This window comes from Bacteroides fragilis NCTC 9343 (assembly GCF_000025985.1).
In the GTDB taxonomy this organism is placed as follows: Bacteria; Bacteroidota; Bacteroidia; order Bacteroidales; family Bacteroidaceae; genus Bacteroides; species Bacteroides fragilis.
This window is the reverse complement of the sequence record NC_003228.3, coordinates 2,710,557-3,171,929: the sequence shown is the minus strand read 5'-3', so window position 1 is coordinate 3,171,929 and position 461,373 is coordinate 2,710,557. Positions and strand designations below refer to the sequence as shown.

The following is a 461,373-nucleotide window of genomic DNA, read 5'->3' as shown; positions in this document are numbered from 1 at the left end:
ACGGGAATTTGCCAATGGCACAGCCCGTTTTCACTACTTTCATACACCCCGATCCTATATCGATTATGTTCCCCACGATGATTTTAAATGTGGGGTAACATTGCTTGTAGGTCTGCCCGGTATGGGAAAAGACTATTATATCGAATCTCGATGTGCCGATATGCCGGTTGTCAGTTTGGATGCCATCCGGCGTAAACATAAGTTTAGTCCCACTGACAAAGCGGCCAATGGCTGGGTGGCACAAACTGCTAAAGAACAGGCCCGGATCTATCTTCGCAAGGGACAGGACTTCATTTGGAATGCTACCAACGTGAGCCGTCAAAGGCGTACTCAGTTGATCGACTTGTTCATTACGTATGGGGCACGGGTTAAAATAGTCTATATAGAGAAACCTTATTCAGTCTGGCGGCGACAGAACAGTACACGCGAATATGAAGTTCCGGAAACGGTTCTGGATAAGATGTTAGGTAGGTTGGAAGTTCCTCAGTTGACAGAAGCCCACGAGGTGGTTTATGTCGTAGAGGAATAATGGAAAATTTGTATCTCGACCGGATATGGTTCACCGCAGATTACCCGGGTTTGCACAGAAACTTCGATAAATAGCTGGATATTTACTTTTAATCTGTGTGATTCGGTGTAATCTGTGGAACTTTTGGATATATACATACCGGTTATTTTCGATCATTACCTATATTCTGTTTGTAATATTGCAACGGTACTTTTCCGGTAAATCGTTTGAAGCTTTTGATAAAATGAGTCAGGACGCAATATCCGTGTTCGATGCACTTCAATCTCTACAATCTCTTGTATATCCGACATGAATGCCATCCTCAGGTTTTCGTCATTGTATATCGATCGCCTCGCCCCCTTGTGGTATAAGTTGATCGCAAACAGATTGAGGAGGTTTGCATCAAGGTGAATATGGAGTGAAACTGTCATAATGGGGCGGTATATCGCGCTGTTGTCATAACAAAATGATCCGTTTTTGCATAATCTCCGTGATTTGTGCTTTTAATTGCCGTGCATTGATCGGTTTGGGCATATATCCGTCGAATCCGTTTTCCATCACCCGTTGCTCGTCCGAAGCGTAGGCAAAGGCCGTAACTGCTATGATAGGAACTTTGGCTGAGTATTTACGGATTTCCTGCGTGGCTTCGTATCCGTCCATAACCGGCATATTGATATCCATCAAAATAATCTGTGGATTTTCTCTTTTGAATCTTTCGACAGCTTCGCGTCCGTCCCAGGCATGAATCAGATGATAGTCGTGCCCGAGGATCGATTCGAAGAGGCGGTAGTTGCTTTCATTGTCTTCAGCGATTAGGATAGTCAGTTTGTCTTTTTCTACTGAGATGGGCTGAATCTCGGTTTTTTGCATTGTTCCGGCGGAAGTGCTTGCCGCTTTATAAGGGAGGGAGAACCAGAACGTGGAACCTTTGCCTTCTTCCGAATCTACACCGATATGTCCGCCCATGTGCTCGACGAGGGTACGGCAGATGGAGAGTCCCAGGCCTGTTCCCTGTGCGAAACTGTTCAGTTTGACAAAACGTCCGAAGATGCTTTCCTGTTTGTCCTTAGGGATGCCACATCCGGTATCGGTGACATAGAAATAGAGTTCTTTGCCACGGTGTTCGTAACCGAAGCGGATACTTCCCCGGGAAGTGAACTTGATGGCATTGGTCACCAAATTGATGATCAGTTGTGAGAGCCGGTTCTTTTCGGTACATACCGGGCACACAGGGAGGCCGGGAACAAATTCCAGTTGTACGTCGTCCGACTTTAATTTCAGTTTCAGGGTGCTTTCCAGTTTTTTAAGCTCGGTGTTGAGTTCGATGTCGGAGTACTGGAACTCGAGTGTACCGGCTTCTATTTTCGACAGATCGAGGATGTCACTGATGAGTTGTAACAATAATGCATTGTTGTTCTCAATGATGCTGACGTATTCTTGTTTCTCCTCTTCTTCCTCGGTGGATGCCAGTATTCCCGAAAATCCGACGATGGCATTGAGCGGAGTACGGATTTCGTGACTCATGTTGGCAAGAAAGGCAGATTTAAGACGATTGGATTCTTCGGCCCGGTCTTTGGCCGAAGTCAGTTCCATTTCCATCTTTTTACGTCCGGTGATTACCTGTGAAGAACCGACCAGTGTCACCGGAATTCCGTTTTCGTCGCGGGTTTCCACTGCAGCTTGGGCTTCTACCCACTCTATTTTGTGAGTGTGATTCCGGATGTTGATCACCCGATACTCTTCTTTTACTTTTTCCAAGCGCCCTTCTATCAGGTCTTTATAAGCTTGTTCCACTCGTATGCGGTCCTCCTTATATATTTTCGAGAAGTATTGTGAGTCGGGTACAGCCAACTGTTCTTCGCTTACGTTATTACCTTGTGCACTGAGTTCAATGGGCTTATTGATGTCGCAAAGAATGGTTTTGCTGAGTAAGTCCCATTTCCAGGGAATGATGTCGGCTACTTCCAGCGCCATAGATAGTTTATGGTTTGTGGCGTTCAACTTCTGCTGTGCACGATGAAGTTCAGTGCTGTCTACGCAGAAGATGTCGATGACATTCTCCTGATGTGCACCTTTTAATACGATGTCGTAGAATCTGTCTATCTTTTTGAAGTAATAAGGGAATGTGATGGCACGGTTCTCCTTCAGGGAGATCTGGATGAAGTGTAGAAATTCAGGTAGAGATTCAGGAAACAGTTCACTGGCCCGCTTACCGACGACATCCTCTCTACGGAAAAAATGTTTTTCGAAATGGGGATTTACGTTCAGGTAGATCAAGTCGTCGGCTACACCTTGTTCGTTTACGATTAGTTTCTCCTGCATGTAGAGCAAAGGCATGTTATCGATCAGATTTTTATAATTAGCCATAGCCTCGATTTCTTTCAACTGGATCTGTCTGAGATGCGTGAGCGTACGGATACGATAGAGGAAAAACCAGACGAGCAGGGCGATGCAAACGGTTGTTCCCGGCAGGAAATATTTATATTTGTCCCAAAAGGTGATAGGTTTGTTCAGAAAACGGGTGTGAGCGGGCCACTCGTCGGGAGACAAACCTTTGCGGACCAATACCTGATAGTTGATGAGTGGTGTACCGTCTGTGGGCAGATAATGTGGAAGATCCCGTGGAGATTTCCCGCTGAGGATTTCCGAAAACATGTTGGACAGCTTTTCATTGAAGTGATTCTGGTCGTAGGTGTAACCACCCACCATTCCACTCTCTTTGTCATTCAGTTCAATCATATTGAGAGCGAATATTGGAGGGGATACGGTGGAAACGATTTCAGGCAGGATCATTGTCAACATCATGTTGCCGGCAAACTGCCGTTTGTGGAACCAGCTGGAAAACAGAATACCCGTGGTCCGGGGATCGACAAAGTTGAGTGAATCGATCAGTTGGTTGGTTTTCTTTATGTCACGGGAAGACAGGAAGGTATAGTGTACATCCGGATGTTTGGTCCGTAGAATTTCTTGAATCTCCTGACTGTTGACTTGGTTGACAAAGCGTTCGTCGCCCACGTAGATGAATCTTTTCATCCGGGGGAGTGTACGGAACATCATTTCTACATTCTCGTGGATATAGAGATTGGCATAGAGGTAGGTGAGATTGCAGGATTGGGACAATTCTGCCAATGGTACACGTTCGGAAAGAGGAATGGGTTGTTTCGTCAGATAATAGTGCTCAGGCCCGGTATAGTCTTTTCCGGCACAGAGAACCATTGGAATGTCACCCCACATTTTTCTAAGATCATCTTTCAATATGAGAGAAGAGTTGCCTAATAACAGCAGCATACGTGGGCGGTGGGAACCGTATCTGTCGAAAAGACTGTCTTTGAATTGGTCCAGAATGCTGTCATTATCTATCATTATCATGTTCATATGTTCGGTGTATACAGCCAGTTTGGGGTCGTCTTTTACGAAGTTGGTTGCTGTTGAGATCAAGCGGTTACTCCAAGGGAATGATTCGGTATATGTATTAATGATTAAGATGTAGTCTTTGATATCCATCGTGTCTTTTTGTGCAGATACGGGGCATACGGACAACTGGTAGAGAATAAGAGATAGCCATAACTTCAACAAAAATGATTTGTCGAAGGATTTGATGTTTGTGAAGAGGGTCATATCTTTGATGAAAAAGTATTTATGTTTGTTTGATCGTGTACAAAAGTATTAATAATAAATGGATTGTACCTCTTGTTTAGACTAAATTTAAAGTTTATCCGGTAAAATCTGTGGTGAGTTATGACATACCCTCTTTGATTATTTTTATGAATCAAATAATATCTTTGCGTCCTCTGCAAGTACATCGACTGTGAATTGATTAAATAAAACAATAGTTCTCTTTCGTAAGTTTATTATCTTTGTGCCTGCAAAGGTGTATTATTCTGTGCTGATAGATGTGAATGTGGCTTAATATCAGGGGATCAAATTAACTTTGCAGGTTTTTAATATGACAGAAACGATTAGAGAATGAAGAACTTCCATCCTACGGGAACTTGTCCCATCAGGGACGTATTATGCCGGCTGGGCGACAAGTGGTCGATGCTGGTGCTGGTGACGCTGAATGCGAACGGAACGATGCGCTTTGGTGACATTCATAAAACAATAGACGATATTTCGCAACGGATGCTGACTGTTACTCTCCGTACGTTGGAGGCCGACGGGTTGGTGGAACGGAAAGCATATGCGGAAGTACCACCGAGGGTGGAATATTGCCTGACGGAAATGGGACATAGTTTGATTCCACACGTCGAAGCATTGGTTGGATGGGCACTGGATCATATGACAATGATTTTTGAACATAGAGAACAACAGAAAGGGTTATGAAAGTCGAACAGGTATTTTCAGACAGGAAGCGTTTCCTCGATTTGCTCTTGCTGGCAGATGAGCAGGAAGATATGATAGACCGGTATCTGGAACGTGGAGATATGTTCGCTCTATATGATGAAGACAAGCTCAGGGCGGTTTGTGTGGTTACTAACGAGGGGAAAGGAATTTACGAATTAAAGAATATCGCAACTTGTCCGGATAGCCAGCGTAAGGGATATGGTAAAAGCCTGATTGAATATCTGTTTCACCATTATTCGGACCGATGCTCGGTCATGTTTGTGGGAACAGGAGATACTCCACATACGCTTTTATTCTATCAATCCTGCGGATTTGTTCCTTCCCATCGTATTAAGAATTTTTTCACCGACCATTATGATCATCCTATTTATGAGAATGGCATCCGGCTCAGGGATATGGTTTATTTGAAGAGGGAAAAATAAGGAACCCAGACTGCAAGAATGTTGTTTTTTTCTTTGCAGCCTGAACTCTTTTCAGTGTTTACATTACTTACTGTGATAATAGTCGATATTTTCTTTGGTCAGGAGATCGATGGGCATATAGTTGGTACAAGCCACTTCTTTCCTGAATATCAGATGATCACACAAAGTTTTGATACTATTGAATCCTTGTAATTCCGGTTGCTGTGCAATCAGGAAAGAGACAGTGCCTTCCTTCAGGCACGTTACGTTTCGCTCGAGCAAGTCGTAACCGATCAGGCTGAAATCACTTTTCCTGCGTTGTTGCAGGTATTCACCGATGATGTATACTTTTGAATTGAACGTGATGCCATGCTTGACGTCCGGATGTTCGCGGAAGAAGTCATCCAGCATCCGGCTATCTTCAATATTCAGGTCGGCGTGCAGGTTGAGTTCAAGGATGTTACAGGCGGGATGATGCTCTTGCATATATTGGCGAAATCCGATTTCGCGGCTTTCCTGCTGGTTCGAGCCGATCACTCCTTCGTGTATCTTGCGGAAAATTACGATTTCCCGGTCATTTACGGCGAGTAACATCAGCATGCGTGCTGCAAAGTATCCGCTCTGGTGTGAGTTTTGACCGAAGAAGGCAAGTGGAGGGGCGTCTTTGATTTGTGAATCAATATATATATATGGTATACCCAGTTCATTTAGTGCATCGGTAAATCCTTTGGTATATTGTGGTACAGTGGGAGCAAACATTACTCCGTCCGGTTGTTCTTCGATAACGGCCTGACTGGTTGCCACAAACGAATTGTAATCGTAGGGGTCATAATGGGTGATATTTGCCGAAATATTGAAGTCGGAGTATGTGGTAACCGCTTCCCGAATCCCTTTTTGCACATCTGTCCAATATTCGCCTTCCAGATGTTTGGGTAGCAGACAGGCAAAAGTATATTTCTTATTGGAAGCCAACGCGCTGGCATACATATTAGGCTGATAGTCGAGTTGCTTTAAGATTTCTTCTACACGTTTACGGCTTGCTTCCGACACTCCGCTACGGCCATGGAGCACCCGGTCTACAGTTCCTACAGATACATTTGCCAAGCGGGCAATATCCTTAATTCTGATTCTTTCTGGCAATTTATTCATGCGTTCACCTTTATTTGTGTGAGGTTTTGTGCCCGGACACACTAATAGTTTTATTTCTATGGACACAAATATATAACAATTTTTGTAATCCTGAAAATTTACGTATCTTTGTGTCCGCACACGGAACTTGTTCGGTGTAAGTTTTATGAGTTGTTATTTCTCCTATTACCAGTTTATTATCGCTAAAAATAGGGGGTGACGATAAATTATAACTGAATAATCTAAATTGCTCGTTTCATTAAAATATTAAATTATGGGAAAGAAAGTCGTTACATTAGGCGAAATCATGCTTCGGTTGTCTCCTCCGGGAAATACCCGCTTTGTCCAGTCGGACTCTTTTGATGTGGTATATGGTGGAGGTGAGGCTAACGTGGCGGTGAGCTGTGCCAATTATGGTCACGACGCTTATTTTATAACCAAACTGCCTGGACATGAAATCGGGCAGTCGGCAGTAAATGCACTCCGTAAATACGGTGTAAAGACAGACTATATTGCGCGGGGAGGCGAACGTGTAGGGATCTATTATTTGGAAACCGGTGCAGCTATGCGTCCCAGTAAAGTGATTTACGATCGTGCCCATTCTGCCATTGCCGAGGCCGTTGCAGCGGACTTTGATTTTGACAAGATCATGGAGGGGGCCGACTGGTTCCATTGGTCTGGTATTACTCCTGCCATCTCAGACAAAGCAGCCGAATTGACCCGGCTTGCTTGTGAGGCTGCCAAGCGTCATGGAGTGACGGTGTCGGTCGACCTGAACTTTCGTAAAAAACTATGGACGAAGGAGAAGGCGCAGTCCATCATGAAACCTTTGATGAAGTATGTAGACGTATGTATTGGTAATGAGGAGGATGCGGAACTCTGTCTGGGATTTAAACCTGATGCGGATGTGGAAGGCGGACATACAGATGCAGAGGGCTATAAGGGAATTTTTCGGCAGATGATGGATGAGTTTGGGTTCAGCTATGTGATCTCGACGTTGCGAGAATCTTTCTCTGCATCACATAATGGTTGGAAAGCCATGATTTATAATGGTGAGGAATTCTATGTTTCCAGACATTACGATATCGATCCGATTATTGACCGTGTGGGAGGGGGGGATTCTTTCTCTGGCGGTGTCATACACGGCCTGCTTACAAAGCGAACCCAGGGTGAGGCTCTTGAATTTGCAGTGGCAGCATCGGCATTGAAGCATACCATTAATGGTGACTTCAATCTTGTTTCTGTGGCGGAGGTCGAAGCGCTTGTCGGAGGAGATGCGAGCGGACGTGTACAAAGATAATCGTGGGTGATAGTGGGTTGTCAATCTTTAAATCGTATATATTCTTATGGCTAAATTTGATAAAATAGCTGTCTTGAACAAAATAGGTTCGACAGGTATGGTTCCTGTATTTTATCACGAAGATGTGGAAATAGCGAAGAAAGTGGTAAAAGCTTGTTATGAAGGTGGAGTTCGTGCTTTTGAGTTTACCAATCGGGGGGACTTTGCCCAGGAAGTATTTGCCGGGCTTGTAAAATTTGCTGTCTGTGAATGCCCGGAGATGGCTATGGGAGTCGGATCAGTGGTTGATCCGGCTACTGCAGCTCTGTATATACAATCGGGGGCTGACTTTGTGGTAGGTCCCTTGTTTAATCCGGCGATTGCTAAGATATGCAATCGCCGGCTGATCGCTTATACACCGGGGTGTGGCTCGGTTTCGGAAGTGGGCTTTGCACAGGAAGCCGGTTGTGATCTTTGTAAGATATTTCCCGGAGATGTGTACGGACCAAATTTTGTGAAAGGCTTGATGGCTCCGATGCCTTGGTCCAAATTAATGGTGACCGGTGGGGTAGAGCCTACCCGGGAGAACCTGACAGGATGGTTTGGAGCGGGTGCATTCTGTGTCGGTATGGGATCTAAATTATTTCCGAAAGATAAGGTAGCAGCCGAAGATTGGGGATATGTTACCAAGAAATGTACCGAAGCCTTAGAATACATTGCCGAGGCAAGAAAGTAATTAAAATGGCGAATAGAGACGTTGTAAAAACAGATCCCTATTCGCCATTTTAGATATTTATCTATAATATGAATGCCGTCATCCTTTTTTTACCAACTTTTTCAGTAAACGGGTAGCTGTGAATGATTGGCGGTGGAAGATGAATACCGGTACGGCTGCCCCTACGACCAAGGCAAATAAAACGAAGATGGTGGTACTGCCATTGTGGCAAAAATCTACCAGGTATCGCAGTGAATCGGTTTCATCTTTAGTCTGCATGAACTTTGTCAGTGCAAGGATACTTTTATAAGCAAACATTCCCGGAATCATGGGCAAGAGAGACGGAAACGAGAAAACCTCTGCCGGGCAGTGAATCGCTTTGGCAAAAGGGATGGCTAATAAACCGATGGAAACAGCTGCAAAGAATGAAGCCGTAGCAATGTCCATCGTAAACAGATGTGCATGCATCAGAAAGTAACGTAATCCGTGACCTACAGCCGCCAGGAAAGCAGAGATCAATATGGCTTTTCGTGGTGGATTCGATATAATAGCAAATCCGATAGCGGCTACGGCAGCGAATGCACCGTCGAGTACGGTGGCTGTTATAAAATCTATATTCATCATAAGGTGCTGATTCCGGTGATTAAAAGGGTCATTGAAAGGCCGATCGCTATACAGATGATAAGCAGACAGGCGTTAATAAATCTCGATGTTCCGGCCAATACATGTCCGTCGATGATGTCCATGATGGCGTTGATCAGCGGTACACCCGGAATCAGATAAAGTACGCTGGTACCTAAAGCCATATCCGGAGTGTCACCCCAGTGCATCAGATAGCCCGTACTACCGATCATGGAAGCAATGAACGACGAAATGATGAATATTGCCAGATGATTCCAGTGACGTCCCATCAGTTCGGTACGGACAAAGAATCCGGCCAAGGTGGCTACAAATACGATTCCCATGGAAATAAAGTCACCTTGGAACAGGCGGCAGAAAGATGCGTTGGCAAAGGCAACCAGAATCAATACAAGCCATTTACTTTCACGTGGTTTGCTGACAATTTCGTGATAGCGACGTTGGAGCTCGCTGAGAGACAAATGTTCGTCATATGCTTCCCAACTCAGCGTGCTGAGTGCTGAATTAATGGCGAAGTTCAGTCCCATGGGCTTGATCTTGTTTACCGTACTGTATGAATGCGAATTGTCGGCATCGCGTAATGTCATGATGATGGTTTTCTGAAAGATTGTCATGTCACAGAAGAAGCCGAAAGATTCAGCGATTCGTGAGGTGTTTCGTACGATTCGTGATGTTTGTACGCCTACGGCCATCAGACTGGTCGAATATTCAGACAGGAATTTAGATAGTTCTTTTAGTTCTTGGTGGATGTCCATAAGGTTGGGTTAATGGTGAGTTTTTCTCGTCTTGATGATGCGGTTGATAATCAGGGCAGCAATATAGGCTACGGCGAATCCGATAATGGAAAAAATAGCCGGTTCTTGCTCTTTAAATGATTTCCGGTGCATGCCCGGTGTTGTGGCGGTGTAAGTGGCGATGGTCCTGGGAGTTTCCTGTGTTGCTGTTACAGGTTCACTGACCTGGCAACTGTCGGTAGTGGAAGCTGTAGCTTCCATGGTGTTGGTTACTAACATTTCTTTTTACTTTTTCTTAAATCTGTGTGATACATACATGTTGCTTTTCCGCATTTCCGGCGTATGGGAGGAAATGTGGTTAATGTGTCAGTACAGTGTTTCGATTTCGGTTTAGGTTTTGAGTGGGGGAAGAGGATGTGTGAATAATGACACACCCTTGAATTGCGTCTTTTCGGGGTACAAAGGTAATTAAAAAAATCAGGGGTCAAAAGTTTTTTGAATGAAGAAAGGATTTGAATGATTTATGATGGACGAGGAACCATTGCTGATGAATATTTTTTTAATGTGGTCATGTATATATCCTATTGTTCGGGTATTCATTGATAATGTGAATCAGTAATTGAATTTCATACCGCATAGGTCTCTCAAGAACTGATTCACATGAATGATCCATTGTTTATCGTTGATTGCCCGGAAACATAGACTATTTATAAATCATCTTCCAGCGCAGTACTTTTGGCATACGCCGTACTTTTCGCTTCGAAGAAGTCCGTTTTTACCATGTTGGCATTTGAATATTGCGATACCCAATGCATGCTTTCCGGTTCCTTCCGGTTGTCTTCGTACAGAGGAGTGTAACCCAGGCTACTCCAACGGAGATTACCCAGAAAGTGGATATAGTCAGAGATCATTTGTCGGTTGAGGCCCTGGATTTGGTCGCCTATTACATATTGTCCCCATGCGATTTCCTGTTTCACTCCTTCACGCATCATCTCTTCATACACTTTCACCTTGTCAGGCGTAAACAGTTCCGGTTCTTCCTTCTTCAACTCCAGAATGATGTTGCGAAATAGCCAGAGATGGGTGTTTTCATCCCGGTTGATGTAACGGATTTCCTGAGCCGATCCGGACATCTTTCCGTTACGGCTCAGATTGTAGAAAAACATAAAACCGCTGTAGAAGTAAATACCTTCAAGGATGTAATTGGCAATTAGGGTCTTCATCAAGGCAAATCCGTCACGATTTTCCTGGAATTCATTGTAGCAATTGCCGATAAACGTATTTCTCCTTAGCAGATGTTCGTCTGTTTTCCATTGATACAAAATGTCATTGCGTTCCTCCGGACTACAGATAGAGTCGAGCATATAGCTGTAGCTCTGGCTGTGTACACACTCTTGAAATGCTTGAATATGCAGGCAGAGGTTGACTTCGTTTGCCGTGATGTATTCGCTGAGTGTCGGGAGATTGTTACTCTGCAAAGAATCCAGGAAGACGAGGAAGCTCAGAATTTTATCATACGCTGTTCGTTCGGCCGGGGTCAGATGGGGATAGTCCTTGGTATCTTGTGTCAGATTGATTTCTTCAGGTATCCAGAAGTTATTCATGGCCTGACGATACCAGTCGCTTACCCATTGGTATCGCATGTTATTGAAATCATTCAGATTGGTTGTATTGCCTCCGATCATCTTTCTGAAACGGGTTTCTGTATCACCTTCGGGATTGAAGAGGGCATTTTTCTTTAATTTTTTTGTTTCCATATCGTTTTCTTGTTTATTTGTTTATTTAAGATGCACAGCTTTCGCATTCTTCCACTTCCAATGATTTACTGCGAACGTAATATACCGTTTTTACTCCACATTCCCATGCCAGTAAGTAGAGATCGAGTACTTGTCGCATGGTAAATTCATTGGTGATATACAGGTTTAGGCTTTGAGACTGGTCGATGTGCAACTGCCGGGTGCCTGCCGCACGGATACTCCATTTTTGGTCGAGTGTATAGGCATCTTTATATAACCAGAAGGTTTTGTCTGACAGTGCCGGTGCCACACGTGGCAGCATGGCTCCTTTTTTCTCTTCAAGGAAGAAACGTTTCATTACAGGATCGGTACCGGCAGTGGTTCCCGCGATGATACTGGTACTGCTGGTCGGTGCAATAGCGAGAAGATAGGCGTTTCGCATACCGTTTTCCGCTACTTTGGCTGCCAGCCGATTCCATTCGGGGGAAGTATATCCCCGTTTGCCAAAGTATGCTCCCGTTTGCCAGTCGCTTCCTTCGAAGTATTCATAGCGTCCTTTTTCTTTTGCCAGGTCGGCACTGGCTTCGATGGCTGCATAATTAATCTGTTCGAATACTCGGTCTACAAACCGGAGATGTTCTTCGCTTTCCCAGCGGATATTGCGTATGGCAAGTGCGTGGTGATAACCGCTTACTCCCAGTCCGATACTGCGGTAACGCTGGTTGGTGATTTGCGCAAAAGGGAGTGGATAGAAATTCAGGTCGATAACATTGTCGAGAGCACGCACTACGGTGCTTACTTTCTCCTTTATCTGTTCTTCGTCCTCCAATGGGAGATGCCCCAGCGAGAGGCTGGCAAGATTGCAAACTACAAAGTCGCCGGGCCGTACCGTCTTCACCACTACTGTGTCACCCTCTTCCGTACGTATCTCGGTGGATACCGTTTCGATAGCTGCCATATTTTGTGCTATTTCCGTACAAAGATTCGAACAGTAAATGATGCCCCGGTGAGCATTGGGGTTGGCCCGGTTCACTGTGTCACGGTTGAAGGTGAAGGGAGTACCTGTTTCGACTGCCGATCGCAACACCAATCTGACAATGTCTTTAATGCTTATACTTCTTTTGGAAAGTCGGGTATCGTTTACACAGTCATGGTATCTCTTTTCCCATTCTTCTCCGTAATAATCTTCTAGGCAATACCCTTTGATTGTCATAATCTCGTTAGGGCAGAATAAGTACCATGGTTGGTTAAGGTCTTCCTTAGCCATTTTCCAAAACAGGTCCGGATAACATACCGAAGGAAAAATATCGTGAGCTTTCATCCGGTCATCTCCGTTGTTGGTCCGCAATTGTAAGAATTCCGGCAGGTCTTTGTGCCATACATCCAGATAGACAGCGACGGCACCTTGACGCATACCCAACTGATCAACAGCTACAGCCGTATCGTTCACAAGCTTCATCCATCGAATTACTCCTCCTGCTACACCTTTAAAACCCCGTATATTTCCTCCTGCCGCACGTACTTTGCCAAAGTACATTCCCATGCCGCCACCAAATTTGCTTACCATGGCAAAGTTATCGATACTGCGGTAGATACCTTCTAAACTGTCGGGTACCGTATCGATGAAACAACTTGAAAGTTGATGATAAGGTTTCCGGGCATTCGAGAGGGTAGGAGTGGCCATTGTCACCTCCAAACGACTTAGTAAGTCGTAGAATTTTTTCACCCAAGTCATCCGTTCTTTCTGTTCGGGCATAGCCAGATGGAGGGCGATACCCAGATACATTTCTTGTACGGACTCTGCCGGTTCATGGAGTCGGGTACGGATCAAGTAGCGTTTGACAAGCAGATCCAGTCCGGAATAATTAAATAGTTTGTCCCTGTCAGGGCAGATAAATCCGGCTGCTTCTTCAATCTCCTGTTGCGAGTAGGCCGCCAGTATGTAACTACCGTATAGTCCTTCTTCCGTCAGATAGCGCAGTTTGTCGTAAAACGAACGGATGCCTGCCGATGCCGCCTGCTTTTCCAGTTTCTTCGATAGTTGGAAATTGAGTAGACGGGCCGCGATAAACTCCCAGTCAGGTGCTTCCTGAGTGGTCAGTTCCACGGCAGCCTTAATCAATGCTGCCAAACGTTCGGAATGTGGCATTTCCTGTTTGCAAAACCCTGAAAATTTTTCATAGAGTACAACGAGACTGTATTCGTGGGTGGTGAAGTCTTTCTGAATCTCTTTCAGGACATCCATCACAGTTCCGTCTCCTAATTCATTTATTATGCTGTTGAGTGCTTTTCTGCGTTCAGTCCGTTGCCAGCGGTAGAGTATGTAATTTTTGGCCTCGGCATAAAAGCCGTGTTCCATCAGGCTTTGCTCCACTTTGTCCTGTATCTGTTCGACACTACGGTTTGCGGTATCTTTCCCGACAAAATTCTCCACCTCTTCTACCACCGAATAGATGATTTCGTTACTTACTTCCTGCCCTGTACTGGCAAAACTTTTTCGTATGGCGACGGCAATTTTCTCCCTGTCATAGGGTTCCGTCGTTCCGTTCCTCTTGGTTATTTCCATGAGTTATGTTCTAACTAAATATTTATAGAATCTTTTCGTACCGTTTCCCTAATCCCACGAGTGGAAACAGCCTTTGATAAGCGGCAGGTCTTCTGACTGACTCCTTGTTTCCGACGCCTTCCCGGTGACTCCTTATCTATTTACAAAAAGGTATCCCAGTGGCAACAGTTGTTATCGGAAATTCAGACGGAGCTTCACAGCAGCGGGACTGTCCGGGATTTACACCCGATTCCCTTTTAATCCGGATAGAGGAATGACTATTCGGAACCGATCAGGGAGCAAAGATAATAGAATTTGGAATGGTTGTGCAGAGAGTGTGTTTTAAAAAACAACAACTATTCATAAAAGAGCGGGTGTATTGTTGACTTGTAAAAGAGATGCAGACAAATACATCTTTCGTTGCCGGATGGGCGGATGAAAGATGCGTTTGTCTGCATTTTAAGGATAATCTATTCTTTGTTATTCTTCCGGAACGTAGATGATTTCCCCATTATCGAGTTCATAGGCGATACCTACTTTCTTTCCTTTTTTACCGCTTTTCTGCTGGTCTTCCGAAGGAGTATAACGGTTGATTTTCTGTCCCTCTTTGGTAATAATTTCCATGTTTTCTTTTCCCGGATTTTTCACCATCGTGTAGTCTTCCTGAGAGAAAACCTCGGTCATATTGTAGCGGCTGACAAGAGCTACCATCAGGGCTACGGCAAAAACCATGGCTACATCGAACAGGTTCGATACAACGCTGATCGGGTCAGCATCTTCTTCTTTTCTGAGTAGGTTTCGTTTCATCGGGCCGCACGTTTTTCGTTCAACAATTCAGAAAGGAATTCCAGGTTGGTCATGTCCTGAAGATACCAGCGTTGTTTCACCTGCTGGGTCAAGAAACCTACGGCGCCTGCTACCAGTCCGACAACGGTCGTGGCAAAAGCAATCTGCATGTTATAGGCCATTGAAGCAATGTCGCCGCTTGCCAGTCCGGCAAGGGCAGGTCCCATTGGGATAAGCGTACCCATCAAACCGAGGATAGGTCCGAGCTTTGTCAGAGTTTTAGAGATAGCCAGATCTTTATCGGCGGCTATCTCAAAGTTGGCAAGCAGTCTCTGTATCTGTGCCGGGCTTTCATGTGCCTGGAGCACCTGGCGTATGTACGATATGACTAATGATGATGATTTTTCCGGAAGCTTGTCTGCCAGTTCCATAACGGTGGCAGGAGTGAGTGCATTCAGTTCGTTACGGAGTAGTGCCTCGGTTTTGCGTATTGAGAGATATTGTCCGTAGAAACTGCCGACCAGCAGAAGTGCACGGCCGAATAATACGATAAGCAATACGATGTCAGGAACGAGTAGTCCTGTAGAAATCCAATATAAAATGTCTGATATAATATTCATTGTTGATCTGTTTTAATGAGTTGATTTACTTATTATTTTTGTGATTAATTGATTCTTTTCTTCACCCTTCGCCAAACGAGTCCGATGGCACTGCCGATGATGGTTATTCCACCGACGCCGGCCAGTGCTCCCCAATTTACTTCACTGACTCCGGCTACGGAGGTCCGTCCGTTTACGGTAGCGACAATTCCCAGAATGGCCACCAATGCGTTAGTGAGGAAGAAGAGTTCCAGCCGCAACTCCTTCTCCGGAAGGAGGTAAAGCAGTAACCAACGTCCTACGGGAATGGCTATCAGCACGCAAGCGGCATACATCCATGCCACGGTGGTGAATGGTGTCCCCGGGAAGGCAAAGATAAGATAGACCAGCCCGCTGAATAGTACCGGAAAGATGAGCAGTCCCGGAAACCATCTCAGGAAGCGGTAGGTGAGCAGTGTACGCGGTTTTACCGGATAGGCACTGGCAACATGTACCGCCAGCATGGCATAGGCCATCTGGAGGCTGACTTCGATGGTCAGCAAAACGGAAGTGTCCAGCATCAGGGCTGTGTTACCCAGCCAGTCGGCAATCTGTGTTTTCGATTGTTCGATGGCATACGGCCACATCAGTCCTGCAAACAGGGCGGCAACAGTGGCTATGATGCCGACTGCAACCGTTTTCCAGAAAGTCTGTTTCAGTAGAAAGTTGAATGCTATTAACAGCATTAATACAAGTACGACTGTATCCATACTTCTGATTATTCTGATGTTTTACGACGTTTACGGACAAAGAGTACGAGTGCCAGTATTACCACTACAACGGCTGCACCCACGGCAATGTTGCTCAGGGTTGTCTTTTGCTCTTCCGGTGTCCGGTTTATCTCTTCTTTCTTCATCACCATTCCTTTGGCATCGCCCGAAACTTTCGCTTCGCGTATTTTAGAGATATTTTCTTTGTACTGTGCGGCAGCCGGAGCGTCTGACTTGGACGCGATGTATTCGCGCAGTTTGGCGTTGTCACATACAAAGCCCGAGCACGACGGACGATACTTATTTACCGTCTCCGTATGCAGTTTTGCCAGTTCGGCAACCTGTTCGGCACTTGCTTTCCACAAACCTTTACGGGCACTTTCGAGCATGATGGCAGTCATTTCTTCAAGCGCTGCGGGACTTTGTGTTTCGAAAAATTCTTTCACGTTCAGGTTGTATTCGTCTTTTACGTATACATTGTAAATGTTGTCCCAAAGCTCTTTGTCGATGGCGGTAGGTTTCATTACGTTCCAGCCATATGTATTGGTGACTGTCTCGGCAAATTCCGCAGCAGAGGAAGAGCCGCCTTTCATCTTCTCTTTGATGTAAGCGGGGTTGAGGATGGTGGTACGGCTTTCTACACCGACAGCCTCTTTGACTTCTTGCATGCGCATGTGGTTACGGTTGCGATAATCGCTCAGGTAAGCATCGGGATCTTTGCCGGTCACGTTGCGTACGGCCAGGTTCATACCTCCCATAAACTCGTAGACATGGTCGAGGCTCAATGCGCCCCATGTATTGCTTTGACGAGGCTGAACCACTACGTCCGTGCGGGTCAGTGCGGCTTCGAAGGCATATTTCCGGAAGGCTTCCCAGTTCTTTTCACTGCCATAGTAAGCACCCATGTTATTAAGATAGGTGGCAGCTATCTCTGATTCATCTTCCCAGCGGTCACCGGATTCAACCATCTCCTGAATGCCCGTACCATACATTCCGTTGGCACCGCCGAACACACGGAATGCAGCCATTTCACGGGCATCTTTCGGACTTACCCCTTTCTCGGTCAGTGTCTTTTCGGCTTCTACTACGCTTGCCGCTACCAGATTTTCATATTTGTCGTCTTTGGCAGCTGCAGCCATCTCTACCGCACGATTGATCAGAAAAAGGCGGGAGGCCGCAATGTCGCGTAGTTGCCCCGATGTCTGTACTACTACGTCGATGCGTGGGCGGCCTAATTCGGCAGAAGGAATCAGCTTCAGATCGCTGACACGTCCGAATGCATCACGAACCGGCTCTACACCGAGCATATACAATACTTGTGCGATGGTAGCTCCTCCCGTTTCAATAAACTCGCCGGACCAGAGCGTGTAACTGACCTTACGCGGGATACTGTCATTATGGCGGCGTTGGTAAGTTTCAATGGTTTGCTTGGCAAGTGCAACTCCTTTTTCCCAAGCCGATTCTGACGGAGTGGCTTCTGCATTGATGGCATACATGTTGCGTCCTGTGGGTAGGGTGTTGGGATTGGCAATCGGATCACCACCCGGTGAAGGTGCGGTGTATCCTCCATTGAGGGCATTGAGAAGGCTGGCAAGCTCTTTCTCTGGGCTGGCAGTCAGTTCCGTTTGGTAGTTGCCTACGTTGCGGATGGTGCGTTCCACCTCTGTCAGTGCAAGGGCAAAGTTGATTTCTTCTTTGCTGTATTCCTTTTGAGCCGTTTTTTTCCCCATGGCGGCCATCATGTCCGACATGCCTTTGGTTTTATCCGCTTCCGGCTTATCTCCCTTTGAGGCGTTCATTTTTGCTTCCATTTTCTTCAGGGCTTCCGGATCGGCACCCATTTTTTTTGCCATTTCCATGGCTTTGGATGAATCCATATGTGCGCCCATTTCTTTCATTTTCTTCTTCATGGCTTCTGGTATCTTATCGGCTGTTTTGCCGGTTTTGTCCCCGGCCTTGTTTTTGGCGGCGGCAGCCATCATCATCGCCATCATTCCTTTCGGAGCATTGCGTGAGGTCTCTATTTCTCGTGCTTTTGCCAGTTCTTCGGGATTGACATTGGCAGTGCGGCAGATCAGTTCGTCTGTTGCCAAAGCAGGGTTGGCTATCAGTTTCTCTACTAAGGCACGGGCCGGATTCAGATAGCGTTGGGTGAAGAGAGAGCGATGCTTTTCTACATCGGCTGTTGCTTTGCCACGTTGTTTGTCGAGTGCCAAGAGGCTGTAAGCGATCGGTTCGGTTGTCATGGCAAGTACGGAAGAGGTGATACGCTCCGGTTCATAGGGAACCCCCATGGTATAAAGCTGCCCGGTGATTTTTTCCGTGGCCAGTTCTTCAGCGAAGTTCTCTACACGTGCCACTTCGTCCTCGCTGTATGGGCGGGTCGGCAAGCTGTCCAGCCCCAGTTCACGATGGATGCCCAGTTTCACGGTGAGTGCTTTTACGGCAAGCGACTGCTTTTCTTTCGCTCCTGTGGTGTTATTGTAAATCTTGATTTTCTCCATCAGGTCACGGTAGATGCCCCGTACACTGCTTTCGAGGAAAGGAGGTGTAAGGTAAGATTGCAAGGTAGCATACGAACGTCGTTTGGCTATCATGCCTTCCCCCACGTTGCCGATAGAATATATATAAAGGTGTGGAAGAGCTCCTACAAGGCGGTCGGGCCAGTCATCGCTACACAACGCTACCTGTTTTCGTGGAGTGAACTCAAGGCTTCCGTGCGTACCGAAGTGGATCATTGCGTCTGCCTTAAAACCATGCTGCAACCAAAGATACGAAGCGATATAAGTGTGGGGAGGTGCGGCGTTGGTTCCATGCACCACTTGAAAGGCGTTGTCTCCGCTACCGGCTGCCATCTGCGGCATCAGTACCACATTGCCAAACTGCAATCGTGCGATGCCCAGGCGTCCGTCCGGCGTAGTCATGTATTGGCCGGGGAATTCACCGTTGGCGGCTACCACTTCAGCATATTTTCCGGGGCGTAGCGATGCTTTTACCCAGCTCTCGTATTGTTCTTTAGTCACCAGTTCGGGATTCCCTGTTTTCATAAATTCATCAAATGCGCCTTCTGCATACATTCCGAATACGGCTCCCTGTGCCTGGATCATCTTTTCCAGCTCTTTGGCGCTCTCAGGAAGGTTTTCTATCCGGTAGCCTTCTTTCTTCATTCTCAGCAGCAGGTTGTAGAGTGACGGGCCTACTTCCATTCCGCTTGCTGTGAGGGCATTTTGTCCGGGGCCTTTGTAGTAGACGATGGCTATATGCTTTTCGCTGTTGGGTTTTGTTTTCAAGGTGAGATAATTGTTCACTGTGTTGACAAATGTCTCCAACCGTTCCGGAACGGCGAAAGAGTGTTGCAGTCCTTCATCGTCCTTGTATTGGGCAAAGAGGGCGAACGGACGGATGGCACCGTCAATTTCCGGTGTCACTACGCTTTGCGAAAGAAATCCTCCCGACATACCCATCGGATCGTTTTCCCACTCTTCTACCAGGCTGTTGACTGTGAGTGGTGCAAAGAGAGGGATATTGCGTTCTTTCAGATATTCCACCATATCGTCGCCCATGCGTCCGTGTGCCATATTGATAACAGCGTCCGGTCGTATTTCACGGACGAACTCCATGAAACGGGTGAAAGAAGAGATCGGATATACATTGTGTCCGGCTTTTTCGAGTGCCAGGATTAGTCCTGTGGCATCCGCCATCTGCCCGGTGATCACAACCTTGCGGGCACCTTCATGATAGAGTCCGTTTTCACGAAGGAACTTTTCATAATCGGTTACGTTGAGAAATTCCATTTCATCATCCGGGTTCTTCACTCCGGCATGGTAAAGAATGTCGGTCGGCTTTTCTACCGGTGCTTCCGGTACGGGGGCGGAGATCAGCTTACCATCAATCTCTTTGCGGACATACGAAAGCAGATTCCGGTAATTTACTTTTCCTGCATTAGTCAGGTATTGACGTATTTGACTCATCTGTACCGAATCGAGATTGCAGATATTGTTTGCGGGATTGGTAGCCATGGAGGTGTACACCGGTATACCTTTGTCGGCCGCCCGTTGTATCTGTTGGCGTTGTTCTTCGACGATGCGCAATCCCATACCGTTGACGAACACCATATCATAGCCCGTCAGTTCGTCCAGGTGATCGGTAGAGACCTCCCTTAGTTTGACAAATGAATTGTCGTTCGCCTTCGAAATATTTCCCAGGTTGATGGTCTGGAAATTGACAAAGGCAATCTTCGTGGCACTGAAGTAGGCTTGCCAGACGAATACCCCGACGAGTATTGCCGCAGCCACACAACAAGTGGTGATGATTTGTTTCTTTTTCATATTGTTTTTTGTTCTTTGGTTTATTTCGTTCTTACTAAATGCCGGCCGGACGATCGGAGATATCTGCTGGCTTAGCCTTTTCCGCTATTTTCTGAACATTTGGTCAATGTCCAGCGACAGCCCTACGGAGAAGTTGGTTCCCGTCGTATAGGGTGAATTGGCATAATAATAGTCAGGTCGGTAGTTGAACAGGTTATTGACGGCCATATTCACATTGATCCCTTTCCATACTCTTTGTGTGAGCGTCAGGTTCCACATGGTATATCCCGGATAAGTTACCTTTTCCGTTCCCGCATTCGGATCATTGGAAGTATATTGATTGGTTTTCACCTGTGACAAGGCCCGTCCGTCGAGTGACAGATTGAAGTCATAATGATCCCATGTCTTGCCATACTCCAACCGTACCGTAGCCGAATGGGGGCGGGTAGAGCTGAGTTTGGTCTGTCCGTCACGCATGAACTCGTGGATGTACGTATACGAGATACGTGCACCTATACCGCAAGGATATTTGGCAGAGGCATTGGCATCGATTCCGGCAATGTCTACCCGTGGGGTATTGATATATTTTTGTGCGATCATTCCGTCGGTATCTCTGAAAGAGGTATACTCGATGCGGTCGTGCACCAGGTTATAATATCCTGTCAGCGTAAAATTATAACGGTTTTTGGTATATTCTCCGGAGAGCGAGAAGTTGTGACTGGTTTCCGGCTCCAGATCCGGGTTACCATAAATCATCATGGTGTTTGCCATATAGAAGTTCATGTGCATCTCTTTCAAGGTGGGCGAACGGAACCCCTGCGCATAAGAGCCCCTCAGCGAGCAGTTTCCTATCTTGTACATCAATCCCAGATGCGGTGAGAAATGGCGCACGTTCGATTCGGAGAAGTAGTCGAACCTCAATCCGGCAATCACGTTGAAGTGTTCCGTGGGATTCCAGTCGAACTGTCCGAAAGCATCGGCGGAATGCATGGTATAATCGGCGTTTTCTTTGAACTGATACGACATCAGATAATCTCGTAGATAGTCTCCTCCGACGGTGAGCGTGTTCTTATCGTTGAACGTATAATTGTAAAGCGCGCGTACACTGTGTTGCACATTACTATAGTCGCGGATATCATTCTTATATGATACCAGATAGTCACTTTTGTCGTACTGGTCGAATGTGTAGGCCAGTTCCAGGTTACTTTTCGTGTTGAAGTCGTAGTTTCCTTTCAGCCCGCCACTGAATCCGCGATAACGGTTCTTGGTTTCCGAGGAGGCATCCCGTTCACGGAAATAATAGCCAGCACGTGCCGTCAGTCGCAATTGCTCGTTCGGGGTGAACATCAGGCGTTCCTTCACGTTCCAGGTTTTATTGCCGTTGATGGTCGTATAATCCCCCTGTTTTACGTGAATGGAGTCTATGTTGGTATATTGTACGTTGGTCTGGCTGTAGAACTTGCCGGCATTGAATCCTACCGTACCCCCATGCCGCTGATCATTATGTACTCCGAAACGAGTATTGAGGTTCAGATTCCACGGATCGTCCGAAGCTTTGGTAATGATATTGATTACCCCCCCGATGGCACTTGAACCATACAGCGTAGAGGCCGCGCCTTTCACTATTTCCACTCGTTCTACATTGTCCAGGTTGAGGCGGTTGTAGTCTATGTTATCCAGTGTTTCTCCGGCCAGACGTTCGCCATCTACCAGAAAGAGGACGGCATTACCGCCAAATCCCTGCATGTTGAGCTTTACCTGCTGATCCATTGAATAAGAGAACTCGATACCCGGTAGCTCTACCTGAAGCAATTGTCCGATATGGGTTGCGTCCACTTTCTTCAGATCGCCGGCTGTGATTACCCGGGTGATGATCGGAGCGTCTTTCAGTAGTTTCGGAGTACGTGTTCCGGTGATAACTACGGTACTCAGATTCATCTGATCTTCTTTCAGAATGAAATCGAGACGACCTTGACGGGCAGCTGTTGTTTTTTTTGTAGCGGTCACATATCCCACAAAAGAGACCTGTACGGTATATTCTTTCTGGTCCGGCAGTGTCAGGGTGTAGCGTCCTTCCGTATCGGTGGTGGTGCCGACAGACGGTTTTTCTTTCAGGGTGATGGTGGCACCCACCAGAGGTTCCTGGGTGGTATCGATCACCCTGCCGGATATTTTATGTTGTGCGGCAGCTGCTGTCGTCAACAAGAGGGCTGCGAAGAAGCAATATGCCGATTTTAGTAGTCTTTGCATATTTATTTTTATTTGTCTTTATCAAAGCATTATGGTTCGTATGGGTAGATGTAGTCAAAAGTCATGTATCCCTTTATGCCCGCAGCATTCATGTAACTCACCAGGCGGATGGCAGCCATTGTGTCGTCTTTCATCCTGAGCAGATAGACTTTGTTGGACGGAGTGTAAATGGGAGGCATTTCACTGGTATCGACGTTGAGCCATTTTGAAAGTTCCGGATTGAAGTCAGACGGAGCATAAATCAGATAACCGTTATCCTCCATCATGTGTGAAACGTCGACAGCTATTTTATTTGTGGTCCATTCGTCGGCGACAAAGATACCTTGAGGCATGCTGCCTGCGTTTTTCAGTGCACTCAGGCTTTGATAATCGGTTTCAAGCACCTCACCGCCATTAGTCTTTACATCGTATCGATGAATGGCAAGGTCCCATGTGTCCGGATCATCCGCACCTTCTGCGGTAACTTTGGCCGAGTCAATCTGCAGGGTGTGCAGATTGATGTAGTTCCATTTTGTATATTGGGTAGCATCCACCCGTACCGTACCGCTATGATTGGCATGATCTATCGTAATGAAGCCGAAATCCTTTGCGGTTTCCGGTTCATCATATAGGCTGCTCAATATCCCATTACAAGCTGAGAACGATATAAGCATCGTTCCCAGCAGAGTAATGGCTAAACAAAACAAAATCGCCTTTCTCATGCTTTTTTATTTCTTTCCTTTAAACATTGCGGTAATATCAATTGGCATGGCACCGGGTTTAAAAGTGAAAGTAATATTAGTTTCACTATTGCTCACTGTACCTGAAAGAGTTCCGGTAATTGGGGTGTTGTTGGTATCAGTAGTATTAATGCTTCCTTCAATCTTGAAAATACTATTGTCAGTGCTGGTAACTTTAACATCAGTTACTGTGAAGTCTCCTAAATTCATAGCTCTGCCTGTTTGAGAACTGTTCAAGTTAGATAGTCCTTTAAGAGTAAGCTCTACAGTATCATCCGATGAACGTTTTATGCTGACTTTACAATCTGTGATATCCGGATATGTAGTCGATCCGACACTGACTGATAAATTGGCTTCTTTGTTGTAAGTACCCGAAACGTGATATGATATAGGCAATGTCCCTTGTATAAATTCAATAGTAAGCCCTCCCATCACACTTGGTACATTCACTTTAAGGGTTAGTTTTTGCTGTTCATCTATGCTTCCTGTGAGTGTAAAATCTTTAGCACCTGCAGGTTTATCGTTCATGGAGAGTTCTACCTGTCCCGATCCTTCGAATGTTTTGGAAGTAACTTTAATATTATTCAATTTAAACTCACCGGATCCGGAATCATAGGTTACATTTATAGTGCCATCTTCATTGGGAACAATCGTTGCTACTGATTTTTCACCCATTACATAGTCTGTGAACATGGCACAATTACCTATTGAGTAGCCTTCGTATTTTCCAGCTATCTCCTGAGCCTTATTCGTACCGTCATCATCGTTATTACATGCGCTAAAAAGAGATAACATTCCCAAAAGGAGAAGTGTGCTCGGTGTAAATAATTTCTTTTTCATTGTTAAAAATATAAATGTTAATTAATAGGATTGCCCTTCTTACTTTGTAATTGTTTGCAAAGGTAGGTGGACTAAAAAGGTGTTACAATACCTAAACAGAATGAAAAAGACTGAACTCAGTACCTATTAATAAGTAGATGTGCTGGCGAATAGGGAACGAAAGAGTGGCCTGTGCCATGATCTGTAAAAATATGGTATATACAAGCAAGGAAAAACAACTTTACTTAGCTATTCATTTTGTATATTGTTATCATATATGTGGCAAAGAATTGAAATAGCATGTGATAGTTATGGCTTTTCTGAAAAGTGATCCAAGTGTTATGCTATTGTCCGAAAACAATTCAGTTTTTGAAGACAATAATATCTCTTGTAAGACCTAGGAGTAGTATTGCGGATGGTCGTAGCGGGAGTTTTGGTGATGACTGCAGTAAGGTTGATGGGGTATCCGACCGTTTCTGAACATTGAGATTTCTTCATACTATGATCGTACGGCAGACTTGTCTCCCCATATGTGGCTATCGGTTGTCTGATAATTAGATATTAGTAGGTATTGCCTTCACTTGGTGATCTGCGTACTTTTGTGCCATCACCAAAACGTTAAAGTTATGATGGAACTAATCAGCAGAACCCGCAATGGAATGATTACTTACTGTGCCCATTGTAAAGTGTATCATCTGGAATTTGGCAACCTTTTCTTTCGTCTGTCCGAAGCCGGATTTGAGTGTCTACGCAATTATATTGTATCGATTAACGGACCTTACTGTGAGAGGTCGAACAGGAAAATGAATGCCAACCGGAAGATCTTTCTGAAATTGCCGGCCCAGAATGTCTATTTCTGTGTCTGTACGGCCGAACTTGAAGAACTGAAGTCTCTGGTTTTGCTGCAGTCGCCGGCCGTTGAAGAAACGGATGGCTTGATACCTTTTATGCATGATATTTCATTGAACTAATCTGCCGGTTTGTCTGTTTTTAGAATAGATAAATATCTTAATCGAGCATGGCACATTCTCACGAACATCATCACGAGCACGTCCACGAACTGACGTCGCTCAATAAATCTTTTATAATTGGCATTACGCTGAATATTTTGTTTGTCCTCGTTGAGTTCGGCATCGGTTTCTATTATGATTCTTTGGGGTTGCTTTCCGATGCCGGGCACAACTTGGGCGATGTGGCAAGCCTTGTGCTTGCCATGCTTGCTTTCCGGTTGGCAAAGGTGCATCCCAACAGTCGTTATACATACGGTTATAAAAAGAGTACGGTACTGGTATCTCTGCTCAATGCTGTTATTCTTCTGGTTGCCGTCGGCATTATCATCACCGAGAGTATAGAGAAGTTGTTCCATCCCGTTCCGGTTGAAGGTGCTGCCATTGCCTGGACGGCAGGTGTGGGAGTGGTTATCAATGCCGTTACAGCCTGGCTTTTTATGAAAGATAAGGAAAAAGACCTCAACGTGAAAGGAGCTTATCTGCATATGGCTGCCGATACGTTGGTATCGGTGGGAGTGGTCATTTCGGGTATTATCATCATGTACACCGGTTGGACACTTGTCGATCCGATCATCGGCCTGGTGATTGCCGTCATCATTGTCATCTCAACCTGGAGCTTACTGCACGACAGCCTCCGCCTTTCGCTCGACGGAGTCCCGATGGGAATAGATAGTGAAAAGATCGGGCGGGTTATCCTGGAGCAACCCGGTGTGGAGAGTTATCACCATCTGCATATCTGGGCATTGAGCACTACCGAAACAGCATTGACTGCCCATATCGTGATAGGCGATCTCCGCCGTATGGAAGAGGTAAAGCGCGAGGTTAAGCATGAACTGGAACATGTCGGGATCACTCATGCCACTTTAGAATTTGAGTATAAAGGAGCATGTTGCGAAGGGGAGGATTGTATTTCTTAAAGTATATTTTCGAAGAAAAGAGCAATTTGTCAAATTGATATTTAAAATCTTGTAGAATCCCGTATTTGTATCCCTCGTTGGGAGTTGTTCGGAAAAACACCGGGAAATGCCGTTGGCGATTTTGTGTTCGGATACTTAATGTGCCGCATGAACTGCTATCTGTCGCTGATTCGGTTGTAATATGTGAAATATGGATCTCTTATTACCTATATCGTTGCTTTCTGACACTTGGTCGCCGTTCGGAAGCGTGGACGAAGTAGAGTAAAACAGTCTTTTTCAAAGCCTTTTTCCGGTTAGGTTATACCATTTTGACCGGATGATTACTTCATCCGGTAAGTATGGTTACGGCATACTGGCCGGATGGTTACTCCCTTTTTTGTCTATCCTTATTGTTTTTCTGTAAAAGTGAAAAACAGAACCCCGTTTTCAGGACTTCTGGAAGGGGTGAAGTTGGCTGCTAAGTCTTCCGGTTACCCTATATGACCGTTTTTAAATAGAGGGTGCGTTAGCAGAATCTTTTAATTTCTGTCTTTTTGATTGTAAAATATCCGTTCCGCTTTCCTTATGTGAAGGCTTTAGGGTTTGGCGAAGAAAATAACTTCTTCTTTTGCTATAGTCGAAAACAGTTTTTTACGTACCTTTGCGCACATAACAACTAAAATTAACCTTTTTATTTATGTTTACTGATTTATTGCACTCCTCTTATTTCTCTCTCTTCCTTATTGTTGCGTTGGGCTTCATGTTGGGAAGAATCAAGATTAAGGGGCTATCGCTCGACGTGTCGGCGGTTATCTTCATTGCCCTTCTTTTCGGGCATTTCGGTGTGATTATTCCCAAGGAACTGGGGAATTTCGGATTGGTACTTTTTATCTTTACCATCGGTATCCAGGCGGGGCCGGGATTCTTCGATTCTTTCCGCAGTAAGGGGAAGACGCTGATCATTATTACCATGCTTATCATCAGTTCTGCCTGTCTGACTGCTGTCGGGTTAAAGTATGCGTTTGGCATCGATACACCGAGTGTGGTGGGGCTGGTAGCCGGAGCGCTGACCAGTACACCGGGTTTGGCCGTTGCCATCGACAGCACCAACTCTCCGTTGGCTTCTATCGCTTATGGTATTGCCTATCCGTTTGGCGTGATTGGTGTCATCCTGTTTGTGAAGTTGCTGCCGAAGATAATGCGTATCGACCTTGACAAAGAGGCCCGTCGTCTTGAGATAGAGCGTCGCGGACAGTTTCCGGAACTGGGAACCTGCATTTATCGTATCACGAATCCGAGTGTATTCGGCCGTAGCCTGATGCAGATCAATGCACGTGCCATGACAGGAGCCGTTATCTCACGCCTGAAGCATCAGGAAGAGATATCCATTCCGACAGCCCATACGGTGCTCCATGAAGGGGACTACATTCAGGCAGTGGGTAGCGAAGAAGCTCTGACACAACTTGCCGTGCTGGTAGGTGAACGTGAAGAAGGTGAACTTCCGTTGGAAAACACGCAAGAAATCGAATCATTGCTGTTGACCAAGAAAGATATGATCAATAAGCAGTTGGGCGACCTGAACCTGATGAAGAATTTCGGTTGTACCGTGACACGTGTCCGTCGAAGCGGTATCGACCTCTCTCCGTCACCCGACCTGGCATTGAAGTTTGGCGATAAACTGATGGTCGTTGGTGAGAAAGAAGGTATCAAGGGAGTAGCCCGTCTGCTGGGTAATAATGCCAAGAAGCTTTCCGACACGGATTTCTTCCCCATTGCTATGGGTATTGTGCTGGGAGTTCTGTTCGGCAAACTCAATATCTCGTTCCCGGGCGGATTATCCTTTTCACCGGGATTGACAGGTGGTGTGCTGATGGTGGCTTTGCTGCTGAGCGCGATAGGCAAGACCGGGCCTATCCTTTGGTCTATGTCCGGACCTGCCAACCAATTGCTTCGTCAGTTGGGACTGTTGCTTTTCCTTGCCGAGGTAGGTACGTCGGCAGGTAAGAATCTGGTCGCTACTTTCCAGGAGAGCGGTCTGCTGCTGTTCGGAGTAGGTGCCGCCATTACTTTAGTACCGATGCTGATTGCTGTGTTCGTCGGACGTCTGGTGTTTAAGATCAGCTTGCTCGATTTGCTGGGTACCATTACCGGCGGTATGACCAGTACGCCGGGACTTGCGGCTGCCGACTCGATGGTAGACAGCAATATCCCGAGTGTAGCTTATGCTACGGTATATCCGATTGCAATGGTATTCCTGATCCTGTTTATACAGGTGATTGCAACAGTGGTGTACTAAGCCGGCTGACCATAAAAAGATACTGCGGAGGGCACAGAGCATAACTATTCCCAGGAATAGCGCTCTGTGCCCTCCGTGTCTTCTATAGCCGGCAGCGATTCCTTTCCCACAGCCATCAAACCTTTTCTTGCGGATTTTGTTTACACCCTTGTAACTAATCTCAAGAATTATGGACGCTGCAAATACATCGAATCCCTCTGATAAGAAAAAGTTTATCTGGCTGGTGATATTGCTTATCATCGCTATTGTCGTAGCCGTTGTCTGGTGGTGGAACTATCGAAAATACGTATCTACCATAGATGCAAACCTGGATGGCAGTCGTGTGAATGTGTCCGTCCGTGCGATGGCCCCTTTGTCTGCTGTCTTCAAGCAGGAGGGTGACAGCGTGAAGAGAGGTGAACTGCTGGCTGTGCTCGACAGCACGATGACTGAGGATTACCGGATTGTTTCACCTGTCGATGGCTTGATAGCCAAGCAGTGGGTGGTTCCCGGCGATCTGTTGCAGCCGGGCGAGAACATCTTTACCTTGAACGAGGGCAAGAAACTCTGGGTGACTGTCTACTTGCAGGAGACTAAGTTTGATGAAGTCCGTATGGGACAACAGGCTCTTTTCACCCTCGACGCCTATCCCGGACTGACGTTTTACGGCAAAATCTTCTATATCGGTGCCAATACTGCATCCGAGTTTTCTCTGATTCCCCCTGATAACGCATCGGGCAACTATACAAAGGTGGCCCAGCGGATTCCCCTGAAGATATCAATCGACCGGGTAGAAGGTAAAGAGAAACTGAAAGCCAATCTCCGACTGCTTTCGGGGATGTCTGCTAACGTGAAGATCGTCAAAGAATGAAAGAAAGTTCTTCTTATAAATGGATCGTATTGGGCAACATCATGATAGGCACCTTTATGGCGGTGCTCGATTCTACAGTCGTCAATACCGGGCTGCCTGTGATTATGGGTACGCTCGGTGCGGATATCAATGTGGCCGAATGGGTGCTGACCGGATACATGCTTTCGATGGCGAGTATTCTTCCTGCTGCCGGATGGCTGTCCGAACGCTTTGGTTATAAAAAGATATATTTCTTGTCCCTACTCGTATTTACGGCCGGTTCCTTCATGTGTGGCAGTTCATCTACCATCGAAGAGCTGATCTTCTGGCGGGTGATCGAAGGTTTCGGATGCGGCATGCTCCTTCCTGTCGGCATGGCTATTGTGAGCGATGTATTCCCTCCCGAACAACGGGGGACGGCATTGGGGTTCTGGTCCATCGCTTCTGCCGCTTCGGTCTCTTTCGGGCCTGCTATCGGTGGATACCTGGTAGATTATATGGACTGGAACTATATCTTTTATGTCAACATCCCGATAGGAATCCTGGCCCTGATCGTCACTGCCATTGTGCAAAAGGAACATGTGAAAGGAACCGGAGTTCCTTTCGATATCCCGGGTTTCATCACTTCAGCCATCTTCTTGCCTGTCTTCATGTACGGGCTTTCCGAAGTCAATTCGTCAACCAATTCCATGGGATGGAGCAGTCCCGTAGTACTTGGTGCCATGTGGATTGCAGTGGTCACTTTTATTCTTTTCCTTTATTTCGAGTTTACCGTCAAGACACCGCTGATCAATCTGCGCCTGTTTGTCGACAGGGACTTTGCGTTGTCCAACCTGATTCTGTTTGTTTTTGGTATCGGTATGTTCGGCAGTACGTTTTTGATTCCGCTCTATTTACAGGATAATCTGGGCTATTCGGCTTTGCAGGCCGGTATGTTTTTCATGCCAGTGGGGATTATCCAGGGAGTGGCTTCTCCTTTGTCCGGCAAACTGATGCAACGGATCAACCCCAAGGTCTTTATCGTGTCGGGAATCCTGTTGATGGCTTTGAGTTTCTATATGAACTATTATCTGTCTTTTCTGACCGAGAAGTGGTACATCATACTGAGTCTTTATCTGCGCGGACTGGGTATGGGATTGCTCTTCACCCCGTTGCTGACCCTGTCGCTGGTGAATATCCGTAACAGTGATATGGCACAGGCTTCCAGTATCACGAACATTGTCCGGCAGATGGGAGGAAGTTTCGGAGTAGCCATCTTCAGTCATCTGCTGACACAGCGTACGGCTTTTCACACGCAGCGATATGGCGAAGCACTCAACTATACAGGAGACGTATACCGGCAGACCCTTCATTCCTTGAGCCGGTTTATAGAACATACAGGGGGCAGAACGCCCGATACAGCCAAAGAAGTGGCGGAGATGCTGATATTGAAGCGTATCGATCTGGAGGGATACATCAGTGCCATTAACGACGATTTCTTTATCGCCTTTATCGTCACGTTGCTGTGTGTCGTTCCGGTATTGTTTCTCAGGACGAAGAAAGGATAGCATGAAGCAGGCCGGGAGTTGAGGCCTGAGTTTGTTTCTGTAAGGAGTGCTGCAAGGTTATCTACTTTATTGACTTTATTTTCCCGGTTCTGATTCATTTTATTACTTTTGTCCCTAATTCAATAATCACATTATAAAAACAACAAAAACATGCGACAAACAATTGCTTCAAAAACTCCCCGTATCGAGGTAGTGGACGCATTGCGCGGTTTTGCCGTGATGGCGATCCTGCTGGTTCATAACCTTGAGCACTTTATCTTTCCTGTATATCCCGACGCAGCCTCCCAACCGGGATGGCTCAATATCCTCGACGAAGGGGTATTCAGTGTGACATTTTCTTTATTTGCCGGGAAAGCGTATGCTATTTTTGCTTTGCTTTTCGGGTTGACGTTCTACATACAGTATACCAACCAACAGAAGAAAGGCAAGGATTTTGGTTACCGTTTTCTTTGGCGTCTGCTCCTGTTGGGTGGTTTTGCCACTTTGAATGCGGCATTCTTCCCCGCAGGAGATGTGTTGCTGCTATTCTGTGTGGTAGGTATTTTCCTGTTTATTGTCCGTAAGTGGAGTGACCGTACGGTATTTATCCTGGCCATTTTCCTGCTGCTGCAACCGGTGGAATGGTATCATTACGTGATGAATCTTTTCAATCCCGCCCATTCTTTGCCCGACCTGGGAGTCGGTCAGATGTATGGCGAAGTAGCCGAATATACCAAGGAAGGAGATTTCTGGAAGTTTATCTGGGGAAATGTAACCTTGGGACAAAAAGCGAGCCTGTTCTGGGCAATAGGTGCAGGACGCTTCCTGCAGACAGCCGGACTGTTTCTGCTGGGAATGTTGATCGGACGAAAGCAACTCTTCGTTGCTTCGGAGGCCACGATCCGCTTTTGGGTGAAAGCCCTGATCTGGAGTGCCGTTCTGTTTGGTCCTCTCTATCAGCTGAAAGTGCAATTGATGGATGCCGGACAGCCGGATATGATACGCCAGACGGTAGGGGTAGTGATGGATATGTGGCAAAAGTTTGCTTTCACAATAGTATTGGTCGCTTCGTTCGTGCTGCTATATCAAACGGAGAAATTCAGGAAGCTGACAGCCGATTTGCGGTTTTATGGTAAGATGAGTCTGACGAACTACATCTCCCAGTCTATTGCCGGAGCTATTATTTATTTCCCGTTCGCGCTGTATCTGGCCCCTTATTGCGGTTATACCGTCAGCCTGCTGATAGGCTTTGCATTCTTCCTTTTGCAGGTTCGTTTCTGTAAATGGTGGCTGAAGGCGCATAAGCAGGGACCTTTGGAAAGCATCTGGCATAAACTGACCTGGATTCGTTCGGAATAACGGCTGGGATGGATTCGTCCATCGGCCGTATCTATGGAAACGGGGTGTGTCATTATTCACAGATGACACACCCCGTTTTTTTATATATGCCGCCTGGAGACCGGAAATATCCAATAAGATTAAAAATGTGTGAACAATCTGTCCGGATGCGGTGTTACATTTATTATCCCTATAAATAGGGATTGTTCCATTATGGAATACTTCTTATCTTTGCCACAAAACTAAACGGATGAAACAAGGGTGCCTGAAAATAATGAGATGGTTTCTGCCTGTGCTATTTATATCGTACATGGCAGGTATCACACTCTTTACTCACTCGCATGTAGTGAATGGGGTGACCATTGTCCATTCGCACCCGTTTAAGAAAGACTCTCCCCATAGTCACACCACGGTCGAATTTCAATTGATTCATTTGCTGAATCACGTGGTGACTACCGGAGCCGGTATCTTTTTTCTCTCTCTTCAGTTTATTGCTTGTCTGCTCTATACCCTTTCGTGGCGTCCGGATAGGGCAGGATACTGTTCGTCCGTCGTGGGCGTGGTATCTTTGCGGGCACCTCCTGCCGGGAGATAGAACATCTCTCTCACTCTCACTGCATTATTTAGAGAAATTTATTTAGTAATTCTACTATCCAAAAATGAAAATGAAGAAATATATATTTTTCCTCGTTAGCCTGTGCTGTGCCCTGTTGCCTGCTATGGCCGACCAACCGGAACATCCGGAACTGAAAGCGTCTGATGCCAATATCATCGGCCATGTACTCGATAAAAAAACAGGTGAACACCTCTCTTATATAACAATCGCCCTGAAAGGAACTACCATCGGTACGGTGACGGATGCCACCGGACACTATTTCCTGAAAAACCTTCCCGAAGGGAATTTTGTGCTCGAAGCCAGTTCGGTGGGGTATAAAACCATCAGTCGCAATGTCAGTCTCAGGAAAGGAAAGACACTTGAAGAAAATTTTGAGTTGGAAGAAGATGCCGTAGCGCTTGACGGAGTGGTAGTTTCGGCCAATCGCAGCGTGACCAAACGGCGCTTGGCACCTACATTGGTCAATGTGGTAGATATGAAGATGTTTGAGAATACAAACTCGCCTACACTTTCGCAGGGGCTTAACTTCCAGCCCGGTGTCCGGGTCGAAACGAACTGTCAGAATTGCGGTTTCCAGCAGGTGCGCATCAATGGACTGGACGGTCCGTATACACAGATTCTTATCGATTCGCGTCCCATCTTCAGTGCCCTTTCCGGTGTTTACGGGTTGGAACAGATTCCTGCCAATATGATCGAGCGGGTAGAGGTGATGCGAGGCGGAGGTTCTGCCCTGTTCGGTTCGTCCGCTATTGCCGGAACCATTAATATTATCACCAAGGAGCCATTGCGCAATTCGGGGCAGTTGGCACATACTCTTACTTCTATCGGCGGCAGCTCGTCTTTCGATAATAATACTTCGCTGAACGCATCGCTGGTGACCGATGATCATCGGGCGGGACTTTATGTGTTCGGACAGAACCGTCACCGGGATGCGTACGATCATGATGGAGACGGTTATTCCGAAATGCCGAAACTTAAAAACCAGACAGTCGGCTTCCGTTCGTTCCTCAAGACAAGCACTTATTCTAAGTTGACATTTGAGTATCATCACTTACAGGAGTTTCGTCGTGGCGGAAACCTGCTGAACCGTCCGCCTCACGAGGCTGACATTGCCGAGCAGATTCAGCACTCCATCAACGGTGGTGGCTTGAAATTCGATTATTTTGCTCCGAATGAAAAACACCGTCTGACCGTTTATACTTCGGCACAGCATACGGACCGCGACAGTTATTATGGCAGCAAAAAAGACCAGAACGCCTATGGAAAGACAACGGACCTGACATTTATCGGCGGTTCTCAATATGTGTACAGTTTCGGTAAATGCCTTTTCATGCCTGCCGACCTGACTGCGGGATTGGAGTATAACCGGGATAACCTGAAGGACGATATGTGGGGATACAACCGTTATACGAAGCAGACGGTAAATATTGGTAGTGCTTTTTTGCAGAATGAATGGAAAAACGAGAAATGGAGCATTCTGTTGGGCGGACGTCTGGATAAGCACAATCTGATCAACCATGTTATCTTTAGCCCTCGTGCCAATCTCCGTTTCAATCCTTCCGAGGACATTAATCTTCGCCTGAGTTATTCGTCGGGCTTCCGTGCCCCGCAGGCTTTCGACGAAGACCTGCATATTGAGAATGTAGGCGGAACGGTGTCGATGATTGAGCGTGCCAAGAATCTGAAAGAGGAAAAATCTCAGAGTTTCAGCGCTTCAGCCGATATGTATCATCGTTTCGGTGCTTTTCAGGTAAACTTCCTGGTTGAAGGTTTTTATACCAGACTGTCGGATGTATTTGTACTCGAGAACATTGGAGAGCGGGACGGCATTCTTATCAAAGAGCGCCGTAACGGATCGGGAGCCAAAGTATTGGGACTGTCGATGGAGGGAAAAATGGCTTATCTCTCTTTGTTCCAGTTACAGGCAGGAGTCACGTTGCAACAGAGCCGTTATGACGAACCGGAAAAATGGAGCGAAACGGCACCGGCCGAGAAGAAGATTTTCCGTACGCCGAATACCTATGGGTACTTTACGGCAACGTATATGCCGATCAAGCCTCTGTCATTATCCCTGTCGGGCACGTACACCGGATCGATGCTGGTGCAGCACATGGCCGGTTATATTGACAAGGATGTGGCGGTGAATACGCGCGATTTCTTCGATATGGGAGTCAAGGTGGCCTATGATTTCAAACTTTATAAATCGGTGGACCTGCAATTGAGTGCAGGTGTGCAGAATGTGTTCAATGCTTATCAGAACGATTTCGACCAGGGAGTGGAGCGTGACTCCGGATATATTTATGGTCCGGCTGCTCCGCGAAGCTATTTCGCCGGAATAAAGATCAGCTATTAACCCCGTTACATTTGAATGGAAACCGAGCTTCTGTTCGGTCGAGATGAAGGCTCTGTTCCGACCGGACAGAGCCTTTATTTTGCCCGGACAGAGGCTCTGATTGAAAAAAGTATCATGTTGAACACAAATATCTGATTTATTGTTTTTATATTTGTCGGCAGATTGGTTCGCCGAAGCTTTCCTGCTTTGGGCGATTAAAAGGGAATCGGGTGTAACTCCCGGACAGTCCCGCTGCTGTGAAGTTTTATTATAAACATTCCGACAGGATACTCTTTGGCCACTGACTCGTGTAGTCGGGAAGGCGTTCGGAATGGAAGCTAAGTCAGAAGACCTGCCACTCTCGCTGATAAGTCTTGGTTCCTCGTGGGTTAGGAGCGAAGCACGATAGTAACAATCAATATTAAAAACGTAGAACGTATGGAAAACGTAGTTCCTCCGTTCAAAGTAGACGTTGCCGGTACTTTTCTTTTGCCCGCTGCATTGAGAGAAGCCCGTGAGCAATATCGAAACGAACAAATCAGCCTGCTGACCTTGCGTGCTGTCGAAGATGCCGAGATACGGAATCTGGTAGACAGACTGAAGGCAGAAGGGTTGAAGGTGGTCACTGACGGCCGTTTCCGCAGTGATGCGTGGCCGCTCGACTTTATGTGCGGATTGGATGGTATCCGGTTCCGGGATGACAGAAAGACCTCTGTCGAACTGACCGGTCGGATCGATGTACATCACCATCCTGTGCTCGATGATTTTGTCTTTCTTACCGGGGTGACCGGTGGAGATGTAATAGCTAAGCAAGTGCTTCCTGCGCCTTCGCGCCTGCTGGCAGAATTAATGAAAGACGCAAACCGGACCGAACTCGATTCGGTCTATCCCGACCGTGAGATACTGTTGGTAGACCTTGCACAGACGTATCAGAAACTGATTATGGAACTGTACAGATCGGGATGCCGTTATCTGCAACTCGATGATGCAACGCGTACGGTGACGGATAACGCGATCCGTGTCAACAACATGGCATTGGAGAATCTTCCCGCCGATCTTTTCATTGCTTTTCATTCACCTACCGAGATGCTTTTCTCGCTACAGGGGATTCATGCTTTTTTCCTCGATTACGATTCGGAATGTTGCGGCAAGAACCGTTTGTTGTGGTTCATCCGCGAGAAGCAATCTGTGTTTGGCTTCGTACTTTCGCATTATCCCGTGGAGGAAGAGCTGGAAGAGTTGAGAGCCAAGATCGACCAGATCATACGTTATATTCCTTCGCACCGTTTCTCGCTGTGCATACCCAATGCCGAAGTGTTGCCTTCGGAATCTTATGAAGCTGCTGAAGAAAAACAGTGGCATACATTGAAAATGGCTGAAATGGTTGCCGGAGAACTCTGGCCGGAAGAAGGATAGAAATTCTTTATAACTATAGTATATTTTCGTGGAACAGATTCGTGAGAAGCTGTTTAGAGGGGTCCGGGCGATGTGATTTCGACCGGACTTTTTTATCTCTTTCCGGAAAATAATGTATCTTTGACCTCTGAAATAACCATATCTCTGTTTTTACAACTATGAAGACACATAAACTGCTATTCGTCATACTGCTGGGCACTGTCTGCATCTCCTGTGGTCATCCGTCTCACAAAACCGGAAGTGAGAAGGAAGCGCTGGGCAAACTCCTTTTTCATGATACTTCACTGTCCGAGCCACCCGGGCAATCGTGTGCCACCTGCCATGCTTCTTCCAAGGGATTTGCCGATGAACAAGCCCGTGCCATATCCGAAGGAGCCGTCCAGGGACTCTTTTCCCAGCGCAACTCCATGTCAGTGTGCTATGCGGCCTTTGTGCCCGAATTGCATTATGACGATGATGACGAAAACTATGTGGGAGGTTTGTTTTGGGACGGTCGTTCTCCCTCCTTGCAGGATCAGGCAGGCATTCCGCTCTTGAATCCTGTGGAAATGGGAAATAGGGACAAACAGATGGTGGCGGAGAAAGTGAAGCGGACTCCGTATTATGACCGGATAGTGCAGATATATGGAGAGACAGAACATGCCGATTCTTTGTTTGCCCATGTTACGGACGCATTGGCCGCTTATCAGGCATCCAGGGAGATCAATCCCTTTACATCCAAGTATGATGCGTATAAAAAAGGAAATTATCAGCTGACCGAACAGGAAGCGAGAGGCAAGGAACTGTTCAAAGATAAGGGGCAGTGTGCCGAATGTCATATCCTGGACCGTGACAAACGTGCGCATCGCACGCTGTTTACCGATCATACTTATGATAATCTGGGCATTCCGAAGTTGCCGGATCATCCTCACTATAAGGTAGCGGCAGAATATTTTCTGTTAACTGCGGATTCGGTTGATCTGGGACTGGGAGCCATTGTGAATGCCGAAAGCGAAAATGGCAAGTTCCGTGTACCCACGTTGCGAAATGTCGAACTGACGGCTCCGTATGGTCATAATGGCTATTTTAAGACACTCGAGGAGATTGTACATTTCTATAACGTGCGGGATGTGAGTGATGAATTTCCTCCTGCCGAGTATCCTGCCACCGTGAACAAGGAGGAACTGGGAAACCTCGGACTGACACAGGAAGAAGAAGCCGATATCGTGGCATTTATGAAAACACTGACCGACGGCTATATGAAAGTGCATAAATCGGAGAAGCGCTAGAAACACGAAGAGCGGCCTCGATACCTGTTGGAAGGAGAGGCCGCTTCAGGAATCATTGTTTCAGTAATACTTTATCGATGTATCCTTTTAATTGCTCCTTGGATAAAGCTCCCATATTGACCTGGGGTTCGCCTTTCATCGGCACAAACCAAATGGTAGGAATACTCTGAATACCAAAGTCTCTTGCCAGTTCCGGCTCTTTATCGACATTTACTTTATAGATATAAATCTTTCCGGCATACTCTTTGGATAATTCTTCAAGTATCGGGGCCACCATTTTGCAGGGACCGCACCAGTCGGCGTAGAAGTCGACAATAGCCGGTTTGTCACCCAGATACTTCCACTCTTTGGAATGGTTTTCGTAGTCGGCTATCTTTTTCAGAAATTCCGCACGGGTCAGGTGAATGGTGCCCGATTGTGGCTTTTCGGCTTGTACCGTATCTGTAGCGGTGGTCGATTTATTCTCGGATGTTCCTTTGCAAGATGCGAAAGCCAACAGTCCCATGAATAGGAAGGGGATAAGAATGCTCTTTTTCATTTTTCTGCTTTTTAATGGTTATTAATGGATGATTTCTTTTTTCCAGGTGATACCGCTGATGTCGGTCAGTACTAATTCATACTTTCCTTTGGGCAAACTGCCTATAGCCGTATCATCGACTGTAAGGGTCGCTTTGCTTCCGAGTGGGATTACCAGGCTGTGCTTACCCGGAGCTACCCGGGCAATGTATTTATTATCGATATTTCCGATCGGGAAGTCTGCTAATTCTTCTCCTTTCTTTTCCAGTACAATGTCTCCATCGGCATTCTTCAGGCTGATACCAATCAGGAAAGAACCGTATACATCGACACCTTCAACGCGATAAACACTGAATGACAGAGAGTTGTTCTCTATTTGTGCGTCGGATATTTCAATTTTCGGTTTGACGGACTTGTTATGAAGGGGGCCCCAGACGCCATTGTGGAACTCTTGGTTGGTATATAGGCTCAGTGTGAAGATAACGATGGCACCTGCCACGCTGACATTGGCAAATCGCTTGGCGCTTACAGGCAATTCTCCGGAAGTCAGCCATGACAGCCAGGCTGCTTTCTTCTTTAAAGAGAATTTCCGCTCTATCAGATGGTCGACCGAGTACTTTCCTCCGCCGGAAAGGAAGATGGTGAAACCGGCGGCTATACCCAGAATACCGATCTGCCATTCGTCCAGACAGGTGGTTCCCAACCATCCTGACCCCAGGAGAATGCCGGTGGCCAGACTGAATACGCCGATACTCATCAGACGGGTGAAGAACCCCAACATATAAAGCAGTCCGACTATACCTTCTACAAGAGTAAAAATCACCATTGCCCACCATAACATATCAGGTGTCGATACCAGATATTCGATGACCGGGCGGATACCTATCGAATTGGGAAGGAAATGGTTAAACTTCTCTCCGATGTATCCGGCACTGTCCGGTATCAGCTTATTCTCGAGTACGAGGCGTCGCCAGAAAGCCGAAAAGTAAGTCCATCCCACTACAAGACGTAGTGAGAGCGTAAAGAGGCCTGCAAGTATGTAGGCTCTCGATTGTTCTTGTTCGTTTGTGGTTGTCATAAGAGGTGTGATTAGTTTGTTTTTTTAGGGGTACTGTCTGTTTTAAACAGATTCAAGAGCAGGCCGCCCATAACAGCTCCCCAAAGGGTACTGTTGACCGGTGAAGAGGTAATGGGACAAGTTCCGCTGGTGCAACCTACGTATTTCCAATACAGGAATCCTCCTACAGCTCCAATGACGAGACCGATAAATGTGAGTCGGTTCTTTTTCAAAAATGCTTTAATCATCTTTATTTCAGGGTGTTTTAGAATCTGTCTGAATTTTGTTCGAGATTGTTTTGAGATTTATTTTCAAGGATATTCTCTTGTCTCTGTGAAGGCATAGCGGGCTATGTGACGCATGAAAACAAGGAAATAGATCGAAAAAGAGACTCAAAACAGATCGATAAAAACCATATAAAAGTTTATTCCAGGAAAATTTAAACAGGTTCTTAATTAATTGTTTTCTTATAAAACAAATTTCCAACGGAAAATACTACGGGAATAACATTCTTTATGAAATGAAGAAAGAAAGAGGCAGTAGGTGTGTTGTATCCGGTAGAGAGGTAGTTCGGTTGGGGGGTGAATTGATTTCACCACAAATTGAAACAGAGTTCTACGGAGTTTTCTGTTATTCTCTTCTCTGTGGAACTCTGTGTTACCCTGTGATGGTGAGACTTTCTAATAGTTCATCTCCCTATGGCATTAATGCATTGGCCTGATGAACCTTGTTACCTGTACTGAAAGCAAGCTGCAACTCAGCCGGCAATCTTTATATTCCCTTTTTTGTTGCAATAGCGTTTGCACTGTTGGCAGATGTCGTATCCGAGCATGGCGCCCAGAATGAAATCTTCTTCCGGAGTGAGATGGTTTAAAGGCCGAATAATGATATGTCGTATGGCATCCATACATTCGGCCTTACCAAAGAACAGATTTATCTTATTGGCGTTTACTTCTTGTATCAGGTAGCTGATATTCTGTCTTTCCAGACGGCGTATGGCAAAGGCTTCGTGTTCCTTGTTCATCGTATAGAGTACCATGTTGCGTACTCCCTTCTTGAATTCGTATACATGGTTCAGGAAAATTCGTATTTCACCCGGAACCTTTCGTTCGATAGCCATAACGTTCGTTGGAGTTTTTAAATTAGTTGATACATTCTTTTTTCAAGGCTTCAGTCCATTGAGCGATACGCTCGTCGGTTTTGCCATCTTCGTTCACTTCATCTAAAGGAAGTCCTACAAACTTGCCGTTGATTACCGCAACAGAAGAGTCGAATGTGTAGCCCGACGGATCGGTTGCCCCGCAGAAGGTGCAGTGGGTGTCTTTAAGTTCTTCGTATAAGATGCCGATACCGTCGCAGAAGGTGTCACTGTAAGAGTCTGAATCGCCACAGCCGAAGAGGGCTACGAATTTGTGAGACAAGTCAGCCTTCTTCAGCACTTTGATACCGTCGTACCAGTCATCCTGAAGCTCGCCTGCTCCCCACGTAGAGGTGCCCAGTACTAATACATCATATTCTTTCACTAACTCGTCGTTCAGTTTTGATGCATCGTGGATGTCACCATTGGGAACGTTCAGTTTTTCTGCAATCCGGTGGGCTACATCTTCGGTAGTCCCCGTTGTGGAACCGTAAAATACTCCAATCTTATTCATTTCTGATCTTGTTTTTAAATGATACGGCAAAGATAGGCGGTCCGGCAGAAATAGAAAATCCCCATTTATAATGGAAATAGCAGGGTAGCTATCACTATAAATGGGGAGGGGGGCGATTGTTATCAATGGTGGAACAGGCGGATACCTGTAAAGGCCATTGCTATGTCATATTTATCACAAGTTTCTATCACATGATCGTCACGAACAGAACCTCCCGGTTGGGCAATGTAGCTCACACCGCTTTTGTACGCGCGCTCAATGTTGTCTCCAAACGGGAAGAAAGCATCCGATCCTAAAGCTACTCCCGATTGGGTATCGAGCCATGCACGTTTTTCTTCACGGGTCAGCACTTCCGGTTTCCGGGTGAAGAATTGTTCCCATACACCATCGGCCAGTACGTCCATGTAGTCGTCCGAGATGTATACATCGATTGTATTGTCGCGGTCGGCACGGCGTATTTTTTCTTTCCAGGGCAGATTCATTACTTTCGGGTGTTGGCGCAAATACCAGATATCGGCTTTGTTTCCGGCCAGGCGGGTACAATGAATGCGTGATTGCTGTCCTGCACCGATGCCGATAGCTTGTCCGTCTTTGGCATAGCAGACAGAGTTGGATTGTGTATATTTTAAAGTGATCAGTGCGATAATCAGGTCGCGTTGGGCATCGGCCGGGATGATCCGGTTACGGGTAGGCATTTCCTTTAGCAGGCTTTCGTCTATCTTCAGTTCATTTCGTCCCTGTTCAAATGTGATTCCGAATACATCCTTATGTTCGATGGGAGCCGGACGGTAGGCCGGATCGATCTTGATGACATTATATGTACCTTTACGTTTGTTTCTCAGGATCTCAAGTGCTTCCGGAGTATAGCCGGGAGCAATCACGCCATCCGATACTTCACGGTTGATGATTCGGGCAGTCGGTTCGTCACAGATATCGGAAAGGGCGATAAAGTCTCCGTATGATGACATTCGGTCCGCACCTCGGGCACGGGCGTATGCAGTTGCCATCGGAGAGAGTTCCATGTCGTCTACGAAATAAATCTTCTTCAACGTGTCGTTCATTTCTACTGCTACCGCAGCACCTGCCGGGCTTACATGCTTGAATGAAGCAGCTGCCGGAAGTCCGGTCGCTTCTTTCAGCTCTTTCACTAATTGCCAACTGTTGAGGGCGTCCAATAGATTGATATATCCGGGGCGTCCGTTCAGGACTTCGATAGGCAACTCACCTTCTTTAATAAAGATACGCGCGGGCTTTTGGTTGGGGTTGCAACCGTATTTCAGTTCCAGTTCGTTTGTCATATTGTTTATGTTTTAGTTGAATTGTGCAAAGGTAAAAAATAGTGGTGAACGATGAATAATAATCTGTGATTTTGTTGCTTGCAGACCGTCCTGTTTAGTCATTTCTTGTCCTTTTTTAGTCTGTTTATAGTGAAAATACCTATTTATAGTGATTGTATACCATTAAAATATTGTGTTTCTTTGCACCCGTAATATAAATAAGGTGTTTGATGGATAAACTGCAAAAATATAAGCCTACCGATAAAATGATCGACCTTATCGGTGATAATTATTCTCTTTTACAAGTTATGAGCCGGTTTGGACTTTCGCTGGGGTTTGGTGACAAAACGGTGAAAGAAGTCTGCGAAATGAATAATGTCGATTGTCAGACGTTTCTGGTAGTCGTTAACTTCATGGCCGAGGGATTCTCGCGTATGGACGGCAGTGCCGACGATATTTCGATACCGGCCCTGGTCGATTATCTGAGACAGGCGCATATTTATTTTCTTGATTACTGCCTGCCTGCCATCCGGAGGAAACTGATTGAAGCCATTGACTGTTCGCAGGACGATGTCTCCTTCCTTATTCTAAAGTTCTTTGACGGATATATGCGGGAGGTACGCAAGCACATGGAGTATGAAGAAAAGACAGTGTTTAAGTATGTAGATACGCTGATTCATGGCAATGCTCCCAAGAATTATCAGATCAGCACCTTCTCGAAACATCACGATCAGGTAGGGGAACGCCTAACGGAACTGAAGAACATTATTATTAAATACTGTCCTGCCAAGGCCAATACCAATGTGCTGAATGCTGCCTTGTTCGATATATATGCTTGCGAAGAGGGACTTGAATCACATTGCAAAGTAGAAGATTATCTGTTTGTTCCTGCCATTCTGAAATTGGAAAGGAGGATGCGAGAAAATGAAAAATAATGAATCAATCCGTATAGCTGTCGCCGAGACTTCGGTGATCATACGCAGTGGTCTGACACTGGCCCTGAAACGTTTACCCAATTTAAAGATTCAACCGGTGGAGTTGTTGTCGGTAGAGGCGCTTAATGATTGTCTGCGTACGCAGTTTCCTGACATACTGGTTGTCAATCCCACCTTTGGTGACTTTTTTGATGTGGCGCGTTTCCGTGAAGAGACTGCCGGCAAAGGAATCCGGGTAGTAGCGTTGGTCAGTTCGTTTATCGATGCTTCGTTGCTCAGTAAATACGATGCGTCTTTTTCTATTTTCGATGATTTGGAGGCATTGGCCAATAAAATCAATCTTTTGCAGAATATCGAGCCCGAAGAAGAGGAGGACAGTCAAGAGAATTTGAGCCAGCGTGAAAAGGAGATTGTGATTTGTGTGGTGAAAGGAATGACCAATAAGGAGATAGCCGAAAAGCTGTTCCTCTCCATTCATACTGTGATTACACATCGCAGAAACATCAGCAAGAAGTTGCAAATACACAGTGCGGCCGGTCTGACCATCTATGCTATTGTAAATAAGCTGGTTGAGCTTAGTGATGTGAAGGATTTATAGCTCTAAAAGAATGTTATAAAACATAAAAGCGTTTGCTGAATCCGAAAAAAGCCGTACCTTTGCAGTGCAGTTGAGAAATTGCTATTTAAGGTAAAATAGAATATTAGGTATTAGATAAAGATTTAAGGTATTAAAAAGTTTCAAGTGATTTTCAATTAGGTAAAGATTTTTAAAGGTAAAAGAAGAATAGGTTATTGAAAGTTTTTTAGGTAAAAAGAAGATTGTGTTTTTAGGAATTTTGAGGTAATAAAGAAAAGCCTTTATGGCTTTTCTGATGTGGGGCGGGTAATTCTACTTAAGAATTTACTCGTTTTTTTTTATGCTCGGAACTCACTGCAAATTATGTGGATAAATAATTTATTTCATTGAGAATCAGATGATGGAATCTGTATTGATCCGTGTAATCTGTGGTGAAATAGATTCATAACAAAATCCCGACGAAATCACTTCGGCGGGATTGTTTCTTTTACTCAAATGTGGCTACGTAATAAAATTATGACTAATTAATTAAATTCTGATACTGCAAAGATAGGCGGTTTCGGCGGTTGCCACAATCCCCTTTTTAGGGTATATTATGTAGAGTATCTCACTATATGTAGTTACTTTCCGTTTTTTGAGACTGTTTTTTCCCAGGTTCGGCTCTCCGGATTGAACTGTTTGACTACTTTAGCCGGACTGCCGGCACAGACAGAGTAGGGAGGGATGGAGCGACTGACTACACTTCCGGCAGCTACTACGCAATGTTTGCCCAGTGTCACGCCGGGTAAAATTACCGAATTGGCACCTACCCATACATCATCTTCAATCGTGATGGGTTGTGTGCTTACTCCTTGTTCGTCTATCCGCTTGCCTGTGTCCTGATAATTATGGTTCAGGCCGGTTACGGTTACATTCTGTGCCAGGTTTACATGGTTGCCGATGGTTGCGGGGCCGATAATAGTGTTGCCCAGTCCGATTCGGGTATATTCCCCGATAATCAGGTCGCCTACAGCATTGTTCAGACACGAAAAATCTTCCACTACCGAATACTTCCCGAGAGAGAAGAGATTGAATGGGGGAAGATCCTGGCGTACGCTACGGTAAATCACAGAGCCTTTTCCACGTTTTAGGTAGAGGAAAGAGAATATACGTATCCACCAGTTGGGACGTGTTTTTACCGGATGCATAATAAAACGGTGTACAGCTTGTTTCAGTGCGGGATTCTGTTTGATTTTCTCTTTCAGTGCCATAATCGGGAGAGTTGGTTATTTTTTTGTTTTTTGTCGTACCAGATAATCCGGGATAGCCAGACAAATGATGAACATCAGTATATAAAGTAAGCTCCACCACTTCAGAGACAGGCTCCAGTCGTAGCAAAGCAATGCCGTTGCAATAAGTGCAATACTTATTAAATTCGTTTTCCGGGAAGGAAGAATCCATCTGAGTATTTTGTTGCAATAATCCCAGTGGGCAGTGAATATTGCTTCCGGAAGTGCGCGGAGCGCTTTGGAAAATCTTACTTTATAGCGTGGAGCACGTATGTCGCTGCTATAAACTTTCACTTTTTCCAGATATTCCACGAAAATACCTTGCCGGACTAATCTTCTTTCCAGATTGCTCTTGCGGCTCTTTTGATTCTTTTTCAGCCATTTCAAGTCCAATACCATGTCCGCACCGTATAAAGCCGACGACACTCCCAGGCGGGTTGCTCCTGTCCCGAACAGGGCCTGAGTGATTTCTTCGTTCAGAGCCTGAAAGTATTGTTTGCGGGTCGAACGTTTTTCCGTGATGTGACGGAGTTGAATGGCTTGGATGCCGGCATCGAAAACGCTGTTGATTTCCTCCAGGAAGGCAGGTTCGATCCGGGTGGTTTCTCCCAGGACGACTACACCATCGAAATCATTTTCATTCAGTGCGGCTATAGCTTCTGTCAGATCTTCATAAGTGAATACTTGATATAGCTCTTCCGGATAATGGGGTAAGGGGAGGGAAGTGCTACCCGGGGGAACCAGAATGGCGAATCTATGTCTTTTTCCTGCTTGGGGATATGGAGTGTCGTTTCTTAGAGAAGCTGCTATTGCCAAAACTCCCAGATAAACAGTCATCAGACTGAAGCATAGAAATAAGATGAAATCTGTTGTTTGAATAAAAGTATCCATGATCCGATATCGTACGGTTATACGTTTTCTTTTTGTATAAACGCGGTGAAAGTCCTTAGGATAATCTCCATGTCGAGTAAGAAAGAAAACGTTTGGGCATATTTAATGTCCAGTTGTTTACGTTCATCGGCAGACAACTTTCCACTGCTTCCGCGTTTTTCTACTTGCCAAAGCCCGGTTAGTCCTGCCGGTCCCATAAAGCGGTCAATATATTCATCGCTTGTCAACAGTTCCGCTTCGTAAAGCGGGAGGGGTCGGTTGCCTACGATAGACATATCTCCCTTCAATATATTGACCAATTGCGGCAACTCGTCGATACTGTATTTGCGGATGATGCGTCCTACTTTGGTGATGCGGGGATCATTCTCCAATTTAACGAATGCATTCTTTTTTTCTATCGATTTTTTGCTTGTATAGTTTTGTTCGGATATGATGAAGTCATCTGAAATTAACATGGTCTCTTCTTCGTTCAGTTCTATATCGTCACCGATCAGGAACTCTTCTCCGCTCAGTTCCGGTTCTTCTTCTGTCTGATATTGATTGAGCTGATTGAAGTCTCTCAGATGCTTGTCTGCGTCAGTGTACATGGAGCGAAACTTCAGGAAGTCGAATATTTTATAATTGCTTCCTACCCGTTTCGACTTGTATACCACAGCACCTTTACTTTCCAGGCGGATGGCTACAGCCGTAATTATCAGTATTGGCGACAAACATAATATGGCGATAGAAGAGAAGACGATATCAAATAATCTTTTCCATAAAGGGAGCTTGAAGAACAGTAGATTTGCTCCTTTTTTGTGGATATCATTAATCTTTTGCTGCTTGCGCCGCATCATAAACTCCGTTATGTCTTTAAAAGTTTCGGGGGTAGAATTAAATGGTATTGAATTATTGATACCGGCCTTCAGGTAAGCGGGTCGGTCTTCCTTATTGATTCCCTCTGTAACGAGAGCGATATATACTCCCGGAAATTTCTTTCTCAGATATTGGATTTCGGGGATGTCTTTTGAGATGATCCGTTGCTCGAAAAGAATCACTATGTCATATTTCTCACGTATTTTATCGATAAATTCGCTTGCTTTTCTACTGTTTTGAATGGCATAAAATGCCCCTTCAGCTATCTTAGAGAATTGTTCGATAGTATCAGCATGTCTCCCAATATAAATGAGATGTAACATTTATTCTATGATTTTTTTGACACGTATTTTTAGTTCCATTGGGTTGAAAGGTTTCAGGATATAATCTACAGCTCCTTCTTGCAGCAGCCTGATCCTTTCACTGGTACTTTCTTCACTGGAAAGCATGATGACGGGTATGTCTTTGAACAACTCATTACATTTTAAATAATGTAGAAATTCGTCACCTCTCATCAGCGGCATGCGTATATCCGATATAATCAGATCGGGTGTTTTTCCTTCATGTAGCCATTCAAGTGCGTGGATGGGGTCGGGAAAATATTGAATATCATAATCTTTTCCTAAATAGATTGATGCGACCTTAGCGATAGTTTCTTTATCGTCAACAAGTAATATTAGCTTTCTCATAATGTGATTAGTAAGAGTTATGTTGTTTGTCTTGCTGTTTGTTCTCTTGATATGTATGGAGTATGCTTACTCTATACTGCAAATATATATAATATTTTTGTAACAATGTTCTCTAAAAGAAGTGTTTTTATATGAAGACTCTCTTTTAGACATAAAAAAGAGCCGGGAAACGTTTATTGCCCGGCTCACACAATTGTTTGTTTTAATTTTTATTGGTTTGGAACACTTTTGTGTTATCAAAATCGTTCCACCATTTCTTGTTATCCGCTCCGCCCGTGGTGACCCATCCGGCGAATTGAGAATATGCCTTTTGAATCTGTGTATATTCCAATGGCCACTTAAATTGGGTCGGAACCATGATTCCCCAAGCTAGGTTATCTTTACTGATGTAATACTTCTTTCCATTGAGAGAAGAGGCGTCGTTATTCCCTCCGAATAACTCAGTGTTTGCCAGTAGGGTCGGCCGGTATCCGGCTACGTGGATCTCTTTTCGTTTGCTTCCCCTGTCTGTGATGATAAAAATATTCAAGTTATTGATATTAAGAGCATCACTGCTTGGTGCAACAGACGAGTCGAATCTGAGTGTGAAATGAATGGTCTTGGTATTCTTTTGATTGTTGTCACTTCCGGATATCGTGTTGACAAACGAGCCTGTCGGACGTTCCATCAATGCATGTGCATTGTCGAATAGAGGAACTACTGCATACTCTTGTCCCTTCTCTATGTTTTTGTCTGTCAGCTCAAAAGATACCGGCTGATAATTGTCGGCGTAGGTGACAGCTTGTGTGACGGCAGATGCCGGAATTTCATCAAACATGATCGCTGCGGCAATTGTCTTCTGCGCACCGACCGCACGCAGTTCGACAGACAGATCGAATTCGGTGACTTTATTGTGTTTATCGATGCTTATTTTCCTCTTTTTAACCTCCAGTACGATATCGTTCATATCGTAATCTCCATACAAAGGCCATTGGTCTTCAAACAGATATGTATAGTTATGATTGTCATCTACAATGATGGGGAACACCGGATCGGAAGGCTCGGGAGCCGGATCGGGTACCTCTGCTTTTCCGTTGCAGCCGGTAATGATTACGTCCGGACTTTCGGAGAAGGTTACTTCACTTCCTGCCTGATACATGTCCGGATTGGAGCAACTGATCTTTCCGGTGATACACAATCTGCCATTAAAACGGACATCCCAATTTTGGATTTGTACTTTTTCGGTCGCTTTTAATAAAGAGGTTTCATTGCCTTCACCGTTAACCGATAAACCGGATTTAGCAATTATATTTTTGGCTTTTATCATCGAACCATTCGCTAAAGTCACTTTAGCATTGTCATAGAACTCAATATCATCGACTTCTTCGAAGAGTTCGTTCTCTTCATCGTCTTCTTTTTCTTCGGCTATCACTCCATGATCCAGGTAAACGATGCCGCCTGCCTTCATGTGCTCTACAAACAGCATACAATTGTTATATAGCGAACCTCCCGCTCCACCGCTATCATAAGTATCAAATTCCATTTCGCCGAAGTTCACATTCGTACTTCCCGCAGCTTCATATGTCTTAGCTTCTATCTTACATTCTGGCGCATTATATACAATGGAAGGCGTATTTAGCTTTATCGTATTCTCTACATCCAGTTTTCCGAAATTGTGGATGTTGCCTCCTTGCGAAGCATCCAGACTGTTCGTGATGTCCGTTTTGTGTCCATTGTAAAGAATATCGTTGGTGTTCAATTTCATATTCTTTGTTTTCAGATCACCGAAATTGCAAATAGTGCTGTATGTGTTACATATCAATTGATCGGATAAAGATACTTCTGCTCCGGATTGGATTGTTAAAGTACTTGTATTCTGCAGCATCAGATATTTTCCATTAATCTTTCCATCCTTCAAAACAATAATATCCAGGAAGTCTTGGGTGACCTGTGCCAGTTCCCAGGTTCCTTGTATATAGACGGTCGCTTTGTTCGAGTTGCTGAGAGAGGTATCTGTGAATTTACCTGAAAAGTTTCCCGTAACAATATAGGTTTGGCCTCCTTGCAGAACCTGTGAAGGACTTGTTACCGGGATAGCCCGGCTGATGTCATAGCTTTGTTCTGTTCTTTTCGGAATGTCAATTCCTCCGTTATTCCCCCTGGTGGTTGCAAAAGCTCTCGTTTTGATTGCAGATGTACCTGTAAAAGAGCACTGAATATGGGAGGTTGACTCGTCGATTTCTACCTGTTTAATCCGGTCTCTGCCACGTGGGTCAGTCTGACGGACATAAAGATATTTGGTATCTTTGGAAGATACCACTTCGGTCTGATAAGTTTCTCCCTTCCTGGCAACTCCTTTGGCTAAGGTATTATAGGGCTCTTCTGTCGTTGCTTCAAGCGGGTTTTTATCTACTATTTCTACGGTATAATAATACTGTCCGTCAAATTCGTCGTTAACCTCTACATTGAATTTAATGGCATGGGTCGACGACCAGTCAAATCCGGTCGGTGCACTGATTTCCTCCATCGGATTAGGAGTCTTATACTCCGGATCATAGAGAGTTTTGTTGTCGTCTACACAAGCGGATATGCCCGCAGCCGTAACCAGTATCGACGCAGCAATACATAGTTTGTTAATTGATGTTTTCATACCTGTTTGTTTTGCTCAATATTTGCAAATATGCAATACAAATATACAACTATAAATTGAGGTATATGGTTTAGTTAATAACTATCTATAACTCAATTAACAAAATTTATCAAGGGGAGGGGCATGCTTTGAAAAGAGCCCTTTCACTCCCCTGAGACGGAAAAGCGGAATTCAAACAGGTTATTGTTGTGTGGAAGCGATCAATAAAACATTTTTTATTCGACCCTTTTAGTTATTTCACCGATCAGGCAAGAGTTCATCTTGTATCTGATCTCTTTATTATCGAGTCCGTGTCCTAAGAGGAACATCAATTTGGTTACTGCACATTCCGGCGTGCTGTCATAGCCGCTGATCACCCCTGCCTGCAGTAATTGGATTCCTGTTCCGTAACGTTCCATTTCGACGGCGCCGGAAGCGCATTGGGTGATGTTGACGATGATGATTCCCCGGTCGGTGGCATCTTTCAGTTCTCTGATGAACCACTCCTTTTGGGGAGCATTCCCCGATCCGAAAGTTTTGAGTACCACTGCTTTGAGTCCCGGTACATGAAGCAGTGCCGAAACAATGCCCTCTTGTATTCCGGGGAAAAGCGTGAGTATTACTACATTGGTATCGAATAGATAGTGTGGTTTCAGGGGCTTGCTCAAATCCGGTTTGCGAATCAGGTTGGGTTCATATTTAATATGTATACCTACCCGGGCCAGTGGCGGATAGTTGAATGAACGGAAAGCGTTAAAGTTTTCGGCATTGATTTTAGTCGTGCGATTGCCACGCATCAGATGGTTTTCAAAAAAGATGCAGACCTCGGGAACGATGGCCGTACCGTCCGGATTTTTGGCTGCCGCGATTTCAATGGCTGTAATCAGGTTTTCCTTACCGTCCGTCCGCAGCGTACCGATCGGGAGCTGAGAGCCGGTCAGGATGACGGGCTTACTCAGATTCTCGAGCATGAAACTGAGAGCAGAAGCTGTATAGGCCATTGTGTCGGTGCCGTGCAGGATCACAAAGCCGTCAAAAGAATTGTAGTTGTAGTTGATTATTTCAACCAGTTTGGCCCAAAATGCCGGTTCCATATCCGAGGAGTCGATGGGGGGATCAAACTGGTAAGAAGAGATACGATAATTGAATCTTTTTAGTTCGGGTACGTGTTTTAGTAGATGGTCGAAATTAAAATTTTCCAGAGCACCGGTTTCTGGGTTTTCTATCATTCCGATAGTTCCACCCGTATAAATAAGTAGTACGGAGGGGTAATCTGCTTTCATATCTGTGTCATTTTTGCTATTTTCCCGACAAAGATAACAATTTTAAGTGATGAACGGCGAATGAAAAACAATAAACTTTCAATGACAAACGGTTTTCGATGATGAACGGCGGGGAGGGGGGGAGCATTCACCACAGAAGTTCACACAGAATTCCATGTTGTGTACCTAGTCTATTGATAACTAATGAAATTTATCTGTGCAAATCTGTGTGAGCTTCTGTGGTGGATACATCTTTTTGGGGGATTGATTTATCTCAAATCATTGGATGATAAATTCAAAATAGCTTTTAAGCGTGTGATTGCTTTCTCCGGGTTCTTCTCTTCATGGAGCAGAGTGACAAAACGGCTGCCGATGATGGCTCCCGAGGCATTTTCGCAAGCGGCACGGAAGGTAGCCTCGTTGCTGATACCGAAACCGACCATCCGGGGATTGCGAAGATTCATTTTTTCGATCTTTTTAAAGTAAGCACGTTTTTGCCCGTCAAAGTCTTGTTGAGCTCCTGTGGTGGCAGCCGATGAAACCATATAAATGAATCCGTCGGTGTGTTCATCAATCTCGCGTACGCGTTCTTCACTTGTTTCAGGGGTGATAAGCATGATTACCTTCACGTCATACCGCTCTGCAATGGTGCGGAAGTGTTCCTGATAGTCTTTGAAAGGAAGGTCGGGAATGATGACTCCGTCAATGCCGCATTCGGCGCATTGCCGGCAGAAGTTGTCAAAGCCGAACTGCATGATCGGGTTGAGATATCCCATCAGGATTAATGGGATTTTTACATCCCGACGGATGTCGTGCAGTTGTTCAAACAATAGTCTGAGTGACATTCCGTTGCGGAGGGCCTGCGTGGCGGCATTCTGAATCACCATACCGTCAGCCATCGGATCGCTGAAAGGAATACCGATTTCAATCATGTTCACTCCATGTTTTTCAAGAGTACGGATTACTTCGGTTGTCCCTTCGAGAGTAGGATAGCCGGCACAAAAATAGATGGATAGCAAATCTCTGGGATTGCTGTCGAAAAGTTGGTTTATTCTGTTCATATACTTTTATTTTTATCTGTTACTGTCTTATGTGAATATAGGGTTGGTGCAGATGCGGGTTATTTCCTCAGTTCCTCCAGAAAGTGCCTGAGTCTTTCCACATCTTTCAATCCCGGTTTTGTTTCGAAACGGCTGTTCAGATCGAAGCCTGCCAATTGTGGATGGCGCAACTCTTTCAGTGTAGGCGGACTGTATGGATTGATGCCTCCACTAAGCAGAAAAGGCTTTTTCCCTTTATAGCTGTTTAACATGCTCCAGTCGAACTGATTTCCTGAGCCGCCATGTTGTTCGCATTTGGTGTCGAACAGGAAATAGTCGCAGGACTCTTCGTAAGTTCCGATGTTTTCAAAGTCTTTTCTTCGGGCAATGGAGAACGCTTTGATCAGCCGCAGTCCGGTAGCCCGGAGCGAATGACAGTATTCCGGCGATTCATTGCCATGCAGCTGGATATAATCCAGGCTGAAACGGTCGGCAAATATTTCGATCTCCTTTTTGTCTTCGTTGACAAAGACACCGACACGCTTTGCTTTGACCGGCATGTAGGCAGGAAGTTCGTAGAGGCAACGGGGAGATTTCGGATAGAAGATGAAGCCTATCATGTTCACCTTTAGTTGCTCTACCTCACGAATATTTTCAGCTTCGCGCATCCCGCAGACTTTTATTAATTTGTCGTTCATCATTTTGGGTTTAAAGTTGGGTTCACCACAGAGTGACACTGAGTCTCACTGAGTTTTATTTTTTTTATTATAAATGTTTTCTTTGAAAAATTCTCAGTGAGACTCTGTGTCACTCTGTGGTGAATTCAGGTCGTTTATAAATTCTTTTAATTTCTGTCCGGGCTGTTGGGTTTTCATAAACGTTTCTCCGATCAGGAATCCCCGGAACCCGGCTTTACGCAGGCGTTTCACTGTTTCCGGATCCGAGATGCCGCTTTCCGATACCAACAGCGCATCCTGAGGCAACTGTCCGGCTAACCGGAAAGAATTCTCTACATCTGTGAAGAAAGTGCCCAGGTTGCGGTTATTGATACCTACCATGTCTATCTCCTTATTTATAAATGGCAGTTCTTCGGCAGTATGAATCTCTAGCAAGACTTCCAGTCCCAATTCATGGGCTTTTGCGGCAAGCGCATGACATTGATCGGCCTCCAGTGCGGCGGCTATCAGCAATATGGCGTCAGCTCCCACAATTTTGGCCTGGAACAGTTGATATTCATCGATTATAAAATCTTTGCGCAGGATCGGGATATTCACCAAAGGGCGTGCTGTGCGAATATCCTTCAGGCTTCCTCCGAAGAATTTTTCATCCGTGAGTATAGAAAGCGCCGAAGCACCGGCGGCTATATAGTCCGGCACGACTTGTTCCGGACATGCATTTTCATAGATCCAGCCTTTGGACGGAGACCGGCGTTTGAACTCGGCAATGATACCGGTAGCCGAAGAGGCCAGTGCCTGCTTCATGGAGTAGCCCGGCTGTACCTCGTCAGATAACTTCTCCTGAAGCTGTTCCGATGGGATGGCCTGTTTCTGCAGGTCGATCTCAAAACGTTTATTGGCAATGATTTCAGATAATATATCTTTCATGTTTCTTTGATGGGTGATAGCTTTTCTATCCGTTTAGTTCGACAAATTTCTTTAAAGTCTCCCGAGCCTTGCCGCTTTCCAGTGATTCCCGTGCCAGGGCGATACATTCTTCTATCGGTTTCTCCGGACAAATCACCCGGATGGCAAAGGCCGCATTGACGATCACCACATTCTTCTGTGCTTCGGTGGCTGTTCCCTCCATTACGGCGTCAAATATTCTTGTGGCATCTTCCGGGGTATTTCCACCGTCGAGTTCGGATTCCCGACAGCGGTTGAAGCCCAGGCTCTCCGGAGTGTAGATTTTCTCGTTTCCACATGTCGCCACTTTAAATTCGTCGGTCAGAGAGATTTCGTCATATCCGTCCAGGCTATGTACTACCGCAAAGCGGGTAGCGCTTTCCTGATAGGTATAGGTATACAGGCGGAGCAGCGGGAGGTTGTATACTCCGAGCAGTTGATAGGTGGGGATGACAGGGTTTACCAACGGACCCAGCATATTGAAGAACGTGCGTACGGCCAATGCTTTGCGTATCGGTGCCACCGCTTTCAGAGCCGGGTTGAACAGAGGTGCATGCAGATAAGCGATGTTACACTTCTCCATCGAGCGGCGCAGGCGGTCTGTATGGTCGGTGAACTTTACTCCGTGCTGTTCCATCACGTTGCTGGCTCCGCTGACGGAAGTGGCACCGTAATTCCCATGTTTGACTACCGGAAATCCGGCACCGGCTACTGTGAAGCAAGCCGCGGTGGAGATGTTGAAGGTATTCTTGCCGTCCCCTCCGGTTCCCACAATGTCTATTGGGGCAAACTCACTCAAATCTACCGGGACCCGCATTTCAAGCAGTGCGTCACGAAATCCGCAAAGTTCCTCTACCGAGATGTTACGCATCAGGAAGACGGTGATCAGCGAGGCCACCTGTGCATCATTGTATTTGCCTTGTGCAATGTTCTGCAATATGGTGCGGGCTTCGTCGCGACCCAGATATTGATGTTCGAATAATTTGTATAGAATCTGTTTCATATAGTTTGTTTTTTCAATGTTACGCATGCGCGGTCATAAGGCGCGCTTATCGGTTGTTTAAGAAGTTCTTGATTATCTCTTTTCCCTGTGGAGTCAGCACCGATTCGGGATGAAACTGAATGCCATGTACGTCGTACGTCCGGTGCCGTAATGCCATGATTTGTCCCTCCCGGCTTTCGGCCGTGATCTCCAGGCATCCGGGGAAATCCTTGCGGCTCACCACCCAGGAGTGATAGCGTCCTACGGGAATTTCACGTCCCAATCCTCTGAAGAGGATATCTTCTTTCAATATGCTGACCGGAGTCTGAACCCCGTGATATACTTCTGTCAGATTTTCGAGTGTGGCTCCGAATGCTTCGCCGATGGCCTGATGGCCCAGACAAACTCCCAGGATACTTTTGGTTGCCGCATATTTCCGGATGATGGGCAGTAACAGTCCGGCTTCTTCCGGTATGCCCGGTCCCGGCGAGAGGATGATCTTATCGAAACGTTCCACCTCGTCCAGTGTTATCTCGTCATTGCGGAATACTTCAATGTCGGTCACTCCCTGTTCTTTTACCACATGCAGCAGGTTATAGGTGAAAGAGTCATAATTGTCCAGAAGGAGAATCGCTTCTTTCTGTCTGTTAAGGGTATTTATCTCGTTGTTCATTGTTTTGAAATTGTTTGGGGGATTCACCACAGAGTGACACAGAGTTTCACAGAGAAGATATTTTCTCGTAAACATCCTATAAACAAGAGATTAAAACTCTGTGTAACTCTGTGGTGAACCTATTCATTTTACTTCAGTTTTTTAGTTTTACGGCCAGGTCTATTGCCTTTTTCAGGGCCCCCAGTTTATTATTGACTTCTTGCAGTTCGTATTCGTCCTGACTGCGTGCTACGATACCGCCTCCGGCCTGGAACCACAATTCGTTGTTGCGGCTTACGAAAGTGCGGATCGTTATCGCCTGGTTCAATTCTCCGTTCAGGCCGATGAAGCCGATACAACCTCCGTAGGCTCCGCGGTTGTGAGGTTCTATTTCGCTGATAAGCTGCATGGCACGTACCTTGGGCGCACCGCTCAGGGTTCCGGCAGGGAAAGTGTCGATAAAGGTCTTGAGCGGATTTGCTCCGTTGTTCAGAGCACCGCTGACGCGGCTCACCAGATGGATGACATGGCTGTAGTATTGGGGTTCTTTGTAGAATACTACCCGTACGTCGTGGCAATTCCGGCTGAGATCGTTGCGTGCCAGGTCCACCAGCATTACATGTTCTGCGTTTTCTTTCGGATCAGCCAAAAGAGCTTCCGTCAGTTCCTTGTCTTTGATGGTGTCTCCCGTGCGGCGTGTGGTGCCGGCAATCGGGTCGATATACGCCTGTCCGCTTTCCACTTTGCAATGCGTTTCGGGTGACGAGCCGAAGATGCGGTAGCCGCCGAAATCGAAATAGAACAGGTAGGGAGAGGGGTTGATGCTTCGCAAAGCACGATACACTTTGAAGTCGTCACCCGCATAAGGTTGGATAAACCGTCTGGAAAGCACAATCTGGAAGACATCTCCCCGCAGGCAATGGGCGATGCCTTTGCGTACGTTTGCCTTGTGTTCTTCGTCGGTGATGGTGCTGGTGACAGGGCCGGTCACAGAGAAATTGTATGAAGCATAGTTACGGTTTTCAATGGCCGATTCCAGTTGTGACAAATTGCTTTCTTCTCCTTCAGCCAGCATCTCTACCAGAGTGAGCTCATTCTTAAAGTGATTGAAGACGATGATATACTTATATAATATGTATAGTAAGTCGGGAGCGTCATTCTGTTCGTCATGACTTTCTTTCACGGGGATGTGTTCAAAATACTTCACGGCATTGAACGTGGTGTAGCCGTATAGCCCGCAGAATTTCTTGTCGTCTCCTTCCACATGGAACCGGTTGATAAAGCGGTTGAGCGCATTTTCTACCCGGAACGATTGGCTGAGCGGTTCTTCCCGGCGGGTATTGTCGGGGTAAGTAGTGGTTACGATTCCACTGTTGATGCCGATGCTTGCCAATGGGCAGAGGGCGATGAACGAGAGAGAGTTTTCTCCGGCATGGTAGTCCGAGCTTTCCATTAATGCGGATTGCGGATACATATCACGTACTTTGAGGTAAATGCTTACCGGAGTGTGCAGGTCGCCCAGGACTTGCTTGCTATGGGTGGTATAATTGAAGGCATTCATAATTTCATTTCTTTTTAATTTGATTTTGGATTCACCACAGAGTAACACCGAGTTTCACAGAGAGTTTTTTTGATATTCCACAAACGAGAGTTTAAAAATCTGTGTTAATCTGTGTAATCTGTGGTGAAATGATTTATCCCAGATAAGTTTCTATATCTTTATCTCCCCGTCCCGATACCGTCAGTACGACTACATCCTCCGGCTTGAAAGTTATTTTTTCCAAGGCTCCCAATGCGTGGGCCGATTCCAGGGCAGGAATGATTCCTTCCAGCCGGGTCAACTCGTAAGCGGCACGGATGGCTTCGTCATCATTGACAGCCAGTACCATTGCCCGTTTTTTGTCTGCCAGGTTGGCGTGCATCGGGCCGATACCGGGATAGTCCAGTCCGGCGGAGATGGAATAAGGTTCCTCAATCTGTCCGTCTTCGTTTTGGATCACAAACGTACGTGCCCCATGAATGATCCCCATTTTTCCGAGTTGGATGGTGGCTGCCGTCATCCCGGTTTCAATTCCCTTGCCGCCGGCTTCGGCCAATACGATCCGTACCCGTTCGTCGTCGATATAATGATAGATGGTTCCGGCAGCGTTGCTTCCTCCGCCCACGCAGGCAATCAGATAGTCCGGATAGTCACGTCCTTCTTTCTCCTGAAGCTGTTTTTTTATCTCTTCGCTGATGACCGACTGCAAACGGGCCACCATGTCCGGATATGGGTGCGGCCCTACGGTAGAACCGATGATGTAATACGTATCCGAGGGATGGCAGCACCAGTCTCGGATGGCTTCGTTCGTGGCATCTTTCAGAGTCATGTTGCCCGAAGTGACCGGAACGACTGTCGCTCCCAGCATTTTCATCTTTTCTACATTGATGTGCTGGCGTTCTACATCCGTTTTGCCCATGTATACGATGCACTCCATGTTCATCAGGGCACAGACTGTGGCTGTTGCCACCCCGTGCTGTCCGGCACCGGTCTCTGCAATGATACGTTTCTTACCCATGCGTCTTGCCAGTAGAATTTGTCCGATGGTGTTATTGATTTTATGGGCACCCGTGTGATTCAGGTCTTCCCGTTTCAGATACATCTTGCAACCGTACTTCTCCGACAGGCGGCGGGCCGGATAGAGTGGGGAAGGGCGTCCTACGTAGTCACGCAACAATTGGTCGAACTCTTTCTTGAAGTCCTCGCTCTCTATTACGTCGAGATAAGTATTCTGCAACTCTTCTACACACTTGTGGAGGATTTCAGGTACATAAGCACCTCCAAATTCTCCGTAATAGCCATCCTGATCAACTAAAAAACTTTTCATAATCCTATATTTATTTGTTATTTGTATTTGGGGTTAAAAAAAAGAGCCCCGTCGCAGGTTGCGACAGGGCTCTTTCTAAATTCTGTTATATCTTTAATGAGGTATATACATACGAGCGCTGCTCCCTTACGACTGTCGGAGTTGTAACGGGCGCCACCACCAATATGTATTTACTTGCATTGTCATCATTGCTAATTGTTATTTAACGGGGGCAAATATAGATACTTTGTTTGGAATAACAAATAAAATCTTTCTTTTTTTTATTGCCCTCCTTTTTATTTTTTGTTTTGTCCCCCAAAAACGAATTGTTTTTAAAGTGTCTATTGTATGTATTTTTGCTCTTTGTACACCCATCTGTAGTGGTTGTTCGTTTAGCTATTCGTGACCACATTGTTTTGGCTTCTTTTTAAGTTTAATTTATTAATTATTAGATGGTTAATTCTTTTTCGAAATTAAAATCAAGGGCCAAAAGTCCAAGGGCCACTCTATGTGCCAGTCTACCCCCCTAAAGGAAGTTAGTGTGTTGTGAAAAGAAACTTTTATGAGTCATGGGGACACTTCGCTTTATTTTTTGAAAAATGTAAAATATATTATATTATACATGTACTTTAAATCGTATTCTTTTTACTGTTCACCTTTCTGCTTTTTTTAGTCCACTGCTTTTGTTGGTTGTTATTTGTAACTATTTGATTATTAGCTGTTATCGCTGTCTTTTTATCTTTCTTCTCCGATTCAATTGGCGCATAGAATGGCCCTTGGACTTTTGGCCCTAACAGATGTACATTATATGTACATGAGATGTAAGAAAGAATTGTTGATCGTTTGAAAAGGAAACTCTTTTTAAACATTTTGTTATTTATATTGTTTCTCAGATATAATTTATTTAAAAACAGAAACCAACATTATGAAACAAAGAAAAGTTTTAATTGCGATTGCCGTTGTCATATTCATCCTATTGCTGCTTTACTGGCTTTTTGTAGCCGAAGATATCAATGCCTGGCTGCCTGTAAACTAAAGACTTGAATCTTTCATACTAAACACTTAAGTCTTTTCGGTGAAACGTTTAAGCGTTTTCAAAAAACGTTTAAGTCTTTTGCGGGAAACGCTTAAGTCTTTTTTCCGTATGGAATACCTTGCGAATCTTTTTGTTTTCTGGAAAGAAGCGATTATTTTTGTATCAGATTGAATTCTGTACAAATGACGATATAAAGTAATAACCTATGGATAATTTTATTTTTCAGAATCCCGTAAAACTGATCATGGGACGCGGGATGATCAGTCGCTTGAGTGAAGAAATACCGGCGGACAAACGGGTGATGATTACCTTCGGTGGTGGTAGTGTGAAAAAGAATGGTGTATATGACCAGGTGAAAGAAGCACTGAAGAATCATTTCACAGTAGAGTTTTGGGGAATTGAACCCAACCCTTCCATCGAGACCTTGCGTAAGGCCATCGCTCTCGGAAAGGAGGAAAAGGTGGACTATCTGCTTGCAGTAGGAGGAGGATCGGTCATTGATGGCACCAAGCTGATTTCCGCCGGATTGCTGTATGACGGCGACGCCTGGGATCTGGTACTTGCCGGGCGTCCGGTGACCCACACCGTCCCTCTTGCCACTGTTCTTACCCTGCCTGCCACAGGATCGGAGATGAATAGCGGAGCCGTGATTTCGCGCCATGAAACCAAAGAAAAATATCCTTTCTATTCCAATTATCCTCTGTTCTCTATCCTCGATCCGGAAGTGACGTTTACTTTGCCGCCCCATCAGGTGGCTTGTGGAATTGCCGATACGTTTGTGCATGTGATGGAGCAATATATGACTACTCCGGGACAGAGCCGGGTAATGGACCGTTGGGCGGAAGGCATTTTGCAGACCTTGATGGAAATAGCTCCCAAGATCCGTGAGAATCAGCACGATTATCAGTTGATGTCCGATTTTATGCTGTCGGCCACTATGGCACTGAACGGCTTTATCGCCATGGGAGTATCTCAGGATTGGGCTACACACATGATCGGGCATGAACTGACTGCGTTGCATGGCTTGACCCACGGACACACACTGGTCATTGTCTTCCCCGGTACGTTGCGTGTGCTCCGTAAAGCAAAAGGTGACAAGATTCTGCAATATGGAGAGAGGGTGCTGGGCATTACGTCCGGAAGCCGTGACGAACGCATCGATGAAGCTATCCGCCGCACCGAAGAATTTTTCCGTTCACTGGGATTGACCACCCGCTTAAGTGAAGAGGGCATCGGCATGGAAACAATTGACGAAATAGAACGCCGCTTCAATGAACGTGGCGTGAGATATGGCGAGAATGAAGATGTCACCGGAGCGGTTGCAAAGGAAATACTGAAAAGCTCGCTATAGGCTTTTGCATTTCACCACAGATTACACAGATTAACACAGATTATTTAATTCCCGATGAATATAAATTATTAATCTGTGAAAATCCGTGTAATCTGTGGTGAATCATAGCTCACATTTGCATAGATTCTTTTATACCATGAATCAACACGATAAATAATCTGTGTTAATCTGTGTAATCTGTGGTGACCCGTTTTATTTAGCGTCCGTTTCCATGCGCATATTCTTGGTATAGAGGCTGTCGATGATACCGTCCGACAGTCCGATTGTCGGGACTGTGATCCCCGTTGCATTTACTTGTTTTGCCACTTCCAGAAAAATTTCCGCTGCCGGAACAATTACATCCGCCCGGTCGGGTTTCAGTTTAAACTGCTTGATCCGTTCTTCTTTTGATAGCGCTTTCAAGGTTTCGCAGATTTCCTTCAACGATTCAATCGGGAGGAAAGACTGTTTCTTATCCTTTTTGTCCGCCAGCCGGAAAAGCTTATTGATATTGCCTCCTGATCCTATGATCTGTATGGGAGCATATTCGGCAGCCAATGCCTGGAGGTCGGTTCGCATTTGCTCTTTTTCTTCGTTTTTCACCATGCCGCTGAGCATGCGCACGGTTCCGATGTTGTAGGAGCGTGAACTTTTGAGTTCGGAGTCACAGATCAGATTGATTTCTGTGCTGCCGCCGCCGACATCGACATACAGATAATTCTGGCCCGAAGCAAAAAGCTGTTCGATGTGGTTATCGTAGACGATATGCGCTTCTTCCTGACCGTCGATGATTTCGACACGGATACCGGTTTTCTTTTCTATCTTGCGCGTAATTTCTTTTCCGTTGCGTGCATCGCGCATGGCAGATGTGGCGCAGGCACGGTAATCCGAAACTTCGAATATTTTCATCAGTTGCTTGTAGGCTTTCATCAGCCGGATCAGTTTTTCTGCTTTCCCTTCTGATATTTCTCCGGTGGTGAAAGCGTCCTCGCCCAGCCGGAGGGGAATGCGTATCAGTTGGACTTTCCTCAACAAACCCTCGGGCGAACCCTCTTCATTTACACTCTTTATCAGTAGCCGCACGGCATTGGAGCCAATGTCGATGGCGGCATAGTTTACCTTTTTCATTCTGATTCTTTATAGTATTTGTATAATTCTTCCTGCGAGCGGAAAGGTGCATCGCTGTTTTCCCAAGTCTTGTTATCGCCGCTTCCGTCCACGATTCGCCCTTTGGCTGTGTCGCGAAGTCCGTAGCAGACCACACGTTTCAGTTCTGCTTGTATCACTTTGTCGTATACAGGCGTAAGCACTTCGATGCGGTTGTCCAGATTGCGGGGCATCCAGTCGGCCGATCCTATATAGTATTTTTCTTCCCCTCCATTGGCGAAGATGAAGATGCGCGGATGTTCCAGATAACGGTCGATGATGCCGTTGATCCGGATGTTGTCGCTGACTCCCGGGATGCCGGTCACCAGGGAGCAGTTGCCCCGGACCACCAGGTCTGTTTGTACACCGGCTGTCGAAGCTTCGTAGAGTTTCTGTATCAGTATCCGGTCGGTAATATGGTTCACTTTGGCAAGGATGTATGCCTCTTTTCCCTGTCGCTTGTTCTTGATTTCTTGGTTGATCAGGGCTGTCAGCCGTTTGCGCATATCGTTGGGCGACACGAGCAGTTCCTTGAAGTTCACCGGGAGGTAGGGCTTCTCTATGAAGTCGAATACCCGGTCTACTTCCCTCACAATGGAGCGATGTGCTGTCATGATGGTGAAATCGGTATACATCCGTGCGTTTCCTTCATGAAAATTTCCGGTGCTGATACAGGCCAGGTCGCCAAACCGTGTTCCGATATGTACCAGCTTGGAGTGGATTTTCAGACCTTCCACTCCGAATATCACTTTGATTCCTGCCTCTTGCATGCGTTTGCTCCAGCTGATGTTGGACGCTTCGTCGAAACGGGCGAGCAATTCGATGATAACCGTTACTTTTTTTCCGTTTTGTGCAGCGCAGATCAGAGCTTTCACTACCTTCGAGTCTTTGGCCAGGCGATAGAGAGTCATCTTGATGCTTTTCACTTCTTTGCTGATGGCTGCCTCGCGCAATACACGGATCACGGTATCGAACGATTGATAGGGGTAATGCAGCGACCGGTCCTGTTTCCTGATCAGTCTCAGGATACTTTCCGTCCCGTTCAGTTCCTGTTTGAAGACGGGAGGCCAGGCAGGATATTTCAGGTCGGACCGTCCGCAGTCGGGAAACTTCATCAGGTCTTTGAAGTTATGATAGCGCCCGCCTGCTACACGGGTGTCGTTTTTATCCACGTTGAGGCGGTCGGTCAGCTTTCGCAGCAGATCTTTCGGCATCTCTTTGTCATAGACGAAACGGATCGGTTCGCCCCGTTTCCGGCTTTTGATCCCCTTCGATATTTTTTGGAGCACACCTGTACGCAGATCACTGTCTATCTCCATTTCGGCGTCTTTGGTGAACTTGAAAGTGTAAGCTTCATAGTCCGTATAATTCATGCCTATGAAGATCATCGGCAAGCAGTAGCGGATAACGTCGTCCAGAAACATCAGATAGGTTTTGCCTTCCGAATCCGGCAGGCGGATGAAGCGTCCGAACTCGGCGGTGGGGAGCCCGATGACGGCATAATCTTTCATTTTCACTTTTCCCTCACTGTCTTTGCGCAACAGGCGGATGGCAAGGTAGATGTCTTCATCGGTCTGGTCGTCCGTATGACGGGACGTTTTAGTAAGAAAGAGCGGATTGGTAGACCCATTCAGCCGGTTCCGGTAGAGTGAAGTGATGAAGTGTTCCTGTTCCGGTGTCAGTTCGGTATCTTTGATGACGTGGATGTTTTCTTGCTTTAACTTCTCCATGATCGAAGCGAACGTTTCTTCAAACTGCCGGTAGTATTGATTGTGCAGCTTTCCGATCTGTTTCAAGGTGCGTGCGGCCGTGTCACGCTCTTCACGGATGTTCTTGTCATCGTACTCTACAATGCGGTTCAGTGTAGCTACGCGAACGCGGAAGAACTCGTCTAAATTGTTAGAGTAAATGCCCAGAAAGGTAAGTTGTTCCAGTAACGGAACTTCCGGGCGGGCAGCTTCAAGCAAAATGCGTTGATTGAAATACATCCAACTGATGTCCCGTTCTACATAAAGCTTTTTACGTTTCGCTTCGTCTGATTTCATTCGGATAAGAGTTTACTTATTTTTTTGCAAAAGTACGCTTGCATGATGTAATAGATATTACAATCTTGCTATGAACTTATTACAAAATTCATTTGTTCTTTTTATATGTAGACAGAAACACGTATATTCGCAGAATGTATGCGGGATAGCCCGTTAAAAAAATGTAAGATATGAAATCAATGAATTATTCTCTTATCCGCACTATTTGTGCGCTTGTCATCGGTCTGGTACTGGTACTCTGGCCGGATGCGGCAATTAACTATATTGTCATAACCATCGGCGTCCTGTTCCTGATTCCGGGATTTATTGTGCTGATCGGCTATTTCGGAACAAAGCCGGAACCGGGTGTGTCCCGCCGTTTCCCCATCGAGGGAGTGGGCAGTCTGCTATTCGGACTTTGGCTGGTCACGATGCCGGGGTTCTTTGCCGACGTACTGATGTTTCTGTTGGGCTTTATCCTGATTATGGGAGGTGTGCAGCAGATTGCCTCTCTTTCGATGGCACGTCGTTGGACGCCCGTTCCGGGAGGTTTCTATGTGATACCGGTCTTGATCCTGATAGCGGGTATCGTAGCCCTGTTTAATCCTACCGGAGCACGTAATACGGCCTTTATGATTATCGGTGTCAGTAGTTTGGTTTATGCCGTCTCCGAGCTGATCAACTGGTTCAAGTTTGCCCGCCGTCGTCCCAAGACTCCCCTGAAAGGAGAGATTGAGGATGCGGAGATTATCGAATAATAGAAGAAAGATGGGGCAAGTATTCACCACAGATTACACAGATTAACACAGATGTTTTAATCTGATTTTCAATGAAATAAATTATTAATCTGTGAAAATCCGTGTAATCTGTGGTGACATGACTGTCTGTCATTACAGTCGGTTCTTGATGCGTCGCATCGCTTCGATACAATCATCCCGCTCGCCAAATGCTGTCAGGCGGATGTATCCCTCTCCACTGGGGCCGAATCCGACTCCCGGAGTTCCTACTACGTTGGCTTCGTATAGCATCTGGTCAAAGAAGCGCCACGAGCTTGTTCCCTTTGGAGTTTTTACCCATAAATAGGGTGCGTTCACCCCTCCGTACACTTTCAGGCCGGTAGATTCCAGGCCCTCTTTCATGATCCGGGCGTTGGTCATGTAGTAATTGATTGTTTCCTGAATCTGTTCTTTTCCCTCAGGAGTGTAGATCGCTTCTGCCGCACGTTGCGTAATGTACGATGTACCGTTGAATTTGGTGCATTGCCGGCGGTTCCACAACCGGTTCAGGGGGATGCGTTCTCCTTCGAGCGTGGCTGCTGTCAGCTCTTTCGGTACGACGGTATATCCGCAACGCACTCCTGTGAAGCCTGCTGTTTTTGAGAAACTGCGAAATTCGATGGCACATTTCTTGGCCCCTTTTATTTCGTAGATGGAGTGGGGGATGTCCGGTTCCCGGATGTAAGCTTCATAGGCTGCATCAAACAAAATCAGGGTGTCGTTGGCCAATGCGTAATCCACCCATTTCTTCAGTTCCGCCTTTGTCAGCGTCGTACCGGTCGGGTTGTTGGGGTAGCAGAGGTATACAATGTCGATACGCTTCTCCGGAATGGCCGGAATAAAATGATTTTCGGCAGTGCAGGGCATATAAGTGACGTTGCTCCACTTTCCGCTTTCGGTGTCCAATACTCCGGCACGTCCGCACATGACGTTACTGTCAATGTAGACCGGATAAATGGGGTCTGTGACACCTACGCTGTTATCGTGCCGGAGGATATCTCCGATATTGCCCGTATCGCTTTTGGCACCGTCGTTGACAAATACCTCTGTAGGTGAAAGATGTATGCCGCGCGGAGCATAATCGTTTTTGATGATGGCTTCGATCAGGAAGTCATATCCTTGTTCGGGGCCGTATCCGCGGAAAGTTTCGGCCGATGTCATCTCTTCGACTGCCTTGTGCATGGCTTCGATACAGGCTTTGGGCAGGGGACGGGTCACGTCACCGATCCCCAGCCGGATGATGTCCCGCTTCGGGTGCGTTATTTTAAAAGTATTGACTTTCTTTGCTATGTCCGAGAACAGATAGCTTCCCGGTAATTTCAAAAAATGTTCGTTTACTAATGCCATATTGTTCTTGTTTTAGCTTTTCAGTTGGGTTGATACCTGATTTTATGGGTAACTATTCTCTCAGTTCTATGGTTCCATCGAAAACTTTTACGGCCGGTCCGGTCATAGATATATGGCCTGTTGCTTCGTCCCATTCTATGGTCAGTGTGCCTCCGTCCATTACTACGTTAACGGTTCGCCCCGTCCGTCCCGTGAGGTGTGCGGCTACGGCTGTAGCGCAGGCACCTGTCCCGCAGGCTTGTGTGATGCCCGATCCTCTTTCCCAAACCCGCATCCGGATTGTATTCTCTCCCGTTATCTGGGCAAACTCTACATTTGTACGGTCGGGGAACAGAGGATGTTTTTCCAGCTTCGGTCCCATCTCCGAAAGATTGACGATCCGGATGTCGTCCACAAAAGTGACGAGATGCGGGTTGCCCATTGACACTTGGGTAGAAAGGAACGGAAATTCGCCATCGAAGTCAATCGTACCGGTTTCCAATGGTACCCCCATGTCGACCGTTACAGTTTCTACGGTCCGTCCTTCAAGGTGTAGTTCCAATATTTTGATGCCCGAGAGGGTGTCCAGTGTGATAACGTTTTTGGAGGTCAGTCCGTATTCATAGAGATATTTGCCGATGCATCGGCTTGCATTGCCACACATCATGGCCTCCGAACCGTCGGCATTGAATATGCGCATACTGAAATCCGCTTTATCCGAGTGTCCGATCAACACAAGTCCGTCACTCCCGATTCCCGTATGATAAGCACTCCATTCGATGGCTGCCTTTTCGGGACGGGCGATTGGAAATCTGAGAGTATTTACATAGATGTAATCATTCCCTGTTCCATGCATCTTGGTGAATTGAATCGCTCTTGCCATTTTTATCAATATTGATTGATTTATGTATCCTTTTGTATTGTTACTGCACAAAGATATGTCTTTTTGACTTTTGTTTTTATAAAAAGCATGTCTTATATCTATTTATTTTACCCTGTCTTCCATTCTGCAATACTTTTGCTCGTTTTTGCTTCCGGATCGAAATAAGAATACTTCGTATTTTAATAAACTGTAATAAAGCGATTTTGTTCTGTGTCCTTTGGGGGAATTTTGTAATGGGAGGGATGGATTGATTCAGGTCAATTGGATCTTTTTATAAAAGAGGAGATGTGTCGAAAAGTCGTATTCACCACAGATTACACGGATTTATACAGATAAATAGTATTGGTTATCAGTAGATTAAAATCGTTTTGTGTAATCTGTGGTGAGTTATGAAACACCCTTTCTCAAGTGCTTCCTTTTTCTATGACGTTATCCGGACTGTATCAGAATATATATTTAAGTCCGAAGTTGTGGCTGATGTTGTGTGGAGTCGCTCCCCATTCTTTATTCCATTCTTTAAATGGTTTTAGGAGTCCGTATCCGAAAGTGTACGAGAAACCGATGTGTTTGATTTCGTAAGCAAACCCTGCCTGCACTCCTGCATCGAACCGTTTGAGAACGGCTTCGTCACCGCTAAACAGATCGAATTTCATGCTTGTCCCCTCCCATTCGTCGGTGTATTTTCCTTTGCCGGCTATTCCGATGGCGGCATACGGGCCTGCATTGAAAATCAGTCGGCCGAAATCCGATATGATGAAGCGGGCGGCTATCAGGACAGGGATTTCCAGATATACAGGGTCGACAGTGATTTCTCCTTGGCCATCGGAGCCTCTTCTGCCCATGTTCTTACAACCTTTGGCCACCACATTGACAGAAGGCTGCAATGAAAAATAGGTTGAGAAATTATAGTTCAATCCGACACCGCCCTGGATGTATAAATGATTGTTGCCTCCATAGATGTCTTCGTTATTGTTTTCAAGATTGTATCCGCTGACTCCAACCCCGGCTTGTATAAAGAATGCCAGTTTTTTCTCTAAGTCGAGGGTAACATTCATTATGGGTCTTATTTTTACGTCTTTGGGTTGCATACCGATGTATTTTACCCGTATTCTCTGTGCCTTTTCGGGGATTTCTTTTAAAGTAAAACGTCCGTCGACGTCTGTGATGGTGCTGATATCTGTTCCTAATACGCTCACCAATGCCCCAACGACGGGCTGTCCGTCCTTTTTAAACACAATAGTGCCCGAAACCTCCGGGATCTGGGCCATTATCATTCCCGAAATCATAGAAATGAATAATAATGCAAATAACTTTTTCATCTTTATTTTTAATTTATGTAAGTGTAATTAAGTACAAATATATAGAAATATTTTTATGAATGTTAGGCGTGGAGGATGAATTTTGCATTTTCATTGTTGGGATTCCGAAAAGAAAAAGAAGAAATAATGAGGGCTTCGGTACTCTGTTTCGTCTTTTCTGACGGCATTGTCCGAAGCCCCCCTGTTTACAGTAGTCCTGATTGAGACACTATTCGAGTTTTAAGAACATGTCTTTTAGATTGATCGTTACGCAATCAAATTGATTGATCATATCCATGCCGATGTTTCCGTCATCTTCGGCCGGGATGCCGTTGGGGGTAATATCCACTGCGAGGTTTTTTAAGTGGGCGGTTGCATCTCCAATCTCCATATCGAATGAAGGCAAACGTAATATATCTTTTGTAACGACATGATTGAATCCGCCACCGGTTATTTTTTCTTTTTTGCCGATACTCTCGAATTCGGCCTTATGCTTTTCGTAATACTGATAAAACAATCCGGCTGTGCTGTTTCCCGTATCGAAATGCAGCATAAGTGTTTCGCCGTTTGCCTGGGCTTTCAGCTTCAGTGCACGGTCAACTTTCATCAAGTTACGTCCGTAAGATGGGAGAGGTGTGGAGCTCTTGGGAAAAACGATTTTTTTATCTTTGGGATAAATGCGGACTTCATCGAATAAGCCGATAAAATCCATACCGAGAACCGCGTCAACTATCATAATACTGTCAAACTCATTGGGGGGTGCTATGGTGATGAGGGAGTTATGGAAAGTAATGCTCCCGATTTGCATATTCTCCAAAGTTCCGAAATTTCCCGTCATGGCTCCGGGTAAATTGGAATTTATTACCAAAGAGTCACTTAAAATGCGTACACCTGTTTCTTTAGCCATGCGTTGCGACATGTAGCTTGTTCCGGCTCCTGTATCGAAAATAAATTGATAGGTTTTTCCGTTTATGGTCACAGGTATTAGAATTGTCGTACCGCGCCATCCTTTGGGCTCGATGCTTGTCGGTAACTTCACTTTCTCGATATCGACAGGAATGATGATATCCTCTTGCGGACATGTGATGCCCGGAGCCGGAATGTTCTTCAACTGATCATAGAAATAACAGATACCTTCGAGGCTTTTGTACATTCCTTGTTCTGCACTTTGCTGTTTGAGTTGTTCCATAATGCTTCGCGAGTTTTGTGCGGCTGTGGCATAATTCCCTTTGAGACCATCAATCTGACATGCGAGGATAGCCATGTTAAGTGCATTTTGACCGCCAATCTCGGCTTGGTGGTTGACCAGTAGTTTGTGGATGCTTTGCAGGGCTTCATCCGGACGATTGAAGTAATAGCCGATCAGTGCCTCGGACATTAGCTTTAGGAAATCCGCCTGCATGGAGTCTTTTAGTATCGGATAGTTTTTTTCAAGTCCGAACCAATCCGCTTGATTTAAAAAAGTTCCTATACGTTCATCGGCGCTTTGTGAAAAAGCGGGAACTGAAACAAGGATCGTTAATAAGAATAGGATTTTTTTCATTTTAGATGTTTTTTATGTTGTGTACGTTCTGTTTGTAAATGCCATGTCTTTTTGCATGACCGTAAATGTAGATAATTAATTTGAAATATTGGAAGACTTGGTTTTGAATTATTATAGGCATGTCCCCAAACATACTTTTTCGGGGACCCGAAAAAAAATCCCTTGAGCGGGTGGATACTCACTCAAGGGAGAATGTAAAAAAATGATTGGATACCGAGATTTATTTTTTCAGTAGATTTTTCAGCTGTACCGGTTCGTTGGTGGTGATGAAATCTACTTTACGATCGATCAGCCATTTCATGTCATCCGTCTTGTTCACGGTCCAGGCATTCACTTTCATGCCCAAATCATGGCATTCCTGAATCCATTCGGGATGTTTGCGGAATACGGTGTAATGATAGTCCGGACCGGCACACCCCAGTTCTTTCAGCTCCTTGGGTGACAGGTTACCGTCAAGATAGTAGACGGGAGTGCCTTCTGGAGCCAAGCGGATAAATTCTTTGGTGGCATGCAGGGAGAAGGTGATATACTCCATCCGTTCCTCCAGTCCCATGTCTTTGACCAGGGCAACGATTTTTTCGATGGCTTTCGTTTCGCGGAGTGGGGTGCTGTGTGCTTTCAGTTCAAGAATTAACCGGGTGTGTAGCGGTTGTGCCGCTTTCAAGTATTTGGCAAGGGTAGGCAGGCTTTCCCCATTATCGAGTTTGATGGCTGTCAGTGCGGTGGAAGGTGAGTTTTCCATCCTTTTCCCTTTAAATGTGGGGTCATGGTTGACCACTAACTGGTCATCGGCTGCCAGCCATACATCAAACTCCGAACCGTAGCATCCGATGGAGTCGGCTTTTAGCAAGGCGGCGATACTGTTTTGCGCAGAACCTTCGGTTTTCCAGAATCCGCGATGGGCAATGACCTGAGTTTGCGCAGAGGCATTGTATGCTGAAAAAAGCAGGGCAGAGGCAAACAGAAGTTTTTTAATTTTCATATATTTCAGTTTTTGGTTCGCCTTCAAAGATATAAAAAGTAACGCAATTTAGCCGGATAAGGATGCTAATCTGCGTTAAACAAAGCTATAAAATTCTTTTAAATCTCTTTACAATACATTCCTGTGTACCGAAAACGGGAGTATGAATAGGAGAAACGCTTCCGTGGACAGGGTGTAGCCATCCGTCTGTCGGGGCTACACCCAGGACGTCCGATGGCTACACCCTTTGCCTGTTGGAGCTACACCCTTTTTTAATATGCTTCTTCGTGTACTCCTTTTACGGCACGTCCGCTGGGATCGTTCAGGTTCTTGAACGCGGTGTCCCATGCCAGTGCCTCGGCTGTCGAACAGGCTACACTGGGGATACTGGGTACGCTGCGGGCGGCGCTTTCACTGGGGAAGTGCTCTTCGAAGATGCTGCGGTAGTAATACTCTTCTTTATTCATAGGGGTGTGGATGGGAAAACGTTCTGCGGCATGTGCCATCTGTTCGTCACTGACAGCCGTTGCGGTAATCTCTTTCAGCGTATCTATCCAACTATATCCCACACCGTCACTGAACTGTTCTTTTTGGCGCCAGGCGATGCCGGAAGGGAGCATATCCGCAAAGGCTTCGCGCAGGACTTTCTTTTCGATGACTTTTCCCGGAGCCATTTTTATTTCGGGATCGAGTTGCATGGCCACATCCAGAAACTCTTTGTCGAGGAAAGGGACACGTCCTTCCACACCCCATGCTGCGAGGCTCTTATTGGCGCGAAGGCAATCGTATAGATGTAGTTTAGACAGTTTGCGTACAGTCTCTTCGTGAAAGGCACGGGCATCGGGTGCTTTGTGGAAATAAAGGTAGCCGCCGAAGATCTCGTCGGCACCTTCACCGCTCAATACCATCTTGATGCCCATCGACTTGATGACACGTGCCAACAGATACATCGGTGTAGAAGCACGGACGGTAGTTACGTCGTATGTCTCAATGAAATAGATAACATCCCGGATGGCATCGAGCCCTTCCTGAAGGGTGTAGTTTATTTCATGATGAACCGTACCGATGTATTCGGCTACTTCACGTGCTTTGATCAGGTCCGGTGCACCTTTCAGTCCGATGGCAAAGGAGTGTAGCTGCGGCCACCATGCATCGCTTGCGCCATCGGTTTCAATGCGTTTGGCGGCATACTTTTTGGCAATGGCAGAGATAACAGAACTGTCCAGCCCGCCCGAAAGAAGCACTCCGTAAGGTACGTCGGACATCAGTTGACGGTGTACGGCATTCTCAAGGGCGTCCTGAATCTGCCGGGTGGGAGACCGGCTGTCCGCCTGCTTGTCGTTCTCCTCTTTATATTCCATCCAGTCACGGGTGTACCAGCGTTTCATCGTCCCCTCCTTGCTGTGATAGTAGTGTCCGGGTAAGAAGGGTTCGTACTCGTCGCAGAACCCTTCGAGCGCTTTGAGTTCGCTGCCGAAGTAGACATGTCCTTCGGCGTCCTTTCCTATATATAAAGGTATTACACCGATGGGGTCCCGGGCAATCAGGTATTCGTCTTTTTCTTCATCATAAAGGGCAAAGGCGAAGATGCCGTTCAGCTCTTCAAGGAAATGAATACCTTTGTCGCGGTAAAGGGCGAGGATCACCTCACAGTCACTCCCGGTCCGGAACTCGTAGCGGCCGGCATATTGGGCGCGGATGTCACGGTGGTTATAGATTTCGCCGTTAACCGCCAGTACTTGCTTCCGGTCGGATGAATAAAGAGGCTGTCCTCCGCTTTGCGGATCGACTATGGAAAGGCGTTCGTGTGCCAGGATGGCACTTCCGCCACAATACATTCCACTCCAGTCGGGCCCGCGGTGACGTATTTTGCGTGCCATTCGGAGAGCCTTGTTCCTGAGTTCCCTGCTCTGAATCTTTATATTGAAGATTCCTGCTATTCCACACATAATTGTAATTGTTTTAAAGGATTTATGTTTTTATGATAATAACTTCACCGTTCATCTGAAATATTCCTCTATCTTCACCGCAGGCATACATGTAGCTGCCATGACATACACGATGGGACGGGAACCATCTCGCGGTTCTATTGCCTGCCCCTTTGCTTTGACTTTGCTGTTAAAAAGTTCTCGTTTCTTCATTCTGTTTAGCTTTATTATATGATAACGCTCGGTTGTCCTATCAAAATGTCCGGTAAATATAGAGATTTAATTTCATTATGATGAATATTCGATTGGTTTGCTTGACACTAATTATCTTATCTAAACTAGAATGTTTCGGATTGTAAGCGAATTAACTACTTTTTGTTTCGATCTGTAAGTTGCTTCCATTCTATCGTTAAACGATTATAATCTCTTTCTTTTTGAGATTGAAATAATAGATTAATTAACGTTTTGGTATTAAAACAACTTTTTTGTACGTTTATGTCAAATATTTATAGGAAAGCTTATCTTTATGTCATATAGATTGTGTATCTTTGCACGCGAAAACAAAAAAGGATAATATGTGTGGAATCGTAGGCTACATTGGTAAGAGAGAAGCCTACCCCATCCTTATCAAGGGGCTGAAGCGACTGAAGTATCGCGGATACGACAGCGCCGGGGTAGCGATCATCAACGACAACCAGCTGTTAAATGTATATCGGCCGCAAGGCGAAACGTTCGTGTTTGCTTCTGACGGCATTATCGAGACTCCCACCGTTATCCTCCAAGAATTTCCATCCCAAAGTTACATCTTCCGTAACAGTACTTATACAGAGGTACCCGTTTATTCCTTTTCTTCTTTCCGTCCGATGCATCAGTTTTGTAAGATAACGGCTTCTCGTGCTGTGAGGCCGGAAACATTAAAGTGCTCTGATTCGTTGATAATTAGAGAGGCTTTTTCTGACACACTGTTGCAAGGCGGGAAAGATGAAGCGACCGGGATAAGGGAAGAGAGTGTGACTATGGAGTGAGTTCGATAACCCATGTATAAATAATACGAATCAAGAGTTGGAGCAGATATGTTTGAACTCTTGGGAAAAACGATAAGCCCTTTAATTTTTGATTCGTGTAAACTGCTAAATAGAGAATAGATGGAACAACTGAAACATGAATGTGGCGTTGCCATGATACGTTTGCTTAAACCGCTGGAGTACTATGAAAAGAAGTACGGAACGTGGATGTACGGGCTGAATAAGCTCTATCTGCTGATGGAAAAGCAGCATAACCGTGGTCAGGAAGGTGCCGGTCTGGCGTGTGTGAAACTGGAAGCAAATCCGGGTGAGGAGTATATGTTCCGTGAGCGGGCATTGGGTTCCGGTGCCATCACCGAGATATTTGAGACAGTACAAAGCAACTTCAAGGATCTGAGCAAAGAACAGTTGCACGATGCCGCGTTTGCCAAACGGACGCTGCCTTTTGCCGGAGAAGCTTATATGGGGCATCTGCGTTACTCGACTACCGGAAAATCCGGGATATCTTATGTTCATCCGTTTCTCAGAAGAAATAACTGGCGGGCGAAGAATCTTGCTCTTTGCGGCAACTTCAACATGACTAATGTGGATGAAATTTTTGCCCGTATCACAGCCATCGGCCAGCATCCCCGTAAGTATGCCGATACGTATATTATGTTGGAACAAGTGGGGCACAGGCTCGACCGTGAAGTGGAACGTCTCTTTAACCTGGCTGAGGCTGAAGGCCTGACCGGCATGGGCGTGACGCATTACATTGAGGACCACATCGACCTTGCCAACGTGTTGCGCACGTCGAGTAAAGAATGGGACGGGGGGTATGTGATGTGCGGACTGACCGGTAGCGGAGAGAGCTTTGCATTGCGTGACCCGTGGGGGATTCGTCCGGCGTTCTGGTATCAGGATGACGAGATTGCGGTGCTTGCTTCCGAACGTCCGGTGATTCAGACGGCACTCAATGTTCCGATAGGAGAAATCAGGGAATTACTGCCGGGACAGGCCCTCCTGATCAGTAAAGAGGGAAAGTTGCGTACGGCACAGATCAATAAGGCACGGGAGAAGAAAGCCTGTTCGTTCGAGCGGATCTACTTCTCGCGAGGCAGTGACGCGGATATTTACAAGGAGAGAAAACAATTGGGTGAGAAACTGGTTCCGAACATCCTGAAAGCGATTGATAATGACCTCGACCATACCGTCTTCTCGTTCATCCCGAATACGGCAGAGGTGGCATTTTACGGTATGCTTCAGGGGCTGGACAATTATTTGAATGAAGAGAAGGTGCGGCAGATTGCGAGCCTGGGACATCATCCGGATCACGATGAACTGGAAGTGATTCTGTCCCGCCGTATCCGTTCGGAGAAAGTGGCTATCAAAGATATCAAACTGCGCACTTTCATTGCCGAGGGTAATAGCCGGAATGACTTGGCAGCACACGTATATGACATCACATACGGCAGTCTCCGTTCCGGTATCGACAATCTGGTGATTATCGACGACAGCATTGTTCGCGGTACTACTCTGAAACAGAGTATTATCGGTATCCTCGACCGTCTGGGACCGAAGAAGATAGTCATCGTCTCTTCTTCTCCGCAAGTTCGCTATCCCGACTATTACGGTATTGATATGGCGAAGATGTCCGAATTCATCGCCTTTAAAGCTGCAATTGAATTGCTGAAGGACCGGGATATGAAAGATGTGATCGCATCGGCTTACCGGAAGTCGAAAGATCAGGTGGGACTGCCGAAAGAGCAGATGGTAAACTATGTGAAGGATATTTATGCTCCTTTCACCGATGAGGAGATTTCGGAGAAGATGGTGGAACTGCTGACGCCGAAAGGAACGAAAGCGAAAGTGCAGATTGTCTATCAGCCGCTCGAGGGGCTGCACGAGGCGTGTCCCAATCATACGGGAGACTGGTACTTCAGTGGCAACTATCCTACACCGGGCGGGGTGAAGCTGCTGAACGAAGCATTTATTAACTACATCGAGCAGGTGTACCAATTTTAAAAGAAAGGTGAACTTAAATAAAGAAAAGATAAGAATGAAGAATGTGACTTTGATCCTTGACGACGGGAGCCGTTTCCACGGTAAGTCGTTCGGTTACGAAAAGCCCGTGGCAGGTGAAGTAGTGTTCAATACCGCCATGACCGGTTATCCGGAGAGTCTGACCGACCCTTCGTATGCGGGGCAGTTGATGACACTGACGTATCCGCTGGTGGGCAACTATGGTGTACCTCCTTTTAGCATAGAGCCTGGCGGACTGGCTACGTTTATGGAGAGCGAACGCATCCATGCCGAAGCTATTATCGTAAGCGATTACTCACAGGAATACAGTCATTGGAATGCCGTTGAGAGTCTGGCTGACTGGCTGAAGCGTGAGCAGGTGCCGGGCATCACGGGGATCGATACCCGTGAGTTGACCAAAGTGTTGCGTGAACATGGGGTGATGATGGGACGGATCGTATTTGACGATGAACCGGAGAGTGCTCCGGAAGCTGTATACAGTGGAGTGAACTACGTAGACAAGGTTTCATGCAAAGAGGTGATCCGTTATAACGAGGGGGCGGACAAGAAGAAAGTGGTGCTTGTGGATTGCGGTGTGAAGACGAACATTATCCGTTGCCTGCTTCGCCGGGATGTGGCAGTGATCCGTGTACCCTGGAATTATGATTTCAATCATCTGAAGTTCGACGGACTCTTCATCTCCAACGGACCGGGTGATCCGGATACGTGTGATGCTGCCGTGCAGAACATCCGTAAAGCGATGCAGAATCCCAAGTTACCTATTTTCGGTATCTGCATGGGTAACCAGTTGCTGAGCAAAGCCGGAGGGGCTAAAATATACAAGCTGAAATACGGGCATCGCAGCCACAACCAGCCGGTACGCATGGTTGGCACGGAACGTTGTTTCATCACTTCGCAGAATCATGGTTATGCGGTAGACAATAATACACTTGGCACCGACTGGGAACCGCTGTTTATCAATATGAATGATGGCTCTAACGAAGGAATACGCCATAAGACGAATCCCTGGTTCTCTGCACAGTTCCATCCGGAAGCAGCCAGCGGACCCACGGATACGGAGTTCCTCTTCGACGAGTTCGTGAAGTTGCTCTAAAGTATATTCTGCATAAAGAGATAGAAACGAATCTGTTTTACCACAGAGTAACACGGAGTCTCACAGAGTTTTAATTTCTTGTTTATAAGATGTTAAGAGAAAATAATCTCTGTGGAACTCTGTGTTACTCTGTGGTAAACCAAACTCAAAAACATTATAATAATGAAAGAAAACAATATAAAGAAAGTACTGCTGCTTGGTTCCGGTGCCTTGAAGATCGGTGAGGCCGGTGAATTTGATTATTCCGGTTCCCAAGCACTCAAAGCCTTGAAAGAGGAGGGCATTGAAACCATCCTGATCAACCCCAACATCGCTACCGTGCAGACATCGGAAGGCGTGGCCGACCAGATATACTTCCTTCCCGTGACACCCTACTTTGTGGAGAAGGTGATCCGGAAGGAACGTCCCGAAAGCATTATGCTCGCCTTTGGCGGACAGACGGCATTGAACTGCGGAGTCGCCCTTTACCGCGAAGGGATTCTGGAGAAATATAATGTGAAAGTTCTGGGAACTCCCGTACAGGCCATTATCGACACCGAGGACCGTGAACTTTTCGTCGACAAGCTGAACGAGATCGATGTGAAGACCATCAAGAGCGAGGCGGTGGAGAATGCAGAAGACGCCCGTCGTGCTGCCCGGGAATTGGGCTATCCGGTCATTGTCCGTGCAGCTTACGCACTGGGCGGATTGGGTTCGGGTTTTTGTGACAATGAAGAAGAACTGGACCTACTCGTGGAAAAAGCTTTCTCTTTCTCTCCGCAGGTATTGGTTGAGAAGAGCCTCCGTGGCTGGAAGGAGGTGGAGTACGAGGTGGTGCGTGACCGTTTTGACAACTGTATCACGGTCTGCAATATGGAGAATTTCGACCCGCTGGGCATCCATACCGGTGAGTCTATCGTGATAGCTCCTTCACAAACCCTGACCAATAAGGAGTATCATAAACTGCGCGAGCTCGCCATCCGCATCATCCGCCACATCGGCATTGTGGGAGAATGTAACGTGCAATATGCTTTCGACCCCGAAAGTGAAGACTATCGCGTGATCGAGGTGAATGCCCGCCTGAGCCGTTCGTCTGCCCTGGCTTCCAAGGCTACCGGTTATCCACTTGCCTTTGTGGCTGCAAAACTCGGACTTGGCTACGGGTTGTTCGACCTGAAGAACTCTGTGACGAAAACCACCAGTGCCTTCTTTGAGCCGGCACTTGATTATGTAGTCTGCAAAATTCCGCGTTGGGACCTCGGTAAGTTCCACGGTGTGGACAAGGAACTCGGCTCTTCGATGAAGTCCGTCGGTGAGGTAATGGCCATTGGCCGCACTTTTGAGGAAGCGATTCAGAAGGGTTTGCGAATGATCGGACAGGGGATGCATGGTTTTGTGGAAAACAAGGAACTCGTTATCCCCGACATCGACAAAGCACTGCACGAACCGACCGATAAACGTATCTTTGTCATCTCGAAGGCTTTCCGTGCCGGATATACCATCGATCAGGTGCACGAACTGACAAAGATCGACAAGTGGTTCCTCCAGAAATTGATGAATATCATGAATACTTCTGAGGAACTCCATCAGTGGGGGAACAATCACAAGCAGATAGCCGACTTGCCTGCCGACCTGCTCAAGCAAGCCAAGCGTCAGGGATTCTCCGATTTCCAGATTGCACGTGCCATCGGCTACGAAGGCGATATGGAAGACGGTAGCCTTTATGTCCGCAATTACCGTAAGAGCCTGGGCATTGTTCCCGTGGTGAAGCAAATCGATACGCTGGCTGCCGAATATCCGGCACAGACCAATTATCTTTACCTGACCTATAGCGGCACAGCCAACGACGTCACTTACCTGGGTGACCATCGTTCTATCGTCGTTCTCGGTTCGGGTGCCTACCGGATCGGTTCTTCCGTGGAGTTCGACTGGTGCGGGGTGCAGGCGCTTAATACGATCCGTAAGGAAGGATGGCGTTCGGTGATGATCAACTATAATCCCGAAACCGTATCGACCGACTATGATATGTGTGACCGGCTTTACTTTGACGAACTGACATTCGAACGCGTGATGGATGTCCTTGAACTGGAGAATCCGCACGGAGTCATTGTTTCCACCGGCGGACAGATACCTAACAATCTCGCCCTGCGTCTCGATGCCCAGAACATCCACATTCTCGGAACATCCGCCCAGAGCATCGACAATGCCGAGGACCGCGACAAATTCTCCGCCATGCTCGACCGTATCGGAGTGGATCAACCGGAGTGGCGTGCCCTTACTTCACTCGAGGACATTAACTCGTTTGTCGATAAGGTAGGTTTCCCTGTGCTTGTCCGTCCGTCATATGTGCTCAGCGGTGCGGCAATGAACGTATGCTCCAACCAAGAAGAGCTGGAACGCTTTCTGCAACTGGCGGCCAACGTATCGAAGAAGCATCCGGTAGTGGTCAGCCAGTTCATCGAACATGCCAAGGAGGTGGAGATGGATGCTGTGGCACAGAACGGTGAAATCATCGCTTATGCAATCTCCGAACACATTGAGTTTGCGGGAGTACATTCCGGTGACGCCACTATCCAGTTTCCGCCGCAGAAGTTGTATGTAGAGACGGTTCGTCGCATTAAACGCATCAGTCGTGAGATAGCCAAGGCGCTCAATATCTCCGGCCCGTTCAACATTCAGTATCTGGCTAAAGACAATGATATAAAGGTGATCGAGTGTAATCTTCGTGCCAGCCGTTCGTTCCCCTTCGTCAGCAAGGTATTGAAGATCAATTTTATCGAACTTGCCACGAAAGTCATGCTCGGCCTGCCTGTTGAGAAGCCGGAGAAGAATCTGTTCGAACTCGATTATGTCGGGATCAAGGCGAGCCAGTTCTCTTTCAACCGCCTCCAGAAAGCCGACCCTGTATTGGGAGTGGATATGGCTTCGACCGGTGAAGTGGGTTGCATTGGCAGCGATACTTCCTGTGCCGTGCTCAAGGCTATGCTTTCCGTGGGTTATCGCATCCCGAAGAAGAAGATTCTGCTTTCTACCGGAACACCGAAGCAGAAAGTGGATATGCTCGAGGCGGCCCGTATGTTGCAGAAGAAGGGATATGATATTTTCGCGACAGGAGGTTCCAGCAAGTTCCTTACCGAGAATGGTGTGGAGAACACCCGTGTTTATTGGCCCAGTGAAGAGGGACATCCCCAGGCACTCGAGATGTTGCATAAGAAAGAGATCGACATGGTGGTCAATATTCCCAAGAATCTGACTGCCGGTGAACTGGACAATGGTTACAAGATCCGTCGTGCCGCCATCGACCTCAACATCCCGCTGATCACTAATGCCCGCCTGGCGAGCGCGTTTATCAATGCGTTCTGCACGATGGACATTGACGATATAGCGATCAAGTCGTGGGAAGAGTATAAGTAAGGACTTTAGGGCTTCACCACAGATTGGCAGACACAATGCACGGAGAAGATATAAATCGGATTGAATTATGAATCTGTGTCGTCGGTTAATCTGTGGTGAATCTTCCGGTACATTCACTTTTGCTTAACAATCCTGAAAACCGGAACTTTTTCTGCTGCCTGTTGTTGAGAGTACATATAAATCAATAAAGAGTGTAATAATGAATATAGCAGAGCAATTGGATGCCGTATCCGGAACGAACCGTCTGGTGTTGGTGGAATTTTATGCAGACTGGTCTCCTCATTATGAATGGCTGGAACCTGTAGTACGGACTTACGAGAAGCAAGTTTCCGAGGTGATTAAAGTGAATATCGTGGAGGACAAGACAGTGGCAGATTCGTTCAATATCGAGACAGCCCCGGCTTTTATTCTCTTGCAGCGCGGGCACGAATTGTGGAGACAAGTGGGAGAACTGACCATCGATGAACTTAAACTGGTATTGGAAGAGTTTAAATAGCAAAGTGCTGATTATGCCGTTTTGTATTTTCTACCCGATGTAGCTTACGCTATATCGGGTAGTTTGTTTATGGGCTATCAAATAACGGCTTATATTCCTGTTCCTGTTTTTCAATAAGTTACTTTTATTGTCTGTAGAGTCGCATTATGGCGGCTGTTTTTCTCTTTCCTTGTTGCATGTGTTGTCTGCATCGCGCTTTTGCACGCCGATTGCTATTGGGTAAACAGAGGGATTGTCTATGCTGAAAAGTAGATAAGCGGACGATAGGAAGCTTCTTACGCTTTCTTTATACCTGATGCAACGTTTGTTTTAATGAAATAGAGCTTTTGTTTTAAACTAATGCCGCCTCTCTTTTAAAGAAATACCACTTTGGTTCCTTAGGAAAAGAGCATCTTTATTGAATATTCCGATCCGATTCTGCATTATTTTGCGTTTTGTATGCGTTCTGTATGCAATCCTGTCCTCTATTATACCTGTTTTGATAAAAGTGTGAGTAAGCAAACAAGTGGAAATAACAATAAAATGGCAGGTAAATATGCAGTAAGGATATCAAGGTGAATTCACCTTTTTTGATATTCCTGTGGAGTCATTCCCGTCATTCGCTTAAAGAACTTGCAGAAGAAAGAGGGATTCGGAAAATGAAGTTCGTCCGAGATTTGGTAAACAAGCAGATTGCTGTGTTTCAATAACACTTTTGCTTCGAGAATGACGGACTGGTTGATCCATTCCATTACTGTCTGGTGACTGACCTGCCGGATCAGGGTGTTCAGGTAACGTGGGGTCAGGCATAACTTGTCGGCATAGAAGCCCACGGTGCGTTCGTTTTTGCTGAACTCGTTCACCAATGCGATGAACCGCCAGAATATTTCTTCCTGATGTGAAAACCTGTGGGAAGTGTCGTTCGCTTCTTCCGTGCGTATATACTTTATGTTGTGCAACAAGGCTGCGAGCAGATGCTGCACCACTTCCCGGCGGAAAGGGACTTCCTGAACCGTGTCCCATATCAGCGTGAAATATGCATCTGACAGTTTCCATTCGGTATCCGTCACCTGCGTGACAAGGTTTTGCCGTGTATGCGATTCAAAGAGCTGGTCGCCTCGCAGGAGCGGAAGGAAATCTTTGTCGGCTGCAATCATCTGAAAATCATAATCGGGTGTGAACTCCAAAAGTTCGATGATAGAGCCGGGGAGGAATGTGGCAATGGTTTGGGGATATATGTTGTACTCTATCAGGTTGATTGTGATCCGGGCTTTGCCGCGTAGTCCCCGGATAATTCTTCCTTCTTTCAGCCGGTAGGGCTGTCCCAGACGGAACAGGCGGCTTTCCATATGGGTGAAGCTGATGACAATCCCGAAATCGGGGGTGACAAAGCGATATTCGTTATTGCGTACGATATTGCTGTGTTTCAGCAGGTCGAGCGCCAGTTCCAGAGGTTTGTTCTTTTCCATAAATCAGTTTTTATCACACGGCAAACTTAGGTAAAATATACGATTTATAAGCAGGTCCGATATAAAGAATAGCATATTTTATCCCATAAAAGAATGAAATTTAATGCATGCTCCCGCGAACCGAAAGATACATCCGGACCGGAGCCTGATCTCCCGGCCGGGCTGAAGAGTGTGGCTGTCATTGGGGTAATGAAGGGCAGACGGTAGTGTGGAGTTTGTTTCAAAACAGTTAATATAATTTAATCGGAATCAAATTTATCCATACAAACAATCCGGAGTTACGAACTATTCGTATATTTGTTAGTAATTAATAACTTAAATATAATTCTGCATGAAAACCTCTTATCTACTCCTGTCCTCCGCTTTGTTGCTGGGATGCCTATCCGCTTGCAACACTTCCCCCCGGGAACCTAAAGCTATGGAAGCAAACGATGGAAGCGTAACTACTGTCGAAAGCAACGGAAACAAACTGACGGTATGTGACTTATCGGCTGTAAAAGACACGATAGAAGTGCCGCTCAGCGAGTTTGTGGAAGACTGTCGCATCGTGCGTTTTGAGACCTCTGAAGAGGCATACTTCAAAGCCTGGTTTATCAATGCTACCGATAAGCATATCGGTATCCGTCAGGGAAACCAGGATGTGTTTAAACTGTTTGACAGGGATGGTAAGTTTCTGTATAATGTCGGTTCCGTAGGAAGCGGTCCCGGTGAATATGACACCACCCTCTACGATGAATGCATTGATGAGAAGAACGGCCATATCTTCTTCACACCTTTTGTGGGGAAAAGAATCATGATGTATGATATCAACGGGCAATGGATTAAAGATATTCCGCTTCCCATGCAAATTAATAAAGCGAAAATATGGGTGAATGAAGACGGAAGCTTATCTGTTGTACACATGCCTTTCGAGGAAGGTGAGCCCCTTGCTTTCAGGGTGGATACCGAAGGGAATATACTGAACCAAATTCCGGCAACTGCCGCAACGAAGGTGATGAACTTCGACGGAGAGGTTTTCTCTTATAGGAACTGTGGCGATTTCGATTTCTTCCATACCGGTATAGATACTCTTTTCACTTACGATCCCGCCGGCAATAAACTGTTGCCGAAATTCACGATGACTTTCCCGAATATGAATGAGAAGCCGATACATTTATATTACAGACTTCCCCATCATTTCATTGTCACCTACTGGGGTAATAAGGGAGAGGGAGGTGGAGATGTCTTGGTAGACACTGAGAAGAATGCTTCTTCTTATTTCCGCCTTGTGAACGACTTTTACGGTAACCTTCCTATTCCGGCTCCGGGCCACAGCTTTTATCGCGGATACTTTATACAGAGTCTGGAACCGGGACAGTTGATTGAAAAGATAGAAAAACAGATCGCTTCCGGCAAATGCTCCGGTCAGGATGAACAGAAACTCAAGGAACTGGCGGCTACTTTGACTGAGAATGATAATAATGTTCTGTTTATCGGAAAGGTTAAGAAATAAAGAGCCGGTATACAGAAGAGGGTGATACCGACTTAGAAACTATTATTCCCAGATGTGATGGGGGTGTGTCATCATACGGATTTTGACACATCCCCATACTTTTTTTATGTGGGAATCGAACAAATAGAACATTATTGCAAACAATTGGAACCTGCTTGCGTGTTCTTATTTCCTATCTTTGTCGAAAAGAAGAATTAATAGGAATAGGAATATGAAACGAGTTATCTTTTCTTTGTCTTTTTCCCTGTTTGCCCTGCTGATGTATGGACAGATCACCCTTGAAGAGTGTCAACGGAAAACCCGGGAAAACTATCCGCTGGTAAGGCAGTATGGATTGATAGAGAAGACAAAAGAATATAATCTGGCCAATGCGTCGAAAGGTTATCTGCCTCAGTTTACCCTTTCGGGTAAGGCCAGTTGGCAGAGTGAGGTTACGGAATTGCCTGTACAGGTTCCCGGAGTAGATATCAAAGGTTTGCCGAAAGACCAGTATCAGGTGATGCTGGAACTGAAACAGAACATTTGGGACGGCGGTGAGATTCGTTCGAGAAAAGAGCAGGTCAAGGCATCGTCGGATGTGGACCGGGAGAAATTGAACGTAGATATGTATGCACTTACCGAGCGGGTGAATCAAGTGTACTTCGGAATTCTGTTACTGGACGAACAGTTAAGGCAAAACCAACTCTTTCTGGAAGATCTGGAACATACCAATAAGCAGATTTCATCGTACATTGAGAATGGCATAGCCAGCCAGTCCGATCTGGATGCTGTCAGTGTGGAACAGCTTAATACCCGGCAAAAGCGGATAGAACTGACCTCCTCTCGTCAGGCCTATCTGTCTATGCTTGCATTGCTGACAGGCGAAGAGATGCCTGCCGGGATCTCTTTGCAGAAGCCGGTGCCGGAATGGGATATACCGGTGATAGCGAATAACCGTCCGGAGCTGATATGGTTTGATGCGCAAAACGGACGTTTACAAGTGCAGGAAGAAGCTTTGAAAACTCAGCTGATGCCACGTTTCGGGCTGTTTGTTCAGGGAGCATACGGTAATCCGGGACTTAATATGCTGAAAAATGAATTCTCGCCTTACTATGTGGCAGGAGTCCGCTTGTCGTGGAACTTCGGTAGTTTGTATACTTTACGCAACGACCGGCGGGTGATAGCTGCCAATCGTCAGCTGTTGGACAGTAACCGGGATGTGTTCCTGTTTAATACCCGCCTTCAGGCAACCCAGCAGGGGAGTGCCGTAGAGAGTGTGCGCCGGCAGATGGCGGACGATGACGAAATAATCCGTTTGCGAACCAGTATCCGCAAGGCCTCGGAAGCCAAAGTGGCCAATGGTACCATGACCGTAACCGATATGCTTCGGGACATGACTTCCGAGAACCTGGCGCGACAAACCAAGGCGCTGCATGAAGTACAGCTCTTGATGAACATGTATCAACTGAAGTATACAACGAATAATTAAACTTCTCTTATTACTGAAACAAAAATAGAATAGCAGTTATGAAATCAATGAAATTTATAGGATGTCTATACTTACTGGCTTTACTTTCCGCTTGTGGAAGCAGAACTTCGGATTATGATGCCACGGGAACTTTCGAAGCTACGGAAGTTCTGGTTTCGGCCGAAGCTTCGGGGAAACTCTTGTACTTTCATGTTGAAGAAGGTACCCGGCTGAAAGCAGGCGAAGAAGTAGGGCTGATCGATACGCTACAACTCTATCTGAAGAAACTGCAATTGCAGGCCAGCATGAAGTCGGTTGAAAGCCAACGTCCGGATGTTAACAAACAGATTGCTGCTACCCGGCAGCAGATCGCTACCGCCCGGAGAGAGAAGAGACGTGTGGAAAACCTGTTGAAAGCGGGAGCCGCCAATCAGAAGCAACTGGATGATTGGGAGGCACAGATCGCATTGCTCGAACGGCAGCTTACTGCCCAGATGTCGTCTTTACAGAACAGTACGAACAGTTTGACGGAACAAGGATCATCAGTCGCAATCCAGGTGGCACAAGTAGAAGACCAATTGGCGAAGTGTCACGTCGTTTCGCCTATCAGTGGTACTGTATTGGCAAAATATGCCGAAGCCGGGGAGCTGGCTGCTGTGGGTAAACCTCTTTTTAAGGTGGCAGATATCGATCAGATGTATCTTCGTGCCTATATCACTTCCGAACAGCTTTCACAAGTCAAACTTGGCAATCGGGTGACGGTCTTTTCCGATTATGGGGGAGATGAGCGTAAGGAATATCCGGGTGTCGTGACATGGATTTCAGATCGTTCGGAGTTTACTCCTAAAACGATTCTGACAAAAGAAGAACGTGCCAATCTGGTGTATGCCGTTAAGATAGCGGTAAAGAACGATGGACTTCTGAAGATAGGTATGTACGGAGGAGTGAAGTTATAAATGATGCCTGCTTATGAAACCAGCTGTATCTGTAAATGACGTGACGAAACGTTACGGGGAGGTAGAAGCCCTGAAAAGTGCTACCTTTTCTGTAAATCCCGGCGAATTATTCGGTATTATCGGCCCGGACGGAGCAGGTAAGAGCACTCTCTTCCGGATATTGACCACATTGTTGCTGGCCGATAGCGGGACAGCTACAGTGAACGGACTCGATGTCGTGAAAGACTACAAACAAATCCGGCAACAAGTGGGATATATGCCCGGACGCTTTTCGCTCTATCAGGATCTGACAGTGGAGGAGAATCTTGACTTTTTCGCTACCGTGTTTCATACGACCATTCGTGAAAACTACGATCTGGTGAAAGATATCTATCAGCAAATAGAGCCTTTCCGTAAACGCAGGGCAGGAGCTTTATCCGGGGGAATGAAGCAAAAACTTGCTTTGAGTTGTGCGTTGATTCATAAGCCGGAGATTCTTTTTCTGGACGAGCCGACTACCGGTGTGGATCCTGTTTCGCGCAAGGAGTTCTGGGAAATGCTGAGGCATCTTAAGGATCAAGGTATCACAATTCTTGTTTCCACTCCGATCATGGACGAAGCCCGTCAATGTGACCGTATCGCTTTTATCAATGAGGGTGAGATACAAGGCATCGATGTGCCGGAACGTATCCTGCAACGTTTCAGCCATATTCTTTGCCCGCCCGGTCTGGAACGTACGGAAGTGCACGCCGGAAACGATTTTGCCATCGAGGTGGATCAATTGACCAAGTGTTTCGGTCATTTTACCGCAGTCGATCATATCTCCTTTCGGGTAAACCGTGGAGAGATCTTCGGATTTCTCGGAGCAAACGGTGCAGGGAAGACCACTGCTATGCGTATGCTTTGCGGACTGAGTAAGCCTACTTCGGGCATGGCGCGGGTAGCAGGTTTTGATGTAGCGGCTCACCCCGAAGAGGTAAAGAAGAATATCGGTTATATGAGCCAGAAGTTTTCGTTGTATGAGGACCTTAAAGTGTGGGAGAACATCCGCCTCTTTGCCGGAATTTACGGAATGCAGGATCGGGAAATAGCCGAAAAGACAGATGCTCTTCTTGATCGCCTGGGCTTCAGCGGAGAGCGTGACACACTTGTGAAAAGCCTGCCTTTGGGATGGAAACAGAAACTGGCCTTTTCCGTTTCAATCTTCCACAATCCCCGGATCGTGTTTCTTGATGAACCGACGGGAGGAGTCGATCCGGCTACCCGCCGTCAGTTCTGGGAACTGATTTATCAGGCTGCCGACCGGGGGATAACGGTCTTTGTGACTACCCATTACATGGATGAAGCAGAATATTGTAACCGTGTATCTATCATGGTGGACGGACGTATCGAAGTACTTGACACCCCCCGTGGGTTGAAGGCGCATTTTCATGCCGATACGATGGATGATGTATTCCAACAACTGGCCCGTAAGGCAGTGCGTAAAGCTGATTAGTATATGAAACAATTTATAGCATTTGTAAAAAAGGAATTCTTCCACATATTCCGTGACCGGCGGACTATGTTGATTTTGTTGGGAATGCCTGTCGTGCAGATTATCCTCTTTGGCTTTGCCATCACTACAGAAGTGAAAAATGTACGAGTGGGCGTACTCGATCCGTCGAATGACATCGTCACACGCAAAATTATCGATCGTCTGGATGCCAGCGAATACTTTTCCGTGAAGTGCCTTTTACATTCTCCGCAAGAGATGGAAAGGGCGTTTCAGGAAAACGAGATAGATATGGCACTCGTTTTCAGTGAGCAGTTTGCCGACCGCCTTTATACAGGTGATGCCCGTGTGCAAGTGGTTTCCGATGCAACGGATCCGAATATGGCTACCACACAAGCCGGCTATGCCACAGGAGTGATTGCTGCTGTCCGGCAGGAAATGCTTCCTCCCGGAATGTCAGTGCCTTCTGTCGTACCCAATGTGAAATTGCTTTATAACCCTCAGATGAAGAGTGCTTACAATTTTGTACCCGGTGTGATGGGGCTTATCTTGATGTTGATTTGTGCCATGATGACCTCTATCTCTATTGTCCGGGAGAAGGAAACCGGCACGATGGAGATCCTGTTGGTGTCTCCGGTGAAACCGCTGTTTATTATTCTGGCCAAGGCAGTTCCCTATTTTGTATTGTCATTTGTCAATCTTACGACGATTCTGTTGCTTTCTGTTTATGTACTCGATGTGCCTGTGGCAGGCAGCCTGTTCTGGCTGATTATGGTGTCGTTGCTTTTCATTTTTGTATCGTTGTCGCTGGGATTACTTATCTCTACGGTGACACGGACACAGGTAGCTGCCATGCTGGCCTCGGGTTTGGTACTGATGATGCCTACCATGTTGCTTTCGGGTATGATATTTCCGATAGAAAGTATGCCTTTGGTGCTGCAATTAATTTCTGATATACTGCCTGCTTGCTGGTATATTCAGGCTGTACGTAAGTTGATGATCGAGGGAGTGGACATCTCGTTTGTATGGTCTGAAGTCAGTATTCTGGCTTTGATGGCAGTTCTGTTGATAACAATAAGCTTCAAGAAATTCAAAAACAGGTTATGATTAAATATCTTATAGAGAAAGAATTCAAGCAGTTGCTCCGCAACTCCTTCCTGCCGAGGTTGATATTTATCTTCCCTTGCATGATTATGCTTCTTATGCCTTGGGCGGCCAATCTTGAGATAAAAAATATCCGGATGAATATAATTGATAATGATCATTCGGTTATTTCCCGCAGGCTGGTGGATAAAATAACGGCTTCAACTTACTTTCAGACCACTGCTTTGCCGGATTCTTACGAAAAAGGTATGGAGGCGATTGAAGCGGGAACAGCCGACCTGTTACTTGAAATACCCAGAGGCTTCGAGAAGGATTGGGTGAATGGCGGTGCTGCCAACGTACTTTTGGCTGTCAATGCCGTGAATGGTACCAAGGGTGGCTTGGGAAGTTCCTATTTGTCTGCCATTGTCAATGACTATGGAGAAGAATTACGGACTGAAAGCGGTACCACCTCTTTCTCTGCCGACGGAAATCTGCCCCGGATTGATATTCTCACCCAGAATCTTTTTAATGCCCGTTTGGATTATAAGCTGTTTATGGTTCCGGCCCTGATGGTGATGTTGCTTACGATGCTTTGCGGCTTTCTGCCTGCATTAAATATAGTAGGGGAGAAAGAAGCCGGTACGATTGAACAGATCAATGTAACTCCTGTCGGAAAGTTTACCTTTATTCTTGCCAAATTGATTCCCTATTGGCTGATCGGTTTTGTTGTCCTGACTCTTTGCTTTGTTTTGGCATGGACACTTTATGGTATCTTTCCTGTGGGGCATTTTTGGGTCATCTATTGTTTCTCCATTGTATTTGTCCTGGCTGTATCCGGCCTCGGGTTGGTCATTTCCAACCATTCGGCTACGATGCAGCAAGCTATGTTTGTCATGTGGTTCTGTATGTTGATCCTGATTCTGATGAGCGGGCTGTTTACCCCTATTCGTAGTATGCCCGAATGGGCGCAATGGATAACAATGCTCAATCCTCTGAAATATTTTATGCAAGTGATGCGTATGGTTTATCTCAAAGGGAGTGGCTTTATTGATTTGTTGCCACAGCTGGGGGCGTTGCTGGCCTTTGCACTGCTTTTCAATGTTTGGGCAGTGAAGAGCTATCGGAAAAGCGGTTGACTTTATGGAAGAGGGCCTCAAAAGCCTCCGAAAAGTGGTTGAGAGACTTAAATTTCTCTGTAAATGTACGTTAGCTTGTAACTTATGTGTATTTTTGTAGAAGGAAAAAACAGATATACTAAGTTATTACATAATGAACAAACAAACATCAACCCCTTCTCAGATTCATCGACTTCAGCAGACCATTTATGAAAATCTTCCTGTAGGAATGGAATTGTACGATGGCGATGGATATCTGATAGAGATTAATAGTGTGGGACTAAAGATGATGGGAGTGAAGGATAAACAAGATATGTTGGGAATCAATATCTTTGAGAATCCGAATATTCCGGTGGAGATGAAGAGGCGTCTACGTGCGGGAGAGAATATCCGTTTTACGGTCAAATATGATTTTGACCTGGCAAAAGCCCATTATCCGACTGTTTTATCAGGAATCAGTTATTTTGAAATTACTGTATCGGTCGTTCTGGATGAAAATAAGGAGATTGATAAGTTTCTTTTCATAGCACAGGATGTGACTGAAGCTGTGCATACTCAAGAGATATTGCGGCAAAGCAAGCAAAAAACGGCATTGGCCATGCAGGCTGCTGAGGTGATGTTGTGGGAATTTGATGTTCGTACCCGGTTGTTTTATGCGGAGAATGAACCTCTTAATGGTTACGATCCTACCCAAGCACTCACCATCGAAGACTATAAGAAACAGATTCATCCGGAGGATTGGAAAAAAGCGGAGATTATCCTATTGGATATGCTCAGTGGTTGCGATTGTCTGTATGAAATAGATTTCCGGATCAGGTTGTCCGATACATCCGAATGGCAATATTGTAAACTGAACTGTACCCCGTATGAAAGAGGGACGGATGGAAAGGTAATTAAATATGTGGGTTTTCGTAAAAACAATACGGAGCTGCAAAGGCGCAAGCTGCTACAAGAGAATATTTTGAACAGCATACCGCTTCCCATTCATATAAAAGATGTGGAAGATGATTTTCGTTATGTCTTCTGCAATGAAGAAAGCATGCGGATGTTCGGCACCCATGAGGGTGAAACCGTATGTAGCGTTCTGGATAGCGAACAGGCGGAACGTATGCAGAAAACAGATCTGGAAGTCTTCACTACCGGAAAGCCTTATTTTGGGGTAGAAAGAATCATATTGAAAGACGGACGCAGCTATGATACCATCGTGCGCAAGAATATCATCTATGATGGCACCAAGCGTCTGTTGCTTAATATCCGCTGGGATCAGAAATTGCAGAATGATTTTAAGCGCCGTGCTAAAGTGCTCTCTATGTCAATGGAAGTAATGAACGCTTATACCTGGTTTTACGAGCCGTCAAAACAAAGGGTAAGCTTTGGTGAAGGATTTGATAAGATCGGGCGGAATGCTTTGGATATCAATTCGTTTGAAAAGTTTGCAGAGTGTGTGCACCCTGATGATCGGCAACGGTTTGTCGATACAATGGATGCGGTGCTCAAACAGGATAGCGGCGAATGGGATATAGAATATCGTGCTGATCTGAGAAGAAACGGAAACTATGAATGGTGGAAAACCCGCGGAGTACTTGAAACCTCCATACTCAATGATCATCCTTATCAGTATGTTTCCGGAATGTCAATCAGCATCGAATCCTACAAACAGACAGAGTTGACTCTGCTGAAAAATAAAGAAAAGCTGAATAAACTTATCCGACAGAATGAACTGGTATTGAATAACACTAATTCGGGGTTGGCCTATATCACGACAGATTATGTAGTACAATGGGAAAATGTGTCTGTCTGTTCATCCAGCCTCTCTTTTGAGGCTTATAAAAGAGGAGAATGCTGTTATAAAAGTGCTCATAATCGGACTTCTCCTTGTGACAACTGTGTGCTAAGCAAAGTATTGGTATCAAGACAGATGGAAAAGATCAAGTTTCATCTGGAGAATAACCGGATTGTAGAAGTGCTGGCTACTCCTGTATTTAATGAAAGTGAAGAGATCGACGGTATTGTCATTCGTGTGGATGATATTACTGACAGGGAGAGGATGATTGAGGAGTTGAGACAGGCGAAATTGTTGGCCGAACAATCGGATAAGCTCAAGTCGGCCTTTCTTGCCAATATGAGTCACGAAATCCGTACTCCACTAAATGCTATTGTCGGCTTCTCTGACCTATTGATGAATTCGGAAGAACAGGGTGATAAAGAAGAATACATGCAGATTATCAATACCAATAACGAATTGCTGCTGAAACTTATTAATGATATTCTGGATTTGTCGAAGTTGGAGTCCGGTTCGGTGGAGCTGAAATATGAGGAATTTGATCTGGCAGAATATTTCGATAGTATGGCATCTTCAATGAAGCAACGGGTGACAAATCCTAAAGTGCAGTTGGTCGCGGTGAATCCTTATAGTGTGTGCCGGGTGAGACTTGACAAAAATCGGGTTGCACAAGTGGTGACTAATTATGTAACTAATGCCATCAAATATACGCCGCAGGGAACTATCGAGATGGGATACGAGGTGGTAGACGCCGGAATCCGTCTTTATGTAAGGGATACCGGTATCGGTATACCGGAGGAGAAAAAGAGAAAAGTCTTTCATCGGTTTGAGAAATTGGATGAATTTGCACAAGGCACCGGTCTTGGACTCTCTATATGTAAGGCTATTACCGAATCGATGGGAGGAAGTGTCGGTTTTGAATCGGAATATAGCCGGGGATCTCTTTTCTGGGCTGTTCTACCTTGCGATCCGGAGGTACAAATGCGTCGGGAGTCCAATATCGCCATTGGACAGAATGCGGGTAAAGATGATCTGATACGTAGCGGAAATCAGCATTCGGCTTTGGATAGAAAAACAGTCTTGGTTGTAGAAGATATTTCAAGTAATTATCTGCTGATATCGGCTATGTTGTCCAAACATTATAATTTGCTTCACGCTGTGAATGGGGAGCAGGCTGTAGCGATGGTAAAAGAGTATAAAATAGATCTCTTGTTGATGGATATGAAAATGCCGGTAATGGACGGACTGACGGCAACAGCTGAGATTAGGAAGTTTGATACGAATATTCCTATTGTAGCTCTTACAGCGCATGCTTTCGAGTCCGACAAGGTAGCTGCGCTGAAATCCGGTTGCAATGATTATCTCGTGAAGCCGGTGGATAAAGCAAGACTAATGTCTGTATTGCGCAAATACTGCCACCCTTCAACTCTTGTTTTATAAAAGAATACCCCGGAATCTTTCTCTCTAATGGGGAGATGATTCCGGGGTGATCTTTAATCCCTTTGTATTAAGGAATTTCCACTAATTCAATGAGTTTATTTAACTTCAATGGTTCTGTCAGGTTTCTTCACTTCTTCTTCACTCAACTTGGGTAGTTCGATGTTCAGGACACCGTTTTCCACTTGCGCGGAGATGTGATCTTTATCTACGTTCTCCGGCAGAATCATTGTCTGCTGGAATTTAGAATATGAAAATTCACGGCGTAAATAGCGACCGTCTTTCTTTTCTTCCTTGTTTTCAGCTTTCTTTTCCATTGAAATTACCAGGTTGTTTTCTTCATCAATCCGTACGCTGAAATCTTCCTTAGTCATCCCTGGTGCGGCCAACTCTAATTTATAGGCCTTATCGGTTTCAATTACATTAATAGCAGGTGCGGTAGCATTTGCTTTAGCCATTAATTCGTTATCAAAAAAATCATTAAAGATACTTGGTAACCAATTCTGAGATCTTCTAACAGGCATCATAATTTAGTCTCCTATCTTTTAGTTAAACATTCAGATTAATTCTTGAATTCCGGTTCGTCGTTTCGAACCGTCGTTCACTAAAGAAATTACAAAATTTGTGCCAGTGCCATATTCTTCCTTAGTTTGACTAAATGTCAGGGAGGTAATGCCAATTTTACCATTTTGCTGTCAAATTGTTCCTGTATTTATACTTTGATAAGAATTTTGTTAATAATCTATTAATTGATTGAGACTGTTACATACCTATTTTATCAGTTTGAATCTGAGGCGTAATTTTCCGTCGGCATAGTCGTAACTGATAATTTTAAAAAGACCTATTTCTGATGTGTTTTCTACGTGTTGCCCGATGCAAGCGCAAGCATCGTAGTCTCCTATTCTGACAATACGTAATGTTTCGCTTGCATTTTCCGGAAGCTTACTCAGGTCCACAATGCTTTTGGCTTCTTCGTGTGTCATGAACTCACAGGTTACAGGTAAATGGCGATCGATAGCTTCATTTACTTTTTCTTCAATGGCATGAATTTGCTCCTCCGTTGGGCAAGTCGGAAGTTCGTAATCACATTTGCTTTTTTTCTTTTCGATATGTGCATTTCGTGAACGAGGACATCCGAATGTTTTTACCATAGTGGCATTGAGCAAATGCTCTGCTGTATGCATCGGGGGATATTCTTGTTTATTGTGGTCGTTGAGTTGAGGTTGTTGTTCCATGATTATCTGAGCATTATTTTCCTTTTTATATTTTTGATGTACATTTATTCTTTTACTATTTCTATAGACTTGGGTACTAGGTCCATAAAAGAGTTTAATCCACAGTCTGTATAATCTGTTCCGGCAAAAAGTCGGATTATAGTTGTTGGTAACCAGCTTTTTCCGGATTGGGGGTCTACTGCCATCCATCCGTATTGTTTGAGGTAGCATTCGGCCCAGGCATGACATCCATAGAATTTTTGTTCAGGTATAAAAATAAAACCGGCAACAAACCGGCAAGGAATTCCTTTCTTTCTCATAAGTGCCGTGAATAAATTAGTATATTCGCTGCAAGTACCTTTCTTTCTTTGAAGGATATGATTTACATCCAATGTTTTGCAATCACCTCTTGAAATAGCCGTGGCTAGAGAATCATCAAAACTTATATAATGGGATACAAACTCCAAGCCCTTTTTTATAATTGTCATTATACTGTCTTCGCCTTTGAATAAAGAGTCTGTTATAAGTTCGATAGTAGGAGAAGAATAGTCAATGAGTCGGGTGGGGTTTAGATAAGAAGCGACCTCTCCGTCATAGATGTCATTGGGGCTATAAAGAACCTTTTCTGCTACTTTTCTTTTTAAGGTATCGTCATAAGCTTTGGATACTTTTACGGTGAAATAGTAGACACTGTCTGCCTTTTTAAAATTAGAAACCTCTTGGGGATAAGAATCTGTAACCGGAGAGTAGTTTCTTGTCACCATTTGATAAGTGGTTTGAGCATGGCACGGGAACGAAAATGGTATCAGTGGTAGTAAAAAAAGAAATAGTAACTTTTGCATGTATTATATGATAATGATGTTATTAGGGGGGAATATACAATTATTATTCGGGTATCTTTACCTTTTCTCCAAGATGTTTGGGAGCTTTATTGGTAACTATATCCACAAAGACTTTTACTCTTGCCAATAATTCTCGAAGATTCGTTTTAAAGCCGGCATACGCACTCACATCCTGAGCGTTGTATCCGATAGCCTGGAGGTGACTTTGCTGAGCCAGATAAATTGCCCGTTCGTTATGAAACTGTTGTGAAATCAGAGTAAAACGCTCCAAACCAAAAATTAAATGTGCTCTTACCACAGAATCCAATGTTCTTAAACCTGCATAGTCCAGTATAATCCGTTGGTCAGGTATTCCTGCTGCTATAAGTGCTTTTTTCATTTCTTCCGGTTCGTTATAACTATTTCTCCGGTTATCACCGCTAACCAGTATATATTTGACTTTTCCGGCATTGTAGAGTTCTGTGGCAGCTTTAATCCTATAGTCGAAATATAGGTTGGCTTTTCCACTTTTCAGTTTAGGTGAAGTTCCCAGTAACAGTCCTACCTTATTATATGGAATATCGGAAACAGTCGAATAGATATATGTTTCGCTATTTTTCTGTATAGTCCGGTTGCAAACATAGATGGTGATCACAAGGACTATCAACAATAAAGGTATTCCCATAAGGACGATCTTTTTCATTTTTCTATATTCAGGATGCTGTGCAAAGATAAGGATTTGGTGTGAAAGTTGATTTGAAAGCATAAAAAAAGGAGCAACACCTTGCTCCAACCTTTGTTAACCTTAAATCTAATACTATGAAAAACACAATGCAAAGATACAGATTTTTGAGATCTTGGCAAATGTTTCATAGAAAACCTTTCTTTTTATAACATTTATTTTATTTATCAGCTTAATTTGTTAGGATAATTAAGAGTTAAAGAGTTCACTTTGATATATTCTGGAAGTTTATTACTTGGATATTCTTATCCGGGCCATTTCTCTTTCATTAAGTCCTCCATCTTAAGTAATTCGTCTCTGTATTGAGCTGCTTCAATGAATTCAAGTTTCTTAGCTGCTTCCTGCATTAACTTGCGAGTACGCTCCATACTTTTTTCCAGTTGGGCTTTGCTCATATATTGTACGACCGGATCAGCTGCAATATTGGGTGAAGAAGGCTCCACGTATGCACGGGTACCTTTTTGAGTATCTTCTGTTTCTGCTCCGTTTCCGAAAACAGACAGATTACGGGCCTTTTTAATTTGTTGCGGAGTAATACCATGTTCTTCGTTGTATGCAAGTTGCTTCTCACGGCGACGATTGGTTTCATCAATAGTCAGTCGCATGCTATCTGTGATTTTGTCTGCATACATGATCACCATTCCATTTACATTTCGGGCTGCTCGTCCGGCAGTTTGTGTCAATGAACGGTGGGAACGGAGAAATCCTTCTTTGTCCGCATCGAGGATGGCAACCAGTGACACTTCCGGAAGGTCGAGACCTTCGCGCAATAAATTCACCCCGATCAACACATCGTAAACTCCTTGACGGAGATCATCCATGATCTTGACCCGTTCCAATGTATCCACATCGCTGTGAATGTAGTTGCAACGTACGTTGTTGTTTAATAGATATTCTGTCAATTCTTCGGCCATACGTTTGGTCAGTGTGGTGACAAGTACGCGTTCTTCTTTCTCAATGCGTATCTGTATTTCTTCCATCAGATCATCGATCTGATTCAGGCTGGGACGTACCTCGATCACCGGATCGAGCAGACCGGTAGGACGGATCACCTGCTCGACAACAATACCCTCGGACTGTACTAATTCATAATCGGCAGGAGTAGCGCTGACATAAATCACCTGTTTAGCCATCGACTCGAATTCTTCGAATTTCAGGGGGCGGTTGTCCATAGCTGCCGGTAAACGAAAACCATATTCCACTAAGTTTATTTTACGGGCACGGTCACCTCCGTACATAGCTCGTATTTGCGGTACGCTGACGTGGCTTTCATCTATTACAATCAAAAAATCGTCAGGGAAAAAATCCAGCAAACAGTATGGACGTGTACCTGCAGCACGGCCGTCAAAATATCGTGAATAGTTTTCAATACCTGAGCAATGACCGAGTTCCCGAATCATCTCCATATCATATGTCACTCGTTCGTATAGACGTTTGGCTTCGTACTCTTTGCCGATAGACTCGAAATAGGCAACTTGTTTGGTAAGATCATCTTCTATTTCATGGATGGCCCGTAAAGTTGCTTCTTTAGTAGTCATAAACAGGTTAGCCGGGTATATTTTATAGGCTTCAAAAGGTGCGATGGTGACTCCGGATACCGGATCTACTTCTTCGATACCGTCAATTTCGTCTCCCCAAAAGGTTACCCGGAGCAGATTGTCCGAATAGGCCAGATATATATCCACCGTATCTCCTTTGACCCGGAAATTTCCACGATTCAGTTCAATATCGTTGCGCATATACAGGCTGTCTACCAACCGGCGAAGAAATACATTGCGGTTGATGGTCCGGCCTCGTTCTATTTCAATTACATTGTTATAAAAATCGGATGGGTTTCCCATACCATAAATACAAGATACGGAGGATACAACCACTACATCTTTTCTGCCGGATAGAAGAGCCGAAGTCGCAGCCAATCTGAGCTTATCTATTTCGTCATTGATAGCGAGGTCTTTTTCTATATATGTATCCGAACTTGGCAGATAGGCCTCCGGCTGGTAATAATCATAATAAGATACATAATATTCGACAGCATTATTGGGGAAAAATCCTTTAAATTCGCTGTAGAGCTGGGCTGCCAGTGTTTTGTTATGGCTTAAGATCAATGTTGGTTTATTGATATTGGCAATAACGTTGGCTATGGTAAATGTCTTTCCGGAACCGGTTACTCCCAGTAACGTTTGTGCCGGTACGCCTTCAAGAACCCCTTCGGTCAGTTGCGCAATTGCTTCCGGCTGATCTCCGGTCGGCTTGTATGCGGATGTTAATTCAAAATTCATGCTTCTTTTTTTCTTTCAGAAGACAATATTCGGCAAAATAGTTGAGATAAACAAATCAAATTTTAAAATAAATCCTTTACTTTGCACAACATAACTAACAAAATACAACGAAAGACATGATTTGGAATGAGAGCATCGAATGCATGGAACGCGACAATTTGCATAAAATCCAGAGCATTAGACTGAAGAAAATAGTAGAATACGTTTATCATAATACGCCGTTCTATCGTAAAAAAATGCAAGAGTTGGGCATCACACCCGATGATATTAACGGGATAGAAGATATATCCAAATTACCATTTACCACTAAATTAGATTTACGCGACAATTATCCGTTTGGCTTATGCGCTGTACCCATGAGCCAGATCGTTCGTATCCATGCGTCCTCCGGTACTACCGGGAAACCGACTGTAGTGGGATATACCCGTAAGGACTTATCGACTTGGGCAGAATGTCTGTCGCGTGCCTTCACAGCTTATGGTGCCGGCCGTTCTGATATATTTCAGGTATCTTACGGTTACGGTTTGTTTACGGGCGGACTGGGTGCACATGCCGGTGCCGAGAATATCGGAGCGTCGGTTATCCCCATGTCAAGTGGTAATACGGAAAAGCAGATTACATTGATGCATGATTTTGGCTCGACTGTGTTATGTTGTACACCGTCTTATGCTCTTTATCTGGCTGATGCGATTAATGACTCAGGTTTTCCACGCGAAGAATTTAAACTGAAGGCGGGTGCTTTCGGTGCGGAACCCTGGACGGAAAGTATGCGTAAAGACATCGAAACCAAATTGGGCATTAAGGCTTATGATATATATGGATTGAGTGAAATTGCAGGTCCCGGTGTTGGATATGAATGTGAATGCCAGAATGGTACGCACTTGAATGAAGATCACTTCTTCCCTGAAATAATAGACCCGCATACATTGCAGCCTGTAGAACCCGGACAGACCGGGGAACTTGTTTTTACCCATCTAACGAAAGAAGGTATGCCTTTATTGCGCTACAGGACAAAAGATCTGACGGCTTTGCATTATGAAAAATGTTCTTGCGGACGTACTTTGGTGCGTATGGACCGCATCTTGGGACGTAGTGACGATATGCTTATTATCCGTGGAGTCAATGTATTCCCGACACAGATAGAATCTGTTATTCTGGAAATGGCGGAATTCGAGCCACATTATCTGTTGACCATTGACCGCAAGAACAATACGGATACTATGGAACTGAAGGTTGAGGTTCGTCCTGACTATTATTCGGATGAAATTAACAAGATGCTGGCTTTAAAGAAGAAATTGACAGGTCGCTTACAAAGTGTATTAGGTCTGGGAGTAGACGTGAAGCTGGTAGAGCCGCGCAGCATTGAACGCAGTGTGGGCAAAGCGAAGCGTGTGATTGATAATAGAAAACTATAACGAATATTAAATATAAAGTCATTTATTATGGTAGCAAAACAACTTTCCATTTTTTTGGAAAATAAATCAGGCCGACTGACAGAGGTGACTGAAGTATTGGCAAAGGAAGGTATTAATCTTTCTGCTCTTTGCATTGCTGAAAATGCCGACTTTGGTATTCTCCGGGGGATTGTTTCCGATCCGGATAAAGCTTATAAAGCTTTAAAAGATAATCATTTTGCAGTGAATGTGACAGAAGTGGTAGGCATCAACTGTCCTAACGTGCCCGGTGCGTTAGCCAAAGTATTGCAATACCTTTCCAATGAAGGAGTTTTTATTGAATATATGTATTCATTTGCCAATAATAACTCTGCAAATGTGATTATCCGTCCTAATGATATGGAAAACTGTATCCGTGTGTTGACGGAAAAGAAAGTTGACTTGTTGGCGGCAAGCGACTTGTATAAACTGTAAAATCTGTGACTAAGTGGTGGATGGTTAATGAATAGCTGCTATATTGTTTATAAATTAACCATCCATCAATGCTTATTCGCCATTCGTAACTAAACTCTATTCTTCCATTCTTTTTTATCTTAAAAAACATTGATTAATTGGTTTATTCAGCGCGAATCTTTAACTTTGCGCATTATTTAAATACAGAATGAAGAAGAACATCATTATAACGCTGCTTGCAGCTACTGTTTTATCCTCGTGTGGAGAGTACAATAAGTTGCTAAAAAGCACTGATTACGAATACAAGTATGAGGCCGCTAAGAACTACTTCGCCAAGGGTCAGTATAATCGGTCGGCTACATTGCTGAACGAGTTGATAACTATCTTGAAAGGTGGTGATAAGGCAGAAGAATCATTATACATGTTGGCTATGAGTTATTATAATCAGAAAGACTATTCTACTGCCGCACAGTCGTTTATCACTTATTTTAATACATATCCACGTGGTCAGTTCTCTGAATTGGCTCGTTTTCATGCAGGCAAAGCTTTGTTCTTGGATACTCCGGAACCCCGATTGGATCAGTCAAGTACTTATCAGGCTATCCAGCAGTTGCAGATGTTCTTGGAATATTATCCTCAAAGCAGCAGAAAACAAGAGGCACAGAATATGATTTTTGCTTTGCAGGATAAGTTGGTTTTGAAAGAACTTTATTCAGCGAGATTATATTATAATCTGGGTAATTATATGGGCAACAACTATCTGTCTTGTGTAATCACAGCACAGAATGCTTTAAAAGATTATCCTTATACTGATTATCGTGAGGATTTATCTATTTTGATTCTCCGTGCCAAATATGAGATGGCAGTGAATAGTGTAGAAGATAAAAAGATGGATCGTTATCGCGAAACGGTAGACGAATATTATGCTTTTAAAAATGAATTTCCGGAAAGTAAATATCTGAAGGAAGCCGAAAGGATTTTCAAAGATTCTCAAAAAGTAATTAAAGACTAAATTATAAATAGATTTATGGATTACAAAAAAACAAATGCTCCGACGAATACCATTACCCGTGATATGATGGACTTGTGTGCCGATACCGGTAATGTTTACGAAACAGTGGCTATCATTGGTAAGCGTGCCAATCAGATTAGTGTGGAAATAAAAAATGACCTTTCCAAGAAACTTGCGGAGTTTGCTTCTTACAACGACAATCTGGAGGAAGTGTTTGAAAACAGAGAGCAGATCGAAATTTCACGTTATTACGAGAAATTGCCGAAACCCAATCTGATTGCTGCGCAGGAATATGTAGAAGGAAAGATCTATTATAGAAACCCGGCGAAGGAGAAAGAAAAATTACAGTAATTTACTTCGCTGATTGAAGAGCTAAGAGTCAAGTAGTAAGTAGGAGTCTATTCTTCTATCTCTTATTGCTTGACTTTTTTATTCCGGATTAAACACAACTTTAAAAACTATGATTCAACGAATTCAAACGATTTATCTTTTACTTGTTACTGCATTATTGATAACAAGTATGTGTCTGCCTGTAGGCAGCTTTATAGGTGCTGATGCTGCAATGTATGTTTTTAAACCATTGGGGGTAGAGATGAACGGTACACTTTATTCTACATGGGGGGTATTTGGTATCTTGTTGCTCAGTGCAATCATTGCATTCGCTACGATCTTTCTGTTCAAGAACCGTATGTTGCAAATTCGTATGACGATATTCAATAGTATTCTGCTGATTGGTTATTATCTTACTTTTCTTGCCTTCATGTTTGTCCTGAAGAAAGATCTGAGTGCTACTTTCCAGATATCATGGGCATTATGCCTGCCGTTAATTTCGATTATTCTGAATTGGCTGGCGGTCCGTGCGATAGGACGAGATGAAGTGATGGTAAAGGCTGCCGATCGTCTCCGATAAAAATAGAATCGCCACAAAGGATTTAGAAATTATTCTCTATAAACTCTAAATCCTTTGTGGCGATTTTGTATATATGCTTTTCTACTTCTTTATATCAAACAGATAAGTGATTTTGGCTGTAATGGTACTATTGGCAGAGCGCGAGAAATAATCTTTTTTGGTACTGTTGTAGAAGTCGGCCAGTCCAAAATAATATCTGCCTTCCAAAAGGAAATTACCGGCTTTAGTCCTGACTTCAATGCCTCCTCCTCCTACAATTCCGTAATCAAACTTATTTTCAACCCATTTACCGTATTGTTCATTGGGTGCCCGATTCGCGGTTTCCCAAGTACCTTTTCTTTTTTCGCTCTCGTTTAACAAGAGGCCGATTTGTGGCCCTAGGTTCACGAAAAATTGTACCCCTTTGTCTTTGCCAAAGGCCAGATGGGCAAGGAAAGGAATCTCAAGATAGTTCATGGTACGGACATAAGAGTCTTCGGAAGAGAATCCCTGTTCCGGATCGAATTTTTCGTCCCATCCGCGTTGAGAAAAGTTAAGTTCCAATTGTGCACCACAGATCATAGCGAAGTATTTTTCGGAAATGTAGCGTGCTGTGACACCTCCGGTAATTCCCAAAAGACCGTTTTGCTTGATGGTGGGCTGGAAAGAAACAGTGCTGTAATTAGCACCGCCATTGATTCCGATTGCAAAATTATGTCGTTGTTCGCCTATCTGGGCTTTTGCCGGCAGGGTAATGCCTGCCAGCAAAATGGCTCCCAGTAAGAGTGATTTCAGTTGATCCCTTTTCATTCGAAGTCAAGTTTAATCAATTCAAAGTTCTTTGTGAAATGAACAAAGAATACTTTCTTGTTCACAAATCCTCCCCAGTTGTTGACACGTTGGAATTTAAATCCGGTCTGGATAGGAGTCAAATCCATTTGCGGAAGGTTCTTTTCCAGTTCGGAACCGTATTTAGACAGTCCTTTAAGGAAGAAGTATCCAGTGTCAAAGCCCAGCATACCGTACTTCGGATACCGTTCCTCCATCTCTTTACTGTACCATTTGCGATATGCCTGAGTGAAGTTGATGGCGGCCGGTAATAGATTGTTCGTGTAGAATGACGAGTAAAAATAGGTATCCAATTCAAAGAAACTTTCCAAATGGTCTTTTGTATATGTCTGCCATTCCGGATAACCGAATAAATGAATACGTGCTTCCGGATTGTCTCTAACGAGTAATGTCAATTGAGGAATGATTCTCAGAAGCGTCAGATCATTGCCCGAAGTCGGAATGAAGAAATTCTCCTTGTCATTGTGCAGAGCTGCTTTTAGAGTTTCTACCGGGGCATTTTCTTTCAATGTCTTTACGGGTATACCTTTGCTTCCCAATTCTTGTTTCAGACCTTTGATAAACTCTACTTTATCTTTATCTACAACCGCTGATTCCAGAAGAATCACGTTGGCGTTTGGAAATTGGCGTGTAAAGTGCTCGTATACTTCCGAATACAGATAAGATTGCGGAGTATTGATCTGGTAGATAAACGGGTTGTTGAATACTTCTCCCTCTTTTGAGGAAAAAGGAATGACCAGGCGTATATCGTTTTTCTTGGCAAAGGCTGCCAATGGTTTGATGTGTTGTTGTTGCGCCGGACCGAAGATCACATTCATATTTTTCATCTCGCTTTTGGCCAGAATGCTGTTCAGCGACGAACTTTCTTTATTGCAATCGTATACATACAGGTCGATTGAAGTTCCGGTACGTTTCAGACTGTCAACTGCCATCAGGAAACCTTCGTAATATTCTACCATCCGTTTGTCGTCAAATGGTAACAGGAGGGCCGCTTTGATAGTAGAAATGCTCTTAGGAACTTCTTTGTTTTCACGGAACAATTCGCTGTCACTTGGCGGTATGATGTTGGCATCTGTTTTGGGGACAGTGACTGTCGGTTTTTCAGACGGGTAGGGGATACAGAGAAATTGCCCTTTTTTCATGCCATTCTTTAATTCTGGATTGGCAGCAATCAGTTCTTGTTCGGAAATGCCATATTCACGGCTGACGCTGAAAATGGTTTCTCTGCGTTTCACCTTATGCATATCTTTACAGCGTGGCTTGACGGCCGGTTGCATAGCAGGCTCTGAGGGAGCTGCCACTACAGCTTCTACGGTCGAATCGATAGCCTCGGCAGCCGAAGGAATACGGATAACTTGTCCGATGCGGAAGTTCTCCGCGCTTAATCCGGGGTTAGCGTCACAGATAGCCTTGGCAGAAACTTTATAGGTCGTTGTCAGCCGATAGAGTGTCTCGCCCGGCTGGATCGTATGAAAGGTTTCACCTTTTTGAGCAGTTTTGTTCTGTGGGATTTTAATGGCTTGTCCTGCGTAGATTTTGTCCTCACAACCGGGATTCAGTCGGATAATATCTGCTTTGCTGACTCCATACATGCTTGAGATGGAGTATAAACTTTGGCCCTTTTCAATGGTGTGCAGGAAGTAGGATTGGTTCTCTTGTGCAAAGGTGCTTAAATAGGAAACACTTATAAAGGACAGGAGAAAGAAGATTCGTTTGATTGATTTCATCAATTTATTAATCTTAATTTGTAATTTTTACTATTCAATTCTCAATTGATTACGGCAAAGGTACGAATAATGTCATACATTCACATAATATATTGAGTTAAGAAAATAATATTGTGTTTTTTAAAACTATATTTCGGGCGGAAACATTAATTTTGCAGCTCAATAAAAGTTAGAATATGCAGGAAACAGAATATATAAATGTGTATGGTGCGCGCGTACACAATCTGAAAGACATTGATGCGGAAATACCACGTAATAGCCTGACTGTAATTACCGGACTTAGTGGAAGCGGGAAGTCATCTCTTGCTTTCGATACGATATTTGCAGAAGGACAGCGCCGCTATATTGAAACTTTTTCGGCTTATGCCCGCAACTTTTTGGGCAATCTGGAGCGTCCGGATGTAGATAAGATAACAGGATTGAGTCCGGTTATTTCCATTGAACAGAAAACTACGAACAAAAATCCCCGTTCTACGGTCGGAACCACTACGGAGATTTACGACTATCTACGTTTGCTTTATGCCCGTGCCGGAATAGCTTATTCTTATCTTTCGGGAGAAAAGATGGTGAAATACACCGAAGAACAGATATTGGAACTTATTCTGAAAGATTATAAAGGGAAGAAAATCTATATGCTGGCCCCTCTGGTGCGTTCGCGTAAGGGACATTATAAAGAACTCTTTGAACAAATCCGGAAAAAAGGATACCTGTATGTCCGTATCGACGGGGAGGTTCGTGAGATTACACATGGTCTGAAACTGGATCGTTATAAGAATCATGATATTGAAGTAGTCGTTGACAAACTGATCGTAGAAGATAAGGATGATAAACGGTTGAAACAGAGTGTTGCCACCGCCATGCGTCAGGGAGACGGATTGCTGATGATTCTCGATGCACAGACAGAGAGTATCCGACACTATAGCAAACGCTTGATGTGTCCTGTTACGGGATTGTCGTACCGGGAGCCGGCTCCGCATAATTTTTCGTTCAACTCCCCGCAAGGTGCTTGTCCGCGTTGTAAAGGATTGGGAGTAGTTAGCCAGATTGATGTGGATAAAGTGATTCCCAATAAAGAGATGTCGATCTATGAAGGGGCAATAGCTCCTTTGGGTAAATATAAGAATGCGATGATTTTCTGGCAGATCGGTGCTCTGCTGGAGAAGTACGATGCGTCACTGAAGACTCCGGTAAAAGACCTGCCCAATGATGCTATTGATGAAATTCTGTATGGTTCGGATGAACGTATCAAAATAAAAAGCTCATTGATAGGTACTTCTTCCGACTATTTTGTAACGTATGAAGGAGTTGTGAAGTATATCCAGATGTTGCAAGAGAAAGACGCTTCGGCCACTGCTCAGAAATGGGCGGAACAGTTCGCTAAAACTACGGTTTGTCCTGAATGTAAGGGGGCGAAGTTGAATAAGGAGGCGCTTCATTTCCGTATCCATGACAAAAACATCAATGAACTCTCTAATATGGACATCAACGAGCTGTATGACTGGTTGATGAAAGTAGATAAGTTCCTGACAGATAAACAGAAAACGATTGCCGCCGAGATTCTGAAGGAGATACGTACCCGCTTGAAATTCCTGTTGGATGTGGGGTTGGATTATCTTTCGTTAAATCGCAGCTCGGTCAGTCTGTCCGGAGGAGAAAGTCAGCGTATCCGTCTGGCCACACAAATTGGGTCTCAGTTGGTCAATGTGCTTTATATTCTTGACGAGCCGAGTATCGGATTGCATCAACGTGATAACTTGCGGCTGATTAATTCTCTGAAAGAACTGCGTGATATGGGTAACTCCGTGATCGTGGTAGAGCATGACAAAGACATGATGCTTGCTGCCGACTACGTGATCGATATGGGACCTAAGGCCGGACGATTGGGAGGAGAAGTCGTTTTTGCCGGTACTCCTGAAGAGATGTTGAAGACCAGTACACTGACTTCGCAGTACCTTAACGGACAAACGGCTATCGAAGTACCTTCTAAGAGACGTCCCGGAAACGGCAAGTCTTTATGGTTACGGGGCGCGAAAGGGAATAACCTGAAAAATGTGGATGTGGAATTTCCGTTGGGTAAATTAATTTGTGTAACCGGAGTTTCCGGTAGTGGCAAATCGACTCTGATTAATGAAACTTTGCAACCGATACTTTCGCAAAAATTCTATCGTTCTTTGCAGGATCCTTTGGAATATGATTCGATCGAAGGACTTGAGAATATAGATAAGGTGGTTAATGTGGACCAGTCCCCTTTGGGGCGTACCCCACGTTCCAATCCGGCTACTTATACTGGGGTCTTTTCTGATATCCGGAGTCTGTTTGTCGGACTGCCGGAAGCTAAGATCCGCGGTTATAAGCCCGGCCGGTTCTCTTTCAATGTGTCCGGTGGCCGCTGCGAGGCATGTTCCGGTAACGGCTACAAAACGATTGAAATGAATTTCTTACCCGATGTATACGTTCCGTGCGAAGTCTGTCATGGTAAACGCTATAACCGTGAAACGCTGGAAGTACGTTTTAAGGGAAAATCTATTGCTGATGTGCTGGATATGACTATTAATCGTGCAGTAGAGTTCTTTGAGAATGTTCCTCAGATCCTGAATAAGATCAAGACTATCCAAGATGTAGGATTGGGGTATATCAAACTGGGACAATCGTCAACAACTCTTTCGGGAGGTGAGAGCCAGCGTGTGAAATTGGCTACTGAACTTTCAAAACGAGATACCGGAAAGACTTTGTATATTCTTGATGAACCGACTACCGGCCTGCATTTTGAAGACATACGTGTGTTGATGGGAGTCCTGAATAAATTGGTAGATAAAGGCAATACCGTGATCGTTATTGAACACAACCTGGATGTGATTAAGATGGCGGATTACATAATAGATATGGGGCCTGAAGGTGGTAAGGGAGGAGGAGAACTTCTCAGTTTCGGAACACCGGAAGAAGTTGCGAAGAGCAACAAAGGATATACTCCGAAGTTTCTTCGCGAGGAATTGAAAATCAATTAAAAATTCATATTGTATGATGAGGATATGTCAAAATTCGTATTCGCCACCGATTACACAGATAAATATTATTGGCTGTCAGTAGACTAAAAAACGTTCAGTGTAAATCTGTGTGATCTGTGGTGAGTTATGACACACCTTCATCGTATTTGTCCGAGGTTAACTTCGTGATTGCAGGAAGTTAACTTCGTAAAGTTACATTATTAACTTACTAATGGGCAGCTCCTCTCTGTGGCTGCCGAAATACACATATTGTCTATGAAAATCAATAAGACCAATGCCGCCCGTCTACTGGATAAGGCCAAGATTGCCTATGAACTTATTCCTTACGAGGTAGACGAAAGCGATCTGAGTGCCGTGCATGTAGCGGCAAGTTTGGGAGAGAATATTAATCAGGTTTTTAAAACCCTCGTACTTCACGGTGATAAAACGGGATATTTTGTTTGTGTAATTCCAGGAGATCAGGAAGTGAACCTGAAGCTTGCTGCTAAAGTGTCCGGCAATAAAAGTTGCGATATGATCCCTATGAAAGAGCTTCTGTCCGTCACCGGATATATCCGGGGTGCCTGTTCGCCCATCGGAATGAAAAAGCATTTTCCTACCTATATTCATGAAACCTGTCTGGGCTTTCCGTATATTTATGTAAGTGCAGGGCAGAGAGGATTGCAGATAAAAATAGACCCTAAAGAGCTAATAAACGAGGTTCGGGCGGAAGTTTGTGTATTATATACTGTTTAATTTCAGTAAAAAGTATATATTTGCAAAAAATATCTATTTAATAATCTAATATTCTAATTTTATGTTTGAAGGACAACCTAAGGGTTTGTATGCTCTGGCACTTGCCAACACAGGCGAGCGATTCGGTTACTACACCATGCTTGCGATTTTTACTTTGTTTTTACAAGCAAAGTTTGGTTACACTGCTGCTGAAACTTCTACTATTTTCGGATGTTTTCTGGCTGCTGTTTATTTTATCCCCTTCTTTGGCGGTATTCTTGCCGATAAGTTTGGTTATGGTAAGATGGTGACAATGGGTATTGTGGTCATGTTTATTGGCTATGCGCTGCTCGCCATCCCGACTTCCGATAACTCCGGCAAAATAATGATGTTCGGTGCGTTGGCCCTGATTGCTTGCGGTACCGGTCTTTTTAAAGGTAATTTACAGGTGATGGTGGGTAATTTGTATGATGCCCCCGAATATAGTTCCAAACGCGACACTGCATTCAGTATTTTCTATATGGCTATCAATATTGGCGCAATGTATGCTCCGACAGCCGCAACGAAAGTAACCAATTATATGTTGGGCAAGGCAGGTCTGTCGTATGTCCCTCAGATTCCTTCATTGGCACATCAATATCTCGATGGAACAATCACTCCTGCCAACCAGGCTACTCTCGAATCCTTGCAGGCTGCACAAAACTTTACCGGTGACATTGCCACTTTCTGTACTACTTATATCGATAAGCTCTCCGAAGCTTACAACTATGGATTTGGTGTGGCATGTGTGTCCTTGATTATTTCTATGCTTATTTATGTAGCTTTCCGTTCTACATTCAAACATGCGGACTATAACTCTAAACAGGCTAAGCCGGCCAACGTGGTAGAAGAGAAGTTGACTCCGGAACAGACTAAACAACGTATCGTAGCTCTGTTGCTTGTGTTTGCCGTAGTTATTTTCTTCTGGATGGCTTTCCATCAGAACGGGTTGACATTGACATTCTTCGCTCGTGACTATACGGCACAAGAGGTGACCGGTCTCGACCGTCTGGGCTTCAATATCGTGAACCTGACCTTCTTGCTGATCGTTATCTACGGACTGTTTTCACTGTTTCAGGGTAAAACCGGAAAGTCGAAAACGATTGCCGGTGTAGTAGTTATGGTGGCACTCCTCTGCTTGGGATGGAGTTATACTTCTATGGATCCTACAATCAACATCCTGCCACAGATCTTCCAGCAGTTTAATCCGTTCTTCGTGATCGCTTTGACTCCGGTTTCGCTGGCAGTGTTCGGCTATCTGGCCAGAAAAGGAAAAGAACCTTCTGCACCGCGTAAAATCGGTATCGGTATGATGATTGCCGTATGTGGTTTCTTGATCATGGCTATCGGCTCTATCGGTCTGCCTACTCCGGACGCTTTGGCTGCCAGTGGCATTGAGAAGGATGCGTTGGTTTCTCCGAACTGGTTGATCTCCACTTATCTGGTTCTTACTTTTGCCGAGCTTTTCTTGTCACCGATGGGTATCTCTTTCGTTTCGAAAGTAGCTCCTCCCAAGTACAAAGGTATGATGATGGGTGGTTGGTTTGCTGCAACTGCCATTGGTAACTATCTGGTTGCCATCATCGGTTATCTGTGGGGAGGCATGCAATTGTGGATGGTATGGAGTGTGCTTATCGTATGCTGTTTGCTGGCCGCCCTGTTTATCTTCTCTATCATGAAGAAACTTGAAAAGGTAGCATAAGACCTTCGGGTTACTGACTATACACCAAACGCCCCGTTACATTACTTGTTATTTCGATAACAATATATGTAACGGGGCGTTTCTCCTATTGGCCTTTTCTTTACAGATAAATCAAAGTTCCAATCCCATAATATAGTCATTCATATAATATCCGTTTCCGATAGGGAAGTCTCCTTCCCGCAATTTCTTCATCCCTTTATGTTCGTAAAAGTGCAGCGCTTTGTTGTTTCGGTTTACATTTAGTTCCATCAGGCAGGGAGACGGGTGTATCTCTTTGATATATTGCACTGCGTGATCAAATAGTTTGCTGCCTAAATGTGCCCCCTGAAAGCCGGGGAGAACATATATTTTCTGGAGATGAAACACATCGGCATCCTGGGGCTGGACAGAGACGTAGCCGCAAGGTTCGTCTCCCTGATAGGCGATAAAGTATACATGCCCTTCTTCTTCCATTTGTTTACGGATGTTTTCGGGTGCATACATCCACTCCATCATGTAGTCAAGTTGCTCGGTCGAAAGTATTTCTTTGTAAGTGGCGGGAAATACCTGGTTTGCCAGTTCGTTAATCAGTTTGCAATCATCTGAGGTTGCTTTTCGGATAGTAAACATGTTTGTTGTATTTTTCAATTTATACGGCAAATATAGTGATAATTTGCATTTATAATAAGGTGAAAGGGACTTAATGCGTTAATTAGTATAAAAATAAGGTACTTTGTATTGCATAGTACCTTGGCAATTCCTATATTTGCTGCATCTAAAAGATAGAACTTATGAATGTAGATAATGTAAAGTCGCAAATGCGAAAGGGTATGCTGGAGTATTGCATCATGTTATTGTTGCATAAAGAGCCGGCTTATGCTTCGGATATCATTCAGAAACTGAAAGAGGCGAGGCTGATTGTGGTGGAGGGGACTTTATATCCATTGCTGACCCGGCTGAAAAATGATGATTTGCTCAGTTACGAGTGGGTTGAGTCAACACAAGGACCGCCACGCAAATATTACAAACTAACCGGGAAAGGGGAGTCTTTTCTTGGTGAACTGGAGGCTTCCTGGAAAGAACTGAATGAAACCGTGAATCATATAGCTAATAGAGAATCCATTTAAAAAGAAATAAAGATGAAAAAAACATTAACCGTAAATTTAGGCGGAACCGTTTTTCATATTGACGAAGATGCCTATCGGTTGCTTGATAATTATCTGTGCAACCTGAGACTTCACTTTCGCAAACAAGAAGGAGCAGAGGAAATTGTAAATGATATAGAGAACCGCATTTCCGAGCTTTTTGCCGAAAAGCTGTCAGCCGGTTCGCAGGTTATTACGATTGCGGATGTGGAAGAGGTGATTGCACGTATGGGTAAACCGGAAGACTTCGGCGAGGATACCGGAGAAGAGGAGCCCCAAAAGACAACCGGACAAACGGGGGTACAGCAAGGTGCGACCATTCGGCGCAGATTATATCGTAATCCTGACGATAAGATACTGGGTGGTGTAATCAGCGGGTTGGCAGCTTATCTTAATTGGGATGTCACAGTGCTCCGGCTTATCATGTTTGTGGTACTTATCTGCGGATATGGCGTGTTGATTCCTATCTATATTATTTGTTGGTTAGTTATTCCCGAAGCTCGTACGGCAGCCGAGAAGCTGAACATGCGGGGAGAGGATATCACTATCGAGAACATTGGCAGGACGGTGACCGATGGCTTTGAGAGGATGGCCAACGGTGTAAACAACTACGTAAACTCTGGTAAACCCCGTAGCTTTCTGCAGAAAGTAGGAGACGCATTGGTGTCCATTGCCGGATTCTTCCTGAAAGCTTGCCTGGTGGTTCTTGCCATTATTTGCAGCCCTGTTCTTTTTGTTCTTGCCATCGTTTTCGTTGCTCTGGTGATTGCTGCCATTGCAGTAGCCATCGGAGGTGGAGCCGCTCTTTATCAGATGTTGCCTTCGGTCGACTGGTCACCATTGATCTCTACTTCTCCGATGATGACTATCGCTGGGAGCATTGCAGGAGTTGTCTTGGCAGGTATTCCTTTAGCCGCCATCATTTTCGTGATTCTCCGGCAAATCTTCAATTGGTCTCCTATGTCATCCGGACTGAAATGGTCACTGTTGATTATATGGATACTGGCTGTCGTTATTTTTGTCATTAACCTCTCTTACCTGGGATGGCCTTATCCTTTCCTTTGGGTCGGATGACGTGAAATGCCAATTAGTTGATGATCATAGAAATGCTTCCCGTAGTGTGTCCGGGAGGCATTTTTTTTGTAATAAAAATACGGTTTTGTGCAACGAACCGCAAATCTTTTGTTATTTTTGTTTGTTACTCATCGAAAAGAATACGTATCATATGGGCGAGCATATATGTTTCAGAAGAAATGAAAGACTGGCAACGGTCAATCCTCACTGGCGGGGCAATCCTGTAGTAAGAGGAAAGTTTGTCAATCGCCAGCATCGTTTTCGTCCCGGAATGGGGAGTGTGTTGAAGTGGCGTCTTTCGCCCAATCCGCAGCGGAAAGAGAAAAAGAGTGTGAAGTGGAGTCCCAAGTTGAATTATCTGCGTTCGCTGGATGGCGTGGTAGGCAATTCACTGATTTGGCTCGGGCATAATTCTTTCTTCCTGCAGTTAGGTAGGAAGCGGATCATGTTCGACCCCGTTTTCGGCGATATTCCTTTCGTTAAGCGGCAAAGTGATTTTCCGGCCAATCCCGATATATTTACCGATATCGATTATCTGCTGATCAGTCACGATCATTTTGATCACCTCGATAAGCAAAGTGTGGCACGGTTGGTAAAAAACAATCCGGGGATGAAACTCTTTTGTGGTCTGGGCACCGGGGAGCTGATCAAAGGATGGTTTCCTGAGCTTGAGGTGACAGAGGCTGGCTGGTATCAGCAGATAGAAGATGACGGGCTGAAAATAACGTTTCTTCCCGCACAACATTGGAGCAAACGTTCCGTTCGCGATGGAGGGCGCAGGCTGTGGGGGGCATTTATGGTACAGGCCGATGGTATTTCCCTCTACTACAGCGGTGATACCGGTTACTCCAGGCATTTCCGCGAAATACCCGATCTTTTCGGAGCTCCCGATTATGCTTTGGTGGGTATCGGGGCCTATAAACCGCGCTGGTTTATGCAACCCAATCATATATCGCCTTATGATGCTCTGACTGCATCGACCGATATGAAGGCTGCTCTCACAATTCCGATGCATTACGGAACTTTCGATTTGTCCGATGAACCTCTGCATGACCCTCCTCTGGTTTTTGCTGCCGAAGCCAAGAAGCGAAAGATAGATGTATATATCCCCGTACTGGGAGAGGTGGTGAAGTTGAAGCGGATGTAGACTTTGGGTACTTCTTACCTTCCAAATAGAGTTTCTGTTGTCAACAAATAAAGGCTCTGTCCGGCAGGGACAGAGCCTTTATTTGTTGACAACACAGCCTTTATTTCTGTGCCGTTTCGTTTGGTTTCAGCCATTGATCCAGCCATTCGAAGAAAGTCCGTTGCCACAGTACACCGTTCTGTGGTTTCAGTACCCAGTGGTTTTCATCCGGATAAATCAGTAATTCGGCAGGTACACCACGCATCACGGCAGCATCGAATGCAGCCATTGCCTGGTTGGCAAGGATGCGGTAGTCTTTCTCACCGTGGATACAGAGAATTGGAGTATCCCATTTTTCGACAAACAAATGGGGAGAATTGGCAAATGTACGTTGGGCTGTCGGATTCTGCTTTTCCCAGTAAGCGCCGCCCATATCCCAGTTGGCAAACCATTTTTCTTCTGTCTCCAGATATTGCATTTCCATATTGAAGATACCGTCGTGGGCAATGAATGCCTTGAAGCGCTTGTCGTGATGTCCGGCCAACCAATACACAGAAAATCCTCCGAAGCTGGCACCTACACAACCCAGACGATCACTATCCACAAACGGCTCTTTGGCCATTTCGTCGATAGCCGTGAAATAATCCTTCATACATTGACCACCGTAATCACCGCTGATAGCCTCGTTCCATTCCAATCCGAAGCCCGGAAGTCCGCGACGATTCGGAGCTACGACGATATAACCGTTGGCGGCCATAATCTGCATGTTCCAACGATAACTCCAGAACTGGCTTACCGGACTCTGAGGACCACCTTCGCAGAAAAGCAGTGTCGGGTACTTCTTATTCGGATCGAATTGAGGCGGATAGATGACCCATGTCAGCATCTCTTTGCTGTCAGTTGTTTTCATCCAGCGGCCTTCTACTTTACCCATTTCGATCTGATCATAGATTTGCTTGTTCTCTTGGGTCAGTTGCGTGGTTTGTCCGTCCAAAGCTATTGCGTAAATTTCGTCACCCATACTCATTGAATGGCGTTTGGCAATCAGTTTGTCTCCGAAGAGGGCAACGCCTTCGTAGTCGTACATACCCGAAGTGACGGGGCGTACGGAATCGTTAGCCAGATCGAGTGAATAAATTTGTGTCTCGCCATGCCATACACCGGTGAAGTAGATCGTCTTGGCATCCCGGCTCCATACGAATGCATCTACATTCGAATCGAAAGCTTTACTTACAAAACGTTTCTCGCCCGTTTCCAGGTTCATGACGAAGAGTCGGTTCTGGTCAGCTTCGTAACCGTCGCGCTCCATGCTTTGCCAGGCAATGCTTTTTCCATCCGGAGAATATTGCGGATTTGTATCATAACCCATCATACCTTCGGTGATGTTTACTGTTTTCTTGGTATTCAGGTCATATACATAGATATCCGAGTTGGTAGATATGGCATAAGCCAGTCCCGTTTTTTTGCGGCAGGTATAAGCCACCTTGTCCGAAGTCGTATTCCAAGCCAATTGTTCGATACCTCCCCAAGGTTTCATCGGGCTTTCGTAAGGTTCTCCTTCCAGCACATCTATGATGTTGGAGATTGATTTGCCATCAAAGTCGGCGATGAAAGGATGTGGAGCGGTGGTCACCCATTCGTCCCAATGTTTATACATCAGGTCGGTGATGATGATTCCGGTCGCTTTATCCAGGTCGGGGTATTTATCAGCCGTGCTCTTTACTGTTTTCACTTGAGCGATGAAGAGTATTTTTTTACCGTCCGGTGAGATGGAATATCCCTCGATGTCTCCGTCATACTTGGAGATCTGCTTGCGTCCGCTACCGTCCGGATTCATTTCATACAGTTGGCTGCTGCCGTTGTCATTGCTCAGGAAGAGCAGCTTGCTTCCGTCTGCCGCCCAAGTCACTTCATTTTCCTGATAAGGAGTGTGGGTAATCTGTCGATTATCCGTTCCATCCGCGTTCATCACAAAAACTTCCCGGTTGCTCTTGTTCTCGGGGACACTGTAATAAGCCACAGTATAGGCTATTTGCTTTCCGTCAGGCGATACGGCCAGTCCGCCGATACGTCCCATCGCCCAAAGCGCTTCGGGAGTCATCCGCTTTCCTTCGATCTTGATATCGGATTTACCGATCAGCGCCTGATCTGTTTTGCCTGCATCTTTGGTTCCACCACAAGATGCTAACATCATTGCTGCCGACATAATAAATAGGTTTACTTGTCTCATAGTTATTTTAATAATTAGTAATTTACTTGTGTTCTCTTCCATAATAGTGCTGCGAAGATAAGCAAAAATCAGGTCAAATCTGCTTTTTCTGCCAGTTTCCTTTCTTTATATAAAGGTATGAAAGGAACAGGATACAGATTCCGTACAGATGTTCCGTAGTCCAGCAGACGGCTACATCCACTCTCAGATAGAGAATCATATAGGTGATATAGATCAGATAAATGGCCAGTACACAGAGTTCCAATCCCAACGCCGTACGTGTGTTGCCCGTTCCGGATACTGCCTGAAAATAGACGTTGGCAGGTACGAGTATCAGATAAGCGGAGCATAGTACCCATAAAGAAGGGATGGAGGCCTCCCGCAAATCGGGAATATCCGTATAGATACTCAATATCAGGTTAGGAAACAGTGCGAAGAGTATAACCAGCGGCAGCACGAAAATATAACCGATACGGATGTGCTGGCGGATCGTTCCGGGAACACACTTGATTTCGCCCGCACCGATCAGGTTACTCACCAGGGAGCCGCAAGTAGCTGCAAATGCCATGGTGACCATAAACGGGATGCCCGATACGTTACGGATGATATTGGTTATGGCCAGTGCACGTTCGCCTAAGTGTTCGACAAATAGGAAGAACATGAACCAAGTGGACAGCGAGAAAAAGTTCTGAATCATTGTCCAAAAGGATACGTTCAGGATCCGTTTCAGCATCTCCGGCCGGAATCCGGGCAGATGATTCAAGGCATACTTTTTACAGTCTATCCGTTTCCAGGTGTAGATGACGAAGAAGATGACCGAAACCATTTCGGCCAGTGACGAACCGATGGCGGCTCCGGCGATACCTAACTGTGGAGCACCGAACTTACCGAAAATCAGTATGTAGTTGAACACCACATTGGATAATACCATGACCACAGAGTTCAGTGTCAGGGTTTTGGTCTGAGTTGTACCCACGAAGAATGCACGAAACATTACTCCGACAAAGGAGAAGAAAAAGCCGAAGACCCTCCAGTTGATGTAGCTGATGGACGCATCGTATATATGCTCCGAGCTAATGACCTTTTTCAGTATGTGCGGTGAGAAGCACAGCGAAAGAGTGAATGCTACCACTGCGAGTGAAAGCAGAAAGTAGACACCCTGATAAAAGATGGGCCCGATAGCCTGGTATTGCTGTTCACCGTTACGACGGGCAATCAGGATTTGTGCACCTATACTGAATCCGAATGCCATCATAAAAATAGCCAGATAGTATACACCGGCAATGGCCGAGGCTCCCAGTTCGACTTCGCCCACACGTCCCAGAAAAGCAGTGTCGGTCATGCCTATCAGCTGTTCCATGATCAGGCTGATCAGGATGGGGTAGGCGATAATCCATATTTCTTTGTATGTGTATTTAGTAGTCATGTTGTAATCTGTTCAATAAAGGAAAAGAAAGCCGGACAAACATACACTGCTTGTCCGGCTCTTCGGTATTTAAGCTGATTTCTATCTCTTATTTCTTATTCTGCTTATTAGCCCGTTCTTTTGCCAATTGTTCCTGTTGTTTTTGCATAGCTTCCAGGCGTGCGGCAAATCCGGTCTTCTTCATCTGTTTCGGATCTTTCTTCTTAGCTTCCAGTTCGGTAAGCAATTTGTTTTCGTCAGTTGTCCGGCGCAATATGATCATGGTTACTACACTGATCAGAGTCGAAATGAAGTAGTAATAGTTCAATCCCGAAGGATAGTCGTTCAAGACGAAGAGGAACATGATCGGCATCAGGTACATCATCCACTTCATCGCAGCCATTTGCGGCTGGGCACCCGTATCCTGCTGTTGCATTGTGTACTTCGTATTCAGGATGTTGGTAACAGTCATCAGCAAGCAGAACAAACTGAGGTGATTACCCAAGAATGGAATATGGAACGGGAAAGTGATGAATGCGTCATAAGTCGACAAGTCATCCGCCCAAAGGAAACTCTGCTGACGAAGTTCGATAGCACTCGGTACGAACATGAACAATGCCATCAGGATAGGGAATTGCAACAACATCGGCAGACAGCCACCCATCGGGCTTACACCGTACTGGCTGTACAATCCCATCACCTCCTGCTGTTTCTTCATCGCATCTTCCTGTTTGGGGTATTTCTTGTTGATCTCATCGATTTTCGGTTTCAGCACCCGCATTTTGGCTGATGACATATAGGTCTTCCATGTTGCCGGGAAAACGACTATTTTCACCATGATGGTGAGTAACAACAGAACGATACCCATACTTAATCCCCAGCCGGACAACCAGTCGAACACGTTGATGGTGATCCATTTGTTAATCCAACGAATCAACGGCCAGCCCAGATATACCAGGTTGTTAAGTTCCCATTTCTCTTCACGTCCCTTATCCAACGCAGTCAGCGTTTTGTAGTGGTTCGGGCCGAAGTAGAAATACATATCGGTAGGTTGTTTGCCGGTCGGATCAAAGAACGTACTCATCTCGGCGGAATAGTCCTTTATGTAACCGCTTCCCTGTTTCTCCATTTTCGATTTAACCGTAGTCTTTTCGAAATCCTGTTCTGCGATGAATACGGAAGAGAAGAACTGATTCTTGAAAGCGATCCAGTCCAGACGTTCCGAAACGGACTTTTCGTCGTCTTTACTTGCCGAAAGGTTATCCACATCATCACCGGTGTATTTGTAGGTGAGGTCTGCCAAACGGTTTTCGTAAGTATATCCCTTTTCGATCTGGCGGGCACGTTGTGACCATGAGATGTCCACATAGTTTGTGCTGGCAGCCAATTTTCCGTCCATTCCCGTAGCTTTGATCACAAAGCTCATCAGGTAGTTATCAGGTTTCAGTGTATAAATGAAATCGATATAGCTGGCACTGTCGGCAGCTAGACGCATCGTTACACTGCTATCTGTTTTATTGACTGCTTCAAAATAGAAGTCTTTTGTCTGGAGGGCCCCCTTCTTGTTATAGAAGTTGAAGTTCATGGAAGCATCGCTGCCGTTGAACAACACAACCGGTTTCTTATCCTGTCCCATGTAGTTTTTCAACAGGGCAGAGTAAACACGGCCACCTTTGTTATCCAGAGTGATTTCTACCAAATTATTCTGGATAGTAGTAAACGCCTCTTTACCTTTGGTGGCACTGAAGAAGAGCGATGCTGAGTCGGCTGCTGTTTCTTCTTTTTCGTTAGCCAGCGCAGCTTCGGTTTTGGCTCTCAGTGCTTCTTCTTGCTGCTGTACCACGGCTATAGAGTCATAATACCGCTTTTGAGCGGCTATTTGCTCCTCGCTGGGACGGCTCAGAAAACTGAATCCTACCAGTAATATACCTATTAAAACGAGGCCTGTGATGGTGTTTTTATCCATTCTCTTTTTTAAGTGATTAATGATTAATAATCTATACGATAACGATCTTTACTTATCGATTGCAGCCTTGATGAACGACACGAACAACGGATGCGGGTGTAGTACGGTACTGCTGTATTCCGGATGGAACTGTGTTCCGATGTACCATTTCAATGTAGGAATCTCTACAATTTCTACCAAGTCGGACTCGGGGTTGATACCTACACACTTCATGCCGGCCTCTTCGAATTGTTTGCGATAGTCGTTGTTGAATTCGTAGCGGTGGCGATGACGCTCCTGAATGTGTTCTTCTTTGTAGGCTTCGTATACCTTAGAGTCTTTCTTCAATACACATTCGTAAGCTCCCAGACGCATAGTACCTCCCATATTGGTGATGGCTTTCTGCTCTTCCATGATGTCGATCACGTTGTGCTTGGTCTTTTCATCCATTTCAATGGAGTTGGCATCGGCATAACCCAACACATTACGGGCAAACTCGATAGCCATACATTGCATACCCAGACAGATACCGAATGTCGGAATGTTGTGTTCGCGGGTGTATTTGGCAGCTACGAACTTACCTTCGATACCGCGTGAACCGAATCCCGGACAGATAACTACTCCGTTTACATGTCCCAATTGTTCGTCTACATTGTCCGGAGTCAGATGTTCGGATGATACATATTCTATTTTTACTTTACGGTCATTGTAGGTAGCAGCTTGTGACAAGGATTCCAGAATAGATTTGTAGGCATCCTGCAATTCAACATATTTACCTACCATTGCAATGGTTACTGTTTCAGTTGCATTGGCACGACGGTTCAGGAAGTCTTTCCAAGGACCCAACGGCGGACGTTCGCCTACAGGCAGACCCATCTTTTGGAGTATGGTTTCGTCCAGGCCTTGCTCTTGCATCAACAGAGGTACTTCATAAATAGTTGAAGCGTCGATTGACTGAACAACTGCGTTTTCGGCTACATTACAGAACAGAGCGACCTTCTTGCGCAAGTTGGTATTCAGGTCATGTTCGGTACGTAGCACCAGGATATCCGGCTGTACACCGAGTGATTGCAACTCTTTTACGGAATGTTGAGTCGGTTTGGTTTTTAACTCTTGGGCAGCGGACAGGAAAGGTACATAAGTCAGGTGTACACACAAGGCATTCTGACCCAGTTCCCATTTCAACTGACGAATACTTTCCAGATAAGGCAAAGATTCGATATCACCTACTGTTCCGCCAATTTCTGTGATTACAAAGTCGAACTTATACTTGTTACCCAGTAACTTGACGTTACGTTTGATTTCATCGGTGATATGAGGAATCACCTGAATGGTTTTCCCCAAATAATCTCCACGGCGTTCTTTATCGATGACGCTCTTATAGATACGGCCTGTCGTGATGTTGTTGGCCTTCGTTGTCTGGATGCCCAGGAAACGTTCGTAGTGTCCTAAGTCAAGATCGGCTTCATGGCCGTCTACAGTCACGTAGCATTCTCCGTGTTCATAAGGGTTCAATGTTCCCGGGTCAATGTTGATGTACGGGTCAAACTTCTGGATAGTTACTTTATAACCTCTTGCTTGCAGCAATTTACCGATGGAAGATGAAATGATACCTTTTCCTAAAGAAGAGGCAACACCACCGGTGACGAAAATATACTTTGTTTCTCCCACAGCTATAACTGTTTTAATAATTTGTTTCTAAATCCTTTGATTTGAATCTTAAAAACCGCAAAATTACAAAAAAATGGGGAAGAACGGATGCTTTCTACAAAACAAATTTATTAAAAAATGCAATTCCGGGTACCGAAATGTTTGAACGACAAACAGTCACATGTTTGCCGGCATATAAGCACGCCTTTATTCAACTTGCACTATCGAGCCGGGGGAAGGCGGTTCTCAGTTCGATCTGTATTGTTCTGAGAGATAATGCACGTTCCAATAAAACAGCTGAATTGTTGTATAGATTCATTTGATAGGTTATTCCTATTAAAATCGAGCAAATTTTATGTAATCTAAACTATTTAATGTAAATTTGCCCCAAATTTGTTATAAAAATGAAGACTAGTCACATCTCAACATTAGCATTTGCGATCCTGTTTTCTTCGTCAGTGATGGCGCAGAAGACGAACAAACTGGTTTCTGAAACAGTGCAGAGTGAAGTGAAAGCAGATACACTTTCCGAGACGCTTCAACAGTACCTTGTCCTGAAACTGAATCTGGATGGTCCGAAGCCTAAGATAGATACGGTGTCCATCTTATATAATAAGTATATAGGAGAGTTGGAATATCTTAATGATCCTTCTGTACCCATGCGTTATATTAAGACGGATCCGGATTACTACCGACTGTTTGTACCGCTGACTTATTATAACTCTCCCATCGCGGAATATTCTACCATGCACTGGAAGTTTAAGGAACCTTTTGTTACTCCCTCTCTTTCTTCGCAATTATTGCCGCCGTATGACACATTGCAGTTTTCTAAAGCTGAGAGAGCTTCCCGGCTGGTGAATGTTGCTTTGATGGATCTATATCTGAACCATCCTAATTTAGTCGTTAATACCGAAGATCATATCATGAGCCGTAAGTTGTATCATGGCGATAAGAAGATTGAAGTCCCGAAAACAGAAGTGAAAAGCCTGTTCCGTGCGGATAAGGTGGAAGACAATGTGGGTGAAGCGGAAATGGTGATCTCCAAGCCCAATTGGTGGGTGACAGGAGGTAACGGTTCGCTTCAGATTACCCAGAACTATATTTCGGACAACTGGTACAAGGGAGGTGAGAGCAATAATGCCGTAATGGCCAATCTGCAGTTGTTCGCTAACTACAATGACCGTGAAAAAGTACAGTTTGAAAATCTGTTCGAAGCTAAATTAGGATTCAATTCTTCTCCGTCAGACGAATATCATAAATACCTGGTTAATACCGACCAGTTGCGTTTGTATTCTAAATTAGGTATTCAGGCTGCCAATAATTGGTACTATACTATTACAGGAGAGTTTAAAACCCAGTTCGTAAAGGGATATAAGGCTAACAGTGAAGAGTTGGTAGCTGCTTTCCTTGCTCCTGCAGATGTGATAGTCAGTGTCGGTATGGACTATAAGTTGAAAAAGAAAAAATTCAATCTTTCTGTATTCATGTCTCCGTTGACTTATAACCTTCGTTATATAGGTAACAAAAACGTGGACGAAACCAAGTTTGGATTGGATAAAGGCAAATGCTCGAAGAATGACTTCGGTGCACAGGTTCAACCTACTATTTCATGGACTATTATTCCGTCTATTGTAGTCGATTCCCGTTTGAACTATCTGACGAACTATAAATGGGTGCGTGTAGAGTGGGAGAATACTTTCAACTTTGTATTGAACCGTTATCTTTCTACCAAACTATTTGTACATGCACGCTTTGACGACAGTGCGAAGCCGACTACTGGCAGCAGTTATTTCCAGCTGAAGGAGTTGCTAAGCTTTGGTCTGAATTATAAATGGTAATCGGGAATAATTGACATAATGTAAATATATGAAATAGGGGCCGACTGGAATCTTCAGTTGGCTCTCTTCTTTCCGGTGAGGTTAATTCTCCCCGTGGTAAGTAAGTTCTAATTCAAAAAGAGGATATTATGATTAAACAAGACTATCTGATACGGATGATTCAGGAAATCATTTCGTTAATTGTAAATGCGATATTGAATAAAAAGAAGTTCCGTAAGGATGAATGGACTGAATATGATTGCCTGACGAGACAGATTTTAGGAGTTTCTCAAGAGGAATTGTTAAGTATGAGCCTGGATGAAATGATTGACTGTTATGAAGGAGATCCTAATAGAATGGGGAAGATAGAATTGGCGGCCGTGACTTTGTTGAAAGTTTCGGACGAGGTGGAATCTGATATTTTGCAAAAGTCCAAATTACGTCAGGATGGGCTTTCCTTGCTAAAATATGTTCAGAAAGAAAGCAGTACCTTTTCAATTCAGCGGACGAATTTGATTCGGATGATTGAGATTAATGAATCTCTTAAAATGTAGAAGGGGAAATAAACAGAAAGTGATAAAAGAATTGGTTTTTGTTTCTAATTTCTTTAAAAATATCAGAAGATGATAACATTTTCTTAGTAAAGCAGGTGAAAAGCCTGCTTTTTCTGTTTCCATACCCGATTGATAGAGCAAAAATTACTTTAAAAAGACTTCATATTGCACTATAAAAAACATTCAAATACTTCGTAATTTTCAAACTTATGCTTAAATTTGCCGCAATTTGTAATGTGCAGTTTGCAAAATGACTAATATAATAACTCATCAAGGTATTGTGGAAAACATAAGTGGTTCTCAGGTTTTTGTGAGGATCATCCAGACATCGGCTTGCTCGACTTGCAGTGTCAAGGGACATTGCTCTTCGGCAGATAGCAAGGAGAAGGTAATTGAAGTTACCGATACTTCGTCTGCATGGAAGATAGGGGACGAGGTGACGATTATTGGTGCCACCTCCATGGGCATGCAAGCGGTTCTTCTGGCTTTTCTCATTCCTCTCTTTCTTTTAATCTTTGGCCTTTTCATTTTCAAGACAGTTCTTCATAGTGAACTATATGGAGCATTTGCTGCTTTGGCGGTGCTTATTCCTTATTATTATATAATATGGTTGAACAGAACTCGGTTGAAACAAAAATTTTCTTTTACTATAAAACCAATAAATAACTAAAAATTATGAATTTGATTCTGATTGCAGTGATTTCTTTGGGAGCTATTGCGCTTGTATTGGCTGCAGTATTGTATGTTGCTTCTAAGAAATTTGCCGTGTACGAAGACCCACGAATTGCCCAGGTATCCGAAGTGTTGCCTCAGGCTAACTGCGGTGGATGTGGTTATCCGGGTTGCAGCGGATTTGCCGATGCTTGCGTCAAAGCCGGTTCGCTGGAAGGTAAGTTTTGTCCGGTGGGTGGACAGCCTGTGATGTCTCAGGTTGCCTCTATTCTCGGATTGGACGCCGGAACTGCAGAACCGATGGTTGCAGTGGTTAGATGTAACGGAACCTGCACGAACCGTCCGCGTACAAATATGTATGACGGTGCAAAGAGCTGTGCTATTGCTGCTTCGCTTTATGGCGGAGAGACCGGCTGTAGCTATGGATGTTTGGGATGTGGCGACTGTGTGGCTGCCTGCCAGTTCGATGCTATTCACATGAATCCGGAAACAGGACTTCCTGAGGTGGATGAAGAAAAGTGTACGGCTTGCGGAGCTTGTGTAAAAGCCTGTCCGAAAGCGATAATCGAGCTTCGTGCCAAAGGTAAGAAATCGCGTCGTGTATATGTATCTTGTGTCAACAAAGACAAAGGAGCTGTCGCACGCAAAGCCTGTACGGTAAGTTGCATCGGTTGTGGTAAGTGTGTCAAAACTTGTCCGTTCGAGGCAATTACACTTGAAAACAATCTCGCTTACATCGATTACAATAAATGTAAGTCTTGTCGCAAGTGCGTTGAAGTTTGTCCGCAGCACACTATCATCGAGTTGAATTTCCCTCCTCGTAAACCTAAAGAGGAAACGCCTGTTGCCGAAGCTGCCAAAACTGCCGAAGCTTAAAAAAACGAGTAATAAACAGATAAAATACAGAATTGTATGTTGAAGACATTTTCAATTGGTGGTGTTCATCCACACGAAAATAAACTCTCAGCACATCAACCTATTGTTACGGCAGAGGTTCCGGCAAAAGCTGTGATACTGCTGGGGCAGCATATCGGTGCGCCTGCTAAGCCTATTGTGGCAAAAGGTGATGTGGTGAAGGTGGGCACTAAAATAGCCGAAGCTAATGGCTTTGTTTCGGCAGCCATTCACTCTTCTGTCAGTGGTAAAGTCGCTAAGATTGACTCTATTGTCGATGCGAGCGGTTATGCTAAACCTGCTATTTTTATTGATGTAGACGGGGATGAATGGGAAGAGTCTATCGATCGTAGTCCTGAATTGGTAAAAGAGTGCGAATTGACTTCGGAAGAGATTGTGAAGAAGATAGCAGATGCAGGCATTGTTGGTTTGGGAGGAGCTTGTTTCCCAACTCAAGTCAAACTTTGTCCGCCTCCTTCATTTAAAGCAGAATGCGTGATTATCAACGCTGTAGAGTGTGAACCTTACTTGACAGCCGACCATCAACTGATGTTGGAACATGCCGAGGAGGTAATGGTAGGGGTGGCTATTCTGATGAAGGCGGTGAAAGTCAATAAGGCTTTTATAGGTATCGAAAACAATAAACCCGATGCTATCCAACTGATGACGAAAGTCGCATCCAGTTATGCCGGTATTGAAGTTGTTCCTTTGAAAGTGAAATATCCTCAAGGGGGTGAGAAGCAGTTAATCGATGCTATTACGAAGCGCCAGGTTGCAAGCGGCGCATTACCTATCTCTACAGGAGCAGTTGTGCAGAATGTAGGTACTGCATTTGCCGTATATCAAGCTGTACAGAAAAATAAGCCTTTGTTTGAGCGTGTCATTACGGTGACCGGTAAGTCTGTTGCCCAGCCTTCTAACTTTTTGGCGCGTATTGGTACTCCGATGCAGCAGTTGATCGATGCCTGTGGCGGTTTGCCGGAGGATACCGGAAAAATAATTGGCGGTGGTCCGATGATGGGTAAAGCATTGGTTAATACTGATGTGCCCACTGCTAAAGGAAGTTCCGGAATTTTGATTATGAACCGGAAAGAGGCAAAACGCGGAGAAGTACAGAACTGCATTCGTTGTGCAAAGTGTGTGAGTGCCTGCCCGATGGGACTGGAGCCGTATCTGCTTTCCGCTTTGGCTGAGAACACAGAATTTGAAAGAATGGAATCAGAAAGAATCATGGATTGTATCGAGTGTGGCTCTTGCCAGTTCACTTGTCCTGCCAATCGTCCGTTACTCGACTACTGTCGTTTGGGTAAGGGAAAAGTAGGAGCTATGATTCGTGCACGTCAAGCTAAAAAATAATAAGTATGGAAAATAAATTAATTGTATCATTATCGCCTCACGTTCATGGTGGAGACAGCGTACAAAAGAATATGTACGGTGTGCTGATTGCGCTGATTCCTGCCTTTATCGTTTCGCTCGTATATTTCGGACTGGGTGCACTGATTGTCACAGCTACTTCTGTGATAGCCTGTTTGTTTTTTGAATGGGCAATCGGTAAGTTCTTGCTGAAGAAAGAAACCACTACTATTTGTGACGGTTCTGCTGTCATCACGGGAGTGTTGCTGGCGTTCAATCTACCGTCTAACTTACCTGTATGGATTATTATTTTAGGTGCTTTGTTTGCTATTGGTGTCGGTAAGATGTCATTTGGCGGCTTGGGGAACAATCCGTTTAACCCGGCACTGGCAGGGCGTGTGTTTCTGTTATTGTCATTCCCGGTACAGATGACTTCCTGGCCGGTGGTCGGTCAGTTGACTGCTTATACCGATGCTACTACTGCCGCCACTCCTTTGGCATTGATGAAACAGGCTATTCATGGGGATGTCTCGGCTTTTGGTCAACTGCCCGATGCTTGGAGTCTGTTTATTGGTAACAATGGTGGATGTCTGGGTGAAGTGAGTGCTGCTGCCCTGATTTTGGGTCTTCTTTATATGTTATGGAAGAGAATCATTACATGGCATATCCCTGTATCCATTCTGGTTACTGTATTTGTATTTTCCGGTATCATGCATCTGGCAAATCCCGAAGCTTATGTTTCTCCGGTGATCCAGTTGCTTTCGGGAGGCCTGATGCTGGGTGCTATCTTTATGGCAACAGACTATGTCACCTCTCCGATGAGTAAAAAAGGTATGTTGATTTATGGTGTCTGCATCGGTTTGCTGACAGTTGTTATCCGTCTGTTTGGTGCATATCCGGAAGGTATGTCGTTTGCTATTCTGATTATGAATGCATTCACTCCGCTAATCAATACGTATTGCAAACCAAAACGCTTTGGGGAGGTAGCGAAGAAGAAATGAAAAAGTTAGAATCATCATTGAAAAATATGTTGCTGGTACTCACCGGAGTAACAGCTATCTCGGTAGCTTTGCTGGCTTATGTGAATGAGTTGACTAAAGGTCCCATTGCAGAGGCGAATGCGAAGACATTGAATGAAGCTTTAAAAGAAGTTTTGCCCGAATTTACAAATAATCCGGTCGCAGAGTGTGATACCGTGTTTAGTGAGAAAGATGGCAAGAAGATTGTTGACTTTATCATTTATCCGGCTAAAAACGGAGATCAATGGGTAGGAACAGCAGTAGAAGCCAAGTCGATGGGATTTGGCGGAGAATTGAAAGTACTTGTTGGTTTTGATGCTGAAGGTAAAATCTACAACTATTCTTTGTTGTCACATGCCGAAACTCCGGGACTTGGTTCCAAGGCAGCCGACTGGTTCAAAGAAGGAAACAAAGGCAGCATTAAGGGAATGAATCCGGGTGAGCAACCGCTGACTGTAAGTAAAGACGGCGGACAGGTAGATGCCATTACTGCTTCTACTATCACTTCACGTGCATTTTTGAATGCTGTGAATGCTGCCTATGGTGCTTATAAAGGCGATGGCGGTGCTAATGGTACGACCGGTGCTTCGCAGAAAGCTGTGCAGAAGTCCGAAACTGCGATTGTCGATTCAGTAGTCATTAAATAAGAAAGGAGTATAAAGATATGAATAACTTTAAAGTATTAATGAATGGGATTGTTAAAGAGAATCCGACATTTGTGCTCCTGCTTGGTATGTGTCCTACACTCGGTACGACTTCCTCGGCCATAAATGGTATGGGTATGGGGCTTGCCACTATGTTTGTATTGATCTGTTCCAATGTAGTGATTTCATTGATAAAGAACCTGATTCCGGACATGGTGCGTATTCCGTCATTCATTGTAGTCATTGCATCTTTTGTGACTTTGCTTCAGATGGTAATGCAAGCATATGTACCCGGACTGTACGCTACATTGGGACTTTTTATTCCATTGATTGTTGTGAACTGCATTGTGTTGGGACGTGCAGAAGCATTTGCAGCCAAGAATAATGCACTTTCTTCTATGTTCGACGGAATCGGTATGGGATTGGGCTTTACAATTGCCCTTACATTGCTGGGAGCTGTTCGTGAGTTCCTGGGTACAGGCAAGGTATTCAACTTGTCAATCATTCCGGAAGAATACGGTATGCTTGTCTTTGTGCTTGCTCCGGGTGCGTTTATCGCATTGGGATATCTGATTGCGTTGATTAACAGCCTTAAGAAAGCGAATTAAAATATAAACGATTATGGAATATATATTGATATTTATCTCGGCAATCTTTGTTAATAACATTGTGTTGTCGCAATTTCTGGGAATCTGTCCTTTCTTGGGTGTTTCCAAGAAGGTGGATACTGCATTGGGTATGAGTGCAGCGGTAGCTTTCGTGCTTACCATTGCTACGATCGTAACGTTCCTGATCCAGAAGTTTGTACTCGATGCCTTCGGGTTGCAGTACTTGCAGACTATCACGTTTATCTTGGTTATCGCTGCATTGGTGCAGATGGTAGAAATTATTCTGAAGAAAGTTTCTCCCGCACTTTATCAGGCATTGGGCGTATTCCTTCCCTTGATTACAACGAATTGTTGTATCTTGGGTGTGGCAATTCTTGTTATCCAAAAAGATTATGACCTACTGACGGGTGTTGTATATGCATTCTCTACTGCTATTGGTTTCGGTCTGGCCCTGGTACTTTTCGCCGGACTCCGTGAGCAGATGAGTCTTGTGAAAATTCCCGAAGGAATGAAAGGTACTCCGATTGCTTTAATTACAGCCGGATTGCTGGCTATGGCATTTATGGGATTCTCCGGAGTTGTATAAATCCTGACGACAAACAACTGAAGGATGGAGCGGCGGATAGGCTACCGGTGGGGTAGTTCTTCCGCCGCTTTTTCTGTTATTTTGTCTTAATCCCTGTTTGCGCTATGAAATAATATTCGTTTTTTGTGCATTTATCTAAATTAATTTTGTTACATTTGCAAACACTTTACAAGTAAACCGAAAAAACTAACCATTATACACGTTATGAAAGAAAGAATTTTAGTAACAGGCGGAACCGGGTATATCGGCTCTCATACTGTGGTAGAGCTGCAAAACAGTGGATACGAAGTAATCATCATTGATAATTTATCTAATTCAAATGCTGATGTCGTAGATAATATCGAAAAGGTATCAGGTATTCGTCCTGTTTTCGAGAAACTGGATTGCTTGGATTTTGACGGTTTAGATGCCGTGTTCAATAAATATAAAGGTATTAAAGCGATTATCCACTTTGCGGCCAGCAAGGCAGTAGGTGAGTCTGTAGAAAAACCATTGCTTTATTATCGCAACAACCTCGTTTCTTTAATTAACTTGCTTGAATTAATGCCTAAACATGGCATTGAGGGCATTGTATTCTCTTCTTCATGTACTGTATATGGTGAACCGGATGAATTGCCTGTAACAGAGAATGCTCCGATAAAGAAAGCTACTTCTCCTTATGGAAATACCAAACAGATTAATGAAGAGATTGTTAGAGATACAGTAGCTTCCGGTGCTCCGATTAATGCAATTTTACTGCGTTATTTTAATCCGATTGGTGCTCATCCGACAGCATTGTTAGGAGAACTTCCTAATGGCGTACCTCAAAATCTTATTCCGTATTTAACTCAGACTGCTATCGGGATTCGCGAAAAATTGAGTGTCTTCGGTGATGATTATGATACACCTGACGGTTCATGTATCCGTGACTTTATCAATGTAGTCGATCTTGCTAAAGCACACGTAATTGCTATTGCACGTATTCTTGAAAAGAAACAAAAAGATAAAGTTGAAACTTTCAATATCGGTACAGGACGTGGAGTTTCAGTTCTTGAACTGATCAACGGATTTGAGAAAGCTACCGGCGTAAAACTGAACTATCAGATTGTTGGACGTCGTGCCGGTGATATTGAAAAGGTATGGGCTAACCCTGATTATGCGAACAATGAATTGGGTTGGAAAGCTCAGGAAACTCTGGAAGATACACTGCGTTCTGCTTGGGCATGGCAGTTGAAACTTCGTGAAAGAGGTATCCAATAAATAAGATATTGTTTTAATTAACATATAAGACATGAACAAATGTTTTTATACATTTGTTTATAGGATGCAAATCGGCCTGAAGCTGTTTATGTGTATGTGAATATCCATAATTAGTACTTATGCCTCCCCGGCATAGACAGGTAAGATTGCATAGTAGTTTTGTCGTGTTTTATTTTGTGTTTGTGTTGTGACAGTACTACGACGTGAGTCGTGGTACTGTTTTTTTTATTATAAACTTTATTTTATCTATGAGATTTTATTTTGTCTGACTATTGGATAGAAAAAACTCTCCTCTTTGAAGGAGTTCAAAGAGGAGAGTCGTTATTATTTTACCAATACTACTACCGGGTTGGATTCTTCATTCAAATTCTTCAGGACGCCTAGTTCTTTTTCTATTTTGACTTCCGGATGTTCCTCTAGCCAAGTAAGAATGTCAGCAGCTTGAACCAAAGAGGCACATTCACCTTTTTCATTAAGAAAGCTGGGAGTAAAAGGCATAAAATGGGTCAAGTCATCAACGAAATTATTTTCAGCTAAAGCTATATTAGTCACTTTTGTATTTTTGTCATAAATTCCATTGTACAAGATGTGTTTGTCTGTGTAAAGCCCTCTGATGAACTGGAAATAGAGTAACTTGTCATTCTCGATTGCATAGCTGATCATAATTCGGTCACTGTTATTGTCTGTAAGCGTACGTTCGGAAGCCGGCCAGTAATATTTACCGGTATTGAATATTATGTACTTTTCCAGCTGATTGTGTTTCAATGTGTAGATGGTGTCGGTAAATAATTCTTTGAATCGGATTTCGTCATTACACTTCCACAGTGCCGTATATCCGGGTACACAGATACTTTGTTTTCCGTTGTTATACTGTATTTGAATAATGCCTTCTAACAGTCCGAATCCCTTGCGTACCGAAATGTTGTTGATGTCTCCAACCTGTCCTGTTCCTAATTCGGGAATGATATTCGGGATCGTATCTATGTAATTACCTTTATCAGAGAAATATAATACCGAACTGGGACATCTTTGTCCTAATCCTCCTACATAATGCCCTATAATAATGGAATCAGAGAATACAAACCCATTCATTCCGGGACGGTTTATTTGTATATTGCCCGTTGAAGTTTCCGGCGAAGGGATGGTGATGACTCCTGCGAAATTTCCTTTTTGGTTATATTTTACCAATTGGTTGGGATCGCGATTAAAATACAATAATTGGTTTTTGGGATTCAGATATCCGCAAGTACTGCTATAAGCTTCAGGATCGTCTCCTCTGTGCCCTACAGAACAAATAAACTTTCCGGTTTCTTTGTCAAACAGCAAACACTGTTTGCCGTTATAGACCATAATTTTATCATCCAGAAGTTTGATATTAGGAAAATCTCCGATCAGGCAGGAGTCCGTTGTTTCTAAAGGAATGTATCGGATTGTTTTCCCGAGATCAGATACTTTTAGTTCTGTCAGTTTCTCCATTCCTCCGGCAATATCTATCAGATCGACTTCAGAGGTTTGCTGCGCTCCATTGCAGGAGGCTAACAATAGCATAGCAAAAATGCCGCATGATACAATTTGTCTCTTCATGTTTTTATCATTTAATCAGGTCGTAAAATACCTGTTGTTTGTTATGAAGGACAAATAAACTAAATATTTTAGTGATTAAACTATTATATGCAGTTAAATAACCAAAATATTTAGTTTGTTATTGTTTTATGATCTATTTCATTAAGATAACGACCGGATTGGATTCTTCATTTATTCCTTTGATGAAAGAGAATTTGCCTTCTGGATTTACTTCCGGATGTTCTTCCATCCATTCCAGTATAGTGTTTGCCTGAACGAGATCTACATATTCATTGTCAGTATTACAATTCCGAGGATTTAATGGCATAAAATGATCGATATCGTTTACAAAATTCTGTCCTTTGGCTATTTGAGTTATTTGAGTATCTTTATTATATATACCGGTATACACTTCTCCTCGTTGTCTGAACTGGAAGATGATCAGAGTGGTACTTTCCATCACATAGTCGATCTTGACTCTTTCGTCATTTTCTTTTTGCTGATATCTTTCTTCTGCCGGATAATGATACTTGCCTGTATTGAAAATCAGATAAGGAGATAATTTATTTTCGGATAAAGTATAGATTGTGTCCAGATATGCCTCTTTAAATCGTACTTTTCCGTTATGTTTCCATAGTGTTGAAAGCACTCGTGGTGATTCAATTGCGTCATCATTATTAAAGTATGCTGTCATCATACCATGAACTCCTATATTACCGTAAAGCTCCCGTGCTTTTTCACTTTTTAATATGTTTAATCGTACTACATTAGTGGTGACAGGTATAACTGGGAGTAAAGAAGGGATACTATCTATCACATTTCCTTGTTTGTCAAGAAGTAGGAAAGGAGATTTCTTTTCATTTCCTTGTATTGGCAGGAGACTCAATTGGTGACTGACAATTAATGAATCTGTGAAAACAAAACAAGCAGGATTTCTTACTCCCAGGTTTGGGGCAACCTTGACGTCGCCCAAGTAGTTGCCTTGCAGGTCGTATCGCATAAGAGTACCGTTCCATCCTATGAAATACAGTTCTCCTGTTATATCGTCAATCCAGAAGGTTGCTTCGCTGTATCCTCCCGGGTCATTACCTATATGACCGATAGAACGCAGAAATTTACCACTGTCTTTATCGAAAACCAAACATTGTTTGTTTGTATTTACAATAATGTTATTTTTGAAAACCTGTATATTAGGATTCTCGTTTACTAAACAACTGTCTGTAGTCTCCAATGCCACATAGTTGATCTCTTTGATAAAATCAGATGCTTTAAGTTCCGTCAGGCTCTCTATTTTTCCGGCAATATCTATCTGTCCCGGTGCTTTTGGCTGTTGGGATGGAGATCCGCAAGAGGCTAATAGAAACATGGCACAACTATACGTTATTAAGTAGTTTTTCATGGTATTATATTTTATGATCAGATTATTTCAATTCGGTTTGGAAACAGAATGCTGCTTCAAAATCCATTTTCGTTATTTTTTCTTCGGGAGAGAATAATCCGAAAACAGATGAACCGGAACCCGACATGGCGGCATATATGGCTCCTTTGCTGTACAATTCTTTTTTTATTTCTTCAATGACAGGGTATTGTGGAAAGACGCTTTTCTCAAAGTCATTGAACATGCAGTTTTTCCATTCGCTTACCGGACGTCTTATAATTTCTTTCAATGAATGATCCGGGTAGTGAGGTTTTATTTGTGAAAAGGCGTCTCGGGTCGAGACAAAGACATCCGGTTTTACAAGTACCAACTGATATCCTTTCAATGATAAATCGACTGGGGAAAAAATGTTGCCGATACCCTCTGCAAAGGTTGGTTTGTTTTTAATAAAAAAAGCGCAGTCAGCTCCTAATATGGCAGCATACTCTTCCAATTTTTCATCTGCCAGATGTAAATTGAATTTTTCGTTCAACAATTTTAGCATGAAAGCAGCATCTGCCGAGCCACCTCCCAAACCGGCACCCGAAGGAATATGTTTATATAGATAAATGTCTACCGGAGGTAATTGAAATTCCTGTTCCAGCAGCAGGTATGCCTTTACTACCAGGTTGGTTTCCGGCTCCCCGCTGATTTCCAGGCCGGATTGGTGCAGGACAAATTTTTGTTTCGAGTCATTTAATATTGTGATTTCAAGGGCATCCTCCAGAGGTATGGGATAAAATACAGTTTCCAGATTGTGGTATCCGTCCGGACGTTTCTCGGTAATGTTCAGTCCCAGATTTATTTTGGCATTCGGAAATGTAATCATGTCTTTGGGCTATTAGTGATTCGTGATTAATGATTAATGCTGTCTAATGGACGCAAAGTTAAATAAATAATTCAGATTTGATAATGGAAAATTGATAATAGAGAATTATCTTTGCCTACATTTTGTGGATGTGCGCAGCCATCCACTATTCATTTTCTATATTTCAATAAAATACAGATGGCCGAACAAAGAAGAAATACCCGCAGTACTGCTAAGTCTAAGGTGCAACCCGTAAATGATTACGGGCGCATCCAACCGCAAGCGCCGGAACTGGAAGAAGCCGTGCTCGGGGCCTTGATGATTGAAAAAGATGCCTATTCGCTGGTGAGTGAGATTCTCCGTCCGGAATCGTTTTACGAACATAGGCATCAATTGATTTATGCAGCTATTACCGATCTTGCCGTTAATCAAAAACCGGTAGATATTCTTACTGTGAAGGAGCAGCTCAGTAAGCGTGGTGAGCTGGAAGAAGTCGGAGGACCGTTTTATATTACTCAATTGAGCAGTAAAGTGGCATCTTCCGCCCATATTGAATATCATGCCCGTATTATTGCACAAAAATATTTGGCAAGAGAGCTCATTACTTTTACAAGTAACATACAGAGTAAGGCTTTTGACGAAACTCTCGATGTGGACGATCTTATGCAAGAGGCCGAAGGGAAACTCTTTGAGATTTCACAGCGGAACATGAAGAAGGACTATACGCAGATCAATCCGATTATTGCCGAGGCTTATGAACAGATTCAGAAAGCCGCCGCACGTACCGATGGTCTGAGCGGATTGGAGAGTGGATATACCAAACTGGATAAGATGACTTCCGGATGGCAGAAATCCGACTTGATAATTATTGCTGCCCGTCCGGCCATGGGTAAAACGGCTTTTGTACTTTCAATGGCTAAGAATATTGCCGTGAATTTCAGGAATCCGGTAGCCTTGTTTTCTCTTGAAATGAGTAACGTTCAGTTGGTCAATCGTCTGATCTCGAACGTTTGTGAAATTCCGAGTGAAAAAATCAAGAGCGGACAATTGGCAGCTTATGAATGGCAACAGCTCGATTATAAATTGAAGGATTTGCTGGATGCACCGCTTTATGTCGATGATACTCCCTCTCTGTCCGTATTTGAGCTTCGAACCAAGGCACGTCGATTGGTTCGTGAGCATGGAGTAAGAATTATCATCATTGACTACTTGCAGTTGATGAACGCCAGCGGTATGGCATTTGGCAGCCGTCAGGAAGAGGTTAGTACCATTTCACGTTCGTTGAAGGGGCTTGCCAAAGAGTTGAATATTCCGATTATTGCTCTGTCTCAGTTGAATCGTGGTGTCGAGAGTCGTGAAGGGCTTGAAGGAAAACGTCCTCAGTTGAGTGACCTTCGTGAATCCGGTGCAATCGAGCAGGATGCCGATATGGTGTGTTTCATTCACCGCCCCGAATATTACAAGATATTTCAGGATGATAAAGGAAACGATCTCCGTGGAATGGCCGAAATTATTATCGCTAAGCATCGTAATGGTGCGGTTGGCGATGTTCTGCTACGATTTAAAGGTGAGTATACCCGTTTCCAGAATCCGGATGACGATATGGTAATTCCGTTGCCTGATGCCGGGGCCATGCTTGGGTCACGAATGAATAATAGCGGAACAGTACCTCCGCCTCCTGCTGAATTTGCCCCTCAGAATAATAATCCGTTCGGAGGTGGAAATGACGGACCTCTGCCTTTTTAAAAGAGATATTTATTTAATTTTATAATACCATGAAAAGATATTGCCAAACACTCGAATTATATAATGATTCGGAATTGATTCGTGCTTATGTCGAAGAACATCAGCATGTGTGGCCAGAAATTAAAGCCGGTATCCGTGAAGTCGGGATACTCGATATGCAGATTTATATCCACGAACATACACTCTTTATGATTGTCGATACGGTAGATGAATTCGATTGGATAAAAGATAACGAGCGCTTGGCTAAACTTCCCCGGCAGGCAGAATGGGAGGCTTATATGTCTCGCTTTCAGCGTTCATTGCCCGGACAAGCGTCACATGAGAAGTGGAAAATGATGGAACGTATATTTAAACTCTGACAATATGCAAAAACTACTATCTTTACCGTCCAATCTGGTTCAGTCTTTTCATGAACTGGAGAGGGTGAATCGTACCGATTGGTTTTGTACTTCCGACCCGGTAGGTAAGAAACTTGGTTCCGGTGGTGGAACATCCTGGCTGCTTGAAGAATGTTATAATGAATATTCAGATGGTGCTACTTTTGGAGAGTGGCTTGAAAAAGAAAAAAGAATTCTTCTTCATGCGGGTGGGCAAAGCCGTCGTTTACCCGGCTATGCACCTTCTGGAAAGATTCTCACTCCGGTTCCTGTGTTCCGGTGGGAGAGAGGGCAACATCTGGGACAAAATCTGCTTTCTCTGCAACTTCCCCTATATGAAAAAATCATGTCTTTGGCTCCGGATAAACTCCATACACTGATTGCGAGTGGTGATGTCTATATTCGTTCGGAGAAACCTTTGCAGAGTATTCCCGAAGCGGATGTGGTTTGTTATGGACTGTGGGTAGATCCGTCTCTGGCTACCCATCATGGCGTGTTTGCTTCCGATCGCAAACATCCCGAACAACTCGACTTTATGCTTCAGAAGCCTTCGTTGGCAGAATTGGAATCTTTATCGAAGACCCATTTGTTCCTGATGGACATCGGTATATGGCTTTTGAGTGACCGTGCCGTAGAAATCTTGATGAAACGTTCTCATAAAGAAAGCTCTGAAGAACTAAAGTATTATGATCTTTATTCCGATTTTGGATTAGCTTTGGGAACTCATCCCCGTATTGAAGACGAAGAGGTCAATACGCTATCCGTTGCTATTCTGCCTTTGCCGGGAGGAGAGTTCTATCATTACGGGACCAGTAAAGAACTGATTTCTTCAACTCTTTCCGTACAGAATAAGGTTTACGATCAGCGTCGTATCATGCACCGTAAAGTAAAGCCCAATCCGGCTATGTTTGTCCAAAATGCTGTCGTGCGGATACCTCTTTGTGCCGAGAATGCTGATTTATGGATCGAGAACAGTCATATCGGACCAAAGTGGAAGATTGCTTCACGACATATTATTACCGGGGTTCCGGAAAATGACTGGTCATTGGCTGTGCCTGCCGGAGTGTGTGTAGATGTGGTTCCGATGGGTGATAAGGGCTTTGTTGCCCGTCCATACGGTCTGGACGATGTTTTCAAAGGAGATTTGAGAGATTCCAAAACAACCCTGACGGGTATTCCTTTTGGTGAATGGATGTCCAAACGCGGTTTGTCATATACAGATTTGAAAGGACGTACGGACGATTTACAGGCAGTTTCCGTATTCCCTATGGTTAATTCTGTAGAAGAGTTGGGATTGGTGTTGAGGTGGATGTTGTCCGAACCCGAACTGGAGGAAGGAAAGAATATCTGGTTACGTTCCGAACATTTTTCTGCGGACGAAATTTCGGCAGGTGCCAATCTGAAGCGTTTGTATGCACAACGTGAAGAGTTCAGAAAAGGAAACTGGAAAGCATTGGCCGTTAATCATGAAAAAAGTGTTTTTTATCAACTTGATTTGGCCGATGCAGCTGAAGATTTTGTACGTCTTGGTTTGGATATGCCTGAATTATTGCCTGAGGATGCTCTGCAGATGTCACGCATCCATAACCGGATGTTGCGTGCGCGTATTTTGAAATTAGACGGGAAAGATTATCGTCCGGAAGAACAGGCTGCTTTTGATTTGCTTCGTGACGGCTTGCTGGACGGGATCAGTAATCGTAAGAGTACCCCAAAATTGGATGTATATTCCGATCAGATTGTTTGGGGACGTAGCCCCGTGCGCATCGATATGGCAGGTGGATGGACCGATACTCCTCCTTATTCACTTTATTCGGGAGGAAATGTGGTGAATCTAGCCATTGAGTTGAACGGACAACCTCCCTTACAGGTCTATGTGAAGCCGTGTAAAGACTTCCATATCGTCCTGCGTTCTATCGATATGGGTGCTATGGAAATAGTATCTACGTTTGATGAATTGCAAGATTATAAGAAGATCGGTTCACCTTTCTCTATTCCGAAAGCCGCTCTGTCATTGGCAGGCTTTGCACCTGCGTTTTCTGCTGTATCTTATGCTTCATTAGAGGAACAGCTTAAAGATTTCGGTGCAGGTATTGAAGTGACTTTATTGGCTGCTATTCCTGCCGGTTCCGGTTTGGGCACCAGTTCCATTCTGGCTTCTACCGTACTTGGTGCCATTAACGATTTCTGTGGTTTAGCCTGGGATAAAAATGAGATTTGTCAACGTACTCTTGTTCTTGAACAATTGCTGACTACCGGAGGTGGATGGCAGGATCAGTATGGAGGTGTGTTGCAGGGTGTGAAGCTTCTTCAGACCGAGGCCGGCTTTGCTCAAAGTCCATTGGTGCGTTGGCTACCCGATCATTTATTTACGCATCCTGAATACAAAGACTGTCACTTGCTTTATTATACCGGTATAACTCGTACGGCAAAAGGGATCTTGGCAGAAATAGTCAGTTCCATGTTCCTCAATTCATCGTTGCATCTCAATTTACTTTCGGAAATGAAGGCGCATGCATTGGATATGAATGAAGCTATACAGCGTGGAAGTTTTGTTGAGTTTGGCCGTTTGGTAGGAAAAACCTGGGAACAAAACAAAGCATTGGATAGCGGAACAAATCCTCCGGCTGTGGAGGCAATTATCGATCTGATAAAAGATTATACCTTGGGATATAAATTGCCGGGAGCCGGTGGTGGCGGGTACTTATATATGGTAGCGAAAGATCCGCAAGCTGCTGTTCGTATTCGTAAGATACTGACAGAAAACGCTCCGAATCCGCGGGCACGTTTTGTCGAAATGACGTTATCTGATAAGGGATTCCAAGTATCACGATCATAAAAATAGTATTGGTTGACGAGAGGTAAGGGTTTTATCTCTCGTCGACTTCTTTTTCCATTCCTCATTAAGTTTGCCTCTTCTGTTATTCTGATAGTAAAATAGAGATTCTGATATCTTTAAGTCGGCTTCTTTCTTGTTTTAAAAACCTTGTTGTCTTGAGAAAGTGATGAAATAGCAAATGATGGAGCATTAACTTGTCTTTAATTCGTTTCTTCATAAGTGTACTCTTCATACGAAGTTAACTTCGTCTTTGCAAAACATTAACTTCTTGTGAAGAAGAAGTTAGTTATAAGAAAATACGAAGTTAACTTCGTATAGTTACGAAATTCATTTTCATTGAAAATCCTCCTACTTTTTGCCTGGCGGTTTCATTTATTGAACAAAAACTATAGAATTCTTTTCTGTAGCATGGGTCAATATGAATCATTCCTGAATGTTATTTTGGAGGTATAGGATGCCTTTTCCGTTGCTTACTGATTGAAATTAGTGTATGTTTATCGATCTTTTGACTGGTGATTTGATTTATTTGCTGGAGATATGATTTTGGTGAAATTAGAATCCCGGTGTTTTTTATAACAACTTAGTCAGTGGTTCGTAAATAAGGGATTCCTGAGGCTACTCAAAATACAATGTGACAGAATGCTTTTGGGAGTATATAGTTTCTAAATCTTTATAGATAGAATAATGAAGACTTTATCTTATTGTGTAATTTGTTTATAATCAGTCTGTTGTGTGGTAAATGCGAAAAGGATAAAAAGAGTGAATTCTCTTGTAATTAACTGATTGTCAGTAGTGAATGTGTTTCAAAAGACGTTCGTCTTTTGAAACATCAATTATGGAGATAAAAGACCACATACAAAATAAGTAAAAAGCTGTTTTTATTACCAGATTATTATCTGATAATCAGCACATAAAGAAGTCTATTTACTTTTTCATCTAAAAATATTTTGCACATCAAAATTTAGTTTATACCTTTGTGCTATTAAACGAACGTTTTTTGAAACATCAATTGATCGAATCCGTTCGTTTCCACCTAAAATAAGTCATAAAAAATCTTGCAGTTTGGCTGAGAAAAAGAGTCTCACCCAACTGCGAAGCATACCCGGACTTAAGTAAATCACTCAGGAATATATCCTTCTAAATGTCTCAACAACAAGAATATTGGTTCGCTGCCCGTACCCGTAAGGATCAGGAGCTTACTACTCGTGACGCATTAGAGAAAATAGGTGTCGAGTATTTTTTGCCGACCCAATTTGTCATTCGTCAATTGAAATATCGCCGGCGTCGTGTAGAAGTTCCTGTCATTCGTAATCTTATTTTTGTACATGCTACCAAAGAGTTTGCTTGTGCTATTGCCAATGAATACGGGGTGCGTCTTTTCTATATGCGTGATTTTGACACTAAGAGTATGCTTATTGTTCCCGATAAGCAGATGAAAGATTTTATGTTTGTCATGAATCTCGATCCTGCTGCTGTTATCCTCAACGATGATTGTTTCGCAGTTGGCACCAAAGTACAAGTCATCAAGGGAGATTTTTGTGGAGTTGAAGGTGAACTGGCCAGTCTTTCTAATCGTACTTATGTCACTATCCGAATTCGTGGCGTTTTATCTGCCAGTGTCAAGGTTCCTAAAAGCTACCTTCGCATTCTCGCACCGTAATCAGTAATATTTTATCATATAAAATGAATACTCTTATGACCCAGATTCATGAGCTGCAACATGTGGCTCACGAATTATTGTATTTGGGTGCTGACGGTTCTCCTATCTATACCGACAGTTTCCGTCAATTAAACACTGAAGTGCTTCAAAAATCTGATGCTTTGTTTGCTTTGAAAGGAGAAAATCCGGAAGAAGAAGCACGACTTTGCCTGGCTCTCTTGATGGGCTACAATGCAACAATCTATGATTATGGCGACAAGGAGTCTAAGAAACAGGTTATTCTGGATCGTTCCTTGCTTGTGTTAGAGTCTCTCCCGTCTTCTTTGCTCAAGTGTCAGCTTTTGACATATTGTTATGGAGAAGTTTTTGAAGAAGAGTTGGCAAAGGAAGCTCATGCAATTATAGATTACTGGGATAATAAAACTTTATCGATAGATGAGCAGGAGACTGTAGATATGCTGAAGATGATAGAGGAAAATCAGTATCCGAATAATTATATTGATTAATATTTTTTTAATATAAAAATATCTTCTTTATTCAAAATGAAAGACGTGTATTTTTAGAATGAGGAATTGGTATATACTATTTCCTTACTTTGCTAATGATATTTTACTTGATATCTATACTTAGATTAATTAGTGTTGAGGAGTATTTGATATAAACGATATATTATAATGAGTAAAAAAGAAACACTCAAGCAACAAATTCTCGATTTAACCCGGGAATACTACAAAGAGGTTCACGGGTCCTCCCGCTCTTTCGAACCCGGTAAGAGTTTTGTCAACTATGGCGGCCGTTATTTCGATGACCGCGAATTGGTGAACCTGGTTGACTCGTCCCTTGATTTCTGGCTGACCGCCGGTCCGTGGGCACATAAATTTGAAGTCCGTTTTGCTAAATGGTTAGGGGTAGATTACTGTTCACTTACTAATTCCGGTTCTTCTGCTAATTTACTTGCATTTATGGCTTTGACTTCTCCTCAGTTGGGAAAACGTAGGGTAAAACGTGGTGATGAAGTGATTACGGTTGCTTGCGGATTCCCTACGACAGTAACACCTTGTATTCAATATGGTGCTATTCCTGTTTTTGTGGATGTTACTATTCCTGAATACAATATTGATATAGAACAGTTAGAAGCAGCTTTATCGTCAAAAACAAAAGCGGTTATGATTGCTCATTCTTTGGGAAATCCATTTAATTTGCAAGTTGTCAAGACATTCTGTGATAAACACAATCTTTGGTTGGTAGAAGATAATTGCGATGCACTTGGTTCTACTTATATGATTGATGGAGTAGAAAAGAAAACTGGTACAATTGGGCACATTGGTACCAGTAGTTTCTATCCTCCACACCACATGACTATGGGAGAGGGTGGTGCTGTTTATACTAATGATCCTTTACTCCACAAGTTGGTTAATTCATTCCGCGATTGGGGACGTGACTGTTGGTGTGTCGGTGGAGTAGATAATACCTGTAAATATCGTTTTAGTAAGCAGTTTGGTGAATTACCACTTGGCTACGATCATAAATATGTATACTCTCATTTCGGATATAATCTGAAAGTAACAGATATGCAAGCAGCGATCGGTTGTGCGCAGTTGGATAAATTGGATGATATTGTGGAGGCACGTCGTCATAACTTTACTTATCTTAAAGAAGGACTTACAGGAACAAGAAATATCATTCTGCCGGAACCTCAAAGAAACTCTAATCCCAGTTGGTTCGGATTCCTTATTTCGGTAAAAGAAGATGCAGGGTTTACTCGTAATGATTTAGCTGTCCATTTAGAAAGTAAAAAAATACAAACCCGTAATCTGTTTGCCGGAAATCTGTTAAAGCACCCAGCCTTTGATGAAATGCGCAAAAAAGGAGAAGGATATCGGGTAGTTGGTGAATTGAAAGGAACTGACTTTGTGATGAACAATACTCTTTGGATAGGAGTATATCCGGGAATGACGAAGGAAATGTTAGATCATATGATTACAACCATAAAAGAATTTTGTAACAAATGAAAGCTGTAATTCTTGCCGGTGGCTTTGGTTCTCGCTTGAGTGAAGCAACCAATTTGATTCCTAAGCCGATGGTAGAAATTGGTGGTAAACCCATCCTTTGGCATATAATGAAAATTTATAGTCATTATGGAATCAATGAATTTGTTATTTGTTGTGGTTATAAACAATATGTAATCAAAGAATACTTTGCTAATTACTTTAGACACAATTGCGATATGACAGTTGATTTGTCTAATAATACTACAACTATTCATGATAATCATTCAGAGAACTGGAAAGTGACTATGGTTGATACCGGTTTAAATACTATGACTGGTGGTCGTATCAAACGAGTTCAAAAATATATTGGAAATGAACGCTTTTTATTAACTTATGGGGATGGGGTGGCTGATCTGAATATAACTGATACAATTCAGTCACACGAAGCTGCAGGAGGAATCCTTTCTCTAACAGCTTATAAACCAGGAGGAAAATTTGGTGCTCTGCAAATAGATTTAGCTACGGATAAAGTACTTTCTTTTCAAGAAAAACCTGACGGAGATCGTAACTGGGTTAATGCCGGTTACTTTGTTTGCGAACCAGAAGTATTTGACTATATAAAGGACGGTGATTCTACGATATTTGAACGTCAACCATTGGAGTCTATCTCTAAAGACGGTAAGATGCATGCTTTTAGACATACTGGCTTCTGGAAGCCAATGGATACACTCAGAGATAATACAGAATTAAATGATATGTGGGATAATGGGAAAGCTCCCTGGAAAGTATGGTAGGAATATGAGTATAGATATATTTAATAACTTTTATAAAGGTAAACGAGTACTTGTTACTGGTCATACCGGTTTCAAAGGTTCATGGCTTTCGATTTGGCTGCACGAATTGGGTGCTGAGGTGATAGGTGTGGGCTTAGAACCATTCACAGAGCGAGATAATTATGTTCTTTCCGACATAGGAAAGAACATAAAAGCTGATATCCGTGCTGATATTCGTGATGGGGGACGTATGAAAGCCATTTTTAAAGAATACGAGCCTGAACTTGTTTTCCATTTAGCAGCCCAACCACTAGTACGGCTTAGTTATGATATTCCGGTTGAGACGTACGAAACCAATGTTATGGGAACAATTAATGTCCTTGAAGCTATCCGTGTAACCGATAGTGTAAAAGTGGGGGTGATGATTACCACTGATAAATGTTATGAGAATAAAGAGCAAATTTGGGGATATCGGGAAAATGAACCGATGGGAGGTTATGATCCTTATTCAAGTAGTAAAGGGGCAGCTGAAATAGCGATAGCCTCTTGGCGTCGCTCTTTTTTCCATCCCGAGCAATATGAGAAGCATGGTAAAAGCATCGCCAGTGTACGTGCAGGTAATGTGATTGGTGGTGGTGATTGGGCATTAGATCGTATTATTCCAGACTGTATTAAGGCTTTAGAAGCCGGCAAAGAAATAGAGATTAGGAGTCCTAAAGCGATTCGTCCATGGCAGCATGTACTTGAACCTTTAAGCGGTTATATGCTTCTTGCCCTAAGGATGTGGAAAGAGCCTATAAAATATTGTGAAGGTTGGAATTTTGGCCCGAGAGCAGAATCTATTTCCACAGTATGGGATGTGGCTACTAAAGTGGTGGAAAACTATGGGAGTGGTCAATTGCGAGATTTATCCGATCCCAATACTTTGCATGAAGCTAAACTACTAATGTTGGATATTTCTAAAGCAAAATTTATGTTGGGGTGGGAATCCAGAATGGATATAAATCAGACAGTAGCATTGACTGTAGACTGGTACAAACGTTACCAAGAAGAAAGTGTCTACAGTATTTGTGTAAATCAAATAGCGGATTTTGTTTGTAAATGAAAAGAACAATCTTTTTAATAGGCGGAAGCGGATTTATAGGAAAAAATATAATCCGCAACTTATATGCTCAATATCAGATATATGTATTTGACAAATATATTGATCATGTATTTTTTGAGGCTTATCCCCAAGTCAATGTTAGTGAATTGGATTTAGTACAGGATAAGATTCCAGAATCAGTGGTATCACCAGATTATATAGTTAATTTGGCTTCTATTGTCACAGCAGAAAGAGATTTGACTTTATTTGATGATTTGATTTCTTCAAACCTGAAGATACTTTTGAATTTGTATGAGCGTTTTAAAGGAAATTTCTCCCTTAAACTATTTATCCAGTTTGGTAGTTCTGAAGAGTATGGAGCAAAGATTTCTCCTTTCAAGGAGGAAGAACGTGAGTATCCTAGTTCTCCGTATGCCTTGGTAAAACAATTGACAACTAATACAGCTATGATGTTATATTATAATTATAATTTTCCTGTAATGGTTGTTCGTCCCGCTAATTTGTTTGGTCCATATCAAAGTGCGAGTAAATTTATTCCGTATATCGTAGAGAGGTTGAAAACTAATCAACCTTTAGATGTATCTCCATGTGAGCAAAAACGCGATTTTATTCATGTCGATGATTTTGTTTTTGCTATTAATGGACTTTTGGTAAATTACAAAAAATCTGTAGGAGAAATAATCAATGTTGGTAGTGGGTGTAGTATTTCTTTGAAGGAAATTATTGAAACATGTAAAGAAGAACTTCAATCGACTTCAAAAGTCAATTATGGCGCTTTGGCATATCGTGAGAATGAAGCAATGGATTTATGTTGCTCAATAAATAAATTGAACGGCATTATTGGTCAAGAGAAAGTTAAAACAGGTATTTTAGAATATTTAAAATAAATAAAATATGCGTTATTTAGTAACAGGAGGGTGTGGCTTTATTGGTAGTAATTTAGCTGCTGAAGTTTTAAAGCAAGGAGAGGAACTGTTTGTATTAGATAATCTATTTCGTTTTGGAAGTGCAGCTAATCTTGCATGGCTACATACCTTAGGTGAATTTAAATATTATCCTTTTGATATAAGAAATAATAATGATGTAGAAACTGTTGTAAAAGAGGCTCAGCCGGATTATATTTTTCACTTAGCAGGTCAAGTGGCTATGACTACTTCAATTTCTAATCCTCGATTAGACTATGAAACTAATGCTTTAGGAACTTTTAATCTTTTAGATGCTGTTCGCAAGTATTCTCCTAATTCGGTTATTTTGTATTCTTCAACCAATAAAGTATATGGGGATTTTGAATATTTGCATTTCATGGAGGAACAAACTCGTTATACATGTGAGGAATATCCAAATGGCTTCCCTGAGTCAATCTCTTTAGATTTTCATTCCCCTTATGGTTGTTCTAAAGGATGTGCTGATCAATATCTTTTAGACTTTTATCGAATTTATGGATTGAAAACGATTGTCTTTAGGCATTCATCAATGTATGGAAATAATCAGCATGCTACTTATGACCAAGGATGGATTGGTTGGTTTTGTCAGAAAGCTTTAGAAATCAAGAATAGCACATTGAAAGAACCTTTTACTATTTCAGGTACAGGTAAACAGGTGAGGGATGTGTTACATGGAAATGATGTGGTAAATCTTTATTTCAAAGCTAAAGATGTGCGTCAAGCTTATGGACAAGTGTTTAATATTGGTGGTGGTATAGAGAATAGCCTTTCTTTATTGGAATTATTTGATATGCTTGAGAGAAAGCTAAATATAAAGATGATATATACTCAATTACCTTGGAGAGAAAGTGATCAGAAAGTTTTTGTGGCAGATATACAAAAGGTATCTAAGGTTGTTGGATGGATTCCTGAAGTGTCTAAGGATCAAGGAATACAATTGATGATAAATTGGCTTAAAAGTTATGAATAATGAGAATCCATTAGTTTCAATCCTAATACCAGTATATAATAGAGAAAAATATATTGGTGAAGCTATAGAGTCGGCAATCAACCAAACTTATAAAAATATTGAGGTTATTATTGTTGATAATTGTAGTACTGATAATACGTGGAAAATACTTCAGGATTATCAATGCAAAGATAAGAGGATACATATATTTCAAAATGAAAAAAATCTAGGTCCTGTTTATAATTGGATTGAATGTTTTAAAAGAGCGAAAGGAGTGTATTCAAAGATCTTGTGGTCAGATGATTGGATGTCATTAGATTTTGTTGAAAATGCGCTTTCAGCTTTCAATGAAGATATATCATTTGTAATATCTGCTCAGCAGATTATCACAAATGATAAGGAAATACTTTCTAATGTTGCTTATTTGAAGGATAGATATTCCCAGCGTGAATATTTGGAGAATGCTTTACTCTATAATAAATATAACTTCCCATTATCACCAGGTTGTGCTATTTTCAGAACAAAAGATGTTTTAAATAACTTTATTGTTGATATTCCTAATTCGGATAGTTTAGACTCAAAAAAAAATGGCGCAGGAAATGATTTATATCTTTTTTTGAAAATTGCATTACATTATCCCTATATAGGAGTGGTAGCCAATAGTGTTAGTTATTTTAGGGCACATAAAGAATCATTCTCAGTGGCTTCCGACTTAAATTTGTATTATGAATGGGCTAAAGTGGATTTTATAAATTCGGAATTGAGGGATTCTTATTTTATTTCTGCAAAAAAAATGTTACTTTTTAAATTTTCGGTAAAAAATAAACATTTTAGAAATATTTGTAAATCGTTATCGTATAATAAATACATCTTGCAAGCAGTGTTTCGTTTATTACTTATCCGTATTTAAATTTTAGAATAAAATATAACTTTGTGATAATACAAAAGATAAAACAGTTTTTTGTTGGGAGTGAGAGAACAATAAAGGCAAAGAAAAATATTATTGCCTCCCTGTTGGTGAAAATGTTGTCAATTATTATTTCATTGTTATTGGTGCCTGTAACTTTGAACTATCTTAATTCTTATGAATACGGAGTTTGGCTAACGCTAAGTTCTATTCTTGTTTGGATTAATTATTTTGATATTGGTTTGGGCAATGGGCTACGCAACCGTTTAACAGAAGCTTTGGCAATAGGTGATTATGAAAAAGGACGCATTTATATAAGCACTACTTTTGCAATATTATTAATCTTAATGTTGACTATATATTTGCTCTATGCTTTTTTGCAACATTTTATTAGTTGGAAATCAATACTTAATATTTCTACAAATCATGCTTTTACTGATTTAAATTATTTAGTATTGATCGTATTCGCTTTTTTTTGTATATCATTTGTTTTAAAATTTGTAGGAATTATATATTTAGCTAAACAGCAACCTGTTATAAATGATTTATTTGGAGCTATCGCTAATTTGATGTCTCTTATTGTTATTTATATTTTAACATTAGTGACGGACGGAAATCTTACTTATGTTGCCATTGTGTTTTCTTCTGCACCTGCAGTTGTTTATTTATTAGCTTATCCTTTCACATTTTATTATAAATATCCCAATCTAGCTCCCAAAATATCTGCTATTAATTTTCATTATGCGAAAGGTTTATTGGGATTAGGTTTTCAATTTTTTATAATTCAGGTTTCTTGTTTATTGATGTTTGCTACCTCAAATATATTAATAGCTCAATTGTGTGGTCCCGAAGAAGTTACTCCCTATAATATTGCTTATAAATATTTTTCGGTTATAACAATGGGGTTTACGATAGTTATAACTCCTTTTTGGTCTGCAGTTACGGATGCTCTTATTAAAGAAGATTTCTTGTGGATTCGGAAAGGCATTATTAATATGTTGAAGGTGTGGCTCTTCTTTTTATTATGTTCATTAGTAATGCTTTTTGTTGCTAGTTGGGTTTATTCGTTTTGGGTGAATATGAGCATTCCTTTTTATTTATCCCTTTTATTATTCGTTTATATTTCAATATTTAATTGGAATAATATGTTCGCATATTTTGTGAACGGAATGGGGAAAATACGTCTTCAATTATATTGCTCTGTCATTTCGGGTGGAATTTTTATTCCTTTGGCAATACTATTAGGGCAATTGTGGGGGCTTGTTGGTATTATTGGATCTATGTGTTTTTCTTTGTTGGTTTCGGCTGTACTTATGCCAATACAATTGAAACTATTATTGGCAAAGAGTGCCACTGGAATTTGGAATAAATAAAAACGTATGAAAAAACAGTATCCCCTTATTTCTGTCATAACAGTATCTTACAATGCTGTATCTACAATTGAAGATACTATTCTCAGTGTAATAAATCAGACATACACTAATATAGAATATATAATAATAGATGGTGGAAGTGCTGATGGAACTGTTGGTATTATAGAAAAATATGTTGATAGAATTTCATATTGGGTTAGCGAACCCGATAAAGGTATTTATGATGCTATGAATAAAGGGCTAAAAGTAGCAAATGGTGATTGGGCTATTTTTATGGGGAGTGATGATGTTTTTTTTAATAACAAAGTTATTATGTTGGTTATTGAGAGGATACTTATTCCTGATAACATTTATTATGGGAATGTAATACTTAAGACGTCTCATAAATTATACCCTACTAGTATAAAGTCTGCATATCAACTGTGCTTAAACAATTTTTGTCACCAAGCTATATTTTATCCACGTACAATTTATAAATACTATTTTTATGATGTGAAATACAAATTGTGGGCTGATTATGTTTATAATTTGAATTTATATGCACTTGATTCTACTAAATTTAAATATTTAGATCTCATTATTTCAATATTCAATGATCAAGGCAGAGGTTCTCAATCTAAAGATTTATTGTTTATTCAAAATCGATTGGATTTGATTGAGACACTTTGGGGTAAGAAAATGAAGTATATAATGAAGTTTAGATACTTCTTGTCAAGATTAGTTCATGGATTTTAGAATCTATATTTCAGAAATATTAGAGCAGTGGTATTTGTATCTACCATTACTTATTTTATTTATAGTTTTATATTTGATTGTTTTTAGAAAAGCGATTTGGGGAATATTTGATCCTTTATTTGTTACTGTTGTCATGATGGGGGGAGCTGCTTTTGCTGTATTTAGTTTGTGGCTGAATCATTGGGCGGATACGAAATATTTAATTTCTTTTTGCTTTACTGAGATTTGTCTTATTATTGGTTTTTTTATATCAACTCGTTTCTTTACAAAACAAACATATTCTAACAAAATTAATGTTTTAAATGTAAATCAAGGATTTATTAGTATATTTTCTTTGATTGTTAATATAATGGCACTTGCTTTACAGTTTTTCATTTTTAGTCAATTAGGAATTGGACTTTTTAAGGAAGGAGTTAATCATGTTTCAATTTACGACGGGTTTGGATTTCTGAAAGCTTCTCAAGGTGGCTTTTCTACCGTTGCTTTTATCTCTTTCTTTTATAAAAAAAAGTTGGCTATTCTTAATCGTTTTGATTGTGTGGTTTTTTTTATATTGTTATTAGCTATTATATTATCTGGTTCAAAGTCAGGAATTTTAAGGCCAATATCAATTTTCTTTATTGTTGAATATTATTTTTATAGAAGAACAGGTAAGACTATTGCGCATGTTAAGTGGTATAATCTTGTGATTCTTTGTACTTTTCCTTTATTAGTAATTGTCATTTTAGACAATGTAGATATGTTCCAAGCAATTATATTATTTGGGGCACGTTTGATTGGGTCAGGAGATATTTTTGTAATGGGGTATAATGATGATGTTATTCGTCATATATCAGCTAATTCGTCTTTACAGTATATATTATATCCTGGTTGGGGCTCTATTTTAAAAACAATAGGTTTCTCAATTACTCCACCTGTTGTTATAGGCGTTGATATTTATGATTATTATTATAATGCTGCAGATGCTGGTCCAAATGCTCGTTTAAATTTTCTTACTTACTATTTTTGGGGGACATTAGGTGGAAGTTTTATTTGTTTTTTGATTGGTTATTATATAGGCTATTTTCGTTGTAAATATGGAAAATATAAGCATAATATGTTTGTGTTTTTTGTCTCTACAATTTTGTATATTAGCATATTATCGATTATATCTGATTTAAATATATTTCTTAATGATTTCTTTTGGACTTTCGCTGTTTTTGTTGTATTATACTTTATAGCTCAGATTGTCTACAAAGGGATAACATTGCCACATGAGTAAACATATTTGTTTTTTTATAGGCTCTATTTCTAATGGTGCCGGTACTGAGCGTATTACAATTTCCTTAGCTAATCTTTTTGTTAAAAGAGGGTATAGAGTTTCTGTCGTAAGTTTATGCCAATCAGACCCTCCTTTTTTTTCTGTGCATCGTGAAATCAATACCTATTGTATATTTACTAAGCCATGTGCTTTCACATTATACTTTTTTCAAATAGTTAGACGTTTATATCTTTATTTGAAGAAAGAGAGAGTGGATATATTAATTAATGTAGATGTTATCTTGGCTATATTTAGTATTCCACTAAAGCTTTTTTTATCGAGTATAAAGATCATTTCATGGGAACATTTTAATTATAAGTCAAATTTGGGAATTTCACGGCGTGATTGGGGACGTAAACTATCGCAAAAATATGCAAATGCTATCGTTACACTAACTAAGCAAGATCGCTCTTTTTATTTGGAAAAAAGGTATAATCGAGCAATAGTATATGCTATACCTAATTTTCTTGATTCGTTTCCCAGTAGATATGCTAATATGAATAGTAAGTTAGTGTTAGCTGTGGGAAGATATACTTACCAAAAAGGGTTTGATATTTTAATAGAAATATGGAATGAAGTTAAAACATATCCTATTGCAAAAGATTGGAAACTAAGAATTGTTGGTAATGGGGAAGATAGAGAAAAATTGATAGCACAAGCAAAGAGTCTGGATTTATTATCTTCTATAGAGTTTTGCACTGCTCAAAAAGACATATCTAATTATTATATAACTTCTTCTATTTATGTGATGACTTCACGTTATGAGGGACTTCCTATGGTTCTTTTGGAAGCTCTTTCTTATGGATTACCAATTGTGAGTTATGATTGTTTGACAGGACCTCGAGAAATTGTAAGCGATAATATTAATGGTTACATAATTCCAGTAGACCAAAAAGATTTTTTTATAAAGAAATTGATACGGTTATTTGAAAGTAAAGACGATAGGCTTGATATGCAAAAAAAAGCCATTGAACTTTCTTATCAATATTCAATAGATGGAGCTTTTAATCTTTGGCAAGAGTTATTTTCTACATTACTTAATTCTAAATGAATATATTGTATATAATTACAGGTCTTGGTATTGGAGGTGCAGAAAAAGTAACGGTTGATCTTGCTAATTTAATGCAAGATAAGGGTAATAATGTTGCTATACTTTATCTATATGGTGATAATCAATATACATCCCTTATATACAAATCTATATTTGTAAAGGGACTGTCTATGTCTAAAACACCAAAGAGCTTTTATTTGTCATTGATAAAAGCAAGGGAGATTTTGAAAAAGTTTCGGCCAGATGTTGTTCATGCACAAATGTTTCATGCTAATATTTTTGCTCGTTTTCTCCGTTTTTTTTATAAAATACCTCTTTTAATATGTACCGAACATAGTAAAAATATTGAGAGTAAGATAAGAATGAGACTTTATCAGATAACAGATTTTTTGTCTGATGTAAATACCAATGTATCAAGAGAAGCAACAGAATATTTTATTTCTCATCATGCCTTTTCTGATTTAAAATCATTTCCAATGTATAATGGAATATATTTGGAAAAATTTGAGAAAAGTAATGAGAGTAAACTTGTTTTGAAAAATAAAATTGGATTAGAAAATAATGAATTTGTTTTTTTAAATGTTGGAAGATTAGTACAGGCTAAAGATCAAACTTCATTGTTGTTGGCTTTTTCTGATTTTTTAAAAACATATAAATTGAATGCCAAATTGGTAATTGTTGGAGAGGGACCATTGAGAGATAACTTATGTAATTATATTAATAACTTGGATATTCGGGAAAATGTTATTCTTGCCGGATTTCATTCGAATGTTTCTGAATATTATAATGCGGCAGATTGCTTTGTACTATCCTCTCTTTGGGAAGGATTTGGTATAGTTCTAGCAGAAGCTATGAGTTGTGGACTTCCTGTTATAACTACTGATGCTGGAGGCTGCAGGGAAGTAGTAGAAGATTCTCGCTTTGTAATTTCTTTGCAAAATCCTCAAGAAATAACTTTAAAAATGAAAGAAATTTTTGATATGTCTTTGGAAGAAAGAGATATGTTGGGAAATATGAATAGTATACGGGCTAAGAAATTTGATATTAATATTATTGGAGAAAAATGGACTCAAATATATTCTCTTTTTTCTTCTGATAAAAAAAGTAGAAATGAAAATTTTACAAATTATAACTCTTAGTGAATTAGGAGGTGCACAAGCTGTAGTTATTAATTTAGCAAATGTTTTATGTAGAAATCATGAAATAATTGTTGCTGCTGGCGATAAAAATGGAAAAATGTGGGATTTGCTTAATCCAGAAATAAAGCAAGAACCCATCAAAACTTTAAGGCGGGAGCTTTCTTTTATCTATGATTTGATGACTTTATTTTCTTTATTAAAATTATATTTTAAATATAAGCCGGATATTATTCATTTACATTCTTCTAAAATAGGAATTTTGGGGAGAATTATTTTCCCAAAATCAAAAACTGTTTATACTGTTCATGGATTTGATTCTATACGTATAGCTTATCGAAAATATTTGTATCTTGAAAAATTGTTGAAATACAAGTGTAAGGCAATAGTCACTGTAAGCGAATATGATAGAAGAAATATGTATAAAGAAGGTCTAAAATTAAATGTGCATCTTATTCGTAATGGTATAGAGGTAAATATGAGTAAGCTTATCTTTGAAAATTTACCTTTTTCTTCATTCAAGAAAAAGGTATTGTGTATAGCACGTGTTGCTAAACCTAAGCGATTGGATATATTTATTGAAACTGCAAAACTATTACCTCAATATGCCTTTATATGGATTGGTAATACTAATGAGATTGAATCTCCATTACCTAATATCTTTTTTATGGGGAATATTCCATATGCAGGAATATATAATCAGCTAGTGGATATATTTATGCTTTCTTCTGATTTCGAAGGTCTTCCTATTGTAATTTTAGAAGCAATGGCTTATGGAAAGCCAATTGTAGCGTCAAAAGTTGGGGGGATAAATGAAATAGTAATTGACGGTAAAAATGGTTATGTTGTGAATAATATTCCTGATATTTTTGCTGATAAAATTAAATATATATTAGACGATTCAGATAGATGCCATGATTTTGGAACTTATTCACGGAAATTTTTCAATGAAAATTTAACTGTTAATAAGATGGTAAATAAATATGTAGATATTTATATGTCGTAAGTGTTATATAACATTTTTATGAAATTACTTTTTACTGGTGCTTCTGGCTTTTTAGGCAGCAATCTTTATTCTCTACTGAAAGATAAATATCAAATTAGGACTGTAGGGCTGACTTCTCGGGATAATTATACTATAAATTTAGTGTCGGATGTTCCTAAACTGAATATCAAGTACGATGTTGTGCTGCATGCTGCAGGTAAAGCGCATTCTATTCCTAAAACAGAAGAAGAGAAACAACTTTTTTTTGATGTAAATCTTCAGGGTACCAAGAATTTATGTACTGCTTTAGAGAATAGTGGTATTCCTAAAGCTTTCATTTTTATTAGTACCGTTGCCGTTTATGGCTGTGATTCGGGTGAGAATATCACGGAAGAGCATTCTTTAAATGGAACTACTCCTTATGCTTTGAGTAAGATTAAGGCTGAGAAATACTTGGAAGGGTGGTGTGCTATGCATAATGTAAAGTTAAGTATACTTCGTCCTTCATTGATTGCCGGACCTAATCCTCCTGGAAATTTAGGAGCGATGATTCGTGGGATTAGAAATGGTAAGTACTTAAGTATTGCCGGGGGAAAAGCCCGGAAAAGTGTTCTGATGGTTCAGGATATTGCAAATCTTCTTCCTATGTTAATAGAAAAGGGTGGGATATATAATGTTTGTGACAGTTACCAGCCGAGTTTTCGTGAACTGGAGATGGTGATATGTAAGCAATTGAATAAAAAAAGACCAATATCTATTCCTTATTGGTTGGCTAAAAGCATGGCTGTCATTGGAGATTGCCTGGGTGAAAAAGCTCCGATCAATTCATTGAAACTTCGTAAAATCACAAGCTCTTTGACCTTTAGTAATGAAAAGGCTGTACGGGAACTCAAGTGGAAGCCCATGAATGTGCTGGAGACTTTTCTTATAGAATAGAAGAAAGTGCGGATGGAAACTTTTCTTTGGATTATGGGCATTTTGACCGGATTGGCAGCTTTAGTCTTTTTAGGGCTCCAGTTTTGGTTTCATTTAATAGACAAGAATGAATAACTTATGTATTATCTGATAATCTTAGTTCTGCTATTCCTGGCAGAATTTTTTTATTTCCGTATTGCTGATAAATGCAATATCATCGATAAACCGAACGAACGGAGTTCGCATACCCGGATCACGCTACGGGGTGGAGGTATTATTTTTTACTTGGGTGCATTGGCTTATTTTCTGACAAATCAGTTTGAGTATCCTTGGTTTATGCTGGCTCTGACTTTGATAACCTTTATTAGTTTTGTGGACGACATTCGCTCTACCTCTCAGGGATTGCGTTTAGTTTTTCATTTTACTGCAATGGCCTTGATGTTTTATCAATGGGGATTATTCAGTTTGCCTTGGTGGACTATCCTTATTGCCTTGATTGTATGTACAGGCATTATCAATGCTTATAACTTTATGGATGGGATTAATGGCATTACGGGAGGGTATTCTTGGGTTGTATTACTTGCTTTAGCTTTTATCAATGTGCAAATTGTCCGTTTTGTGGAGGAGGATCTGATATACACTATGCTTTGTGCTGTGTTGGTATTTAATTTTTTCAATTTTCGCAAGAAGGCCAAATGCTTTGCCGGGGATGTGGGATCGGTCAGTATTGCCTTTGTGATTCTTTTCCTGATAGGTAAACTAATAATTCGAACAGAGAATTTCAGTTGGATTGTTTTGCTTGTGGTTTATGGGGTAGATAGTGTGCTGACTATTATCCATCGGCTTATGCTACATGAAAATATTGGTTTGCCACATCGGAAACACTTATATCAGTTGATGGCAAATGAACTGGAGATCCCGCATGTGGTGGTTTCACTGATTTACATGACATCACAAGCCATAATTATTGTTGGTTATCTGTTAACTCCCGGTTGGGGCTATTGTTATTTATTGGGCACAATTGTTATATTAAGTATGGTGTATATCTTATTTATGAAGAAATATTTCCATTTGCATCCGGCTATGAAATGATATCACGATATCGACTCTGATAGAAAATGCCTCCCGGCCATCTTTTTTAAAGCTGACCGGGAGTTTTTTTATAACCATTCATTCCCCATCAACCAAAAAATCTTATTAACTTTGCGGGTCACTTTTGAAAACATAAAAAACTTAATGATATGAATATCTCTTATAATTGGCTGAAAGAGTATGTCAATTTCGATCTGACGCCCGATGAAGTGGCGGCTGCGCTGACTTCTATCGGACTGGAAACAGGTGGAGTAGAAGAAGTTCAAACGATTAAAGGCGGGTTGGAAGGTCTCGTGATTGGCGAGGTGCTGACTTGCGTGGAACATCCCAATTCAGACCATTTACACATCACAACCGTAAATTTGGGTAACGGCGAACCTACTCAGATTGTGTGCGGAGCTCCAAACGTAGCTGCCGGACAGAAAGTCGTTGTTGCCACTTTGGGCACGAAGCTCTATGATGGTGACGAATGTTTTACTATTAAGAAATCAAAGATTCGCGGCGTGGAGTCGATCGGTATGATATGTGCTGAAGATGAAATCGGGATCGGGACTTCACATGACGGTATCATCGTATTGCCGGAAGATGCCGTTCCGGGTACTCTTGCGAAAGATTATTATAATGTAAAGAGCGACTATGTACTTGAAGTAGATATTACTCCGAACCGTGCTGACGCTTGTTCACACTATGGGGTGGCACGCGACTTGTATGCTTATCTGGTACAGAATGGCAAACAGGCTGCACTGACCAGACCGTCTGTCGATGCTTTTGCTGTCGAAAATCATGATCTGGACATCAAGGTAACTGTAGAAAACAGTGAGGCATGTCCACGTTATGCAGGTGTTACTGTGAAAGGGGTTACTGTTAAAGAGAGTCCGGAATGGTTGCAAAATAAGCTTCGCATCATCGGTTTGCGTCCTATTAATAATGTAGTGGATATCACAAATTACATTGTGCATGCTTTCGGGCAACCGCTTCATTGCTTTGACGCAAACAAAATAAAAGGGGGCGAGGTGATTGTGAAAACAATGCCGGAAGGCACAACGTTTGTCACGCTGGATGGCGTTGAACGTAAGTTGAATGAACGCGATCTGATGATCTGTAACAAAGAAGACGCTATGTGTATTGCCGGTGTTTTCGGAGGTCTTGATTCCGGTTCTACAGAGGCCACAACGGATGTGTTTCTCGAAAGTGCATATTTCCATCCGACATGGGTGCGTAAGACGGCCCGTCGTCATGGCTTGAATACAGATGCTTCTTTCCGTTTTGAGAGAGGTATTGATCCTAATATCACGATCTACTGCCTGAAATTGGCGGCTATGATGGTAAAGGAACTTGCCGGAGGTACCATTTCTTCGGAGATTAAAGATGTCTGTGCTGCTCCTGCACAGGATTTTATTGTCGAGTTGACTTACGAGAAGGTACACAGCCTGATTGGTAAAGTGATTCCGGTAGAGACGATAAAGAGCATTGTTACCAGTCTTGAAATGAAAATTATGGACGAGACGGCCGAAGGGCTGACATTGGCCGTACCTCCATACCGTGTGGATGTACAGCGTGACTGCGACGTGATTGAAGATATCCTGCGTATTTACGGATATAATAATGTGGAAATTCCATCGACACTGAAGTCGAGCCTGACTACAAAAGGAGATTGTGACAAGTCGAATAAGTTGCAGAACCTGGTGGCTGAACAGTTGGTAGGTTGTGGTTTCAACGAGATTCTGAATAACTCTTTAACTCGTGCCGCTTATTACGATGGTTTGGAAAGCTATCCTTCCAAGAATCTGGTTATGTTGCTGAATCCGCTAAGTGCAGATTTGAATTGTATGCGACAGACACTGTTGTTCGGTGGATTGGAAAGCATTGCCCATAATGCTAACCGTAAGAACGCGGATTTGAAATTCTTTGAATTCGGTAACTGTTATCACTTTGACGCGGAGAAGAAGAATCCTGAAAAGGTTTTGGCTCCTTACTCAGAGGATTATCATTTGGGACTGTGGGTGACCGGTAAAATGGTATCAAATTCATGGGCACACGCAGATGAAAACACTTCTGTCTACGAATTGAAGGCTTATGTGGAGAATATTTTCAAACGTTTAGGATTGGATTTGCACTCTCTGGTAGTGGGCAACCTGAGTGATGATATTTATTCTACGGCCTTGACGGTAAATACTAAAGGTGGCAAGAGACTGGCTACATTCGGTGTCGTTACCAAGAAGATGCTGAAAGCTTTTGATGTTGATAATGAAGTCTATTACGCTGACTTAAACTGGAAAGAGCTGATGAAAGCGATTCGTTCAGTAAAAGTAAGCTATAAAGAGATTTCTAAGTTCCCGGCTGTGAAACGTGACTTGGCTCTGTTGTTGGATAAGAAGGTACAGTTTGCCGAGATTGAAAAGATCGCTTATGAAACAGAGAAGAAACTCTTGAAAGAGGTTTCTTTGTTTGATGTTTACGAAGGCAAGAATCTTGAAGCCGGAAAGAAATCTTATGCTGTCAGCTTCTTGCTTCAGGATGAAAGCCAGACTCTAAACGATAAGATGATTGATAAGATCATGTCGAAACTGGTGAAGAACCTGGAAGACAAACTGGGAGCCAAACTCAGATAAACATATAATATAGAAACAACAATTAAATAATTAATAAAACTCATGCCCGCTTCTTCTCTGAATTAGAAGCGGGGTGAGGCAAATATTTTAAACCAATGGGAAGAGCGTTCGAATATAGAAAAGCTACCAAGCTGAAAAGATGGGGCAACATGGCCCGTACATTTACGAGAATCGGTAAACAAATTGCTATCGCTGTAAAAGCCGGCGGTCCTGATCCCGAAAACAACCCGCATCTGCGTGCAGTTGTCGCTACTGCAAAACGTGAGAACATGCCGAAGGATAACGTGGAACGCGCTATCAAGAATGCCATGGGTAAAGACCAGAAGGACTATAAGGAAATGAATTATGAAGGTTATGGTCCTTTCGGTATTGCGGTATTTGTAGAAACGGCTACAGATAACACAACCCGTACTGTTGCCAATGTTCGTAGCGTTTTCAATAAGTTTGGCGGAACACTGGGTACTTCAGGCAGTCTTGATTTTATGTTCAGCTGGAAGTCAATGTTCACCATTACAAAGAAAGAAGGCGTGGATATGGACGATCTGATTCTGGAACTGATCGATTACGGGGTAGAGGAAGAGTATGATGAAGACGAAGATGAAATCACGCTTTACGGTGATCCGAAGTCGTTTGCCCAGATTCAGAAATATCTTGAAGAGAATGGCTTCGAGGTGAAAGGTGCTGAGTTTACCCGTATTCCGAATGACGAAAAAGATCTGACACCGGAACAACGTGCCACCATTGATAAGATGGTAGAACGCCTGGAAGAAGACGAGGATGTACAGAATGTGTACACTAACATGAAGCCTGCAGATAACGAAGGCGAAGAGTAATGAAATACGTTTATAAAACCCAGGGTACTTGCAGCACAAACATCGAATTGGAGGTGGAGAATAATATTGTGAAGGAAGTAGCTTTTTGGGGTGGATGTAACGGTAATCTGCAAGGAATTTCACGTCTGGTGACCGGAATGCCTGTGTCAGATGTCATTACGAAGCTTGAAGGGATCCGGTGTGGGGCTCGCTCTACTTCATGTCCCGACCAACTATGCCGTGCTTTGCACGAGATGGGTTTCTAAGAAAAATAAAGGCTGTATTTGATGTCAACGCAGACTCTGTTACGGAGTAACAAAGCTTCTGTAAACATCATTTAGAGGCTGTATATAAAAATAAGAGAGGCGGCAACTCAAAGTTGACCGCCTCTCTTATTTTTATATAAACCGATTTCTTATTTATACATATCGGGAGTAACTGTTACTTGAATCAGCTCTTCCTTTGTTTTGCCTGACAGATAGATGTATTTAATGGTCACATCCGATTCTCTGTACACTTTCATCTCTTCAGTGTTCTTTATTGTTTCCGGCAGGGTTTCTTCCAATGATTTCTTCAGTTGTTCTGACATGGTAGGATCGTCAGCCTGGCCGCTTAAGGTATAGAAATAGGTAAATGTATTGTCCTTACCTGAATAAGTGGTGCTGTCCATTCTTGTCATTTCATCGACAGTGATGGGGCATTGTTTGTTTACTTGTTCGGCAGCCAGTTCGAAAACTTTTTGTTTGGCCTGTTGGCAAGAAGCAAGCGTGAAAAGAACAGCGCATGCTCCGAGAATAATTTTTTTCATTTGCTTAATCTTTTTAATGTGTGAATATTGGGCAAAGATAGTTGTTAAAAGTGAACCGAACAAGGTTCTCGCTTGTTATTAATAACTATCTTTGTAGATAGATTTTATGAATTAGAAGAAAAACAAGAGACATGACATCCTTATGAAAAATATTTTTAAAGATTTAAAAAGTAAAGACCACAAACGCTATCTGGGAGGTTTGGACGTCTTCAGATATATTGGTCCCGGTTTATTGGTTACTGTAGGTTTTATTGATCCGGGCAATTGGGCTTCTAATTTTGCGGCAGGTTCAGAATTTGGTTACTCACTGTTATGGGTGGTTACGCTGTCCACCATCATGCTGATCATATTGCAACACAATGTTGCTCACTTGGGAATCGTGACAGGGCTTTGCCTTTCGGAGGCGGCAACGCAGTATACGCCCAAGTGGGTATCGCGTCCCATACTGGGGACGGCCGTACTTGCTTCCATCTCTACATCACTGGCCGAGATTCTGGGAGGGGCCATAGCACTGGAAATGTTGCTTGACATTCCTATTGTCTGGGGGGCCGTTTTGACTACCGTTTTTGTTTCCATCATGCTTTTTACAAATTCATATAAGAAAATAGAGCGCTCCATCATTGCTTTTGTGTCGGTGATCGGCTTGTCGTTCATCTATGAACTCTTTTTGGTGGATATTGACTGGCCTATGGCAGTAGAAGGGTGGGTGACGCCGGCTATACCTAAGGGGAGCATGCTCATTATTATGAGTGTGCTGGGTGCTGTGGTGATGCCTCACAATCTTTTCCTGCATTCGGAGGTGATTCAGAGCCACGAATACAATAAGCAGGATACAGCGTCCATAAAAAAAGTGTTGAAGTACGAATTGTTTGATACGCTCTTTTCAATGATTATAGGATGGGCCATCAACAGTGCCATGATTCTGTTGGCAGCCGCTACCTTCTTTAAAAGTGGCATTCAGGTTGAAGAGCTGCAGCAGGCGAAATCATTGCTCGAACCCCTGTTGGGAAGTAATGCGGCTATTGTTTTTGCTTTAGCCCTGCTTATGGCGGGTATCTCGTCTACGATTACCAGCGGGATGGCGGCCGGATCTATTTTCGCCGGTATCTTTGGCGAATCATACCACATTAAGGATAGCCACTCTCAGGTAGGGGTTATCCTGTCGTTAGGCATTGCGTTGCTGCTGATTTTTTTTATCGGCGATCCGTTTAAGGGTCTGATCATCTCTCAGATGGTGCTGAGTATCCAGTTGCCGTTTACGGTTTTTTTGCAGGTCGGTCTGACCTCTTCGCGTAAGGTGATGGGCGATTATGTCAATAGTAAATGGAGCACATTTGTGCTTTATACCATTGCCGTGATAGTGACAGTGTTGAATATAATGTTGTTGTTCTCGTAAAATATAAAAGATGAAAATTATAACTTATAATGTGAACGGACTTCGTGCCGCAGTAAACAAGGGGCTGCCCGAGTGGTTGGCCGAGGAAAATCCCGATGTGCTTTGTCTGCAGGAAACCAAACTGCAACCCGAACAATATCCGGCAGAGGCTTTTGAGGCACTTGGATATAAAGCATATCTCTATTCGGCACAGAAAAAAGGATATAGCGGAGTAGCCATCTTGACCAAAGTAGAGCCCGATCACATAGAATATGGCATGGGAATTGAAGAATATGATAACGAAGGGCGTTTTATTCGTGCGGATTTTGGTGATTTGTCTGTGGTGAGCGTTTACCATCCTTCGGGCACTAGCGGAGACGAACGCCAGGCTTTTAAGATGGTCTGGCTGGAAGCATTCCAGAAGTATGTGACGGAATTGCGTAAATCACGTCCCAATCTGATTCTTTGTGGGGATTATAACATTTGCCATGAACCGATCGATATTCACGATCCGGTTCGTAATGCTACCAACAGTGGTTTCTTGCCCGAAGAACGGGAATGGATGACCCGTTTCCTGTCGGCGGGCTTCATTGATTCTTTCCGTACGCTTTATCCTCAAAAGCAAGAGTATACTTGGTGGAGTTACCGTTTCAATTCGCGTGCCAAGAACAAAGGGTGGAGAATCGATTATTGTATGGTCAGCGAGCCGGTACGCTCTTTGCTGAAAGAAGCCGTTATTCTGAACAACGCCGTTCACTCCGATCATTGTCCGATGGCGTTGGAGATCGGCTGATTTACTCCAAAATGGTAATACTCAGTTTGCGTTTGTCGCCCCCGTCCCGGAATTCACACAAGTAGATCCCTTGCCAGGTTCCGAGGTTCAGACGGTGATTCCGGATGGGGATACTGACTGAGGTTCCGATTAGTGAAGCCTTAATGTGTGCGCTCATATCGTCCGGGCCTTCAAGGGTGTGGACGAAATAAGGGGCACCGTCAGGTACGAGTTTGTTGAAAAACGTATTGAAGTCATGACGCACGTCCGGATCGGCATTTTCGTTGATAGTGATGCCTGCTGAGGTATGCTTGATGAACACAACCAGCAGTCCGTTTTCCGGCAGGTCCGGAAGGAGAGAAAGGATGTCACGGGTGATCAGATGGAAGCCACGTGGATAGTGTGGCAATTGTATGTCAAAGGTTGTTGCCATAAAAATCATTGATTAGTTGCCGACAAAGATACTTTTTTAATATTTTTGCAAGAAATAAAAAAATATAAAATGACAAAGGAAGAAAGGATAAGCCGTGCTACTGAGCTTTTCAAGAGCGGCTATAATTGTTCGCAGTCTGTAGTAGCTGCATTTGCCGATATGTATGGATTTACTGAAGAGCAGGCGCTGCGTATGGCAGCTTCGTTTGGCGGAGGTATCGGGCGCATGCGTGAAACGTGTGGCGCTGCCTGTGGCATGTTTCTGCTTGCCGGACTGGAGAAAGGGGCAATTGACGGAGCCGATCGTGAGGGAAAGGCTGCCAATTATGCTTTGGTGCAAGAGCTTGCGGCCGAATTCAAGAAACGGAATGGTTCGTTGAATTGTGGCGAACTGCTTGGTTTAAAGAAGAAAGCACCGGTGTCGTCCGAGCCGGAAGCCCGGACAGAACAGTATTATGCCAAAAGACCTTGTTCGAAAATGGTAGAGGAGGCAGCCAGAATTTGGGCAGAATATCTCGAAAAAGAGAAGAAATAGTCTTCAAATTGATGTTTTCATTACAAAAAAGAGAAAAAAGTTACTAATAATCTGTTATATAACATAATTATAACTATATTTGCAGTCGAAATAAAATCTGAATTGTTCGGGTTTTAACTCATGTCTAACTAAAATTTCTAAAGCAAATGTTGAAAGAAAAAGCAGGTGAAATTGCAGGTAAAATCTGGAATGCACTGAATGGAACAGAAGGACTGACTGCCAAGCAGATTAAGAAAGCAACTAAATTGGTGGATAAAGATTTGTTCCTTGGCCTCGGATGGCTGTTGAGAGAAGATAAGATCTCTACTCAGGAAATCGAAGGTGAACTCTTCGTTACATTGAACTAAGGAGTGAATTACTTCCCCAATAAAAAAATGCGTTGATACATTATGATATGTTATCAGCGCATTTTTTTATGTTCTGGCATTTGTGTATATTTGCGCACCAAATTAAATTAAGATAATAGTATCAGATGGATAAAATCAGAAATTTTTGCATCATTGCTCATATTGACCATGGTAAATCAACATTGGCGGACCGTTTGTTGGAGTTCACTAATACCATTCAGGTGACAGAAGGGCAGATGCTTGATGATATGGACTTGGAAAAGGAGAGGGGGATTACGATTAAAAGTCATGCCATACAGATGGAGTACACTTATAAGGGGGAGAAGTATATTCTGAACCTGATCGATACTCCGGGGCATGTTGACTTTTCATACGAAGTATCCCGCTCGATAGCTGCCTGCGAAGGTGCGTTACTCATTGTGGATGCGTCGCAAGGAGTCCAGGCACAGACCATCTCGAATCTTTATATGGCTATTGAGCACGATCTTGAAATCATTCCGATCATTAACAAGTGCGACATGGCAAGTGCCATGCCCGAAGAGGTGGAAGACGAGATCGTAGAGCTGCTGGGATGTAAGCGGGATGAAATTATCCGTGCGTCCGGTAAGACCGGTATGGGTGTGGAAGAGATACTGGCAGCGGTCATCGAGCGTATACCTCATCCTCAAGGTGATGAAAGTGCGCCGTTGCAAGCTTTGATATTCGACTCCGTATTCAACTCATTCCGTGGAATCATCGCTTATTTTAAGATAACGAACGGAGTCATCCGTGCTGGTGATAAGGTTAAGTTCTTCAATACCGGGAAAGAGTATGTTGCAGACGAAATCGGAGTGTTGAAGATGGAAATGGTTCCACGCAAGGAACTCCGGACGGGAGATGTAGGCTATATCATTTCGGGAATTAAGACTTCGAAAGAGGTGAAAGTGGGAGATACGATCACTCACGTAGCCCGCCCTTGCGATAAAGCGATTGCGGGATTCGAAGAGGTGAAGCCGATGGTGTTTGCCGGAGTTTATCCCATCGAAGCCGAAGAATTTGAAGATCTGCGAGCTTCACTTGAGAAGTTGCAGCTGAATGATGCCTCACTGACGTTCCAACCGGAATCATCGTTGGCCTTAGGCTTCGGTTTCCGTTGTGGCTTCCTGGGATTGCTTCACATGGAAATTGTACAGGAGCGTCTGGATCGTGAGTTCGATATGAATGTCATCACCACAGTTCCTAACGTATCTTATCATATTTACGACAAACAAGGTAATATGACGGAGGTGCATAACCCCGGCGGTATGCCCGATCCGACTATGATCGACCATATAGAAGAGCCTTATATCAAAGCTTCTATTATTACAACGACCGATTATATCGGACCTATCATGACGCTTTGTCTCGGTAAGCGGGGCGAATTGTTGAAGCAGGAATATATCTCGGGAAACCGCGTCGAGTTGTTCTACAATATGCCGTTGGGTGAAATTGTGATCGACTTCTACGACAGACTGAAGAGTATTTCGAAAGGTTATGCTTCGTTCGATTATCATCCGGATGGTTTCCGTCCGTCCAAATTGGTGAAACTGGATATTTTGTTAAACGGTGAATCGGTTGATGCGCTTTCTACCCTGACTCACTTCGATAATGCTTATGATATGGGGCGTCGGATGTGTGAGAAGTTGAAAGAACTCATTCCGAGACAACAGTTTGAAATAGCTATTCAGGCCGCTATCGGTGCTAAGATTATAGCTCGTGAAACGATCAAAGCGGTGCGTAAAGACGTTACGGCAAAATGTTACGGAGGTGATATCAGCCGTAAACGTAAGCTGCTTGAGAAGCAGAAAAAAGGAAAAAAACGTATGAAGCAGATCGGTAATGTGGAAGTGCCGCAGAAGGCATTCCTTGCCGTGCTTAAACTGGATTAGGAAATAAAGGCTGCAACGTAATAAAAAAACAGGAATCTTTCTGAACAAATTTTGTTGCAGCCAGTTTCTAATATACCAGGCAATTGTCATCTGTCCGCAGAGCTTTCCCTGGCAATTGCCTTTAAAACAACGATAAACAATAAAAATGAGAAAAGTTCTGTCTTTTTCGGCCTTTTTGATTATTGGCCTTTTGCTATCACAATACTTGCCGTTATTGGCAGGTGAAGGATATGCTACCGTAAAAATTGTATCTAACATTCTTCTTTACATCTGCCTGAGTTTTATTATGATTAACGTAGGGCGTGAGTTTGAAGTTGATAAGACCCGTTGGCGAAGTTATGCCGGAGACTACTTCATTGCGATGGCTACTGCCGCCATGCCTTGGTTCCTGATTGCTATCTATTATGTATTTGTGCTTTTGCCGCCAGAATTCTGGAACAGTTGGGAGGCTTGGAAAGAGAATCTGCTGTTAAGCCGTTTCGCAGCTCCTACATCGGCCGGTATTCTTTTCACGATGCTCGCCGCCATCGGACTTAAATCAAGTTGGATTTATAAAAAGATTCAGGTCCTGGCAATTTTTGATGACCTCGATACCATTTTGTTAATGATTCCCCTGCAGATAATGATGATTGGTTTGCGCTGGCAGCTGATCGTGGTTGTCTTTATTGTCTTCTTATTGCTTTCATTGGGTTGGAAACAGTTGGGAAGGTATAACTGGCGTCAGGACTGGAAAGCGATAATGGGCTATTCGGTGCTTGTATTTGTTGCTACCCAAGCCGTTTACTATTTTAGCAAGCAGCTCTATGGCGAAGAGGGGAGTATTCACATCGAGGTGTTGTTGCCGGCTTTTGTGCTGGGTATGATCATGAAACACAAAGAAATAGATACTCCTGTCGAGCATAAAGTTTCAACAGGGGTTTCGTTCCTGTTTATGTTCTTGGTAGGTATGAGCATGCCGCATTTCATTGGGGTGAACTTTGCCGAGACACATGCCGGAACCCATTCGGTGACAGGTTCGCAGGAAATGATGTCGTGGGGAATGATAGCACTTCACGTATTGATTGTTTCACTGCTTTCAAATATCGGTAAGCTGTTTCCTGTGTTCTTTTACCGGGATAGGAAGTTCAGCGAACGCCTGGCGCTTTCTATCGGTATGTTTACCCGTGGTGAAGTAGGAGCCGGAGTCATCTTTATTGCCCTCGGATACAATTTGGGTGGTCCTGCATTGGTTATTTCAGTGCTGACCATTGTATTGAATTTGATTCTGACCGGTATCTTTGTACTATGGGTGAAGAAGTTGGCATTGCGAAGCTATACAACTTAGCCGTGTCATAGAATTGCTTAAATCTAATATTATATATACCTATTATGACAGTTTTACGTTCGATGAAGGATTTCTCGTCGATGAATATTACGGCGAGTATTCTATTGTTTGTCACAGCGATTGCCGCTGCGGTAATCGCTAACTCTCCGGCAGCATCGGTGTATCAGGAGTTTTTGTCGCATGAACTTCATTTTCGCATCGGAGGCTTTAATTTACTTTCGCATGCGGGACACAATCTGACGATGATTGAGTTCATTAATGACGGTCTGATGACGATTTTCTTCTTAATGGTCGGACTGGAGATTAAGCGAGAGTTACTGGTAGGCGAGCTTTCCTCGTTCCGTAAAGCTGCACTGCCATTCATTGCCGCATGTGGCGGAATGGTAGTGCCTGTTGTCATCTATTCCATGGTTTGTGCTCCGGGCACTGAAGGCGGGCAAGGACTGGCTATCCCTATGGCAACCGATATTGCCTTTTCTTTGGGAGTGCTCAGCCTGTTGGGCAAGCGTGTTCCGTTGAGTCTGAAAATCTTCCTTACAGCGTTTGCGGTAGTCGATGATATAGGCGGTATATTGGTGATTGCCATTTTCTACAGTTCACACGTGGCTTATGAATATTTGTTATGGGCGGCGCTGCTTTACGTTCTGTTATATTTTATAGGTAAGAAGGGAGCTACCAATAAGATTTTCTTTTTAGTTGTCGGTGTGGTTATCTGGTATCTTTTCCTGCAATCGGGTATCCATAGTACGATTTCCGGTGTTATTCTGGCCTTTGTCATTCCGGCCAAACCACAGTTGAACGTCGGTACATATATTGAGCGTATCCGACGCATTATCAGTACATTCCCCGAAATGGGAGCAAACAACATCGTACTGACCAATCAACAGATAGCCAAGCTGAAAGAGGTTGAGTCGGCTTCCGACCGTGTCATCAGTCCCCTTCAGTCGCTTGAGGATAACCTGCATGGTGCAGTGAATTATCTTGTCCTTCCGTTGTTCGCTTTTGTCAATGCAGGTGTTATGTTTAGTGGCGAAGGTGAAGTTATTGGCGGGGTTACCCTTGCGGTTGCTTTGGGATTATTGGCAGGCAAATTTCTGGGGATTTATTCTTTTACCTGGCTGGCTGTCAAAAGCGGTCTTACTCCGATGCCTTTGGGGATGAACTGGAAGAATATATCCGGAGTGGCGTTACTGGGTGGAATAGGCTTTACGGTATCGCTTTTCATCGCCAATCTTTCGTTCGGCTCCGCCCATCCTGTATTATTGAACCAGGCCAAACTCGGTGTTTTATCCGGTACGGTAATGGCGGGTATCTTGGGATACCTGGTTTTGCATTGGGTCTTGCCCAAAAGAAGATAACTTTCACCTGTAATAAGGTCCGTTTTCTAATCTCCTGCTAAAATTAGGTAAATAATTTATGCTGTTAGTTGAATAACTAATAGTGTTAGTTGTTTGTTCTAAATGATTTATTGTCTTTGCGGTATCCCGAACCTTTTAATAGAAATCATGCGATATTCTGGAAGGAAGGTGCGATGTTTGTCCGCGAACTTCCGGAGTATTATGACGAACCCATTCTCTTTTTGATTACATCCCACGTTGCTGTCTTTAGGAAACTTTCTTCCATTTGTGACACCATACTCTTGAACTTGTTAAACGGAATGGCAAAAGACAAGAGATCGGGTTTCATACATTTGCGTGCAGAAGGATCGAATGATCCCAATACCGCCCGATTGGTTCCGTCCAGTTGTTCCCGGTACGGATGATAGATAATAGAAGCACAGCTTGCACCAAAGGGAGCGATCACTGCATCAGGAGCTACATTGTCAAAACAAGCCAATGTGAACAGACCGGAGAGGATGTCGGCAGATACAAAAAAGATAACAACTTCCGGCATGTCTTCCGCTTCCAGCTTATCCCAACGTTTGAAGATCAGGTTTTCTCCCTTGACAGGAAGTGCAGGCAACTGTGCCAGAGCGGCAGCTGCCAGCTCCGGAGTCTGCTTGTATCGTTCTCCTTCGCCCTGTTCATTGTGTGAAAGGAAACATTCGAATCCGGGAAACATCTTGTCCGTGAAGTTTGTGTACCGTTTTCCACCTCGGCATCCCACAGAATCCGCCTGTATGCAGAGAGTTTTTCCACGCTGTACCTGGGTCAACTGTGCAATGATGCACCGATGTCCTTTCGGAGCTTCCACTATCGGGAGATTTTGTGTATCTGCCGAGTATTGGAATGTTATCGGAAGTCCGGCTTGTGGAAAATAAGTATTCCACAAAGTAATGAACTGATTTTTAAGTGTTATTTCCATGGCTGTATGCTTCTTTGTTTTTATCGGTCAGTCATCTTCTCCGCCATCGTCTATCGGTAATATTCTCCGGCTTTCCTCGTGGGGGAGTTCTTCGACCTGACGGAGTTTGCGTTCGATGGCGCGCGTACGTTTTCCCATCACTTCTTCCAACTGGTCACCTGCGCTTTGCAGATTCTTCTGGACCTTCTCAAGCAGTCCTCCGAATTTTCCGAATTCGGTTTTTACAGCTCCCAGTACGGTCCATACCTCGCCTGTGCGTTTCTGTATGGCGAGTGTCCGGAATCCCATTTGCAAACTGTTCAGGATAGCTCCCAAAGTAGTCGGTCCGGTTACTACAATCTTGTAATCCTTTTGTAGCGTTTCAACTAAGCTTGTCCGGCGGATCACTTCTGCATAGATGCTTTCGAAGGGGAGAAATAAGATAGCGAAGTCCGTTGTAAACGGAGGATCGACATACTTGTCGTGGATATCCTTCGCCATTTTTTTGATGGTTGTCTCCAGTTGGCGTCCGCACGATTCCATCAATGCGGCATCTCCGGCTTCGAAAGCATCGTAGTATTGTTCGTAAACATCTTTGGGGAATTTGGCGTCGATTGGCAGATAAACAGTGCTGTTGGCATCATCTTTTCCCGGAAGTTTGATGGCGAACTCCACAAATTCGGTTCCGCTTTTCTTGGTCTTGACATTCGCTTCATACTGTTCCGGACTCATCATCTGTTCCAGAAGTGCGCCTAGCTGGACCTCACCGAACGTTCCGCGCATTTTCACGTTACTCAGAACCTTCTTGAGACCGCCTACGTCTTGTGCGAGCGACTTCATTTCGCCCAGGCCCTTTTGCACATTTTCAAGTTGCGAACGGACTATCTCGAAAGATTGTCCGATGCGTTCGTTGAGAGTCTTTTGTAATTTCTCTTCAACCATCACGCGCATGTCGTCCAGACGCTTCTCGGTGGACTGTATCAGCGTTTCCTGCTGGCGTGCCATTGCGTCGAACTTTTGGCGTTGCAGTTCTCCGGTGGTCATCATGTTCTTATGCATGGCATCTTGCAGCTGTTGCAAACCCTGATTCAGGGTTTGCGTCATTTCCATGCGTAACTCGCGAATACTGCGATTCAACTCTTCCCGGTTTTCCTGCATTTGTTGGCGCAATGCCCGTTGCATCTCTTCGCTTTGTGCGCGATTGTTGCGGGTAAGTGTCAATGCGAGCAGGGCAACCAGTAAGGCTGCAATAATCAAGAGGAGAGTCAGTTCCATTTAATAAGTCAGTATTTCGTTTCCGGTTTCATTAATCAGAATCATATTTTCCCATTGTGCAGACGGCAATCCGTCGTCTGTGCAGACTGTCCAGTCATCAGCAGAGTCGACAAAGACCTCATACGTTCCCATGTTGATCATCGGTTCGATGGTAAAAGTCATTCCCGGAAGAATCAACATACCGGTACCGCGGCGTCCGAAGTGCTCTACGTCGGGTTCCTCATGGAATTTGATTCCCACTCCATGTCCGCATAAGTCGCGTACCACACTATAACCGTTCTTTTCGGCATGTTCCTGAATAGCCGCACCTACGTCACCTAAACGGGCCCAAGGCTGTGCGGCAGCTATGCCGATCTCCATACATTCTTTAGTGACCTGTACCAATCTCTGTTTTTCAGGGCTGACTTCGCCGATCATAAACATGCGTGATGCGTCAGAGAAATAACCATTGTAAATGGTAGAAACATCTACGTTGATAATATCTCCGCTTTTTAGAATTTCGGTTGAACTGGGGATTCCGTGGCATACTACATCGTTGATGCTGGTGCAGACGCTTTTGGGAAATCCTTCATAGTTTAGAGGAGCCGGAATAGCCCCATGGGACGTGGTGAAATCGTAGACCAAACGATCGATCTCTTCGGTGGACATTCCTTCACGAATATTTTCTGCAATGTGGTTCAGCAGAGCTGTGTTGATCTTTGCACTTTCACGGATACCTTCAATTTGTTCCGGTGTGCGCAATACCTTGCGTGGAGGAAGTTTATAACCTTGTTTTCTGTATTTCTGTATTTTATCTTCTATTTCATCCGGATAATTGGAAGGAGTAAACCGGACTCCTTTGATAAATTTTTTCATTTTACTATCTTGATTTTTTATTCGTAGTACAAATGTAGGGAATAAAAAGGGGAATGCGGTATTTTAGGAAAGATAATTTCGGGGAATCAGAGGTGAAGAAAAGTAATAAAGGCTAATTAGTCATTTTGTCATTTTGTATTTTAATGCTGCTCAGATTTGATTCTTTAAGCTCCGTATCCACTCTTGCGGAAAAAAACGCTAAATAGGAGCATTAGGGCGATTCAAGATGATGCCGATTATACGGTTTTCTTGTGATATGGATCGTTTATCGTTTCTGTTTATATTATAGTGCTGTCTGTTTTAACGATTTTGCATGTATCTGCCATCTTCTTTCGGTTGCTTCTCTCAGTGCCAATAAATGGGAAAAGTGCTTTTATGCAGCCATATATCTCTTCTTTTGTCATGGAGTTAACAAAAGACTTGGAGGAAGTTGGCAAAAGACTTGAACGAAGTTAATAAAAGACTTGGAGGAAGTTAACAAAAGACCTAAACGATATTAATAAACGTCCGAGTGTTTTTGCATATTTATCTTCAGACAGCACTGAAACTGCATGTTATTTCTCTTTTTATTCATTTAATTTCAAGGGAATCTTCCATAAGGATACTTTTATCTTTAGTATAAGTTAGCGATTTTTCTATATATCAAACAATTTGCATCCTATTCATGCTTTAGGCTTTCTTTTGAGCTGATTACTAGTGATTCTTGTATTAGGAAACTTTTTAACTATATGTTTACTTTTAAGAAGAATGTTATGTAACATACTTAGAATTTGTCATGGCAAAAAAATAAATGCTTTTCTTTACATAAAAATAAATAACAAATGAGGATAAGAATTAAAACAACTTCAAATGAAAAAATCCTTCCTTTTGATTATCAAGGGAAGTTGATTGGAGTAATTCATAAATGGTTAGGAAATAATGAATTGCATGACAAGATATCTTTATATTCTTTTTCTTGGCTGCTAGGTGGTGTGATGGTTGATAAAAAAGGCTATGTATTTCCGAATGGAGCTGAATTGCTTATTAGCTTTCATGAAGATCAGCATCTTAAAAAGATAATTGATAGTATTCTGTTGGATTCGGAAATCTTTTATGGCTTATGTGTGAAAGATATTACTATTGTCGGGAGTCCTGTCTTTACAGAAGAGCCACAAAGATTTTTTTTAGCTTCTCCTATATTTATTAAACGACGAATAGAAGAAATTATGGGCTATAAATATTATTTCTATGATGATCAGGAAAGTAATCAACTTATGACAGAAACCTTGAAACATAAAATGAGGGAAGCCGGGCTACCGGAAGACGATACGTTAAGAGTCGAATTTGATATAAGCTACTCAAAGAAGAAAAAGAAAATGGTGACTATTCATGGTATCAAAAGTATAGCCAATATGTGTCCGGTTATTATTCATGGCACTCAGACTAGTAAAAGGTTTGCTTGGGTAGTTGGTCTGGGGAACGGAACTGGTAGCGGATATGGAGCTTTGATTTAAAAGGTGTAAATATGAAATATTATGTAGTAAAATATGCAGGACCTTTTGGCTTTATTAAGCCTTGGACTGCGGTTCGTGATGCCAGTGGCGGAGAAACTTATTCTCAGCAGTTTCTGACTCCTTCCATTATTGAAGGAATTAGGCAGAAGTTGGAAGTGACTGCAATCATGAGACATAAACTTTCTTACGCTGGTATCAATATCCAACAGGAAGTGGTACAGGCTAAAGCTTGGAGTAAGAAAGGGAAAACTTTTATGAGAGCACGCTCTGTTTTAAAGCGGGGAGTAATGCTTTCTCCTGTTATTTATTTTGCTTTTGCTGCACTTGAGGATGCCCGTAAAGCAAGTTTGCAACATATTTGTCTATGTAGAAATGAAGAAAGTCTTGAATAAAAAGGAAATCCAAGAAAAGCATTTCGATTGGAAATTGAATAAATGTTTACTCAATCAGACAGGTAAAAAAATATTTGTGAAAGCAATTGAAGATAAGTTGATTGAGACAATAAAGCACAGAATCTTAAACCGTAATGTCAGCTATAGACATTTGATAAAATTAGAGTGTTATAAGTTGGCGAAACATTTATTGGAAATAGAGGAGTATAAACCGTTTAAAATGTACTGGTAGATATGTATGTTATTTTTGTTTATGATTTTGGAGAAAAGAGGGTCTCAAAGATGTTGAGATTATGTCGTAGGTATTTGAATTGGATTCAGAATTCTGTATTTGAAGGTGAACTTTCGGAAGTACGTTTAAAAGAGCTATTATTATTAGCAAAAGGGGTTATGAACCCCGAAGAAGATTGCATTATTATTTTTAAAGGGGCTACTCAATGCTCTTTGGAAAAGGAAATAGTGGGCAAAGAACTTGCTAACATTGATAATTTTTTGTAAGACGGTTGTCGAAGTAATTTGTTATTGTGAATTATCAATGGTAAAGTAACGGAAACGCTCTATGACATGTTGATATATAGATGTTTAGTACCTATGTCGCTAACCTATGTTTTTTATATTATTCTTGATCGACACATTATTTCTAAAGAAAAGCAATTTTCTGCAAAAGCATTTGGCTTATTACTAAGTAATTGCGTTGATTGATGGGTAGAGTATTAATTGTACCTTATGGAATTGAAATGAACGAAAAGGCGGGCTGGATTTCAGCGGACTTCGTATTAATTGTACCTTATGGAATTGAAATGGAAATGGCGGAAGGATTGGCCGTCAGGGTAACTGAGTATTAATTGTACCTTATGGAATTGAAATTTAATCATCACATTGATCTTCTTAATCGCTTCATCAGGTATTAATTGTACCTTATGGAATTGAAATCCGAGTACTTGTACATCGTACAGTTTCCCTTGCTGTATTAATTGTACCTTATGGAATTGAAATATACACGCCGGTCTTCGGTTCGATGGCGAATACGGTATTAATTGTACCTTATGGAATTGAAATTAAATAGCTCGGCAAGTTTTACGATCTGTGTAATTGGTATTAATTGTACCTTATGGAATTGAAATTACTCTAACTGATTATCAGCTGTAAGTCCGGTTAGTATTAATTGTACCTTATGGAATTGAAATTTGTGCAAAATGCAAGATATTACGATGTGCTGCACTGGTATTAATTGTACCTTATGGAATTAGGACTAAGGAAGATCTATATTTAAAGGTTGGCTTAAAACTCTATCGGATGAAATTTTTTCTTCCTTGCTAGCAACATCCCCCATTATCCTTTGGGAAATGTTTTTATTTATCCTATTTCCTTTTTATTAGAAAACAATCCTTATATTTGTCCGTGTATTATTAATTTAATGACAAATGACACTTATGAAGACATTGAATTTTATGAAAACGCTATTCTTATTGGTAGCTATAGTAGGCCTAAGCTCTTGTGGTGACAAGTATTATTCAGATGATTATCTACGAAATAGCAATGCAAAGCTCTGTGGCAAAACCTGGGTGAATGATTCGGAGAAGAATGATGTAGACGAGTGGGTTCGGCATACATTGAAGTTTGATGATAACGGCCGGCTGGCAGAGACTTATGCCTATTATCATGTAAATGAAAGTCAGCCTTACCGCACGGAGACCAATAATCTGACCTGGTCGTGGATAGACGATACGATGGAAGGTATTGTTTTTGACTATGGAGTGAACGGGGTGACTTATTTCGATAACGTGTGGGTACGTGAGCATAATATGTCCGGGAAGCTGAACGGAAAGGTAGTTGTATTTGTCGATTCAAAATATAACAGAAACTAATTAGAGAAGGAGATAGGAAGAAATGAAAGGCTATTGGAAGATTTTACTGATACTGATGCTCGCTGTCGGATTCGCGTCTTGCGAGGACGATCAGGGAGAGATTGAATATGTCATTACCGGGCGGGCATGGACCGGCGATGTAGGGATGAATGCCCATAATGGTGAACCCCTGTTCAGTACCTTTGAGTTCGGGAACGACGGTTTTGGAGTGGAGACCCAGTTCTATGCTTCAGACGGTCTTTTGTATGATCAGTTTCGCTTTCAGTGGTATTGGGAAGATTCTTATAATCGTAATTTAGTATTGAATTACGGTAAGAACGGTATCTCTTATATGGACGACGTAAGGATATACGGAGATCGGATAACCGGTGCCTTTTATCTTTCGGACGATGCCCGGGGATTTAACTTTGAATTAAGAATGGAATAAACTTATATCCGGCAAATATTAAATGAAGGTGTTTCATAACTCACCACAGATTACACAGATTTACACAGAACGATTTTTAATTTACTGATAACCAATACTATTTATCTGTGTAAATCTGTGTAATCTGTGGTAAATACGAGTTTTGATACATCCCTATTTATATTATTTCTTCAGAAATAGCTTCTTGAATGTAGGAGGGTAAGGGGTTTCAAACTCCATTAGCTGATCTGTCACCGGATGATAGAAACAAAGTTTGAAAGCATGCAAAGCCAGGCGCCCGAGAGGATTGGGCCCACCGTCTATCCCATAACGTCCGTCTCCGATCAGAGGATGCCCCAGATCCTGCATGTGTACACGTATCTGATTCTTACGTCCGGTTTCCAATCGCAATTCTACCAGCGAGTAGCCATTGGCACGTTTGATGGTGCGATAGTGGGTGATCGATTTGGAACCGCCATCATCATAGCTGCTTGAGCTGACGTACAAGGTACGGTCTGTCAGCCAGGACACTACCGTGTCGCTGTCTTTCTCCATCTCGCCGGTAACCACCGCTACATAGCGACGGTCCGTCACGATGTCGTGCCAATGGTCACGCAACGTGTATTGTGTCTTTTCGTCTTTGGCAAACATCATTAATCCCGAAGTATCTCGGTCCAGGCGATGAACCACGTAGATGCGGTTTCCGCGTCCCGAACGACCTACATATTCGCTTAAAATATGCTGGGCAGTACGTTCTTTCTGCCGCTCTGTGCCAACGGAAAGCAATCCTTCCTTTTTCTCCACTACGATGATATAGGCGTCCTCGTAGACTATCTTCAGTAGCGGATGGCGGAATTCTTTCTTGTTCTTGTCCTTGCTGATAAGCACCTTCATGCCCGGTTGCAGAGGAAAGTTGAATTGTGTCGTGATCACATTGTCAACCAGCACGATTCGTTTGCTCAACAGAGACTTTAGCTTGGTACGGCTGGCATCGGGCATTTTGGCCGCAAGGAAATCCATTAATTCCATCGGTTCTTTCACCAGATAGCCGGTATATTGTGCACGGGCCTTCTCGGCCGGAGTTCGTTTGATTCTCTTCATATTCATTTTTTTATTTAAGTTCAAGCAGCACTACGTTTTCCACGTGATGGGTGTGGGGGAACATATCTACCGGTTGCACTGCTTTCACACGATATTTGACATCCAGCAACTGGAGGTCACGCGCTTGTGTAGCCGGATTACAACTAACATATACGATCCGTTTGGGTTCGGCAAATAAGATTACGTCTACCACATCCTGATGCATTCCCGCCCGGGGAGGGTCGGTGATGATTACATCCGGACGCCCGTACTGATTGATGAAATCCTGTGTCAGGATATCCTTCATGTCTCCGGCAAAGAACAGGGTGTTCTCTATTCCATTGATCTCGGCATTCACTTTTGCATCTTCTATGGCTTCGGGAACATATTCGATGCCGATCACTTTTCGTGCCTGGCGTGACACAAAGTTGGCGATGGTTCCGGTACCCGTATAGAGGTCATATACCAGTTCGTCACCTGTCAGTCCGGCAAAGTCGCGTGCCACCTTATAAAGATTGTATGCCTGTTCCGAGTTGGTCTGATAGAACGATTTCGGTCCCACCTTGAAACGAAGTCCCTCCATCTCCTCGAAGATGTGATCATTGCCACGGAATACGTGTACATCGAGGTCATTGATCGTGTCGTTACATTTATTATTAATAATGTATAGGAGAGAGGTTATTTCCGGGAATTGGTCGGCAACATATTGCAATAACTGCTTGAAGAGATCCATTTCATGCTCTTCCGTTATCTTGCAAATCAGAATCACCATCAGTTCGCCGGTACTCGAGGTACGTACAATCATGTTGCGGAGCATTCCTTCCTGCGAACGGAGATTGATGAAAGAGTAGTTGTGCTCGTAGGCGTAATCGCGGATCGTATTGCGGATACGGTTAGAGATATCATCCTGCAACCAGCACTTTTCGATGGCGAGCACCTTGTCGAATGCTCCCGGAATGTGGAATCCCACCGCGTTCATCTGGTCATATTTGACGTCCTGTTTCACTTCTTCCGCTGTCAGCCAGCGTTTGTTCGAGAAGGTGAACTCCAGTTTGTTCCGGTAAAACTCTGTTTTAGCAGATCCCAGGATAGGAGAGATTTCCGGCAATTCGATCTTTCCGATACGGCGGAGGTTGTCTTCCACCTGTTTCTGTTTGTATTTGATTTGTTCTGCGTAGGGCAATACCTGCCATTTACACCCGCCGCATACGCCATAGTGCTGGCAAAAAGGAACGGCACGTACCGGTGAGAGTTCGTGAAACTTCACCGCTTCAGCTTCGGCGTATTTATTCTTTTTTCTTTTTACCTGCAAATCTACCACGTCGCCCGGCACTACGTAAGGTACAAAAACGACCAGGTCATCTACTTTTGCGATGGCTTTTCCTTCGGCAGCCACATCCGTTATTGTCACCTTCTCCAGCAGAGGAAGTTCTTTTTTCTTTCTAGCCACAGTACTCCTTGAATTATATTAAAATGATTTCTTTGAGTATAAAGCGTGAATCTATTAAATCACCATTCTACGCCATATTAATAAAATCTTTCGCAAAAGTAGGTATTTTTTTTCGTATTTCTCTATATGAAGTGAAATAATGCAGATTGCAATGTCGAAATTGCATTTTGATAGAAAGTTTTTCATATAAAAGTTTTCTGGTTTGCGAAATATCCTTAGATTTGCGAACAGAAAAGAATCACAACTAATAACTTTAAAATCGTATTATGGACAAAAAAAGAGTTTATACCTTTGGTAATGGACTGGCAGAAGGAAAGGCCGGTATGCGAAACTTACTTGGGGGCAAAGGTGCGAACCTTGCCGAAATGAATCTGATCGGTGTCCCCGTACCTCCGGGCTTCACAATTACAACTGACGTTTGTACCGAATATTACGAGATGGGACAGGAAAAGGTCGTATCTCTCCTGAAAGAAGAAGTAGAAAAAGCTATTGCAAATATTGAGAACCTGATGCGTTCAAAATTTGGTGACGTAGAGAATCCGTTGCTGGTTTCTGTGCGTTCGGGTGCACGTGCATCCATGCCGGGTATGATGGATACGATCCTGAATCTGGGTTTGAATGATGAAGTGGTTGAAGGTCTGACCCGTAAGACCGGAAACGCTCGTTTTGCATGGGATTCTTACCGCCGTTTCGTACAGATGTACGGTGATGTAGTATTGGGTATGAAACCTGTTAACAAAGAAGACCAGGATCCGTTTGAGGCGATCATTGAAGAAGTGAAACATGCCAAAGGCGTGAAGCTGGACAACGAGCTCGAGGTGGAAGATCTCAAGGAACTCGTGAAGAAATTTAAAGCTGCCGTAAAGGCACAAACAGGCAAGGACTTCCCGACTTGTGCATACGAACAGCTTTGGGGAGCTATCTGCGCCGTGTTCAATTCATGGATGAACGAACGTGCCATCCTGTACCGTAAGATGGAAGGAATTCCCGATGAATGGGGTACTGCCGTAAGTGTTCAGGCAATGGTGTTCGGTAACATGGGCGATACTTCCGCAACAGGTGTATGCTTCTCCCGTGATGCCGCTACGGGCGAGGACCTCTTCAATGGTGAATATCTGATCAATGCACAAGGTGAAGACGTGGTGGCGGGTATCCGTACTCCGCAGCAGATCACTAAGATCGGTTCCCAGCGTTGGGCTCAGCTTGCCGGTGTGAGCGAAGAGGAACGTGCATCAAAATATCCTTCTATGGAAGAGGCTATGCCGGAGATCTACAAGCAGTTGGATGAATTGCAGACCAAGCTTGAAAATCACTACAAAGACATGCAGGATATGGAGTTCACCGTTCAGGAAGGCAAACTTTGGTTCCTTCAGACACGTAACGGTAAACGTACCGGTGCTGCCATGGTAAAAATCGCCATGGATCTGTTCCGCCAGGGCATGATTGACGAAAAGACCGCGCTGATGCGTGTAGAACCCAATAAACTGGATGAATTACTTCACCCGGTATTCGATAAGTCTGCTTTGAAACAGGCTAAAGTGCTGACTCGCGGTTTGCCGGCTTCTCCGGGTGCTGCTACCGGTCAGATCGTATTCTTTGCTGACGATGCAGCCGAATGGCATGCTGCCGGAAAACGCGTTGTGATGGTTCGTATCGAGACTTCACCCGAAGATTTGGCCGGTATGGCAGTTGCCGAAGGTATCCTGACCGCCCGTGGAGGTATGACCTCACATGCAGCCGTGGTTGCCCGTGGTATGGGTAAATGCTGTGTTTCGGGAGCCGGTGCATTGAATATCGACTACAAGGCCCGTACAGTGGAAGTGGATGGTGTATTGCTGAAAGAGGGAGATTTCATCTCCTTGAACGGTAGTACCGGTGAGGTTTATCAGGGTAAAGTAGAAACGAAAGCAGCCGAACTGTCTGGCGACTTTGCCGATCTGATGAAGTTGGCTGATAAATATACCCGTCTGCAGGTTCGCACCAATGCCGACACTCCGCATGATGCCGAAGTTGCCCGTAATTTCGGTGCGGTAGGTATCGGTCTTTGCCGTACGGAACACATGTTCTTCGAAGGTGAAAAGATCAAAGCCATGCGTGAGATGATTCTGGCAGAAAATGCTGAGGGACGCCGCAAAGCTCTTGCCAAGATCTTGCCATATCAGCAAGCCGACTTCAAGGGAATCTTCAAGGCAATGGCCGGTTGTCCGGTGACTGTACGTCTGCTCGATCCTCCTTTGCATGAATTTGTTCCTCACGATCTGAAAGGACAGCAGGAGATGGCCGATACAATGGGAGTAAGCCTGCAATATATCCAGCAGCGTGTCGAATCGCTCTGCGAACACAACCCGATGTTGGGTCACCGTGGTTGCCGTTTGGGAAATACGTATCCCGAAATCACACAGATGCAGACTCGTGCCATTCTGGGTGCCGCTCTTGAACTGAAGAAAGAAGGAATAGAGACACATCCCGAAATTATGGTGCCGCTGACAGGTATTCTTTACGAGTTCCAACAGCAGGAAAGTGTGATTCGTGCCGAAGCAGACAAGCTCTTTGAAGAGGTGGGAGACCGCATCGACTTCAAAGTCGGAACCATGATCGAAATTCCCCGTGCAGCTCTGACTGCCGACCGTATCGCTTCGTCTGCCGAGTTCTTCTCGTTCGGAACCAACGACTTGACTCAGATGACTTTCGGTTACTCTCGTGACGATATAGCTTCTTTCCTTCCGGTTTATCTGGAGAAGAAGATTCTGAAAGTAGACCCGTTCCAGGTACTCGACCAAAATGGTGTAGGCCAGTTGGTACGTATGGCAACCGAAAAAGGCCGTGCCATCCGTCCGGACCTGAAGTGCGGTATCTGTGGTGAACATGGCGGTGAGCCTTCATCTGTTAAGTTCTGCCATAAAGTAGGTTTGAATTACGTTAGCTGTTCTCCGTTCCGTGTGCCTATCGCACGTCTGGCAGCGGCACAGGCAGCCATCGAAGAATAACTTTAGATTAACTGGTTTGTGCGAGGCTACTCCAAGAGGGTAGCCTCGCCTTTTTGTATATATCTGTATGGTGCAGACAGAGCCTACAGGAGAGAAAAGCCGGCGGAAACCTAAAATGTAGAGTAAATATTTGTATAATTCAAATAAAAATATTTCCTTTATCTTATGAAACCTTACTTATTATATTTTTAACAAACTAAAATTACAGAATTATGAAAAGAAATCTTGTGTTTGTATTGTTTGCCCTCGTTTCGGTTGTGGGCTTTTCTCAAGTGAGCTGGAATGCCAAGGTGGGAATGAATATCAGTAACTTTACCGGTGATTTTGACATGAATGCCAAAGTAGGATTCAAGATAGGCGGTGGCATGGAGTATGGATTTAATGAAATCTGGTCGTTGCAACCCTCTTTGTTTGTATCTTCCAAAGGTGCCAAGAAGGACGAACTGAGTGTGAATGCTGTTTATCTGGAACTGCCGGTTATGGCTGCTGCGCGTTTCAAAGTAGCCGATAATACTAATATCGTGTTGAGTGCAGGTCCTTATTTTGCTTGCGGTATCGCGGGTAATTCTAAAGTAGATCTGGGCAAAGGGCGCTTGGAAGTCGATACCTTTGGTGACGACGGTCTGCTGAAACGTGGCGATGTAGGTCTTGGTATCGGTGTTGCCGCGGAGTTTGGCAAGATTATCGCAGGGCTTGACGGTCAGTTCGGGTTTGTCGATGTCATGGACAACGTAAATGGTAAGAATCTGAATCTTTCTATTAGCGTAGGTTATAAGTTCTGAGGGAAACCGGTAAATATTTAAATAGAAAAGCCGCTGTAAATCAATTACAAGCGGCTTTTTTCATTTTGCTCTCCGGTGAATAATGATCGAAATAGTTGTTTAATTAATGAATATGATATACTTTTGCGCCCCGAAACAAAAGTGAAATTATTCTTTTGTTTGTTTTCAAAACAGGTGTATTTAATTAAAACTACTAAGAAGATGAAAAAGATTGTATTGTTTTTATTTGTTGCTATTGCAACTTTATCTGTTAAGGCACAAGACCTTTACATGGGAGGTACCGTAGGTTTGTGGCGTAATGATGATGCCAATACCACTTCCTTTAAACTGGCTCCGGAGATCGGATACAACCTGAGCGAACAATGGGCATTGGGCGTTGAGCTTCAGTTCAACCATGAATACAAGGAGCATATCTCGACAAACACATTTGCCATTGCTCCTTACGCACGTTTTTCTTATTATGAAAACAAGATCGTACGTCTGTTTGTCGATGGCGGATTTGGTTTTGCTACCACTAAGGTGAAAGATGGCGGTGATGCTGTAAACGGTTTCGAGATCGGTCTGAAACCGGGTATCGCTATCAAGTTGAACCAGCATTTCAGCCTGGTTGCCAAATGTGGCTTCCTGGGATATAAGGACGATTATATGGGTAACGGTTTTGGCTTTAGCGCAAGCAGTGAAGACCTTACATTCGGATTCCATTACGAATTTTAATCAAATAGGTTTCAACGAAATAGGGTGACCTCCGCAAGGAGAATCACCCTATTTTATTTTGTCTGTTGTCGTTTCGTTCAGTCCGCCATTCTTTTCAGCTTCTTGAAGTGTTCTATCACTGCCAGGTAATCCTGGTCGGAGCAAGCGTCGAATTTGCCCCATAAATCTCCTAAAACTACTGCACCTCCGAATCCGAAATCTTTCACTTCCAGTATGTTATCCGGCGTAATACCTCCCAATGCCATCACCTTGTTGTCAATGATCTTGTCTTTGGCTGCCAGGCGCAGTTCTTCGGCTGTATAGGGTGAGTTATATCCCTCTTTCGAGATACTGTCATAAACCGGGCTCATGAATACATAATCATAAAAGTGCTTTTTATTCTTCACTTCCTCCACCGAGTGACACGAACAACTGATATGTCCCGAATAGTCATGCGGTTCTTTGGGATTTCGTGCATTCAGATGAATTCCCATCAGGTTGAATTCTTCTTTCAGATAGAAGTGTTCGTGCGTGACAATCCGTTTGTGGTATTTCTCCGGAATCAGTGTCAACAGGCGCTCTGAATACATAGCCGGTGTTTCCGGTTTTCTGAGATGCAGAATATCCAGTCCCTCTTCAAAAAGAGCAGTGATAATCTTATCTTCTTCTACAAAGAAAGTAGGCGTCGTTACTACGATAAGTTTCATTTCTTTTGTTAAACTGTTAAGTTTAGCAAAGTTACTAATTAACTTACTCAGAAACCAACCTTTATAGTGAAAATATGTTAGATTGCAATGTCCGCAAGTCAATTGTCCATAGTTTGCCTGCCAGGACCTCTCCGAATCCACAAATGATTTTGAGAACTTCGCATGCTTCCACACTGCCCGTTACTGCCGGTGTCACTCCGACCACCCCCTTGGGAGGAGGAGGCATGTGTAACATTCCTTCTTCGTCCGGGTAGAGGTCACGATAAGTTTTCCGTTGAGTTCCTTCTCCGTAGTTGAAGACGGACACCTGTCCTTCAAATCCGCAGATAGCACCGTATACATACGGTTTCCCGAGCTCCGAACAGACATCGCTGAGCAGATACCGGGTTGCAAAGTTATCGCAACCGTCCACGATGATGTCATACTGGCCTATCAGATCGCGTGCATTTTCTTTACTTAGCCTTCCCGGACAGGCATTCACTTTTATCTCCCTGTTGAGGGCGCTGATCCGCATGGAGGCACAGATAGCCTTCAGGTCGCCCACTTCCTCCTCCGTGTAGAGTATCTGCCTCTGCAGATTGCTGAGGCTCACTTCGTCGTCATCTGCCAACCCGATGGTACCCACTCCAGCGCCGGCCAGATAGAGGGCGATGGGAGAACCGAGTCCTCCCACGCCTACAATCAGTACTTTGGCAGCTTTTAGCTTTAGCTGTCCTGCTTCTCCTATTTCCGGAAGCATGGTTTGTCTGCTGTATCTTTCCATAAATTCCCTTTTATTTCAGTTATCAGCATTGGGGTAGCGTCAGCGCCGTGTCCCAGTCTTTGTATACCGGTATCCGCCCCAGCGACCGTAGTGCTGCATCCACCTCCACGGCTTTCCGCTCGTCGCTTACGTGAAACTGTTCCAGTGCTTGCGGATAGGTAAAGTATCCTCCCGGTTCCGTTTTGCTTTCTGCACTCATGGTGGTCACTCCGAGCGTAGCCATGTGGTTACGGAAGGCTGCGCTTTCGCGGGTAGAGTAGGAGATGTCTACATCATGGTCGAAGATGCGCATCGCAAAAGTCACTTGTGCCAACTCACGGTCGTTCATCACCACATTGGGCTGGAAGCCTCCGTTTTCCGACGGGCGCATGCGGGGGAAGTTGACACTATATTTCGTTTTCCAATAATGCTTCTGCAAGTAGCGGAGATGATAGGCCATCATGGTGATATCCGTTCTCCATTCCTCCAGTCCGATCAGTACGCCCATTCCTATCTTGTGTACTCCGGCCTGTCCCATGCGGTCGAATCCGTTGACCCTCCATTCGAATTTAGACTTCATGCCGCGGGGGTGGTAGATGTTGTAATTGGCTTTATTATACGTCTCCTGAAAGCAGATGACCCCGTTCAGACCTGCATGTGTAAGTCGTTCATATTCTTCTGCTTTAAGTGGCATTACTTCAATCTGAAGGTTAGCAAAGTAGGGCTTTGCCAGCAAGAGGGCACGTTCGATGTAGTCCACTCCGGCTTTGGCAGGATTCTCTCCTGTCACCAGCAACAGATTCTCAAAGGGGGCCAGCTTCTTGATCGCCTTGTACTCGTTCACCATCTCTTCTTCCGTAAGGATGGTACGCTTCATCGGGTTGTTGTGGTTAAAGCCGCAGTATACACACGAGTTTGTACAAGAATTTGTAATATAGAGAGGCACGAACATCGAGATTGTTTTTCCGAAGCGTTCCATCGTATACTTCCGGCTGAGACGTGCCATCGTCTCCAGATATGGAGCGGCAGCCGGCGAAATCAATGCCATAAAATCATTTACATCGCAGTGTTCCTTCGACAATGCGCGGCGCACATCAGCGTCAGTTTTGGAATAGATGGCTTTAGTCGTCTCTTCCCAGGAAATCTTTTCTAATTCATCTGAAAACATTTTATTTTTTCTTTTTATTCTTCTGGTTAATCTTCTTCAATGTGTTCCGTACAGCCGATTTTACGGCGGTCGAATACATTTCCGTCTCTGTACTCTCCAGTATGGTACGCAGCTCATACAGCAACTCCGGCTCGGGCTCGCACAGGCGGTAAGCCATTCGGATGGCGAGCGATTGCACGCCGATACTCTCTTGGGGCGACAGCATGGCGTCCAGGCAGAAGTTGAGCAGAGCCACGGAAGGCACCTTCGTTGCGGGTGCATGGTAGAGTATGGAAAGAAGCAGTCGTTTCGAACCATCGTGCCCGCAGGACATCAACCTTCCGGTCAGCTCTTCCCTGAAAGGGATCAGCCACTCCGGCTTCTGCCTGCACAGTTTGTCGCATATCCATAAAGCCCGCCAGGACACCAATAATTTATCGTCCGACGTCAGCCGGTAAATGTTGTCGAAGTTCTCCGGTCGATCCAGGATTTCTTTTACAATCCGGTCCGTCTCCAGTTGGGAGATAGGCACATCGAGTGCTTTCCGGTATTCCGCTGTCCTTTCCGTTGCAGTCATCCTATTTTTGTTTTTGAGTTTTCTTCAGATCGCGGCTCAGTCGCATCGCGCAGAAATTCGGTCCGCACATGGTGCAATACTCTCCGTCGGTATGCCGTCCGGCATGGAAGTAAGAGAATGCACGTTCCGGATCGAGCGACAGGTCGAACTGGTCTTTCCACCGGAATTCGTACCGGGCTTTGCTCAGTGCGTTGTCGCGTACCTGTGCCCCCGGGTGTCCTTTGGCCAGATCGGCCGCATGGGCGGCTATTTTATAAGTGATTACTCCCACGCGTACATCTTCTTTATCGGGCAGGGCGAGGTGCTCTTTAGGGGTCACATAGCATAGCATGGCTGTTCCCAGCCATCCTATTTGTGCCGCTCCGATAGCCGAAGTGATGTGGTCGTATCCCGGAGCGATGTCCGTCACCAGCGGGCCGAGCGTATAGAACGGGGCATTGTGGCATTTTTCAATCTGGCGTTCCATGTTTTCGCGTATCTTGTGCATCGGCACATGTCCCGGTCCTTCGATAAATGCCTGTACGTTTTTCTCCCAGGCGCGCACCACCAGTTCGCCCATTGTGTCGAGCTCGGCAAATTGCGCTTCATCATTGGCGTCGTGGGTCGATCCGGGCCGTAGGCCGTCGCCGAGCGACACTGCGACATCGTATTGTGCCAGGATGTCGCAGATGTCATCGAAGTGTTCGTAAAGGAAGCTTTCCCGGTCGTGCACCAGACACCATTTGCTCATGATACTTCCGCCGCGGGATACGATGCCGCAGAGGCGTTTTTCCGCCAGGTGCACATTATGCCGGCGGATGCCCGCATGGATGGTGAAGTAGTCCACTCCCTGCTCACACTGCTCGATCAGCGTGTCGCGATACAGTTCCCAGGTCAGGTCCTCTACCTTTCCGTTTACCTTTTCCAGAGCCTGGTAGATAGGTACGGTCCCCACCGGAACGGGACAGTTGCGGATGATCCATTCCCGCGTTTCGTGTATGTTCTCTCCGGTCGAAAGATCCATCAATGTGTCTCCTCCCCATTTACAGCTCCACATTGCTTTCTCCACCTCTTCGTCTATGCTCGAGGTAGTGGCGGAGTTGCCGATGTTGGTATTGATTTTCACCAGGAAGTTGCGGCCTATAATCATAGGTTCGGCTTCGGGATGGTTGATGTTGGCAGGCAGCACCGCCCGTCCTTCGGCTATTTCCTGACGTACGAATTCGGGTGTGATATGGGTCTCGATGCCCAGTTCTTCGCAGTTCATATTCTCACGGATAGCCACATATTCCATTTCGGGAGTGACAATGCCCTGTTTGGCATACGCCATCTGGGTGATATGCCGGCCGGCCTTGGCCCGGTAGGGCAGTGCGATATGTTCAAAACGGAGGTGGTCGAGGCTCCCGTCATCCCGCCGCATGCGTCCGTATTCCGAACTGATCTCGGGCAATTGTTCCACGTCTCCTCTGTTCAGTATCCATTCTTCACGCAGGCGCGGGAGGCCTTTTTTCAGGTCGATTTCTATGTCGGGGTCACTGAAAGGACCGCTGGTATCGTAGATGTACACATGCGGATTGGGAGTGATCACCTTCTTTTCTCCTTCGAAAGTTGTGCTGGGCACTTGCTCTACTTTTCGCATACCTACACGGATTTCGGGGAATAGCTTGCCGGACAGATATACCTTCTCAGAGCGGGGAAATTTTATTCTTTGTTCCATACATTCGTTATTAGGATCTCTCAGCCCCGTATTCTTTTCCCGAAGAGTGATCGACGGGAGAGGGGCCGGAGGCGAGGTTATTGTTTTATTCGTTTAAAAATGCCGTCAGTGGTGAGCTTGCTTCCGCCACGAACCCTATGGCCTGCATACCCAGTCCGGCCTCGTATGCCGTCCGTCCGGCTTCTACTGCCTGCTTGAAGGCTTTTGCCATTTCTATCGGGTTGCCGGCTACGGCGATAGCTGTGTTTACCAGGCATGCCGATGCACCCATTTCCATAGCCTCCGCCGCATGGCTCGGTGCTCCGATTCCGGCGTCCACCACTACCGGGATACCGGCCTGTTCGATAATGATTTGCAGAAACTCCTTGGTTTGCAGTCCTTTATTGGTTCCGATAGGTGCTCCCAGCGGCATTACCGTGGCGGCTCCCGCTTCTTCCAGTTGTTTGCAGAGCACCGGATCTGCCTGGCAATAGGGGAGCACGACGAATCCGAGTTTCACCAGTTCTTCAGTCGCTTTCAGGGTCTCCACCGAGTCGGGCAGCAGATAGCGCGGGTCGGGATGAATCTCCAGTTTCAGCCAGTTGGTTCCGAAAGCCTCTCGTGCCATTTGTGCGGCAAACACCGCTTCCTCCGCATTGCGTACGCCCGATGTGTTGGGAAGCAACTGAATGTGCGGATGTACAATATGTTTCAGCATGTCGTCTTCCGTGCTCTCCATGTCGACACGTTTCATGGCCACTGTCACCATTTCGGTGCCCGATGCCAGTATCGACTGTTCCATCCATTCGTTTGAGCTGAATTTACCTGTTCCCAGGAAGAGGCGGGAGTTGAATTCACGTCCCGCAATGATTAACTTTTCCATTTCTGATCTTGTTTTGAGTTCATTTCACCACAGGGTAACACGGAGTCTCACAGAGTTTTAAATTTCTTGTTTATGGAGTATTAAGAGAAAACCATCTCTGTGGAACTCTGTGTTACTCTGTGGTGAATTCAGTTCATTTCCTTATATGTTTAGAATTCTTTTTGTTTCTTCTACCGGGTCCGGTGCTTGCAGGATTGCTCCGGAGAGGGCGATGCCGTTCACCCCCGTTTCCATAATGGCCGGAATGTCTTCCGCCACGATCCCTCCGATGGCTACTACCGGTATCCGGATACCGGCCTCGTTCATCTGTGCCAGTATGGAGGTGTAGCCTTCGAGTCCCAGTACCGGGCTCAGATTTTTCTTAGTGGTGGTAAACCGGAAAGGGCCTATGCCCAGATAGTCGGCTCCGGCGGCATGATGCAGCTTTACGTCTTCAAAGGTGTTGGCCGTTCCGCCAATGATGAATGCTTCGCCCAGCATCTGCCGGGCTTCGCCGATGGGCATGTCTTTTTTGCCCAGGTGCACCCCGTCCACTTCCAGCTTTTTGGCCAGCTCTACGTGGTCGTCGAGAATCAGGATCGCTTCTTTAGCTTTACAGAGAGGTTTCAGTTGCAGTGCCACTGCCTCCACCTCTTCCGGCGATGCCTCTTTCATGCGCAGTTGGATCCATTTACAGCCCCCTTCGAGAGCCATGCGCGCCGATTCCAGATAGGAGTAATTCTCTGTTTGATGGGTGATAAATTGTAGGCTTAACATAGGCTATCCTCCGCAGGCTGCTTTAATCACAATCAGGTTATCATTCTCTTGCAGCCCGAATCCGTCCCATTGCGGACGCGGTATCATTCGGTTGTTGACGGCGATGGCTACACCGTTTTCGGGAAGTTGCAGTTGGGTGGCAAGCTGGGCCAGTGTGCTTGCGGTTGTTTCCACTTCTTTGTTGTTCACTTGTACTTTCATATTCGTATAGGTGTGTTTGGGGATAAATGAAAGTAAATACAAAGAGGGGTGCGTGCGGGAAAAAGAAAAAACGGAAGAAATACACAATCCCTTCGGCAGTACTAACTGCATCAGGTTCTTAGGGTATAATCTCAGCCACCGGGTGGCACCCCTTTGTCTTTACGGAGGCAAAGTAAGTGAAAAAGAAAATAAGAAGAAAGTAAATCGGGGATTATTTCATCGCGGAGTCATGCGGAATTTGTTTTTGCCCTTTCTCAAAACTCACCATAAAAAACACAGAGTAACACAGAGCCGATTTTAGGTTGTTGATTATTAACAAAAAAAAAGCTCTGTGATACTCTGTGTTACTCCGTGGTGAAAAGAGTTAGGTTACAGCCGTTTTTCTACGACATCCCAGTCGATGATCTCCCACAGTTTGTTTACGTGGTCGGCACGACGGTTCTGATAGTCGAGGTAGTAAGCATGTTCCCATACGTCAAATCCCAGTAACGGTTTCAGTCCCGCGCGTACCGGATTGCTTCCGTTGGGCTCTTTGGTGATGTGCAGCTTTCCGTCTTTGTCAACGGACAGCCAGGCCCATCCCGAACCGAACAATCCTACAGAAGCTGCGTTGAACTCTTTCTTGAAGTTTTCAAAGCTGCCGAAGTCGCGTTTGATGGCTTCTCCCAACTTGCCTGCCGGTTCGTTCTTTGCCGGTTTCGGCGCAAATTGCAGGAAGTACAGAGTATGGTTCAGCACCTGTCCGGCATTATTGAAGATAGCTCCGTCGGGAGCCGAGGCTACGATGGCTTCTACTGTTTTTCCTTCATATTCGGTGCCCGGAACCAGGCTATTGAGATTGTTTACATATGTTTGAAGATGTTTACCATAATGGTAATCGATGGTTTGCTGACTGATTACAGGTTCCAGCGCATTGTTTGCGTACGGAAGTTTAGGCATTTCGTAAGTCATGGTCGTAAATATTAAAGACATTAATAATGTATTCATAAATTCAAATCTTTTATTTCATTTCTCTGAATATATAACAGGATATAGGGCCCAAATGTTCGGAGTTGTCCAAACTTTCCTCTATCTTTGCCCGTGAATAGAGATTTAACAGATAAATTTTATGCCCGACTATATCGAAGAACTTAATGAAAGCCAGCGTGCGGCGGTGCTCTACGGTGATGGCCCTTCGCTGGTCATCGCCGGTGCCGGTTCCGGAAAGACGCGTGTGCTCACTTATAAGATAGCCTATCTGCTCGAGAACGGTTACAATCCCTGGAATATCCTGGCACTGACTTTCACTAACAAAGCTGCCCGTGAAATGAAGGAGCGTATTGCCCGGCAGGTGGGCGAGCAGCGTGCACGATTCCTTTGGATGGGTACGTTCCATTCGGTTTTTTCCCGTATTCTTCGTGCCGAGGCGTCCCATATCGGCTTTACGTCGCAGTTCACCATCTACGATTCGGCGGACAGCAAGAGCCTGATTCGTTCCATCATCAAAGAGATGGGGCTTGATGAGAAGACCTATAAGCCCGGCAGTGTGCAGGCACGCATCTCCAATGCGAAGAACCACCTGGTGTCTCCTTCGGGATACGCAGCCAACAAGGAGGCGTACGAGGGCGATCTTGCCGCAAAGATGCCTGCCATACGGGATATCTACAGCCGCTACTGGGAGCGTTGCCGGCAGGCCGGAGCAATGGATTTCGATGATCTGCTGGTCTATACCTATATCCTTTTCCGCGACTTTCCTGACGTGCTGGCACGCTATCGCGAGCAGTTCCGCTATGTGCTTGTCGACGAGTATCAAGACACCAACTATGCACAGCACAGCATCGTGCTGCAACTGACAAAGGAGAATCAGCGTGTATGCGTGGTGGGCGACGACGCGCAGAGCATCTACTCCTTCAGGGGAGCGGACATTGACAATATTTTGTATTTCACCAAGATATATCCCGATACCAAAGTCTTCAAGCTGGAGCAGAACTACCGTTCCACCCAGACCATTGTCCGTGCGGCCAACAGCCTGATCGAAAAGAACGAGCGGCAGATCCCCAAAGAGGTGTTCTCCGAGAAGGAACGGGGTGAGGCCATCGGGGTCTTTCAGGCTTACAGTGATGTGGAAGAAGGCGACATTGTGACCAATAAAATAGCGCAACTGCGTCGCGAGCACGATTATGAATACTCCGACTTCGCCATCCTTTATCGTACCAATGCCCAGAGCCGTGTCTTCGAAGAGGCTTTGCGCAAACGGGGCATGCCTTATAAGATTTACGGCGGCCTCTCTTTCTATCAGCGCAAGGAGATCAAAGATATCATAGCCTACTTCCGCCTGGTGGTCAACCCCAATGACGAAGAGGCGTTCAAGCGGATTATCAATTATCCGGCACGCGGCATCGGCGATACCACGGTGGGCAAGATTATTACTGCCGCCACCGATAACAATGTCAGCCTCTGGACCGCACTCTGCGAACCCATTACGTACGGGCTTTCCATCAATAAAGGCACACATACCAAATTGCAGGATTTTCGTGCGCTGATCGAGCAGTTTATGGCAGATGTGACCGTAAAGAATGCTTATGAAATAGGTACGGAAATCATCCGTCAGTCCGGCATCATCAATGAAGTCTGCCAGGACAATTCGCCCGAAAATCTCAGCCGGAAAGAAAACATCGAGGAACTGGTGAACGGTATGAATGATTTTTGTGCCATGCGTCAGGAAGAGGGGAACACGAACGTTTCTCTGATCGACTTTCTCTCCGAAGTATCCTTGCTCACCGATCAGGATTCCGACAAGGAGGGAGACGGCGAGAAGGTGACTCTGATGACGGTACATTCCGCCAAAGGACTGGAGTTCCGCAACGTATTCGTGGTGGGGATGGAAGAGAATCTTTTCCCCAGCGGGATGGCGGGCGATTCACCCCGTGCGATGGAAGAGGAGCGACGCTTGTTCTATGTAGCCATCACCCGTGCCGAAGAGCACTGTTTCCTCTCGTTTGCCAAAACCCGTTTCCGTTACGGTAAGATGGAGTTCGGCAGCCCCAGCCGTTTCTTGCGGGACATCGACACCCGTTTCCTGCAACTTCCGCAGGAGGCCGCTTTAGGCCGGAGCATCGACGAAGGGGCCGGCCGCTTCCGCCGCGAGATGGAAGAGGGGTATTCGCGCCGTTCGTCTTCCGAACGCTTCTCTGCCCGTCCGTCGGCCGACCGTCCGGAACGCGAACGGCCGAAGGCGCAGATCATCGCGCCGACGGTCCCCCGTAACTTGAAAAAGGTAAGTGGGACTATGCTCTCCCCATCGTCGGCTTCCGGAGCCGGCGTCGCCGGCGTACAGCCCGGACAGACCATCGAGCACGAACGCTTCGGCCTGGGTGAGGTGATTCGCGTAGAAGGTACGGGCGACAATGCCAAAGCTACCATTCATTTCCGTAATGCAGGTGATAAACAGCTGTTGCTGCGTTTCGCCAGATTTAAAGTAATAGAATAATTTATTCTCACCACAGAGTAACACAGAGCCGCACAGAGAAATTTTTCTCTCCTTAAGATCCCACTGATAAAAACTTAAAACTCCGTGAGACTCTGTGTTACTCTGTGGTGAACCTTGTAGTTGACTATGATAGATTTTACCCAATTCCCCTCTCCGTGTTATATCATGGAAGAGGAGCTGCTGAGAAAGAACCTCAGCCTGATAAAGAGTGTAGCCGATGATGCCGGAGTTGAAATCATCCTTGCTTTCAAGTCTTTTGCCATGTGGCGTTCATTTCCCATTTTCAGGGAGTACATCGGACACTCCACGGCCAGTTCCGTCTACGAAGCCCGTTTGGCGCTCGAAGAGTTCGGCAGTAAGGCGCATACTTATTCCCCGGCCTATACCGAGGCGGACTTCCCGGAGATCATGCGTTGCAGCAGCCACATCACGTTCAATTCCCTGTCTCAATTCAGCCGCTTCTATCCGCTGACTGTGGCCGAAGGCAGCGGCATCTCTTGCGGCATCCGTGTTAATCCCGAGTATTCGGAGGTAGAGACCGAACTCTATAACCCGTGCGCTCCCGGCACCCGTTTCGGGATCACTGCCGATCTGTTGCCCGCCCGTTTGCCGCAGGGGATCGAAGGTTTCCATTGTCATTGCCATTGCGAGTCATCTTCGTTTGAGCTCGAGCGCACTTTGCAACATCTTGAAGAGAAGTTCTCGCCGTGGTTTTCTCAAATCAAGTGGCTCAACCTGGGCGGCGGCCACCTGATGACCCGCAAGGATTATGATACCCGGCATCTGACCGGCTTGTTACAAGGATTGAAAAAGCGCTATCCGCATTTGCGTATCATCCTCGAGCCCGGTTCGGCTTTCACCTGGCAAACCGGAGTCCTCACCTCCGAGGTGGTGGATATTGTCGAAAGCCGCGGCATCCGTACGGCCATTCTCAACGTCAGCTTCACCTGCCACATGCCCGACTGTCTTGAAATGCCTTATCAGCCCGCCGTTCGCGGAGCGGTGATGGGAGAGGAGGGACCGTTTGTCTATCGTCTCGGGGGCAATTCCTGCCTGAGCGGAGATTACATGGGGTCCTGGAGTTTCGACCATGAACTGCAGGCAGGCGAACGAATTGTCTTTGAAGATATGATACATTATACAATGGTAAAAACGAATATGTTTAATGGAATTCACCATCCTGCCATTGCTCTGTGGACAGCGGATGGCAAAGCCGAAATCTTCAGGCAGTTTTCCTACGAAGATTATCGCGATAGAATGAGTTGATAATCAAAACATTTGTCGTTTGCCAAAAACACAATGCACATTTTCTTGAGAAAAAAGTGTTCCGAATGCTTGCAGATATCAAGAAAATGCCTACCTTTGCAACCGCAATCGAGAAACAATGGTTGCAAATGCGGAAATAGCTCAGTTGGTAGAGCATAACCTTGCCAAGGTTAGGGTCGCGAGTTCGAGTCTCGTTTTCCGCTCTCTTTGAAATGTTGGAAACCTTTTGCCCAGGTGGCGGAATTGGTAGACGCGCACGTTTCAGGTGCGTGTGTCGAGAGGCATGCAGGTTCGAGTCCTGTTCTGGGCACAAAGGTGAGAATAGTTCAAAGCTTTAATCAAGAATCGGAGAGGTGGCGGAATTGGTAGACGCGCTACTTTGAGGGGGTAGTGACATTACTGTCGTGGGAGTTCGAGTCTCCTTCTCTTCACATTCTGTATTAAAGTTGTTTTGCGGAAATAGCTCAGTTGGTAGAGCATAACCTTGCCAAGGTTAGGGTCGCGAGTTCGAGTCTCGTTTTCCGCTCAACAAGAACGTCGGTTATCTGTTCCTCTCCATTTTTTTAACGGCAGGTTTCTGATTAGTCAATGCCCAGGTGGCGGAATTGGTAGACGCGCACGTTTCAGGTGCGTGTGTCGAGAGGCATGCAGGTTCGAGTCCTGTTCTGGGCACTACATTGCGGAAATAGCTCAGTTGGTAGAGCATAACCTTGCCAAGGTTAGGGTCGCGAGTTCGAGTCTCGTTTTCCGCTCAGAGAAAAAGGAAGCTGAATCATTTGATTCGGCTTCCTTTTTTTGTTTAATGTTTACCGTTGCTTCAAGATAACAGTTAGGGATAATAGCAGTATTCCAGCCACTGCGCAGTCAGATGGAGGAATGTTGTTGAACTATGACGATACGGAAAACCGCACTTATTTGAGGTTCACCGGGTATCCACCTCTCATAACACAGTTGAATAATATAGGTAAGGAGGGATATATCAATGTGATAGACACCAAGAGTGTATTGAAGGTCAGTCCCTCAAATAATCAAATTGAGGTTGCTGCATTTGAAGATTATAATGCATACACCACTCGTTGTGTACAGGAATAGGAACGGAGACTGATTACCACAAAGTAACACAGAGTCGATCTTGTAGGGTCCACTCTGTGCTACTCTGTGATGAAAGCATTAAAACAAATTGTCTTTTGAGCAAAATTCATCTTCAGTTGTTATTTACAGATATAAAGATAATCCATACATAAAATTAATATCATGGAGAAGAATATTTTCAAACTGGACAATGAACAACTGAAAGGAATCGCGCACGCATTCCGGGAGAAAGTGGAAGAGGGATTAAATAAGAATAATGCTGAAATACAATGTATTCCTACCTTTATTTTACCTAAGGCGACCGATGTTAAAGGCAAGGCTTTGGTTCTGGACCTGGGAGGTACCAACTATAGAGTGGCAATTGTCGATTTCTCAACCGAAAAGCCAATCATCTATCCCAATAATGGTTGGAAGAAGGATATGTCGATTATGAAGTCGCCCGGTTATACCCGTGAAGAGTTGTTCAAAGAGTTGGCCGACCTGATTGTTGAAATAAAGCGGGAAGAGGAAATGCCTATCGGTTATTGTTTTTCTTATCCGACCGAATCGATACCGGGAGGCGATGCAAGATTGCTTCGTTGGACCAAGGGGGTAGACATTCGGGAAATGGTGGGACAGTTTGTTGGGAAACCCTTACTCGACTACCTGAATGAAAAAAATAAAATCAGATTTACAGGAGTTAAAGTGCTGAATGACACGATTGCCAGTTTATTTGCCGGGCTTACCGACAAAAGCTATGATGCTTATATTGGCCTGATTGTAGGGACAGGTACAAATATGGCAACTTTTATTCCGTCTGACAAGATAACGAAGTTGGACCCGGAATGTCACGTACAAGGCTTGATTCCGGTCAATCTGGAATCGGGAAACTTTTATCCTCCCTTCCTGACTGCGGTGGACGATACTGTTGACGCAACTTCTGACAGTTTGGGTAAACAGCGTTTTGAGAAAGCGGTATCCGGCATGTATCTGGGGGATATCCTGAAAGCAGCTTTCCCTTTGGAAGAATTTGAAGAGAAATTTGATGCAAGGAAACTGACTGCTATGATGAATTATCCTGATATACACAAAGATATCTATGTTCAGGTAGCCCATTGGATCTATAACAGATCGGCCCAGCTCGTCGCTGCCTCTCTTGCCGGATTAATCGCATTGCTGAAATCGTATAATCGAGATATCCATCGGGTTTGTCTGATTGCCGAGGGCAGTCTTTTCTGGAGTGAAAGTCGGAAAGATAAAAACTATAATATCCTTGTAATGGAGAAATTGCAGGAACTTCTTCGTGAGCTTGAACTGGAAGATGTCGAAGTTCATATTAATAGTATGGATAATGCCAATCTGATAGGAACGGGGATTGCGGCATTATCCTGATTGTAGACAGTTTGTATTTGTCCTGATGAAATATTCATCGGGGCAAATACAAACTGTAAACCTCGCCCGTCGAGGTTAGTCTGACCGGGATGGACTTATTTTGCGTAGAGTGGATGCGCCCGGATCGGGCTTCTACATTGCAAAGAAAAATTGAGATGACGATGTTACCGGCCGGTAAATTAGCGATTATCTAATTTGAGACAGCTTTTTCGGGGCGAGGTGTTTTTTTATTTCTGTTTAGAAATGCTCCATTGACCGTTCTTGCAACTGACGCTGATCGTATCGTTTTTCCATTGGTTGTCCGCACGTTCGAGCAGGATACTTCCTTCAGACTCGGGTGTGTAGAGTTCTGCTTGCACAGAGTCGGCAGCAAATACGATGTAAGTGGCGTAAGTAGCGTTGTCTTTTTGGGTTTCGCTGATTTTCAGTCCTGCTTCGAAGGGACGAATACAATCTTTCTTCACTTCACTCCATACGTATCCGGCAGAGCCGACGCAACCGTGTTCGTCTTTATCACTTCCCGGTATAACTGCTTCTTCAGTCTTTGCTTCGCTTGCGGTGTCCTGTCCGGCTTTATTGGATTTGCATGCCGAAAATGCTATTGCCGTGCAAAGCATGGCCGTCCATAAATAAGTTTTCTTCATAATAAAAGTTTTTTCCTTTCTATTAAACTTTATGTTTTGATAATTATATTCTATAAATGCAATAAACCTTTTATTACTGCTTGGATTATATTGCTTTTTTATTGTATTCGGTTTAAATTTTATTGAATGGGAAGGATCATAATAGAAATTGAAAAATAGAGATTACTAACATTCAGTGGATTAACCTCAAAACAGGGTATGCTCTTGGTTATTTGTCAGTCTAAGTTAAATCGATCTTTTATGACCGATTTAACTTAGACAGGAACTTACTGTATGATTTTTCCTTCTTCAGTAATCAGAAGGATGGTTAGTTCTCCATTGGGGAGCAGCACATCGCAGTGGCGGTGGCATTGTTCGATCAACAGGGAACAGAAAGCCTGCAGTTCGGTTTCAGGAAGGATGTTCCAAAGTTCACGTGCCAGAATGATATGGTCGATTGCCTCTATGCTGGAGGGGGTACATCCACACCGTCGGGCAATTTCTTTGAGGAACTCCTTGTTCATGGTGACTTTCTTGCTGTGTGTGTCGAGGTGCCCTTCCGCCAGTTTCACAGCTTTACCCATCATTACTCCCAAGGTCAGCCGCGAGATGCCGAGTTCGGCTGCAATTCCGATCGTTTCGCCTATGAAATTACCATAGTGCACAAAAGCCTGCGGCGGAAGTTCCGGATAGAGATTGCGAATATATTTTTCGCTTTTGGCTCCCGAATTGATGACAATGCGGCAAGCACCTGTAGCACGTGCCACTTCCATCTCCTTACGAATGGAACGGACGAAAGCTTCGGAAGAAAAGGGTTTCACAATACCGCTGGTACCGATGATGGAGATTCCGCCTACGACACCCAGCCGGGGGTTGAAAGTACGTGCGGCGACTTCTTCACCTCCGGGAACTGAGATGGTGACATGGATGGGAGCGTTTGGCAGGTATCGATAGTAGTACCGGATGCAATTCCTCAGATTGTCGATAATCATTTGCCTGGGAGTGGCGTTAATGGCCGGACCACCTACTTCGAGCCCGAGTCCCGGCAGGGTAACTGTTCCTACACCCGGGCCACCATGGAAGACGAACTCCCATGTTTCCGGAGTTTGTACAGGTGCGTTATTAGCCTGTTTCGCTTCTGCGAGGTTCAGGGTTAAAGTGGTTACAATCGGCAGCCCACTGGTCACATCGGGGTCGTCTCCTCCATCTTTGATGACGGTAGCGCTGACTTCAATTTTCTCGTCGGAGAATGTTCCGGATACGGATTGGCAAGGAATTTCAATCGTTTCGCCACTGGGAAGGACGGTATGGATATTCCGGTTAAAATCCTCGAGTATGGGATTTTTCAGTTTCCGAAAAGCAGCTATGGCAGCGGCTGCGGCACAACTCCCGGTAGTGAGTCCGCTACGCAATGGGAAGTAATCGGGCAGCATTTTCTCAAGGGTACGGCGGAGACTGTTTACTCCGTCTACTGTTATATCGTAATATTCTAATTCGGGATGGAGAAGGATGTAAGGAGTTGCCCCATATTCCAGGATCATGTCTTTCTTTTCGGTGAATCCTCCGGACTTCCCACTCTCTTTCAGGACGACTGCCTGGGGAGACAGTTCTTGCAGGAGTTGGGGCAGATTCTCCGTTTCGGGATGATAGTACACCAGATGATCTTCCGGGAATCCTGCTTGACGGGCTATTTCACGGGAGCTGTCACGGTCGAGAATACGGAAGTAACATTCATACTTCTTCTTGGTCCATAAAGATTTGAATCGGGCGATGGACTGGACGCCTGTCAGGAAAAGAAATCTGTGACCCTCTTTTTCTTTCTTCAACTCGCGCAACAGATCCCGATTGTCATATTCAAATTTAAAAGGCAAATCATCAGGGTCGCAGTTGTCTTCGAAAATCGGGTTGAGGTAAGAGCGGTCGTAAATGCGTTCGTATCGAATGCAGGGAATGCCGAGATCATGCGCAACATCGGTTACTGTATCATGCAGCTTTTCGGCAAAGGGGTGGGCGGCATCTATCAAAAGGCGAATGTCGTTTTGGCGACAGAAAGCTTTCAGGGTTCTCCGGGTCATGGCGCCGCTCAGGCGTATGCCATGATGCAGGTAGATATCCTGTTCGTCACCTTTGGTTGAGTAATAATAAGGTTTCCCGGCTTCTTCGATTACATTGACGGCAGCCCGTCCTTCAGTGGTTCCTCCAAATATAAGTATCATGATTATTTACGGAATAAGTGTTTAAATTGGTGAGAATATAGTCGTGACAGTCCTTCCCGATTATCGATGGCATCGCCTACGACAATCATGGTAGTCAGAGTCAGATGGTTTTCGTTTACGATCTTAGCTAAATCCTGTAATTGTCCGCGAAAGATGCGTTCGTCTTTCCAGGTCAGATGATAACAGGCAGCTACAGGTGTAGTGGGCGGATAGTGCTCGAGGAGCTCTCGCTGAACCTGATCGACTACGCCTGCGCTGAGGAAGATGCACATGGTGCTTTGCGAACGTGCCAGCAGGCTGAGTTTCTCTTTCTCGGGCATCGGTGTACGACCTTCACCGCGAGTGAGGATGATGGTCTGTACCCTCTCCGGAATGGTGAATTGGGATTGGAGAGCAGCGGCGGCAGCCTGAAATGAAGAGATCCCCGGAGTGATGTGGTAATGCATACCATATTGGTCGAAGAAATTCATTTGCTCCTGGATGGCACCATAGATACAAGGGTCGCCTGTATGCAGACGGACTACCAACTGTCCACGGTCATAAAACTCTTTCATCAAGGCAAATTGCTCTTCGAGAGTCATGGAAGCCGAACTGCGTATGGTAGCACCGGCTTTGGCACATTCTGTCAGTTCGCGGGGGACGAGACTGCCGGCATAAAGTATCAGGTCGGCTTCTTCGAGAAAGTGACGTCCGCGTACGGAGATCAGCTCCGGATCGCCGGGACCGGCTCCGACAATTTCGATGTGCCCCTGACGTACGGAGGCAGCGTCCATGGCGATGGCTACAGTAAAGTTAGCGCCTTTTTGTTTGGGCAGGAGTAAGGGACCGCCTCCGGAAGAGAGTAGGGCAGAGGCTTCGGATACACTGGGAGTACCCATGTGCTTGTTGACCACTTCACTTGGAGTGGGCACCTCTATTTTGCTGAGTTGACTGGCGGTGTAAAGCCGGGTCTGATAAGCCTCTGCAAGTAGTTTGAGCACCGGTTCGTCTTTTTTTTCTTCAATGGAAGATACGGTACGTATGGCAAGAGGGATCATGTTGGCTTGCACCACAACATCCATCAGATGGGTAATGACGGTATCCACCGGATGGGCATCGCGGGCCAGTCCGACTCCCATATGCAATACCGGTGGGACGTAGTAGAGTGCCGGAGTGTCGGAGGTGTTGTAAATGAATGGAGTGACAAGCAGGAGCAAGTCATATTTCCGGAGATCCATATCCTCAAATTTGTAGAATACATCGACGTGAGGAGGCAAGGTATGTTCCAACTGTGTTGTGCCTTCGTCGCGAATGTCGAGTAATAGAGCTGTTGGTTTGCAATCTACAAAGAGTGTGATCAGATGATTCATATCCGATGATTCGGCCGGGACTGTTTGCCAACCGTATTTTTTGCCAAGAGTATCGAGGGCCCAAAGACCGGTACGGTCACTCCGGGTGGTAATCACAGGTTCGGCTCCCAGAATGCTTGCCACATACCGGGTCAGTCCGTTGGCTCCACCAATATGTCCGGACAGGACAGAGACAGCATAACGTCCTGTGCTGTCTACACAGACAACGGCGGGATCTTTATGCTTGTCTTCAATATGGGGAGCAATGGCACGGATACAAATTCCCATAGCTCCGATGAAGATAATAGCATCGAATTTATGGAATATCTCAGGAACGGCCTCCTGAAGATTGGAAATAGAGTGGCAATCTGTGTCTGTGCCGGTAGAAAAGATCTCTGATTCGGGAAGTTCCTGTTCCAGTGTCTTGGCCAGTGCTATGCCGGCTTCTGATATGACAATAATGGCTGTTTTCATATATTTTTATAGATAAGGAGAGTCCGGAGCTGAAGCCACCAGGATCTCTATTGGATTATATTCATTTATTGCGACTCTTGTTCCGCCGAGAAAACAGAGTCCGGATTCGTTGGCGGCTTCGATGAAATGCGTTTTACTTTCTTCGGATACGGAGTTGAAAACGATGCGTGCTCCGGGAAGAAGCTTATGCCGGACCCGGGATATGATTTCTTTCAGCCGTCCGCCATGTCCGCCGATAAAAACTGCATCGGGACAGGGATAAATGGCGGTATCTGTTTCAAGAAAGTCACCGATGACGGTGGTAATGCCCGGAGTACCGAAACGCCGGCTGTTGATTTCCATCAGTCGCTTGCCTTCGGGGCGGATCTCAAAAGATGTGACATGCAGATGGGGAAATTGTAATCGGGCTTCGATAGAGACGGAGCCGGTGCAGAAGCCGATATCCCAGAAAGAAGTCCGTCGGTTTAGTTCCAAGGCACTCAAGGTGAGCAGGCGGATAGGGGCTTTGGTGATCATCCGGGCACGTCCGTCAAGCAGTTCGAATGCTTCGTCGGGGATGCCGAAGAAACGAGGGGAGAGTATTCCTCCGTTTACAGATTGCAGTCCGTCACCTGTAGTTAAAATCAGGCAATTGGGATATTCAAATGTTTCTGCGGCTGCCTCTTCAAGCGTCATCCGGCGAATCAGTTCTTTTGTCGGATGTCCCAGATGTTCACCTATGTACATGGTATAATCGTTGTAACCATAGTCCAGCATCCGGCTTGCAATGGTAGCAGGCGTATGTTCGCGATCGGTGAGGATTCCCATCTTGGGAGTACGTTCTATCAATGCACGATCAAATCCATGCCATGGACGTCCGGTAAGGGAGATGGTGCGCATATCATCGTAGGGCATCACTAATCGGTGTGCCAGCGTTTGCAAAGAGTTAAAAGAGGGATAGAGCCGAATCTCCGCATCGGGCAGACGTCGGCGGATCGTGTTGGCAAAGCCGAAAAAGATAGGGTCACCCGAAGCAAAGACAATGATATGGGGATGTCCTGCATAACGGGCGAATACCTGGTCGAGAGGAACGGTGATGTCGATCCACTTTGCTCCGGCAGGGAGCAGTGGGGCAACAATGTCGTGATGGCGCACTCCTCCTGAAAAGACACATCCTTGGTCTATCAATGCCTTGACGGAAGGTGAAAGGTAAGGCGAAGGACTGTCGTCGAGACCTATAACGGTGAAAAGGTTATGGGGTGTACCCTCTTCCGCTCTCTTCCCGACAGGGAGAGAAGAAAGAGTAGGTCGGGTTGTTTCTGAGGTCTTCATTCTTTTTATATAATGAACGATTCTAATAAATAAAACGTCTGTATACCGGTCGTCTGCTATACGTCTCTTCCGGGTCTGAGTTGTTCCGCATCGGGATAGCAAAGAATGGCATTTACCAGGGTGGCAGCCAGATTACTTCCGCCCTTGCGTCCTTCCACAATCAGTTTGGGGATGTGGGTGAAGGGCTTTGTCATGTGTTTTGACTCTTCTACATGGACAAACCCTACGGGAGCGGCTACGATACCTGCCGGTTGCGCTTTCTCTTTCCGGATCAGATCACAAAGTTCCATCAGTGCTGTGGGGGCATTACCAAAGACAAAGAGTGCATCAGGATGTTCTTCCACAGCCAGGCGGATGCCCGCTTGTGTACGGGTGATCCCCTTTGAAGTTGCCATTTCGGCTACTCTTTCATCGTTCAAGTAACATTTCACTTCTACACCCAGACGCTGCAATGCACCTTTACGGATGCCGGAAGCTGCCATCGTTACATCTGTTACAATAGTCCGCAGATTTCCTGTGCGGATGGCGTCATAGAGAGAGGCCACAGCATTGGGATCAGTGTAAAGCAAACGTTCCATCTCGAAGTCGGCTGTCGTATGGATAGCATGCAATAAGGCCCATTTCCGGTCGAGTGGAATATCACGGTTCTTCAATTCCGTCTCGATGGTGCGGAAACTGCGTATCATGATGTCTTGTCCGATACCGGTTGCTTCACTGCGTGTTTCGCGATAGTATCCCCGTGGAGTAATTATGTTTTGGTTAAATGTATATGTTTGTGAGTTACCAATCAGAACGACCGTAAACATATCCACAGTTTCCGGATCGAATGCGGCGAGAGTGGTGATGTGTATTTCCTGTTCTTCACGACCAGCCTGCCGAACATAGCCTACAGGGGTTTCCGGTGAGCGTCCTTCGCGCAGAAAGATTTCGCGCAGACGATAAATTTGCCAATAGCGCCCATCACTCTTGGGATTGTATACAGCCGTCACAAAGTCGGCCTGGGCTGCAGCGAGGATACGGCGCTCGATACGTTCCCATGGTGTCATCAGGTCTGATAGAGAGATGACACAGAAGTCATGCCCGATCGGTGCACCAAGTAGTGAGGCCGCTTTCTGGAAAGCGCTGATTCCCGGTAAGGCAATGATTTCTACGTTACTCTGACGTTCGCGTTTCATTTCGTAAATCAAGGGTGTCATGCCATAGATACCGGCATCTCCGGAGCTAATGACACAAACGGTCTTTCCTTGTTCGGCATATTCGAAAGCCTGTTCGGCGCGGGCACGTTCGCGTTTCATTCCGGTGTCGATACACTCGGCGTCCGGACGGACAAAATCACGTATAAAACGGAAATAATATTTATATCCCACCACTACATCTGCTTCGCGTACAGCGGCGAGCACGGCAGGAGTGATATCTTGTTCGCTTCCCGGCCCAATGCCGGCTACGATAATTTTGGATTGTTTCATAATGATAATCTATAGTGAAATTCTTGGATTCATTTCCGGCTTGAACTATACCTATACCGGCTTGAACGGCAAAGATACGGATTAATCCTTTTTCTGCCCTTTATTCAGGGACATAAATGATCTTTCCATTCTCGAGTTCATAGGCTACACCTACTTTCTTTCCTCGTTTACCGGATGATTCTTTCTGTTCGGATGGAGTATATCGTTTAATCTCTTTACCTTCTTTTGTGATAATCTCCATGTTCTCTTGTCCGGGATTCTTTACCATCGTATAATCTTCTTTGGAGAAAATTTCGGTCATATTGAATCGGCTGACGAGTGCTACCATCAATGCCACAGCAAAAACCATGGCTACATCGAATAAGTTGGCTACTGTTCCCATCGGGTCAGTATCATTCTGGTTGTGTAGAAGTTTGTTTCGTGCCATGGATTAGGGTTTTACTGATAAATTCAAGGTCGTTTATTTCACGGGCATACCAACGTTGCCGGATTTGCAGGGTGACCACTCCGATAGCAGCTATAACCATACCTACTACAGTGGTGGCAAATGCTACTTGCATATTGTAGGCCATTGAAGCAATGTCTCCTGTGGCCAGACCTACAAGTGCGGGACCCATTGGGATTAATGTACCCATTAGTCCGAGCATGGGACCCAGCTTGACAAATGTACGTGAACGTCCCAATTCTTGTTCGGCATCTACTTCAAAGTTAGCAAGCAATCGCTCACAATAAGCTGCATTGTCCCGATGCGTATAAAGCTTGTATACACAGCGTTGTAGGGGGGTACTTCTGTCTCCGGTAAGGGAATTTGCTTTTTCTTCGATATTGTCGGGAGTCAGTTCTTCCAACTGCTCGGCAAGAGATTTTTGAGTATGTACCCTACGATAAAATTCTCCGAAGAAGCCGCCTGCAAGCAGTACAGCACGCGCAAAGAATAGTAACAACAGAACTACCACCGGGACAAGTAGCCCGTTGGATATCCAGAAAAGCGCATTTGATATTGTTTCCATATTTATAATTGTTATTTCTTTAGTTGTTTCCTGTGCTAACGACACTAAGCAGTACGATAAACAGATTGGTGATAAAGAGTATTTCAAGTCGTAATTTCCGTTCTCCTACTATGTTTTTCAAGAGTAGGCTCAGTCCGGATATCAGTATAAAAACAGCAACTGAAGAGATGCCGGTGATCAGTCCGAAGCTGACTCCCGGAAAAGCGAAGAACAACTGTATAAGCAGATAGGTTAGTATGCCCGCCATTAGCAGTCCGGGATAAAAATTCAATATGTATGTAACTGTCCGTTGGAAAAGTGTCCGCTGTTTTGAGGTGTCTGCAAAACAGTTGAAGCAAAAAGCGATCATTATTGAGGCTTCGAGCGTGACATATACTGAAAGGGTCAGTATGTGTGGGGCAGAGGCCAGCAGAGAGTTTATCTCTGTTGGCGATTGTTCCGTAGCCCATGGACCTATACAAATAAGGAAAACCGTATAGACAAGTGCTGACAACCAGATTCCCCATCGCGGATAGAAACCGGTTTTGAGAAGGAAACTTAAAACGATGAAACCGATTAGTAAATGAATGATATGTTCCATAAACTTATTTTTTACGTTTCAGCAGGTATATTACTCCACCGAATACTAAAAGGACAATAACGCCGGTAAGGATGCCATTTACCACATTCTTTTTCCGGTTTTCCGTTTTCGTGAGTTTCTCCTCTTTCAATACGATATCTTTTCCTTTTTCGTTTCCTGCCTGATGGACTTCTTGCATAACCAGACGATAACTTTCAGAATCATTGTTGTCCAAGTGACCTTCTACAAATTGCTGAAGCTTTCGGTTATCGCATACAAATTCTGTACAGGCGGCACCGGCTTCGCGGGTGATTTGCGCATGTAGTCGGGCTGTTACTTTCAATTGTTCGTCGCTCGCTTTCCAGTATCCTTTCCGAGCACTTTCAAGCATGACTGAGGTCATTGCCTGATAAGAAGCCGGATTAATTCTTTGGAAATAGTCCCGGATACCCAAATGGTTTTCATCTACAATGTACATTTTATAGAGATCGTTGAAGATTTCTTTATCCATTGCCGATGGACGGGTGGCATGCCATCCGAAGATATTACGGAATATTTCACCGAACATTTGCGCGGTGGTGGCACCTCCTTTCATCCGTTCTTTCACGAAAGTTGGGTTGAGCACGGTAGCTCTCGCCTCTACAGCGATTGCTTCGTTGATATTCTGCATCCGTTTGTTGTTTCGATTGCGATAGTCAGCCATTAAGGCATCCGGTTCTTTACCGGTCAGTGTCTTCACTGTCAACGACAGACCTCCCATAAATTCGTATACATGGTCAAGTGAAAGTGGTCCCCAGGTATTACTTTGCCGGGGTTGTATCACTACATCAGTTTCGGAAAGGGCGGAAGCAAAAAGGTCTTTTTGCATACCTCCCCAGTTCTCTTCATCACCATAGGCGGCTCCCATATTGTTCAGATATCCGTCTACTAACTCCGATTCATGATCCCATCGGTCACTCTTTTCCGTATATGCCATCATACCGGTACTATATCCGCTGTTGACAGGACCAAATACACGCATGACTGACATCTCACGTGCTCTTTTGGGTGATACTCCTTTTTCTACCAGCAGTTTTTCCTGCAAGCGTGTACCGGAAGAGACATAATTAGGGTATGCTTTGTCGTCTGCGGCCGAAGCAAGGCGAACGGCATCGGTTAGCATAGTCAGTCGGGAACCCGCTATGTCACGCAGTTGCCCCGACACTTGTACGACGACGTTGACTCTGGGCCGGCCTAACTCTGAGGAAGGCACTAAGCGTAGATCGACCACACGTCCCATTTTGTCGCGTACAGGTTCTACGCCTAACATCCAGAATACTTGTGCCAGCGTAGCCCCTTCGGTCGTGATAAATTCACCGGCCCAAAAAGAGTAGCTTACTTTTCGTGGATACTCTCCGTTGTGATTCTCACGATAGGCTTTCAGTGTGGCTTCTGCCAATCGTTTGCCTTCTTCCCATGACAATATGCCCGGAGTTGTTTCTACATTGATACTATACATGTTCCGTCCCGTCGGCAGGACATTCGGATTGAGTACCGGATCTCCACCGGGAGCCGGAAATACTGTGCCACCTTTTAATCCGCGTAGCATGGCGTTCAATTCGTTACCGGTGGATGAAACTAAAAGCGCATGATAACGGAGTGCCTCTTGCAATTCGGGGGCGATCCCTGTGGTATCCTTAGGCGGATTTTGTAACAAGGGGATTAACCGTTGTTTGGCTATGGGTAAATAGTGATGGGTGATGTAGCCAAAATCTTGTAACTGTTCGGTCGTAATTTTACCTTTATCGCGATCACGTTTCGCCATTTGATAGGCTAAAGGATCGGCACTGACTGCAAGTGTGGTGGTAAGCAGGTCTCTCGCAGAATAGGTTTCACCGAGGGTATAATAAGCTCCAATCGTTTTTTCATTGGCTATCTCTTCGGCAAATAGATCAATACGTTCCAGTTCTTCGGCGGTATAAGGACGACTGGATACAGAATCTAATTTGAGGTCACGATGTAGCCCCAACTTTATGACCTCTTTTTTTATGCGGATTCCCAAAGTCCGGTTTTTCTCTATGTCTTCGGAAAGTATTTTGTGAATGTCTTCCAGTAAAGAAGTGTATCGTTGACGCATTCCGCTTTCCACATAGGGAGGAGTCAAGTGGGTGACAAGCACAGCATGAGTGCGACGTTTGGCAATGATACCTTCACCTACGTTACCGGTAGTATAATAATAGAAGTGAGGTAAGTCGCCTACCAAAGCATCTGCCCAATCATTATGAGAAAGGGCTACATTTTTCCCCGGAGTATATTCAAGGTTGCCATGCGTGCCGAAATGAATTAACGCGTCTGCCTGAAACCCTTTTTGTACATATAGGTAAGGTGCCAGATAACTGTGCGGCGGTGCGACCGGCATGCCATGAACGAGTTTGAAATCATCGTCCCCCAATGCAGGACGGGGCTGAGGGAAAAGCAGGATGTTGCCGAAGCGGAGGCAGGCAATGGCTAATTGTGCTTCTCCTTGAGGGTTTGTTCCGGTCAGTAAATGGCCCAGAGCATCTCCGTAACGTTCAGTAACTTCTTTGTATTTATCCGGTTCGATTACTTCATGTACCCACTTTTCATACTGTGTTTTAGTCAGCCAAACCGGATGGGCTGTCTGTAGAAACTTTTCTTGAGCTCCGGTAGCGTATGAACCCATTACAGCTCCATCCCGGTAGATTTGTTTGCCGAACTCCTCGACAGTAGCAGGAAGCCCGCTGACATCATAACCTTCGGTGCGTAGCCTTTTCAGAAAGTTGTAAAGTGACGGAATCACTTCCATTCCACTGGCCAATAATGCATCTTTGCCCGGTGTCTTGAAGTAACAGATGGCGATGCGTTTATCCGAGTTGGGTTTAGTACGCAAATCCAGATATTTGTGTACATGGCTGATGAAGTTATCCACTCTTTCCATTTCCGGTTCGTGCAGATAATATCCGCTTTTGTGTAAATTCTGTGTAGCAATTAACAAAGGTGTCATTCCTCCGTCTATTTCGGGGACGAGGACACGAGCTGTAAGGGTTCCGCCACTGACGGGTTTCATCGGATCAAGCCACTCTTCCCGTGACTGAATAAGGGGGAAAGGATTGAAAATGGGGATATTTTCGGTATGCAGCCAGTTAATCAGCGAATCATCTCCAAGTCTTCCCATGGGAAGGTAAACCAATGCATCCGGATGTAGAGAACGTAGCATCTCTTCCCGCTTTTCCTTTCCTGCTATGGGATAAACATTAAATCCGGCTTGTGTCATTTTGGATATTAATGTGTCTACATGTGCTCTGTTACCTTCCATTGGAAAACTGACTCCGGAGATGAAAGCGATTTTAGGTCCGTTTTCATGGAAAATACCTTTTTGACGCAGGTATTGTTCAAGGGCTTTCTGAGTCTCGAAGTATTTTCCATATTCTTGATGATAAAATAGATTGTTGGGTAGGCGAAGAGGGGCATCAAAAGTTTCAATGTTCCAGCGTGTCGGTGTGGCAATGTGTCGGAGATAACGTAATCCGTTCCGGTAATTCTGTCGGCAGGCATCCCCGAAATATTGCATAAGCATGTCTTCCTGCTCAGGGGTGATATTCCTGTTGATAATTGTATTGAAGTTACGCAGTGAAATCGTGAAAAGTGGAATACCGGCCGATGCGGCACGTTCCGCCTCCTTCATTTGTCGATCGTTCAGGTTGAGGCTGCGTCCATAGAGAACTACGGCATCATAGCCCTTAAAGGACTCCAATTTTTCGGTTTGTATGCAAGTAACTTCTATATTCCGGCTATCGTTGTTCAATACTATGTCGGCAGCTTGTGCCGGTAGCGGATTGACAATCAGGATCCGTGTCGGGGCCATCCAATAGCGGTAGCCGATAGTAAAGGCAATAGCCAGAAGCAATACGCTTCCGGCTATGTACAGTGTTCTTTTATGACGAAATAAGGTCAATACTTTCATGTTATCTTCTTGTTTTCTTTCTGCATTTTCGTTCGATATATCTCACTCCGAGTACAACTCCGCTTAATGAACAAACCGTGCCTCCAAGCAGCAATACCCACAGTACACTTTTACGAAGTGTAGGAGAGGAGTTCAGTCCTTGTATGCGTAGTCTGTGCAAAGCGGTATACATCCAGTATTTCCAACGGGCAGTGCTATTGACGTATCGGACTGTGGCTGTTTCCGGATGAATGTAATAACAACTGTGGTCGGGATCGTCTACTGTGATTTTCCATACCGGTAATAAACTGCGGTCGCGATACATCCTACTCATGTCGCGGTAGTAAGTTTCGAATTTATCAATCAATTCGACCTTCAGATGGATGCTGTCCCCATGGATTGTCCTTACTGCGTCAGTAACCTGTTTTTTGTCCAATTTCAACGGATGGGGCAGAGAGTCGGAGGCATCGATGTACAGATCTCCTTCACTCCGTTTTACTATGTAGTAGGGTTTTGAACGGAAATTACTCCATTCCACCTGGCGTACGTCCGGATATTCGGTTAGTATTTGCCGATAATCCAATAGATACTGATCCGGTTGGGGTGCTCCCTTCTTTATTTCCCGTGTGGGGTTCCTGTCCAATACCGGTTTGCTGATCCATGCCGGCACTTCCGCCAGTGACATCATACCGCTGAAACAGAATGTCAGAACAAAAAGTCCAAAAACAATTCCCGTTACATAATGCCAGTGATACCACTTTTTACGATAGGGTGAGAATTTTCCTTTTTGCTTTCGTGATCGACGCCATACATCAATACCTACCCACAATCCGGCAATAGTCATCAGGCATCCGATACCGGATAACCAGATTACCGTAATGCTCCATAAAGCGGCATCTTGGCGGAGCCAAGTAAAATAAACCCAATGAGGAATGGCTCCCAGCCATGCCCAGAAACGTTCGTTACGGGTAGTGAACTGCAAGACTTCTCCGCTTTGCGAACCAATGTATAGCTGGTGCTTTTCTGTGTCGGCAAAGTGAAATTTATAGATGGGAAACTCTCTTTTCAGACTGCCGAAGGGTATCCATTGATCCAGTCGGTTCAAAGTATCGATTCTGTCTATCGGTGCGTTACACCATAGAGAGGCTACCCGGTGGATGCGGCTTCCGTCTATAACCGGAAGTGCCTGAACGGAGTCGGCCGGAAGATTGTGTTCACCTTTGTCCGTACGGATATGGAATATGGTTTGTCCGAGGTATCGGTCTAAACGGATTCCCTTAACTTTTTCTCCTTCGGGCAGGCGAGAAGTAATTTCACTGACAGAAGGCAGAGAAGGAGACAGAGGCTCCAGCTTTTCTAATTTTTCAGCTTGTGATGCACGTGGAAATCCGTGGTACATCATGACAAAAGCCGATAGGAACCAAACTAAAAACAGGATACTGAGCAGTGTGCCCAGTACCCTGTGAATGGTATACATGAATTTCGTGATCATCATTATAAAGTATAAGATGCGGAAAGCATGAAGTTACGAGGCATGCTTGGTATTAACTGATTACCAAGTGCCTGATTACAGTATTCTTTATTGAACAGATTATTGATGTTGACTCCCAGGCGCACATTGCTCTTTAATGTATAAGAGAAACCGAGGTCGGTCAGCCAGTAAGCATCGAACGAGCTCGTATTATCCGAGTTGCGGTATACTTTGTCCTGAAAACTGGTAGAAAAGTTTACTCCCAGTCCCTTTAACACGCCTTTGGATACGGTGTAAGCGCCAAAAGCATAGAATGTGTTTTTAGGAATGTAGGCATATTGTTTGCCTTTGCTTGAAGTGGTCGGCATATAAGGGTTGTCGGCTAAATCGCGTACCTTTGCATCGGTATATCCGTATCCGGCGCTCATCGACAAGTTGTAGATGGGACTCCAGGTAATGTCAATATCGAATCCTTTGGAATCCATTCTGCCTACTTGTCCTACAACTTTCTTGTCCAGTTCTACGCCGTTGGAAATATCGCCTTTGTTGGCAAGAGTCTGGCGGATATTATCCTTATTGATATAGAACAAACTTACGTTAGTCTGCAATGTACGTGTGATCTCGTATCGTGCACCCACTTCTACCTGGAAACCTTTCTCCGGCTTGAATACCTCTTTACCATTTACGGGAGTGAACTCTTTTCCATCCTTGTCGATATAAATGGTGTTAGCGTCATAAAATGCGCGGATAGGCTTGAAGTAAGTACCGTATGAACCGTAAACAGATAGTTTTTCAATAGGCAGATATACCAATCCGGCACGGAAGGTGAAGGCACCATTGGTTATTTTATTATAAGCATCGTCATCCGGTTTATCATAATGGCGTCCTCCGTCACTGGTGTTCAGGTTAGCAGTCTTATACATAAAAAGATCGTAACGTCCGGCCAGCATCATTTTCAGTTTATCACTGAATTCCACCAAGTCTTGCAGATAAAATCCGTGGGTAAATGTTTTCTGTGCAGTAACAAATCTGAAAGGAGCTTCCATCCAACCAATGCTGTGAGGGTTGTATACCGAGCCATGTCCTGTGGTTCCGGGACCGGTGGCTCCGGTGCTTCCATTGCCATAGGCCATATAAGAGTCACGCATCAAGGATACAAAAGAATAACCGCCCAAATAGTTGTGTGCAACGTCTCCCGTATAGAACTTTCCGCTTGCCTCCAATTGATTGTTCACAGTTTTAGCGATATGTGAAAAGCGTAGCGGGTAACTGTAGTAGATGGAGTCCAGGCAGATATACTTTTTGGTATCATTGCCCTGTTTGTCTTTGGTCATGTAATAATGATCATAGATAGGACGGTCGCTTGTGAGGTAGTCCAATGATTCGGTACCGAAGTAGTCAATGTCGTCATAGGTATAAGACAATTTCTCCATCAATTTGAAAGCTTCGCTGAATGTGTGCTTATACATGGCGGAAGCATTGAATCCACGGTTGTACATAAAGTCCGATTCACTGTTGTAGCGGGCTTTCTTGTTCAGTCCGGGCAGGGCATCCCCCTTACTCAGATATTTGCTGCCGTCTGTGGCTGAGAGGATGTCATAAGACATTGTGGGAGGTAAACCGATTTCTGTCGGATAGAAATCGCGGTTAGCTCCGATACGGATATCCAATTCGTCATTTTCTGTCAAATGCCCTCCTAAGGCCAGATAGCCGGAGAGACGTTTGGTAGCATTGCTTCTCCATCCTTCCTGATCCTGCCAATTGACGCTGGCACGGTAGTTCAATGGTCCTATCAGTTTACCACCCAAAGCCATTGTGGCCTGCTTGTTATAGTAACTGCCATAAGCCAGGCGGGCATAGACACTTTGCTTGCTTACAGGAGCCTTGCGGACAATATTGAGGACGCCACCCACAGCGGATTGTCCGTAGAGTACTGAAGCCGGACCTTTTAACAGTTCGATGCTTTCCACAGCCGATAAGTCCATGAACGGATAAGAGTTGTCAATAGACGAGCGTTCGTCACGTACTCCGTCTACCATGATTACAGAATTATCGAATCCACGGATTGAGAATTGGGTAAACGCTCCGTAAGAGGTACGAAAGCGCACACCGGGAAGGAAGCGGGAGGCTTCCTGTATATCCCGGATGTTTCGTTTCTCAAGCATTCCGGAAGTAATGGAGTTGGTTGAAATAGGAATGAACTTTGCCGGAACATCCAGTTTCAAAGCATCGGTCTTGCGTCTGTAGTTGGTTGCCACTACTACTTCGTTGATTGAAAATACAGAATCGTTGAAGTTAGTATATTCTTTATTTTTCTGTTGTGCCTGTGAGGGAAGTAATAGAGCACTCCCCAATGCAGCTAATATGATTCTTTTCATTCGTCTTTGTCTTTTGCATATTTGGCTTTTTTCTTCATTATATCCACCATTTCATGCTTTAGCATAAATTGGGCATGATCGATAAACTGTTGCTGGATGGCGGGTATTTCGCCCAACCCCTGCATACGTACATCTACTTTCAAACCTTCTTTTTCAAGGGCTTCTTTCCAGTCGACGGCTATATCGTTATTGGCGTGATCACCTGCCACAAACATGAACGGAACCAGCGTAACCTGTTTCGTTTTGTTATCTTTGAGTTGCTGAAGCATGGTGTCGAAAGTAGGATAACCCTCGATAGTGCCTACATGAAAGTTTTTTAATCCTTTGGCTTTCAGCATGTAGTCGATCATTGCATAAGTGGCGGTACTGGGAGTGTAGGTTCCATGACCCACAAGTACTACACTTCCTTTTTCCGGTTTGCCTGCACCGAGGATATCTACTACTGCCTCAGCATCTTCTACCGAATAGAGCAGCGGGTTACCTACCCGGATCTCTTTAAAAAAACGGGCTACTGAAGCAACATCACGCCTCAATGATTCCATTTCAACGCCTTCTATGATATTGGTGCTTTGCACAATGACGTGTGTATAGCCATCTCCGAGAAGTTTCAGCAGTGCTTCCAGCGGATTAGGTTTTTCAATGCCACGAGCTTTGAGGCGGCGCATTATGATACGTGAGGTATAAGCTTCACGCATTTCCATTTGCGGAAATGCTTCTTTGGCTTTCGCATTGATGGCATCGATCGTCTTGGTGCGGGTGTCATCATAGGTAGTGCCGAAGTGTACCATAAGCAAGGCGGCTTTATCACCCGGCTGCATGCCGGCCAGCATATCGGAGGCCACGAAGTTCCCCCCTTCGTGCGCAGAGCAGAAGAGGGAAACTAACAAGAATAAAGAGAGAATATATGTTTTCATTGTTTATTTCTTAAAACGAAGGGTTAAACTTACATATGCCATACGTCCCGGAGAGAGGAGTGCGTAGTTCACACCGTTAGGACGAGTATCACGTTTGTTGAAAATATTGTCGAGACCCATACCGAAGTCCAGTCCCAAGTGTTGGAAACCTGTCAGTGAGTGTTTCACATTCAAGTTCCATACGCCATAGCCCGGAGCGTCGCCGTAGCTATGTCCCGGGTGGAAGCGTTTGCTTTGGAAACGACCGTTGATATTTACGTTCAGCATATAGTCGTTCCATGCATGTGTGTAGTTTCCTGCTACGGTTCCGGTGTGGCGTACCGAGCGGTCTATGTTACCCCATATACCGTCCACACTCTTGCCACGTGCATAAGCGTAAGCATAGTTTCCGTTCAGGCTGAAGCCTGCGCCGAGGTTGGTGGCTGCGTTTACTTCAAAACCTCTGACAACACCTTTGTCGAGGTTACCATAAAGTTTGTAATTGGCTAATGCCTTTGTTTCAGAGTCTGTCAGATTGAATTCTTTCTGGGCCTGAGCACGTAACTCTTCACCGTTAGGAAGATCTACAAGTCTATATGTAGTAGAATTAATCATATCATCTATATAATTCAAATAACCGGTAACAGAGACATTTAAGCGGTTTGTATTGTATTCCAAGTTAACAGAATAATAATTACTGTGTTCCGCTTTCAAATCTTTATTACCTTGTGTGATCGTTTTGCCTTTATTCATATAATAATAAAGTTCGTCCAGACCGGGGGCACGGTAACCGGTGGAGTAAGTACCACGAATATTGAAAGCACCTACTGAATACATCACAGCCACCTTCGGAGTGAAGCGTCCGCCTGCCAGCTCGTGATAATCATAGCGTACGCCGGCAATACCGGTCAAACAGTTCCATAACTTGATTTCGTGTTGTGCATAAGCAGATGCCGTATACACTGACTTGTCCACCCTTGCACTGGGACGATCCAGGCTTTCAGAGCGGTAATCCACTCCCAGTACCGTCATGTTGTTTTTGGCAAAGTTGAAGATTCCCTTTAGCTCTGCATCATAAAAGTGCTGCTCTTTGGTTTTGGCGTAATCTCCAATAGCAATCTTATTTTTATCGTCAGCTACAGTATATTTGTAGTTCTGCATATAGTTATCATTCATCAAATCGAGTTGGATGGAAGAACGCTTGTTGATTTTGTAACGTCCTCCCAAACCGAAGTTATACGATTCGTAATGTAGATCATACTTGGAACCTCCATCGATATCCGCTGTGTATACAGGGCGGTCCGTCAACTTCCAATAGTATCCTCCGTTAGCATAGAACGAGAGCTTTTCAGTCGGTTCGAACGTGAATTTCTGGTTTACCAGATTAGAATGGAAACCATTGGATGTAGCTGATACGGTCGGTACTGTCGATACATTACCTTTTTTATCAGTAACATATGCCAGATCGCTGTTCTGCCATCCTGCACTTTGTTCGTGTTTATAGGAGGTATATGAGCCGAACTTTTCTGTTGCAATATCCGCATTTACCATTTGTGTCAGTTGGCGATGATCTTCATATCGGGTGGTAGAAGTCACCTGCATCAGTTCTTTCGGTTCGTTGGTGATGATATTGATCACACCGGCAATGGCGTCAGAGCCATAGAGTGACGAACCGGCACCATCCAGCACTTCGATGCGTTTCACACGGCTCATATCAATGCGTGAGAGGTCGATATTATTAGATGTATCTCCGGTCAGTTTACGTCCGTTGATCAGAATCAGCACATATTTATTGGAGAGTCCGTTCATCATCAGGTAAGATCCCATTGAGTTGGTAGAGAACGAAAGAGAAGGAACCAGCATGGTCATTGCCTGCTGAAAGTCTGTGATACCGGCTTTCTTTATTTCATTGGCGGTTACTACTTCCACCGGTGCCGGTGTGTTTTTGAGCCTTTGGTGTGTACCGGTACCTGTTACAACTACAGGATTCAGGTCAACACTCATCTCTGTCTTCTTGCCTGTCGCGTGTTGTTGTGCAAATGCACCCATTGCCGCGCATCCTCCCATGAGGATGGTCAGTAAGCATCTTTTGTTCATTGATGTTTTTGAATAATGTGTTAGTAAACGGCCTTCCTGACCCCGGGAGGGCACTGTTATCTATGTCTGCTTCGGCAGGTTTCCTGACTATCCCTTTTTGAAAAGCTACCTTCCCGTCATGCTTTACAGGCTATGACAGTGGTATATGTAGAAATGCTTTTCTTATCTTCTTCCGATTATGATGGCAACAGTAGAAGAGCAGGGGGATCACAGTAGCGGGCACTGTTCGGGATTTACACCCGATTCCCTTTTATGCAACGAACAGAAAGTCCGGTATGCATCACCTAAGCGGCTGCAAATATATACATTTATTAGATTATATAGAAATAAATTAAAAAATATACCGATTAATAGGTACATATAAAAAAGTCCTGATAGACGCTTTGTTTTTGGAAATTTGACATTCTGCATCCTCCTTTTAGAATCTCTATTTTGATGAAAAAGAGGCTCTAAAAGAGGAAGATGCCGATTCAGCCTTTATTGAGGCACTGATGGAAAGGGAGCCGGATTCTCGCTGTCGGAGTGTATAAAGGAAGATGAATCTTATATTTTTCATTAACAATTCTTCATCTATTGGTTTTTATCCTTATCTTTGTCCCGAATTGGTTTCGAATGAAGACTTTCGTCATTCGGATTAAAAGGGAATCGGGTGTAAATCCCGGACAGTCCCGCTGCTGTGAAGCTTCATCGATATCTTGAAACAATCCTTTCGCCACTGACGTGGGGGGAACACCTCCGTCGGGAAGGCTTCAAGATTAGAAGTCAGTCAGAAGACCTGCCGTTCATCAAAGGCTGTTTTTACTCGTGGGATTAGGAAAGCAGTACGAAAAAAGTATTTAATCAGGAAAAAAAGAAAGGTGGTGTGCCTGTGAAAAAGGTATGTCCGTGTTGTGGTGCTGTGTTTCAATGCCGGCACGACAATATATTATTATGTCATTGTGCTACGGTAAAGCTCGACTCGCTGCAACGTGCTTATATCAAGGAGCATTTCCCGGACTGTTTGTGTCACGATTGCCTAAAGAAAATACAAGAAGGGGAATTGGCCTGTAAGGCAAATCTTTCTTGTACGGATGGTGTGGGTGAAGTAACTGATCGACTCTCCGGGGATATGTAAACAAGTATTCAATCAACATAACTTTTTATACTATGGAACTTTTAAGAAACCTGTTTGAGGGATACCCCAACCTTTGGGGTGGAGGAGTGGCACATTCCGTGCTTATCCTGTCGCTGGTCATTGCGTTTGGCATTATGCTGGGTAAAATAAAAGTAGCAGGCATCTCTCTGGGAGTTACCTGGATTTTGTTTGTCGGCATTGTCTTCGGACATTTTAATCTGAATCTGAACGAGCATTTATTGCACTTTCTGAAGGAGTTCGGACTTATCTTATTTGTATATTCCATCGGATTGCAGGTGGGGCCCGGATTCTTCTCCGCTTTTAAGAAAGGAGGATTCACCCTCAATATGTTGGCTATGATCGTTGTCTTTGCAGGAGTCATCATTACCCTTGCATTGCATTTTATAACCGGAATACCGATTACCACCATGGTAGGTATTTTATCGGGAGCGGTGACCAACACACCCGGATTGGGTGCTGCGCAACAGGCCAACAGTGACCTGACCGGGATAGATGCACCGGAGATTGCTTTGGGATATGCTGTAGCCTATCCGTTGGGCGTAGTGGGATGCATCATGTCGCTGTTAGGCCTTAAATACCTTTTCCGTATTAATACCAAGCAGGAGGAAGCCGAAGCCGAACAGGGACTGGGACATTTACAAGAGTTGACAGTCCGTCCTGTTTCATTGGAGGTCCGTAATGAAGCTCTTCACGGTAAACGTATTAAGGATATACGTCCATTGGTAAACCGTAATTTTGTGGTATCGCGTATCCGGCATTTGAACGGAAAGAAAGAGTCGGAATTGGTAAATTCCGATACTGAGCTTCATCTGGGTGATGAAATATTGGTTATTGCGACTCCGATAGATATAGAGGCGATCACTGCGTTTTTCGGCAAACCGATCGAAGTGGAATGGGAACAGCTGAACAAAGAACTGATTTCACGCCGAATTCTGATAACCAAGCCTGAACTGAACGGTAAGACATTGGCGCAATTGAAGATTCGTAATAATTTTGGTGCCAGTGTCACCCGCGTCAACCGTTCGGGAGTGGATCTGGTGGCAAGTCCCCAGTTGCAATTACAAATGGGAGACCGTGTGACGATTGTCGGCAGTGAGTTGGCGGTGAGTCATGCAGAAAAGGTATTGGGTAATTCGATGAAACGCCTGAATCATCCGAATCTGATTCCTATTTTTCTGGGTATTGCCTTGGGATGTATCCTAGGTAGCATCCCGTTTATGTTTCCCGGAATTCCCCAACCGGTTAAACTCGGGTTGGCAGGAGGCCCGTTGATTGTTTCGATTCTTATCAGCCGCTTCGGCCCGCAGTATAAGCTGATTACTTATACCACTATGAGTGCCAATCTGATGATAAGGGAAATCGGCATCTCGCTGTTTCTTGCTTGTGTCGGTCTCGGAGCTGGCGACGGATTTGTGGAAACCATTATCCATGAAGGCGGATATGTGTGGATCGCTTACGGTATGATTATAACAGTCGTTCCCCTGCTGCTGGCCGGTTTTATCGGACGTTATGCTTTCAAGCTGAACTATTATACGTTGATAGGGGTGTTGGCCGGTTCCACAACGAATCCGCCGGCGTTGGCCTACTCCAATGATCTGACATCATGTGATGCGCCGGCAGTAGGTTATGCTACAGTCTATCCGCTGACGATGTTCCTGCGTGTGCTTACGGCACAATTATTAATTCTTTCGTTAGGTTGAGTTCTAAATAATAATAAAGATAAGCAATGTGACAAGGAGAGTCTGGTGAAATGAAATGACTTATGTGCTTTCTCTTTCCTTTCTTTTTTGTACTTTTGCGCCCGATTTAAAAAAGTGAGCAATTTTATGACTACAAATGAATCTTTGATTTCCATATCCAAGTTCATTGCCGGATATTCGGCCCATTTGATGGGAGCAGGTGTGCATACCTCCCGTGTGATCCGTAATTCAAAGCGTATCGGAGAAGCCTATGGAGTGGATGTGAAGTTGAGTGTGTTTCACAAAAACATCATTCTGACTATCATCGACAACGAGACGCGTGAAGCTTGCAATGAAGTGATTGATATCCCTCCCCATCCGATCAGTTTTGAACACAACTCAGAGTTGAGTGCCTTGAGCTGGGAGGTTTACGACAAACATCTGTCTTTACACGAATTGTCGGATAAGTTCAACAAAATCATATCGGCACCGAAAATAGATCCGCTATTTGTTCTTTTACTGGTCGGATTTGCCAATGCTTCATTCTGTAAGTTGTTTGGTGGCGATATTATTTCTATGGGCATTGTCTTTTCGGCTACCATCACCGGACTTTTCCTGAAGCAACAGATGCAGAAGAAGAAAATCAATCATTATATTATTTTCATTGTTTCCGCTTTTGTTGCGTCGCTTTGTGCATCGACGGCACTGATTTTTGATACCACTTCGGAGATAGCTCTTGCCACCAGCGTGCTTTATCTGGTTCCGGGTGTACCGTTGATCAACGGTGTGATTGATATTGTAGAGGGATACATCCTTACGGGATTTGCCCGATTGACGGAAGCCGCGCTACTGATTGTCAGCATTGCGATAGGCCTGTCGTTTACATTGTTAATGGTTAAAAACAGTTTGATATGATAGCTTTAGATATTCTTTCCGATGGATTTTTTGCCGCAATAGCGGGTATTGGTTTTGGAGCCATATCCGATCCTCCGTTGCGGGCTTTCAAGATGATTGCGATACTTGCGGCAGCCGGACATGCCTGTCGTTATTGCCTGATGACTTTCCTGGGTGTCGACATTGCCACGGCTTCTTTGTTCGGGGCATTGGTTATCGGCTTTGGCAGTTTGTGGCTCGGGCGGAAGGTGTATTGTCCGATGACTGTGCTTTATATACCGGCATTGCTCCCGATGATTCCGGGTAAGTTTGCCTACAATATGGTGTTCTCGTTGATTATGAGTCTGCAAACAATGAACGAACCGGAGCGTCTGGGCAAATACATGGAGACGTTTTTCTCTAATGGCCTGGTTACCTGTACCGTTATCTTTATGTTGGCAGTAGGAGCTACCTTCCCCATGTTTCTGCTTCCTCACAAAGCTTTTTCCCTGACACGGCATTAATCAATTTATCTATTAAATAAAGAATCTATATTTTATGGAGATTTTCTGGAAAACTATTGCGTATTATAATTCTGCTACATGGATCTATCAGTTGCTGATCATTGTCGCCGGCCTGCTGTTGACAGTGATGCTTATAAAGAATCCCCGTCCGTGGGTAAAGATGGGCATGAAGCTATATATGATTTTTCTGTATTTGTGGATTGCTATCGCATATTATGCCATCTGTTGTGACGAGCGCAGTTATAACGGGGCGCTGGCTATGTTCTGGGTAGTTATGGCCACGATATGGGTATGGGATGCCATCACCGGATATACTACTTTCGAACGTACATATAAATATGATATCCTTTCGTACGTATTGTTGATTTTACCATTTGTATATCCTTTGGTATCCATTGCGAGAGGACTTACTTTTCCAGGCATTACATCGCCGGTAATGCCTTGCTCGGTAACAGTTTTCACGATCGGTCTGCTTTTGTTGTTCTCCCGTAAGGTAAATATGTTTTTGGTGCTGTTCCTGTGCCATTGGTCGCTGATCGGCTTATCGAAGACTTACTTCTTTAATATTCCGGAGGATTTCCTTTTGGCCAGTGCAACGATCCCTGCCTTATATCTATTTTTCCGGGAGTATTTCCTCAACAACCTGCATGCCGATACAAAGCCTAAAGCAAAGTACATTAATTGGTTGCTTGTCTTTGTATGCGTATCTATCGGAATCTTACTTACCACCACCCTGTTTCTGGAGTTGATGCCGGGCAAGCAGCCGTAGCACTTTTTACCGGTAAAGATGCACTCTCACAGAGAAATATCCGTATCTTTGTAGGATAAAAACCGACAATAATGGAATGTAGGATGATTTCTCAATTTCTGATAGCGGCTCCTTCTTCGGGCAGTGGAAAGACAACGGTCAGTCGTGGATTGATGGCTCTGTTGATTAAGAAGGGATTGAAGGTTCAACCTTTCAAATGCGGTCCCGACTATATCGACACCAAATATCATACGGCAGTTTGCAGACGTCCTTCCATCAATTTGGATACCTTTATGGCTTCGGCCGGACATGTAAAGGAGCTTTATGCCCGTTATGCCACAGGAGCCGATGCCTGCATCACGGAGGGTATGATGGGGATGTATGACGGTTACGACCGTGACCGGGGTTCCTCGGCAGAAGTGGCCGGATTACTGAATTTACCTGTCATATTGGTGGTCGATGCCAAATCGGCCGCTTATTCGGTGGCTCCTTTGCTTTCGGGCTTCATTCACTTTCGTCCCGAGATCAGGATAGCGGGTGTTATATTCAATCGGGTAGGGTCTTCGCGCCATTACGAAATGTTGCAGGAAGTCTGTACCGAGTTGGGAATTGCCTGTTTGGGGTATTTGCCCAAACAGGAGAGCTTGGTACAGGAATCACGTTATCTGGGGCTGGATTTCAGCCATTCGAAAGGAACGGACGCACTGGAAGAGCTGACCGGATTAATGGAAAAGTACATCGACTATAACCGTTTGCTTGAGGAAACGAAACTTCCTGCTCCGATACCTCCTGTTTCAAATATTTCTCTACAGGAAGATTTAAAGATCTCCGTGGCATGCAATTCGGAATCTTTCTCTTTCATTTATCAGGAACATCTGGATGTGCTTTGCCGCCTGGGGACCGTTATTCTCTTTAATCCGGAGGATAATCGCCCGTTGCCTGAAGGTACGGACTTGCTTTATCTTCCCGGAGGCTATCCGGAAAAGCATTATGAGAAATTGCGTCAGGCTTGGCAAAGGATGCACTCTATACGTAACTACGCGGAGTCCGGCGGACGAGTACTTGCCGAATGCGGAGGAATGATTTATCTCTCTAAAGGCATTCTCCTTGACCGGTCGGAGCACTCGGACAGTGAGGTCGGGGTGCAGGCAGGGGTACTTCCGTTCTTTATCTCGAATCGTAAGGCTGACAGGCGCTTGACTCTGGGGTACCGGCAGTTCGATTATAACGGCCAACATCTTCGCGGACACGAGTTTCACTATACACAATTCGAGCCGAAACCGGAAGAGTCACTGGAATCTGTCACTCAGGTATACAATGCTAAGAGAATGCCTGTCAGTACACCTGTGTTCCGATATAAAAACGTGATAGCCAGTTATACGCATCTATACTGGGGAGAGATCGATTTACTTAAATTGTTTGAATGATGAAACGAATCTATACACGGACCGGTGACCGGGGAACAACCGGCATTCATGGCGGAGAAAGGGTAGAGAAAGATGATATCCGGATCGAGGCGAACGGGACCATCGATGAATTGAATGCAGTGATCGGCATTATCCGTTCATTGCTCCCTCAGGAGCATGACTGGCAGAAGTTGCTGCACCACCTCCAAAGAGAGTTAATGGTGGTTATGAGTCATGTGGCTACTCCATCCGCCATTCGCGATAAGAATCCCAATGTGCTGTCGCCCGGACTGGCGGCTTTCTGTGAGCAAGAGATGGATACAATGACTGCCGGACTGAAAGAGAACGGTTATTTTCTGTTGCCCGGTGGCACACCTGTCTCTGCTCAGTTACAGTTTGCCCGTACCGTAGCCCGCCGTGCAGAGCGGCGGCTCTGGACCTTGAATCGGCAAGATGCTGTTCCGGAAGAGATTCTGAGCTTTATCAATCGTCTGTCCGATCTGTTTTTTGTAATGGCACGCTTCGACATGCAACAACAGGACTGGCCGGAGGAACGCTGGCAGGCTTTCGCATATAAGACAAAGAAGAAATAAAAACAAGCATCCGTTCCAAATCCTTTCCGGCAGAGGGACAGAGAAGATGATATAAAAACGAAGTGAAAACACTCGGGCAGTAACTGTTTCCCTTCCAAAACAAAGCAAACATGATGATTAGTAAAAATCCTTTGGGCGACATAGCCAAACTAAACAGGATTTGTGCTTCGGCACAGATCGGATGGTGGGAAGTGAACTTCACTACAGGAAAGTGTTTTATTTCGGAAACCCTGCTTAAATCATTGGAAGTCAGTAGTGAATGGTTAGACATTGACGAGTTGATGTCTACCGTACGACAGGATTATCGTAAGCGCATTACGGATGAGTTTACCTCCATACCTCGGAAGGGGGTGTTCGAACAGACCTTTCCTGTGACTTCCGGTCGCGGTAATGTATTCTGGATACATTGTGCGTTGAGCATGGAGGAGGAGAATGAAGAAGGGCAATTGATTGCCACCGGATATGGCCAGCGGATAGAGAGTCCGGAGACACAAGGTTATCAATGTGCATGGAATCAGCGCATCAACAATTTGCTCTATTGCCAGAACTCCATTGCCAACTCGCTCCTGAAACTTTTGAGTAATGATACCGGTGACGAATTGTTTGAAGAAATGCTGGCTGACATTCTGTACTTCTTTAAAGGTGCCCGGGTCTACATCGTGCGCTACAACTGGAAAAACGGAAATCAAAGCTGCCTTTATGAAGTGGCGGCCTGTAACGTGATCACCCTGAAAGAGAAACTACAGAATATCTGTTCGGAAGATGCTCCCTGGTTCTATCAGCAGATACATGCTAATCGTCCCGTTATTTTGAACTCACCCGACGAACTGCCTCCGCTTGCCGTGCGTGATCGCGAAGTACTGGCCGAAAACGGGACAAACTCGATGATGCTGGCACCTCTGATGCGTGAGGAAGGGGTATGGGGATATATGGGTATCGACATCGTAGACGGATACCGGAAGTGGAACAGTGAAGATTATCAATGGTTCTCTTCGCTGGCAAATATCATTAGTATCTGCATGGAGCTGCGCATCATCAAAGAGCGGGTGATGCACAGCGAGAAATTGTTTCACGATATATTCACCAATATTCCGGTGGGTCTCGAACTATATAATAAGGAAGGTGTGTTGCTGGACTGCAATAACCGCAACCTCGAGATATTCGGTGTCGGCGATAAGAGCCGGATCATCGGACTGAACCTGTTTGAAAGTCCCAATATGACCCGGGATATACATGAAAGCCTTCGGGCAGGCCGTCCCGGTACATTCCATCTGAAATACGATTTCGATGAAGAACGCAGGCTTTTTCAGTCGGAGCGAAGAGGGGTGATGGATCTCGACATACGGAGCCTGATGCTTTATGATGCGGAAGACAACCTGTCAAACTACCTGTTGGTCAATATCGATAATACGGAGCGCAACAATGCGCTGAGTAAGGTGCACGACTTTGAGAACTTCTTCTCTATTATCTCTGATTATTCCAAAGTGGGGTATGCCAAAATCAATCTGCTGGATCACACCGGATTCGCCGTCCGCCAGTGGTATCGTAATCTGGGAGAAAGCCATGATACACCTTTGGCGGACATTATCGGTATCTTTTCACACATGCATCCTGATGACCGTAAGTCAGTGCTCGATTTTTATGAAAAGGCGAAAGCGGGTACGGAACGCTTCTTTGACGGTGATCTGCGTATTCGTCCGGCAGATGGTTCGGATCGGTGGAACTGGATACACAAGTCTTCTATGGTGACTGCCTATCAGTCACCCAATCCACGGTTGGAACTGGTAGAGGTGAACTATGATATAACAGTCCAGAAAGAGACGGAAGCGGAGCTTCGGGCCGCACGGGACAAGGCGGAAGAGTCCAATCGGCTGAAGTCTGCTTTCCTGGCAAACATCAGTCATGAAATACGTACGCCGCTGAATGCCATTGTAGGCTTCTCCGATCTTCTGATGACGGTTGACGATCCGGCAGAGCAGGAAGAGTTCCGCCGGACCATACAGAAAAACAATACATTGCTTCTGCAATTGTTTTCGGATATCATCGATCTTTCAAAGATCGATGCGGGATCGTTTGAGTATACGCCGAAACCTGTCTGCCTTTATCAGTTCTGTGCCATGATGGTGCAGAAGATGAGGAACAAGGTGTCCGAAGGAGTCGAACTGCAGATTGACGAGGACTCACCGCTCGATGCCTGGTTCAGTGCCGACAGCGGATATCTGAATCAGGTGGTTACCAACTTTATGAGCAATGCGATTAAGTTTACGCATCGAGGCACCATCACTGTCGGCTATCGGATCGATGCCCGGCAGCAACTTGAAATGTTCGTAGAAGATACAGGTATCGGTATTTCCATTGAAAATCAGGAAGCTGTTTTCGACCGCTTTATGAAAGTGGACAGTTTTGTACAAGGTACCGGGTTGGGGCTTCCCCTGTGCAAAAGCATTATCGAGAAGATGGGCGGACACATTGGCGTAATCTCCGAGTTGGGGAAGGGTTCACGCTTCTGGTTCACGCTTCCAGCTTTTTCTTGTATACCCACACGCTGAGCCCGAAATAGACGATCACCTGTATCCACAGTGTAATGTATTCCGGCTGTATGTCTGCCATATCGGCTCCCATCGAGTTTAGCTTGACGAAAGCAAGCGTGGCGGGTGCGGCCGGGAGGATGTAATGTGCCATGCGCCAATACCATGGCATCAGTTCCAGCGGGTAGGAGACTCCGGACAGGAAAATCAAGCCTACCGAGAAGAAAGCGATCATCAGCAGCGGAGCTTCCGAATCGGTGAAGTAACGCGAGGCTGCCAGCCCGAAGAAAGAGGTCGCCATCAGATAAGGTACCATCATAGCGGTAATGTACAGTCCGTTTCCGATATTGGGAATGCTGAAGAAGTGGGGTAATAATCCCAATAAGAACATGGAGAAGACCGTATAAAGTCCGCAGTACACAAAAGTCTTTCCGGCAACGAGACGCATTGCCCCTCCCCATAGTCCGCTTTTATCCGCTGTTCTGCCCCCCGGAAGCAACGGTTCTGTAGCGCGGTGCTGATACTCGTCACCCGTCAGCATACCGATAACCATCAATAAGGTCTGGAAGATAATGACCATCATGACAGCCGGAATCAGATAAGAACCATACCCCTCGGTGTGGTTATAGAGTGCGGTGCCGGCCACGTTTACGGGCTTGGCCATGGCCACGGCAAGCAGTCCCTGCGGGGGGAGGAATACGGCACCGTCCATGCGATGGGCATCGTTGATGGCAAGGTATACACGTGAAGTGGCTTCTTGCAGCGCTTCAAAATAGAGAAAGGCGTCTGTGGTGGCGTATAGTGAGAATACAGCCTCGCGTCCCTGGAAGACACGGGTCTCAAAATCATGCGGAATGTACAGAATGCCTTGTACCTTGCCCTCTTTCATCCATTCGCGGGCTTCCCGATAGTCCATAGCTTGTGCGTATACGGCTACTTGCGGCGTGGCGTCGAGCCAACGGATGTATTGCCGGCTAAGGCTGCTGTGCGAGTTGTCGACCACTGCCACCGGAGCGTCGGTCACGATATTGGGAGCATACATATAGTTATAGAGCAACCCATAAACAAAGATACCTCCCATCAGTACCAACAGTACGGCATAGCTGGTGCTGATGGCACGAAACTCACGTGCGATGATAAAGGAAATCTGCGAAAGTTTACCGGATGTTTTCATATTTACGACTGATTATGGCTCGTCTGAGGTGCGGAAGCATCGCCAACGCCAATAACGGGAAGATACAGAGTATCACTGCCGAAGGCCATAGGTGGATAAATCCGCCGCCATAGTAGAGCATGGTTTGTGTAATTTCGGTGTAATGGCGCACCGGAAACAGATAAGAGGCGTCGCGCACCAACGGATACATGTTGAGTACCGGAAAGGTGACACCGGATAAAGTAGCTCCCAGCGAGCCGACCATGGATACGATACTGATGATGATTGCCACGGCAGGGAACAGGGAGAAGATGAACAATGCCAGTGCCTGGGTGGCAATGATAAAGAGCACTGTCATGACGTTGAGCAGCAGCCAACTCCCTTGAAAAGGTATATGCAGGATGCCAAACATGACAAAGTTGCCCAATATACCGATCAGGCTGAAGATAAGCGTATAAGGCAACAGCTTGCCCGTAACGGCAACCGTGATGTCGCCGCCCGCCGCCTGCAACCATTGACCGGCTGTACCGAACTTTATTTCGCTTCCTACGGCATATACCGTGATAAGCAGTACCAACACCTGAAAGAGTACAAAAAAGAAAGGCTGGCTCAGGTAGACCGAGTAATCCAGCGACGGGTTATAAATGGGATGATTGTTGGCTTGCACGGGGAGCAGAAAGGTTTCTATCTGCTGTTCGTTCACTCCCAGCGCCACAGCTTTCATCACGATGGGGGAGAGAGCTACGGGTGCGAGCGAGCTTTCGAAGGCGGCCATCAACTCACCTCCCACCGAGAGCAGGGCATAGTGATAATAATAGTTCAGAGTGGCGTCCTGCCCCGATATCATATCCTGTTCAAAGCGGGGAGGGATCGAGAGATAACCATATATTTCTTTCTGCTGTACCGCTTTGCGTGCCTCGGCTTCGTCAACGAAGTGGCGGGTTACCCGGAAGGTGGGTACGGCAGACATCCGCCGGGTAATATCTCTCGAAGTGGCCGTGTTGTCCCGGTCGACAATGCCGATGGGGATATTTTCCATCTGCCCGTTGCCGAATATGGTAGCCATGAAAAAGAGCGTGAACAACGGAAGTACCAGGCAGACACCGAAGTAGAGGCGTCGAGAGGTCATCCGTTGCCACTCACGTTGTATGACACGGGGTATAGGGGAGTGTTGCATAATTAGATTGTCTTTGAGTTTTGATTTACCACAGGGTAGCACAGAGTCCCACAGAGAATATCTTTTCTCTTAAACATCCTGTAAACAAGAGATTAAAACTCTGTGAGTCTCTGTGTCTTCTGTGGTGAATCGTATTCATTTCTCTATTTGATTTCTACCAGTACTGACATTCCCGGACGCAGCCCCTCCACTTTTTTGGTGGGACGAGCATGGATTTCGAATGTCTGTAAATCATAGCTGCCCGTTTGCTTGGTCGATTTCCAGGTAGCAAAACTACCCAGCGGACTGATATAATATATCTTGAACCCAATTCCTTTTTGGGCCAGGGCGGGCACATCCCCAATGAATGTACCTCCCATGCGGAAGTCCGGCATCAGGTCTTCCCTTACGTTCAGTACCACGTGTATATCATCCATCACCACCAGGTTCATGATCGGAGTGCCCGGTGCGACAAGTTCGCCCCGTTTAGGAAAGATGGTTGCTATTTGTCCATCTTCCGGTGCGATCAGGCGGGCATCCACCAGGAGTGATGAAACTTCATCAACCGTGCTGTTGGCCGCATTGACCATCGAGCGGGCCGAGGCTTTATCTTCACTTTGCGCTCCGTCTACAGCCATTTGATATTGCTCGTAAGCAGCCCGTTCGGCCGCTTGTGCGGCTTTGTACATGGCTTCCACTTCATCTTTACGTTGAGAAGTGACTACACTGTCCTTATATAAAGTGAGAATACGGTTGTACGTTGTCCGTGCCAATGTCAGGTCGCTTTGAGTTTTGTTCCATAATTGCTGCGCCGTAGCTATGATCTGCTTGCGGGTTCCGGCGTCAATCTTCTTGTTCTGTTCTACGGCTACTTGTTTCAATGCGTCCACCTGGCGATACTTGGCCTCTACAGTCGGACTGTTGATGACTACCAGCGTATCTCCTTGTTTCACCCACTGGCCTTCTTCAACCAGGAAGGTGTCGATGCGTCCCGGCAGTTTGCCGCTGATGCGAATCTCGGTAGCTTCGGCCTGCCCTTGCAAGACGAGAGGCTGGTGGCGCATGGCAATCATTCCGATGACGGTGAAGAGTGCTACTGCCACAAGTACAACGATGAATGCGATACTTAAGGTTCTGCCTTTTTTAGATTCTGAATTCTCCATCTCTTATTATTGTTTTATTGGTTACTCCGTTCATTCGATTTCTATTTCATTTCTTCTGTTCTCCGTAATGGGAAGAGAGGTGACGTCCTTCATGCTTCCGAACTGTTCCGGTATTCCGCACAGTGCCAGCAGATTCATCAGCGTCACGTCATATTCGTAGTAGGCCGCCAGTCTGGCTACTTTTGTTTTCGAAAGTAAGGTTTCTGCGTCTACTACCTCTGTCGAAGTGGCCATTCCTTCGGCGAAGGCTTTTTTCCGCATCCGTACCAGTTCTTCACTCAGTTCGATGGTGGTGTTCAGCGCCCGTACGTTGTCGAGTGCCTTTTGCAGGCCGGTGTATAGTTTGTCTACCCCGACGGACAGGTCGTCACGCGCTTTCTCCTGTCCCAGTGCAAGGGTTTGTTGTGTCAGGCGTGATTGCCGGATTCGCTTCTCCCGTTCCAGTCCGTCGAAAAGGTTCCAGGTGAAGCCTACCCCGATCATGGTGCGGGGCAACAGGTTGCTCTGTATGCCATGTGAATAAAGAGTTTGTTTGCCGAAAAGAGCGATATTGGGCAGATAGCCACTCTGGTCGATGCGGACCTGCTGCTTGGCCATGTGTTCTTGAAGACTCAGTTGGTTGAGCAGATAGTTGCTGATGCCCACTACCTGCATAAACTCCATCTTCGGAGGAAGAGTATCGTTGATAAACAAGGGAGAGGAAGGTGAGATGTCTCCGCTCGTCTCCAGATTCAGCAAGGTCTTGAGGGTGCGTTGCACCACGGCCTCTTCCTTGCGGGCGGCTTCCAGTTCACGCAGTGCTTCGTCCATGTTGACTTGGGCAAAGAGGCGTGCCGCTTTATCTATCATACCGGTGGACTCCAGTTTCAATGCGTTCTCGTAATGCAGCTTCAGTGCTTTGTACGATTCCAGGCGGACACCGACAATTTCTTGTGCCAGGCGCAATCCGTAGTAGCTTTCGGCAAGCAGTGTTCGTTGGGTGGCATCGGTCTGTGCCCGGTTCTCACGGGCAAGGTCTATCATCGTATTGCCTATCTTAGTGGCATGAATACGTTTGCCTCCGGCGAACAATACCCATTCGGCGGTCAGGTCGACAGTGGTCAGGTTGCGCGGTGCCAACGGAAAGATGAGGGTGTTCGTTCCGATTTGATCGAGTATGGACGATATGATTTTATCGTCCGGCAAGATGGAATGTACGAAGTCTTTGGCCGGATCGGTGAATTGAGAAAGCGGTTGCTTCACTTCTATCTTCTCCGAAAGGTGTACAAATGCTCCGGTCGATTGCAGGCTGGGCATCCAGAAAGCATTCAGCTTCCCACGTTCGGCACGGGCTATGTCGATGCCTTTGTCGGCTATCTTCAGGCTTTGGTTGCCTTTGTGCAGCAGTTGCAGCGCCTCGTTAAAGCTAAGCTGATGTTGCGAAGTTTCCTGCGTGGGAGGGAGGCTCTGCGCCGCGACGGTGTTGTTGTATAAGAGCATTCCTGCCGCTATCATCAGTGCGACGGGTATTTTCTTTTTTTCCATACGTCTGTTACGGTTTAGGTTTATGAGTCCTTGTAACAGACGAGGGGGGAGGTTTGTTCAGAAGATAAAAGGAATGCCGTCTTTATAATCCGACTTCTCTGTTCAACTTAGAAGGATGTTGGTGTGTATGAAACAAAGTTACGATGAATATGGTTTCTTCCTTTTCGTCTACATAATATATAATTTTATAAGGATTTACGAGTAAATATCGGCAGCTAATCTGTTTTTCTTTGGCAAGTATCAGTTCTACAGGTCCTCGGAATGGGTTATTGATTAATTGCAACGTTTTTTGCTCAATGGTTCTTGCCAGGCGATCGGCTGCTTTGTTGCCAAACTCTTGTTGGCTGTATTCTAGAATTTCAATAACTCTTTTTTGTGCTCGAATTGTCCATGCTATCTTCATCATAATAGATAGTGTTTAAAAGTAGTGTGCATTTCTTGGCTACTGATTGTTTGTCCTTGTTGTATTTCATCTATTGCTTGTTCTATTTCTTCTTTAATTTCATCTTCTGTGAGTTGGCAAGGGACTGTTTTTTTAACAACAGTTTTTTCTTTCAAACCGAGTACATCGTGAAGTTTCTGTTTCACTTTATCGATGATTTCTTTACTGTCTATGTTGGCAATAGTCCGGATCAGTTCTGCTTTTTCTGCTTCTAATTCGAGATAAGCCATACTATTGTAAGCTACTGTCGGCTCGGACAGTCGGGTGGTTTCCTCTTCTGGTTGCTTGTATTTTTCAGGCTCTTTCATAATACATCTTGTTTCTTTTAGTACAAATACAAAGATAATAAATTAATTGATAGCGAATGATATTTATCTGTGTAAATCAGCGTAATCTGTGGTGAAGTTCATTATAACATATTCGTTTGTCAAATTGGTACCTTATAAAATGTTTTCTGGATCAAAAAGACAGGTAATGGCATTTTCTGCTAACTATCCCTTTTTGTTTTCTTACCCATATAGGGGAGAATGTCCCGGAACTTTCTGCTTCTTTGCCCGGAAAACCGGGCTTGGGAAGGGGAAGAGTCTGTGTTTTCACTTCGAAGAGCCGATATTTCGACCAAAAGAAGTAAGCATTTACTCCGAAAGACGGTTGTGTTTTTCAAAAATGAATAAGAGTTTTGCCCAATATCTCTATATGTTTTCTTCCATTACATATATTGTTCTTATTTGGGAGTGAAAACAGTGATCCTATTTCTCTGGTTGCTCTCGTAGAGTGATAGGTTGATGATTGATAAAAATGTGATATTTTATTGGTTTTTGTTTCTGTTGTTAAACGATAATGCAAAGTAGGTATCCTTTTGTCCTCGTAATTGATGTATTGGTCTCTAACGGTATTTTCTTGATGCGAAAATACGGCGATTTTAGCCCATCCTTGGTACTTTGTACGGGAAAAAGCGAATCTGAAGCGTTTGGATTATCATTTTGATAAAAGGGTATTTTGTATCTGTTTCAATTCCCTTCGGGATACTCGGTTCTATCTTTTTTATATTACCAGTGCAGCGATCTCTGGTGACAGCTCGATGTTTCCGTCTTTGCGGACAATGATGAAGTTGGCATCCCTTAGTGCGTTCATCACACTCTTATACGTAACCAGTCCCATACCCTTGAAGCGTCTCAGGCTTTGCCATCCGTTCTGGGTGGCGTATTGTAGAAGGTCGCGTACTGTCCTGAATCCCATCTCTCCATATAAAACATTATAGGCATGCGCGCCGACAAGGTTTGATAGGGGAGTATTTACGGGTGTGACCGTATTGCATTTATCGAACATCAGTTCCATCGTCCGACTGCGAAATGTGGCGATTCGTCCCTTATGTTCACCCAGAGTCCGGAGGATGGAACTATAGCAAGTCGCCACTTGTGCATACGTCATTTTGTTACGTTTCGCCACCCGTGCGATGGGTTCGCCACTGGAGACGGAAAGGAATATTTCCCGTTCATGATCGTCTGTAATCAACTGGCCGAGTTCCTGAATGAGGATATGAAAAAGCGGTTGGTGTAGTTTCTGGGTTTTCAATAGAAATAGTTCGTCGTCACATTGTGAGAGGAGTACTTCACGTTCCAGTTCCTTTTCTTTGATAATCTTTTCCAGATAGTTCTCACCTAAATCTTTGGTCTGGTGAACATCAAGATATTGGGTCAGGCTTTCGTCATCAATCATTAGGACGTTCTCTATCCTCGATGAAGCGATATATCCCAAGTTTGCCCATGTGCGGAGGTCGGATTCGGCAATACCGCGTTTCTCCGACAGTTGTTTGAGGGTTATCCAGTTAGCCATGCCTGCCCCTCCTTGTTACTTCTTTGATTGGTCTGTTCATACCTTTCTGATTATTATGAACGTCCACATCCTTATGTATACCTTATATATATAAGAAGTCGGGCGCTGAGTTCATATTTACGCGGAAAGAGGTAGTACCAATACCTAGAACTTCATAAATATGTTCACACGCCCGACCCTACGTCGCACGTATGAAACTGATTTATTGAAGTTCTTGTTTTTATGCATTAATTAAATTTGGTACTTTTCTTTCCGCACAAAACGTTTCAATATGCCGCATTTCTCTTCGGCTTTCAAGTGACAAAGATAAAGAATCTTGTGGGAATAGCAAAGAATGTGACAAGAAAGTTGAGACTGTTATAACTTCCGCATGGAGGCACACTGCATGGATTGGAGATGTGTCATTATCCACCACAGAGTGACACAGAGTTCCATGGAGCAAACTTAATCTGTTGATAACTAATGATACTTATCTGTATAAATCTGTTGTGAATACGAGTTTCGACATACCCCCTCTCTGTGTTACTCTGTGCTCTCTGTGGTGAGTTTTTGATACGCCCACTTGCTCTCCCCGAATATTTTCACTAAGTTTGTCGCCCATTAACGTGACAAACACGATATGAATAAGAACTTACACCCTTTGATGCTGGCCGGAACCGGTAGCGATGTAGGCAAAAGCATCATTGCCGCAGCTTTCTGCCGTATATTTCTGCAAGACGGTTATCATCCGGCACCATTCAAAGCACAAAACATGGCATTGAACTCTTATGCCACTCCCGAAGGACTTGAAATAGGAAGGGCGCAAGCCGTGCAGGCCGAGGCCGCAGGTGTGCCTTGCCATACGGATATGAACCCGTTGCTTCTGAAACCATCGTCCGATCATACTTCACAGGTGGTGCTCAACGGACGTCCCATCGGCAATCGGAATGCTTACGAATATTTCCGCCGTGAAGGGCGGGAGGAATTGCGAAAAGAGGTTCATGCCGCATTCGACCGTTTGGCTGCCCGATATAATCCGGTAGTGATGGAGGGAGCGGGGAGTATCTCCGAGATCAATCTTCGTGACAGCGATCTGGTGAATCTGCCCATGGCCATGCATGCCGGGGCAGATGTGATTCTCGTGGCTGATATAGACCGTGGAGGAGTGTTTGCCAGTGTTTACGGTTCGGTGATGCTGCTTCGGCCGGAAGAGCGGAAGCATATCAAGGGGATATTGATTAATAAATTCCGTGGAGATATCCGCCTTTTCGAGTCGGGGGTAAAGATGCTGGAAGATCTTTGTGGTGTTCCGGTGGTTGGGGTGGTGCCCTACTATAAAGATATCTATATTGAGGAAGAAGACTCGGTGATGCTTCAGACCAAGAATATCCGTGCCGGACAAGGCAAAGTGAATGTGGCTGTCGTGTTGCTTCGTCATTTAAGCAATTTCACCGACTTCAATGTCTTGGAGCGCGATCCGCGTGTACACCTGTTCTACACCAACAATACGGACGAGTTGATGAAAGCGGATATCATCCTGTTGCCCGGTTCGAAAAGCACTTTGTCCGATCTGTATGAGTTGCGCCGCAACGGAGTGGCGCAGGCCATCGTCCGTGCTCACCGCGAAGGTGCCACGGTAATGGGCATTTGTGGAGGTTACCAACTGATGGGTAGGGAGGTTTGCGATCCCGATCATGTGGAAGGCGAGATAGAACGCTTGCCGGGATTGGGGTTACTGCCTGTCAGCACCCGCATGCAGGGAGAGAAGGTTACCCGCCAGGTACGGTTTCGTTTTCTTGAAGACAGCGCTGTCTGCGAAGGATACGAAATACACATGGGAACGACCACGCCCCTTGCGGATGTTCCTGTTTCTCCACTCAACCATCTGGCGGACGGAAGGGAGGATGGGTATTTTGTAGACCGCACCTGCATGGGAACATACGTACATGGCATTCTCGACAATCCTTCAGTTATCGATTACCTGCTGGAGCCTTTCGCCGATAAACTGAAAGAGACGGCTTTTGATTACAAAGCATTTAAAGAAGAACAATACGATAAACTGGCAGCCCATGTCCGTAAGCACGTCGACTTGCCGCTTATCTATCAAATATTGACAGACAATGATTGAAGGACACGGAGACGATTCTTATAAATACCGCCACCCGATACGGAGCAATTTCAGTTCCAACGTATATAATAAGGTGAACCTCGACGGACTGCGTGCACATTTGTGCGGGCGCATCTCTGCCATATCCGCTTATCCCGAACCGGAACCTTATACGCTGGAGGCCCGTCTGGCGGACCGCCACGCTCTGCCTGCCGCTTCGGTTTGCGTGACGAATGGTGCTACGGAAGCCATTTATCTGATAGCGCAGACCTTTCGGGGAACGAACACGGCCATTCTGATGCCTACGTTTAGTGAGTATGCCGATGCCTGCCGCATGCATGGGCACAAGGTCACATCGCTGTACACACTCGATGCAGTGCCGGAGGACGTGCGTATGGTCTGGCTTTGCAATCCGAACAACCCGACCGGAGAGGTGCGTGATAAGAAGTATCTGACGGAACTGATCGCAAAGCATCCCCGGGTCTGTTTCGTGATCGATCAGTCATACGAGTATTTCACGCTGAAAGAGCTTTTTACGGCGCAGGAAGCTGCCGGATTTCCCAATGTGATCCTTCTACATTCGATGACCAAACGCTATGCCATTCCGGGACTTCGGTTGGGGTATGTCACTGCGCATCCCGGACTGATAGGGCGTCTGCGTACGAACCGGATGCCCTGGTCGGTCAATCAGCTTGCCATCGAAGCAGGACTCTACCTGCTTTCCGAAGGCATCCCGGCCGGTCTCTCCATGAAAGATTATCTGGCGGAATGTGCCCGCCTGAAAAGTTCGCTTGAGGCGATAGGCGGGTTAGAGGTCTGGCCTACCGATACTCACTTTATGCTGGTGTGCCTGCGTTTCGGAAAAGCTGCTGCTTTAAAGGAATATCTGGCCCGTGAAGAAGGGATTCTGATTCGGGATGCTTCCAACTTCGAAGGGCTGGACGAACGTTTCTTCCGCATTGCCACCCAGACACCGGAAGAGAATGACGAACTGGTGGGAGCGATTGCGAAGTGGATGGCGGAGTAATGACTGACTGATAGGATAGAGAAAGTATGGATGGAATGTTCTTTTGGTATATTAGCCTTGTGTATTTTTGCAGGTTGTTTCCGTTACCGTTAGCCTGGTTGTTCGATCGCTGGCAAGGCGATCCGTCCTGGTTGCCGCATCCTGTGGTAGGATTCGGTAAACTGATAGCTTGGGGAGAGAAGTGTCTGAATGCGGGGAGGGCCCGCGTTTGGAAAGGGGGAATGATGTCGGTAGCATTGATTGCGGGAGTCTACTTTTTTACCTTCCTCTTTTTTAAAGTGATCGGAGAGTATTCCATCATACTGACAGCGCTGATACAAACACTGCTGATCTTTTGTTGCCTGGCAGGTACAACCCTGATACGTGAGGTCCGGATGGTCTTCGAAGCCGTAGACCGTTCATTGGACGAGGGGCGTAAACAAGTGGCCCGCATTGTGGGACGGGATACTTCTGCACTATCTGCACAAGAGGTGCGTACCGCAGCTTTGGAGACTTTAGCCGAAAATCTGAGTGATGGGGTAATTGCACCACTTTTTTGGTATGCAGTGTTGGGAGTGCCCGGCATGATGGCGTACAAGATGGTGAATACACTTGACTCTATGATCGGTTACCGCAACGAGCGTTACCGTCAATTCGGCTGTATAGCGGCCCGGATCGATGATGTTGCCAATTATATTCCTGCTCGCCTGACGGCTTTGTTGATGATCCTCGTCAGCGGACGGTTTTCTTTGCTCAGGTTCGTGGGTAAATATGGCAGCCGGCACGCCAGTCCAAACTCCGGTTATCCCGAAGCTGCTTTGGCCGGTATTCTGAATTGCCGTTTCGGCGGGCCCCACTATTATTTCGGTGAAGAGGTGTGGAAGCCTTTTATAGGCAACAACGAACGGGCATTGACAACCGAGGATATGAAGAAAGCCGTCTGTGTCAATCGGCAGGCAGAGGTACTGATGGTTGTGTTAGTGTGGCTGACTATTCTTCTGTCTTTGAGTTAAGTTGCAGCCGGACCACTCCGCCGTAAGGTGTCAGTGCGTCAAAAGCGTCTTCCATTCTCAGTATCCCTGCATAGATTTGTGCACAAATCAGCACCCCTCCATGTGCAAAGACGGCTATGCGTTTATACTCTTTTCCACTCACTTCATTCAGGAACTCCGATACCCGTTGAAGCTGCATCATAAAAGACTCTCCGCCTGTAGCCGCTACATGGAAGTAGTCGTTATACCACTCCTCCAGTCGCGGATCACATATTTTATCAAACTCCTGCATCTCCCATTCACCGAAGTTCAGCTCTTTCAGCCGGGCATCACGAATGGCATCCGGATAACCGCAGTGGTCTGCCAGGCGGGTACAACGACTCAGCGGGCTTGTGAATACGGCATCAAATACGTCGTTCTGTAGTTGTTGAGCCGTAATTGAGGCTTCTTCTTCAAAACTATCTCGCAAAGGTACATTAGTCTGGCCATAACAGACTCCTTTAGGAACATCGACAGAGGTATGGCGGATTAATATGACTTCCATGACTATATAAACATTAGTATAACTATTCCCAGGTAGAAAGACAGTTCGCTTAGAAGAAACAGTGCTCCGCAACAGTCGCCGGTATAACCTTGCAACTTCCGTTTCATCAGTGTGCAAAGCAGATACAGCATGATCAGCGGAAGTACGATAGCCATCCAGTATCGGTACGGTAGCAGGAGTGCTGAAGGAAGTATACCGCATAACAGACCGAAAGCAAATTCTCCGCCTGACATTCTGTTATATACTACTTTGGCCTTGCTTTCTTCTTCTTTCCGTGCGTAAGGCAGGAAGTTGATGATTTGTGATGAGGTCAGCTTGCTTATCGTGTCGCCTGCAATCAATGTAATACATGCGAAGGAGAGGGGGAGCGACATCAAAAGACTCCATAGAAGAAGGAAGTAGAAAATCAACCCGATGACACCGTAGCTGCCGATATGCGAATCTTTCATGATGGAAAGAATCCGCTCCCGGTTCGTACCTCCTCCGAATCCATCGAAGAAATCCGCCAACCCGTCTTCGTGTAGGGCACCGGTGATCAATAACCGGGCGGCAAGTGCCAACAATACGGCAACGGAGAAGGGGAGGATCTGTGCGCTCAACCAAAGTACCCCTGCCATGATGCTGCCCGTGAGCCATCCGGACAAAGGCCAGTAAGGCACAACGTGTTTAAAACATTCTGCCGGAACTTCGCGGATACGCCAGAAGGGGAGGCGGGTAAAAAAGATAAATGCTGCTAATATATTCATCGGCAAATCTTATTAGAAATATTTGGTGATGGCTGCATGTGCAAAGTTGTCCATCTCGTTGATCATCCGTACGGCAGAGTCAATGATAGGATAGGAGCAGATGGCTCCGGTTCCTTCTCCGAGACGTAAACCCAGATTCAGTAATGGCTTGGCTCCCATGGCATCGAGTACCAGCTTATGTCCGGCTTCATCTCCCTGATGACCGAAGATGGCATAATGCAATACCTCAGGGTAAAGTTGGGAGGCTGCAAGGATGCAGTTTGTCATGATGAATCCGTCTACCAGGATAATCATCTTTAACTCGGCTGCCTGAAGCATGGCGCCTATTGCCATTACCATTTCCAGTCCGCCGAAATAGCGGATCAGGTCGTGTGCGCTTCCGTCTCCCTGATAATGGTCCAGTGCCTGCTGCAATACATTATATTTATGACGGACGCCTGCATTGTCGAGTCCGCTGCCTGCTCCGACACACAGTTCGAGAGGAATATGGGTGAAGCATGTCATCCACATGGAAGACGAAGAAGTGTTGCCGATACCCATTTCGCCCAAAGAAAGCACATTGCACCCTTCGGCATGACACTGACGGACTACTTCCGCTCCGCGCTCGATGCACAAATTCATTTCTTCTTCTGTCATGGCTGCCTCGTACAGATAGTTACGCGAGCTTTTGCGTACCTTCATGTTGATGATTCCTTTCTCGTATGGGAGGTCGTAATCCACTCCGGCATCTACAATCTTCAACTCGAATCCGTGCTGGCGGCAAAGGAAGTTGACACCTGCCCCTCCGTGAAGAAAATTGCTGATTTGTTGCCAGGTGATCTCTTTGGGAGAGAGGCTGACTCCCTCGTCGACAATGCCATGATCGGCTGCGAATATGATATTTTGAGGATGTCTCAGCTCGGGAGTAAGTGTTTGCTGGATAAGCCCGATCTGCAAGGCCAGTTCTTCAAGTGTTCCCAGAGAGCCTTTGGGCTTGGTCAGATTATTTATTTTATCGGTCAGTGCTTCCCGGATGGTTTCGTCCGGTCTGGTGATTTGAAATGTTTTCATTTTATAAGGGTTATTCTATCATTTACTTTTCGTCTTTTACTTTCACAGGAATCCCCGATACCATTAGTATTACCCGATTGGCCCGGGAGGCTATATACTGGTTCATCCATCCTTGCATGTCAGTGAACTTTCGTTGTATCAGGTTTTCTGAAGTTCCTCCCATGCCGATTTCGTTGGTGACAAAAATAAAGGTCGCGTCCTGTTGTGTCAGTCGGTCAAACTCGGCTTTAACAGCAGTCAGTGCCTTGTCGGTGTCTGCTTCGAGATCAAAGAAATAATTGGTGCACCAGAGGGTTACACAATCGATCAGCACTACACGCCCCTCCAAAGTGTGGCGGCTCAATTCTTTTTCTTCCTCTATATTGGTCCATTCCGGTCCGCGGTTGGCTTGATGGCGCAATACCCTTTGACGAAATTCTTCGTCCCAGATACGTGAGGTGGCCAAGTAAACCGGATTAGGAGAGAGGGATAGCGCCAGGCGTTCGGCATGGCTGCTTTTGCCCGAACGGGCTCCTCCGGTGATGAGTATGATCTGTTTCATGAATCTATCTGTGTATTTTCGGTTAGCAAATGTACGGTAATATTTTATATTTTCATTCCCGGATGCAAAATATTGTGCCATTGCTATGGGTATTTCGGAAACAATATTTATCTTTGCATGGCTTTACAAAATAAAAGCAACACATGCGGTAGTAGCTCAGTTGGCAGAGCGGCGGCTTCCCAAGCCGCAGGTCACGAGTTCGACCCTCGCCTACCGCTCAAAAGTTTATCTCCTCAACTAAAATAGAATATCGCAGATTTCTCCAGTCTTTTTGTAGGAAAAGAATGATGGATCTGCGGTTTTTTTATGTATTTCTTCTGTCACTCTTTGTTCTTTTCTTACCTTTGTGAATCAATTTAATAGATAATCACATGAACAAGAAACTAATCCTATCTATTTTCGTTCTGGCAGGTGCTCCTATGCTGCTGTCGGCTGCAGGAGAAGCACGGTTGTTGCGTTTCCCCGCTACGAACGGAAATGAGATCGTATTTTCGTATGCGGGCGATTTGTATAAAGTGCCTGCTTCGGGAGGTGAAGCACAACGCCTGACTTCCCATGTGGGATACGAAATGTTTCCCCGGTTTTCTCCGGACGGCAAAACGATTGCATTCACCGGGCAGTATGATGGAAATACAGAAGTGTATACCATGCCTGCAACGGGTGGCGAACCACTACGGATAACCTACACGGCTACCAATAGCCGTGACGACTTGGGTGACCGTATGGGACCTAACAACATTGTTATGACATGGACTCCGGACGGACAACGTATCGTGTATCGTAATCGCATCAGCGACGGATTCTCCGGTAAACTCTTTACAGTAGACAAAGAAGGCGGATTGTCAGAAGTCATTCCTCTTCCCGAGGGAGGCTTTTGCAGCTATTCACCGGACGGAAAACAATTGGCATACAACCGGGTGATGCGCGAATTTCGTACCTGGAAGTATTATAAAGGCGGTATGGCCGATGACATCTGGGTGTATAATCCGGGAAACAAAACAGTGGAGAATGTTACCAATAATGTAGCTCAGGACATTTTTCCGATGTGGATTGGCGATGAAATCTTTTTCCTTTCCGACCGTGACCGTATCATGAATATCTTCGCATACAATACGAAGACCAAACAGACTGTAAAGGTGACGAACTTCACTGAGTATGATGTGAAATTCCCAAGCGTCCATGGCAATACCATCGTTTTTGAAAACGGCGGATATATTTATAAGATGGATGCTGCGGCCCGGAAAGCTGAAAAGGTAAACATTACACTGGCTTCTGATAATATCTATGCCCGCACCGATTTGAAAGAGGGAGCGAATTATGTGACTGCGGCCAGCCTTTCACCGGATGGAGCACGGATGGTAGTGACAAGCCGGGGTGAAGTATTCAATCTGCCGGTAGAGAAAGGGGTTACAAAAAATATAACTCGTTCGCCGGGAGCTCACGATCGTGATGCACAGTGGTCACCGGACGGAACACAGATTGCTTATATCTCTGATGCCACAGGGGAAACCGAACTTTATCTGCAGAATGCGGCAGGTGGCGAACCGATGCAGTTAACTCATAAGAACGATACATATATCCGTGACTTTAAATGGAGTCCGGATTCTAAGAAGATAGTGTATATGGATCGTAAGAACCGAGTTAATCTGCTGGATGTGGCTTCCGGGAAAGTTTCTTTATTATTGCAAGATCCGGTGGGAGTGCCGGGTGGAGTTACTTTCTCTCCGGACAGTGAATGGTTGACTTATACACGGATGGGTAAAAATGAAATCAATGTCGTATATGTCTACAACATTGCGGAAAAGAAAGAATATCCGGTGACCGACAAATGGTATAACTCTTCTTCTCCGGTGTTCAGTGCCGACGGAAAGTATCTGATATTCTCTTCTGCCCGTGATTTTAACCCGACTTACGGATCATTGGAATGGAACCATGTATATAATAATATGTATGGTGTGTACATCGCTTTGCTGTCTAAGGATACATCGTCTCCTTTCATGCAGAAAGATGCGGAAGTGGCTGTATCGAATGCTACCCCCAAAAGCGGGGATAAGAAACCGGCAGATAAGAAGGAAGTGGCCGATGCTTCGTTGGTGAAATTCGATCCGGATGGCATTACCGATCGCATCGTTCGCTTGCCCTTGTCTCCGTCTTATTATGGTAACTTCTATTCCGATGGCAACAAGGTGTACTACTGGGGACGCGGTGGTACGAAAATGTATGACTTGGCAAGTCAGAAAGAGGAATCGATTGCCGATGGAGCTTCGATGGATGTTACTTACGATGGTAAGAAGGCACTTTTCTTTAAAGGCCGTCAAATTTATGTGACCAATCTTCCTTCGGGTAAGACAGAACTGACCGCTCCGGTCGATTTAAGCAATATGAAGATTACTGTGGATTATCCGAAAGAGTGGGCACAAATCTTTGATGAAGCTTGGCGTGCCTATCGTGACGGATTCTATCAGGAGAGCATGCACGGTGTAGATTGGAAAGCAATTAAAGAAAAATATGCGGTCTTGCTGCCTTACGTTAAAACTCGTTTAGACCTGAATTACATTATCGGTGAGATGATAGGTGAATTGAACTGTGGGCATGCTTATGTCAATCCGGGAGAAACGGAACAGCCCAAACGGATCAATACCGGCCTGCTTGGTGCGGAAATAACTCGCGACAAGAGTGGCTTTTTCCGTCTGGAGAAGATATTCCCCGGAGCATCTTGGAGCAAAGAACTGCGCTCTCCGCTTACGGAACCGGGTGTTGATGTGAAAGTGGGAGAGTACATCGTAGCTATTGACGGTGTGCCGACTAATACAGTTAAAGATATGTATTCTTTACTGGTGGGTAAAGCAGAGATACCTACTGAAATTTCGCTGAATGTCAAACCTCAGCTTTCCGGAGCACGTAAGGTTGTGATCAGTCCGCTTGCCAATGAATATCCTTTGATACATTACAATTGGGTACAGGATAATATAAAGAAGGTGGACCAGGCTTCCAACGGACGTATCGGATATATTTATATTCCGGATATGGGGCCGGAAGGCTTGAACGAGTTTGCCCGCTATTTCTATCCGCAACTTGATAAAGAAGGGTTGATTATCGATGATCGTGCCAATGGTGGAGGTAATGTTTCACCAATGATTTTGGAACGTCTTTCCCGTGAACCTTATCGTCTGACTATGGGTAGAGGTACCAGCCATGTGGGAACAGTGCCTGATGCTGTACAGGTGGGACCGAAGGTTTGTTTGATTAATAAATACTCCGCTTCAGATGGCGACCTGTTCCCGTGGGGCTTCCGCGCACTTGGCTTGGGTAAGTTGATAGGAACTCGTACCTGGGGAGGCATTGTGGGTATCAGCGGATCATTGCCATACATGGATGGTACGGACATACGTGTGCCATTCTTTACGAGCTATGACCCGAAGACCGGGAAATGGATTATTGAGAACCATGGAGTAGATCCGGATATTTTGATTGACAATGATCCGGTGAAGGAGTGGAATGGAGAAGACCAGCAACTGAACAGAGCCATCGAAGAGGTTATGAAACAGCTTAAAGATCGTAAACCGTTGCCTCCGGTACCTGCTCCGAGAGATTTTAGTAAATAAACTTATAAGCCTTTGTAGCAAAAGGCTTGTTCACCACAGATTCTATGGATTTCCACAGACTTATTTCCCTATTTCTGTATGAATCCATACAATCTGTGGCGTTTTTTTAATGTACAGTTTTTAAAGTCTATATGAAACAAGAACTAAAGGAAAAGCTTTTGCTTTTAGCGGATAAATATGAGGTGAAAGAATTTATTATGGACGATCCGATACAGTTTCCCCATCGGTATACTGATAAAGCTGATATTGAGATCTCCGGACTGATCGCTTCCTGGATCGCTACCGGTAATAGAAAGGCCATTATCAAAAGTGGTGACCGGATTGATCACGAGCTTTTCCTGAATGCTCCATATCGATATATATTAAGTGAAGAATGGAGGAAATATCGAGGAGTAACATCCAGTTTTTATCGCTATTACTCCTGGAATGATTTCTATATACTCTGCCAGACTTTGTATGCTGCCTACCGGGAGCATGGAGATCTGGAATCCTATTTGTGCCATTCTCTCTCTTCCGGTACGCCATTGGAAAGATTGCAATCGGTGTTCGGACATATCAATGGGATGCCTGCTTTGTCAAGTGCTTCCGAAGCAAAGAAAATGTGTATGTTTCTGCGTTGGATGATTCGTAGGGATTCTCCTGTCGACCTCGGTATTTGGCGGAGTTTCAGTCCCTCAGATCTAATTATCCCTCTTGACACTCATGTACATCGCATCTCGACTGATCTTGGATTGACCAATGCACGTAAATGCCTGAAAACAGCACGTTGCATTACTGATGCGTTGCGGGAGATATGGCCGGATGATCCGGTAAAGGGAGATTTTGCTCTTTTCGGATTTGGTATCAATGAACCGGTGAAAAGTTAGGTACGTTCATAAGCAACTCTTTGTTTTGACGATCTGTTCTTTGGGTGATAAAGAATGCGTTAATCCTCTAATATGTATGGCTCCCGTTGGAAGAGAAGGGCAGGAAATGGTGATCTCTTGTCTTTAGAGAAACCATAAACCGGTCGGTTGTCGATCCATAAACCGGCTGATTTATATATAACCTTGGTATGACCTCTCTTAAAATTATAGATAAAGAATGAGCACAGTTCACCCATTTTTAGTATTTTTGCATCCTGTTTTGAAGATAGAAAACTTTAAAAGAAGAAAAATATAATGGCAAAAGAACTGAAAGACCTGACCAAACGCAGCGAAAACTATTCGCAGTGGTACAATGATTTGGTGGTGAAAGCCGATTTGGCAGAACAATCGGCTGTGCGTGGATGTATGGTGATTAAGCCTTACGGATACGCTATTTGGGAGAAAATGCAGCGTCAGCTGGACGACATGTTTAAAGAAACCGGACACGTTAATGCTTATTTCCCGTTGCTGATTCCGAAATCATTTCTGAGTCGTGAAGCTGAACACGTAGAAGGCTTTGCCAAGGAGTGTGCCGTAGTAACACATTATCGCCTGAAAAATGCCGAAGATGGTTCGGGTGTGGTGGTCGATCCTGCTGCAAAATTGGAAGAAGAGTTGATTATTCGTCCGACTTCTGAAACAATCATTTGGAATACTTATAAAAACTGGATCCAGTCATATCGTGATCTGCCTATTTTATGTAATCAGTGGGCTAACGTTTTCCGTTGGGAAATGCGTACGCGATTATTCCTCCGGACTGCGGAATTCTTGTGGCAGGAAGGTCATACAGCACACGCAACGCGCGAAGAGGCGGAAGAAGAGGCTATCCGTATGTTGAATGTATACGCCGAATTTGCAGAGAAGTATATGGCAGTTCCGGTAGTTAAAGGTGTGAAATCGGCTAATGAGCGCTTTGCCGGTGCACTTGACACGTATACCATCGAGGCAATGATGCAGGATGGTAAGGCATTGCAGAGTGGTACTTCACACTTCTTGGGACAGAATTTCGCAAAAGCATTCGATGTTCAATTTGTAAATAAAGAGAACAAGCTTGAATATGTATGGGCTACCTCTTGGGGTGTTTCTACCCGTCTGATGGGGGCACTGATCATGACTCACTCGGATGATAACGGTCTGGTACTTCCTCCGCATCTGGCTCCGATCCAAGTAGTGATCGTTCCTATCTATAAGAATGACGAGCAGTTGAAGCTGATTGATGCTAAGGTAGAAGGTATTGTGGCAAGATTGAAGCAATTGGGCATTTCAGTGAAATATGATAATGCTGACAATAAACGTCCGGGCTTTAAATTTGCCGATTATGAATTGAAGGGTGTGCCTGTCCGTCTGGTGATGGGTGGACGTGACTTGGAGAACAATACGATGGAGGTAATGCGTCGTGATACTCTGGAAAAAGAGACTGTGACTTGCGATGGAATTGAGACGTATGTTCAGAATCTGCTGGAAGAGATCCAAGCTAACATCTATAAGAAAGCGCGTACTTATCGTGACTCACGTATCACTACGGTGGATAGCTATGATGAGTTTAAGGAGAAAATCGAAGAAGGCGGCTTTATCCTGGCTCACTGGGATGGAACAGTGGAGACGGAGGAAAAGATCAAAGAGGAGACAAAGGCGACGATTCGTTGCATTCCGTTCGAGTCGTTTGTTGAAGGTGACAAAGAGCCGGGTAAGTGTATGGTGACAGGAAAACCGTCTGCTTGCCGTGTGATATTTGCTCGTTCTTATTAATCATTAATATAAGGTATAGAAAGAAAAGGTTGGAGGTACCCGAAATGTGAACTTCCGACCTTTTTTTTTATCATTAATCTGATAATTCTATGAATCCATTGTTAAATCTTATCTGGCTGCTTTGTGGCGGCATCTTTACTGCGATAGAATATCTTATTTCAAGTCTTTTAATGATGATTACCATTATTGGTATTCCATTCGGCTTTCAGACATTGAAATTGGCCGGACTTGCTTTATGGCCATTTGGCAAAGAGGTGAGAAGTACTCCTGATTCTGGAGGTTGCCTCAGTATCATAATGAATATCATCTGGTTGTTTCTAGGTGGAATTTGGATCAGCCTCTCTCACTTGGGATGGGGGATTTTGCTTTGTATTACCATTATCGGTATACCGTTCGGAAAGCAGCACTTTAAGTTAGCCGGACTCGCTTTGACTCCTTTCGGAAAGGTGATTGTCGACAAAAGTTTCTAAATGAAATGCTCTTTCGGCGCATTTAGCAAGTTTTACTCTAAGAGCTGTTTCATTTCTATTTGGTAGTTTTGTCATCAGTAAAAAGACAGAGAGCATTACATTGGATGCTCTCTTTTCATTTCCGATTTCGCTTTTTGGGTCTCTTTCACCGAATCATTCGGTATGCTGTCCTTAGCGGCAGCTTGCTTCCGTCTCAGGTTTCTCAGTTTCCATTTATTCCAAAAAAGAAGCTCACTCCATTTATTGAAGTCCTTTTTATACATGATACCGATTCCTTGTGTAGTCAGGTTGGTTCGCGTATAATAGCGGTCATTCGTTTCATTGTATGCTTTTAGGCGTATGTCTCCCGAACGGTTGAGTAACCATTCTGCTTCAAAGTCTCCAATGAAGTTGGTATTTGCCAATGGATTGTCCCGGTAGCCGAAATTCCCGTTGATTAGCAAGCGGTTGTTCAGCAACTGCCCGGATAAGATGCCTTCTATTTCCATGTCCGTCCAGCCCTTGTCACCTGTACTGAGATTAGTGCCGATGTTCCAGTTGTTGTTATCGAATACTTGTGACAACAGATTGTTTAACTGTCCGGATAGGGTAGAGAACAGGGCCGATGATGTCATGTTGGAGTTTTGGGTACCTCCGGTACTTTCCTGCGGATAGAACTTGCCAATGCCCAACAGGTAGAGAATTTGCATGTTCATCTGTTCGTCTGTACTGATATAATTGCGTACCAGTGTCTGTATCTCGTCCCGTTCATTGGGGAGTTCAATTCCCAACTTGATGTTAGGACGCCAGAGAATTCCTGTCAGATTCATGATGCAATTCACTTTCACATTAGGTTGTTGGGTAATTGTTTCCGAAGCATCGGGAATCAGGTCGTTCAGTGAAGCTGAATTTACCGTGTAACTAGCCTGAATGTCAAGTGTCGCATCCAATGGGGGACCGTTGAAAGTGATGCTGCTTCCGTCTTTAATGATAAAATCTTTGCGGATGACCTCTTGTAAACTGAATTTGTAGATACCTTGGTTGATACGGTAATTACCGAACATTTTCACATCTCCTTTATTAAAGAACTCTGTACGTATGTTGCCGGAGCCTTTACCGCTGATGTAATCTCCGGCAATAGGGTCCATGATAATTTTCATTGTAGCATCCGGAGTAGCATCTATCAACAGGTTCAGTCGAATATCCGTTTTGGATTCTTCCTCTTCCATCTCTTGCTGTAACCGATCGTATTCTGACATTACATTAATGGAATCCTGCACAAACCTGCGGGGCGTTTTATCGACAAACTTAATAAACTGGTTGCTGGCTGCTGAAGCTGTTGCGTTGGTTATATAGACAAAATTGGTGTTACGATTGGTAGTGACAGCTGCATTGACTTGTAATTCCTGCGGGTTTCCAATCAACATTGCATTACCGGTTCCATATACTTTTCCGTAAAAGTTAATATCCGAATTTTCTTTCGTATTCATAAGTAACATGTTGTTTACGTTGAATTCGAAATGATAACTTAGGTCCCTGAAATGCCGGAAATTCAGTTTGCCGTTCATAGTACCCTGATGTCCTTCCATATCTGCTATGCGTATATTATCGAAGCTAATGCCACTGGTGGACAAACGGATGGTGTCTGTTACGGTGAACGAAGTATTCAGTATTCCTATTTTTAAGGATGCGTCCGTCATCAGGTTTCCTTCGATATTGAGTGCCTTGAACTTTCCGTAGAAATGGGCTTTACCACTAGTACGTCCATGCAGGTCTTCAACAATGGAACGCATGAAGTATTGGAGAAATTGGATATTCGTATGCTCCGTCTCTATATTCAAGTCTAGTTTGCTTTCCGGTTTTAACGGATAGACATGCCCGATGACATGCGTCTTCGACACTCCTTCTTCTTCCATGTGTGCATCAAGAAAGATAGCACGCATGTCGTTCTTCCACGCACCGTAAATATCCATAGCCCCCAACGAGGCATCATTAAAGGTGAAGTTTTTAAAATGCAGGCGGGTGTTCATGACCGGTTCTTTTAAAATGCCACTGGCATATGCTGTTCCCGTAGCGTCTCCTTTGAAGTCCACATCGTCAAAGTTTACCACATCGAACACGTAGCCTACATTGATGTCCTTTAGTTCTACTTTTAATGTATCTTTGGCTTGTTCTGAAATGCGTCCATTGATACGGATATGACGGTCCTGATGTGAAAAATAGAAATCATTCACATCTATTTTTCCTGAATCGACGACAACTTGTGACGGATGAACCTGCCATAGAGTATCATTCAGGATGATGTCTGTCTGTTTAATATCTACGACAGTTTTCAGTGGGGACTTTTCTTCGGCTGCGCGGAAGAAACTGGCGGCGGCAGATAGTCGTCCGCTATAAGTACTGATGGCATTGTTACCCCAGTTGATATTGGCATTTATAGTGTCATTCTTGGCTTGTGCGTCCAGAGAGATGCTTACAGCACTTTCTTTCTTTAGGTTATTGAACCGGACCTTTGCTTTGAACTGATCGGTAGGATTCTCACAAAGTACCAAACCTGACTCGATAAACGTGTTTTGATATTGTAAACGTGGAAAATAGCCTTCTACACGCAAGCGTTGTGCCTGATCGTTGAAGTAACCTTTCACAGTCGAGTGTGAATATATTTTCAATGGGATGTCAAATACTGTCGACAACAGTTCTGTATTAAATATGTGAATATCGAAACTAAAGTTATTATTGGTTTTAATAGGCTTTTTATCCGGTTGAATTAGTGAAGGAATATATCGCCGCATAATGTTCATAACACTTGCCGGAAGCGTATGATACAGGTAATTGCCTTCGATACTTGCTTTTAAGAAACTGGAGGTTAGTTTCAATTGGTTCTCTTTATCTTGGCGGGTTGCAGTGATGTTGATATTATCCAGAAAATAGCTCTTCTCTGGTGCGGTAAATTGTAAGCTGTCTATATTGATTTCACCCATCATTTCATCGATGGAACCACCCCGGAAATTAGCTTTTAGCTTCAAAGAAAATTCTGCATCCGGATACTCCTTTGTCAGATTCAGGTCGTGTGGACGTATTTTGTCTATGACTGCATTGAAGTTAAAAGTAGGGACTTTTTCGACTACATTGATGTTGCCGTTTAAATGTACCGAACCGTTTTCGTCATTCAATGCCACTTTACCGTCAAAACCACCGCGTTTGAATTCTCCGTCCAGCGTGATGTTTTCATATTTATAATTACTGTATTCGAGGGATGCTATCAAACCTTTTAACGTAATGGAAGGATATTGGCTCTTGTAGTGGTTTCCTCGGACATCCAGATTAAAGGTAGTCTTGCCCAATTGCTTGTTTCCTAGCAGTTGCCCTAACTCAAAATCGGTGGTCTTTACGCCTCCTGAATAAGAAAACAGCGCTTTAGCTTTATCGGAACTAAGCTTTAAGTCGGTTTGGACGGAGCCTATGTCAGTACGGAACAGGCCGTACATAACCAAGTCTGTAAAGTACCCTGATATTTCACCATGAAAAGAGGTATTTCCTAAGTGTTGTAATACAGGGGGAACGCCATTGTAGTGCGGGCTTAGATTGCGCACTAAAAATCCGATTCCCTCTTTGTTGGCAGAGAGATTGGCCAGATGTCCATAAACGTAAGCGTCTTGAGGACGTGATAAGTCTTGTAAAGATACATCTCCTTTTAGTCGGAACTTATCTCCTGCGTTGATTTCCAATGTTCTGCAATTCAGTTGATTGAGCGTACCTTCTACATCAATGTTGAGATCTAGTTTTTCTTTAAAATTGGATAATGCCGGGACAAAAGCTGAAATGTCATTCAAAGTCACATGAGATGGTAAAGTACGGAAAGAGAAGCGAACGTTATCGGCAAAATGGTTGAGTGCTTTCAAACTGTCATATTCCATTCGGATAGTATCCATTTTCATTTCGGTACCCGGCATTTCTATTGCGAAATTTTCTATTTTCATGCCTTTGTTATTAGCAATGACTTTCAGGCTCAACTTTCGTAGTTCAAAGCCCGATTGTTCGTCTACACTCAGGCGTTTGATGGCTGCATTGATCGAATCGTTTTGAAGTGCCTTGAGTGAAATGTTGGCAATGATATTGTGTAGTTTGATATGTTGCGGGTTAAACTTTCCGGGCGTTTCTTCTTCCGATAATACGTCGTAGGATAGTTTACCACGGCGTATTAATATGGAATTAATACGTAGATCAATGTCCTTTTTTGTTTTTACTGTATCTTTGGATGCAAATGCGTCCAAGACGAATTTAAAATTTGGCTCCATGTGCGGAGCGGGCTTATTCAAGTTGATATTAAAGCCAAATAACTGCACGCTGCTGATTGTGATTTTTCCGTTGAATAAAGGAATAATATCAAATTTGGCAGAAAGACGTGTAATTTTGAGCATTTCTTTTCCCGATTGATCGTCGAGCAATACATCATCTATAATGATACGGTTTAATAATCCAATGTCTATCTTACCGATAGTCAGTTCTGTACCCAAAGTCCGGGATAGTTCTTTTGTGACAAACGTAGTCATATTTCGCTGAATATATGGAATATTCAGCAAAATAATAGTTCCGATATATATACCTAATATGATACCGATAACCCAACGTACAGTCTTCTTCAGCGTTCTGATAGGCGGTTGTTTTGATTTTGAGAACAAAAATATAAAATAGTTCGTTATGAATCCTACTTTTATCATTACTTTTGCATCGTTTAAATATCAAAAAGCGTATGAGTACAATTATATTAGGAATTGAATCTTCCTGTGACGATACATCAGCTGCAGTTATTAAAGATGGTTATTTGTTATCGAATGTGGTATCTAGCCAGGCTGTACACGAAGCTTATGGTGGAGTAGTACCGGAATTGGCATCGCGTGCTCACCAACAGAATATAGTACCTGTGGTGCATGAAGCGTTGAAGCGTGCAGGAGTGACCAAGGAAGAGCTGAGTGCGGTAGCCTTTACAAGGGGGCCTGGGTTGATGGGGTCATTGCTGGTTGGAGTATCTTTTGCAAAGGGTTTTGCACGTTCATTAAATATCCCGATGATTGATGTTAATCATCTGACAGGACACGTGTTAGCGCATTTTATTAAAGAGGAAGGAGAAGCAAATGAACAGCCCGATTTTCCATTCCTTTGTTTGCTGGTATCCGGAGGTAATTCTCAAATTATATTGGTGAAAGCATATAATGATATGGAGATTCTGGGACAGACTATTGACGATGCTGCCGGAGAAGCAATTGATAAATGTTCGAAAGTAATGGGACTTGGTTATCCGGGGGGACCTATAATTGACCGTTTGGCACGTCAGGGCAATCCGAAGGCTTATACTTTTAGTAAACCTCATATTTCTGGTTTGGATTATAGTTTTAGCGGATTGAAAACGTCGTTTCTTTACTCTCTGCGTGATTGGATGAAAGAGGATCCCGATTTCATCGAACACCATAAGAACGATTTGGCAGCTTCGCTTGAAGCAACGGTAGTAGACATTTTGATGGATAAACTTCGTAAAGCAGCCAAACAATATAAAATTAATGAAGTGGCTGTAGCGGGCGGTGTCTCTGCTAACAACGGTTTGCGTAATGCCTTTCGTGAGCATGCAGAGAAATATGGTTGGAAAATTTTTATTCCCAAGTTCAGCTATACTACAGATAATGCCGCAATGATCGCTATCACCGGATATTTTAAATATCAGGATAAAGATTTCTGCTCTATAGAACAGCCTGCTTATTCACGTGTAACTTTGTAAGAGTCCTATGTTTGCGGAGATAATAACCATTGGTGATGAACTGTTGATAGGACAGGTGACTGATACCAATTCGACATGGATGGGGCGCGAATTAAATAAAGTAGGTATAGAGGTGATTCGTGTCGTGTCTGTACGAGATCGGGCAGATGAGATTATTGAAGCTGTAGATGCTTCGATGAAAAGGGCAGATATTGTACTAGTGACAGGGGGCTTGGGACCCACCAAAGATGATATTACCAAACAGACTCTTTGCAAATACTTCGGTACCAGACTGATCTTTAGCGAGGCTGTCTTTGAAAACGTAAAACGCGTATTGGCGGGAAAAATACCGATGAATGCGTTGAATAAAAGTCAGGCAATGGTACCTGAAGATTGCATCGTTATTAATAATCGGGTAGGGAGTGCTTCTGTCAGTTGGTTTGAGAAAGATGGTAAGGTACTTGTTTCTATGCCGGGAGTTCCTCAGGAAATGACCACTGTGATGAGTGAAGAGGTTATTCCACGTTTGTGTGCAAAGTTTCGTACGGATGCAATTGTTCATCGAACATTTACTGTACAAAACTATCCCGAATCGGTGTTGGCTGAGAAATTGGAATCTTGGGAAATGGCATTACCTGCTTGTCTAAAACTGGCTTATTTACCAAAACCGGGTTTGATTCGTTTAAGATTGACGGGACGCGGGCAGAATCGTAGCGAGGTAGAAGCTTGTGTAAATACTGAGAGTGCCAAACTTGAGGCAATTTTAGGAGAAGATATTTTGGATGAGGAAGATACTCCAATTGAAATTTTGATAGGCGAACTTTTAAAGAAGAAGAATTTGACTCTTTCTACCGCAGAAAGTTGTACCGGTGGAAGCATTGCAGCCCGTATAACTTCGGTTGCCGGCAGTTCGGAATATTTTAAAGGAAGCATAGTAGCGTATGCCAATGAAGTAAAGACGGAGTTGCTGGGTGTATCGATGGAAACGCTTGAAAAAAGAGGCGCGGTAAGTGAGGAAACGGTGATTGAAATGGTAAAAGGTGCGATGAAAGCGCTAAAAACTGACTGTGCTGTAGCTACGTCTGGAATCGCAGGTCCCAGCGGGGGGACTGAAGAGAAGCCCGTTGGTACAGTTTGGATTGCTGCTGCCTATAAAAGTGAAATTTGCACTATGAAGCAGGAAACTAATCGTGGAAGAGAGATGAATGTGGAGAGAGCAAGCAATAATGCCCTTCTATTGCTTCGAAAATTGGTGAAATGAAGAAAAATTACCGCTCAATAATGAATTTATTTAGGAAATACTTGTTTTATATACATAAAAGTGCTTACTTTGCGCTCTGTTTGAAAGAAGTATAGATTAAAACTATAAAAATAAGATAGAAATGTCGAAGATTTGTCAAATTACCGGAAAGAAAGCCATGATTGGCAACAATGTTTCACACTCAAAGAGAAGAACTAAAAGAACCTTTGATTTGAACTTGTTTAACAAAAAGTTCTACTATGTAGAACAGGACTGCTGGATCAGCCTGAGCCTCTGTGCCGCTGGTTTGCGTATTATTAATAAAAAAGGTTTGGACGCTGCTTTGAATGATGCGGTTGCCAAAGGGTATTGTGATTGGAAAACCATTAAAGTTGTTGGCTAAAACGTTAAAAAGAGGAGAAACTGATTATGGCAAAGAAAGCAAAAGGTAATAGAGTTCAGGTGATTCTGGAATGCACAGAACACAAAGATAGCGGTATGCCGGGAACATCTCGTTATATCACAACTAAGAACAGAAAAAATACTACTGAAAGACTTGAGTTGAAGAAATACAACCCAATTCTGAAAAGAGTAACAGTACACAAAGAAATTAAATAATAAAGAAAGAGTATAACCCATGGCAAAGAAAACAGTAGCAAGTTTGCACGAAGGATCTAAAGAAGGTCGTGCTTATACTAAGGTTATCAAAATGGTTAAATCTCCGAAAACTGGAGCTTACATTTTTGATGAACAAATGGTTCCTAACGAAAAAGTACAAGACTTTTTTAAGAAATAAGCCGGTTGCATAAATAGCAATCCGAAAAATCCTCTCACTGATATTCATTGAGGGGATTTTTTTTGCCAATTTTATTCGCTTCATTTTTTACTTTACGCTAGTTTTATTATATCTTTGTAGCATAATGTATTATACAAATAATTGTAATCATGGGATTTTTTAGTTTTTTCTCAAAGGAAAAGAAGGAAACTTTAGATAAAGGATTATCTAAAACCAAAGAAAGTGTATTCAGCAAGATTGCCCGTGCGGTGGCCGGAAAATCGAAGGTGGATGATGAAGTGCTGGATAATCTGGAAGAGGTTCTTATCACATCGGACGTAGGGGTAGAGACTACTCTTAATATCATCAAGCGTATCGAAAAACGAGCAGCAGAAGATAAATATGTAAATACACAAGAGTTGAATTCGATTCTTCGTGAAGAAATAGCTGCATTACTGACTGAAAATAATTCGGATGATGTTGCCGATTTCGATGTTCCGGTAGAGAAAAAGCCTTATGTTATTATGGTGGTGGGTGTAAACGGAGTTGGTAAAACAACCACTATTGGTAAACTAGCTTATCAATTTAAGAAAGCCGGTAAATCTGTATATTTGGGGGCAGCCGATACTTTTCGTGCAGCAGCAGTGGAGCAATTGGTGATATGGGGCGAGAGAGTGGATGTTCCGGTCATTAAACAAAAGATGGGGGCCGATCCGGCTTCTGTTGCGTTTGATACGTTAAGCTCTGCAGTAGCTAATAACGCTGATGTGGTGATTATTGATACAGCAGGACGTTTGCACAATAAAGTTGGCTTGATGAACGAGCTGACGAAAATTAAAAATGTAATGAAAAAAGTAGTGCCTGATGCTCCAAACGAGGTGTTGTTGGTGCTTGATGGCTCGACCGGACAAAATGCTTTTGAGCAGGCAAAACAATTCACACTTGCAACAGAAGTAACTGCTATGGCTATAACCAAATTGGATGGGACGGCAAAAGGTGGCGTTGTTATCGGAATTTCAGATCAGTTTAAGATTCCGGTGAAATATATCGGATTGGGTGAGGGTATGGAAGACCTACAGGTGTTCCGCAAGAAAGAATTTGTAGACTCCTTATTTGGAGAGAATGCATGAAAAGAAAAACTATAGATATCATAACATTAGGGTGCTCAAAGAACCTGGTGGATTCAGAACAGTTGATGCGTCAATTGGAAGAAGCCGGATATGATGTAACCCATGACTCGGAAAAACCGACAGGAGAGATAGCTGTTATCAATACCTGTGGTTTTATCGGTGATGCAAAAGAAGAATCGATTAATATGATTCTGGAGTTTGCACAAGAAAAAGAAGAAGGCAATTTGGAGAAACTTTTTGTAATGGGCTGTCTTTCGGAACGTTATTTAAAGGAATTAGCGATTGAGATTCCTCAGGTTGATAAGTTTTATGGAAAATTCAATTGGAAGGGGTTGTTACAGGATTTGGGCAAAGCTTACCATGAGGAGCTTCATATTGAGCGTACTCTTACCACTCCCAAACATTATGCTTATCTGAAAATATCAGAGGGTTGTGATCGTAAATGCTCTTATTGTGCTATACCGATTATTACAGGAAGACATGTATCTCGTCCTATAGAAGAAATCTTGGATGAGGTGAGATATTTGGTTTCCAATGGTGTAAAGGAGTTTCAGGTAATTGCTCAGGAATTAACTTACTATGGAGTGGATTTATATAAGAAGCAAATGCTTCCGGAGTTGATCGAACGCATTTCTGAGATTCCGGGTGTAGAATGGATACGTTTACATTATGCATATCCGGCACATTTCCCTGAAGAGTTGTTCCGAGTGATGCGTGAACGAGATAATGTATGTAAATACATGGATATTGCATTACAGCATATCAGTGATAATATGCTGCAACGTATGCGTCGTCATGTGACGAAAAAGGAGACTTACCGGTTGATTGAACAATTTCGTAAGGAAGTTCCCGGGATTCATTTGCGTACGACGTTGATGGTGGGACATCCAGGAGAGACAGAAGGGGATTTTGAGGAATTGAAAGAGTTTGTACGTAAAGTGCGCTTTGACAGGATGGGGGCTTTTACTTATTCAGAAGAAGAAGGAACATATGCTGCGGCTAATTATGAAGACTCTATTCCTCAGGAGCTAAAACAGGCACGATTGGATGAGTTAATGGCTATTCAGCAAGGAATTTCTACTGAATTAAGTGCATCAAAAGTTGGACAAAAAATGAAAGTCATTATTGATCGTATAGAAGGTGAATATTACATTGGGCGTACAGAGTTTGATTCTCCGGAAGTAGATCCTGAAGTTTTAATAAGGTGTGAAGGGGATAATTTAATGATTGGTAACTTTTATCAAGTACAAGTGATTGATTCCGATGAATTCGATCTTTTTGGTGAAATAATTTAAATATATTTCCTGAAGAATTTGTTTTTTGATCTGGATTGATTAATATAGCAACATATTTTTAAAATTGTAGGATTTTGAATAATAAAGAATTTACTTCTGAACTTTCTCGCAGATTGGGGTATAATACAAAATATACTTCTGAACTGATAACATCTCTGCTGTCTGATATTACTCAGGAATTGCAGGAAAGCAATGCTATAGGAATACAGGGATTTGGTACTTTTGAGGTAAAAAAGAAAGCAGAACGTATTGTCATCAATCCCGTCACTAAGTTGCGACTGTTGGTTCCACCCAAGTTAGTACTGGCGTTTAAGCCGAGTCCTATATTAAAAGATAAGTTTAAAGAAACATTTCCGTATGAATGAAAAGTTGACTATACAATATCTTGTTGAACTACTGGTTAACAGACATGAGGTTTCTCAAGAAGATGCTGATGTTTTCGTCCGGGAGTTTTTCTTATTGATAGAACAAGCTTTGGACGCTGATCAATATGTGAAAATCAAAGGATTGGGTACATTCAAATTGATAGGGGTCAATAGTCGTGAAAGTGTAAATGTCAATACGGGTGAACGTATTAAAATAGAGGGACATACTAAGATTTCTTTTACTCCTGACCCTTCTTTAAGAGATATCATAAATAGACCTTTTTCACATTTCGAAACAGTAGTGCTGAATGAGAATACAGTCTTGGAAGATACGCCAATAGAGGAATTGGAGGAAGAATCAGGGAATATATCCGAAACAACTGAGCCTCCGTTAATAACAGAGACTATAGAGAGAGAGGAAGCAAAAGCAGAGGAGAAGGTGGTTGAAACAGAGGCGAATGGGAAAGTAGAACCGGAAACCTCAAAAGGGCAGGATGTTGTGTCGTCAGATGTGGAAGTTGCAGAAGACGTTTCGGAAGTTATGAAGGAATCCGAAAGGACAGAGGTTGTAGATGATATTGACATACTTGAAACTGTTGAAGATGTTAGCATACATAAAGGTAGTGAAGCTGTAGTAGAAGGTTCATCCATTGCTGAGGTTCGAGAAGAGGGTGGATTGGATAAAGTAGTGGAAAATTCTGAAGAGCCAATCCAGTTCACTGGAGATACAGGGCAAGAAACTACAGATAATTTAAAAAAGGTGATAGAAGACGAAGGTTCTCCTAGATTGACTGCCGAAGAAATTATAGCACGGGAGATTCAAAAAGCAGAAGTATCGACTATCCCTGTAAAAAAGGAAAAGCGCCCAAAGAAGGAAGTTAAACCGGAAAACCAAAAATCTCCTGTTCCTTACTTAATAGTAATTATAGTAGTTGTTATGTCGCTTTGCGGTGCAGCATTAGTTTTTATTTATTATCCGGATTTGTTTTCTAAAAAAGAATCGGAACAGTCAATAACCACAGAGACTGTAGAGAAAAAAGAACCGATACGGGAAATTCCATTGGATACTGTTGCAAAAGCGGATACTATTGTCAAGGTGGTAGCAAAGACTCCGAATCAACAGGAGATAAAACAGATGTCTGAGCGTGTCAATGTGTCGGAGAAAGTAGATAAAACTTCAGAAAGTGAATCGGTATCCCGGGAAAAGAGCACTAAAACAGTGTCAATCCCAGTCAAGCCGGATTCAGTGAATTATACAATTACCGGTACTAAGGCGACTTATACAATTAAAGAAGGTGAAACTCTGACTAGGGTATCTCTACGGTTTTATGGTACAAAAGATTTATGGCCCTATATCGTTAAACATAATCGGGGAGTGATTAAGAATCCGAATAATGTACCGTATGGTACTGTACTTAAAATACCGGAATTGGTTAAAAAATGACAGTCTAATGTGATCACCCGGGTGTATACAAGTTTATACATTCGGGTGTTGTGTTTATGTTATACAAATACAAAAGCGTATGAAAGTACCTTAATCTAAAGACTTCGCATTGTTTTTTAATAAAAATTAGTTGGAATGGTTAAAGATATAGTGTACTTTTGGAATCGAAATTAAAAAGCCTTACAACATAGGCTTTGCTCATATTATTAAAAAGAAAATTAAACAATAAAATAATTAGTATTTATGGCTGAATCAATTGACATCCGCGAATTGAACGAGCGGATTGAAAGACAGAGTGCTTTCGTTACCAATCTTACAACAGGCATGGACCAAATCATTGTGGGTCAGAAACATTTGGTAGAGTCACTGTTAATCGGACTACTTTCTGATGGACACGTGCTGCTTGAAGGTGTACCGGGTTTGGCAAAAACTTTGGCCATTAAGACATTGGCCTCGTTGATCGATGCAAAATACAGCCGCATACAGTTTACGCCTGACTTATTGCCAGCTGACGTTGTCGGTACGATGGTTTACAGTCAGAAGGATGAAAGTTTCCAAGTGAAGAAAGGTCCGATTTTTGCTAATTTTGTATTGGCTGATGAAATAAACCGTGCTCCCGCTAAAGTTCAAAGTGCTTTGCTTGAAGCAATGCAGGAACGTCAAGTAACTATTGGTAAAGAAACATTCTTGTTACCTGAACCGTTCCTTGTTTTGGCTACTCAGAACCCGATAGAACAGGAAGGTACATATCCGCTTCCGGAAGCTCAGGTAGACCGTTTTATGTTAAAGGTGATTATTGATTATCCGAAACAGGAAGAGGAGAAATTAATTATTCGCCAAAATATCAATGGAGAGAAATTTAATGTGAAGCCTATCTTGAAGGCTGAAGAGATTATCGAGGCACGTAAAGTGGTTCGTCAAGTTTATTTAGACGAGAAGATTGAACGTTATATTGTAGATATCGTGTTTGCTACACGTTATCCGGAAAAATATGATTTGAAAGAATTGAAAGATATGATTGGATTCGGTGGGTCACCTCGTGCCTCTATTAATTTAGCTTTGGCTGCACGTACATATGCGTTTATCAAACGTCGTGGCTATGTGATTCCAGAAGATGTACGTGCTGTTGCGCATGATGTACTTCGTCATCGTATCGGATTGACATATGAAGCGGAGGCTAGCAATGTGACTTCTGATGAAATTGTCAGCAAAATATTGAATAAGGTAGAAGTGCCTTAATTTTAGTTGAGAATGAACAATCCTCAATTACCAATTTTCAATTCTCAATTAAATAGATGGAAACAAGTGAAATTCTAAAAAAAGTTCGTCGGATTGAAATAAAGACGCGTGGACTGTCTAACAATATCTTTGCAGGCCAGTATCATTCAGCTTTTAAAGGTAGGGGTATGGCTTTTTCCGAGGTGCGCGAATATCAGTTTGGCGATGATATCCGTGACATTGACTGGAATGTGACAGCGCGTTTCAATAAACCTTTTGTGAAGGTGTTTGAAGAAGAACGCGAGTTGACGGTAATGTTGATGGTAGATGTTTCCGGCAGTTTGGAATTTGGCACTGTAAAACAGCTGAAGAAGGATATGGTGACAGAAATTGCGGCCACTCTTGCATTTTCTGCTATCCAGAACAATGATAAAATCGGAGTTATTTTCTTCTCAGACAGAATAGAAAAGTTTATTCCTCCTAAAAAAGGACGTAAGCATATTCTATATATCATTCGTGAATTGATTGATTTTAAGCCCGATAGTCGTCGGACCAACATACGTCTTGCTTTGGAATATTTGACGAATGTAATGAAAAGACGTTGTACCGCTTTTATTCTGTCTGACTTTATCGATCAGGAAAGTTTTAAGAATGCAATGACCATAGCGAATAGGAAACATGATGTAGTTGCCATTCAAGTATATGACAGGCGAGTTGCCGAGTTGCCGGCAGTAGGTCTGATGCGGATTAAAGATGCGGAAACCGGACATGAACAATGGATCGACACATCTTCGGCTGGAGTACGTAGGGCACATCATGAATGGTGGGTGAATAAACAAACTGAGTTAGATGAAACGTTTACCAAAAGTAATGTCGATTCTGTTTCGGTACGTACTGATCAGGATTATGTCAAAGCATTACTGAATTTGTTTGCTAAACGAAATTAACGGGAAAGATGAATAAATATATATTGCTGATAGTATTGTTATTTCTGGTTTCTGGCAGAATTGCTGCACAGTCAGTGACTGTGGATGCCAAAATAGACTCTTTGCAAATTCTGATAGGAGAACAGGCGAAAGTGCAATTACAAGTAGCGATGGATGCGAAGCAGAGGGCTGTTTTTCCGTCATTTACAGATACATTGGTACGTGGTGTGGAAATTGTGGATATTGCTAAACCCGATACACAATATTTGAATGATCGCCAGAGAATGCTGATTACTCAAGAATATACGGTAACTTCTTTTGATTCGGCATTATATTATATTCCTCCTATGGGAGTAAAGATTGATAATAAAGAGTATAAATCAAAGGCGTTGGCATTGAAGGTATATTCAATGCCTGTAGATACGTTACATCCTGATCAATTTTTTGGTCAGAAGACTGTCATGAAAGCTCCCTTTGCCTGGGAGGATTGGTATGGTTTGATTGCTTGCTCTTTTCTGGCATTACCATTGCTCGGATTGCTTATTTATCTGATCATCCGTATCCGTGATAATAAGCCTATTATTCGTAAAGTGAAAGTTGAACCTAAGTTGCCTCCGCATCAATTGGCAATGAAAGAGATTGAGCGAATAAAGACTGAGAAAATTTGGCAAAAAGGACAATCGAAGGAGTATTATACTGAATTGACAGATGCTCTTCGTACATATATTAAAAATAGATTTGGCTTTAATGCATTGGAGATGACTTCATCCGAAATAATAGATAAACTGCTGGAATTTAATGATAAAGAAGCTATATCAGATTTGAAATATTTATTCCAGACAGCTGATTTAGTAAAGTTTGCCAAGCATGATCCGCAGATGAATGAGAATGATGCGAATTTGATCAATGCAATTGACTTTATAAATGAAACGAAACAATTGGAAGAAGAGAATCAGAAGCCGCAACCTACTGAAATCACGATAATAGAGAAACGATCTTTACGTACGAAGATATTGCTGATCTGTGGTATCGTATTCCTGTCGGCAGCTCTTATTGCGACCTTCGTCTATATTGGGTTGCAACTCTATAATCTATTTGGATAATAGATTTTGACTTTTATTGTTTAAAATAAGAAATAGTAAATTATAAATAGAATGGTTTTTGCCAATATTGAATATTTGTTTTTGCTGCTGTTGCTTGTGCCATATATTGTATGGTACATAATGAAGCGGAAAAAGACTGAGCCGACTCTTCAGATTTCTGATGCACGAGTATATGCGCATGCCCCTAAAAGTTACAAGAATTATCTGCTTCATGTACCGTTTGGTCTGCGTATCATCACTCTAATATTGATTATTTTGGTTTTGGCACGTCCCCAAACAACAAACAGCTGGCAGAACAGCGAAATTGAAGGTATTGATATTATGTTGGCTATTGATGTGTCGACCAGTATGTTGGCAGAAGATTTGAAACCCAACAGGTTGGAAGCTGCCAAAGATGTGGCTGCGGAATTCATCAACGGTCGCCCGAATGATAACATAGGAATTACACTGTTTGCCGGTGAAAGTTTTACTCAGTGTCCTTTGACAGTAGATCATGCTGTATTACTTAACTTATTTCAGGGGATACAGTGCGATATTATTGAAGATGGAACAGCAGTTGGTATGGGAATTGCCAATGCAGTAACCAGGTTGAAAGATAGTAAAGCAAAATCAAAAGTGATTATTTTGTTGACGGATGGTACCAATAATAAAGGAGATATTTCTCCATTGACCGCTGCTGAAATTGCGAAGAGTTTTGGTATACGTGTTTATACTATTGGTGTGGGAACAAACGGTATGGCTCCATATCCGGTACGGGTTGGTGGTACAACACAGTATATTAATACTCCGGTAGAGATTGATGAGAAGACTCTTACTCAAATAGCAGGTACTACGGATGGGAACTATTTTCGTGCTACCAGTAATTCGAAGCTGAAAGAGGTTTATGAAGAGATTGATAAATTGGAAAAAACAAAGTTGAATGTGAAAGAGTACAGTAAACGTCAGGAAGAATATCGTTGGTTTGCGTTAGCTGCATTCTTATGTATATTGCTTGAGGTACTGTTACGGAACTCAATATTGAAGAAGATACCATAAAATTGATAAAAAGATGTTTCGATTTGAAGAACCTGCATATTTATATTTGTTGCTGCTGCTACCATTGCTGGCAGCCTTCTACCTTTATTCTAATTATAGAAAGAGGAAGGCTATTCGTAAATTCGGAGATCCGGTGTTGATGGCACAATTGATGCCTGATGTATCTAAATATCGTCCGGATGTAAAATTCTGGTTGTTATTTACTGCCATAGGTCTATTTGCTGTACTATTGGCTCGTCCGCAATTCGGCTCTAAATTGGAGACAGTAAAGCGCAAAGGGGTGGAGGTTATGATTGCATTGGATATTTCAAATTCTATGCTTGCCCAAGATGTTCAGCCCAGTCGTTTAGAAAAAGCTAAACGGCTTATATCTAAATTGGTAGATGGTATGGAGAATGACAAGGTAGGAATGATTGTCTTTGCAGGAGATGCCTTTACTCAGTTACCTATAACAAGCGATTATATTTCTGCTAAAATGTTTTTGGAATCAATCAGTCCTTCGTTGATATCTAAACAGGGTACAGCTATCGGTGCTGCTATCAATCTTGCTGCCCGTAGTTTTACTCCGCAAGAAGGAGTGGGACGTGCTATTGTGGTGATTACCGATGGTGAAAATCATGAAGGGGGAGCTGTTGAAGCTGCCAAAGAGGCGGCTAAGAAGGGAATTCAGGTGAATGTATTGGGAGTAGGCTTACCCGATGGAGCTCCCATTCCGATTGAGGGCAGTAACGACTTTCGTCGTGACCGTGAAGGGAATGTAATTGTGACTCGTCTGAATGAGGCAATGTGTCAAGAGATAGCAAAGGAAGGAAATGGTATTTATATTCGTGTAGATAATTCTAATTCTGCTCAGAAAGCTATTAATCAAGAGATTAATAAAATGGCTAAATCGGATGTTGAATCTAAGGTTTATACAGATTACAATGAACAGTTCCAAGTGATTGCATGGATGATATTGCTCTTGTTATTGGTGGAAATGTTGATTCTGGACCGCAAAAATCCATTGTTTAAGAACATCAGGTTGTTTTCTAATAAGTAGTAATGTATATGTCAAGAAATAAGTATATATTGTTTGCTCTGTTGCTATCGCTTTCTGCGGGTGCGTTTGCACAAAAAGCCGAGCGTGATTATATCCGTAAAGGTAATCGTCTGTTTAAAGACAGTGTTTTTGTGGATGCTGAAGTTAATTACCGTAAAGCATTAGAGGCAAATCCTAAGTCTACTATTTCCATGTACAACTTGGGTAATACGTTGTCGCAGCAGCAAAAGTTCAAAGATGCGATGGAACAATACGTTGCGGCAACCAGTATAGAAAAAGATAAAGCTAAACTGGGACAAATTTATCATAATATGGGAGTGTTATTCCAGTCTGGTAAAGATTATCAAAAAGCGGTTGAAGCTTATAAGATGTCTTTGAGAAATAATCCGAAAGACGATGAAACCCGCTATAATCTGGCATTAGCTCAAAAGTTGCTGAAGGATCAACAGCAAAATCAGCAGAATCAAGATCAGAATCAGGATCAGAATAAAGATGATCAACAAAAGCAACAAGATAAAAAAGATCAGAATAAGCAGAATGATCAAAATAAAGATCAACAACAGCAACAACCTCCTAAATCAGAGAAAAATGATAACGAAATGTCTAAGGAGAATGCGGAACAGCTGCTCAATTCTGTGATGCAAGATGAAAAAGGGGTTCAGGATAAAGTGAAAAAGCAACAGACTCTTCAAGGAAGACGTCTGGAAAAAGACTGGTAATAATAAAATAATTGATGATAAAAACTTCAGATGAAATGAGAAAATTGATTTTCTTATTGATTGCACTGGTAGCCATGACTACGCAAGCGCAGGCTGACGGAAAGGTAGTGTTTACTGCATCTGCCCCCGATGCTGTAGTAGTAGGTGACCAGTTCAGGTTATCGTATACGGTAAATACGATAAAAGTACGAGATTTTCGTGTGCCTTCTATTAAAGGATTTGAGGTGTTAATGGGACCTAACCGTTCACAACGTATGCAATCGATTAATGGGGTTACTAATAATAGTATTACCTTTACTTATATCTTAATGGCTACGGCTGAAGGAGAGTATTCTATTCCAGGTGCAACGATTACGGCTGACGGGAATCAGATGGTTTCTAATTCGGTAAAAATTAAAGTTCTTCCTCCGGATAAAACCGGGAATACGGCAGATGGCAAAGGAACTGCATCGTCTGGCAATCAAAGTGGAACGTCTTCCTCTGTTTCTAACCAAGACTTACTTATAACTGCGACGGCCAATAAAACGAATGTATATGAGCAGGAAGCCTTTCTATTAACTTTTAAGATTTACACAAGAGAGTCTCAACTTCGCTTTGAGAATGTGAAGCTTCCTGATTTTAAGGGATTTCATTCACAAGAAATAGAGATGCCTGCTAATGCAAAATGGTCACAGGAACATTATAAGGGAAAGAACTATTTTACGACAGTGTATCGTCAATTTGTATTGTTCCCACAGCAGTCTGGAAAACTGACTATTGAGCCTGCACGTTTTGATGCTACCATTGCTAAAGCTGTACAATCTGATGATCCGTTTGATGCTTTCTTTAATGGTGGAAGCAATTATGTGAATGTAAGTAAGGTGATTGTAACTCCTAAGATTACGGTTAATGTGAATCCGTTACCGACAGGTAAACCTGCCAATTTCTCCGGAGGAGTAGGGGAGTTTAGTATCACTTCTTCCATTAATTCTAAAGAAGTGAAAACGAATGATGCTATCACAATAAAGTTAGTGATTTCGGGAACCGGTAATTTAAAATTAATTGCAAATCCGGAAATAAAATTCCCGGAAGATTTTGATGTATATGATCCAAAGGTGGATAGCAAAGTTCGTTTGACTCAAGAAGGACTTTCCGGTAATAAAGTTATTGAATATCTTGCTATTCCGAGACATGCAGGAGTTTATAAAATACCAGGAGTATCCTTCAGTTATTTTGATATCAAGTCGAAATCCTATAAAACACTGAATACCGAAGATTATGAGGTTAAGGTGGAAAAAGGAGCAGGAAATGCAGATCAGGTTATTGCCAACTTTACTAATAAAGAAGATCTGAAAGTATTGGGTGAAGATATTCGCTATATAAAACTAAATGATGTGAAGCTTCAGCCAAAAGATAATCTTTTGTTTGGCTCTTTACTTTATTGGCTATTCTACATTGTTCCCGCCGTGGTGTTTATTGTCTTCTTTATAGTTTATCGCAAACAGGCTGCCGAGAATGCCAATGTAGCCAAGATGCGTACAAAGAAAGCCAATAAAGTGGCTACTAAACGAATGAAGTTAGCTGGTAAATTGCTTGCGGAGAATAGCAAGGAGGCATTTTATGATGAAGTACTTAAAGCTCTATGGGGATATATCAGTGATAAACTTAATATTCCGGTTTCTCGTTTGTCTAAAGATAATGTAGAAGAGAAACTTAGAAATTATGGAGTCAGTGACGAATTAATAAAGGATTTCCTGAATGCTCTGAATGAATGTGAGTTTGCACGTTTTGCTCCAGGAGATGAGAGTCAGGCTATGGATAAAGTTTATTCATCGTCATTGGAAGTTATGAGTAAGATGGAAAATTCAATAAAACGCTAATTTAGAGAAGAATAAGTCATGAAAAAAATATTGTTTATTGCTTTGGGTTTGTTAATGGCAGTAACTTCTTTCGGGCAGGATTCGTTAATAACAGATTCTACTCAGATGATACAGGGAGATACTGTCAGTATCCATAATGCAGAGTTTTCCGGTTCCAAATTAGAAGATGCCACAAAAGCTGAGGGAGATAGTGCATATATCAGAAATGACTTTGCGTCTGCAATCCAGATTTATGAATCACTTTTGCGTAAAGGTGAGTCGGCCGATGTATATTATAATCTTGGTAATAGCTATTATAAAATAAATGAGATAGCAAAAGCCATTTTAAACTATGAAAAGGCCTTGTTGCTTCAGCCCGGTAATGGAGATATTCGTGCCAATTTGGAGATAGCTCGTGGTAAGACTGTAGATAAAGTAGAAGTTGTTCCTGAGATATTCTTTGTTACATGGACAAAGGCATTAATTAATAGTATGAGCGTGGATTCATGGGCCATATGGGGGATTGTGAGTTTCTTGCTGCTAATTGTCTCTTTATATTTCTTTATTTTCTCGAAACAAGTGGTGTTGAAGAAAGTTGGTTTTATTGCAGGCATTATCTTTTTGATAGTTGTTGTAATGGCAAATGTTTTTGCTTCTAAGCAGAAAGAAGAGTTGTTGAACAGGGATACTGCGATAATAATGAGTCCGAGCGTAACGGTTAGAAGTACACCTAGCGAAAATGGTACCAGCCTATTTATTCTTCATGAAGGGCACAAGGTTAACATTAAAGATGATTCAATGAAAGACTGGAAAGAAATCCGCCTTGAAGATGGAAAAGTGGGATGGGTGCCGGTTGGTTCAATTGAGATTATTTAAGAATAGAATCTATAAATATTTCATCAAAGTCCGCCCTCAATAATCTAAGATTTATTGGAGGCGGACTTTATTGTATTATAACAAGTTATCGTTGATTTAGATTGTTTTAGCGAAAAAAGAGAAGCTTTTGTTTTGTTTTATCTTTTTTTTTCCTTAAGTTTATAGCGTGATAATAAAGTCACATAGTATTAACCATTAAATTTATGAGACATGAGAACAATAACATTTAATGAACTCCGTAAAATTAAAGATTCATTGCCTAGCGGTAGCATGCATAGAATAGCAGACGAACTCAATTTAAACGTCGATACAGTGAGAAACTTCTTTGGTGGTCATAATTTTAAGGAAGGGAAAAGTGTCGGAATACATCTTGAGCCTGGTCCGGATGGTGGATTGGTTATGATTGATGATACCACTGTGCTCGATCGGGCATTAAGAATATTGGATGAATTAAATATGAGTAAAGAAGAAGCTACCGAATCTGTGCAGGTTTAAATAAGAGATAAAGTCAGAATCCCAATTGGCAAAACAATTGGGATTTCTTATTTGTTGAATTCAATAAATAAACGAATTATGGAAGAGAAATTAGTAACTTTAGCTATTCTGACTTATACAAAAGCTCAGATATTGAAGAATGTTCTTGAGAATGAGGGTATAGAGACGTACATTCACAATGTAAACCAGATACAGCCGGTTGTTTCATCCGGTGTGCGTTTACGTATTAAAGAAAGTGATTTGCCGCGTGCATTGAAGATTACCGAGAGTTCTGCCTGGCTTGCTGAAAGTATAGTAGGAGAGAAGACCCCTAAAGTGGAGCATCGCACTAAGAAGGTCCTTATTCCGGTTGATTTCTCTAACTATTCAATGAAAGCTTGTGAATTTGGTTTCAATTTTGCCAAATCTTTTGATGCGGAGGTTATCTTGCTACATGTCTACTTTACACCAATTTATGCTTCATCATTGCCATATGGAGATGTATTTAACTATCAGATTAGTGATGAAGAGACTGTGAAGAATGTATTGCATAAAGTACATGATGATCTGAATACTCTGTCGGAGAAGATTAAGCAAAAAGTAGCATCCGGAGAGTTTCCTGATGTCAAATATACGTGTGTCTTGCGCGAAGGTATCCCGGAAGAAGAAATACTCAGATATAATAAAGAACATCGTCCCAGAATCATTATAATGGGTACTCGAGGTAAGAATCAGAAGGATATTGATCTTATTGGTAGTGTAACTGCCGAGATAATTGAACGTAGTCATACTACAGTGCTGGCTATTCCCGAAAATACTCCTTTCAATCGTTTCAATGAAGTGAAACGGATTGCCTTTATGACGAACTTTGACCAACGTGATTTGATTGCTTTCGATTCATTTATCAATGGACTTAGCCCATTTCATTTTTCTGTTTCTCTTATTCATTTATCGGATGTAAAAGATACATGGAATGAAATAAAATTAGCTGGTATTAAGGATTATTTCCAAAAGCAATATCCGGATCTTGAGATTCATTATGATGTGGTGATGAGTAATGATTTTCTGAATAGTTTGGATAATTACATTAAAACAAATCAGATTGACATTATCACATTAACTTCTTATAAACGGAATATATTTTCCCGTTTGTTCAATCCCGGTATTGCTCGTAAGATGATCTTCCATTCAGATACACCGTTGTTAGTTATTAACGGATGATCAGACACCTAAAAAAATAAGCTTTAAATTAATGGAATAATCAACATTATGTTTAATAAGAAAGAGGCAATTTACTTATATATAGTAAATTGCCTCTTTTATTTAATCCCTATTTCCATCTTGCTAATTTTGCCTTCTTTAGCTCTTAAAAAAATAAGAACCTGCATCCTGACAGGTTTTAGTCATTTCATTCACCATAAAACGAATAAGAAATAGATTTCACCTATTTCTCTTTTTGTGTTACGCTATTGTTCAGGATCAGATCAAGCAAAAAAAAGAGGCTGCCCAATTTCTCGAATCAGGCAACCCCTTTCACAAAAATCTTTGCGAAAAAAGATCTATTTGATCATTACATCATTTTCTCGATTTCTTCGAATTCCGGTCCCATATTCAAGTTGTAATATACCCGGTAAAGACCTTGTAACCACAAATCTTTCTGATCAGGTTTCAGCTCTCTTGCTTTTTCGTAATACGGTTTAGCAGCTTCGTAGAATTTCTTGATCTCAGCTTGTGCTGTTGCATAATTCGGGTCATTGATATCTGCCGGTGCTTTGTCAGCATATTCTTGTGCTTGTAACAGGTATACCAAACCTAAATTTGAGCATGCTTCTGCATATGCAGGATCTATGTCGAGAGTCTTTTTATAGAACTCAATTGCTTTCTCATAATCTTTCATATTATGATACAGATATGCCTTCACATACAGATATAATTTGTTATTCGGATCTTTAGCCAACATATCATCAGCAAACTGCATTGCTTTATCATTTTGGTTGGAGCTGCTATAGTAGTCAACCAGATTTGCGAAGAAATATTGATTTTCAGGGAACTTAACAATACCTTCCTGCAATTTTTCTACCCATTTAGCAGTATCACCTTTAGCTTTGTAAGCATCTGTCAACAATTGCATTGCAAATTGGCCATTTTCTTTGTCTTTCAGAGCATATTGAGCATATTTCATGACAGCATCTTTGTCACCTACTCTATCTGCAGCCAAAGTGGCATAATATGCTACCTGTGGCAAAATGGTGTCTTTTTCCAGCAAGTTTTCTTTTTCCATCATAGGCAGTGTAGCTGCATCTACATAAGCTGCAAAATATTTTAATGCGTCTTCGTTCTTATTTAAATTGAAGTATTGAATACCACCATTAATCAAGTTAGGACGTTCTGCCAGAATTGTTTTTGAGTTGGCGCTTCTGTATTTGTTTTTAATTTTACCCTTTTCATTAGGAATCTGTGCCAGTTCGTCACATTTAACATAATAATTGTACATATTCAGTACGCTATTGTATACTTTCAATGTATCATAAGGTTTTCTCAGATAAGCATTTTCCATCTCCTTTTCGTTGATTCTTTTCTGAATATAACCTGCTACGTCCCAAGTTGCCGCATTATCCTTTGTTTCAGGGTTAGTTAATGCTTCGTTAATCAGTTGTTCAGCTTTTGCGAAGTCAGGTTTTACTTCTCCGGCAATGCTTTTCGCTTCTTTTACATTTTTCTCCTGAGCGAATGCAAAACTTACTGCCATCAGTAAAACCATTGAAAATAATACTCTTTTCATGATTGTTGTTTGATTAATTATTAATATTATGTCTATTCTTCTGTTTCATTTACCGGTGTATTCGTTTCCGGATCGCTTGGAATATTTCCTTCTCTTTCTTCTTCCGGAACTTCATCTTCCAGGCTTTCGGATGTAACTTTACATACAGAACCGATCTGGTCGTTACGTTTTTCAAGATTGATCAGACGGACTCCTTGAGTTGCACGGCCCATGATGCGGACATCAGCTACTTTCAGACGAATTGTAATACCCGATTTATTAATGATCATCAGGTCGTTTTCGTCTGTTACAGACTTGATTGTAACCAGTTTACCTGTTTTTTCGGTAATATTCATGGTCTTCACACCTTTGCCGCCACGGTTTGTTTTACGATAATCTTCAATATCAGAACGTTTACCATAGCCTTGTTCGGAGACAACCATTACGGACTCTGTCTCGAGATCCTTAATGCAAATCATGCCTATTACTTCATCCTGTCCGTCGTCATCCAGTGTGATACCACGAACTCCGGTAGCTGTACGGCCCATTACGCGAACTGCTGCTTCATGGAAACGTATTGCGCGTCCGTTACGGTTGGCTATGATGATTTCGTTGTTTCCGTTGGTCATACGCACTTCTATTACTCGGTCGTCTTCACGTATAGTAATTGCATTGACACCATTCTGGCGCGGGCGTGAGTATTGTTCCAAAGATGTTTTCTTTATAACGCCATTCTTGGTACAGAACAGTACATAATGACTGTTAATATATTCCTGGTCATTCAAACTCTTCACACGCAAATATGCATTAACAGCATCGTCCGAGTCAATGTTCAGCAAGTTCTGGATAGCACGGCCCTTAGAGTTCTTTGTTCCTTCAGGTATTTCATATACCTTCAGCCAGTAACATTTACCCTTTTGAGTAAAGAACATCATCGTGTTGTGCATTGTTGCCGGGTAGATGTGCTCAACAAAGTCTTCATCACGGGTTTCAGTACCCTTCGAGCCTACTCCACCGCGGTTTTGAGCACGGAATTCTGTCAATGGTGTACGTTTGATATATCCCATGTGTGAGATGGTGATAATCATCTGATCATCCGCATAAAAGTCTTCCGGATTGAATTCTTCTGATGAATAAACGATTTCAGAACGGCGTTCGTCACCATATTTAGCTCTTACTTCCAGCAATTCGTCTTTGATTACTTTACGGCATACTTCATCATCGGCCAGGATACTTTCCAAATATGCTATCTGCTTCATAACCTCCTCGTATTCAGCATGGAGCTGATCTTGCATCAGACCTGTTAATTGGCGCAGGCGCATTTCAACGATGGCGCGTGCCTGAATTTCGCTCAGGTTGAAGCGTTCCATCAGTCCGGAGATTGCATCGTTTGGTGTTTTGGCGGCGCGGATGATACGAATTACTTCGTCAATATTATCCGAAGCGATAATCAGACCTTCCAAGATGTGTGCACGTTCTTTGGCCTTACGCAGGTCAAATTGAGTACGACGAATTACCACATCGTGTCTATGTTCTACGAAGTAAACAATCAAGTCGCGTAAATTCAGCATTTTAGGGCGTCCGTTGACCAGTGCAACGTTATTTACACCGAATGACGTCTGCAAGGCTGTCATTTTATAGAGCTTGTTCAGCACTACACTTGCATTTGCATCCCGTTTGATATCAATAACGATGCGCATACCTTCACGGTCGGACTCGTCGTTGGCATTTGATATGCCTTCTATTCTTTTTTCATTGACAAGATCAGCAATTGCTTTAATCAATTCTGCCTTATTCACGTTGTAGGGAATCTCTGTAACGACGATCTTATCATGTGTCTGTCCGGATTCGATTTCTGCTTTCGCGCGCATAACCACGCGTCCGCGTCCCGTAAGATAGGCTTCACGTACGCCGCTTATGCCATATATATATCCTCCTGTAGGGAAGTCGGGCGCTTTTACATATTCCATCAGTTCCTCTACGGTCACATCTTTATTGTCAAGATATGCTTCGCAGGCATCGATGACTTCAGACAGATTATGGGGCGGCATGTTGGTTGCCATACCTACAGCAATACCGGAAGCACCGTTAACCAGCAAATTCGGAATACGTGTCGGCATCACTTTGGGTTCCATCAGCGTATTATCGAAGTTAGGTTCGAAATCTACAGTCTCTTTGTAGAGGTCCTGCATCATTTCTTCACCTAATTTGTTCAGACGTGCTTCAGTGTAACGCATGGCAGCAGGACTGTCGCCGTCTACAGAACCGAAGTTACCTTGCCCGTCTACCAGCGGATAGCGCATTGCCCATTCCTGAGCCATACGTACCATCGCAAAATATACAGAAGAGTCTCCGTGCGGGTGATACTTACCAAGTACTTCACCTACGATTCTGGCTGATTTCTTATAGGGTTTGTCTGACGTATTTCCCAGTTCCATCATTCCGTAGAGAATTCTGCGGTGAACGGGCTTAAATCCATCTCTAACATCGGGAAGGGCACGTGAAACGATGACCGACATGGAGTAGTCAATGTACGATGACTTCATTTCCTCCTCGATGTTAATCTTTATAATTCTGTCTTGTTCAAGCATTTAAAAAGATTATTAATTATACATTTGCGGTTTATCAAAAACCACGCTAAAGTACTACTTTTCCTTGATATACGAAAACTTTAACGAAGAAAGTTTTTTGCTTTTTGTAAGAGTGCCCTACCCTTATTCTTTAGGTCTGTGACACCCGGGTCTCGTACCCTCCGACACCCGGGTGTCAGACATCACGACATCCGGGTGTCGGAGGTGCTTTTATCAGTATCTAATGTTTTTTTCTATACTTAATTGTTTTATTATATTATAATGTATAAGAACAAAGGAAATAATGGCACGACATTTGTTATATAATAAATAAAGCAAATGAAGCGCATGCAAACAATATGAAATGCGTATATTTGCCAGTGAATAACCTCTTAGAAGAAGGAAGATAAGTATGAATAATCAATTCTCACAAAAAGTTTCCGATATTATCGTATATAGCAAAGAAGAGGCAAATCGCCTGAAAAGTAGCTATATAGGGCCTGAGCATTTATTGCTTGGTATGCTTCGCGATGGTGAGGGAAAAGCAATCGAGATATTGTCTAAACTCAAAACAAACCTGACCGACATAAAGAAGCAGATTGAGGCCATACTGAAAGAGCATGCAGACGACATGCTGTTGCCTGATGCCGATGTTCCATTGTCAAATGGAGCTGCAAAGATATTGAAACTATGTATTTTAGAAGCACGAGTGATGAAAAGTCAAGTTGCAGATACGGAACATGTACTGCTGGCCATCCTTAAAGATAAGGATAATCTGGCAGCAACGGTTCTTGAAGCGAATCATGTGAATTACCAGCAGGTATTCGAACAATTGTCCTTACAGCCGGATATCAGTGCCGGCATGGGATTTACAGAAGATGATGATGACGAAGAAGAGATGAATCAATCCCGTTCGTCCCATGGATCCGGTGAACGTCAGCAACAGGCGCAGACTGCCTCCAGGAAGCCGACTAATGATACTCCGGTGCTTGATAATTTTGGTACTGATATGACTAAGGCCGCCGAGGAAGGCCGTCTTGACCCTGTGGTGGGACGTGAGCGGGAAATCGAGCGCCTGGCACAGATATTAAGTCGCCGTAAGAAGAATAACCCCATTTTGATCGGTGAACCGGGAGTCGGAAAATCGGCCATAGTGGAAGGTCTGGCACTTCGTATTATACAGAAAAAGGTGTCCCGTATTCTGTTTGATAAGCGTGTGGTTGCACTCGATATGACTGCGGTTGTTGCCGGTACCAAGTACCGCGGACAATTTGAGGAACGCATTCGTTCCATCTTGAACGAATTGCAGAAGAATCCGAATGTGATTCTGTTCATTGACGAGATACATACCATTGTAGGTGCCGGATCGGCAGCCGGATCAATGGATGCTGCCAACATGTTGAAACCGGCATTGGCACGTGGAGAGATTCAGTGTATCGGTGCCACTACCCTTGACGAATATCGGAAGAATATCGAAAAAGACGGGGCGTTGGAGCGTCGTTTCCAGAAGGTAATGGTAGAGCCTACTACAGCTGACGAAACGTTGCAGATTCTTCGTAATATTAAGGATAAATATGAAGATCATCACAACGTAAATTATACGGATGCGGCATTGGAAGCTTGTGTCAAGTTGACAGACCGTTATATAACCGACCGTAACTTCCCGGATAAAGCTATTGATGCACTCGATGAAGCCGGTTCGCGTGTACATCTTACCAATGTGAGTGTACCCAAGGAAATAGAAGATCAGGAGAAGTTGATCGAAGAAGCTAAAAATAACAAGAACGAGGCTGTCAAATCACAGAATTTCGAACTTGCTGCCAGTTTTCGCGATAAGGAAAAAGAACTTGCTGTCCAGTTGGATGTGATGAAGAAAGACTGGGAGGAACGTTTGAAGGATAATCGTGAGACGGTGGATGAGGAAGAAATCGCAAATGTCGTATCAATGATGTCCGGCATTCCGGTACAGCGTATGGCACAGGCGGAAGGCATCAAGTTGGCAGGCATGAAAGAAGACCTGCAATCGAAGGTGATAGCTCAGGACGATGCTATCAAAAAGCTGGTCAAGGCCATTCTGCGCAGCCGTGTCGGACTGAAAGATCCGAATAAACCGATTGGTACATTTATGTTCCTAGGCCCTACCGGTGTTGGTAAAACTCATCTGGCCAAGGAATTGGCTAAATATATGTTTGGCTCTTCGGATGCATTGATCCGTATCGATATGAGTGAGTTTATGGAGAAATTCACAGTCTCACGCTTGGTTGGAGCGCCTCCGGGATACGTAGGATACGAGGAAGGCGGACAATTGACAGAGAAAGTACGCCGTAAACCCTATTCTATCGTATTGCTTGACGAAATAGAAAAGGCGCATCCCGATGTGTTCAATCTGCTTCTCCAGGTGATGGACGAAGGTCGGCTGACTGACAGTTATGGCAGAATGGTTGACTTCAAGAATACTGTTATTATCATGACATCGAATATCGGAACCCGCCAGTTGAAAGAGTTTGGGCGTGGAGTCGGTTTTGCCACTCAAAGCCGTCTTGACGATAAAGAATTCTCTCGCAGCGTGATTCAGAAGGCTCTGAATAAATCGTTTGCACCCGAATTTATAAATCGTGTTGACGAAATCATCACCTTTGACCAGTTGTCATTAGAAGCTATAACGAAGATTATCGATATTGAGTTGAAAGGACTGTATAACAGAATCGAATCTATCGGCTATAAACTGGTCATTGAAGACAAGGCTAAACAGTTTGTCGCTTCAAAAGGCTATGATGTCCAGTACGGTGCACGTCCGCTGAAGCGTGCCATCCAGACCTATCTGGAAGACGGCTTATCGGAACTTATCATTTCGGCTGATCTGAATGAAGGAGATACGATCACTGTCTCTTTAAATGAAGAAAAGGGTGAGTTGGAAATGAAGAATGAAGCCAAAACGGCTGAATAATCCGACTGTTTCTTTCAAACATACGTCAAAATGTCAGACCAGCATGGTCTGGCATTTTTTTTGTCTCTATTCAGGCAATAAAGAAATTCAATTATTAATAACCAAGATCATTTAAAAAATATACGTTATTATGCAAAAAGGTAATATTGGGGTTACAACAGAGAACATTTTCCCTATCATCAAAAAGTTTTTGTACAGTGACCATGAAATCTTCCTGCGGGAATTAGTATCCAATGCCGTTGATGCCACTCAGAAGTTGAATACATTGGCTTCTATCAGTGAATTTAAGGGCGAACTGGGTGATTTGACCGTTCACGTTTCATTAGGTAAAGACACCATTACCATCTCCGATCGTGGTATCGGTTTGACTGCTGAAGAGATTGATAAATATATCAACCAGATTGCCTTTTCGGGGGCTAACGATTTCCTTGAAAAATATAAAAACGATGCGAATGCCATCATTGGACACTTCGGACTTGGGTTCTACTCTGCATTCATGGTTTCCAAGAAGGTTGAAATTATCACCAAATCATATAAAGAAGGTGCACAGGCCGTAAAATGGACTTGCGACGGTAGTCCGGAGTTTACACTTGAAGAGGTGGAGAAAGCGGATCGTGGTACAGATATCGTATTGTATATTGATGATGATTGCAAGGAGTTTCTCGAGGAGTCACGCATCTCTGCCCTCCTGAAGAAATATTGCAGCTTCCTGCCCGTTCCCATCGCTTTTGGTAAAAAGAAAGAGTGGAAAGACGGCAAACAAGTAGAGACGGCGGAAGATAATGTCATCAATGACACCATTCCTTTGTGGACAAAGAAACCGAGTGAATTGTCGGACGAAGATTATAAAAAATTCTATCGTGAGCTTTATCCGATGTCAGACGAACCTTTGTTCTGGATTCATTTGAATGTAGACTATCCGTTCCATCTGACCGGTATCCTCTACTTCCCGAAGGTAAAGAGCAATATTGATTTGAATAAGAATAAGATTCAGTTGTATTGTAATCAGGTTTATGTTACGGATTCTGTAGAAGGTATTGTTCCGGATTTCCTTACTCTGCTCCATGGTGTGCTCGATTCACCGGATATTCCTTTGAATGTATCCCGTTCTTACCTGCAAAGTGATTCGAACGTGAAGAAGATCTCTACCTATATTTCGAAAAAGGTATCAGACCGTCTGCAATCTATCTTTAAGAATGATCGCGCTCAGTTCGAAGAGAAGTGGAATGATTTAAAAATCTTTATTAATTATGGAATGCTCACTCAAGAGGATTTCTATGATAAAGCACAAAAATTCGCCCTTTTCACCGATACGGATGGCAAACATTACACCTTTGAGGAGTACCAGACTTTGATTAAAGATAATCAGACAGATAAAGATAAAAACCTGATCTATCTGTATGCCAATAATAAGGACGAACAGTTTGCCTATATCGAAGCTGCCAAAAATAAAGGTTACAATGTGCTGTTGATGGACGGGCAACTGGATGTGGCCATGGTAAGTATGCTCGAACAGAAACTGGAGAAATCTCGCTTCACCCGTGTAGACAGTGATGTTGTCGACAACCTGATTGTGAAAGAAGATAAGAAGAGCGATGTGCTTGAGGCTTCAAAACAAGAAGCTCTGTCAGCAGCCTTCAAGAGTCAGTTGCCGAAAATGGAAAAGGTTGAATTTAATGTCATGACTCAGGCTTTAGGCGAAAACGGCTCTCCCGTGATGATAACCCAGAGCGAATATATGCGCCGTATGAAGGAAATGGCCAATATTCAGGCTGGCATGAGTTTCTATGGTGAAATGCCCGATATGTTTAATCTGGTATTGAATTCAGACCATAAATTGGTGAAAGAAGTATTGGCTGATGAAGAAAAAGAGTGCAGTGCTGCCATTGCTCCTATACAGACGGAACTGGAAGATGTGACAAAACGTCGTGATGCACTCAAGAAAAAGCAAGAAGGCAAGAAAGACGAAGATATCCCTACTGCGGAGAAAGATGAACTCAATGATCTGGATAAGAAATGGGATGAGTTGAAGCAGCAGAAAGATTCTATTTTTGCCGGATATGCAGGCAAAAACAAAGTGGTACGTCAGTTGATCGATCTAGCGTTGTTGCAAAACAATATGCTGAAAGGTGAAGCATTAAATAACTTTGTAAAAAGAAGCATTGAGCTGATTTAAGCAGCCGCTTTTTAATTTCATAATATCATTCAAAGAGCATTACGTGCATGAAAATGTATCGTAATGCTCTTTTTTCATTAGAAATGTATGTCAGCTGTCGGTAAATTGGAAACTATTGTATATATTTGAACGATGATTTAACCCTCTATATAGTGTTTTGCTGGACCTTATGAAGAAAAATCTTTTATTGTTATTTCTTTTTTTACTGTTTTTGCCAATGCTTGTCCAGGCACAGAAAGTCGGATTGGTATTGAGTGGCGGCGGTGCTAAAGGACTGACGCATATTGGAATTATTCGTGCTCTAGAAGAGAATAATATCCCGATAGATTATATAACCGGTACTTCTATGGGAGCCATTGTGGGCTCTCTTTATGCCATGGGGTATTCGCCTGACGACATGGAAACCTTACTGAAATCAGAAGATTTCAAGCGATGGTATTCCGGTGAGGTGGAAGAAAAATACATGTACTATTTTAAGAAGAATCTTCCCACGCCGGAGTTTTTCAATATACGTTTTTCCTTTAAGGACTCGTTGAGCCTGAAGCCGCAGTTTCTGCCGACCAGTGTTGTTAATCCTATCCAGATGAACCTTGTCTTTATCGATCTGTATGCGCGCGCTACGGCTGCATGTGACGGTGACTTTGATAAACTTTTTGTACCATTTCGTTGTATCGCATCGGATGTGTATAACAAGAAGCAGCTGATTCTGAAGCGTGGTGATCTGGGTGACGCCGTACGGGCTTCTATGAGTTTTCCCTTTATGTTCAAGCCTATCGAGATAGACAGCATGTTGGCTTACGACGGTGGAATCTATAATAATTTTCCAACCGACGTGATGCGTGAGGATTTTCATCCGGACATCATTATCGGTAGCGTTGTATCTACTAATCCGGGAAAGCCGAAAGAGAATGATCTGATGAGCCAGATAGAAAATATGGTTATGCAGAAGACAGACTACTCTCTTCCTGATTCTGCCGGTATTTTGATGACTTTCAAATATAATGATGTAAGTCTGATGGACTTCCAACGCATCGATGAGCTCGAGAAAATAGGATATGACCGTACAATGAGCCTGATGGACTCCATCAAAAGCCGTATTCACCGTAGGGTTAATGTGGATAATATCCGTTTAAGGCGGTTGGTGTATAAAAGCAATTATCCTGAACTCAGATTTAAAAACATCTATATCGACGGAGCTAATACTCACCAACAGGTGTACATAAAGAAAGAGTTTCATACCTCGGACGATAAAGAATTTACGTATGAGGATTTGAAACGGGGATATTTCCGTTTACTTTCGGATAACATGATTTCGGAGATTATTCCCCATGCCGTTTTCAATCCGGAAGATGATACGTACGATTTGCATCTGAAAATAAAGATGGAGAATGAATTTTCGGTTCGTGTGGGAGGTAATGTGTCTACGACCAGCTCCAATCAGATTTATCTGGGACTTGCATACCAGAATCTGAACTATTATTCGAAAGAGTTTACGCTTGACGGACAGTTGGGCAAAATATATAATAATGCTCAGTTCATGGCCAAAGTCGATTTTGCCACTACTATCCCGACATCCTATCGTTTTATCGCTTCCATCAGTACTTTCGATTATTTTAAAAAAGATAAGCTTTTCTCTAAAAACGATAAGCCGGCTTTTAATCAGAAGGATGAACGATTCTTGAAATTGAAGGTCGCTCTTCCTTTCTTATCCAGCAAAAGATTGGAATTGGGCTTTGGAATTGCGCAGATAGAGGATCGATACTTTCAGAATAATGTGATTGATTTTGATAAGGACAAATATGATAAGAGCGGATATCGCCTGTTTGGTGGTTCCGTTAGTTTTAATGGCAGTACACTGAACTCCAGGCAATTCCCGATTCAAGGTGCAAGAGAGGCCTTGGTTGCTCAGATATTTACGGGAAATGAAAGTTTTCGTCCGGGGGTTAATTCGGAGAATAAAAAGCCCGTAAAAGAAAAGCATTCGTGGTTACAGTTGTCATATATGAAGGAGAAATATCATAAGATGGGTGCTAATTGGATATTGGGATGGTATCTGGACGCAGTTTATGCCTCTAAGAACTTCTCAGAGAACTATACGGCCACTATGATGCAGGCTAGTGAGTTTGCCCCCACTGCACATAGTAAATTGACGTATAACGAAGCTTTCCGTGCCAATCAATATGTTGCTGCCGGAATACGTCCCATTTATCGTTTAAACCAGATGTTTCATGTCCGTGGAGAATTTTATGGTTTTTTGCCTATTTTCCCAATTGAACGGAACTCCATTAATAAGGCTTATTATGGAAAAGCATTTTCCCGATTCGAATATTTAGGAGAAATTTCAGTGGTTTGTCAATTACCATTTGGAGCTATCTCTGCATATGTAAATCATTATAGCTCACCAAGAAGGGAGTGGAATGTAGGGCTGACACTCGGCTGGCAACTGTTTAATTACCGGTTCATCGAATAATTTATTTGCAAAAAAAGTTCCCCAAAAGCTTGCAAATTCAAGAAAAGGCCGTATCTTTGCACCCGTTAAACAAAAACAATGGTCGCGTAGCTCAACTGAATAGAGTAGCTGACTACGGATCAGCCGGTTACAGGTTTGAATCCTGTCGCGATCACTTTAAGGTTTAACAAATGGCCGCGTAGCTCAACTGAATAGAGTAGCTGACTACGGATCAGCCGGTTACAGGTTTGAATCCTGTCGCGGTCACTCTAAGAAAATAACGATAAACGGTCGCGTAGCTCAACTGAATAGAGTAGCTGACTACGGATCAGCCGGTTACAGGTTTGAATCCTGTCGCGATCACAAGAACCTCCATAATCAAATTATGGAGGTTTTTTGCTTTCCTTGCATTATCTCTTTTATTGGATCATACCTAAATTCTGAGGGATTCCTCTTTTTAATTGGCAGTCTGTACTGAGTCCGGTACTAAAACAAGCCTAAAACCTCCATATTCATCACGATAGTTTGGCACGTCATAGTCAATATATGACACTCGGCAGCCTTTTGCAGTACCACCCCAACTACCACCTCGCAAGACCCGGCGGAAAAAGGCAGATGTACCATTAAATGGCCATCCGGGATGGACAGATTTACCGTTTTGAGAGTATTCTTGAGTGTACCAATTGTCACACCATTCCCATACATTGCCACTCATGTCGTACAATCCTAATTCATTAGGCTTTTTCATACCTACCGGATGTGTAGTCCCTTTGTCTCCATATTTACTTTTTTGATAATTTTCAATATACCAGGCAACTTCATCGATATCATTACTTCCGCTGTATTTGTATTTTTCACTATACTTGCCACCGCGTGCGGCATATTCCCATTCAATATCGGTAGGCAGGCGAAATGTTTTGTTTGTAAGGGTGTTCAATTTGCTTATAAACTTTTGCGTGTCATTCCAACTGATATACTCTGCCGGACAATCTTCACATCCTGAATTGTATGATTGATCGAAATCAGTCCCCATAACTGCTTTCCACAGTTTCTGGGTAACTTCATACTTCCCGATATAAAAGAACGGTAGAGTTTCCTCATGCGTTGGTTTTTCATTGTTTTCGCAATCATTACCTTGCTCACTTGTGCCTCCCATAATAAAGGTTCCGCCTTCTACCGGAATCATTTCAAAGCTCTCTCCATTTACAGTAAAAGAAAGAGCAGGCAGTCGTTTCTGGTCGGATTTGTGTTGAATGCAACCGGTAGTACCACCTAAAACAAGAATAAAAACTAAGATGGTAAATATATTCTTTTTAGATAAATGGAGTTTAATATTTAGGAGTGTTTTCATTTATTTGAATATTAAATTATTAGTAACCTGTTAAATGTATGAAATTTAATTAATGTAGTGACCTTATAAGGTGTATGATATAACTTTGTTTAACGTTTAGGGATTTTATAATGGTGGTGTTATCTACTCTATACCGACAGTAGCAAAGGAAAAGCGTAGAAGAATGAAACTGTAACAGCTTTATCTCATTGAAAAACAATAAAAAAGTATTGTTGGCTATTCGTTGCAAACGGTACTTTCCTTATATTTGCAATACAGAATATCAAGGATATATGGCAGAGAAGATTTAAGAATAGGCTATGAATATAGAAGAATTTAGAGAATATTGCCTTTCATTTAAAGGTGTGCATGACCGGATGCCCTTTAAAAAAGCAACGTCTGAATATGACAGAGATTTACTCGTCTTTTATGTAATGGATAAATGGTTCTGTTTTGTGAATATAGACGCATTCGATTTCTGTAATATAAAATGTAATGCCGGACAGATAGAGGATTTGCTAGACAAATATGAAGGAGTACAACCGGGCTATCACATGAATAAAAAACATTGGATTAGTGTCTATTTTGATAAAGACGTTCCGGATAAAATGATTAAGGACCTGGTAAAGCAATCGTATGAAATTGTTGTATCTTCCTTGGCGAGACGAGAGAGGGAAATATTACAAGCTATGTAAATGACACCATTACTTATAGATATGGAGTAATTTTGTGTCAAAGTCTATTTTTCATCGGGCATTCATATACTGAACGAAAAAATAAATATACTGCATGAAACAGCTTATTGATTTAGAAAATTGGAATAGAAAAGAACATTTTAAATTCTTTTCTGCTTTTGACGACCCATTCTTGGGGATCACTACTTTGGTCGACTTTACGAATACCTACCATCAAAGTAAGGATGAGAAAAAGTCTTTCTTTTTGTACTCTGTACATTTTCTGCTGCAATGTGTAAATGAAGTAGAGGCTTTTAAATTACGCATTGAAGGCGAACAAGTAGTGAAATATGATTTTATCCATTTATCACCTACCATAGGACGTGAAGATGGAACATTCGGTTTCGGTTTTTTTGAATACGATGCAGACCTTGAAGTATTTATACAAAATGCTGAAAAAGAAATAGAAAGAGTGAAAAACAGTACTGGCCTGTCTTTTTCCGAAAATATAGGCCGGTTAGATCTTATCCGCTATTCGGCTTTGCCTTGGTTCGCATTTTCAGAGATGAAACATGCTGTTTCTTTTGGCAGAGGTGATTCTGTACCGCGCATTTCCACTGGAAAATTAATAAAAGAGAATGGTGCATACCTGCTTCCAATTTCAATTTCCGGTCATCACGCTCTTATGGATGGGCGTAATGTGGCAGAACTTATTGAGAAGTTAGAAACAACAAAGAAATAAATATCATATAAATATACTAAATGGGACGCTTCAGCTGAATTAGGAAAAATAAAGGAGAATATGTCAAAATTCTGTGGTAAGTTATGACGCACTCTCCTTTATTCCGTAAGTTGATGAAAAAATTATTGATACCTCGGGATTACTTTGGTCGTTAACATTTTATATTCAGTTCATTGAGTACTTTACGAATCGCTTCAAATGTGGTGATGCGTGTCGGTACTAGTGGTAAACGGAGTTTATTCTCGATCATTCCCATAGCGTTCAACATGGATTTTACTCCGGCTGGGTTTCCGTCTACAAATAAGAGGTTAAACAGTTCCGTAAATTTATGGTGTATGGTCAGTGCATTGGCAAAGTCGCCCTGCAGCGCCAAACGGGTCATTCTGCTGAATTCACGTGGAAAGGCGTTTCCAATAACCGAAATGACTCCTACGGCTCCCAATGTAATCAGCGGGAAAGTAATACCGTCATCTCCGGAAATAACGTCAAAGTTAGCCGGTTTGTTTTTAATGATATCATCCATCTGGGTGATATTACCAGAAGCCTCTTTAATGGCTATAACATTCTGAAAGTCCTTAGCAATGCGCAAAGTGGTCTCTGCGGTCATATTAACTCCTGTACGTCCCGGAACATTATATAATACGATGGGAAGCTCTGTAGCGCTTGCAATTGCTTTATAGTGCTGATAAATTCCTTCTTGTGAGGGTTTATTGTAGTAAGGGACAACGGATAAGATAGCATCTACTCCGGTGAAATCGTCGTTTTTGAGTGTCTCTACAACTGCGCGTGTATTGTTACTTCCGACTCCCAGCAGGATGGGGATTCTTCCGTTGACACGGTCGATTACCATCTTTTTGATTTTCTTTTTTTCTTCTTCACTCAAGGTCGGAGTTTCGGCTGTAGTTCCCAGCACACACAGAAAATCTGCATTATTTTGCAGCAGATAGTCTACCAGTCGCATTAACGCATCGTAATCAACGCTTTCATCCTCTTTGAAAGGAGTAATCAGCGCTACCCCCATTCCTTTCAATCTAGTCTGTATCATGAGTATTAATAATAATCTCTAAATATTTTGCTCGCAAAAGTACGAATATTTTCTTTTTTTACAGCAATAATAATATATAAAATAAGATTATTGCAGAAAAATGTTACGATATAAGCTTTAAAAATTCCTCTTCGTTCATTATTTTAATTCCCAGTTTACTTGCTTTTTCTAATTTCGCAGGTCCCATATTGTCTCCGGCCAGAATAAAACTGGTTTTAGAAGAGATGCTTCCCACGTTCTTGCCACCGTGTTTTTCGATAAGATCCTTGTATTCATCTCTTGAATGGTGGGTGAATACTCCACTGATGACAATGGATTGTCCGGCCAATTTATCGGTATGTCCGCTCAAGTCTTCTTCAGGTCTGTATAGTTGCAATCCTGCTGTTTTTAATCGGTCCACCAATTTACGATTTGATTCATTCGCAAAGTAGTTAAGGATACTCCGAGCTATTTTTTCACCGATTTCATCGATATTGATCAGAGTTTCCAGATCTGCATTTTCCAACTCTTCTATGTCTTTAAAAGATTTGGCTATTTTTTTAGCTACCGTTTCGCCTACAAAACGAATACCTAATGCAAAAATTACTCTTTCAAAAGGTACCTCTTTGCTTTGCATGATTCCTTTAATGATGTTTTCCGCAGATTTGTCTCCCATACGGTCCAAGCCTCTGATGTCATCTGTCGTCAGTTGATAGAGGTCGGCTGTGTCATGAATCAGTCCTAAACGGTAGAACATGTCAACGGTTTCAGGTCCTAATCCGTCTATATTCATTGCTTTCCGGCTGATGAAGTGCTCTATTTTTCCTTTGATTTGTGGTGGACAGGCGGTCTCATTCGGACAATAATGGGCGGCTTCTCCTTCGTATCTTATCAGCTTACTGCCACATTCCGGACAGTGAGTGATGAATTTTACCTTTTCACCGATCATGAAGCGGACCGACGTATCCACACCGGTTATTTTGGGGATGATTTCTCCTCCCTTTTCTACGTAGACCATATCGCCTATATGCAAATCGAGTCCTTCAATGATATCCGCATTATGCAATGATGCGCGTTTCACTACTGTGCCCGAAAGTTGTACCGGGTCGAGATTGGCTACCGGTGTTACGGCGCCGGTTCTCCCTACCTGATAGGTTACCATGTTCAAGCGGGTCAGTGCACGTTCAGCCTGAAATTTATAGGCAATGGCCCAGCGGGGAGACTTGGCTGTGAACCCAAGATTCCTTTGCTGCTTGAGGCTGTTTACTTTCAGTACGATTCCGTCTGTAGCAACGTTCAGGTTTTTGCGCTCTACGTCCCAATAGTTGATAAAGTCGAAGACTTCTTGTAGTGTCTGGCACTTACGCATTAACGGGGAAATCTTAAATCCCCATTTGGCTGCTTCCTGCAGATTTTCATAATGTCCGTCAGTCGGCAGATTATCGCCAAGCAGATAATAGAGATAGGCATCCAGCTTACGGGAAGCCACGATGGCGGAATTTTGTAATTTCAATGTTCCCGATGCGGCATTTCTCGGATTTGCAAAGAGAGGTTCTTCGCGGGCCTCTTTTTCCCGGTTTAATGCTTCGAAAACTTCCCATGGCATCAAGATTTCTCCACGAATTTCGAAAACTTCCGGATAATTATCTCCATGTAGGACGAGAGGAATACTCCGAATGGTCTTTACGTTGTCTGTTACATCGTCCCCTTTTTCACCGTCACCGCGGGTTACCGCGCGGATCAGTTTACCATTTTCGTAAGTTAAGGAGATAGAGGTACCATCATACTTCATCTCGCAACAAATCTCAAAATCTTCATTCAAAGCTTTACGCACTCTGTCATAGAAGTCGGTTACTTCATTCTCCGAATATGTATTCGACAATGAAAGCATCGGATATTTGTGCGCTACTTGGGTAAAATTCTTATTGATATCGCTACCTACACGCATAGTAGGTGAGTTTTCGTCTTTATATTCCGGATGTTCCTGTTCCAGGTCCTGAAGTTCCCTCATTAAATCGTCGAATTCTTTATCTGAGATTTCCGGGGCATTCAGCACATAATAATTGTAATTATGCTGATGGAGTTGGAGACGGAGTTGCTCTATTTTTTCTTTTACAGTCATATATTCTTAGGATTGTTTTAGGCAAAAATACGGGTTTCTCTTCAAATATTTGTACTTTTGCGAAAAATTAAAGATTATGCGTATCGATATTATAACGGTTTTGCCCGAAATGATTGAGGGCTTTTTCAATTGTTCTATTATGAAACGGGCCCAGGACAAAGGACTCGCTGAAATTCATATTCACAATTTACGTGATTATACCGAAGACAAGTATCGCCGGGTGGATGACTATCCATTTGGAGGTTTTGCCGGTATGGTGATGAAGATAGAACCTATTGAACGGTGTATTAATACCCTGAAAGCAGAGCGTGATTATGATGAAGTGATATTTACCACACCTGATGGAGAGCAGTTTGATCAGAAGATGGCTAATAGTTTGTCTTTATCCGGTAATCTTATCATTTTATGCGGGCATTTTAAAGGTATCGATTATCGCATCCGGGAGCATTTGATCACAAAAGAAATCAGTATTGGAGATTATGTTTTGACCGGCGGTGAATTGGCTGCCGCCGTTATGGCGGATGCTATCGTTCGAATTATTCCGGGTGTGATTTCTGATGAACAGTCCGCCCTTTCTGATTCTTTCCAGGATAATTTGTTGGCGGCACCTGTTTATACTCGTCCGGCAGAATATAAGGGGTGGAAAGTACCCGAGATTCTGCTTTCAGGGCACGAAGCGAAGATTAAGGAATGGGAACTCCAACAGTCGTTGGAACGTACTAGGAGACTGCGTCCGGATCTGTTGGAAGATTAACTTATGTTGTATATAAAAAAGAATGCCTTTCTAATGGAGAAAGGCATTCTTTTTTTATGAAATATATTATTAATAAAAGGAATAGTCTTTGAGCAAACTCATACTTTCCGGTCCGGGGTGCTTCGATTGGTTCCGTGAGCAGACTGAGATAAGCGTATCCGCATTTGGATAGCATTTTAAAGTCAAACTGCAGCGAAGGGGTATGATGTGTTTTTGACTATACCTCAAGTGCACCTATAATTTCAGAAACAGACTTGCATCCGTGTCTTTCCAGGTAATCGTTTATACCATCTATAACTTTGATGGTGATAGCCGGATCTATGAAATTTGCCGTACCAATCTGTATGGCTGAAGCACCTGCAAGCATGAACTCGACAGCATCTTTCCAATTCATGATACCGCCTAGTCCTATGACCGGAATATTTACTGCTTTAGCAACTTGCCACACCATTCTTAGTGCGATGGGTTTTACTGCTGCACCGGACATGCCACCTGTCACTGTTGAAAGGATGGGGCGTTTGCGCTCAGCATCGATGGCCATTCCCAGCAATGTATTGATTAATGATACACTATCGGCGCCGTTGGCCTCGGCTGCCCGTGCCATTTCTGCTATATCTGTAACGTTGGGAGATAGCTTGACGATAAGTGTCTTTTTGTAAGCAGAACGCACTGCTTGTACAACTTCTGATACTCCTTTAGTTGTCACCCCAAATGCCATACCTCCTTGTTTTACATTAGGACAAGAGATGTTTAATTCGATAGCAGGAATTTTGTCAAGTTCATTAATGATCTCTGCAGTCTTTACATAGTCTTCAATGGCTGATCCGGAAACATTCACAATCATGTGGGTCTGAATGTCTTTGATACGGGGATAAATGTGATTTGAGAAATATTCTACACCCTTATTTTGCAGTCCTACAGCGTTTAACATACCGGAAGGGGTCTCTGCCATGCGGGGATACGGGTTACCTTCACGTTTGTGAAGAGTAGTACCCTTTACAATGATACCGCCTATTCGCGTTATATCAATAAAATCCGCAAATTCCTCACCATATCCAAATGTACCCGAAGCTGTCATTACCGGGTTCTTCATTTGTAGTTTACCAATGTTTACACTTAAATCTGCCATAATAGTTTATTTATATTGAAAACAGGACCTTCTTTACAAACGCACAAATGCCCCTCTGTGGTGTTTTCAACGCAACAGAGGCAGGCTCCTATGCCACATGCCATTGTATTTTCCAATGATACTTCGCAATTGATATCATTACCTTTGGCATATTTGGCTACTGCCATCATCATGGGTTTCGGGCCACATGTATAAATCTGCTCGAATTTTATTTTATTCAGTATGGAATGTTGGGTCACATATCCCTTTTCTCCATGGCTGCCGTCTTCGGTTGTAGTATAGACCTCTCCGTAAGCGGCAAAATCTTCTAATTGGAGCAGATCTTTGTTGCTGCGTGCCCCCAAAAGAAATGTTGGTTTACTGCCGTTTTTAGCAAGTTGTTCACCCAAGTAGAGCATAGGGGCAGTCCCTACACCTCCGCCCACTAATAATAGCTTATCAGAAGGCTTTTCGGGCATTGTGAAGCTATTTCCGAGTGGGAGTACTACATTGATAATCTCTCCTCGATTTACTTGCGCAAGACGTTTTGTTCCATCACCTACAAGTTGGATCAGAAACCATACTTCGTTGCGTTGTCTGTCTACATAATTAATAGAAATGGGGCGACGCAGGAAAGTGGTGGGTGAACCATCTATCCGAATTTCCGCAAACTGTCCCGGTAGCATTTCCGGGAGGACGGTCTGAGAGGTCAATTTCAGCAGCACATAGTTGGTATGCAATCTGAGATTCTCAGTTACTGTCAGGTCTAAAATAAATTTTTTCATGTATTGTTGAAAGTAAATTCGTATTCGTCCTGCAAAGATACGGGAAATTGTGCAAACAGTGATTTATCTGTCTTATTTTTCTCCTCTGAATGTCTCATACGTATTATCATCGAAGAAAATTCTTATTTCAGTTATTTTTCTGGAAGGCTTTTCTATGTATCTAATTTCTTGTTTTACAATCTCTTTCGGGGTGTTTTGGGAACTTTCTAACGGCATTTCCCTGCGATTTTCCGGAGTAACTGTCCCGTTGGGCGGAATTATGGCATTCTCAGCAAATAAGGAAGGTTGAAAATCAGAAGCTGATTGGATGCTTTCTTCGGATATATTGCCTTGCCCATACAACAGCCATTCCAATTTTACATAGTTATATTTCTGATGTACTTTCATAATAACATCCAAACTGGGGTTGTTCCGCCCATTCAAAATATGAGAGAGAGTGGATTGCTGAATACCTATGCTTTCGGCGAAAGCACCGGAAGCCATATTCTCTTTTTCCATGATAATTTTAATCCTATCTTTTATTTCCATATCCTTTGAAGATTTACAAATGTATGACTTATTAGTTGATTCACAAAAGTAAAGCATTTATTTAGCTTCGCACAAAAGTAAAAAATAAAAATCACAAAAGCAAATTACAAATATAATATTAATGTTTTAGATTTGTAAAGAGAGTGTGATATATTGCTCTTAATATTTTGGGTATCGATGTGTATGATTGTAATATCCATTAAATTTTTAGTTTATATCAAACTTGTATATGTCTGAAAAACAATCACTTTTATGCGTTACCATATACCTTGATACTCTTTATATCACAAATGTTTCTGTATCTTGGACTATTACCTGAATATTAGATTGATATATTGTTTTTTTCTTATTGAGTATTTAATCATTAGCTGGTATTAAAATAAGTGTTAACCACTCTCCTATTACATCCACAATTGTAAATGTATATATGTAATGAAGCTGTAATCACAAATGTAATTCATGATTTTATTGTATAAAAACAAAGATATTACTTTTGTGAATGTATATTGTGTTACATACATACTTCACAGCTGTCATATCCTATCGTTAAATATGCAACAAATAGTAGATATTTATCTATTTTTTCTTGTCACTGGAGAACCCTTCAAGTAAAATTTGTCACTCATAGTTTTACATATAGGCTATAATGCCAAAATATTGCATTATTTCCATATAAATGCCCGTTTAAATGAAATTATTCAATTCTGAGAGGCTTTAATTTATTATAAATAATTGATCTACAGTATTATATGTGCGTTTTGTTAGGCTGATTTTTTTTCTATTCCAGAAAATATAGATACTTTATGTATGAAAATGACATTATGATACAGGTTATGATATTCTGTTAGCATCATGATAAGGCTATGAATATTCATTGGTATCTTCAATAAGGGTTAGCTTCATTGTGTTTCTATTATATAGTATGTGTTGTATTCTTTTTATCCTTTTCTGCCTTTGGGATAAGGAATGTATCATACTGCTTTTACTGAGAAATCTATTTTATGGGAAATAGACCCTTATTTTGATTAGGTTCGGCATTAAGGAGGCAGAATAACAAAAGGCTAAGTAAGAATGTAAAAAAATAGGTTAGTTACCACCAGAGAAGAAGGTATTTGATTACGGAGGATACATTTACTCCCCATACCACACTTCGATATTGGTAAAAGTATGATATAGGGAGCAGATACTGAAATAAATTGTTTTTTAATGAAGAATCTTGAATACTAATTCACGAAGAATATCTCCATCGCTTATCGAGGTATTGCCTACACCTTTCGATTTTGCGTCTGCATATCGTATTTCTCCTACAATTTGCATTGTCTTCACTCCAGTGTATTTCCGCATTGCCGTCAGGTAATCGCGGGCCTGCCACGGGGTTTTAAGCCCTAACATGGTAGCCACTCCCTGTTCTGATTTATCCGGTGCATAGTAGGCCAACATTAGGTTTGAGTAAAAGTTGAATAGTAAAGAAAGCGTCATTTGTATCGGATTTGTTTTAGGATTTTCTTCAAAGTATTTTATTATTTTATTGGCCTTGAGTACATCCTTTTCGACCAGTGCACTACGCAATTCAAAATTATTATAGTCTTTACTTATCCCTATGTTTTTCTCTATTTGTTCAGGAGTTACGCGTTTCTGACCGCCGGGTAATGTGATGATCAGTTTTTCCAGTTCACCCGTCAAACGGCTAAGATCCGTACCCACAAAATCAGCTAACATTGCGGTAGCTTTAGGCTCCATGTCTATCCCTTTACGTTTCATATATGAACTGATAAATGCAGGCAGCTGTGCTTCTTTTATCTTTTTGGATTCGAAAAGAATACCTGTTTTTTCAATTTCTGCAGCTAACTTCTTTCTGCGGTCCAGAGCGCCATGTTTATGACAAACCACTAATATTGTTGAGTTTAACGGTTTTTGCAGGTAATAAGATAGTTCTTCTATATTGCGGATGGCTTGTGCCTCTTTTACTATCACTACCTGATGTTCTGACATCATCGGGTAGCGCTTAGCGGCATTAATCACAGTCGCCACATCCACATCTGCACCATATACTACGGTCAGGTTAAACTCTTTCTCAGTATCCGTCAGTACGTTGTCGGTAATGTAATCGGCTATTAAGTCGATATAATACGATTCTTCTCCCATCAAATAGTAGATGGGACGATATTGCTTGGCCCTCAGTTCTTTGAGGATGTCATCGCAAGTCAGTTCTTGTTTGGCCATATAAATATAAGTGTGGCGTTACCAGTCGAATTTCAGGTGTTTTACAGTTTTCTTTTCATCAATGATCATTCGTAGCGAGGCGATGCCTATCTCTACATGCTCCTCTACATAGTTTTTGGTAACGATGTTGTCGCTTTTATCAGTTTTCACTCCTTCCGGAATCATAGGCTGGTCGGATACGAGTAGTAAAGCTCCGGTCGGGATATGATTGGCAAAACCGCAACTGAACAGAGTTGCCGTTTCCATATCAACTGCCATTGCACGAGTTCTTTTCAGATACTCTTTAAAGGTGTCATCATGCTCCCAAATACGGCGGTTGGTTGTATAGACTGTTCCTGTCCAATAATCGCGAGCATAGTCACGGATAGCCGATGATACGGCACGCTGCAGCATAAATGCCGGCAGGGACGGAACCTCCGGCGGGAAATAGTCGTTTGAGGTACCTTCACCGCGGATAGCGGCAATTGGCAGAATCAGGTCACCTATTTTATTTTTTTTATCGATTCCGCCACATTTTCCCAGAAACAGGCAGGCTTTTGGAGAGATGGCACTCAGCAGATCCATAATTATGGCGGCATTGGGACTTCCCATGCCAAAGTTGATGATTGTGATTCCTTCTGCACTGGCAGAGATCATATTGGCGTCTTTACCCAAAATGGGAACATTAAATTTCTCTGCAAATATTTCTACATACTTGTTGAAGTTAGTCAACAGGATATACTCTCCAAAGTCTTCCAGGTTACGTTTGGTGTAACGGGGTAGCCAATTAGCTACGATTTCTTGCTTTGTTTTCATAAGATTCCATTAAATTTGTGCTTCCAATAGCAGGAAGCCATTATTTAACTTACAAAAATAGTAAATGTTATCGTTAAACCTACCAGTATTTGACACTAAAATCGCCACTCGAAATGGAAAAAATGTTATTTTCGATGTGATTCGCCGTCGTTATGTCGCATTGACCCCTGAAGAATGGGTCCGTCAGCACTTTGTACACTTTCTTATTGTTCATAAGGGGTATCCGTCGTCTTTGATGGCAAATGAAGTGCTGCTGAACCTGAACGGGACTAAAAAACGATGTGACACAGTGCTATACAAACGCGATCTTAGTGCCAGAATGATTGTTGAATATAAAGCTCCCCACATTGAGATTACGCAGGCTGTTTTTGATCAGATCACCCGCTATAATATGGTTTTGAAAGTTGATTATCTGGTTGTCAGTAATGGGATGCAACACTATTGTTGCCGGATGGATTATGATACTCAAAGTTATTCGTTTCTGTCGGATATTCCGGATTATGACGCTTTATAAAATTAACAATGTTAATGACTCTTTCCGGCATCTATTATCCTCTTTCCAGGAAGTTAATATCGTAAATGCAAGAAGTTAATTGTTTATCATTACGAAGTTAACTTTAACACACTATTAAAGTTAACTTCGTAATGATGGATTGTTCGTATAATAAACGGCTTGTAATCAATACTTTTGTTTCAAAAGCTAATTTTCATTGTATCGGTATGGCGCTAAGATGAAAATGCTTGGTTGACTTTTTGACAACTATAAAGAAGCCTATTGACACCCGAAACTCTGTCCGGTGACAATAGGCTGTGAAATGAAAAAGACGTTTTTTACAATAGAGAACTTGAAATAGAGGACTATTTCTTTTTCTTGCGATCCAATACGTTTTCCTGGAACTTTTGCATCAGCTCGTAGAAATTCGGGATATATATCGTTGCCAGTAACGTGTTCAGGGCCATACCGAAAACAACAGCTGCGCCGAGTGCGATACGGCTTTGCGCCCCGGCCCCTGTGGCGAACAGAAGAGGCATCACTCCCAATACGAATGCAAAAGAGGTCATCAGGATCGGACGCAGCCGGACATGCCCGGCTTCATAGGCGGCATCGCGAATAGAGTTACCTTCGGCACGGAAGTCGCGTGCAAATTCAACAATGAGGATTCCGTTTTTCGCAGAAAGGGCGATCAGTAAAATGATGCCGATCTGAGTATAAATGCTCACAGGGGTCCCCATGACAGAACAACCTATCATTGCTCCCAATAAAGCCATTGGCAATCCCATAATTGCTGATAAGGGGCTTGTCCAGCTTTCGTATTGGGCTGCCAGTACCAGGAATGCCACCAATAATGCCATGATGAATACGATGGTGGTTGTGTTGCCTGCTTGCGTCTCCTGATAGGCTACCGAGGTCCATTCGTAGCCAAACTCGTTACCCAGTTGGTCCTTAATCAGGTCTTCCATTTGCTGTATTCCCTCACCCGAACTGCTTCCCGAAGCCACGTTGCAGGTGATAGATGCTGTCGAGTACATGTTGTAACGGCTGATCTGGTCCATCCCCAAGCGCTCTTCGACTTTGGTAAAGGATGAAAATGGGACCATATCTCCTTTGGCGTTGGGGACGCTGAGTTTCAGCACGTCGTCAATTACTTTTTGAGCTTGTTCTCCGGCCTCTATCTTTACCTGATAGATACGTCCGAATTGAACAAAGTCATTGACATAGGCCGCTCCCATATAATAACTCAGTGTAGAGAATACGTTATCCAACTGAATGCCCATAAACTGTACTTTATCGCGGTCGATATTCAGGAAATACTGTGGTACATTGGCCTGGTACATACTGGATATGGATGCGAGAGCGGGTTGAGTGTGATAAGTAGCCATCAGGGTTTCGACAGCCCGTTGCATTTCAGTCGGCCCCAGGTTATTGCGATCTTCCAATTGTAGCTGTAACCCTCCTGAAGCTCCTAATCCGGGAATGGCCGGAGGTACCATTGCGAATATCTGTGCTTCCTGGATGCCATAAGCCATCTCGTTGAAACGTTCGACCACAGCCGCAGCAGTATGCTCTTTTCCTTTCCGTTGGTCCCAGTTTTTCAAGACAACGAAATAAGTACCTGTGTTGGACTGTTCGCCACCTCCCATAATAGAAAATCCGCTGATACCGATATAGTCTTTTACTTCAGGATAACTGTCCAGAATCTGATTGACTTTCCGACCCACGGCCTGTGTGCGTTCCAGACTTGAAGCCGGTGGCAACTGGATGACAGCTATGAAGTAGCCGTCATCTTCATCAGGGACGAAGGTTGAAGGCCATTTCATGAACAGGATAACAGCCACTGCCGTAATAATACCATAAGAGATCAACGCAAGGCCGGGACGGATGAGTAATCCCTTCACGATACGGTCATATAGATTCTGTGTCTTATCATATACCTTATTGAATCCCTTGTATATGAAGAAATTGGATGGCTTGTTATGCTCCAGAAACAGTGCGCATAATGCCGGGGTCAGTGTCAACGAATTAATACCGCTTAATACGGTAGATGCAGCAATGGTCAGGGCAAATTGCTTATAAAGTTGTCCGGAGATGCCGCTGATTAATGTGGTAGGGATAAAAACTGCCAATAATACCAATACCACTCCGACAATTGGTCCTGTGATTTCTCCCATTGCTTTGGTGACGGCTTCTTTGGGAGAATACTGTCCTGTCTCCAGCAAACGTGAAGCATTTTCTACTACCACAATCGCATCATCCACCACTATTGCTACGGCAAGTATCAATCCGAATAGAGTTAAAGTATTGATTGAAAATCCAAGTGCCGCCATGACTGCCAGTGTACCGATCAGTGATACCGGAATGGTGATACATGGAATGATGACAGCCCGCCAGTTCTGTAGAAACAGGAAGATAACGAGTACCACCAATAAGGTTGTTTCCAGAAAAGTAACGAGTACTTCATCAATGGATGCATTGATGACATCGGTCGTATCTAAGGTCACGTTATAGCTGACTCCGGCCGGGAAGTTTTGTGCAAGCTCCTGCATTTTTGCCTTGACTCCTTTAGAGACATCGAGCGAGTTCGAACCCGGTTGTTGATAGATAGCGATGGCAGCAGTAGGGTGTCCCTTTAGTTTGGACACTACGTTGTACGAAGAACTGCCGAGGTCGATGCGCGCCACATCTTTTAGCCGGAGCATTTTCCCTCCTTCTTCAGTTCGGATAATAATGTTGCCGAACTCTTCGGGAGACGTCAGGCGACCTTGTACATTCAAGGTATACTGATAGGCATTATTGTTGTTTTTGCCAATAGGCTGTCCGATATAACCGGCACTGACCTCTATGTTTTGTGACTGGATAGCCTGATAGATTTGTGCCGGCGAGAGGTTACGGATGCGCATTGCTTCCGGATCGAGCCAGACGCGCATGCTGTAATTGCCCGCTCCCATTACATTGACAGCCCCTACGCCGGGTACACGTGTCAATTGGTCTACCAGATTCAACTGAGCGTAGTTCGTAAGGTAAAGCCCGTCGTATACAGAGTCTTGTGCCTGCATCGTGAGAAACATCACAATATTGGACGATTGCTTCTGTACCGTTACTCCCTGAACGATGACAGGTTCCGGTAACGAAGATTGTGCTACGTTTACCCGGTTTTGAACTTGTACAGTGGCCATATCTATGTCTGTACCGACAGCAAAAGTAATGGTCAACGAATAGGCACCCGAGCTGGACGCTGTAGAGCTCATATACAGCATACCGTCTACGCCATTTACTTGCTGTTCTATGGGAATGCCGACAGTCTGGGCTACGGTCTCAGCATTTGCCCCCGGATAGAAGGCAGATACCTGTACTGTAGGCGGAGTTATCTCCGGAAACTGTGCGACAGGCAATATATTTAATGTTACCAATCCGGCCACCACGATGATCAATGCCAGTACCGTGGCGAATATAGGTCGATTGATAAAGAACTTTGAAAACATGCAGTTAACGATTAGAGGTTGATGACTCGTGATTGACTGATACGGGCTTGACTTTCATGCCATCACGTACTTTCATCAGTGCTGTGGTGATATATTGTTCTTTGGGCGAAAGTCCGCTCTTTATCTGGCGCAATGTGTCATTGACCAGTTGTCCCGGTTCGATATGCCTGTAGCGTACTATATTCGAATCGTTTACGATGTATAGGTATTTCCCCAACTGATCTGTACCGATGGAAGCTTCCGGAACAAGCACTGCTTGTTTTGCCTCGGCATAAGGCAATGTGATACTGACGTATAGTCCGCTTTTCAGAATACCTTTCGGATTATCCAGATTGGCGCGCACGTTGAGTGTTCCTGTGTTCAAGTCGACATTGGGCGATAAATAATCCAATGTGGCCGGATAGTTTTGTGTGCCGTTCTCACCCAGGCGCACGATGACATTTTTGGGGAGTTCCTCTTCTTTACCGTTTTGAGAGAGTAGCATTGAAAGCCATTGGTTGTCGGCAACATTAAAATAGGTGTACATGCGGTCGTCTTTATAGATCGTAGCCAAAGTGACAGGTTGTGCGGCTCCGCTGATATAGCTGCCCACATCGTAAAGCGAGCGGCTGACAGTTCCGTTGAAAGGGGCACGGATATAGCAATAGCCCAGATTGGTGTGTGCAGTATTCAGAGTGGCTTCGGCATTGCTGACTGCTGCAGTGGCTTCGGCTACATTCGATTCAGCTTGTAATACTTGTATACGGCTGACCGCATCACTTTTTAGAGCCTCTTTCATGCGGCTATAGTTGTTACGGGCATATTCCAACTGTGCAAGTGCGGTTTTCAGTTGCGCTTCGGCTTGAGTTACATTATCTTTGTAGATCGTTGGTTCGATTACGAATAAGAGTTGCCCTTGCTTCACACGAGTTCCCGGTGTGAAAGAGGCGGACTGCAAGGCACCGTTGACTCTGGCTACCAGATTTACTGTTTGTTCGGTAGTCAGATATCCCGGATAATCTTTTGTTAGGGTAATGTTTTGTACGAGTGGATATGCCACACTGATTTCCGGAGTGGGCATCCCTCCTCTTTCGGTTTCTTTTTTCCCTTTACATCCGCTCATTATCAAAGGGAGGATGAGGAAAATATACATTAGTTTTTTCATTATGACAAGTCTTTATAGTTAATTATTCAGGTTTCCGGACCATCCGCCTCCCAATGCCTGGTACATAGCTATCAGTTGGAGTAGAGAATATCCTCTGGCTTGAACCAGCTGGTTTTCATAACTGAGCAGTGAGCGTTGGGCATCCAGTACGTTCTGGAATGGGGTCAATCCTTGTTTGTAAAGTTCCAGCGAGAGAGTCAGGGTCTCTTGTCCCTGATTGCGCACTTCGCGCAAAGCTACTATTTGCTTGATAGAATTCCGGTAAGCGTTCATAGCGTTGTCTGTCTCTTGTATGGCGATCAATACTGTCTGATTGAACTGGTTGATAGCTTCGTCCAATTGTGCTTTGGCCAATTTGGTAGCATTCACTAGTTGAGTTCCTTTAAAAAGCGTCCAACTCAGTGCCGGAGCAATTTCATAGGTCATACTTTTATGATGGGTCAGGTCTTTCAGGTCCTTTGCTGCATAACCAACCGATCCTTTTAGAAAGACCTGAGGCAACCAGTCCGACTTAGACGCTCCTACTAAAGCGGCTTGTGCATTGACGCTTCGTTCGGCACTGCGTATGTCCGGGCGGCGAAGTAACAAATCGGCCGGAAGCCCCACTCCGATAGGTTCCATATAATCCGGTAATGTTCCGGGAGCGGTTAGAGCTGGCCGCACTTCCTGGGGATAAGTACCCAATAGTATGGCAAGGGTCGTAATGTATTGATTAATGCCCGATTCGATTTGAGGAATCGATGCTTTGGTACTGAAGAACACCGACTTAGCCTGTGCCACATCCAGTTTAGATACGAGTCCGGTGTTGTATCTTACTTCTGTAATTTTTAATACCGCCTCTTGGGATGCACAGTTCTTTTGCACTACAGCCAATTCTTGTTGCAACTCCCGCAGGTTGATGTATGCTGAGGCTACCTGGGCACAAAGTGATATCATTGTGCCGGTATATTCTTCTTTACTGGCCGCAAAGTTTTCTTTCTGGGCTTTTACGCGATTGCGTATGCTTCCAAAGAGGTCTAACTCCCAGCTCATATTGAGCGAGGCATCATAATAATGTTGAGTCGATTGTGGCAAGTCACTGGTGTTGCCACTGCTTTGCTGGCGGGTCCATCCGGCATTCAACCCGATTGTTGGGAAAAAATTTCCACGTTCCATTCTTAGGTTGGCTTTTGCCATATTGATACGATCAATCGCAGTCAGTACCGAATAATTCTGCTTGACTGCAACGGAGATGAGTGAGTCGAGAACGGGGTCCTGAAATGCTTTCCACCATTGGTCGTCCACTGGCAATACTTGCTGAAATATTTGTGTATCTTCTTCCCATCCTTGTGGTAATGGTTTGTCCAGATAGCGGCTCGTGGCCTGTGGAAAGGCAACGGATGAAAGAAACAGCAAGAACGTGATACTTCCTATTCGTAGTTTCATAAGCTTAGGTTATTTAGAAATGAAAACATAACAACGAAAAGAAGTATTTGTTTATCCGCTCTGCAAGAGAATGGCTACGCTCAAAAGGGAATCTGTTTTCTTTAAAAAGTAAATGGGTATTTCATAAACAAAAACCCATAACTTTACTAAAATTCAATTAGGAATTATAGTAAAATTATGGGTTTAAATAGTATTATAATATGTTTCACTAGTCCTCCGGAATCGGACTATCGAGCTTTATTCAGCTTTTCTTCTGATAGCTCTTTTGGTGGTAACCGGTGCTTCTTCTACTTTGTGTTCTATTTCTACACCTGCCAGTTCCGGGTCAATCATGATACGTCCACAGTATTCGCAAACGATAATTTTTTTACGTGAACGGATATCCAGTTGTCTCTGAGGCGGAATTTTATTGAAACAACCACCACATGCATCACGCTGTACGTATACAATACCTAAACCGTTACGTGAATTTTTACGGATGCGCTTGAAAGATTGAAGCAGGCGGGGTTCTATCTTTGTCTCGAGATCTTTTGCTTTGTCTCTCAACTTCTCTTCTTCCTGTTTGGTCTCTTCGATGATTTCATCCAGTTCATTCTTCTTCTGGTCGAGGTCTTTCTGGCGTTCTTCCAGTGCTTTGGTATTTTTCTCTATTTCTTCAGATTTCTCCTGCTCTTCTGCAGTAAATTCTTTAATTCTCTTTTCGCAAAGTTCCATTTCCAAAGACTGGAATTCGATCTCTTTTGTCAGGAAGTCATATTCGCGGTTATTACGAACATTGTCCTGCTGTGATTTATATTTCTCAACCGAAGCTTTGGCTGCTTCAATTTCCACTCTCTTACCGGCGATAGCTGATTTGAGTTCGTCTACTTCCGACTTGATTTTGTCGATACGTGTACTCAGACCGGCAATTTCGTCTTCAAGGTCTTGTACTTCCAATGGAAGTTCACCTCTCAACGTTTTAATCTCGTCAATCTTAGATAATGTTGTTTGCAGCTGGTACAAAGCTTTCAACTTCTGTTCCACTGTCAACTCTTTCGGTTCATTTTTAGCTTCTCTTGCCATTTTACTTATAAATATTTAATGGGATTCGTGTTTACCTTACTAAATTGGAGTGCAAAATTAGGAAATAAATCCCGTATTATAGAATAAAAAATTTCTTTTGTATATTGTTCGCTTTCGTAATGTCCTATTTCAGCAAGCAAAATGTCAGTTTCACGACCGAAATAGTCGTGATATTTAATTTCACCCGTGATAAAGACATCAGCTCCGCTACGGACTGCCTGCGGAATAAGGAAAGCTCCTGCCCCTCCGCAAAGGGATACTTTCTGAATCAGGCGGCCTGTAAGTTTGTTGTGCTTCAAACATCCGACTTCGAATATTTTCTTTATTCGCTTCAGGAATTCGAGTTCGGATTCCGGTTCTTCCAATTCACCGACAATTCCTGATCCGACTTGGGCCCAACTATTGTGGAGAGGATATAAGTCATAAGCCGGTTCTTCATATGGATGTTTGGAAAGCAATGCACGGATAACTTCTCCTTTCTTATATTCAGGCAGGATCGTTTCAATCCGCACTTCTGTTTCGTGATGAAGTTCTCCCACTGTTCCGCAGAAAGGATGGCTCCCTTCCTGTGCGCGGAAAGTTCCCTCCCCTTCTGTATTATAACTACACGAATCATAATTGCCTATACATCCACATCCTGCTGTGAACAAAGCATTACGGACCTCTTCAGCCTGGGCAGACGGAACAAATGTGACTAATTTTATCAGACTGCTTTCTTTAGGGTCGAGTATACGTACATTTTTTAATCCTATCTTCTCGGCTATTTTGAAATTGACTCCGCCCGGAGCATTATCCAGATTGGTATGGGCCGAATAAATAACGATGTCGTTTTTGATTGCTTTCAGAATACATCGCTCAACGTAATCTTTACCGGTGATTGATTTATAACCTTTAAAAATAAGAGGATGATGGGATATAATGAGATTACATCCGGACGCGATGGCTTCATCCAACACAGCTTCGGTAACGTCAAGACACAACAAAGCCCCTGTTGTTTCCGCATCTGTCAATCCGATTTGCAGGCCGGCATTATCAAATCCGTCTTGCAATGGCAGAGGCGCGAACCGTTCAAGGGCGCTTACTATTTCTTTAATTTTCATTTTTAGTAGAAAATTTGCCTGCAAATATAAGAAAAAGATAGCATCTTGCCTTGCTTTTATTGATTTTTTAATATATTTACCTCCTAATTTATAAAGACTCAAACCAATGAAGGCATTTTTACCGTTACTTTTCTCTTTTTTCTTTATTATTTCATGCCAGCAACACAAAGAAGCTACTATATCTCCTATCGATGAAGAAGATGAATTGCAAGAGGAGGCCGATAGCCTTCCCCGTGCGACAGCCATTTTTTGGCTTGATAAATATCATATGAAAGAGCTGAAAAAGGACGATGTGCTTACTTTCCGTACGGCTAAGGCTAAAGTCGTCATTCGGAATGATGGGACAATCGATCTTCTGTCGTTTGTGGAACAACAGCCTGGGAATGCACAACGATATATCCGTTACCGACTGAAAGATTTCAAGGTTAAGAAAATCTTGATGGATAACGGCTATATCAATCCGGGTGAACAATACGTCCAACTCCGTTATATACCTGCACTTGCAAGGCGCGTTAAATAGTGATTTCTACTATGTTTCCTTCGGGATCAAGAATAGCACTTTCAAAATAGCCGTCTCCGGTGGTTCGTGGCTCACTCTCGATAACAAAACCATCCTTACGGAGTTGTTCTGTGAGTTCCAATACAGCTTCTTTGCTACCGACAGAAAAGGAAAAATGAGCTAACCCGAGGCAGTCTTTTAATGCAGGTGTTGTGATATCTTCTCTTTGCATAATTTCCAGAGAAGCAAATCCCTGATCAAAACTGATGAAATAAGATTCAAATCCTTTTTTAGGATTGATATACTTTTCATTACTTGTTCCGTTGAAATAAGTGATATAGAAATTTCTAAGTTCTTCTAAACGGGTAGTCCAGATGGCGATGTGACTGATGTGCATATTCCTGATAGTATCGATTAATTATTAATATTTGCACAAATATAGTAAATATTGATAGTTATGCTTTGATTTATATCAATAATCATGCAATTATCGCTTCTTTATCATTTTGTTCTTCATTGCATATTTCTCATCGACTACCCGGTCGGTAGGATAGAATGTAAATGCCATGCGCCAACCTGATTCTTGGAAAATAAATTTTCTTCCGCTGGCACCATGAGATATTTTATCGTACTTTTCTTTTAAAAAGCCGCTTATTCCTTGAGGAATAGCCTTTCCGATTTGCAGGAAGTCTACGGTAATAAAAAATCCTGGGATATGTATTTCACTTATTAATTGTAAAATGGAGTCGGTTGATGTCATAGTACGGCTACTTTTGAGATTCTTTGGTTACTTGCAAAATACGTCCGTATTCATCGAACGATTTACGGGATGCCAGCGAGATGGTGATCATTAATGATAACATAGAGGCTGTGAAAGTAATGACCATAATCATCATTTGATATTTTATGGCAACGTTCGGACTGCTGCCTCCCAAAATTTGCCCGATCATCGTGCCTGGAAGTGCTACTAATCCCATAACCGCGATATTGGCAATCAGTGGGCTGAAAGATTTGATAATCGCTTCCCGTATGAATGGTGCCTGTGCTTCCTGACGAGTGGCACCATTGCCCAACAGGTAACAGTACAATTGCTGTTCACGTTTCAATCCACTATAATAAGTGTTCAAGGCAATCACGTTGCTTGATAACATATTTCCCATTAAGATTCCGAAAATGGGAATAAAATACTGGGCGCTGAATACATTATCCAGTTGTAATACAATGCCAATAAAGTACATGCCCACCAGCACAACGCTACAGAGGAAACCTACTGATATAGGGATCAGGAGTATTTCACGTTTAAGTCCTGTACGTACCAAAGCTGTTTGTCCGGCTACAAAAATCATGATGATAACCCACAGGAAGTTAATCCATGGGTTATTCCACAGGAAAAGGTATTTCAGGTACATACCTATCAGGAAGAGTTGCACGATCATGCGTGCTGTCCCTATCAGGGTGGCTTTCAGTAATCCGGTTTTGAACTTCCAAAGATAAAAAAGTGGGATTACCAATAACAGTAGCCCTATAAGCAGATTAAAGTAAGATATATCAATAGTTCCCATATACTACAGTGTGATTAGCTGGTTACATCCGTAAGCGAATGTCCGGTCATGAGAAACGGCGAGTATAGCCGTTCCCTTTTCTGCCTGATTACGGAAGAAAGCTAAAACTTTGTCTGTGGAACCGGCATCGAGTGCAGATGTCGGTTCATCCACAATAATCAAAGGTTTTTCCAGCATGGCTGCAACGGCTATCATAATGCGCTGGCGCTGACCACCCGATATTTCGCCTACCCGTTTCTGATAGAGCTCTTTGTCCAGTCCTAATTCATCAAAACAAGTGAAAAGCTTTTCTTTTGAAAAAGAGATGTGTCGATTGGCTTTCAATGCAAAAGGAAGCGATATCATTTCTTTTACCCATTCGGAGGGCAGGGCTAACTCCTGTGGAATCCAAGCTATATGTCTGCGTATGGCATCGATAGTAGTAGGTTCAAGCAAGATACCTCCTACTTTGATTTTGCCTTTTCTTAATGGGACAAATCCCATGATTGCATTGAGTAGAGAGGTTTTTCCACGTCCTGATTGACCTGCTATGCAAGCTGTCTCGCCTTTATTTAGTCGCATACAAAATTCCGAGAAGAGTATATCCTCGCCGAAAGCAATGCATGCATTGTCTATTTGTAACATCGTGTATCTTTAAATCTATCTTGCAAAGTTAGTCAAAATTCATAATATGTGCGGGATTTCTTTTATCTTTGTGTCACTAATTAATGAACGAGATATGATACTGAACGAACGAGACAGTCGCCACGAACATGTATTAAATGTGGCACGGCAGATGATGACTGCTGCCCGTACGGCCCCTAAGGGAAAAGGAATTGACATCATAGAAACTGCAATTGTTACCGGTGAAGAAATACAGCAACTCTCGGATACGTTGAAAGCCATGTTCGAAGAGTTTGGTATGAAATTCTTTTTGCGGGATGCAGATAATATTCTTCAGGCTGAGTGTATCTTATTAATAGGTACGCGTGAGCAAGCTCAAGGATTGAATTGCGGTCATTGTGGATATGCTACATGTTCCGGACGTTCTGAAGGTGTCCCCTGTGCGTTGAATAGCATTGATGTAGGCATTGCAATTGGTTCGGCATGCGCTACAGCGGCTGATTTGCGCGTAGATACCCGTGTCATGTTCTCAGCCGGATTGGCTGCCCAACGTCTTGAGTGGTTGAAAGGATGTCGTCAGGTAATGGCTATCCCGGTTAGTGCTTCTTCCAAGAATCCTTTTTTCGATCGTAAACCTAAGTAATATAGGTAGCGAGTGGCATTTATTACTATTGGTGTAGTGTCCGTTCGCTATTTATGATTTATTCTTTAAAAACTAAAAAAATGGGAATAATGGTTGGTCTTCCTACTTCAGGAGGCACAGAGAAAGATTTGCAATTGAACTTTGGTTTAACTGTTAATGATCAAGTAGAGATGTTAGCCCCCTTCTTGCCTGCAGAGTGGTTTCTGCAAAGTGGTATACAACTAACTTGGCCGCATGCCGGGACAGACTGGGCATATATGTTGGCTGAAGTTCAGGAATGTTTTATAAATATAGCCCGTGAGATTGCGAAACGTGAACTTTTGCTTATTGTCACCCCCTATCCTGAGGAGGTGCGTAAGCAGATCATTGGTACGGTGAATATGGATAATGTACGTTTCCTGAAGTGCGACACGAATGATACTTGGGCGCGCGATCATGGAGCAATTACTTTGATGGATACAGGTGGAGCAAGTTTGCTGGATTTTACTTTTAATGGTTGGGGAGAAAAGTTTGAGGCTCGTTTAGATAATCAGATAACTCGCCGGGCAGTAGAAGTCGGTGCACTGAAAGGGCAATATAAAGATTGTCTGAATTTTGTACTCGAAGGTGGTTCCATCGAAAGTGACGGAGCCGGTACTTTGCTCACAACTTCCGAATGTTTATTGTCTCCACATCGTAATTCGCCGATGAATCGTGTTGATATAGAAGAATATCTTTGCAGAGTATTCCATTTACAACGGGTTTTATGGCTCGATCATGGATACTTATCGGGAGATGATACGGATAGCCATATAGATACATTGGCTCGCTTTTGTTCTCCGGATACTATTGCGTATGTAAAGTGTACCGACTCTGAAGATGAACATTACGAGGCGCTATGCAAAATGGAAGAGCAATTGAAAACGTTCCGCACTACATCAGGTGCTCCTTATCGTTTATTGGCATTGCCTATGGCAGACAAAATAGAAGTAGAGGGAGAGAGATTGCCTGCAACGTATGCCAATTTTTTGATAATGAATGATGTTGTACTTTATCCGACTTATAATCAACCGGAAAATGATAAATTGGCGAAAGAAGTGCTGTGTGAGGCTTTTCCGACATACGAAGTGGTAGGCATTGATTGCCGTGCACTTATTAAGCAGCATGGATCTTTGCATTGTGTGACGATGCAATATCCGACAGGAGTGATTAAATAATAAATTAAAGTATGAGAAAAATAAAAGTAGGAATCATTCAACAGGCTAACACATCAGATATTAGGATAAACCTGATGAACCTGGCTAAAAGTATTGAAGCATGTGCCGCTAATGGCGCTCAACTTGTTGTTCTGCAAGAACTTCATAATTCTTTGTATTTCTGTCAGACAGAGAATACGGATTTATTTGAACTGGCAGAACCCATTCCTGGCCCTTCTACCGGATTCTATTCCGAACTGGCGGCAGCCAATCGGATAGTGCTTGTTACTTCTTTGTTTGAGAAACGTGCTCCGGGACTATATCATAATACAGCTGTTGTCTTTGACCGGGATGGAAGTATTGCCGGAAAATATCGTAAGATGCATATTCCTGATGATCCGGCTTATTACGAGAAATTCTATTTTACTCCGGGAGATATTGGCTTTGAACCGATTCAGACCTCTTTAGGCAAGTTGGGTGTGTTGGTTTGCTGGGATCAATGGTATCCGGAAGCTGCTCGCCTGATGGCGTTGAAAGGAGCTGAGATTTTGATTTATCCTACTGCTATCGGTTGGGAGAGTACAGATACAGATGACGAAAAGAAACGTCAGCTCAATGCTTGGATTATTTCTCAGCGTGCGCATGCGGTAGCCAATGGGCTTCCGGTGATTTCAGTCAATCGTGTCGGTCACGAACCTGATCCGTCAGGACAGACCAACGGGATATTATTTTGGGGAAATAGTTTTGTTGCCGGACCGCAGGGTGAATACCTGGCTCAGGCGGGAAATGACCGCTCTGAAAATATGATTGTTGAGGTGGATCTTGAACGTTCGGAGAATGTGCGTCGTTGGTGGCCATTTCTTCGTGATCGGAGGATAGATGAATATGGGAATTTAACAAAACGTTTTATTGATTGAAATGATTTCTCTCTCTGATAAAAAAATCCCGTAGAGTTTTTTACACTCTGCGGGATTTTTCATTATCTTAAGCACTATTTTATCTGAATGTAAGCTTCTTATTAACGATGAAGTTTACTGTTCCGTAGATAAACAGCCCCAGGAATTGTGCCAGATACTCGTTTACATCTCCACACTCTACAAGTGTGACTAAAAACAAGAACTGGGCACTATATGCCAATCCGAAAGCAGAACAGAAGAACAACATCTGCTTCCAAATGTTGTTCTTTTTATTTTCAATCGGAAAGATCCAATATTTACTCCAAATAAAGTTATGAATTTGGGCTACTATGTACGCTGTAATATTGGCCGGAATGTAATCGTATGACAATTCATCCATCATCAACCAAATAACAAAAGCTGTGATTAATGCATTGAGCGTACCAATTACGGCAAATCTAAAAATGCGTACCGACTCTTTCACTTACTCCTTAATATCTACAATCAGGTTCAGTTCTTCCAGTTGTGACGGATCGAGTGCTGCAGGAGCATCCAACATAACGTCACGACCGGAGTTATTTTTCGGGAATGCAATGCAGTCACGGATTGAGTCCAGTCCGGCAAAAAGAGATACCCAACGATCTAATCCGTAAGCCAGTCCGCCATGAGGAGGCGCACCAAACTTGAAGGCATTCATCAAGAAGCCGAACTGCTCTTGCGCACGCTCCGGGGTAAATCCGAGTAATTCGAACATTTTGTTCTGCAACTGGCTATCGTGGATACGGATTGATCCCCCTCCTACTTCTACACCATTGATTACCATATCGTAAGCATTAGCGCGCACAGCAGCAGGATTTGTATCCAGCAGATGGATATCTTCCGGTTTGGGTGAGGTAAACGGATGGTGCATAGCCATTAATCTGCCTTCTTCTTCGCTCCATTCAAATAGAGGGAAGTCCACAACCCACAAACATGCAAATGTGTTTTTATCCCGTAATCCCAATTGATTACCCATTTCTAGACGTAATTCACAAAGCTGCTTACGAGTTTTCATGGCATCATCTCCCGATAAAATCAAGATTAGGTCACCGGGTTTGGCACCGAATGCTTCCTTCAATTGTTGCAAAACTTCTTGTGTATAGAACTTGTCAACGCTTGATTTCACAGTACCGTCAGCTTCGATACGGGCATAGACCATACCTTTTGCACCGATTTGTGGCTTTTTCACAAATTCGGTCAAGGCATCCAGTTGCTTACGGGTATAGCCGGCTGCACCCTCGGCACAAATACCGCCAATATATGTGGCATTATCGAATACAGAGAAACCGTGCCCTTTTAAGATATCCATTAATTCGACGAATTGCATACCGAAGCGAATGTCCGGTTTATCGCTACCGTACAATCTCATTGCTTCGCTCCAAGGCATACGTGGGAATGGCTCGGTCAGTTCGATATTACGGATCACCTTAAACAGGTGTTTGGCCATTCCTTCAAATGTAGTAATCACATCTTCCTGCTCTACGAAACTCATTTCGCAGTCAATCTGAGTGAACTCAGGCTGGCGGTCGGCACGCAGGTCTTCGTCACGGAAACATTTGGCTATCTGGAAATAACGATCGAAACCGGAAACCATCAATAGCTGTTTCAGTGTCTGCGGAGATTGCGGTAATGCGTAGAATTGTCCCGGATTCATGCGGGAAGGTACTACAAAGTCACGTGCTCCTTCAGGAGTTGAACCGATCAATACCGGAGTTTCCACTTCCAAGAAACCCAGTTTATCGAGATAACTGCGAACCTCGATCGTCATTTTGTGACGTAATTCCAAATTTGAACGAACAGCACTACGGCGTAAGTCCAGATAACGGTATTTCATGCGGATATCATCACCACCGTCGGTGTTGTCCTCGATAGTAAAAGGAGGAGTAATGGCTGAGTTCAGGATATTCAGTTCCGAAACGATGATTTCGATGTCACCGGTCGGGATATGACTGTTTTTGCTGAAACGTTCGTTTACGGTTCCGACAATCTGTATGACGAATTCACGACCCAATTTATTGGCACGTTCGCAAAGCTCAGCGTCTATTTCTTCATTAAATACTAATTGAGTGATACCGTAGCGATCACGAAGGTCAACAAAAGTCATACCTCCCATTTTACGGCTGCGCTGTACCCATCCCGACAGCTTGACTTGTTTATTAACATCGGAGATTCTTAACTCTCCGCACGTGTGCGTTCTGAACATATTTAATATATTATTTATATTTTTGTTAAAGTAGTCTGCAAAAGTACATATTAATTCGGATTCCGTGTTATTTCCAAAGGTCTATTTTTTAGTAAGTTTTTGTATCAGCTGCTTATTCTTCTTCAGAATAACTTTATTTTTATGTGCTATATCTTCTACTATAGCTTCGTTTATCAATTTAATACCGTTTACGTATTCTTGTGCTTTTTGTAATACGTTGGGATTATCTTTTTTTTTATCACCAGGTACAACGACCCGCAGTCCTTTCTGAATCAGTTCTATTTTGATATCTTCGTCAGCCTGCATCGGATCACCGTCAAAATGGACAACACCCGGCGAACTGCGATGAATACATAACTTTTTGCAACGGAAAGTTTTAATGCGACTGTTTTGGTCAATAGTTTTATTGAAGAGCTGAAAGGCTAGTGCCGGAACATCTAATACCGTAAACGGTTCGAGAATGGTTACATCTAACAAACCATCTGTCAGAGTGGCCTGTGGGGCTATATAAGCATTGTTCCCGTATTGAGAAGCGTTGCCGCAAGCAATGAGAAAGGCTTTATATTTGGAAGTACCATCTTCTGTTTCCAATTCATAAGTTTCAGGTTGATACTTTAGACTTTCCTGCAGGGTTTTCTCTAGATAAGTCAGCAGTCCACGTTTGCCGGCATTAGCAAATTTCAGACTTACAAAAGCGTCAAACCCTACTCCGCAAGTACAAAAAAAGTCTGTGCCATTTATTTTTCCGTAATCTATGATATCGATTATCCCATCATTCAAAATTTCAAGTGCTTTACGCGGATCCATTGAAATTTGAAGATGCCGTGCTAATCCGTTTCCAGAGCCGCAAGGGATAATTCCCAATGCTGTATTGGTGTGTACCAATGAACGGGCAATTTCATTAATTGTTCCGTCTCCTCCTACAGCAACTACTATATCTGTATTTTTATCTGCCGCATCTGCTGCTATTTCGATTGCATGTCCGGCTCTTTCGGTATACACAACTTCCCAAGTATACATTTCCTTATCTATCTTTTCATCCAGTAGACTCAGAACAAGTTCCTTACTTTGTGTACCCGAAATTGGATTAACGATGAATATTATTTTTTTCTTGTTTTCGCTCATGCAAGTTGGTTCCATCATTTATATGTTGTGGTCGGCAAAAGTAATATAAATATCTTAATTTTTGCCCTTTCACAGCTTTCTAAAACTATAAAGAGTATATTTTTTCATAGAAAAAGAACAGCTAAAAACATATTTTGTTATCTTTGCCCCCTGTTTTAAACACTTGTTAAGGAAAAAGGATTTAGACTATTATATAAAAGATAGTCAATAAGCGAATTATATAAATAACTATTCATGGGATTATTACAAGAGAAGTTAGCTAAATACGACCTCCCTCAGCAGATAAAGGCTAAAGGCGTATATCCATACTTTCGTTGTATCGAAAGTGAACAGAACACAGAGGTGATAATGAGTGGCAGAAAGGTGTTAATGTTTGGCTCAAACTCATACTTAGGCCTGACTAATCATCCGAAAGTAATTGAAGCTGCTGTTGAAGCTACCCGCAAATATGGTACAGGTTGCGCCGGATCGCGTTTTCTGAACGGTACACTCGACCTCCATCTTCAATTGGAGAAAGAATTGGCCGAATTTGTTGGTAAAGAAGATGCTATCATTTATTCTACCGGATTTCAGGTAAATCTGGGTGTGGTTTCGTGTGTGACAGGTCGTGAAGATTATGTGATCTGTGATGAACTTGACCACGCTTCTATTGTTGAAGGACGCCGCCTTTCTTTTTCTACCATTCTTAAGTTCAAGCATAACGATATGGAATCTCTTGAGAAAGAGTTGCAGAAATGTCGTCCTGATGCAGTGAAACTGATTGTAGTAGATGGAGTATTCAGTATGGAGGGTGATATTGCCAATTTGCCTGAGATCGTCCGTTTGTCTAAAAAATATGATGCTAATATCATGGTAGATGAAGCGCATGGACTGGGAGTTTTGGGTAATCACGGACGCGGTACTTGTGATCATTTCGGATTGACTAAAGAGGTGGATCTTATTATGGGTACATTCAGTAAGTCATTGGCCGCTATCGGTGGCTTTATTGCAGCAGACGAGTCCATCATTAATTATTTGCGTCACAATTCACGTTCATATATCTTTAGTGCAAGTAATACGCCTGCTGCTACAGCTGCCGCTCGTGCTGCACTTCAGATTATGAAAAACGAACCGGAACGTATTGAGCATTTGTGGGATATAACCAATTACTCTTTAAAGTGTTTCCGTGAACTTGGTTTTGAGATCGGACATACCTCCACTCCTATCATTCCTCTATATGTACGTGATATGGAGAAGACATTTATGGTAACTAAGATGTTATTTGACGAAGGTGTGTTTGTAAATCCAGTTGTGCCTCCCGCATGTTCTCCGAACGATACGTTGATTCGTTTCTCGTTGATGGCTACACACTCTAAAGAACAGATTGATTTTGCTATCGGTAAGTTAGTGAAATGTTTCAAGGCACTTGATCTTTTATAATCCATTATAGAGATAAATAAAGTCAGAATTTATATCTATAGGTATTAGTTTTGACCTTATTCTTTTAAGCGTTGGAATGCTTAAAGAAGAGGTGGTAAGGTGAAAGGCTTTATTACCTCTTTCTTTTTTAAAAGAAATTACTCTCTTGTATTTCTACTACTTCTGAAGTCTGCATTTGTTTATTGCAGGTGAAACCAGAAAAGTGTTGGAAATGGAAGATTATATTTTTACCCTAAAAATCAGTGTCTTATTTTACCCCTTGTTTCAGTCTCTCAGAGAGGCTATCTTTATTATATCCGTACCAAATATCAGAAATTCTTCCATCAGGCGTTACAAGTACATAAAAGGGAATGCCATTTGCTTTGTAACGGATATACAATCCGAATGCTTCTTTGGGATCATTTAGAGTGATCCATTTGATATTTTTTTGAGAAAACTTTTTCCATGATTTCTCATCATCAATATTTATACCGATAAAAGTAATTTTTTCTTTCCACATATCGGATAAGATTTCCATCTCAGGAAGTGATTCAATGCAGTGTTCACAAACTCTGCTCCAAATATCGAGTAAAAGGTGATATGGAAGTCATTTGCATGAATATAGCACTCAATTATGCAAATGTGTCAAGAAGTAAAATGAATCAAGAATTACTCAGATTTATCGGGTACATCTCTTTTAATTGCGTATCCGTGTTAATCTGAGTAATTCTGTCTGAGGAGTGTTAAATAGTAACTTCTGTTACAACTTGACCATCGAATAAATTAATTACCCGGTCTGCGAAACCTGCATCATGCTGAGAGTGAGTTACCATAACGATGGTAGTGCCTTCCTTATTCAATTCGCTCAATAGTCCCATAACCTCTTTACCATTTTTAGAGTCAAGATTACCGGTAGGTTCATCGGCAAGAATCAGTTTAGGGTTGGCTACTACGGCGCGTGCAATGGCAACACGTTGTTGCTGACCTCCGGAAAGCTGTTGTGGAAAATGCTTGCTTCTATGGGTAATGGCCATGCGCTCCATTGCTTTTTCCACTCGTTGTTTACGTTCAGAGGCCGGAATACCCATGTAGAGTAAGGGCAATTCAATATTTTCATATACATTCAGTTCATCAATCAGATTGAAACTTTGGAATACAAAGCCAATAACTCCTTTGCGGAGATTGGTGCGCTGCGATTCTGTATATTTGGATACTTCTTTTCCGTTCAGATAATACTCTCCTCCTGTAGGATTATCCAGTAAACCGAGAATATTGAGAAGAGTAGATTTTCCACAACCGGAAGGTCCCATGATGGCGACAAATTCGCCCTCTTTTACCTCTACGCTGACGTTATTTAATGCCCATGTTTCAACTTCTTCGGTCTTGAAGATTTTTTGCAAATTGATTGTCTTAATCATAATCGTAATTTTTTAAGAGTTTATATTATTATTCGTTTTTTATTATTTCTGCCGGATTGAGATGCATGATTCTGTAGATTTTATAGGCTGTTGTTACAAAGATAAGTAAACCTATCAGAATGAAGAGGTAAATCCCCCATGTAAATCCGGTAATACTGCTGATCGGGCTATCCTTGGTTATGTCTATCACAAGTAACCTTAATAATGGATAAGTGATGGTATAGGCCAGTATGAATTGGATTATATATGCTTTTCCGAACATCAAAGCAATTATTTTCGGAGTTGCGCCGTTTATTTTGCGAATAGCAACTTCTTTCTGCCGGCTGACTGTGTCCATAGAGATAGCTGAGTATATGCTCAGTATAACCAGAAGAGCACTTATGATGCCTAATAGCAGTGAGGCATCGCCCATCAGGTCTCTGATACCTTGTGTTGTACTTCTTCTTATATCCAGTCGTTGTATATCGAGTGGCAATGACTCTGGGACGTAATTACGGCATACCCTTTCTATTTCTGATTTGGCTTTACCAAAACTGATATCGTCACGAAAACGGATATAAATTACGGATGCTTCTTCAGTCGGGAAGAAAACAGAAATATTGTATTGATTGTGTTCTGAGATGTTCTCCCCGTAACAAGCCTTGTATGTACCTGCTATCCGATAGTTCTCTTTACCTAATTTTACATTTCCGCTTACAGAATCATTTTCCAACTGCTTTTGAAAGGCTTCGCTGATGTAAACCACGTTACTTGTATGAGGTTCGACGATCTCTCCCCGGAAAGGAATCCGAAAGAACTGGAAGTAGCTGGGATCTCCTTGTCTGACTCTGACAGTGAGAGTACGGTGATCGGCAGACTCATAGTCACTGGTCAGAAACGAATTATAGTTGCCGCTCATCAAAGCTGAACTGATATTTTCCACTCCTGGCAACATCTTTATTTGTGATAAAATCGCATCCTTATTTTTGCCGAGAGTAACACTATTCATTTCAAAGCAAAGCGTGGAATTTGTTTCTTTGTCTGATAGAGGAAGGTACAAAACGCTTCCTACACTATTGAATAAATGTATAGCGATACTCATACCCAGAAAAAAGATACATACACATAGCTGTACGCACATCATGATGTTGCGAAAGAGGTGCCGGTGGCTGTTAGTTTTCATGTGCCCGGCAAGACCGGACCGTTGCAAACGCCGGATGGGATATAGCATTACAAGGGTGCAGATCAGTAACAGCCCTATATAAAGTTTAACTTGAATGCCATATAGAGTTTGGATATCTATTGGAATCATTTCTTTAGGCGGAATATAGGTTGTCAGTAGTAAACAGGTACATTCGGATAAGACCAGCGAGAACAATAAAGAAAATGTCAGCATCCAGAAAGCTTCGGTGAATAGAAGGGCAAATAAACTTTTGGGGCTGGCACCCAGACTTTTCCGCAGGGCCAGTTCACGATTACGGTTGTAGAATGACTGTATGATGAACTTTAGAAAGTTTATCATACCCGATAACAGAATCAGAGAGGATAAGAAGGTAATGAATGCTATGCCTATCATTCGCTGCGGATCGTGATACGAGTCAGCTTCTTTGTTCGCAATGAAATATGCCATTTCATTATTATGAAGAGTTGTTATCCCCTTTAGGCTTTCATTGGCTTTATTCAATCCGTCTGCTGTTTCCAGTGTACCTTCTGTGATATATCCTTGTTGTCTGTTCCCCTCTCTCAAATGAGAGAAATAGATATCTGTTTCAACATCTAGTGTTTTGGGGAGATTTCTGATAACATTGACAACTTTATAGTATGTGCTTTTATCTTTTTCGCTTTCCTTCAACTTGACTATTTTCAGTAATGTGCCTACCGGGTTGCTCTTTCCGTATACTTTACGGGCACAACTTTCGGACAACACAACTTCTTCCGGAGTTGTGGGAAGAGCATTGCCATATAAGAAGGATGCATTATAATGTGAAAAGAAATTAGGATCAGTATCCATATATGAAATAATGTAAGGCTTTTCTTCCTGCTCCCTATTGATGAATACAACTTCGGCTTCTCTTTGGAAAGAGTGGAAGCAGATTTGCTTAATACCCGGTATGGGATGTTCTGTCAGGGTCCGGATCTCAGAAGAATTGAGACTCCACCCCCATCCTCCTACTTCATGGTTGGAATTGATCATCCGGATTGAAATCCTTTGTTCGAAATTGGGCATGTTACGTGATGCTCCATCTATTTCATTGATAAAAAAGTGGATGATGCTGAAACAAGTCATACCAACGGAAAGACAAATGGCAGAAATAATGCTGTGTGTCTTATACTTCAGCAGGTTGCGTATTGCTGTTTTGAGATAATGCTGTATCATATAGTTCATTTTCTCTGATTTATTCGTTTTTAATTACTTCTGCCGGATTAGTCCGTGCAATATAATATATCTGCCAGCTGATTGTAGCTGTTATTATGCCTATTAATAGCATGAGGGGACCCATCCAAAGCCATGGATCGGCATAATCAAACAATATGACTCGATGCTGGCTGCCGATGACCATGACGAAGAGGCTAATTAAACCTCCTATTACCGAAGCTATTAAAAATAAAATCAGGTAGTTTTTAGCAAACAACCAATAGATGTCCGGTAAACGTGCACCATTAATTTTACGGATGGCAACTTCTTTTTGTTTACGGATAGTGTCAATGCTGATAGCTCCATAAACGCCAAGTACCGTAATCACTAAGCAAATGGAAGAGCAGACAACGAACAGCCACATCACCGAGATAGCTCCTAATCCGGTTTGTTCCTCATATAAACTGATGAACTCGAAAGGTTCGTTCTGTGGCAGATATTGATTCATCTCCTTGCTCATTTCTGCTTTTACTTCCTTGCGAGGAGCATCAGGGACCAATCGTATATATATTTTCCCGATTTCGTCATTCATGGCAGAAAGTGGTAAAAGAGCCAATTGCTTTGCACTTGGAGAATCGGGACCTATATGGACTAAACCTTTAACCGGATATACTTGGTTTTGAAAGCGAAAAGACTCGGAGGTAGAATCAGCTTGCAAAGTTTGGTATAATTGTTCGTTTACGTAACAAAAAGGTTCTCCCGGTTTGTGATGGCATTTGATGTTCATTAAATTAAAAAAATCATCCGAAACGAAGCAGAGTTCGGTAAATCCATACTCTTGGCTGTAATCCCTGTTAGTGTAGGCTGTTTCGGCATTCCAACGGCGTGAGCGCAGGAAGTTTATCAGTTCCGGTTGATGCTCTCGAATACGATCGTATCTGCCTATATTTACTACCATAATTTCTTTTTTTACCTCTGTGCTCAGATTGGGATTGGCTGAGAGATCGTATTCTTTCATTTGCATACGGATGCCGACTGTACCTACAATGAATAGAAAAGAGAAGAGTAGCTGGACGCTCAGTAACGTGTTACGGATTATGTGACGTTGTCCGGTAGTTGTCCCCCCCCTCAATCCTTGCGCTATTGTCTTATGGGCAATGTGCCAGGAAGAGATGAATGAGATCAGTAAGCTGATAAGCAACAAGCCTCCTATATATTGACATTCATAAACCCACAATCGATGTATATCTATGTATAAGTTTCTTTGTATTTCATTAGAAAATGTACTTATAAACCAAGGTAGCAAGCTCTCAGTAATGGCCAGGGTAATTATTCCACAGATCAGGATGATGACAGCCTGTTCAAGGAATAGCAATATGAAAAGTCCCCAGTAAGTAGAACCCAGCGTATTACGTAGACTGATCTCTTTGTAACGGTTGGCAAATGCTCCTATACTGAATGAGAAATAGTTGATCATGCCTACCAATAAGACCAATAGCCCCAAAATAGCAACCCATAATTCAGCGCCTGCCTTATGTTCTGTCTGGCTATCCAGCACTATTTGTGGTATCCATTCCGGATGGTTGGGAAAAAGTCCCAATTTAGGCAGTAATTGTGAAATGTGTTCGGCATCTTCCGGGCGTTTGAGCAGTAGTTTGTGTATCCCAAATGAAGCATTTTCAGGTAGTGGAAGAAAAACATCGTAGCTGCTGTGATAATTATTCATCCCTGCCGGATAGGGCTTGATAACGGCAATAATGGTATGTATTTTGCCTCTCTGGTTAAGGATCGTTTTTCCCAGCGGCGGGATGCCTCCACAGAATTGTTTGACAAACTCAGTCGTTACTACAGCTTCGTTACCCGAAATACCAAACTGTTTTAAGGAGCCGTCTATACATTCTGTAGGAAATACTTTGAAATAATCAGCATTACATTCTGTTTTGTCCACTTTACAATATACCGTTTCATCTAATGTGATTGTAGATGAAGAATTTACATAAAAAGCAACTGCTTCAAATTTGTCTTTACCTATTTTCTTTTCAAAATCCTCTATCGGAATATTTACTTGGTAAGATCTTTCTTTTATGCATATTTCTGCTTGATTTTCGTAAGTTGCCAAATCCTTGTTACCTGTACTGAAAATACGATTATAATAGTTGCATACACTGAAACAGAGCAAACCGGCAGTGATTCCCAATATAGATATAGCAGTTTGTGCTTTGCGTTTAGCCATCTGCCTGAAAACAATCTTTAAATAATGTAGTATCATAGATATATTGATTTCTTCGTTTTAATTATTGTTGTGTAAATACCGTGTGTTTTACCGTTAAACTTCTCTTTTATAGTTTCAATAAATATGCCAAACTGCTAAATGATTGTATCTTTGATTGTTAGGATCTCTCTGTTATCTCTGTTTCTGTGTGATATTGCACGATTGCAGTGCGAATACGCACTGCAATCATTTATTCACTTTTCACCGACTCCGCCGGATTGATTTTGGCAGCTACTACCACTTGTCGCATGACCGAGAGAATAACGATGATGCAGGTGAAGAGGAATACACATACAAACAGCCATCCGTGAATATCAGTATGGTACGCATAGGTTTCCAACCACCTTTTGATAAATAAATATCCTAAAGGCAGAGCAATTGCGTTACTGACCAGTGTCAGCCATAAATATTCTTTCAGAAATAAGTATAGGATATCTGAAAATTGTGCTCCGTTTACCTTTCGGATGGCTATTTCTTTTTTACGCTGTTCGGTAGAGAGCGATACCAGGAAGAAAACGCCGAAAGAAGAAATCAGGATACAGAGTACTGCCAATAACAGGAAGATACGGAACATCGTCTTTTCCGGACGATTGAACAGTTCCATTAAGGTGGAAAGTTGAATGATCTGCATATCCTCGGAGATTTCTTTTTTGCTGTATTGAGAATAGATTCTCCTGGCGTATTGCAGTGCTTGTTTTTCATTATCCGGATGTACCTTTATATAGAAATACCTGAATCCATTGTACCCCCTTGCTGCATCAGCATTGTTTTGATACATAAAGAAGACCTTCGACAGCGGGTACTGCATCGGACAGTAGTAGAAATCACGTAAAATACCGCTGATTCTGGTGGGTACTGCATGATTCTCCGAATCTTCGTCATCACTGAGTATAAGACGTCCTGTCAGTGAAGGAATGTTGAGTTCGCGGGCACCGGTTTCGTTGATAACTATATCTCTTGTCCCCTGATCCTGTATCCATTCTCCTTCTTTCATCTTCATTCCGAAAAAGGAAAGGAAATTCTTTTGCACAACGATGCAATTATCTTCTGTTGCTTCATCTACATTATTACGTCCCTCTATGGGAAATTGAGTGATAAAACTGCAATACCACTCTCCTCTTAAAACAAGGAGAGGCTGTGTCAGGGCCGTTACGTCATCGATGGCTGAGTTTTGTTTTAGTGCTTCTATAAAAGGGGTACAATCAGTATTGTAGGTTGCATCGAATCCGAGGTCGATCTGCCAGATGTGATCGGTGACCAGTCCTTTGTCTGTACGGCTCATGAATCGGTACTGACTGTAGAACATGCAAGAAGTCAGGAGGAATAAAGAGCCGATGAAGATTTGTCCGATTATCAATCCGTTTCTAAGTGCCAGCGAAGTTCCCCGACTGTTTCGTTTCAGCAGACCGACGATGGGAACCGTACTTAAAACCAGAAATATCAGGCAGCATAACGGATAAATCCAATAGGATGCTTTCAGTACTTCTTGCCGGGTGATACTCTGGATGACTCCATTATAATAGCTACTGCTCTCTGCTACCAAACTGGTGTAATCCTTATAAAACGGAAACAGGAATTCGATAAATGCCATTGAAAGCAAAAATGCTATGAACAGGGGGAGGGTCAATTCAAGTAAGTTTTTCCCTATCAAACTGTAGATGGAAGCACCAAGAGTGGAAAAAGTGGCATTATAGCGCGCTTTTCGTTGTTGCTGGCCAATGAATAGAACAAGCAGATTCATTAATGCACTGGCAAATGCCAATATTCCCGCCGTAGCCAAAATCCGGATATGTTGAAGCCTGCCTTTCAGCTCAGGAGAGCAGCGGGTATGAATTTCGGGTAACGGACGCAAATGAAAGTGCCATTCAGAATATTTACTCCATTTGGTATCGGGTTCTTTGACTCTGTAGGCTGCTATCTTTTTACTTAGATGTGCAGCATCGGCCGAAGGGTGTAACCATACATAAGTCGTATTTCTTTTTACTTGATTGGGGGATGGAGTGGCCAGAATCAGGTATTCAAATTTGAAATCACTGTTTTGGGGATAATTTTCCATTACTCCCGCAATGGTATATGATAATTTGTCGTTGATTTTCAACTCTTTCCCTACGCAACTACTGTCACCAAAGTAGAAGTTGGCCATTTTTTGAGTCAGAATCACATGATTTACGTTAAATGGAACTTTATAATAGCTCCCTTCGATCAGTTTACATTGAAAGATATCAAAGAAAGTGGAGTCTATTTTCATTCCGATCCAACTTTTTGTATCCTTCTCAAATTCGTATTTTACTTCGCTGACATGGCAAACTTTAGCTATTTCAGGGAAAGTAACCAGATCTTTTTCCACCATCTGATGTATCTGGTTTAATTCTCCGACAGATCCGTCGGCTGTTTTAAATATACCGGTGGTAGTCAAGGCATAAGTCCTTGAACTTTGAGGGTGGAAACTATCAAAATGATATTCCCAGTAATGCCAATACCCACCTAACAAGAAAGCTGTAAAACCGATAGATAAGCCTACAATGCTTAAGATATTCTGTACCTTATGTTTTAAAAGGTTTCTACATGCAATTTTAAAATAATGTTGTATCATATTATTAGATTTTTTTATTCTGTTTTTACTACTTCCGCCGGGTTTTCACGGGCGGCTTTCCATACTCTCCAGCCGATACAGGCGGTTATGATGATACCGATTCCCATAAAGATAGTGACATACATCGAAACGCCTATGCTGATTTGTTCGACATAATTCTCCAGCCACGCTTTCATGATCACGTAGCTGACCGGGAAAGCAAGGAACGAGGCGCAGAGTAACAATATCAGGTACTCTTTTATAAATATCGAAAGGATGTTGCCAAGTGTTGCACCATTTACTTTCCTGATAGCGATTTCTTTACGCCGTTGCTCGCATGCCAATGTCACTAAAGAGAACACTCCGAATACAGCAATCAGAATACAGACAACAGCTACACAACTCAGGAGTTTCAAAAGGGTCTGCTCCGATTTGAGATAGTTGTCATAGGTCTCCTCCATATTGGATAATCTGATTTTATTTTCCGGATATTCTTTCTGACATAGCTTTTCAATGTCTTTTTTAAGTTTGGGCCATTCGCCTTCTCTATACTTTATCAGTACATCACCTTTGCCCAGGTCGAATCCGGAAAAGCCTTTGGCTATAAATGCGATAGGTTTTATGGGAGTGGTAGGCGATGTCGTATGGAAGTCTTTTACCAAACCGATAACGGTTGTCCCCGTTCCGTTGGGTCTGATTAGTTTTTTCCCAATCGGATCATTCCATCCGAGTGCTTTGGCCGCTGCCTCATTGATTACAATAGTGCCGGCATCCCTCTCTCCTTCTTTCAGCATCTTTCCTTTTAAAAGGCGGATGCCGTAGAACTGTGCTAACTCTTCACTTTCCATCAGTACTTCCATATCGATCTCTGCATCTCCGGGTTGTTTTCCGTCCCAATCCTTGAAGTGCATAGCCATGGATGCAGTTTTGGGTAGCAGCGAAAAGTGTCCTTTCAGAACCTGAGTGACATAAGGAAACTGCTCTATTTTATCAGCGGCAGGCAATAGATTGTTTTGCGGATATATGCTTAGAGTCGCTATATTTTTGCGTTCTATACCAATATCTGTGGTGCTGAGATAATAGAGTTGCTTCATGATGACACTGATGCAGAAGATAAAGCAGATACTGATAGAAAGTTGAAAAACAATGCTTATCTTACGTCCCAGATACCCGTATCTGTTTACGGTTTTTTGCTGTATGTTACTTTGTAGCGTTCGTTTGTTGAAGTAGAAAGTTACAGGCAGGAATGTGGCAAGAGAACATCCGATGACGAGGGCGAAGTATAAAAAAGATTCCCAGTAAATATCTCCTTCTTTTACTCCCGACAATTCTTTGAACGGAGACAATACCAATTCTATCAGGGCCATTCCCATAAGTCCTGCGGCCAACAAGATCAGCAGATATTCTGTAACAAGCAGGGTGAACAGATGGAGGTCTGATGAACCGCATACTTTGCGTAATGCCAATTCTCTGCTTCGCATCCGTAAACGGCTGACAAACAAAGACAGGTAGTTGATCAGCGAACAAAGAATAACTAATCCGCCTACAATTGAGAAGAATAGGATATAGCTGAACTGGATGGCATTTTGGTCGGCCAGTACAGTATAGTGGCACTTACTGATGGGCATAACCATCAGATTCTGCATGCCGCCCTTGCTGTCTGTTTCGAGTTTCGTTTGTTCCAGTTTTTTCTGAAAAGCCTCGGCATTTACTTCTTTGTGCAATTTTATAAATACATGGAATCCTCCGTGATACCATGCATTATGCCATTGACGTATTCCTCCCGTTAAAATAGAAAAAGGTAAATTGGTATGACGGTTCCATCCGTTGACGATCGCACATACGGTTTTAGGGGCACCATACAGTTTGATTTCCTTCCCGATCGGATTTTCCGTACCGAAAAGTTCCTTGGCCGCATGCTCTGTCAGTGCTATCCGCTCTTCCGATTCCAGGAAATCAAGGCTGCCGGAGAGTACTTGTATCCCGAACATATGCATGAAGCAAGAGTCTGCATTGATTTCATACAGTTGCCGGATAGCGCCATCGTCTACTGTCACTTCCTGTTCATAAAAAAGAAAACCGCAGGCATCTTCCACTTCCGGAAACTGCTTTTCTAAAGAAGTGGATACCGGATATGGAATTGTTGTTGTAACGCCTGTGTCACTTAATGCCGATTTCTGATACACCAAATGAATACGGTCAAAACCTTCATGGAAGGTGTCGTATGTCATTTCGTAACGTATCCATAAGACAGCAAGCGCAAAACAGGTAAATCCGATAGCTAATCCTAGGATGCTGATGATACTCTGAGTCTTGTATTTCAGCAAATTCCTACATGCAATTTTCAAATAATGTCGTATCATATTATTAGATCCTTTTTTATTCTGTTTTTACTACTTCCGCCGGATTTTGTTTGGCTGCATTCCACACTCTCCAGAAGATGCTGATGACGATGATGATACCGATACCTGCAAACAGGACGATATATATCCAAAATGGGGTGGAAGTTTGTCTGACGTAACTTTCTATCCACACTCTCATCATTCCATAGCTTGCCGGGAATGCTATAAGAGCCGCGACAAGCAAAAGGACGAAATATTCTTTGATGAACATCTGCAGGATACTTCCTATGGTGGCTCCATTCACTTTGCGGATAGCGATCTCTTTGCGTCTTTGTTCGCACGACAAAGTTACTTGCGAAAAGATGCCGAAAATAGAGATAATGACGCATACGATAGAAACGATCCCCAACAGGGTCATCAACGCACTTTCGGAACGCAGATATTTATTATACTCCTCTTCCTCGTTATAAAGTCTCAAGAACGAAGAGGGAAAATCTTCTTCTTTCATTTTCCGGATCGTATCTTTGCAGGCCTCCCAACTCCCTTCCGTAAACTTAAAAAGAATACTGGCACGAGACCATAGATATTTCTGCTCTTCAGTGCGGACAAAGGCGAGAGGGCGTGGAGCGATAGTGGGTGGCAGGTAGCTGAAGTCCTTCACCACTCCTACTACTGTATAATATGTCCGATTGTGTTCATATTCTGAGTAGAACTGTTTTCCTACTGGATTTCTCCATCCGAACGTCAGTGCTGCCGTTTCATTAATGATGACATCTCCGGGAGAGTTCTTTTCGGATAGCCACTCCCCTTCTGTCAACTGCAATCCATAAAAGTCGAAGAACTCTTTGCCCGAAGGTATCAGGCCGACGGAATATGTTTCATCAGTGGTTTCATTGAGTCCGTCCCAACCGTTAATATCTGTATACATCATAGGTCCTGTAGGGACTATCGGGAAGTAGTGGGGAGGCAGAGCTTCAGTCACCATAGGTAAATTGGCGATCTTAGAACTCCATTCATTAATATCTCCTTTCATCCAGACAGCAACATTGCCTATATTGTGGCGTTCTATTCCCAGATCTGTGTTTTTCAGATAATAGAGTTGTTTCATCATGATAGTGGTGCAGAAGATGAAGCCCAGACTGATGATCAATTGTGCTATCAGTCCGAGCCGGCGGAATATTCCGCGCTGGGGACTTCCTTTTTTATTGCGAATACTACTCTGTAACGTACGGCTTCTGAAGTAATATAGAGGAATTTGTGAAATACCGAAAGATAAAACGATGACTGCCAGTATGTAAATGATGACTTCTGTATACAGCGGGGTAGCTTCTGATATCTGAGCCAGTTCTATGAAATGGGGTAAGCAGGCCTCGATGAAAGCCATGCCCAGCAGAGAACCGGCTAGCAAGACAATCAGGTATTCGACAGATAGCAATGCGAACAACGAACGGTTGGTAGATCCACAAACCTTTCGGAGTCCCAGTTCACGACCGCGCATTCGAAGACGGCTGACAAACAGGGTCAGATAATTGAATAATGAACATACAATGACCAATACTCCTGCCATTGCAAAATAGCGAATGTAGTTGAATGAAATAACGATCTCGTCTTTTTGCAGATAATCAGAATAGCGGAGCGAAGTAATCGGGGTAAAATTCAATTTACCTAATGTACTCTCTTTCTCCTGTGAGGAAGCATCGAGGCTGCTTATCCTTTTTTGAAGAGCTGATTTGTCGGTATCCGGCAAGATGCGGACAAATATCTGTTCTGAATTGCTTTGCCAGCTTGGATGGTGGCGTGCCGGAAGCAAGGCCCCGTATGAAAGATTTGAATGTTGCGACCATCCGCTGACAACGGCACACACTTTACATGGCCGGCTTCCCAACTCAATCTCTTTTCCAAGAGGACTTTCGTTGCCGAACCATTCTTTCGCTACCGCTTCGGTTATGGCTATCTCGTTGCTCTTTTTCTTTAGAAAATTGACATTGCCTTGCAGGATACGCACATCAAACATGCGTATAAACGCAGAGTCCACCTCAATGGCCAATAAATCCCCACCCTTGTCTTTGAATCGAAGATTGGTTTTGAACGGAGATATGCCACATATATCTTCAATCTCAGATATGTTCTTCCGTAGATACTCTATAGCCGGATAAGGCATTGAGTTGCTGAGCGTGCCGTCTGTGATTGTGAGTTGTGCTCTTACCAGGTAGATGTCGTCGGCTCTCCGATGAAAGGTGTCGTATGTCATCTCGTAGCGTATCCATAGTGTAGCAAGGGCAAAGCAGGTGATTCCTACAGCTAGTCCGATAATGCTGATAATACTTTGGGTTTTATATTTCAGCAGATTGCGGAAAGCGATTTTAAAATAATGTCGTATCATTCGGGTTCTTGTTTTTACAAATAGTGTTTCAAGAAGTATGCCAAAAAGCCAACTTGTTGAAACACTATTATTTATGTGCTTGTGATGTTAAAACACACTGTGTGAATTAGCACGATCATAGTGCGCATGCGCACAAAAATACAAATTTACTACTCTCCTTTCAATACTTTGGCCGGATTGATATTGGCAGCTTTCCGTATTTGCCATATCAGAGTGGCCAGTGATATGAAAGCAGTCACTATGGCGGCAATTGCAAACAGCCACCAGGATATAGGAGCTTTGTTGGCGAATCCTTCCAGATATTTCGAAATGATATACCAGGACAGAGGTGCCGAAATGATGAATGCCATTCCCAGGATAATCGAGTATTTCTTTAATAGAAGCGGATAGATCTCTTTCAGGGTAGCGCCGTTTACCTTGCGTAGTGCTATTTCACGATATCGCTGACGGATGTCGAACATGGACAATCCGAACAGTCCCAGGCAAGATATAAGAATGGCAATGATACTGAACAGGGAGTATATCTCGGCAGTTCGCTTGTCTTCCTGATACATGGTCGCTATCTCGTCTTCTAAAAAGCTGTATTCAAACTCACCTTCGCCCAGTATTTCATCGCGCAGCCTTTTCAGGAAGGCAATGGCTTCTTGCTTTTTTCCGGGAACGATTTGTGCCATCAACCGGTCTCTGTAGCTGCCCCGCGGATCTTCGTAAACGATAAAGAGCGGAGGAGTGGTTTTCGATAAATGGCCGATTTTGAAGTCCTTGATCACTCCGATAACCTGATATGGAGGATTCTTCTTCATTTCTTCGGATTTTGACAAGGACCACCACAATCTCCTTTCAGGCTGAATCAGGGCTGTTTCTATATTATCTATTTCCAGAAGTGATTTGGCCGATTCGTTGATGATCATTTTATAATCAGTCCATTGGTCGACAGAATCATTCCATAGGCGGCCTTCTTTTAGCTGAAAGCCGAACAGTTCAATATATTTATTGCTCAGGCTGCTGTAAATAACTTGCTTGAACTCGTCCCGCTGTGCATTCCGCACATTGATATAATTGTCATCCAGCTGATTCGGGTTCTCTCCATATTCCCAACGGATAAAGAGCGGGGAATGATCCATCTCTTCTTTGATGTAGGCCAGATTACTTTTCTCTCTCTGCTTCCGTCTCTCCCACTCTTCGTATGATATATTTATATCATACGAAGAGCGTTCGGCGTATAACTGACATTGAATGATGTCCTTGGTGGTATAGTTCAGATCGGCAGACAGCATGAAGCGGACTTGCTTCGTGAAAAAGAGGGAAACAATAATAAGTACAAAGGTGATGATGTATTGAACGAATAAAAACAGCACACGGGATACGATGGAATGTCCTCCCGCATTTACCGAACGGATAGATACGGAAGGTGAAACGTAGTTGTATCTGATGAATGGATAAATAGAAGTCAATAATGGCAACAGAATCAGGATTCCTACGGATAATGTGGCACTAAATTCCGTATTGGAGGTTTGCGGTATCCGGAGCACATGTTCCATCATGCCACCGGTTATTTCGATAATGCACCAGGATATGCATAGAGCCATGCCTGTCAGGATAAAGTTTTCAGTGAAAATCTGTGCGAATACATCCTTTGCGCCGGCACCATATACTTTTTTGACTCCAAACTCTCTGGCACGCTTGAGCATCATCACCGTATAGATGTTGATGAAATTGAACAAGCCGATTATCAACAAAGCAATGGTGACAACGGCAAGTACTAAGATATTATTGTAGTTGCCTTTCCGGATATTGTTATTATAAACGCGGACAGTCTTATCGAAATAGAAATCTTTTAATGGAAAGAACTGCAGGCGGGTCGGTGCATCCATATGGCACCTTAACTTCATAAACTTCTCGTTCTTGACGTTCAGTTTCTTAAAGTCCGTTCCGGGTATCAGTTGTACCAGACTATTGCTTAAACGCGACCATGAATGTTGCAATCGTTCGGATATAATAAGGTCGAAATCTAAAAAGCTTTTCGTCGTCGGCTCTCCTATTACTCCCGTAACTGTGACGATGTCCCCTGTGCTGTAAGTCATTGTTTTCCCAATAGGATTCTCTTTTCCAAACAATCTTTCAGCCAATCGCCGGGTGATGATGGCGTCATTCGGAGACTTCAGAGATGAAATGCCGGACACGGACGGATAGGGTAATATCTGCAGAAACACACTGTCGGTCACTACGGTTTTTACATTATATATCTGTTTCCCTACTGTAATCCTGTCTTCCGGAAAGTTAATCCATCGGGTACTTTTCAGGACAGACGGGTCGTTCAGCGGATCGATAAAGTTGGGGTCGTTATTCCTATCTTCATTACTGCTTATTGTCCGCCTTCCATCTTCGTACTCGATATATAGCAGATAGGTGTTTTCAAGGTCTTTGCAGAAATGATTTACGGTAACCTCCTGATGGATATACCGGAGGATGATAAGTACACAAGCCAGACTCAAGGCCAAGCCCAGTATATTGATGAATGTATATGTTCTGAAACGTGCCAGAGCCTTCCAGGCCAGCCTTATGGTTTTCATGTTTGTATGATTTTGAGTTTGATTCACCACGGAGTAATACAGAGTCTGAAAGAGTTTTAACCTCTTGCTTATTAAGATATTAAGAGAGAACTATCTCTGTGTAACCCTGTGCCATTCTGTGGTGAGTTCGATTCATTTTTATATTACTTAAGTATTAATTCTTCTGCCTCGCCAAAGGTATCATATCCTGTTGTAACGACATAATCTCCGGGCTCTAATCCTCCGGTAATTTCATATTGTTGCGGATTCTGGCGTCCGATGGTGATAGGCGTACGTACGGCTTTGGTTTTAGATGCATTGGCTTTGTAAATCCACTGTCCGCCGGTGGCCTGATAGAAGTTACCGCGTGGGATGACGATGGCTTGTTCAGGCTGTCCCAATTCAATCTGGACACGGAAACTCTTACCTACACGTACGTTATCGGGCATTTCGCCGGTGAAGACCAGATCGACGTCGAACATGCGGTCTTTTACCTCGGGCACAACTTTTGTGATGCGAAGCGGATACTTTTTACCCTGATAGTTGACAGTAGCAGGCAGTCCGGTGGTAATGCGGTCGATGTAGTATTCGCTCAATGAAGTATGGATCTTATATTGATCGAGTACTTTGATTTCGGCGATACTTTCACTGGAGCCCACCTGCTGTCCCGGAGTAACTTTCACAAAGCTCAGCTGTCCGCTGATGGGTGCTTTCACTACCAGATTGCCCAGACGCTCTGTGGCCCGTTCATACTTCTTACGCTCCCGCTCCATATCGGTTCGTATCAGATCTTTGCGGATGATGGTCACGGCCGAATCGTGGCGAAGACCTTCGCGTTGCAGTTCGGCATTCTTCACCTTGTAATTGTATTCGTCTTCCGACACTTCGAGTTGTGCTTTACTCTTGATGCCCATGCGGAATTCTTCTTTGTCCAACGTGAAACTTTTTTTCAGGCGTGCCAGTTCGTAATTGGTTTCCAGCGTCTGTTGTTTCAAGCTCAGGCTTTTCTGTTCCATTTCGATTTCTTTCTCCTGATAAGTGATGCGTTGCTTCTCCCAGTCGTCCCGCTGGTCTTCGATGCTACGCAGCAAGTCCGGATTCGAGAGGGTCAGAATCGTATCTCCTTTCTGGAGCAAACTGCCTTCCTCGGCTATGATACGCTCTACGCTTCCCGCTTCACGGGTGTTTACTTTAATGGTGAGAATAGGCTGTATCAATCCTTCCACATCGACGTATTCCATAAACTTGTCATCTTTGACTTCGGCTATCTGTATGTTTTCCGACTCGATGCGGAGCTTGCGCGGCCCGGCCGACAGAATGATGACGTAAACAAGGAAAGCGACAAATGCAATTCCTCCGGCTATGTAGAATTTATAGCGGATGTACCAGGGTTTCTTTTCAATTTTAATATCCATATTATTTTGTTTTTTCGATTTGTAGTTTATAATTCCGGTCAGTCTATCAGCAGGTCATAATTCTCGGTAAGCGGCGTTTTGCCTTCAAAGTCGAAAAGAGTAAGGCTGCGCAACGTGTAATACAGACTCCAGTAGTTGTAAAGAGCCGTTATGTAGTTGCGGCGTGCCTGGTCCTTCTCGGTGATGGAAGCGTTTAGATCGAGAATGGTAGACTTGCCCAGCAGATAAAGTTTGCGGGCCACGTCGCTGCGTCGTTGAGCTGTTTCATCGGTTCGCGCGGCTATTCTGACCCGCTGGGCCTGAAGATTAAATTGTTTCACCAGTTTGCGTATGTTTAGTTCGAAATCGGTCTTGTCTTGTTCCACCTGTGTGTACACAAGGTCGCGGTTGGAGCGTGCCACGCGCACTTTGCCCTTGCCCCGTCCCCAGTCGAGGATGGGTAGTGCTACACTCAGGCTGACGTACTGCTGGTCCAATGGCCTCTTGTAGGCGCTTCCTAGCTTGTCGGCAGTTTGTGTCAGGCCGAAACGCAGATAAATATCCGCTTTCAGTCCGGCATTGGCACGGGCGTATGACACGTTGCTTTCGCTCTCCAGTTTCCGGCGTATCATGTTTTGTATTTCCGGACTGTTTTCGTTGGCCAGTAATAAGGCTTCGTGCAGTTCTACACTGAAGTCGGGTACGTGGTCGTTGATTTTCACCTTGAGTTCCTCGTCACTCTGAATGCCCAGATACGAGCGTAGCTCCTGCATGCAGTTGTCCATCTCGATACGGGCATTCATTCGGTTGGTTTCTTCGGTCAGTTTGTTCAGTTCCAGTTGCAGCATTTCGTTTTCGGTGATGGTACCGATGTTGTAGCGTCCCTGGGCATATTGATAGAGTGTGTCTGCGTTAGCGTAATTGGTAGTGGCGGTTTCGTAATTGCTCTGTGCGGTGGCAAGGTTAAAGAATTTTTGAGTAGCACGCGTGGCCACCAGTTCCAGTGTTTCTACATACGATTTCTTTGCTTCCCGGTAGCGGACCGGTTCGATGCGGCGATCCCACTTCAGGCTGTTATATCCGAAGAGCGACTGACGATAGCCTATATTAATAGGTGAAGTCTGCCAGGCTGTCGTGTGGTCGCTGAAGATATCCATTCGTTGTGCTGCCGTTTCCACAAACAGTGAACCGCCGGTCCATGGAATGTTCTGTGTTAAATTCAGAGTAAGGTCGGTGCTGAGCATGTTTTGTTCTACAAACTTCACGGTTCCGTCTCCCAGTGTTACCTTATTGATAGCCCGGTTCAGGTTCGGGTCCGAGGTCAGGCTCAAGGCAGGCAGATAGTTCGCCCTGTAATATTTATAGTTCCAGTAGGCTGAGCGGAAACTGTGGCGTGCGGTTTGTGCGTCGGGTGACTGAAGCTTGGCAAGCTTTACGGTTTCGTCCAGCGAGAGCTCCATCGTGCGTTCCTGTGCAGTTGCCGGAAAGATATAACTGCATCCGGCAATGATAAGTATCGTTTTCAAGTTCATTGTGCATTTCTTTTTCTATAAACCATTCAAAAGCCGTGCCATACGTGTAATATTTTGTTTATTAATAGTTTGCATCTTTATTCCCTATTGCTTTCGTGTGCATATACGCACAAAAATAGTGCGAATTAGCACACACAACACATGGATATAATATGTACCTTTGCCCTCAGGCTAAAGGTAAGTGAATATATCCGGCTTACTTTAGCATCATTACATGGTAAGATAAGATGTACGAGATGTATAACCGGTACACGACGAGTTGTACAACTGGTACATGACGAGATGCACAACTGGTACACGACGAGTTGTACAACTGGTATATCTTATCCTTTAAAGGAAAGTAAATTAGCTCGTAATATAACATGGAACAGCTTGGAAAAATATTAATTGTAGACGATAACGAGGATGTGTTGTTCGCCCTCAATCTATTGCTCGAACCTTATACTGAGAAGATTAAGGTGGCTACTACTCCCGATCGCATCGAACACTTCATGACTACGTTCGGTCCGGACATCATTTTGCTCGATATGAACTTCAGTCGTGATGCCATCAGTGGGCAGGAAGGATTTGAGAGTCTGGAACAGATTCTGAAGATCGATCCGCAGGCCATTGTGATTTTTATGACGGCTTATGCCGATACGGACAAGGCTGTGCGTGCCATCAAAGCAGGTGCAACGGACTTTATCCCCAAACCATGGGAAAAAGAGAAACTGCTGGCTACACTCTCTTCGGGCATGAAACTCCGGCAGTCACGTCATGAAGTGAATATGCTGAAGGAGCAGGTAGAAGTGCTGAGCGGACAGGGTGGACCCGAAAATGAGATTATCGGTGAATCGGAGGCTATGCAAGAGGTGTTTTCAACCATCAACAAGTTAAGCGAGACGGATGCCAATATCCTGATTCTGGGTGAAAACGGTACCGGAAAAGATGTGATTGCCCGCTTGCTGTACCGTTGTTCTCCTCGATACGGTAAACCGTTTGTAACGATCGACCTGGGCAGTATTCCCGAACAGTTGTTCGAAAGCGAATTATTCGGATACGAGAAAGGTGCTTTCACCGACGCACGCAAAGCAAAGGCGGGACGCATGGAAGTGGCGACAGGGGGTACTCTGTTTCTGGATGAAATAGGTAACCTTTCGCTCCCTATGCAATCGAAACTGCTCACTGCGATAGAGAAAAGGCAGATCAGCCGGTTAGGCTCTACTCAGTCGGTACCTATCGATGTCCGCCTGATCTGTGCGACGAATGCCGATATCAGGGCAATGGTGGATGAAGGTAACTTCCGTCAGGATCTGCTCTATCGCATCAATACGATAGAAATTCATATTCCTCCTCTACGGGAGCGTGGTAACGATGTCATTCTGCTGGCCGAGTTCTTTTTAGAGCGCTATGCCCGCAAATATAAGAAGGAGATGCACGGGCTGACGCGCGAGGCAAAGAATAAGTTACTGAAGTATAATTGGCCGGGCAATGTACGCGAGTTGCAACATACCATAGAGCGTGCCGTGATTTTGGGTGACGGCTCCCTGCTGAAGCCTGAGAACTTTCTTTTCCACTCTTCTGTCCGGCAAAAGAAAGAGGAAGAGGTACTCAATCTGGAATTGCTGGAACGGCAAGCGGTAGAGAAAGCCATGCGGCTGAGCGAGGGGAACATCACCCGGGCAGCCGAGTATCTTGGTATCACCCGTTTTGCTCTTTATCGTAAACTTGAAAAACTGGGCTTATGAAACGCTATTCCATCAGTGTGGTGCTGCACATTCTATTGTTGGTGGTGCTCTCCATCGGAGGATACTTGCTGTTCTGTTACGAATTATGGTTCAGTACTCTGATTGTGGGCATCCTGCTGATCGCTACAGGCGTTCATCTCTATTCCATCCAGATGAAATTGGCAGGCATGATGAGACGACTGACAGACTGCATCCGCTTCAATGACATGACGCAGAACTTTCAGCCGCCGTTTAAAAGCAAGATGATGGTTGAACTGGCGGACGAACTCTCTCAGACACTTAGGTTGTTCCGCGGACGCCTGCTCGAGGAAGAGATCAAGCACCAGTATTACGAGAACCTTTTAAATAAGGTAGATACGGCTGTGGTGGTGACTGACCGTTCGGGCCGGGTGGAATGGATGAACCGTGCGGCCGTGGCACTGGTCGGACAAGAATCCCGGTTGCCTCAGGAGTGGCTGACCACCTCCTGGAACGAGACGCAGGTGGTACGTATCCGGCAGCAAGGAGCCTCGGTAGAGATGGCGGTATCATGTACTTTGTTTGCCGCACAAAATAAGGAAAGGCTGTTGGTCAGCCTGAAAAACATCCATTCGGTATTGGAACGTAACGAGATGGAAGCCTGGCAGAAGTTGATACGGGTATTGACCCATGAAATAATGAACTCTATCACTCCTATCATTTCATTATCCGAAACATTGAGTGAACGCGGAATACCCGAACGGCTCAGTGAGAAAGAATACGGAGTGATGTTGCAAGCCATGCAGACCATCCATCGGAGAAGTAAAGGGCTGCTCGGTTTTGTGGAAAACTACCGTCGGTTGACTCGTATCCCCACTCCTGCCCGCACATTGGTAGCGGTGGACGAACTCTTTTCCGACCTAAGGAAACTCTTCCCTGATTCGTTCATTCATTTTGCGGCAACACACAGGGGGGCCACTCTGTACATTGATCGTGCCCAGATAGAGCAGGTGCTGATCAATCTGATTAAAAATGCCAAAGAGTCCTGCGGACAAAATACTGCACCGCAGATAGAAGTAGAGTTGGAACAGGTCCCCGGAAAAGTTTGCAGTCTCACGGTGCGTGACAACGGCGAAGGCATTCTTCCGGAAGTGATAGACAAAGTATTTGTTCCGTTCTTTACGACCAAGCCATCGGGGTCCGGCATCGGACTCAGTTTATGTAAGCAGATCATGAATCTGCATGGCGGCACCATTACAGTCTCCTCAGAGATAGGGAAAGGAAGCTGCTTTACACTGATGTTTCCGGGAAGATAGGGGCTGTTAACCCCTATCCAATCCGCTCATGTCCGGATTGAGCTCTTTTACTGCGTCGCGCACTTCTTTCTTGGTGGCTTCGCTGTAGGTTCCGGTTTGCTGTACGGGAACTTTGTCTTTAAGCACTTTTTCAGCCTTTTTTTGTTCTTCTGATGAAGTTTTCTCTTTTTCGGTATTCATAAGTCCGATCTCCTTTCTTTTATTAATAATAATATAAACGCCATTACAGATGGTTGGTTCACTATGTTTTAGTTATTTTCTGTTTCCAATTCTTTGATTTCTTTGTTGAGGAATACCGATAATATGGTTCTTACAACGACAATACCTCCCAGAATAATCAGTTCGTTCATTGTAGGTTCCAATACCGTTTTCAATATGTCCGAAGCGATAAGGAACTCCAGCCCCAATAGCAGGTAAGTGCCGAACACGGCTCTCAACTTTCGGATATTGGTCGGGGTGTAAGCTCCGGTTACTCTCTTCAGTTCATTGATAATGAAAGAAATAATGGCAATAAGCGCGCCATAAGTTACGATCAGCAAACTGATGACGCTGATGATAGTAGCAAGTAGATTTAAAAATTGTGTAAGCATAAGAGTTGTTATTTGGGTAGTGGATAAAGTGGGTTACCTGTTTCGTCTATTTCGGTCCAGTCCTTTACGCTGACAGAGGGAATGGAAACAGAACTGTCTATAAACAAGGCTATGCCGGCAAGGGCAATAAGCCGTATCGGTTTGGGAGTTTTCAATCTCATGACATTCGTTTTTAATGGTGATATTTCTGTATTATACATTTGAAACGGCATTTAGTTCACTGCTTTCGGAAATATAACTTGAAATACCGCTTTAAAATCTATCTAATAGTATCAAACTTCATTAACACGGAGAACTTTTTCTATTTTTTATTGTCTTTATAGCATAATAATAAAATGTAGAACATATGGCAAAAGTAATTAACAGAGATGTACCTATCGCAGAAGAGAATACCACTCTTACCGGCCAGCCGGCAACAAATATGTATGACGACTGGAGTGAAGAGATGGAAGACCGTGCAGACAATGTGTATGATGATACCAAAAAGAAATCTGCCGGCAACAAAAAGTCAAAGGAGAAGAAGCTCAAGGAGATAGATGAAGTAGTAAAAGAGGATCTTGAGTAACTGTTCTCTGTCGTTTGTTTGGTAAAAGAGTCCCGATTCCATCAGAACCGGGACTCTTTTAATGAGTAATCCTCTTTTTTTATTTCATATTCAAATATATGACGGACAGGGTGTTAAAAAATAAATATCAAAAAAACGTTCCTCCACTATTGTATATTAAAAAATAGTCCCTATCTTTGCACCGCTTTTGAAAGGAACTTCCCTATAAAACGGGGTGTAGCGCAGTCCGGTTAGCGCACCTGCTTTGGGAGCAGGGGGTCGTGGGTTCGAATCCCGCTACCCCGACAAAGAAAAAGGAAGTTCTCTTTTTTTACAAGTGTTTCGGGGTGTAGCGCAGTCCGGTTAGCGCACCAGCTTTGGGAGCTGGGGGTCGTGGGTTCGAATCCCGCTACCCCGACAAAGAAAAATGCTGATATTTAAGTTTTAGAACTTGATTATTGGCATTTTTTTTCTGCTAATAGTCATTAAAAAAAAAAGAGTTTAATTGCATTATTTGGATGAATTTTGGGCATTTCGGATGCCGAATCATGCAAAAATCATGCAAATCTTGAGTATTTATTATGGCTTCTATTAAATTGTATTTCGACAAACGTGTGAATAGGAAAGATGGAAAGTTTCCTCTTAAAATTAATGTCACACACAAAAGGCAGCAGGCCTTAATCAATCTTGGTGTTTTATTATCTCCAGATCAGTGGGACTCCACAAAAGGAAAGGTGATCAATGGTCCTAACAAGTCATTCCTTAATGGCTATATCTCCCAGCGAGTGCATTGTGCTGAAACGGAATTATTGAATTTAAGGATTGCCGGAAAGTTGGACTTAATGACAGGAAAACAGTTCAAGGAGCATCTTCAACGAATATTATTGAGGGGAAAATTAGAGGAGAAACAGGAAGAAACTGGATGTTCTTTTGTGCAGTATTATACAAGGTTTGTGGAAGGAAAGAAAAATCCCCAAACGAAGGCAGTCTACCAATATACACTTGATCGTATATGTCGTTTTGTGGATGTACCAGATAAGTTTAGATTTGAAGATGTGACCTATGCTTGGCTAAAGAGTTTTGAGATTCATCTTTCAGAGACCTCTAAAGTTAACTCGATTAGTATTCACATGAGAAATATCCGAGCTGTATTTAATGATGCTCTTAATACTGAAACTATTTCATGTTATCCATTTAGGAGATTTAAAATAAAACAAGAGGCAACTGCAAAAAGGGCATTGACTCCAGAGGAACTTGTGACTCTAAGAGATTATCCTTGCGAAGAGCATCAGAAGCAATATGTCGATATTTTTATGTTAATTTTCTATCTTGTAGGCATAAATACTGTTGATTTATGTCGTTTGGAGAAAATTAGAAACGGCAGAATTGAATATCGAAGGGCTAAGACTAAGAAAATATATAATATAAAAGTAGAACCCGAAGCAGCCGAGATAATCGAACGATACAAAGGAAGTAAGTATTTACTTAATATTCTTGAGCGTTACAAGAATTATAAAGATTACGCTCACAGACTTAATGAAAACCTCCAAGAGATCGGAAGTGTTGAACTAGTAGAAAAGGTGATTAATGGTAAAAGAAGACGAGTAAAAAAACGCTTTCCCTTATTTCCAGAGCTAACGGTTTATTGGGCGCGTCATACATGGGCGACAATAGCACATAAAATAGGAGTGTCAAAAGATGTTATTTCATTGGCCCTTGGTCATGAATTTGGGTGTAAAACTACAAGTATTTATATCGATTATGATATGGAGAAAGTGGACAAAGCCAACCGACAGGTGCTTGATTATTTAGAGAACTTGAAATGAAATACTGTTGAAGAAAAGAATAATATTGCCTACGTTTCCCAACGTAGGCAATATATACTGAATACTAAGCATGAGAGTTTTTTTAGTCCTTGCTCTAAGAAATAGATTTTTAACTAAACTTCGCTTCATGCGATGTAGTGGAGAGGGGATATATATATTTGAAGCAAACTCCCCTCTCTTTGGTTGATACACACTAGATTTATAATAGAGGGATAAGTCTTGTTTCACAACAATCTAATAAATTATTACTTGCGTGTTCCCGGCCATCTATTCACATTCAAACAGCCCAATGGTCATGTTGGTGTTATTAATTATATTGCCTGCGTTTCGCAACGTAGGCAATACACTGTACAATTTTGTTTAGCGTAAAAAACATCTTCGCTTCTTCATTTTGTAGAAGCAGTACCAACAATTATAAAATTATACTATGCAAAAGTGAAAAATGTAATATCATACATTTACTATATACAGAAATCTCTTTTTCTGTTTTCCTATCTTTTACACTAACTAAACATAATCGAGTGTTCCGTTTCCCAACGAAATATTAACCGATGCAAATATAATATTATATAATTAAAACATAATATATACTTGGATAAAAAATACACTTTTTTAGAAAAATCTATTTAGGATTTTCCTGTTTTAAAGATATGCACTTTTTCAAGGAAGGGGGAGTACCAATAAATAGTGATTAGCACGCGCTCTTTAAGTTAGCAAAGGGAGATCTGAGACACGGGAAGGATAACTCTTTAGGTGAGGATATGAAAACAAAATCCCACCTCTTATCACTAAGAAGCGGGATAGAATAAAAAAGATTACTATTTATGAATAGCTTTCTCGAGAATGACCGATAGTGCAAGAGGGGTAATATTAAGCCATTCCCATATAAAACAAACTACCTTCCGCGTTTCTCAACGAGGATTTTGTGGCAAATAATTTAATGAAAGATTTTTATCGAAAAAGCGTGCATATAAATTATAATTCGCTTTAAACCTACTTTTTTTTAATTCCTGCTTCTTATCACTAAGAAGCAGGACACTATTAACACATTTACGCTTGGAGAAGGTACTAATCACTGTTTTGCCTTCAAGAGGTATTTATTCCCCTCTTTTTCGTACTTAAAGATTAAAAAAAGAAATTGATTTCGTCACATAGTGAATGAAATGCTTTCCTTAGCAATCTTTTTCATTCACAGGTTCCCCTTTTTCATTCAACAATACAGTTATCTCTTCAGTTGATTGGTCTTCTTTGATTGCTGTTACAATTATCTTGTAAACCTTTCCGTTTTCTTTTTCAGCAACGAAAGCCTCTTTAACTATAGTTCCTTCGTAATCCTTGGACAAAGTACTCTTGACTACTTGCGGAAGCTCTTTGACAGTAATCTTTGTGAATTTGTCTTGAGATGTTTGTTGATTCTGTTCCATAGCGGGGAGCTTAACCGGTTCTTGTGCAAACGCTACTGCGCTGCCCATCCCCATAACCATTGTCAATGCTACTAATACTTTCTTCATAATTACATTTTTAGTATGGATAATTAAAACTAACTTTATCTACCAAAGAGCAAGGTGTATGCCAAAGTTTTATAATAAGTATAATATGCTGATAAATAGATTATTATATAATATGACTAAAAAAAGGATTGTAGAAAAAGTGTAGAATCGCTATACATATTGTGGCATAATTCCCCAAAATCACCTTGTGTATTTCAGTAGATGACCTTGTATATTCGATAAATAACGGGACTTTTATCTATAGGGAAACTACCATATCCATTGAAGTAAGTTATTAAATAGGGATAATGATTTTCCAAAACAAACCCCGCCTCTTATCACTAAGTGGCGGGGATACATATAAAAATTTAACTTAAACACTGAGTGGGGATCATTTATTAGTGAAGAGATATGTATCCCCTAGTGTAGATTGGAGATTTTTCTTCTCCTTTTCTATAAAATATAAGCAACTCCCGCGTTTCACAACGAAGTGTTTTTATGGCGAATAAATATATTTTTGCACAAAAGTATTTCATTAATACATTCCTGCATACTATTATTGGTTAAAAAAGTTAAACTATGGAGAACTCTACTTTAATTTACCTATAATTAGGTATTCTCCGTTGTATCTCATTTATATTTTGTCGTAATACCTCATAAATGCAAAGTGTTTTCTTCTTTCGAGATACCCTGTTTCCACCTCTTTTACCTTAGCCTCCATCTCCATGGCCGACGACATATATGCCCTATGGCCGGCTCTGCCCGGATCCGTCATTCCCTGACCCCAAAAATACCGTACGAAACTTATGAACCACTCTGTCAGATAAAGTATATAGAAACTCAAAGGGCATAGGGTCAGTATCCATGGGGTAAACAGGACGGCCGGTAAAACTGGGAGTATAAAACACTCTAAATACTGTCTTTGGTGTATTTGCTCATGCCGGATCAATGCAGGCGGACATTCTTCTTTCCCACTTTTAGTCAGGATAATGCCAAATAACATGATTGTCGAATACCCCGGAAACAGCATGCGTTTTGCAAGCCGGCTGTTATAAACAATAAGTTTCACGTCGATGTAATTTTAATGGTTGCCGCAAAGTTCGCATACTCTTTTCAGGGCGTAAAGGACATCCTAGTTCTTACGGAACTTGGAAAATACCCCGGACGGGGAGTGAAAGCAAAGCGAATTTAAAACAGTAGAAATCATTTAATAAATTACGATTAGTATGGCAAAAGCAAGTTGGTGCAATGTAAGCCCCATGTCAGGAAGTGAGAACGGGGCTTTAACAATCAGTGCGGCAGCACATGCCGGACGGGAGGCCCGCAGTACGACAGTGACCGTCACGGCTAAAAACGGAACGAAACCCTCGGCCAGTATAGCGGTATCGCAAGCCGGCGTAGGAGTGCAATTAACGATGGATACCTCTAAACCGGATTTACCCGGAGAAGGAGGGTCTGTCACTATTAACGGGAACTCTAACAGCCCGACATTGAAAATATCGGTTCCTCTGATTAACCTTCCGGGGGTTACCGCTTCCGCAAAATTCAATGCTCCGGGAATTACTGACAAAGTGCTTGCCGCCTCAGAGACGGTTACTATCCCAGGAGACCCCGGAGCGAACGGTTCTTATGCGTTTTCCATCAAACTGGAAATAGCCCGCAATCCGTTGCCCACACCGTTAGCTCCTAATGTTGACGTGACTGACAGTGCAGGAAAAATGGTAAGGTGCCAATTTAAATGGGCAGCGGGAGCATCTGCTCTTTCGGTGAACAAGTCCTCGCTATCGCTTGTGAATGCAGGGACAGGACAAACGGTAGACGTTACCTCCAATGACGAATGGGCAGTATCATAAGAAGCAAGGATAGGTCGCGATTTAGGCGCTTCCTATCCTTTCTCTTTACCTCTTAAGAGACGTTCCAATCATCATTGGAAGTAACATTTACGGTTTGCCCGGTTCCACCGTTAACCAATGATAAAGAGGACTTGTTCACTGAAAGAGAAGACGCACCCGCTTTCCAAGTGAAAGTACATTGTTTAGCTGAATCGGTATCATCCGTCAGCCTAAAAGTCACTACAGCGTCAACCGGAAACATCGAAGCGGGAAAAGTTAATGTCGCCACAAAGTTAAAACTCCCCGATGCTCCGGGGTCCCCCGGAATAGCCACATTATTTCCTATATTCCCACCGTTTACCGCCACTTTTACATAATTATCGTCTATAGGCATATCTACTCCCATAACTCTTGCGGTACAGGTCCACTTTAATTTTGAACTATTAGACGTTCCGTTTATGTTAACGACTCCTCCGGAAGAAGGAAGATCAGGCTTGTTTGCATCCATTGTTGTGGATACTCCTGTACCTGCCTGAGATACCGCTATCGTGGCAGAAGGTTTCGTTCCGTTTGCCGCTGTCACTGTGACCGTCGTGCTTCTTGCAGTACGTCCTGTGTGAACTCCTGCACTAATCGTTAAAGTACCGTTCTTGCTCCCTGACATGGGGCTTACATTGCACCAACTTGCTTTTGCCATACTTGTAATTTATTAAATGATTTCTACTGTTTTTAATTCGCTTTGCTTTCACTCCCCGTCCGGGGTATTTTCCAAGTTCCGTAAGAACTAGGAATCAAACCACCTCCCACATGATATTTGATTCGACCCGTACCCTGACCTGCCCTCCTTCTGAGGGTATTTCCACCTCCCCGGGCAGGAGTTCGATGAAAGGTGGGGCGTTCTCCCCGTCCATGTCCGGGGTGTAATTGGATTCCCGCTCGGCAACCTCGATATCGAGCACCAGGGATGTCGGCTCCTTCATGGGTTCTTCATAACCGTACTCTTCGCAAGTTACCAGTACACGCCTTCGGGCGGTTCCGTTAAGCAGCCGGATATCATCCGAGGAGAGCAGGTCCTGAATGAATTTCAGCTCTGTTTTTCTCTTGAATCCTGTATTCAGCTTCATTTTTTGAAGGAGGTCGGGCCTTGGACGTCCGGTTATATAATCACCGCCCTCTTCATCGAATGTCCGGTAGTTTTCATCATCCCCCCGGTCAAGGGAGCAAATCATTTTCCCCGGCATTTCTATCACTTCATAGCATCCCAAAGAGTTTCTGAAGAGAAATGACAGTCCGTTTTCTGACACTTCCCCGGGTGTGAAAGAGATGTCAAAGGCTTCTTCGGCCGGCACCAATACCCGGATGAATGACACGATCTGGTTATACTTGTGGAAAAACTCCCGCCGGATCCGCCCTATGTTTAAAGCATAAATTTCTCCGGCTGTCCCTTCAGGCAGTTTTATTCTGTTTCCATATTCGGATTCCACCTGTATCCTTTTGTCCGGATGAATGAAGATCAGGGGGGAGACCTCGGTTTCCCTTATCGCAATATGCTTCCCGCGGGTCCGCGTGGTAAAGAGGAATTGCGATGAATAATCCCTGAGCCGGTTCAGGATAAAGTCCATTCCCCTGCCGGCCATTTCCCTTGCCGCCTGTTTGCTGATCCCCCCGCATATCACCTTGCCGGTGAGTGTCCGGGTCTCCTGCCCTTTCACCTCGAGCGTGTAACCGGCCATAAAACCGGATACGGGCAGGATCAGATCCTCCGAGTCCTCCAAGGGTCCGGAAGTAACGAAGGGCTGTAAGATTTCGGCAATGTCGAAATGGATCCTGTCGCCAAAAGGTACGTAGGAGGCTGAAAACACCTCCTGTGCTCCAACCCTGAGACGGATTTCAATTTCGGCCTCCCCGGAGGTTTTTACCTCAAAGGCGATAGGGTTTGCCACAAAGGCGATCTCTCCGGTTTTTCTGATAATCTCGAAACTCATACGCACTTATGAATGATCGTGTTATTAATGGATAGCGGCCGCGCTTGGGTATTCTCAAGCAGAAAGGATCGCCTTTCCACGCCGGGGGTTGTCATAAACCGGTAAAAGTCCTCCGGGGTCTTGTCAGCCCCGTATCTTTGGCGGTAAATCTCGTAAAGTTCCTGTGTATTTTCCAGGGAGGGCGCCGTCACTATCTTATTTTGATTTTTTGTTTCCATGCTGCAAAAATGACCGTTTGGCACGGTAGTTTAAAGGACAGGATTTATATCTTTACGGCAATGACTCCCGCCCTGTAGTTTACAACCTCCTCCTGTGTAAGCCCCGGTGGATACGGTCTGTATTTGAGCTTCCCCTTATAGGTGTACATGATCTTCCTTTTGTCGGCAACATCCTGCAAGGATGGTGGCGGGTACATGTCGAAATCACCCTCTTCCGGCTTGGTCAGCACCTCTTTTGCCACGACATCGACCCTGATGATCCCCGGCTGCTCCCGCAACTCCTGCACCCTGAGTTCCATATCCCTGTCGAAATAGGTAAAGACCTTCCATGTTGCCTGCTGCGGAATCATCGGCACCAATTCCTGCTCCTTGTCCAGGTCGTAGGGCTGCAAGAGTTTAAGGGAACGCAGTTTCACCTGGCAAGGGCGTCCTTTGCGCAGCGGAAGCGCGTACTTGAGGCTTTCGACCATCATTCTTTGTCCGTGCAGCATGACGGGCCGGGAAGCGTCCAGCTTCAGCAGTCCGGCCTTGTCCGGGTTCATCTGTACCGCATAGACATGATCGGCATGCCTCAGGACTGCGTCGTACTCCTTAAAGAACCGGTTAAACGCCCCGTCCTCTCCCCTGAAAACCAGTGAATACCTGTAAACATTCCCCCCGGGGTCCTGAAAGTATTCGCCTTTGGGCCCCCGGCAGAGTGAGCTGCCGAAATAATACTCCTCCACAAGGGCCCCGGCTCCTATAATCTGATTGGTTTTCCCCATGGCAAAGCAGAAAGCCAGGGGTGTCTGCTTCTTCTCCCCCTGCTCCTTGGCGACCCCTCTGAGGGTTGTGTTGATGTTGACCGCCCCCGCCAGATATCCGGGAGTCAGCAGACCCGTTTTAAATGCCATGGGGACACATTCGTCCTTTCCCGTTATCTCCAGGTATTCCACACCGGGGGTGGCCTTGTCCCATGGGAAAAAGTCGCTGGATATCCACTTCTTTTTCTTGTTCACGATGTCCCGCTTGTAATATCTTCCGGTGGAAGGCTGGTAGGTTATGTACAGTTCGTCGGGCACGTCCCGGTCTCCTGTAAATTCCGTAATGATCCCCCCATAAGGCTTAAGGAATTTCTCAAAGGAGTCCGCCGCCGGTTCGGCTTCCTTGAACGATGTGCCCGCCGAGAGCTTGAGCTGCTTTGCGGGCGTGTAGTTTATTTCCGGTTCCGAGGCCTTGAGCGGTGTCCAGTCGGCGGATGCCGTTGCGCCTATCGAATCCTTGAGCAGGCGTATGACGGCTTTCCGGCCGGCATTTACGTAAACCTTGGCTCCGGTACGGCAAAACAGCGCGTCCAGAAACTCGTTGACGGTACAGTCCGGCATCAAATTCCTGTAGTCGATCTCTCCGGTGACAATGGTGTCCGCCACATTGTTGAGCACGACCATCTTGCTGAGCTGGTAATCGGTGGCAAAGGGATTCTCCACCAATGTAAAGCCGTATGCCGAGAATATCATCTCCAATATGCGGGATACCTTCAGGAACGGCGATATCCCGTATCCTGCGGGCACCCTTACATCTACGGCCTGGCCCGATATGACAACCCTCTCGGTCCGTGCTTCCTTCAGCAGGGCGTATGTCTTCCCGTCCGACCCTATGGGGTTGATGAACTCCGGATACTCCGTCTCTTCCAGGGTTTCAGACGCCACCTGTATGCGGAACACGTGATAATCCGCCGGGGTTTGGTAGCGCATCACTTCCTCCAGGTGACGGGCAAGGGCTGCGACGCCTTCCGGGTATTTGATGACCGGCAGTCCCGGAAGTTCCTTGAGTGAAACGTTTTTCCAGGCTTCATACATCAGGCTTTCGTCAAACCCGATGTTGCATACGATGCCCGACTCCGTTGACACGGAGGTGATATTGAGTTTTCCTGTCCGCCGGTAAACCCCGTCGGTCACCACCGTCGCGGCGTCCCGCTTTGGCGCATTGCGGATATCCGGCCGGTGGATGTAATCCACCATCGAAAGATTGTGCCCGGTTGCCGGCAACGTCGATGCGATCGTCTGGCTGCCCTTGTCGGTGTATATGGGCGACGTGTTCTCTATCTCCACGCTGAAATCCCGGGGAAGGTCGAATATCCCTTTCTCTGTCTGAATGGTTAATGCCATACCGGTTGTATTATTGGTCTGTTCTTGTAAATGGTTTCTCTGAACTCTTCTGCAAATCCTGAGCCGCGTTGATGTCGCTCAGCAGGACGTAACTTTTTGCCGGCCGGGAGAGGTTCCTTGAGGCCCTTTCCAATTTCTCCGCCGCCCGGTTCAGACGGTCGATGTCCTGTCCGGGGCGCTCTCTTTCCGTGACCTTCCCTCCCTCGTAATACCCGGGCCATGGATTGGCCGATGTCCGGTTGCGGCGTATGCTTTCGATGACCTTTACCATGTTAACCACCCGCTTGTTCTTCATTTCCGGCACCGGAATGACGTACTCCCCCCTGTGGACGACGCCCGCCACCTCGTAGCGGTCTCCGTCCCCGGTGTAACCTCCCTGGTCATATCCCCCGGAAGCGTTCACCACCCTTTCGGCGCTTACGGGTGTGGAGCCGGACGCTCCGGAGAGCGTCATGCTCTTTACCTTTTGTCTTTCAGCATTGGCCACGGCCAGCTGGGCGGCTCCGGTTACTCCCATCAGTGCTGCCGCCACCGGTCCTGCGATCGGTCCCAGTTGCGAGAGCGCTTTCATGATGGCCACGGCCGTGTCGGCAATGATCTGGCTGGCTTTTACGGCGAACTGCACGTCGGCGTATTTCTTCTCGATCTCCAGCTTCTTCTGCGCCTTCTCCGTTTCCAGTCGTTCGACCTCCTGCGCGTTTCCCTGTGCCGCGGCGATCTCGGCGTCATATTTGGCCTCCATGTTCGCGATCTCGGCGTTTTGCAGGGCCGAGACAGCGCCTGAAAACAGGTTGGAATAATAATCGAAAGCCTCTTTCCAGAACTGTATCTTGAGCATCTTTTCGGCCTTTGCATATGCTTCGGCACCTATCAACCCCTGTTCCTTCTCCCGCTTGAGGGCCGCCATCTGCATGGCATAGCGTTGCTGGAATCCGAGCAGCCCGTACTTCTCCAAAATCCCGTTTCTGCGCTCTTCGGCACCCCGGGTTATGTTCAGTTTTGCGGTGCTGTACGCTTCTTCCAGCTCCCTTTCCTGCCGGGCGGCCTGATCCTTTGTGACAAGCTCGTTTTTGAGCGCATTGCGGATCAGTTCCAGCCGGGCCCGGTATGACGCTTCCAGCACCTTGAGCTGAAGGTCCGTTTCATCCGGCAGATTGAAAAGGTTGAACTCTTTTTTGAAAGAGGAAAGCATGGTTTCGATCGCCTTTTGCTGCGCGGCCCTGTCTTTGGCGTTGGCCAGCTCCGCCTCCAATACCTTTTGCCCGGAGAGTTTGACGGCCTGTATTTTCACATCCCCCGTCTGTAGCTCCAGGGCTTCCACATCCTTCCGGTATTCCTTCAGGATACCGAGTCTTTCCCGGGAATTGGACTCCTCCAGGCTCAACAGCAACATGTCGCGCTGCTGCTGCGTAATATGCAGGTTTGCATAATTCAATTCTATCTGTGCCCTGGCGGCCTTGTACGTATCCTCCTGTATGGCCAGTTTTTTATCCCGCTGTTCCTGTAGCAGGGCAACCTCGTTTTCATCCAGTTTCCGCTGTAACTCCAGTATTTTGGCGGAGCTTTCCGTCATTTTTGCCCGGATGTCGGCCAGCTGCCTGAGTTTGGTCCGGGCGGTCTTTTTCTCCAGCCCTTCGAGGATACCGAGCCTTTGGGTGTGAAACCTTATGTCTTCCGCCAGCACGGCCTTATTATATTGTGCCTGTGTCTGCTGCTGCCTCTCCTTGTTTTCCCGGATCTTGAGCAGCTCCTTTTCATGCCTCTCATTCAGGGCCGAGAGGACCTTGTCGGTCTGCGAGGCGAATCCGTCCGGGGTTTCCCGGATAGTCCCCAGCTGCTGCAACGCTTTAAGCTCCTCGTTCAACTGTTGGAGTTTCCGGTTTTTGGCGGCCAGCAGAGCCGGCGTCGAGGCGACTTCCCGCTCAGCCTGGGCAATCTCTTCCTTTTTGGCCTGGATAAGGTCCTTGGTTTTTGCCTCGGATTGGGTATCGACCTTAATGATATCCTGCTGTGAGGCCGTGATCTCCTGCGTAAGTTTCTTTTCTTCCCGGTTCAAGGCTTGTATCTGATCGAATTCCCTTGCAAAATAGTCATGGATGACCCCCTCCGACCAGGCGTCGGAATACCCCTTTACCGCTACGGACAAGGAATTGAACCCTTTGGCGAGCCCCAGTTTGAAACTGTCCCAGAGATTCCGGTTTGCATGGATATCCTTACGTTGTTCCTCCAGTGCCCTTTTTTCTTTCTGGATCTCCTCCAGCCTTGAGTTTGCCGAGCGTATCCTGGCCATGGACAACAGGTTGTCCGTGTAGTCTTTCACTGCGGCCGTGGCTTCCCTGGTGTTGATTGTTTCCAGCCTGAGACCGCCAAGGTATTCCTCACTTAAGGCGTTGAGCCTTTTTATGGCCTCCATCCGCTGCTCCTTGCTTATTTTCTCGTTGCGTGCGATTCCCAGGAGGGTATTCAGTTCCCGGGTTTCGGTGGCTACGGTGTCGGCGGCCTGCGCCCGCACCCGGTGCAGGCTCCGCTCCGCTTTTTCCGTCGCCGTAAGTTCCCTGCGATAAGACACCAGCTTGTATGTCAGGGCGGCGACCACGGTGGCCACTATGGCCAGCGGGCTTATTTTGGTGATTGCATAAAAGGCCTGCATGGCAATCCGGGCCTTGTTGATATTCCCGGTAAGCACCGCCTTGGCGGCGGCAAACAGATAAGTGGATGCGGTGCATGCCTTTACCAGGATGTTGTTGGACGCCACCGAGGCATTATACATTTTCATGGCGGCAGCGCTTCTGAGGATGTTTCCTCTCTGCATGACCACAACAGAGGCGTAGGCCAGACTGACCGCCTTGCCCAGCATTAAAAGCCCGTTCCATGTTTTTTGCAGAAGAATAACCGTTTTATAAACCAGAATAAAACCGGTAACCACGGAGATAAGCGTAATGATGCTTTTTTTATGTTCCAATATCCAGAGCGCCACATCTGAAAAACCGAGCTTGAGAGACTGGAAGAGACTGCTCCATTTTTCTTGCAGAGGAAGCAGGAGCCTTCCGATTTCCATCTGCCTGTTTTGCAGCTCCGCGGCTTTTTGAGCGGCCTTGTCCGCAGCCGACACGTAATTCTCCCCCGCTTGTGCGAGTTGCCTGTCCACGATTGCAGCCACCGCTGTCATCAGGTCCCCCGTTTTGGCCATCTCCTCGTTGACCTCCGCGGCCGACAGGCCTAAGTTGTCGAGTATCAGCAGCGATTTACGACCCAGTCCGGTTATGATCGAGTCAGTCAGATAATCCACGCTCTGTCCGGTCTGCTGTGCTTTTAACCGGGCAAACTGCAAGTATTTCCCCAGGTCCTCGAGCGGGATACGAAAGTCTTTGGCGCGTACCGCGGCCTGCATGAGCTCCAGGTCATTCACCGTATCTTTAGTGGCTTTCCTGAGCTCCGAAAGCATTCCCGGGCGGTCGAGTTTGTCAAAAGCGCGCCTGACACCGTCGGCGTTTGCCGCCAGTCTGATACCTTCGGACATCCAGGACCTGGCCTCCGAGATACTGTTTGCAAAGAAGGAGCCGGCACTGGCACCTATACCGGCGAAAAAACCGACTACCGCGGATTTCATCCTGGTAAGGGATGAAAAGCTTTCTTGCTGCTTTTCGCTCTGGCGGCGCATCTCTTTTTGAGCTTCGGCCACCTCCAGGTTTACCCGGGTCAGTTGTTGTAATGCCACGGTATATTCCGTAGTGTCCCGCTTGCTGGATTGCACCTGGGCACGTAATTTCTTCTGCATGGCCACCAGTTCGGGATAAGTAGCCTTGTCCAGGTTCTCCAGTATCTTTTTCTGCCGATCGAGTTCTGCGCTGTATTGCTGGTAGATTTTCTTGTTCTGTGCGATCTGGGCTTCCAGGCGTTTGGCCTGCTCGGTATTTCCCTTTCCCGCTTCCCGCAATCCCTTAAGCGTGAATTCGTATTCCCTTGTCGCCTGGGAAAGCTGTTTCATCCCCTGGCTGTATTTAGTGGTATCCAGATAAATTTTGATACCCCTGGTTAGATCTTTGTCCGCCATATTATTCTTTTTTAGGGCAAATATCACGGATACGGTCCATGGGGTAAAGGACAAAGGGAGGGAGCATGTCTCTTCCACGCGTACCTCTCTTTGTTGTTGCTATTCTTCCAGGAACAGCCCGGCCAGATTCAGAGACATGTCCATACAGTATTCGGCGGCGATATCCGCCAGGGTGGGAAGATGTTTGCGAAGCACCGGATTGAACCAGTGCACCGCCTTACGGTTCCCCTGCCCCATCTTGCCAAAACTGGCGGGATTAGTGGTGCGTATGTTCCCGAAACGATCCCTCCACTTGCTGCCGATATATCCTCCGTGTCCGCTTGACGCCCCGTAATGCAGCATGACGCCATGCCGGGCGAAGGAGAAGCCCAGGGAGCGGACCTCCACCTTGTATTTCTTGTCGTATCTGACATTGCCATTGATGCTTTCAGACAAGGGTGTGGCACCCTTGGAGCGCTTAGGATTGTGAGGGAAGGACATACGTGCCTGGCTGCGCAGTTCGGCGGTCACGAAAATTGACCAGTTCTCACACCTGCGGTTAAAGGTCTTTACAGCCTCAATATCCTGGGAGCGGACATAACGTGCCGTTTCACTTAACGTAGAGAATTTAATCTTTGGGGCATAGTTTTTTACCCCTACGCAGGCGGGAACATCGATTCCGGCATTGCGGGCACGCTCTACCAGGCGTTTGAAATTCCTGGGTTCCATTTGGTAACGAAGTTCCAGCCACTGTCCCTGGGTCAAATCTTCTAAAGAAACTCTGTCGTTCTCCATTTTTGTCCGCCTTTATATTGAATCAAACGTAAATCCCAGACTCCATCCGGACAGCGCCTTGAACAGTCCGGACTCGGGAGAGGACGTCATCTCCTCCAGGTTCAGTCGTGAAAAAATTCCGCACCGGCCATACTCTTGGCGCATCATGCTCTTGATCTCTTCAAAAGTCGGTTGAAGGCGCTTTTGTGCATCTAACCCGCGCTCCCGTTGCCAGTCGGTTTTGTCCAGAAGAAGACACATGCCGAAATTCCTTTCGACCACACAATCCGGATCCCGACTGAGGGATTCGCAGGTGGGCAGGACTACAAACAGTACAGGCAGGTCTTCCGCCCGGAGTGACTGGACATATTCATATATGTCTATATCATAGGTGACAGGGATCATCGAACCGATCCCGGGTAACGCCTGGCTGAGTTCCCGGAAATACTCTTCATATTGCTGTAAATCTACCATAGCTGAACAGTTTTAGAGTTTTAATACCTGTTTTCTGTTTTTGCCTTTGCGGAATGACACATGCACCCAGGAGAAATCCTTCTCGTCGATCAGCTGGTCGAAAGGCAGTTCCTTGCGGATGATCTCGAAAAGCCGGCGGTTTCCCTCCTTGCTGCCTACGGTAATATCGGCGGCCTGACCCAGCCGGTGCTGGCTGGAGGTCGCCCCGTTCACGCTTCTGTTCAGCACAGCGCTCCGGTAACCGGAACTTACCCGGATGGGCTTTCCGTACTTTTCACGGAGCGGGTCGAGGACGTTTTCCACCAGCTCTGTCAGGTTGTGAACCGCCTCCCCCGTAGGGGTATTGTCAATCCCGCGCGCCACGGCCGTATCGCTGTGGCTTAATTCCTTGATTGTAAAATACTTCATTGCTTCTTATTGTTATGTAACATTTCAAACCTGCATTTATAAATGTATAGCATCACATCCCAGAAAGGGGTGTCGTTTACCTGTCTGAAATCACCGAAAACACCCGATGCGGCCACGTCGTACGAGATTCCCACCCAGCCGGTATTGTCCCCTGCATTCCCCCGCCCGGATTTCTCGAACAGGATCGAGAAGTCGATGTCCTTCCCGTTGGTTGAAATGGGGACACTGTAAATCAGTTCCCAGACCGCGAGAAAGAAGATGTATGCGTGGAAGCAGACCGGGAAAGGAGGAGGGCCGGTTTCCTGAGGGCCCTGTTTCTTATAAAGCAGTCTGCCTATGGAAGATATCAGTTCCCCTATACCCTCTTCATTTCCCTGCTCCCGGGCGCGCTCCATTTCCGCCATCACACCCATGCACTCGATAAACTGTCCGAAAGTAATCCCCGAGAGCATATCCCCCGGGCCTTTCCACTCCTTATAGGCGGGCAGCAGGTTCCGGCCAGTTTTCAGGCGGGCGTCGTAAACCGTCATCCCCTCCTGCGAGGTGATATCGAAGAACCCGTCCAGGGCGGGGAGTTGCGCCAAAAGCTCTTCCTGTATTTCTCCCCGGCACAGAAGAAGGCTATGCTTCATCCCCAGAAGGCAGGAAAGCAGCTTGCAGCGCATCTGGAAAGGAGAAATCTCCCCTGCATTCATCATTAATACCAACTCCAGGTAACGGTAATACTCCTTGGGTGATAATTCCTCCAGGGAGTCCGGAATCTCTTTCTTTTGATTGTTGTACGTAATTTCTTTCATAGTCAGAATGTTATGCCTTTTGATTGAAGGGTGATCGAGGGTACATACAGATCCGGTTCGTCCGGTGCGGCGTCGAGCGCCGCGACCAGGTCCTCCAGCGCGGCAAGATTCCGCATGGCATCCTGTTCCAGGCTTTTTGCCACTGTCTTGCGCGCTTCGGCTTCCGCCCTGAGCTTTTCACGGACGCTTCCTGCAAGCTGCACCTGCACCACACCGTCGGGCAGGACCTCCACGGGCAAACGTTCCACGGCCTTGCTCATGGACAGCAGGGCCAGCGGCCGGCAGACGGCGTCGCGGAACCCCTCTGCCACCTGCTGGCCCGCTACCAGCTTTTCATAACGGCCGTACGTGATTATCGGGATGATATGCCTCTGTTGCACCTCCCGGATGATGGGTGCCAGGGTCAGAAACAGCCGGTGGCTGCCGGTTACATAGTAAAAATCAAATGCCTCCTTGCTACTCAGGAGCAATTCCGATACAGCCTTCCTTTTGGGGCTTTGTATCCAGAAATCGAACTTTTCCTGCTCCAGATATGCTATCAGGGCATCTACCGACTCGTAGGCCTGACTCAGGATGTTGGCTTCATCCTTGTACTCCTGTAAGGCTGTCAGCCCTTTTTCGTGCTCCCCCAGGCGCTTCTGCCTGCCTGTGTTCCCATGCTGCGCATCCAGTGTGGGGATGATTTTCAGCCAGGTAAACAGCGCTACGGACTGCTGCACCATTCCCAACAGGCGGGTGAGCTTGCCATCCGGATCGACGCTTGCCGATTGGTAGAAGTCGAGAACCTTGTCATAAACCTCCTGCCCTATGATGGCGGTCAGGCGACGTATGCTTAAAGGTATGTACGGTTTCCATTTGGAGAAGTCCGTGCGGGCATCGATCAGACCCAGGGCGTCGACCAGTTCCTGCGTGCCGTTTGAATCTTTATCAAATATCAGTTTCATATTTTTTATCACTTTTTTTCAGCTTGCATTAAAAAATACCGCATATAAATACATGACTCTTTCTGCGTTTAGGATTATTTCGTATCTTAGCCCCGCCCAATTAATATCATAACACGAATCCCTTTTCATTGCGTAATCCGTAAAATCGGATTAAAGGTTCGGATGTACCTTTTGGGCACGTAGTGATAGGGGTTCACCCTTTTGGAAATATGCCATACGAAGAAAAAAACGGTTATGGAGTCCTTCTCAATGACGGGGATACACTCCCTGTCATACCGGATGTAGATTATGACATTCCCACCGAAACAGGTGGAACGGAAAGTTTTGGTGATCAAATCCGGTAGACATTCCCGGATTCACCGGAAAACAACCGTAAGGACAAAGACCAGTACGGCAAGAACCAGTCCTGCCAGCATGAAGTTTATCGATACATTGCTGAGCCTGGCTCTTTCCGCATTTTTCTCGTTTTGGGCATCTATTTTATATTGCAGGTTCATCAACTCCCCTGCCATGATATAAGCGTACTTATTGGCGAATCTGTTTTCTTCAAAATACCTGCAGTTCTTTCCGATTTGGAAGTTTTCCGGTGATCTGCCCGCCGGCATCACCCCATGTGGCCTCATAACCTTAACCACATACCAAAGCGATATTGCGGTGAAAACCACAATTGCCATACCGGCATTGATCAATCCCATATCCCGGGTTTTATCTATTTGGGTGAGTACGTACCCGACCACCGCTATCTCTACCGCATAATATATACTGAACAGCCGGTATGCCTTGTCGGTAATCAGAGACTCGATTTCCTTTAAATCGGCCATCCGTTTGCCCGCTTCTTCGTGATAAAGCCGTATAAGATCTTTGTCAAGGGTCTTCAATTGGTTATAGTCTATAAAAAAACGGTTCATGTATCCTCCTTTTTTTTGTTTTTATATATTTTCTTTCATCCTGTTTGCGGGTGTTACACTCTGTTCGGATTCCACTACGCTCCGGTAAAGCCCCACCTGTGTTCTGCTTCCCGGATAATTGGCCCGTATGTAGTGCATCAACGGTTTGCACAGGATCATGTCCGGTATGGCCGTCTCACTGGCATTGTACACCTTGATGGAGTACAGTTTTTCCGACCCTGAGGACAGCTTGTTGTCCATGATCAGGTTTGAGAGCACCGGATCCAGTCCGAATCCGGATGTGGCCGCGGCATCGGCCTTGTTGGCGATCTTGATCTGGCTTTCGATATAATCCCTTATTTTCTTGTCGATGGGGGTTATCGTCCAGCCCTGGAAGTCATTGGCGTCCGCATCCCAGAACCTGGTCGTGTGCATGTATTTGCCCACATTCTCCCTGCCGGTCACTCCTGAAGCGAACTTCTCCATGGCTTCATCCTTGAATTCCTCGAGCATTTTGGCCGAATAAGGCACCCCCTTACGCTTGCATATTTCCCTGATCCTGTCCTCTGCCGCGTCCCAATAGGCCTGCGGGCTCTCTATATGCAGGCTCAGTGCCGACGCGTTGGCATTATAGGCTGCCAGCAAGGGGGCGATGGTGCCCGCCAGTTCCAGCCACGGGAAAGCCCCCAGGAAACGGGGCGCGCTGACAAAGTCCCTGCAAAAGGAGTATATATTGAAATAGCCGACCGATACCGGATGCCGGAACGGGTCCGCCGGATTGAAAACGGGATATTTGGCCAGCCTGTCGGGATCGGGGAAGGGCCAGTCGCCCACATATACGTTCTGTGGCAAATCGTGTCTGTCATCGGGATACTCGAAGCGGCATTTCCTGTAAGGGATATGTTCCAGCCTGATTATCCTTCCCCCCTCTCCGATACGCGGTCCCCGGTTACGGATGAACTTTACCCAGAACCCTTGCATGTGCACCAGGTCCACCAGGCAGCGGAGCATATAGTCACGATAATCCCAGCTCTCCAGATCCGCCTGTATGACGTCATCGAGTATCCATTTGCGGTAAAAGCGGTTGTTTTCGGAGTCGATGGCCTCCTCAAAGAAGCGGGGGCCCTCTCCCCACTGCAATCCCTGTATTTTACCCATGATACCCTCACCGCCGTAAAAGTTATCCAGCAGGCGTTGTACGTCGCCGGGAAGGTCGTTATTGGCACCCATGGGCACGATATTCACACCCGCGACCCGTATCTTGCGGGTCTGCCAGCTCTCCGGGCGGCTGAAGCTGATGGAAGAAGGAGACCATCCCTTTCCCATGGCGAAGGAGATAAGCTGCCCCTCCCCGGTATCTATAAATCCGGTATTTCCGGTTCTTCTGATTTCCATAATCTACACATAAGTTTTAATTCCGTTAAAACTGGTCACAAGAATCTGCCAGCAATTGATGGCCCTGCCCGTATCGGTATCCACCAGAAAGAGCTTATAAGAGGCATTCTCAATCTCTTCATCCGAAGCTTTCGGGCGAAGCCGGGCGTGGTTGAGCCTTACCGTATCCCCGCCGCTGTGTCGCTGGCGGTCATATTTGCGGAAAGAGAGGGAAAATGTCTCCCCTTCTTGGGAAAGGCGTTTCATCTGCTCGATGGCCGTATAAACGTTTATCCTTTGAATATCCTTTTCCATAGCGCTTTGATTTCAGGCAAACGTTTACATAGCATACGCAGCAGGAGGTAAGCACCCACGATCAGGCCGGCCGGTAAAGCGATTCTCCGGAGCAGTGGCCCGGGTGCTGTCTTCCGATCGCTCCGGAGCTCTTTCCTGTTTTCCTCTTCCCGGTGTGTGCGTAGCAGCAAGGAGGAATCCGCCCGCCTGCTTTGGAAGGAGTAGACCGCCGCGGTGGACCCCGATTCCTCATGAAGCGCGGTCCCGGTAAAAGAGATCTGTTTGACGGGGGGCAATCCGGTTTGTGAGGATACCGGTTTTCCGGTGTCGAACATAACCACGATCCGGTCCTGCCGGGCTTGCCGGATGCACCCTGCCGAATCGGTCCGTATTTCGCCTTCCCGCCGCTCGAGGTTACCCTTGATTTCCACCAGGCTGTCGGACATTATCCGTCTGTCCGTTTTCTCCAGGACCGACTTGGAGCTGCCACACCCCTGGAAAAGGGCGCACAGGAGCAGGGCGTATAAAACATGTTTCATATCACTCCTTTTTTGAGGTTCCGTTAAAATAGTCCGCAATCGCCTTGGCAGCTTCCGCGGGCGTGTCTTTGTATTTGGCGATTTCCACGGCAAGCAGGGCCACGTCGGTGAGCTCCTTCTTGACCTTATCCTCCGCCTTTTCCCGTATGCTCTTGATCTCGATGGCGGCTACAAAGAACGCCCCCGCCAGGGTAACGAACGGGAACGTAGGAATATGGTAATCGTAATAACTGTTGAGAAACCAGCTGCAACCCATGTGCATACAGTCCACAACCACCAATGCCAGCAGCAGGTTATAATAACCGGCCACTTTCTTTACGCTTCTGCGATACCGGTCCGAGGTGATCCTTTCACCGCGCTGCCGGGCCTTGCGCACTCCGCTTATAAAATCCAGTATGGAGAAAACCAGCGGCGTAAGAAGCAGGCCGAATAAAATACAGCCCGCCACAATCAGTTCTGTCAATCCTTTCATCCTTTTGTTTTTTAAAGCAAATTTGCTCCTTTCAGGGTACAGGATAAAGGACAAAGCCGACATCATGCAGGTCGGTATCGGATATTAGCCGGACAGGAGCGAAAATACAGGTTTGAATAGATGTGGAAATTTAAATGCAACAGGCATTCTTTAAAATAATAAATTGACACATCCTAAGAGGCAACAACGGTTATATCACACAGTAAAAAAGAGGCTGGGAAAAGGCCATTTTTAAGAGGAAAAAGCTAAATTCCATCCCAAAAACGAGATTTTTTTTCGTTTTGCCTTGATTTTTGCACGAAATTCATTTAAAACGTGTTAAAAACATCGTTTTTGGACATAAAATTTTGGTCTTCCTTTCGTTAATTTACTTGTAATAAAACAATTAACTGTTTTTACACGCGCAAACACTCGTAAAGAACACCTTCCGAAGACCGCGCCGCTCAGAAGTCGAAAGGCAATTGCCTGAGGGGCAAATGGTGAAATATGATTACATTAAAAGCAGGCAGGCAGAAGGGGTGGGAACAAAAAAACGCTTCCGGTATTTCCGGAAGCGGTCAGGCAAAACAAGGCAATTGCCTTTCTTATCCCCCCGTCAGGTCATCGAGTCCGGGCATGTAGGGACCGGACCTGCTGCGGCCGGACTTGCCCCTGATGGCACGCCTCCAGGCCCCCCGCATCATCAGGTACTTGAAGGCGTCGGAGAAGTTCGTGGAGAGCATGGGCAGTTTCTTGGGCTCCAGCTTCTCGGACTTCTTGACCTTGTAGATGATCTTCTGCTGTCCCTTGTAACGGATACCCGCAGGCGCCTTCTCGATACTGGAGATGGTCTCGCGACAGTTCACCGCGTCAACAAGCAAAGTGGGGAGGGCGTCGTTGTCGCCTGTCATCAGCTCCTGCATGAAATCGTACTCTTCATCCTGGCGGATGTTGGACTGTTTGCGGCTCATCAGGTTGACAACCCATCCCGTGCGGTTACCGTCACCGTCTATCTCGATGGCCTGCTTGAGCTTGCGGGCGTAATCCTCTTTCTGCTTCTCGAAGTTATTGCCCGCCCGGTCGTAATACAGGTTCAGTTCCTTCTCCTCATGGTTAAGGAAGAATGCCAGGAACTGGTCGGCCAGCTGCCTGAACCATCCGGGAGGAAGCTCGTAAAAGTTCTTGTGAAGGCGGTACAGCGGTCCGTCCTGCTGTCCTACTATCAGGGACAGCTGGTTACCGAAGTCCACGCCGCCGTCGATGGGCTCGCCGCGCCTGAGGAAACGCAGATCCAGGCAGCTTTCCGCAGGTTCTCCGTACCGTGTCCCGTCGGTATACTTGTGCCTTTCCCCGAAAGCGATATAGAAGCGCGTGTCACGGCGAAGCCCCGGACGCATCCCCACTACAGACTTAAGGAAGTCGTGGAGTTCGAGCGCCCCGTCGAGAAGGCGACGGACGTACTCAGGCGTAAGGATGTCGATGTTGGTAAAACTCGAGGCGTTGATGAAGTAGGTCTGCCCCTTGCGCATCTTCAGCAGCCCCGCCTCGTACCAGGCGATTTTCTTCTTAAGAGCCCCGCAGTCCGTCCGTGTCCTTCCCGCTTTTACCAGGCGGACGCGCAGGCTGTTCAGCTCCGCAGCCGCCTGGGCGATACGCAGGATGCGCTGAGGATCGACCAGACAGACGTAACGGAAGTACCAGTCATACTCACCCTCCAGCACGTCGGGCATGTCGGTGGTAATGGTCACCCCCAGAAAATAGTGGCTGCATCCGTAACGTATGGCATCCCCGCGCAATACGGGCATGGCCCGGTTGACTTTATTGTCGGGGGCGTATTTGGATTCGTCGAAGAACAAATGAACGACCGATTTGCCCGCCAGAAGGGAGGGGTGGTCCAGGGATCCCAGAAAGATAATGCATCCGTTGAAGAAAGAGACCGTGTTCTTGTAATCGTCGACGATCACGCTGCAACGCCTGCGCCAGGATTCCGGTGGCCGGCAGGACGATACATAGTGCACGCCTTCATAGAGTCCCATCAGTTCCCAGCCGGTCTTGACGGCCGGCATGATATTATCCCTTAAGTTGGTATATGTATTCCCCACGAAAGCCAACGGCGCACCGGGCATGTCATACACGCAATCGGCCGACCGGCGTGCCTGTATGACGGTACTCTTGGCCAGGCCGCGCCCGCCGACGACAACCAGGTTGGTGGTGTCTATCCAGTCGGTGATGACCTTGATGATATGGGAGTAACGAACCTCCACATCATCGGTGGGGTTATTGTGCATCCTGCCCTCCGAACTCTTCCGCATCTTCCAACATCCTTTTTTTCAGGTCAAACTTCTTTATGCGTGCATCCTCCTTTACCCTCTCACGTACCACGGAAGGTACCTCGGGAATGGAGTCGATGAACGCCTCCAGCTCCTTGCGGTCCGTATCCGGAACACCCATATCGGACCGGTCACATGTATAGATCACCACGGGTTTCCTGTTTAAAAGTTCCTGGGGTATCTCCTGTTCGTCACATGCGAAGCGCAACCGGAGCCTGGCCGCCCGCTCGAGTATCCGGGAGGCTTCCTCCCCCTTGCCCGTCAGGAACATGGAATCGGCCCACTTCTCCAGTTTTTCGGCATAGAGGTTGGCAAAAGCCTGCGGGCGTATGTTTTCCTGGCTGTAGAAGAAATTGACGGAGTCGGCGTATACCTGCCGTGCCATCCAGTCGGAAAGCCCGTATACCTCAGACTTGAGCAGCCGGATGATCCCGGCTTTTGTAATCACCTTCCCGTTATACCTCATACGGGCACGCAGTCCGCGCACCATCTCCATCAGGTCGTAATACGCCCGCTGCTCCTCGGGAAGCGAGTCCAGATCACCGGTGGCGAGGATACGCCCTATCTGTCCGATATCCGCTTTTTCAAAATCCACCCTCGAGGGCTTAACCAAATTCGTCTTCATCGATTTGCTTCACTATTATTTCAAAACTCCTGCGACTACGCACTTTCTCCAGCAGTTCCATGGCATCCAAATCCCCTGACAGTGCCTGTTCTTGCAGTTTTAGCTCCACTCCGGCCCCGGCCTTCAATGCTCCCTGGCGCATAAGGGAATACACGGTGGTCCCTTCCCTTCCGGCGTCAAAGACAAAGATCTCCGCATCCAGCCCCAGATAAGAGGCGATATCGTCCGGAGCATATCCCAGGGAGGCCATGCGCTCCACCTCCTGGCGGAGTTCAAGGTCCAGGAAAAAGGTGTCCGCCGGCAAACGCTCCATATTATTCATATAAATTCATTAAACGGTTATTACAAGAGAGGATCTCGTTATCCAGTTTTCGTGCCTGCATGCCCGCTTCACTGCGGTCGCAGGGATGAAGGTAACGGGTCCCCATTTTCAGCCAGGAGGCCCTTTTGATTTCCAGCCTCCGGCGATGAAAAATCAGTTTTTTTTTCTGGATTCCATTTCAGCCTCCAGCAGATTTTTGCGTTCCGTCCATTTGAGGGTCTTCTCCATGGCCTTGGCCCTCTTTTCTTCATCCGGTGCCTTTTCGAGTTCGTTTTTTCCCTTGGATATGTTAGACTTGGCATTACCCAGCTGCTTGGACAGTTCCAGGTCCGTCAGGGAGGAGATTTCCTGTTTCTCCCTGGCCTGCCGCATGGCCTGCGCCTTTCCGAGGATTTCTCCGTTATTCTTATAATACTCCAACTCTTCCCACATTTGGCGGTTCTCCAGGAAGTTCTCCACGACCGTTTTAGCCCAAAGGTAAGTCTCCCCGGTGGCCACGTCATCCGGTGTCTCGACCAGCATGCGGTGGCTTTCCCGATAGAGGTCATAAGCGGAGAACATGTCCGCTACGAGCACCTTGAGTTCGTCCGGACAGTCAGGTTGTCTCAGGAATGGAAACTCCTCCCGGAAACGGATGGCCTTACGGACGGTTTCCGGTGCCTCCGAGTACTTGCTTTGTGCGTTTTCGAGTTCTTCCTTCAGACCCCGCACCTGCTCCGTATCCGGACTTTGGGAGAGCCGCTCTTTTACAAAATCGTCGCTTACCAGTTTTTCCACCGTTACCCCCAGGCGTGAGGCAAGGGCGATAAGCAGGTCGTCCGCATACATCCTGACAGGGGCAGGGCTGACAGGCTGTTCCGCCTTCGACGGAATATGGTGCGCCTTCCTGTGCATGCCGGCAAATTCCGCCTCGCTCATGCCGGAAAGCTTGCGCAGCTCCTCGATAAGGGTGCCCCTTGTCATCTCACACTCCCCGAGCTGCCGGAACTTGGCCTTCAGCATGCGGTTGGGACCGAACTGATCATACAGGGCTACCCCTTGGGAGTAATCACGCGGTCCTTCTAAATAGGAAATGATTTGCTCTTTCATTGAATTGAATTTTAAATGATACGCCGTAAAGATACCCGATACCGGCTGCGGTACAAAGGACTGAAAAAAGGCAATTGCCTTGCCCCGTAAAGGGAAAACAAGGCAATTGCCTGAAAGTGGAATGGTCTTGATATCAGACCATCATACAATCCTAAGGGCATTAAACCTCGAATCTCGACTGTTCCACACACTGGATGGCTCCCCCGCCGGTATCGAAGGCCTTGAAAGTAATCTGGCTGCCCGGTGAAGCGGTGAACGTCTTTCCGTTTTTCAGCATGAAGGCTGTCTGTCCTGCCTTTTCGATTGTAGGAGCTACGCCGGACACCACCCCGAGCAGGGTGAACAGGTCGCCGTGTTTGGCTCCTTTGATGGTAGCGATCTTGGCCGCTCCGGCGCTTAGCTGGTACTGCCCGCGGCCTTTAAAGGGAATTTCCGTTGCCGATGCGGGAACAGTCGCCACCGGCTCTTCGTGTGGGATGGTGCCTTTATAGATACCGATATCGTCTCCTTTGCTTATCTGCGTGAAGGTGAACTCCGAGGCGTTGCCGTCTTTATTTCCGGTATAATTGACCGACATTTCCAAAGGGTTGCAAGGGGAACCCAGGATATCCGGATCCTGCCCGTTGCAGTATTGCAGGATAGCTATGCAGTGGCGTCCCAGCCAGTTGGTCTTGAACTCACGAACCTCCTGTTTGTTACCCGGATGTTTTCCCTTAACCGAAGGGGTGAAGCCCTTGGCGTCGGTTTCCCCTTCACCGTTGGAGCTCAGCTCCACAGTACCGGGAGTTAAATACAAGTCCGTGGAGTAAGCCGACGGCTTTACCACGATGTCATCCTCCAGCACCACTCCGGCACCGTCACGGGGAGGGAAATAGACCAGATCGTCGATGTCGATCAGGGTGAGCACGTCTTTGGGGTTGATACCGTTTCCGGGATTGCCCACCGGTCTGGGAACGGAAGTCTTAACGTAATTATTCATATATCTCGATTTTTAAGTGATGAAAAACCAGGGGGGATCCCCCCCCTGGTGATAAATTATCAGCCGCGGGCCACTTCATAGAATTTTCCGTCATCAGCCTTTACCAGCCTGATGAATTTCCCCGTACCAAGGGTCATCCCTGAGGTAAGCACAAAGTTGCCTCCCGCAGCAATCGTGCTGGCATTCTTATCCCCATTTCCATGAATGGTATAGGTCTTGCCGGGAACAGCGTCAGTAAAATTCGTTATTGCGGTAGGAGTTGTGTTGGCTCCCGTTACGAAGACGTCACCTCCCTTAAGCGATGGCGTTGCTTTATCATCCGGGAATTGAAGGGCTCCCGTAGCTCCCGTCTCACGGCCCAGTTCGATGAATTTCCCGTCCTGGCGTTTCATCAGGCGGATCATATCGCCTTTCTTGGGTTCCCAGGCCGCGGAGATCAGGTCGAATTTACCGCTCTTGTCAATCTTTACCCCCTTGTTCACGCTTCCGCATTTCAGGGTAATGACACTCCCGACCTCGGCATTCTCAATGTCGGTAATTGCCAAAAGGTTCGTATTGCCGGCCGTCACGATCGAGGTATGGGAGCCGGCCGATGGCTGGGCGTCCTTGTCAGCTTCCACGAAATAGGAAGCCGGGCGGTCGTACTCGTTGCAGAAGATCATCTGCCGGGTATAGTCCATATCTTCCTTTTTAGTGTATTTGAATCCGACGGCATAAGCCCACACGGACTCTTTCCAGTTACTCCATACCTTCAGCGTCCAGTCCTGCTGCTCGATGTTGAACCGGGTCATTTCGCCGCTCTGGTGCTCGAACAGGTGTATGTTACCCTCCATAGTCCAGAAGATGCGGTGGTGGTTGTCAGCGTTGGGAACCGGTATGAGCTTCACGGACGGATACTCCTTCACAAACATGATACCCGCCTTATAGTCCTGGTTCTGGCCATAGTGCATCTCATTGTATTTATGGTACCACACGACCATGTGTGAGGGCATATACAGGGCCAGGGAACCCGAGTCGCGCAGGACCGCAGGGATCATGGAGGTGCCCAGGTAAATCTTCTCACCGATATTTTCAGGAGAAAGGGTACCCAGTTCAAAGGGTTTTACCTGGTAAACCAGTTTGCCGTTATTGATGTCAATGTGTCCGTTCACCTTCTTGCCCAGGAATTCGTACAGCCCGTCGGCAGCCTCCATCGCACGTCCGGGCTTGTTCAGGTCCGGTTCTTTACGGACGCCGTTAATACGTCGCTGTTCGCGTTCATTGTGCAGCTTTTTGGCAGTCTCGGCCAGAATGTACTCGATGAACGACCATTTGATGACCTGCGACCCCTCCTTGTTATAAGAACCGATCCATGATTTTTCAAGTGCCTTGAGGTCTTTGAACTTATGCGCGAACATGACGCTCGACATGCGCAGCGTTTCATTGTCGAACTCGTAATTGCCTTTCGTTACATTGTCGAAATCACTGGCGGTATTGTCAGCCTGGGAGAACTCACCCAACCAGATGTTTGTCAGCACGGCCAGGTCCTGATATCCCGATTCCAGCGGGAAAATACTCTCGATGGAAGGAAGCAGGGTCAGGAAAGACTGTAAACGCTCCTGCCAGGGGATGCGGTAGAAGGCTCCCAGGTCCTCTTTCAGGCGGGAGTAATCGATCGAACTGGCAGTGGGCACCTGAACGGTCAACCCCTTGCGGTAAAGCATCTCTGCGCGCAGGCGCTGGTTATAAGGGCGGTCCATTGCGAACATCTCCCCCGAGAGGCCGCCCAGTTGTTTTTCGTCATCCCAATTCATAACAATATCTTTAGCATCCGGTTCCAGACGTGCATGCTGGGAGCCTTTTCCCCCGTCCTGCTCCGCAAGGCCGGAAAGGGTCTGGATCTTGGTCTGCAAACCGGTGATTTCTGTTTGTTTGGCGGATACCTCCTGTGAAAGTTCCCCTTTCTCTTTGGTAAGCACGGCGATTTCCTCCTGGGCCGTAACCAGCTTGGCAGTCATATCAGCCAGTAATCCTTGTATTACTGCGTTGGAGGTATTGGGGTCAGGACCACTGCCTTTCGTGCCCGAATCCCCGTCCTTGCGGGAAGAATCCTCCGGGAATCCATCCTTCAGGGCCTCACAAAAGCCATTGATAAAGGTATCATTGAAATTCAATGCCTTAAGTTTCTGCTTTTGCTCTTCCAGTAACGCGTCTTTCTTGTCGGCGTCCTTACTCCAGGCCTCGATACCCAGAATGGCCTTTACGGCCGGAATAAATGATGCGAAATAATTTTTCATAAACAAATTTACTTTTATAGTGAGTATTAAATCATCTTGTTAGCCCGCTTTACGGTTTTCTGGGCGGCTACCCACAGGATGGCATCCTCCAGGCTTCCGTAGGCATCCACATACCCCTTGGCCAGTGCCGTATCGGCAAAGAAAGTCTGCCCTCTGAACAGGGGATCCTGCGCGTCATACTTCACTCCCAGATTTCGGGCGATGGCCTGCGCAAAAAGATGGTGGTAAAACGACAGGTTCTCTTTAATTAAGGTGTCATCCTGCTTTTCCTCCTTGTCGCGATAGGCGCGGTTCTTCAGGTCCGCACTGTCGGGGTAAATGTCCTCGATCTCAATCCCCATTTGCGCGTAATACTCCTTGAAACTCTGGAAAGTGTAGACCACCCCGCAGGAGCCGATTTCATCCATGGGCGAGGAGACGAATCTGCGTGCGCATGCGGAAACGAACCAGAAATGCGCCGAAGCGCATACGCCCGTGATATAGGCCACTATGGGTTTGGGGGACTGCCGTATAAGCTTTTCCAGGACATCCACACGCGTAATCATACCTCCGGGCCCGTTCACAAACAGAACGACACCCGATATGCGGTCGTTGGCCATCGCGGCGGAAATATATCTCTCCAGCCGGTAGGTCTCCCAGCTATACAGCACGCCTTCACAGGTAAGCACCACTACCGCTCCTTGAGGGAGGGAGGCGTCATCCAGCTCCCATCGGCCGGCTACATAAGGGACGGCGGCATAGGCCTCTATACGCTTGGCCCCCAGATATTGTTCCACCGACGCCAGGTTGCCGTTTTTCAGACCGGGCAACAGAATGGAAAGGAGCTGGTGGTATCTCCTTTCCTCAATGGCCCACTTATCGAAAAAAAATTGCTGAATCTTATCCACGGTTTCTTTTTTAATGCAAAAGAAACCTTTTGCAAATCCTTTAGAAAGGACTGTGATAGGCCTCGATATAAACCTGCTTACCGGATAACTTGCACTGGTATTTGCCCGAAACAATGGAAAAAGTAAGTTTAAGTGGTGTTTGCGGGCTGCCTGAAACAATACGCTCTCCCGCTTCATTCGTATAAATGGCCACCAGATCCTGAAGGCTCAAGGCAGACAACAGCTCCTGGCTGTCCGGCCCTGTCAAGGCAACCTCGAACGTATGCCCTACATTATAATATATAGTTCCTGAATCCGCCTGCTCGGATTCGACTCCGGGAGTGAATGATCCCGGAATAACAGGAATGCGATAAGAACCATCCCGCACGGCAATAAAAGCGCGCGGCAGGATGACTGCAAAATCACCGATACACTCCACCGGAACCAACTCCAGATCACAAACGGGGGTATAGGGTCTTTTTATTGTTTTCATATTGTATAACTTATTGATTTTCAAATTCTCCGCATTTTTCCGTCAAAATTCCGTCAAAATTCCGTCATTTTTCCGTCAATTTTACCTCCTAAAAAGGACAATTAACTACGCTTGGTAGGTGAAATATATGCTACTTTTTCTTGTAGGGCCGCTTAAGGCTGGAACGTCTTACCCGGTCACGCCAACGTTGGTAATCTTTCAGGAGCGCGTCCTCGCTTAAGCTGTCAATGCAGTACTTCTTCATAAAGCAGTGGACTGACTGAAGCTGGTCGATACCGAACCGGTGCTTGTTCTCGTCAATAAAGTCATGGAGCTCGGCGCGCATCATCAGCTTTAGCTTCTTATTGATGATACCCTGGCTGCGCTGGCCCAAGTAGTTGAAACGCTCCGGGGATTTGCCACCGGGGACGTCACCTTGCCTGCGGTCCGGCAAGACGATCTCAAGATTGCCATTATCCCGGGGACAGTTAACCGGGCGTTTTTCCAGCAGGTTATAAACCAGATGGTAAACATCCAGATGGTCCGCAAAGCGGACGGGCATACTGCCTTCCGGATCGGAAGAATATTTGGCATAGCAATATTGAGCCAAGTGCGGCTCTACTGTTATTTTCGTGGTTATCATAAGTTGATGTTTTTGTTTTTACTTGTTTCTTAATTTGATATAACCCATTTCTTCCAGGGTCTGTAGTTCCTTCATATCCTCCGGCCTCACATCGGCGGGAGTTTCACCGTTAATGGTCATACCCTCGGGAAGCCTGAATCTGTCACGGATCCGTCGGCGATGGTGGGCGGTGGATTTCTTCTGCCAATAGATGACGACTTTCATGGTTTACAAGGAGGCTTTGGCCTTTACACGGGCCTGATAGACATTGTAATCACACAGGTATCTGCCGACAGATTCCGCCGCCGCTTCCACTCCGGGAGGATTGTTGCCGAAGAGTAAGTTGATGGCATCCGGATCACCGCCCCAGGCTTTCCATAAGGCTATCGGGTCATATCCTGATGGCAGACAGGGGAAAAACTCCAAAAAAGCATTAAAGTCGGCCTTGGCCCGTTCACGTTTCACAGCTATACCCTGTACGCCCAACACAATACCGGCGGCAAAATCCTCCGTTCTGGAAAAGCCTTTTTCCACAGCCCGGGCTATCCGCTCTGTCTCTTTGCGAATGATCACTTCACGGCGTTCCTTGCAGAAATCCGATAGGGCGACCATGACCGCCTGATTGTTTAGGCTCTTTCCCCAGACAAGCTGCCCGCAACTTCCGTCCTTAAGGCGGGTAAAGAAAATGCAGAGCTCGGCCAGGTTCAGGAACCAGTATCCTGAAAGCATCGCCAGCGCGGTTTCCGCCATCTGCTCGCGGCTCAATTCAACGCCGGCGTACTTCAGAACGGATTCCAGATGGCTTGTGATAATCCGAACGGATGTCGAATTACCGAAGACCACACCCACATCAGCCAATGTAGGGATTTCTCCGTTTGCGGCGACATCGTAAAGTGGGGCGCCCATGTTCAGTTGGGCAATTGTCCCGCCCCATTCATCCACCAATTGAGAGGCCGTCGATCCAGTTTTTAACGAGATCTGGAGAGGCGTCAGCTCCTTCTTTCGGACACAGGGTTTCTGTAACTGAGACGGGCTCAGAACCGCATGCAGGGTGGTTTTTACTAGTTCTACTTCCATCTTTTTTTAATTTTTCAAGTTCAATATTCAACCAGTTTGCGAAGTGTGACATGGCATCCCTGGGGGACTTAGTTGTCTCTCCTCCGTTTTGGAGCCTACGGAAGAACCTGTCCAGAAATTCATAAAACAGCTCCGGGCTGAAATCCGGGTAATCCAGACGGATGTTCATGCAGAATTGCTCCATCCACGGGATATTTGTTCGCAGTTCCTGGTAACATTCCGTTAAAGACTTGTCCAGAAAAAGATCGATTCCGGATATTTTCCCCTCATGCGCGGAAGAGGGAGGGAAATCTGTTTTAGTTTTAGTTTTTGTTTTATTATAGTCTGGCGCATCGGCTGGCGCATCTACTGGCACATCTCCTGGCTGATCGGCTGGCGCATCTACTGGCTTTTGGGCTGGCGGAACTACTGGAATATCTCCGGTAGTCTGATCCTTTTTCGGAGGATCGTCTTTAAATTTCCTGCAGAAAGAGTATGAACCGACCGACCGTTTGCCTTTTCCTGATTTATAATAAACCAGTCCCGCATTAATCAGGGATAAACGCGCCCGGATAAGGGTCTTCTCGTCGATATTCAGGCTGAAGCATAGTTCGATGTTAGAGCAACTGAAAACGTCCTCCCAGCCCTCGCTATTACAAACGGCAACTAATTCGTAGAACAGTGCCTGTTCGGTAGCGGTTAGCCGATTACGTCTGCGTGCTTTACGCATCTTTTCTGTTAAGCTATATCCGTCCATATGGTTATTTTTTTTATTCATTTAAAGCATGATTATCTTTTAAATACAGTTCTTTCCTAACCCAAAGAATGTTATTTAGTCATTCCCGACGTATCCACCCTCTGTAAAAGAATGAAGTGTATTTGAAGAAGATGATTCATTTTCATTACAATCTATCCTGTGCATTGGCACATTGGGGGCAAGATGGCGTTCCAGTTCCGTGATCAATACTTCATTGCAAATATCTCTCTGTTCCTGCCATTCAAGAAATTTGTTTTGCAAACTCTCGTTTCCTGAATCTGATATTAATTTGAGCAACTCAGATTCTATTTTACAAAGTTTTTTAGTCTCAATTTGAAAGTTACTTTTAATCATACTCTTTCTGGCTATTCGTTATCTAATCCTATGCAAAATTCCTCTCTTGTCTCGTTCCCATAATTGGTATGTAGAGCATTGAGCGCATTCGTGATTTTGTCCGCTTCATCTGCATATACTTCACAATCCCATCTAATTGTAGTGCTAGATGGTGACTTGATTACAGCAAGAAGTGTATCCAAATTGTCAACTGCTTCTTGAATCTTATCCAGGCATTCCTTTCGTGTCATATGTTTTGTTTTTAATCTCATTAATTAATTAATATACTCCAATTAAGAATTTGGACTTACTTCAAATGATTATATCGTTTTAGAGCATCCCTTCGGCTATATGCTTGTATTTTCACACCCTTGATCATAAACGAGTGAAGAGGTTTGACAAGCGGTTTAACCGGTTTAGGATTGAATTTCATACGTACTACCTTGCGGCATCCAAAGAATGGCGCTTTCTGTATATCATTAATTTGATTGATATGAATCCGTTAGGAATTAAGTTTTGATAAAATAAAATCAGCTAATTCTTGTGTCTCTTTTTCGGTTTCTTGTTTTTGAACTTGACAAATGAACCTCTTTATATTAAAGAACCGGCCATCAGATGAACCTTCAATAATATAAGTGCCTTTACGATCTGTCTCTTTTACAAATTTTGTTTTCATTTCTTTATTGTGTTGAATTAAACAAATCCTAATAGTTTGTGGTATTTTTCCAATACTTCAACTAATTTACTTTCCTCTATTTCATCCAGACTTTTCCGAATGCAGAACTCTTCATCGGAACACTCATAGAATAATTCTCGAATTTCCTTTACCATCTCCCAGCATTGCTGACGTTGTTCCATAGCCCTCTGATGGAGAGAATAGGCATTTTTTATCTCTTGTTCCATATCAGGCAAAAGGAGCTTAATAAGTTCGTCATACTCGCATTTATATAGGTGGATTGAAACTCCGTCTGCTATATCAATGTCAATACTTTTATAAGACAAATCATTGTTTCTTATTTTCATGTCTTTATTGTTACGAAGAAGTTAAATCTTTTATTGAGACTGCTCTTTAACCCACTTGTAAATCTCGTTGGCGGCATCGATAGCCTCTCCGTAAGATAATTCGTTTGCTGCCAGCGTTATGCACCATTTGCGCAATTTCATATCTTTGCGCTTTCTCAAATACCGGATAATTTTTTTTATCATAATCGTAATTTTAAAATTTAACAAATTTATTTTCTGAAAAACATATCTCCGCTTATGGATCTGGCGGTATCGTCACCCGTTAACCGTATGTACCCACGACTCAAGGCGTTTTATGCTGTTGAACCGTATGGGTACACATCCACAATAGCCGTTTCCGTAACCGCTCCTATCTGATAATCGGCCATAGTACCTTTCATTCCCTCGTCCAGTTTCCCCACGGCGTCACGCAGGTCGGCGGCCTGTACCAGCACAAAGGAGGCGGTTTTCTTCTCGGCGCCGCTCTTTTCGTCCAGGGTGATAAAAAAGAGCCTGCATTTAAACCAGCGGTCCGCCGCTTCTTCATCACTGACAAAAAGTTCGCTGTAATTGGCGCGTTTAATGTCCGATACCGTAAACTCTCCTGTTATAAACGGGGTTACCTCTTCAATAATGCGTGCTTCCGCTTCCGTAAAACTCAAAGCGTCTACCAGATAGGACTCGGTAACTTTCTGAATCATTCCGTTCTCCATCATTTTCTCGTAGCGGATCTTGCATTCAAACCAGGTGTGCATTGCCATATCACTCGATTTTTAATTGCTGTTTATTTCTTTGGTATGCTGAAGCTTTCAGTGACTTGCATCTCCTGCACTCGGAACTGAAAGTAAAGTATACCTTCTCTCCTCTCTTCAGGGCTCTGGGATAAAACCGGTGAACGCCATACCACTCACCGCAAACGGAGCACTGTTTCATCACACGACCGTCAGACAAGGTACGATAATTGCCTCTTTCCCGCCGTCGGACCAGCTCGCAGCCGGCGCACTCTTCATCCGTGAGCTTATACCTCCTGCAATGGGACAGGGATTTCTTTCCGCATTTGGCGAATGCCTTGCAATCGATACGGGGGATGGTCTGGATGATATTCATAAGCTGATCATTTTAAGCCTCCCGCTTCGGGGGAACCGAATCCCGGGGACTTCTCCCCGGGGGGTGGTTTGCAAAATATAAAACTTAACCGGGGCACACTCCCGACGGCATCCTTTAGTACCGGCATTGGTTATTGTTTAACATGTTTCCTGCATTTAAGCAGGACTCCTTTTATGATGATCGCCCGGTCCGTTGAGATCGTTCCCTCTTTGGACCGATGCAGTAGCGTACCTTTTTTGATTCCTATATCGTTTTCGCTCAGATGTTCAAAAATGGCGCTGAGCGAACCGAAATAGTAGTTCTTCTTTTTGAAGATCAAATGCACATGTATCACTTTCATGTTCTCAAAAGTTCCATATATGTCATATTTGGTCGTTTTCCGCAGATTCCATCCGTTCTATCTCTTCCAGGCAACGGAGCCATCCGGGAAACCCGCCGAGGTTCTTGTCATCGATGTAGATATTGGCGTATATCTTGCCGGATCCTTTCCCGTACCGCTTTATATTTTCCGGGCAGTGGTCGTTCACCCTGTCAAAGGGAATGTTGTGCTCCAGCAGCCAGTTGATTGCATCAAGCAGGTTCTTTCCGCTACGGCAGGTCCAGATAATGATATAGTGGCCTCTTCCGTGCAATTTGCGCAGCACTTCACCGGCATACGGTTGTTCCCCCAGGATATCGGGAAAGCTGCTTCGCGCAATCGTTCCGTCAAAGTCAACGGCCAGGATCATGACACCCTCCTCCTTTTCTTTTGGGACATGGCCGTGTCTTTTCTGCCAATATGACCGCCTCTTAGGCGCAGTATTTCTTTTATCTCCTTTATAGATTCCTCTTCGAGGATACTGTTCAGAGCACGGAATTTGCCGGATATTTTCCCGCTTTTCAGGCAACCCGGATCATCCGCTATCTTCTTTTTAAGATTAAGAGGCGCTTCTTTCAGTTTCTCAATGGTATATGCTATCCGGTCTTTGCCGTCGAGTTCGGGGCTCGGATGGCGGAATCTGATATTCAGCAAGAGGCTTTCTACCACGTCTGTTTCCCTGACGAGCCTTGCGCATTTGTCCAGACTCTTTTTTCCGGGTATGACCATCTCCCGGATTCTCTCGATATGCGGAGCCATCATAAATTTGGCTTCCAAGGGTGTTATCTGTAGCACATAGGCCACTTGTATATGATTCACTAACATGGGTACTCCTTTCCCGTTTATGGTTAATAATCTTTTGAATCGTAAAATCCCTGATTGCGCAGGTACTCCTTCACCACATCGGAGGAGGAAGCCCGCCCGCCGATCCGGTCGTGGATATATTGGTACTTCTCCATGGACATGCCCGAGAGGACGGCATCGTTACGCTCTACATTTCCGGCATAGATACAGCCGGCAATGGTCGTTATCGTAATGATTGCGATAATGATATGTTTGGAAAGCTTATTCATGTTTGTCATCTTGTTCTTCATTTAATGGGTTAAGTTCTTTTTTGAGAAGGAGCGTCAGGCTCTGTGCTTCCTCGTATCTCTCTTCTTCGATAAGGCTGTTTATCTTTTCCTCCAGAGTCAGGAGGTATATTTTTAAAAGACGGGAGTCTGTTTCACCTATCTTGCCGCGAAGTCCGGTAAGCTCCTGCCTGATCCGGGATTCCAAAGCCCGGAACAGGAATAGGATAGCCCAAAAACAGGCCGATGCACAGATACATGGACAGGGCGAGGAAAGTTTCATTCATAATTGTGCCCTCCAGAATCTTATGATTTCCTTACCTTCGTAAAATTTTCGTGCTGACTCACGGCGAAATCCGCATTTTATGCGTCCGCTACTGGTATATTCCCTTAAAGTGTTGCGGTGTATTCCGAGTATTTCGCAAGTTTGGGTTACGGTATAGCGACCGGTGCTGCTTACTGTTGGTTCTTCGGATGTGATCATGACTTATTCCTCCTTGTCTTTAATAATTATATCACAATTTTTTCGGGCTGCAAAGCTTCCGCGTGCAGGAAGCCAAAGGCGGGTGTTGTCACGAAGGTCAATGTTGGGACAGTTCATATTTACGACAGTAGCATAGTCTGACGCCTTTACAGAGGCATGATAGCCTGAAACTCCAACAACGGAATCTCCCTCGGCAAGGATAGTGGAGCTTCCTGCCGCAATGACCATCGAACGTTCACAGGTTATTGCAGAGACCTCTCCAAGAAGGAAAGCGCATGCGCGTCCTTTGATGAAGGCTCGTTCACTTTTCCAGATTACAGCCGTGGCAGTTCCGGAAATATCAACCGCAGTGCCGTCCCATATTAACATATATCCGGATGAGCCTCCGGAGTTACATTTTATGCCGGCAGATAGAAATACGTCCTTAAAATCTTCTGCTATGCCGGGGGAAAGGATACCTTCCTTTGCCAGATATCCGATATCCTTTTTGATAATAGACATAAGAGTTTCGCAGTTTTGAGCCAGCTGTATATCCATATAAAGCCTAGATTCGGACGTCTGGTCAATATTCTTCAGCAGCCTGTTTTTCAGTTCATGAAACTTTGATTCCATATTCTTATCTCCTTAAAAAGCAAAGCTCGAACCTTTCATAGGCCTAATGTGGAAGTTTGCCTATTACTCGGAACGAGCTTTTATCAATGTCTTTACTAACCCTTAAATCTCGCGGAAACTTCCACGCAACCGCGCCACTTTCAAATTCTTATACGAATTGTTGGATAAAAGAAAAAGGCTGGCTATATTTGCGAATGGATAAATGCGAAAATATAGGTGACGAGCGCTCTCGTGTCAGCCTTTTTTGTATCCGTTTTCGTTTGAGTGATTTGAATACGGGGACAAATATCGGTGATATATTCCCAATAAACAAGATATATCACTGATAATTAACATTAATTTTATTATTATGAACTTTGATTTAAAAGCGTTTAGAAAACGATTTGGTTTAAAACAGGTTGAAGTGGCTCATTTATTCAATTGTGGGCAGAGCAATATTTCAGATATTGAGACTGGAAAAAGAGGGCTTGAAGAGTATCAAACAAGAATTCTCTTCGATAAATACGGAGAAGAGGTAGTTAAAGAGTACTTAATACCTGAGAGTGCCATTCATCAAGGGAATATAAACGGGGATAATATAAACGGGCACAATGTCACTGTAAATAAAGCAGACTTTGATAAACTTATTAGCTTGTTAAACAAAAGGGATGAACAAATAGATAGATTATTGCGTATTATTGAAAATTTAAATAAATAGATTGGGTATGCAATAGCTGAGTGGTATTTGCGAATGACTAAAGACGAAAATATAGGTGACGAGCGCTCTCGTGTCAGCCTTTTTTGTATCCGTTTTCGTTTGAGTGATTTGAATACGGGGACAAATATAGAGGAATATAAACCACTATCAAAAAATATTGGTGGTATATTTTCAACTATTATAATTTATTAACCTAATCATCTTATGGATATAATCGACAGAATTAAGCAATATCTTAATCATAAAGGAATTAGTGATTATAGATTTGAGAAAACATTATCCCTATCAAAAGGGTACATAAATAAAGCTAAAAATCCAACCGCGGATATATTAATGAAGATGTGTGGTATATATACCGACATATCTACTGAATGGCTGCTTAGAGGTGAAGGTGAGATGTTGAGGGAGAAAAGAGAAGACCTTGGCCTTCATCGGGCTGAGTCAGCATCTACAGATGAAAACTCTTTAATCTATAAGATGTATAAAGAGAAAGACGATGAAAATAAAACCCTAATCAAGCAGAATGCCGTTTTAGAGGAACGCATCCGCCAACTCGAAGCTGACAATGAATCATTAAGAAGTCAGTCAGGAGCTGATAGGATAACCGATACTTTTTCCGATCTACCATTAGTAGACTACGAAGAAGATTATCCGCCCGTAGAACGTCCTTCAAGTTCCAAACATCCGTTAGCAGGAAAAGCGTGACATTTCTTTGGGTGATTATTGAGAGGTTAAGCAAAGGAAACGATTAAGTTATTAAATGAAATATGGACCAATTGCAATTAATACAAAGCAAAATATACGAGATACGTGGACAGAAGGTTATGCTGGATTTTGATTTGGCGGAAATGTACGGTACTGAAACTAAATATTTAAAACGTTCAGTAAAAAATAATATTAAACGTTTTCCATCAGATTTTATGTTTGAGCTAACGAAGGAAGAATTCGACAGTTTGAGGTGCAGTTTTAGCACCTCAAAAAGAGGCGGGACCCGATATATGCCTTATGCTTTCACTGAACATGGAGTTGCTCAACTTTCTTCAGTTCTTAACAGCGATTTGGCAATTGAGATTAATATTCAAATTATAAGGGCATTTATAGCAGTTCGTCATTTAATCTCCAATCCTCCGATTGATAGAGTCGATAAACTGAAAGACGAAATCAAAGCATTAAAAGACTACATCGAAGAAGCATTTGCTGACTACAACGATATAAATGATGATACGCGCATGCAATTGGAATTAATTAATCAAACTTTGGCGGAATTGCAGGCGAAAAAGAAAGCGGAGGAAAAACCTCGTAACCCAATAGGGTTTATCAAACCTAAACACTAAATAATGGATATGCGCTGATACCCAATGAATGGTAAAAGTGCATAATTCTTAACTTTGAAAAGAGTTCTAGAAGAATATAAACCATGTATGATATTGTAGCGCAGAGGCTTAGACTGTTTTTAGCTAAGAAAGATATCACTTGTAAAAAATTGTCGGCTATGATTTTTATGTCAGAGGCGACGCTTAAAGGCAAATTGAATGGTACAAGAACGCTAGATCTTAATACAATAATATCCATTGCAATACGGCTTGAGGATCTTTCTGTTGAATGGCTTCTTCGCGGTGAGGGTGATATGTTGAAATCTAGTTCTGGTGTTTCTATTGTATCTTCATCAGTACCTATATTTACAGGGGAGACCTCGTTTATATACAGTATGTATAAAGAAGAAAGAGAAGAGGTTAAAACTTTATTAAAGCAAAATGGTATATTGGAAGAGCGTATTCGTCAGCTCGAGGATGACAATAGATTATTAAGAGATCAAGTTGTAACAGAATTAAATCTAAATACTAAACTGTAGATTATTATGAGTTTAAATGATCGTTTACGAATTGTTGTAAATGAATTTTTTCATGGGAATAAAGCGGCTTTTGCTCGAGCCGCAAAAATATCGGACCAAAGAGCTTATAGTTTTTTATCTGTTCGGAGTAATACAGAACCTCCGGCTAGAGTTTTGGAGAATTTAGCTAAGTATCTACCGAATTTAAACGCGACTTGGCTTTTAACCGGAGAGGGAGAAATGATTCAAGATAAATCCACTCCTGAGATGCCGATAACTCTTGTTTCGGTAAATGAATATAAAAGTCGATTGCAGCAAATGGAGGTAAGATTGGAAGCTCTAAGGGCTCAGGTGGTATTAAAAGATAAACTACTAGCCGGACTACTCCGAAAAGTAGAGAACAAGACTAAATAGCTTGAATGATATTTTATTTTGGATCTATCTAGCCCGTATTTTTATTTGCATTATGCTATAGTGTAATATAAGACGTTTTCATGACGACTTTATGTTAAATACTTTGAGTCAATTTATAACCTCAAACAAAAGGGATGGAACAAGGTATATGCCTTTTGCTTTTATTGAGTTGGGCGTAGCTATGCTTTCCTCTATTTTAAACAGTGAAGTTGTAATTGAGATTAACAAAAGATTATATCGAAGAAGTGTTTACTGACTGCAATGATATAAATGATGATACGTGCGTGCAATTGGAATTAATTAATCAAACTTTGGCAGAATTGCAAGCGAAAAGAAGGCGGAAGAAAAACCTTGTAATCCAATAGGGTTTTATTAAATCTAAATAATGAATAATAAGAGTGTATAATCCTTAACTTTGAAACAAATCTAATAGAATATAAAAGATGCATGATATTGTAACGCAAAGGCTTAATCAATTTTTAGTTGAAAAGAATATTACTTATAAAGAATTATCTGGTATGATTCTTATGTCGGAAACGTCACTTTGTAGAAAGTTGACTGGTTCAAGGAGTCTTGATTTGCATACATTAATATCTATAGTAGCATGCTTGCCAGATGTTTCTTCCGAGTGGCTTCTTAGGGGCAAAGGTAGGGTGTGTAATTCTTCTTCGAGCATTAGTTTCGATGTCTTAGTAGAAGAACTTAAAATGGAAAATAACCTATTAAAACGAAAAATTCAAGTTCTTCAAGAATTGTTGGAGTTTAAGATGGAAAAAATCAGGGCTGAGAATGGTAACATAAAAAAATGATCTAAAAAATGTGCTTAATTGTTTAGTTGTGCTACAGTCAAATTAAATCTAAGTACTAAACTATTATGAGTTTAAATGATCGCTTGCGAGTTGTCGCAAATGGATTAAAAGATAATTTATTGACTAAGTTTATGTTAAAGGATAGATAATAAACCTAAATATGACGGCTAAATTTATTATTATGGTATTGGTGTTAGCTTATATCATGGTTATAATCGCTATATCAATTTATTTAATAAAGATAATATGTACTCGTTACAACCAAAACTCAGATCAGATACTCCCTCCTCCCAATATGCACTCTATTCAGGAGAGTGCATCCATGCATTTGGTAAGAATAGGACAGTTGCCTCACCCAGGACCTGGATATTGTTATTACGAATTAGGAGGAATGAGATATCAAGCGCTAACAGGATTTGACATTGGCGTACACGAAGGATATGCAAAAGCAGAGCTTAATAATCGGTATGATAAATATGCGGTTGGAGTCTACAGAGAAGGAGATCACAAATTAATGGGATACGTTCGAAGAGAACAAAATAGAGAGCTTTATGAATTTATGTTAAATAATAATTGTATAGCTAAAGCTAAATTTCGAATATGGATACACCAAGGAGAAATCTATGGAGCAGCTTACATAAAAGAAGAATGGAAATCTTCATTAGGCTTTAAGTCTGACATTAAAATTTAGAAATAAGTCCTTTTGCGTGCAAATTTCATGCAAAAGAATGATCTCTTATTTCTATATAATTGATATATAATATATTATCAGCGTTTTATTTTGCTTTGGGAGCAGGGGGTCGTGGGTTCGAATCCCGCTACCCCGACAGGAAATAAGAGTAATCACACATGTCAATGTGGTTACTCTTATTTCATTTTGTGCTATGGTGGAATTCCGATAATACGGAATGATGCAACTGGAACAGAGCGACGCCTTTTACATTTTCAAATAAAACTCCCGGGTTAATTTAATGTATTCATCACTGTAACGGTGGCGAGAAACTTCTGTTAATAATTTCTCTTCTTTGCAGTCTTGTTTTATAAATGTAAATGAGATCAAGGTACGTTTTGGGGGTGCTCCCGGTTTAGTGATGACCAAGAGCTGGCGGGATGGATACAGGCCTTGTGAAGATGCGATGTCTTTAAAAGAATCACTTGCATCCATCGGTATGACTACTGTAAAAGTACCATTTGGCGAAAGTAAATTCGATACTCCCTTCAGCAACTCTTCATAAGACAGGTTATCGTTATGTCGGGCTGTGTTGCGCTGGCTGTCCGGACACTTCAGGGAGTCTGTGAAATATGGAGGATTTGATACGATTGTATCATATTTCAGGCTATTATTCTTATTGCTGTATAACCTGAAATCCTGGCAAACGACTTCTATCCTGCTTCCCCAAGGTGAACGGGTGATATTCTCTGCAGCCTGTTGTGCGGCTGTTCCGTCTATTTCAAGAGCAATAACGGAAGCGGAACAGCGTTGGGCCAGCATAAGTGCCACCAATCCGGTACCGGTACCAATATCAAGAATACGTGCCGAGGACTCTACCGGGGTCCAAGCTCCGAGCAAGACACCGTCTGTGCCTACTTTCATGGCACATTTATCGTGCCAGACAGTAAACTGTTTAAACTGAAAAAAAGGTTGGCTCATTTAGCTAAGAAATAATTAAGTTCGCCAAAAATAGGTAAATATTGTGATATGACATTCCGTCCACATTATTATTTGGCATTGTTTTTGTGTTTTTATCGAATAGATGTTTTATTCTTAATGAAGAATCGATTAACTTTGCGAACGTTTTATGTTCGCTGATATGACATAAACTAATTTATACGAAATGAAGAAAGAAAGATATTTAAGAGAGATGGATGACCAGAATGATAACGCATTTTCATTAATTGCCGATTTTGACGGAAACGAAGATCAAGTGTTTGACATAAAGGTTGGTGAAACTCTTCCGGTACTCCCCCTCCGTAATATGGTATTGTTCCCCGGAGTATTTATGCCTGTTTCTGTTGGCAGAAAATCATCTTTGAGATTGGTGAGGGAAGCCGATAAGAAAAAATCCTATATTGCAGTAGTTTGCCAGAAAATGGCGGAAACGGACGAGCCGGCATTTGAGGACTTGCACCCGATCGGAACCATAGGTAAGATTGTGCGTGTACTCGAAATGCCCGACCAGACAACAACAGTCATTATCCAGGGAATGAAACGCCTGGAGTTGAAGAATATCACGGAGACACATCCGTACCTGAAGGGTGAAGTGAACATTGTTGAAGAAGAAATCCCTTCAAAAGATGATAAGGAGTTTCAGGCATTGGTGGAAACCTGCAAGGATTTGACAATACGATATATTAAATCATCGGACACTTTACATCAGGAATCAGCGTTTGCCATCAAAAACCTGACGAACCACATGTTCCTGGTGGACTTTATCTGTACGAACCTTCCGTTGAAGAAGGACGAGAAAATCGAACTGTTGCGCATTGATTCGTTGCGTGAACGTACCTATCGGTTGCTTGAAATCCTGAATCGTGAAGTGCAGTTGGCCGAAATAAAGGCATCTATCCAGATGCGTGCCCGTGAGGATATTGACCAACAGCAACGTGAATATTTCCTGCAGCAGCAGATCAAAACGATCCAGGACGAACTGGGTGGTGGCGGCCAGGAACAGGAAATAGAAGAGATGCGCCAAAAGGCAGAACACATGAAGTGGAGTACCGAAGTGCGGGAAACTTTCCTGAAAGAGCTTGCCAAGCTGGAACGTACCCATCCTCAATCGCCGGATTACAGTGTGCAGTTGAATTATCTGCAGACAATGCTCAATCTGCCGTGGGGAGTTTATACTACCGACAATTTAAACCTAAAGAATGCCGAGAAAACGCTGAATAAGGATCATTACGGTCTGGAGAAAGTAAAGGAACGCATTCTGGAACATTTAGCCGTACTTAAATTGAAGGGTGACATGAAGTCTCCTATTATCTGTTTATACGGCCCTCCGGGAGTTGGTAAGACTTCACTGGGAAAATCGATTGCCGCAGCCTTGAAGCGGAAATATATCCGTATGTCATTGGGAGGTGTGCACGATGAAGCGGAAATTCGCGGACACCGTAAAACTTATATCGGTGCAATGCCGGGACGTATTATCAAAAACCTGATTAAAGCGGGTTCTTCGAATCCGGTATTTATTCTGGATGAAATAGATAAAGTGAGTGCCGACCGTCAGGGAGATCCTTCATCGGCTTTGCTTGAAGTGCTTGATCCGGAACAAAATACGGCTTTCCATGATAATTTCCTGGATGTGGATTACGACTTGTCCAAAGTGATGTTTATTGCTACGGCAAACAACTTGAATACCATTCCCGGACCATTGCTCGATCGAATGGAACTGATTGAAGTGAGTGGTTATATCACGGAAGAAAAAGTGGAAATAGCACGAAAGCATTTAGTGCCGAAGGAGCTGGAAGCAAACGGAATGAAGAAGACCGACATTAAAATTCCAAAAGATACGCTGGAAGCTATTATCGAATCGTACACACGTGAAAGCGGTGTGCGTGAGTTGGAAAAGAAAATCGGTAAGATTCTTCGTAAATCGGCCCGCCAATATGCAACAGATGGTTTCTTCTTAAAAACAGAAATCAAACCGACTGATTTATATGACTTCCTGGGTGCTCCGGAATATACTCGTGATAAATATCAAGGCAATGATTATGCCGGTGTGGTCACAGGATTGGCATGGACAGCCGTTGGAGGTGAAATCTTATTTGTTGAGACCAGTCTGAGCCGCGGCAAGGGCGGACGTCTCACATTAACCGGAAATTTGGGTGAAGTGATGAAAGAGTCTGCTATGCTGGCACTTGAGTATATCAAAGCACATGCTTCACTCTTAAATCTGGATGAAGAGATCTTTGATAACTGGAACATCCATGTCCATGTCCCCGAAGGAGCTATTCCGAAAGACGGTCCGTCGGCGGGTATCACAATGGCTACTTCGTTGGCTTCTGCTTTGACACAACGTAAGGTGAAGGCTAATCTGGCTATGACCGGGGAAATCACGTTACGTGGCAAGGTACTTCCGGTAGGTGGTATTAAGGAGAAGATTCTGGCAGCTAAGCGTGCCGGCATCAAAGAAATTATTATGAGTGCCGAGAACAAAAAGAATATTGACGAAATACAGGATATATATCTGAAAGGACTGACTTTCCATTATGTGAATGATGTAAAAGAGGTCTTTGCCATTGCATTGACTCAAGAGAAGGTTGCCGATGCCATTGATTTATCCGTAAAGAAAGCCAACCAGGAATGACATTCGAATTACAATATACAGACGCAAAAAGTAATGCCCGTGCCGGTCTGATTACAACAGACCACGGGCAAATACAAACCCCTATATTTATGCCGGTAGGTACAATCGGCAGTGTGAAAGGAGTACATCAGACTGAATTGAAAGAGGATATTCAGGCACAGATTATTCTGGGAAATACATATCATCTTTATTTGCGGCCGGGACTGGATGTACTCGAAAAAGCCGGTGGATTGCATAAGTTCAATGGATTCGACCGTCCGATGCTGACCGATAGTGGTGGTTTTCAGGTGTTTTCTTTGTCCGGTATCCGTAAATTGCGTGAAGAAGGGGCTGAATTCCGTTCGCATATTGATGGCAGCAAGCATATCTTTACTCCTGAAAAGGTTATGGATATCGAACGTATCATAGGTGCCGACATCATGATGGCATTTGACGAATGCCCGCCGGGGGATTCGGATTATGCATATGCCAAAAAGTCATTGGGATTGACACACCGCTGGCTCGACAGATGCATTCAACGATTCAATGAGACGGAACCTAAATATGGTTATAGCCAGTCTCTTTTTCCTATCGTGCAAGGATGTGTATACCCCGACCTGCGTAAACAATCTGCAGAATACATAGCTTCGAAAGATGCAGACGGTAATGCCATTGGCGGACTTGCCGTAGGCGAACCGGTAGATAAGATGTACGAGATGATTGAGTTGGTGAACGAGATACTTCCCAAGGACAAACCACGTTATCTGATGGGAGTCGGCACACCGGTTAATATTCTTGAGGGTATTGAACGTGGAGTAGATATGTTCGACTGTGTGATGCCTACCCGTAACGGACGAAACGGAATGTTGTTTACGAAAGACGGTATCATGAACATGCGTAATAAAAAATGGGAAGCAGACTTCTCTCCTATTGAAGCTGACGGTGCTTCGTATGTAGACACATTGTACAGCAAAGCATACTTGCGCCATTTATTCCATGCGCAGGAGTTGCTGGCCATGCAGATTGCGTCTATCCACAATCTGGCGTTTTATTTGTGGCTGGTAGGAGAAGCACGCAAGCACATTATCGCAGGAGACTTTTCAACCTGGAAACCTATGATGGTGAAAAGAGTGTCAACAAGACTATAAATTTATGAGAAGCAATCGGTTTATTAAACGCCTGGACTTATATATCATCAAGAAATTCTTGGGGACGTATGTATTTGCTATTGCATTGATTATCTCCATCGCAGTAGTATTCGACTTCAACGAGAAGATGGATAAGTTTATGGAACGGAGTGCGCCGTGGTCGGCAATCATCTTCGATTACTACATGAACTTTATTCCATATTTCGCGAATCTGTTCAGTCCGTTGTTTGTATTTATTGCTGTCATATTCTTCACCTCTAAACTGGCTGAGAACTCCGAGATTATTGCAATGTTTTCTACCGGTATGAGTTTTAAACGGATGTTGCGTCCTTACATGATATCGGCCGGTATCATTGCGATTTCTACCTTTATATTAGGATCGTATGTGATTCCAAGAGGCAGTGTGACTCGTCTGGACTTTGAAGATAAATACGTGAAAAAGAAAAAGACCACTTATGTACACAATATACAGTTGGAGATAGACACAGGCGTGATTGCTTATATTGATAACTATCAGGATTACAATAAGACAGGAAACCGTTTTTCGCTGGATAAATTCGTAGATAAGAAACTGGTATCCCATTTGACTGCCCGTAGCATTACTTATGATACTACTGCGGTTAATAAATGGACCATTAAGGATTATATGATTCGTAATCTCGACGGATTAAAGGAAACTATTGTCCGTGGAGATAAGATGGATTCCATTATACCGATGGAACCTGCCGATTTCATGATTATGCGTAATCAACAGGAAATGTTGACCAGCCCTCAGCTTAGTGCATATATAGATAAGCAGAAACAAAGGGGTATTGCCAATATCAAAGAGTTTGAAATAGAGTATCATAAACGAATCGCCATGTCATTTGCATCATTCATCCTGACTGTGATCGGAGTATCTCTTTCTTCAAGAAAAACAAAGGGGGGAATGGGATTGCATTTGGGAATAGGACTTGGACTGAGCTTTTCATATATCCTGTTCCAGACCGTGGCATCTACTTTTGCGGTAAATGGAAATATGCCTCCGATGATCGCCATGTGGATTCCTAATTTACTGTATGCGCTGATTGCATTTTACCTATATAGAAAGGCTCCCAAATAATGGATTGCATTTGAATTCAAAGGGTCTAAAAATAAGAATTTCCGCCTGCTCCTGTGAAATCCACAAGTGCGGGCGGAATTTTTTGTTGTATTCATTTCCTCTTTTGTCTCGTTCCCGGGATCGAAATCCTGTTGGGAACCCCCACTCTCTTCTTACGCTTTAAAATCAACCTTTGATTTTGTTTGCATAAGCAGAAAGTTCTGCAGCAGAGATGTTTTTGGCTATAATCACACCATTTCCATCCAATAAATAGTTAGTGAAACCCCGGTTTAAACGGTATTTCTTAAACAAGCCGGAGCTTTCGCCTTTAGTTTCCGCGAAACAGGTGGGCGTAACTATTTGGTCCTTACGAATGGTTTCCTGAAATACCGACTGGTATTCGTCAAATGAAACGGAAACCATTTCCACATCTTGAGAAGTTGATCGAAGCGCATTGCTCAAACTTGCGTTTTGCATCCGGGACTGTGCATCGTAACTTGCCCAAAAACTAAGCAGCACATATTTACCTTTTAAGTCGGTCAAATCAAAATTGTACTGTGCATCTGACGTAGATTCGATTGTGAAATCAGGGGCTACGTCACCCACATTCAAACCTCCGGTGGGTTTGTCTTTTTCTACGAAAGAAGTCAAGGAACTAATTAGTAATACAACAAAAATCCATTTTACATGCCTCATGTAATTCGGTTTTAGTTAATACTATCCGGGACTGTCCTCTAAAACAGTGGTCTCTCCCCGAAACATCGTCTTTTTAGGCACAACAGAGAGGAATCTGTTGACTGTCAAGGCCTTTAATTCAGAAACCGGGTGCAAAGGTAAGTAAATATTATTCCAACTTCCAAATAAACAAGTAATTTTCTCTCTTTTTAAGTGCAGTTTTTTATGTTATTTAGCATAAATACTGGGAATTTTCCCCTACTTTTGCAGGATACTTAATGAACATTCAGCTATGCAACCATCAAAAACAGAATTAATTCTGATTCGTATTACCGGTGAAGATCGTCCGGGACTTACAGCCTCCGTAACAGAGATATTGGCAAAATACGATGCCACTATCCTGGATATTGGTCAGGCAGATATTCATAACACCCTTTCACTGGGCATTCTCTGTATGACTGAGGAACAACTCTCGGGATTTATGATGAAAGAGTTGCTTTTTAAGGCATCTTCCTTGGGAGTAACCATTCGTTTCTATCCGATTACCGAAGAAGAGTATGAAAGCTGGGTGAATATGCAAGGTAAGAACCGCTATATCCTTACATTGCTGGGACGTAAACTTACGGCTCGTCAGATTGCGGCGGTTACCCGTATTTTAGCTGAGCAGGACATGAATATTGATGCCATCAAACGTCTGACCGGACGTATTCCATTGGATGAGCGTAAAATGCATACCCGAGCCTGTATTGAATTCTCGGTTCGCGGTACTCCCCGGGATAAAGAAGCTATGCAGGGACAGTTGATGAAATTGGCCAGTGAACTTGAAATGGATTTCTCTTTCCAGTTGGATAATATGTATCGCCGTATGCGCCGCCTGATCTGTTTCGATATGGACTCTACATTAATAGAAACCGAAGTAATTGACGAACTTGCTATACGTGCCGGTGTAGGTGCTGAAGTAAAAGCAATTACGGAACGTGCCATGAGGGGAGAAATTGACTTTACGGAAAGTTTTCGTGAGCGGGTTGCACTGCTGAAAGGACTGGACGAATCTGTAATGCAGGAAATTGCCGAGAGTCTGCCAATAACTGAAGGGGTGGATCGCTTGATGTATGTTCTGAAGAAGTATGGTTATAAGATTGCTATCCTTTCGGGAGGTTTCACCTACTTTGGACAGTATTTGCAGAAGAAATACGGTGTTGATTATGTATATGCCAATGAACTTGAGATTGTAGACGGCAAGCTGACGGGGCGTTATTTGGGAGATGTGGTAGATGGAAAGCGTAAAGCGGAACTGCTGCGATTGATCGCTCAGGTAGAAAAAGTAGATATCGCTCAAACCATTGCTGTTGGGGATGGAGCTAATGATCTTCCTATGTTGGGAGTTGCCGGTCTTGGCATTGCCTTTCATGCAAAACCCAAAGTTGTGGCCAATGCCAAACAATCTATTAATACGATTGGGCTTGATGGCGTACTTTACTTCCTGGGATTTAAGGACTCTTATTTGAATATGTAAGAGTGGAAAGAATAAAAGAACCCGAAAAATTTGTACTACGTAGTGAATTTTCTATCTTTGCGAGCAAATAAAATAAACGATGAAGTTTTCCGAATTACAATTAAATGACAATGTACTTGAAGCACTCGACGCTATGCGTTTTGAGGAATGTACTCCTATACAAGAACAAGCGATCCCGGTAATACTCGAAGGTAGAGATTTAATCGCTGTAGCGCAGACAGGAACCGGTAAGACGGCTGCCTTTTTGTTGCCTATATTGAATAAATTGTCGGAAGGTGGACATCCGGAAGATGCCATCAACTGTGTGATTATGTCACCTACCCGTGAACTGGCCCAACAAATAGATCAACAAATGGAGGGCTTCTCTTATTTTATGCCTGTTTCAAGTGTGGCTGTTTACGGAGGAAATGACGGAATACTTTTTGAGCAGCAGAAAAAAGGCTTGATGCTTGGTGCCGATGTGGTTATAGCTACACCGGGACGCCTGATTGCACATCTGAGTCTGGGATACGTTGATTTATCCCGGGTTTCTTATTTTATTCTTGATGAAGCAGACCGTATGCTTGATATGGGGTTCTACGAGGATATTATGCAGATCGTAAAATATTTGCCAAAAGAACGCCAGACGATTATGTTTTCCGCTACCATGCCGGCTAAGATTCAGCAATTGGCCAATACTATCCTGAATAACCCTGCTGAAGTCAAACTGGCCGTATCGAAACCTGCTGAAAAAATTGTTCAGGCTGCTTATGTCTGTTACGAAAATCAGAAATTGGGTATTGTAAGAAGCTTGTTTGCGGAAGAGGTGCCCGAAAGAGTTATCATTTTTGCATCTTCAAAGATAAAAGTAAAAGAAGTGGCAAAGGCGCTGAAAATGATGAAGTTGAATGTTGGAGAAATGCATTCTGATCTTGAGCAGGTACAGCGTGAATTTATTATGCATGAATTCAAATCGGGACGTATCAATATTTTGGTCGCTACAGACATTGTATCCAGAGGGATAGATATTGATGATATCCGGTTGGTGATTAATTTCGATGTTCCACATGACAGTGAAGATTATGTTCACCGCATCGGACGTACTGCACGTGCGAACAATGATGGAGTTGCCCTCACGTTTGTGAATGAGAAAGAACAAACTAATTTTAAGAATATCGAGAATTTCCTCGAAAAAGAAATTTATAAGATACCGGTACCGGCTGAATTGGGGGAAGCTCCTCAATATAATCCTCGTTCGTATACTAACGCAGGAAGAGGAGGAAGAAACTTCCGGAACGGAAATAGAAAAAATAATAACGGTGGACGTTCTACGGCACCCAGATCGGGCAGAAGATAAGCGTAAAGCTTTTCTGCCCTTTTTCTCTTAATACTCTTTTTACTATTTGTAATTCTTCGGTCAGGTCGGTTTATTTATATTTTGCAGCCGTTATATTTAGTTTTCCATCGAAACTGATGGTAAGATTCACAAGATTGCATACCGGACTTTCCGGAATACAGACGAGTGCTTGATAATGATAGCCTTTGCGGTCAATTCCTATAAAATTCATATCAGATAGAATGGCCTGTTGCAGAAAATCTGTTGGAATTACATCTACAAACATTTGCTTGGTAATGTCCTTGGCATATAAACTTTTTTTGCCTTCATACACACATATATGCATTACATTGTCATAGTAAATATTGTCCATACTGATACCATCTTCCGAATAAGTTGTTTTCACTACTTTCATTTGTGAGGGGTTGATGTATACATAGGCTCTGTAGCGGACGCCATCGAACATTACCACACTGTCCTTCTTAGTGACTTCTGTATAGGTCGGAATAATTTCGACCGACTTAAAGGAGAATGCCAATGTATCATTAGGATCTTCCGACTTATGGAGCTTGATAATATTATCAGCCAGAGAATGGAACCAAAAAGAATATTCACTCTGCTTGTCAATTTGATAGTGGGTTACGTCTTTGCCATAGGTATAGAGCGTATCTTTTAGGATTTTGAAATAAACCGGAGCACTTTGAGCATCGGAATAATAAATCGTATCTCCTATTATGCGCATCAAGGGAGTTTCAGTTTCATCATCAAGCCAAATGCCTTGGAGAATCTCTTTGGCCTTGGGGTCTTCATTTTCTTCAGAGGGCTGTTGTCCTTTGCCATTATTGCATGCTACGAATAAGACCGTCAGTAACAATGTTGCAATGTACTTTATCATCTGTTTAATTTTGTGCAAAATTACTCATTTATATCGATAAAGATATAAAAAAAGAGCTGAAAAGTAAATTGGGGGTTACAAAAAAACTCTTAACTTTTCAGCTCTGTTATCAGGTTTGTGAGGATGCGGTGGTATAAGGTATTATTTGCCGATACAATGGTAAATAAAACCCTGTTCTTCCATTTCTTTTTTATCATAAATGTTACGTCCGTCCATGACTACCTGTTGTGACATTGTTTTTTTCACAACGGCCCACGAAGGCAGACGAAATTCTTTCCATTCGGTTACCAGCATCAAAGCATCGGCATCTAAAACCGCATCATACATGTCGCGTGCATAATATATGGTTTCGCCGATTCGTCTTTTACATTCATTTGCTGCTGCGGGATCATAGGCGCGTACTTTGCAGCCGGCTTTCAGCAGTTTGTCAATTAGGACCAATGCAGGTGCTTCGCGCATATCATCTGTTTCCGGTTTGAATGCCAATCCCCACAATGCAACTGTTTTACCTTCCAGATTTCCATTATATTGTTTTACCAGTTTGTCGAATAACAGGCTTTTCTGATTTTCGTTCACTTCTTCTACTGCCTGTAACACACGCATCTGATATCCATTCTGTTCTGCTGTCTTTATCAAAGCTTTTACGTCTTTGGGGAAACATGACCCACCATAACCAATGCCTGGATAAAGGAACTTACGTCCGATACGGGTATCCGAACCGATACCGCTACGCACCATATTTACATCAGCTCCTACTAACTCACACAGATTAGCGATGTCGTTCATGAAACTGATACGAGTAGCCAACATTGAGTTTGCGGCATATTTGGTCATTTCGGCAGAGGGAATATCCATGAATATCACGCGGAAATTATTTAGCATGAATGGCTTATATAGCTTAGTCATTAATTTTTCTGCACGTTCCGATTCCACACCGATTACAACACGGTCAGGACTCATAAAGTCATTGACTGCATTACCCTCTTTCAGAAACTCAGGATTGGAAGCTACATCAAATTCCATTTTGGCACCCCGTTTGTCTAATTCTTCCTGAATGGCATTACGAACTTTGCATGCTGTACCTACAGGTACGGTACTTTTGGTGACTACAAGTTTGTATTTCTTCATGTTTTGTCCAATGGTACGTGCCACAGCGAGTACATAACTCAAATCAGCGCTTCCATCTTCATCAGGTGGGGTTCCGACAGCAGAGAACACTACTTCTACATCATCCAGGCAACTTTCCAGTGAAGTCGTAAACTTTAGTCGACCGGCTTTGGTATTGCGGATGACCATTTCTTCCAATCCATTTTCATAAATGGGGATAATCCCCTTTTTAAGCGCCTCTATTTTTTCGCTGTTGGTGTCAACACAAGTAACATCCACGCCAATTTCCGCAAAACAGGTTCCTGTGACCAAACCTACGTATCCGGTTCCGACAATTGCAATTTTCATGTTCTTTTATTTATTGAGGGTTTCTATTCAAAATATTCTGCTTCCCGAAAGGCTCCTGCCTGCTTGTCTTTCTCTGACATGACAAGTTGAGAATCGGCAATAGGCCAGTCGATAGCCAATGCCGGATCATTGTATAGGATAGAAGCCTCAGATTGGGGGGCATATATATTATCTACCTTATAAGTAAAGATAGCTATTTCGCTTTTCACTAAAAATCCATGGGCAAACCCACGGGGAATAAAAAGCTGGCGTTTATTTTCGTCGCTTAACAATACGCTGATATGCTTTCCAAATGTAGGTGATGACTTTCTTAAATCGACAGCCACATCCAGCACTTCACCTTTGATGACACGCACTAGTTTGGCTTGGCTATAGGCTCCTTTTTGATAATGGAGTCCGCGTAACGTGCCGAATGAAGATTGAGATTCATTATCTTGTATAAAATTTATCTGTCCGATAGTAGCATCAAATTCCTGTTGCTTGAATGCTTCCATGAAATATCCGCGCGGATCGAAAAAAATCTTCGGTTCAATGATCCACACACCATCTATTTCTGTTTGTATATAATTCATTCGTTTCTGATGATATTATTAAGTAGCGCAAAAGTAGGCATTTTTTCTAATATGACAGTTATAGATGGCTAAGAAAGGAAGCCAGCGTTTAGCATTTGTTAATAATAAAATGTGCGGTTTTATGGCATATCTTGAATTAATCAGTTAATTTTGCACACATGATTGAATTGGCACAGCATATTGAAGTATTATTATTAGAGAATGATTGTGTGATCGTTCCCGGTTTTGGTGGATTTATAGCTCACTACGCTCCTGCTATGAGAGTGGCTGAAGAGAATTTATTCCTCCCGCCTACCCGTACTATTGGTTTCAATCCTCAATTGACGTTGAATGATGGTGTCTTAGTACAATCTTATATGGCTGTGTACGATACTAACTTCTCGGATGCTACGAAAATGGTAGAAAAAGAGGTGGCAGAACTTATCTCCGCTCTGCATGAGGATGGAAAAACTGATCTTCCTAATATTGGAGAAATCCGCTATACCATTCATAATACTTACGAGTTTGTTCCTTACGACAATAAAATTACCACTCCTTACCTCTATGGGCTCGACTCGTTTGAGATGAAGGAGTTGTCGGCTTTGCGACGTCCGGAGAAAGAACAAATTCTTCCGACTGTTCTTAAGAAAAAGACAAGTTATGAATTCAGAGCGAACTGGGCCTTTTTGAGAAATGCCGTAGCTATGATTGCAGCGGTTGCATTGTTTTTCTTTATGTCAACACCGGTAGAGAATACATATATTGAAAAAGGAAATTATGCCCGGCTACTTCCAACTGATTTGTTTGAAAAGATAGAGAAACAATCGGTGGCAATGACTCCGGTTATGCTAAAATCAGTTGATGCCATCCCACAAACCAAACCGGCAACTGCGAAGAAAAAGTCGTCCACTGTTCGTAAAGCATCTGTAGTAAAGCCGGTTGCGGTAAAAGAAGTGAAAGTTAACCAACCGGAAAAGACAATGAAAGCAACCGAAACCAAGGTTGTGGAAAAAACTTTTCCATATCATATAATTATTGCCAGCGTAGCTAATACGAAAGATGCGGAGGCGATGGCAGGTGAACTTAAAGCCAAGGGATATACAGGTGCCAAAGTATTGACGGGTGACGGTAAGATTCGCGTGAGTATTATGTCATGTGCCGATCGTGAAGATGCCAACCGTCAACTGTTGAAATTAAGAGAGAACGAGGCTTATAAGAACGCCTGGATGTTAGCTAAATAAATATTTTATAATGAAAAGAATTCTTTGTCCTAAATGTGAGAACTATCTTTCTTTTGATGAAACTAAATATAGCGAAGGCCAGTCATTGGTTTTTGTATGTGAACACTGTGGTAAGCAATTCAGTATTCGTCTGGGGAAGAGTAAGATGAAGGCTCCTCGTAAGGAAGAGAAATTGGATGAAGATGTATATAAAGAAGAGTTTGGCTGTATCGTTGTCATTGAAAATGTCTTCGGTTTCAAGCAAGTCTTACCTCTGCAAGAAGGTGATAATATCATTGGCCGCCGTTGTGTAGGTACAGATATTAATACTCCGATTGAAACCGGTGATATGAGTATGGACAGACGCCACTGTATTATTAATGTGAAGCGTAACAGACAAGGAGAATTGGTTTATACTCTTCGTGATGCCCCAAGCCTGACCGGAACTTTCTTGATGAACGAGATCTTGGGGGATAAAGACCGTATTCGCATTGATGACGGAGCCATTATTACTATTGGGGCCACTACTCTTATCCTTCGTGCTGCAAAAAAAGAAGAAATTTGACCTCCTATTAGAAGGTATAAGCAGTAGTATGCGGTGCACACCAAACATTTGGGATATCCGTATTTTAAGAAGTTAACATCTTAAGAATACGATATTAACATCCTATATGTAGGAAGTTAACTTCTTGGAAATAGGAAGTCAACTTCATTGGAGGTAGGAAGTTAACATCCTGTAACCTTCATTCTGATAAAACGTTTTTCCTTTCTTATTTTAAGACCAAAATCCTATAAATATCCGGTTTATTTTTGTATCTCTAAGTAATTTTTTTAATTTTGTGTTCGATAACGATTGATGAAATCAAAATATAAATAGAAGGTATTTTGCTTATAATCAATAGTGTAATCTTGGTTATATCTTAGATAATTATTCTATACAATAAAAGCACAAAAGAATGAAAAATTTTATGGATAAAAATTTCCTGCTTCAAACCGAAACGGCTCAGGAATTATATCATAATCATGCGGCTAAGATGCCAATTATTGATTATCATTGTCATTTAAATCCCCAAATGGTAGCGGATGATTATCGGTTTAAGTCCTTAACTGAAATATGGCTAGGCGGTGATCATTATAAATGGCGTGCCATGCGTTCCAATGGTGTGGATGAATGCTTTTGTACCGGTAAAGAAACGTCAGATTGGGAGAAATTTGAGAAATGGGCAGAAACGGTCCCATATACTTTCCGTAATCCACTGTACCACTGGACGCATTTGGAACTGAAAACTGCATTTGGTATTGATAAAGTACTAAATCCGAAAACAGCACGTGAAATTTATGATGAATGTAATGAGAAACTTTCTTCTCAGGAATATTCTGCCCGCGGAATGATGCGGCGTTATCATGTGGAAACCGTATGTACAACGGATGATCCTATCGATTCATTGGAATATCATATTAGAACTCGCGAAAGTGGATTTGAAATCAAGATGCTTCCCACATGGCGTCCGGATAAAGTTATGGCTGTGGAAGTTCCTTCAGATTTTCGCACTTATATAGAAAAATTGTCAGAAATAAGTGAGATTACTATTTCTGACTATAATGATATGATCTTAGCTTTACGTAAACGTCACGACTATTTTGCAGAGCAAGGGTGTAAGCTGTCTGATCACGGGATCGAAGAATTTTATGCTGAGGACTATACGGAAGGTGAGATTAAAACTATTTTCAATAAAATATACGGCGGTTCGGAACTGACAAAAGAAGAAGTTTTGAAGTTTAAATCGGCAATGTTAATTGTGCTCGGTGAAATGGACTGGGAAAAAGGATGGACACAACAATTTCATTACGGTGCTATTCGGAACAATAACAGCCGAATGTTCAAGCAGTTGGGTCCTGATACGGGATTTGATTCAATAGGTGAGTTTGCTACGGCTAAAGCCATGAGTAAATTCCTGGATCGGCTGAATTCAAAAGGTAAGTTGACTAAAACAATTCTGTATAATCTGAATCCTTGTGCAAACGAAGTAATTGCCACCATGATAGGTAATTTTCAAGATGGGAGTATACCTGGTAAGATTCAGTTCGGGTCGGGATGGTGGTTCCTTGATCAGAAGGATGGAATGGAAAGGCAATTAAATGCTCTTTCTCTTCTTGGATTATTGAGCCGCTTTGTGGGAATGTTGACGGATTCTCGTTCGTTCCTCTCCTATCCTCGTCATGAATATTTTCGTCGTACTTTATGTAATTTATTGGGGTGTGATGTGGAAAACGGTGAGATACCTTTATCGGAAATGGAGCGTGTCTGTCAGATGGTTGAAGATATCAGTTATTTTAATGCTAAAAACTTTTTTCATTTTTAATTAGTGTCATCTTATCTGTTACAATAAACTGAGTCGGGAATTCGCTTTGCAAGCCTTTTTCCGGCTTTTATTTTAGATGTGTGGGTGTCGCATTGGCAGAAAATCTTATCTTTGCGTCCTATTATCAATTTAAAAAAAAGAAAAACATAAATGAACAATTCCCCTCAGCCTGCTGCCAAAGGGTTCACAAGAGCCTTTTATGTCAGCAACACAGTCGAACTGTTTGAACGCATGGCTTACTATGCTGTGTTTATCGTTCTCACTATTTACTTATCTACTATTTTAGGTTTTAATGATTTCGAAGCAAGTATGATTTCCGGTCTTTTTTCCGGTGGATTATACTTGCTTCCTATTTTTACCGGAGCATATGCCGATAAGATTGGTTTTCGTAAATCAATGCTTGTTGCCTTTTCGTTATTAACTGCCGGATACTTTGGTTTAGGAGTATTGCCTACATTGCTTGAAAGTACCGGGTTGGTGAGCTATGGGGCAAGTACCCATTTTAGTGGATTGACAGATAGCGTTTTCCGTTGGTTGATAGTGCCGGTTTTATTTATAATCATGATAGGCGGCTCATTTATTAAGTCTGTTATTTCGGCTTCTGTTGCCAAGGAAACAACCGAGGCTACCCGTGCACGTGGATATTCTATTTTCTACATGATGGTTAACATCGGTGCTTTTACCGGAAAAACAGTTATCGATCCTCTCCGAAATATGATTGGTGATCAGGCATATATTTACATAAACTATTTCTCCGGATTTATGACTCTCATTGCTTTGTTGGCTGTTTTCTTTTTGTATAAATCAACTCACACCGTAGGAGAAGGAAAAAGTATGCGTGAGATCGGACAAGGTTTCTTGCGTATTGTCACCAATTGGCGTTTATTGATTCTAATACTTATTATCACGGGATTTTGGATGGTGCAGCACCAACTTTATGCTACGATGCCAAAGTATGTAATTCGTATGGCAGGTGAAACAGCCAAACCGGGCTGGATTGCTAATGTAAATCCTTTTGTTGTAGTATGTTGCGTTAGTTTTGTAACTCGTTGGATGGCAAAACGAAGTGCCATTACCTCAATGAATATTGGTATGTTTCTGATTCCGGTCTCTGCTCTATTGATGGCATGCGGCAATCTTTTGGATAATGAAGTTGTTTCTGGAATGAGCAACATTACATTGATGATGATTGCCGGTATTGTAGTTCAAGGTTTGGCAGAATGTTTTATATCTCCCCGTTATCTGGAATATTTTTCTCTCCAGGCTCCCAAAGGTGAGGAAGGTATGTATTTAGGGTTTAGTCATCTTCATTCTTTTTTATCTTCCATTTTCGGATTTGGTCTTGCCGGCGTTCTGCTGACCAAGTATTGTCCGGATCCAACTTTGTTTGAATCCAGAGAGGCCTGGGAAGTTGCCAGTGTGAATGCACATTACATCTGGTATTACTTTGCGGCAATCGGTTTGGTTGCAGCAATTGCTTTGCTTATTTTTGCAAAAATCACTGATTTCATCGATAAAAAGAAGAAAACTAACGTCTGATTGTTTCCTTTTTTATGTATATTTGCCGACAATTTGCCATAAAAGTTGCCGGCAATTTGCATTAAAAAGAAGAGAATAATGAAGATTAGATTTATAAGCCTGGCCAGTGGCAGTAGTGGAAACTGCTATTATCTAGGTACCGAAAAATACGGCATACTCATTGATGCGGGTATTGGAATTCGTACCATTAAAAAATCACTGAAGGACATAAATGTGACTATGGACTCAATACGTGCAGTATTTATTACTCACGATCATGCCGATCATATTAAAGCTGTAGGACATTTAGGTGAGAAATTGAATATTCCGGTATATACTACGGCACGTGTACATGCAGGAATCAATAAAAGCTATTGTATGACAGAAAAGTTGCATGGCTCTGTACGCTATTTGGAGAAAGAAGAGCCGATGCTATTGGAAGATTTTCGTATCGAGTCTTTTGAAGTTCCGCATGATGGAACAGATAATGTAGGTTATTGTATAGAAATTGACGGAAAGGTTTTTTCATTCCTTACCGACTTGGGAGAGATTACTCCAACCGCTGCCCGATATATTTGCAAAGCCCACTATCTGATCATTGAGGCTAATTATGATGAAGAAATGCTTCGTATGGGACCTTATCCGACATATCTGAAAGAGCGTATCTCAAGTAAAACAGGTCATATGAGTAATATAGATACCGCCAACTTTCTTGCGGAAAACATAATGGAGCATCTTCGTTATATTTGGCTTTGCCATCTGAGTAAAGATAATAATCATCCGGAGTTAGCATATAAGACAGTTGAGTGGAAATTGAAGAGTAAAGGTATTATTGTCGGGAAAGATGTGCAACTACTTGCTTTAAAGAGAAATACGCCTTCGGAGCTCTATGAGTTTGAATAAATGTGAGAAAAAAAGAGTAAAAAACAGGTCTGTTTATTTGGTAGTATAAAATAAAAGCCATACTTTTGCAACCGCAAACGAGAAACAAGCACTCTTAGCTCAGCTGGTAGAGCAATTGACTCTTAATCAATGGGTCCAGGGTTCGAGTCCCTGAGGGTGTACAAAAGGAGATTATAAATAATCTCCTTTTTGTTTTTGGTGACATTTTGAAATATTGTTTTATCTTTGCCACCGCAAAAATTAATTTGATGAAAACAACTTATCAGTTTAACATACTCGTCAATCATTTGGAGCTGGCTTAGCTACAGTTCCATCCTATTTTAGATATACCTTAGGTTTTTCAGGGAGGTATCCTATTCTTTCTTCTTCTGTATAGATGCAATAGGGAAATAATTTCATTCTTTATCAAACTTATTATGAATAATTGGAAGAAAAAGTTTATCATTATATGGACAGGGCAACTATTCTCTATACTAAGTAGTTCTATTGCCCAGTTTTCTATTGTTTTGTGGATTAGTCTTAAAACGGGATCTGCGGAGGTATTGTCATTTGCAACTATCGCTGCTTTATTACCACAAGCTTTATTAGGCCCTTTTGCCGGCGTCTTTGTCGATCGTTGGAATCGTAAATGGACTATGATTGGTGCTGACAGTTTTGTCGCTCTCTGTTCCGGAGTGATCGCTTTACTGTTCTATTTGGATATAATCGAATTATGGCATATATATCTTTTACTTATGTTGCGTTCGGTTGGCGGTGCATTTCATACGCCTGCCATGAAATCCTCTGTACCATTGTTGGCACCGGAAAAAGAACTTATGCGCATTGCGGGTATCAATCAAGCTATCCAGTCGATTTGTAACATTGGTGGTCCGGCTCTTGGAGCCATATTGCTTCTTGCGTTTGACATGAGTCTTGTCATGCTTCTAGATGTATTGGGAGCTATAATAGCTTGTACAGCTTTACTTTTTGTGTATATTCCCAATCCTAAACAAGAAAATACCTCAGCTAGAAATGTACTTTATGATATGCGAGATGGATTTAATGTAATTATGCGTAATAAAGGAGTCAGTTGGGTAATGGTAACTGAAGTTCTGGTTACATTTTTTGTTATGCCAATGGTGGCATTGATGCCGTTGATGACTTTGAAAAATTTCTCGGGAACAGCATATCAAGTAAGTTTGATAGAAACTCTTTTCGGTGCTGGCATGTTGGCCGGTGGTGCCTTATTGGGTGTATGGAATCCAAAGATACGTAAAACCTTGCTGATTGCTATTTCCTATTTTTTGCTTGGTGCGGCATTGGCATTTTGTGGAATACTTCCGGCTGATGGTTTTGTACTTTTTGCAGCATTAACAGTGGCACAAGGTATAGTTGTCCCATTTTTTTCCGGGCCTTTTACTTCATTACTGCAAACTCAGTTTAAACCGGCATATTTAGGACGTGTGTTTTCTCTTTTTGACAGCGTGAGCTTATTGCCTTCTATCATTGGGTTGTTCATTACCGGATTTATTGCTGATAGTTTAGGAATAGCCAATATTTTTATCTGTTGTGGGATAGCAATTGTATTTACCTCAATTTTGATGATGTGCATTCCGGCTGTCAGAGATATGGAAAAGCAAAGTAAATAGATATGGGATTGGTTATCCTCTGATCATTTATTTGATAAAAAGCTGATCACCGTTCGTGCTTCTTTACTTATCATCGGTAAAGAATCGCAAATGGTGATCCAGCCTCTCTATAGGATTACAATAGGAAATATGATCAGACGATGGAAGCAATAGCCAATTAAAAAATGAATTGAAATCGTCCTTGAAAAACACTAAAGTTTTTACGGCTGATCTCTTTTATACTGGCTCCGGGCATCAGATAGCTATAGTTTAATTTTATACCTATATATTTATTAATATAATAGTTGAGTCCGATGGAGATATCTTTTTGTTCTCCTCCCCAAATGGCGGCATCCTCATCGTTGAGTGTCAAATAGTTAAATCGTGAACAAATCTCCAGACTTTTTCCTTCCGGACGACCGGCACATGCAACAGATTCATCGTACAGATAAGTTTCTCCGGATAAAAGCCAAGAGCACTGAAGGTAGGCTCCTTGTGCCACATAGTTCTTAAAAGCATTGTCTCGTTCCACATGAGTACGTATATATTCACTTTGCAGGCAGAAACGGTGATAATAAACCAGTAATTCTGTGCCAAATTTTATCTGATACGCTGCATGATCAATAGTAGCCATTGCAATATTTCGGTTATCAATCGTACTCACACCAGGAGATTTATAGATAAATATGTTTTTATCTTCTTCATTTAAGGATTCGTTAGGGGTACGGTAATTGGCCGCAAAACCTATATGAATAAGCTTCTTGCTATCTAAAACCGGACGATATACTACCCTGCCATCCAAAGCATATCCATGTGACGCTTTTTTTAGGTTGTTGACTTCATTATCCATGAATGCCCCTCCTGACATATAATAACGTTTGTTTCGGTAACTATAAGTGATTCCCATTCGCCTGCCGTTTGTTAATGCAAGAACAGCTCCTGGAGATTGATTAAAGCGAATGTCGAAAGTGCTGCACATCATTTCTAAACTAAACGGTTCGTAGAATTGTCCGACTTGTATAGAGTGGTTCTTGTATGTGTACTTTGCAAAAGCATCTTTTATTGTCGCTTTATTGCCGGTATAGCCTATTTCAAGTTTCATATCCCAATTTTGATATGCGACTTTTGCACCTATCCGAAGATCACTGAATTCAACTCCATTACCAAAATTATTATCATTCTTGAGATAAACACCGCCATCCAGAAGCATGCGTCCTGTCACTTTACATTGTAGTTTATCCGGATTAGACTGTGCTGAAGATATCAAAGCGTAAGATATACCTAATAGATAAAATAAGGTGTGTTTTAAATATAAATTCATTCGTTATTAGATTTTTAGTTTTGCTGTTTATTTCGACTACAAAAATACATCAAAAGAAATATAGATGAAATGAATATTATAAATTATTGATATAATGGTATGCCCAACCGCTTGAAATATTATAATATTAATGCAATAAAATTGATGTGGAGAATTATCAGCATAGTGGATCTTATAAAATATTATATCCATATCTGTTGGATTATAATAGTTTACGTGAATTATTCGATGGAGATTATTATAAAGCCTATCTAAAAAACTCCTTAGAATATTTTTCTTTATTCAAAGTGTAATTTGTTTTTTACTAAATATTAATCTGAAAATTTCTTCTTTGCTATACATCATTGTGAATGAGATCGTTTGTTTTGTGTGATTATTTGCAACTTGATACTTAAAAACAACAGTTTATTCTTTATACGGAATAAAAGACATTATTCCGTATTAAAAAAGTCTCTTAAATATTTGCCATTTAAAAATAAAGGTTTACCTTTGCACCCGAAATCAAGAATGCTTGATGGCAATGCACTCTTAGCTCAGCTGGTAGAGCAATTGACTCTTAATCAATGGGTCCAGGGTTCGAGTCCCTGAGGGTGTACAAGTTAAAAAGGAAAAGCTCTGAAAATCATTTATTTTTAGGGTTTTTCCTTTTTTATTATTTCAGGATATAATGTAAAATCTGAGGAGAATTTCTCTTTCTGATAATACAAAAATCCAAATGAGTTCAATTAAATGCCCTATACAAGTACGTCCATTTGCTATCTAGAAATTGTTTTATTTCTTCTTATATATCACTTCTCTAAGTCCAGCCATAAAGGAGTACACATACCAGTTCGCTAAATGGGAGTATCGTCTGATTGACAGGTGTAAAACCGAACAGAGGAGCAATAGAACGAATGAGGCAAAAATTGATTTTATACGTTTGTCATTGTTCTTATGAAATGTTAGCATTCTTGCGCTGACATCAGTTTCTTTTTAATGATAATACCCTTCAGATTGAAAAGTTATATGTAAAATTGATGAGGATATTGAGTTTTATGTATTTGACAGTAAATAGATGGATAATTATAGCAAAAAGACTGGAAAAAAATGGTTTTAATTTTGTTTTTAACTCCAAAACTTACTATCTTTAGGAAATTGATTATTATTGGGGGCAATTAATAAGTCCTGGCCCACAGGCGAATGATATGAGAATACAATTTGAAATTAAAGAAAAATTACCTGATATTATCGGGGAAATTCTGAATTCCGAAAAATGGATGACCCTTATTAAGGAAGATATTTCGGGTAGGAAATTGGTTGTAATCCGTGATCAGGCATTCGATTCGGAGGCAACTGTGGAGATTTACTCTCGCGAAGTGACTATTAAGACAGCATGGTCCAGATACACTTATCGGCTGTTTGTTTTAGGAGACTGTGTATGGTGTGAGTATAATGGTGCTTATCGTGGATTATTAGAGCAAAAACTGTTACCATCTATCACCCCTAAAGAGAGTCTGTTGGATTCGGAAGTTCTGGACAGCTCATTGTATGGGCATGAAAAGAAGAAACTTCGGGAATATGCTGAAGATAATCTTAAACTGAAGAAATTCAGACGTGAGAATTTTAATGAAAATCGTACGGGGGTAGCTCCTTTTGATCATCCAAAGAAAGTATATGATGAATTCATTAAGGAAGACTACATTGCTCCTTCCTCGAAGGAGAATAATAAATAGAAATAATGAAAGGAGGACATACTATTGTATAGATCCTCCTTTATTTTTTTATAGATTCTACTCGATATCTTCCATTTCGGGTGCATCATGTATACTTTTTACGATAAATGTCCATATAATGAACAAAAAGAATAGATAGAAAAATAGATAGTCCATAGTTACTTTTTTTTATATTGTTGATATAACAGATCAGATATCAAAAAGATGCTCACATTATATTTTTTTTGCAATACCGATAAAAAATGCATTGCCTTTTTGAAGCAATGCATTTTCTTTGAAGTCAATATTTAATAAAACAGTTATTAATCATCGGAATAGCCATACTCTTTGAGAATATTTCTGCCTATTTCTTCAAGACAACTTTTCAAGAACTTCCATATTTCTTTCATGATTATATTCGCTAATGTTTATTGATATAACAAAAGTGATAATTTATGGGTCGGATATTATTCTTGTTTTTTTCAGATTTTATCGTTATTTGATTTGTATCAAGTAAACAATACAAAACTGCCAGTTGTTTATATTATAAAATCTAAAAATATAAACTTATGATTTACAAATTTTTATTTCCTCTAAAACCAGACAGTGCCGGAGCATCTCTATTCTTGTTGATTCTAAGAATTTCGTTTGGCCTGTTGTTGATGAATCATGGTATACAAAAGTGGAGCAATTTTCAGGAACTTTCCACATCCTTTCCTGATCCATTAGGGCTGGGTTCTCCCCTCTCTTTAGGATTGGCTGTTTTTGCAGAGTTGGCATGTTCAATGGCCTTTATTATAGGCTTCTTATATAGATTGGCTATGATTCCGATGATTTTTACTATGGTAATTGCATTCTTTGTTATTCATGCCAATGATATTTTTGCAATGAAAGAGCTGGCGTTAGTATATCTGATTATTTTTGTTTTGATGTATATTAGTGGTCCCGGGAAATATTCAGTTGATTATGTGATAGGACGACAACTCAAAAACAAACGAAAATTGTAAATGGAAAAGTAACCTAAATTTGTTCTCTTTGACTAAAAAGATTATATTTGCAGCATATAACTGGATCATTTTTATATAAATGATCTATAATATTAACGTAATAACAAATAATAAATTTAGTATGAAAAAGAACAGATTGACTTTGGTTGCTGCCATTTTTCTCAGTGGTACTATCCTATTTAGTTCATGTGTAGGATCATTCGGACTGTTTAATCGTATTTCTTCCTGGAACCAGTCTATTGGTACGAAATTTGTGAATGAACTTGTTTTTCTTGCTTTAAATATCGTTCCGGTATATGGTGTTGCTTATCTGGCGGACGCTTTGGTTATCAATTCTATTGAGTTCTGGAGTGGAACCAACCCGATGGCTAATGTAGGTGATGTTAAGAAAGTGAAAGGTGAGAATGGGGATTATTTAGTAAAGACTCTTGAAAATGGCTATTCTATCACTAAAGAAGGTGAAGATTCAGCTATGGAGTTGATTTATAATAAAGAAGCAAATACTTGGAATGTTGTTGCCGATGGAGTTAGCACAGAGCTATTGAAAATGAACAATGACGGTACTGCTGAAATGAACTTACCGAATGGAGATAAAATGAATGTAACTCTTGATGCACAAGGTATGATGGCTGCACGTCAGGCTACAATGGGTGGACTGCTCTTTGCTGCACGTTGATTATTGAAATAAATAAAATATAAAGATGAAACTTAAACTCTGAGAGTAAGTTTCATCTTTTTTGTATCTATCTCCCTGTAATGTATAACTAGAATGGATAGCCTACTGCAAAATGGAATGCGAAATCGCGGCTGAATCTAGGATGAATAATAGGATAGCGCTCTTTTGCTTTTTTATATTTAGGATTTATAGCTTTCATCCCCCCATCAAAGCGAAGTACAAAAAAGTCTAAGTCAAGTCTGAGCCCTAATCCATAAGCAACGGCAATCTGCTTATAAAACTTATCAAATTCAAAAACACCACCCGGCTGATTTTCATATTCACGAATAGTCCATATATTTCCTGCATCGATAAATGCTGCTCCACGAAACTTCCAGAATAGACGAGTACGGTATTCGATACTTGCATCCAGTTTAATATCTCCGGATTGATTCATGAAATTCCCATCTCCGGCAAAGGATCCCGGTCCTAAATTGCGTACGGACCATCCTCTAACACTGTTTGCTCCTCCTGAAAAATATCTTTTTTCAAAAGGAACTACTTTGGCATTTCCATAAGGAACAGCGATTCCTATTCCGGCATGAAATGCAAGAGAATTACGATGGTCAATAATAATATTTTTGGCAAAATCAAAATCTCCTTTTAAATATTGTGCATATGGTATACCTAAAATAGCATATTCGCCATCTTTATTTTTTCTCATATTAATCATTTTCGAAATTCCGTAAAGAATATTACCTGCTGATTCGAAGCCTGCCCGTATAGAATAAGAATTAGTTGTAATTGTATTATTGACAAGAGCTCCACCCGCACTATTATAGCTATAATTGTATCCCATACGTACAATCAAACGATTTTCATAATTATATTTGAGAATATAATTATCTTTATCCTTATTAATATAATCTTCCTGGAATTGAGACGAAATCCAAGGCAGATAGAGATAACTGATATCCAACAAATCGATGCGATGCTGTATTTTCTGTTTTTGCATCCATTTATAGCTCCAAGAAGCCGAGGCAATGGTACGTGAGAACTCCGGACGTAATTGATAATTATATTGCAAGCCGAATTCTGTAGTTGCTTTTATTCGTCGTTTAAAGTCAGACGTGAGAAAAGGAAACAAGAAATTGGGGAAATTAATGCTTGTTTCGACTCCGTATTCAGTATAGTTATGGTTCTTATAACCCGGTTGTAATCCCGAAATAGCCTCGTATGCTCCACGAAACTTTACCATGAAGGTTTCCGAGCCGCGGAATAAATTTCTATGTTGAAAAGAAACAGATGCGGCAGCTCCCAAATCTCCTGCAGAATTAGTGCCTTCCAGTTCAAAAGAGATAGATTTATGCTTGCTTTTAGTTAGCATGACATAACAATTTAATTGGGTGCTATCACCATTTTGAGTTTCGAAAAAACGAATATTAGTATATTTGAGCGCCGATAGTCGCCCAAAGTAAGTATAAGTCTTCTGTACATTACGTTCGTCATATAAATCTCCGGATGCAAATCTCAGGTTATCCACTAACACTTTGGGACGTAAATATAGCTTGTCTTTATAGTAGATCGGAAATCCATTATAATGCAAGGAATCGTTGATCTCAATGCTACTCAAAGCTGACGATTGCAGAACATCATAATCGGTAATGAAATTGATTTTGTTAATCTTATACTGAAAATGCTCTTTAGGAGTATCTCCGACATAAGTTTTATAAGGTAATAAGTGTAAAGTGAGATCCACCTGATGGGTATTGCGGGCAGTGTCAGCTGTATAAGTAATGTAATCCTTATTAAATTTATAATAACCGTTACATAATAGATAGTCTGTAATGCGCTGTCGTTCCGCATCGAGTACATTTACATCGAAAAGCATTCCTTCTCTTAACATTGATTGGGTAGAATCATTCCGAAGATATTCTGCTATTTTCTTATCAGAAATATCATATTTCAGTGTACGTACAATATAAGGTTTGCCTGAAGTGATTTCATAAAATAATTTTAGCTTTTTCTTTTTCGTTTTTGTAGTTCTTTTTACGCTAGCTCCCATATATCCTAAATTTTGCACTGCTTTAGCAATTTCTTCTTGAGAGCGTATAGCGTCGGATTCATTGTATATTACCGGAGCATCTCCTATTTTACGCAGGAATCGATTGAACCATTTTGTAGAATCCCGTCCGGACCAATTATATACATATAGCTGGGTTTTGATGGTACTGAACCATTTAGAATTAGGATTCTGGCGAACATAAAGTCGCATGTCCGAAGGTTTTATTTCTTTATTGTCAGTATGTATTTTTACCTCATCCAATAGATAAGAGCCATCCGGTACAAACTTAGTGGCAGAGCACGAAGCCAGTGACAAAGCAAGATAAAGAAGAATCGTGTAAAGAATCCCTTTCTTCATATACGGTTTTTAATAGATTATGCCAAACAAGATACAAATATAAACCATATTTTTCGTTTTGGGAAATAAAAATGCCGGAAGAGCTGAAAAGCATCTTCCGGCATTTTTATAGATGATTATATCATTTAAGTGTAAAACGGACTGGAAGTGTAAACCGTGAATTCACTTCCTGACCATTTTTTTGTTTTCCCGGAGTCCAGTCAGGCATTAAATTTATGATCCGTATGGCCTCTGCGTCAAGTGATGGAGATACACTTTTCACAACTTTCGGATCAATAATTTTACCATTTTTGGTAACAACAAACTGTATCACAACCTGACCTTCCTGCTTACTTTCAATAGCTTGTGCCGGATAAGTAATATTCTTGTAGAGAAACTCGAGACACGCTTTCATTCCTCCCGGAAATTCGGGAGCTGTGTTCACTATATCATATACCTGGTCTCCCAAGATAGATACACTATCCGGTACAGCTTCTTCTTTTGAAGTGACAGTGTCTTTCACTTCGGTAGTGGCCTGATCATTACTTGTTGTTTTGCTTCCACAATTGCTAAATAATAACAGCATGGCTACTGCCGACAAAAATATCAGGAATTTACTTTTCATAATTCTTTGAGTTCTTTTTTCGTTCAACATTTCAATTAGTTTTTAAAGGTAATACTTGAGTGAATATTTAAATTTGCTGCAGCCGTTCAATATATTCCAAGGATTCTGATATATACCTATTGTTTAAAGTTTTTCTATATTTAATAGAGGAGGAACTTTTTCTAAAAACAGTAAATTATAATTCTTTTCTTTTATTATATTTCATATATTATTCGTAAAAGGATTCTCTACTTTGTATATCAATATAATATCGTATAACAAATCTACTAAAATTAAGTAGATTATACGATTTTATCAATGTAAATATTGTTAATGGGAATGAAATTAATCCATAAAAGGAAGGTAAATATGATAGCTAATTAAGAATATCTTTATAGCTTTGCCATAAAATGAGATTTAGATGAGCATATTAAGTAAAAATAGAATAAAATATATTCGTTCGCTGGAATTAAAGAAAATCAGGAAAGAGGAAAAAGTTTTTTTAGCAGAAGGTCCGAAGCTTGTTGGTGATGTATTAGGATATTTCCCTTGTAAACTATTGATAGCAACATCTGATTGGCTTGAGGAACATCCTGCAGTTCAAGCAGCAGAAGTCATTGAAGTAACTTCAGAGGAGCTTTCCCGTACCAGTCTGTTGAAGACACCACAACAGGTATTAGCATTGTTTGAACAACCTGAATATGAAATCGATATGGAAGCTATCCGCAATTCTTTGTGTTTGGCTTTGGACGATATACAAGATCCTGGAAATCTTGGTACGATCATTCGTCTTGCCGATTGGTTCGGAATTGAGCACATTTTTTGTTCGCCCAACACAGTTGATGTGTTCAATCCCAAGACAATACAAGCCACAATGGGAGGAATTGCCAGAGTAAAAGTGTATTATACAGCTTTACCGGACTTGATGCATTCGTTAGGGAATGTACCTGTATATGGTACTCTTTTAGATGGGGAAAATATGTATGAACAACCCTTGTCGAAGAATGGAATTATAATAATGGGCAACGAAGGAAATGGTATCAGCCCTGAGATAGAGAAGCTGGTAAACCGTAAGTTATATATCCCTAACTATCCTGCAGAACGAGAGACTTCAGAATCACTAAATGTTGCTATTGCTACTGCAATTGTCTGTGCAGAGTTTCGGCGACAGGCTGCATTGTAACAAAATTGAAAGGATATAATAAATAAGCCCGCCATTTCATATCTATGGTAACTTTCGGAATATAAATACTTTGTTTTTCTATATTAGTAAAGTTAAACAAAGTATTTATATCTGATTCTTCTTGTGGAGTCAGTAGTATGACACCCGGAAACCATTCTACAGACTCTATTTCTTCGCTGAAAGGAAAGATATGACAAATATATCCTCCTTCTATTTCTATCGCATATTGCTTTAAAAATCCACTTCCCGGAACAAATAAATAATGTGCAGCAAAACGCTTCATATTCTCTCTTAATTATTCTGACGACGTAATGGCCTCCTTGGATTGGTCCTTTGTTGTCTTTCCAATTGCTGTTTCTCTTTTTCTATCTGCATCTCTTTCTCACGTTGTTCCGGTTTAATAGGCCGGACATCATTATTAGGACGATTCAGATCGTTCGGATTCGTACGTTGATGGGATGATGATGCTTGAATAGTGTCTTTGGGAGTTTTCTTCTGAATAGAATCGTTTTTACTTTTTTCTTTTATTGAATCAGTTTTTAGAGAATCTTTACTTATCTGTGTTATTGAATCATTTGCATGATAACGGGTCAATGAAATATCACTGACCAGAAGTGTTATTGATTCCTCAGATAGCGGACAAAAGATAAATCCTTTTATCTCCTTGATATTCATTGTATCCGATTGGAGACGAATATTTTGAATGCCAGATTTAAAAATGTGCTTCACACAACTATGGGTCACTGTGTCGTTTTCATAAACAATCTGCATAGCCATTATTGGAGCCATTGTTGAATCAGGAATTTCACTCAGGAAGTTATATTGCATTTTCCAAAGCAACACATCGCGTTTTTTGAAGTTCGTATCAGAAGGTAGAGTGAACGTAAATTTATTGTTTAATGGAGCCTCTGTTAATTGAGCAATTCGCTGCCATGCCCAAACATTGATGCTGTCACCCGGAGCAGACATCTTAGGTTTATTGTCACGTAATGCAATCAGATGGTTGATGGCATTTTGCTGCGCTTTCAGTCTTTTGTTCACTTTCTCATAGATTTCCGATAATATTTTTGTATTTCGGGTATACCATACCATTGATGAGTCGAAAACTTCTTCTGTCGTACCATACTTTTTGAATACTGCTTCGACGTACAATGCCTTTTTATAGTTCTCACCACCGGGCATGTTCTCTCCCATCGCTTTGGCAATGTGATAATCGTATAATAAATTTTCCATCTCCGATTCTGATATGACGCTGTCCGGCCTTTTCACCTTACAAGCAGATACAATCAGTACCAAAAGACAAATACAACATAATTGAAATCGGAAAAACTTTTTCATTACCTGTTTTTTACTTTTTAGTCACAGAATGATGATATGAATCATTCAGGTATTTGCTGTAGAATAGTAATAAGGCAATAATTCCGCAACTAATGGCGGCATCTGCAAAATTAAAGATCGGACTGAAGAAAATAAAATGTTCTCCTCCGACAAAAGGCATCCATGTCGGCCAGTTGGTATCAATGATCGGGAAATAGAACATATCGACAACTTTACCATAGAACCAAGTAGAATAACCGCCGCCATCAGGCATGAAACTGGCTATTTGTGAATGTGTACTTTCGTTGAAGATGACTCCATAGAATACACTGTCGATGATATTACCCAATGCACCGGTTAGAATTAATGATACACAGATAATATATCCGGTCTTTAATCCTCTTTTTACGATTTTGTATAGATACCATCCTATTAATCCTACTGCAACGATTCGGAATGTAGTTAAAAAGAGTTTCCCAAAAAGCTCCATTCCAAACGCCATACCATTATTTTCAGTGAAATAGATATAAAACCAGTCCGTAATGCGAATACTTTCATGCCAATACATGTGAGTTTTGATCCAAATCTTTATGACCTGATCAATAATCAAGACAGAAAAAATGACGAGTATAGCGATTTGTCCTTTCGTGAGTAGTTTTTTCATCTTTGTTAAGCTATCAGTTATACAAGTTACGAGCTACCAATGACAATCAAAAAGAGGAACACAATATAGTTGTGTGAAACCCTTGTTTCTTGTAACAGGTAGCTCGTAGCCTACTATTTATTTCTTTCCACTGTTCTTTGCTTCGATGCTCAGTGTAGCATGAGGCACAGCACGCAGACGCTCTGCAGGAATTAACTTTCCAGTTTCGCGGCAGATGCCATACGTCTTATTCTCGATACGTACCAAAGCAGCTTGCAAGCCTTGAATAAACTTCAACTGGCGTTGTGCCAAACGTGTGGTTTCTTCTTTTGACAACGTATTCGCTCCTTCTTCCAAAACCTTGTATGTAGGAGACGTGTCATCTGTATCGTTTCCGTCCAGTCCCATTAGACTTAGTTTTAACTGTTCATAGTCACGTTGTGCCAATTCCAGTTTTTCATTGATGATGGCGCGGAATTCTTCTAGTTCCGCATCCGAATATCTTGTCTTTTCTGCCATAACTTTTACTGTTTATAGATTATTAGTATTAGAATTATTCTTTCACTACATTCACAAACAAAGAGAAGTCGTCGAAATTCAATTCTGTTCCGTCTTTTACTTCATCTGCTAAAGTAAGGGATGTACCCAAAACTTGGTTACAAATATAACTATTATATTCATTTACCGCATCATCAGTCTGCGGATTTTTAGATAATGTTAATTTTATTTTGTCTGTAATCTCGAAACCGCTTGATTTACGGATATTTTGAATGCGATTTACCAATTCACGAGCAATTCCTTCACGACGGAGTTCGTCTGTCACGGTAACCTCAAGTGCAACAGTCAGTTTCCCTTCATTGGCAACCAACCATCCCGGAATATCTTCACTGAAGATTTCCACATCCGCCGATTCTATCACAGCTTCTGCTCCGCCCAAATCAAAGGTGTACTTACCATTCTTTTCAAGTTCTGCAATAGCTTCTTGTGACATTTCTGCTACAGCAGCTGCTACAGCTTTCATTTGTTTTCCAAATTTTGGTCCTAGTTTTTTGAAGTCACACTTCACTTTTTTCACCAGAACACCTGCCGCACCATCCACAAACTTGATCTCTTTTACGTTCACTTCGCTCATGATTAATGCTTTCACGGCTTCGATATGCGCTTTTTGAACTTCATCTACCACGGGAATCATAATACACTGCAATGGCTGGCGAACCTTAATGTTTACTTTACGGCGTAATGCCAGCACCATGGAAGTAACATCTTGTGCCATTTGCATTTGTGCTTCCAGTTCTTTATCAACCATTTTCTCATTGTATTCCGGGAATTTGGCAAGATGGACAGACACAACGTTATCACGACCTGTTACTCCGATCAAATCACTGTACAAGCGGTCTGCATAGAATGGAGCGATAGGTGCCATCAGTTTGGCTACAGTCTCCAAACATGTATACAGAGTCTGATATGCAGAGAGCTTATCTTGAGTGAATCCACCACCCCAGAAACGTTTACGGTTCAGGCGAACATACCAGTTAGACAGATTATCATTTACAAAATCTGAAATTAAACGTCCGGCTTTAGTCGGTTCATATTCATTGTAGCAAGTATCTACCTCTTTTACTAATGTATTCAAGACGGATAGAATCCATCGGTCAATTTCCGGACGCTCATTCATCGGAAGATCGGCTTCCTTGTATTCAAAACCGTCTACATTGGCATACAGGGCAAAGAAAGAATAAGTATTGTATAACGTTCCGAAGAATTTACGGCGTACCTCTTCAATGCCATCAACATCAAACTTCAGGTTGTCCCATGGAGAAGAGTTAGTGATCATATACCAGCGTAACGGATCAGAGCCATATTGTTCAATAGTAGAGAATGGGTCAACAGCATTACCTAAACGTTTAGACATCTTGTTGCCATTTTTATCTAATACTAATCCATTGGAAATAACAGCCTTATAAGAGACGCTATCGAATACCATTGTTGCAATGGCATGTAAAGTAAAGAACCATCCGCGAGTTTGGTCTACTCCTTCCGCTATAAAATCGGCCGGGTATACCTGATGACTATCCAACAATTCTTTATTTTCAAATGGATAATGAATCTGGGCATACGGCATTGCGCCCGAATCAAACCATACGTCGATCAAGTCTGCTTCACGTTTCATCGGCTTCCCGTCCTTTGAGACAAGGATAATATCGTCTACATAAGGGCGATGAAGATCTATCTTATTATAATTCTCTTCATTATATTCACCCGGTACGAAACCTTTATCTTTATAAGGATTCGACTGCATATATCCTGCAGCGACTGATTTTTCTATTTCATTATATAGCTCTTCAACCGACTCGATACATTTTTCGTCACTGTTATCTTCTGTTCGCCAAATCGGTAATGGAGTACCCCAATAACGAGAACGGCTTAAGTTCCAGTCATTCAGGTTTTCCAGCCATTTTCCAAAGCGACCGGTTCCGGTAGACTCCGGTTTCCAGTTAATAGTCTTATTCAATTCTATCATGCGTTCTTTGCAAGCTGTAGAACGAATAAACCAGCTGTCCAGCGGATAATATAGTACCGGTTTATCTGTACGCCAGCAATGGGGATAATTATGCACATGCTTCTCTATTTTGAAAGCTTGATTATTAACCTTCATCATCATACAGATACTTACATCCAATGACTCATCCTGATCGGACAGGTTTGGATCATATGCATTCTTCACAAAGCGGCCAGCATACTCTTTATATAAATCTACGTTAACTCGCTGTTTTATAAAGTCTTCATCCAATTCATCTAAAGTATAGAATTTACCGGTCAAATCTACCATCGGACGAAGTTCTCCCTTTTTATTAACCAACTGTAGCGGAGGTATGCCGGCAGCTTTTGCTACTTGGGCGTCATCGGCACCAAATGTAGGTGCAATATGTACGATACCTGTACCGTCTTCCGTCGTTACATAATCGCCCAAAATTACTCTGAAAGCACCTTCGCCCGGATTTACCCACGGAATTAATTGCTCGTATTCCATGCCTACTAAATCAGGACCTTTATATTCAGCTATCACTTTGAAAGGAACCAACTTATCACCTGCCTTATAATCTTCCAGCTTCAGTTCGGCTGCTTTCGGATTAAAATGTGCATTCAATAACGCCTTTGCCAATACCACCGTGATGGGTTGTCCTGTATATGCGTTATATGATTGAACTGCTACATAATCAATTTTAGGGCCGACACAGAGTGCGGTATTTGAAGGTAATGTCCATGGAGTAGTGGTCCATGCCAGGAAATAAGGAGTGCCCCATTGTGCCATTTCCGGTTTGGGGTTCTTCATTTTGAATTGTGCCACTACTGTCGTATCTTTCACGTCCCGATAACATCCCGGTTGATTCAGTTCGTGTGAACTTAATCCGGTTCCTGCTGCCGGAGAATAGGGTTGGATGGTGTATCCTTTATACAGTAATCCTTTTTTATACAATTGTTTTAGCAACCACCACAAGGTTTCGATGTAACGATTATCATATGTAATGTATGGATGCTTCATATCCACCCAATAGCCCATTTTGTGGGTCAGGTCTTCCCATTCCTTTGTAAACTTCATCACATCCTGACGACAGTGAGCATTGTATTCGGCTACTGAAATTGTTTTTCCAATATCCTCTTTTGTGATTCCCAAAGACTTTTCAACCCCCAACTCAACAGGAAGTCCGTGTGTGTCCCAACCGGCTTTACGTTTCACCTGATAGCCCTTCATCGTTTTGTAACGACAGAAAATATCTTTGATAGAACGAGCCATTACGTGGTGAATACCCGGCATACCGTTAGCTGATGGAGGTCCTTCAAAAAATACAAACGAAGGACAGCCTTCACGTTCTGTCATACTCTTGGCGAAAACTTGGTTTTCGTCCCATTTTTTCAACACGTCCTTATTCACCTTCGAAAGGTCGAACTGCGAATATTCGGCAAATTTCTTGCTCATGGCTATATTTACAATTTTACTATATTACAATTTAAGATTGGGATACCCTCCCTATTTTAAGGGTGCAAATGTACAAAAACATTCGTTTTCATACAAGAAAAGGCTTTTTAATTTCAGTATGATAGAAAAGGCTATCTTGTGAAAAGAGTGTAAAAAGTAGTAAGGGGGGTGAAACAAAAAACTACATGTCTTGTTTATCAGTGAAATTTTAAAACCTATATGTTATGAATTACGGTATAAGTGTATTGTTCAGAGCAATTCCCTTGGCAATGGCTCTGTTTTGTTTTGGCTACGGGGCGTTTATCAGTGCATATGGCGATGACTCTAACCGACTGGTAGCAGGTCCGGTAGTTTTTTCATTAGGTATGATTTGCATTGCATTATTTGCAACAGCCGCTACTATTATCCGGCAAATCATACATACTTACGGGCGAGGTTCTTTATATGCATTGCCTATTATCGGTTATCTGGCCGCTGTTGTCACAATTGTTGGCGGAATTTGCATGTTTACCCGATCTACCTCTGCCTCCTCTTTCGTAGCTGGACATGTAGTTGCCGGAGTGGGACTGATAACTACTTGTGTAGCAACCGCAGCAACATCTTCTACCCGTTTTTCATTGATTCCTGCCAACTCAAAAATGATTGGTAACGGTATTCCTAAAGGAGCGTTTACCAAGGGGCAAGAGCGTATATTAAAAACAATAGCTATCACTATATCGTTGATTGCCTGGATATGGGCTTTCGTTTTATTAGCCAAGAGTGATGTACATCCTGCTTATTTCGTAGCAGGGCATGTGATGGTAGGTTTAGCTTGCATTTGCACAAGCCTGATTGCTTTGGTTGCTACTATTGCCCGTCAAATCAGAAATGTGTATACGGATAGAGAACGTAAAAGATGGCCAAAACTCGTATTGTTGATGGGAACCGTTTCGCTTCTTTGGGGACTGTTTGTTATTTTTTCCGATTCAAGCACCACTAACGGAGTAATCGGATACATCATGATTGGGCTTGGGCTGGTTTGTTACAGCATTTCAAGTAAAGTAATTCTGCTGGCGAAAATTTGGGGAAGAGAATTTGCTTTGGCCAACCGCATCCCTTTGATTCCGGTATTGACGGCGTTGGCCTGTTTGTTTCTGGCTTCTTTCGTTTTTGAATTGGGTACGACGCATGATGATTATTTTATCCCTGCACGCGTATTAGCCGGTTTGGGTGCCATTTGCTTCACTCTCTTTTCAATTGTCAGTATTCTTGAGAGTGGAACATCTTCAAAATAAATATAAGGATATCAAAACTCACCACAGAGGACACAGAGTAACACAGAATCGATTTTAAATTGTTGATTATTAATAAAAAAAGTTCTGTGATACTCCTTGTTACTCCGTGGTGAAAAGAGTTTTGATACCCTCTTATTCATAAAATTTATTGAGTGAGATATAATATTCTAATCGGGAATTGGGTAATGTGAATGACATGTAATTGCCAAAATATACAGTTGGGCAGCCGGTTTCGCCAAGAACTTTTCCTGCATGAGATTTTTTAATGGCAGATGCAAATGTCGAGGCTCCGGAATAAGTGGATTCATTTACCAATACTGTAACTGATCCTTTATAAATGTCTGCTTTATCCCGGTTTCCCTCTACGAAAGAATCCCGAATAGCAAATAAAGAACCGTCAGGTAAATTTTTGATCTCTTCATAGGTTTCCGGATGTTTTTGCTCATTGTACCGTTTTGAGTATGAACTGATTTTTAAATCAGTTTTGATATATAATATATAAGCATCATGCGATAAGTATGACAGAAGCATGTCAACTCCGGCACTTGACCCTCCTTTGTTATTCCTGACATCTATAACCAAATTGGGTACATGTTCTCTGTTAATCACCGAAAAGACTGAGTCACAAAATTGTTTTAGTTGTGGTAATTGATATAAGTTCATTATTTGCAGAGTAGCAGTCTGTTTATCCGGACTTAGAGTATAAACAAATTGTGGCAGACTTTTGCCAAGTCGTGCTTTTAAAACAGGGAAGGCATCTGCTTGACTGATACCATTCAATGATTCTTTCCAGATCTTTTTTCCTCTTTTAATTGTAAAATCATATTTTTCACCCCAATTATATTTATACCATAGCAAAGTAGAAAGATAACTGGTCAATTGATTTTCCTTAATAGCGTTTCCTTTTTCAGCTCCCAGTAAGAGATACAATTGGCTTAATATGGTTTGACTATTTATATTATTCATACATATTATTTCATCATTTTCCTGTATTGAACAGGATATTAGAGGAAAATCAACCAATATCTTATTCTCTACTATTTTTAAGCGTAGAGGCAGAGTCAGCCCTCCATTATTCAAATAGTCAATTCTGTCTTGAGTAGCAGGAATTGTGAAATTAGTATGACCATCTTTAACAGATGCAACAAATGGAGAGACTATAAAGTAAAAATCAGAAAGGTTTCGTTCTTTATTCAACAAACAATATATTGAATCATGTTTCTTTTCAAATTCTTTTTGTGTTTGATACACAAATAAGTCCGGATGTACCTGATGTAGTAAGCTATATAAGGTGTCAAAATCTTCCTTTTGCTGGCGGGAGGTTAGTATCTGAGCATTTATTGGGATACTGAGATTACATAAAATAATTGTCATCAGAATTAAAGATGGAGTTTTCATGTTTTGCCGTTTTAAAATTAGACATTGGTGATTAAAGCTATTTAGTGAATGCTAATATAGATAATCTTTTTGGAAAACTACTTTATTCTAAGTACTAGTTTATATTTTATATTCCAGTCATCCCCAGCCGATATTATGAATAGTAGTGTGCCTTTCTAATTTAAATCTACTTCAAAATTGTATTTAATACAAATTAATAGCCCTTTTATACGTTTATTGGCATATTTTTACTTACTTTGCACCATATAAAGGCACAACTATGCACAAAAAACTATTAGTGACTGCATATTTTGTAATAGCAGCATTGTTGCAAACTCTGGCAGGTAATTTCCCCTTATCCTTTTTTGCATTCCCTCTGAATGTGATTGTGGCAGTTATATGGATTTATTCGTTATGGCGTCTCTATAAAGAAGGGAATAAGTTGCCGTTAACCCGTTTTCTGTTATCTTCCCGGACAAGTGTTCTATCGATCCTATTATTAATAGGTGGCAGTCTGGTTATCGGCTTGTTTCCTCAGTTATCGGAAGCAGAAGCAGATTCCATGCCAGGGGTTTTAGCTTCGTTGGGATGCTATAATTTCATGACTTCCTGGATATTCATTGCCATTCTTTTCCTTTTATTGAGTAATTTGGCAATGGTGATTATTCATGCTTTTTATCATTGTGTGCCGGCAAAGAAGCGTTTTATCCTGAACCATTTGGGATTATGGCTCGCTTTATTTGCCGGATTTTTCGGTAGCAGTGATGTTCAGACTTTACGCATCCCGCTTTATGCCGGACAACCGGGACGCGAAGCTTATAGTATGGATGGGAAAGCCTATTATCTGGATTATGAACTGGAACTCTATTCTTTCAATACAGAATATTATCCGAACGGGATGCCTTCGCGTTTTGCTGCAGATGTGCGTATTGGAAACCGGAGAACTACACTTGAAGTAAATCATCCCCACAGTTACCGTTTGGGAGAAGACATTTACCTGACCGGATATGATACACACAACATGGGAAATACCCGGTATTGTATCCTTCAAATAGTTCGTCAACCTTGGAAATATGTTATGGTAGTTGGCATTTTGATGATATTGACAGGAGCTGTTTTGTTATTTATTAATGGTCCTAAAAAGCTGAAACATGATAACCTGGGATAACTTCTATTTGTTCGCAGTCGCTTCAATCTGTCTTTGGTTGACAGGAGCTATATTTGCACTTCGTTCGTCAGTACGAAGTAGAATGGCTGTTGTGCTCACTATAGCAGGCATCACCTGCTTGGGAATATTCATTGCCGGGCTGTGGATATCTCTGCAACGTCCCCCACTCCGCACTATGGGCGAGACCCGTTTATGGTACTCTTTCTTTATGGGTATTGCCGGGTTATTGACTTATATTCGTTGGAAATATCGATGGATACTTTCTTTCTCCACCTTATTGTCCACTGTCTTTGTAATAATCAATCTGCTGAAACCGGAGATACATGACCAGTCGCTTATGCCGGCTTTGCAAAGTATTTGGTTTATTCCCCATGTCACCGTCTATATGTTCTCCTATTCCGTATTGGGATGTGCTTTCATCATAGCCCTCTGCGGTCTTGTCCATCACAAAGAAGAGTACCTGGTGACAGCAGACAATCTGGTCTATTCCGGAGTGGCGTTTTTGTCAATCGGAATGCTTCTCGGGTCTTTGTGGGCTAAGGAGGCATGGGGTAATTATTGGAGTTGGGACCCCAAAGAAACCTGGGCGGTAGTAACCTGGATGGGATACCTATTATATATACATCTGCGCTTGCGAAGGAAGTTTCGCAAAAAGATGCTGTACGTCATACTGATTTTCTCCTTTCTGGCATTGCAGATGTGCTGGTATGGAGTGAATTATTTGCCTTCGGCTCAACAAAGTGTACATTTATACAATCGTAATAATTAACTTAAAGAATGCACAATGAAGAAAAGTACAAAATTTATCATCGCATTGCTTGTGACAGTCGGGGCACTGGCTATCACTTACCGCGTTGTAAACCAAGCACCGTCGAAAGATCTTGCTGCTGATGCTCAGATGCAGGAAATCATTACTTCGGGGGGATGTTTACAATGTCATTCGGGCAGTCCGGACCTTCCTTTCTATGCCAACTGGCCCGTTGCAAGCGGAATGGTACAGAAAGACGTAACGCAAGGTTATCGTGCTTTCGACATGACCGAAATGGCTGAAGCTCTGAAAGCCGGTAAGCCTGTCGGAAAAGTAGCACTTGCTAAAGTCGAAAAAGTAATCATGGACGGAACGATGCCCAAACATGCTTATTACATGGTACATTGGGGATCGAGCGTAACAGATGCCAAGAAGGAAATGGCTATGGCATGGGTTAAACAACATCGCTTGGCACATTATGCTAACGGACTGGCTGCCGCCGAGTTTGCCAATGAACCGATACGTCCTATCGCAGATTCTATTCCTGTGGATATGCGTAAAGTCATCTTGGGAGATATGCTCTATCATGACACTCGCCTTTCGGCCGATAACACCGTTTCATGTGCTTCGTGTCACGGATTGAATACCGGTGGTGTGGACAATAAGCAATATTCGGAAGGTGTAGGCGGACAGTTCGGAGGCGTAAATGCTCCGACAGTGTATAACGCCGCTTACAATTTCGTCCAGTTCTGGGATGGACGTGCCGGAACACTTGCCGAGCAGGCTGCCGGACCTCCTTTGAATCCGGTCGAGATGGCCTGTCAGTCATTTGATGAAATCATTGCGAAACTGGAGCAGGATGCAAACTTTACCAAAGCCTTTTTGGCTGTATATCCCGATGGTTATTCCGAACAGAATATCACGAATGCGATCGAGGAGTTTGAAAAGACACTGCTTACTCCGAATTCCCGTTTCGACCTTTATCTGAAAGGTGAAAAGACTGCCATTAACGATATAGAGCTGGCCGGATACGAATTGTTTAAGAAATACGATTGTGCTACATGTCATGTCGGTGAGACACTGGGCGGCCAGTCTTACGAACTGATGGGCGTAAAGAGAGACTACTTCGCAGATCGCGGCATTGAATTGACAGAAGAAGATAACGGACGTTTCAAACAAACCCGGAACGAACGTGACAAACATCGCTTTAAAGTGCCCGGTTTGAGAAACATTGCCCTGACGGCTCCTTACTTCCATGACGGCAGTATGAAAACAATGAAAGAGGCTGTAGATTACATGGCCAAATATCAGATGGATCTGAATCTTCCGGAAGATGAACTGAATAAAATCGTTGCTTTTCTGGAGACACTGACCGGGGAGTACAAAGGTAAGCCCCTGACCAACGATAATCAGACCAAAGCATTATAACCTCTCTCAGGTAGATATAAGAAAAGGATACTCTGTTAAAGGGTATCCTTTTTAATTTTATGTTATAAATGGATTAGTTACGAGGCAGAGCTTCTTTAACAACCATCTGACGGCCTTCGTATTCAGCTCCGTTCAACTCAGAGATCACATTTTTTGCTTCATCGTCGTTCGGCATTTCAACGAATGCGAATCCTTTTGATTTGCGAGTCTCGCGATCGATGATCAGTTTTACTGAATCAACTGTTCCGTACTCTTCCATTACTTGTCTCAAATCTGCTTCCTTAACACGATAGCTAAGGTTTCCAATGTACATGTTCATAAAATAAAAAAAATAAAAATTGATAAATAAATTTAGAAACAACAGAAGTTTGAGATTAGATCTGGATTCAACTGATTCAGTAGAAAATAGAGTAAAATAAAACAATCAATTGTTTTCGTTGGTAAAGTACGTCATAATATTTGGATTATCAACTATAAAAGGGCATTTATTTTTCAATAAACGCCCTTTTTTTTTACAGATGTATCTCTGTTAATGCTTACTCAGATAGTTGGCTACTCCGTCTTCGGTAGCTTTCATGGCGTCTTTGCCTTTCGACCAATTGGCCGGACAAACCTCACCATACTCTTCAAAATGTTGTAAAGCGTCTACCATGCGCAATACTTCATCCACGTTACGTCCCAGCGGCAAGTCGTTGATGACGCAATGTCTTACTACGCCCTCCTTGTCGATCAGGAACAGACCACGGAAAGCTACCGGTGTCCCTTCGCATACCCAATTGCCATTTTCATCGGGGGCATAGCTTCCGGCCAGCACTCCATAACTCTCAGAGATTGACTTAGAAAAGTCGGATACAATAGGATACTTCACGCCCTGGATACCTCCTTCGTTCTTGGGCATCTGCAACCAAGAGAAGTGAGAATATTCAGAGTCGACCGAACAACCTACCACAGCGACATCACGTTTTTCAAACTCTTCGAGCTTTTCCTGAAATGCGTGCAGTTCGGTGGGGCATACAAAAGTGAAGTCCATCGGGTAGAAGAAGAATACTACGTATTTTTTCCCTTTATACTGATCCAACGAAAAGTTCTGAACGATTTCATGCCCATTGATTACAGCCGTGGCATCGAATTTCGGCGCTTGTTTTCCAATTAATGATCTCATAATTCTCTTATTTTAGAAGTTATTAAATGATTCATTTCGGAAACAAAGCTATCAGAATCTTTGTTTACTGCCAAAGTTTAATGATATATAATATCTATTGGTTAATAGATAAAATCTATTAAGGCTTCTTGAAGCGCACTTCATATACATCATTTCTCCTGTCCTTCAGGTTGCGAACGCTGCCGTAAGTGTGCAGTTCGTTCAATAAGTCGAGATCTACATCCGAAACCAGGATCATTTCTGTATTCGGAGTTGCTTCGGCACGCTTTCCGTCTGTCGGAAAAGCGAAATCGCAAGGTGTGAATACTCCCGACTGAGCATATTGAATATCCATATTGTGCACACGGGGAAGATTGCCTACACTGCCGGCTATTACCACAAAGCATTCGTTCTCAATGGCACGTGCCTGTGCGCAGACCCGAACACGCGAATAAGCATTTTGTGTATCGGTGAGAAACGGTACAAACAGAATCTGCATTCCCTGGTCGGCCATCAGACGGGAGAGTTCCGGAAATTCCACATCATAACAGATCAGTATGCCTATCTTTGCACAGTCCGTATCGAATGTTTTAAGCTGTTTGCCGCCGCTCAGTCCCCAACTCTTTATCTCGTCCGGGGTGACATGGAGCTTTTCGTACATTTCGTAAGTTCCGTCGCGTCGGCAAAGAAATCCGGCATTGTACAGCAATCCGTCTTCTTTGATCAGCGGCATACTTCCTGTGATGATATTGATGTTGTAGCTGATTGCCAGATTAATGAAGCGATCGCGGATTTCTTCGGTATATTGGGCCAGCCCGCGGATGGCCTGTGATTCGCCTTTGTCATTGTACTTTGACATCAACGGTGCATTAAAGTATTCGGGAAAAAGCACAAAATCACTCTTATAGTCGGATACCGCATCTACAAAAAATTCTACCTGTTCGAAGAGATCGTCCAAGGTCTTATAACTACGCATCTGCCACTGCACCAATCCTACACGGACCGTTGTTTTGGGGGCCAGATATTCTTGCGTAGGCGGCTGATAGTAAATGTTGTCCCACTGCAAGAGACAGGCGTAGTGTTTTGATTCTTCATCGTTCGGCAAATAATTGGTCATCACCTTGCGTACGTGAAAATCATTGGAGAGTTGAAAAGTGAGCACCGGATCATAGATTTCGCGCTGACGAACACGGTCGATGTACTCTTTGGGACGCATCTTGTCGGCATACTTATGGTAATTCGGGATGCGACCGCCAAACATAATCGCTTTCAGATTCAGCGTTTCGCAAAGTTCTTTGCGATATTCGTACATGCGCCGAGCTAGTCGTAACCCGCGATATTCGGGATGGATAAAGACCTCGATGCCATATAAGATATTCCCTTGGGGAGAATGGGTATTGAAAGTCTCCTTCCCCGTGACCTGGGCATAGGTATGATCGTTTTTCACTTTATCATATTCTACAATGATAGAGAGTGCACAGCCGACTATCTTTTCGTCGACCACAGTAACAATTTGTCCTTCGGGGAAAATTTTAATTAGTTTCTCAATCTGCTCGTGTGTCCAGAACACATCGCTTCCGTCCGAATATACACGTGTAAACGATTGGGATAATTGAGCGTAATCTTCAATCTGGAGGTTACGGATCTGTACCTTATTGATTTTATGAGGATAATCCATAGTAACTTGTATTAAAAAAACATTGCAAAGGTAAGCTTTATCTTTATAACCGGACAGCTTTCATATAATTTTATACCTTTGCATTTCATAACAACTATCAAGAGTATGCGTAAATTTATTATTTCTTTCTGCTGCTATGTCTTCTTTATTTTTACTTTGGCAGCGCAGGACAAGGCTCCGCATTACACCGTAATTGTTTCATTGGATGCCTTCCGCTGGGATTATCCGGCAATGTATGATACCCCTAACCTGAACCAGATGGCCCGCGAGGGAGTAAAGGCGACCATGCTTCCCTCCTATCCGGCGTCTACTTTCCCCAACCACTATACATTGGCTACGGGATTGGTGCCTGACCACAACGGTATTATCAACAACACTTTCTGGGATGTAAAACGTCGTCGCCAATACTCTATGGGAGATCCCGCCACGCGGAACAATCCCGACTACTATCTGGGTGAACCGATCTGGATTACGGCACAAAAGCAGGGAGTGAAGACAGGAAACGTTTATTGGGTTGGTTCGGATATTGCCATCAAAGGCGGTTATCCTACTTACTACCGGGAATATGCCGAGAAGCCTCGTCTTACTTTTGAACAGCGGGTGGATTCGACCATCGCTCTTCTGGAAAAGCCGGAAGCGGAACGTCCCCGTCTCGTTATGCTTTACTTTGAAGAGCCGGATGGCGTGACCCATCATCACGGCCCCCGCAGTGTAGAAGCTGCTGCCATTATACACCGTATGGATAGTTTGGTCGGAATGTTGCGGCAGGGAATTGCATCGCTTCCTTTCGGTAAGGATGTCAACCTGATTGTCACCGCCGATCATGGAATGACCGAGATCAGTGACGACCGCGTGGTAGACATGAATAAGTATCTGCGTCCGGAATGGTGTGAGGCTGTGGATGGACGGACTCCGACCTCTATTTTCACAAAACCGGAATATCGCGACTCGGTATACAATGCCTTGAAAGATGTACCCCATATTCATGTGTGGAAAAAGGAGGAGATTCCTGCCGAATTAAACTATGGAAGCAGTGACCGTATCGGTGATATTGTAGTGGCTCCCGAGTTAGGATGGCAATTTACCGATGTACCACGTGCCTTGAAAGGTGCTCATGGATATTTTCCGCAAAGTCCGGATATGCAGGTAATGTTTCGTGCCTGTGGGCCCGACTTTAAGGCAGGGTATGAATCGAAGGGATTTGTCAATGTGGATATCTACCCGCTGTTGGCCCATTTATTGAAAATTACTCCGGAGAAGACAGATGGACAGTTCGAAAGAATAAAAGACATTCTGAAAGATGTGTCTTTTTGATAATTTATTGCATGTAAAATCGCATCTTTCTGTCCATCGGGCAAGATGACTAAAAAAATCGTCTGCAATTTGAATCAGCGTTTTTAAAAAGGAAATCCATCTATATGTATTTACTGAAATATATATAGGTGGATTCTCTTTTTAATATCTCTATGATAAATAAATAGGGTAAACAGTTATCATTCTTCTATTTTATTTCTATCGTACAGATATAACCAAATAGAGAAATATCATCCCCGTTTCTGCTCCCATTCGATATCATTAGACCATACGGAGCATATGTAGTAACCATCCGGACCGGATGGTTACGCCTTAATGAGTGGATGAAGTAAGCTTTTGGCTCGTTTGCTTACTTTAATTCATCTAAAAGTCGGTAGCTCCACCCCTTTCAGAAGCAAGCTGAAAGGGGTGAAACTACCGACTATGGTTTGCTACGCTTCCGGTTTACCGGATTCTCAAGAAGTGCATGTTAGCCAAAAGGATGTATATGCTGCATTCGGTCGGCATTTACTTCGATTTGCTTTCAATGTGGAATGACGTAAGATCTACTCCGGTTAACGCTTCTTCCAAAGTTTGCTCATATCCTCCAATGTTTTTCCTTTGGTTTCCGGCACCCAACGCCATACGAAGAGGGCGGCAATCACACAAATGATTCCGTAAAGACTGTAGGCAAACATCGGACTGAAATCATAGAGCGCGGGGAACGTAGATGAAACAATGTAGTTGAATATCCATTGAAATGCCACAGCAATGGCCACCGCTTTGCCACGGATGGTGTTGGGAAAGATTTCGGATATCAGTACCCAACAGATGGGTCCCCATGACATCATGAAGAAAGCTGCATATACAATGACCGACAGTACGGGAAGTATCCCCTTGATACCCATACTGTCACACAAGGCGACTGCAAAGGCTCCGACAGCCATACCGACGGAACCGATGATAAGCAACGGTTTTCGTCCGAAACGGTCGACGGTGAAAATAGCTATCAGTGTAAAGACGATATTGACAATGCCCATGATGACGGTTTGCATCATTCCTCCGCCTTCGGCACCGGCATTTTCGAATATTCGCGGCGCATAATAGAGCACGGCGTTGATGCCGATGGCTTGCTGGAAGACAGAAAGCAGAATACCGATAACAATCACCGCCGCACCGTAGGTGAACAGCTTCTCTGTCTTTTCCTGCGAAGTGGCTTTTATTTCGGCAAGAATCTCTTGTGCTTTTGTGGCTCCATTCACTTTTTTGAGAATGGAATAAGCCTTCTGATCCTGATCAATCATTACCAGATAACGGGGAGTTTTGGGTACGAAGAAGAGTAACATGCCGAAGAAAGCTGCCGGAAAGGCTTCGGAACCGAACATATAGCGCCACCCTTCGGTAACGGTCCACATATCCGACTCACTACTTACAGAAAGTGTGCCAGCAGCATCTTTCAGGATAACAGGATTCTGGTGGTCGCCCAAGATCAGGTAGTTTACAAAGTAAACCACAAGCATGCCGAAGATTATGGCAAACTGATTGCATGACACCAGTGTACCGCGAATGTTGGAGGGAGCTATCTCGGCAATATACATGGGACAAACAGCGGACGCCAGTCCCACTCCGATGCCTCCCAGAATGCGGTAGAGATTAAAGGTGATAAGCAAGTTCATATTAGCCTTCCCATATTCAAAGAACAGGAATTCAGGATAATAAGACCCCAGTGCCGAAAGGAAGAAAAGTACGGCGGCCAGCCGTAGTGAGTTGCGGCGCCCCAGCCGTGAAGCGAAGATGCCGGACAATGCACCACCCAAGACGCAACCGATCAGTGCACTCGAGGAGGTGATGCCGTGCATCACTTTGTCGTATTGAAAATCTGTGGCTGTGAGGAAGAAGGCTTCGAGCCCTTTCTCAGCTCCTGAAATTACAGCGGTATCATAGCCGAACAGCAATCCGCCCAGGATGGCTACCGATGTAATGGAATACAGGTAGAGCTTGCTACCCTCGTTGGTATGATTCATGGCATTAGCTTTTTTGAATTACGGTCTGCAGGCAACAAGAGCCTGCAGACCGTGAAATACGGACTTATAATGAGTAGATATTAACGAGTGCTTCATACAGTTCCTGTTGGCCGCTGGTCTGCTTCGGCTCTCCGTTGGCTTTGGCATAAGCAACCAGTTCCTCCAGGCTGAGTTTCCCTTCTTCGAACTCCTTGCCTTTGCCCGCATCGAACGAGGCATAACGGTCGGACAACATTTTCTGGTAAGGAGACTCATTGAGCAGATTGGCTGCGCTTTCCAAGGCACGTGCCATAGCATCCATTCCGGCAATATGTGCGATAAAGATATCTTCCGGGTCAGTAGAGTTCCGGCGAGTTTTGGCATCGAAGTTTGTACCGCCGTTACCTAATCCGTCGTTACGGATAATCTGCATCATGGCTTGTGTCAGTTCGAAGTTGTCAATCGGAAATTGATCCGTATCCCATCCGTTCTGATAATCGCCGCGGTTTGCGTCGATAGACCCCAACATTCCGTTGTCTACAGCCACCGCCAGTTCATGTTCGAACGTATGTCCTGCAAGGGTGGCATGATTCACTTCGATATTCACTTTGAAGTCTTGATTCAGTCCGTGAGCCTTCAGGAAGCCGATAACTGTCTCTGTATCGACATCATACTGATGCTTTGTCGGTTCCATGGGTTTCGGTTCAATCAGGAAAGTGCCCTTGAAACCACGTGCACGTCCATAATCACGGGCAATGGTCAGCATCTGTGCCAGATGTTCTTTTTCGCGTTTCTGATCAGTATTCAGCAACGACATATAGCCTTCGCGTCCACCCCAAAAGACATAGTTCGTACCTCCCAGTTCAATGGTGGCATCAATCGCATTCTTTATCTGGACAGCGGCACGGGCCACAACATCAAAATCGGGATTGGTGGCTGCACCGTTCATGTAACGCGCGTGGCTGAATACATTGGCCGTTCCCCACAACAGTTTGATGCCTGTTTCGGCCTGTTTCTGCTTAGCATAAGCAACCAGCTCTTTCAAGTTGGCCTCATAGGCTTCGATGCTGTCGGCTTCCGTAACCAGATCGACATCATGGAAGCAATAATACCCGATGCCCATTTTCTGCATAAACTCGAAACCGGCATCCATTTTATTCTTGGCTGCCTGCACGGGATCAGGGTCACCGTTCCATGGGAACTGTTTGGTTCCGCCTCCAAACTGGTCACCGCCTTCGGCACAAAGTGTATGCCACCATGCCATTGCAAACTTTAACCAATCTTTCATACTACGCCCGTTAATCATTTTCTCGGCATCGTAATAGCGAAATGCCATCGGGTTCTTACTGTCTTTTCCTTCAAATTTAATTTTCCCTATACCCGGGAAGTACTCTTTTGTTGCCATCTTATTTAAAATTTTAGGGGCTTTGCCCTTTCTTCTTCCTTTGGGAAGAAGAAAGAAAGCCGGAATGATTAATATTCTATTCTTAATGATTACTTATTCTCTGTTTCTGTCTGCATGGACTGAGTCAGACATTGTTTCCACCGTGCGTAAGCATCAGTGTATTCCTGTTGTTTGCCGGCATCCGGTTCTACGACTGTCAGCTTATCGAGAGTGGCGAATGCTTCTTCATGGTTTTTATATATGCCCGCTCCCATTCCTGCTCCTTTGGCTGCACCAACGGAACCGTCTGTGTCATAGAGTTCGATGGTGGCTTCCGTCGTACCGGCCAGTGTCTCGCGAAAAACAGAACTCAGAAACATATTGGCGTGTCCGGCATGGATCTTTTTAACGGGGATGCCCATCTCTTCCATAATGTCGATGCCATATTTAAATGAAAAGACGATTCCTTCCTGTGCCGCCCGGATCAGATGTGATTTGTCATGCCTGTTGAAGTCTACGCCGTGTATACCGCAACCGGTTGCCCGATTATCGAGCATTCGTTCTGCTCCGTTGCCGAAAGGAAGGATGCTGATACCTGCACTGCCGATGGGAACGGATGAAGCAAAACGGTTCATCTCGGCGTACGAAATACCTTCGGGGGCAACATTGCGCCTGATCCACGAGTTAAGAATCCCTGTTCCATTAATACAGAGCAATACGCCGAGGCGGGGATCGGTAGCAGTATGGTTGACATGGGCAAAGGTGTTGACACGTGACTGCGGATCATAATTGATTTCGCCGTTTACTCCGTATACGACTCCCGATGTTCCGGCTGTGGAAGCTATCTCACCCGGGTTGAACACATTCAGGGAAAGAGCGTTGTTGGGCTGGTCTCCTGCACGGTAAGTGATCGGAGTGCCTTCTTGTAGCCCGAGTTCCCGGGCAGCCGTACCTGTCAGTCGCCCCTGTTCGGCGAAAGTAGGCCGGATGTCGGCTATCAGCGAAGGATCGATTCCGTAATATTGCATTAGGAAGTCGGCCGGGCGGTTGTTTCGGAAGTCCCAAAACATTCCTTCGGAGAGTCCCTCTATTGTCGTACATACTTCACCGCTCAGTTTCATGGCGATGTAATCTCCCGGCAACATGATTTTATCGATCTGTTCATAGATATCCGGTTCGTTTTCTTTCACCCATGCCAGTTTTGAAGCAGTAAAGTTTCCGGGAGAATTAAGCAAATGTGCCAGACAGAACTTCTCACCGATTGCCTCGAATGCCCTCTGCCCGTAGGAGACCGCACGTGAATCGCACCAGATAATGGCCGGACGCAGTGTGCGTTGCCGTTTGTCCACACACACCAGACCGTGCATTTGATAAGAGATGCCGATGGCTTTGATGTCTTTGGCATCTACCCGTGATTCCGAGAGAATGGATCGGGTGGAGAGTTTCAAGTTCTCCCACCAACTTTCCGGTTCTTGCTCTGCCCATCCGGGACGTACGGCAATGATGCCCGCCTCTGTTTTCGGAAAGAACGCAGAAGCGACACATTTACCTGTTTCTGCATCTACCAGGCTCGCTTTAACCGAAGAGCTGCCTATATCATAACCTAATAAAAACATGATACTGTTTATTAATTTATTTGTAGTTTAATATTAAATCCCGATTGGGGGTTATCGTCTTGTCTTATTATATATCTTCCTGTCGAACTTATAATAACGGGCTGCCCGATGGGCTACTCCGGTTTGTTTCTCTTCCAGCGGTACAACGTAGTCCATCAGAGCTATCTTTTTATGGAAGTTACGCACATCCACTGCTTTGTCATATACCAGTTCGAACAGGATTCGTAACTGAGATGCGGTGAACTTACGCGGCAACAAGTCGAATAGCATCGAAGGATTAAACTCTACGAATTGCCGGATATAAGTCAGCGCCTCTCTGATTATCAAGTTATGGTCGAAAGCCAATGTCTTTATGTCTTTCAACGCTACCCAACAGGCTTGAAATTCATCCAGATTCTTGTCCAGTGCCCGATCTATCTTTACCATCGACAGATAAGCTATGGTGACTATGCGTTCCACTTTCGATTGCATAGCCCGTTCCAACCAATGTACATCTTTGGGATTGCTCGTCCGGTTTTTGGAACCGAATGCCTTAAATTGCATCAGGTTGACGTTTCGGATACCGGTCAGTTCGAATAAGACCCGCTGGGCTGCTTCGTCCAGGTCTTCATCCATGTAGATCAGACTTCCGGGAAGTTTCATGTCACGATAAACTTTTCCGTTTTCCTCTCCTATCCGATTAATCAGCAGAACCTTGAGTTGTTCTCCGTCAAAACCGATCACTACACAGTCCACTGAGATGTGATTGTTTGCCAATGGGATTTGTTTGGGTATGTCATGCATAATATTGAGTCTTTGATTGCTGCAAATATAGAGATATTATCATGCGGTAAACAAATAAATAATATGCTATAAAGCATTGTTTTTCATATATATACATATCGTAAATTTTACACTAAGGAGTATTCATCTTATTGTATCGATAACAATATGTATTTCTACCCTCGGTGAACGATAGTAATTGTAGAAAGTACAGAAAGCCGGGGAGTCTTTATAATCAGTTCTTTCGGTCGTCGCATACCCTCGAGCGATACGAGGGACTTATTGTATTTTATAGGGTATGTCATTTTGTATCTTCTTTGTTTTTATCCTATCTTTGCCACCAAACTATTAAAAAAACTAAAATGAAAACTTATCCGGTCGTTCTTTCCATTGCCGGCTCCGACTGTTCGGGCGGGGCAGGCATTCAGGCAGATATAAAAACGATTTCTGCTTTGGGAGCATATGCGGCATCGGTAATTACTGCTGTTACCGTGCAGAATACAAGAGGAGTAAAAGCTGTGCATACAGTTCCTGCTGAGATAGTGCAGGGACAGATTGAAGCGGTTATGGAAGATTTGCGTCCGGATGCCCTGAAAATAGGTATGGTGAGTGAACCGGCGCTTGTGAAGATTATTGCCGGGTGCCTGCTAAAGTATCCTCATTGTCCGATAGTTTATGATCCCGTCATGGTTTCAACCAGTGGACGGAAGTTGATGGCAAAAGATGCAATACAGTTGATCAAAGAAGAACTTTTTCCACTTACAAGCCTGATCACTCCCAATCTGGATGAAACGGAGGTACTGACCGGAAAGAAAATCACAACAGCAGAAGAGATGAAAGAAGCTGCCCGGCAACTTTCAGAAGAGTATCATACAGCGGTATTGGTGAAAGGAGGACATCTGGAGGGAAACGAAATGCAGGATGTGCTGTTTACCGATGGGAACGCCTATATATATAAGGAGAAAAAGATAGAGAGCCGGAATTTGCATGGGACGGGATGCACCCTTTCTTCTTCGATCGCCACCTATCTGGCATTAGGACTTCCTATGGACCAGGCAGTTGGCAAGGCAAAGAGTTATGTAAGCAAAGCTATTGATGCCGGCAAGGAAATAATTATCGGACATGGCAACGGACCGTTATGTCACTTCTGGGGCCCTGAGAAAGCCCGGATATGGGACGATAATAAGGTAGAATAGACTGAAAAACATATTGTCCATTGCACAATTTCACCAAATCTGTGCTATGATATTGCAAAAATATATAACTTTGCACCCGCAAATTAAATTAAAAAACAAAAATATGAAAGCATTTGTATTCCCCGGTCAAGGTGCCCAATTCGTAGGTATGGGTAAGGACCTGTATGAAACTTCAGCTTTAGCAAAAGAATTGTTTGAAAAAGCAAATGATATCCTGGGATATCGCATTACAGATATTATGTTCAACGGTACGGACGAAGATCTTCGTCAGACCAAGGTTACTCAGCCTGCTGTATTCCTTCACTCTGTTATTTCTGCACTTTGCATGGGTGATGACTTCAAACCTGAAATGACTGCCGGACACTCACTGGGTGAGTTTTCTGCATTGGTTGCTGCCGGCGCTCTGTCTTTTGAAGACGGCTTAAAATTGGTTTATGCACGTGCTATGGCTATGCAGAAAGCTTGTGAGGCAACTCCTTCTACAATGGCTGCTATTATAGCTTTACCGGATGAGAAAGTAGAAGAAATCTGTGCTTCTGTTACCGCTGAAGGAGAAGTTTGTGTACCTGCCAATTACAACTGTCCGGGACAGATTGTAATTTCCGGATCTGTACCGGGTATCGAAAAAGCTTGTGAACTGATGAAAGCAGCCGGAGCTAAGCGTGCGCTTCCGTTGAAAGTAGGCGGTGCATTCCATTCTCCTCTGATGGATCCTGCCAAAGTAGAATTGGAAGCTGCCATTAACGCGACTGAGTTCCACACACCGAAATGTCCGGTTTATCAGAATGTAGATGCCCTGCCCCATACAGACCCGCAGGAAATCAAGAAGAATCTGGTTGCTCAGTTGACTGCTTCTGTACGTTGGACACAGACCGTAAAAAATATGGTTGCCGATGGTGCTACCGACTTCACAGAATGTGGACCGGGTGCCGTATTGCAGGGATTGATCAAGAAGATCGACTCTACAGTTTCGGCTCACGGAATAGCATAAGTCTATTGATAGACCACTCTTAACACACAGCATCGGAATCTTTATGTAGGATTCCGGTGCTGTGTGTTTTTGTTTTAAGGTCATAAGTTACTCTCATCGTTCTATCTGTAAAGATCGCTCTGGACTGCAATGAAGGGACGCGGACAGTTTACAACTTTTTTGCCAACACTTTTGTTATAATTGGATAATAAACCTATTTTATCCAATGAAAGTACACGAATATCAGGCAAAGGAGATTTTCTCCACTTACGGAATACCTGTCGAGAGGCATGCTTTATGCCATACGGCAGATGGGGCTGTGGCTGCTTATCACCGAATGGGGGTAAACCGGGTAGCCATAAAAGCCCAAGTGCTGACCGGCGGGCGGGGAAAAGCCGGCGGAGTAAAGTTGGCCAATAATGATAGAGATGTCTACCAATACGCTCAAACTATTTTGGAGATGACTATAAAAGGTTATCCCGTCACCAAGATTCTTCTTAGTGAGGCTGTCAACATTGCAGCCGAATATTACATCAGTTTTACGATAGACCGTAATACGCGCTCTGTCACGCTGATTATGAGTGCGGCCGGTGGTATGGACATCGAGGAAGTAGCCCGCCAATCTCCGGAAAAGATAATACGTTGCAGCATTGATCCTCTAATCGGAGTTCCCGATTATCTGGCACATAAGTTTGCTTTCTCTCTCTTTGAACAAGCTGAGCAAGCTAACCGGATGGCAACTATTATTCAAGATCTTTACAAAGCATTTATTGAAAAAGATGCTTCACTTGCTGAAATTAATCCATTGGTACTTACCCCTGTTGGGACATTATTGGCTATTGATGCCAAAATGGTTTTTGATGATAATGCACTTTATCGTCATCCGGACTTACAGAAGTTATCAGAGCCCACAGAAGATGAGAAGTTGGAAGCGATTGCCAAAGAAAGAGGATTCAGCTATGTGCGCATGGACGGCGAGATAGGCTGTATGGTTAATGGAGCCGGTCTGGCTATGACAACTATGGATATGATCAAGCTTTATGGAGGAAATCCGGCTAATTTCCTTGATATTGGCGGTAGTTCAAATCCTGTCAAGGTGATAGAAGCTATGAGATTATTGCTGGATGACAAAAAAGTCAAAGTAGTCTTTATCAATATTTTCGGAGGTATCACCCGATGTGACGATGTAGCCATCGGACTCTTACAGGCGTTTGAGCAGATACAAACGGATATTCCTATTATTGTGCGGCTTACAGGCACTAATGGAAATATGGGACGTGAATTATTGCGTAAGAATAACCGTTTTCAAGTGGCCCAGACAATGGAAGAAGCTACTAAAATGGCTATAGAATCATTAAAGAAAGAATCGATATGAGCATACTTATTGATAAATCTACCCGACTTTTGGTGCAGGGTATCACAGGCAGGGACGGACTCTTTCATGCCAAAAAGATGGCTGAATACGGAACAAATGTGGTGGGCGGAACATCACCCGGCAAAGGAGGAACAATGATAGACGATACCTTTCCGGTATTCAACACCATGCATGAGGCTGTTCGCCGAACGCAAGCCAATACATCTGTTATTTTCGTACCGGCACGCTTTGCTGCCGATGCTATTATGGAGGCTGCCGATGCCGGTATCCGGCTGATAATTTGTATCACAGAAGGAATTCCTACATTGGATGTAATAAAGGCCTACCGGTTTGTCGAACTGAAGGGAGCTAAACTCATTGGGCCGAATTGCCCCGGCCTGATCTCTCCCGGAGAAAGTCTGGTAGGTATTCTTCCGGGGCAAGTGTTCACTCCGGGCAATATAGGAGTAATCAGCCGTAGCGGTACGTTGACCTATGAAATCGTATCACATCTGACTGCTAAAGGTATGGGACAGTCCACTGCCATTGGTATGGGAGGTGATCCGGTTGTCGGACTTTATTTTCGTGATCTTTTGGGAATGTTACAAAATGATCCGCAAACTGATGCTATTGTGATGATTGGTGAGATTGGGGGTAACGCAGAAGAGTTGGCCGCAACATACATTCGTGAACATGTGACTAAACCTGTGGTGGCATTTATTGCAGGGAGATCTGCCCCGCCGGGTAAACAGATGGGACATGCCGGAGCTATTATATCCGGAAGTTCCGGTTCTGCAACCGAAAAGATTTCAGCATTGGAAGCTGCAGGAATCAGAGTTGCCGGTGAACCCTCGGAAATACCGGATTTACTGAAAGGCAGTTTCTAAACAATTCTTTTTTTAATTTATCAAACTACAAATTAAAAGTTATGAGTAGACGTAGACAATTAGAGCATGAAGTGTCTTTAGCTCAGGAAAGAATAAAAAAAGCTCCCAAAGATACTCCTAAAGAAATTTTGAAGACGTGGGAACAAGAGTTAGTCGACTTGGAATTAGAACTCAATAATCTGGTTGACGACGAAGAAGACAACAATGAATGAATCACTTCTCTTTAATCACAGAAAAGCCCGTACATAAAAACTGTACGGGCTTTTTCAAAGGAAATAGAATATTCTCCCGGCTACCTTCGGGAATGGCTACGCATAAAGGGTATACGGCTCCCTCAATTTATCAGTTGTGTAACATTTATAATAAGACGGAATTGGAGGTACTTTGTTCCGCTTCGGCTCATGTTTTAACTGTTTATTTTCATATTTACCTAATTATCCAATGATTTTCTTGTGAGATGTAATAGAATTACTCTATAATTTTTGATGTACATCAAAAACAAATAGCACAAAATGGCATTTTTATCCTATGTCAATTCAATCATCATATATCTCCCTTACATTTGTCATGTTTTCAAGGTATAACATAAAAAGTAGAGATTATGAAATGGGTAAAAAGATTGTTCGATAGAATCGGTAGTTCCGATTCTATGATTTGGGGCTATGTAATGCTCCATGAGTAAAGGATTATAAAACAGGATTTGATTGAAAAAAACGTTTGAAAAAGGAGGCTGGAATCATTCAGGCTCCTTTTTTAATACCGGAAAGATTTCAGCCAAAACGTATCCGGACTTTAAGAAATGCTATTTCTTTTAAATATCATTTTATATTTCATAGATTATCGTCTGAGACCTATTTTCTACGAAGGGGGCACGACTTCAGATTGAATGACATCTGGTTGATGAATCAAATAGTATTTTCTTCATTTTACTATTGCATTTCATTGGTTTGCTTCGACCTTTCTTTAAGTCTTTTCGGGATAAGGCTGTAGGATAAAAGCCCAAATTCGTACCTGAACTAAAAAATGTAAAACCATGATAAAAATACGTTTTAAAAACTTCGTAGTTAAATATTTTTTTGTATATTAGGGACATAACCAAATGATATAAAATGGAATTAGAGACAATTGGAGAAAACGCCGGCAAAGTATGGCGCACCCTGAATGAAATGAGGGGAGAAATATCTATTCAGGAACTTAGTCGGAAAATTAACCTCAGCGCCGAAGACGTTGCACTTGCGGTAGGTTGGTTAGCCAGAGAAAATAATATTTTTATTCAGAGACACAACTACCTGTTATACGTCAGTCATGATGCTTTCTGATTTTATCTCAAGAAGATTGACTGTCTGGGTCTAAAAAACATAATGGGGCGTATTGTCAAGCAATACGCCCCATTATGTTTTTATGATTTGGAACAAGTCTGTGCACCGGTTTTCATTAAGAGCCTATCGGTAAGAAAATAGGCTAACTCTACCATCATGATACCGATAATGGCACCTGCCAAAACGTCGCTCAGCCAATGGCGATTATTCAACTGCCTTGTGAATCCGGTGACAACTGCCGGCAAGAAGGTAGCAATACCCGCTAGGGGGGTCTTGAAACCATATTCTTTATACAGTAGTGTGGCAGCCGTAAAAGCCGTAGCTGTATGCCCCGAAGGGAATGAAAGGAAATCGGAACCGTCGGGACGAAGAACCCCCGCCAGTGATTTCATTGTAAGCACTATGGTCCCCATTAATATATAAGAAAATACAGTAGAGACGAGCATTCGTTTCCAGTTACTACGGCTCTTTACTCCTGTAAGTTTTAACACGAACATAGCAACAATCGGAAGGTATGGCAAAAAATCATCATACCGATATGCAAAAGTAGAAGCATGCATATTACGTAAATGATAGATATATTGATCAGCACTTGTCAATAACCCGGCCCGCAGGGCACAAACTAAAAAGATACAGGCAAACAACCAAAACATTAATTTACGTGGACTCATATTGTTCTATTATAGGTGTATTGTTATGCCTACAAAGATAATTTTTTTGATGTAGAAGACATTAGGTAGAATTCATATGAAAATATTATTTGTCTTATTATAACATTCATATTAATATATGGGGATGAAACAACATAATGCACATCACATTTTACAATAAATCGAGGCGGGTATCATTCTCAGAAGTAATGCTACGTATTTCCATCTCTTCGAAACATACGCAACTTTTCTTCTTCGAAGGATGGCGCGATAAATCTGTTGTACAGCTTTATCCAACGGAGTAATCCAAAACAACCCCTCCCCTTTTGCCATTGCCGTATCGACAAATCCGGGACGTACATCAGTGATATAAATAGAATAAGGTAGCTTGGCTGTTTTTTTTCTTAATCCTTCGGTATAGTTGATTTGATAGGCTTTCGAGGCATTGTATGCCGGGGCTATTCCTTCACCGCGCATTCCGCCTACAGATGAAATTACAATCAAATGCCCCCATTCTTGCTTCTGAAAAAAGTGAAAAGCCCAATCCACTACATTGGTAAATCCTATTACATTGGTTAAAAGAGTCGGTTTCTCTAGAAGATAATCAAGTTCAGGATTTAGCTCCCCTATTCCCGAACAGAATACAAGTATATCCATACCTCCCACTCTGTTCACAAGATTGCTCAGTTGTCGGACTGTATCGGTATCTTTGGTAACATCGGAAACACTATAAAAACAATTTTTATTTTGAGAACAGATCTCTTGTAGTTTATCTTCTCTACGCCCCGTAATACCAACTGTATTTCCTTCCCGGAGAAAGCGCTCTGCTAATCCTTTACCGATTCCGGAAGTAGCTCCTATAATAATAACTTTTTTCATTTTTATATTTTTTAAAGTTTGCACAAAGGTATCGGGTTCGGAACACATGGATCTTGACTGAAATCAAGATTTTACTTTTGTACTAATTTTCTTCGAAGACGACTCAGTGTTTCCGGACAGATCATCAGATAGGATGCCAATTCTTTTAGCGAGATCAAGTTCAACAATTCGGGACAGCGTTTTAAGATTTCCGTATAGCGTTCTTCAGGAGTCATACTATATAAAGAGATCATCCGCTCATATACTTCCCAAAGCAATATCTCTGCTATTTGCCTACCTAACTTTTGATTTGTTTCATTTCGACTGTAAAACTCCTCTAATTGCCTGTTATTGATTACATAAACCGAACAATTACAAATAGCTTGTATATCGACATTAGAATTGTCTCCCAGACGAAAAGCAGGATAATTTCCCACAAAAGAGTGATCAAACGTATAACCGACAATCTTACTTCCTCCACGGCTGTCGGTACAGCAATAACGAAAGGAGCCTTCCGTCACGTAGCCTACCATTTTGCAAGATTCATTTTGACGGCTAAAAAACTCTCCCTTTTTATAATCTGTCAACTGTCCATTTTGAAATATAAATTCTGTGACAGGTTGAAAGTCAACCTTTGACATATATCTATTAAAACCTTTCACTTCTTCATCCATGACATAATTTCATTTTGAAGTGCGAATCTAAATAATGCGGATTGAAATATAACATTCAATCCGCATTAAAATGAGTTTCTTTAATTTATCCACAATGGAAGAATTTGCTCACCAGTGCCAGCATCTCTTCCGGTTTGTCCTGTATATCTTTGCGTAGAGTGGCATCATTATAGCTTCGTAATCGACTGATAATACCATCGATCATAGCAGGACTGAATACATTGTACTGTTCAAATACAGTACGCTGTTTCTGTAAACAATCTGCAGATGCTGCACAGCTATCGGGAAGTTGGGCTAAAGCTTTCAACTTGTCTGCATTTTCTTTCTGATGGATATTTACATTAACGTACGTTTGCTCTGCAATAGCCAAAGCGTTCTCTATCTCAAACCCATGCCGACAAGCTACTGCAAGACCTGCCAATAATTGATAAAGATCGGCTGAGCCATCCGGTGAACGCATCTCTACGGTCTGTTTCTGAGTAGTATCATAGTTACTGTCCGATTCCAAAGGATTGGCTAGTGCACACATATCCGTTTGTGCGGACCATCCTAACGGAACACGTACCAATACTGAACGGTTTCGGTCACCCCAACAAACATTGGTAGGTGCTTCCTGATGGGGTACAAGACGGAAGTATGAAGTAGGATTGGTATTGCCGAAAGCCGTAATGGAAGGAGCAAGCTGCATCATACCGGCAATGGCTTTACGAGCGGTATCCGAGAGAGCGCCATCTTTCAGCATCTGGTTTTGTCCGTCTTTCATCATTCGCATATGAATGTGTAGCCCTGACCCGGCTTTACCTACTGTAATTTTGGGAGCAAAAGTAATATCATATCCATATTGGTAAGCTAAATTACGGATAACCCATTTGGCAATCATTAATTGATCGGCCGCATTTTCGGCATTGACGGGTAAAAATTCTATTTCGTTTTGCTCATAAACTTTGCCGTCAAGCATAAAATTGCCTACTTCCGAGTGTCCGTACTTTATTTGTCCACCTGTTTGGGCTATATAAGACATACATTGTGTACGGAAATCATTGAATTTTGCATAAGGTCCCGACTCGTGATATCCACGCTGATCGGTAGCCGGAAATAGACCGTCATCCTCGGAAATTACATAATATTCCAATTCTCCCATAGCCTGAAATTCCATACCTGTTACATCTGTAAATGCTTTGCAAGCCTTATGCAAAGTATATTCGGGAGAGCTTTCCAAAGGTTCCCCATCTTTATTAAAGAAGGAGCAAAGCATCACGAGTGTAGGTATTTCTGCAAACGGATCGACGAATGCAGTGCGAAAACGTGGTATTACATACAGATCGCTACTTCCGGCTTCTATGAAAGGAAACAGACTCGACCCATCTACCCGTTCACCACAAGTCAGGATGGCATCCAGATAGGAAGCATTGTTTATCACAAAATTCAGAGTTTTTAGCCGTCCGTCCGCAGCAGGATACATAAAATTGACCATGCGGATTTCATTCTGTTGGATATAGTTAATGATGTCTGCTTTTGTAAACTCAGCAGCAGGCTTTTGCAGAAAAGTCACCAAACGGTTGGGACTCATTAATAATTCTTGGTTCATCATACGTTGGTTGTTGTTTCATTATTGGGGTTAACATATTATTTTGAGAACCAAAGATACACAAAAAGTCAGCAAACCAAGATTTATTGCCGTAAAAAATAATAATTCTCTCTTCGGTTAATAGTGATTCGGGTATTCCTTATTTAAAGTTGTTTCTATACTGCTAACTTCTTTCGTTTTTTATACCTTTGCAGCCGGTTTTAAATAAGGTATAGATTATATGGTACAAAGTCAGACTCAGCCGGTTCGTAGAATTGCATTTCCTATATTAATTGCATTAAGTGTATCTCACTGTTTAAATGATCTTTTGCAATCTGTCATTTCGGCTGTATATCCTCTTTTTAAAGAAGATCTTTCGTTAAGTTTCGCTCAGATTGGATTGATAACCCTAGTTTACCAGATGTCTGCTTCTGTATTTCAACCACTGACCGGCCTTATTTTTGATAAACGTCCTATAGCTTGGTCGCTTCCTATCGGAATGAGTTTCACTTTGATAGGTATGCTGAATCTGGCTTTTGCATCCAATCTGAATTGGCTGCTTGCTTCTGTCTTTATCATTGGAATAGGTTCGTCTGTTCTCCATCCGGAAGCATCCCGTATCACCTTTTTGGCTTCGGGAGGGAAACGGGGATTGGCACAATCACTTTTTCAGGTAGGTGGAAATCTGGGGGGATCGTTAGGCCCTTTATTAGTCGCATTATTAGTGGCTCCTTATGGCAGGCATCATATTGCACTATTTGCTATCCTTGCTTTGGCGGCTATTTGTGTAATGTTTCCTATTTGCCGCTGGTACCGTTCTTATCTGAACCATCTTAAAAAACGTCCGATCCATGCAAAAGCATATATCGAGCGCCCGCTTCCTCCTCAAAAGACTGTATTTGCTATCACGATACTGATGATTCTTATATTCTCTAAATATATTTATATGGCAAGTCTGAACAGCTATTATACATTTTATCTGATCCATAAGTTTAATGTAAGCATTCAGCAGTCGCAACTCTTTTTATTTGTATTTCTGGTAGCCACTGCCATTGGTACATTGATGGGAGGCCCCATTGGAGACAAGATAGGCCGTAAATATGTTATTTGGGGGTCGATCCTGGGAACAGCTCCTTTTAGTTTATTGATGCCACATGCCGGACTCGTATGGACTATAATTCTTAGTTTCTGTGTCGGCTTAATGCTTTCGTCTGCTTTTCCAGCTATTCTGTTATATGCACAAGAGCTGCTTCCCAACAAGTTAGGACTGATTTCCGGACTTTTTTTCGGTTTTGCATTTGGAGTGGCAGGCATTGCATCTGCTGTTCTTGGCAATATGGCCGATAAGTTTGGGATTGATGCTGTATATAATGTTTGTGCATTTATGCCGTTGTTAGGATTGGTGACCTGGTTTTTACCGGATCTGAAGAAAGTGAGAAGTGAAAAACAAGAATAATCAGGAAAGAGACGAAGTTTGTTTTTTATTTTGGACTTTGTAAAATCCGGAATCACTTTTCCTTATTTTATCCTTATTTTATGCTATTTTCTACCAGTTTTTTCCTTATATCAATTCTCCCTTTCATTTATTTTACTAATTTCGTGGCGAACATATATGAATCAAGTAAATGAAAATGGAAAATAGTGTATTAACCGGAAAACCTTATAACATCGGATATGCCTTGAGCGGAGGCTTTATTAAAGGCTTTGCCCATTTGGGAGTTATTCAGGCTTTATTGGAACATGATATTAAACCGGATATTATCTCAGGAGTCAGTGCCGGGGCTTTGGCCGGAGTATTTTATGCCGATGGCAACGAACCCTATAGGGTTTTGGACTACTTTTCCGGACATAAATTTCAGGACTTGACAAAACTTGTAATTCCTAAAGTAGGCTTATTTGCTTTGGGAGAGTTTATTGACTTTTTGAAGTCAAATCTTAAAGCTCAGAAGCTAGAGGATTTAAAACTTCCTCTTATCATTACTGCCACTGATCTGGATCATGGTCGCAGCATGCATTTTCATAAAGGGAATATAGCTGAACGGGTAGCTGCTTCATGCTGTATGCCGGTGTTATTTACACCTGTAAAAATAGGAAATACACATTATGTGGACGGAGGACTTCTGATGAATTTACCTGTATCTACCATCCGAAATGAATGTGAAAAAGTGGTAGCAGTGAATGTCAGCCCGTTGATGGCAGAAAAATATAAAATGAACATCGTTAGCATTGCCATGCGTTCTTATCATTTTATGTTTCGTGCCAATACGTTTCCGGAGCGAGACAATTGCGATTTACTAATTGAACCCTACAACCTAGAGGGTTATAGCAATACTGAACTTGAAAAGGCCGAAGAGATTTTTGAACAAGGCTATAACACTGCTTCTGAGGTTCTGGACCAACTAATTGAAGAGAAAGGAAAGATATGGAAATAATAAAAACCGGATTGGCTGCTTTTGGTATGTCGGGACAGGTGTTTCACGCTCCATTTATCAGCACGAATCCTCATTTTGAACTTTACAAAATAGTAGAGCGTAGTAAGGAACTCTCTAAAGAACGATATCCGCAAGCATCAATAGTACGTAGTTTTAAGGAGTTGACAGAAGATCCTGAAATAGATCTTATAGTCGTTAACACTCCGGACAATACACATTATGAATATGCCGGAATGGCTCTTGAAGCCGGGAAAAATGTAGTAGTTGAGAAACCGTTTACTTCTACCACCAAACAGGGTGAAGAATTAATAGCTTTGGCTAAGAAAAAAGGTTTGATGCTAAGTGTATATCAGAATCGCAGATGGGATGCAGATTTCTTAACGGTACGTGATATTCTTGCCAAATCCTTATTAGGACGTTTGGTAGAATATGAATCTACATTTGCTCGTTATCGTAATTTTATAAAGCCTAATACTTGGAAAGAGACCGGAGAGTCCGGTGGTGGATTAACCTATAATTTGGGTTCACATCTGATCGATCAGGCTATTCAGCTTTTTGGGATGCCTGAAGCTGTTTTTGCAGATTTAGGTATCCTGCGTGAAGGAGGAAAAGTTGATGATTATTTTATAATTCATCTGTTACATCCTTCGTTGGCACCAAATGTGAAAATCACCTTGAAAGCAAGTTACCTGATGCGAGAAGCCGAACCACGTTTTGCCTTACATGGAACACTAGGTTCGTATGTTAAATATGGAGTCGATAAACAGGAAGCTGCTCTATTAGCTGGTGAAATACCTGAACGTCCGAATTGGGGAGAAGAATCAGAGCAGGAATGGGGATTATTACATACAGAAATAAATGGAAAAGAAATCTGCCGAAAATATCCGGGCATAGCCGGAAATTATGGTGGCTTTTATCAGAATATTTATGAACACTTATGTTTAGGACAACCATTGGAAACACATGCACAAGATATTTTGAATGTGATACGAATAATCGAAGCGGCTTATCAAAGCCATCGAGAAAATAAAATTGTCAATCTTAAATAGCATATATAAAATGAAGAACGAAAACAAAATGATTATTTATCAAGTGTTTACACGCTTGTTTGGTAATAATAATAATCACTGTATCTACAATGGAGATATTTCACAAAATGGTTGTGGAAAAATGGCTGATTTTACTGCCAAAGCTTTGGGAGAAATAAAAAAACTGGGAGCAACACATATTTGGTACACGGGTATTATCGAACATGCCAGCCAAACTGATTATAGAAGATACAACATCCGTCCGGATCATCCGGCTATTGTAAAAGGTAAAGCGGGATCTCCATACGCCATTAAAGATTATTATGATGTAGATCCGGATCTGGCTACTGATGTCCCTGGAAGAATGAAAGAATTCGAAAATCTAGTAAGTCGTACACACAGAGCAGGATTAAAAGTAATAATTGATTTTGTTCCGAACCATGTAGCGCGTCAATACCATTCGGATGCACAACCTGACGGCACCACTCAGCTGGGAGCCAATGATGATCCTAACTACTCTTTTAGTCCGTACAATAATTTCTACTATATTCCGCAATCGGAATTGCATGGACAGTTTGATATGACGGGAAATGCCTTGGAACCCTATCATGAATTTCCTGCCAAAGCAACCGGAAATAACCGTTTTGATGCTTACCCTAATATTAATGACTGGTATGAAACCGTAAAGTTAAATTATGGTGTGGATTATCAGAATGGTGGAACTTGCCATTTCTCCCCTACTCCGGATACTTGGACTAAAATGTTGGATATCCTCCTTTTTTGGTCCTCTAAAAATATTGATGGTTTCCGTTGTGACATGGCCGAAATGGTTCCGGTAGAATTTTGGGAATGGGCTATCCCTCAAGTGAAACAGGAGTATCCGAATATTATATTTATTGCTGAAGTATACAATCCGCACGAATATAAGAATTATTTATTTCGTGGTAAATTTGATTTTCTCTACGATAAAGTAGGACTGTATGATACATTGCGCAATGTAGCTTGTGGTTATGACTCTGCAACTGCTATTACTCGTAGTTGGCAGTCTTTAGGGGGGATTGAAAAGCGGATGCTTAACTTCCTTGAAAACCATGACGAACAACGTATTGCATCTGATTTTTTTGCCGGAGATCCACGCAAAGGTGTTCCTGCCTTAATTGTATCTGCTTGCATGAATACTAACCCCATGATGATCTACTTTGGTCAGGAATTCGGAGAAATGGGAATGGATAGTGAAGGTTTCAGTGGACGTGATGGACGTACTACTATTTTCGATTATTGGAGTGTAGATACAATTCGGCGCTGGCGAAATGAAGGAAAGTTTGACGGGAAGATGCTAACTGAAGAGCAAAAACATTTATATGCAATTTATCAGAGAGTTTTGACGTTGTGCAATGAAGAACAGGCAATATCAAACGGCGTATTCTTTGATTTGATGTATGCTAATGAAAATGGATGGAGATTTAATGAGCACAAGCAATATACATTTATGCGTAAATACAAGAATGAATTGCTATTTATTGTCGTAAACTTTGATAATCAGCCAGTAAATGTTGCGATTAATGTGCCTTCTCATGCCTTTGACTTTTTACAAATTCCTCAATTTGATTCTTATAAAGCGGTTGATTTACTAACAGATAAAGTAGAAGAAATCAGTTTACTGCCATATAAGGCAACAGAAATCGCTTTAGGAGCTTATACGGGTAAAATATTGAAGATTAAATTTTAACCTTCTGAATATAAAATAGCCCTTGCAATCAGAATAATCGATGCAAGGGCTATTACTTTATTTACTTACTTTTTCTTATTTGGTTCTTCTCAATACCATTGCTGTACGTGCAGGAATATAGAGTTTCAACCATTCTTTCTTTTCTTTCTTATACAAAGGATCGGGCAATGTGAAATGCTTCACACTATCATCTGACAAGCCATTTCCTCCATAAATTATGTTATCTGTATTCAGTACCACCTCATAAGTTCCCGGTGTTACTAAAAAGCCATAATCGGTGAATGATTGACTCGGATTAAAATTGAATACAAAAACAAGATCTTTACGTTGGTACGCTAACACTTGGTCGCCATCGTTGTGCCATATTTCTTGTACAGGGGTTTGCTGGATGTTTTTTACGCTCTTAATTACTTTCAACATATCTGCATCAAAATCACCCAGATAATGATAAGTCAAGTTTTTATTATCGACTAAATCCCATTGGCGGCGAGCATACTTACATGACCATCCATTACCTTCCCTCGGAAAATCGATCCATTCCGGATGTCCGAATTCATTTCCCATAAAGTTCAGATATCCACCGTTAATGGTGCTTGCAGTTAGTAAACGAATCATTTTGTGAAGAGCAACGCCCCGATGAACTATATAATTTTCATCACCTTTCTGCATATGCCAATACATATCTGCATCAATCAGGCGGAAAATAATCGTTTTATCTCCTACCAATGCCTGATCATGACTTTCAGCGTACGAAATTGTTTTTTCGTCTTGCCGACGGTTAGTTACTTCCCAAAACATGCTGGATGGTTTCCAATCTTCATCTATCTTCTCTTTAATTGTCTTGATCCAATAATCGGGGATATTCATAGCCATACGATAATCAAATCCATATCCTCCATCTTCCACCTTGGCGGCAAGTCCTGGCATACCCGAAACCTCTTCTGCAATGGTAATAGCCTTAGGATTTACTTCATGAATCAATTCGTTTGCCAATGTCAGATAGCAGATGGCATTATCATCTTGATGTCCATTAAAGTAGTCGCCGTAATTGCAAAATGCTTCTCCCAATCCGTGGCTATAATAAAGCATGGATGTCACCCCGTCAAAACGGAAGCCATCAAAATGATATTCTTCCAACCAATATTTACAATTGGAAAGTAAAAAATGCATCACTTCATTTTTACCATAGTCAAAACAAAGTGAATCCCATGCCGGATGTTCTCTTCGTCCGCCTGGATAGAAATATTGATTTGGATCACCTGCAAAGTTTCCTAACCCTTCTACTTCATTCTTTACTGCATGTGAGTGAACGATATCCATAATGACAGCAATACCCAATCCGTGTGCGGTATCAATCAACTGCTTAAGTTCTTCTGGAGTTCCAAAACGAGACGATGCAGCAAAAAAACTCGATACATGATAGCCAAAACTACCATAATATGGGTGCTCCTGTATAGCCATAATCTGAATACAATTGTATCCCTCTTTGGCAATACGCGGCAGAATTTTTTCACGAAACTCATTATAAGTTCCGACTTTTTCTTCCTGCTGTGCCATACCGATATGACATTCATAGATTAACAGTGGATCTGTACTAGGCTTAAAAGTTTTCTTTTTAAATTTAAATGGCTTTTCCGGTGCCCATACCTGGGCACTGAATATTTTTGTATTGTCATCTTGTACTACCCGATTGGCCCAAGCAGGGATTCGTTCTCCCTGTCCGCCTTCCCAGTAGACGTGTAATTTATATAAGTCACCATGTTGTATAGTGTCGATCGGTAATTTGATTTCCCAACTACCATTTTTCAGGCGTTTTAGTTTATAAGCAGGCTTTTCTTCCCAATTACTGAATGTACCCACCATATAAATATGTGATGCATTCGGTGCCCACTCACGGAATATCCATCCTTTATCAGTGCGATGCAAACCGAAATAAAGATATCCGGAAGCGAAGTCCGATAACGTAGATTTTCCCCCATTGGTCAATTCGGCCTTCTTATCCATGGCATGTTCAAAACGTCCAACGATAGCGTCTTTGTAAGGTTCCAGCCAAGGATCATTTTTAATAAGATTAAGAGTCTTTTCCATAAAAAGGATGTATTATTGTGTTTCAGAATTAATTTTTTATAGTCACTCAAGAAATATCTGCCCGATTATTACTCAAAATCATCGATAGTGAAATTCGTAAAGTCGGCAAAACGTTTAAATTGCCGGAACACTTCTTCTATTTTGTCCAGAATATCCGGAGTCAAAAAGAAACTGTCCGGGACGGAATAAGCACAAGTGAATTCTTTAGGTTTCAAATAATCAATGTATTTAAAATCTTTCGGGAATCCTTTGGGAGCTGTTTTTAGGAAATCTTCACCTACAATGGGGAAGAATTGCTGAAATTCAGGATCTTCCACTATCGAACGATATTCATCAATGTTATCATAGATAGACTGGCGAAGTGCTTTTAAAATATTAGAAGGCAAGCATAAACTTCCTCCGGCTAGCATGCAACCCTCAGGTTGTATATGTATATAGTACCCACTGTGATAGGATTTTTTCCCTTTTGCGTTAATATATCCCCCAAAATGATTCTTATAGGGAGTTTTATCGGAAGAAAAGCGGGTATCCCGGTAAATGCGATAAGTGCATTCTTTAGGTTGAATACCACGAATACTTTCATCAAAAAGTGAAATACGGGCAATTACTGTGGAAAGGAAATTTTCAAATTCTAAACGGGCTATTTCATACTCTTCCCGATGTTCATTAAACCACTCGCGATTGTTGTTCGCAGTAAGGTCCTTTAAAAAACGAAAGATAACAGGTATATTACTCATTGTGTCATTCTTTTCTGTTTATATCCTACAAATATATAAGAATTATTTGTAACTATCCATAAAACGAAAGAAAAACAGGTATAAAAAAAGCGTCGGCTGCAAAGAGCCGACACTTTAACACATTTATCAATAAAACAGACGCCTCTGTTTCTGACGTACTTACTTATCACAAGCTGGTACAATCTCTTTAATTAATCTTATATCTAATACTATGAAAAACACATCTATATAACATGCCTAAAATGGGTTTTGTTCAAACAGATCGAAAATAAACTTGTTAATAATCGTTATATCCGTATTAGCTCTCTATTGACATCAATCTTTATCTTACCAAAATCAATCATTGCATTGAATAAACAAATCTGGGAATAGTTAAACAATTGGTCTACGGTTATTTCTTTTTCTCTGATTAGATGTTTGTCAATCAATGCCGCTCTTTGGACACCTTTAAGGAGAGGGTGTTTGGGAGTGTGCCACTCTTTTCCGTTAAAGAGAGCAATATTAGCTATAGATGTATCTGTCAACAGTCCATTTCTAGTAATTAATATTTCATCTTGTTCCCGTTTATGCATATAAAGTTCATTTATTGCACTCCGATCTGTACTTTTGTAAGTGTAATCGATATTATCCGAATGAACAATCTGTAAAGAATGTACTGGGCGTATTTGATAAGGTGTGTATAGGATCTCTTCTATCCATCGACTATAGACTACTCTACACTTTATCATTTCTACATTCATTATTGGTTTCAGACTTTCCGATAGATTTAATGGCGGTTCGTCTGGCCAAAAAACAGCACGCGTCTGGTTCATTCGCTCTGTGTGATAATCCAAATTATACACTACTCCTCTCTCTATACGTATCGTTTCAATAAATTGGCACATAAACTTTCTGCTTCATTTCGTTATATTCATTTTCCAAATCACTTTTGCAGGTGATCCCTCCCCCACTTTTAAAAAATATTTGCCCATTCTGCTCTTCAATAAAGCGGATCATAACGGCACTATCCAGTTTTCTCCCGTCAAAGTATCCGGTGATGCCTGTATAGAATCCTCTCTCATATTCTTCTGCTTGCTCTATTATTTCCATTGTCTTGTGCTTAGGAGCTCCTGTAATAGAACCGGCTGGAAGAAGTCTGAAAAGAATTTCTCCCAGATGATCAACATAGCTTTTCGGTAAAACTCCACTTATTTCAGAGCTAGTCTGCAATATGGGACCATGATTGGTATAGAGTGTATCTACATATCGATAGCGGGTTACAGATACATTATCTGCCACTATACTTAAATCATTTCGTATCAGATCAACGATTGTGGCATGCTCTGCTGCTTCTTTTTCATCCTCCATCAGTAATCTTGTGGCAGAAGGTAAAGTTGCATCTATTGTTCCTTTCATTGGATAAGAACTGATTCTTCCATTTTCTATACGAATAAATATTTCAGGAGAAAAAACGACAAAAGTCTCTTTCAACCAAAGTTTGTATAAGGCCCGAGAATGATAAAATATATCTTTTAACCCTAGATTAGTGTTGACGGGGGTCATGCAAGTGAGATTCGTTAAGAAGCTATTTCCACTCAAGATATTTTTCCGTATAATATCAAACGATCTTTTATATTGGCTTAAAGAAATAGGTTGGGGCTGCCATATTATTGGGTATCTTAAAGGTGCAACAACAGACGTGCAGTTTGTAAAACCGTTCAGATTGTAAAGTAGCTCCGATGAATCAATATCATCCACTTTCTCTATAAAAGAACATTCTTGTTTATAATCTATAATAAACAGAAATGCTTTTCCTGCTCCAGCCAGTTTGTTTATACGGTTAATAGCTTCATTTCTACTATAGAATTGCATTATTCTTTGTTTTACTATTTATTCGGGTGGCAAACTTACAATAAAAACAGATGCATACAAAAAAATAGGGTTGCTGATTTGAGCAACCCTATTTTCTTCATCATCTGAATATTCTTCTTACTTAATCATCGCTTTTACCTGATCTTGCATCTGTTTGATTTCAGTTCTATTGGGTGATAAAGTAACTGCCTCTCCCAAATAGTCAACAGCTTTCTTGAAAGCCGCATCCGCCTTTGCTTTTTCAGAAGCATATTTTTCTTTGTTCGAACTAGCTAAAGGAGTTGCTTTCCGTAGAACATCGGCTCCATTATTGTAGAACAATACTCCAAGGCTATATAAAGCGTCAGTCTTCCACTTCTTACTAGTCACATCAGTGGCATGTTTATAGTTCTCTTCTGCTTTCTCAATATTGCCAGCCTGTTGGAATTTCTGTCCTTCTTTCAAATAATAAATAGCATATAATTTTTCAATAGTAGCATTGCCCGGAACAGCTTTGATACCCTCCGTCAATGTAGCAATATACTCTTGATTATTTTTCATATCGCGATAGGCAGCAGACTTACCTATATATGCATTTGCAAGATTATAATTTTTTTTAATCGCAATATCAAAGTAATCGGCGGCTTCTTTATATTTCTTTATGTTATCTGCACATACACCACAATTATAGGCTGTGACAGAATCCTGATTATTAGTCAATTTCAGATATTCGCTGTATTTTTCAAAAGCAACGGCATAATTTTTTGCATTCAAAGCATCATTACCTTCATTCTTCAACTGATTCGGATCTGTGGTTTGCGCAAAGAAATTATTTGCAGTAAAACATAAAGCAAGTAATAAAATAATTTTTTTCATGGTTATTGTGTTTTTAATTGTTTATCGTTCAAATGTAACACGAATCTGATGCAAACACAATATATTTTTCATCTTTTGACTTTTTTGAAAAGTCAGTAACGATAGTTATTTTTACGTTAAAGAATGCAAGAAAAAGCCAATTAATCGGTATTCTAATGGTTCGCTGACATCTCCCTATGTTTGTTACAGAATACTTTTATCTGTTGATATTTTCTTTATAAAATCATTGCATATCTCGTATGCCTCCGTCTCATCTGCAGGATAAGGTTTAAAGAAATATTTTATTTCTTCCCGAGATAATTCAATATTTAACGATTGTTTTTCATCTTTGGATAACAAAAATAACCGGCATCCGATATTTAGTGTTATGTATATAATCTGTCAGTGGATCCGTAACAATTGTTATGATGGAAAACGTAGCATGCTGCTTGCCTGAGTCCTTATCTACCCAAATATCATAAATACCAGCCGTTGAAAAAGCAGTTTCATTTTTCATTATTTGCCATCGGTAGGCCATGCGTAGGTCTCGCATCGCTTCGTACGCCAGTGTGAATACATGAATCTTGTTCACTATCTGCAGGGTTCTAGGGAAACATTTCCGAACAATCTTTTGCATGCTGTTTGCCATGTCAGGTGTAAACTCTTTCACCATATTGCACAGTTTTATGTCAATGAGCAGTTCTCCTTTACTAGTGCCATCTCGTCCATACAGAATGGTATCCTATGTTTTTAGGATAAAGAAAATGCATCATTAAATTAATCCCAATCATTATAATCACACAGATGTTGTTTATACTGATTCTATAACTGCTTTCTATCTAAGCCATAATTGCTCTGTAACAATTTGACAGTAAACAGCATGATTGCCTAAGTAATACTTTTAACACACCTCTATTCTGAATGTTTCCGCCACAATATATGAATTTAGTTATGTTGAAACAATGTTGAAACAAAAGTAGCATCTTAAATCAAAACTAACAGGAATGATGATAGAAAAGAAATAGCTGTAAATTATGTCTTTTAAGGGATTTAGATCAACGCAAAATACTGATAATCAAACATGGTAAAATAAAAAAGACAGCCAATAGACTGTCTTTTTTGTGATTCCGAAGCCAATACATTAAGGCTTGGCACATAGTCCATTACGATCAAATGTTGGTGATTTTTTTTCTTTATTTGTTTAATATTTCTAAATTATGTTCCCCAAATATCAACTTTAGTACTTGATCTTTTTTATCTTTTCTGAGCTTAATTTGGAGAACTGCCTCAATAGGTTCTTTATTATCATTCCTGTCTTCTGCTTTTACATATTTATTAGGATATGTAAATACGTCTATTATCTCCATTCCAAGATTAGTTGCAAAATTTGAAATCTGCCAAATGCTAATTTGCACTTCTCCATTCAAAATCTTACTCATTTGAGAAGCAGAAGTACCCACAAGTTCTGATGCAGCAACTTGAGTAATTCCTTTATCCATAATTATTTTACGGATATTTTCCACAACGGGATGCATTGGAGTTTCTTTTTTCTTTTTCATGTTTCAATATATGAATTGATTATCAGAGATTTATATAATTATATGAAATTGTATTTCAATTTATTCAATTAAATATTTCATAATTTGAAATATTCTATATATGTTTGCAATCGTAAATCACAAAAATACAAAGGTAAACGATGGATAAACAAATGACAATAGCGAAAAAACGCTATTCTTTTAAAAAAGCATATGAAAGAGTACCATTAGGACAGATTGAAACTTTAAAAAAGGAGCTATATGGGGTCTTTAATATTAATAATCGAACCTCTTGGTATAATAAGCTTAAAGGTATAACGTCTCCCAGCGTAGAAGTAGTTAAGGCTGTTGAAACTGTATTTCTAAAATATGGTATTGAAAACTGTTGGGAAATTATAGATATCAAATTATGAACCGCAATGCTATTCTAAGTAAACGTCAGAAACAGTTCATAGAACGTGTTGCTTGGGGAGCTTCTTATAAAGAGGTAGCCGATTTCTTCCATGTAAGTTGGAGTACCGTTGACAATACTCTCCGGAATGCGAAAACGAAATTAGGTCTAAGTAAAGTGACTGAGTTGGGTGCATGGTGGTTCTGTACTAATTACGGAATTAGTTTCGATCTATCCCCTATTGCCAGGCAATGTACGGCAGGAATTATCTTATTCTTATTTTCCCTTGGAGAAGTAACAACAATAACAGATGCATCATATACCATGCAAATAGTAAGAAGGACACGTACAGAATATCGTATCCGTCGACATGAAACTTCTATATATCAACCATATATTATTAACTAAAAGCACATATAAGGAATGTGCCCGGTGCGAATCCGGTTATATGTTATACTTTATTTTCTCAAGCATAGAAGTTTAATTGATTTATTCATTTTTAATGCCGTGTGAAAGGACACACGTAGGGTTAAAGCCCCTGGTTAGGGATTTGTTACACAAAAGAGCCGGGATGTGAATCCCGGCAAAATGGGCCTGATGTAAGGAGGCATATCAATGTAAAATCATTGAAGCCGGGTTCGATTCCCGGAAGCCCACACTAATATTGATCATTATGAAAACAGTACATTCACCAAGCCCGTCTCCAAGTCGAACAAAGAGACAGAAAGCTAATCTATTTACAAACGAGAATCCGGAAGTTATCGCACAAATGTGCATGCAATCTGCACAAAAAGAGCAGCATAAGGTCATGGTTCGCCTTGATAACCGCACACATGTACTTGTTGCTCCGCAAAATGTAACTCCTGAGTACATAGAAATGCTGCGAAAAAAATATCAAATTACCTACAATGCTCCAGCTCGAGGAGGAAGGAGATAATATAGAAGACAGAATATCAACGTACAACAAATAAAAAATGAAAACAAAATTTGTAAAAGAGACAGATCGTAAAGGCACTTATATTATTGAAGGTTCATTTGATGGTACTTTCTTTAATATAAAGAGGTTCATTTGTCAAGTTCAAGAACAAGAAACCGAAAAAGAAACGCAAGAGTTAGCTGATTTTATTTTATCAAAGCTTAATTCCTAACTGATCAGTAATGAAGAAAATACTATTAATTCTCGCAGTTGTTTCGTTGGTAGGCTGCAAAACTGAAAATATCTATCTGACTATATTACCTGCAAAAAGAGTCACGGAAATAACAGATACTATATATGCTGTTCCTGATAATCGTTTTAGAATGGAGTTTCAGAGAGCAGATAGCATATTCAACATCATAGAAAAGGCTTCTGATGATGCTATGAAATCGGCTATTTTAAAATTCAAAACTGAATAGAAATGAGTAAAATCAAGTATAAAAAAATAGCCCTGCTATCAGTGAAGATAACAGGGCTAATAAAAAGCTGGCGACTACCTACTCTCCCACTATTATGCAGTACCATCGGCGTGACAAGGCTTAACTTCTCTGTTCGGAATGGGAAGAGGTGGAACCCTTGTGCTATAATCACTTACTTTTTTATCTTAAAACAGATACTGAATAAGTTCTTTAACCAGTTCTGCAACGACCTACTTCAAAAAGAATTTGAATGCCTTTTGAGCAACGCTCTGTAGGCGAGAGCGTTGCTAAGCACTAATTTTAAACTTTTTCATAAATATAAGTTTAAAGATTTTAGGCTTAATGTTTAATGTCCCCATAGCCATTTTTGGACAGGGCAAAGATAGTGAAAAATATGATAATAGCATGGTTTTCTTGCGGTGTAACCTCCGCAGTCGCTTGTAAAATAGCATTGAGCCTGTATGAAAACGTTCGGCTCTACTACATAGAAACTGGTTCATGTCACCCGGACAACGCCCGTTTTCTGTCTGATTGCGAAAAGTGGTACGGTCAGCCCATCCATACTATCCGAAGTGATAAATATACTTGCGTATCTGACGTATTACGGAAGAAGCGATATATCAATGGATCTACTGGAGCAGCTTGCACATTTGAATTGAAGAAGCAAGTCAGGTACAAATTGGAAAAAGAGCTTGGAAGTTGGGACGGGCAAGTTTGGGGCTTTGATTATGACCCTAAAGAAATAAACCGTGCCATCCGGTTAAAACAACAATATCCAGATACAAAGCCACTGTTCCCGCTTATTGAACGGCAAATAACAAAGCCGGATGCGATGGGGATGCTTTGGAAAGCTGGCATTAAACGATACTTCGTTGCTGTGAATAAATGGCACGTAGAAAAGATAGATATGCCTCTCAAAGTCGCCAATCTAACGAAGGCGAAACGTAAGATAGAGATTTTAATAAGTAACTACGAGCTAAACCCGATGCTGTTTGGCTAAAAACTTGAACTAAAAGAGTATTTTCAGTTAATTAAATTCGACTACTCAAAAACTCACAAAGCAACAGCCGAAGAACTTATCAAGCATTTTAATTCGTAACAAATTTAAAAAGAAATCAAATGGCCTTGGGCGGCTTTATAAAACCCATAAATAAGATGAAAGAGATGTACTGGATTGAAAGATTGGATAATATTCAATGTGTCTTAATAATAGCATTAACATGGTCTGTTATATGGCTACTTATCGTACTTATTGTCCATTTTATGAATGATGACGAAAATGATTCCCTCGATAAAGAAAGATATAGGTCGCGAAAAATAGCTGGAAGTATTATAGCGATATGTACGCTGATTTTGACGTTCCTACCAAGTACCGAAGAAATGTATTGTATCATAGGTATTGGAGGGACTATTGATTATCTGCGACAGAATGAAACAGCGAAGCAGCTTCCAGACAAATGCGTTAAAGCATTGGACTTATTTATAACTAAAATGACAGACGAAAGTAATAACTCTCAAAAATAAAGAAAGGAAAACCTATGTTTAAAGATATAATCGAATTAGACAAACAAGTCGTAGACCGGATCGTAGATAAGGTCCACGAAAACAATTTGGAAATTGAGATGGAAATGGGAGTTGTAAAGGACGGTATGGTTAAAGTCCTCTTCCTCTATGAAGATCCGGAGCTTCTGCAAAGCGTGATAAACGAATCCGTTACTGAAGAGTACGATCTCCCATAAACAGTCCTCTGCCAATCCATTGTAAATGGTTTCATTTGACCCCGAATCAATGAAACAGAACTGATCATGTAACTAATCCCTTGAACTATGTATTTTAATGATGATGAGATAAGACGTATCAAAGATGCTGCCACAGGACATTTGCTTGATGTTGCGCAAGACTTCCATGAACTCAAACGCTCCGGAGTGAATTACAATTGCGATTGTCCCCGGTGCAAAGCCGCAAAGAAACTCTCAATTAGTCCGGCCAAACAAATCTTTAAATGCTTTGGATGCAATGAATTGAAAGGTGGAGATTCGGTTTCTTTCTTAATGTCCGCTGAAGGAATGACCTTCAATGATGCTCTTGACTACCTTGCCAAAAAATTCAATGTCATTCCCGATCAACGTCCGGCCATCAAGAAACAGCCGGCAAAAAAGATGAAAAAAGGCAGCAAGGCTGCCAAAGGTATCGATGTCGACAGTTATTGTGCCAGGATGCTGGCAGAATCAGGTCTTACCTTTGAGGATGTCACAGCAAAGGTCTATAAGACAGGAGATACACAAAGTATATTCGAACAACGTACTTTCCGTCCTGGTACCATTGATGAACGAGGAATGTTAACCACTAAGGGAGATGATGTCATCATTGAATATTATGATCTGGAAGGAATGCCGGTTGTCTTCACCCGGAAAGATAATAAAAGAAGGGACGTTGGTACTCCTCAAGAATATTATCGTATCAGATGGCAGTTTCCGGATGCCCACCTTGATAAAGAGGGTAAACCTTACAAATACAAATCCCCGCGTGGCAGCGGTACTCCGATCTATATTCCGGAGCGCATACGCAGTCTCTATAAGTCAAAGACAAAGATACCCCGTCTCTATATTCAGGAAGGTGAAAAGAAAGCGGAGAAAGCATGTAAGCACGGTATCCCCTCAATCGCAGTCAGCGGTATACAGAATCTCGGTCTTTACGGTGCCCTTCCGGAAGACCTGGTGAAAATCATCTCTACCTGTGAGGTACAAGAGGTTGCTTTTATCTTTGATTCGGACTGGGACGATATCAGCTCCAATATCCGGATCAATGATCAGGTCGAAAAGCGTCCCCGCTGTTTTTTCTATGCAGCAAAAAATTTCAAAGAATATATGCGTTCTCTCAAGAACCGGAACATCTTCGTTGAAATATTCGTCGGACACATTAATAAGAACGAAGCAGGAGACAAAGGCCTTGATGATCTGCTCGCAAATTCTCTGCGCGGAAAGGAAGAAGAACTGGCCGCCGATATTGAGTTTGCCTGCAATGAAAAGAAAGGTTTGGGAAAATACATTGAGATGTTCAAGGTAACTACCTGGACAGATCATAAATTGCAAGAATTATGGGGACTCCACTCTCATGAAGTCTTTGCCGAGCGTCATGCCGACCTCCTGCGTAACCTGCCGGAGTTCCTATTCGGCCGATATCGATGGAAATTCGACGAACATGGAAAAGTAATCTTGGCACAACCTTTTGACGATGATGAAAAGTTCTGGAGAGAAGTCACTAAATATGATCGTAGCCAAAATGAACGTATTGAATATGAGTTCTGCTATGTCAACTCACAAAACTTCTTGCAAAACAGAGGATTCGGACGTCTTCGGAGAATTGATAAGAGTTATCAGTTCATTCACCTTGAACCGCCTGTCGTTCGTGCTATCGATGCCTCTGATGCCCGTGACTACCTGTTTCAGTTTGCCAAGCATAATTGCAAGACTGAGGTAAATGAAATGTTGATTAAAGGCGTGTCTCAATATGTGGGTCCGGACAAGTTATCCCTGCTTGAGTTCATTCAGCCCAATTTCGTTAAGCCCAACCGGGAATCCCAGTATTTCTATTTTGATAAAAATTGCTGGCTGGTCACAAGAGACTCTGTAAGCGAACTCGGTTACGAGAATATCACACACCACATCTGGGAAGAGCAACGTAAAATGACACCGGCCAAATATCTGGGTAAACCGTTGGTTACTTTTAGCCGGCAAGACAACACATTTACTTATGAACTTTCAGAGGCCGGTAAGAAATCCCATTACCTCCAGTTCCTGATCAACACCAGTAACTTTACCTGGCGAAAATCTGCTGAAGAAATAGAGCCGGAAGAAGAGAATGAAAATCGTATCCATCTCCTTAGTAAACTGTGTGCAATCGGATACATGGTTATGGAAGCGAAAGACAATAATGTGGCCAGAGCTGTCATCGGCATGGATGGCAAGCAATCTGAAGTAGGAGAAAGTAACGGCCGTTCCGGGAAATCACTTGTAGGGGAATTGATGCGTAATATCATTCCTACAGCCTATATTCCCGGAAAACGCTCTGATCTTTTTAATGATCAATTTGTATGGAATGACATTCAGGAAAACACTAAACTCGTTTTTATTGACGACGTGTTACAAAACTTCAACTTTGAATTTCTGTTCCCCAACATTACCGGGGATTGGTCAGTAAATTATAAAGGAGGTAGAAGGATCACTTTACCATTTGCGCGATCACCCAAAATGTATATTGCTACCAACCATGCCATCCGTGGCAGTGGTTCAAGTTACACGGACCGCCAGTGGCTGCTTGCATTCTCCGATTTCTATAACGATACCCATAAGCCGGTTGACGACTTCGGGGTCCTCTTCTTCTCGGAGTGGGATTTTGAACAATGGAATCTTACCTGGAACCTGCTGGCCAATTGCGTCCAATTGTATTTGACTTATGGCGTTGTCCAAGCTCCCGGCGAAAGGTTAGAGCAAAGAAAGCTGCGTCAGGAAATGGGTGAAACCCTCATCTCCTGGGCTGATGAATACTTCTCCGGAGAAGAGCATCTCAATGTCCGTTTACCCCGGAAAGATTTATATGACGCATTTTGCCAATACGACAATCAGCAACGAAAGTTTGTATCACCAACCGCATTTAAGAAGAAATTTATAATGTATTGTGCATGGAAAGGTTATGTATTCAATCCTCACAAATATGACAGTATAACCGGGAAACCTTTTCAAGTCGATAAGGACGGGAAGGCAGTTGTAGATGATAAATCCGGAGGTGTAGAGTACTTTACGGTAGGAACCGGAGCCCAACCTATCCCGGAAGAAGATAATAGCCGATTACCACAACCGACAGGTAAACTCGTTTTCTAACTTAAACATAAAAACAATGAGTGTAAACAAATGTATTTTTATCGGCAACATGGGACGTGATGCCGAGGTCCGTACCACTGAAACCGGTATCAAAGTAGCCCAATTTTCCATTGCATGTACAGAGCGCGCTTATACAAACAAAGCCGGTCAAACGATTCCGGAGAGAACCGAATGGATACCCGTCGTAGCCTGGAGGGGATTGGCGGAAACCATTGAGAAGTACACCCACAAAGGGAGCAAACTGTATATTGAAGGCAGATTCACAACCCGGAAGTATGAAACAAATGACGGCCAGAAAAGAACCGTTTCTGAAATCGTAGCCGAAAGTATTGAAATGCTCGATCCCAAACGGGATGTTCCCCCACTCCCTCCGGAACCTGAGCAGAAATTGAGTTATAATCCATAAAATGACATGCCATGAACCTATCTTCTTTTAAACTGACCAATATTAACGAATTGATATCCGTATACAAAGAGAATCCGGAGCGCTTTAATCGCTTTTATAACGCAGTGTATCTGCTGCTGGATAGCATTCCGGAATGCGGAAGTATTCGTGTAATGGATCACTGTGAGGCGTCCTCCTATGACTTGTTTATAAAGTGTGCATGTTGGATTATTCAGGAAGAGACGGAACAGAAAGAGTTGACGGATGCATTACTTGAGTTTTCGGATGATTATACAATTATTCGCCGGTGCGCGAAGTTCGTAAAATCCAAATCCTGGGTTCATTTCTACTCACGACGATAGGAGTATATTATCCCAATTTATTACCCTGTAAAGATACGTCTTTTATTTGATATACACAACATTATAATGATAAAAAAAGAGAATAAAATATTCGTAGTCATATCTCCTGATCCCGTCGAGCGTGAGCAGTTGATCGCACGCCTGGCCGTCCGTTTAGGTTTTGCCAAGATTCCGTCCGATGCACTCAAGATCATAAGCAAGGACATTTATTCCTTTGATCTGGCAACTGCATATTTTGTGCTTTGCAGTAACTATCATTTCCGGGGTTCTATCGTCACAACACAACGGTTGTATGAGCTTGCAGCAAGAGGTATATGTGTTTGTGTAGGTGTGAAGTCACTGCCCCGTGAGTACGAGTTGGTATCTCAAGTGTTTTATCCGAATGATTTGCGATAGCACAAGTCGGAGCATTTATCCGGCCGCGGTACGCATCAGCGTATCGCGGCTTTGTTTTTTCCGTCGTTCCCCCTTTACCCCCTTTTGCTTAGAAGAACGTTTTGAACAACTGTGCCTGAGACGAAGTAAAGCCGGCAACGAGGTGTCTATATATTATTTTTATTTTTTCTTTCTTCTGTAAAAGAGACTACCTTAAAAATATAGAATATTTTTGTGCTTTCGTGCAGACAGGTGCAATTCGGTATTTATTACACTATAAATCAAATATTTAAACATAGCACAAATTTCGTACAAAAACGTACGATTCGTACTAAATTGCACAAAACTGCATTTTGTACGCAGAACATATCAATCGTACAAAAACGTACCATGTTTTGTACGGGTATAAACCGATTATAATCAGTACATTATACAATCAGGCTGCACGATTTACACAATTGCACAAAAAAGGAGTACCGTTTTTGCAAGGGGGATTAGTTTGTTCCGGTAAGTCTTGCTTATGTCCGCAAAACTTTGTATATTAGCGTAAACCATTCTATGACCTAAATGATAACTACCAAAATCGAAGTTCCTCCGCATCTATGTGAGTATATCCGCGGCAAATACTGTAACCTGACCTCTGATCCGGTCCGTTTTCCCGATAACCTGAATATCTATCACGTGATATTCGACCTTCTTCAGAAGAGACCGTCGGAAGCTCCGGTTGATCGTGGTAATTTAGAAATCTGTCTGCCTGAACGAAGTATAGGCAAATCCCCAGTGACCTACAACTATTTAGGGCTTCGCTCCCAGGTAATCATTTCCCGGAAAATAGAATTGATGATGTGGGCGGAGTTGCATGAATACCTGGACGAACAGAAGCACCGGTATGGAATCAAATACATTGATGGAGTGCAATTCTTCATGCGCAGATATGGAATTGATTCTCTTACGGAAGAAGCTTTTCTCAAACACTACCAGCGTTGGAGGGCAAAAGTGAGGAGAAAAGAAAAAAGGAGCTATAAAAAGCGAGAATAATTCATCGAGTAAGCGTAGTTAAATGTCCTTTTTTTGAGTGAAAAATGTTCGAAAAGAGAGAATCACAGATAGTATATTGTAAATCAACAGAATATGAATACAAACAATATCGGAGGAGTCATTCAGGCAGATTTCCTGTTCACGGATGAAATAAGTTTATTTTCAGTCATCAATCACTCAGCCGTTATCAGCCTTCACCGGCCCAATACCTGGAGAAACCTGCCTATCACCTATATGGGAGTTTCTCCAGATGTGGAAGCGGACGACACTCAGGCCGGTACGCTATACAAACAAACCCTTACCATCCGCCTGAAACGCACAGGACTGACAGATTCAGAACTTCACATCCTGCGGACTATCAATGTACGTGGTTGCGTAGTAAGATGCAAGGATGCGAATGGCAATATCCGATTGTATGGAAGTAAAGAGTACCCGCTTCTGGGAACCGTGATAGAGAAAACAGGAACCAAGGCCTCCGACCTCTCCGGAATTGAAGCCACTTTTTCCGGAAAAGGCGCCTATCCTCCACTACCTGTTACAGAGTTATAACCGTCCTTCGACATCATTATATATAGCCGTATCATTGCAACAAAATAAGTGCAATGAGCCAAAAACGCATCATCTTATCAGATTCATCACTCAACCGGTACGGCTACCGGGTTCTTACTGCTGGACTTCTTCTTGAAGCTTTCATTGACAACCCGGTGATGCTGTATGGGCATTTCCGTGATGAAGGATCACCCCTATGGTGTGATTACAAAGCAATCGGATATTGGGACGATATCAAGATAGAGGACGACGTGCTTTCTGCTATTCCTGTTTTCGACAAGGTAGACGATTTATCGAAGACCATTGCCGCGAAATACGAAGCAGGGACCTTACGGGCCGCAAGTATTGGTATACGTATCCTGGCCACATCCTCCGAAAAAGAATATCTGCTTCCGGGACAAACACGCGAAACTGTTACCAAAGCAGAAATCATGGAGGCTTCCATCGTGGATATCCCGGCCAATTCCCATGCTGTGCGCTTATACGACCGTTCCTCCTCCGTTTTACTGGCAGCGGGTATGGACACGAATATTGTGCCAGCATTAACAATCCCAAAAGAAAAGGCAATGAATTACAAACCATCATGGACCGGCTTCCTCTCTTTCCTGGGAATTTCAAAAGATAAAGCGGAAACCACCGAACTGTCTGCTGAAAACCTGGACTCTATCCATGCTGAAATGGAACGATTAAAGACAGAGAACGCTACTCTTGTACAGGCTAAGACCGATATTGAAGAGAAACTTAACTCTGCCAACGCGAAGATTACAGAGCTGAACGGTTCTACATCCGGCAAGGATAACGAGATCAGTACTCTCAAGAACTCTATCACTGAGAAGGATTCTAAAATCACCCAACTTGAAGAGCAAGTGAAGAATCTGAAGAACGGTCCTACACCGGGGCATGCCGGTCTGACTCCTGAACAAGAGCCTGAAGGTAGCGGAACCCAGGAAGAGTTATCTGCTTTTTGTGACCAGAACGCAGGAAACTATCAAGCCATCACCGAGAAATTAAAAGCTGAGGGCCTGTATTAATAACCTAAACTTTAACTATTAAAAAGTCTATTCAAATGGCTGCAAATAAACTAATTGATGTCTCTAAACTGAACGAAGCACTGGTCATTTATGACCAGGCACTTCGTGCGCTGCCGTTTGCCACCCTCACCGAAGTGGCAAACCTACTGAAGCTGAATGTTATGGACCTGCAAGGCAAACACGCACGTATCAACGAGCGTCGTCGTGCCGGTGGTACGCAATCGTATAAAATCGGAAAGAACTTCGGACTGGTCGATAAACTCTTAGGTTACGAACCCTCAGTCATCGAGCCAAAAGATGTTGTCTGCATCACCAAAGAAAACTCCCAGAAGTACGATGATAACGAACTGCTGATCATCGGTGGCACTCCGGTAAGCAACACTACAAAAAAACATCCGATGGAAACCAAGGTTGCATTTACCCTGGTACGTTCGCATCTGGAAGATATCGTATATAGCCTGTTCTCTGCCGAACGGGATGAAGATTCCAACTCACCCGGCGGGGCTTTCGATGGTATTTATACCAAGATGGACATGCTGATCACTCGTGGCGATGTAAATGCGGCCCGTGGTAATTTCGCTATTTCCGGAGAGTTTGCCGCGCCAACATCAGATACAGATTATGCAGCTTACGAGAATCTGGTGGAATGGATCGGAGGGGCAAACACCTACCTTCGTTCTTCAATAGGCGGTGTACCACAGCTTTTGTGTGCTGAAACCGTTTTGAAAGCTGCCCGTTCAGCATTACGTAATAAGTTACGCATGCAGGAATATCCTTCCATGCAACGCATGCTTGAACTCTTGCGGGAAGACGCCATGTGTCCGAACCTGATTGTCTCCTCCCACGAAGCTTTAGGCCAAGGTTCCCGGCTGACCCTTCAGAAAGTTGGTAACATAGACGTGGCGTTCAATACTCAAGCGGCTTCTAAATTCTGCCAGATACGTGATATTTACGAGGACCCGAACGAATGGCAGTTCTGGTTGCAGGCAGGATACGATACACGTATCAATGACTGGCATGAGAAAGTCTTCCGCTGTAACGAGCAGAAGAACGAATCTCTCGACCTGGCCGGCGACTATTGTAAAACCGGTGGAGTGCAGGTAGCCATCACCGGCACCGACAAAGGCCAATGGAGTATCCAGGGAAAAGTTGCCAAACGCGGTAACGGCCAATGCATCATTGGACTTCCTCCGGGAAAATACACCATCGAGTTCACTGATGCCGATGGCAAGACCAAACCGGCAAATACACAGGTTACAGTTGTTGCCGGTGAAGTAGCCACCGCTACCGGAGCCTATACTTAACTAATCCGGGGAAGGGAGTCTTACCTTCCCCTACATAAACTAAACAATTACCTGATTATGAAACGATTTATTCTTTGCATTTCATGCCTGCTTATCTGCTGCCTGTTCTTGTTTCCGGAAGTACAAGCGGCCATTCCGGATACCGGAAACTGGATCAGCCATCATCTTCTGACATCAGACGGTTTAACCGTTCTGGCTGCCGGTCCGGCATTTGCCCCGTTAAAATGGAATATCGGGCAAAACAACATGGGAGGTTATAAAGGACGGCTGCTCTTTATTCCGTATGACGCTCCTTCAACCGTACCAATGATTCCGGTAAAGCCTACTACGAATGAGGACCTGATTACCGCTTCAGGATCATTCACTTTTCCAAGTGGCGGAACCTACACTCAGCCGATTTACTTGTATTCCACAAAAGGGAAAGTAGGTTATAAAGCGGAAATTCAAGGCGAAACGGACGGAAAATCTTTTAAGCAGACTTTAGAGTTTTTCTTTCCCGGCAATACTCCGGGAATGCATGCTTTCAGTACACTTGTCAAGAACACTCCGGGGTACTTCGTCTTCGAAGATTCCGACGGCCAACAATTCCTGATGGGTAAACCGGGCATGTATGCCGATGTATCACCCTCCTTTGATGGTGGTAAGCTCGCCGCCGATCAGCGGGGAACTGCCTATACAGCCACTTGTGACGCAAATGAATCGGCTGTTGTTTTAGGAACACCAATCGACATGGAAGTCATTGCAGGCCTAAAACCGGCTCCAAGTCCCGGAGGTTAACATAATACATATATTTTATGACAAGAAACGAACAGTTAGAAAAATGGTTGTCAAACCGTCAGCGTACCTACGCTGACGGTATGGAACTCTTTAACGCTTTAGCAAAGGCAAACACCAAGAGCAGCTATGGGAACTATCTTTCCCAGGCACCGGAGAATCCTCACATTTTCGATCCCCACTTTACACAATTAGTCAATATACTGACTAAAATAGCCAGGGAAATAAAAGATGCTCCTTCTGTTTACCCGGCTGCATTCGAAGAGATCCTGATCGTTCAAACACTGAATGACGAACAACGGACTCAAGAAACCGATATCCGGAAAGAGGCAATCGACCGCCTCCAAGAGGAGATCGACGGACTGCATAACCGTATCAGCGAACTTGAGAGTGACACGGAAAATCATGCTGACGAACTCTCAGCTTTAAATGAAGAGTTCGAGGAGAAAATGAAAGAGCTCTCCGCTATCCGGGGCGAACTGGATGCCTTGAACACTCCGGGCGTCAAGATCGTAACAGAAGAATCCCTCACTCCTGCCTTACGTAAAGCATACGCCCGTATCAAAGAGATCGCTCCCCTGTACGCCAGTCTCCATAATGATATTGCGAATCCGAATATCCCGGCAGAGGAACGTCACCCCCTCGCAGAAGAACTCTGCAAGTTGGACGACGAACGTCGCAAACTTTGGAAACAGATTGACGATTACGCAGAGGGCAAACAGGCAACCTTAGAGCTTGATGCTAAACGTCCTGAGTATAGTGAAAATGCAGTGGTCAGAGGCTTCGAAATAGCCCGTCAGATCAAACGTCTGAAGCAGAACATTACGAACAGCAAAACAGCCGCAGAGAGGGCCGGGAAAGAGGGAAAGCAGGCTGTTCTGCAGAACGCACTCGACCGGATTGCTAAATACGAAACTGAATTAGCCGCTTTAACGGCAGAATTATCGGCAGAACAAGGTGAAAAGGTTTCAGGATAACTTTCCTTTGGCTTTGTGTCCCGGTTCTATCGAACCGTTCATGCACAAAGGAGACTGGGCAATACATGAAGTGTTGCCCTCTCTTTTATCTGAAATCGGACCGGCGGATATAAGGATCGCTACATTCAGTATCTCAGAGGACAGTTTACGCCCTCTCTTCTTCCTGGCCGATGATAAAAAAATTACAGGTCTGACCCTCCTGCTCGATACGACGGTAAAACGGCACAAGCTTGACTTGTTACTGTTTGCCTCCAACATCACACCACGCATACGGATTGACTCCTGTCATGCAAAAGTGTTATTGGTGGAAAATGACAAATATCAGTTCGGTATTGCCGGTTCCGCGAACCTGAACCAGAATCACCGCTGGGAAAATGGC

General features: G+C 43.3%; 406 protein-coding genes, 14 tRNA genes, 1 rRNA gene, 3 pseudogenes, 1 CRISPR repeat array and 5 riboswitches (2 of these 430 running past the window's edge). Of the genes and pseudogenes, 216 read left to right on the top strand and 208 right to left on the bottom strand.

The window, feature by feature from the left end:
• Positions 1–529, top strand: the end of a protein-coding gene (locus BF9343_RS13015; protein ID WP_010993112.1) for an AAA family ATPase. It extends 584 nt beyond the left edge of the window; only the last 529 of its 1,113 coding nucleotides appear in the window; its start codon lies beyond the left edge, outside the window; the stop codon is at positions 527–529.
• Positions 530–964: 435 nt separating this feature from the next.
• Here BF9343_RS13015 and BF9343_RS13005 read toward each other — a convergent pair whose 3' ends face one another.
• On the bottom strand, positions 965–4,126 hold the full coding sequence (locus BF9343_RS13005) for an ATP-binding protein (protein ID WP_011202980.1): 3,162 nt from the start codon (positions 4,124–4,126) through the stop codon (positions 965–967).
• Between the two features lie 348 nt (positions 4,127–4,474).
• On the opposite strand from BF9343_RS13005, the gene BF9343_RS13000 reads away from it, so the two are divergent.
• Positions 4,475–4,831, top strand: a complete 357-nt coding sequence (locus BF9343_RS13000; protein WP_005788387.1) for a winged helix-turn-helix transcriptional regulator — start codon at positions 4,475–4,477, stop codon at positions 4,829–4,831.
• Positions 4,828–5,274, top strand: coding sequence for a GNAT family N-acetyltransferase (locus tag BF9343_RS12995; RefSeq protein ID WP_005788385.1), 447 nt, complete (start codon positions 4,828–4,830; stop codon positions 5,272–5,274). The genes BF9343_RS13000 and BF9343_RS12995 overlap by 4 nt, the downstream gene beginning before the upstream one ends.
• A gap of 63 nt (positions 5,275–5,337) precedes the next feature.
• Here BF9343_RS12995 and BF9343_RS12990 read toward each other — a convergent pair whose 3' ends face one another.
• Entirely contained in the window at positions 5,338–6,402 is a 1,065-nt protein-coding gene (locus BF9343_RS12990; RefSeq protein WP_010993110.1) for a LacI family DNA-binding transcriptional regulator, read from the bottom strand.
• A 253-nt stretch (positions 6,403–6,655) separates the two neighbouring features.
• Here BF9343_RS12990 and BF9343_RS12985 point away from each other — a divergent pair, with 253 nt between their 5' ends.
• Together BF9343_RS12985 and BF9343_RS12980 are read left to right on the top strand one after the other, a co-directional pair.
• The gene (locus tag BF9343_RS12985; protein ID WP_005793314.1) at positions 6,656–7,681 is read left to right on the top strand and encodes a sugar kinase; all 1,026 of its coding nucleotides are present in this window, start codon (positions 6,656–6,658) and stop codon (positions 7,679–7,681) included.
• 46 nt (positions 7,682–7,727) lie between these two features.
• On the top strand, positions 7,728–8,396 hold the full coding sequence (locus BF9343_RS12980) for a bifunctional 4-hydroxy-2-oxoglutarate aldolase/2-dehydro-3-deoxy-phosphogluconate aldolase (protein ID WP_010993109.1): 669 nt from the start codon (positions 7,728–7,730) through the stop codon (positions 8,394–8,396).
• A gap of 78 nt (positions 8,397–8,474) precedes the next feature.
• Here the strand turns inward: BF9343_RS12980 and BF9343_RS12975 are convergent, their stop codons facing one another.
• The 12 genes from BF9343_RS12975 to BF9343_RS12920 all read right to left on the bottom strand — a co-directional run bounded on the left by BF9343_RS12975 (position 8,475) and on the right by BF9343_RS12920 (position 24,279).
• Positions 8,475–8,999 carry a threonine/serine exporter family protein gene (locus BF9343_RS12975; RefSeq protein ID WP_005788377.1) on the bottom strand — a complete coding sequence of 175 codons (525 nt, stop codon included), beginning with the start codon at positions 8,997–8,999 and terminating at the stop codon, positions 8,475–8,477.
• On the bottom strand, positions 8,996–9,769 hold the full coding sequence (locus BF9343_RS12970) for a threonine/serine exporter family protein (RefSeq protein ID WP_005788374.1): 774 nt from the start codon (positions 9,767–9,769) through the stop codon (positions 8,996–8,998). The genes BF9343_RS12975 and BF9343_RS12970 overlap by 4 nt, the downstream gene beginning before the upstream one ends.
• 9 nt (positions 9,770–9,778) lie before the next feature.
• Positions 9,779–10,027: a hypothetical protein gene (locus BF9343_RS12965; protein WP_010993108.1), complete on the bottom strand. Its 249-nt coding sequence runs from the start codon at positions 10,025–10,027 to the stop codon at positions 9,779–9,781.
• A gap of 428 nt (positions 10,028–10,455) precedes the next feature.
• On the bottom strand, positions 10,456–11,505 hold the full coding sequence (locus tag BF9343_RS12960; RefSeq protein WP_010993107.1) for a ribonucleotide-diphosphate reductase subunit beta: 1,050 nt from the start codon (positions 11,503–11,505) through the stop codon (positions 10,456–10,458).
• Between the two features lie 25 nt (positions 11,506–11,530).
• Entirely contained in the window at positions 11,531–14,050 is a 2,520-nt protein-coding gene (locus BF9343_RS12955) for a ribonucleoside-diphosphate reductase subunit alpha (RefSeq protein WP_005788368.1), read from the bottom strand.
• Between the two features lie 65 nt (positions 14,051–14,115).
• A riboswitch (cobalamin riboswitch) is annotated at positions 14,116–14,337 on the bottom strand.
• A gap of 172 nt (positions 14,338–14,509) precedes the next feature.
• Positions 14,510–14,836 carry a DUF2149 domain-containing protein gene (locus tag BF9343_RS12950; protein WP_005778408.1) on the bottom strand — a complete coding sequence of 109 codons (327 nt, stop codon included), beginning with the start codon at positions 14,834–14,836 and terminating at the stop codon, positions 14,510–14,512.
• Positions 14,833–15,435 (bottom strand): MotA/TolQ/ExbB proton channel family protein, encoded by a 603-nt coding sequence (locus BF9343_RS12945; RefSeq protein WP_005788367.1) that lies wholly within the window; start codon positions 15,433–15,435, stop codon positions 14,833–14,835. The genes BF9343_RS12950 and BF9343_RS12945 overlap by 4 nt, the downstream gene beginning before the upstream one ends.
• 44 nt (positions 15,436–15,479) lie before the next feature.
• Positions 15,480–16,163 (bottom strand): hypothetical protein, encoded by a 684-nt coding sequence (locus tag BF9343_RS12940; RefSeq protein WP_005788365.1) that lies wholly within the window; start codon positions 16,161–16,163, stop codon positions 15,480–15,482.
• Positions 16,164–16,171: 8 nt separating this feature from the next.
• Positions 16,172–20,491: a cobaltochelatase subunit CobN gene (locus BF9343_RS12935; protein ID WP_010993106.1), complete on the bottom strand. Its 4,320-nt coding sequence runs from the start codon at positions 20,489–20,491 to the stop codon at positions 16,172–16,174.
• A gap of 84 nt (positions 20,492–20,575) precedes the next feature.
• Positions 20,576–22,720 (bottom strand): TonB-dependent receptor, encoded by a 2,145-nt coding sequence (locus tag BF9343_RS12930; protein ID WP_005815393.1) that lies wholly within the window; start codon positions 22,718–22,720, stop codon positions 20,576–20,578.
• A 29-nt stretch (positions 22,721–22,749) separates the two neighbouring features.
• On the bottom strand, positions 22,750–23,421 hold the full coding sequence (locus BF9343_RS12925) for an HmuY family protein (RefSeq protein WP_010993105.1): 672 nt from the start codon (positions 23,419–23,421) through the stop codon (positions 22,750–22,752).
• Positions 23,422–23,427: 6 nt separating this feature from the next.
• The gene (locus tag BF9343_RS12920; protein WP_005793335.1) at positions 23,428–24,279 is read right to left on the bottom strand and encodes a calycin-like domain-containing protein; all 852 of its coding nucleotides are present in this window, start codon (positions 24,277–24,279) and stop codon (positions 23,428–23,430) included.
• A 605-nt stretch (positions 24,280–24,884) separates the two neighbouring features.
• Between BF9343_RS12920 and BF9343_RS12915 the strand changes: the two genes are divergently transcribed.
• The 10 genes from BF9343_RS12915 (at position 24,885) to BF9343_RS12875 (ending at position 37,785) form a co-directional block, all read left to right on the top strand.
• Complete coding sequence (locus BF9343_RS12915; protein ID WP_005788354.1) at positions 24,885–25,229, top strand: DUF6686 family protein; 345 nt, start codon at positions 24,885–24,887, stop codon at positions 25,227–25,229.
• A 47-nt stretch (positions 25,230–25,276) separates the two neighbouring features.
• Positions 25,277–26,185 (top strand): cation diffusion facilitator family transporter, encoded by a 909-nt coding sequence (locus BF9343_RS12910; RefSeq protein WP_010993104.1) that lies wholly within the window; start codon positions 25,277–25,279, stop codon positions 26,183–26,185.
• 676 nt (positions 26,186–26,861) lie between these two features.
• Positions 26,862–28,460 (top strand): aspartate:alanine exchanger family transporter, encoded by a 1,599-nt coding sequence (locus tag BF9343_RS12905; protein ID WP_005803799.1) that lies wholly within the window; start codon positions 26,862–26,864, stop codon positions 28,458–28,460.
• 169 nt (positions 28,461–28,629) lie between these two features.
• Positions 28,630–29,310, top strand: a complete 681-nt coding sequence (locus tag BF9343_RS12900) for an HlyD family secretion protein (protein WP_005788343.1) — start codon at positions 28,630–28,632, stop codon at positions 29,308–29,310.
• The gene (locus BF9343_RS12895; RefSeq protein WP_041926234.1) at positions 29,307–30,836 is read left to right on the top strand and encodes a DHA2 family efflux MFS transporter permease subunit; all 1,530 of its coding nucleotides are present in this window, start codon (positions 29,307–29,309) and stop codon (positions 30,834–30,836) included. The genes BF9343_RS12900 and BF9343_RS12895 overlap by 4 nt, the downstream gene beginning before the upstream one ends.
• A gap of 150 nt (positions 30,837–30,986) precedes the next feature.
• Positions 30,987–32,174 carry a DUF418 domain-containing protein gene (locus BF9343_RS12890; RefSeq protein ID WP_005793345.1) on the top strand — a complete coding sequence of 396 codons (1,188 nt, stop codon included), beginning with the start codon at positions 30,987–30,989 and terminating at the stop codon, positions 32,172–32,174.
• Positions 32,175–32,427: 253 nt separating this feature from the next.
• On the top strand, positions 32,428–32,748 hold the full coding sequence (locus tag BF9343_RS22765; RefSeq protein WP_005788335.1) for a hypothetical protein: 321 nt from the start codon (positions 32,428–32,430) through the stop codon (positions 32,746–32,748).
• A 70-nt stretch (positions 32,749–32,818) separates the two neighbouring features.
• Positions 32,819–35,122: a TonB-dependent receptor gene (locus tag BF9343_RS12885; RefSeq protein ID WP_005788333.1), complete on the top strand. Its 2,304-nt coding sequence runs from the start codon at positions 32,819–32,821 to the stop codon at positions 35,120–35,122.
• A 146-nt stretch (positions 35,123–35,268) separates the two neighbouring features.
• Positions 35,269–35,475, top strand: a riboswitch (cobalamin riboswitch).
• 64 nt (positions 35,476–35,539) lie between these two features.
• Complete coding sequence (locus tag BF9343_RS12880; protein ID WP_005788329.1) at positions 35,540–36,517, top strand: uroporphyrinogen decarboxylase/cobalamine-independent methonine synthase family protein; 978 nt, start codon at positions 35,540–35,542, stop codon at positions 36,515–36,517.
• Between the two features lie 158 nt (positions 36,518–36,675).
• Positions 36,676–37,785: a cytochrome-c peroxidase gene (locus BF9343_RS12875; RefSeq protein WP_010993102.1), complete on the top strand. Its 1,110-nt coding sequence runs from the start codon at positions 36,676–36,678 to the stop codon at positions 37,783–37,785.
• A gap of 52 nt (positions 37,786–37,837) precedes the next feature.
• On the opposite strand, the gene trxA is transcribed toward BF9343_RS12875, so the two are convergent.
• The 6 genes from trxA to BF9343_RS12845 form a co-directional block, all read right to left on the bottom strand.
• A complete protein-coding gene (trxA, locus tag BF9343_RS12870; protein ID WP_005788325.1) occupies positions 37,838–38,323 on the bottom strand; it encodes a thioredoxin in 486 nt (161 codons plus the stop codon).
• Between the two features lie 21 nt (positions 38,324–38,344).
• Positions 38,345–39,379 (bottom strand): TQO small subunit DoxD, encoded by a 1,035-nt coding sequence (locus tag BF9343_RS12865; RefSeq protein ID WP_010993101.1) that lies wholly within the window; start codon positions 39,377–39,379, stop codon positions 38,345–38,347.
• A gap of 11 nt (positions 39,380–39,390) precedes the next feature.
• Positions 39,391–39,606: a DUF6132 family protein gene (locus BF9343_RS12860; RefSeq protein WP_005788321.1), complete on the bottom strand. Its 216-nt coding sequence runs from the start codon at positions 39,604–39,606 to the stop codon at positions 39,391–39,393.
• Between the two features lie 509 nt (positions 39,607–40,115).
• Positions 40,116–40,478, bottom strand: coding sequence for a DUF2023 family protein (locus BF9343_RS12855; RefSeq protein ID WP_005788315.1), 363 nt, complete (start codon positions 40,476–40,478; stop codon positions 40,116–40,118).
• Positions 40,479–40,500: 22 nt separating this feature from the next.
• Positions 40,501–41,010 carry a flavodoxin FldA gene (fldA, locus tag BF9343_RS12850; protein WP_005793355.1) on the bottom strand — a complete coding sequence of 170 codons (510 nt, stop codon included), beginning with the start codon at positions 41,008–41,010 and terminating at the stop codon, positions 40,501–40,503.
• A gap of 122 nt (positions 41,011–41,132) precedes the next feature.
• Positions 41,133–42,308: a phosphoribosylaminoimidazolecarboxamide formyltransferase gene (locus BF9343_RS12845; protein WP_010993100.1), complete on the bottom strand. Its 1,176-nt coding sequence runs from the start codon at positions 42,306–42,308 to the stop codon at positions 41,133–41,135.
• Positions 42,309–42,517: 209 nt separating this feature from the next.
• Here BF9343_RS12845 and BF9343_RS12840 point away from each other — a divergent pair, with 209 nt between their 5' ends.
• Both BF9343_RS12840 and BF9343_RS12835 read left to right on the top strand, forming a co-directional pair.
• Entirely contained in the window at positions 42,518–43,222 is a 705-nt protein-coding gene (locus tag BF9343_RS12840) for a hemerythrin domain-containing protein (RefSeq protein ID WP_005788306.1), read from the top strand.
• Entirely contained in the window at positions 43,212–43,820 is a 609-nt protein-coding gene (locus BF9343_RS12835; RefSeq protein ID WP_005788304.1) for a helix-turn-helix transcriptional regulator, read from the top strand. The genes BF9343_RS12840 and BF9343_RS12835 overlap by 11 nt, the downstream gene beginning before the upstream one ends.
• Positions 43,821–44,419: 599 nt before the next feature.
• On the opposite strand, the gene BF9343_RS12830 is transcribed toward BF9343_RS12835, so the two are convergent.
• The 13 genes from BF9343_RS12830 to trpB form a co-directional block, all read right to left on the bottom strand.
• On the bottom strand, positions 44,420–45,049 hold the full coding sequence (locus tag BF9343_RS12830) for an acyltransferase (protein ID WP_005788303.1): 630 nt from the start codon (positions 45,047–45,049) through the stop codon (positions 44,420–44,422).
• Positions 45,050–45,064: 15 nt separating this feature from the next.
• Positions 45,065–45,958 (bottom strand): glycosyltransferase family protein, encoded by an 894-nt coding sequence (locus BF9343_RS12825; protein ID WP_005788300.1) that lies wholly within the window; start codon positions 45,956–45,958, stop codon positions 45,065–45,067.
• A gap of 17 nt (positions 45,959–45,975) precedes the next feature.
• The gene (locus tag BF9343_RS12820) at positions 45,976–47,136 is read right to left on the bottom strand and encodes a sugar transferase (RefSeq protein ID WP_008660587.1); all 1,161 of its coding nucleotides are present in this window, start codon (positions 47,134–47,136) and stop codon (positions 45,976–45,978) included.
• On the bottom strand, positions 47,137–47,502 hold the full coding sequence (locus BF9343_RS12815; protein ID WP_005788296.1) for a response regulator: 366 nt from the start codon (positions 47,500–47,502) through the stop codon (positions 47,137–47,139).
• Between the two features lie 202 nt (positions 47,503–47,704).
• Positions 47,705–50,131: an LruC domain-containing protein gene (locus BF9343_RS12810; protein ID WP_010993098.1), complete on the bottom strand. Its 2,427-nt coding sequence runs from the start codon at positions 50,129–50,131 to the stop codon at positions 47,705–47,707.
• A 215-nt stretch (positions 50,132–50,346) separates the two neighbouring features.
• Positions 50,347–51,393, bottom strand: coding sequence for an asparaginase (locus tag BF9343_RS12805; protein ID WP_005815431.1), 1,047 nt, complete (start codon positions 51,391–51,393; stop codon positions 50,347–50,349).
• Between the two features lie 248 nt (positions 51,394–51,641).
• On the bottom strand, positions 51,642–52,433 hold the full coding sequence (trpA, locus tag BF9343_RS12800) for a tryptophan synthase subunit alpha (protein ID WP_005788291.1): 792 nt from the start codon (positions 52,431–52,433) through the stop codon (positions 51,642–51,644).
• Between the two features lie 59 nt (positions 52,434–52,492).
• Positions 52,493–53,113 (bottom strand): phosphoribosylanthranilate isomerase, encoded by a 621-nt coding sequence (locus BF9343_RS12795; RefSeq protein WP_008769019.1) that lies wholly within the window; start codon positions 53,111–53,113, stop codon positions 52,493–52,495.
• A 90-nt stretch (positions 53,114–53,203) separates the two neighbouring features.
• The gene (gene trpC / locus BF9343_RS12790; protein WP_005788287.1) at positions 53,204–54,016 is read right to left on the bottom strand and encodes an indole-3-glycerol phosphate synthase TrpC; all 813 of its coding nucleotides are present in this window, start codon (positions 54,014–54,016) and stop codon (positions 53,204–53,206) included.
• 25 nt (positions 54,017–54,041) lie between these two features.
• Positions 54,042–55,037, bottom strand: a complete 996-nt coding sequence (gene trpD / locus BF9343_RS12785) for an anthranilate phosphoribosyltransferase (RefSeq protein ID WP_005793365.1) — start codon at positions 55,035–55,037, stop codon at positions 54,042–54,044.
• A gap of 46 nt (positions 55,038–55,083) precedes the next feature.
• Entirely contained in the window at positions 55,084–55,689 is a 606-nt protein-coding gene (locus BF9343_RS12780; protein WP_010993097.1) for an anthranilate synthase component II, read from the bottom strand.
• A 133-nt stretch (positions 55,690–55,822) separates the two neighbouring features.
• Positions 55,823–57,229 carry an anthranilate synthase component I family protein gene (locus BF9343_RS12775; protein ID WP_005788280.1) on the bottom strand — a complete coding sequence of 469 codons (1,407 nt, stop codon included), beginning with the start codon at positions 57,227–57,229 and terminating at the stop codon, positions 55,823–55,825.
• Positions 57,230–57,362: 133 nt separating this feature from the next.
• On the bottom strand, positions 57,363–58,535 hold the full coding sequence (gene trpB / locus BF9343_RS12770; protein WP_005788278.1) for a tryptophan synthase subunit beta: 1,173 nt from the start codon (positions 58,533–58,535) through the stop codon (positions 57,363–57,365).
• 1,220 nt (positions 58,536–59,755) lie between these two features.
• Here trpB and BF9343_RS12760 point away from each other — a divergent pair.
• Positions 59,756–60,901, top strand: a complete 1,146-nt coding sequence (locus BF9343_RS12760) for an iron-containing alcohol dehydrogenase (RefSeq protein ID WP_005788268.1) — start codon at positions 59,756–59,758, stop codon at positions 60,899–60,901.
• Between the two features lie 192 nt (positions 60,902–61,093).
• Here the strand turns inward: BF9343_RS12760 and BF9343_RS12755 are convergent, their stop codons facing one another.
• Together BF9343_RS12755 and BF9343_RS12750 are read right to left on the bottom strand one after the other, a co-directional pair.
• Positions 61,094–62,008 carry a Ppx/GppA family phosphatase gene (locus tag BF9343_RS12755; protein WP_005788266.1) on the bottom strand — a complete coding sequence of 305 codons (915 nt, stop codon included), beginning with the start codon at positions 62,006–62,008 and terminating at the stop codon, positions 61,094–61,096.
• Complete coding sequence (locus BF9343_RS12750; protein WP_010993096.1) at positions 62,005–64,071, bottom strand: RNA degradosome polyphosphate kinase; 2,067 nt, start codon at positions 64,069–64,071, stop codon at positions 62,005–62,007. The genes BF9343_RS12755 and BF9343_RS12750 overlap by 4 nt, the downstream gene beginning before the upstream one ends.
• A 170-nt stretch (positions 64,072–64,241) precedes the next feature.
• On the opposite strand from BF9343_RS12750, the gene BF9343_RS12745 reads away from it, so the two are divergent.
• Positions 64,242–64,808 carry an HdeD family acid-resistance protein gene (locus BF9343_RS12745; RefSeq protein ID WP_005788262.1) on the top strand — a complete coding sequence of 189 codons (567 nt, stop codon included), beginning with the start codon at positions 64,242–64,244 and terminating at the stop codon, positions 64,806–64,808.
• A gap of 132 nt (positions 64,809–64,940) precedes the next feature.
• Here BF9343_RS12745 and BF9343_RS12740 read toward each other — a convergent pair whose 3' ends face one another.
• The 7 genes from BF9343_RS12740 to BF9343_RS23745 form a co-directional block, all read right to left on the bottom strand.
• Entirely contained in the window at positions 64,941–66,173 is a 1,233-nt protein-coding gene (locus BF9343_RS12740) for an LL-diaminopimelate aminotransferase (protein WP_005793370.1), read from the bottom strand.
• Positions 66,174–66,225: 52 nt separating this feature from the next.
• Entirely contained in the window at positions 66,226–67,035 is an 810-nt protein-coding gene (gene dapF / locus BF9343_RS12735; RefSeq protein ID WP_005815442.1) for a diaminopimelate epimerase, read from the bottom strand.
• Positions 67,036–67,478: 443 nt separating this feature from the next.
• Positions 67,479–68,354, bottom strand: coding sequence for an outer membrane beta-barrel protein (locus tag BF9343_RS12730; protein WP_005788255.1), 876 nt, complete (start codon positions 68,352–68,354; stop codon positions 67,479–67,481).
• A gap of 208 nt (positions 68,355–68,562) precedes the next feature.
• Positions 68,563–69,876: a retroviral-like aspartic protease family protein gene (locus tag BF9343_RS12725; RefSeq protein ID WP_010993094.1), complete on the bottom strand. Its 1,314-nt coding sequence runs from the start codon at positions 69,874–69,876 to the stop codon at positions 68,563–68,565.
• A gap of 220 nt (positions 69,877–70,096) precedes the next feature.
• Positions 70,097–70,858: a glycerophosphodiester phosphodiesterase family protein gene (locus tag BF9343_RS12720; protein WP_005788251.1), complete on the bottom strand. Its 762-nt coding sequence runs from the start codon at positions 70,856–70,858 to the stop codon at positions 70,097–70,099.
• Between the two features lie 251 nt (positions 70,859–71,109).
• Positions 71,110–72,786, bottom strand: coding sequence for an asparagine synthase B (gene asnB / locus BF9343_RS12715; protein WP_005815447.1), 1,677 nt, complete (start codon positions 72,784–72,786; stop codon positions 71,110–71,112).
• A gap of 51 nt (positions 72,787–72,837) precedes the next feature.
• Entirely contained in the window at positions 72,838–72,978 is a 141-nt protein-coding gene (locus tag BF9343_RS23745; RefSeq protein WP_005788247.1) for a hypothetical protein, read from the bottom strand.
• Between the two features lie 362 nt (positions 72,979–73,340).
• Between BF9343_RS23745 and BF9343_RS24265 the strand changes: the two genes are divergently transcribed.
• The 5 genes from BF9343_RS24265 to BF9343_RS12690 all read left to right on the top strand — a co-directional run bounded on the left by BF9343_RS24265 (position 73,341) and on the right by BF9343_RS12690 (position 80,794).
• Positions 73,341–73,790 (top strand): glucosamine--fructose-6-phosphate aminotransferase, encoded by a 450-nt coding sequence (locus BF9343_RS24265; protein ID WP_005815449.1) that lies wholly within the window; start codon positions 73,341–73,343, stop codon positions 73,788–73,790.
• A gap of 120 nt (positions 73,791–73,910) precedes the next feature.
• Positions 73,911–75,794 carry an amidophosphoribosyltransferase gene (locus BF9343_RS12705; RefSeq protein WP_005793382.1) on the top strand — a complete coding sequence of 628 codons (1,884 nt, stop codon included), beginning with the start codon at positions 73,911–73,913 and terminating at the stop codon, positions 75,792–75,794.
• A gap of 34 nt (positions 75,795–75,828) precedes the next feature.
• A complete protein-coding gene (gene carA / locus BF9343_RS12700; protein WP_010993093.1) occupies positions 75,829–76,905 on the top strand; it encodes a glutamine-hydrolyzing carbamoyl-phosphate synthase small subunit in 1,077 nt (358 codons plus the stop codon).
• A gap of 162 nt (positions 76,906–77,067) precedes the next feature.
• A complete protein-coding gene (carB, locus tag BF9343_RS12695; protein ID WP_010993092.1) occupies positions 77,068–80,298 on the top strand; it encodes a carbamoyl-phosphate synthase (glutamine-hydrolyzing) large subunit in 3,231 nt (1,076 codons plus the stop codon).
• Between the two features lie 199 nt (positions 80,299–80,497).
• Positions 80,498–80,794 (top strand): thioredoxin family protein, encoded by a 297-nt coding sequence (locus BF9343_RS12690; protein WP_010993091.1) that lies wholly within the window; start codon positions 80,498–80,500, stop codon positions 80,792–80,794.
• 560 nt (positions 80,795–81,354) lie between these two features.
• Here the strand turns inward: BF9343_RS12690 and BF9343_RS12685 are convergent.
• Positions 81,355–82,242 carry a helix-turn-helix transcriptional regulator gene (locus BF9343_RS12685; RefSeq protein ID WP_010993090.1) on the bottom strand — a complete coding sequence of 296 codons (888 nt, stop codon included), beginning with the start codon at positions 82,240–82,242 and terminating at the stop codon, positions 81,355–81,357.
• Between the two features lie 331 nt (positions 82,243–82,573).
• On the opposite strand from BF9343_RS12685, the gene BF9343_RS12680 reads away from it, so the two are divergent.
• The 7 genes from BF9343_RS12680 to BF9343_RS12650 all read left to right on the top strand — a co-directional run bounded on the left by BF9343_RS12680 (position 82,574) and on the right by BF9343_RS12650 (position 93,032).
• Positions 82,574–83,734 carry a 6-bladed beta-propeller gene (locus tag BF9343_RS12680; protein ID WP_005815456.1) on the top strand — a complete coding sequence of 387 codons (1,161 nt, stop codon included), beginning with the start codon at positions 82,574–82,576 and terminating at the stop codon, positions 83,732–83,734.
• A gap of 211 nt (positions 83,735–83,945) precedes the next feature.
• Positions 83,946–85,202 carry a TolC family protein gene (locus tag BF9343_RS12675; RefSeq protein WP_010993089.1) on the top strand — a complete coding sequence of 419 codons (1,257 nt, stop codon included), beginning with the start codon at positions 83,946–83,948 and terminating at the stop codon, positions 85,200–85,202.
• Positions 85,203–85,240: 38 nt separating this feature from the next.
• Entirely contained in the window at positions 85,241–86,137 is an 897-nt protein-coding gene (locus tag BF9343_RS12670; protein WP_005788227.1) for an HlyD family secretion protein, read from the top strand.
• Positions 86,138–86,150: 13 nt separating this feature from the next.
• On the top strand, positions 86,151–87,611 hold the full coding sequence (locus BF9343_RS12665) for an ATP-binding cassette domain-containing protein (protein WP_010993088.1): 1,461 nt from the start codon (positions 86,151–86,153) through the stop codon (positions 87,609–87,611).
• 3 nt (positions 87,612–87,614) lie between these two features.
• Positions 87,615–88,715 (top strand): ABC transporter permease, encoded by a 1,101-nt coding sequence (locus BF9343_RS12660; RefSeq protein ID WP_010993087.1) that lies wholly within the window; start codon positions 87,615–87,617, stop codon positions 88,713–88,715.
• Positions 88,712–89,830 carry an ABC transporter permease gene (locus BF9343_RS12655; RefSeq protein ID WP_009292452.1) on the top strand — a complete coding sequence of 373 codons (1,119 nt, stop codon included), beginning with the start codon at positions 88,712–88,714 and terminating at the stop codon, positions 89,828–89,830. The genes BF9343_RS12660 and BF9343_RS12655 overlap by 4 nt, the downstream gene beginning before the upstream one ends.
• 133 nt (positions 89,831–89,963) lie before the next feature.
• Positions 89,964–93,032 carry a hybrid sensor histidine kinase/response regulator gene (locus tag BF9343_RS12650; protein ID WP_010993086.1) on the top strand — a complete coding sequence of 1,023 codons (3,069 nt, stop codon included), beginning with the start codon at positions 89,964–89,966 and terminating at the stop codon, positions 93,030–93,032.
• Between the two features lie 95 nt (positions 93,033–93,127).
• Here the strand turns inward: BF9343_RS12650 and BF9343_RS12645 are convergent, their stop codons facing one another.
• The 5 genes from BF9343_RS12645 to uvrB form a co-directional block, all read right to left on the bottom strand.
• The gene (locus BF9343_RS12645; RefSeq protein WP_005788218.1) at positions 93,128–93,556 is read right to left on the bottom strand and encodes an Hsp20/alpha crystallin family protein; all 429 of its coding nucleotides are present in this window, start codon (positions 93,554–93,556) and stop codon (positions 93,128–93,130) included.
• A gap of 243 nt (positions 93,557–93,799) precedes the next feature.
• Entirely contained in the window at positions 93,800–94,264 is a 465-nt protein-coding gene (locus BF9343_RS12640) for an alanyl-tRNA editing protein (protein ID WP_014299026.1), read from the bottom strand.
• Positions 94,265–94,308: 44 nt separating this feature from the next.
• Entirely contained in the window at positions 94,309–95,085 is a 777-nt protein-coding gene (locus BF9343_RS12635) for a transglutaminase-like domain-containing protein (RefSeq protein ID WP_010993085.1), read from the bottom strand.
• 43 nt (positions 95,086–95,128) lie between these two features.
• Positions 95,129–95,767: a SanA/YdcF family protein gene (locus BF9343_RS12630; protein WP_008769003.1), complete on the bottom strand. Its 639-nt coding sequence runs from the start codon at positions 95,765–95,767 to the stop codon at positions 95,129–95,131.
• Positions 95,768–96,051: 284 nt separating this feature from the next.
• Positions 96,052–98,085, bottom strand: coding sequence for an excinuclease ABC subunit UvrB (uvrB, locus tag BF9343_RS12625; protein ID WP_005788206.1), 2,034 nt, complete (start codon positions 98,083–98,085; stop codon positions 96,052–96,054).
• Positions 98,086–98,201: 116 nt separating this feature from the next.
• Here uvrB and BF9343_RS12620 point away from each other — a divergent pair, with 116 nt between their 5' ends.
• The 5 genes from BF9343_RS12620 to BF9343_RS12600 all read left to right on the top strand — a co-directional run bounded on the left by BF9343_RS12620 (position 98,202) and on the right by BF9343_RS12600 (position 101,854).
• Positions 98,202–99,500: a phenylacetate--CoA ligase family protein gene (locus tag BF9343_RS12620; protein ID WP_005788204.1), complete on the top strand. Its 1,299-nt coding sequence runs from the start codon at positions 98,202–98,204 to the stop codon at positions 99,498–99,500.
• Positions 99,501–99,527: 27 nt separating this feature from the next.
• The gene (locus BF9343_RS12615; protein ID WP_005778250.1) at positions 99,528–99,953 is read left to right on the top strand and encodes a hypothetical protein; all 426 of its coding nucleotides are present in this window, start codon (positions 99,528–99,530) and stop codon (positions 99,951–99,953) included.
• 187 nt (positions 99,954–100,140) lie between these two features.
• Entirely contained in the window at positions 100,141–100,944 is an 804-nt protein-coding gene (locus BF9343_RS12610; protein WP_005788200.1) for an outer membrane protein assembly factor BamD, read from the top strand.
• Positions 100,945–100,959: 15 nt separating this feature from the next.
• Positions 100,960–101,295, top strand: a complete 336-nt coding sequence (locus BF9343_RS12605; protein WP_005788198.1) for a DNA-directed RNA polymerase subunit omega — start codon at positions 100,960–100,962, stop codon at positions 101,293–101,295.
• Between the two features lie 109 nt (positions 101,296–101,404).
• Complete coding sequence (locus BF9343_RS12600; protein WP_005788196.1) at positions 101,405–101,854, top strand: DUF4293 domain-containing protein; 450 nt, start codon at positions 101,405–101,407, stop codon at positions 101,852–101,854.
• 81 nt (positions 101,855–101,935) lie between these two features.
• Here BF9343_RS12600 and BF9343_RS12595 read toward each other — a convergent pair whose 3' ends face one another.
• The gene (locus BF9343_RS12595) at positions 101,936–102,643 is read right to left on the bottom strand and encodes a porin family protein (protein WP_005788195.1); all 708 of its coding nucleotides are present in this window, start codon (positions 102,641–102,643) and stop codon (positions 101,936–101,938) included.
• Positions 102,640–104,409 carry a LysM peptidoglycan-binding domain-containing protein gene (locus tag BF9343_RS12590; protein ID WP_005793408.1) on the bottom strand — a complete coding sequence of 590 codons (1,770 nt, stop codon included), beginning with the start codon at positions 104,407–104,409 and terminating at the stop codon, positions 102,640–102,642. Before BF9343_RS12590 ends, BF9343_RS12595 begins: the two co-directional genes overlap by 4 nt.
• Positions 104,410–104,585: 176 nt before the next feature.
• Here BF9343_RS12590 and uvrA point away from each other — a divergent pair, with 176 nt between their 5' ends.
• From uvrA to BF9343_RS12575, 3 genes are all read left to right on the top strand, one after another.
• Positions 104,586–107,414 (top strand): excinuclease ABC subunit UvrA, encoded by a 2,829-nt coding sequence (gene uvrA / locus BF9343_RS12585; protein WP_005788190.1) that lies wholly within the window; start codon positions 104,586–104,588, stop codon positions 107,412–107,414.
• Positions 107,415–107,669: 255 nt separating this feature from the next.
• Positions 107,670–108,149, top strand: a complete 480-nt coding sequence (gene ybaK / locus BF9343_RS12580) for a Cys-tRNA(Pro) deacylase (RefSeq protein ID WP_005788187.1) — start codon at positions 107,670–107,672, stop codon at positions 108,147–108,149.
• Positions 108,150–108,210: 61 nt separating this feature from the next.
• Positions 108,211–109,869 carry a peptide MFS transporter gene (locus BF9343_RS12575; RefSeq protein ID WP_005788185.1) on the top strand — a complete coding sequence of 553 codons (1,659 nt, stop codon included), beginning with the start codon at positions 108,211–108,213 and terminating at the stop codon, positions 109,867–109,869.
• Between the two features lie 111 nt (positions 109,870–109,980).
• Here the strand turns inward: BF9343_RS12575 and BF9343_RS12570 are convergent, their stop codons facing one another.
• Positions 109,981–110,478: a GNAT family N-acetyltransferase gene (locus tag BF9343_RS12570; RefSeq protein ID WP_005788183.1), complete on the bottom strand. Its 498-nt coding sequence runs from the start codon at positions 110,476–110,478 to the stop codon at positions 109,981–109,983.
• A gap of 161 nt (positions 110,479–110,639) precedes the next feature.
• Here BF9343_RS12570 and BF9343_RS12565 point away from each other — a divergent pair, with 161 nt between their 5' ends.
• From BF9343_RS12565 to BF9343_RS12555, 3 genes are all read left to right on the top strand, one after another.
• The gene (locus BF9343_RS12565; RefSeq protein WP_005788181.1) at positions 110,640–110,975 is read left to right on the top strand and encodes a PadR family transcriptional regulator; all 336 of its coding nucleotides are present in this window, start codon (positions 110,640–110,642) and stop codon (positions 110,973–110,975) included.
• A gap of 12 nt (positions 110,976–110,987) precedes the next feature.
• Positions 110,988–112,067 carry a PspC domain-containing protein gene (locus BF9343_RS12560; protein ID WP_008769001.1) on the top strand — a complete coding sequence of 360 codons (1,080 nt, stop codon included), beginning with the start codon at positions 110,988–110,990 and terminating at the stop codon, positions 112,065–112,067.
• A gap of 151 nt (positions 112,068–112,218) precedes the next feature.
• Positions 112,219–113,214 (top strand): MBL fold metallo-hydrolase, encoded by a 996-nt coding sequence (locus tag BF9343_RS12555; protein WP_005788177.1) that lies wholly within the window; start codon positions 112,219–112,221, stop codon positions 113,212–113,214.
• A gap of 100 nt (positions 113,215–113,314) precedes the next feature.
• Here BF9343_RS12555 and BF9343_RS12550 read toward each other — a convergent pair whose 3' ends face one another.
• The 4 genes from BF9343_RS12550 to BF9343_RS12535 form a co-directional block, all read right to left on the bottom strand.
• The gene (locus BF9343_RS12550) at positions 113,315–115,423 is read right to left on the bottom strand and encodes a dipeptidyl-peptidase 5 (protein ID WP_008768998.1); all 2,109 of its coding nucleotides are present in this window, start codon (positions 115,421–115,423) and stop codon (positions 113,315–113,317) included.
• A gap of 73 nt (positions 115,424–115,496) precedes the next feature.
• Positions 115,497–116,828, bottom strand: coding sequence for an MATE family efflux transporter (locus tag BF9343_RS12545; protein ID WP_005788174.1), 1,332 nt, complete (start codon positions 116,826–116,828; stop codon positions 115,497–115,499).
• Between the two features lie 88 nt (positions 116,829–116,916).
• Positions 116,917–118,773, bottom strand: coding sequence for a membrane protein insertase YidC (gene yidC / locus BF9343_RS12540; RefSeq protein WP_005788172.1), 1,857 nt, complete (start codon positions 118,771–118,773; stop codon positions 116,917–116,919).
• Positions 118,774–118,821: 48 nt separating this feature from the next.
• Positions 118,822–120,423 (bottom strand): CTP synthase, encoded by a 1,602-nt coding sequence (locus tag BF9343_RS12535; protein ID WP_005788170.1) that lies wholly within the window; start codon positions 120,421–120,423, stop codon positions 118,822–118,824.
• Between the two features lie 383 nt (positions 120,424–120,806).
• Between BF9343_RS12535 and BF9343_RS12530 the strand changes: the two genes are divergently transcribed.
• The 10 genes from BF9343_RS12530 to galE all read left to right on the top strand — a co-directional run bounded on the left by BF9343_RS12530 (position 120,807) and on the right by galE (position 129,788).
• A complete protein-coding gene (locus BF9343_RS12530) occupies positions 120,807–122,240 on the top strand; it encodes a DUF3078 domain-containing protein (RefSeq protein ID WP_005793419.1) in 1,434 nt (477 codons plus the stop codon).
• A gap of 128 nt (positions 122,241–122,368) precedes the next feature.
• Positions 122,369–122,773 carry a hypothetical protein gene (locus tag BF9343_RS12525; protein ID WP_005788164.1) on the top strand — a complete coding sequence of 135 codons (405 nt, stop codon included), beginning with the start codon at positions 122,369–122,371 and terminating at the stop codon, positions 122,771–122,773.
• A gap of 250 nt (positions 122,774–123,023) precedes the next feature.
• Positions 123,024–123,443: a SoxR reducing system RseC family protein gene (locus BF9343_RS12520; RefSeq protein WP_005793421.1), complete on the top strand. Its 420-nt coding sequence runs from the start codon at positions 123,024–123,026 to the stop codon at positions 123,441–123,443.
• A 5-nt stretch (positions 123,444–123,448) separates the two neighbouring features.
• Positions 123,449–124,321 (top strand): Fe-S cluster domain-containing protein, encoded by an 873-nt coding sequence (locus tag BF9343_RS12515; RefSeq protein WP_005788160.1) that lies wholly within the window; start codon positions 123,449–123,451, stop codon positions 124,319–124,321.
• A gap of 36 nt (positions 124,322–124,357) precedes the next feature.
• Positions 124,358–125,695: an electron transport complex subunit RsxC gene (rsxC, locus tag BF9343_RS12510; RefSeq protein WP_005788158.1), complete on the top strand. Its 1,338-nt coding sequence runs from the start codon at positions 124,358–124,360 to the stop codon at positions 125,693–125,695.
• A gap of 5 nt (positions 125,696–125,700) precedes the next feature.
• Entirely contained in the window at positions 125,701–126,693 is a 993-nt protein-coding gene (locus BF9343_RS12505; protein WP_005788156.1) for an RnfABCDGE type electron transport complex subunit D, read from the top strand.
• The gene (locus tag BF9343_RS12500) at positions 126,690–127,358 is read left to right on the top strand and encodes an RnfABCDGE type electron transport complex subunit G (RefSeq protein ID WP_005815491.1); all 669 of its coding nucleotides are present in this window, start codon (positions 126,690–126,692) and stop codon (positions 127,356–127,358) included. Before BF9343_RS12505 ends, BF9343_RS12500 begins: the two co-directional genes overlap by 4 nt.
• A 17-nt stretch (positions 127,359–127,375) precedes the next feature.
• Positions 127,376–127,963 (top strand): electron transport complex subunit RsxE, encoded by a 588-nt coding sequence (gene rsxE / locus BF9343_RS12495; protein WP_005788152.1) that lies wholly within the window; start codon positions 127,376–127,378, stop codon positions 127,961–127,963.
• Positions 127,964–127,976: 13 nt separating this feature from the next.
• Positions 127,977–128,549 (top strand): electron transport complex subunit RsxA, encoded by a 573-nt coding sequence (gene rsxA / locus BF9343_RS12490; RefSeq protein WP_005778198.1) that lies wholly within the window; start codon positions 127,977–127,979, stop codon positions 128,547–128,549.
• 204 nt (positions 128,550–128,753) lie between these two features.
• Complete coding sequence (galE, locus tag BF9343_RS12485) at positions 128,754–129,788, top strand: UDP-glucose 4-epimerase GalE (protein ID WP_005788150.1); 1,035 nt, start codon at positions 128,754–128,756, stop codon at positions 129,786–129,788.
• Positions 129,789–130,112: 324 nt separating this feature from the next.
• Here galE and BF9343_RS12480 read toward each other — a convergent pair whose 3' ends face one another.
• The 3 genes from BF9343_RS12480 to ispE form a co-directional block, all read right to left on the bottom strand.
• A complete protein-coding gene (locus BF9343_RS12480; RefSeq protein WP_010993084.1) occupies positions 130,113–131,372 on the bottom strand; it encodes a DUF4934 domain-containing protein in 1,260 nt (419 codons plus the stop codon).
• 133 nt (positions 131,373–131,505) lie between these two features.
• Positions 131,506–132,750 carry a DUF4934 domain-containing protein gene (locus tag BF9343_RS12475; protein ID WP_010993083.1) on the bottom strand — a complete coding sequence of 415 codons (1,245 nt, stop codon included), beginning with the start codon at positions 132,748–132,750 and terminating at the stop codon, positions 131,506–131,508.
• Positions 132,751–132,772: 22 nt separating this feature from the next.
• Complete coding sequence (gene ispE / locus BF9343_RS12470; RefSeq protein ID WP_005803743.1) at positions 132,773–133,597, bottom strand: 4-(cytidine 5'-diphospho)-2-C-methyl-D-erythritol kinase; 825 nt, start codon at positions 133,595–133,597, stop codon at positions 132,773–132,775.
• Positions 133,598–133,774: 177 nt separating this feature from the next.
• Between ispE and dnaB the strand changes: the two genes are divergently transcribed.
• From dnaB to BF9343_RS12360, 22 genes are all read left to right on the top strand, one after another.
• On the top strand, positions 133,775–135,322 hold the full coding sequence (gene dnaB, locus BF9343_RS12465) for a replicative DNA helicase (protein ID WP_032588766.1): 1,548 nt from the start codon (positions 133,775–133,777) through the stop codon (positions 135,320–135,322).
• A 29-nt stretch (positions 135,323–135,351) separates the two neighbouring features.
• Positions 135,352–135,681, top strand: a complete 330-nt coding sequence (locus BF9343_RS12460) for an L-rhamnose mutarotase (RefSeq protein WP_010993081.1) — start codon at positions 135,352–135,354, stop codon at positions 135,679–135,681.
• A 4-nt stretch (positions 135,682–135,685) separates the two neighbouring features.
• The gene (locus tag BF9343_RS12455; RefSeq protein WP_010993080.1) at positions 135,686–138,535 is read left to right on the top strand and encodes a bifunctional fucokinase/fucose-1-phosphate guanylyltransferase; all 2,850 of its coding nucleotides are present in this window, start codon (positions 135,686–135,688) and stop codon (positions 138,533–138,535) included.
• Positions 138,536–139,676: 1,141 nt separating this feature from the next.
• Positions 139,677–140,195 (top strand): capsular polysaccharide transcription antiterminator UpeY, encoded by a 519-nt coding sequence (gene upeY / locus BF9343_RS12450; protein ID WP_005778177.1) that lies wholly within the window; start codon positions 139,677–139,679, stop codon positions 140,193–140,195.
• A gap of 23 nt (positions 140,196–140,218) precedes the next feature.
• Positions 140,219–140,701 (top strand): UpxZ family transcription anti-terminator antagonist, encoded by a 483-nt coding sequence (locus BF9343_RS12445; protein ID WP_008768994.1) that lies wholly within the window; start codon positions 140,219–140,221, stop codon positions 140,699–140,701.
• 168 nt (positions 140,702–140,869) lie between these two features.
• Positions 140,870–142,207: a lipopolysaccharide biosynthesis protein RfbH gene (gene rfbH / locus BF9343_RS12440; protein WP_010993079.1), complete on the top strand. Its 1,338-nt coding sequence runs from the start codon at positions 140,870–140,872 to the stop codon at positions 142,205–142,207.
• Positions 142,204–142,980, top strand: a complete 777-nt coding sequence (gene rfbF / locus BF9343_RS12435) for a glucose-1-phosphate cytidylyltransferase (RefSeq protein ID WP_005820502.1) — start codon at positions 142,204–142,206, stop codon at positions 142,978–142,980. Before rfbH ends, rfbF begins: the two co-directional genes overlap by 4 nt.
• Positions 142,981–142,984: 4 nt before the next feature.
• On the top strand, positions 142,985–144,064 hold the full coding sequence (rfbG, locus tag BF9343_RS12430) for a CDP-glucose 4,6-dehydratase (RefSeq protein WP_010993078.1): 1,080 nt from the start codon (positions 142,985–142,987) through the stop codon (positions 144,062–144,064).
• Complete coding sequence (locus BF9343_RS12425; protein WP_010993077.1) at positions 144,061–144,951, top strand: NAD-dependent epimerase/dehydratase family protein; 891 nt, start codon at positions 144,061–144,063, stop codon at positions 144,949–144,951. Before rfbG ends, BF9343_RS12425 begins: the two co-directional genes overlap by 4 nt.
• Positions 144,952–144,958: 7 nt before the next feature.
• Positions 144,959–145,978 (top strand): NAD-dependent epimerase/dehydratase family protein, encoded by a 1,020-nt coding sequence (locus BF9343_RS12420; protein WP_010993076.1) that lies wholly within the window; start codon positions 144,959–144,961, stop codon positions 145,976–145,978.
• A complete protein-coding gene (locus BF9343_RS12415; protein ID WP_010993075.1) occupies positions 145,971–146,867 on the top strand; it encodes a glycosyltransferase family 2 protein in 897 nt (298 codons plus the stop codon). Before BF9343_RS12420 ends, BF9343_RS12415 begins: the two co-directional genes overlap by 8 nt.
• A gap of 23 nt (positions 146,868–146,890) precedes the next feature.
• On the top strand, positions 146,891–148,237 hold the full coding sequence (locus BF9343_RS12410; RefSeq protein ID WP_010993074.1) for an LPS biosynthesis flippase: 1,347 nt from the start codon (positions 146,891–146,893) through the stop codon (positions 148,235–148,237).
• 6 nt (positions 148,238–148,243) lie between these two features.
• Positions 148,244–148,972, top strand: coding sequence for a glycosyltransferase family 2 protein (locus tag BF9343_RS12405; RefSeq protein WP_010993073.1), 729 nt, complete (start codon positions 148,244–148,246; stop codon positions 148,970–148,972).
• Positions 148,962–150,233, top strand: a complete 1,272-nt coding sequence (locus BF9343_RS12400; protein WP_041926233.1) for an O-antigen polymerase — start codon at positions 148,962–148,964, stop codon at positions 150,231–150,233. The genes BF9343_RS12405 and BF9343_RS12400 overlap by 11 nt, the downstream gene beginning before the upstream one ends.
• On the top strand, positions 150,226–151,323 hold the full coding sequence (locus BF9343_RS12395; protein ID WP_010993071.1) for a glycosyltransferase family 4 protein: 1,098 nt from the start codon (positions 150,226–150,228) through the stop codon (positions 151,321–151,323). Before BF9343_RS12400 ends, BF9343_RS12395 begins: the two co-directional genes overlap by 8 nt.
• A complete protein-coding gene (locus tag BF9343_RS12390; protein ID WP_010993070.1) occupies positions 151,320–152,462 on the top strand; it encodes a glycosyltransferase in 1,143 nt (380 codons plus the stop codon). The genes BF9343_RS12395 and BF9343_RS12390 overlap by 4 nt, the downstream gene beginning before the upstream one ends.
• Positions 152,434–153,465 (top strand): glycosyltransferase, encoded by a 1,032-nt coding sequence (locus tag BF9343_RS12385; protein ID WP_010993069.1) that lies wholly within the window; start codon positions 152,434–152,436, stop codon positions 153,463–153,465. The genes BF9343_RS12390 and BF9343_RS12385 overlap by 29 nt, the downstream gene beginning before the upstream one ends.
• 18 nt (positions 153,466–153,483) lie before the next feature.
• Entirely contained in the window at positions 153,484–154,380 is an 897-nt protein-coding gene (locus BF9343_RS12380) for an NAD-dependent epimerase/dehydratase family protein (protein WP_010993068.1), read from the top strand.
• A 117-nt stretch (positions 154,381–154,497) separates the two neighbouring features.
• Positions 154,498–155,451, top strand: coding sequence for an MraY family glycosyltransferase (locus BF9343_RS12375; protein ID WP_010993067.1), 954 nt, complete (start codon positions 154,498–154,500; stop codon positions 155,449–155,451).
• A gap of 149 nt (positions 155,452–155,600) precedes the next feature.
• Complete coding sequence (pheT, locus tag BF9343_RS12370; protein ID WP_005788108.1) at positions 155,601–158,063, top strand: phenylalanine--tRNA ligase subunit beta; 2,463 nt, start codon at positions 155,601–155,603, stop codon at positions 158,061–158,063.
• 95 nt (positions 158,064–158,158) lie between these two features.
• Positions 158,159–158,896: a YebC/PmpR family DNA-binding transcriptional regulator gene (locus BF9343_RS12365; RefSeq protein WP_008768977.1), complete on the top strand. Its 738-nt coding sequence runs from the start codon at positions 158,159–158,161 to the stop codon at positions 158,894–158,896.
• On the top strand, positions 158,896–159,141 hold the full coding sequence (locus BF9343_RS12360; protein WP_005788104.1) for a TIGR03905 family TSCPD domain-containing protein: 246 nt from the start codon (positions 158,896–158,898) through the stop codon (positions 159,139–159,141). Before BF9343_RS12365 ends, BF9343_RS12360 begins: the two co-directional genes overlap by 1 nt.
• Positions 159,142–159,290: 149 nt before the next feature.
• Here BF9343_RS12360 and BF9343_RS12355 read toward each other — a convergent pair whose 3' ends face one another.
• Complete coding sequence (locus tag BF9343_RS12355) at positions 159,291–159,683, bottom strand: hypothetical protein (RefSeq protein WP_005788103.1); 393 nt, start codon at positions 159,681–159,683, stop codon at positions 159,291–159,293.
• Positions 159,684–159,825: 142 nt separating this feature from the next.
• On the opposite strand from BF9343_RS12355, the gene BF9343_RS12350 reads away from it, so the two are divergent.
• Complete coding sequence (locus BF9343_RS12350) at positions 159,826–161,079, top strand: Nramp family divalent metal transporter (RefSeq protein WP_005788100.1); 1,254 nt, start codon at positions 159,826–159,828, stop codon at positions 161,077–161,079.
• A 10-nt stretch (positions 161,080–161,089) separates the two neighbouring features.
• Positions 161,090–161,851 (top strand): exodeoxyribonuclease III, encoded by a 762-nt coding sequence (locus BF9343_RS12345; protein WP_005788098.1) that lies wholly within the window; start codon positions 161,090–161,092, stop codon positions 161,849–161,851.
• A gap of 1 nt (position 161,852) precedes the next feature.
• On the opposite strand, the gene BF9343_RS12340 is transcribed toward BF9343_RS12345, so the two are convergent.
• Positions 161,853–162,263, bottom strand: a complete 411-nt coding sequence (locus BF9343_RS12340; protein WP_005793477.1) for a secondary thiamine-phosphate synthase enzyme YjbQ — start codon at positions 162,261–162,263, stop codon at positions 161,853–161,855.
• A gap of 69 nt (positions 162,264–162,332) precedes the next feature.
• Here BF9343_RS12340 and BF9343_RS12335 point away from each other — a divergent pair, with 69 nt between their 5' ends.
• From BF9343_RS12335 to nhaA, 5 genes are all read left to right on the top strand, one after another.
• Positions 162,333–162,797 carry a C-GCAxxG-C-C family protein gene (locus BF9343_RS12335; RefSeq protein ID WP_005793479.1) on the top strand — a complete coding sequence of 155 codons (465 nt, stop codon included), beginning with the start codon at positions 162,333–162,335 and terminating at the stop codon, positions 162,795–162,797.
• A gap of 146 nt (positions 162,798–162,943) precedes the next feature.
• A complete protein-coding gene (locus BF9343_RS12330) occupies positions 162,944–163,144 on the top strand; it encodes a winged helix-turn-helix domain-containing protein (RefSeq protein ID WP_005788091.1) in 201 nt (66 codons plus the stop codon).
• Positions 163,145–163,269: 125 nt separating this feature from the next.
• Positions 163,270–165,051, top strand: a complete 1,782-nt coding sequence (gene lepA / locus BF9343_RS12325; protein WP_005788089.1) for a translation elongation factor 4 — start codon at positions 163,270–163,272, stop codon at positions 165,049–165,051.
• Positions 165,052–165,196: 145 nt separating this feature from the next.
• Positions 165,197–166,375 carry a cation:proton antiporter gene (locus tag BF9343_RS12320; RefSeq protein ID WP_005788087.1) on the top strand — a complete coding sequence of 393 codons (1,179 nt, stop codon included), beginning with the start codon at positions 165,197–165,199 and terminating at the stop codon, positions 166,373–166,375.
• Positions 166,376–166,419: 44 nt separating this feature from the next.
• Positions 166,420–167,733: a Na+/H+ antiporter NhaA gene (gene nhaA / locus BF9343_RS12315; RefSeq protein ID WP_010993066.1), complete on the top strand. Its 1,314-nt coding sequence runs from the start codon at positions 166,420–166,422 to the stop codon at positions 167,731–167,733.
• A gap of 199 nt (positions 167,734–167,932) precedes the next feature.
• Here the strand turns inward: nhaA and BF9343_RS12310 are convergent, their stop codons facing one another.
• From BF9343_RS12310 to map, 3 genes are read right to left on the bottom strand one after another with little or no spacing between them, the layout of a single operon-like run.
• Complete coding sequence (locus tag BF9343_RS12310; protein WP_041926232.1) at positions 167,933–168,679, bottom strand: DUF169 domain-containing protein; 747 nt, start codon at positions 168,677–168,679, stop codon at positions 167,933–167,935.
• A 27-nt stretch (positions 168,680–168,706) separates the two neighbouring features.
• Positions 168,707–169,933, bottom strand: a complete 1,227-nt coding sequence (locus BF9343_RS12305) for a DNA recombination protein RmuC (RefSeq protein WP_005793488.1) — start codon at positions 169,931–169,933, stop codon at positions 168,707–168,709.
• A complete protein-coding gene (map, locus tag BF9343_RS12300) occupies positions 169,934–170,788 on the bottom strand; it encodes a type I methionyl aminopeptidase (RefSeq protein WP_008660463.1) in 855 nt (284 codons plus the stop codon).
• Positions 170,789–171,609: 821 nt separating this feature from the next.
• On the opposite strand from map, the gene cas6 reads away from it, so the two are divergent.
• From cas6 to BF9343_RS12270, 6 genes and pseudogenes are all read left to right on the top strand, one after another.
• A complete protein-coding gene (cas6, locus tag BF9343_RS12295) occupies positions 171,610–172,281 on the top strand; it encodes a CRISPR-associated endoribonuclease Cas6 (protein WP_010993064.1) in 672 nt (223 codons plus the stop codon).
• A gap of 11 nt (positions 172,282–172,292) precedes the next feature.
• Positions 172,293–172,667: pseudogene (locus tag BF9343_RS12290) on the top strand (hypothetical protein); the annotation flags it as partial.
• Positions 172,660–172,905 (top strand): annotated as a pseudogene (locus tag BF9343_RS12285) (CRISPR-associated endonuclease Cas1); the annotation flags it as partial. The pseudogenes BF9343_RS12290 and BF9343_RS12285, both read left to right, overlap by 8 nt.
• A gap of 2 nt (positions 172,906–172,907) precedes the next feature.
• Complete coding sequence (cas2, locus tag BF9343_RS12280) at positions 172,908–173,171, top strand: CRISPR-associated endonuclease Cas2 (protein WP_010993063.1); 264 nt, start codon at positions 172,908–172,910, stop codon at positions 173,169–173,171.
• Between the two features lie 212 nt (positions 173,172–173,383).
• Positions 173,384–173,926: direct repeats of the CRISPR family, unit length 29 nt; unit sequence GTATTAATTGTACCTTATGGAATTGAAAT.
• A 171-nt stretch (positions 173,927–174,097) separates the two neighbouring features.
• Entirely contained in the window at positions 174,098–174,541 is a 444-nt protein-coding gene (locus BF9343_RS12275; protein WP_005788076.1) for a hypothetical protein, read from the top strand.
• Positions 174,542–174,563: 22 nt separating this feature from the next.
• Positions 174,564–174,968 (top strand): hypothetical protein, encoded by a 405-nt coding sequence (locus tag BF9343_RS12270; protein WP_005788073.1) that lies wholly within the window; start codon positions 174,564–174,566, stop codon positions 174,966–174,968.
• Between the two features lie 162 nt (positions 174,969–175,130).
• Here the strand turns inward: BF9343_RS12270 and BF9343_RS12265 are convergent, their stop codons facing one another.
• Together BF9343_RS12265 and rlmD are read right to left on the bottom strand one after the other, a co-directional pair.
• Complete coding sequence (locus tag BF9343_RS12265) at positions 175,131–176,048, bottom strand: RluA family pseudouridine synthase (protein ID WP_005788072.1); 918 nt, start codon at positions 176,046–176,048, stop codon at positions 175,131–175,133.
• Positions 176,049–176,058: 10 nt separating this feature from the next.
• On the bottom strand, positions 176,059–177,477 hold the full coding sequence (gene rlmD, locus BF9343_RS12260; protein ID WP_005788070.1) for a 23S rRNA (uracil(1939)-C(5))-methyltransferase RlmD: 1,419 nt from the start codon (positions 177,475–177,477) through the stop codon (positions 176,059–176,061).
• Between the two features lie 266 nt (positions 177,478–177,743).
• Here rlmD and ppdK point away from each other — a divergent pair, with 266 nt between their 5' ends.
• The 3 genes from ppdK (at position 177,744) to BF9343_RS12245 (ending at position 181,960) form a co-directional block, all read left to right on the top strand.
• Positions 177,744–180,464 carry a pyruvate, phosphate dikinase gene (ppdK, locus tag BF9343_RS12255; RefSeq protein WP_005788068.1) on the top strand — a complete coding sequence of 907 codons (2,721 nt, stop codon included), beginning with the start codon at positions 177,744–177,746 and terminating at the stop codon, positions 180,462–180,464.
• Between the two features lie 212 nt (positions 180,465–180,676).
• Positions 180,677–181,246, top strand: a complete 570-nt coding sequence (locus BF9343_RS12250) for a porin family protein (RefSeq protein ID WP_005788064.1) — start codon at positions 180,677–180,679, stop codon at positions 181,244–181,246.
• A 201-nt stretch (positions 181,247–181,447) separates the two neighbouring features.
• Positions 181,448–181,960 (top strand): outer membrane beta-barrel protein, encoded by a 513-nt coding sequence (locus tag BF9343_RS12245; protein WP_005788062.1) that lies wholly within the window; start codon positions 181,448–181,450, stop codon positions 181,958–181,960.
• Between the two features lie 77 nt (positions 181,961–182,037).
• On the opposite strand, the gene BF9343_RS12240 is transcribed toward BF9343_RS12245, so the two are convergent.
• The 9 genes from BF9343_RS12240 to BF9343_RS12195 form a co-directional block, all read right to left on the bottom strand.
• Positions 182,038–182,646, bottom strand: coding sequence for a thiamine phosphate synthase (locus BF9343_RS12240; RefSeq protein WP_005788060.1), 609 nt, complete (start codon positions 182,644–182,646; stop codon positions 182,038–182,040).
• A 61-nt stretch (positions 182,647–182,707) separates the two neighbouring features.
• Complete coding sequence (locus BF9343_RS12235; RefSeq protein WP_005793495.1) at positions 182,708–183,409, bottom strand: HesA/MoeB/ThiF family protein; 702 nt, start codon at positions 183,407–183,409, stop codon at positions 182,708–182,710.
• 22 nt (positions 183,410–183,431) lie between these two features.
• The gene (gene thiH / locus BF9343_RS12230; protein WP_005788055.1) at positions 183,432–184,556 is read right to left on the bottom strand and encodes a 2-iminoacetate synthase ThiH; all 1,125 of its coding nucleotides are present in this window, start codon (positions 184,554–184,556) and stop codon (positions 183,432–183,434) included.
• A 1-nt stretch (position 184,557) separates the two neighbouring features.
• A complete protein-coding gene (locus BF9343_RS12225; protein ID WP_005788051.1) occupies positions 184,558–185,112 on the bottom strand; it encodes a hypothetical protein in 555 nt (184 codons plus the stop codon).
• A 1-nt stretch (position 185,113) separates the two neighbouring features.
• Positions 185,114–186,808 carry a phosphomethylpyrimidine synthase ThiC gene (gene thiC, locus BF9343_RS12220; protein ID WP_005815685.1) on the bottom strand — a complete coding sequence of 565 codons (1,695 nt, stop codon included), beginning with the start codon at positions 186,806–186,808 and terminating at the stop codon, positions 185,114–185,116.
• A gap of 85 nt (positions 186,809–186,893) precedes the next feature.
• Positions 186,894–187,670: a thiazole synthase gene (locus tag BF9343_RS12215; RefSeq protein WP_005788045.1), complete on the bottom strand. Its 777-nt coding sequence runs from the start codon at positions 187,668–187,670 to the stop codon at positions 186,894–186,896.
• A 141-nt stretch (positions 187,671–187,811) separates the two neighbouring features.
• A complete protein-coding gene (locus tag BF9343_RS12210) occupies positions 187,812–188,426 on the bottom strand; it encodes a thiamine phosphate synthase (protein WP_005793502.1) in 615 nt (204 codons plus the stop codon).
• Positions 188,427–188,429: 3 nt separating this feature from the next.
• Complete coding sequence (gene thiS, locus BF9343_RS12205; RefSeq protein ID WP_005788039.1) at positions 188,430–188,627, bottom strand: sulfur carrier protein ThiS; 198 nt, start codon at positions 188,625–188,627, stop codon at positions 188,430–188,432.
• A 70-nt stretch (positions 188,628–188,697) separates the two neighbouring features.
• Positions 188,698–188,790: riboswitch (TPP riboswitch) on the bottom strand.
• Between the two features lie 206 nt (positions 188,791–188,996).
• A complete protein-coding gene (locus BF9343_RS12195) occupies positions 188,997–189,614 on the bottom strand; it encodes a superoxide dismutase (RefSeq protein ID WP_005788037.1) in 618 nt (205 codons plus the stop codon).
• 121 nt (positions 189,615–189,735) lie between these two features.
• Here BF9343_RS12195 and BF9343_RS12190 point away from each other — a divergent pair, with 121 nt between their 5' ends.
• From BF9343_RS12190 to BF9343_RS12145, 9 genes are all read left to right on the top strand, one after another.
• Complete coding sequence (locus BF9343_RS12190) at positions 189,736–192,096, top strand: ATP-dependent helicase (protein WP_005788035.1); 2,361 nt, start codon at positions 189,736–189,738, stop codon at positions 192,094–192,096.
• 126 nt (positions 192,097–192,222) lie between these two features.
• Positions 192,223–193,362, top strand: a complete 1,140-nt coding sequence (gene nspC, locus BF9343_RS12185) for a carboxynorspermidine decarboxylase (protein ID WP_010993061.1) — start codon at positions 192,223–192,225, stop codon at positions 193,360–193,362.
• Positions 193,363–193,492: 130 nt separating this feature from the next.
• Positions 193,493–193,565: transfer RNA gene (locus BF9343_RS12180), tRNA-Gly, on the top strand.
• 25 nt (positions 193,566–193,590) lie between these two features.
• Positions 193,591–193,672: transfer RNA gene (locus BF9343_RS12175), tRNA-Leu, on the top strand.
• Positions 193,673–193,709: 37 nt separating this feature from the next.
• Positions 193,710–193,793 (top strand) — tRNA-Leu (locus BF9343_RS12170).
• A 22-nt stretch (positions 193,794–193,815) separates the two neighbouring features.
• A tRNA-Gly gene (locus tag BF9343_RS12165) sits at positions 193,816–193,888 on the top strand.
• A gap of 64 nt (positions 193,889–193,952) precedes the next feature.
• Positions 193,953–194,034, top strand: a tRNA-Leu gene (locus BF9343_RS12160).
• Positions 194,035–194,041: 7 nt separating this feature from the next.
• Positions 194,042–194,114 (top strand) — tRNA-Gly (locus BF9343_RS12155).
• 502 nt (positions 194,115–194,616) lie between these two features.
• Positions 194,617–195,825, top strand: coding sequence for a hexokinase family protein (locus BF9343_RS12145; RefSeq protein ID WP_010993059.1), 1,209 nt, complete (start codon positions 194,617–194,619; stop codon positions 195,823–195,825).
• Between the two features lie 227 nt (positions 195,826–196,052).
• Here BF9343_RS12145 and BF9343_RS12140 read toward each other — a convergent pair whose 3' ends face one another.
• The 13 genes from BF9343_RS12140 to BF9343_RS12080 form a co-directional block, all read right to left on the bottom strand.
• On the bottom strand, positions 196,053–196,469 hold the full coding sequence (locus BF9343_RS12140; RefSeq protein WP_005788028.1) for a hypothetical protein: 417 nt from the start codon (positions 196,467–196,469) through the stop codon (positions 196,053–196,055).
• Between the two features lie 266 nt (positions 196,470–196,735).
• Complete coding sequence (cbiD, locus tag BF9343_RS12135) at positions 196,736–198,664, bottom strand: cobalt-precorrin-5B (C(1))-methyltransferase CbiD (RefSeq protein WP_010993058.1); 1,929 nt, start codon at positions 198,662–198,664, stop codon at positions 196,736–196,738.
• Positions 198,665–198,666: 2 nt separating this feature from the next.
• A complete protein-coding gene (cobM, locus tag BF9343_RS12130; RefSeq protein WP_010993057.1) occupies positions 198,667–200,466 on the bottom strand; it encodes a precorrin-4 C(11)-methyltransferase in 1,800 nt (599 codons plus the stop codon).
• Positions 200,467–200,472: 6 nt separating this feature from the next.
• Positions 200,473–201,777, bottom strand: a complete 1,305-nt coding sequence (locus BF9343_RS12125; protein ID WP_010993056.1) for a bifunctional cobalt-precorrin-7 (C(5))-methyltransferase/cobalt-precorrin-6B (C(15))-methyltransferase — start codon at positions 201,775–201,777, stop codon at positions 200,473–200,475.
• Positions 201,778–201,833: 56 nt separating this feature from the next.
• Positions 201,834–203,243, bottom strand: a complete 1,410-nt coding sequence (gene cobJ, locus BF9343_RS12120; RefSeq protein ID WP_010993055.1) for a precorrin-3B C(17)-methyltransferase — start codon at positions 203,241–203,243, stop codon at positions 201,834–201,836.
• 100 nt (positions 203,244–203,343) lie between these two features.
• Positions 203,344–203,670, bottom strand: a complete 327-nt coding sequence (locus tag BF9343_RS12115; RefSeq protein WP_005793567.1) for a DUF2149 domain-containing protein — start codon at positions 203,668–203,670, stop codon at positions 203,344–203,346.
• A complete protein-coding gene (locus BF9343_RS12110; protein ID WP_005788015.1) occupies positions 203,636–204,253 on the bottom strand; it encodes a MotA/TolQ/ExbB proton channel family protein in 618 nt (205 codons plus the stop codon). Before BF9343_RS12110 ends, BF9343_RS12115 begins: the two co-directional genes overlap by 35 nt.
• A 19-nt stretch (positions 204,254–204,272) precedes the next feature.
• Entirely contained in the window at positions 204,273–204,833 is a 561-nt protein-coding gene (locus BF9343_RS12105; protein WP_005788013.1) for a hypothetical protein, read from the bottom strand.
• A gap of 4 nt (positions 204,834–204,837) precedes the next feature.
• Positions 204,838–208,776 (bottom strand): cobaltochelatase subunit CobN, encoded by a 3,939-nt coding sequence (locus BF9343_RS12100; RefSeq protein WP_010993054.1) that lies wholly within the window; start codon positions 208,774–208,776, stop codon positions 204,838–204,840.
• A gap of 1 nt (position 208,777) precedes the next feature.
• Positions 208,778–210,250 carry a PepSY-associated TM helix domain-containing protein gene (locus tag BF9343_RS12095; RefSeq protein ID WP_010993053.1) on the bottom strand — a complete coding sequence of 491 codons (1,473 nt, stop codon included), beginning with the start codon at positions 210,248–210,250 and terminating at the stop codon, positions 208,778–208,780.
• Positions 210,250–212,604 carry a TonB-dependent receptor gene (locus BF9343_RS12090; protein WP_010993052.1) on the bottom strand — a complete coding sequence of 785 codons (2,355 nt, stop codon included), beginning with the start codon at positions 212,602–212,604 and terminating at the stop codon, positions 210,250–210,252. Before BF9343_RS12090 ends, BF9343_RS12095 begins: the two co-directional genes overlap by 1 nt.
• Positions 212,601–213,518, bottom strand: coding sequence for a sirohydrochlorin cobaltochelatase (locus tag BF9343_RS12085; RefSeq protein ID WP_041926230.1), 918 nt, complete (start codon positions 213,516–213,518; stop codon positions 212,601–212,603). The genes BF9343_RS12090 and BF9343_RS12085 overlap by 4 nt, the downstream gene beginning before the upstream one ends.
• A 3-nt stretch (positions 213,519–213,521) precedes the next feature.
• Entirely contained in the window at positions 213,522–215,594 is a 2,073-nt protein-coding gene (locus tag BF9343_RS12080; protein ID WP_010993050.1) for a TonB-dependent receptor plug domain-containing protein, read from the bottom strand.
• A 56-nt stretch (positions 215,595–215,650) separates the two neighbouring features.
• Positions 215,651–215,897: riboswitch (cobalamin riboswitch) on the bottom strand.
• Between the two features lie 283 nt (positions 215,898–216,180).
• Positions 216,181–216,391, top strand: a riboswitch (cobalamin riboswitch).
• A gap of 65 nt (positions 216,392–216,456) precedes the next feature.
• Here BF9343_RS12080 and BF9343_RS22720 point away from each other — a divergent pair.
• The 8 genes from BF9343_RS22720 to BF9343_RS12045 all read left to right on the top strand — a co-directional run bounded on the left by BF9343_RS22720 (position 216,457) and on the right by BF9343_RS12045 (position 225,101).
• Positions 216,457–216,708: a cysteine-rich CWC family protein gene (locus tag BF9343_RS22720; protein ID WP_008768918.1), complete on the top strand. Its 252-nt coding sequence runs from the start codon at positions 216,457–216,459 to the stop codon at positions 216,706–216,708.
• Positions 216,709–216,740: 32 nt separating this feature from the next.
• The gene (locus BF9343_RS12075) at positions 216,741–218,429 is read left to right on the top strand and encodes a putative transporter (RefSeq protein ID WP_005787999.1); all 1,689 of its coding nucleotides are present in this window, start codon (positions 216,741–216,743) and stop codon (positions 218,427–218,429) included.
• Positions 218,430–218,555: 126 nt separating this feature from the next.
• The gene (locus BF9343_RS12070) at positions 218,556–219,323 is read left to right on the top strand and encodes a threonine/serine exporter family protein (protein ID WP_005787997.1); all 768 of its coding nucleotides are present in this window, start codon (positions 218,556–218,558) and stop codon (positions 219,321–219,323) included.
• Positions 219,320–219,805, top strand: coding sequence for a threonine/serine exporter family protein (locus tag BF9343_RS12065; RefSeq protein ID WP_005787995.1), 486 nt, complete (start codon positions 219,320–219,322; stop codon positions 219,803–219,805). Before BF9343_RS12070 ends, BF9343_RS12065 begins: the two co-directional genes overlap by 4 nt.
• A gap of 34 nt (positions 219,806–219,839) precedes the next feature.
• Positions 219,840–220,574: a DUF6064 family protein gene (locus tag BF9343_RS12060; protein WP_005793593.1), complete on the top strand. Its 735-nt coding sequence runs from the start codon at positions 219,840–219,842 to the stop codon at positions 220,572–220,574.
• A 71-nt stretch (positions 220,575–220,645) separates the two neighbouring features.
• A complete protein-coding gene (locus tag BF9343_RS12055) occupies positions 220,646–221,980 on the top strand; it encodes a cobyrinate a,c-diamide synthase (RefSeq protein ID WP_010993048.1) in 1,335 nt (444 codons plus the stop codon).
• The gene (locus tag BF9343_RS12050; RefSeq protein ID WP_008660362.1) at positions 221,980–222,552 is read left to right on the top strand and encodes a cob(I)yrinic acid a,c-diamide adenosyltransferase; all 573 of its coding nucleotides are present in this window, start codon (positions 221,980–221,982) and stop codon (positions 222,550–222,552) included. The genes BF9343_RS12055 and BF9343_RS12050 overlap by 1 nt, the downstream gene beginning before the upstream one ends.
• Positions 222,553–222,662: 110 nt before the next feature.
• Entirely contained in the window at positions 222,663–225,101 is a 2,439-nt protein-coding gene (locus BF9343_RS12045) for a sensor histidine kinase (protein WP_010993046.1), read from the top strand.
• On the opposite strand, the gene BF9343_RS12040 is transcribed toward BF9343_RS12045, so the two are convergent.
• From BF9343_RS12040 to BF9343_RS12005, 7 genes are all read right to left on the bottom strand, one after another.
• Positions 225,064–226,254 (bottom strand): ABC transporter permease, encoded by a 1,191-nt coding sequence (locus BF9343_RS12040; protein ID WP_005803622.1) that lies wholly within the window; start codon positions 226,252–226,254, stop codon positions 225,064–225,066. The genes BF9343_RS12045 and BF9343_RS12040 overlap by 38 nt on opposite strands.
• Positions 226,238–227,410 carry an ABC transporter permease gene (locus BF9343_RS12035; RefSeq protein WP_041926229.1) on the bottom strand — a complete coding sequence of 391 codons (1,173 nt, stop codon included), beginning with the start codon at positions 227,408–227,410 and terminating at the stop codon, positions 226,238–226,240. The genes BF9343_RS12040 and BF9343_RS12035 overlap by 17 nt, the downstream gene beginning before the upstream one ends.
• A 143-nt stretch (positions 227,411–227,553) precedes the next feature.
• Positions 227,554–228,552: an HlyD family secretion protein gene (locus tag BF9343_RS12030; protein WP_005777960.1), complete on the bottom strand. Its 999-nt coding sequence runs from the start codon at positions 228,550–228,552 to the stop codon at positions 227,554–227,556.
• A gap of 30 nt (positions 228,553–228,582) precedes the next feature.
• Positions 228,583–230,031 carry a TolC family protein gene (locus BF9343_RS12025; protein ID WP_371325557.1) on the bottom strand — a complete coding sequence of 483 codons (1,449 nt, stop codon included), beginning with the start codon at positions 230,029–230,031 and terminating at the stop codon, positions 228,583–228,585.
• Between the two features lie 127 nt (positions 230,032–230,158).
• Positions 230,159–230,482 carry a type II toxin-antitoxin system RelE/ParE family toxin gene (locus BF9343_RS12020; RefSeq protein WP_005793605.1) on the bottom strand — a complete coding sequence of 108 codons (324 nt, stop codon included), beginning with the start codon at positions 230,480–230,482 and terminating at the stop codon, positions 230,159–230,161.
• The gene (locus BF9343_RS12015) at positions 230,479–230,826 is read right to left on the bottom strand and encodes a hypothetical protein (RefSeq protein ID WP_005793606.1); all 348 of its coding nucleotides are present in this window, start codon (positions 230,824–230,826) and stop codon (positions 230,479–230,481) included. Before BF9343_RS12015 ends, BF9343_RS12020 begins: the two co-directional genes overlap by 4 nt.
• A 736-nt stretch (positions 230,827–231,562) precedes the next feature.
• Positions 231,563–232,354 carry a hypothetical protein gene (locus BF9343_RS12005; RefSeq protein WP_010993043.1) on the bottom strand — a complete coding sequence of 264 codons (792 nt, stop codon included), beginning with the start codon at positions 232,352–232,354 and terminating at the stop codon, positions 231,563–231,565.
• A 619-nt stretch (positions 232,355–232,973) separates the two neighbouring features.
• Between BF9343_RS12005 and BF9343_RS12000 the strand changes: the two genes are divergently transcribed.
• From BF9343_RS12000 to cbiB, 3 genes are read left to right on the top strand one after another with little or no spacing between them, the layout of a single operon-like run.
• Positions 232,974–234,461: a cobyric acid synthase gene (locus BF9343_RS12000; RefSeq protein WP_005787973.1), complete on the top strand. Its 1,488-nt coding sequence runs from the start codon at positions 232,974–232,976 to the stop codon at positions 234,459–234,461.
• Positions 234,454–235,467: a threonine-phosphate decarboxylase CobD gene (gene cobD / locus BF9343_RS11995; RefSeq protein ID WP_010993042.1), complete on the top strand. Its 1,014-nt coding sequence runs from the start codon at positions 234,454–234,456 to the stop codon at positions 235,465–235,467. The genes BF9343_RS12000 and cobD overlap by 8 nt, the downstream gene beginning before the upstream one ends.
• A 35-nt stretch (positions 235,468–235,502) precedes the next feature.
• Positions 235,503–236,459, top strand: a complete 957-nt coding sequence (cbiB, locus tag BF9343_RS11990) for an adenosylcobinamide-phosphate synthase CbiB (RefSeq protein ID WP_005803605.1) — start codon at positions 235,503–235,505, stop codon at positions 236,457–236,459.
• Here the strand turns inward: cbiB and cobC are convergent.
• Genes cobC through cobU form a run of 4 tightly spaced genes read right to left on the bottom strand, consistent with a single transcriptional unit; the run spans position 236,437 to position 239,400 of the window.
• Positions 236,437–236,982 carry an alpha-ribazole phosphatase gene (gene cobC, locus BF9343_RS11985; RefSeq protein WP_010993040.1) on the bottom strand — a complete coding sequence of 182 codons (546 nt, stop codon included), beginning with the start codon at positions 236,980–236,982 and terminating at the stop codon, positions 236,437–236,439. The genes cbiB and cobC overlap by 23 nt on opposite strands.
• 2 nt (positions 236,983–236,984) lie before the next feature.
• Complete coding sequence (gene cobS, locus BF9343_RS23740) at positions 236,985–237,728, bottom strand: adenosylcobinamide-GDP ribazoletransferase (RefSeq protein ID WP_010993039.1); 744 nt, start codon at positions 237,726–237,728, stop codon at positions 236,985–236,987.
• A 12-nt stretch (positions 237,729–237,740) separates the two neighbouring features.
• Positions 237,741–238,778, bottom strand: coding sequence for a nicotinate-nucleotide--dimethylbenzimidazole phosphoribosyltransferase (gene cobT, locus BF9343_RS11975; RefSeq protein WP_005787963.1), 1,038 nt, complete (start codon positions 238,776–238,778; stop codon positions 237,741–237,743).
• A 22-nt stretch (positions 238,779–238,800) separates the two neighbouring features.
• Positions 238,801–239,400: a bifunctional adenosylcobinamide kinase/adenosylcobinamide-phosphate guanylyltransferase gene (gene cobU, locus BF9343_RS11970; protein WP_005803602.1), complete on the bottom strand. Its 600-nt coding sequence runs from the start codon at positions 239,398–239,400 to the stop codon at positions 238,801–238,803.
• Positions 239,401–239,464: 64 nt separating this feature from the next.
• On the opposite strand from cobU, the gene BF9343_RS11965 reads away from it, so the two are divergent.
• From BF9343_RS11965 to BF9343_RS11945, 5 genes are all read left to right on the top strand, one after another.
• A tRNA-Gly gene (locus BF9343_RS11965) sits at positions 239,465–239,537 on the top strand.
• 153 nt (positions 239,538–239,690) lie between these two features.
• Positions 239,691–242,924 carry a S41 family peptidase gene (locus BF9343_RS11960; RefSeq protein ID WP_010993037.1) on the top strand — a complete coding sequence of 1,078 codons (3,234 nt, stop codon included), beginning with the start codon at positions 239,691–239,693 and terminating at the stop codon, positions 242,922–242,924.
• Positions 242,925–243,055: 131 nt separating this feature from the next.
• Positions 243,056–243,790 carry a TIGR02757 family protein gene (locus BF9343_RS11955; protein ID WP_005793718.1) on the top strand — a complete coding sequence of 245 codons (735 nt, stop codon included), beginning with the start codon at positions 243,056–243,058 and terminating at the stop codon, positions 243,788–243,790.
• 294 nt (positions 243,791–244,084) lie between these two features.
• Positions 244,085–245,578 carry a proline--tRNA ligase gene (gene proS, locus BF9343_RS11950; RefSeq protein ID WP_005793720.1) on the top strand — a complete coding sequence of 498 codons (1,494 nt, stop codon included), beginning with the start codon at positions 244,085–244,087 and terminating at the stop codon, positions 245,576–245,578.
• An 89-nt stretch (positions 245,579–245,667) separates the two neighbouring features.
• On the top strand, positions 245,668–246,048 hold the full coding sequence (locus BF9343_RS11945) for a YccF domain-containing protein (RefSeq protein WP_005787945.1): 381 nt from the start codon (positions 245,668–245,670) through the stop codon (positions 246,046–246,048).
• A gap of 95 nt (positions 246,049–246,143) precedes the next feature.
• Here the strand turns inward: BF9343_RS11945 and BF9343_RS11940 are convergent, their stop codons facing one another.
• Positions 246,144–250,748: a translocation/assembly module TamB domain-containing protein gene (locus tag BF9343_RS11940; protein WP_010993036.1), complete on the bottom strand. Its 4,605-nt coding sequence runs from the start codon at positions 250,746–250,748 to the stop codon at positions 246,144–246,146.
• Between the two features lie 32 nt (positions 250,749–250,780).
• Here BF9343_RS11940 and tsaD point away from each other — a divergent pair, with 32 nt between their 5' ends.
• The 19 genes from tsaD to BF9343_RS11850 all read left to right on the top strand — a co-directional run bounded on the left by tsaD (position 250,781) and on the right by BF9343_RS11850 (position 268,477).
• Positions 250,781–251,800 carry a tRNA (adenosine(37)-N6)-threonylcarbamoyltransferase complex transferase subunit TsaD gene (gene tsaD, locus BF9343_RS11935; protein ID WP_005787941.1) on the top strand — a complete coding sequence of 340 codons (1,020 nt, stop codon included), beginning with the start codon at positions 250,781–250,783 and terminating at the stop codon, positions 251,798–251,800.
• Positions 251,801–251,807: 7 nt separating this feature from the next.
• Positions 251,808–253,040, top strand: coding sequence for a CinA family nicotinamide mononucleotide deamidase-related protein (locus tag BF9343_RS11930; RefSeq protein WP_010993035.1), 1,233 nt, complete (start codon positions 251,808–251,810; stop codon positions 253,038–253,040).
• Between the two features lie 121 nt (positions 253,041–253,161).
• Positions 253,162–253,422: a 50S ribosomal protein L28 gene (rpmB, locus tag BF9343_RS11925; protein WP_005787937.1), complete on the top strand. Its 261-nt coding sequence runs from the start codon at positions 253,162–253,164 to the stop codon at positions 253,420–253,422.
• Between the two features lie 26 nt (positions 253,423–253,448).
• Positions 253,449–253,637 (top strand): 50S ribosomal protein L33, encoded by a 189-nt coding sequence (rpmG, locus tag BF9343_RS11920; RefSeq protein ID WP_002560155.1) that lies wholly within the window; start codon positions 253,449–253,451, stop codon positions 253,635–253,637.
• Positions 253,638–253,656: 19 nt separating this feature from the next.
• The gene (locus BF9343_RS22710) at positions 253,657–253,815 is read left to right on the top strand and encodes a DUF4295 domain-containing protein (protein ID WP_005777897.1); all 159 of its coding nucleotides are present in this window, start codon (positions 253,657–253,659) and stop codon (positions 253,813–253,815) included.
• 149 nt (positions 253,816–253,964) lie between these two features.
• Complete coding sequence (gene ftsY / locus BF9343_RS11915; RefSeq protein WP_005787934.1) at positions 253,965–254,924, top strand: signal recognition particle-docking protein FtsY; 960 nt, start codon at positions 253,965–253,967, stop codon at positions 254,922–254,924.
• Positions 254,921–256,219, top strand: coding sequence for a 30S ribosomal protein S12 methylthiotransferase RimO (gene rimO / locus BF9343_RS11910; RefSeq protein ID WP_005787933.1), 1,299 nt, complete (start codon positions 254,921–254,923; stop codon positions 256,217–256,219). Before ftsY ends, rimO begins: the two co-directional genes overlap by 4 nt.
• 74 nt (positions 256,220–256,293) lie before the next feature.
• The gene (locus BF9343_RS11905; RefSeq protein WP_005787931.1) at positions 256,294–256,584 is read left to right on the top strand and encodes an HU family DNA-binding protein; all 291 of its coding nucleotides are present in this window, start codon (positions 256,294–256,296) and stop codon (positions 256,582–256,584) included.
• Positions 256,577–258,028, top strand: a complete 1,452-nt coding sequence (locus BF9343_RS11900; protein WP_005787929.1) for an HU family DNA-binding protein — start codon at positions 256,577–256,579, stop codon at positions 258,026–258,028. The genes BF9343_RS11905 and BF9343_RS11900 overlap by 8 nt, the downstream gene beginning before the upstream one ends.
• A gap of 243 nt (positions 258,029–258,271) precedes the next feature.
• Entirely contained in the window at positions 258,272–259,267 is a 996-nt protein-coding gene (locus tag BF9343_RS11895) for an AAA family ATPase (protein ID WP_005787927.1), read from the top strand.
• Between the two features lie 56 nt (positions 259,268–259,323).
• Positions 259,324–260,193, top strand: a complete 870-nt coding sequence (locus BF9343_RS11890) for a DUF58 domain-containing protein (RefSeq protein WP_005793731.1) — start codon at positions 259,324–259,326, stop codon at positions 260,191–260,193.
• A gap of 8 nt (positions 260,194–260,201) precedes the next feature.
• Complete coding sequence (locus BF9343_RS11885; protein ID WP_005787923.1) at positions 260,202–261,275, top strand: hypothetical protein; 1,074 nt, start codon at positions 260,202–260,204, stop codon at positions 261,273–261,275.
• 51 nt (positions 261,276–261,326) lie between these two features.
• Positions 261,327–262,310, top strand: coding sequence for a vWA domain-containing protein (locus BF9343_RS11880; RefSeq protein ID WP_005787921.1), 984 nt, complete (start codon positions 261,327–261,329; stop codon positions 262,308–262,310).
• Between the two features lie 13 nt (positions 262,311–262,323).
• Positions 262,324–263,349 (top strand): VWA domain-containing protein, encoded by a 1,026-nt coding sequence (locus BF9343_RS11875; protein WP_010993034.1) that lies wholly within the window; start codon positions 262,324–262,326, stop codon positions 263,347–263,349.
• Between the two features lie 8 nt (positions 263,350–263,357).
• The gene (locus BF9343_RS11870; protein ID WP_005803588.1) at positions 263,358–264,068 is read left to right on the top strand and encodes a tetratricopeptide repeat protein; all 711 of its coding nucleotides are present in this window, start codon (positions 263,358–263,360) and stop codon (positions 264,066–264,068) included.
• A 35-nt stretch (positions 264,069–264,103) separates the two neighbouring features.
• Positions 264,104–265,927 carry a BatD family protein gene (locus BF9343_RS11865; RefSeq protein WP_005787906.1) on the top strand — a complete coding sequence of 608 codons (1,824 nt, stop codon included), beginning with the start codon at positions 264,104–264,106 and terminating at the stop codon, positions 265,925–265,927.
• 18 nt (positions 265,928–265,945) lie between these two features.
• Positions 265,946–266,782, top strand: coding sequence for a tetratricopeptide repeat protein (locus tag BF9343_RS11860; protein ID WP_010993032.1), 837 nt, complete (start codon positions 265,946–265,948; stop codon positions 266,780–266,782).
• A gap of 210 nt (positions 266,783–266,992) precedes the next feature.
• Positions 266,993–267,277 carry a hypothetical protein gene (locus BF9343_RS11855; RefSeq protein ID WP_005787898.1) on the top strand — a complete coding sequence of 95 codons (285 nt, stop codon included), beginning with the start codon at positions 266,993–266,995 and terminating at the stop codon, positions 267,275–267,277.
• Between the two features lie 78 nt (positions 267,278–267,355).
• Entirely contained in the window at positions 267,356–268,477 is a 1,122-nt protein-coding gene (locus tag BF9343_RS11850; RefSeq protein WP_005787896.1) for a universal stress protein, read from the top strand.
• A gap of 349 nt (positions 268,478–268,826) precedes the next feature.
• Here the strand turns inward: BF9343_RS11850 and BF9343_RS11845 are convergent, their stop codons facing one another.
• The gene (locus BF9343_RS11845; protein ID WP_005787888.1) at positions 268,827–270,038 is read right to left on the bottom strand and encodes a tetratricopeptide repeat protein; all 1,212 of its coding nucleotides are present in this window, start codon (positions 270,036–270,038) and stop codon (positions 268,827–268,829) included.
• Positions 270,039–270,070: 32 nt separating this feature from the next.
• Positions 270,071–272,608 (bottom strand): DNA gyrase subunit A, encoded by a 2,538-nt coding sequence (gene gyrA / locus BF9343_RS11840; RefSeq protein ID WP_005787886.1) that lies wholly within the window; start codon positions 272,606–272,608, stop codon positions 270,071–270,073.
• A gap of 391 nt (positions 272,609–272,999) precedes the next feature.
• Between gyrA and BF9343_RS11835 the strand changes: the two genes are divergently transcribed.
• The 6 genes from BF9343_RS11835 to BF9343_RS11810 all read left to right on the top strand — a co-directional run bounded on the left by BF9343_RS11835 (position 273,000) and on the right by BF9343_RS11810 (position 280,522).
• The gene (locus BF9343_RS11835; RefSeq protein WP_005787884.1) at positions 273,000–275,534 is read left to right on the top strand and encodes an ATP-dependent Clp protease ATP-binding subunit; all 2,535 of its coding nucleotides are present in this window, start codon (positions 273,000–273,002) and stop codon (positions 275,532–275,534) included.
• Between the two features lie 130 nt (positions 275,535–275,664).
• The gene (gene htpG / locus BF9343_RS11830) at positions 275,665–277,710 is read left to right on the top strand and encodes a molecular chaperone HtpG (RefSeq protein ID WP_005793737.1); all 2,046 of its coding nucleotides are present in this window, start codon (positions 275,665–275,667) and stop codon (positions 277,708–277,710) included.
• 169 nt (positions 277,711–277,879) lie between these two features.
• The gene (locus BF9343_RS11825; RefSeq protein WP_008768894.1) at positions 277,880–280,180 is read left to right on the top strand and encodes a patatin-like phospholipase family protein; all 2,301 of its coding nucleotides are present in this window, start codon (positions 277,880–277,882) and stop codon (positions 280,178–280,180) included.
• Between the two features lie 80 nt (positions 280,181–280,260).
• Positions 280,261–280,334, top strand: a tRNA-Arg gene (locus BF9343_RS11820).
• 18 nt (positions 280,335–280,352) lie between these two features.
• Positions 280,353–280,426: transfer RNA gene (locus tag BF9343_RS11815), tRNA-Arg, on the top strand.
• Between the two features lie 22 nt (positions 280,427–280,448).
• Positions 280,449–280,522, top strand: a tRNA-Arg gene (locus BF9343_RS11810).
• A 94-nt stretch (positions 280,523–280,616) separates the two neighbouring features.
• Here the strand turns inward: BF9343_RS11810 and BF9343_RS11805 are convergent.
• Positions 280,617–281,510 carry a formylglycine-generating enzyme family protein gene (locus tag BF9343_RS11805; protein ID WP_005787878.1) on the bottom strand — a complete coding sequence of 298 codons (894 nt, stop codon included), beginning with the start codon at positions 281,508–281,510 and terminating at the stop codon, positions 280,617–280,619.
• Between the two features lie 299 nt (positions 281,511–281,809).
• Between BF9343_RS11805 and BF9343_RS11800 the strand changes: the two genes are divergently transcribed.
• Both BF9343_RS11800 and BF9343_RS11795 read left to right on the top strand, forming a co-directional pair.
• Positions 281,810–282,184, top strand: a complete 375-nt coding sequence (locus tag BF9343_RS11800) for an MmcQ/YjbR family DNA-binding protein (RefSeq protein ID WP_005793741.1) — start codon at positions 281,810–281,812, stop codon at positions 282,182–282,184.
• Between the two features lie 94 nt (positions 282,185–282,278).
• Positions 282,279–282,905 (top strand): chloramphenicol acetyltransferase, encoded by a 627-nt coding sequence (locus BF9343_RS11795; RefSeq protein WP_010993030.1) that lies wholly within the window; start codon positions 282,279–282,281, stop codon positions 282,903–282,905.
• A 151-nt stretch (positions 282,906–283,056) separates the two neighbouring features.
• On the opposite strand, the gene dapA is transcribed toward BF9343_RS11795, so the two are convergent.
• On the bottom strand, positions 283,057–283,950 hold the full coding sequence (dapA, locus tag BF9343_RS11790) for a 4-hydroxy-tetrahydrodipicolinate synthase (RefSeq protein ID WP_005787869.1): 894 nt from the start codon (positions 283,948–283,950) through the stop codon (positions 283,057–283,059).
• A gap of 103 nt (positions 283,951–284,053) precedes the next feature.
• Positions 284,054–286,051: an NAD-dependent DNA ligase LigA gene (ligA, locus tag BF9343_RS11785; RefSeq protein ID WP_005787866.1), complete on the bottom strand. Its 1,998-nt coding sequence runs from the start codon at positions 286,049–286,051 to the stop codon at positions 284,054–284,056.
• Positions 286,052–286,127: 76 nt separating this feature from the next.
• Between ligA and trmD the strand changes: the two genes are divergently transcribed.
• Positions 286,128–286,805 carry a tRNA (guanosine(37)-N1)-methyltransferase TrmD gene (trmD, locus tag BF9343_RS11780; RefSeq protein ID WP_010993029.1) on the top strand — a complete coding sequence of 226 codons (678 nt, stop codon included), beginning with the start codon at positions 286,128–286,130 and terminating at the stop codon, positions 286,803–286,805.
• Between the two features lie 217 nt (positions 286,806–287,022).
• Here the strand turns inward: trmD and BF9343_RS11775 are convergent, their stop codons facing one another.
• From BF9343_RS11775 to BF9343_RS11755, 5 genes are all read right to left on the bottom strand, one after another.
• Positions 287,023–287,934, bottom strand: a complete 912-nt coding sequence (locus BF9343_RS11775) for a dihydroorotate dehydrogenase (protein WP_005787859.1) — start codon at positions 287,932–287,934, stop codon at positions 287,023–287,025.
• Complete coding sequence (locus BF9343_RS11770; protein ID WP_005793749.1) at positions 287,922–288,698, bottom strand: dihydroorotate dehydrogenase electron transfer subunit; 777 nt, start codon at positions 288,696–288,698, stop codon at positions 287,922–287,924. Before BF9343_RS11770 ends, BF9343_RS11775 begins: the two co-directional genes overlap by 13 nt.
• 72 nt (positions 288,699–288,770) lie before the next feature.
• Positions 288,771–289,226: a helix-turn-helix domain-containing protein gene (locus BF9343_RS11765; protein ID WP_005793753.1), complete on the bottom strand. Its 456-nt coding sequence runs from the start codon at positions 289,224–289,226 to the stop codon at positions 288,771–288,773.
• Positions 289,227–290,429: 1,203 nt separating this feature from the next.
• Positions 290,430–291,449, bottom strand: coding sequence for a DNA polymerase III subunit delta (holA, locus tag BF9343_RS11760; protein ID WP_005787842.1), 1,020 nt, complete (start codon positions 291,447–291,449; stop codon positions 290,430–290,432).
• Positions 291,450–291,467: 18 nt separating this feature from the next.
• A complete protein-coding gene (locus BF9343_RS11755; RefSeq protein WP_005787839.1) occupies positions 291,468–292,244 on the bottom strand; it encodes an AMP nucleosidase in 777 nt (258 codons plus the stop codon).
• A 64-nt stretch (positions 292,245–292,308) separates the two neighbouring features.
• On the opposite strand from BF9343_RS11755, the gene BF9343_RS11750 reads away from it, so the two are divergent.
• Positions 292,309–292,758 carry a type I restriction enzyme HsdR N-terminal domain-containing protein gene (locus BF9343_RS11750; protein WP_005793759.1) on the top strand — a complete coding sequence of 150 codons (450 nt, stop codon included), beginning with the start codon at positions 292,309–292,311 and terminating at the stop codon, positions 292,756–292,758.
• A gap of 344 nt (positions 292,759–293,102) precedes the next feature.
• On the opposite strand, the gene BF9343_RS11745 is transcribed toward BF9343_RS11750, so the two are convergent.
• The 5 genes from BF9343_RS11745 to BF9343_RS11725 form a co-directional block, all read right to left on the bottom strand.
• A complete protein-coding gene (locus BF9343_RS11745) occupies positions 293,103–296,225 on the bottom strand; it encodes an efflux RND transporter permease subunit (RefSeq protein ID WP_010993028.1) in 3,123 nt (1,040 codons plus the stop codon).
• Positions 296,226–296,229: 4 nt separating this feature from the next.
• Complete coding sequence (locus tag BF9343_RS11740) at positions 296,230–297,369, bottom strand: efflux RND transporter periplasmic adaptor subunit (protein WP_010993027.1); 1,140 nt, start codon at positions 297,367–297,369, stop codon at positions 296,230–296,232.
• Between the two features lie 18 nt (positions 297,370–297,387).
• The gene (locus tag BF9343_RS11735) at positions 297,388–298,794 is read right to left on the bottom strand and encodes an efflux transporter outer membrane subunit (RefSeq protein ID WP_010993026.1); all 1,407 of its coding nucleotides are present in this window, start codon (positions 298,792–298,794) and stop codon (positions 297,388–297,390) included.
• Between the two features lie 237 nt (positions 298,795–299,031).
• Positions 299,032–299,856 (bottom strand): zinc ribbon domain-containing protein, encoded by an 825-nt coding sequence (locus BF9343_RS11730; protein WP_005787827.1) that lies wholly within the window; start codon positions 299,854–299,856, stop codon positions 299,032–299,034.
• 5 nt (positions 299,857–299,861) lie between these two features.
• On the bottom strand, positions 299,862–300,956 hold the full coding sequence (locus tag BF9343_RS11725) for a Nif3-like dinuclear metal center hexameric protein (protein WP_010993025.1): 1,095 nt from the start codon (positions 300,954–300,956) through the stop codon (positions 299,862–299,864).
• Between the two features lie 106 nt (positions 300,957–301,062).
• Between BF9343_RS11725 and BF9343_RS11720 the strand changes: the two genes are divergently transcribed.
• Complete coding sequence (locus tag BF9343_RS11720; RefSeq protein WP_008660293.1) at positions 301,063–301,476, top strand: DUF4891 domain-containing protein; 414 nt, start codon at positions 301,063–301,065, stop codon at positions 301,474–301,476.
• On the opposite strand, the gene BF9343_RS11715 is transcribed toward BF9343_RS11720, so the two are convergent.
• The 4 genes from BF9343_RS11715 to BF9343_RS11700 form a co-directional block, all read right to left on the bottom strand.
• Positions 301,469–301,852, bottom strand: a complete 384-nt coding sequence (locus BF9343_RS11715) for a VOC family protein (RefSeq protein WP_005793774.1) — start codon at positions 301,850–301,852, stop codon at positions 301,469–301,471. The genes BF9343_RS11720 and BF9343_RS11715 overlap by 8 nt on opposite strands.
• Before the next feature lie 90 nt (positions 301,853–301,942).
• Entirely contained in the window at positions 301,943–302,215 is a 273-nt protein-coding gene (locus BF9343_RS11710) for a hypothetical protein (RefSeq protein WP_010993024.1), read from the bottom strand.
• A gap of 7 nt (positions 302,216–302,222) precedes the next feature.
• Positions 302,223–303,017, bottom strand: a complete 795-nt coding sequence (locus tag BF9343_RS11705) for an ABC transporter permease (protein WP_005787816.1) — start codon at positions 303,015–303,017, stop codon at positions 302,223–302,225.
• Between the two features lie 3 nt (positions 303,018–303,020).
• Positions 303,021–303,641, bottom strand: coding sequence for an ABC transporter ATP-binding protein (locus BF9343_RS11700; protein ID WP_005787813.1), 621 nt, complete (start codon positions 303,639–303,641; stop codon positions 303,021–303,023).
• Between the two features lie 94 nt (positions 303,642–303,735).
• Between BF9343_RS11700 and BF9343_RS11695 the strand changes: the two genes are divergently transcribed.
• From BF9343_RS11695 to BF9343_RS11685, 3 genes are all read left to right on the top strand, one after another.
• A complete protein-coding gene (locus BF9343_RS11695) occupies positions 303,736–304,263 on the top strand; it encodes a ferredoxin domain-containing protein (protein ID WP_005787811.1) in 528 nt (175 codons plus the stop codon).
• Between the two features lie 80 nt (positions 304,264–304,343).
• Complete coding sequence (locus tag BF9343_RS11690) at positions 304,344–305,459, top strand: agmatine deiminase family protein (protein WP_010993023.1); 1,116 nt, start codon at positions 304,344–304,346, stop codon at positions 305,457–305,459.
• An 11-nt stretch (positions 305,460–305,470) separates the two neighbouring features.
• Positions 305,471–306,355, top strand: a complete 885-nt coding sequence (locus BF9343_RS11685) for a carbon-nitrogen hydrolase (protein ID WP_008660290.1) — start codon at positions 305,471–305,473, stop codon at positions 306,353–306,355.
• A 79-nt stretch (positions 306,356–306,434) separates the two neighbouring features.
• Here the strand turns inward: BF9343_RS11685 and BF9343_RS11680 are convergent, their stop codons facing one another.
• The 3 genes from BF9343_RS11680 to BF9343_RS11670 all read right to left on the bottom strand — a co-directional run bounded on the left by BF9343_RS11680 (position 306,435) and on the right by BF9343_RS11670 (position 309,716).
• Positions 306,435–306,818, bottom strand: a complete 384-nt coding sequence (locus BF9343_RS11680) for a GtrA family protein (protein ID WP_005787805.1) — start codon at positions 306,816–306,818, stop codon at positions 306,435–306,437.
• Positions 306,819–308,576, bottom strand: coding sequence for an aspartate--tRNA ligase (gene aspS, locus BF9343_RS11675; protein WP_005803557.1), 1,758 nt, complete (start codon positions 308,574–308,576; stop codon positions 306,819–306,821).
• Between the two features lie 81 nt (positions 308,577–308,657).
• The gene (locus BF9343_RS11670; protein WP_005793782.1) at positions 308,658–309,716 is read right to left on the bottom strand and encodes a diacylglycerol/lipid kinase family protein; all 1,059 of its coding nucleotides are present in this window, start codon (positions 309,714–309,716) and stop codon (positions 308,658–308,660) included.
• 219 nt (positions 309,717–309,935) lie between these two features.
• On the opposite strand from BF9343_RS11670, the gene spt reads away from it, so the two are divergent.
• A complete protein-coding gene (spt, locus tag BF9343_RS11665) occupies positions 309,936–311,120 on the top strand; it encodes a serine palmitoyltransferase (protein ID WP_005787799.1) in 1,185 nt (394 codons plus the stop codon).
• A gap of 247 nt (positions 311,121–311,367) precedes the next feature.
• Here spt and BF9343_RS11660 read toward each other — a convergent pair whose 3' ends face one another.
• The 10 genes from BF9343_RS11660 to BF9343_RS11615 form a co-directional block, all read right to left on the bottom strand.
• Entirely contained in the window at positions 311,368–311,637 is a 270-nt protein-coding gene (locus BF9343_RS11660) for a TlpA family protein disulfide reductase (RefSeq protein WP_010993021.1), read from the bottom strand.
• Positions 311,638–311,842: 205 nt separating this feature from the next.
• Entirely contained in the window at positions 311,843–312,517 is a 675-nt protein-coding gene (locus BF9343_RS11655; protein WP_005787762.1) for an ABC transporter ATP-binding protein, read from the bottom strand.
• 28 nt (positions 312,518–312,545) lie between these two features.
• Positions 312,546–314,882, bottom strand: a complete 2,337-nt coding sequence (locus BF9343_RS11650) for an ABC transporter permease (protein ID WP_010993020.1) — start codon at positions 314,880–314,882, stop codon at positions 312,546–312,548.
• Between the two features lie 10 nt (positions 314,883–314,892).
• Positions 314,893–317,121 carry an ABC transporter permease gene (locus BF9343_RS11645; RefSeq protein WP_010993019.1) on the bottom strand — a complete coding sequence of 743 codons (2,229 nt, stop codon included), beginning with the start codon at positions 317,119–317,121 and terminating at the stop codon, positions 314,893–314,895.
• A 193-nt stretch (positions 317,122–317,314) separates the two neighbouring features.
• Positions 317,315–319,717: an ABC transporter permease gene (locus BF9343_RS11640; RefSeq protein ID WP_010993018.1), complete on the bottom strand. Its 2,403-nt coding sequence runs from the start codon at positions 319,715–319,717 to the stop codon at positions 317,315–317,317.
• A 14-nt stretch (positions 319,718–319,731) separates the two neighbouring features.
• Positions 319,732–322,059 carry an ABC transporter permease gene (locus BF9343_RS11635; RefSeq protein ID WP_010993017.1) on the bottom strand — a complete coding sequence of 776 codons (2,328 nt, stop codon included), beginning with the start codon at positions 322,057–322,059 and terminating at the stop codon, positions 319,732–319,734.
• Between the two features lie 16 nt (positions 322,060–322,075).
• The gene (locus BF9343_RS11630; protein ID WP_005793795.1) at positions 322,076–324,421 is read right to left on the bottom strand and encodes an ABC transporter permease; all 2,346 of its coding nucleotides are present in this window, start codon (positions 324,419–324,421) and stop codon (positions 322,076–322,078) included.
• A 149-nt stretch (positions 324,422–324,570) separates the two neighbouring features.
• Positions 324,571–326,994, bottom strand: a complete 2,424-nt coding sequence (locus BF9343_RS11625) for an ABC transporter permease (protein ID WP_010993016.1) — start codon at positions 326,992–326,994, stop codon at positions 324,571–324,573.
• Between the two features lie 143 nt (positions 326,995–327,137).
• Positions 327,138–328,388, bottom strand: a complete 1,251-nt coding sequence (locus BF9343_RS11620) for an efflux RND transporter periplasmic adaptor subunit (RefSeq protein ID WP_005787749.1) — start codon at positions 328,386–328,388, stop codon at positions 327,138–327,140.
• A 38-nt stretch (positions 328,389–328,426) separates the two neighbouring features.
• Positions 328,427–329,899 carry a TolC family protein gene (locus tag BF9343_RS11615; protein WP_005787747.1) on the bottom strand — a complete coding sequence of 491 codons (1,473 nt, stop codon included), beginning with the start codon at positions 329,897–329,899 and terminating at the stop codon, positions 328,427–328,429.
• Positions 329,900–330,261: 362 nt separating this feature from the next.
• Between BF9343_RS11615 and BF9343_RS11610 the strand changes: the two genes are divergently transcribed.
• Together BF9343_RS11610 and BF9343_RS11605 are read left to right on the top strand one after the other, a co-directional pair.
• Positions 330,262–331,626: a sigma-54-dependent transcriptional regulator gene (locus BF9343_RS11610; RefSeq protein WP_005787745.1), complete on the top strand. Its 1,365-nt coding sequence runs from the start codon at positions 330,262–330,264 to the stop codon at positions 331,624–331,626.
• The gene (locus BF9343_RS11605; RefSeq protein ID WP_005787744.1) at positions 331,623–332,900 is read left to right on the top strand and encodes a sensor histidine kinase; all 1,278 of its coding nucleotides are present in this window, start codon (positions 331,623–331,625) and stop codon (positions 332,898–332,900) included. Before BF9343_RS11610 ends, BF9343_RS11605 begins: the two co-directional genes overlap by 4 nt.
• 6 nt (positions 332,901–332,906) lie before the next feature.
• Here the strand turns inward: BF9343_RS11605 and BF9343_RS22690 are convergent, their stop codons facing one another.
• The 3 genes from BF9343_RS22690 to BF9343_RS23735 form a co-directional block, all read right to left on the bottom strand.
• Positions 332,907–333,080 (bottom strand): hypothetical protein, encoded by a 174-nt coding sequence (locus BF9343_RS22690; RefSeq protein ID WP_005777810.1) that lies wholly within the window; start codon positions 333,078–333,080, stop codon positions 332,907–332,909.
• Positions 333,081–333,148: 68 nt separating this feature from the next.
• Positions 333,149–333,490, bottom strand: a complete 342-nt coding sequence (locus BF9343_RS11600) for a DUF1622 domain-containing protein (protein ID WP_010993015.1) — start codon at positions 333,488–333,490, stop codon at positions 333,149–333,151.
• Between the two features lie 8 nt (positions 333,491–333,498).
• On the bottom strand, positions 333,499–333,651 hold the full coding sequence (locus tag BF9343_RS23735) for a hypothetical protein (protein WP_162837734.1): 153 nt from the start codon (positions 333,649–333,651) through the stop codon (positions 333,499–333,501).
• A gap of 185 nt (positions 333,652–333,836) precedes the next feature.
• Here BF9343_RS23735 and BF9343_RS11590 point away from each other — a divergent pair, with 185 nt between their 5' ends.
• The 4 genes from BF9343_RS11590 (at position 333,837) to BF9343_RS11575 (ending at position 335,860) form a co-directional block, all read left to right on the top strand.
• The gene (locus tag BF9343_RS11590) at positions 333,837–334,055 is read left to right on the top strand and encodes a hypothetical protein (protein ID WP_005787741.1); all 219 of its coding nucleotides are present in this window, start codon (positions 333,837–333,839) and stop codon (positions 334,053–334,055) included.
• Positions 334,056–334,265: 210 nt separating this feature from the next.
• Positions 334,266–334,340: transfer RNA gene (locus tag BF9343_RS11585), tRNA-Pro, on the top strand.
• Positions 334,341–334,377: 37 nt separating this feature from the next.
• Positions 334,378–334,452 (top strand) — tRNA-Pro (locus BF9343_RS11580).
• 163 nt (positions 334,453–334,615) lie between these two features.
• Positions 334,616–335,860, top strand: a complete 1,245-nt coding sequence (locus BF9343_RS11575) for a site-specific integrase (RefSeq protein ID WP_005806198.1) — start codon at positions 334,616–334,618, stop codon at positions 335,858–335,860.
• 1,172 nt (positions 335,861–337,032) lie between these two features.
• Here the strand turns inward: BF9343_RS11575 and BF9343_RS11570 are convergent.
• Complete coding sequence (locus BF9343_RS11570) at positions 337,033–337,371, bottom strand: hypothetical protein (RefSeq protein WP_005793807.1); 339 nt, start codon at positions 337,369–337,371, stop codon at positions 337,033–337,035.
• Positions 337,372–337,984: 613 nt separating this feature from the next.
• Entirely contained in the window at positions 337,985–338,419 is a 435-nt protein-coding gene (locus tag BF9343_RS11565; RefSeq protein ID WP_008768873.1) for a hypothetical protein, read from the bottom strand.
• Positions 338,420–338,576: 157 nt separating this feature from the next.
• On the opposite strand from BF9343_RS11565, the gene BF9343_RS11560 reads away from it, so the two are divergent.
• Positions 338,577–339,203 (top strand): BACON domain-containing protein, encoded by a 627-nt coding sequence (locus tag BF9343_RS11560; RefSeq protein ID WP_008770335.1) that lies wholly within the window; start codon positions 338,577–338,579, stop codon positions 339,201–339,203.
• Positions 339,204–339,255: 52 nt separating this feature from the next.
• On the opposite strand, the gene BF9343_RS11555 is transcribed toward BF9343_RS11560, so the two are convergent.
• From BF9343_RS11555 to BF9343_RS11510, 9 genes are all read right to left on the bottom strand, one after another.
• A complete protein-coding gene (locus tag BF9343_RS11555) occupies positions 339,256–339,879 on the bottom strand; it encodes a BACON domain-containing protein (RefSeq protein WP_010993014.1) in 624 nt (207 codons plus the stop codon).
• A 94-nt stretch (positions 339,880–339,973) separates the two neighbouring features.
• Positions 339,974–341,167, bottom strand: coding sequence for a hypothetical protein (locus tag BF9343_RS11550; RefSeq protein ID WP_032595863.1), 1,194 nt, complete (start codon positions 341,165–341,167; stop codon positions 339,974–339,976).
• A gap of 262 nt (positions 341,168–341,429) precedes the next feature.
• Entirely contained in the window at positions 341,430–343,532 is a 2,103-nt protein-coding gene (locus BF9343_RS11540; RefSeq protein WP_010993012.1) for a hypothetical protein, read from the bottom strand.
• A 10-nt stretch (positions 343,533–343,542) separates the two neighbouring features.
• Positions 343,543–347,586: a coiled-coil domain-containing protein gene (locus BF9343_RS11535; RefSeq protein ID WP_224223150.1), complete on the bottom strand. Its 4,044-nt coding sequence runs from the start codon at positions 347,584–347,586 to the stop codon at positions 343,543–343,545.
• 99 nt (positions 347,587–347,685) lie between these two features.
• On the bottom strand, positions 347,686–348,360 hold the full coding sequence (locus tag BF9343_RS11530; RefSeq protein WP_008768868.1) for a hypothetical protein: 675 nt from the start codon (positions 348,358–348,360) through the stop codon (positions 347,686–347,688).
• A gap of 12 nt (positions 348,361–348,372) precedes the next feature.
• On the bottom strand, positions 348,373–348,813 hold the full coding sequence (locus tag BF9343_RS11525; protein ID WP_008768867.1) for a hypothetical protein: 441 nt from the start codon (positions 348,811–348,813) through the stop codon (positions 348,373–348,375).
• A 12-nt stretch (positions 348,814–348,825) separates the two neighbouring features.
• Entirely contained in the window at positions 348,826–349,221 is a 396-nt protein-coding gene (locus BF9343_RS11520) for a D-Ala-D-Ala carboxypeptidase family metallohydrolase (protein WP_008768866.1), read from the bottom strand.
• Positions 349,218–350,018 (bottom strand): hypothetical protein, encoded by an 801-nt coding sequence (locus tag BF9343_RS11515; protein ID WP_008768865.1) that lies wholly within the window; start codon positions 350,016–350,018, stop codon positions 349,218–349,220. Before BF9343_RS11515 ends, BF9343_RS11520 begins: the two co-directional genes overlap by 4 nt.
• Before the next feature lie 2 nt (positions 350,019–350,020).
• The gene (locus tag BF9343_RS11510; protein ID WP_032595861.1) at positions 350,021–350,962 is read right to left on the bottom strand and encodes a DUF6712 family protein; all 942 of its coding nucleotides are present in this window, start codon (positions 350,960–350,962) and stop codon (positions 350,021–350,023) included.
• 209 nt (positions 350,963–351,171) lie between these two features.
• Here BF9343_RS11510 and BF9343_RS24115 point away from each other — a divergent pair, with 209 nt between their 5' ends.
• The gene (locus tag BF9343_RS24115) at positions 351,172–351,306 is read left to right on the top strand and encodes a hypothetical protein (protein WP_256293770.1); all 135 of its coding nucleotides are present in this window, start codon (positions 351,172–351,174) and stop codon (positions 351,304–351,306) included.
• A gap of 12 nt (positions 351,307–351,318) precedes the next feature.
• On the opposite strand, the gene BF9343_RS11505 is transcribed toward BF9343_RS24115, so the two are convergent.
• The 30 genes from BF9343_RS11505 to BF9343_RS11370 form a co-directional block, all read right to left on the bottom strand.
• Positions 351,319–351,870: a hypothetical protein gene (locus BF9343_RS11505; protein ID WP_008768862.1), complete on the bottom strand. Its 552-nt coding sequence runs from the start codon at positions 351,868–351,870 to the stop codon at positions 351,319–351,321.
• A 21-nt stretch (positions 351,871–351,891) separates the two neighbouring features.
• Complete coding sequence (locus BF9343_RS11500) at positions 351,892–353,244, bottom strand: hypothetical protein (RefSeq protein WP_010993009.1); 1,353 nt, start codon at positions 353,242–353,244, stop codon at positions 351,892–351,894.
• A gap of 3 nt (positions 353,245–353,247) precedes the next feature.
• The gene (locus BF9343_RS11495) at positions 353,248–353,538 is read right to left on the bottom strand and encodes a hypothetical protein (RefSeq protein WP_005793839.1); all 291 of its coding nucleotides are present in this window, start codon (positions 353,536–353,538) and stop codon (positions 353,248–353,250) included.
• The gene (locus tag BF9343_RS11490; RefSeq protein ID WP_224223151.1) at positions 353,514–354,095 is read right to left on the bottom strand and encodes a hypothetical protein; all 582 of its coding nucleotides are present in this window, start codon (positions 354,093–354,095) and stop codon (positions 353,514–353,516) included. The genes BF9343_RS11495 and BF9343_RS11490 overlap by 25 nt, the downstream gene beginning before the upstream one ends.
• Positions 354,058–354,594: a phage holin family protein gene (locus BF9343_RS11485; protein WP_008768859.1), complete on the bottom strand. Its 537-nt coding sequence runs from the start codon at positions 354,592–354,594 to the stop codon at positions 354,058–354,060. Before BF9343_RS11485 ends, BF9343_RS11490 begins: the two co-directional genes overlap by 38 nt.
• 518 nt (positions 354,595–355,112) lie before the next feature.
• Positions 355,113–356,819 (bottom strand): hypothetical protein, encoded by a 1,707-nt coding sequence (locus BF9343_RS11480; RefSeq protein WP_008768858.1) that lies wholly within the window; start codon positions 356,817–356,819, stop codon positions 355,113–355,115.
• Positions 356,785–357,462: a hypothetical protein gene (locus BF9343_RS11475; RefSeq protein WP_009292353.1), complete on the bottom strand. Its 678-nt coding sequence runs from the start codon at positions 357,460–357,462 to the stop codon at positions 356,785–356,787. The genes BF9343_RS11480 and BF9343_RS11475 overlap by 35 nt, the downstream gene beginning before the upstream one ends.
• Positions 357,443–357,784: a hypothetical protein gene (locus BF9343_RS11470; RefSeq protein WP_010993007.1), complete on the bottom strand. Its 342-nt coding sequence runs from the start codon at positions 357,782–357,784 to the stop codon at positions 357,443–357,445. The genes BF9343_RS11475 and BF9343_RS11470 overlap by 20 nt, the downstream gene beginning before the upstream one ends.
• A gap of 153 nt (positions 357,785–357,937) precedes the next feature.
• Complete coding sequence (locus BF9343_RS11465; protein ID WP_224223153.1) at positions 357,938–358,702, bottom strand: hypothetical protein; 765 nt, start codon at positions 358,700–358,702, stop codon at positions 357,938–357,940.
• Between the two features lie 331 nt (positions 358,703–359,033).
• Complete coding sequence (locus BF9343_RS11460) at positions 359,034–359,852, bottom strand: hypothetical protein (protein ID WP_005806163.1); 819 nt, start codon at positions 359,850–359,852, stop codon at positions 359,034–359,036.
• Between the two features lie 59 nt (positions 359,853–359,911).
• On the bottom strand, positions 359,912–362,128 hold the full coding sequence (locus BF9343_RS11455) for a hypothetical protein (protein ID WP_010993005.1): 2,217 nt from the start codon (positions 362,126–362,128) through the stop codon (positions 359,912–359,914).
• A gap of 26 nt (positions 362,129–362,154) precedes the next feature.
• Positions 362,155–363,015: a S49 family peptidase gene (locus tag BF9343_RS11450; RefSeq protein ID WP_010993004.1), complete on the bottom strand. Its 861-nt coding sequence runs from the start codon at positions 363,013–363,015 to the stop codon at positions 362,155–362,157.
• A 40-nt stretch (positions 363,016–363,055) separates the two neighbouring features.
• Entirely contained in the window at positions 363,056–363,487 is a 432-nt protein-coding gene (locus BF9343_RS23730) for a hypothetical protein (RefSeq protein WP_032543132.1), read from the bottom strand.
• Positions 363,488–363,617: 130 nt separating this feature from the next.
• Positions 363,618–364,109 carry a hypothetical protein gene (locus BF9343_RS11440; protein ID WP_005793854.1) on the bottom strand — a complete coding sequence of 164 codons (492 nt, stop codon included), beginning with the start codon at positions 364,107–364,109 and terminating at the stop codon, positions 363,618–363,620.
• Between the two features lie 18 nt (positions 364,110–364,127).
• On the bottom strand, positions 364,128–364,313 hold the full coding sequence (locus BF9343_RS11435; RefSeq protein ID WP_011202826.1) for a hypothetical protein: 186 nt from the start codon (positions 364,311–364,313) through the stop codon (positions 364,128–364,130).
• A 3-nt stretch (positions 364,314–364,316) separates the two neighbouring features.
• A complete protein-coding gene (locus BF9343_RS11430; RefSeq protein WP_032595860.1) occupies positions 364,317–364,994 on the bottom strand; it encodes a hypothetical protein in 678 nt (225 codons plus the stop codon).
• 28 nt (positions 364,995–365,022) lie between these two features.
• The gene (locus BF9343_RS23725; RefSeq protein WP_010993001.1) at positions 365,023–365,922 is read right to left on the bottom strand and encodes a helix-turn-helix domain-containing protein; all 900 of its coding nucleotides are present in this window, start codon (positions 365,920–365,922) and stop codon (positions 365,023–365,025) included.
• Positions 365,923–365,976: 54 nt separating this feature from the next.
• Entirely contained in the window at positions 365,977–366,255 is a 279-nt protein-coding gene (locus BF9343_RS11420) for a hypothetical protein (protein WP_005806150.1), read from the bottom strand.
• Between the two features lie 481 nt (positions 366,256–366,736).
• Positions 366,737–366,910, bottom strand: a complete 174-nt coding sequence (locus BF9343_RS23720) for a hypothetical protein (protein WP_005806145.1) — start codon at positions 366,908–366,910, stop codon at positions 366,737–366,739.
• A 17-nt stretch (positions 366,911–366,927) separates the two neighbouring features.
• Positions 366,928–367,257, bottom strand: coding sequence for a hypothetical protein (locus BF9343_RS11410; protein ID WP_010992999.1), 330 nt, complete (start codon positions 367,255–367,257; stop codon positions 366,928–366,930).
• A gap of 30 nt (positions 367,258–367,287) precedes the next feature.
• On the bottom strand, positions 367,288–367,440 hold the full coding sequence (locus tag BF9343_RS23715; protein WP_164088328.1) for a hypothetical protein: 153 nt from the start codon (positions 367,438–367,440) through the stop codon (positions 367,288–367,290).
• A 110-nt stretch (positions 367,441–367,550) separates the two neighbouring features.
• On the bottom strand, positions 367,551–367,997 hold the full coding sequence (locus BF9343_RS11405; protein WP_010992997.1) for a DUF4494 domain-containing protein: 447 nt from the start codon (positions 367,995–367,997) through the stop codon (positions 367,551–367,553).
• A gap of 1 nt (position 367,998) precedes the next feature.
• Complete coding sequence (locus BF9343_RS23710; RefSeq protein WP_041926228.1) at positions 367,999–368,343, bottom strand: hypothetical protein; 345 nt, start codon at positions 368,341–368,343, stop codon at positions 367,999–368,001.
• Between the two features lie 130 nt (positions 368,344–368,473).
• Entirely contained in the window at positions 368,474–368,683 is a 210-nt protein-coding gene (locus BF9343_RS11395) for a hypothetical protein (RefSeq protein WP_008768837.1), read from the bottom strand.
• Positions 368,684–368,705: 22 nt separating this feature from the next.
• Positions 368,706–369,071, bottom strand: a complete 366-nt coding sequence (locus BF9343_RS11390) for a Cof-type HAD-IIB family hydrolase (RefSeq protein ID WP_010992995.1) — start codon at positions 369,069–369,071, stop codon at positions 368,706–368,708.
• A complete protein-coding gene (locus BF9343_RS11385; protein WP_010992994.1) occupies positions 369,068–369,526 on the bottom strand; it encodes a hypothetical protein in 459 nt (152 codons plus the stop codon). The genes BF9343_RS11390 and BF9343_RS11385 overlap by 4 nt, the downstream gene beginning before the upstream one ends.
• Positions 369,527–369,549: 23 nt before the next feature.
• Entirely contained in the window at positions 369,550–369,783 is a 234-nt protein-coding gene (locus tag BF9343_RS11380; RefSeq protein WP_005793902.1) for a hypothetical protein, read from the bottom strand.
• Positions 369,767–370,054: a hypothetical protein gene (locus BF9343_RS11375; RefSeq protein ID WP_010992993.1), complete on the bottom strand. Its 288-nt coding sequence runs from the start codon at positions 370,052–370,054 to the stop codon at positions 369,767–369,769. The genes BF9343_RS11380 and BF9343_RS11375 overlap by 17 nt, the downstream gene beginning before the upstream one ends.
• Positions 370,055–370,255 carry a helix-turn-helix domain-containing protein gene (locus BF9343_RS22665; RefSeq protein WP_005793906.1) on the bottom strand — a complete coding sequence of 67 codons (201 nt, stop codon included), beginning with the start codon at positions 370,253–370,255 and terminating at the stop codon, positions 370,055–370,057.
• Positions 370,256–370,258: 3 nt separating this feature from the next.
• Positions 370,259–370,867: a hypothetical protein gene (locus BF9343_RS11370; RefSeq protein ID WP_010992992.1), complete on the bottom strand. Its 609-nt coding sequence runs from the start codon at positions 370,865–370,867 to the stop codon at positions 370,259–370,261.
• A 349-nt stretch (positions 370,868–371,216) separates the two neighbouring features.
• Between BF9343_RS11370 and BF9343_RS11365 the strand changes: the two genes are divergently transcribed.
• The 8 genes and pseudogenes from BF9343_RS11365 to BF9343_RS11335 all read left to right on the top strand — a co-directional run bounded on the left by BF9343_RS11365 (position 371,217) and on the right by BF9343_RS11335 (position 375,309).
• Positions 371,217–371,564: a helix-turn-helix domain-containing protein gene (locus tag BF9343_RS11365; protein WP_005793909.1), complete on the top strand. Its 348-nt coding sequence runs from the start codon at positions 371,217–371,219 to the stop codon at positions 371,562–371,564.
• Between the two features lie 204 nt (positions 371,565–371,768).
• Positions 371,769–372,269 (top strand): hypothetical protein, encoded by a 501-nt coding sequence (locus tag BF9343_RS11360; protein ID WP_005793911.1) that lies wholly within the window; start codon positions 371,769–371,771, stop codon positions 372,267–372,269.
• A 62-nt stretch (positions 372,270–372,331) separates the two neighbouring features.
• On the top strand, positions 372,332–372,898 hold the full coding sequence (locus BF9343_RS11355; protein WP_005806119.1) for an ORF6N domain-containing protein: 567 nt from the start codon (positions 372,332–372,334) through the stop codon (positions 372,896–372,898).
• An 83-nt stretch (positions 372,899–372,981) separates the two neighbouring features.
• Complete coding sequence (locus tag BF9343_RS11350; protein ID WP_005806117.1) at positions 372,982–373,416, top strand: hypothetical protein; 435 nt, start codon at positions 372,982–372,984, stop codon at positions 373,414–373,416.
• A gap of 6 nt (positions 373,417–373,422) precedes the next feature.
• Positions 373,423–373,809: a hypothetical protein gene (locus tag BF9343_RS11345; protein ID WP_005806115.1), complete on the top strand. Its 387-nt coding sequence runs from the start codon at positions 373,423–373,425 to the stop codon at positions 373,807–373,809.
• 64 nt (positions 373,810–373,873) lie between these two features.
• Positions 373,874–374,185: pseudogene (locus BF9343_RS23955) on the top strand (ORF6N domain-containing protein); the annotation flags it as partial.
• A 67-nt stretch (positions 374,186–374,252) separates the two neighbouring features.
• Complete coding sequence (locus BF9343_RS11340; protein ID WP_010992991.1) at positions 374,253–374,618, top strand: hypothetical protein; 366 nt, start codon at positions 374,253–374,255, stop codon at positions 374,616–374,618.
• A 160-nt stretch (positions 374,619–374,778) separates the two neighbouring features.
• Entirely contained in the window at positions 374,779–375,309 is a 531-nt protein-coding gene (locus BF9343_RS11335) for an HIRAN domain-containing protein (RefSeq protein WP_005793922.1), read from the top strand.
• A 246-nt stretch (positions 375,310–375,555) separates the two neighbouring features.
• Here BF9343_RS11335 and BF9343_RS11330 read toward each other — a convergent pair whose 3' ends face one another.
• Positions 375,556–376,269 carry a tRNA1(Val) (adenine(37)-N6)-methyltransferase gene (locus tag BF9343_RS11330; protein ID WP_005803540.1) on the bottom strand — a complete coding sequence of 238 codons (714 nt, stop codon included), beginning with the start codon at positions 376,267–376,269 and terminating at the stop codon, positions 375,556–375,558.
• A 184-nt stretch (positions 376,270–376,453) separates the two neighbouring features.
• Here BF9343_RS11330 and lon point away from each other — a divergent pair, with 184 nt between their 5' ends.
• The 3 genes from lon to BF9343_RS11315 are packed head-to-tail and all read left to right on the top strand — an operon-like array spanning position 376,454 to position 381,151.
• Positions 376,454–378,922 carry an endopeptidase La gene (gene lon / locus BF9343_RS11325; protein WP_005793926.1) on the top strand — a complete coding sequence of 823 codons (2,469 nt, stop codon included), beginning with the start codon at positions 376,454–376,456 and terminating at the stop codon, positions 378,920–378,922.
• Positions 378,919–380,049, top strand: coding sequence for a tRNA guanosine(34) transglycosylase Tgt (gene tgt / locus BF9343_RS11320; protein WP_005787735.1), 1,131 nt, complete (start codon positions 378,919–378,921; stop codon positions 380,047–380,049). Before lon ends, tgt begins: the two co-directional genes overlap by 4 nt.
• A gap of 4 nt (positions 380,050–380,053) precedes the next feature.
• On the top strand, positions 380,054–381,151 hold the full coding sequence (locus tag BF9343_RS11315; RefSeq protein WP_005787732.1) for an LptF/LptG family permease: 1,098 nt from the start codon (positions 380,054–380,056) through the stop codon (positions 381,149–381,151).
• Positions 381,152–381,316: 165 nt separating this feature from the next.
• Here BF9343_RS11315 and BF9343_RS11310 read toward each other — a convergent pair whose 3' ends face one another.
• Positions 381,317–381,826: a thioredoxin family protein gene (locus BF9343_RS11310; RefSeq protein ID WP_008660257.1), complete on the bottom strand. Its 510-nt coding sequence runs from the start codon at positions 381,824–381,826 to the stop codon at positions 381,317–381,319.
• A gap of 271 nt (positions 381,827–382,097) precedes the next feature.
• On the opposite strand from BF9343_RS11310, the gene serB reads away from it, so the two are divergent.
• Positions 382,098–383,321 (top strand): phosphoserine phosphatase SerB, encoded by a 1,224-nt coding sequence (gene serB / locus BF9343_RS11305; RefSeq protein ID WP_005793930.1) that lies wholly within the window; start codon positions 382,098–382,100, stop codon positions 383,319–383,321.
• 79 nt (positions 383,322–383,400) lie between these two features.
• Entirely contained in the window at positions 383,401–384,657 is a 1,257-nt protein-coding gene (locus BF9343_RS11300; RefSeq protein ID WP_005787725.1) for a DEAD/DEAH box helicase, read from the top strand.
• A 70-nt stretch (positions 384,658–384,727) separates the two neighbouring features.
• Here the strand turns inward: BF9343_RS11300 and BF9343_RS11295 are convergent, their stop codons facing one another.
• The 3 genes from BF9343_RS11295 to rfbC all read right to left on the bottom strand — a co-directional run bounded on the left by BF9343_RS11295 (position 384,728) and on the right by rfbC (position 387,558).
• On the bottom strand, positions 384,728–385,531 hold the full coding sequence (locus BF9343_RS11295) for a DUF4738 domain-containing protein (protein ID WP_041926227.1): 804 nt from the start codon (positions 385,529–385,531) through the stop codon (positions 384,728–384,730).
• A 141-nt stretch (positions 385,532–385,672) separates the two neighbouring features.
• Positions 385,673–386,986 carry a UDP-glucose dehydrogenase family protein gene (locus BF9343_RS11290; RefSeq protein ID WP_010992989.1) on the bottom strand — a complete coding sequence of 438 codons (1,314 nt, stop codon included), beginning with the start codon at positions 386,984–386,986 and terminating at the stop codon, positions 385,673–385,675.
• 23 nt (positions 386,987–387,009) lie between these two features.
• Positions 387,010–387,558 (bottom strand): dTDP-4-dehydrorhamnose 3,5-epimerase, encoded by a 549-nt coding sequence (rfbC, locus tag BF9343_RS11285; RefSeq protein WP_005787720.1) that lies wholly within the window; start codon positions 387,556–387,558, stop codon positions 387,010–387,012.
• Between the two features lie 158 nt (positions 387,559–387,716).
• Here rfbC and BF9343_RS11280 point away from each other — a divergent pair, with 158 nt between their 5' ends.
• The 7 genes from BF9343_RS11280 to BF9343_RS11250 all read left to right on the top strand — a co-directional run bounded on the left by BF9343_RS11280 (position 387,717) and on the right by BF9343_RS11250 (position 395,169).
• Positions 387,717–388,778 (top strand): HU domain-containing protein, encoded by a 1,062-nt coding sequence (locus BF9343_RS11280; RefSeq protein ID WP_005815896.1) that lies wholly within the window; start codon positions 387,717–387,719, stop codon positions 388,776–388,778.
• Between the two features lie 10 nt (positions 388,779–388,788).
• Complete coding sequence (locus tag BF9343_RS11275) at positions 388,789–389,322, top strand: FHA domain-containing protein (protein ID WP_005793935.1); 534 nt, start codon at positions 388,789–388,791, stop codon at positions 389,320–389,322.
• A 391-nt stretch (positions 389,323–389,713) separates the two neighbouring features.
• Positions 389,714–391,120, top strand: coding sequence for a glucuronate isomerase (gene uxaC, locus BF9343_RS11270; RefSeq protein WP_005793937.1), 1,407 nt, complete (start codon positions 389,714–389,716; stop codon positions 391,118–391,120).
• 150 nt (positions 391,121–391,270) lie between these two features.
• Complete coding sequence (locus BF9343_RS11265; protein WP_005803520.1) at positions 391,271–392,659, top strand: MFS transporter; 1,389 nt, start codon at positions 391,271–391,273, stop codon at positions 392,657–392,659.
• A gap of 78 nt (positions 392,660–392,737) precedes the next feature.
• The gene (locus BF9343_RS11260; RefSeq protein WP_005787710.1) at positions 392,738–393,541 is read left to right on the top strand and encodes an MBL fold metallo-hydrolase; all 804 of its coding nucleotides are present in this window, start codon (positions 392,738–392,740) and stop codon (positions 393,539–393,541) included.
• 88 nt (positions 393,542–393,629) lie between these two features.
• Positions 393,630–393,702 (top strand) — tRNA-Lys (locus tag BF9343_RS11255).
• 255 nt (positions 393,703–393,957) lie between these two features.
• Entirely contained in the window at positions 393,958–395,169 is a 1,212-nt protein-coding gene (locus tag BF9343_RS11250) for an MFS transporter (protein WP_008768825.1), read from the top strand.
• Between the two features lie 157 nt (positions 395,170–395,326).
• On the opposite strand, the gene BF9343_RS11245 is transcribed toward BF9343_RS11250, so the two are convergent.
• Entirely contained in the window at positions 395,327–396,469 is a 1,143-nt protein-coding gene (locus BF9343_RS11245) for an OprO/OprP family phosphate-selective porin (RefSeq protein ID WP_010992988.1), read from the bottom strand.
• A 522-nt stretch (positions 396,470–396,991) separates the two neighbouring features.
• Here BF9343_RS11245 and BF9343_RS11240 point away from each other — a divergent pair.
• The 4 genes from BF9343_RS11240 to BF9343_RS11225 all read left to right on the top strand — a co-directional run bounded on the left by BF9343_RS11240 (position 396,992) and on the right by BF9343_RS11225 (position 399,843).
• Positions 396,992–397,064, top strand: a tRNA-Lys gene (locus BF9343_RS11240).
• Positions 397,065–397,653: 589 nt separating this feature from the next.
• Positions 397,654–398,181, top strand: a complete 528-nt coding sequence (locus BF9343_RS11235) for a hypothetical protein (RefSeq protein WP_005787699.1) — start codon at positions 397,654–397,656, stop codon at positions 398,179–398,181.
• A 548-nt stretch (positions 398,182–398,729) separates the two neighbouring features.
• The gene (locus tag BF9343_RS11230; protein ID WP_005787693.1) at positions 398,730–399,167 is read left to right on the top strand and encodes a DoxX family protein; all 438 of its coding nucleotides are present in this window, start codon (positions 398,730–398,732) and stop codon (positions 399,165–399,167) included.
• A gap of 121 nt (positions 399,168–399,288) precedes the next feature.
• Positions 399,289–399,843, top strand: a complete 555-nt coding sequence (locus BF9343_RS11225) for a DUF3332 domain-containing protein (RefSeq protein WP_005787692.1) — start codon at positions 399,289–399,291, stop codon at positions 399,841–399,843.
• An 88-nt stretch (positions 399,844–399,931) separates the two neighbouring features.
• Here BF9343_RS11225 and tamL read toward each other — a convergent pair whose 3' ends face one another.
• Positions 399,932–402,244 carry a translocation and assembly module lipoprotein TamL gene (gene tamL, locus BF9343_RS11220; RefSeq protein WP_005787690.1) on the bottom strand — a complete coding sequence of 771 codons (2,313 nt, stop codon included), beginning with the start codon at positions 402,242–402,244 and terminating at the stop codon, positions 399,932–399,934.
• A 121-nt stretch (positions 402,245–402,365) separates the two neighbouring features.
• Complete coding sequence (locus BF9343_RS11215) at positions 402,366–402,878, bottom strand: energy transducer TonB (RefSeq protein WP_005787688.1); 513 nt, start codon at positions 402,876–402,878, stop codon at positions 402,366–402,368.
• Positions 402,879–403,248: 370 nt separating this feature from the next.
• Between BF9343_RS11215 and BF9343_RS11210 the strand changes: the two genes are divergently transcribed.
• Positions 403,249–404,010, top strand: a complete 762-nt coding sequence (locus tag BF9343_RS11210) for a TrmH family RNA methyltransferase (RefSeq protein WP_005787685.1) — start codon at positions 403,249–403,251, stop codon at positions 404,008–404,010.
• On the opposite strand, the gene BF9343_RS11205 is transcribed toward BF9343_RS11210, so the two are convergent.
• The 5 genes from BF9343_RS11205 to ileS all read right to left on the bottom strand — a co-directional run bounded on the left by BF9343_RS11205 (position 403,964) and on the right by ileS (position 409,949).
• The gene (locus BF9343_RS11205) at positions 403,964–404,293 is read right to left on the bottom strand and encodes a hypothetical protein (protein WP_005787682.1); all 330 of its coding nucleotides are present in this window, start codon (positions 404,291–404,293) and stop codon (positions 403,964–403,966) included. The genes BF9343_RS11210 and BF9343_RS11205 overlap by 47 nt on opposite strands.
• A gap of 8 nt (positions 404,294–404,301) precedes the next feature.
• Positions 404,302–405,348 (bottom strand): DUF4296 domain-containing protein, encoded by a 1,047-nt coding sequence (locus BF9343_RS11200; RefSeq protein ID WP_010992987.1) that lies wholly within the window; start codon positions 405,346–405,348, stop codon positions 404,302–404,304.
• 10 nt (positions 405,349–405,358) lie between these two features.
• A complete protein-coding gene (locus BF9343_RS11195) occupies positions 405,359–405,991 on the bottom strand; it encodes a lipoprotein signal peptidase (RefSeq protein WP_005787678.1) in 633 nt (210 codons plus the stop codon).
• A gap of 117 nt (positions 405,992–406,108) precedes the next feature.
• Positions 406,109–406,489: a TraR/DksA family transcriptional regulator gene (locus tag BF9343_RS11190; RefSeq protein WP_005777736.1), complete on the bottom strand. Its 381-nt coding sequence runs from the start codon at positions 406,487–406,489 to the stop codon at positions 406,109–406,111.
• Between the two features lie 34 nt (positions 406,490–406,523).
• Positions 406,524–409,949, bottom strand: a complete 3,426-nt coding sequence (ileS, locus tag BF9343_RS11185; protein WP_005787674.1) for an isoleucine--tRNA ligase — start codon at positions 409,947–409,949, stop codon at positions 406,524–406,526.
• A gap of 224 nt (positions 409,950–410,173) precedes the next feature.
• On the opposite strand from ileS, the gene BF9343_RS11180 reads away from it, so the two are divergent.
• On the top strand, positions 410,174–411,223 hold the full coding sequence (locus tag BF9343_RS11180; RefSeq protein ID WP_010992986.1) for a DUF2776 domain-containing protein: 1,050 nt from the start codon (positions 410,174–410,176) through the stop codon (positions 411,221–411,223).
• A 132-nt stretch (positions 411,224–411,355) separates the two neighbouring features.
• On the opposite strand, the gene BF9343_RS11175 is transcribed toward BF9343_RS11180, so the two are convergent.
• A complete protein-coding gene (locus tag BF9343_RS11175; RefSeq protein ID WP_010992985.1) occupies positions 411,356–412,621 on the bottom strand; it encodes a S41 family peptidase in 1,266 nt (421 codons plus the stop codon).
• Positions 412,622–412,880: 259 nt separating this feature from the next.
• Here BF9343_RS11175 and BF9343_RS11170 point away from each other — a divergent pair, with 259 nt between their 5' ends.
• Genes BF9343_RS11170 through BF9343_RS11160 form a run of 3 tightly spaced genes read left to right on the top strand, consistent with a single transcriptional unit; the run spans position 412,881 to position 415,944 of the window.
• Entirely contained in the window at positions 412,881–413,768 is an 888-nt protein-coding gene (locus BF9343_RS11170; RefSeq protein ID WP_010992984.1) for a cytochrome c biogenesis protein ResB, read from the top strand.
• Complete coding sequence (gene ccsA / locus BF9343_RS11165) at positions 413,752–414,537, top strand: cytochrome c biogenesis protein CcsA (RefSeq protein ID WP_005787665.1); 786 nt, start codon at positions 413,752–413,754, stop codon at positions 414,535–414,537. The genes BF9343_RS11170 and ccsA overlap by 17 nt, the downstream gene beginning before the upstream one ends.
• Positions 414,538–414,552: 15 nt before the next feature.
• Positions 414,553–415,944, top strand: a complete 1,392-nt coding sequence (locus BF9343_RS11160; RefSeq protein ID WP_005793956.1) for a cytochrome-c peroxidase — start codon at positions 414,553–414,555, stop codon at positions 415,942–415,944.
• 73 nt (positions 415,945–416,017) lie between these two features.
• Here BF9343_RS11160 and BF9343_RS11155 read toward each other — a convergent pair whose 3' ends face one another.
• The 3 genes from BF9343_RS11155 to BF9343_RS11145 form a co-directional block, all read right to left on the bottom strand.
• Positions 416,018–416,263, bottom strand: coding sequence for an RNA recognition motif domain-containing protein (locus BF9343_RS11155; RefSeq protein ID WP_005787659.1), 246 nt, complete (start codon positions 416,261–416,263; stop codon positions 416,018–416,020).
• Between the two features lie 210 nt (positions 416,264–416,473).
• Positions 416,474–417,106 carry a peroxiredoxin gene (locus BF9343_RS11150; protein ID WP_005787656.1) on the bottom strand — a complete coding sequence of 211 codons (633 nt, stop codon included), beginning with the start codon at positions 417,104–417,106 and terminating at the stop codon, positions 416,474–416,476.
• Between the two features lie 118 nt (positions 417,107–417,224).
• Positions 417,225–418,763, bottom strand: a complete 1,539-nt coding sequence (locus tag BF9343_RS11145) for a carbon-nitrogen hydrolase family protein (RefSeq protein ID WP_005787651.1) — start codon at positions 418,761–418,763, stop codon at positions 417,225–417,227.
• A 105-nt stretch (positions 418,764–418,868) separates the two neighbouring features.
• Here BF9343_RS11145 and BF9343_RS11140 point away from each other — a divergent pair, with 105 nt between their 5' ends.
• Positions 418,869–420,077, top strand: coding sequence for an alkaline phosphatase family protein (locus BF9343_RS11140; protein WP_005787649.1), 1,209 nt, complete (start codon positions 418,869–418,871; stop codon positions 420,075–420,077).
• Between the two features lie 554 nt (positions 420,078–420,631).
• On the opposite strand, the gene xylE is transcribed toward BF9343_RS11140, so the two are convergent.
• The 4 genes from xylE to BF9343_RS11120 form a co-directional block, all read right to left on the bottom strand.
• The gene (xylE, locus tag BF9343_RS11135; RefSeq protein WP_005787646.1) at positions 420,632–422,080 is read right to left on the bottom strand and encodes a D-xylose transporter XylE; all 1,449 of its coding nucleotides are present in this window, start codon (positions 422,078–422,080) and stop codon (positions 420,632–420,634) included.
• Positions 422,081–422,144: 64 nt separating this feature from the next.
• A complete protein-coding gene (gene xylA, locus BF9343_RS11130; RefSeq protein ID WP_010992983.1) occupies positions 422,145–423,464 on the bottom strand; it encodes a xylose isomerase in 1,320 nt (439 codons plus the stop codon).
• An 89-nt stretch (positions 423,465–423,553) separates the two neighbouring features.
• Complete coding sequence (locus BF9343_RS11125; RefSeq protein WP_010992982.1) at positions 423,554–425,059, bottom strand: xylulokinase; 1,506 nt, start codon at positions 425,057–425,059, stop codon at positions 423,554–423,556.
• Between the two features lie 51 nt (positions 425,060–425,110).
• Positions 425,111–425,842: an NUDIX hydrolase gene (locus tag BF9343_RS11120; protein WP_005787639.1), complete on the bottom strand. Its 732-nt coding sequence runs from the start codon at positions 425,840–425,842 to the stop codon at positions 425,111–425,113.
• A 341-nt stretch (positions 425,843–426,183) separates the two neighbouring features.
• On the opposite strand from BF9343_RS11120, the gene thiD reads away from it, so the two are divergent.
• From thiD to BF9343_RS11095, 6 genes are all read left to right on the top strand, one after another.
• Positions 426,184–427,017 carry a bifunctional hydroxymethylpyrimidine kinase/phosphomethylpyrimidine kinase gene (gene thiD, locus BF9343_RS11115; RefSeq protein ID WP_008660224.1) on the top strand — a complete coding sequence of 278 codons (834 nt, stop codon included), beginning with the start codon at positions 426,184–426,186 and terminating at the stop codon, positions 427,015–427,017.
• 103 nt (positions 427,018–427,120) lie between these two features.
• On the top strand, positions 427,121–428,008 hold the full coding sequence (gene fabD, locus BF9343_RS11110) for an ACP S-malonyltransferase (protein WP_005793967.1): 888 nt from the start codon (positions 427,121–427,123) through the stop codon (positions 428,006–428,008).
• 205 nt (positions 428,009–428,213) lie between these two features.
• Positions 428,214–429,362, top strand: a complete 1,149-nt coding sequence (gene sucC, locus BF9343_RS11105; RefSeq protein WP_005777701.1) for an ADP-forming succinate--CoA ligase subunit beta — start codon at positions 428,214–428,216, stop codon at positions 429,360–429,362.
• Complete coding sequence (gene sucD, locus BF9343_RS11100; protein ID WP_005787631.1) at positions 429,359–430,228, top strand: succinate--CoA ligase subunit alpha; 870 nt, start codon at positions 429,359–429,361, stop codon at positions 430,226–430,228. Before sucC ends, sucD begins: the two co-directional genes overlap by 4 nt.
• Positions 430,229–430,269: 41 nt before the next feature.
• Positions 430,270–430,440, top strand: coding sequence for a hypothetical protein (locus BF9343_RS23705; RefSeq protein WP_005787629.1), 171 nt, complete (start codon positions 430,270–430,272; stop codon positions 430,438–430,440).
• 897 nt (positions 430,441–431,337) lie between these two features.
• A complete protein-coding gene (locus BF9343_RS11095; protein ID WP_005787623.1) occupies positions 431,338–431,547 on the top strand; it encodes a winged helix-turn-helix domain-containing protein in 210 nt (69 codons plus the stop codon).
• An 80-nt stretch (positions 431,548–431,627) separates the two neighbouring features.
• Here BF9343_RS11095 and BF9343_RS11090 read toward each other — a convergent pair whose 3' ends face one another.
• The 4 genes from BF9343_RS11090 to BF9343_RS11075 all read right to left on the bottom strand — a co-directional run bounded on the left by BF9343_RS11090 (position 431,628) and on the right by BF9343_RS11075 (position 435,317).
• A complete protein-coding gene (locus BF9343_RS11090) occupies positions 431,628–432,218 on the bottom strand; it encodes a phosphatase PAP2 family protein (protein ID WP_010992981.1) in 591 nt (196 codons plus the stop codon).
• Positions 432,219–432,362: 144 nt separating this feature from the next.
• The gene (locus BF9343_RS11085) at positions 432,363–433,076 is read right to left on the bottom strand and encodes an SDR family NAD(P)-dependent oxidoreductase (RefSeq protein ID WP_010992980.1); all 714 of its coding nucleotides are present in this window, start codon (positions 433,074–433,076) and stop codon (positions 432,363–432,365) included.
• 71 nt (positions 433,077–433,147) lie between these two features.
• Complete coding sequence (locus BF9343_RS11080) at positions 433,148–433,729, bottom strand: Crp/Fnr family transcriptional regulator (protein WP_010992979.1); 582 nt, start codon at positions 433,727–433,729, stop codon at positions 433,148–433,150.
• 85 nt (positions 433,730–433,814) lie between these two features.
• Positions 433,815–435,317: a glutamine synthetase family protein gene (locus tag BF9343_RS11075; protein WP_005787615.1), complete on the bottom strand. Its 1,503-nt coding sequence runs from the start codon at positions 435,315–435,317 to the stop codon at positions 433,815–433,817.
• A 220-nt stretch (positions 435,318–435,537) separates the two neighbouring features.
• On the opposite strand from BF9343_RS11075, the gene BF9343_RS11070 reads away from it, so the two are divergent.
• The 4 genes from BF9343_RS11070 to BF9343_RS11055 all read left to right on the top strand — a co-directional run bounded on the left by BF9343_RS11070 (position 435,538) and on the right by BF9343_RS11055 (position 440,485).
• On the top strand, positions 435,538–436,752 hold the full coding sequence (locus tag BF9343_RS11070) for an MFS transporter (protein WP_010992978.1): 1,215 nt from the start codon (positions 435,538–435,540) through the stop codon (positions 436,750–436,752).
• A gap of 175 nt (positions 436,753–436,927) precedes the next feature.
• On the top strand, positions 436,928–437,728 hold the full coding sequence (locus BF9343_RS11065; RefSeq protein WP_005787611.1) for a patatin-like phospholipase family protein: 801 nt from the start codon (positions 436,928–436,930) through the stop codon (positions 437,726–437,728).
• Positions 437,719–438,777, top strand: a complete 1,059-nt coding sequence (locus BF9343_RS11060; RefSeq protein WP_005793979.1) for a Gfo/Idh/MocA family oxidoreductase — start codon at positions 437,719–437,721, stop codon at positions 438,775–438,777. The genes BF9343_RS11065 and BF9343_RS11060 overlap by 10 nt, the downstream gene beginning before the upstream one ends.
• 10 nt (positions 438,778–438,787) lie before the next feature.
• Positions 438,788–440,485, top strand: a complete 1,698-nt coding sequence (locus BF9343_RS11055) for an alpha-amylase family glycosyl hydrolase (RefSeq protein ID WP_005787608.1) — start codon at positions 438,788–438,790, stop codon at positions 440,483–440,485.
• Positions 440,486–440,560: 75 nt separating this feature from the next.
• Here BF9343_RS11055 and BF9343_RS11050 read toward each other — a convergent pair whose 3' ends face one another.
• The 7 genes from BF9343_RS11050 to BF9343_RS11020 form a co-directional block, all read right to left on the bottom strand.
• Positions 440,561–442,573: an alpha amylase C-terminal domain-containing protein gene (locus BF9343_RS11050; RefSeq protein WP_005793982.1), complete on the bottom strand. Its 2,013-nt coding sequence runs from the start codon at positions 442,571–442,573 to the stop codon at positions 440,561–440,563.
• A 68-nt stretch (positions 442,574–442,641) separates the two neighbouring features.
• On the bottom strand, positions 442,642–443,310 hold the full coding sequence (locus BF9343_RS11045; protein ID WP_005787603.1) for a DUF2461 domain-containing protein: 669 nt from the start codon (positions 443,308–443,310) through the stop codon (positions 442,642–442,644).
• A 287-nt stretch (positions 443,311–443,597) separates the two neighbouring features.
• On the bottom strand, positions 443,598–444,194 hold the full coding sequence (locus tag BF9343_RS11040) for an aminotransferase class IV family protein (protein WP_008660194.1): 597 nt from the start codon (positions 444,192–444,194) through the stop codon (positions 443,598–443,600).
• On the bottom strand, positions 444,178–445,161 hold the full coding sequence (locus BF9343_RS11035) for an aminodeoxychorismate synthase component I (protein WP_010992977.1): 984 nt from the start codon (positions 445,159–445,161) through the stop codon (positions 444,178–444,180). Before BF9343_RS11035 ends, BF9343_RS11040 begins: the two co-directional genes overlap by 17 nt.
• Before the next feature lie 117 nt (positions 445,162–445,278).
• Positions 445,279–446,016, bottom strand: coding sequence for a hypothetical protein (locus tag BF9343_RS11030; RefSeq protein ID WP_005787597.1), 738 nt, complete (start codon positions 446,014–446,016; stop codon positions 445,279–445,281).
• A 322-nt stretch (positions 446,017–446,338) separates the two neighbouring features.
• The gene (locus BF9343_RS11025; RefSeq protein ID WP_032575516.1) at positions 446,339–446,668 is read right to left on the bottom strand and encodes a transposase; all 330 of its coding nucleotides are present in this window, start codon (positions 446,666–446,668) and stop codon (positions 446,339–446,341) included.
• A 520-nt stretch (positions 446,669–447,188) separates the two neighbouring features.
• Positions 447,189–447,554 (bottom strand): helix-turn-helix domain-containing protein, encoded by a 366-nt coding sequence (locus tag BF9343_RS11020; protein ID WP_224223155.1) that lies wholly within the window; start codon positions 447,552–447,554, stop codon positions 447,189–447,191.
• A gap of 140 nt (positions 447,555–447,694) precedes the next feature.
• Here BF9343_RS11020 and BF9343_RS11015 point away from each other — a divergent pair, with 140 nt between their 5' ends.
• From BF9343_RS11015 to BF9343_RS11005, 5 genes are all read left to right on the top strand, one after another.
• The gene (locus tag BF9343_RS11015; RefSeq protein WP_010992976.1) at positions 447,695–447,946 is read left to right on the top strand and encodes a hypothetical protein; all 252 of its coding nucleotides are present in this window, start codon (positions 447,695–447,697) and stop codon (positions 447,944–447,946) included.
• A complete protein-coding gene (locus BF9343_RS11010; protein WP_010992975.1) occupies positions 447,943–448,332 on the top strand; it encodes a response regulator transcription factor in 390 nt (129 codons plus the stop codon). Before BF9343_RS11015 ends, BF9343_RS11010 begins: the two co-directional genes overlap by 4 nt.
• 265 nt (positions 448,333–448,597) lie before the next feature.
• On the top strand, positions 448,598–448,861 hold the full coding sequence (locus tag BF9343_RS22615) for a hypothetical protein (RefSeq protein ID WP_010992974.1): 264 nt from the start codon (positions 448,598–448,600) through the stop codon (positions 448,859–448,861).
• 37 nt (positions 448,862–448,898) lie between these two features.
• Positions 448,899–449,072: a hypothetical protein gene (locus BF9343_RS23700; RefSeq protein WP_010992973.1), complete on the top strand. Its 174-nt coding sequence runs from the start codon at positions 448,899–448,901 to the stop codon at positions 449,070–449,072.
• A 10-nt stretch (positions 449,073–449,082) separates the two neighbouring features.
• Entirely contained in the window at positions 449,083–449,319 is a 237-nt protein-coding gene (locus tag BF9343_RS11005; RefSeq protein WP_010992972.1) for a hypothetical protein, read from the top strand.
• Between the two features lie 65 nt (positions 449,320–449,384).
• On the opposite strand, the gene rrf is transcribed toward BF9343_RS11005, so the two are convergent.
• Positions 449,385–449,495, bottom strand: a 5S ribosomal RNA gene (rrf, locus tag BF9343_RS11000).
• A 218-nt stretch (positions 449,496–449,713) separates the two neighbouring features.
• On the opposite strand from rrf, the gene BF9343_RS10995 reads away from it, so the two are divergent.
• The 14 genes from BF9343_RS10995 to BF9343_RS10930 form a co-directional block, all read left to right on the top strand.
• Positions 449,714–450,319, top strand: coding sequence for a hypothetical protein (locus BF9343_RS10995; RefSeq protein ID WP_224223156.1), 606 nt, complete (start codon positions 449,714–449,716; stop codon positions 450,317–450,319).
• Positions 450,320–450,474: 155 nt separating this feature from the next.
• On the top strand, positions 450,475–450,843 hold the full coding sequence (locus BF9343_RS10990) for a hypothetical protein (protein WP_041926327.1): 369 nt from the start codon (positions 450,475–450,477) through the stop codon (positions 450,841–450,843).
• Positions 450,844–450,857: 14 nt separating this feature from the next.
• The gene (locus BF9343_RS10985) at positions 450,858–451,058 is read left to right on the top strand and encodes a hypothetical protein (RefSeq protein ID WP_041926226.1); all 201 of its coding nucleotides are present in this window, start codon (positions 450,858–450,860) and stop codon (positions 451,056–451,058) included.
• An 87-nt stretch (positions 451,059–451,145) separates the two neighbouring features.
• Positions 451,146–454,199: a CHC2 zinc finger domain-containing protein gene (locus BF9343_RS10980; RefSeq protein ID WP_010992969.1), complete on the top strand. Its 3,054-nt coding sequence runs from the start codon at positions 451,146–451,148 to the stop codon at positions 454,197–454,199.
• Positions 454,200–454,215: 16 nt separating this feature from the next.
• Positions 454,216–454,605: a single-stranded DNA-binding protein gene (locus BF9343_RS10975; RefSeq protein ID WP_005819045.1), complete on the top strand. Its 390-nt coding sequence runs from the start codon at positions 454,216–454,218 to the stop codon at positions 454,603–454,605.
• An 11-nt stretch (positions 454,606–454,616) separates the two neighbouring features.
• The gene (locus BF9343_RS10970; protein ID WP_005819044.1) at positions 454,617–454,946 is read left to right on the top strand and encodes a hypothetical protein; all 330 of its coding nucleotides are present in this window, start codon (positions 454,617–454,619) and stop codon (positions 454,944–454,946) included.
• A gap of 66 nt (positions 454,947–455,012) precedes the next feature.
• The gene (locus BF9343_RS10965; protein ID WP_005819043.1) at positions 455,013–455,342 is read left to right on the top strand and encodes a hypothetical protein; all 330 of its coding nucleotides are present in this window, start codon (positions 455,013–455,015) and stop codon (positions 455,340–455,342) included.
• Positions 455,343–455,888: 546 nt separating this feature from the next.
• A complete protein-coding gene (locus BF9343_RS10960; protein WP_005795408.1) occupies positions 455,889–456,359 on the top strand; it encodes a hypothetical protein in 471 nt (156 codons plus the stop codon).
• Positions 456,360–456,452: 93 nt separating this feature from the next.
• Positions 456,453–456,908, top strand: a complete 456-nt coding sequence (locus BF9343_RS10955; RefSeq protein ID WP_010992967.1) for a hypothetical protein — start codon at positions 456,453–456,455, stop codon at positions 456,906–456,908.
• 53 nt (positions 456,909–456,961) lie between these two features.
• Positions 456,962–457,939: an HK97 family phage prohead protease gene (locus tag BF9343_RS10950; protein WP_005819041.1), complete on the top strand. Its 978-nt coding sequence runs from the start codon at positions 456,962–456,964 to the stop codon at positions 457,937–457,939.
• 35 nt (positions 457,940–457,974) lie between these two features.
• Positions 457,975–459,243, top strand: a complete 1,269-nt coding sequence (locus tag BF9343_RS10945; protein WP_010992966.1) for a carboxypeptidase-like regulatory domain-containing protein — start codon at positions 457,975–457,977, stop codon at positions 459,241–459,243.
• 57 nt (positions 459,244–459,300) lie between these two features.
• Positions 459,301–460,020 carry a hypothetical protein gene (locus BF9343_RS10940; RefSeq protein ID WP_008768779.1) on the top strand — a complete coding sequence of 240 codons (720 nt, stop codon included), beginning with the start codon at positions 459,301–459,303 and terminating at the stop codon, positions 460,018–460,020.
• A gap of 17 nt (positions 460,021–460,037) precedes the next feature.
• On the top strand, positions 460,038–460,994 hold the full coding sequence (locus BF9343_RS10935; RefSeq protein ID WP_010992965.1) for a hypothetical protein: 957 nt from the start codon (positions 460,038–460,040) through the stop codon (positions 460,992–460,994).
• Positions 460,975–461,373, top strand: partial view of a phospholipase D-like domain-containing protein gene (locus tag BF9343_RS10930; RefSeq protein ID WP_224223157.1) — the 5' portion only. It continues 93 nt past the right edge of the window; 399 of the gene's 492 nt are visible here — the first part of the coding sequence; the start codon lies at positions 460,975–460,977; the stop codon falls past the right edge of the window. The genes BF9343_RS10935 and BF9343_RS10930 overlap by 20 nt, the downstream gene beginning before the upstream one ends.

Bases quoted from the DNA above. Each gene is read 5' to 3' on its own strand.
- BF9343_RS12840 (WP_005788306.1), top strand. From the start codon at position 42,518: ATGGATAAACTGCAAAAATATAAGCCTACCGATAAAATGATCGACCTT.
- BF9343_RS23720 (WP_005806145.1), bottom strand. From the start codon at position 366,910: ATGAAAACAAAATTTGTAAAAGAGACAGATCGTAAAGGCACTTATATT.
- BF9343_RS10970 (WP_005819044.1), top strand. From the start codon at position 454,617: ATGAACCTATCTTCTTTTAAACTGACCAATATTAACGAATTGATATCC.
- BF9343_RS12310 (WP_041926232.1), bottom strand. From the start codon at position 168,679: ATGGAAATAACACTTAAAAATCAGTTCATTACTTTGTGGAATACTTAT.
- BF9343_RS10945 (WP_010992966.1), top strand. From the start codon at position 457,975: ATGGCTGCAAATAAACTAATTGATGTCTCTAAACTGAACGAAGCACTG.
- BF9343_RS12380 (WP_010993068.1), top strand. From the start codon at position 153,484: ATGAAATTACTTTTTACTGGTGCTTCTGGCTTTTTAGGCAGCAATCTT.
- BF9343_RS11500 (WP_010993009.1), bottom strand. From the start codon at position 353,244: ATGGAAATCAGAAGAACCGGAAATACCGGATTTATAGATACCGGGGAG.
- BF9343_RS11160 (WP_005793956.1), top strand. From the start codon at position 414,553: ATGAAGAAAAGTACAAAATTTATCATCGCATTGCTTGTGACAGTCGGG.
- BF9343_RS12250 (WP_005788064.1), top strand. From the start codon at position 180,677: ATGAAAAGAAATCTTGTGTTTGTATTGTTTGCCCTCGTTTCGGTTGTG.
- BF9343_RS12615 (WP_005778250.1), top strand. From the start codon at position 99,528: ATGGTAGCAAAACAACTTTCCATTTTTTTGGAAAATAAATCAGGCCGA.
- BF9343_RS11300 (WP_005787725.1), top strand. From the start codon at position 383,401: ATGAAGTTTTCCGAATTACAATTAAATGACAATGTACTTGAAGCACTC.
- BF9343_RS12780 (WP_010993097.1), bottom strand. From the start codon at position 55,689: ATGAACAACGAGATAAATACCCTTAACAGACAGAAAGAAGCGATTCTC.
- BF9343_RS11170 (WP_010992984.1), top strand. From the start codon at position 412,881: ATGCACAAAAAACTATTAGTGACTGCATATTTTGTAATAGCAGCATTG.
- BF9343_RS12210 (WP_005793502.1), bottom strand. From the start codon at position 188,426: ATGTTAAGCCTACAATTTATCACCCATCAAACAGAGAATTACTCCTAT.
- BF9343_RS12835 (WP_005788304.1), top strand. From the start codon at position 43,212: ATGAAAAATAATGAATCAATCCGTATAGCTGTCGCCGAGACTTCGGTG.
- BF9343_RS11900 (WP_005787929.1), top strand. From the start codon at position 256,577: ATGAATGAAAAGTTGACTATACAATATCTTGTTGAACTACTGGTTAAC.
- BF9343_RS11555 (WP_010993014.1), bottom strand. From the start codon at position 339,879: ATGGCAAAAGCAAGTTGGTGCAATGTAAGCCCCATGTCAGGGAGCAAG.
- ybaK (WP_005788187.1), top strand. From the start codon at position 107,670: ATGAAAATCAATAAGACCAATGCCGCCCGTCTACTGGATAAGGCCAAG.
- BF9343_RS11825 (WP_008768894.1), top strand. From the start codon at position 277,880: ATGAAGAAAAATCTTTTATTGTTATTTCTTTTTTTACTGTTTTTGCCA.
- BF9343_RS12995 (WP_005788385.1), top strand. From the start codon at position 4,828: ATGAAAGTCGAACAGGTATTTTCAGACAGGAAGCGTTTCCTCGATTTG.
- BF9343_RS12880 (WP_005788329.1), top strand. From the start codon at position 35,540: ATGGAAAACGTAGTTCCTCCGTTCAAAGTAGACGTTGCCGGTACTTTT.
- BF9343_RS12810 (WP_010993098.1), bottom strand. From the start codon at position 50,131: ATGAAAACATCAATTAACAAACTATGTATTGCTGCGTCGATACTGGTT.
- BF9343_RS12345 (WP_005788098.1), top strand. From the start codon at position 161,090: ATGAAAATTATAACTTATAATGTGAACGGACTTCGTGCCGCAGTAAAC.
- BF9343_RS11745 (WP_010993028.1), bottom strand. From the start codon at position 296,225: ATGTTTTCAAAGTTCTTTATCAATCGACCTATATTCGCCACGGTACTG.
- BF9343_RS11335 (WP_005793922.1), top strand. From the start codon at position 374,779: ATGACGGCTAAATTTATTATTATGGTATTGGTGTTAGCTTATATCATG.
- BF9343_RS11150 (WP_005787656.1), bottom strand. From the start codon at position 417,106: ATGAGATCATTAATTGGAAAACAAGCGCCGAAATTCGATGCCACGGCT.
- asnB (WP_005815447.1), bottom strand. From the start codon at position 72,786: ATGTGTGGAATAGCAGGAATCTTCAATATAAAGATTCAGAGCAGGGAA.
- BF9343_RS11230 (WP_005787693.1), top strand. From the start codon at position 398,730: ATGATTTACAAATTTTTATTTCCTCTAAAACCAGACAGTGCCGGAGCA.
- BF9343_RS10995 (WP_224223156.1), top strand. From the start codon at position 449,714: ATGATAATAGCATGGTTTTCTTGCGGTGTAACCTCCGCAGTCGCTTGT.
- trxA (WP_005788325.1), bottom strand. From the start codon at position 38,323: ATGAAAAAGAGCATTCTTATCCCCTTCCTATTCATGGGACTGTTGGCT.
- BF9343_RS22765 (WP_005788335.1), top strand. From the start codon at position 32,428: ATGAGATGGTTTCTGCCTGTGCTATTTATATCGTACATGGCAGGTATC.
- BF9343_RS11550 (WP_032595863.1), bottom strand. From the start codon at position 341,167: ATGAGTTTCGAGATTATCAGAAAAACCGGAGAGATCGCCTTTGTGGCA.
- BF9343_RS23715 (WP_164088328.1), bottom strand. From the start codon at position 367,440: ATGATAAAAAAAATTATCCGGTATTTGAGAAAGCGCAAAGATATGAAA.
- BF9343_RS12355 (WP_005788103.1), bottom strand. From the start codon at position 159,683: ATGAAAAAAATTATTCTCGGAGCATGCGCTGTTCTTTTCACGCTTGCT.
- BF9343_RS12610 (WP_005788200.1), top strand. From the start codon at position 100,141: ATGAAGAAGAACATCATTATAACGCTGCTTGCAGCTACTGTTTTATCC.
- BF9343_RS12910 (WP_010993104.1), top strand. From the start codon at position 25,277: ATGGCACATTCTCACGAACATCATCACGAGCACGTCCACGAACTGACG.
- BF9343_RS11005 (WP_010992972.1), top strand. From the start codon at position 449,083: ATGAAGAAAATACTATTAATTCTCGCAGTTGTTTCGTTGGTAGGCTGC.
- BF9343_RS11645 (WP_010993019.1), bottom strand. From the start codon at position 317,121: ATGATACTACATTATTTAAAGATTGTTTTCAGGCAGATGGCTAAACGC.
- BF9343_RS12975 (WP_005788377.1), bottom strand. From the start codon at position 8,999: ATGATGAATATAGATTTTATAACAGCCACCGTACTCGACGGTGCATTC.
- trmD (WP_010993029.1), top strand. From the start codon at position 286,128: ATGCGTATCGATATTATAACGGTTTTGCCCGAAATGATTGAGGGCTTT.
- BF9343_RS10940 (WP_008768779.1), top strand. From the start codon at position 459,301: ATGAAACGATTTATTCTTTGCATTTCATGCCTGCTTATCTGCTGCCTG.
- BF9343_RS11740 (WP_010993027.1), bottom strand. From the start codon at position 297,369: ATGAAAAAACTAATGTATATTTTCCTCATCCTCCCTTTGATAATGAGC.
- BF9343_RS12865 (WP_010993101.1), bottom strand. From the start codon at position 39,379: ATGACAACCACAAACGAACAAGAACAATCGAGAGCCTACATACTTGCA.
- dapF (WP_005815442.1), bottom strand. From the start codon at position 67,035: ATGGCAAGAGCGATTCAATTCACCAAGATGCATGGAACAGGGAATGAT.
- BF9343_RS12675 (WP_010993089.1), top strand. From the start codon at position 83,946: ATGAAACGAGTTATCTTTTCTTTGTCTTTTTCCCTGTTTGCCCTGCTG.
- holA (WP_005787842.1), bottom strand. From the start codon at position 291,449: ATGGCCAAACAAGAACTGACTTGCGATGACATCCTCAAAGAACTGAGG.
- BF9343_RS12040 (WP_005803622.1), bottom strand. From the start codon at position 226,254: ATGAAAACATCCGGTAAACTTTCGCAGATTTCCTTTATCATCGCACGT.
- BF9343_RS12395 (WP_010993071.1), top strand. From the start codon at position 150,226: ATGAGTAAACATATTTGTTTTTTTATAGGCTCTATTTCTAATGGTGCC.
- ftsY (WP_005787934.1), top strand. From the start codon at position 253,965: ATGGGATTTTTTAGTTTTTTCTCAAAGGAAAAGAAGGAAACTTTAGAT.
- BF9343_RS12335 (WP_005793479.1), top strand. From the start codon at position 162,333: ATGACAAAGGAAGAAAGGATAAGCCGTGCTACTGAGCTTTTCAAGAGC.
- BF9343_RS12270 (WP_005788073.1), top strand. From the start codon at position 174,564: ATGAAAGGCTATTGGAAGATTTTACTGATACTGATGCTCGCTGTCGGA.
- BF9343_RS12855 (WP_005788315.1), bottom strand. From the start codon at position 40,478: ATGGCTATCGAACGAAAGGTTCCGGGTGAAATACGAATTTTCCTGAAC.
- BF9343_RS11575 (WP_005806198.1), top strand. From the start codon at position 334,616: ATGGCTTCTATTAAATTGTATTTCGACAAACGTGTGAATAGGAAAGAT.
- BF9343_RS23735 (WP_162837734.1), bottom strand. From the start codon at position 333,651: ATGAGATTGAAAACTCCCAAACCGATACGGCTTATTGCCCTTGCCGGC.
- BF9343_RS11495 (WP_005793839.1), bottom strand. From the start codon at position 353,538: ATGGAAAAGGATATTCAAAGGATAAACGTTTATACGGCCATCGAGCAG.
- BF9343_RS11720 (WP_008660293.1), top strand. From the start codon at position 301,063: ATGAAGGCATTTTTACCGTTACTTTTCTCTTTTTTCTTTATTATTTCA.
- fldA (WP_005793355.1), bottom strand. From the start codon at position 41,010: ATGAATAAGATTGGAGTATTTTACGGTTCCACAACGGGGACTACCGAA.
- htpG (WP_005793737.1), top strand. From the start codon at position 275,665: ATGCAAAAAGGTAATATTGGGGTTACAACAGAGAACATTTTCCCTATC.
- BF9343_RS12620 (WP_005788204.1), top strand. From the start codon at position 98,202: ATGATTTGGAATGAGAGCATCGAATGCATGGAACGCGACAATTTGCAT.
- BF9343_RS10990 (WP_041926327.1), top strand. From the start codon at position 450,475: ATGAAAGAGATGTACTGGATTGAAAGATTGGATAATATTCAATGTGTC.
- rsxC (WP_005788158.1), top strand. From the start codon at position 124,358: ATGTTGAAGACATTTTCAATTGGTGGTGTTCATCCACACGAAAATAAA.
- BF9343_RS11845 (WP_005787888.1), bottom strand. From the start codon at position 270,038: ATGAAAAGAGTATTATTTTCAATGGTTTTACTGATGGCAGTAAGTTTT.
- ppdK (WP_005788068.1), top strand. From the start codon at position 177,744: ATGGACAAAAAAAGAGTTTATACCTTTGGTAATGGACTGGCAGAAGGA.
- BF9343_RS12505 (WP_005788156.1), top strand. From the start codon at position 125,701: ATGGAAAATAAATTAATTGTATCATTATCGCCTCACGTTCATGGTGGA.
- BF9343_RS12665 (WP_010993088.1), top strand. From the start codon at position 86,151: ATGAAACCAGCTGTATCTGTAAATGACGTGACGAAACGTTACGGGGAG.
- BF9343_RS11775 (WP_005787859.1), bottom strand. From the start codon at position 287,934: ATGGCAGATTTAAGTGTAAACATTGGTAAACTACAAATGAAGAACCCG.
- BF9343_RS11795 (WP_010993030.1), top strand. From the start codon at position 282,279: ATGAAACAGCTTATTGATTTAGAAAATTGGAATAGAAAAGAACATTTT.
- BF9343_RS11635 (WP_010993017.1), bottom strand. From the start codon at position 322,059: ATGATACGACATTATTTGAAAATTGCATGTAGGAATTTGCTGAAATAC.
- nspC (WP_010993061.1), top strand. From the start codon at position 192,223: ATGATAGATTTTACCCAATTCCCCTCTCCGTGTTATATCATGGAAGAG.
- map (WP_008660463.1), bottom strand. From the start codon at position 170,788: ATGAAAAAATTTATCAAAGGAGTCCGGTTTACTCCTTCCAATTATCCG.
- dnaB (WP_032588766.1), top strand. From the start codon at position 133,775: ATGGCCGAACAAAGAAGAAATACCCGCAGTACTGCTAAGTCTAAGGTG.
- BF9343_RS12640 (WP_014299026.1), bottom strand. From the start codon at position 94,264: ATGGAACAACAACCTCAACTCAACGACCACAATAAACAAGAATATCCC.
- BF9343_RS24265 (WP_005815449.1), top strand. From the start codon at position 73,341: ATGTGTGGAATCGTAGGCTACATTGGTAAGAGAGAAGCCTACCCCATC.
- BF9343_RS11850 (WP_005787896.1), top strand. From the start codon at position 267,356: ATGGAAGAGAAATTAGTAACTTTAGCTATTCTGACTTATACAAAAGCT.
- BF9343_RS12340 (WP_005793477.1), bottom strand. From the start codon at position 162,263: ATGGCAACAACCTTTGACATACAATTGCCACACTATCCACGTGGCTTC.
- BF9343_RS12240 (WP_005788060.1), bottom strand. From the start codon at position 182,646: ATGAAACTTATCGTAGTAACGACGCCTACTTTCTTTGTAGAAGAAGAT.
- BF9343_RS12905 (WP_005803799.1), top strand. From the start codon at position 26,862: ATGTTTACTGATTTATTGCACTCCTCTTATTTCTCTCTCTTCCTTATT.
- BF9343_RS12960 (WP_010993107.1), bottom strand. From the start codon at position 11,505: ATGGAAACAAAAAAATTAAAGAAAAATGCCCTCTTCAATCCCGAAGGT.
- BF9343_RS12460 (WP_010993081.1), top strand. From the start codon at position 135,352: ATGAAAAGATATTGCCAAACACTCGAATTATATAATGATTCGGAATTG.
- BF9343_RS12980 (WP_010993109.1), top strand. From the start codon at position 7,728: ATGGCTAAATTTGATAAAATAGCTGTCTTGAACAAAATAGGTTCGACA.
- BF9343_RS12920 (WP_005793335.1), bottom strand. From the start codon at position 24,279: ATGAAAAAGAAATTATTTACACCGAGCACACTTCTCCTTTTGGGAATG.
- proS (WP_005793720.1), top strand. From the start codon at position 244,085: ATGGCAAAAGAACTGAAAGACCTGACCAAACGCAGCGAAAACTATTCG.
- BF9343_RS12925 (WP_010993105.1), bottom strand. From the start codon at position 23,421: ATGAGAAAGGCGATTTTGTTTTGTTTAGCCATTACTCTGCTGGGAACG.
- BF9343_RS11020 (WP_224223155.1), bottom strand. From the start codon at position 447,554: ATGAAAAAGAAAAAAGAAACTCCAATGCATCCCGTTGTGGAAAATATC.
- BF9343_RS11360 (WP_005793911.1), top strand. From the start codon at position 371,769: ATGGATATAATCGACAGAATTAAGCAATATCTTAATCATAAAGGAATT.
- uvrA (WP_005788190.1), top strand. From the start codon at position 104,586: ATGCAGGAAACAGAATATATAAATGTGTATGGTGCGCGCGTACACAAT.
- BF9343_RS11670 (WP_005793782.1), bottom strand. From the start codon at position 309,716: ATGGAACCAACTTGCATGAGCGAAAACAAGAAAAAAATAATATTCATC.
- BF9343_RS11715 (WP_005793774.1), bottom strand. From the start codon at position 301,852: ATGCACATCAGTCACATCGCCATCTGGACTACCCGTTTAGAAGAACTT.
- BF9343_RS12890 (WP_005793345.1), top strand. From the start codon at position 30,987: ATGCGACAAACAATTGCTTCAAAAACTCCCCGTATCGAGGTAGTGGAC.
- BF9343_RS12815 (WP_005788296.1), bottom strand. From the start codon at position 47,502: ATGAGAAAGCTAATATTACTTGTTGACGATAAAGAAACTATCGCTAAG.
- BF9343_RS11205 (WP_005787682.1), bottom strand. From the start codon at position 404,293: ATGAAGCGTTTTGCTGCACATTATTTATTTGTTCCGGGAAGTGGATTT.
- BF9343_RS12530 (WP_005793419.1), top strand. From the start codon at position 120,807: ATGAAGACTAGTCACATCTCAACATTAGCATTTGCGATCCTGTTTTCT.
- BF9343_RS12330 (WP_005788091.1), top strand. From the start codon at position 162,944: ATGTTGAAAGAAAAAGCAGGTGAAATTGCAGGTAAAATCTGGAATGCA.
- BF9343_RS11405 (WP_010992997.1), bottom strand. From the start codon at position 367,997: ATGGCAATGCACACCTGGTTTGAATGCAAGATCCGCTACGAGAAAATG.
- BF9343_RS11570 (WP_005793807.1), bottom strand. From the start codon at position 337,371: ATGAAGAAAGTATTAGTAGCATTGACAATGGTTATGGGGATGGGCAGC.
- BF9343_RS11120 (WP_005787639.1), bottom strand. From the start codon at position 425,842: ATGCATGACATACCCAAACAAATCCCATTGGCAAACAATCACATCTCA.
- BF9343_RS11455 (WP_010993005.1), bottom strand. From the start codon at position 362,128: ATGAAAAATTATTTCGCATCATTTATTCCGGCCGTAAAGGCCATTCTG.
- BF9343_RS11080 (WP_010992979.1), bottom strand. From the start codon at position 433,729: ATGGATGAAGAAGTGAAAGGTTTTAATAGATATATGTCAAAGGTTGAC.
- BF9343_RS12635 (WP_010993085.1), bottom strand. From the start codon at position 95,085: ATGCAAAAGTTACTATTTCTTTTTTTACTACCACTGATACCATTTTCG.
- BF9343_RS12015 (WP_005793606.1), bottom strand. From the start codon at position 230,826: ATGAAAGAGCCTGAAAAATACAAGCAACCAGAAGAGGAAACCACCCGA.
- BF9343_RS11880 (WP_005787921.1), top strand. From the start codon at position 261,327: ATGGTTTTTGCCAATATTGAATATTTGTTTTTGCTGCTGTTGCTTGTG.
- BF9343_RS11260 (WP_005787710.1), top strand. From the start codon at position 392,738: ATGAAGATTAGATTTATAAGCCTGGCCAGTGGCAGTAGTGGAAACTGC.
- BF9343_RS11460 (WP_005806163.1), bottom strand. From the start codon at position 359,852: ATGAATAATTACGTTAAGACTTCCGTTCCCAGACCGGTGGGCAATCCC.
- BF9343_RS11180 (WP_010992986.1), top strand. From the start codon at position 410,174: ATGAATTACGGTATAAGTGTATTGTTCAGAGCAATTCCCTTGGCAATG.
- sucC (WP_005777701.1), top strand. From the start codon at position 428,214: ATGAAAGTACACGAATATCAGGCAAAGGAGATTTTCTCCACTTACGGA.
- BF9343_RS11630 (WP_005793795.1), bottom strand. From the start codon at position 324,421: ATGATACGACATTATTTTAAAATCGCTTTCCGCAATCTGCTGAAATAT.
- BF9343_RS11475 (WP_009292353.1), bottom strand. From the start codon at position 357,462: ATGAAGACGAATTTGGTTAAGCCCTCGAGGGTGGATTTTGAAAAAGCG.
- BF9343_RS11525 (WP_008768867.1), bottom strand. From the start codon at position 348,813: ATGGTAGATTTACAGCAATATGAAGAGTATTTCCGGGAACTCAGCCAG.
- BF9343_RS11435 (WP_011202826.1), bottom strand. From the start codon at position 364,313: ATGAAAGTCGTCATCTATTGGCAGAAGAAATCCACCGCCCACCATCGC.
- BF9343_RS11650 (WP_010993020.1), bottom strand. From the start codon at position 314,882: ATGAACTATATGATACAGCATTATCTCAAAACAGCAATACGCAACCTG.
- BF9343_RS11060 (WP_005793979.1), top strand. From the start codon at position 437,719: ATGGAAATAATAAAAACCGGATTGGCTGCTTTTGGTATGTCGGGACAG.
- pheT (WP_005788108.1), top strand. From the start codon at position 155,601: ATGAATATCTCTTATAATTGGCTGAAAGAGTATGTCAATTTCGATCTG.
- BF9343_RS22690 (WP_005777810.1), bottom strand. From the start codon at position 333,080: ATGAATACCGAAAAAGAGAAAACTTCATCAGAAGAACAAAAAAAGGCT.
- BF9343_RS11735 (WP_010993026.1), bottom strand. From the start codon at position 298,794: ATGAAACTACGAATAGGAAGTATCACGTTCTTGCTGTTTCTTTCATCC.
- BF9343_RS12545 (WP_005788174.1), bottom strand. From the start codon at position 116,828: ATGACTACTAAATACACATACAAAGAAATATGGATTATCGCCTACCCC.
- BF9343_RS11310 (WP_008660257.1), bottom strand. From the start codon at position 381,826: ATGAGGCATGTAAAATGGATTTTTGTTGTATTACTAATTAGTTCCTTG.
- BF9343_RS12655 (WP_009292452.1), top strand. From the start codon at position 88,712: ATGATTAAATATCTTATAGAGAAAGAATTCAAGCAGTTGCTCCGCAAC.
- cobJ (WP_010993055.1), bottom strand. From the start codon at position 203,243: ATGAAACAATCCAAAATTATCGTAGCCGGCATTGGGCCGGGAAGCGAA.
- BF9343_RS12650 (WP_010993086.1), top strand. From the start codon at position 89,964: ATGAACAAACAAACATCAACCCCTTCTCAGATTCATCGACTTCAGCAG.
- BF9343_RS11560 (WP_008770335.1), top strand. From the start codon at position 338,577: ATGGCAAAAGCAAGTTGGTGCAATGTAAGCCCCATGTCAGGAAGTGAG.
- BF9343_RS12830 (WP_005788303.1), bottom strand. From the start codon at position 45,049: ATGGCACTGAAAGAGAAAATCAAACAGAATCCCGCACTGAAACAAGCT.
- tamL (WP_005787690.1), bottom strand. From the start codon at position 402,244: ATGAAGAAAGGGATTCTTTACACGATTCTTCTTTATCTTGCTTTGTCA.
- carB (WP_010993092.1), top strand. From the start codon at position 77,068: ATGAAAGAAAACAATATAAAGAAAGTACTGCTGCTTGGTTCCGGTGCC.
- BF9343_RS11530 (WP_008768868.1), bottom strand. From the start codon at position 348,360: ATGGAGAACGACAGAGTTTCTTTAGAAGATTTGACCCAGGGACAGTGG.
- BF9343_RS11200 (WP_010992987.1), bottom strand. From the start codon at position 405,348: ATGAAAAAGTTTTTCCGATTTCAATTATGTTGTATTTGTCTTTTGGTA.
- BF9343_RS12670 (WP_005788227.1), top strand. From the start codon at position 85,241: ATGAAATCAATGAAATTTATAGGATGTCTATACTTACTGGCTTTACTT.
- BF9343_RS12400 (WP_041926233.1), top strand. From the start codon at position 148,962: ATGGATTTTAGAATCTATATTTCAGAAATATTAGAGCAGTGGTATTTG.
- BF9343_RS12945 (WP_005788367.1), bottom strand. From the start codon at position 15,435: ATGAATATTATATCAGACATTTTATATTGGATTTCTACAGGACTACTC.
- trpA (WP_005788291.1), bottom strand. From the start codon at position 52,433: ATGAACAGAATAAACCAACTTTTCGACAGCAATCCCAGAGATTTGCTA.
- uxaC (WP_005793937.1), top strand. From the start codon at position 389,714: ATGAAAAATTTTATGGATAAAAATTTCCTGCTTCAAACCGAAACGGCT.
- BF9343_RS12235 (WP_005793495.1), bottom strand. From the start codon at position 183,409: ATGGAAAGATACAGCAGACAAACCATGCTTCCGGAAATAGGAGAAGCA.
- BF9343_RS12555 (WP_005788177.1), top strand. From the start codon at position 112,219: ATGGGCGAGCATATATGTTTCAGAAGAAATGAAAGACTGGCAACGGTC.
- BF9343_RS10985 (WP_041926226.1), top strand. From the start codon at position 450,858: ATGTTTAAAGATATAATCGAATTAGACAAACAAGTCGTAGACCGGATC.
- BF9343_RS12080 (WP_010993050.1), bottom strand. From the start codon at position 215,594: ATGAACAAAAGATGCTTACTGACCATCCTCATGGGAGGATGCGCGGCA.
- BF9343_RS11225 (WP_005787692.1), top strand. From the start codon at position 399,289: ATGAAAAAGAACAGATTGACTTTGGTTGCTGCCATTTTTCTCAGTGGT.
- BF9343_RS12415 (WP_010993075.1), top strand. From the start codon at position 145,971: ATGAATAATGAGAATCCATTAGTTTCAATCCTAATACCAGTATATAAT.
- BF9343_RS11765 (WP_005793753.1), bottom strand. From the start codon at position 289,226: ATGGAAATAAAAGATAGGATTAAAATTATCATGGAAAAAGAGAATATG.
- BF9343_RS12000 (WP_005787973.1), top strand. From the start codon at position 232,974: ATGAATAAGAACTTACACCCTTTGATGCTGGCCGGAACCGGTAGCGAT.
- BF9343_RS12425 (WP_010993077.1), top strand. From the start codon at position 144,061: ATGAAAAGAACAATCTTTTTAATAGGCGGAAGCGGATTTATAGGAAAA.
- BF9343_RS12095 (WP_010993053.1), bottom strand. From the start codon at position 210,250: ATGATGATCACGAAATTCATGTATACCATTCACAGGGTACTGGGCACA.
- BF9343_RS10950 (WP_005819041.1), top strand. From the start codon at position 456,962: ATGAGCCAAAAACGCATCATCTTATCAGATTCATCACTCAACCGGTAC.
- BF9343_RS12105 (WP_005788013.1), bottom strand. From the start codon at position 204,833: ATGGAACATATCATTCATTTACTAATCGGTTTCATCGTTTTAAGTTTC.
- BF9343_RS11470 (WP_010993007.1), bottom strand. From the start codon at position 357,784: ATGAATAATATGGAGCGTTTGCCGGCGGACACCTTTTTCCTGGACCTT.
- BF9343_RS11890 (WP_005793731.1), top strand. From the start codon at position 259,324: ATGGAAACAAGTGAAATTCTAAAAAAAGTTCGTCGGATTGAAATAAAG.
- tsaD (WP_005787941.1), top strand. From the start codon at position 250,781: ATGAGTACAATTATATTAGGAATTGAATCTTCCTGTGACGATACATCA.
- BF9343_RS24115 (WP_256293770.1), top strand. From the start codon at position 351,172: ATGCCATACGAAGAAAAAAACGGTTATGGAGTCCTTCTCAATGACGGG.
- BF9343_RS11655 (WP_005787762.1), bottom strand. From the start codon at position 312,517: ATGATTAAGACAATCAATTTGCAAAAAATCTTCAAGACCGAAGAAGTT.
- sucD (WP_005787631.1), top strand. From the start codon at position 429,359: ATGAGCATACTTATTGATAAATCTACCCGACTTTTGGTGCAGGGTATC.
- BF9343_RS12795 (WP_008769019.1), bottom strand. From the start codon at position 53,113: ATGATGAACGACAAATTAATAAAAGTCTGCGGGATGCGCGAAGCTGAA.
- BF9343_RS11370 (WP_010992992.1), bottom strand. From the start codon at position 370,867: ATGGAATCAAAGTTTCATGAACTGAAAAACAGGCTGCTGAAGAATATT.
- BF9343_RS11125 (WP_010992982.1), bottom strand. From the start codon at position 425,059: ATGTTTTTATTAGGTTATGATATAGGCAGCTCTTCGGTTAAAGCGAGC.
- BF9343_RS12600 (WP_005788196.1), top strand. From the start codon at position 101,405: ATGATTCAACGAATTCAAACGATTTATCTTTTACTTGTTACTGCATTA.
- BF9343_RS12115 (WP_005793567.1), bottom strand. From the start codon at position 203,670: ATGGCACGAAACAAACTTCTACACAACCAGAATGATACTGACCCGATG.
- BF9343_RS12575 (WP_005788185.1), top strand. From the start codon at position 108,211: ATGTTTGAAGGACAACCTAAGGGTTTGTATGCTCTGGCACTTGCCAAC.
- BF9343_RS11235 (WP_005787699.1), top strand. From the start codon at position 397,654: ATGAGAATACAATTTGAAATTAAAGAAAAATTACCTGATATTATCGGG.
- BF9343_RS12885 (WP_005788333.1), top strand. From the start codon at position 32,819: ATGAAGAAATATATATTTTTCCTCGTTAGCCTGTGCTGTGCCCTGTTG.
- BF9343_RS23725 (WP_010993001.1), bottom strand. From the start codon at position 365,922: ATGAATAAAAAAAATAACCATATGGACGGATATAGCTTAACAGAAAAG.
- BF9343_RS12190 (WP_005788035.1), top strand. From the start codon at position 189,736: ATGCCCGACTATATCGAAGAACTTAATGAAAGCCAGCGTGCGGCGGTG.
- cobU (WP_005803602.1), bottom strand. From the start codon at position 239,400: ATGGCACAATATTTTGCATCCGGGAATGAAAATATAAAATATTACCGT.
- BF9343_RS11375 (WP_010992993.1), bottom strand. From the start codon at position 370,054: ATGAAACTTTCCTCGCCCTGTCCATGTATCTGTGCATCGGCCTGTTTT.
- BF9343_RS12805 (WP_005815431.1), bottom strand. From the start codon at position 51,393: ATGAAAGCAGATTACCCCTCCGTACTACTTATTTATACGGGTGGAACT.
- BF9343_RS12940 (WP_005788365.1), bottom strand. From the start codon at position 16,163: ATGGATACAGTCGTACTTGTATTAATGCTGTTAATAGCATTCAACTTT.
- BF9343_RS12630 (WP_008769003.1), bottom strand. From the start codon at position 95,767: ATGAAAAAGATCGTCCTTATGGGAATACCTTTATTGTTGATAGTCCTT.
- BF9343_RS11350 (WP_005806117.1), top strand. From the start codon at position 372,982: ATGTATGATATTGTAGCGCAGAGGCTTAGACTGTTTTTAGCTAAGAAA.
- BF9343_RS11030 (WP_005787597.1), bottom strand. From the start codon at position 446,016: ATGAAAAAAATTATTTTATTACTTGCTTTATGTTTTACTGCAAATAAT.
- trpD (WP_005793365.1), bottom strand. From the start codon at position 55,037: ATGAAACAGATTCTATACAAATTATTCGAACATCAATATCTGGGTCGC.
- BF9343_RS11615 (WP_005787747.1), bottom strand. From the start codon at position 329,899: ATGAACTTGAAAACGATACTTATCATTGCCGGATGCAGTTATATCTTT.
- BF9343_RS11860 (WP_010993032.1), top strand. From the start codon at position 265,946: ATGAAAAAAATATTGTTTATTGCTTTGGGTTTGTTAATGGCAGTAACT.
- BF9343_RS13000 (WP_005788387.1), top strand. From the start codon at position 4,475: ATGAAGAACTTCCATCCTACGGGAACTTGTCCCATCAGGGACGTATTA.
- BF9343_RS11465 (WP_224223153.1), bottom strand. From the start codon at position 358,702: ATGAGCGAGGCGGAATTTGCCGGCATGCACAGGAAGGCGCACCATATT.
- BF9343_RS12045 (WP_010993046.1), top strand. From the start codon at position 222,663: ATGATGATTAGTAAAAATCCTTTGGGCGACATAGCCAAACTAAACAGG.
- BF9343_RS12595 (WP_005788195.1), bottom strand. From the start codon at position 102,643: ATGAAAAGGGATCAACTGAAATCACTCTTACTGGGAGCCATTTTGCTG.
- BF9343_RS12060 (WP_005793593.1), top strand. From the start codon at position 219,840: ATGGAGATTTTCTGGAAAACTATTGCGTATTATAATTCTGCTACATGG.
- BF9343_RS12265 (WP_005788072.1), bottom strand. From the start codon at position 176,048: ATGAAGAGAATCAAACGAACTCCGGCCGAGAAGGCCCGTGCACAATAT.
- BF9343_RS12755 (WP_005788266.1), bottom strand. From the start codon at position 62,008: ATGAAAAAGGTAAACTATGCCGCCATCGACATTGGCTCCAATGCCGTG.
- BF9343_RS12075 (WP_005787999.1), top strand. From the start codon at position 216,741: ATGGAACTTTTAAGAAACCTGTTTGAGGGATACCCCAACCTTTGGGGT.
- BF9343_RS11750 (WP_005793759.1), top strand. From the start codon at position 292,309: ATGTTATCGTTAAACCTACCAGTATTTGACACTAAAATCGCCACTCGA.
- spt (WP_005787799.1), top strand. From the start codon at position 309,936: ATGGGATTATTACAAGAGAAGTTAGCTAAATACGACCTCCCTCAGCAG.
- BF9343_RS12845 (WP_010993100.1), bottom strand. From the start codon at position 42,308: ATGACAAACGAACTGGAACTGAAATACGGTTGCAACCCCAACCAAAAG.
- BF9343_RS11520 (WP_008768866.1), bottom strand. From the start codon at position 349,221: ATGAAGTATTTTACAATCAAGGAATTAAGCCACAGCGATACGGCCGTG.
- BF9343_RS12970 (WP_005788374.1), bottom strand. From the start codon at position 9,769: ATGGACATCCACCAAGAACTAAAAGAACTATCTAAATTCCTGTCTGAA.
- BF9343_RS12005 (WP_010993043.1), bottom strand. From the start codon at position 232,354: ATGGCTAACTGGATAACCCTCAAACAACTGTCGGAGAAACGCGGTATT.
- ileS (WP_005787674.1), bottom strand. From the start codon at position 409,949: ATGAGCAAGAAATTTGCCGAATATTCGCAGTTCGACCTTTCGAAGGTG.
- BF9343_RS12350 (WP_005788100.1), top strand. From the start codon at position 159,826: ATGAAAAATATTTTTAAAGATTTAAAAAGTAAAGACCACAAACGCTAT.
- BF9343_RS11955 (WP_005793718.1), top strand. From the start codon at position 243,056: ATGAAACAAGAACTAAAGGAAAAGCTTTTGCTTTTAGCGGATAAATAT.
- rfbH (WP_010993079.1), top strand. From the start codon at position 140,870: ATGAGTAAAAAAGAAACACTCAAGCAACAAATTCTCGATTTAACCCGG.
- rfbC (WP_005787720.1), bottom strand. From the start codon at position 387,558: ATGAATTATATACAAACAGAAATAGATGGTGTGTGGATCATTGAACCG.
- cobS (WP_010993039.1), bottom strand. From the start codon at position 237,728: ATGAATATATTAGCAGCATTTATCTTTTTTACCCGCCTCCCCTTCTGG.
- BF9343_RS12035 (WP_041926229.1), bottom strand. From the start codon at position 227,410: ATGCAACACTCCCCTATACCCCGTGTCATACAACGTGAGTGGCAACGG.
- BF9343_RS12225 (WP_005788051.1), bottom strand. From the start codon at position 185,112: ATGACTGCAACGGAAAGGACAGCGGAATACCGGAAAGCACTCGATGTG.
- BF9343_RS11870 (WP_005803588.1), top strand. From the start codon at position 263,358: ATGTCAAGAAATAAGTATATATTGTTTGCTCTGTTGCTATCGCTTTCT.
- BF9343_RS12820 (WP_008660587.1), bottom strand. From the start codon at position 47,136: ATGTTACATCTCATTTATATTGGGAGACATGCTGATACTATCGAACAA.
- BF9343_RS11245 (WP_010992988.1), bottom strand. From the start codon at position 396,469: ATGAATTTATATTTAAAACACACCTTATTTTATCTATTAGGTATATCT.
- BF9343_RS11065 (WP_005787611.1), top strand. From the start codon at position 436,928: ATGGAAAATAGTGTATTAACCGGAAAACCTTATAACATCGGATATGCC.
- BF9343_RS10980 (WP_010992969.1), top strand. From the start codon at position 451,146: ATGTATTTTAATGATGATGAGATAAGACGTATCAAAGATGCTGCCACA.
- BF9343_RS10935 (WP_010992965.1), top strand. From the start codon at position 460,038: ATGACAAGAAACGAACAGTTAGAAAAATGGTTGTCAAACCGTCAGCGT.
- BF9343_RS12245 (WP_005788062.1), top strand. From the start codon at position 181,448: ATGAAAAAGATTGTATTGTTTTTATTTGTTGCTATTGCAACTTTATCT.
- rpmG (WP_002560155.1), top strand. From the start codon at position 253,449: ATGGCAAAGAAAGCAAAAGGTAATAGAGTTCAGGTGATTCTGGAATGC.
- rsxE (WP_005788152.1), top strand. From the start codon at position 127,376: ATGAATAACTTTAAAGTATTAATGAATGGGATTGTTAAAGAGAATCCG.
- BF9343_RS12745 (WP_005788262.1), top strand. From the start codon at position 64,242: ATGAAATCAATGAATTATTCTCTTATCCGCACTATTTGTGCGCTTGTC.
- cbiD (WP_010993058.1), bottom strand. From the start codon at position 198,664: ATGATACTTATATTTGGAGGAACCACTGAAGGACGGGCTGCCGTCAAT.
- tgt (WP_005787735.1), top strand. From the start codon at position 378,919: ATGACATTCGAATTACAATATACAGACGCAAAAAGTAATGCCCGTGCC.
- BF9343_RS11605 (WP_005787744.1), top strand. From the start codon at position 331,623: ATGAAACGCTATTCCATCAGTGTGGTGCTGCACATTCTATTGTTGGTG.
- BF9343_RS11085 (WP_010992980.1), bottom strand. From the start codon at position 433,076: ATGAAAAAAGTTATTATTATAGGAGCTACTTCCGGAATCGGTAAAGGA.
- BF9343_RS11025 (WP_032575516.1), bottom strand. From the start codon at position 446,668: ATGGTGAAAGAGTTTACACCTGACATGGCAAACAGCATGCAAAAGATT.
- xylA (WP_010992983.1), bottom strand. From the start codon at position 423,464: ATGGCAACAAAAGAGTACTTCCCGGGTATAGGGAAAATTAAATTTGAA.
- BF9343_RS11390 (WP_010992995.1), bottom strand. From the start codon at position 369,071: ATGATCCTGGCCGTTGACTTTGACGGAACGATTGCGCGAAGCAGCTTT.
- BF9343_RS11095 (WP_005787623.1), top strand. From the start codon at position 431,338: ATGGAATTAGAGACAATTGGAGAAAACGCCGGCAAAGTATGGCGCACC.
- BF9343_RS12050 (WP_008660362.1), top strand. From the start codon at position 221,980: ATGAAACGAATCTATACACGGACCGGTGACCGGGGAACAACCGGCATT.
- BF9343_RS10960 (WP_005795408.1), top strand. From the start codon at position 455,889: ATGATAACTACCAAAATCGAAGTTCCTCCGCATCTATGTGAGTATATC.
- thiC (WP_005815685.1), bottom strand. From the start codon at position 186,808: ATGGAACAAAGAATAAAATTTCCCCGCTCTGAGAAGGTATATCTGTCC.
- BF9343_RS11700 (WP_005787813.1), bottom strand. From the start codon at position 303,641: ATGTTACAAATAGACAATGCATGCATTGCTTTCGGCGAGGATATACTC.
- BF9343_RS12085 (WP_041926230.1), bottom strand. From the start codon at position 213,518: ATGAAAACATATATTCTCTCTTTATTCTTGTTAGTTTCCCTCTTCTGC.
- BF9343_RS11600 (WP_010993015.1), bottom strand. From the start codon at position 333,490: ATGCTTACACAATTTTTAAATCTACTTGCTACTATCATCAGCGTCATC.
- BF9343_RS12215 (WP_005788045.1), bottom strand. From the start codon at position 187,670: ATGGAAAAGTTAATCATTGCGGGACGTGAATTCAACTCCCGCCTCTTC.
- BF9343_RS11215 (WP_005787688.1), bottom strand. From the start codon at position 402,878: ATGTTGAACGAAAAAAGAACTCAAAGAATTATGAAAAGTAAATTCCTG.
- BF9343_RS12195 (WP_005788037.1), bottom strand. From the start codon at position 189,614: ATGAATACATTATTAATGTCTTTAATATTTACGACCATGACTTACGAA.
- BF9343_RS11140 (WP_005787649.1), top strand. From the start codon at position 418,869: ATGCGTAAATTTATTATTTCTTTCTGCTGCTATGTCTTCTTTATTTTT.
- BF9343_RS12110 (WP_005788015.1), bottom strand. From the start codon at position 204,253: ATGGAAACAATATCAAATGCGCTTTTCTGGATATCCAACGGGCTACTT.
- BF9343_RS11280 (WP_005815896.1), top strand. From the start codon at position 387,717: ATGATTGAATTGGCACAGCATATTGAAGTATTATTATTAGAGAATGAT.
- BF9343_RS23700 (WP_010992973.1), top strand. From the start codon at position 448,899: ATGAAAACAAAATTTGTAAAAGAGACAGATCGTAAAGGCACTTATATT.
- BF9343_RS12985 (WP_005793314.1), top strand. From the start codon at position 6,656: ATGGGAAAGAAAGTCGTTACATTAGGCGAAATCATGCTTCGGTTGTCT.
- BF9343_RS11035 (WP_010992977.1), bottom strand. From the start codon at position 445,161: ATGCAATTCTATAGTAGAAATGAAGCTATTAACCGTATAAACAAACTG.
- BF9343_RS12560 (WP_008769001.1), top strand. From the start codon at position 110,988: ATGAAAAAAACATTAACCGTAAATTTAGGCGGAACCGTTTTTCATATT.
- BF9343_RS12915 (WP_005788354.1), top strand. From the start codon at position 24,885: ATGATGGAACTAATCAGCAGAACCCGCAATGGAATGATTACTTACTGT.
- BF9343_RS12645 (WP_005788218.1), bottom strand. From the start codon at position 93,556: ATGATGCCTGTTAGAAGATCTCAGAATTGGTTACCAAGTATCTTTAAT.
- cobT (WP_005787963.1), bottom strand. From the start codon at position 238,778: ATGAAAACATTTCAAATCACCAGACCGGACGAAACCATCCGGGAAGCA.
- BF9343_RS11385 (WP_010992994.1), bottom strand. From the start codon at position 369,526: ATGTTAGTGAATCATATACAAGTGGCCTATGTGCTACAGATAACACCC.
- BF9343_RS12145 (WP_010993059.1), top strand. From the start codon at position 194,617: ATGGAGAAGAATATTTTCAAACTGGACAATGAACAACTGAAAGGAATC.
- rfbG (WP_010993078.1), top strand. From the start codon at position 142,985: ATGAGTATAGATATATTTAATAACTTTTATAAAGGTAAACGAGTACTT.
- lepA (WP_005788089.1), top strand. From the start codon at position 163,270: ATGGATAAAATCAGAAATTTTTGCATCATTGCTCATATTGACCATGGT.
- xylE (WP_005787646.1), bottom strand. From the start codon at position 422,080: ATGAATCATACCAACGAGGGTAGCAAGCTCTACCTGTATTCCATTACA.
- BF9343_RS12740 (WP_005793370.1), bottom strand. From the start codon at position 66,173: ATGGCATTAGTAAACGAACATTTTTTGAAATTACCGGGAAGCTATCTG.
- trpC (WP_005788287.1), bottom strand. From the start codon at position 54,016: ATGAAAGATATATTATCTGAAATCATTGCCAATAAACGTTTTGAGATC.
- BF9343_RS11070 (WP_010992978.1), top strand. From the start codon at position 435,538: ATGGTACAAAGTCAGACTCAGCCGGTTCGTAGAATTGCATTTCCTATA.
- BF9343_RS23730 (WP_032543132.1), bottom strand. From the start codon at position 363,487: ATGAAAACAATAAAAAGACCCTATACCCCCGTTTGTGATCTGGAGTTG.
- BF9343_RS12385 (WP_010993069.1), top strand. From the start codon at position 152,434: ATGAAAATTTTACAAATTATAACTCTTAGTGAATTAGGAGGTGCACAA.
- BF9343_RS11395 (WP_008768837.1), bottom strand. From the start codon at position 368,683: ATGAAAGTGATACATGTGCATTTGATCTTCAAAAAGAAGAACTACTAT.
- thiS (WP_005788039.1), bottom strand. From the start codon at position 188,627: ATGAAAGTACAAGTGAACAACAAAGAAGTGGAAACAACCGCAAGCACA.
- cobC (WP_010993040.1), bottom strand. From the start codon at position 236,982: ATGGAAGTCATATTAATCCGCCATACCTCTGTCGATGTTCCTAAAGGA.
- cobM (WP_010993057.1), bottom strand. From the start codon at position 200,466: ATGAAAACAGCCATTATTGTCATATCAGAAGCCGGCATAGCACTGGCC.
- BF9343_RS11695 (WP_005787811.1), top strand. From the start codon at position 303,736: ATGATACTGAACGAACGAGACAGTCGCCACGAACATGTATTAAATGTG.
- BF9343_RS12760 (WP_005788268.1), top strand. From the start codon at position 59,756: ATGGATAATTTTATTTTTCAGAATCCCGTAAAACTGATCATGGGACGC.
- BF9343_RS12690 (WP_010993091.1), top strand. From the start codon at position 80,498: ATGAATATAGCAGAGCAATTGGATGCCGTATCCGGAACGAACCGTCTG.
- ccsA (WP_005787665.1), top strand. From the start codon at position 413,752: ATGATAACCTGGGATAACTTCTATTTGTTCGCAGTCGCTTCAATCTGT.
- BF9343_RS12990 (WP_010993110.1), bottom strand. From the start codon at position 6,402: ATGAATAAATTGCCAGAAAGAATCAGAATTAAGGATATTGCCCGCTTG.
- BF9343_RS12895 (WP_041926234.1), top strand. From the start codon at position 29,307: ATGAAAGAAAGTTCTTCTTATAAATGGATCGTATTGGGCAACATCATG.
- BF9343_RS12065 (WP_005787995.1), top strand. From the start codon at position 219,320: ATGATAGCTTTAGATATTCTTTCCGATGGATTTTTTGCCGCAATAGCG.
- BF9343_RS12420 (WP_010993076.1), top strand. From the start codon at position 144,959: ATGCGTTATTTAGTAACAGGAGGGTGTGGCTTTATTGGTAGTAATTTA.
- upeY (WP_005778177.1), top strand. From the start codon at position 139,677: ATGTCTCAACAACAAGAATATTGGTTCGCTGCCCGTACCCGTAAGGAT.
- BF9343_RS12445 (WP_008768994.1), top strand. From the start codon at position 140,219: ATGAATACTCTTATGACCCAGATTCATGAGCTGCAACATGTGGCTCAC.
- BF9343_RS22615 (WP_010992974.1), top strand. From the start codon at position 448,598: ATGAAAACAGTACATTCACCAAGCCCGTCTCCAAGTCGAACAAAGAGA.
- BF9343_RS11660 (WP_010993021.1), bottom strand. From the start codon at position 311,637: ATGGAAATCTTATCCGATATGTGGAAAGAAAAAATTACTTTTATCGGT.
- cas6 (WP_010993064.1), top strand. From the start codon at position 171,610: ATGAGGATAAGAATTAAAACAACTTCAAATGAAAAAATCCTTCCTTTT.
- BF9343_RS12125 (WP_010993056.1), bottom strand. From the start codon at position 201,777: ATGAAGACCTCAGAAACAACCCGACCTACTCTTTCTTCTCTCCCTGTC.
- BF9343_RS11590 (WP_005787741.1), top strand. From the start codon at position 333,837: ATGGCAAAAGTAATTAACAGAGATGTACCTATCGCAGAAGAGAATACC.
- serB (WP_005793930.1), top strand. From the start codon at position 382,098: ATGCAACCATCAAAAACAGAATTAATTCTGATTCGTATTACCGGTGAA.
- yidC (WP_005788172.1), bottom strand. From the start codon at position 118,773: ATGGATAAAAACACCATCACAGGCCTCGTTTTAATAGGTATATTACTG.
- rfbF (WP_005820502.1), top strand. From the start codon at position 142,204: ATGAAAGCTGTAATTCTTGCCGGTGGCTTTGGTTCTCGCTTGAGTGAA.
- BF9343_RS13005 (WP_011202980.1), bottom strand. From the start codon at position 4,126: ATGACCCTCTTCACAAACATCAAATCCTTCGACAAATCATTTTTGTTG.
- BF9343_RS11210 (WP_005787685.1), top strand. From the start codon at position 403,249: ATGAGCATATTAAGTAAAAATAGAATAAAATATATTCGTTCGCTGGAA.
- BF9343_RS12305 (WP_005793488.1), bottom strand. From the start codon at position 169,933: ATGGAACTGACTCTCCTCTTGATTATTGCAGCCTTACTGGTTGCCCTG.
- thiD (WP_008660224.1), top strand. From the start codon at position 426,184: ATGAAAACTTATCCGGTCGTTCTTTCCATTGCCGGCTCCGACTGTTCG.
- BF9343_RS12550 (WP_008768998.1), bottom strand. From the start codon at position 115,423: ATGAGACAAGTAAACCTATTTATTATGTCGGCAGCAATGATGTTAGCA.
- BF9343_RS12965 (WP_010993108.1), bottom strand. From the start codon at position 10,027: ATGTTAGTAACCAACACCATGGAAGCTACAGCTTCCACTACCGACAGT.
- BF9343_RS11315 (WP_005787732.1), top strand. From the start codon at position 380,054: ATGAGAAGCAATCGGTTTATTAAACGCCTGGACTTATATATCATCAAG.
- BF9343_RS11755 (WP_005787839.1), bottom strand. From the start codon at position 292,244: ATGAAAACAAAGCAAGAAATCGTAGCTAATTGGCTACCCCGTTACACC.
- BF9343_RS12025 (WP_371325557.1), bottom strand. From the start codon at position 230,031: ATGCTCTTATACAACAACACCGTCGCGGCGCAGAGCCTCCCTCCCACG.
- BF9343_RS11295 (WP_041926227.1), bottom strand. From the start codon at position 385,531: ATGATAAAGTACATTGCAACATTGTTACTGACGGTCTTATTCGTAGCA.
- BF9343_RS11330 (WP_005803540.1), bottom strand. From the start codon at position 376,269: ATGAGCCAACCTTTTTTTCAGTTTAAACAGTTTACTGTCTGGCACGAT.
- BF9343_RS11875 (WP_010993034.1), top strand. From the start codon at position 262,324: ATGTTTCGATTTGAAGAACCTGCATATTTATATTTGTTGCTGCTGCTA.
- BF9343_RS11535 (WP_224223150.1), bottom strand. From the start codon at position 347,586: ATGGCGGACAAAGATCTAACCAGGGGTATCAAAATTTATCTGGATACC.
- ispE (WP_005803743.1), bottom strand. From the start codon at position 133,597: ATGATTACATTTCCGAATGCCAAAATAAATCTGGGACTGAACATTACC.
- uvrB (WP_005788206.1), bottom strand. From the start codon at position 98,085: ATGAATTTTGAATTAACATCCGCATACAAGCCGACCGGAGATCAGCCG.
- BF9343_RS12950 (WP_005778408.1), bottom strand. From the start codon at position 14,836: ATGAAACGAAACCTACTCAGAAAAGAAGAAGATGCTGACCCGATCAGC.
- BF9343_RS11055 (WP_005787608.1), top strand. From the start codon at position 438,788: ATGAAGAACGAAAACAAAATGATTATTTATCAAGTGTTTACACGCTTG.
- BF9343_RS11770 (WP_005793749.1), bottom strand. From the start codon at position 288,698: ATGAAAAAATTTATTTTAGACCTGACAGTAACTGAGAATCTCAGATTG.
- BF9343_RS11625 (WP_010993016.1), bottom strand. From the start codon at position 326,994: ATGAAAACCATAAGGCTGGCCTGGAAGGCTCTGGCACGTTTCAGAACA.
- BF9343_RS12570 (WP_005788183.1), bottom strand. From the start codon at position 110,478: ATGTTTACTATCCGAAAAGCAACCTCAGATGATTGCAAACTGATTAAC.
- BF9343_RS11640 (WP_010993018.1), bottom strand. From the start codon at position 319,717: ATGATACAACATTATTTTAAAATTGCATGTAGAAACCTTTTAAAACAT.
- BF9343_RS11945 (WP_005787945.1), top strand. From the start codon at position 245,668: ATGAATCCATTGTTAAATCTTATCTGGCTGCTTTGTGGCGGCATCTTT.
- BF9343_RS12100 (WP_010993054.1), bottom strand. From the start codon at position 208,776: ATGAAAGTATTGACCTTATTTCGTCATAAAAGAACACTGTACATAGCC.
- BF9343_RS22710 (WP_005777897.1), top strand. From the start codon at position 253,657: ATGGCAAAGAAAACAGTAGCAAGTTTGCACGAAGGATCTAAAGAAGGT.
- BF9343_RS11515 (WP_008768865.1), bottom strand. From the start codon at position 350,018: ATGAAAGAAATTACGTACAACAATCAAAAGAAAGAGATTCCGGACTCC.
- BF9343_RS12930 (WP_005815393.1), bottom strand. From the start codon at position 22,720: ATGCAAAGACTACTAAAATCGGCATATTGCTTCTTCGCAGCCCTCTTG.
- BF9343_RS12070 (WP_005787997.1), top strand. From the start codon at position 218,556: ATGACTACAAATGAATCTTTGATTTCCATATCCAAGTTCATTGCCGGA.
- BF9343_RS11155 (WP_005787659.1), bottom strand. From the start codon at position 416,263: ATGAACATGTACATTGGAAACCTTAGCTATCGTGTTAAGGAAGCAGAT.
- BF9343_RS11010 (WP_010992975.1), top strand. From the start codon at position 447,943: ATGAACCGCAATGCTATTCTAAGTAAACGTCAGAAACAGTTCATAGAA.
- BF9343_RS11365 (WP_005793909.1), top strand. From the start codon at position 371,217: ATGAACTTTGATTTAAAAGCGTTTAGAAAACGATTTGGTTTAAAACAG.
- BF9343_RS11705 (WP_005787816.1), bottom strand. From the start codon at position 303,017: ATGGGAACTATTGATATATCTTACTTTAATCTGCTTATAGGGCTACTG.
- BF9343_RS12775 (WP_005788280.1), bottom strand. From the start codon at position 57,229: ATGAATGCCTTCAATTATACCACCCATAGCAAGCAAGTCCTGGGCGAC.
- BF9343_RS11050 (WP_005793982.1), bottom strand. From the start codon at position 442,573: ATGGAAAAGACTCTTAATCTTATTAAAAATGATCCTTGGCTGGAACCT.
- BF9343_RS12275 (WP_005788076.1), top strand. From the start codon at position 174,098: ATGACACTTATGAAGACATTGAATTTTATGAAAACGCTATTCTTATTG.
- thiH (WP_005788055.1), bottom strand. From the start codon at position 184,556: ATGTTTTCAGATGAATTAGAAAAGATTTCCTGGGAAGAGACGACTAAA.
- BF9343_RS10955 (WP_010992967.1), top strand. From the start codon at position 456,453: ATGAATACAAACAATATCGGAGGAGTCATTCAGGCAGATTTCCTGTTC.
- BF9343_RS12705 (WP_005793382.1), top strand. From the start codon at position 73,911: ATGGAACAACTGAAACATGAATGTGGCGTTGCCATGATACGTTTGCTT.
- BF9343_RS11145 (WP_005787651.1), bottom strand. From the start codon at position 418,763: ATGGATTATCCTCATAAAATCAATAAGGTACAGATCCGTAACCTCCAG.
- BF9343_RS11090 (WP_010992981.1), bottom strand. From the start codon at position 432,218: ATGAGTCCACGTAAATTAATGTTTTGGTTGTTTGCCTGTATCTTTTTA.
- BF9343_RS11855 (WP_005787898.1), top strand. From the start codon at position 266,993: ATGAGAACAATAACATTTAATGAACTCCGTAAAATTAAAGATTCATTG.
- BF9343_RS11440 (WP_005793854.1), bottom strand. From the start codon at position 364,109: ATGATAACCACGAAAATAACAGTAGAGCCGCACTTGGCTCAATATTGC.
- rsxA (WP_005778198.1), top strand. From the start codon at position 127,977: ATGGAATATATATTGATATTTATCTCGGCAATCTTTGTTAATAACATT.
- BF9343_RS12140 (WP_005788028.1), bottom strand. From the start codon at position 196,469: ATGAAGAAAACTTATTTATGGACGGCCATGCTTTGCACGGCAATAGCA.
- BF9343_RS12390 (WP_010993070.1), top strand. From the start codon at position 151,320: ATGAATATATTGTATATAATTACAGGTCTTGGTATTGGAGGTGCAGAA.
- nhaA (WP_010993066.1), top strand. From the start codon at position 166,420: ATGACAGTTTTACGTTCGATGAAGGATTTCTCGTCGATGAATATTACG.
- BF9343_RS12860 (WP_005788321.1), bottom strand. From the start codon at position 39,606: ATGATTAAAGCATTTTTGAAAAAGAACCGACTCACATTTATCGGTCTC.
- BF9343_RS12680 (WP_005815456.1), top strand. From the start codon at position 82,574: ATGAAAACCTCTTATCTACTCCTGTCCTCCGCTTTGTTGCTGGGATGC.
- BF9343_RS12365 (WP_008768977.1), top strand. From the start codon at position 158,159: ATGGGAAGAGCGTTCGAATATAGAAAAGCTACCAAGCTGAAAAGATGG.
- carA (WP_010993093.1), top strand. From the start codon at position 75,829: ATGAAGAATGTGACTTTGATCCTTGACGACGGGAGCCGTTTCCACGGT.
- BF9343_RS12500 (WP_005815491.1), top strand. From the start codon at position 126,690: ATGAAAAAGTTAGAATCATCATTGAAAAATATGTTGCTGGTACTCACC.
- aspS (WP_005803557.1), bottom strand. From the start codon at position 308,576: ATGTTCAGAACGCACACGTGCGGAGAGTTAAGAATCTCCGATGTTAAT.
- BF9343_RS11940 (WP_010993036.1), bottom strand. From the start codon at position 250,748: ATGATAAAAGTAGGATTCATAACGAACTATTTTATATTTTTGTTCTCA.
- BF9343_RS11045 (WP_005787603.1), bottom strand. From the start codon at position 443,310: ATGAGTAATATACCTGTTATCTTTCGTTTTTTAAAGGACCTTACTGCG.
- BF9343_RS12020 (WP_005793605.1), bottom strand. From the start codon at position 230,482: ATGATGAAGATAGCATGGACAATTCGAGCACAAAAAAGAGTTATTGAA.
- BF9343_RS11960 (WP_010993037.1), top strand. From the start codon at position 239,691: ATGAACAAGAAACTAATCCTATCTATTTTCGTTCTGGCAGGTGCTCCT.
- BF9343_RS12090 (WP_010993052.1), bottom strand. From the start codon at position 212,604: ATGAAAAGAATCATATTAGCTGCATTGGGGAGTGCTCTATTACTTCCC.
- BF9343_RS12565 (WP_005788181.1), top strand. From the start codon at position 110,640: ATGAATGTAGATAATGTAAAGTCGCAAATGCGAAAGGGTATGCTGGAG.
- BF9343_RS11275 (WP_005793935.1), top strand. From the start codon at position 388,789: ATGAAAAGAATTCTTTGTCCTAAATGTGAGAACTATCTTTCTTTTGAT.
- BF9343_RS11290 (WP_010992989.1), bottom strand. From the start codon at position 386,986: ATGAAAATTGCAATTGTCGGAACCGGATACGTAGGTTTGGTCACAGGA.
- BF9343_RS11190 (WP_005777736.1), bottom strand. From the start codon at position 406,489: ATGGCAGAAAAGACAAGATATTCGGATGCGGAACTAGAAGAATTCCGC.
- BF9343_RS11865 (WP_005787906.1), top strand. From the start codon at position 264,104: ATGAGAAAATTGATTTTCTTATTGATTGCACTGGTAGCCATGACTACG.
- BF9343_RS22665 (WP_005793906.1), bottom strand. From the start codon at position 370,255: ATGATCACATCCGAAGAACCAACAGTAAGCAGCACCGGTCGCTATACC.
- BF9343_RS12405 (WP_010993073.1), top strand. From the start codon at position 148,244: ATGAAAAAACAGTATCCCCTTATTTCTGTCATAACAGTATCTTACAAT.
- BF9343_RS12725 (WP_010993094.1), bottom strand. From the start codon at position 69,876: ATGAAAAAAATCCTATTCTTATTAACGATCCTTGTTTCAGTTCCCGCT.
- BF9343_RS11380 (WP_005793902.1), bottom strand. From the start codon at position 369,783: ATGACAAACATGAATAAGCTTTCCAAACATATCATTATCGCAATCATT.
- BF9343_RS11540 (WP_010993012.1), bottom strand. From the start codon at position 343,532: ATGGCATTAACCATTCAGACAGAGAAAGGGATATTCGACCTTCCCCGG.
- dapA (WP_005787869.1), bottom strand. From the start codon at position 283,950: ATGATACAGACTAGATTGAAAGGAATGGGGGTAGCGCTGATTACTCCT.
- BF9343_RS10965 (WP_005819043.1), top strand. From the start codon at position 455,013: ATGATAAAAAAAGAGAATAAAATATTCGTAGTCATATCTCCTGATCCC.
- BF9343_RS12825 (WP_005788300.1), bottom strand. From the start codon at position 45,958: ATGGATACTTTTATTCAAACAACAGATTTCATCTTATTTCTATGCTTC.
- BF9343_RS12030 (WP_005777960.1), bottom strand. From the start codon at position 228,552: ATGGAGAATTCAGAATCTAAAAAAGGCAGAACCTTAAGTATCGCATTC.
- BF9343_RS12455 (WP_010993080.1), top strand. From the start codon at position 135,686: ATGCAAAAACTACTATCTTTACCGTCCAATCTGGTTCAGTCTTTTCAT.
- lon (WP_005793926.1), top strand. From the start codon at position 376,454: ATGAAGAAAGAAAGATATTTAAGAGAGATGGATGACCAGAATGATAAC.
- BF9343_RS12055 (WP_010993048.1), top strand. From the start codon at position 220,646: ATGGAATGTAGGATGATTTCTCAATTTCTGATAGCGGCTCCTTCTTCG.
- BF9343_RS12730 (WP_005788255.1), bottom strand. From the start codon at position 68,354: ATGAAAAAGTTATTTGCATTATTATTCATTTCTATGATTTCGGGAATG.
- BF9343_RS11505 (WP_008768862.1), bottom strand. From the start codon at position 351,870: ATGAACCGTTTTTTTATAGACTATAACCAATTGAAGACCCTTGACAAA.
- rimO (WP_005787933.1), top strand. From the start codon at position 254,921: ATGAAAAGAAAAACTATAGATATCATAACATTAGGGTGCTCAAAGAAC.
- BF9343_RS11355 (WP_005806119.1), top strand. From the start codon at position 372,332: ATGGACCAATTGCAATTAATACAAAGCAAAATATACGAGATACGTGGA.
- BF9343_RS23745 (WP_005788247.1), bottom strand. From the start codon at position 72,978: ATGAAGAAACGAGAACTTTTTAACAGCAAAGTCAAAGCAAAGGGGCAG.
- BF9343_RS12375 (WP_010993067.1), top strand. From the start codon at position 154,498: ATGTATTATCTGATAATCTTAGTTCTGCTATTCCTGGCAGAATTTTTT.
- BF9343_RS11620 (WP_005787749.1), bottom strand. From the start codon at position 328,388: ATGGATATTAAAATTGAAAAGAAACCCTGGTACATCCGCTATAAATTC.
- ligA (WP_005787866.1), bottom strand. From the start codon at position 286,051: ATGACTGTAAAAGAAAAAATAGAGCAACTCCGTCTCCAACTCCATCAG.
- BF9343_RS12475 (WP_010993083.1), bottom strand. From the start codon at position 132,750: ATGAAAAACTACTTAATAACGTATAGTTGTGCCATGTTTCTATTAGCC.
- cas2 (WP_010993063.1), top strand. From the start codon at position 172,908: ATGTATGTTATTTTTGTTTATGATTTTGGAGAAAAGAGGGTCTCAAAG.
- BF9343_RS11930 (WP_010993035.1), top strand. From the start codon at position 251,808: ATGTTTGCGGAGATAATAACCATTGGTGATGAACTGTTGATAGGACAG.
- BF9343_RS12320 (WP_005788087.1), top strand. From the start codon at position 165,197: ATGAGAAAAGTTCTGTCTTTTTCGGCCTTTTTGATTATTGGCCTTTTG.
- BF9343_RS11895 (WP_005787927.1), top strand. From the start codon at position 258,272: ATGGCTGAATCAATTGACATCCGCGAATTGAACGAGCGGATTGAAAGA.
- BF9343_RS11725 (WP_010993025.1), bottom strand. From the start codon at position 300,956: ATGAAAATTAAAGAAATAGTAAGCGCCCTTGAACGGTTCGCGCCTCTG.
- BF9343_RS12590 (WP_005793408.1), bottom strand. From the start codon at position 104,409: ATGAAATCAATCAAACGAATCTTCTTTCTCCTGTCCTTTATAAGTGTT.
- gyrA (WP_005787886.1), bottom strand. From the start codon at position 272,608: ATGCTTGAACAAGACAGAATTATAAAGATTAACATCGAGGAGGAAATG.
- BF9343_RS12720 (WP_005788251.1), bottom strand. From the start codon at position 70,858: ATGAAAATTAAAAAACTTCTGTTTGCCTCTGCCCTGCTTTTTTCAGCA.
- BF9343_RS12605 (WP_005788198.1), top strand. From the start codon at position 100,960: ATGGATTACAAAAAAACAAATGCTCCGACGAATACCATTACCCGTGAT.
- BF9343_RS11835 (WP_005787884.1), top strand. From the start codon at position 273,000: ATGAATAATCAATTCTCACAAAAAGTTTCCGATATTATCGTATATAGC.
- trpB (WP_005788278.1), bottom strand. From the start codon at position 58,535: ATGAAAAGTTTTTTAGTTGATCAGGATGGCTATTACGGAGAATTTGGA.
- BF9343_RS12750 (WP_010993096.1), bottom strand. From the start codon at position 64,071: ATGAAATCAGACGAAGCGAAACGTAAAAAGCTTTATGTAGAACGGGAC.
- rpmB (WP_005787937.1), top strand. From the start codon at position 253,162: ATGTCGAAGATTTGTCAAATTACCGGAAAGAAAGCCATGATTGGCAAC.
- BF9343_RS12935 (WP_010993106.1), bottom strand. From the start codon at position 20,491: ATGAAAAAGAAACAAATCATCACCACTTGTTGTGTGGCTGCGGCAATA.
- BF9343_RS11610 (WP_005787745.1), top strand. From the start codon at position 330,262: ATGGAACAGCTTGGAAAAATATTAATTGTAGACGATAACGAGGATGTG.
- cobD (WP_010993042.1), top strand. From the start codon at position 234,454: ATGATTGAAGGACACGGAGACGATTCTTATAAATACCGCCACCCGATA.
- BF9343_RS11015 (WP_010992976.1), top strand. From the start codon at position 447,695: ATGGATAAACAAATGACAATAGCGAAAAAACGCTATTCTTTTAAAAAA.
- BF9343_RS11800 (WP_005793741.1), top strand. From the start codon at position 281,810: ATGAATATAGAAGAATTTAGAGAATATTGCCTTTCATTTAAAGGTGTG.
- BF9343_RS10975 (WP_005819045.1), top strand. From the start codon at position 454,216: ATGAGTGTAAACAAATGTATTTTTATCGGCAACATGGGACGTGATGCC.
- BF9343_RS11690 (WP_010993023.1), top strand. From the start codon at position 304,344: ATGGGAATAATGGTTGGTCTTCCTACTTCAGGAGGCACAGAGAAAGAT.
- BF9343_RS11480 (WP_008768858.1), bottom strand. From the start codon at position 356,819: ATGCGGAAGAGTTCGGAGGGCAGGATGCACAATAACCCCACCGATGAT.
- BF9343_RS12955 (WP_005788368.1), bottom strand. From the start codon at position 14,050: ATGGAAATAACCAAGAGGAACGGAACGACGGAACCCTATGACAGGGAG.
- BF9343_RS11265 (WP_005803520.1), top strand. From the start codon at position 391,271: ATGAACAATTCCCCTCAGCCTGCTGCCAAAGGGTTCACAAGAGCCTTT.
- BF9343_RS11250 (WP_008768825.1), top strand. From the start codon at position 393,958: ATGAATAATTGGAAGAAAAAGTTTATCATTATATGGACAGGGCAACTA.
- BF9343_RS12520 (WP_005793421.1), top strand. From the start codon at position 123,024: ATGACTAATATAATAACTCATCAAGGTATTGTGGAAAACATAAGTGGT.
- fabD (WP_005793967.1), top strand. From the start codon at position 427,121: ATGAAAGCATTTGTATTCCCCGGTCAAGGTGCCCAATTCGTAGGTATG.
- BF9343_RS11075 (WP_005787615.1), bottom strand. From the start codon at position 435,317: ATGAACCAAGAATTATTAATGAGTCCCAACCGTTTGGTGACTTTTCTG.
- BF9343_RS12525 (WP_005788164.1), top strand. From the start codon at position 122,369: ATGATTAAACAAGACTATCTGATACGGATGATTCAGGAAATCATTTCG.
- BF9343_RS11430 (WP_032595860.1), bottom strand. From the start codon at position 364,994: ATGGGCGCCCCACTTTACGATGTCGCCGCAAACGGAGAAATCCCTACA.
- galE (WP_005788150.1), top strand. From the start codon at position 128,754: ATGAAAGAAAGAATTTTAGTAACAGGCGGAACCGGGTATATCGGCTCT.
- BF9343_RS11420 (WP_005806150.1), bottom strand. From the start codon at position 366,255: ATGATTAAAAGTAACTTTCAAATTGAGACTAAAAAACTTTGTAAAATA.
- BF9343_RS11710 (WP_010993024.1), bottom strand. From the start codon at position 302,215: ATGACATCAACCGACTCCATTTTACAATTAATAAGTGAAATACATATC.
- BF9343_RS11345 (WP_005806115.1), top strand. From the start codon at position 373,423: ATGAGTTTAAATGATCGTTTACGAATTGTTGTAAATGAATTTTTTCAT.
- BF9343_RS11175 (WP_010992985.1), bottom strand. From the start codon at position 412,621: ATGAAAACTCCATCTTTAATTCTGATGACAATTATTTTATGTAATCTC.
- BF9343_RS11885 (WP_005787923.1), top strand. From the start codon at position 260,202: ATGAATAAATATATATTGCTGATAGTATTGTTATTTCTGGTTTCTGGC.
- BF9343_RS12900 (WP_005788343.1), top strand. From the start codon at position 28,630: ATGGACGCTGCAAATACATCGAATCCCTCTGATAAGAAAAAGTTTATC.
- BF9343_RS11730 (WP_005787827.1), bottom strand. From the start codon at position 299,856: ATGGCAAGAGAAGCTAAAAATGAACCGAAAGAGTTGACAGTGGAACAG.
- BF9343_RS12685 (WP_010993090.1), bottom strand. From the start codon at position 82,242: ATGGAAAAGAACAAACCTCTGGAACTGGCGCTCGACCTGCTGAAACAC.
- BF9343_RS11040 (WP_008660194.1), bottom strand. From the start codon at position 444,194: ATGTGCCAATTTATTGAAACGATACGTATAGAGAGAGGAGTAGTGTAT.
- BF9343_RS12480 (WP_010993084.1), bottom strand. From the start codon at position 131,372: ATGAAGAGACAAATTGTATCATGCGGCATTTTTGCTATGCTATTGTTA.
- BF9343_RS11410 (WP_010992999.1), bottom strand. From the start codon at position 367,257: ATGAAAATAAGAAACAATGATTTGTCTTATAAAAGTATTGACATTGAT.
- BF9343_RS23710 (WP_041926228.1), bottom strand. From the start codon at position 368,343: ATGAATATCATCCAGACCATCCCCCGTATCGATTGCAAGGCATTCGCC.
- BF9343_RS11195 (WP_005787678.1), bottom strand. From the start codon at position 405,991: ATGAAAAAACTACTCACGAAAGGACAAATCGCTATACTCGTCATTTTT.
- BF9343_RS12360 (WP_005788104.1), top strand. From the start codon at position 158,896: ATGAAATACGTTTATAAAACCCAGGGTACTTGCAGCACAAACATCGAA.
- BF9343_RS11485 (WP_008768859.1), bottom strand. From the start codon at position 354,594: ATGATGTCGGCTTTGTCCTTTATCCTGTACCCTGAAAGGAGCAAATTT.
- cbiB (WP_005803605.1), top strand. From the start codon at position 235,503: ATGTTCTTTTGGTATATTAGCCTTGTGTATTTTTGCAGGTTGTTTCCG.
- BF9343_RS12515 (WP_005788160.1), top strand. From the start codon at position 123,449: ATGAATTTGATTCTGATTGCAGTGATTTCTTTGGGAGCTATTGCGCTT.
- BF9343_RS11685 (WP_008660290.1), top strand. From the start codon at position 305,471: ATGAGAAAAATAAAAGTAGGAATCATTCAACAGGCTAACACATCAGAT.
- BF9343_RS11805 (WP_005787878.1), bottom strand. From the start codon at position 281,510: ATGAAAACACTCCTAAATATTAAACTCCATTTATCTAAAAAGAATATA.
- BF9343_RS11340 (WP_010992991.1), top strand. From the start codon at position 374,253: ATGCATGATATTGTAACGCAAAGGCTTAATCAATTTTTAGTTGAAAAG.
- BF9343_RS12875 (WP_010993102.1), top strand. From the start codon at position 36,676: ATGAAGACACATAAACTGCTATTCGTCATACTGCTGGGCACTGTCTGC.
- BF9343_RS11510 (WP_032595861.1), bottom strand. From the start codon at position 350,962: ATGAAACTGATATTTGATAAAGATTCAAACGGCACGCAGGAACTGGTC.
- BF9343_RS23705 (WP_005787629.1), top strand. From the start codon at position 430,270: ATGAGTAGACGTAGACAATTAGAGCATGAAGTGTCTTTAGCTCAGGAA.
- BF9343_RS12660 (WP_010993087.1), top strand. From the start codon at position 87,615: ATGAAACAATTTATAGCATTTGTAAAAAAGGAATTCTTCCACATATTC.